Origin of the sequence: uncultured Aquimarina sp. (assembly GCF_947496855.1) — a bacterium.
Lineage (GTDB): Bacteria > Bacteroidota > Bacteroidia > Flavobacteriales > Flavobacteriaceae > Aquimarina.
The window spans coordinates 461,371-815,369 of sequence record NZ_CANMED010000002.1 but is presented as its reverse complement, the minus strand read 5'-3'; the positions used below and the strand labels follow the sequence as shown (position 1 = coordinate 815,369).

The window sequence follows — 353,999 nt, the reverse complement described above, 5'->3', positions numbered from 1 at the left end:
TGTAGCGTCTGAGTCTCCATCATCAATAGCAGTTGCCCATCCATTTACGGTTTGTGCACCAGCATCTTCATTTATACCTTCATTAGCACCTGCTGTAAAACTTGGTTCATCGTTAACAGCAGTAATATTAAAAGTTACACTCGCAGGACTAGACGTATCGTTGCCATCGTTAGTAGTAAATGAGATTGTCCCTGCATTAGTACCATTTAAATCAGCCGAGGGTGTAAATGTTGCCGCATCAAGAGCTGTATTAATAGCTGCTAATGTTCCAGATGCTGTAAAACTAGCAGACCCATTACCACCACCTCCAAAAGTGACACCAGTTGTTCCCAACGCAACCGTTCCTCCAGTAGTAGTAAATGTGAGTGTTTGATCATCTCCATCCGTATCTGTTACCTGGATGTTATTTGCTAATGCAATATTGGTAGCGTCTTCCAATACCGTTGGTGCGGATGGTGCTGTTGCTATTGGGGCGGTGTTTGTAACTAAAGAAGCTTCGCCATAAATGGCTTTTCCTACATTACCATTAGATTCATCCTGATAGATATAGATGTGTTTTCCATCATCAATTTCAAGAACTTCCATAGCTCCATTGTCGCTATTACCATTATGAATGGTAGCTTGAGCACTTAAGGTAATATCGGTTCCTATAACCTCACCTTCTTTAGCATATGTTGGATCTGTTCCGCTTGAAGGTGTATACATTATAATAAATTTATCAGCAGTAGAGGGAGCTACCCGTATGCCATTAATATTAGTGGTGATTTGTTGACGTGTCCCATACCCAGTAATGGTTGTACCACTAATTGATCCAACTTGTACATAGCCATTACCATCGTCATTATCATCATATGCCACTACAAATTTATCAGCTGAAATTGCAACAATATCAACTTGTACACAATTGGTTTCAAAAATGTTCGCACTACCAAATGTAATCGTTGTTCCGGATACAGATCCTACAATAGCACCGCCTTCTACTCCAGTAGTAATTGTTTGATATCCTACAACAAAGGTATTAGAAGACAATGCGTCTAAACCCGTCCATACTGTGGCATCACTCAGAAACTCTAATTCTGCACCAAAAGAGAGCGTTGCCCCACTAACGGTTACTACTTTTGCTTTTCCTTTATTGCTATCTTCTACATCCCGATAGACTACAATATGGCTTGTACCAGATAATGCGATCATTTCCAAAGCATCAGTATCACCCGTAGCAAAATCAAAGGAAGAACCAAAAGAGATGGCAGATCCAGACACGGTACCAATACGCATTTCTCCGATATCACTTGCTCCACGCTCATCTTCAAAAGCAATAATAAACTGTGTAGCACTTATTTTAGAAATAGCTGTATGTGTAGCATTTACGGTAGTAGCAAATGATGTGCTAGAGCCAAAGCTAATCGAATTACCGGAGAGAGTTCCTACAATAGCTTCACCAGGGGTGCCGGATGTACTTGATCGGTATGCAATAACAAATTGAGTAGCACTTAGTGCCACTGCAGAAGGTTCTAAAAGAAAATTTGTTCCTGTAAATATGGTGGCTGTACCAGGAGTAATGGGTGTTGTCGGAGCATAGTAGCTTAGTTCATTTATTTTTTTAGCAATACCGTATGCATCTATCGGTGATGCCTCTAGATCTAATGAAGAAAATAGACTAACTACAGAAGAATTACCCTCTAGAGATATCGTTGTTTTTTTATGATCAATGGATGCACCAATGGTCACACTAAAGGAACAAAAGAACAGTACGGATAAGAGTAATTTTTTTTTCATGAACATTAATTTTTGTCAGGTTAATTACTATAAAATAAAATGTTTTTTAGTTTAAAAATCAAGTAAACATATATTTAACTTTTGATATGTAGGTATAATCTTTCTTTTTCATATACATAAATACGGATTGACCCAGCCTGAATCTATTTCACTCTTAATATGGTTGGTCATAGGGTTGTTTAGATTCATTTCTTTTCCGATATCTATGATTGTATGATAAATTCCAGAGGTATCAGTTTTTATTTTGACAATATCAATTTCTGGAGTTGAGAAGCCTTTTTTTGCACAGAAACTTTTGATACCTCTTGGACTTTCAATCGATTTTTTTTGGAGTCCTTCTTTAACCACATCCCATTGTCGTTTTTTAAGAGGGCGTAATAATTCTTTAAAGACAAGCCCAGCTTCATAGCCCTGTAATGCATAAAGATTAGGAGGCTGACCCGTGCTTTGTTTGAATTTTTTCACAAATTGTCTGTTGGCCTTATTTTCAGAATTAGAATTCCATAACATAGCCCCATATAGATTTAATCCTAGATGTTTTACATCATCTAACATGTCAGAGTAGAGCATATTTTCTGCAACAAGTAAAGGGATGTCTTTTGTCCAGGATTTTGATTTCCATTGTGTAAGAAATTCATTTCCTTGTGGTCCAACAAATAAAGCATGGACATAAGCAGGAGCTTCTTTTTTTATTTTTTCAAAAATTGATTCTATATTAAGGTGATGTGGGTTATTAGAGTCATAGGGGATCACAGATTGTAAAACAGTTTTGCCTCCTGCTGCACTAATACCAGCCTGAAAGGACGAATGCAGATGATACCCTGCGTTATAAACAGGAGTAACAATGAGTCCAGGTTGTTTATATTCTTTTTCAGCCCAGTAGCCTAAAGCATATTGACTTTGATACAATTGATGGCTGTTAAAGAAGATGTTAGGGCTGTGATAGTCAAAACTAGGAAGGATTTCTCCCATATCAAAAAAGAATCCCAAAGCATCTTTTCTGCTATCAATAAGGGGTGAAATATCGGGAAGGGATCTATAACTAATCATTCCAGAAAGGATATCGACATTCGTGAAATTAAGCAATTTTTTAGTGGCTTCTGTAGTAGAAGAAGTACCTCCTGATCCTGCAAATTCAGGAATTAATTCAATATCTGCTCTTTTTCCTGGCTTTTGGCCAAGACCAAGGTAGAAGCCTGTGGCTAGGTGTGGAAAAAAATTAGGATAGATACTGGAGTATGGAGTAAGAAATCCAATTTTTATAGGGGTCATATTTTTTTTAGAGTAAAGTATGTTGTTCGAAATAATGCATTCCAAAACAACATATTAGTATATATAAAATTCGATATTTACTATGTTTTATATAGTAACAATATTAACTTCTAGAAGGGAAAAGGCCTTGCATACAAATACATGGATTTAGTGTTAGAAACGGTGATCTGTTCTCGTGAAATTGACTTCCGCCGGTGTTTGTGACAGTTCCAGAACCTGTAATAGCACCCGTTCCACCTAGTAAAGTTACATCTGGAGCTGTACTATTAAACCCTAATACTTCTGCTAAATTATTTGGGTCATAAGGTGCTGCTAATGATGCCCCATTACTGGGAGCATGTGTATCGGCTTGACCGCTATTAGCTTGTATGCCTATATTTACATTTAATTGAGAAGTGTCAAGAATATGATTATGTGAGGGGATTTGTAACATATTTAAAGTAACTACTTCAGTACCACCTCCTTGTCCCATGTTGTAGTTTGATAATCCAGGTCCGTGACCCATTCCGACAGGAGTTCGTCCTCGTAAATCAGGTAAGCCAAATGTTGTTCTGCCATCTCCACCAAAAGCAGTTCCAATTAGCGAAAATAATGCAGTATTGCTTGATATTGGTAGTAAAGCACCGGCACAAAAAGCCCAACTTCTAGGGGCGAAATTACAAGCCCAATATATAATTTGAGATAAATAAAATTCCATAAACTAATCGTTTTAATTAATGATTCATTTTAATTCTTCGCGTTAACAAATTTGAAGAACTCAAACATATTATAATTATAGGGAATTTTTATGCGTATAAATACGTGGTTTTAAGTAAAATTACTTCAGGAATAAGCATTTTCGTTCATAATCAATAACGGCTTTTCCTCTTTTTAAAACATCAGCACCAATTATACCATCTACTGGTTCGGCTTGATGTGCGATAAGCGCAGTATTCACGTGAGTAAGATCAAATAGAATAAGCGAAATACTTTTTTTTGACCACTTGCCTAGCTTTAGTGTATTCTTCTTAGAAAGCTGTGTGAGCATATCTGTAGCGCCGGCACCTGCAGCTTTTACATCGCTATCTTGTGCAAAAAGATGAAACTTATCTACAGCATCAAAACCAACACACGAATTAGATGCTCCAGTATCTACAATAAAATTACCTTCTACACCATTAAGCATTGCTTTCACCTCAAAATGATTGGTTTTGGTATATACAAGTTTAACACGATGATATTCTTTTTCAATTAGAAATTGGCGGAGTGTTGTCATTTTATTTTTTGTAGAATCACAAACAAAAATAGTATAATTAATAAGAACCCTCCGATTATAAATATCCAATTTGATTTTCCTTCAGTTGGAGGTTGATAACTTCCATAATATACAAAAGAAGCCCAGTAATATGGTGATTTCTGAGTGTTAGAAATTTCTTTTGCGTCAAGGAAATCCAATTTTGCTCGGTGCAATCCTTGGGCATAGGAGTTAGAAAAGTGTAGATTTTGATAAAAATATTGCATTAGCTGAGAAGTAGTTTTGTCATTTACCTTCCATAACGAAAACAATACATTTTTTACTCCTGCATATTGAAACCCTCTACCAATGCTAAGAGGACCTTCTCCTTTGACTAAAGTACCTATACCAGTTTCACAAGCACTCAAAACAACTAAGTCTGCTTCTAACTGTAATCCATATAACTGATTTACTAGAACATTCTGATCTCTGAATTGTATAGAAGCTGGTCTTGAAAAACTTCCTGCTTCTGCGTGTGTAGATAGGTGTAAAACAGAATGTTTTTTTGCCTCATCCAGAAAATGTGCATAGGTCGCATCCTCTTTTTCTAAGAACACACCATCAAATTTTTGTTGTATGCGGTTTTTTTCTTCAATAGAGAAAGGAAGTTCCAGATTGGTGTTTTCAAAAACCGGAAACACTCCTAGAATGTTTAATTTTTTGTTACTACTATTTGATCTTAAGTACTTAGCTGCGGAAATTTCATAGTTTAAGATATTTGACTTTAATAAGAATGGCATCTTCTCAAAGTTTATAGCAGTACTTTTTTTAGTCAATAATGTTTCAAAAGGAACAAAATTAAGCAGTCCATCAGGAATAACTAATAGTTTCTTAGTCTTAGGTATTTTTAGAATATTATATAGTTCAAAACTACTTTCCGAAAAACCCGTTACGTTATTAGTGATAATAGAAGCTTTGTTGAAATAGCTTATGTAGTTTTGGACCATCTTTCTAAAATGATCAATATCTTTAGTTTTTGTAATTTCAATTGAATCTGCATCAATTTTGAATTGATACACAGTTTTTTTACCAAAAAAATATTCAATTAAGGTAAGTTCATCTTGTTTTAGTTTTTCTTGGAGTTCAAAAATTGGAATTTTTTCTTGCTTAAAAAGAAGATTAGGATATTTTTCCTGAAGCTTTTGAGTTACATCCGTAAGTTCGATAGATTTCATTTCATATACCGATGTCCATTTTTGAATTTGTGAGATGTCAGCCTCGTATTCTTTTTGCTTTTCTTGTAAGATGTAAGTGTCATATGTTGCTATTTCGTTCGTAAGTTCTTTGTTTCTCTTTACTAACAAATCGTTTTTGTACTGTAATAGTAGTTGTTTAGATAGTAATGCTTCATTGACAAAAGGTGCTTTAGAGTTTTCTGCGGCTTCAAATGCTTTTACTACATATTTTGCGTCTTTAGTTGTAACGTACATAAAGTATAAAAGATCAATGTAGGATTCGGTACGATTTCGGTTTTGACTGTGTTGAATAATTTTAGTATCCTGTAATGGATAGGCTGTATTTAGTTTTGAATTTACCTCAAAAGCTGTTTCAAAGGCCTGAATTGCCAAAAGTGGATTGTTTAGTTGTTGGTAAATATAAGCCTGTACATCTAATGCTTTTAGTAAAACTCTGTCTGCTATAACAATTTCTTTTTTCGGAAAATTTATGTCTGATGAATATTCAGGAAGTAGATATTCATAGATTTCTTTAAGATTATTTAATGCCTCAGTATATGCTGATTTAGAAAGAAGAATATCTATATAAGCCAGTTGCCATTTTGCAATGTCTCGTGCTGACGTATTTGGGTTTTTTAATAATTGAAGTTTTGCCGTGCGAATATAGTTTTGTGCGTTTTGTAGTTCCTTGTTTTCTAATTCGATTGCGGCTAGGATTTGGTAAGCATTTACCTGCGTAGCATCCATCGAGATTGCTTTTAACGCGTGTTTTTTGGCCTCTTCTATCGCTCCAGAATTCAGATAATTTGTGGCTAAATTTGTTAGAATATTTACATTTTTGGGAGCTATTTCTTCACCTTTTCGAAGCACTTTTATGGCTTTCTGATAATTACTTTTATTATTATAGGCAATTGATAGGTTCGTAATTGCAGAAATTATTTTGGAAGTATTTTGAGATTGCTCCGCGAGGTATAAATAATTAGTAATCGTGTTTTCTGCTTTTTGTAAATCCCCAATTTTGAGGTATAGGTTTCCTAAAGGTTGCAAGCAGTTTTCAATGATATCATAATCTTTGAGGTTATTATTATTGAAAGTTTTCCAGGCTTTTTCGTAATAGGAAATAGCTGTGGGGATGTTTCCAAATTGATCGTAGTAATAACCCATATTGGCCTGAACGATAACCAAGGCAAGTTTGTCTTCTTTAGTTAAAAGTTGCTCTTCTTTAGACGCTATGATTTTACTTAATCTATGTAATTTTGAACTTGATGGATCTTTTAGAAAATAGTCTAATTGATTGTATAGAAAATCTACGGTCTTGTTCTTTTGCTGTGCAGGAATTAAATTATTTCCCAAACACAGAAAAACGAAAATTAAGAAGCGTATTTTAAAATTTCCAAATCCCATAAAACTGAATTTGAGAATTTGGGCTGTCAAAATTATAAACATACCTAATACCAAGGCTTGGTCCAATCCTTGCGGCTCCCAGGTTCATTCCGATAAAAACTCCTGTTTGAAAATTGGTAAAAGTGTCATCTAATTTTTGAATGGTAAAGGAATCTAAATCCCGATCGGGAGTGATTATTTGCCCTTGCCCTTGTCCTTCAATAATGAAACCTGTACCTGTTGTTTCTTGATCATTTGTACTTGTAAGGTCTAGTTTTAACTGAACTCCTGCTCCCATAGCCAAAAAATTAGTAAAATTATATCGATAGGAGGCCGGTATTGCATATAGTGAGATACTGTTGTATTTGTTTGCTTCTGAGAATTCTATAAGATTTTCTATTCCATTGGCTTGTGTTGACCTAGTTTCGAAATTTCTTATTTCATCAAATGAAGATGCAGAAACCAGTAACTCTGCTTGATAATATCCTCTATAAGATTTGAATGGAGAAAGCGTAGCTCCAACAAAATATTCTCTTTGATTATCTAATTCCGGAATTGTAATGTATCCTGCTTTAGCACCGATCGAAATCCCAGGTAAGAATCGGGTAGTGGCATAATTAGTAATAATAGGATCGTTTTTATCAAAGTAAATAGCAGTTCTGCTTCTCGTCTTTTCCTTATGAAAATTTTTTCCAAATTTCATGGTGTATTTTACAAAACCTTTAGTAGAATCGATCTCTTCTACATTTTTTTGTTCACTTCCAGGAAGATAAATTCTATTGAATTGAAATATGATTTTGTCCTTTTTCAAAATAGTATCTAAGCAACTGTAATTTACTTCTCGCTCTTTTGGACAAATTGGACATTCTGGATACATGCTATCAATTTTCAAGGTGGATTTATCAAACATTTTTGGAGTATCCACCTCTAGTTTTATTGTATTGGCGGGCCCTTCTCCGTTATTCTGAAATCGTACTTTGAATTTTAATCTTTTAAATCTAGCAAATCTGTAATTCATTAAAAAAGCATTAGAAGACATTTTGTTGGGATCATGAGAAGTTACAATCTCCATTTCAGTATCTTTTACGGTATGATCATCAAAATTGTTATCAGGAACATAAACACTTCGTAATGTAACAATCGCGCTTGTGTCCTTGATCATTTCTGGAGTAGTCTTTAGTGTTCTGAATATATTGCGTTCTTCTCCAGGTTTCATATCGTCAAATTCTATGATCTGATAACTTCGGTATAAGGCTTTTGATTCTTCCAGAGTAAGCGGAAAGTTTTTTCTTTTGGTGGTGTCTTGTACAAAAAGTGTTTTGTTGTACAAAAAAGAAATATTATTAGATGCTACTAAAGTGTGATCATCATTCTCAGGAAGTTTAGAAGTAATAGCATCGATAGGAGCAATCTGTTCGCCATAATGTAATCGGGTATCTTTTATGATGAAATTATCATTCTTAAATTGTCGGTCATTATAGAATAAATATAATTTTCCATTAGAGATATAATTATTGTTGTTCTTATAACTTGTAATAAATACTATTTCTTGATCAGGAATGGGTTCACGATTTCTTTTTAAAATTAAATCTTCATCTTCTGTAAAAGGAGAGTTAGCATTAATAGATGCTTCATCTTTTGCATTATCGACGGATATAGATTTAGGTCTGCTTGCTGGAGGTTTTCCGTTGTCATAGTTGTTTGTTGCCCATAGCTTAGCGTTATATTTCCCATTTTTTTTATAGATATGTACCGGTTTTTCTTTAAAACTATAATCACCATCTCCGAATTCCCAATAATAAGTGTAGAAAGCTTTAGGTGCGCCGGCAATTTGATTAAGAGGAGGCATTTCTGCGTTGTAATTTACTTGGTTACCCTGAATTTCATAAGATATCGGTGCTATTCTGGGAATGGTGTCATTGGTTACTATTTGTCCAATGCAGAAAAAAGGAAGGCATATCGCTATAAATAAAGCCGAAAATCTATTCATGATTTGTTGTTAGTGTTACTAAAGATAATCAAAAAGTTAAACGAGATTAAATTATATCTGTTAGTGAATTAAAATTCTGGAAGGTAAACCATTCCAGAATTTATTGTTTTAGATCAGCAAATACTTTAATCTGCTTTAAAACCTAATCCGATATATGGCATTGCAATGTTATTTACCGGTCCACCTGCTCCATAGAAATTAGAAGACAAGAATTCTACGGTACCTTGAGTAATAGGAAATGGAACAGGAGAAAAATTGGATGGTCTTAATACACGTCCTAAAGTGGCGTTGAGGTTTTGATATCCTTGCGTAATTGTCCTTTTAACCGTAATTATATCACCAGAGGAAACAATAAGAGGAGTAATAGGTTGGTAATCTAATTGTCCTTGAGAAAAAGTATGAGTTCCTAAATAGCTAATAAGACTTGTTGTATTTATAACTTCTATAGTATAAGCTCCGTTATAAGTACTTGGGTTTTGATACCCAACAGAGCAAATTTCGCCACCTGCATTTATTTTTATTACATATTCATGGGTTTCTAAATCCATAAATTCAGGGAGATCATCGTAATTATTAGCAGTAGAAAAGGCAGTAGTTATAAAGTTATTTACATAATAATCCTCGCATATATTATTGGTTGGGTCATTATCTGTGTCGCAAGAAACGGTTAGAAGTAAAAAAGAAAATAGTGTAAAAAGTTTTATTAAAATTCCTTTAAATGCGCTGTTTATAATACTGTATCTTGAAGTGTCTTTTGTTTTCATAATATCTGTTTTTAAGGGTTTATACTATTATATCAATAGCGTTGTTCTTTTGTTACCTCATGTTTTTTTATTGTTTTAAGTGTAATAGTTAATGTCTTTATGAATGAAAATTCCGAAAGGAAAACCTTCCGGAATTTTTGCTGAAATTTGCTGTAACCCCCATTACCTAATATGCATATTCCAGTGTGAGATTTGTTTACGGAAGATTGTTTATTAAAGCTACTAATCCTGCTTCCGTTCCAGTGGTTGTAGTTCCAATTACCTCTAGATGATTTTCGGCTATAGTAACTTGTTGTATAGCGTATATGTATTGATCATTTTGCACAGATAAGAAAATTATATGCACTTCTAATCCTATCGGAATTAGTCCATAATGTTCTGAGAAAAGACCAGTTTCAGGATTGTAGATATCTAATGACGCTAATGCGGTAGGTTCTCCATCATAAGATACATATACATTACTGTTTGTGTTATTAAAACCTTCTGGAACATCTACTTGTAATAATGTTTTAGGTCTAGGATCATTAAACCAACGGTCAATATTTGTCCATCCAAAGTTTCCAAGAAAACCTCCGTATCCGCTCACACCTTCACCATTAGGACCTTCTCTTTGCATAGGTTCTAATCCTCCTTGCTCATCTTCTTCCCATACAATATCACATGCTAATATTTCGTCATTACAATCATTATCCTGACCATTAAATAATCTCATATCTTCATCAAATTCATCCGACGGAGCAAAAAGCATAAAGTCATTTACAAGTTGTAATTGCTCTCCATTTTGTTTGGCATTTATATAAAATTCACCACCAGAGACAAGTGTTTCTACATCACCATTGGGACGTTTTCCGTTTGTTGGCATTTTAGTCAATAACATTTTTGCCTTGTCATAAATTTCAATTAGCTCAATAGTAACAGCACCTGTGACAGGGTTGCCATTTTGATCTTCAAAACTGTTGGCAGGAAAGTATAATATAGTGCCTTCTGCTCCATATACTTCTCCAGAACCACCAGCGTTTAGAATGGTTGTTTGTAAAGCTTGTTCACGATTTTCGATAATCTCAGTTTCTAATTCTAATCCGTCTAGGAATTGTTCGATAACAATGTCATTGTCATCATTCTTACTACAGCTTCCTAAAAGCAGAAGAGTGAAACTTAAAAGTAAAAAGTTAATCATGGTTTGTTTTACATTCTTACTGTTATTCAGTAATGTAATTGTTGTACTATTTGTTTTCATGTTTTCAATTTTAATTGCCTATTAAAAGCTTTTTAAATTTTGTTGTTTACATCTTCATATCAACAACACTAATTTTTTGTTACCCTATTTCTTAAAAACTTTTTTAATTTAGATGTCCAGACCAAATCATTTATGGGAAATATTAAAATGCATGCTGATCAGAAATATATAGAAGCTCTCTTAAATAATGACAGCATTGTTATTAAGGAGATCTATAAAAAATTCGCTCCTAAAGTTGTAGGATACATAAAGAAGAATAGTGGAGATGAATCCAAGGCTCAGGATATAATCCAGGAAACTTTAATTACAGTATATAGGCAGGCAAAAGAAAAAGAACTAATACTTACTTGTCCGTTTGATGCCTATTTTTTTTTACTCTGTAAACGGAAGTGGTTAAATGAGTTAAAAAAGAATACCACAAAAGAGGTAACAATTAATGAAGAGGTAGTATCTATTAATGACGAGAGTGTTCAATATGTTGATGAAACCTTGGTTTTCGAAGCTAAAAATGAACTTTTTAAAGAAGTATTTGACCAATTAGGGAAGGCTTGTAAAGAGTTGTTAAAAGCTACTTTTACCATAAAATCTATGGAAGAAGTAGCATCAAAATTAGGACAATCTTACGGGTATGTCCGCAAGAAGAAATCGCTATGTATTGGCCAATTGACAAAAATGGTTCAAAGTGCTCCTAAGTATAATAAAATAAAGAACTTGTTATGACCCCAGAAGAAAAATATGAGCTTTTTGAGCGAAAAATTAATGATGAGCTTTCGAGTAATGAAGAAAAAACGTTATCCCAAATAATCAAGGAAGATGAGGCGATTTCCGAAGAATTCAGAATATATAAAGAATGGACTTTCTATCTAGATGCTAATCTAAATTTAGAGGAACAGTCGGATTTAGAAAATAATTTGAAAAAAGTAGGCGATTCGTTTTTTGAAAAACAACCAGCTAAAAAAGAAACCAAAGTAGTAAAAATACCTTCGTGGGCATATGCTATTGCTGCTAGTGTTGTGATTATTTTAGGAGTATATACATTTACTAAAAATGGTCCAACGTATAATGATTTTGCTTCGATACCAGAATTATCCATTACAGAAAGAGGAAACGAAGATGAAATAGGTAAGAAAGCTCAAGTGTCTTTTAATTCGAAAAATTATAAAGAGGCAGAGAAATATCTTTCCGAGTTATTAAAAAATGATAATTCTAATTCAGAATATCTTTTTTACTTAGGAATCACGTTGGTGGAACAAGATAAATACGAAAAAGCGTCAGAAATCCTCGAAAAACTTAGGCAAGGAACATCTGTATATAAATATAAGGCTATCTGGTTTGAAGCTTTGAATCAGTTGAAGCAGAAAAATATAGGACGATGTACTGAATTATTAAAATCATTACCAGAAGAAGCTGAGGATTATCAGCATGCACAAAAATTACTTAAAAAACTTTAAACACTCATAAACAAATGATTTATAAGATTTAATAAGTGATTTTTTCTTTAATAAAGCCATTTTGTTTTATGACTTCTAATGAGTTGTAACAATGTTTTTATAATAATTTAGAAGGGCGTATGTAGTAGGTGTAAACGATTATATACGGTCATAGAGAAATAGTAAATAAAAAATCTGCATTTTCCGTGTAAAGAAATTTTAAGCGATAAAAGGTCTAAACGTAATCGATACTGTAAATTGGTAAGAAGATTGATTTTGTTTAATTTGGAACACCTAATGGTGAAGATAATTTTACAGATGGTGATAGAGTTAGAAAATAGATAAAACTACATAGAGAATAACAGATAAGTTGCTTATTTTTAATCAATCTATAATTATCCTTTTGGAACGAATTGTTCGTGTTAACTAAATGATTTTATCAATCAAGTTTTTGGAATAATTTATTCGTGAAAAGTTCAAATTGTGTGTCCAAAATTTAGTTATTTTTGCCGCATGATACTTACCGATACACACACGCATATTTATAGCGAATCTTTTGAAGAGGATCAGGATAAAATGATGGAGAGAGCTATTTCTGTTGGAGTAGAACGTTTTTTTGTTCCTGCCATAGATTCTAGTTATACAGAATCTATGTATGATATTGAAAGCAGATACCCAAACAATGTATTTTTAATGATGGGATTGCATCCTACACATGTTAAAGAAAATTATAAAGAAGAACTGCAACATGTGGAAGAGGAGCTGGCAAAACGATTAAGTGAAAATAGTAATAAAAAATTTTATGCAGTAGGAGAGATAGGGATAGATCTATACTGGGATAAAACGTTTCTTAAAGAACAACAAGAATCATTTAGATATCAGATTAAGCTAGCTAAAAAATATAAACTACCTATAGTGATTCATTGTCGTGATGCTTTTGAAGAAGTGTTTGAAGTATTGGAGTCCGAAAAGGGAGAAGATCTATTTGGGATATTTCATTGTTTTACGGGTACAATTGATGATGCTTGTCGAGCTATTGGATATAACATGAAATTAGGTATTGGAGGAGTCGTAACCTTTAAAAATGGTAAGATAGACAAGTTTCTAAATGAGTTTTCTTTAGAAAATATTGTTCTAGAGACTGACGCTCCTTATTTAGCACCTGTTCCATATAGAGGTAAGAGAAATGAAAGTTCTTATTTGATTCAGGTGGTAGAAAAACTGTCTGATATTTATAAAAAATCAATAGAAGAAATCGCCCGAATTACAACAGAAAATTCCAAAGATATATTCGGAATATAGGTTGCAGATTGTAATATAAATTTTGTTCATTTGTGAGACCACTAAATATATGGTTTCAATGAAGACTTCACCAGATATATTATTGATCTATACAGGAGGAACGATTGGTATGGTCAAAAATTTCGAAACAGGAGCTTTAATAGCTTTTGATTTTGATGAATTATTGCTCAATATTCCAGAGCTAAAACAACTAGACTGTAATATTGAAACTATAAGTTTTAAAGAACCTATAGATTCTTCTGATATGGATGTCGAACGTTGGAAAGAGCTAGGCAGCATTATCAATACTAATTATGAAAAATATGACGGTTTTGTAGTATTGCATGGAAGTGATACTATGTCTTATACTGCATCTGCTATTAGTTTTATGTTCGAGAATTTAGGAAAGCCTATCATTTTTACAGGATCTCAGTTGCCTATCGGTGATCTAAGAACTGATGCAAAGGAAAACTTGATAACCGCAGTTCAGATTGCGGCGCTGCAAAATAAAGGAAAACCGGTGATTACAGAAGTTGGGTTATATTTTGAGTATAAATTGCTTAGAGCTAATAGAACCACAAAGATAAATGCAGAGCATTTTAAGGCGTTTCAATCACTCAACTACCCTGCGTTAGTTGAATCAGGAGTTCATCTTAAGGTAAATACTTCTTTTTTGCAAGTTGCAAATCGTAGAAAAAAAATGGTGTATCACACACATTTTGATAATGATATTGTCATTATTAAAATGTTTCCTGGAATAAATGAGATGATTTTAAGAAGTATTTTTTCCTCAGAAGTTATAAAAGGTGTAATTATTGAGACCTATGGATCAGGAAATACCACGACTAAATCATGGTTTTTAGATATTATTTCTGATACAATTAAAAAAAATATACCGATAATAAATGTAACACAATGTTCAGGAGGTAGTGTAGAAATGGGGAAGTATGATACGAGTGTTGCATTAAAAAAAGCAGGTGTTATATCAGGAAAAGATATAACAACAGAGGCGGCTGTGGCTAAATTGATGTATTTGTTAGGAGAAAATTTACCTCTTAAAGTGCTCAAAACCATTTATGAAACTTCATTGCGAGGTGAAATGTCAGAAAATTAACGTCCCAAATTTTAGTAGTCAACATTTTTTTTGTTATTTGCTCAACCATTTTTTTGGCAAATATTTTAATAGAGAGGTGGCCGAGTGGTCGAAGGCGCACGCCTGGAAAGTGTGTATACGTCAAAAGCGTATCGAGGGTTCGAATCCCTTCCTCTCTGCATTATTATCAAATTTTTAATGGATTTTGTAATATTTTTTTATCTTTAACCCTTTAACTAATTAAAATTAAGAATCAGCGCAATGAAAAGACTATTTTCTATTCTGGCAATCGCAACAGTAATGGCTTTTGGAAATATGCAAGCAGCCACTGCTCCGGCCCAGTTAACGGCAAACGTGCAATTATTAATTGCTCCAATAACAACAACAATTCAGGATGGGGATGAACCTGCAGCAGCAGAGGAATCCTTTCACCAAAATCTTAAAAAACGTTTTATAGAAGGAGGCCCTAGCTTTATGGGAATCGTTCTTTTATGTTTGATTCTTGGTCTTGCGATAGCAATTGAAAGAATTATCTTTTTGAATTTATCTACTACTAACAGTAAGAAACTACAACAAAATGTAGAGGATGCTCTTAATAGTGGTGGAGTAGAAGCAGCAAAAGAAGTTTGTAGAAATACAAAAGGTCCAGTTGCTTCCATATATTATCAAGGTCTTGATAGAGCTGACGAAAGCATCGATGCTGCAGAAAAAGCAGTAGTTGCTTATGGTGGTGTTCAAATGGGACAATTAGAGAAAAACGTATCTTGGGTATCTTTATTTATCGCTCTTGCTCCAATGCTTGGGTTTATGGGTACAGTAATCGGGATGATTGATGCATTTGATAAGATTGAAGCAGCAGGAGATATGCAACCATCACTTGTAGCAGGAGGTATTAAAGTAGCACTTCTTACTACGGTATTTGGACTTATTGTTGCAATTATACTACAAGTATTTTATAACTACATTATCGCTAAGATTGATAGTATAGTAAATGATATGGAAGATGCATCGATTACTTTAATCGATATGTTAGTAGCTTACAAAAACAAAAAATAATAAATGACTGTTAAGATTTTATTTAAGATAATAAAATCTTAATAGCATATTAGAACATTTATTATTTAAAAATAGGGTTGTTGAATTATAACAACCCAATAAAAATTAGTCACATGAAAATTTCAAAAATTTTATCATACGTTGTACTAGCTGTAGGTGCTATAGGTGCGATATTATTGTTCTTGATGAACGGTAATTTTACCACACTTATGGATAACTATGGTATTACAGAAGCGAAAGATTTGGTGAAAGATACATCTTCATCGGCTTTTGCAGAAGCTACTTCATTGGTGAGTCCTATGTATAATCTTACATTGGTGATTTTTGTTGTTATTATAATAGCGACATTAATTGCTGTTTTTTCAGCTTTAGCTAAAAATCCTGCTGGTTTAAAAAATGCTGGTATCGGAATTGTTGCTTTCTTAATCGTTCTCGGTATAGGATATGCAATGGCAGAAGGTGTAGAGACACCAATGAAAGATGGCGAAGTGCTCTCTGAAAGTGGATCTAAGTTAGTAGGAGCTGGTATTTATGCTTTCTACTTTTTAGCAGCTATTGCTGTTGGCCTGATGGGATTATCAGGAGTTAAAAAATTAATAGGTAAATAATTATGGCAAGAAGATCAGCACCTGAGGTGAACGCAGGATCTATGGCGGACATTGCATTTTTACTTCTTATATTCTTTCTGGTTACTACGACCATTGATACGGATAGAGGTATTAGTCGTAAGTTACCACCGCCTTTAGATGAAACAGTGGAGCCTCCAGTTCTAAAACAAAAAAATATTTTTGTAGTAGAATTGAACAAAAATAATGACCTTTTAGTGGAAGAAGCTCCTATGGAGTTGAAGGATTTACGTGCAGCAGCAGTTGCTTTCTTGGATAATGGAGGAGGAAGAGGTGATGAAGCTTGTAGCTATTGTAAAGGAGAAAAAAATCCAAGCTCTTCGGATAATCCAGAAAAAGCAGTAATATCTCTACGTAATAATAGAGAAACTAGTTATGGTACGTATATAGCAGTACAAAATGAATTAGTTGCAGCTTACACTGAATTAAGAAATAGAGAATCAGAACGACTTTACGGAAAGACATTTACTCAAATGGAAACTGAACTTAAGGATGTGAACTACTCTGGTAGTAAGGATAGACTTAAGGATCAGATAAAACAAATACAGTTAATGTATCCGGAAAAACTTTCTGAAGCAGAACCAAAGAAATAAGTATAACATAAAAACGTAATTATGTCTAAGTTTAAAAAGAAAAAGGGTGGTGAATTACCCGCTATTTCAACAGCGTCTTTACCTGATATCGTATTTATGTTACTGTTTTTCTTTATGGTTGCAACAGTTATGAGGGAGAATAACTTGAAAATAGAGAATAGACTTCCTCAAGCGGATCAGACAGAAAAACTAGATAAGAAAAACTTGGTAATGTATATTTATGCAGGGAAACCTAGTTCTAGATATGCAGCAAGTGCAGGTACGCAAGCAAGAATTCAGTTAAACGATAAGTTTGCTGAGGTAAGTGATATTAAACCTTTTATATTAGCAGAAAGAGCTGCTAAGAGAGAGGAAGAAGTACCTTTTCTTATTACTGCCCTAAAGGTTGATACTGATACTAATATGGGTCTTGTCGGCGATATTAAAAAGGAATTGAGAGAAGTTCAAGCGCTAAAAATTAACTATACCACAAGACAAGGTGAAGCTACTGGTAATATTCAGTAAAAGTTAAAGATTTTAATATATTAAAAATCCCGCTTATTTAGCGGGATTTTTTTGTGCCTTAAATTTTGAGATTAATCCATATAGACGATATTTTTAGTAATAGTTTGAGATCAAATAATAATGCTTGCAAGGGCTGTAATACACTTATAAACTATTAGGGGATGGTTGTTTTTTGAATATTTAATCCTAATTTTTATATAAGTTGTTATACTGGCATAACAATTGTTATACTATTTATAACTGTGATCTGTTAATCTGATCAATATCTAACCTTCCAAGCCAGTGGTATTGAAATAATAGAAATAATACAGTTGTAATTCTATAACCATCCTAATTTTGATAATATTTACTATAGGTTGTATTAATCAATAATTTTATAAAATACGGATTATTAGAATTGTTTTATTCTTCCAAATAATAATACCACTTCAGATTTACAGTGCTTGATTTAGTAAGTAATTATTAACTAAATATGTATTATTATGGCTAGAAGATTAGCACCAGAAGTGAATGCGGGATCCATGGCGGATATCGCTTTTTTATTACTCATCTTTTTTTTAGTAAGCACTACGATTGAGACGGACTATGGGATAAGTAGAAGATTACCTCCACCTCCGGAAGAAATTAAACCCGAAGTCCATGTTAGAGAAAAGAATCTATTTAGGGTAGAGTTAAATCAGGTTAATGAATTGTTTGTTGAGAAGAAGCCTTTACGGTTGAAACAGTTAAAAGCTGCTGCTATTGATTTTTTAGATAATGGAGGAGGCGTAGATACAGAATACTGTAGTTATTGCAAAGGTATGAGAGATCCAAAATCTTCGGATAATCCAAATAAAGCGATCATATCACTTATTAATAGTCGAGAAACCAATTATGAAGCATATATCGCCGTTCAGAATGAGCTTATAAGTGCCTATAATGAATTACGAAATAGAGAGGCTCTTAGGGTATATGGAGTGTCTTTTACAGAAATGAAAGTACAGCTTAAGGATGTTAATCACTCCGGCGATAAATCGAAGCTTAAGGAGCGGATAAAAGAAATTCAAGCTATGTATCCAGAGAAACTTTCGGAAGCAGAACCTTTAACTGCAGAATTATAATAACTTAAAAACTATTCGTGATGTCAATATTTAAAAAAAAACCAAAAACTGAGTTACCTGCAATTTCCACTGCATCTTTACCTGATATCGTATTTATGTTACTGTTTTTCTTTATGGTTGCTACCGTAATGCGAAATGATACGCTTATTGTTAAAAATGAGCTTCCATATGCCGATCAGATTGAAAAGTTAGACAGAAAGAATATGGTTATACATATTTATGCTGGTAAACCTAGCTCTAGATATAAAAACGTGGGAACAGAAGCGAAAATTCAGCTTAATGATAAGTTTGCACCTGTTCAGGAGATTAAGTCCTTTGTTTTGGAAGAGATAAAATCTAAACCTGAAGAACTACGACCTTTTTTAACAACAGCATTAAAGGTGGATAAGGATACTAAAATGGGACTTGTTGGAGATATAAAAAAGGAATTGAGGGCTGTGCATATGCTTAAGATTAATTATACAACAAAAACCGGGCAAGCGTCAAATAACATACAATAACTTTGTTTTAAGATGTTTTGGTATAATCCCGCGATCTTTCGCGGGATTCTTTAATTCTTGTTGTTTTTTAGAAAGTACTTCTGTTTTCTGAATAAATAGATTTATTTTAGTAACCTCTATGAAATCGATGTCAAGAAATGTTAGCCGGATGAAGCAATTGCTTTTATTTTTAAGCTTTTTTCTCTTAGCTTGTCACAGTTTTGGGCAAGAAATAGCTTTAGATGATCTAGGTCCTCAAAAGAAAGAAGTATTAGATTCTCTTTACAGAGAAGATCAATTCTACGTTGGTTTTACATTTAATTTGCTTTGGAATACACCAAGAGATGTTAGTCAATCAGGGTTTTCAGGTGGATTTCATATGGGTTATACCAGAGATATGCCTATAAATAAAAGACGTAATGTAGCCATTGGATTAGGTTTGGGGTATTCGATCAATACTTATGGTCAAAACTTGTTTATAGGAGAGAATGAGGAAACGGGACAGAGTATTTTTAGCAGTCTTGAAGGGATAGATTATGACAGAAATAGGTTTACAACACATTTGGTTGAAGCTCCACTAGAATTTAGATGGAGAACTTCTGTGCCAAATACACATAAGTTTTGGAGAATCTATACTGGATTAAGAGTTGGATATCTGTATTATTTTAATTCTAATTTTGAACAGCCTGAAAATCAAGTTGGACAAACAAAAATCGATGAATTAAACCGTTGGAGAGTTGGAGCTACTTTTACTTTCGGATGGAACACTTTTAATTTTCACTTTTATTATAGTTTGAATCCTCTATTTAACAATAATGCGCTAATTGGTACTGAAGAAGTTGGTCTTAGTGTTGCTAAAATTGGATTGATGTTTTATATCCTATAGCCAGAAATTAATTAGAGTGAGTTGAGGGATAAGCCCTATCAAAAAGCCTAGCGTAAGTTCTAAGTTCGTATGAGCTTTAAAATGTAGTCTTGATGTCGCTACTAGTCCATTGGCCATAATCATTGCAGCAATAAGTAAAATAAGGTTTATTTCGAAATGTATACTTAATGCAATCGTAAACATAGTAACAGCTCCTGTTCCAATCATATGTAGACTTGCCTTGATGCCAAAAAAAATCATAAAGATGGCGCTTAAGGATGATAATAAAGCTCCCAGAAAGAAAAAATATAGTTCAGGGTAATTATAGGCATCAATAATCATTTTGATTACTAGAAGCAATAAAAATGACTGTAACAGTAAAGGAATCTTACGTTGTTTTACGTCTTCTAAATGAATGGAGGTGATAATGCCCATTGTTCTAAGAAAAAAATAGAGCACTATTGGAATAAGTATCGTGACAACCACTAAACCAAGAACTTTTGCTTGAATGATATTTTCTGGAATAAATCTAGGTGCAGTAACAAAATAAATTACTGAACCAGCTAAGGGCATCAACAAAGGGTGAAAAATATATGAAATGCTTTTTAGTAAAAAGTTCATTAAATCTTTTTTCGTAGCCTGGCAACCGAAATATCTAATTGCTCTCTGTACTTAGCTACAGTTCTTCTGGCTATAGGGTATCCTTTTTCTTTCAGGATTTTTGCTAACTTCTCGTCTGTAAGAGGTTTTTTCTTATCTTCTTCTCCTATTGTAATTTCCAGTATTTTTTTTATCTCTCTTGTAGAAACTTCTTCTCCTTGATCATTAGTCATAGATTCAGAGAAAAATTCTTTGATAAGCTTCGTTCCGTATGGAGTATCTACATATTTACTGTTTGCTACTCTAGAAACGGTACTTACATCCATATCAATTTCATCTGCAATATCTTTAAGGATCATCGGTTTTAGATTACGCTCGTCTCCACTTAAGAAATAACTTTCTTGATAGTGCATTATTGCACTCATTGTTAAAAAAAGTGTTTGCTGTCTTTGTTTAACGGCTTCAATAAACCACTTAGCAGCATCTAATTTTTGTTTGATGAACATTACTGCATCCTTTTGTGATCTAGATTTTTCCTTACTGGCTTTATAACCCTGCAACATATTGTTGTATTCTCTAGAAACGTGTAATTCTGGAGCATTACGGCCATTTAATGTAAGCTCTAATTCCCCATCCACAATTCTGATGGTAAAATCTGGGACTACATGTTCTATAAGTTTATTGTTCCCGGCATAAGCACCACCTGGTTTCGGGTTAAGATGCTCAATTTCTTCAATAGCTTCTTTTAGTAAATCCTCTGTAATGTCAAATTTAGTTAAAAGCTTATCATAATGCTTTTTGCTAAAATGATCAAAAGACTTGTCTAAGATCAGCGATGCTAATTTAATAGGAATAGTGATTTCCTTTCTATCTAACTGAATCAACAAACATTCCTGAAGATTTCTCGCACCAACACCTGCGGGGTCTAGCTGGTGTACTATTTTTAGAATATTTTCTATTTTCTCCTCAGTGGTATATACATTTTGTGTAAAAGCAAGATCATCAAGAATATCCGCTAAAGATCTTCTGATATAACCACTTTCGTCAATGCTTCCAACAAGAAATTCTGCAATTTCTCGCTCTTCTTCATCAAATCGATAGGTGTTCAATTGATTTACTAAATGTTGGTGAAATGATGTTCCAGATGCATACGGAACATTTTTTTCTTCATCATCAGCACTATAATTATTAGAACTTAAACGGTAACTAGGTATTTCATCATCACTAAGATATTCATCAACATTGATATCTGTCTCTATTTTTTCTGTTCCATAGTCATCTTCGCCAGAATTTTCATCACCAAAAGCATCGTCAAACTCATCAGCTTTTTCCTTACCGCTATCCAATGCAGGGTTTTCCTCCATTTCTTGCTTTAAACGTTGTTCAAATGCCTGTGTAGGAAGCTGAATTAGCTTCATCAACTGAATTTGCTGAGGAGAAAGTTTTTGAGAAAGTTTAAAATTTAATTGTTGCTTTAGCATAAAAATGTCAATGTTCTTATACTCACAAAAATAAACAAAATACGGCGTACTTCTGTAGGTAATCGATGGTTAGTTTAGTGAAACTTTTTTATAAAATTCACTAAAAGCGAAGATTAAAAAAAGATAGTTGAACTAATCCTGCATTTAGTGCGGGATCTCATTCATATTAGTTCGAAAGTTTATTTGAAAAATAAATTTTAAAACTGTTTTATGCAATTTATCAATAAACGCGCCAAAATATATTTGTAGTATGTGAGTTGTAGCAGATTTGTAAGATTTATTAGAGTAATGTGTTCAGAATTTATATACTTAATTCAAAACGTTTTGAATTAAGTATATAAAAAAGACCTGTCAGGTCTAGTATGATTCCTGATTGAATTTTAAATAGAAAATTCGTTTACGGAATAAATATTTTATTTTTAATTGCATAAATTACCAGTCCAGTTCTGTTTTTTAGATGTAACTTTTCGAAAATAGAATCTCTGTAGCCTTCTATGGTTTTAGGGCTAAGACACATATCACTGGCGATTTCTTTATATGTTTTTTCTGTACAAGCGTGTTTGATGAATTCCATTTCTCGCTCCTTTAATAATACTTTGTTTTCTTTTTTAGGATTTAAGGATCCTAATAATAAATTAGTAACATCTTTGGTGTGGTAGAAACCTGTTTCCTGTACTTCTACCAGTGCATTTTCCAGAATACTCTTTTCCGTGTCTTTCAATAAATACCCTTTGGCTCCGGCACGAAGCATTTTAAGAATGGTTTTTTCATCTTCTTCTACAGAAAGTGCCAAGACATTTACCTCTGGATATTCTTCTTTAAGAGCGATTGTGGTCTCGATGCCGTTCATTATAGGCATATTGATATCCATAAGAACAACATCCGGAATGTTTTTAGGATCTTTTAATCGAGTAAGTAGTTCTCGTCCATTTTTGCACAGGTACAATATTTTGAATTTAGAAAATCCATTTACTAATCCTGCTAATGCCTGCGATAATAGAATATGATCTTCTACAATGACTACTGAGTATTTCATGGGTATATGTTTTGTGTGCAAGCCGTTTAATCAGGCTTTATTATAAGTTGTCTTCCTCTTCTGTTACTAATTTTTTATAATAATAGGTTAGGGTTATAGCGGTACCTTTTCCTTTAGCAGAATCTAAACTAACCTCTGCGTTTATTAATTTTCCTCTATTCTGCATATTACATAATCCAATACCAATATTTTGACTGGATTTAAGATCTTTCTTGTCAAAACCTACTCCATCATCTTTAGCATGAATGACTAATTTTTCTTGGTCATAACGCACATTTACGTTAAGTTTAGAAGCTTTAGAATGTTTAATAGTGTTGCTAAAAAACTCTTGTAATATCCTGAAAATAATAATTTCTGCTTTGTCATCTAGAGTTCTTACTTCCGTATTACTACTTAGCGTAGCTTCAATAAATTGTAATCTATTAAATCGTTCTACTTCTAATGCAATAGCTTCTGTTAGGCTAAGGCTTTTGATCGCATCTGGATTAATCAATTTAGATAGGGCTCTTAGTTCTGTGAGACTCTTTGTTATCGTTTCTGTAACTTCCGGAAGTCTTTCTGGGTCGCCCTTAGCAACGTCTATTTGTATTTTTGCTAATGTAAGGAGTTGTCCAATATTATCGTGTAATTCCCAACTGATATTGCGTAAGGTTTCTTCTCGTATTTCTATCTGCGTTTCTGCAATCGCACGCTCAAACTTTTTTTCTGCTTCTTTTTGATGCAGAAGCAAGCTGTTCTTTCTCTTCTGGAAAATTAAGAAAAGAAAAACCAAAAGTACAATTATGACTACAAGTACAATACTTGCTATTAAAACTCCTGTCTCTTGTCGCTCCATATAAAACCAATAATATAGCAAGTGTACATAACCACACCTACTGTTAAATTAACCAGAATCGCTAATGTGGCGTCAGTAACTTCTGCATAATAATTTCTAAGAATTCTAAAAGGTATGTTGCCTACATAATAAATTAAAAGACCAACACTGATCCAGAATAAGAGGTTTTTTTTTGCTGATAAAACTTCTTCAGAATTTAAGATTTCGATAAAATAAAGAATAATAGTAATCAATAAGAAAATAGCACCTATTATATACGGTAAGCTTTGAGATTGGTCGAAATAATTTTCGTAAAAACCATTTATAATAAAAGCCACTAAATAGATTAACCAAAAAATAAGTACAAGTTTCTTTTTCGTTTTATTTTTTAGGTAAAATCTATACAATAATAAGAAAAAACTAAATGTAATTACGTTATAGATATTGTATTGAAGAGAATTATTCCCTGTATGATATCTAAAGTAAAGACCTACAAAATCGTTTAGAACGACATACCAAATAAATAACAAAATATATTTTAACGCTTTTGTTTTTTTATATTTAGTATAACAGATTGTCGCTATTAAAGCCGTTATGACCTCAATACTTACACAAATTTCTATTAATAAATTTAATAAGTCTTTACTTAGTTGCATTCAATATTAGTGTGTTTCATTTTTGGGAGGAGTGCTTGGAAATTCATTCGCAATTAAACTATTTTCTTCTCCCGATAAGTTGCTAAGGTTTATAGTAAAGAAACCAGCTTTTTGATAGGATCCATCTTTCTGTAAACGGCTATCCAACCCGATTTTTTCCTGTAGTAGCTCTACTCTAAAATTATTATCTAAGGTGTAGCCTAGATCCATTACTTTATCGCCTACTTTTTTTCTTACGGTAGGTGCTATGAAAAAGGTTTGGCGACCTGCATATTTTTTGTCTTTTTTACCTTCCTTATCTCTAATGTAGCTATCAGGATATAATGCAAAATAAAATCTAAATCCTGATGGCTTTACTCTTGCTCTCAGTGATTGTCTTTTTACGTACCAAATGTATTGTTGTAAATCATCAATATCATAAAATAATGATCGTGTTGCTTTAAATGGATTGTCCTCTCCATCTTGTCCTACTACTTCATTAATCAGTTCTTCTCTCTTATCATATGAATGATAAATCTCTTTAGCAAAATCAGATTGAATGATGTTGTTAGGTTTTCTGCGCTTATCATCAGCTACTTGTCCTAATTGTTCTTTTAGGTTTTTGATAATACTATCTTTTTCCTTAATGGTTCTCTCTAAATTTGCTAATGCTGGTGAATCTGTTGTTTGTCCTTTCTGGCAAGAAACAAAGAGAATGATTGCAAAGGCAATAATTACATACTGTTTAATACGGTTAGTTTGTTGTTTCATTTTTGATATAGGTTTGTTAAGTATTTGTGTGATTTTGGCAAAAGCCAAAATGATCAGTCAATTAAAACTTCGTTTTACAAAGTTTTAAGAATTAAAAATACCATTTTATATAGTTTAAAAAAATTTAACATCCTTGTTATTGTAGATTACATAGAAGAATATATTGATTTACAATGCTTTCTATAGAAATTTATGGATGTGGTGGATTTAATAAAAAGGGGCAAACACCCCTTTGATAAAAAGGGAAATGACGGTTGTATTTGTATTGTAGAGAACATCCTCACCCAGCCTCTCCTTCAAAGGAGAGGAGTTTAAAAAGCCCCTCTTGGTTGCTGAGCTTGCCGAAGTAGAAGAGAGATTTAGAGGGATGTTTTTTAACTGTGTGTAACATCCTCACCCAGCCTCTCATTCAAAGGAGAGGAGTTAAAGCGTTTGTATATGAATTTTAATCATAGGAATAAGTAAAGTCCCTCTTCGAAGAGGGATTTAGAGAGATGTTCTTATGAGTAATTTGAAAAACAGTATGGATTTATTACTGTTTAAAACTTTTAATGACTTCTTTAAGTTCTACAAGAACTGTTTCTAGATCACTTAAAATTTGTTCATTTGTAAATCGAATAAATTTCACTCCCAGTTCTTCGATTCGACCTTGTCTATGACCGTCTTCAAGAAATTGATTATCGTGTGAACTTCCATCAATTTCTATGGCTAGACCAATTTCTTTAGCATAAAAATCCACGACATACTCTAATATGGGAAATTGACGAAAAAATTGAATGCCAAGGTGGTTCTTTCTAACCTGTTTCCAAAATATTTTTTCGCTTTCAGTCATATTTTTCCTAAGAACTTTTGCTAATTCTCTTGCTTCAGGAGTATATGGAAGTATGTTTTGTAATGCCACGTTAATAACCAATGTTAATGAACGGTAAAGTAAGTAATTCTTGGTTAATATGTATTCTTTTTAAGAATTGCGATTTGTAATAAGCCCCTCTTGGTTGCTGAGCTTGCCGAAGTAGAAGAGAGATTTAGGGAGATGTTTTTTAACTGTGTGTAACATCCTCACCCAGCCTCTCCTTCAAAGGAGAGGAGTTAAAAACTGCTAAAAAGGATTTTTTGTACTTTGATAAAAAGTCGCTACAGTTTGTTGAGCCTATTGAATTAGAAGAGGGATTTAGGGAGATGTTATTAGAGCATCTGAGTCTTTCAATTGCTTCAAAGGATAGGAGTTTTGAAGTCTCCCTTTGAAGGGAGATTTAGAGGGATGTTCATTAGAATCCTTTTTGCTGAATAAGAATCTAAATAGTAAACCTCACAAGTTTTTAAAACCTGTGAGGTTTGAATAAATAAGGTTTTATTCAAAAACATTTTGGATAAAACTTTTAAAATAACAAATTAATTTTATTCAATTCCCATTGGTGGAGCACCAGCTATTTCATTAGCTAAAGAAGAAGATTCAACATTATCCAATTTAGATATTATTTTTTCTAAGATATTCTGACTAAAATCGATATTAATAATAGATTCTCCATTAAAATTATAGGATTTATTATCGTTACTTTTTGTGTCAGTTTTTGTTGGAGCGAAGAATAATGTCTGATGATTGGCAAACTCTCTTCCTAAAGTAGGATTGTCTCCATACACACCAAATACTATATTAAAACCAGAAAGTGAGATGTTATTATCAACTGCTTGTCTTTTAATATAAGTAATGTAATTCTTGAATGTCTCTTTTGTATAGAAACAAATACGTGAGTCATTAGCTACTACATTGTATAATGGCGCTACTTTAGTGTCATAATAATTATTATACATCTCTATTGTTTGGGCAGATGATATATAACCATTAGTGCTTAATAGTAAGCTTTGACTTTTGTCTGTTAAGGAATTTAAGTCAGTTATATTGCTATACTTATCAAAAGCATTATTGTCTAAAAAAGTGATCTGATTATTATTAATAGAAAAAGGCATGTTTTCTCCTGTATCGGGATGTGACGCCATAGGTGCTATAGTAATGGTTCTGACATTATTGGTGTTAGCACCAAGGACAAACCCAAGATGGGATACTTGAATTCCTTTTTCTTGTGCTACAGTTTCAATTTTCTCTAAATGATTTTCTAAAGACTCTAAATCGAACCAAACGGCACGAGTTTCGTCTAGATTTGATTTTCCTTTAAAAGGAGCAATGCGAGTATTGTAAAAGTTGTTATACTCATCAACGGCCTTGTTAAAAGAGATGATTTTTTCAGGGACTTGTAATTCTACAGAAGTTTCTTCTGTTGTTTGATTTTCTTTTTCGCAGCTAGCTAGACCTATCGTAAGCCCCACGATTGCTAATGAACATTTTAAAAATTTGTTTTTCATGTGAAAATATTTAAAGGTTATTATTGAAATATGAGAAGTAATTTATTTTACTTCCTATAAGTAAGTGTTTTTAAAAGACGATATGTTATCTCTCGTTTTTGTTAAAAAAAACATAAAGGGATAATTCCCTCGATAATTACTTAGAATTAGTAGGTGTATTGTGGTTTAATATAGGTTTGTAGTTTTCTTCACATATTTTCACGAACATCCTCACTACCGGGCTTCGAGAGCCTCAGCCCTCGGGGAGCGAACCCTGAGGCTCTCGAAGGGTGAGTTGTCACACTGAGCGTCTTCCAGAGAGGGAAAGGTGTCGAAGTAGAAGATAGATTTAGCGAGATATTCTTATTGGTGTTTTAATGAATTGTATTTTATAATATTCATTTTCAGATAACTAAAAATAATTTGTTTTTTTCGTAAACCAAGGTTTTTGTGGTTTTTTGGAGCTAAAATTTTCGAAAAATTCAAACGAAATTTTTTCGATGGAAATATCATTTTTTTAATATTTACCTCGGAAAAATAGGAGTTTATAAAAGCAACTTTAGTATTGTTAATTAAATGTTAAACGATAATTTTTCCGAAAACGTTTTTCGTTAAAATAATTGTTAAATACACCTCGCAGAATTGCTGATAGAATTTTTCTTCTCTTACTTCATAGTAGCTATAAAGCAATGAGCTAAACTTTTCGAAAAGTAATTTTTACAGCTAACATCTTAAACAAAAACCACAATCATGAGAAAAATTTATTTAGTACTTAGTGTAATCCTGGGTCTATTTTCTTGTACATCGGATGTAGACAATTTAGATTCTGAAATTAAATCAATTGAACTATCAGAAAAAATTAGTTCTGAAAACGTAAAATTATTAAGTGCTTGGACGGCGAATAGAAGCAGTCCTGTGCATATCAATTACCAGAGAAAATTTAAGGTAAAAGTAAAAAACCTAGGTTATCAAAAAGAAGTTGTAATCCATCACGCGACTTTTGATGGAAATTGGGTAGATATACCATTGACATTTGAACAAACTATTGATAATGATGAAGAGATATGGATAGGAGAGCTTACTCCTGATTATGAGGTTTATAGTGACGAGTTCGTGGTAAAGTATATGGTGAATGGAAAAACGTATTGGGATAATAATAACGGGAAGAACTATAGTATGCTGGTAAATGTGGGAGGATATTTATCACCAGAAATGAACGTAGAGCTTAATAAAAGTTTTACAAGATCTACAGGTTCATCGTTTGCGATAAATGTTAATTCAAGGCGTAATTATGGTACTACGACAACTGTGGAGGTAGTTTATACAACGGATAGTTGGGCGACAAAAACTACAATTCCTCTAACATATCAAAGATATTTTCGGGTAGGATATGCACATTACATCATGAGTCCAAATCAATTTGATGTAGATATTTATGACACATCTATTCGAGTGTCTGAAGATGTTCAATCCATAGACTTTGCTATCGTTTACAAAGTAGATGGACAAGAATATTGGGATAATAATTATGGAAGGAATTATACATTGAGTAAGGTTATATATTAACAATCGCAAATCATATACAATAATGAAAAAGTATTTCTATTTATTTATGAGCCTATTAGTGCTATCCTGTAGCATAGAAGATGATTTTTCTGAAAATCGAGAAGCTAAAATCATTACTAATGAAATAGCTGCTAAAAGCTCAAATCCGGTAAGTCTTCTGAAAGCTTGGACCACATATAGTTCATACAGAGGATATCAAGCATATGCTAGAAAGTTTACAGTTAAAGTAGCGAATCTAGCATATGATAAAAATGTAAGTATTTATCATCAGAGGTTGGATGGAAATTGGGATGAAATTCCCTTAACGTATAACCAAACTATAGATGATGGGCAAAATGAAATTTGGACGGTAGCATATAATCAAGGAGGTTATAGTATTGATCGTATTTATGCAGATGAGTTCGTAGTGCAGTACGAGGTCGATGGGATCACTTATTGGGATAATAATAATGGTTCTAATTATGCAATGTCCCAATCAGAAGGATCTTTTTTTGCTGATCAAAGCCTTCAAGTTAGTGTAGATACTGATTTCGTGAGTTTATCTTATTTTCCTTATGATAACAAAAACACGTTTAATATTACCGTAGACGTAAGAAATTTATCACTTAATAAGGAAGTTGGAGTAGTGTATTCTTCTGATGGATGGCAAACACAATCATATGTGCCATTAACCTTTAGGCAAACTTGGACAAACGGGCCTTTGTATTCTATCCAGAGTCCTAATAATTTTGACATAGAAAGATGGCAAGGTTATGCTAGACTGGCCGCTTCAGAAGATAATTTAGAATATGTAATTGTGTATAGAGTAAATGGAAACGAATACTGGGATAATAATTATGGTAATAATTATAAAGTAACTATAAATTCTTACAATTAAATAAAGACGTTTATTTAATGGAGAAGTCCGCCTTACATGTGTGTTTGTATGGCGGATTTTAATTTTCAGAGAGTTAACTCCATTTTGATATTACTTCGTAGATAGGGAGAATTTTTTTCTAACTCAATTTCTACAAAGCCATATTTTCTGTAAATATGTATGGCATTTTTTAAGATTCTGTTAGAGTATAAAATTAACTTGACCCAGTGCTGATCTTTAGCAAAATTAAGACAGAAAGACACCAATTGTTGCCCTATTCTCTGTCCTTGAAATTTTGGGGACACCGCCATTTTTCCCAATTCATAGATTCCTTCTTCTATTTTAATTAAGGAAAATGTTCCGGCAATTTCATCTCCTGATTTGGCAAAGAAAATATAACCACCCGTATTGATAATGGTTTCTTCACACCTTTCCAGTAAGCCTACATCGTGTTCCTCTACTACAAAGTATTTTTCTAGCCATTCTACATTAAGGTCGGCAAAATCTTTTGCATATTTGGGGTCAAAGGGTATGATTTCTATTTGTTTGATGGAGTTCATAATTGTTCTTTTAGATTTTCTAGTATACGGGTGCTAAGTGCTTTTTCTTTAAATTGATTTTCCATGTGAGTTAAATGACGTGTTAAACTTGTTGAAGAACCTTCTGTAAGCCATTTTACTTGCTTGTCTATTGCATCCCAAACAGGAACCAATTGTTTATGTGTTTTTTTTCCTTTATTAGATAGTTGAAAAAGCTTTTTTCTTTTATCAGTTTTATCGACTCGAAACTTGATTAATTCTTTAGTTAGAAGCTTTTTTATAGCTTGTGTAATAGCAGGTTGGGTATATTGCAATTGTTCTTTTATCTCTGAAGTGGTCGTGTCTTTTTGGTCTATTATAATTTTAAAAATAGGAAATAGATAAGGGTCAAAATCTATTTTCAATGTAGTGTACAAGAGTTGAGTTTCTTTCATTAGATATTCACTTAGTCTATTTAATCTGGAGCCTAAACCGAGTTCTCCAAATTCTTGTAACGCATCTTTCATAAGTAGTTATATAAGCACTTATGTAAATTTACATAATTTTTTTCTTTTAAAAAGTATATTCTATTTTTTTTAGATAACGTGGGAAGGAATTTTAACTGTGATTTTTATAAAAACAGAGATGTTATAGGCTTTGATCGAATACTAAACAGATGTTTGCGAATATTGTTTTTTTGATTACGAATACTATTTAGATATGTTTTAAGATACTATGCGAATTTGATTTCCGTTGTTAGTTAATTACACTTTTTTTGAATATAACTGAACTCATTACTAAAAACGATAGTTTTTTACCTATTACTTTTTAGAATCAACGAAACTAAACTCAATATTAAATTAACCACGCATGATTTTTTTAACTCGATTAAAACTTTTAACAGCATTACTAATGCTAGCTTCTTTTGCAGTAGCGCAAACCCCAGAAGGAGAATTAAAACGATGGCATAAAATTACTTTATCTTTTGAAGGGCCTAGTACTTCAGAAGCGGCAAATCCAAATCCTTTTTCGGATTATAGATTAGAAGTTACTTTTACTAATGGAAATCTTTCGTATGTAGTTCCAGGATTTTACGCAGGGTGCAATGATGCTGCAGATTCCAGTTGTGATTCAGGTAATATTTGGCAAGTACATTTTAGCCCTGAACAAACAGGAACTTGGGACTGGTCTACAGAATTTATTACTGGATCTGATGTAGCTATTAACGGAGGTGGATCTAGCGCTGGATTTATGGATGGAGATACCGGATCTTTTACTGTAGGAGAATCTGATAAATCCGGAAGAGATTTTAGAAGTAAAGAACTTGGCAGATTAAAATATGTGGGAGAACATTACTTAAGACATATAGGAACCAATCCAGAAAACCCTAACGGTCCTTGGTTTGTAAAAGCAGGAGCTGATTCACCAGAAAATGCATTAAATTATGTAGATTTTGATGCTACACCTAGCTATAATAATAATTTGAATAAAATTGGAAGTAAAACTTGGCAACCGCATCAGCAAGATTACGTTGCTGCTGATGCAAGTTCTTACACTTGGAGTAATGGAAAAGGAACTGAGATGTTAGGGATGTTAAATTATCTTTCTAGTGAAGGAGCTAATGTAATGTCTTTTTTAACTTGGAATTCTAGTGGAGATGGTGGAGCAGTTTTTCCACATACCTTACAAGTATCTCTAGAAGAGTATGGAAATACGGCTCGCGCTCAACAATGGAGTAAAGTGAATAAGGATCGTTTTGATGTTTCTAAAATGGCACAATGGGAGAAAGTAATGGAATATGCTGATAAAAAAGGTATTTATCTACATTTTAAAACGATGGAGACAGAAAACGATAATCTGATGGATGGAAATGGTTTTGGACGTGAAAGAAAATTATATTACCGTGAGCTTATTGCTCGTTTCGGACACCATTTAGCCCTTAATTGGAATCTTACAGAAGAAACAACGTTAGCTGATAATGTAGTAAAATCAACCGCATCTTATATTAAAGACTTAGACCCTTACGATCACAATATAGTAATACATACATACCCAAATCAACAAGATCAACGATATGATCCATTATTGGGGTCTAGTTCCGAGCTTACAGGAGCATCTATACAAACTGATAAGAGTAATGTACATAATGATGTAAGAAGGTGGCTTGAGAAATCAAGTAATGCTGGTAAAAAATGGATAGTTGCTAATGATGAACAAGGTAGCGCGGGAGAGGGTGTCAGAGTTTCTGATAAAGAAGTTAGAGAAGATGTTTTATGGGCTACGCTAATGGCTGGGGGAACAGGAGTAGAGTATTATAGTGGATATACCGATGATGACGGAGATATTAACGGGAATGATCACAGGAAACGTGGTAATAAGTATAAAGAGGGAGGGTATGCTCTTGACTTCTTTAATAATTATTTACAACCATATATGACAGAAATGGTAAGCGCTGATGAAGTTACTTCTAGTGGTAATGATTATGTTTTTGCAAAATCAGGTGAGGTATATGCAGTATATCTTCCAAACGGAGGATCTACAAATATCGATTTACCTTCCGGAACATGGCAAGTACAATGGTATAATCCAAGATCAGGAGGAAGCTTAAGTGGTGAAACTGCAGTATCTAATGCTATATCAGCACCAGATACCAACGATTGGGTGGCTTTAATTAAAGGAGAATCTGATGGAACAGATTGTAATAATGCGCAGAATGTGACAGTTTCTCAGGATGCCTATTTACAAGGAACTACTTCATTCAATACTTCAGAATTAAGAGTTGAAAGTGGAAACAGGGTGTCTTATTTGCAGTTTGTGGTACCAACTCCATCAGAAGCTGTAACTGGAGTGAAATTACAAATGTCTGTTAGCACTGATGGTGGTAGTGGACTTATCGAAATATATAAAGGCACTTCAAACAACTGGACAGAAAGTAATCTTTCTGATAGTAATAAACCTGGAGAAGGCACGCTCATAGGTTCTTTAAATACTACATATAGTGAAGGTCAGTCATATGAATGGAACTTATCCGGAATTAACCCTGGAGAAACAGTTTCGCTAGTGATAAAGCAAACAGGAGGGAATGACGTTTCTTTTTCATCTAAAGAAGGGACCAATGCTCCAAAGCTTGTTTTAGAATTAGATTGTAATGATGACGGAGGTGGAGGAGATGGAAGTAGCAGTTGTGTTGCTTTAGAAGAAAATGGAATCGTAGCAGTAGAAGCAGAACATTTCGAAGGTCAATCAAAAACCGATAAGAGAAAATGGTATTTCCAGGATGGAACGGTTTCTACTCCGACACCAGATCCAGATCCTAGTCATCACGCTTCTGCTAGTGGTGATGGTTACTTAGAGATTTTGCCAGATACAAGAGTTACACATGATGATCCGTTAGTAAATGGAGAAAGTTTTTCTAATACACCTGGTGTTGTTGGTATTTTGGATTATAAAGTGAAATTCAGCACTCCAGGAAGATACTTTGTATGGGTACGACTATATTCTACAGGATCAGAGGATAATGGGATTCATGTAGGAATTGATGGTACTTGGCCTTCATCAGGACAAAGAATGCAGTGGTGTGCTGGTAAGAATCAGTGGACTTGGGAAAGTAAACAAAGAACTGACGCTAATCACTGTGGAGAAGCAGAATTAATATATATTGATGTTCCTTCAGCAGGAGTGCATACGATCTCTTTTTCTATGAGAGAGGATGGCGTAGAGATGGATAAGTTTGTACTGTCTCAATCCTACACTAAACCCAGCGGAGTAGGACCGGATGAAGTACTTGTTGATTGTGCACTTTCTGTGGATGATTTTGATGTTAAGGAATTTAGTTTATATCCAAACCCTGCTCGAGATTTGATTAATGTAAAAGGGTTAACTAAAGGAATGGCTTCAATTTATGATGTAACAGGAAGAAAAGTAATGTCTTCTATAGCTATTTCGGAATCAGAAAATAATACGATCGATATATCCAGAATTCCTTCTGGGGTTTATTTTATGGTAATTCGTGATAAAGGAATTCAAAACACATTAAAATTCATAAAGAAATAGTAGTAACTAACTAGCTAACTATTTTTCTGAAAGGGCTGAAATTACTAGTAATTTCAGCCCTTTTTTATATTGTATAATAAGTGTTTGGTAATTATTTTGCTTATAATGACTTAAATACAGTCAGGTAGTATAGGATTTCTCATTTCGGCATAGGCCGGAATCCACGATTAATGATAATCGTTCCAGTCTAATGCTAAATCGTTCCAATCGGGATTGTCTTCTTCTATCAAGTTTATTTTCCATTGCCGATTCCAGTTTTTTAGTCTTTTTTCTCTTAGAATAGCATCATTTACATACTGATACACTTCAAAATAAACCAAAATATTTAAATCATATTTTTTCGAAAACCCTTCTATCAATTTATTTTATGTTTGAAAATCCTTCTTTCTAGGTTGTTTGTCATTCCAATATGAAGAGTTCCATTTTTCTTGTTAGAAAGAACGTAAACTAAGTATTGATGTTCAGGTTTTAGCATTTGTGTTTATTTTGGATTCCGGCCTACGCCGGAATGACAATACTTGTTCCGGATTTATTCTATTTTGTCATCCCAGCGTAGGCTGGGATCCAAAATGGAGGAACATTCATGAAAATGGATTCCAGATTTATTCTGGAATGACAAAAAATATAAAATTATTAATTATACTAGATAAGGAACCTTTTAATTCTTACCGTTAAACTCTTTGTATAAATCCATCGCTTTCACATAATTTTGAGCACCTGTTTTGGTCTGATCGTAGATAAAACCATCTAACTGAGGATGATTTTTTTTGATCCAAGTAACCATCTCATTTTTTGTAGTATTCCAAAGTTTAAAGTCAGAATCCATTTCTATATTTTTTATTTTGGAAATTTTCTGGTTCTTTATTTCTATTACTTCTTTGGAGATAATAGGTTTTTCATTTAGAAATTTTATCCTTGTACATATTTTAGAAACTCTAATTTCCATTTTATTATCAATTTCTTTAATCTCTAATATTTCATATTTTGGAGAGAATACAGAATCCCACTGAAAAAATTTGTAGTAATCGTTTTTAGAATAATTTGTGTTATAATCTGCCTCACTAATAGTTATACTATCCCCAACAAATTTTGATAATTCTGTATAGTTACTATGGTTTAGTTGATCGTAATAATTTTGAACTAATTCCGTGTTATGATTTTTTTTTGTGCAACTACTAAAAGAAAAAATACACATAAACAGAATAGTAAAGCTGGCTAATGTTTTTAGTTTTATCATATTATTATTATTATTTCTCTAATACCTTTTACCAGCCATCAATTACACATTGTAATGAATATGATTCGATTTCTGATAAAGGAATTTCTTCTAAAGTGTCTTCTAAATAATTTCCTTCGGCCACTCCTGTAACATTTTCAAAACGATATGACCAACAAAATCTAAGGTTAGGATGTGCTTCAGAATACGTTACTAAATTGTCGATTAATATTGCGTTTTCAAAATCACTAAAGGCTAAAAAATATCCTAAAAATTTATTACGGCGAACATCTGCTTGAGAACTTTTGTACATATACATACCACAATTATTACATACATTATCATGTACAAAAGTTGCTCTGTTGTGTCCTTTATCGCCTCCACCAGAATATTGAATATATCCTAACCTGCCATTAGCGGAACCTGAAAGCATTGTAATAGTGTTTCTGGCAATAATATTATGGGTTTTATGCCAACTAACGATAGGACCGTCTAAGTATGTACTGCCTTCACCTTGTTCCATGATATTGTCAAGAATATATACATTTTCACCGCTAGTGTTAACTATATCACCACCTGAATTATGATGAAAATAATTATTCTGAATTAATATATCTTCATCTACACGACCAGGCCCCTCTATATCAATACCAAACTGTGGAGCAGTCCCGTTAATATGATGTATTTCATTATTCCTTATTTCAATACGTTTACCGCCCACTATAGAAATACCCTGACGTCTATTGTTATGGATATTATTATTCACAAAAGTTACATCATTAGAATCCAATACTAAAGAACCATCACCAGTTAGGTCTTGGATTTCCATGTTTTCGATAACCACTTGATTATTTGTATTCCAAACACAGATTCCATGACCTTCATCATGAGCTGTCTTTCCATCAGAATCACGAGGTGTGAAAATGTGTGTATTTCGGTCACCTTTAATTATACCATCACGAATTATTATGTTATCTCCATTTAGACTAATTACACAATAATTCCATTTATTATTAGTAGCCATTTCTAGAATTGCTCCTGGACTAAATATAAATTCAGTATCTCCGTGTATTTCGATACCTCCTTGATAGATTTCATTTATACTTTCACCTATTAGATAGATTCCCTCTGGCAGTATCACTCTTCCATATCCTTCTTGATGAGCCCAATCAATTGCAGTCTGTAAATTGGTAGTCGTTTTAATAGCATCGGTACGATTATTAGGAATGTCCCATTGATCTAAATCAATAATGTATTCTGAATTATCAAGTATTGTAGGTAATTCAATATCAAAAATAATTACGGGTAATCCATTATTATCCAAATCTTCTGGGTCCGCGTCATATGCTGAAGGCTGATCACTAGAGTTCAAGCTTTCATTATTACAAGATGTAATAAAAATAAGCATAAAAATAAGTACGCAATTCGAGAAGTGTTTTGTTTTTATATTCATTATAATGAATTAGTTACGAGTAATTTGTTGTTTGTAAATAGTATAAACGATTTATCTAATAACTCTTTTTTTAAACCATTGTTTTGTTCAAATTAAAAAAATAACACTCTATTTAGAAGCTTATAAAAGGTGTTTTGTTTTGGAAACCTAATTTTTTAATCTTTCTCCAATCCTTTCTTCAATACATCCTGAATTCCTGATAAATGTTCACTAAACTGCATCATCTGCGCCAATACTTGTGCCATTTCGTTTTTATCACCAAAGCCTTTTAACTTATTGTTTTTGATAAAAGTTTCTTTGATAGTTTCCCAACGTGTAGCTTCTTCGCCTTCAATGGTATTTGTTAATTCTTTATATTTAAGAAGGTTTGCTTCTGCAGCACTGGTTAATGTTTGTGACTCATTCTCATAATGCGATAGGAGTAGCGTTTGTAATTCTTTTTCGTTCATAATCGGAACTACTTTAGCTACTAGTTTACTCATATCGCGATAGGATCCTTGTAATTTAAATGAAGGTTCTGTACGATATGAGTCCTCCATCGCTGCGGATTGTATATATGTGGCATTTACTTGCATCACTGTATTACGAATGGTCACTACTTTTTCTAACACTGCTAGATAATCTTGTGTTTCTTGCTTAGTGTGATTTCCTTTTAATTCTATACCTTCTTGATTACCAGATTCTACCATTTCAATTAATCCATAAATATCTTCAAAATATTTACTACTTAACTGGTGTAATACAGGGTTAGATGTCAAAGCATTTTCTATCAAACTGAGTTTGAATAAATCTGCGGTATCGCCAATAATATCTCCCAGATTGTATATATCCGCTCTATTTGCTAACATATCCGGAATCTGAAATTTATCTCCACTTTCGGTATATGGATTTCCGGCCATTATTACACAGAATTTCTTGCTCCGTAGGTCATATGTTTTAGGTTTTCCATTGTAGATTCCTTCAATCTTACGGGTACCATCGGCTAATGAAATAAATTTTTGCAAAAACTCTGGATTACAATGCTGGATGTCGTCTAGGTATAACATGACATTATTACCCATCTCGAATGCTAGATTTAGTTTTTTTAATTCTTCGCGAGCAGCAGAGTTAGTAGCAGCCATTGGATCTACAGAAGTAACTTCGTGACCAATAGCTGGGCCATTTATTTTCATAAATACCAATCCTAAACGGTTTGCCATATATTCCATCAAGGTTGTTTTACCATATCCAGGTGGAGAAATCAATAATAACATACCCATTCTATCTGTACGTTTATTGTCACCAACGCTTCCCAGTTGTTTAGAAAGATTATCACCAAATAAAGGTAAATATACCTGATCAATCAACTTGTTACGGACAAAAGAGGATAAAACTCTTGGTTTAAATTCTTCTAGTTTAAGGTCATCCTTTAAGGAATCAGTTACTGCATGTTTTGCTTCTCGATATGCTGAGAATGCTGGTGCTTCTATGCGAGAAAAGTCGGATAATTGAGTAATAAATTGATGATAATTAAATTCAAAACTACCTTCATTTATAGTTGAGTGACTTCCTTTTAACCCTTCGATAGTTTGCGAAGGATTTACATGAATTATTTCTGAAACAGATTCCTTTTTATATAATAAAACACATACAATTTCCTGTGCATATTCTATTTGTTCTGGGTGATGCGCTTTTAGAAAAGCAGTAACCCATTGCAATGTTAAACGTATTACATCTTTCTGACTCTTTTCATTAGTAGGTTCTATAGATTTTTTAAACTTGGTTGCTACTTTTTTCTTTTCTAATTCGGCAAGAAACGTATCGTGTAATTCATTTGCAGTTTGACTGATACAAAATATATCATCTGTTTGCAGTTCAGTAAAAAGATAGCTAGCAATTCGCTTTGACAAGCTCAGTGTGAAATCAGAATTATCATTTTCAGACTGAGCTTGTCGAAGTCTTTCATGTTTTAATAATGTTATTATAATTTCAGTATTTGAAACCTCTTTTTCTAAATCAGAAAGTATGGTTTGATACTCCGTACTATCTGAGAAAATTTCTAAAACTTCTCCTGATGCTTTTATAGTATCGTTCCAATATGTTTTCTTTTCTGTATTTAAACTATTCCAAAAATACTGTGCATAGGATCTAGAGAGTGAGTCATAACGTAATAACCCAAGATCATGATCTTTACTCACTAAAACCTTTAGAATTGTGGCAGCATCCACGTCATGAACTCCTTTTACATATCCTTCAGCATAGTTTTTACTGCTTTCCGATTTTATGAGTTCTAGTAGTTCTTCTTCTCCCAAATTGACTAACTCGTCTTTTTTAGTAGTAAATAATTTATATGCTAAATATGCAGAACGATAAATCTCTTGGTTTTCAGAAATTAGTTCTTGATCCCAGTATTTTTCCGACTTTAGTAATATTTCGTTTTCAATTTCTTGATAGAAATCGGTTCCCGTGAGATGATATTGTAGCGTATTATCTTTATAAACGATAGTAAGATCTAATGGTTGTTTGTTTACACCAAACTTATGTTTTCCTAGTTTGATGATATTCTCACCATCTTCATAGAGATCTTGTTTGTCTTTTAGCTTACGAGTAGCATCTTCTTTGGCAACTTTTAATGCAGTTTCAATAGTCTCAGCTTTACCAGCATCATCCAATTCCATTAAATTCGCTATGATATCCCTAAGTTTATTAATCATTAAATCAGAGGCAAAATACCCATTGATATCAGCAGTAGAATCAAAACTTAATGCTTTTTTAGTAACTCCTTTTAATATTCGGCTTGCTGCATTTTCAAGAGCAACGGCTTTTTTATTCCTTGCCTCAATTAAGCTATTTTTTCTAGCTTCAAAAGCATTATATACTTCCTCGCGTTTTTCGATAATCAGTGTAATAAACACTTCGAAATCCGCAAACCTACCTTCTAGATCTTCTAGTTGAACAGAGACTTTGTTTAGTAATTCATCTGTCTTTTCTGGGGTATTGGCAATATCAAGATAATTGATAATGCTCTGATCCACTAGTTTTAACTGAGCCGCAAACTCTGCGTTAGCTTCTTTACTACCTAGTGATTTTATTTTATTTTTAATTCCAGCTTTTAACTGATTAATCGTTGCAAAAATCAAAGATATATTATCAATGATCTTGGTAGAGTGCGAAGTGTCTTCGATTTGAAGATTAGAAACGATATCAATAAGCATTTCCAAATCTTTTGCGATCTGGTTGACTTCTTCTTCTAGTTTCTTAGCTTCTATTACCTTCTTAATAGCTTCGAGTTCTTGCTGTTTTTCTTCTACACGAGCGTGATAGGGTAGTAGTGCTTTATCATCTAATAAGAATTGCACACAACGTTGTGAAATTTTATCAGTTTGTTCTGCAATTTCAGTTTCTAGATCAGTAATAAACTGTTTATCAATATATCTAATATCATTTAAACCAATCACTTCACCACGTAACGTTCTTAGTTGTGATAATACGTGCACAAAGTCATCAATAGAACGAAATGAACTACTTTTTATCTTGTTAAATATACCTTCTGCAGTTTCTTTAGTTTCTTTGGTGACATTGGTGGCAGTTCTGCGCAGTTGTACTACTTTCTCAAACTCATCAATAGCAGCATTAGCAGCATTACTTATTTCTCCTAGGGGAACATCTAAGCGAAGAGTATCTTCTTCTCTAATCCAATAATAACTATCAATAATTTCACCAGAAGATTTAGCCAAATCATCATATAATCCATCATAATTATCTTCCTTATTAAGTAGTGTGATTAAGGCATGGCACTCAGCCATTGCCTTTACGATATCTTTATTGCCAATTTTATATAATAATGTGTCTGTATGCTCTGAAGGGATCTCGTTTCCTTTTAAGAAAGGAGTTTGCCATATTTGAATGACGTGATGTTTAGTTTGTTCGTCTTCAGTTTTGAAATAACATAATTCTCCATCTGATAAAATGGTAAAACCATTACAAACAATTGGAGTTTTTACTTCTTGTTCGATGACATTATAGGACATTAAGGTATAGAGCCCTTTTTCACTTTCATAAAACACGTATAAGAAGTCTTCTCCATTAGGTGAACTAATTTTCTCCTGAAATTTAACTTCAGAAACCTCGTTCGTAAATAGTTTAACTTCTCCGGATTGTAGATAGTATCCGTTAGGATATATAATTCCTTGGTCATCAGGTAAGAGGACACAAGCATCTTTGATAGATTCAATTTTTTTAACTTCTTGTACCTTATGATTATACACGAAATATCGTGGTGTTTCTTGAAAAGGTTTTATTTCTAAAGCGATAAGGTTCCCCAAATTCGCATATCGATATTGACCATCATCTAGGGTCTGGTCTACTTGTTCTACAGCTTCATTATAAATTCCTTTTCCGTCATCAGTATTATCTTCGATTTTGATGGTAAGATCGCCACCTACAGTTTCTACAAAAACTTTATCTAATATAGAAATATGTGGATGTATTCCATAACGATGCATGTCACGCGTAACCTCCACCCATTCGAATTCATATTGTTTTGGAAATTTAAATTCGTGCTCACTTCGGTTATCTACATAGGTAAGAGTTCCTTGGTTTACTAACCATTTAAAAGTTTTGATATCAGAAACACTTTCGCTGAGCTGAAATACCATATGAAGATAATTACCAACAATAGCAAACTTAGAAAAGATGGTGTTACGATAGTATTTATATAGATTCGTGAAGTCATCAATGAAAACAGCATCATTAATAAGGTCTAATTTTTTATTTACAAAATGATCATCAACATACGTATATACACTGAATACATCATCTAGTTTTATTTCCGTTCGTAATCCGAAATGAACATTATATCCAAAAAGACAAAAATCGCCGATAGTTACAATATCTCGGGCTATACAATTATTCTCTGTGTTGATACGATTATTGGCAATTAGTTTTGTTTCTACACTACCAAAAACTTCTTTTCTCTCATCATTGAGTTGTGTAAGACGGTTTTGGAGTTCACCCTTTTGTTTTTGCAAACGTTTTTGGATGATCTCATAGGTTCCTCCGTCTAGTTGTATGTTGTTCGTGTTGGTTTCTTCCATAGTTGTTACTCTAGTTTTTAGTTAGAGTTAAAATTGATTTCCCTCTTTTTTCGAGGAAATTAATAACTGACTATAATTAGACTTTAATATTTAACCGTCTTAACTTTAAATCCTCCTGAATTATTTATTAACATAATGGTTCGTTCTCTTCTCTTTAAGTATTTTAATTCTTCGTACATTTTTGCTTTAGAATTTTGAAGTTCTTCTATTCTTTCTTTACAATAGGAATAGGCTTGGTTATCAGAGTCGTATAATTCTTTATATACATTTATAGCATTAGGTTTACTTTTTATTACCTCATAATAATTTCCAATCAACCATTTAAAATCTTTATTTATGTTTGATGCCTCCGTAAGTAATTCTAAAGCTTTTTTGTAGTCTCCTTTTTTTATATAGCATCCTGCAATATTGGCGTCATTTTTAAGATGCTTAGGTTCTTTCTTTTTAACCAAAAGAAATCTTTCTAAAGCCAAATCTATTTGATTATTATCATAAAGAATTTCCCCAATGATAACTTGTATGTTTGCTATTTTATTCTGTTTAGATAAGAATTCATCATTATGAATTAGTGAATCAGCATATTCAATACCCTTGGAAAGATCAGTATCAGCTTTTTTATAGATTTTTTTAATCCTTGAATGCAACTGTAAAGTCTCTTTGTTCAAAGGGTTGTTTATTTTTTTTTCTCGTTGAATTTTTAAATAATTAGTATTATTAGGGTGTTTTTCTAACTTTTGTGGAATTGTATTCCACAAAATACTTGTCAACAATCCTTTATATTTAATATAAGTTATAGAATCACCTAATGAAGCATTGTGATACATTTCGTTATTAGGAATTACGTGAACTGTTTGATTAGATTCCCCTCTTATTGAGAAAGAAAATCCTTTAGGGTCGGTTTTTTGTTCCGGTATTGGAGCAAAAGGAGTTTCTCCAGTTGTACTTCCACCAGAAAGCCCCGTATTGTTAGCATACTTTTTGTCAATAATAATTCCCTTATAATATTCTTTCTTTGCAGCAAAACCATCAATAACTAAAAAGATTATCGACGCAAAAATCAAATAAATAAAAGCTTTAAATATTGACACTTTTTGAATGTTTTTTTTGGTTATATGTTGGATTTATTCTTTTTGATATTCCGCCACGTTTTTTTAGGATTCTTTCATTTTTTGTTAATCTTCTCCATCCTAGAATTAGTTGGTTTTTCTGAATCATAGGTGATGTTTACAGAATCACCTACTTTTCCTGTTTTGGTAAAATATAAGTCATGCTCGTGCCTCGAGATTTCTTCTGTTTTTGTATACCCTTTTAAATCAATAATATAAGTGTATTTTACATGTATATTCTCTACAGTAGGTGAGAATTCATTATCAATCTTATTTGTCGAAATTTTGTCTATAACTGCAGTTGTGATAACACCATTTTTTATCAACCCTTCTTTTTTGGAATAGTTGTTAAATGCTAAAACCCCAATTGCGACTATTAAAACTGCTATTAATCCTAAAAACTTTTTATTCATAATCCTTTTCTTTTTTTTGTTATCTAAAAGGTCCAAAACTAACTCCTGGATCATTTTGAAAATGTGATACCACTGCCCAAAAAACAAAAGCCACTAGAAATAAACCAAAAATGGTGATAAAGACATTCTTTATTCTTGTTATCTTTTGTTGTTGTTTCATCTTTTGTCTAATTTCCATTAGAACTTCTTCAGAAACTGGCTCTACTTTAATTCCCTGACTTTTTTCATCAGATTCGCCACTGATATGACTAAACGCTTCTCTTGTAACTCTCCGATTATTATTCTTCATCGAAATGTTCATTCCTGAAATTGCACTCATACGTTTCAAGTTTTAAATTATATTTCAATGATCTTTTAGAATAACAACCAAATTGTTGCTATGATAGCAATCGAAAAAACTGCTATTATTTTGATAGTAGTTAATCGATTTTGTTTCTGAATCTTAGTTCTGATTTCTTGTAATGTTTCTTCAGAAACAGGCTCTACTTTGATTCCTTGACTTTTGGCATCTGTAGTTCCGTTTATGTGGCTAAAAGCATCTCTTTTATTTCTTCGATCATTAAATTTAATCGAAGCAACCATTGCTGCTATACTCATAATTAAACCGTATTTTAAAAGTTAAACAAATCCCATCTAGTCAATCACTCGCTACCCCAAAGAGAGCTCAAGACTTTCTGGGATTGACTTTTATGGGTCTAAAAATGTATTTGTAATAGTATTCATAAAGTTTTGTGGAGTTTTAATCTCCTCTTTCTTCCGCTTCGCGAAACTCATTCTCCTCCTTTTGAAGGAGGAGTGTTTTCCTGAATGTTATTTCAATTTTTTGTCAGATAACCCTAATCCTTTTGCTAGGTTAAAAAGATTATTAAACAGATCATTTTCGTCTTGATTTGTTGATTTCTGTTTAAGATCCATTAGAATATTAGCAATTGTAAGGTTTTTTATGTCTTCTGAAGAGACACCGTACTTAGTAGCAAATTCTTTTACTTTTTCTAAAAGATTCCCTTTTACATCGTCGCTTCCTAAGATGGCATCTTTTACATCTTTTACAGTATCAGAATGTTTTACCAATCTGTCAAATCCTTTTGCTTTGGTTACTTGTCCAATAATTTGATCAAAGAACATGGTTTCTCCACCAACAATATCAATATTAGCAGCTTTTAGGGCTTCTCCTATTACATCCGCCTGTGCGTATGCAATTTCTTTTTGGATATTGATTTCGGCTAAGTCTACTTGTAATTCTTTATCTAATCTTAATTTGAACTCTTCATGTTCTTTTCCAACACCATCAAGCTTCTTCATTGCTTCCGCTTTTTCTTCGATTCCGACTGCTTCTGCTAAAGCAATTTCTTTATCACCAATTGCTTTGGCAAGTGCTTTTTCTTTGATTACTTCGGCTTCTGCAACACCTTCTTCTTTTAAGGCTCCTGCTTTTGCAGAGATTCCTGCAGCTTCTGCTTTTGCTTTTTTCTCGATAATAGAAGCTTCTACAATTCCTTGACGTTCGTGAGCCTCTGCTTTTGCGTGCATTACCTGCGCTTCAGACATACCTATAGTAGCTTCTTCTTTTGCTTGTGCTTCTGCTAATGTTTTTCTTGCAGCAGCTTCTTTTTCACTTGCTTCTTTATGCGCTAATGCTTCGATATTGATTTCTTCCGCTTTTTGCTTAGCAGCTTCTTTTTGCGCTTCGGCAGCTTTGATAGTAGAAATTAATGCTTCTTCTGCATTTGCTTCAGCAATAGTGATTTTTACTTGTTTGTCACGATCAGCTGTTTTAAAAGCTTGAATATCCTTCATATTCTCTTGCTCTTCCACCACGCCTTTTTCTAAAGTAACACGATCGCGAATCACATCTTGGATGTTTTTCTTTTCAACTTCTACTACTTTTTCTTTTTCAATTTGAGCTAGGGTTACGATACGTTCACGCTCTGTAGCTTCTAGCATCCTGTCTTTTTCTACTCTTTCTGTTTCTACAGCATTGGTACGTTGCTTATTTTTCTCGGCTACTATGATCTGACGTTGCATATTTTCTTCAGCAACTTTTACTTTTTCTTCCGTAGAGATACGAGCTGTTTCAGATTTTAGTCTTTCTTCTTCAGATACTTTTAGTATTTCTGCTTCTTCACGTGCTTTGATATTCGAAATCTCACGTCTCTGTTGTTCTTCTTTTTCTGCTAATTGCTTATCTAATTCCAAAATTGCTTCACGTGCTTCTACATCTTGTTTACGAATAACTTTTTCCTCATCACGTTTGATAAGATTAGCTTTCATATTTTGAGCCGCGGTTAATTCAGTAATTTTTTTGATACCTTCTGCATCTAATATATTGTCCATTTTTAAAAATGAAACAGGTGTTTGCTCTAAGTAGTCAATTGCACAATCCTCAAGGGTGTATCCATTAAGATCTGTACCTATTATATTCACGATTTCATCTCTGAATTCACGTCTTGCCTCATATAACTCGGTGAATTGAAATTTCTTACCTACTGTTTTTAAGGCTTCTGAGAATTTAGCTTCAAATAATTCTTCTAAAGTTGATACTTCTGAAGCTCTTTCACAACCAATAGTCTGAGCTACTTTTTTAATAGAATCTATATCACTATTTACTCTAACGAAAAAAGCTACTTTAATATCGGCTCTCATATTGTCTTTACAGACTAATCCATCACCTCCTAAACGTTCGATTTGAATTTTCTTAACAGATATGTCCATGATTTCTACTCTGTGAAATACAGGAACGACATATAATCCTTTATCTGTTGCTACTTGTGTTCCTTTAAACCCAGTTCTTACAAGTGCTTGTCCTTGGGGGATTTTTTTGTAGAACATGGCGATGATCGCAAAGTATACAATGATTAAGAATAGAATCAAGCCTATCCCGATGCCAATAAATGGTAAAATGCTTGTCATAATAGTTTAGTGTTTATTAGTTGTTATTTATTTTCGATTTCTGTTAATTCTTTTATTTTTTTAATTCCTTTTGCATCTAATATGTTATTAGGGTTTAGAAATGCGATTGGTGTTTGTTTTATATATTCAATAACAAAATCATCAATTACATATCCATTAAGGTCTGTTCCTATTAGAAGCAAAATTTCATCTCTAAATTCTATTTGTTTATGATGTAGTTCTTCATATTCAAATTTAAAAGCAATGGTTTTTATCGCCTCAGAGAACTTAGTTTGAAATATGTCTTTTAGTTGATTTTCGTCAAATGTTCTTTCACAACCAATCATAGTTGAAACTTGTAAGATGCTATCTGATGTATTTTGTATTTTTAGATAAAAATTCATATTTATATCGGCCCTTAGAAAGTCTTTACAAATAATTCCCTCATTTTCTTTATGTTCAATGTTGATCTTCTTAATGGTAAGGTCTACATATTCTAACGTGTGAAAAACTGGTATTACAAATATTCCTTTATGTATTCCAATTTGCACACCTTTAAGCCCTGATCTAACTATTGCCTGCCCTTGTTTTGGTTTTTTATAAGATTTTAAAAAAATTATAAAATAAAATATAATCAGTATTATTATAAAACTGATTGCAATGCCCATAAATGAAATTAAGTGTTCCGGCATTACTAGTTTGTTTTAGTCGTTATATGATTGTACATAATAGAAATTTTTGTCGTTTGATTGTTTTATAATCAAAATTTCCTCACGATAATTTATTTCCTCTCCATTTAAAGACCTCACATAGATTGACATTGGATTGCCTTCTACAACCACTTCTGCCGAACCAAGTTTATCTTTAGATATGGTTGATTGTATGATTCCTCTTCTACCTAGTAAGTCAGTTGGCGCATCTCCGTCTTTATTAAGATTTTTGAAAAAACTTTTAAAAGGAGTAGTAAAAACCTTGGTAATGAACAAAGAAGGTATAATGGCTGCTAGAAAAAAGATGAACCCAATATCGTTATTATAACTATTTGTTAATGTTGTAGTTATTGTTGTACAGAGCCACCAGATAAATATCCAACATGTAAATGTGAACATAAATGGTAATCCAACAAAATTGAAATAAATCAGTAGGATTTGCCACCATTTTAGAGGTTTTCTTCTTTTACCAACAACATCTTCTTTATTGACTTCTGTATTAGAGATATCTTCAAAATCTAGGTTTCCTCCTTCAATATTGCTATCAGCATCCATATCCATATCAACATCTGCATCAATATCCACATCAACGTCTAGATCAAAATCAATTCCCGATATCATTGTGAATAACCAATACAAAATTAATAAGAGCATTAGTATGGTTAAAACCATATTCACCTGTGAAAATGCTATCTCTACTAGTTCGTTCAATGTTTTAGTCGTTTAGTTTGTTATTTTAAAATCATCTTGCAGAGGAAAAGAAAACGCATTATGTCTCTGAATCAATTTTTTATATTGAGTCACCCTGTGCAAGTTAGTGCCGTTAGTATTAAAAATGTTACCTGTTTTCAGGTTTTTTTTTTAAAATATTATGAATCTTTTATACCCAGTTTCTTTTTTAGCTTTGCTAAATCATCTTCTGCATTCGTTTCTGTAGCATTTGCAGCTTTATCGAGTTCATCATCAATAGACTTTGATGCATTTGCGATATCTCCATAGGCTTCTGCTAATGCTTCTTCCTGATTTACTTTATCTTTCATACGCTCTAACATAGAAACAGTACTAGAGCTATCTATTTCTGCCATTTGTTTATTTACATTTTTAGTGGCCGCAGAAACTTTTACTCTTGCTTTCAGTGTTTTAAGTTCATTTTCCCATTTGCTGATATTCTGTTTGATCTCTCCTACATTTTTTTCTAATTGAGATACAGAACCATCAAATTTTTCCGTTTCACCTTTTCCACGAGTTACGTGTTGTAGTGATTCTTCTTTTTTGATCAATGCTTCTTTTGCTAACCTGTCTGCTTCTGCAGCATCAAGATCACCACTTTGTGCTTTTTTTAGAATAAGCATTGCTTTCTGTTGATAATCTTCTGCTTTTACAGCAAATTCTTCAGTATCATTTTTGGATCTTATTGCTAGTGCTTTTACTTGCGCTAGGGCTTCCAGGCTTTTTTCGAGATCAATTTTCATATCACGGATCCCCTGTTCTGTCATTTTAATAGGGTCTTCCATTTTGTCGATAGCAGAATTTGCCTCAGCTTCACCTATTTTAAATAGTCTTTTGAAAAAGTTCATAGTATTAATATTTTGAAAAATTTATAATTTGTTGCGAGTATTCACTCAATAATAGCCCCAAAGAGTTTAGAGTTCCTTCTAACTCATTGAGATCTAAGTTTTCTAATTGTAGCGTATCTCTGAAGATTACTTTTTCCCCGGTTTCATCAAGAACAAATGCACCGTGAACGATATCTCTGTTTTTCTGAAGTAAACTACGATACACTAATTCATTTTTATTTTTGATATTAAAAATATGTTGTTCTATAATTAAAATTGGTAATGCTACACCAAGAATGAGATTTTTTATCCCTTCGTTCTCTTTACTGATCATTATAATTCCATCTTTTTTGTTTTCGTGAATTATGTTAAAATTAAGTTTCAGTAAATAATCTTTCACCAATTGGAAGTGGTCTTGCATGTGATGGTTGTTTTTTGATTGATTATTAGTAATTTATTTCTGTTTTCTGACACTATATCAATATTACAAAAAGTGAGATAACTTTTCTACTATATCGACAGCTAAATTGGCAATATACTCTGCTACTGCTATCATGGGTATGTTGTTTTTTAAGTTAATGAATTAGTTGTTTGCTAAAATTTTTAGTAAGACCGATGATTTTGCCCAAAATCAATGTACTTTATAAAAGTAATTCTACTAAAATTAGCATGTATTAAATATATTAGCTAATATTGTTAGTGTAAATGTACAATAAATTTTCATAATTGCAAATAAAATTAGCAAAAATGTCATTTTTCGGAAAAAATATAAAGAAAATCAGAAGTGTTAAAAGTTTAAGTCAGCAGGCGTTTGCTGAGCTTTTTGACCTGAAACGCGGTACTTTAGGGGCTTATGAAGAAGGTAGAAGTGAACCTAAAATAGATACCATTATTAAAATAGCTAATTATTTTAGCATTGAAATAGATAAATTACTAACTAGTGAGCTAACCGTAAATGAGCTTCTGAAGTTTAAAGGAGATCTTACTACTTATGCCCAAGATTTAAAGCGCGAGCAATTTGCATTAATTCCCTGTATTACAGAGAGTACGTTTAGCGAGTATATATCTTTATATGATAAGAGTAATTTTATAAAAGAATTGCCTACTATCCAATTACCGGTAAATCCATCTAAAGAATTTAGAGGGTATACTGTGCTAAATTTAGAAATGACCAATCATGATCAAGGATTTTATCCTAAGGATATTGTTGTTGGTGAGAAAGTACCTTCTGATGTCATCAAAAAATTAAATAATGGAACCTTGGTAGTTGCATTAACCGATACAAAATTAACTTTTAGAAGATTATATATTACTAAGAATGATGTTGTGCTGCGAGCAGACCATAAGAATATTGATGATGATGAGTATCCTATTTCTGAAATTAAAGAAATGTGGAGAGTTCGCTATGTGTTTTGTAAACGTATTCCTGAATTTGCAGATGGAATGGATGGTAAATTGCAAATGATCGAACAAGAATTACTTAGAATGAAAAAGAAGCTAGGCTAAGCATATTCATATATTCAATAAGTAATAAAGGAGCTATTCGCTCCTTTTTTTTGTTTCGTGTTTTAAAAGTGAATTAGACCCAATTAGTCTTTTTTTTAACCTTTTTGGACAGAATGGGTTATATGTGGAGGTCCAATGAATCTACATTTGTTCGATCATCAATCAAGAAACGAAAAGTTATGGGATTCAAAAAAGCACTATTTTTTATTTTACTCATAGTAGTGAAAACTATGAGCGGTCAGCACGAGATTACAGGAAATGTTACAGATCAAAACAAAGAACCTTTAGTTTTTGCTAATGTAATTTTATACACGGACAAAACTGATACAGCAATTTCTGCAATGGCTACTAGCGAAAAAGGGGTGTATTTTTTCGAAAGTGTTAAAGCAGGGACTTACCGAATCGAGGTATCAATGCTGGGTTATGAAACAAAGGTGTCTGAAATTTTTAGTTTTAACAACGATGTACAAGAGCTATCTATGAATTTTGTGTTACAATCAGAGCAGTTGGATGAAGTGTTAATTACGTATAAGAAACCAATTATTAAGCAAACTGCTGAGAAATTGATTGTAGATATCGAAAAATCCGAAATGATTAACACTAATTTACAAGATGTAATGAAAAAAGTTCCTGGAGTAATTGTGACTAATGGTAACTTGAATTACGGTGGGCAAGCAAACATACGGATACTAATTAATGGTAAAACAACAGATTATATGGATGTTTCCTCTTTATTGAGAGAAATGCCAGCGGATAATATTGCTAGAGTAGAGCTTATTCAGCAACCAGGAGCTGAATATGATGCGGAAGGTTCAGGTCCTATTATAAATATTATTTTAAAGAAAAATGTAAAATTAGGAACTCATGGAAGTGTAAAAACTACAATCGGTTATGTTGATGATGTTACTTACGGGACTAGCGCATCTGTTGCTAGTTATAAAAACAAACTCAACTGGCAAGCTAGTGGTGGTTACAATAGATCATCTTGGCGAGAAGATTTAATAATTTCTAGACAAGTATTGGATGAGACGTATAACCAAACATCAATTTCTCCATATGATCCAGAGACTTTTAGAATAAGTGGTGGCTTTGATTATTATATAAGTGATAAAAATACAGTTGGTTTAAACGCAAATAGAATTCAGTCGTTATCAGATCGAATCACAGAAAATAATACTACAATTATCGATGGCGCATCATCAACTGAGTTATTAACTGATAATAGTTATGACCGAGATAGAATTACATATACATTAAATCCTTATTACGAATATGACGATCAGAAAAATAAGGTAACATTAGATTTTAACTATATTGATTATACATTTGAAAATGAGAACAATCTATTTAAGGTCGAAGAAAGTGCTGTAGCTTATGATAATCAAAGGTATTTTCAGGATGCTGATTATGAAATTTTCACTTATCAAGGAGATTATAAGAGAACCCAAAACGATAATTTTAGTTGGGGAACAGGAGCAAAGTACTCACAGGTAAATTCTGATAGTGATTTGCAAGCTTTAGAAGAGAACGATCAGGGTGAGTTTATAAATAATGTAAATCAAAGTAATCGGTTCTTAATAGACGAACGTATTCTAGCGATTTACTCAAAATTTAATGCTAAATATAATAATTGGTCATTCTCGGGAGGGGTGCGTTGGGAAGAAAGTGATACTGAAGGTACTTCAGTTACACAAAACGAAACAAGATCAAGAAAAATTTCTAAATTATTTCCTAGCCTAAGTTTAGGGAGGGAAATAACAGAAGAGTTGGGTGTTAATATAGCTTATAGTTATCGAATCCAAAGACCCTCATATAGTTCTTTGAATTCCTTTGTATACTATTACGATCCATTTACTTTTGAAGAAGGAAACCCAAACTTAAAACCTGCTTTTACCAATAGTTTTCGTTTTAATTTAACCTATGATGATCAACCTTTTTTTAGTGTTAGTTATGGACAAACGAACGATGCATTATTCGAAATCATAACCCAGAATGATACTTCTGCAGAAACCTCTCGTTCGGTAATAAATCTTGCAGAAAACAACAATTTTAATGCTAGTTTATTTGGCCCATTAGATTTTATTAAAGGTTTAGATGGATATACAGGAATAATCGTGAATTATAATGAATATAAATCAGAGCGATTAACGGCAGTGTTGGATTTATCACAATGGAGTTTGACCTGGTATACAAGTGCGGAATATAAATTACCTTGGGGTATAAACTCTGAAATCTCTGGATATTATTCTACAGGTGGATTAGAAGGACAAATAGAATATAAATGGATAGCGGGAATTGATATTGCTGTAAGTAAGAAATTTATGAATGATCGCCTAAAGGTGAGCCTCGAATTTGAAGAAATTCTGAATAGAAAATTCTTAGGAACTATAAATTATGATAATGTAAATGCAACGATTGTAAATGATTGGCCAAGGCAAAATATTTTTCTTCAGTTGAATTATAATTTTGGATCTAAGTTTAGTAAAAACAAAAAGAGAAATAATGTTTCTGAAGAAGAACAGGATAGAATAGATGATAAAAACTAAAATAATAATATGAAAAATTTTGCAAAACAGTTTAGTGTCATTTTATTAATTGGTCAGCTAATTACCAGTTGTACTTCCATAAATAGTGATTCGATAGATAGTTATTTAGGGTTTGATATTCCAAAGGACTCTTTAGATACTTTTATTAAATCCAAAATGGATGAATATAAAATTCCTGGAATTTCTATTGCCATTATTAATGAAGGAGAAGTTGTTTATCATAAAACAGAAGGGTACGCTAACTTAGAAGAAAAATTACCAGTAACAAAACAAACTGTTTTCGAAGGCGCTTCTATATCAAAGCCCGTATTTGGTTTTTTTGTAATGACATTTGTAGAACAAGGAATTCTTGATCTAGATAAGCCATTATATGAATATATGGAGTATCCGGATATTGCTCATGATGAACGTTATAAAAAAATAACGGCACGAATGGCATTAAGTCATCAAACGGGTTTTCAGAATTGGAGAGAGGATGATGAGGATAATACATTGAAAATTCAATTCGAACCAGGAACTGATTATTTTTATTCTGGAGAAGGGTATCAATATGTAACACAGGTATTGAAACATATTTTAAATATAGATGATGCAGGTTTGGAAGCAGAATTTCAGAAAAGAGTAGGAAAACCAATTGGTTTGAATCATACAGTTTACATTCAGAATGATTATACCAGAAAATACAAGGCAGAACCTTATGATGAAGATAATAACTGGGTTGATTGGGAAAATAACTATTGGGTTAAGAAAGAGGATGGTGTCTTTTCTGCTCCTGCTTCTCTTCATTCAGAACCTATAGATTTTTCTAAATGGATGATAGCTGTGATGAATAATGATATATTATTAGCAGAAAGCTATGAAGAATTATTAAAACCTCATTCTAAAGTGCCTTATGATGATTTTGATGTTAGATATACGTTGGGTTTTACGAATATAAAAGTACCTTTTACGAATATTTATTGTCATGGAGGTAATAACATTGGGTTTACTAGCTGGTTTCTTTTAGATCCAGAAAAGGATTGGGGATACGTATTATTTACTAATTCTGAGTACGGAGAAGAATTAGGACAAGATATGCTTTTCTACTTATTGGCTGATCCTGGTAATGCAAAACTATATGTCGTCATAAGTATTTTCTCGATTTTACTTATTCTTGTGATAGTGTTTTTTGTAAAGTGGATCATCCGACGTATTAAAAAACGTAAAAATCAGAAGATTTAGAGTATGAATACTAAGCTAAACAAATCAGATTATATTATTATAAGTATCGTCTATGCCGTTACAGTTATCTTTAATTGTATTGATTATTATCGCTCGGATAATTTTCTTATCGAATATCTTATTGATATTCCGTTAGCGGTAATACTTTCTTTTCTTATAATATTAATTTTCATGTATTGGCTTATTCCAAGCTATATAGTAAAAGAAAAAAAGTATGGTCAGTTTGTGTTTTATGGACTTGTAGTAATGTGCTTTTTCGGAGCCATTGATTTTTTAGCTGGATATTGGACTGGTAATGGTGATTGGAGCAAATTCCCAAAATGGTATGATTTTTTACTCCAAAGTTTTTTTGGATTATCTGACGATGCTGGTTTTGTGTTTGGTATTTTACTTGCTAAAAAATTCTATGAAGGCCAAGCTCAGTTTTTTAATGTGCAAAAACAACAAAAGGAGAATGAGTTAAAGTTATTACGTTCACAGATAGATCCTCACTTTCTATTTAATAATCTAAATACATTAGATGCTTTAATTGATAGAGATACTACGAAAGCTAAAGAATATATTAACCGTTTGTCTCTTATTTACCGTTATTTAATAAGAACCAAAGATGCTGAGGTAATGGAGCTTTCTGAAGAAATCGCTTTTGCAGAAAACTATATTTTTTTAATGGAAACTAGATTTGGTGAAGATTATAATTTTCAGGTTAAAAAAGAAACATTACTTAAGAATAAATTTATCCCTACGGGATCAATACAAGCATTACTCGAAAATGTTGTAAAACACAATAAAGCTGAACAGGCGAAAAATATTAGTGTAGTAGTTGCTATAGAGGAAAATTGGTTGACTGTAATAAATACTAAAACTAAAATTCAATCGAGAGAAGAGTCTTTTGGAACTGGGTTAAAAAATTTAAAAGCGCGTTATAAATTATTATCTGATCAAGAAGTACACGTTATTAATACAGATTTAAAATTTAAAGTTTCTATTCCTATTGTTAAATTAAGTAATGAATCTTAAGGCTATGAATATTCTAATTCTGGAGGATGAAATTCCAGCATATCAAAAATTGTTATCACATTTAGATAATTTTTTTGGAGAACCTATTTTTCATGATTGGTCACGTTCTGTTGCCGATGGGCGCGCATTTCTGAATAATAATAAATATGATTTTATATTATCGGATATTCAGTTATTAGATGGTACATCGTTTGATTTATTCAACACTGTAAAGGTAGAGTGTCCTATAATCTTTTGTTCAGCACATGATGAATACTTATTTCAGGCCTTTAATACCAACGGTGTAGCTTATATTTTAAAACCTTATTCACAAGATGATTTTAAAAAAGCTTTAGAAAAGTACCAGTCCTTATTTAAACAAGGTATTTATAACCCATTAGACAGCACTACAATTATTGCGTTAAAATCAGCAATACAAGAGGAGCAGACTCAGTACAAAAAACGGTTTGTAATTAAACGAGCAAAGGGGATACAATTATTAAATGTTACTGACATAAGTCTGATTGCGGCATCTGGAGACTTTTGTATTGCTACAGATCTAAGTGGAAAAACACATCCTGTTTTAGAAAAAATTGGAGTGATACCGGAGCAGCTAAATCCCAAAAAATTCTTTAGAATTAATAGAAGTCAGATTCTTCATATTGAGTATATCGAAACGATCGAAAATCATTTTAAAAATAGATTATTGATAAAATTAAAAGGAGTAAAAGAGAAGGTTATGACAAGTTCCGCTGCTACATCGGAGTTTCGAAAATGGATAGAAGAGTAGTTTTTTGTTTGAAATTATAAATTTCTGCTAATTACAGTGTTGCTGTTTTTTTTTTTGATATCTTCAAAAAGAATATGAGCGGTATCGCTTAGGTATTATGAATATTACAATTTTATTTCAATGGATACAATTTTTAATGCAATCAGATCTGAAAACTTAGAAGCGGTAAAAAGCTTTCTTGATAAAGATAAAGGCTTGATAGATATAAAGGATCAAAGAGGATCTACACCGCTTTTACTTTCTACATATTATGGTTTTATGGAAATTACGAAACTAATTCTTAGTTATCATCCAGATGTAAATGCTAAAGATGCATCAGGAAATACTGCATTAATGGGTGTTTGTTTTAAAGGGCATTATGAAATAGCAGAATTGTTGATTGCATCTGGTGCTGATGTCAATAACAAAAGTTATAATGAAGCTACAGCCTTAATTTTTGCGGCTACTTTTGGTCAGAAAGAGATTATGCGGTTACTGATAGAGAATGGCGCAGATGTTACTGCGCAAGATAATAATGGACACACCGCAGAAATGCACGCAACAAATCAAGGAATTGATTTTTCTGAATTATTGAATGTTACCAAGTGAGTATAAATGAAATAATAGAAAATATAAAATCTGTCAATATACGTTCTACCGATATAAAAAGGCGTCTATTAATGTCATCATTTACAGCAGATACTTTTCAATCATTTCTTAAGGATAGTATCGGAGATGAAGTACTAATTATAAATACTAATATTGGTATGGAGGTTTATTATTATTCAACTACCGATTACAGTAATTTTATAAAAGAAAACGCTCTTCTCTATATACTAAAACACATTGATGCTAAAAAACTGAAATTTCGAAATTCAATTGATAAAGAAGAAGTGCAGAAAAGTTTTACCGAGGCTATTATAACTTTTGCTCAGTATCCACAGCTGTTTTTAGCTTATACTAAGAAATTTATTCGTCTTAGAGATAAAAATGCTCAAAGTCAATATGTAATGCCCATTTTGAATACCTTTTTCGAAAATACAATGAAGTTATTGGCCGAAACAGGAAAAGTTCCGCATTCGGAAAAAATTCAAAAAGCAAAAAACAAATCTCAGAAATCAGATTATAATCAAAGTATAATTGATGATCTAATTTCTGAGATTTTATTAAAGAAACATAGCAATTGAACTATGTTTTAAAATTCAGCATTTAATGGAGTTCTTGGATAAGGAATTACATCACGAATATTACCCATTCCCGTAACGAATAATACCAATCTTTCGAAACCTAATCCAAAGCCACTATGTTTACAAGTCCCAAAACGACGTGTATCCAGATACCACCACAATTCTTCTTCCGGGATGTTTAAAGCAGCCATTTTTTGTTTAAGGACATCTAAGCGTTCTTCACGCTGAGAACCTCCTACGATCTCTCCAATACCTGGAAAAAGAATGTCCATTGCTCTCACAGTCTTTCCATCTTCGTTAAGTCTCATATAAAACGACTTAATGTCTGCAGGGTAATCAAATAAGATTACAGGACATTTAAAATGTTTCTCAACCAAAAAGCGTTCATGCTCACTTTGTAAATCTGCTCCCCATTCGTTAATTGGAAATTTGAATTTCTTTTTCTTATTAGGTTTAGAGTTTTTAAGTATTTCTATCGCTTCTGTATAACTTACTCGTTTAAAATTGTTCTCTAAAACAAATTTTAGCTTATCTCTAAGCAACATTTCTGCTCTTTCTGCCTGAGGTTTTTGTTTGTCTTCTTGAACTAGTCTGTTTTCTAAAAACTCCAAGTCGTCCTCGCAGTTATCTAAAACAAATTGAATTACATATTTTATAAAATCCTCAGCGAGATCCATATTGCCATCCAGATCACAGAAAGCAACTTCTGGCTCTACCATCCAAAATTCAGCAAGGTGTCGTGAAGTATTCGAGTTTTCTGCTCTAAATGTTGGTCCAAAAGTATACACTTGCCCTAATCCCATCGCATAGGTTTCTGCTTCCAATTGTCCAGAAACTGTTAGGTTGGTTTCGCCACCAAAGAAATCTTGCTTATAATCTACCCCGCCATTTTCATCTTTAGGAACGTTATTAAGATCTAAATTGGTTACCTTAAAAGCTTCTCCAGCTCCTTCTGCATCACTTTTAGTAATTACAGGAGTATGTACATAATAAAAATCATTTTTCTGAAAGTATTCGTGTATAGCAAAAGATAATTTTGATCTCATACGCATAATAGCTCCAAAAGTATTTGTGCGAACTCTTAAATGCGCTTGCTCTCTTAGTTTTTCTAAGCTATGACGCTTAGGAGAAAGGATTGTTAATTTTAATTCTTCTGGATCTGCTTCACCTTCAATTTCAACGCTAGTAACTTTAATTTCTACACGTTGTCCTTTTCCTTCACTTTCTGCAAGTGTACCTATTACAGAAATGGCCGCTCCAACGTTTATTTTATCAGTAATAGCCGTGTCAATAGTATTATCTTCAATAACACATTGAATATTTTTTATGGTAGATCCGTCATTTATAGCTATAAATCGATCATTACGAAAAGAACGAACCCATCCTTTTATGTTGACAGGCTGTAAAAGTTTATCACTCTTAAGTACATCTATTACTTTGGTATGTTTCATCAGTTTAATTTTATTTGTTTTACATCGGTTCGATGATGTGAGCAAATCAGTATTATTTTCCTTACAATACTACCACTATTTTTAATTTAATCAATTCATTAGGTTATATACCTAACTTTCATTTTTTATCAAGTATAGGATATAAAATTTCAAGGTAGCAAAGATAATTTTTTAATCGAATTGATACATAATCTTACTATTCAAAAAAATAAATTCTAGTAATAAATGTTTTTGTAGGTTTTTGTTTTAATGAAAACAGCTGTTTTTAGAATAGGTTAGAATCTGACGGTTTTTTCTAGAGTAATTCTATGTTAAAACCATAAAAAACCACTTTTTTGGGGAAAAAACCACTTTTTTTTAAAATTATTTTCAATTTACATGAAAAAATTCTCACTTATTTTTATATGTTAATATGCTTCATGCCAGTATATTATGTTTTATTTGATAATTTTTGGATTACAAAAAAAATGTTAAAACAATGTTTATTTTAGTAATAGGGGGAAATCCCCCCCATGAAGGTGTTTCAAAATACAAAAAGGGAATGTATCTTGCATATGCAATTATGACGATTGTGTTTACGTTAAGTTTAGTTCGATAGGTTTTGGGGTAATCTATCTTACACGGAGTCTCGCTAGTTTACTAGTGAGACTTCTTTTTTTTAAGTAATTAAATGGATAGATTTTATGATTTTTCTTCTTCAGGAAGTTCTTCGTCATCGTCACTTGCAATAATTTTTAATGCAGGTTCTTTTAGTGTTTTTTTGTTTGCAATGCTTCTTTCTAAAGAAAGCAATAATGACGGCAATAATAATAAATTGGCTAACATTGCAAATAATAATGTAGCTGAAACTAATCCTCCTAATGCTTTAGTTCCTCCAAAACTCGAAATCATAAATACTGAGAAACCAAAGAATAAAACAGTAGATGTGTAAAACATACTAACTCCAGTTTCTTTTAATGCAGCAAAAACAGATTTACGAATTCTCCAGTGATTCGACTTTAATTCTTGTCGGTATTTTGCTAAGAAATGTATAGTGTCGTCTACCGAGATACCAAAAGCGATGCTAAAAACTAATATCGTAGATGGTTTTATAGGAACTCCTAAGAATCCCATTAAACCAGCAGTCATTAAAAGAGGGAGTAGATTAGGTATTAATGATATAACGATCATTTTAACGGATCTAAACATCCAGGCCATAAATAATGCTATTAGAACAATAGCTAGCCCTAAGGAGAATATAAGATTCCATACCAAATACGTCGTTCCCTTCTGAAAAATTAAGGCTTTACCCGTAAAAGTAACTTCATAACGATCTTTAGGAAATAGTTTCTCTAGTTTTGGAGCGAGATTGGCTTCTATTCGTTCCATTTCTTCAGTACCTACATCTTTCATAAATGTAGTTATTCTAGCGTACTGACCGGTAGAATCCACATAACTATTCATAGCTCCTGCTTCTGATTCGAAACTTTTAGCATATGGCAGAATGAAATTTCGTTCCTGACTTGTGGGTAGTTGATAATATTTTGGGTTTCCATTATAGTATGTCTGCTTAGCATATTTTACTAAGTTAACAATGGAAATAGGCTTAGATAGCTCTGGTGTTTCTTCAAGTAGCTCTTCTAATTGTTCCATTCTTCGCAAAGTAGGCAGTTTCAGGACTCCTTGTTTACGCTTTGTGTCTATTAATATTTCTAGTGGCATGATACCATCGAATTCATCTTCAAAAAACTGAATATCTTTAAAGAAACCTGCTGATTTAGGCATGTCTTCTAATAAACTTCCAGAAACTTTTATAGTATAAATTCCAATAATACTTGCGATTAGTATAATAATAGAGGAGATGTATATGGTTATTCTTTGGTTTTTAACGACGTGTTCCATCCAGTTTACCAATGTTTCAACCCATCTCTTCCCTAAATGTTTTAGATGCCTTTCCTTGGGTTGAGGCATATAACTGTAGATAATCGTAATAACGAGTAAACATAGAATAAATAGCGCTACGATATTTAATGCTGCTACAATACCGAACTCTTTTAATAATTTACTTTCCGTCAATGCGAATGTAGCAAAACCTGCGGCAGTGGTAACATTGGTCATTAATGTCGCATTTCCAACCTTAGTAATAACACGTTGAAGAGATTTTGCTTTATTACCGTGTTTTTTTATTTCCTGCTGATATTTATTGATTAAAAAGATACAGTTTGGAATTCCGATAACGATTACTAGTGGTGGTATTATAGCGGTCAGAACAGTGATTTCGTATTCTAGAAGTCCTAGTAATCCAAAAGCCCACATAACACCTATGATTACCGCAGTCATCGATATAAAAGTAGCTCTGAAAGACCTAAAAAAGAAAAAGAAGATTAATGATGTAACTAGTAATGCAGCTAAAATGAATATCTGAATCTCATCCATGATATTCTGAGAATTCATTGTTCTGATATACGGCATACCGGAGACTTTTATATCCATGCCGAACTTCTCTTCGAATTCTAAAACTTTTGGGTTTAGAACATCTTCAATAAACTTTTTTCTTACAATTGTATTTACAATATCTTTATTAAGATAAATAGCACTTTGTATGGTATTGGATTTATTGCTATAAATAAGTCCCTCGTAAAAGGGTAATTTATTGAACAATTCATTTTCGTATTCTGAAACGTTCTTCTCAGTATATATACTATCTTTTATGAAGGATACAAGTTCGAATCTAGCAGGATTATCTTCTTTTTTAAGTGTTTTTAAGTCACTAACAGAAATTACCAGATCTATCTCGCTAAATTGTTTGAATGAATCGTTAAAGTCATTCCAGGCTTTTAATTTTGTTGGAGTAAAAAGAGAGCTGTCATTTACTGCCATTACAATGAGATTGCCCTCATCTCCAAATTTATCTAGAAACTCTTGGTATTTTATGTTTACCTCGTGGTCATCGGGAAGAAGGTTTGCTTCAGAAAAAGAAAAACGCATATTTTTCCACTGAAAACCAAGAAAAACGGTAATCCCTATAATTATTATAAATATTGCTGCTCTATTACGGAGTATAATTCCAGCTAATGTATTCCAAAACCCGAAAGTTAATAACTTTGCCATTCTCTATTTTCCTGGTGCAAATGTAAGAATTTGAGTTTTTAATACTTAAAAAAAAATCAAAAGAAAATTAATAAATAAGAATGTATTAAAGCTTTAGGTAAAAAGTGAATTTAAAGGCAATGTTATCTTCAATCTTCGGTAGATGATATGCTCCGTAACGATAGGCAAAACTTAGTCCGAAACCAGCAAAAAGTTTATTTATTTCGAATCCAGATTCTTGATAGCCTTGTTGAAGCGAATTGAAATTAACTCCTAGATGCTTAACTCGATTACTTACATCTCCGATCGCATATCTAGTGATTAACACCATTTCTGGATTAAGCCAACTGGCTATTTTAAAAGGTCTCAACCTATGTCTTATTTGCAAAGTAGCGAGTCGGTCGCTAAAGAATTCACTAAAATACATGGTTTCAAAACTTCTTCTGCCTGCAACAGAAAATCTTTGAAAAATAGTTTCTTTTGTTGGCGCATTTGGATATGCGTGATATAAGTGGGTTAAAGGTACATCGCCACTTGCGATATCTCCTTCTAATAGTAAACTTGTGCTAGACTGATTAAGACGATTAATTATATATTCTGCTTTGATTCCTATTTTACTATAATTAAAATTACTATCAAATATTCCTTTATATCCTTGTGTATATTGTGCTGTTATTTTTGGATATCCATCTTGTATTTCTCTATAACCATTTGGTGTTTTTAGAAACTTGCTAAATGGGCTCCATCTAAGTGCTATTGTAGACTCTGCAGTTTTGTATTGTGAAAATAAATTGCCGTCATCAAAATATGTGTAGCCCCCAGTTTGATCAATGTTACTGACAGAAAGCTGAGTTTCTGATAATAATTTAGGCAAAATCCTATGTTGTAAGCTTGCGCTCCAGGTTCTGTGTTTGTAGTAGAAATCTATATTTACCAAGCGTGGTTCAAATAAAGAATATACACGTCTATCAGTTAAATAAAAGAAACTACCAACTTCTTTAAGATCATCTGTGTAATTGATATTTAACCAAGATCCTGAATCTTTATTTAGTAAAACCCCACCACCTAGTCCGAATTTAAATTTACCATCTTTGAAACCATAAACTAAATATCCTTCTGTACGAAATCGTTTTGAAAATTTTTCATTTGTTAACCCGCCAATTCCTAAGCGTAATCCTTCAAAATTATTATATTTTATAGGATATGTTAGATCAAAATCGAAAAACCCAACAGGGTAGTATCCAATATTAAAACTCTGAATAACATCTATTCTTCGCTCTATATTTTGCGCTTGGACAATACTGTCCACGATAGGAAAGGATTTTAAATCTTTTTCTGTAATCGCAGTTGTTCTATATGTGTTCCAGTATTCTTCGCTTCGGGTAGTTGCTTCAGGGGCTATTTCAATCGCAGATTGTTGAAGCTTAATTTTAGCATCTGGTTTTAGTGTATAATCAAAGAAATCTGTTTTAGAAATTAAGAAGTCATTGTTGCCTGTAAAACTTTTCTGATCATTCCCTAATCTACCAACCGATATTTGGCCTCCAAATAAAGTAACTTTTTGTTTTCCAATACCAGGTCTAATAGTTACTTCCTGATTTAATGGGAGCCATAATTTTTCTTCAATATTGTATTCAAAATCGTGGGTTACCATTACATTAAGCTCCCCTCTTAATTCGGCAACAGCTTTCTGAATAGCTAATGTTTTCATGTCCAGGTATAAAACTCCCTCAAGACTTGCTATTTTTTTGGATCGTCTTGGTTGAAATAGTATTACATACGCAGGTCTTTTGCCTTGTGTAGTATCTAGTACCTTATAATAATAATTTTTGAGAGCTCTATTGGACAGAGGGCTAGCATATCGGTTGTTAAAGATTACATAATTTTCCTGATACAGTGAGTTAGATTGAATCTTAATCCCTAGTACATTATATACTGGTTTATTAAATCCGGTCATTCTGGAAGCAAGAACAGTTTCTTTTTCATCCCGTCCTTTGTTAAACTGATGTTGACTTACTTTTTCAGAAAGAAAAGAATGGGCATCGTTAAAGATGCGCTCCATATCTGCTCTGGTTGTATCTGGAGTTTCGAACCTTGCCTGATTATCTTCAGTAATTTTAAATTTGTTATAACTTTTATAGCTATAACTTTGCAAAGTTTTATTTGGATTATTATCGTTTTTATTAATAATAGCTTGCTTAATAATATTAGAAGCAATACTTCCAGGGACATCCAATTTTACTGTTTCTAAGTTTTCTTGTGTAGGAGAAAGTTGAATCTCTACTTTTACGATATCTTCGGATTTAATAGAAAAACTTTTCTTATTATACCCAATATAACTTATCGTTAGATTAACGGGGTAACCTTCACATCTTATGACGAACTCACCTTTGGAAGAAGTTAGTGCATAAGAGTTGTTGTCTGTTTTTACCGTGGCAAAAGGCAGAGGTTGGTTGGTGCTTTGATCAATTACTTTTCCGGTAATGCTAATTTGAGATAGTAAAACAAAATGAGTAAAAAATAATAAACAGAAGAGTTTGTTTTGCATTATCCGAATTGATTCATAAAAATTGAAGGTAAACAGAAGTGTTTTTGTATAATTAAACACTTCTGCTTTAGCTTAGTGTTTAATTATATTAAACTGTCATAATCTCTTTTTCTTTAACAGCTAGCATGTCGTCAATTTTCTTGATATATGTATCCGTTAATTGCTGGATGTCTGCTTCGGTATTCTTAGCCATATCTTCAGATAATCCATCCTTTTCTAATTTTTTTATTTCGTTATTGGCATTTTTACGATCATTACGTACGCCAACCTTTGAATCTTCAGCTTCAGCTTTTGCTTGTTTTACAAGATCTCTACGACGTTCTTCGGTCAAAGGCGGTACACTTATGATTACGCTTTCGCCATTATTCATCGGGTTAAAACCAAGGTTAGAAACCAGAATAGCTTTTTCGATTTCCTGAATAAGAGATTTCTCAAAAGGTTGAATGGTAATTGTTCTAGCATCAGGAGTGTTTACGTTTCCTACCTGATTTAGAGGTGTTGCATTGCCATAGTATTCCACCATTACACCACTTAACATAGCAGGTGATGCCTTACCAGCTCTAATAACAATTAATTGTTTTTCTAAATGAGCTATTGCGCTCTGCATAGATTCTTTAGTTGAATCCAGAATGAAATTTACTTCTTCGTTCATCTTAATATAGTTCTTTTGTTTATTAGTTGATCAAAAAACGAGCCACTATTCTTATAAATTTACTTTTGTTCCGATAGGTTCTCCCGAAATAACTTTTAATAAGTTTCCGGTTTTGTTCATATCAAATACAATAATTGGTAATTCATTTTCTTGACTTAATGTAAATGCTGTTGTATCCATTACTTTAAGCCCTTTTCTTAAAACATCATCAAATGTAATGAAATCAAATTTAGTAGCTTGCGAATCTTTTTCTGGGTCTGCTGTATAGATTCCATCGACTCTTGTTCCTTTAAGGATTACATCCGCATTGATTTCTATTGCTCTTAATACCGCTGCAGAGTCTGTTGTAAAATAAGGATTACCTGTTCCTCCTCCAAAAATTACCACTCTTCCTTTTTCCAAGTGTCTAATCGCTCTTCTTTTAATAAATGGTTCCGCTACCTCGTTAACTTTTATGGCAGACTGAAGCCTTGTTGGTATATCTGCATCTTCTAATGCGCTTTGCAGTGCTAAGCCATTGATGACAGTTGCGAGCATTCCCATATGATCTGCTTGAACTCTGTCCATACCTTTGCTAGCACCAGCAACACCTCTAAAAATATTACCACCACCTATAACTATGGCTACTTCTACGCCTTCATTAGTTATTTGTTTGATTTCATTAGCGTATTCAGCTAATCTTTTGGGGTCAATACCATATTGACGATCTCCCATCAGGGCTTCTCCTGATAATTTTAGTAATATTCTATTATATTTCATCATTTGCTTGAACTGTGGTGCAAATATAATGATATTCTTAATTTAGAAAATACTTTAATAACTAAAGGTAAATCTTTCTGAAATTGGATATAAATGTTAAAATTGAAGTGGGATATTAAAAAAGGGTTCTTTTCCCCTGACACCGCTATTGATTGACTCTGGATAATGTTATACGTTTGTAAAAGGAAAACAAAAATAGGGGAGATGAGGAATATTTTTGGATTAGTGTTGAAATGTTTTTGAAGAATTTATATGTTCACGAAAGTGTAATATGTATTCTAGACTGATTGGGGAGTTAGTCTTTTTGGGGTAACATTTTGGAGGGGTCCAGAATGTTTAGAAAAACGTTTTAAATATTAAGAAAAAATATTTTGAAAAATGATGAAAAAAGCCGCTTCAATTGAAGCGGCTTTTGATTTTTTGCTAAATAAATATTTATTATCTAAAGATATTAACCTAGAGATACTCTTTCAAAAGAAGTTACTTTAACATCTCCGTATGATTCAACATATTTAGCAACACTGATTTTTTCATCTTTGATGAAGTTTTGGTCAAGAAGACATTGCTCTTGATCGAGTGTAGTATTATCTGAAATGAATCTTTCCATTTTTCCTGGAAGAATTCTATCCCATATTTGTTCTGGCTTACCTTCTGCTTTTAATTCTGCCTTAGCATCTTCTTCTGCTTTTGCTAAAACTTCAGGAGTTAGTTGAGACATTGATATGTATTGAGGTACATTTTTAAGTGTCTTACCTAAACGAACTAATTCTTCGTTGTCTTTTTCGATTACTGCTATTCTAGCTTCAGTTTCTGAAGCTACAAAAGCAGGGTCAAAATCTTTATAAGAAAGTGTTGTAGCTCCCATAGAGGCAATCTGCATAGCTAAATCTTTAGCTAAGATATCAACTTTGTCAACTTTAGAAGAAAGTCCAACTAAAGCAGCAATTTTGTTTATGTGCACATAAGAACCAACATAAGGAGCTTCTAATTTAGAGAATGCATTTATTTCTAATTTTTCTCCAATAACACCAGTTTGTTCAACTAGTTTTTCGGCAACCGTCATTCCTCCAAAATCTGCAGCTAAAAATTCTTCTTTAGAAGAACAATTTAATGCTAGATCTGCTAATTCATTAGCTAGAGCAACAAAACTATCATTTTTACCAACGAAATCTGTTTCACAACCTAAGACTATAGAAACACCAGCAGTATTGTCTGCGTTTATTTTGGCAATAGCAGCTCCTTCAGACGAATCACGGTCTGCTCTTTTAGCTGCAACTTTCTGTCCTTTTTTACGTAATACATCTATAGCTTTGTCGAAATCTCCCTCAGCTTCAACTAATGCTTTTTTGCAGTCCATCATTCCTGCACCTGTAGCTTTTCTTAATTTATTAACTTCTGCGGCTGTTATCTTAACCATATCTTTTAAATATTTAATGTGTTTGTGTAAAAAAATAAGTCGTTTAGTTATGATTACTACGAGAGTAAAGAACTAAACGACTCATTAATTTTAGATTAAAGTTAAGTTTTTAAGGCTTAGACTTTAATTTTATAATTTTTAATGATTGAAAGCAATCAATGAATGTTTATTCTTCTTCTTGCTTAGCAGCTTCAGTCACTGCTGGTGCTTCTTCAGCTTTTGCAGGAGCCTCTACAGCTGGTGCTTTAGCTTTAGCCGGCGCCTCGGTTTTGGCTTTTGCAGGAGCTTCAGTTTTAGCTGGAGTTTCTGCTTTTGGTGCCTCTTTAGAAGCTTTTCTTTCAGTTAATCCTTCGATAATAGCATCACTAACGTATGTCATTACTTTGTCGATAGATTTAGAAGCATCATCATTTGCAGGGATAACATACTGTACCTGACGTGGATCAGAATTAGTATCTACCATTGCGAAAATAGGAATGTTTAATTTTTGAGCTTCTTTTACTGCGATGTGCTCACGAGTAATATCTACAACAAATAACGCACCAGGTAGACGAGTCATATCAGAAATAGAACCTAAATTCTTTTCTAATTTAGCTCTTAAACGATCTACTTGTAAACGCTCTTTCTTAGATAAAGTGTTGAAAGTACCATCTTTCTTCATTCTATCGATTGCAGCCATTTTCTTTACTGCTTTACGAATAGTAACAAAGTTAGTAAGCATTCCACCAGGCCATCTTTCTGTGATGTATGGTTGATTAGCTTTTGCTGCTTTTTCAGCAACGATTTCTTTAGCTTGTTTTTTGGTAGCAACAAAAAGGATTTTTCTACCAGAGGCTGCGATTTTTTTTAAAGCTTCACCAGCTTCATCAATCTTTGCAGCAGTTTTGTATAGGTTGATGATGTGAATTCCATTACGCTCCATATAAATATACGGTGCCATATTAGGATCCCATCTTCTTGTCAGGTGACCAAAATGTACGCCTGCATCAAGTAAGTCTTTTACTTCGATATTGTTTGCCATTTTTGTAATAGTTTACGTTCTGTTGAATTAGCAATACCCAAGTGGCTATCATTTTGATATGGCCTTGAGTATTTAGATGCTAAACTAACTCCCTAAAATAGGGGATAACAACAAATACTGTTTTAATAAATTAACGTTTAGAGAACTGAAATTTCTTACGAGCTTTCTTCTGTCCGAATTTCTTACGCTCTACCATTCTAGGATCTCTGGTCAATAAACCTTCTGGTTTAAGGACTAATCTGTTTTCTTGATCAAGCTCGCACATTGCTCTAGATATTGCTAGGCGAATTGCTTCAGCTTGTCCTGTAATACCACCACCGTATACATTTACAGTTACATCAAACTTTTCCTCATTGTCCGTTAGGGCAAAAGGTTGGTTCACTTTGTACTGTAAAGTAGCAGTAGGAAAGTAATCGTTAAGATCTTTTTTGTTGATCGTAACTTTTCCAGAACCTTCTTTAAGGTAAACTCGAGCTACAGCCGTTTTTCTACGACCAATTTTGTGAATAACTTCCATTACTTAAATTCTTTTAAGTTAATAGTTTTCGGTTGCTGAGCTTCTTGGTTGTGATTTGCTCCAGCATGTACCTTTAAATTACGGAATAAAACTGCTCCTAATTTGTTTTTAGGTAACATTCCTTTTACCGCTTTTTCGATTAAACGCTCTGGGTTTTTGTCAAATAACTCCTGAGCAGTAAGACTCCTTTGCCCTCCAGGATAACCAGTATGACGGATATACGATTTATCTGTCCACTTTTTTCCTGTTAAGTTGATTTTTTCGGCGTTTGTAATAATTACATTGTCACCGCAATCAACATGTGGGGTAAAGTTAGGCTTATGCTTTCCTCTTAATAGTATTGCTACTACAGAAGATAGACGTCCCAAAGTCTGTCCTTCAGCATCTATATGTAACCATTCTTTAGAAACGGTTGCCTTATTGGCAGATACTGTTTTGTAACTTAATGTGTCCACACTAACTAATTTTACTAATTAAACATTCCTTTTCCTATATAAAATAGGGGTGCAAATGTACAATTATATATTTATATAGCAAATAGGTAGTTGATATTATTTAAAGAAGATTATCCATTGGTTTTCAGGGAGATCAATTATCAGATGATTTTTTTATTGTTTTGACTATTAAAACTTCTTTTTCATGTTAATCTTTTACTAAATAAGTAAGGTAACTGTGACAAAGATTCATAATTTATGTCCTGTATTAAACATCAATCAACAAACTAATCATCATGAAGTACACCCTCCAAGTGTTTGGAATCTTCCTTTTTACACTATTTATGAATGCACAAGATTCTACAGTGGTAAAAAAAAGGATCTACACTACGAAACCTCTTAATGGATCAGAGGCACCAACGATTAATGGTTTAATAGAAGAATCTAGTTGGGATTTGGTAGCGTGGTCAGGAGATTTTATTGAAAATGAACCGGACGAGAATACACCTCCAAGTCAACAGACTAAATTTAAAATGCTGTATGATCAAAAGTATCTTTATATCGCATATAGATGTTATGATACAGAACCAGATAAAATAGAAAAAAGATTATCTAGGCGTGACGGTTTTGCGGGAGATTGGGTAGAGATTAATTTAGATAGTTATCATGATAAACGAACTGGGTTTTCTTTTACGATTACTGCTGCAGGCGTAAAAGGTGACGAATTTATATCGAATAATGGTGATAACTGGGATGGTAGCTGGAATCCTATTTGGTATACCGCTACTAATATTGATGATGAAGGATGGACTGCAGAGGTAAAAATTCCTTTAAGTCAACTAAAATTTGGTAAGAGTAAAGAACAAATTTGGGGTCTTCAAGTGAATAGGAGGTTTTTTAGAAAAGAAGAACGGTCGGTGTGGCAGCGGATTCCGCAAGATGCGCCAGGATGGGTTAGTGAATTTGGAGAATTACATGGGTTGATTGATATTGAACCACAAAAGCAACTGGAGATTCAACCTTTTGCGGTAACGCAATACGATACTTTTCCGGAAGAGGATGGAAATCCTTTTAGGGATGGAGATGATTTTAAATTAAACGGAGGATTGGATGCTAAAATCGGTATAACCAATGACCTTACTATGGATCTAACTGTAAATCCTGATTTTGGACAGGTAGAAGCTGATCCGGCTGCTATTGCATTGGATGGCTTTCAGATTTTTTTCAGAGAACAACGACCTTTTTTTGTGGAAAATAAAAATATTTTTGATTATCAGTTTGCGAATGGGCAAGATAATGTGTTTTACTCTAGGAGAATTGGTAGAAGTCCGCAAGGCTCTATAGGTTCAAGTCCGATTGATACTGAGTATGTGGATAGGCCAAATAATACAACTATTTTAGGAGCTGCCAAGTTTAGTGGAAAAACAAAAAATGGTTGGTCTATCGGTATTTTAGAAAGCGTTACGGAGAGAGAGATAGCTAAAATTGAAGATGCTGATGGAAATAGAAGAGAAACCATTGTAGAGCCATTAACAAATTATTTCGTTGGTAGGGTGCAAAAAGATTTTAATGATCGGAATACATATATAGGGGGGATTTTTACGGCCACCAATCGTAACCTTGGAGATGTGCTTAATATAGATTATGATAATTCGGATACAGACGAAACATCGGAATTAGTCGGGTTAAGGGAGAATAATCTGAACTTTTTGAGAAAATCAGCGTATACTGCAGGGTTAGATTTTAGGCATAATTGGAAGGATAGAAAGTACTTTGTTGAAGGAAACTTAGTAACAAGCCATGTAGAAGGGTCTAAAGAAGCTATTGAGGCTACTCAAAATGAGTTAACACATCTTTTTCAAAGAGTAGATGCAGACCATGTAGAAGTTGATCCTAATCGCACGTCTCTATCTGGGACTGGAGGTAAGCTAATTGGAGGTAAGTCTGGAGGTGGAAATTGGAGATATAGTGGTGGGGTATTCTGGCGTTCTCCGGAGCTAGAACTCAATGACGTTGGTTTTTTACGACAAGCAGATGAGATAAGGCAATTTGCTAATGTTCGTTATTTGTTCCTGAAACCAACAAAGTTTTACAGGAGAGCTAATGTGAGTCTAGAGCAATCGTCTACTTTTGATTTTGAAGGTAATTATAATCGTATGCAATATGAGTTTAATGGGTTTATCAATTATAAAAATAATTGGTGGACAGAGGTAGGAGCTGCACATAAACCTAGAATTTTTACAAATACCGTTTTACGTGGAGGTCCACGATGGAGATTTTCTGAAGAGAATTTTGCTTTTCTTTTTTTTGGTTCAGATAGTCGAAAGAAATTTAATTTTACCGTTGGTTATGTAAATTCTGGAGCACGTCAGAATAATTTCACTTTCCATAGGTATGTATTAAGGTTAAATTATCAACCATTTAATGCGTTTAGTGTTTCTCTAAATCCAGAATTTGAAAGAAATCCTAATAAAACTCAATATGTTACTGAAACTGATTTTGCAGGAACACCAAGGTATATTACTGCCAGAATTGATCAACAGACATTAAGCGCCAGTATTCGACTTAATTATAATATTAATCCTAATCTTACCATACAATATTATGGACAGCCTTTTATTTCTAGAGGGACTTATAAAGATTTTAATTATGTTAATAATCCTGTTGCTTCAGATTTAAATGAGAGAGTTACATTGTATGATGATAGTCAAATTTCTTTTGCTGATGATATATATTCTGTGGATGAAGATGGAGGTGGAGTTGATTATACCTTTGATAACCCGGATTTTTCATTTGTGCAGTTTCGATCTAACTTGGTGTTACGTTGGGAATACATTCCTGGATCAGAAATTTTTCTGGTATGGTCACAAGGAGTAACTGGATTAGGTGATCCAGGAGATCATCTGTTTAGAAGTTTAGATAATCAAATTTTTGGGCAACAACCAGATAATACTTTTTTAATTAAAGCAACATATAGGTTTGTATTGTAAAAATGTAAAAATGTAAAAAAAGGTTCTAAGAAAGTTTTTACAGAAGGTTTTTTTAAATGTATTTTGCAGCAGTTAAGATTATTGCTGTATGAAAAAAATTATAGGTTTTTTTATTTCTTTATTCATTTTTGGATGTATAACCCCTAAGAAGGAGGAAAAAGAGGTGGTTGTGGATTCAAAACCGGAAACAGAAAAGATAGATTCTTTGTCGTTTTTTCTGGATCATTATGAGAAGTTTTTTGCGACTAATTTTAATATCTCAGAATGTCCTGGTGCGGCAATAGTGATTGTTAAAGATTCTACGGTAATTTATAAAAGAGGTTTCGGTGTAAAGGAAATTCACACAACAGATTCTGTGGGTGTTAATACGGTTTTTAGGATTGCGAGCCTCTCCAAAGGAGTTACTTCAGTCCTTGCTGGAAATCTGGTAGATAAAAATGAATTGCAATGGGAGCAAAGTGTAAAGGAATCTGTGAATTCTTTTGATTTAAAAGATAAGGCACAGGCTAAAAGATTGAAAGTAAACCACCTTTTGTCTCATACAGCTGGATTGTATAAGTATACAAACTCTAAACTTATACATAAAGGTCTGCCATTAAAAAGTATTATCTCTAATTTTAAGAGAAATGGAGTTGTTGCCAAAGAAGGAACAGATTATGAATATCAGAATGCTGTTTTTTCTGTAATAGAGAAGGTAATGGAAAATGCAACGGAAAAACGCTTTGATACTTTACTTAAAGAGCGATTGTTTATGCCGGCAGGAATGAGAAATGCCTCCAGTACTTTTGAAGATATTAAGCAAAATCCTAATGTAGCATTACCTCATAAATGGAATCATTATTCTAAAAAATATTATTTAACCAATCTTCATAAAAACTACTACAATGTGGCTGCCGCTGGTGGAATCAACGCTTCCATTTCTGATATGGGAGAATATTTAAAGGTGTTGTTGGGGAATCGTCCCGATATAATTTCTAAAGAAAGTCTGACAGAAATTTTTAACCCAATGATCTGTACGAGTCAAAAAGAAACCTATGTTAATTTGTGGGATGGTGTTACAGATTCTTACTATGCGAAAGGTTGGAGAGTGTTAGATTATAGAGATAGAACTATAATTTATCATGGCGGAAATGTCAATCAATATAAAACACAATTAATGATAGATCCAGAAAATGGAATTGCGGTTTGTGTTTTGTTTAATGGTCCTAATAATTTTAATGGTCCAGTGATTCCAACATTTTTAAATTACTATGACTTTTTTACCGCAACTGCGCAGAGGTAAGTGGGAGTGGAGATGTTTTTAGATTTATATATTATCTTTTTGTGATACTAAAGATTTAAAATAAACCGTTATTAATCTAAACTCGAAAAATTATGAAAACCAATTTTTTTCTTTTTGTAATGTCTTTTGCACTTCTCTTTGCGTCATGTAGTTCTGATGATGACAATGGTGGTAATCCAGCAACTATTTCTCTTGTAGGAACTTGGGAGCTGACATCTGCTTCTGGAGCTTTGCCTGTGGACTTGAATATGGATGGAACAGCTTCTGTTAATTTATTAGAAGAGTTGCCTTGTTTTGAAGATACTATTGTAGTGAATGAGGATAGTACTTATAGTCAGAATGTGGTTGAGATTATATTTGATTTTGATGTGACAGTGCAGCCCCCAGTAGTAACTGCTGATTGTACAGATGCAATACTTACCCAAACCGGTGAGTGGAATCTTAATGGAGAACAATTAATCTTTACTCCGGCAGGAGAGGATTCAAAAACTGTCACTATTACCTTGACAGAAAATATGTTATCTTTTACAGATACAGTAGGGGATTTAGGACAAGTAGCTTTGGTGTTTACTAGGCAATAATTTAAGATGTATATAAACCAAAAAGCGCTTCTTTTGTAAAAGAAGCGCTTTTTGGTTTATAAGTTTTAGAACAAAGAAAGTTTTTGAAATTTATTTATCTTCTGTTTTTTGTGCTATAGATTCTTGTTGACTCTTTTTAAGTAAAAGATTTTTTTGGTAACGTCCCTGTACAATATCTACAATCACTAATACGATGATCACAAAATAAAATGTAGTTTTACTCATTGGGGTAATCGCATTATTAAAAAGGTGTAGATGCGCTAGATGACCACCTTCGGATAATAACATGATACCTACTATAAATAAAATAAAGAGCCCTAATACTTCGTACATTCTGTTTTTCTGAAGAAAATTAGAGACTTTATCTGCTAGAACAATCATCAATACACCACCAAGGATAATAGCGATAGACATCAAAATCAACTGCGGTACATACTCCATATCACTAGTAAGTGCCATAGCGCTAAGGATAGAATCAAAAGAAAAGACTAAGTTCATTATGACAATCCATATAATAACCTTTTTTATCGAACCTTTTTTATTGTCTTTTTCGGCTTGTTCATGTTCGTGCAGTAACATCATATGCCAAATCTCTTTTACAGCAGTATAAATGATAAATACACCTCCGACAAGAACGATGATACTATGTACGTTAAATTCGAATTCTATTATACCATTATCATGGAGACTTATAAAAGGATCCTGAAAAAACTGTATTAGCGACATTAAGACAAAGAGTAATACAATACGCAAGATGATAGCGAGTCCAACTCCCATTTTACGAACAAAGCTTTGTTTTTCTGCAGGTGCTTTTTTAGATTCTAGAGAAATATATAAAAGATTGTCAAAACCTAACACGGCTTGCAGTAAAACTAGCATAAGCAAAGTGAATAGGCTATCAAGTGTAAAGAGTTGTTCCATAAAATAAATATTGATTAGTTAGTTATGTTTATATGTATAAAATTGCTAGAAGTAGTTACACTTTTTTAATGAGCCTCCAGCCAATTCTCTCCTAGTCCCATATCTACATCCAAAGGAACTGCTAAGATGTAAGCGTTTTCCATTTCGGATTTTATAAGGGATTGTATTGTTTCTAATTCAGTTTTGTACACATCAAAAACCAATTCATCATGAACCTGTAATAGCATTTTGGTTTTATAGTTTCCTTCTTTTAGTTTTTTATGGATATTGATCATAGCAATCTTGATAATATCCGCAGCACTTCCTTGAATTGGCGCATTAACAGCATTTCGCTCTGCTGCACCTCGAACTATTGCATTAGCAGAGTTGATATTTTTAAGGTAGCGACGTCTTCCTAGAACTGTTTGCACATATCCATTTTCTCTTGCAAAATCTACCTGTTCACTCATATAATTTCTAAGCTTTGGATAGGTTTTGTAATAAGTATCAATTAATTCTTTGGCTTCGCTACGAGAAAGGTCTGTTTGGTTGCTTAATCCAAAGGCCGAAACACCATAGATGATTCCAAAGTTTACCGTTTTTGCATTACTACGCTGTTCTCTGGTTACTTCTTCAAGGGGAACGTTAAATACTTTTGCAGCGGTAGATGCATGGATATCTTCTCCACTTTTAAAAGCATTGATCATGGTTTCTTCTTCACTTAGTGCGGCAATAATTCTTAATTCTATCTGAGAATAATCGGCAGCTAGTAAGGTATATTCCTCGTTTCTAGGTACAAATGCTTTCCTAACCTGTCTTCCGCGTTCTGTTCTGATCGGAATATTTTGTAAATTAGGATTATTAGAGCTTAATCGACCTGTGGCGGCCACTGTTTGCATATAGTCCGTATGCACGCGACCTGTAGATTTGTTCACCTGATTTGGTAATGCATCGACATAGGTACTCTTTAGTTTTGATAACCCACGAAAATCCAGTATATCTTGAATAATATCATGATCTTTAGCAAGATATGATAATACATCTTCTGCCGTAGAATACTGTCCAGTTTTGGTTTTCTTTGGTTTGTCTACCAATTTCATTTTTTCAAAAAGGATTATTCCTAATTGTTTGGGTGAAGAAATATTAAACTCTTCTCCAGCTTCTGTATATATTTTGGACTCTAAAGCTTTAATATCATTATCTAATGTTGAAGAAAGCGATTGCAAAAATTCTTCATCTAGATTAATTCCCTCCACCTCCATATCAGCAAGAACTCGTAATAGAGGAACTTCTATGTTTTCAAACAATGATAGTATATTAGCATCATTAAGTTCCGGGGCAAAATGTTCTTTAAGCTGATATGTGATATCGGCATCCTCTACAGCATATTCTGTTTGTTTTTCAGTAGGAACTTGTCTGAAGGATAATTGGTTTTTGCCTTTTTTGCCAATTAATTCAGTAATAGAAACGGGAGTATAGTTGAGATAAGTTTCAGAAAGCACATCCATATTATGTCTCATATCAGGATTGATAAGATAATGAGCTAACATGGTATCAAAAAGTTTTCCCTTTACTTCTAAGTTATATTTAGCTAATACTTTAATATCATATTTTAAGTTTTGACCAATTTTGGTAGTATTCTCAGCTTCAAAAAAAGGTCGTATTTGTTCGATTAGTTCTTGTGCTTCTCTTTGATCTTCAGGAAATGGAATATAAAATCCTTTTCCAGCTTCCCAAGAAAATGCAATACCTACTAATTCTGCTGTTAATGGATCAAGACCGGTGGTTTCTGTATCGAAACAGACGTTTTCTTGCTTTAGTAAATTCTGGAGAAATAACTTCATTCCCATCCCAGGAGCGATACTTTGGTAAAAATGTTCTGTATTTGAGATTGTTTTCCTACTAGAAAAGGAAGTTGGTGATAAACTAGTTTCTTTATTATCTCCAAACAATGAAAACTGACCTGCTCCAGCTTGTTCTGCCTGTTTCTTTGATGATGAAGTGGTAGCCGTGGAAGTTGAGGTAGCTTCTGAAGGGAAGAAGATTTTGGTGAATTGATCAGTTAATCTTCTGAATTCTAATTCATCAAAAATTCCTTGAACTTTTTTTGCATCAGGTTTTGAAATTTCATAATCTTTTGCATCAAAAGTTACATCACAATCAAGAATAATTGTAGCTAATTTTTTAGATAGAAGCCCTAATTCTTGGTTAGCTTCTATTTTTTCTTTCATTTTACCTTTTAGCTGATCGATATTTTCAAATAGACCTTCCATGGATCCATATGCGGCAATAAATTTTTTGGCAGTTTTATCTCCCACACCAGGAAGACCAGGAATATTATCGACTGCATCTCCCATCATTCCTAAGTAGTCAATAACCTGTTCTGGACGCTCTACTTCAAATCTTTTTTGTACTTCAGGAATTCCCCATATCTCAATACCATTTCCCATCCGGGCAGGTCGATACATGAAAATATTTTCAGATACTAATTGAGCATAATCTTTATCAGGAGTTACCATATAAGTTTTGTATCCCTCTTTTTCGGCTTGTTTAGCAATAGTCCCAATTAAATCATCTGCCTCTACGCCAGCTCTTTCGATAATAGGGATATGCATAGCTTTTAGGATTTCTTGTATGATAGGAACTGCGATTTTTATCGCTTCAGGAGTCTCATCTCTATTGGCTTTGTAATCTGGAAACATCTCCAAACGATCTCTACTACCTTGTTTGTCAAAAGCAACTGCCAAATGATCTGGATTTTCTCTTTTGATAACATCAAAAAGCGAGTTTACAAACCCTAAGACAGCCGAAGTGTCTTGTCCTTTAGAATTGATTCTAGGGTTTTTTATCAAAGCATAATATCCGCGAAAAATAAGCGCGAAAGCATCCAGAAGGAAAAGACGTTTTTGTGACATAGTGTGTATTCAGTTTTTAGAAATGCAATATAAAAAGAAGATTGATGAATATGGTTTCAAAATTATACTAAATAAGAAATGCCGTCAATGAATGACGGCATTTCGCCCCAAAATAAAATTGATAACAATGTTATCAATTGCTATAAATACGATAGTAATATTTTTTTTATAAAGTAGATTTTTCTTGTAAATCCCCATAGTTAAATGGTGAAACGAAGGTACGAATAAAAAATTTACATACGAAAGAAAATTCTAAGATTTATAATGTTAAGCGTCTCTAGACATAGCTAATAGCTATATTTTCTTACGGATTATTTGTAAACCGTTAATTTTTACTTAAATATGACTATGATTGTAAAAAGGTGAGATAGTTTTGTTTCATAAAAAAATTGTTAGTTGTATGCGCTGGATCATCCCATTAATTCTTTACGTTTTAATAGAAATATATGCTTATCAGGTGCTTAGAACCATTTCTAAAAATCATTGGTTTCAAATAATATATTTAATTTTCTCTCTGCTTGTTATAGGTTATGTAATATATGTTTTTGCCAATTATGATAGGAGTGTGGGGCCTACCAAATATTCTCTCAGGGCTAGTGGTTTATTGTTAGTTACTTTGGTTCCGAAGTTGATTTTAGTTTTGTTTATGTTCGGGGAAGATATTATAAGACTTTGCGTAGCAGGCTACACTTATCTGACAAATACGTTTTTTGATGGAAATGCTACTCAATATTTACCGGATCGAAGAAAATTTATTAGTCAATTGGCTTTGGGTGTGGCGGCAATTCCTTTTGTTGGACTAGTTCACGGTATATTTAGAGGGAAGTATAATTTTAAGGTGATTAACCATGTACTTTATTTTGAAGATCTTCCTAGTGCATTTGATGGATTTCGTTTAACACAGATTTCGGATATCCATTCCGGAAGTTTTGATGAAGTTGCTAAAATTGAATATGCTGTAGATTTAATTAATGAGCAGAAAAGTGATTTACTGGTGTTTACTGGTGATATAGTGAATACAATGGCAAGTGAGATGGATGATTGGATTGATGTCTTTAAAGGACTAGATACACCTTTTTACGGTAAATACTCTATTTTAGGAAATCATGATTACGGTGAATATGTGACTTGGAATACAGAGGAAGAAAAGGATGCTAATTTTGAAGCGATTAAAGAAGTACATTCTAAAATTGATTTTAGGTTACTACTTAACGAAAATACTTTTGTAGAAAAAGAAGGAGAGCGCATTGCTATTGTTGGTGTAGAGAATTGGGGGCATAATTTCAAAAAGGCAGGAGATTTAACGAAAGCATCAACAGGAATTTCTAAAGAAGATTTTAAAATTTTACTGAGCCATGATCCATCTCATTGGGAGTATGAAGTAAAAAAACATGAAGATCATTATCACCTTACACTTAGTGGTCATACGCATGGATTTCAGTTCGGTATTGAAATTCCAGGGTTTTTGAAATGGAGTCCAGTTCAATATGTGTATAAACAATGGGCTGGGATGTATAATGAAATGGGACGTTATTTGAATGTAAATAGAGGTTTTGGTTTTCATGCATTTCCGGGAAGAGTTGGAATTTGGCCAGAAATTACTGTGATTGAATTGAGAAAAGGTTCTAAGCCAGCTTAATTCATAGAAAATGTTATATTTACAATTATATATAGGCTTTGTTCGTTACTATAACAGAGTAAGAGATAAAATTTTTAAAACATGTCAAAGTTTGGAGAGTTAATAGGTATTGAAGTTCCAGTGCTCCTTGATTTTTATACTGAATGGAATGAGCCATCGGTATCCATGCATCCAGTATTACGTGATGTAGCTGCTGCTCTTGGCGATAAAGCTAAGGTGATAAAGATAGATGTGGATAAAAATGAAGAACTAGCTACGGCGCTTCGAATTAAAGGTCTTCCTACCTTAATGATTTACAAAGAAGGTGAGATGGTATGGAGGCAAAGTGGAGAGCAGGATGCTAATACTCTGATTGGTCTTATGAAGGAATATGTTTAAGAATATGGTAATCAAAAATCTGATTATATCTTATCAAAAATGTATCCTTTTTCTGTAAAGTATTTTAATACGTTGGGCAATGCATATTCTAGATTTTTTGAGGCCTTGATGCTATCATGAAAAACTATAATACTTCCACTTTTTGAATTATTTATTACATTATTGAAACATTGTTTTGGAGATACGTTTTTATCCCAATCTTTTGATAAAACATCCCATAATACAATTTGATACCCGTACTTTCTTAATTCTGTAAGCTTAGATTTGCTTAGTTGTCCATACGGGGGTCTAAAAATTTTATCTTTTATTTTTATGTGCTCGTTTATTTTTTTTTCGCATTCTAGAACATTATTGACATATTTAGAAAAAGTACTTTTTCTAGCTTTTAGATGATTCATAGTATGATTCCCGATACGATGTCCTTCTACAATGATTCTGTTAAAAACTTCAGGATGTTTTTTAATGTTTTCTCCAATAGAGAAGAAAGTAGCTTTTGCGTTAAATAGGTTTAATTGATCTAGAACAAATTCCGTAACTTCAGGAATAGGCCCATCATCAAAGGTGAGATAAATCGTTTTCTGTTTTCTATCATAAAAATCCCAAATATAATTTGGGAATAGTAGTTTAATACTCTCTGGTGTTTTGGCTGGGATTATTTTCAAGCTAGTTATAAAAATTGAGCCTCTTTTTTAAAGAGGCTCAATGAATTTTATGAATTTGGTATGCTATCTAAAGAATCGATAGTTTGAGTTCCTTCTAGAAGTTCTTTTCCTATTGAGCTATTCTCATCTAATTCCTCTATTGTCATTGGTTGATCTCGGTCATATTCTTCATCTTCAGAATAGAGTCTGGTAAATAGTCTAAGATATCTATTAAATTCTTCTGCTTTTTCTTCTATCATATCTCTATCCTGATTGATAAGTAATAGATCGACAACACTTCTGTAGCGTTCTACATTACTAACAATTTCGCTAGCATATTGATACTGATTTTCTAATGTAAGACTTCCAAAATAAGTAAGCTGTTCTTGATATTTTTTCGCAATTTTGTTCCATAGTTCGCGTGCCTTTTCCTTTTCTCCTATTTCATAGTAACCGCTAACATATGGTTCTAATAATGTGTAATATTCATAATATTCTATGGGCATCTTTTCCATTCCGAGGTCTAGAATTTCCTTAGCCTTTTTCTTTTTCCCCTCAGTAATAAGAGCTTCTACCAATCTTGCGAGATTACTTCTGTAGGTTATAGCGTTTTTACGAGTTTCTGGGTCGTGATAGATATTAGGGTTTTCACTATTTCCCCAATTCCAACTGGTTACATTCTTATACATAACATCTGTGTCAATACGACCCATATCATATGGATTTCTTTTGTCTATTGGAGTTCTGATAGGGACTAATTTATAGGTTACTCCATCTAATTGAAGATAATCTTTCATCCACAAATAGTCATCATCTCCAAAACTACCTCCAGTAAAATATATAGGTCTTTCCCAGTTATTGTTTGCAATCATATCTAACATTAATAAGCGATTCTTGAAAAGTAAGTCTCCTTTTAAATGTATATCTATATAAGGTACAATTAGATCGGCATCTTTTTGTTGTACAATCCCGTTTCTAAGAACAGCTTCTTTATCCACAGGGATTCTAATATGTTTAGTTGGGAATGTGTTAACTTGTTTCCCATTTTGTAGATCACCTTTAGTCCTTGGATCATCTGTTTCGATCCATCGCATCCAGTTTTTAATAAGCATAGTGTCATTGGTAACCGGCTTGTAATAGATAGCGTCATTACTCCCAAATCGATAGAAATCGTGAGTTAATTGAGATGGGATCGGTTTGCCATCATATGCTGCGCGTTTCATCTGGTCAATATACCAGTCGGTTGCAAAAAGGCTAGTGTTTACCGTTCTCACATCTGTTCTGTATTCTTCTATGTCCTGAGCATACCACAAGGCAAATGTGTCATTGTCACCAATAGTAAAAAGAATTGCATCTTTCTGACATGATTGTAGATACATTTTTGCCATTGCTTGAGCAGTATATCTATTAGAACGATTATGGTCATCCCAATTCTGTGCAGCTAATAAAACCGGAACAGCGAGTAAGCATATTACAGTTATTATGGGTGCGAGTAGTTTGGGTTTTAACGAGTTTTTTAGGATATCAAATAAAGCGTATACTCCAAAACCGATCCAGATGGCAAAAACATAAAAAGATCCAACTAATGCATAATCTCGTTCTCTGGGCTCGAAAGGTCTTTCGTTAAGATATATTTTTAATGCTAATCCCGTGAATAAGAAAAAGACTAACAAGATCCAGAAATTCTTTTTATCTCGTTGCATTTGAAATACAAAACCAATAAGCCCTAATAATAATGGTAAAAAGTAGTATGTATTACGGGCTTTATTCTTTGTTACATCTGTTGGTAAATTATCCTGAGATCCCAAATGCATTTCGTCTATAAATTTTATACCACTTAACCAATTTCCTTCTAGATCTGTATATTTTCCCTGATTATCATCTTGCCTTCCAACAAAATTCCACATAAAATACCTCCAATACATATATCCCATTTGATATTCTAACAAATATTGAATATTTGACTTGAATGAAGGTTTCTCGACATTTAGATAATCTCCAAAGGAACGCAAGAATTTGTTGTAATCATCATTGTCTAGTTTTCCTACAGCATATTCCCTTCTGAATTGTGTTACAGCTTCCAGTAATTCTGATTCATCCTGATATTCTGGTTTAATAGTAAACTTAATAGGGCCTGTAAAGTCCATATAATTTGATATATGTTCGGTACTCCACATTCTTGGTAAAAATGCTTTTTGGGCGTCATCAATATTTTGTCTGGCATTTTCCCAGTCATTTACGATATCATATTTTCCCGTTTTAAGGTTCTTTTCATATTTAGGTTTGTCATCTTCATATGGGTTTTCCTCGTCCAGTCCAGCATATATTTCGGTAAATTGTGGGCCATAAAATAAATGTGTTTCTGGATATTGTTCTAGATTATAATATGCTAATAATTCACGAGCATTATTAGGGTTATTTTCATTAATAACTGTTCCTGCGTTTGCTCTAATTGGTAGCATTATCCAACAAGAAAATCCAATAAAAATAAACAGTACACAAAGTATGGCAGAATTAATTAAAGGGTATCCTTTTTTTCGGGTCTGTTTTAAAATGAAATAGAATGCTGCGGCTATTACTAGTCCCAGAAATATAGTCCCTGAATTGAAAGGCATCCCTAAACTATTAACGAATTTTACCTCAAACCACCCAAATAGTTTTAAGGTAGATGGTAAAAGTAATTTAAAAATGAATAATAGTATGGCCACAACTACGATGTTAGCAGTAATGAAGTTTTTTAGGGTAACTTTGTAATTTTTAAAATAGTAAAGTAATCCAATAGCAGGAATTGAAAGTAATCCCATGAAGTGAATTCCAAAAGAAAGTCCGGCGATAAAAGCGATTAAGATTAACCAACGATTTCCTCGAGGATTATGCATATCTCTTTCCCAAAGTAATCCAAGATAGAAAAGTATTGATAATATGCACGTAGCCATAGCGTACACTTCTGCTTCTACTGCATTAAACCAGAAACTGTCGGTAAAAGCAAATGCAAGAGAACCTACTATTCCACTTCCCAAGGTTGCTAATGCTTTGGCTTGTGTAAATTCTTCATCTTTTATAATAACCTTTTGTACTAGAATTGTAATGGACCAAAACATAAAAAGAATGGCAAATGCACTAGCAAACGCTGAAGTCATATTTACGACAAATGCTATATTAGTTGGGTCTGATGCGAATATCGAAGCAAAAGCACCAATCATTTGAAATAAAGGTGCTCCAGGAGGATGTCCAACTTGTAATTTAGATGAGGTTGCGATATACTCACCCGCATCCCAAAAACTAGCAGTTGGTTCAACGGTTAGGTAGTAAACTAGTAAGGCTATTGTGAAAACTACCCATCCTAATATTTGATTCCACTTTTTAAAGTTGAATGTACTCATAAGATATAACTGTTATATAACGTGTGGCGAATTTAGTAATAAAAATTCTTCTCTATTGGTTTTTTTAGCAAACGCTTAACAGAAGTTTATATTTTGATAGATATATATTTAAAATTAGCGTAATATTTTTTTTAAAGTGATGATAAGACATTTTTTTTTAAAAAATGTTTGGATACTTAAAAGAAAGGTTTAAATTTGCATCCGCATTACGGAATTGGCCCATGGTGTAACTGGCAACACGTCTGTTTTTGGTACAGAAGAGTCTAGGTTCGAGCCCTAGTGGGCCAACAAAAAAGGAGTAACTTAAATGTTGCTCCTTTTTTTATTTGTAAAGTTTAAGTTTGTTGAGACAAGAAGTTTGTCTTCAGCTTAGTAGAAGGGAGTTTTGGTAGATCAATATGAAATGTGAATCTATTATAAGTTTAGGCTTTGTGTAATTCAGAAACCTTTTATCTCCTTCTTCCTTGCGATCTTCGTTATTCGATTATGCATTTGATTGATGTCTATTTTGAAATTACCAATTAGTTTTTTGTTTTATGACTGTGGATTGTTTAGTAATTATTCAGTCTCCTATATTTTACATAAGTAATGATTTTTTGAATGTGAAATTTTATTAATTAAGGGAAAAATCCCTAAATATAGGTATTTATACTTGGGTTTTTAAACTGGTTAATAGAGTACATTTGTTATGTGATCCACAAGGATCATTTGATTTGGTAGCTACCATTTATTTTGATTAATAGGCGGAATCTGAAAAGCCTTTAATAGAGTAGGAGTAATTATTTATGTTTATTAAATAATCAATTTCATACAAATGGAAAAATCTAAATCAAATCTGGATAATTATATCCAACACCTTATGTTAGATGATCAGGCTTTAGAACAATTTATTAAAAATCCATTGGCTTCTGAATCTAATTATGGTCTTACCAAAGCAGAAAGAGCAGTAATGAGAAGGGTAGTACAGCATTTACCCGCCACATCCAAAAGCGGGTTTGGGTTACGTACTAAGATTTCTTATCGACGTTCATTAAGATTATTGCAGAATGTATTGCATAATTCTGCTTCCAAAATGCATACTAATGTATTAAGAGCAAATTCTGATGTGGAATCTAGTGAAGTAAAAAACGGAGTAAGTTCAAATGGAGGAGTTTTTCATATGTACGTATACTATCCTAATGGGGGTTCTAAAGATTACACCTGTAAACAAAACAGTGATATAAATGCTGATGGAGGTCCGTATTCGAATTACAGATATTTCCAAATTGTGTTTGGGTCTGGGTATACTACTGTTTCAAGACTTTTGTTGGGCGCTTCACAGGCTTTTCCTAGTAATATAAGTTATCAAACAGTATTAGGAGGTAATCAAAAGCCTTATGTGTCAGAAATTACAATAGACGGAAATGCAATTACGGCTGATCTTAGTAATTCTTGTTACGATCTTCAGTCTAACCCTAATGCCGATTTTGCGTTTTGGTTTTATTCTATCAATGGACTGCCTAATTACGGAGGGACTAATGGAAATGAAGGTATGAGTTTTGCTGACTATTATCTTAATGATGGAGATACCGTTTATTGGCAATTGATCGCTCCTGATCAGCAATACGGTTTTCAGCCTTGTTAAAATTAATATAATAAGCCACATTCAGATAGTTGTCTTGAATGTGGCATTTTTTTGATTTTTTTGAAAGTGAATCTTTAACCCGTTGTCTAAATTTTGAAAGTTAAGACAGGTCTTTTGGCATGATTCACTACATCTTCACCAAGGCTCCCATTTATAAAGTGAGATAATCCTTTTCTCCCATGGGTGCTAATTCCGATTAAGCCAGCATCCATTGAATTGGCAAAATTTAGAATTCCTTTCTCGATATTAATGTCATTATAAATGTTTAAGGTATAGTTATCAATAGGCAAGTCGGAGATCATTAAATTCATTTTTTCTTCGGTTTCGCTTGTTGTTTTAAAGCTATTAGCGGTGTTTATCCATAATAAATGAAGTTTTGCGTTTAATTGCTTTGCGAATTCGTGAGCTGCAATTAAAGAAGGTTTGTCTTCATTGTCAAAATTTGTAGCATAAACAATATCATTGACATTAAAGATGTCGCAATCTTCTTTAATAACCAGTACTGGTTTTTCAGATGTTCGAACTACTTTCTCAGCGTTTGATCCAATAAACAATTCTTCAAACCCTGACGAGCCATGGGATCCCATTATGATAATATCAATATCATTTTTTTTGCAAGAATCCATAATACCATGAAGCACATCTTCAAAGCTTACTGTTTCAATTATTTCTATACCTTGTAAATAATCATTAGCCAAGACTTCCTCGAACTTTTTATGAGTTTGCTTCATGAAAAAAATAGCTTCTGGTGCTGGAGCCGAAGCTCCAGAAGACATTAAGTCAACTAAGTGAACTGGCATTTCTAAAATATGTAAAAGATAAATTTGGCAGTTGTTTTTTTTAGCCATCTGAGCAGCTACTTTAAGTGCGCTTTCAGCTTGAGAAGAAAAATCTGTAGGTACTAGAATTTTTTTGATCATGATTAATTGTGTTTAGGAGAATTTGTCAATAAAAAGACAGTTTTATTTCGTTTTTTGGTTAAATCAAGGACCGTGCTACAATATGTCTTTCAAGTGTTATTTTGGATAAATCATAGAGGTAATCCCTTAATAGTCATTTAAAATTACGAATAAATTCATTCTTAACTAGGTTTTGAATCTAAGATATTATTACTATCTTTGCACCGTTGAAATTAAAAAACCAAATTGAGGGGACGAAAAGTCCCCTCTTTTTATCTAATTATGTCATTAAAAGATAAAGTTCAGAGTTTATTGGAAGAAGCCCTTAATGAAAGGTCCACGCTTTTTTTGATTGATCAAAAAATACAAGGAGGTAATAGTATTGAGATCATCATTGATGGTGATGAAGGGGTGACGGTAGAAGATTGCATAGCTGTAAGCAGAGCAATTGAGCATAATCTGGATCGTGAAGAAGAAGATTTTTCATTGCAGGTAATGTCTGCGGGAGTTTCTGAAGGACTAACACATCAACGCCAGTATAAGAAAAATATAGGAAGAAAGTTGAAAATTAAAACAGAGGACAATACCACTATTGAAGGGGAATTGACTTCTGTGACAGATGACAATATAACGTTGGTTTGGAAAACCAGAGAGCCGAAACCAGTGGGTAAAGGAAAAATAACTGTAACAAAAGAAGCTTGTGTTTCGTATAAAGAAATACAAGACGCAAAAGTTATGATAACATTTTAATTATAAATTGATATGGAAAACATCGCATTAATAGATTCATTTTCAGAATTTAAGGATGATAAGTTAATCGATCGTGTTACGCTAATGGCGATCTTAGAAGATGTGTTTAGAAATGCATTAAAAAAGAAATTTGGTAGTGATGATAATTTCGATATCATTATAAATCCTGATAAGGGAGATTTAGAAATTTGGAGAAACCGTATTGTAGTTGCTGATGGAGAAGTAGAAGATGGAAATCAGGAAATATCTCTTTCTGAGGCTCAAAAAATAGAGCCTGATTTTGAAATAGGAGAAGATGTTTCTCAGGAAGTTAAATTAATAGATTTAGGAAGGCGTTCGATTTTGGCATTACGTCAAAATTTAATTTCTAAAATACATGAACACGATAATACTAATATTTATAAGCAATTTAAAGAATTAGAAGGAGAGATATATACTGCAGAAGTTCATCATATTCGTCATAGAGCAATTATTTTGTTAGACGATGAGGGTAATGAGATTATTTTACCTAAAGATAGACAGATACCATCGGATTTTTTCAGAAAAGGAGAAAATGTAAGAGGAGTAATTGAGTCTGTGGAGTTAAAAGGTAATAAACCTGCAATTGTGATGTCTAGAACTTCTCCTTTGTTTTTAGAGAAATTATTTGAATCAGAGATACCTGAGGTGTTTGATGGTTTAATTACTGTTAAGAAAGTGGTTAGGATTCCTGGTGAAAAAGCGAAGGTGGCTGTAGATTCGTATGATGATAGAATTGATCCTGTGGGAGCTTGTGTTGGTATGAAAGGGTCTCGTATTCATGGAATTGTAAGAGAACTTGGAAATGAAAATATAGATGTGATTAATTACACAAATAATTTACAACTATATATTACCAGAGCTTTAAGTCCTGCTAGAGTAACCTCTATAAAGTTAAATGAAGAAGGTGGTCGTGCAGAAGTAATGTTAAAGCCTGAAGAGGTTTCTAAAGCAATTGGGCGTGGCGGTCATAATATAAGGTTAGCAGGTCAGTTAACAGGGTATGAGATAGATGTGTTTAGAGAAGGTGTAGAGGAAGATGTAGAGTTGTCAGAATTCTCTGATGAAATTGATTCTTGGATCATAGAAGAATTTGCTAAAATAGGATTAGATACAGCTAAGAGTATTTTAGAACAAGATATTAAAGATTTAGTAAAAAGAACAGATCTCGAGGAAGAGACTGTGGGTGAAGTTATTAGAATATTAAAATCAGAATTTGAAGATTAATAACTTCAATTAATTTATATTTGAGCATAAAATAAAAGGCATTTATGGCTGAAGCAAAAACAATGAGATTAAATAAGGTATTACGTGAATTCAATATCTCGCTAGATCGGGCTGTTGACTTTTTGAATTCAAAAGGTCATGAGATAGACTCACGTCCTACCACAAAAATTTCTACAGAGATCTATCAGCTGTTGTTTGATGAATTCCAGACAGACAAGAGTAAGAAAGTGGCTTCCAAAGAGGTTGGTGAGGAAAAAAGAAAAGAAAAGGAAGCGCTTCGAGTGCAGATAGAGACAGAACAGGAAGAAAGGCGCAAGCGTGCTGAAGCCCGTGAAGTTGTAAAAGCTAAAGCCCAATTAACAGGACCTAAGCAGGTAGGTAAGATCGAATTGGATAAGAAGGAGAAAGAAGAAGTTGCGGAACAGCCCGAAGAAAAAGAAGCAACAAAAACAGCAGAAGCTCCTAAGAAGGAAGAGGTAAAAGAAAAAGAAAAGGAGCAAACTAAGGAACCTGAAGTGGTTTCTAATAGACCTGCAAAAAAAGGTATAAAAATAGCAAAAGTGGCTCCTATCGATTTAGAGCAAAAAAAGGCTGTAAAACAAGCCGAGCAATCAGCTCCTAAAAAAGAGTCTCCTGTTTCACAAGAACCGGAAGCTCCAGCTGAACCTGTAAAAGTTGCTACTCAATATAAGAAATTGGATGGGCCTAATTTTACAGGTCAAAAAATTGATTTAACTAAATTTCAGAAACCACCTAAAAAGAAGGAAGAGAAATCTGATAAGTCTTCTGATGGAGATGCAAAAAAGCGTCGTAGAAGAATAAGTAAAGATGGTGCTTCTAAGCCTGGAGGACCTGGAAATAGAGGTGGAAATCGTGGCCCTGGAAATCGTGGTCCTGGAAATCGTGGACCCGGAAATCGTGGCCCTGGAAAAGGGAAAAGGCCAACTGTTGTTAAAGAAGAGCCAAGCGAAGAAGAAGTACAAAAGCAGGTTAGAGAGACTCTTGAAAAACTTCAAGGGAAATCAAATAAATCTAAAGCCGCAAAATATCGTAGAGATAAGCGTGATCAACACCGTCAAAAAGCGGAAGATGATGTAGCTCAACAAGAACAAGAAAGTAAAGTGTTGAAAGTAACAGAATTTGTTACTGTTTCAGAGGTAGCGACTATGATGGACGTTCCTACAACGCAAGTAATTTCAGCTTGTATGTCTCTTGGTATTATGGTTACGATGAATCAACGTTTGGATGCAGAGACATTGTCTATTGTTGCTGATGAATTTGGTTATGAGGTAGATTTCGTTACTTCTGATATAGAGGAATCAATTGAAGAAATTGTTGATGCTCCAGAAGATCTTGTTCTAAGAGCGCCTATTGTTACTGTAATGGGACACGTAGATCACGGTAAAACTTCTTTGCTGGATTATATTCGTGAAGAGAATGTGATTGCAGGAGAAAGTGGTGGGATTACTCAACATATTGGTGCATACGGTGTACAGTTGGAAAATGGGCAAAAAATAGCATTCTTAGATACACCTGGTCACGAAGCGTTTACAGCGATGCGTGCTCGTGGTGCTCAGGTTACGGATTTAGCTATTATTGTAATTGCAGCAGATGATGATGTAATGCCGCAGACAAAAGAAGCAATTAGTCATGCTCAAGCCGCAGGAGTTCCTATAATTTTTGCAATAAATAAAGTAGATAGACAGGAAGCTAATCCGGAAAAGATAAAAGAGAAGCTGGCTTCTATGAATTTATTGGTAGAAGATTGGGGTGGAAAAATTCAATCTCACGATATCTCTGCTAAAACTGGATTAGGAGTTAAGGAGCTTTTAGAGAAAGTATTATTGGAGGCTGAAATTCTTGAATTGAAGGCTAATCCAGATCGATTTGCTTCGGGAACAGTAGTGGAGGCTTTCCTTGATAAAGGTAGAGGATATGTATCTACAATTTTGGTGCAAACAGGAACCTTAAGTGTGGGAGATTATGTATTAGCTGGTAAGAATAGTGGAAAGGTGAAGGCGATGCAGGATGAACGAGGAAATAATGTTAAGAAGGCAGGGCCATCTACTCCGGTTTCAATTTTAGGTCTCGATGGTGCGCCGCAAGCAGGTGATAAATTTAGTGTTTTAGAGGATGAAAGAGAGGCTAAAGATATAGCGTCTAAAAGAGCTCAATTGCATAGAGAGCAATCTGTAAGAACACAACGACATATTACGCTTGATGAGATTGGACGTCGAATTGCTCTTGGAGACTTTAAAGAATTAAATATTATCCTTAAAGGTGATGTGGATGGTTCCGTAGAAGCTTTAACAGATTCTTTCCAGAAATTATCTACAGAAGAAATTCATGTAAATATTATTCATAAAGCTGTTGGTGCTATTACAGAGAGTGATGTGTTGTTAGCTTCGGCTTCTGATGCAATAATCATTGGATTTAATGTAAGGCCTGCGGGGAATGCTCGCCAGGTTGCAGATAAAGAAGAAATCGATATCAGAACATATTCTATTATCTATGACGCAATCAATGATCTGAAAGATGCAATGGAAGGTATGCTTTCTCCGGTTATGAAAGAGGAGATTACTGGTACGGCGGAAATCAGAGAAACATTTAAGATTTCTAAAGTTGGTACTATTGCAGGTTGTATGGTACAAACTGGTAAGATAATCCGTAATGCTGGAATACGACTAATCCGTGAAGGTGTGGTTGTGTTTACTGGAGAATTGTCTTCTCTGAAGAGATTTAAAGATGATGCAAAAGAAGTGTCGAAAGGATACGATTGTGGATTACAAGTCAAGAATTATAATGATATTAAAATAGGAGATGTAATTGAATCTTTCCAGGAAGTAGCTGTGAAGAAAAAATTATAAAACCTTAAGTTTTATATAATATAGAAAAAGCCCGATCATATGATCGGGCTTTTTGTTTTTTAATGTGCAATGGTGTTTATTTTTTTTCTGGCTTAAAAGGGAATGCACCTGCAAATTCTTTTTTAATGTCCTTTAGGGCTCGGTCTGTTTCTAGTTTACTTCTGTAGTTACCGATCCAAACTTTAAAATCTGGAGTTTCCCATTTTATGTCGGTTCTCCATTGCGGAAAAGTAGCCTCTGCTTTCTTTAGGACCTTTTGAGCTTCATTCATATTTCCATTATATAATTGAACTCTGTAATTCTCACTAAGCACACCTTCTTTGTCCATTTTCGTCTTGATGTCCAATAGTTGCTTAATTCTAGGGTCTTGATTAATAGTGATGACTGGTTTGGCATGAGGAGCTATCTCTATTGTGGTAAAAACCGATGGATTATCGGAATTAGTAGAGTCCTGTGCACTTAGATAAGTGATTCCTGTAAAACAAAAACCTAGTAGTAAAAGGTTGTTTTTTTTATTTAAAATTCTCATTACAAATAGATTTGGTACAAAGGTAAAGTTTAATAACTCAATTTCCTTTAAAAATATTATTTAGAATAGTTATAAATTAGCACTTAACAGTTCGCTAACATTTCTAAAATCGACTTATTATAGTACTTTTGCTGTCGAATTAAATGGGCGTGGTTTTTACCCGTTTTTTGCTAATAGTGAAAAAACCATACCAAAATTTAGACGATAATTCTACTTAATAATATGAAACAGGTGAAATACCGAAATTCAGCCTCAAAACTCCTACTTTTAGGAACTGTTTTTTTATTCTCTTTATTGAATCCAGTTTTTGCTCAGGAAGAACCGGCATCAACTGAAGTTGTTGCTGAGGAATCTGCCGCAGGTGGAGATGTAGCTAAAGGGGAAGCGTTATTTAAATCGCTATGTGCTGCTTGTCATAAGCGTTACAAAAAGATGACAGGTCCGGCACTGTTCGGAGTTAAAGAAAGGCGTGATACAGAATGGTTGTATTCTTGGATAAAGAATAGTGCAGCTATGATTGCTTCTGGTGATGCAGATGCAGTGGCAATTTGGGAGGAGTATAATAAAACTCCTATGAATGCATTTCCGCAATTAACTAACACAGATATTGATAATATCTTAGCGTATGTTTCTGTGCCGAAAGCTACACCGGAAGTTCCTAAGGGAGGTCCTGATGTAGACGGTAAAAGTTCGGATTCCGGGGTTTCTTCTAATCTTGTTTTGGCGGCTTTAGCATTAGTGTTTCTGATGTTAGTAGTTGTGTTGTTTTTAGTAAACAAAACACTTAGGAGTTTTGCAGTAGCTAACGGAGTTGAATTACCAGAGACGGAAGCTAGGACTCCAATATGGGAAGCATTTGTAAAGAATCAATTTTTAGTATTAGTAACAGCAATATTTTTGTTGTTAGCTAGTGGTTACTTTGTGTATGGGTATTTTATGCAAGTAGGAGTTGATCAAGGGTATATGCCAATTCAGCCAATTCATTATTCTCATAAGATTCACGCTGGTGATAATAAGATAGAGTGTAAGTATTGTCACTCTTCTGCTAGGGTTTCTAAGCATTCTGGAATTCCTTCACTAAATGTATGTATGAACTGTCATAAATCAATTAGTGAGGTAGCAGATGCCACGGCAACAGCTGATTACTCTAAAGAATTTTATGATGGAGAGATTAAGAAATTATATAAGGCCGTAGGTTGGGATGAAAATACACAATCTTACACTGGGGATACTGAGCCTGTTAAATGGGTTCGTATTCATAATCTTCCTGATTTTGCATATTTCAATCACTCTCAGCACGTAAGTGTGGCGGGAATAGAGTGTCAGAAATGTCATGGGCCCGTGGAAGAGATGGAGATTATGTATCAACATGCTCCGCTAACTATGGGATGGTGTATCAATTGTCATAGAGAAACCAATGTAAAAACGGAAGGCAACGAATATTATGAAAAAATTCATACAGAATTGTCTAAGAAGTACGGGGTGGACAAACTCACTGCTGCTCAAATGGGTGGTCTAGAATGTGGTAAGTGCCATTATTAATAAATGATTTATTCGTTTAAGCGAGAAAATAAGTAAGAAGCTAATATCAATTATATATGTCATCAAACAAGAAATACTGGAAAAGTGTTGAAGAGCTAAAAGAAAATAGCTCTATTGTTGAGACGCTACAACAAAATGAGTTCGTTCAGGAAGTTCCTACGGATGAGTTTTTAGGGGATAAATCATCTCTGGAGAATTCTTCAACTTCACGTCGTGATTTTCTTAAATATGTAGGTTTTAGTACAGCAGCTGCGTCTTTGGCAGCTTGTGAAGGACCAGTTATTAAGTCAATACCATATGTAGTGCAGCCAGAAAGAATTGTTCCTGGTGTTGCTAACTATTATGCAACTACAATTGCTGATGGTTTTGATTTTGCAAGTGTTTTAATTAAGACAAGAGAAGGTCGTCCAATAAAGGTAGAGAATAATAATCTTGCTACTTCTAATGGAGAAGCAAACGCTAGGGTCCATGCGTCAGTTCTGTCATTGTATGATAGTTCTCGTTTACAGGGGCCTAAAAAAGCAAAAGAAGATATTAGTTGGGAAGACCTTGATAAAGAAGTTGGTGTTAAACTAAATAGCCTTGGTGGTAAGCAAATTGTATTGTTGACTCAGACATTTGCAAGCCCTTCAACCTCTAAATTGATATCAGAATTTAAGGCTAAATATGGTAACGTTTCTCACGTAGTATATGACGCTGTTTCTTCTAGTGAGGCTTTAGATGCCTATGAGATGATGTATGGTGAAAGAGCACTTGCGGATTATGATTTTTCTAAGGTAAATACTGTTGTTAGTATTGCTGCGGATTTCTTAGGAGATTGGCAAGGAGGGGGATATGATTCTGGTTATGCTAAAGGACGTATTCCAAAAAATGGAAAAATGTCAAAGCATATTCAGTTCGAGGCAAATATGTCACTTTCTGGAGCAAATGCAGATAAAAGAATTAAGGCTACACCTACACAACAAAAACAGGTGTTAGCTGCATTATATAAGTATGTAACAGGTGCTGGATCCAAAGGATCATTAGATGCGGAATTGGATGCAGCGGTTGTAAAGGCTGCTAAACAAATCCAGAAAGCTGGAAGTAACGCTGTTGTTGTTTCAGGAATTCAGGATGTAGATGCACAATTATTGGTTTTAGATATTAATAAACATATCAATAGTAAAGCTTTTAATGAGAGTACACCAAGAAAAATACGTCAGGGTAATGCGAAAGCTGTTGCTCAGTTAGTAAAAGATATGAACGCAGGACGTGTTGGAGGTCTTTTAATTGCAGGCGTTAATCCGGTATACTCTCTTTCTAATGCAGCGGAGTTTAAAGCTGGTTTAGAAAAAGTGGATATATCAGTAGCATTTAGTATGCATGAGGATGAAACTGCTTCAAGTTGTAATTATATTGCTACAACCCCTCATTATTTAGAGTCTTGGGGAGATGTTGAGTTAAAGAAAGGAAGCTACAGTTTAGTACAGCCTACTATTCGACCTTTATTTGATGCAAGGCAGTTTCAGGAAACACTATTAAAGTGGACTAGAAATAATGTTACATATAATGATTACATTAAAAGTGCTTGGACAGGTGTTCTAGGTGGAACTTCTTGGAATCAAGCATTACACGATGGAGTGTTAGTTAAGCCAGTATTGGCAAAGGAGTCGTTAGAAACTGCTATTGCTACTCCAGAAGGAGATACTATAGAAACTGAAGTTCAAACAGCTCCGACTGGTCCTAATGTAGGTGCTGCAGCAAGAAGGTTATCTACTGCAAAATCAAATGGACTAGAACTTACATTATATACAAAAACTGCTTTAGGAGATGGACAACAGGCTAATAACCCTTGGTTACAAGAAATGCCTGATCCAATAACTCGAGCTTCTTGGGATAACTATTTAACAGTTTCCAGGGCAGATGCGGAATCTGAATCTCTTGGTTTAATTAATGAGAATGTGGCTAACGGAGCGTTAAACGGTAGTTATGCCACTGTTACTGTTAATGGTGTTAGTGTAACAGCACCAGTTATTATACAGCCAGGACAAGCTCAAGGATCTATTGGGTTAGCTTTAGGATACGGTAAGAAAGCTGGTCTAAAAGAGGAAATGCAAGTAGGTGTAAATGCGTATGCATTATACCAAAATCAAAATGCAGTTCAATCTGTAACATTGGCAAAAGCTGAAGGTACACACGAATTTGCTTGTGTGCAGTTGCATAATACATTAATGGGTCGTGGTGATATCATCAAAGAAACGACTCTTGAAATTTTCAATACAAAAGATAAACACGAATGGAATGCAATTCCAGAAGTGAGTAAGAATCATATAGAATACGAAGTAACTTCACCAGAAGTAGATCTTTGGGATGAATTTGATCGTTCAATAGGACATCATTTTAATCTTTCTATTGATTTAAATGCGTGTACTGGATGTGGAGCTTGTGTGATAGCATGTCACGCAGAAAATAATGTTCCTGTTGTAGGTAAGTCAGAGATCAGAAGATCTCGTGATATGCACTGGTTACGTATTGACCGTTATTATTCTTCAGAGGATAGCTTTGATGGGGATAATAAAAAGAAAGATAACATGAAAGGGTTAGGAAGCTCCTTGTCTGAGTTTGGAGAGATGGAAGTCCCTTCTGATAATCCAGAAGTTGCATTTCAGCCGGTAATGTGTCAACACTGTAATCACGCACCTTGTGAAACTGTTTGTCCTGTTGCTGCAACGTCTCACGGAAGACAAGGTCAGAATCATATGGCATATAACCGTTGTGTAGGTACTAGATATTGTGCGAACAACTGTCCTTACAAAGTACGTAGATTTAACTGGTTCTTGTATAACGAAAATGACGAGTTTGATTATCATATGAATAATGACTTAGGTCGTATGGTATTGAATCCTGATGTTACTGTTCGTTCTAGAGGAGTTATGGAAAAATGCTCTATGTGTATTCAAATGACTCAAAAGACAATTTTGGATGCTAAGAGAGATGGAAGAGCGATTAAGGATGGAGAATTCCAAACAGCTTGTTCGGCGGCTTGTTCTTCTGGAGCTATGACATTTGGTGATATAAATGATAAGGATAGTGAAGTAGCTAAATTAACAGAGGATAAACGTATGTATCACTTACTGGAGCATGTAGGTACTAAACCTAATGTGATGTATCACACGAAAGTAAGGAATACTACAGAAGCCTAATTAACTAAATAAAGAATCAATTCAATTATAAAGGATTATGTCTCATTACGAAGCACCTATAAGAAAACCTTTAGTAACTGGCGATAAAACGTACCACGATGTCACTGTGGATGTTGCTGCACCAGTTGAAGGTAAAGCAAATAAATCTTGGTGGATTGTGTTTTCTATCGCTCTTTTTGCTTTCCTATGGGGAATAGGTTGTATAATTTACACAGTGTCTACAGGTATTGGAACCTGGGGATTAAATAAAACAGTAGGATGGGCCTGGGATATTACCAACTTTGTTTGGTGGGTAGGAATAGGTCACGCTGGAACTTTAATTTCAGCAGTATTATTGTTATTCCGTCAAAAGTGGAGAATGGCGATTAATAGATCTGCAGAAGCAATGACGATATTTTCGGTTATTCAAGCAGGTTTATTCCCAATTATACATATGGGACGTCCTTGGTTAGCATATTGGGTATTGCCTATTCCGAATCAGTTTGGTTCTTTATGGGTAAACTTTAATTCACCATTACTTTGGGATGTATTTGCAATTTCCACCTATCTTTCGGTATCATTAGTATTTTGGTGGACTGGTTTATTACCTGATTTTGCAATGATCAGAGACCGCGCAATTACACCTTTTAATAAGAAAATATATGGTATCCTTTCATTTGGATGGAGTGGTAGAGCTAAAGATTGGCAACGTTTTGAAGAAGTATCTTTAGTACTTGCAGGTTTAGCAACACCATTGGTACTTTCTGTGCATACGATTGTATCCTTTGATTTTGCTACCTCGGTTATTCCTGGATGGCATACAACGATCTTTCCTCCTTATTTTGTTGCAGGGGCGATTTTCTCAGGATTTGCTATGGTAAATACACTTCTTATTATAATGAGAAAGGTGTCTAAATTAGAAAACTATATCACAATACAACATATCGAATTGATGAATATTGTAATTATGATTACAGGTTCTATAGTAGGTGTGGCATATATAACTGAGCTGTTTGTTGCTTGGTACTCTGGTGTTGAGTACGAACAGTATGCATTCTTAAACAGAGCAACTGGGCCTTATTGGTGGGCATACTGGGCAATGATGTCTTGTAATGTATTCTCACCACAGTTTATGTGGTTCCCTAAACTAAGAAGAAGTATAATGTTCTCTTTTATAATTTCTATAGTTGTTAATATAGGTATGTGGTTTGAGCGGTTTGTAATTATTGTGACTTCACTTCACAGAGATTATTTACCATCATCTTGGACAATGTTTTCGCCTACATTTGTTGATATAGGAATATTTATAGGAACAATAGGATTCTTCTTTGTGTTATTTTTACTGTATGCACGTACATTCCCTGTTATAGCTCAAGCAGAGGTAAAAACAATTTTGAAATCATCAGGAGAAAAATATAAAAAACTTAGAGAAGCAGGTATAGATCATAGAGATGAGTTGCCTAAAGTAAAAGCTAAGGTGATCTATGAGGGTACTTCTGCAATTGTTGAGACTGAACCGTCTAAAGAAAATGAAGCAAGTCAGAAGGATATAAGTAGCCTATTGGATAACTTAGGAGCTTTTGATGCAACTACTCAGACAGCTGATGATCTTAAAAAGGTTAACGGTATTGGTCCAGTAATGGAGAAAAAGCTTAATGAGATAGGTATTTATACTTTTGATCAAGTAAGTAAGATGACCGAAACGGAATATAATTTATTAGATAGTATCACAGGATCTTTTCCAGGAAGAGCACAACGCGATGATTGGGCAGGACAAGCTGAAAAATTAAAAAACAACTAGAAGTATGGCATCTAAAGTTATACATGCATTATATACAGATGATGATGTCCTAATGGACGCTGTAAAGCAGGTACGAGCGGAGCATTATCATATAGAAGAGGTTTATACACCTTTTCCTGTTCACGGTCTTGATAAAGCAATGGGATTAGCTCCAACAAGGTTAGCTATCACAGCATTTATGTACGGATGTGTTGGACTTACCGTAGCAATTACTATGATGAATTACATCATGATTGAAGATTGGCCTCAGAATATTGGTGGGAAACCAAGTTTTAGCTATATCGAAAATATGCCGGCTTTTGTTCCAATTATGTTTGAACTTACAGTGTTTTTTGCAGCCCATTTAATGGTAATTACTTTTTATATGAGAAGTAAACTATGGCCTTTTAAAGAAGCAGAAAACCCTGACGTTAGAACTACCGATGATCATTTCTTGATGGAATTAGACGCAGCGCATCACGATGTAGATACCATGACAAGTTTCTTAAGTAATACAGGTGCGGTAGAGATTAAAGTAATAGATAAGCAAGAAGATAACCATTAGTAATAATGAAGAATAGTATAAATATAATAGTAGTTGCAATAATGATGATAAGTATTGTTTCTTGTAAAAAAGATACAAAACCTAATTATCAATATATGCCTAATATGTATGCACCGGTAGGTTATGAAACTTATGGTGAATACGGAATTTTTCCAGGAGGTCAGGAAGCAATGCTGCCTGTAGAAGGTTCTATTCCTAGAGGATGGATGCCTTACGATTATAAAAATTCTACTGAAGGTTATCAATTAGCAAAAGATTCTTTAAAGAATACAATACGCTACACTAAGGAAAATGAAGAAGCAGGAAAGGCTTTGTATGATATTTATTGCGCTATTTGTCACGGTGGCAAAGGGGATGGTAAGGGTACATTAGTACAGAGAGAAAAGATTTTAGGTGTTCCAAGTTATGATGATGCCGGTAGAGCAATTACAGAAGGTAGTATTTATCACGTAATGTACTACGGTATTAATTCAATGGGGTCTTATGCTTCTCAAACAAGCGAACAAGAACGTTGGCAGATTGTGCAGTATGTACAAAAATTGAAGGCAGATTTAGAAGGAAAAACTGCCCGTATTGATTCTGATAAAGTAGTAGCAAAAGTAGAGGATATTCCTCACCAAGCAACAGAAGAAAATCATGATAACGCACATTAGTGCATTAGTAAAAGTTAAGAATAACGATATTATATAAATATGTATACGCTATCAAGTAAATTAAGATTATTTTCTATCATCCTCGTGATTATAGGTGCTTTAGGGCTTACTTATGGTTTTCTATCTGCTCCTAAGACTATCGAAGATGTAAAAGAGATGGCAGCACACGATGCTCACGGAGGAGGACATGGAGATGCAAAAGCAACAAGTGGAGATCATGGAAGTGAAAGTCACGGTAAAGAAGATGCACATGGTGGGGACTCCCATTATGAGCACACTTTACATCAATTACAAAATAAGCCTTGGGCAGCATTATACGTAGCAGCATTTTTCTTTTTTATGATTGCATTAGGTGTATTGGCGTTTTATGCAATTCAGTTTGCTTCGCAAGCAGGATGGTCTCCGGTTTTATTTAGGGTGATGGAGGCTATTACAGCGTATTTAGTTCCTGGAGGAATCATACTTTTTGTAATACTTGCCTTATCAGGCTTTCATGTAAATCACCTTTTTGTATGGGCTGATGAAACAAAAGTTGTCGGTGATAAGTTATTAGAAGGAAAAGCTAGCTGGTTAAATGGTGGTTGGTTCATTTTTAGAGCAGCGTTTTTCTTAGGAGGATGGATGTTATATAGACACTTCGCTGTAAAGTATTCCAGAAAACAAGATGAAGATTCAACTGGTAATAAGTGGTATAAAAAGAGTTTCAAAATAGCAGCAGGATTCTTAGTATTTTTTATATACACAGAATCTATGGCTTCTTGGGACTGGATTATGAGTTTTGATCCACACTGGTTCAGTACCTTATTTGGATGGTATGTTTTTGCAAGTTTATTTGTTTCAGGTATTACAACTATTGCACTAATAACAATATATTTAAAATCAAAAGGATATATGGATTTCGTAAATAATAGTCATATTCATGATTTAGCGAAGTTTATGTTTGGTGTGAGTATATTTTGGACGTACCTATGGTTCTCTCAGTTTATGTTAATCTGGTATTCTAATATTCCTGAAGAAGTAACTTATTTTATTACACGTATAGAGGATTATAAGCTACCTTTCTTTGGGATGGTAGTAATGAATTTTATCTTCCCACTATTGGTATTAATGAATAGTGATTACAAACGTATCAACTGGTTCGTTGTGATGGCTGGTGTTATTATCTTATGTGGACATTATGTGGATATATTTAATATGGTAATGCCTGCAACGGTAGGAGAGTCCTGGTTTATAGGTGTTACTGAAATTAGTGCTGTATTACTATTCTTAGGTTTATTCTTATTTGTAGTGTTTAAAGCACTTACTAAAGCACCATTATTAGCAAAGGGTAATCCTTACATAGAAGAAAGTAAACACTTTCATTATTAAAAATTAGATCGTAAAAAAGAAGATAGATAAAAAATGACTGTATTCTTAACCATAGTAGTTATAGCGCTTATTGGAATCTCCTTATGGCAGATGTCAAAAATATTGAAGTTGTCTCAAGTTAAAGATTTTGATAATTCTCAGGTAGCTAACGACAAGGACAATAACTTACAAGGTAAGTTAATGCTTGCTTTTGTAATATTCATGTACCTTTTAACTATATATTGCTTCGTGCAATATCATACATTTTTCCTTCCTGAATCGGCTTCAGAACACGGTATTGAGTACGATAGATTGATGATTATATCAATGATCTTAATATTCATTGTACAATTCATTACGCAAGGATTATTACATTTCTTTTCATATAAGTATAGAGGGAATAAAAACAATAAAGCATTGTTTTTTGCAGATAATGATAAATTAGAGTTTATCTGGACTATTATTCCAGTTATTGTTTTAGCTGGATTAATTATATACGGATTATTTACCTGGACAGATATCATGAATATCGATGAAGAAGAAGGAGATCCTCTAATAATTGAATTATACGCATACCAATTTGATTGGAGAGCGAGATATTCTGGAGCGGACAATGTATTAGGAAAAGCAAATGTTCGTTTTATAGAAGGTGTAAATACGCTAGGATTGGATGGATCTGATTCTTATGGAATGGACGATAAAATTGTAAATGAATTGCATTTACCAGTAAATAGAAAGGTAATCTTTAAAATGCGATCACAAGATGTATTACATTCTGCATACATGCCGTTTTTTAGAGCTCAAATGAATGTAGTGCCAGGAATGATTACTGAGTTTTCTTATACGCCAATAATGACTTCTGAAGAAATGAAGAGTAGTGAGTTTATGGTAGAAAAAGTAGCTACAATCAACAAGATCCGAAAAGAAAAAAGTAAGCAATTAGTTGCAGCTGGCGATGAGGCCTTAGAAACTTATGAATTTGAGTACTATTTGTTATGTAACAAGATTTGTGGTGCTTCGCATTATAATATGCAAATGAAAATTGTAGTAGAGTCTGAGGAGGATTATAATGAATGGTTGAAAACGCAGCAGACGTTTAAGGAGCAACTATCAGCACAAGCAAGTAACTAGGAAGAAAAAGAAAAATTAATATATTTTATTAAAAGAATAACTGTATGTCAGCAATAGCACACGTAGATGGTCACGAAGAAGATCACGATCACGGACATCATCATAAAGAGACATTTATAACTAAATATATTTTTAGTCAGGATCACAAAATGATCTCCAAGCAGTATTTGATTACTGGTTTGATTATGGGAATTATTGGTATTGCAATGTCTTTATTGTTTAGAATGCAATTAGCATGGCCTGATCATAAATTTACGATTTTTGAAGTATTATTAGGCAAGTTTGGAGAAGATGGTGTAATGGATCCTAGCATGTATCTAGCATTGGTTACAATACACGGTACTATTATGGTATTCTTCGTATTAACAGCTGGTTTAAGTGGTACATTCAGTAACCTTCTAATTCCATTGCAGATTGGAGCTAGAGATATGGCTTCTGGTTTCTTGAATATGATTTCATATTGGTTGTTCTTCTTAAGTAGTGTAATTATGATAATGTCTCTATTTGCAGAGGCAGGACCTGCATCGGCTGGTTGGACAATCTATCCTCCATTAAGTGCGTTACCACAGGCTATTGGTGGGTCTGGTACAGGAATGACATTGTGGTTAGTGTCTATGGCAATATTTATTGCTTCTTCGTTATTAGGATCACTAAACTATGTCGTAACGGTTATTAATTTACGTACTAAAGGAATGTCGATGACTCGTATGCCATTAACTATTTGGGCATTTTTTGTAACTGCTATTATTGGTATTGTATCGTTCCCGGTATTATTATCAGCAGCACTATTACTTATTATGGATAGAGGTTTCGGAACTTCATTCTATTTAAGTGATATTTATATTGCGGGAGAGGTATTACATAACCAAGGAGGGTCACCAGTACTTTTTGAACATTTATTCTGGTTCTTAGGACATCCGGAAGTATATATTGTATTGTTACCTGCACTAGGTATTACCTCAGAAATTATAGCAACAAATGCACGTAAACCAATATTTGGATATAGAGCTATGGTTGCTTCCATTTTAGCAATTGCGTTTTTATCTACGATTGTTTGGGGTCACCATATGTTTATCTCTGGAATGAATCCATTCTTAGGATCAGTATTTACATTTACAACGTTATTAATTGCGATACCATCTGCGGTAAAAGCATTTAATTATATTACCACGCTATGGAAAGGTAATCTCCAGCTAAATCCTGCGATGTTATTTTCTATAGGTTTAGTATCTACATTTATTACCGGAGGTCTTACAGGAATTATTCTTGGAGATAGTACGTTGGATATCAATGTTCACGATACGTACTTCGTAGTAGCACATTTTCACTTAGTAATGGGTATCTCTGCCTTATATGGGTTATTCGCAGGAGTCTATCACTGGTTTCCTAAGATGTATGGAAAAATGATGAATAAGAATCTTGGATATGTTCATTTTTGGGTAACAGCAATAGGTGCTTATGGAGTATTCTTCCCTATGCATTTTATTGGTATGGCCGGTTTACCGCGACGTTATTATACAAACAGTAATTTCCCTTATTTTGATGATTTAGCAGATACGAATATATTGATAACTGTTTTTGCTTTGATTACAGCAGCAGCTCAGTTGGTATTCTTATATAACTTTATAAGCTCTATTTTCTATGGAAAAAAGGCTGTACAGAACCCTTGGAAATCAAATACTATGGAATGGACTACTCCTGTAGAGCATTTGCATGGTAACTGGCCTGGGGCAATTCCACACGTATATAGATGGCCTTATGACTATAGTAAAACAAATGAAGACGGAGAATATGTTATTGCCGGACAGGATTACGTTTCTCAGATCACTCCATTACAAGATGGAGAAGAAGAAATGCATCATTAAGAGAGCATTCATATAAAAAATTTCTAAAGCCTTTTCATTTTTTGTGAAAAGGCTTTTTTGTGAATAAAAATTAATAAAATAGATAGAGAACACTAAAGTGAATTTTTTTATTACTTAAGTTTTTTTTAAATCAATTAAACCTTTGCTGATATGTATAGAATAACGGTCTTATTGTTATTTGCTTCTTTTTTTAGTTATGCTCAAATAGATTATAAAAGTCTTGTGAAAAATCTCGAAGAAATAACAATAGAAACTAATTTAAATGAATATTTTGATGGGTTACCAAGTGAAAATAGATATGATGATCTTGTGCTTAATGATGAACGTTTTTTACGATTTTATACTATTATTATTGATAAGGTAAGTTTTTCAAGTGGATGGAGAGGAAGAACCATGACAATGAAGTTTTTTGATGAACCAAAGGATTATGAAAGTATTAAAGGGATACTTTCTGAAAAGTATGGAGAACCAGAAATAGATCAAAGAGATAATTCAATTAACTATGAATGGAAGGTGGATGAAAAAGAACTGTCTTTAAGTGTCAATACAGAAGATGGAGTATTTAAAAGTTTTGATTCTCTAGATGTAATATTTAACGCTAAATAATACTTATTCAAAATATGAAAACTATATACTCATTAATTATAGTATTAATAGTTCTTTTGTTTAGTTCTTGTACTAATAACAAAGAGTTGTTACTTAAATATGACTTTTCTAAAGCTAATTCACAATCAGAAATGGATTCGCTATTGGTTAAAATAGGAAAAGAAAATAAAGATTTCGATCTAGACACGGTTTCCTTCTTTAGGCTTAATGAAATTGAGATCGATGGAATGCATTATGATGGTGTTCCTGTTAAAAAAGCCTTGTTATCGGATAGTTATACTTTTCTAACAACGGATACTATTAATTATTATGGTAAAAAACTATTAGAAGTAATTGAGGCTAAAAAAGGATTGATAAATTCTGAAAACACGTATAATGATGATATTCAATTCATTTGGAAAGCAGAAAGAGAAGATTTAGATTTTAAATTAAATCTAGTTAATGGAAAGCATCTTGCTGCTATCGGTGATAAGGATTTTGGAGAATTAAAGATAACATTTAAACCAATTTACGATGTCCCTTTAGCTAATATTCATAAAAAGATTAAAGTGTATGATGTTAAGCCTACGTATGTGCTAAACATAAGGAGCTATAGTAATAAGTATACAGTCATCTTAGATGATATTGTTATAGCTGAAAATTCTAAATATACAGAACATAATCTTAATAGATATATTACGGATGGAGAGTCATCCAAGTTAAAAATTATTGTGGTACCTATTGATAATTCCAAATTTGATAAAAATGGAACTTTCGCCGCTACAATTTATGATGAAACAACGAAGCAAACGATAGCAGATGTCCAAAGAATATCGATTGCTGGAAAATCTTCTGTTGAATTCACGTTAGATTTCACACCTAAGTTGCCTTGGTATCCAAAAGCTTGGAATAATGGAGTAGATCTCCGTAAGGATGAAAATTTAAAACAAAAAGTTAATACTTTATATAAGAGGGTAGGAGATGCGATCCTTTCAAAGGATGAAAAAGCTATCAATGATTTATTCTACCAAAAACAATTCGAAAAACAACAATTGGATCAAGATGTTGATTTTGAAGTTGCAAGAACATATTGGGAATCGCTAAAACAAATTCAGAATAATAGTTACAAATATACTATAGAGGACACTTATTCTATAGAATTTAATGCCAATGGACGATTGATTTGGACATACCCGACTAACAAAACCGACATGATTATTTTCACAGGTAAGGAGTTTAGTAAGCAAATGAATTTTTATTTATACCAGCCCGAAGGTTCTAATGAACTTAAAATAATAAGATAATGAAAAAACTATTATTTATATACATAACAGTAGTCATTTGTGGATGCTCTAATTTATCTACAAAAAAAAGTCCAGAGTTAAATGAGTTTATTACCGAATTTGATGATAAGCCAATAGAAGAGATTAAAGAAGAAGTAAATAAAAATATTAAACAATTTGAATCATTTACTAAGTTTTTTGATGGTTCTTTTGCAAATGAAATTAAGAAGATTGGTAAAGAGGATGAGCGTTATGAGTCAGAGTTCAAAATTGATACAACTGGTGTAAGTAAATCATTACTTCAGTTTGATAATGTTATATTCAGTCAGGAGTTTGAAGATTATCAGAGCTCATTAAGTTTTGGATTTAAAAATCCTGAAAAAAGAAAACCTCTAGAATTAGGACAAGGAGTATCTCAAACTTTTGTACCGAAAAAAATCTACTATCATAATAAAGAAGTGAAAACAGATAGTATCGCTAATTATGAAGTCGATTTTATTTTTAGTGATAACTGGGGAAAGGCAAAAATAATAGATAGTGTAGATGTATTGTTTAAGGTAGATTACTTAAAAGATTATGATGTTGTAGAAGTGTCTCTAGAGAATCCTGTAGTGAATTATCAAGGAGGAGAAATTAGATTAGTAAAAGCACAAGATAATTATGCCTACGTTACTCTTAGCGATACAATTGTTTCAGTAACAGAAATGCAAGCTTATAATATGGATGGTAAAATCTTAGACAATAGTGGATCTTCAAATAATGGCGTTGCTCCCGATGACTCTGAAGACATTTTTACAGAAATGCTTGATTATTTAAAACAGATCCAGAAAAAATTAAATAACGATGATTTTAAGAACACAGAAGAGTTTCAGGAGTATTTAAGAAAAAACATGAAGTCATTAGATTTTTTCCATGATAATGATGGAGTCTTTCATAAAGAATATTATTATTACGGGACAGTGAATTCTGTAAAATTATATTTTGCTAAGGAAACTGATACTCGTGAGACATTGTTTAGAGCATATAATGTAAAACCTTTTAGTAACGATGATGAATTATTTGAAATGAATACAGAAGATGGGCTTGTGTTTTTGAATAATAAAGGAGAAACTGAAATATCAATCACAGGTTTAGATCAAGGTGTTGCTAAGATTGGAGGAGATTTTTATGAAGACAACAACTATTTTTATCATTTAAATAGATCTAAAAAAAGTTTAGATACACTTTTGGTGTATGATATCATGGCTTTTGATAATGGCTTAATAGGAATACAGCCAGAACAAAAAGATGATGATATAACATTATTTAATTCGGATAATGAACTAATTAACGATAAAAAATACTGGAATGTAAGAGAAGTAGGTGCGATTCTCTTTGGTTATAGAAACGAGAAGTGGTATATCATTTCCGCTCAGGGGGAGGAGCGTTTGGTAAGTGGAGTAAGTAGAGTAGGAGATAAATTATCTGATGATAGAATATTGGTTAGTAATGATAGTAAGTATGGATTTATAAATACCAGAGGGGCTATAGTAATACCAGTCATTTATGACGATGCAAAAGATTTTGAACGAGGAATTACAGCAGTTAAACTTGGTGAAACCTATAAGCTTATCGATATACGCGGAAAAATATTGTTAGATACAGAAGAAGATGATATTAACTTTTTTGGAGAAGATGGTGATGGTAATAGAATTTATAAATTCGGATATGGAGCTAAGAGTTATAATTATAAGGGAGACCTTATAGAAAAGTAAATTTTAACTGTGATTTAGTTATTAAGAAATGATTTAACTAAAATAAGCAAGACTTATTTGTAACAGAGTCTTTTCTTTTTCTGTTATCTTTGTTAGGTATACAAAGGAAGCCTGTTATCTTCAAAAAAAGCTAATTGTAAAAATGAACGAAAACCTTAATCCGTCAAGTGATAATTTTTCTAATGAAGATCTAGATATAGAAAGAGCATTAAGGCCTTTAGCTTTTGAAGATTTTGCAGGACAGGATCAGGTGCTTGAAAACCTAAAAATTTTCGTTCAAGCAGCAAATTTGAGAGATGAGGCGCTTGATCATACGTTGTTTCATGGACCTCCAGGTTTAGGTAAAACTACACTGGCACATATTCTGGCTAATGAATTAGGGGTAGGGATTAAAGTTACTTCTGGTCCAGTATTAGATAAGCCAGGTGATTTAGCAGGGTTATTAACCAACCTTGATGATAGAGATGTATTGTTTATAGATGAAATTCATCGATTGAGTCCAATCGTAGAAGAGTATCTTTATTCGGCAATGGAGGACTACAAAATCGATATAATGATCGAAAGTGGGCCAAATGCGCGTACAGTTCAGATTAACTTGAATCCTTTTACTTTAGTTGGAGCAACAACCAGATCAGGTTTGTTAACAGCACCGATGCGAGCTCGTTTTGGTATTCAATCCAGATTACAATACTACACTACAGAGTTGTTAGCTACTATCGTAGAAAGAAGTGCACATATATTAAATGTTCCAGTTTCTATGGAAGCTGCGATTGAAATTGCAGGAAGAAGCAGAGGAACTCCAAGAATAGCGAATGCTTTACTGCGTAGGGTGCGTGATTTTGCACAGATTAAAGGGAACGGTAAAATTGATATAGAGATTTCTAAATTTGCTCTTAAAGCCCTTAATGTGGATGCACACGGTCTTGATGAAATGGATAATAAAATCTTAGCCACAATGATTGATAAGTTCAAAGGTGGTCCAGTAGGGTTAACAACCATTGCAACAGCCGTAAGTGAAAGTGCTGAAACTATTGAGGAAGTATATGAACCTTTTTTGATTCAACAAGGGTTTATAATGCGTACACCCAGAGGTAGAGAAGTAACGGAAGCAGCTTATAAACATCTAGGACGAGTAAAAGGTGGAATCCAAGGAGGATTGTTCTAACTCAGTTTAGTAAAAAAATAAAAGTATGGCAATCCCTAAAGTCTCGTTTTTTGAAGTTCTCAAAAATGCTAAAAATATTTTAAATAACCCTTTGCCTTTTCATCATAAGAATTTCGAAAAGCATGGAGATGTATTTAAAGTGAATTTAGGATTTGGAAATTCAGTTATCTTCACCAGAGATGCCGGTTTTGCCAAACATATGTTGCAAAATCAGCATAAAAAATATCATAAGTCTCCACTTCAGACAAAGGACTTAGGTAAGTACATCGGAAATGGTTTGTTAACCTCTAATGGAGATCATTGGTTAAGACAACGCAGACTTATACAACCAGCATTTTATAAAAAGAAGATAGATGTAATTGCAAAAACAATTAGAGAAACAATATGCGAAGAACTATCTAGAATAGAACCTGATGTTTCCTTTGATATTTATCCATTGATGAATGATTTGGCTTTTAAGGTAGTTGCAAAATCATTGTTCAGTTATACTGATACAGGTAATACTATGGCTAGATTGCAGCATATAACAGAAGCTGCGCAAACATCATTGATCAGAGAAATTAGGCAGCCATATAAAAGGTGGTGGTTTCATCTTAGTGGTCAAATTAAAAGCACACTTACTTTAACCCAAGAAGCTCGCGATATACTGGACAATATTATTGAAGAAAGACGCAAATCAAAAGATAATTATGATGATTTATTAGATATGTTGCTGGAATCAAGATATGAAGATGGCAGTTCTATGGATAATGAAAGATTGATAGATGAAATATTGATTTTGTTTGTTGCAGGACATGAAACCACTTCTAATGCATTGTCTTTTTGTTTAAGTTTGTTGGCATTACACCCCGAAATTCAGAATAAAGTATTTACAGAAGTTAACGAATTTGGTTCCCGAGAATTGTCATTAATGGAGCAGTTTCAGAAGAATAAATATACTGCACAGTGTATTGAAGAAGCAATGCGTCTATATCCGCCTGCGTATTTTTCTGATCGTGTGAACATAGAAAGCGACGAATACGAGGATATCAAATTACCAAAAGGAACAACTGTTCTTATCTCGTTTTTTGAAATACACAGATATAAGAATTTCTGGAAAAATCCTACCATGTTTGACCCTGATCGATTTCATTCTGATAATAAAAAAGAATATTCTGATTGGTATTTTCCTTTTGGAGCTGGTCCGAGAATGTGTGTAGGTAGTAATTTTGCGATGTATGAAATGATTTATACACTTAGCGAACTAGTTAGAAAATATAAAATTTCGACATCTATATCCGAAATAGAGATCAAACCTCTAATTACATTAAAGCCTGTAAATGCGATATTAAAATTCGAAAAAAGATAAGACACGTGGGTAATATAGCTACACATACCCAGCTAATAAAGACCGAGGCAAAACGTTTAGGTTTTCTATCCTGTGGCGTTAGTAAGGCGGAATTTTTGGAACAGGAAGCTCCTCGTCTAGAAAATTGGTTAAACCAGAATATGCACGGACAAATGTCTTACATGGAAAACCATTTTGACAAACGTCTTGACCCAACCAAGCTGGTTGAAGGTTCTAAAAGTGTGATATCATTATTACTCAATTATTTCCCTTCAGAAACTCAAAAGGATCCAGATGCTCCTAAAATTTCTAAATATGCATACGGTCAGGATTATCATCACGTAATTAAATCAAAACTTAGACAACTTCAGGAATTTATTTCAGAACAGATAGGAGAAGTACATGGGAGAGCTTTTGTAGATTCGGCTCCAGTGTTGGACAAAGCTTGGGCAGCAAAAAGTGGATTAGGATGGATTGGTAAAAATAGCAATCTGCTAACTCAAAAAGTTGGGTCTTATTATTTTATCGCAGAGTTGATTGTGGATTTGGATTTGGAATATGACACTCCTGTGACGGACCATTGTGGAACCTGTACGGCTTGTATTGATGCCTGTCCTACGCAAGCAATTGTAGATCCATATGTAGTAGATGGCAGCAAATGTATTTCTTATTTCACCATTGAATTAAAAGAGGAAATTCCTTCTGATTATAGAGGGAAGTTTGATGACTGGATGTTTGGTTGTGATGTGTGTCAGGATGTATGTCCATGGAATCGTTTTTCTAAATCGCACAATGAACCTCTTTTTAATCCTAAGCCAGAATTATTAGAAATGACTAAAAAAGATTGGGAAGAAATTACCCAAGAAGTGTTTTCTAAAGTATTTCAAAAATCAGCAGTGAAAAGAACTAAATTTTCTGGATTAAGTCGGAATATTGACTTTTTGAAATAAAAACTTTTATTATTTGACGATTCGATAATACAAACGGTTGTATATATCGTTTTAACTGTTTTTGATGCGATAATGTTAATAATTTTAAGAGAAACTTGTATCTTCATCAGGTTTTTAGCTAAAAAATTAAGCAATTTTAACTCATGTTGCTTTTGGATCTAGGATTTCTTAGAAGCTAAAATTATAAAAAGCATTAAATATTTCACACATGAATGAATTATCTTATATCGACATTACTGTAATTGTAGTGTATTTAGTTGGTATTATTATCTATGGAATTTCTAAATCAAAACGAAGCAGTTCAGAAGATTATTTTTTGGGTGGAAGAACAATGACCTGGCCGATTGTTGGGATTGCACTGTTTTCTGCGAATATATCTAGTTCTACTTTAGTGGGTTTGGCTTCAGATGCGTATCAAACGAATATTAATGTATATAACTATGAGTGGTATGCTGTGGTAGTATTGATCTTTTTTGCAATTTTCTTCCTTCCGTTTTATTTAAGATCAGGAGTATATACAATGCCAGAGTTTTTGGAGAGAAGATATGATAAGCGGACGCGGTATTATTTTTCTTTTATTACGGTTGTAGGTAACGTAATGGTAGATACTGCTGCAGGATTGTATGTTGGTAGTATTGTGCTAAAATTGTTATTTCCTGATACGTCATCAACTATTATTATTATTGGATTAGCAATCGCTGCTGCCGCATATACAATTCCCGGAGGGTTAAACTCTGTAATCCAAACAGAAGTGATACAAGCAGTTTTACTAATAATAGGATCTTGTTTATTAACTTATTTTGCGTTTGATAAGCTCGGAGGAGGATGGTCGGCTATGATGAATAAGTTAGATATAATGTTAGCCGCAGGAGAAGTGAATTTTGGAGATCGTATGGCTGAAGGGAAATATATGCCTACAAATGCCGATGAAGTATTTAGTCTCGTTAGACCAGATAATGATGAATTTATGCCTTGGTGGGGATTACTCACGGGAGTACCACTTCTTGGGTTTTACTTTTGGGCTAATAATCAATTTATGGTACAACGAGTACTGGGAGCAAAAGATTTAAATCATGGACGTTGGGGAGCTTTGTTTGCTGGGTTTTTAAAGTTACCAGTTATTTTTATTATGATTGTTCCTGGGGTACTGGCACTTTTACTATTCAGTACATTGGATATTTCGGGATTAAATTACCCGTTACCGGATGGGACGATGTGTCAGAATCTTTCAGATTGTCCTAATTTAACTTATCCAGTTTTATTGTTTCAATTGTTACCAGTTGGGGTGTTAGGATTGGTAGTAGCAGGGTTGATGGCGGCAATGATGTCGTCCGTTTCTGCAACATTTAACTCCGCTTCTACACTAATTACAATGGATTTTGTGAAACAGTTAAGGCCTGATATGACAAGTAAACAATTGGTTCGTGTTGGCCAAATTGCAACATTGATTTTGGTAGTTCTAGCATCCTTATGGGTGCCGGTGATAGAAAAAGTAAGTGATTCTCTTTGGGGATACTTGCAATTGGTAATTGCGTTCACCTGCCCCCCGGTTGTTGCAGCATTTTTATTAGGTATGTTTTGGAAAAGAGCAAATGGTAACGGTGCTTTTATAAGTTTATTGATAGGAGGCGCCTGTGCTTTGTTTATGATTTTATCTCTTAAATATGAAATTATTGCAGAGCTCAATGAGCTTCATTTTTTAGCTAAAGCTAATGTGCTTTTCGTGATAAGTTTGATCGTGCATGTTGTTGTAAGTTTATCTACAAAACCTCAATCAGAACAACAAATTTTGGAATATACCTATAAAAAGGAAATGTTTACAGAAGAGTCTAACGAGCTTGCAGGATTGCCTTGGTATAAAAATTATAGAATTTTATCTGTAATATTGTTAATAGTTACTGCGCTACTGGTTGGCTTTTTCTGGTAATTAAATAATTAAATATGCGAAATTTTAAGTTTGAATATTTCACGATCCTTTTATCCGCCTTATTGGTTATCAATTGTAAAAATGAGAAGAAGATAACATATTTAGGTCACCAAGAAACGTTGGATAGGTTGATCCAACAGGAAGATACGGATGGAGATAAAAAAATTACAGTAGATGATAAAGGACCAAAGCAATTTGAGTTTATTGAGGCTAATGGAAAAGCGAATCAAATAAAAGGAACATATCAGTTGTCTAATTTGCTTCAGGAATTGGCAATTGCCGAAAAAGAGGATACGATTTCTTTAGATAGAATTGCTGAATCTCCAAGTAATCGTATTTCAAGATTAATAAAAACTAGATACTGGGATAATCTCACAAGATCGGTTGATAAAGCAGGGTTAGCAAAAGTGTTAGAAGACACTAAATCCGAGACAGATACTTTTAGATTGTATGTGCCTTATAAAGATCGAGAAGCTATTGTGTATTTCGAATCTATAAAATCAGAAATTCCTAAGCTTAAAGTGATAACACTGCCGGAAGATATTACACCAGAATATGTGAAGACACTTAATGAAATTCCAGGTATTTTAAATTTAGCCCACACTACGGATAATAAAGGACAGTATCAAGCCAAACCATTTGTAGTTCCTGGAGGAAGGTTTAACGAGATGTATGGTTGGGATAGTTATTTCGAATCTGTAGGATTGTTAATTGATGGACGAGCTGACCTTGCTATGTCTATGGCAGATAATTTTGGGTATCAAATCGAACATTATGGGAAGATTTTGAACGCTAATAGAAGTTATTATCTCACCAGAACACAACCACCTTTTTTTAGTTCTTTGCTGAAAGAAATATATCAACAGAATTCTCAAGTTTCTAAAGATTGGATAGCAGCTAATCTAAGAATGGTGATTAAAGAATATGAAACAGTATGGATGGAACAAGGAGTGCGTCTAACAAATACTGGATTAAGTCGTTTTTATGGAGAAGGGATTGGTATTCCGCCTGAAACCGAACAGGGTCATTTTGATTTTATTTTGAATAAATATGCAAAAAACCATAGCAGTAGTCTAAAGGAGTTCTCAGAAAAGTATAATACTGGCGAAATAAAGGATCCGGAACTTGATTTGTATTTTACCCATGATCGATCTATGAGAGAAAGTGGTCACGATACATCCAATAGATTGGATGATGTTTGTGTAAATCTAAATACTGTCGGGATAAATAGTCTATTATATAAATATGAACAGGATATCGCCTATTTGATTAGAGAGGTTTTTGAGGATAAATTCGAAGTAGGTACTAAAGAATATACTTCTTCTTTTTGGCTAGCTAAAGCAGAAGAGAGGAAAAAACGGATGAATGATTTGATGTGGGATACAGAAAAAGAAGTTTTCTATGATTATAATTTTGTAACCAAGAAAAAACAAAAAATAGAATCTGCAACCAATTACTATCCACTTTGGGCAGGATTAAGTACTAAAGAACAGGCTGCATCTTTGGTAAAAAGTTTGTTCGATAATTTAGTTCAGAAAGGCGGTATTGCTGCGACTACTGATATTGTTAATCAAGAAGATCCTAATGCGCCACAACGCCAATGGGATTATCCAAACGGTTGGGCGCCACACCAAATGATGATTTGGAGAGGTCTTATTGATTATGGATATGAAGAAGAAGCAAAAGAACTTGTATATCGCTGGTTATGGATGATAACAAAAAATGCAGTTAATTATAATGGAACTATTCCTGAGAAATATGATGTTGTAAAATGCACACATAAGGTTTATGCTGAGTATGGGAATGTAGGTACAGAGTTTGATTATATCACGCCAAGTGGATTTGGATGGATGAATGCATCGTATCAGTTGGGATTAAGTTTTTTAGATGAAAAGTTGAAATCTCAATTAGATAAACTTGTAGACCCTGATAATATCTTCAGTAAAAAGACTGATTAGGTGTTGAATTCATAATATAATTCACAAAAAGACAGATAGTTTTCTGAAGTTTTAATTTTTTTGAAGATTACTGTGTTTTGCCTTTTGCATCTCGCACAGACTTGTACCTTTGTATAGCACACAATTTTTATTGATTTAGTATGAGTATCGAAAGTAAACGAAGAGAAGCATTAATTTATCACGCAAAACCTACTCCTGGTAAAATCAAAGTAGTACCCACAAAGAAATATGCAACACAAAGAGATTTGTCATTGGCATATTCTCCTGGAGTAGCTGAACCCTGTTTAGAAATAGAAAAAGATACAGCAAATGTTTATAAGTATACCGCAAAAGGGAACTTGGTAGCTGTAATATCAAACGGTACGGCAGTTTTGGGGTTAGGAGATATTGGTCCTGAGGCATCAAAACCTGTGATGGAAGGGAAAGGATTATTGTTTAAAATTTTTGCAGATATTGATGTATTTGATATTGAGGTGGACACAAAAGATGTGGATGCATTTATAGAAACAGTAAAGAATATTGCACCAACTTTTGGAGGAATTAATCTAGAAGATATAAAAGCTCCTGAAGCATTCGAAATAGAAAGGCGCCTTAAAGAAGAGTTAGATATTCCTGTTATGCACGATGATCAACATGGAACAGCTATTATCTCCGCAGCTGCACTGTTAAATGCTCTAGAAATTGCAGAAAAAGATATCGCCAAAGTAAAGATAGTTGTTAGTGGAGCTGGAGCAGCAGCGGTTTCTTGCACGCGCCTCTATAAAGCCTTTGGGGCAAAAGCAGAAAATATAGTAATGACCGATAGTAAAGGTGTGATCCGTAAGGACAGAGATAACCTTACTCCGGAAAAAGCTGAATTTGCAAGTGATAGGGATCTTGATACTCTTGAAGATGCAATGAAAAATGCAGATGTTTTTATTGGGTTATCCATGGCTAATCTAGTAGAGCCCGAAATGTTATTGACAATGGCAGATAATCCTATTGTATTCGCTATGGCAAATCCTGATCCTGAAATCAGATATGATCTAGCGGTGCAAACGCGAAAGGATATTATTATGGCTACGGGTCGAAGTGATCATCCTAATCAGGTTAATAATGTACTTGGTTTTCCATTTATTTTTAGAGGTGCGCTTGATGTTAGAGCAACAGCTATTAATGAAGAGATGAAAATGGCCGCTGTTAAAGCCTTGGCGGATTTAGCTAAAGAACCAGTTCCTGAGCAAGTAAATATTGCATACGGAGAAACGCGACTTAATTTTGGGAAAGACTATATTATACCAAAACCTTTTGATCCAAGATTAATTGCAAAAGTACCTCCAGCAGTTGCTAAAGCGGCTATAGAAAGTGGAGTTGCCACAGAGCCAATAGAAGATTGGGATAAATATGAGAGTGAGCTATTAGAGCGGATGGGTAATGATAATAAGTTAGTAAGATTGTTAATTGATCGAGCTAAGTTAAGTCCTAAACGAGTAGTTTTTGCAGAAGGAGATCATCTGGATGTTTTAAAAGCGGCACAAACAGTAAAAGAAGAAGGAATTGCTTTTCCTATATTATTAGGGCGAAAAGATATTATTACAGAGTTGATGAAGGAGATCGATTTTGATCCTGCTGGGATTACTATTATTGACCCTAAGACAGATGAGGAAATTGATAGGAAAAATAGATATGCTCAGAAGTATTGGCAAGATAATAGTAGAAAAGGAATAACACTTTATGGGGCACAACGATTGATGCGTGAGCGTAATTATTTTGCCGCTATGATGGTTAACGAGGGGGATGCAGATGCATTGTTGTCCGGGTATTCTCGAAGCTACCCTACGGTGTTAAAACCAATGTTAGAGCTTATAGGATTGGCAAAAGGAGCTACCAGAATTGCTACAATGAATGTAATGATGACCAATAAAGGCCCTCTTTTTATTAGCGATACTTCTATTAATATTGATCCTACATCTAAAGAGTTAGCTAAGATAGCTCAAATGACAGCAAGAACAGTAGAGATGTTTGGAGTTGATCCTGTAATAGCAATGATATCTTATGCTAATTTTGGATCATCAAAGCATCCAAATGCTTCTAAAGTAAAAGATGCAGTTTCATATTTACATCGTTATTATCCTGATCTGGTTGTAGATGGAGAATTGCAGATGGACTTTGCTTTAAATAGAGATATGCGGAAAGATAAATTCCCGTTTTCAAAACTTAATGGGCGTAAGGTGAATACGTTAGTTTTTCCTAATTTGGATTCTGCTAATAGTACATATAAAATGCTAAAAGAGTTAAATAATTCAGAATCTATAGGTCCCATAATGATGGGGATGAAAAAGCCTGTTCATATTCTCCAATTAGGTGCTAGCGTTGAAGAAATGGTGAATGTTGCTGCAGTGGCGGTGATAGATGCTCAGGAAAAAGAAAAAAGAGAGAAAGAGATGTTTTCTTTAATTTCTGGTGACGTGCAGTAATTAAATTCAGACAACATTTTAATAGTTTAATAAGCTTCGAAAATAATAAGTTTTTGAAGCTTATTTTTTTAAACTGTATTGTAGTATAATTTTATTACTTTTGGATGCTTAACACTCATTTAACTAATGATTACACAAATCAAGGGGCGACTTGTAGAAAAAAATCCTACCGATGTAATAATTGATTGCAATGGAGTGGGGTATATTCTTCATATTTCATTACATACTTTCTCTTTATTATCAGATCAGGAGGTAATACAACTATATACACATCTGCAAGTAAAAGAAGATTCACATACACTATTTGGTTTTGCAGAGAAATCAGAAAGAGAAATCTTTAGACTTTTGATTTCGGTTTCAGGAATTGGTGCTAGTACCGCTAGAACAATGCTGTCTTCATTACATCCTGATCAGATTAAAGATGCAATTGCGTCAAATGATGTCGCTACGATACAATCGATCAAAGGTATTGGTGCAAAAACTGCACAACGTTTGATTATTGATTTAAAAGATAAAATTCTTAAAGTTTATAATATTGATGAACTTTCTGTATCTCAAAACAATACTAACAAAGATGAAGCGTTATCAGCTTTAGAAACCCTTGGATTTAATAGAAAACAAGTAGAAAAAGTTGTCGACAGAATTCTAAAGGTTAGCCCAGCCGAAACAGTAGAAAATATTATTAAACAAGCACTAAAAAATTTATAAAAACATTGAGTTCATTACATTCCTTATATTTTAAATTTTTAAAAAGACTAGTTTGTTTAATCGTACTCTGCGGAGGAGGGGTTTTTGGTCAGGAAAATGAAACCGTACGTGATTCTACAAGTACTACATATTCTCTCGGTGAGATTTCACTTCCGGACCCTAATAGTATAGTAGCGAAATACGAATACGATCCAATCACTAATCGTTATATTTATCGTGAAATGTTGGGGTCGTTTAATGTTAAATATCCTCTTTTTCTAACTCCAGAAGAGTTCGAGGCGCTAGTAGAAGAGGAACAGAGAAGAGATTATTTTAAGGAAAAAATAAGCGCTTTTAGTGGTAAAGCAGATGGGAGCGAGGAAAAACGTAAAAATCTTCTTCCTATTTTCTATGTAAATTCTAGCTTTTTCGAAACTGTTTTTGGTGGAAACGAAATCGAGATAATCCCGCAAGGATCTGTAGAAATGGATCTAGGAATCTTATATACTAAACAAGATAACCCCGCTTTTTCGCCTAGGAATCGAAGTAATTTTACGTTTGATTTTGATCAAAGAATTAGTTTAAGTTTATTAGGAAAAGTTGGTAAAAGACTTCAGATAACAGCCAATTATGATACTGAGTCTACATTTGATTTTCAAAATCAGATAAAGCTAGAGTACACGCCTACAGAAGATGATATCATAAGAAGCATAGAAATTGGTAACGTAACAATGCCAATAAATAATTCTTTAATTCAAGGGTCACAAAGTCTTTTTGGCGCAAAATTAGGATTACAGTTTGGTAGAACGAGTGTTACCGCAGTGTATTCTGAACAGCGATCAGAAACAAGATCAGTTAATGTAGAAGGAGGGGGAACAGTCGAGGATTTTGAAATTGATGCTTGGGAGTACGATGATAATAGGCACTACTTTTTATCTCACTTTTTTAGAGATACATATGATGACGCTCTTAAAAATTACCCTTTTATAAACAACAATATACAGATTACACGGATTGAGGTTTGGGTAACAAATAGAGCTACAAGTGCACAAACATTAACAGATGCTAGAAATATTGTAGCGTTGCAAGATCTTGGTGAATCCCCAATAGAAGGAAATTTCACAATACCAACTTCATTGTTTAATCGACCTGCAGGGTCTTTTCCTGCCAATGGAAATAATGATTTGGATCCTTCTGCTATTGGTGGTACAGGTTCGATTTCTAATGCTGTACGTCAGATTTCTACTGTTCAACAAAGTTTTACTGGAGCTATTGCAGGTTTTAGAGAAGGAGAAGATTATGCAGTTTTAGAAAATGCCAGACAATTAAATCAAAATGAATATTCATTAAATACACAATTAGGATATATATCTTTAAATCAAAAGCTAAATAACGATGAGGTTTTGGCTGTTGCTTTTCAATACACTGAAGGCGGAAGCGTTTATCAGGTTGGAGAATTTGCAAATGATGGTGTAGATGCAACAATAGGCGATGATACTAGTGGAGGTGTTCAATCTGGATCTAGTAATAGTTTGGTTGTAAAAATGCTTAAAAGTCCAATATTTAGAGTTGATCTTCCAATATGGGATTTAATGATGAAAAACATCTATAATACAGGGGCTTTTAGATTAGATTCCCAAGATTTTAGACTGAATATAGTATATGCAAACCCTTCTCCTGTTAATTATATTACTCAGGCAGAGGGTTCTGCTACGCCATTGCCAGATGATGTTGAGCAGACAAGGTTGCTAACAGTTTTTAATATGGATCGATTAAACCCCAATAATGATCCGGTGCAGGGAGCAGATGGTGCTGGAGATGGTTTCTTTGATTATGTTCCGGGATTGACAATCGATCCAGAAAATGGAAGAGTTATTTTTACAACGGTAGAGCCTTTTGGACAGCATCTTTTTAATAAGTTAGACAATGATGGTGCGCCAAATCCTAATGACTATGATACTCCTGGTAGTTATAACGAAAATCAAAGCAGGTATGTTTTCAGGGAACTATATACAGAAACTAAAATAATTGCAGAACAGCAAGGAGCGGATAATAAATATTTTCAATTAAAGGGACGATATAAGTCTTCAGGGCAAGATGGGATTCCGTTAGGAGCTTTTAATGTCCCACAAGGATCGGTAACAGTTACTGCAGGTGGAAGAACTTTACAAGAAGGTGTAGATTATACAGTAAATTACCAATTAGGGCGAGTTAATATTTTAGATGAAGCTTTATTGTCTTCAAATACCCCTATTCAGGTTTCGACAGAGAATAATGCAGTATTTGGTCAACAAACCAAACGTTTTACAGGGATTAATGTTGAGCATAAATTTAGTGATGATTTTATTATAGGTGGTACGTATTTGAATCTTAATGAAAGACCAATTACTCAAAAATCCAGTTATAATTTTGAACCTATTAATAATACGTTATTAGGTTTTAATGTTAACTATTCTACAGAGGTGCCATTTCTTACCAGAATGGTAAATAAACTACCTAATATTGATACAGATGTTCCTTCCAACGTTTCAGTTAGAGCAGAGGGTGCATATCTTATTGCCGGAGCGCCTAAAGGAGCCGATTTTGGAGGAGAGGTAACGACCTATATTGATGATTTTGAAGGTGCGCAAACACAAATTGATGTCAGTTCTGCCTTATCCTGGGAACTCTCTAGTGTGCCTATTGGTTTTGGTTCAAATAATTCAAATGAAACTGTAGTAAGTCCAGGAATTGAATCTGGATTCAGAAGAGCAGACCTGTCTTGGTATACGGTTGACCCAATTTTTTATAGTAACTCTAGACCTAGTGGCGTAACTGACGAGGATGTGGAATTCAATGCGTCAAGGAGAGTTTTTATAGACGAGATTTTTCCTGAAACAGATAGGCCACCAGGTCAGACATTATCATTGTTTCCATTAGATTTGCATTACAGACCTTCTGAACGTGGTCCTTATAACTTTAATGATAACGCTACGGGTAATACATTACCAGATCCTGAAGGTAATTTTGGTGGAATTATGAGGCAATTAACCTCGACTAATTTCGAACAATCAAATGTAGAGTTTATAGAGTTTTGGTTAATGGATCCATTTTTTGATCCAGGAGGAGGAGAAAGCTCACTTACAGAGTCTACAGATGGAACCATAATTTTTCATTTAGGAAACATCAGTGAAGATGTGTTAAAAGATGGTAGAAAGCAATATGAAAATGGACTTCCTGCTGACGGCTCTGATGAGGATACATTTTCAACGGATTATGGTAAAGTTCCTGTGAATCAATCCTTGATTTATGCATTTGATACAGAAGGAGAAGCAAGATTAAACCAGGATGCTGGTTATGATGGTTTGACGGATGCTCAGGAAAAATTAAAGCCTGAATTTTCTAATTTTCAAAGCGAAGATGATCCTTCTAATGATAATTATACATATTATCTTCAAGCCGAAGGGAATATTGTAGAACGTTATAATGACTATAATGGAGCTCAAGGAAACTCTCCTACCAGCGTGGCTAATGATGATCGAGGTAATACTACTTTTCCGACTGCAGAAGATGTAAATCGTGATAATACGATGAATACGATTGATAGCTATTATGAATATGAAATCCCTATTTTTCCCGGTATGGATGTTGGTGATGATCGTGGAACGGGATATATTACTGATGTGCAGGAAGATGTTAGAACTGTACTTAATGGGCAAACTCACGGATATAGATGGGTTCGTTTTAAGGTTCCTATATATGAACCAACAGATAGAGAGAATATAGGAGAAAATGATTTTCGGTCTATTCGTTTTATGAGAATGGTAGTAACTGATTTTGATCAGCCAACTATTTTAAGGTTTGCTACATTAGATTTGGTAAGAGGAGATTATAGAAGATATGTGCAGGCGGGTAATACAACAAATGACCCGACAAGTGGATTGAATATTAATGGTAACGAAGTGATCGTAACTTCTGTAAGTAGTGAAGAGACGCTTAACTATGTAACTCCTCCAGGAGTACAAAGGGAGGAGTTGATTAACAATAATACAACAATTAGAGAAGATGAAAGGTCGCTAGCATTAACCGTTAATGATCTTGAGACAAATGATTCGCGAGGTGTATATAAAAGTTTTAATGTTGATATGCGCCAATATGAAAACCTTGAAATGTTTTTACACGCAGAAAATCTCCCAGGACAGACAACGTTGGGGGATGGAGAGTTGGTTGCTTTTATTAGAATGGGGAACGATTTTACAAATAACTTTTATCAGATAGAGTTGCCTTTAGAAGTAACGGATGATGTAACTAGCAGGAACCCTGATGTTGTTTGGCCAGAAGCTAATAGGTTAAATCTGCCATTAGAATTTCTTCAAGAAGTGAAAGCTACTGTGATAGGAGATGCTTCTTTGAATAATGCAGATCTAAACTTTTTTGATGGGCCGAATAATTTGCGAGTGGGTATGAAGGGGAATCCTAATTTTGGCGATGTGCAGATTATGATGGTAGGGATCAAGAATGTAAGTGCTTCTAACGAATCCGGTACGGTGTGGTTTAATGAGATGCGTTTGAGTGATCTTAAAAATCAAGGCGGTTGGGCTGCTGTTGGTAGTTTAGATGCAAATGTTGCTGATTTTGCTACAGTAAGTGCTTCCGGTAGAATAAGTACCATTGGTTTCGGTGGGATAGAACAAGGACCAAATGAACGTAGCATTGAGGATGTTAAACAATATGATCTTACTACAAACGTAAATTTAGGACAACTACTGCCTAAAAAATGGGGATTGCAAGTTCCATTTAATTATACTAGAGGAGAGGAATTAATAACACCCCAGTATGATCCTGAGTTTTTGGATATTGAATTACAAGATAGATTAGATAGCGAAACTGACGCTGATGAAAAAGATAGGATTTTAAAACAGTCAACTGATTATACGAAACGACAAAGTTTTAATGTTATAGGACTTCGAAAAGATAGAACAGGAGATGGCAAGCCAATGCCTTATGATGTAGAAAATTTTGCTTTTTCTGGAACCTATAATCAAACAGATCATAGAGATTTTGAGATAGAGAAATCTTTAGATCAGAGTGTGCGTTTAGGAGGGACTTATGATTTTAGTTTTCAGCCTAAAGAAGTTGAGCCTTTTAAAAAGATTAAACTATTAGGAAAAAGTAAATACTTCAATCTTATAAAAGACTTTAATTTTAATCTGTTGCCAACAAGTATTTCAGTTAATTCTAATATTACAAGACAATTTAATGAACAAATTTTTCGAGACATTACGTTGGGTCCAGAAGATATTGGGCTGCCTGCACTTACACAGCGTAATTTCTTGTTTGATTGGCAATATGGTATTAATTATAATTTAACAAAGTCTCTTAATTTTAGTTTTAATTCTGCTAATAATCGAATCGTTAAGAATTTTATTGATGATGATGGTACTGTAAATGAAGCAATTGGTGTTTGGAGTGGTTTGTTTGATGTGGGAGACCCTAACTTTCATAGTCAACAATTACAGGTGAACTATGAAATTCCTTTCAATAAGATTCCTTTGTTTAAGTTTATGAGAGCAACATATTCATATTCTGCCGATTTTCAGTGGACCAAGGGAAGTGAAGCTTTAAAAAATCTAGAGGGAATACCTGATTTAGGAAATACCATTCAGAATGCAAATGTGCATACCGTTAACGGTTCATTAGATATGAGTACGCTATATAAATATGTTGGTCTGACTAAGAAAAAACCAGGGAGAAATAGGGCTAAGAAAAAGAAAACTGATAAGAAAGGGGAAGCAAAAGATGCATCCAAACCAGCTTTGGCTGATACTAAAAAGAAGAGGGTTAAAAAGAAATCCAGTAAGCTAACAGTAGTTGATAAAACATTAAATACGGTAATAGGTTTAGTTACTGCAATAAAGAAAGTAAATATTAATTACCAACAGGATAATGGTATTTTCTTACCAGGGTATTTACGAGAGCCTGGATTTGTGGGGACATTAAAACCTACAGTTGGTTTTACTTTTGGGAGTCAATCAGAAATAAGAGATTTAGCGGCAAGAAATGGGTGGCTAACATTGTATCAAGAGTTTAATCAACAATATAGAGAAGTAGAAGGCAGGCAGCTTAATATACAAGCTTCTGTAGATTTACTAAGAGACCTTAAAATTGATATTAGTGCAAATAGAAATTATTCAGAAACCTTTACAGAGAATTATAAGGTAGATGTAAATAATGATTTAGAATATCAATCGTTAACACCGAATACTTTTGGTAATTATACAATATCTACCTTATTGATCGGAACTGCATTTACGAAAAGTGATGAATTTAACTCTGAAACTTTTGATGAGTTTAGAGAAAATAGGTTGGTGATTGCAAGACGTCTGGCATTAGAGAGGGGTGTTACAGAGGATTCAGATGGTGATGGTTTTCCTAATGGATATGGAAGGACAAATCAAGCGGTACTTTTACCAGCTTTTCTTGCTGCATACACAGGTGCAAATGCAGAAAGTGTTCAGAAAGGAGCTTTTAGAGATGTTCCGCTACCTAATTGGGATATTAAATATACAGGTTTAATGAACTTTAAATGGTTTAAGAAGCGATTTAAAAGGTTTTCTATGGCTCACGGATATCGCGCAAATTATACCATTAATCAATTTAGAGCAAATCTTGAGTATAACCCAAATAATCCAGATGAATTAGATCAGGGAGATAATTTCAAAAACCCTGAATTGTATGCCAATATAAATCTTACAGAGCAATTTAGTCCATTGATACGATTGGATATGGAGATGAAGAATTCAATTAAAATTTTGGCAGAGTGGAAAAAAGATAGAGCGTTATCGTTAAGTTTTGATAATAATTTGCTCACAGAGATTCAAGGAAATGAATATATCATAGGTCTTGGTTATAGAGTTCAGGATTTAACATTTGTGACTAGAATTGCTGGTAAAAAGACCACTTTAAAGAGTGATCTTAATTTTAGAGCAGATTTGTCACTTCGTCAAAATGAAACTATTATAAGGTATTTGGATATTGAAAATACTCAAGTTACTGCTGGACAAGATATTTATGGGATTAAGTTTACTACGGATTATGCGTTAAGTAAAAATTTAACGGCATTACTGTTTTATGATCATACCTTTTCTAAGTACTCGATTTCCACGGCTTTCCCGCAGACTACAATTCGTGGCGGTTTCACACTAAGATATAATTTTGGAAATTAATAATCTCTAGGGGTTCGATACTAGTAGTAATTTTGATGAAGTTTTATAAGTGAAACTAGTTAATAATTAATTTTTAATAATTTTTGATATAGTTTTTCTAAAATCTGATAAAATAGATTTATTTTCGTCTTCTAAATAATAACAATTTATAAATACTTTTTCGGATGAATATTCCTTCAGATTTAAAATACACAAAAGACCACGAGTGGATCAAAATTGACGGAGACGTAGCAACAGTAGGGATCACTGATTTTGCGCAAAGTGAATTAGGTGATATCGTTTATGTAGAAGTTGAAACCGTTGGTGAAGAACTAGAACAAGAAGAAGTTTTTGGTACTGTAGAGGCTGTAAAAACAGTTTCAGATTTATTTCTTCCTTTAACCGGAGAGATTGCTGAATTTAATGAAACTTTGGAGAGTGACCCAGAACTAGTTAACAGTGATCCATACGGAGATGGATGGATGGTTAAAATTAAGATAGCTGATGTCTCTCAAGTTGATGATCTATTATCCTCAGATGGCTATAAGGAACTTATTGGTGCATAAATATTTGCTCTTGCTGGTATTTGTATATACTAGCTTGATTGGATGGTTGTCGTTGGCTAAAGTTTTTATTCCTTTAAATGTTAATGTAAAAGGAAGTGATAAGATAGGACATTTGTTGGCATATTTTGTTTTTACAATGGTTCTGTTTTTGTTTTTCTTTTATTCTGAAAAATTACACAAGAAATTTTCTCAAAGTTTAATTTGGGCATCCGTTTTAAGTTTCTTATTTGGGATTTTGATGGAATTCCTTCAGGCGGTACTAACAAGTTATCGAAGTCCAGAATGGTATGATGTATTAGCAAATACTAGTGGCATTATTTTTGCTTTAATTATTTTGAAAACACTTAAAAATAAGCTGGTTAACTTAAGAATAAAGTAAAGTTAATTAGTGAGAATATTAGATTAGCTGTTGATAATCACAACATAATTTACAGTCGCTAAAAGTTAAAAATTGTATTTTTTGTTTTACATTTTTACTATTAGTTGGAAAATACCAAAGAAATTAGCTATTTTAGCAATCATATAATAACATTGTAATATGGAACCAAAGAAAAATCCGAAAGCAGATTTGACCAAAAAAAGTGCCTTGTTTTTACAACTTGGACTAATTGTAGTTTTATTTGTTACATGGCAAAGTATAGAGTGGAAAACCTATGATAGAAGTAATATCGACATAGGTCAGGTGAATCTTGATGAATTAGAGGAAGAAGAAGTTCCTATTACTCAAAACTTAAATACTCCACCACCTCCACCACCTCCACCACCAGCGCCGGAAATTATCGATGTTGTAGAAGATGAAGAAGAAGTAGAGGAAACAATTATAGAATCTACTGAAACTAATCAGGAAGAAGAAATTGTTGAAGTTGAAGAAGTAGAAGACGTAGAAGAAGACGAAGAAATTGCCGATGTACCTTTCGCTGTAATTGAAAATGTTCCTGTTTTTCCTGGTTGTGAAAAAGAAGCTGGAAATACTGCAAAAAAGAAATGTATGAGTGATAAGGTTAAGAAGTTCGTTAACCGTAAGTTTAATACAGAATTAGGAAGTGAGTTAGGTCTTTCTGGAGTGAACAGAATATACGTTCGTTTTAAGATTGATAGAAGCGGGAATATTGTGGGAGTTCAGGCTAGAGGTCCACACCCAAGATTAGAGAAAGAAGCACAAAGAGTAATAAAAATGCTTCCTAAAATGACTCCCGGTAAACAAAGAGGAAAAGCAGTAGGTGTACTGTATTCTTTGCCTATTGTTTTTCAAGTTCAGGATTAAGCAAAACTTTTTTATATATTATAATCCCCTTTGTTGTAAAGCAAAGGGGATTCTTTTTTTTGGTATGCTTGTTGTGTTTAGAATTAACTGTAACGTTAAAACTAAATGATATGAGTAACAAGCATGAAACTAATGTGCGAAAAGGCACATTGGTAAACTTTCAAATTGGACTTATAGCAAGTCTATTATTTACCTATGTAATGTTTGAAGTGTATACTTCAGAACCCATTGATAAGACTTTGGATAAACAAATAGTCTTAGAAGATGAATCTCTTATTTGGAATGAACAATTTGCAGTCTATCAGGAACCTGAGCAAAAAGTGGTTGCGCAAAAAAGACCTGAGCCAATCCCAGATCCTACAGAATTTGAAGTAGTTGAAGATGATAAGGCTATTGATGATTTGACGAATGAGTTTAAGAGCGAAAAACCACCAGTTGAGTCTAAGCCATTTAACCCAGATGCTCTTGTGGATGATGAGGAAGAGGAAATCCTTACAAATGTTCCGTTTTCTATAGTGGAAGATGTGCCAATCTTTCCTGGTTGTGAAGGTTTAAAAACCAATAAAGAAAGAGCAGCTTGCTTTTCTGAGAAAATCAGTAAAATCATTTCTAAGAAGTTTGATACTGATCTAGGAAGAGATTACGGTTTAGAAGGTGTGCAAAGGATTTATACTTTATTCGACGTTGCTGCAGATGGGACTATTAAGAATATACAAGTCAGAGCTCCGCATCCTAAGCTTAAAAAGGAAGCAGAAAGAGTAATTGGCTTATTTCCTAAGATGACCCCAGGAAAACAACGTAAGAGACCTGTAACGGTAAAATATCAGTTACCAATTGTGTTTAAAGTTCAGAATTAAAAATAAATTATTTAAAATATTAGAATCCCGTTACGATAAACGTATACGGGATTCTTTTTTGGTATGCTTGTTGATCCAGATTTTAATTGTAACGTTAAAACTAAATAGTATGAGTAACAAGCATGACGCTAATGTACGAAAAAGTACATTGGTAAACTTTCAGATTGGGCTTATAGCAAGCCTTTTATTCGCTTTTGTAATGTTCGAGATGTATACTTCTGTTTCAGTAGTTCGACTAAGTAAAGAACCTTTTGAGTATCCAATAGAAACCGTTGCTTGGAACGGAGATTTTAAGGAGTATGTTGAGCCGAAAGAGAAAGTGGTCGTAGAAAAAGTAGAGAAGCAAAATCAAGCCCCTGAAGAATTCAAGATTATTGAAAAAGGTGAAGAGTTAAGTGCACTAGATAAGGAGTTTTTGAATAAACCTTCGGCAGGTATTGTTCCATTTAACATTGATTCATTAGATCATATTGAGGATCCTGCTCAAGTAGAAAAGGTGAGGTTTATAGCAGTCGAGGGTGTTCCTGTTTTTCCTGGGTGCGAGAATTTGGAAACCAATGATGAAAAGGCAGCCTGTTTTTCTGAGAAAATAAATAGATGGGTTACAGATAAGTTTAATGCGAGCTTAGGCGAAAAGTATGGGTTAACCGGAAGGCAAAGAATTAGTGTTGAGTTCGAGGTTAATAAAGATGGAACAGTTCAAAATATTAAGGCAAGAGCGGCTCATAAAGCTTTAGAAAAAGAAGCTATTAGAGTAACTAAAACATTTCCAAAAATGACTCCTGGAAAACAAAGGGGTAAAGCTGTTGATGTGGTATATCAACTGCCGATTGTTTTTAAGATTCAGGATTAAGTGATAAGACCCAGCTATTTTTAGCTGGGTTTTTACTTTGATAACTATTGTGTTTTTAACAGTTGAAATTGTGGCGAAACTATGCTTAAACTTATTTTTTAGCTATAACAGTTGTTAAAAGGGCAATTATAAATAGTTATAAGTTGTCTAAAATGCTTTTAACGCATATCTTTGCACCACTTTTTAAAAAAGCTATTTAGTTAACGTGCAAAATTTGAGTATAACCCAAGTCGATACAGCCAAAGTTTCTGTGATTCAGGATTTTAAAGAGATCACTAAAATGCGATTAGCGTTAAGTGTAGTTTTTTCATCCGTGGCTGGTTATTTATTAGGAGTTGATACTATTTCTTGGAGTACACTAGTTCTTTTATCAATTGGAGGGTATTTTATGGTTGGAGCATCTAATGCTTTTAATCAGATTATAGAACGTGATCTTGATGTTTTGATGGATCGTACTAAAGATAGACCAATTCCGTCAGGTAGGATGTCTGTGAATACCGCTTTTGCAATTGCAGCTGTTTTTACTGTTTTTGGGATTTCTGTACTATATTTTATAAATCCTAAAACAGCTATGTTTGGGGCAATTTCAATTTTCATATATGTTAGTCTATATACTCCATTAAAGACTAAAACTCCTTTATCAGTTTTCGTTGGAGCTATTCCTGGAGCAATACCATTTATGTTAGGATGGGTAGCAGCAACAAATGATTTTGGTATAGAACCGGGCACTTTGTTTATGATTCAATTTTTCTGGCAGTTTCCACATTTTTGGGCAATAGGCTGGTTTTTGTTTGATGATTATAAAAAAGGAGGTTTCTTTATGTTACCTACCGGCAAAAGAGATAAAGGAACAGCTACCCAAGTGATCATTTATACTTTATGGACAGTGATTACCTCATTGATACCAGTGTTTGGTGTTACTGGTAAATTATATATTACTCCGGTTTCCGGAATTTTAATTTTAATACTTGGTGGGTTTTTATTTAGATATGCAATCCGCTTGTATAAAGTGAGAGATGCTAAGACAGCAAAACAATTGATGCTGGCAAGTGTTTCTTACATTACATTGCTGCAAATTATTTATGTTGCAGATAAATTTATTCGTGCATGGATTTAACGCAAGGAACAACAATCGAAAAACAGAAAAGAGCAAAAAAAACCATGATGTGGTTTGCTATGGTCAGTATGACCATGACATTTGCTGGTCTTACCAGTGCTTATGTGGTAAGTAAAACCAGGGAAGACTGGTTGACTGATCTTGTTTTTCCAGATGCTTTCATAGCAAGTGTTTTAGTTATTATTACTAGTAGTATTGCTTTTTACTTTGTAAAAAAAGCAATTGAAAAAGAAAATCGAAGCTTAGCAACTATTTTATTATTAACAACATTGAGTCTTGGAATCTTGTTTGTATTTATGCAATTTCAGGGATTTGAAGATATCATGGCACAGGGATATTATTTTACAGGACCGTCCGCTAATATTGTGCCTACTTTTTTGTATATCATAGTAGTATTGCATATAGTTCACGTAATTGTCGGGCTAATAGTGCTTTTAGTCGTAATTTATAATCATTTTAAACAAAAGTATAAAAGAGGGCAAACCCTTGGTTTAGAACTGGGTGCTATGTATTGGCATTTCGTAGATGTTTTATGGGTTTATCTCTTTTTATTTTTATATTTCGTGAGATAATAAAATTGATTACTTTTGTGGAAAATTTAACAATACCAAATTCTATATATGGAAACAACTGTTACTAACACAGGTACAGAAGGTAAAACTTGGGGTGGAGGTAATCAACCGCTCAAGGTGAGTTATGGTAAGATGATGATGTGGTTTTTTATCCTGTCTGATGCGCTTACATTCTCTGGGTTTCTTGCTGCTTACGGTTTTTCAAGATTTAAGTTTATCGATTCATGGCCAATAGCCGATGAAGTATTTAATCACTTTCCGTTCCTTCACGGAGTGGACGCACCAATGTATTATGTAGCATTGATGACGTTTATATTGATATTTTCTTCTGTAACTATGGTGCTAGCAGTAGACGCAGGTCATCATATGAAACAAAAGAAAGTAATTCTTTATATGTTTCTTACCATTATTGGAGGAGCAATATTCGTAGGTTCACAGGCTTGGGAGTGGAAAAACTTTATCAAAGGAGAATATGGTGCTGTAGAGACTAAAGGTGGTCAGATATTACAGTTCGTAGATGCCGAAGGACATAGAGTTGCATTGCACGATATTGCTATTATGGATGATCATAAAGAAAGAGTGCAGCACGAAAGCAAAAAAGGAATTTGGTATGACTCAGAAGGTACGTTACCGACGTATACCGTAGAAGAAGTAAGAGCAGGCTTTTCAAAAAGAAGTGATCTTTTGATAAGAACACAAATACTTACGGATAAAGGAGAAAAAACAATATTGTCCAGAGAAGAATCCTTAAGAAAGTTGAATACAGATGCTGTTGGTATTGTGGAAGGAGCTAACTTAGTACATAATGAATACGGAACACCGTTATTCGCAAATTTCTTCTTTTTTATTACAGGATTTCACGGATTTCACGTACTATCTGGAGTTGTAATTAATATTATCATATTTTTTAATGTGATAATAGGAACGTACGAGAGAAGAAAGAGCTATGAAATGGTAGAAAAGGTCGGTCTTTACTGGCACTTTGTAGATTTAGTTTGGGTATTTGTATTTACATTTTTCTACCTGGTTTAATAATAAAAGAATTTTAGTATAATATGGCACACGATACAGTACATCACGAATCTAATATATCACGAATCTGGAAAGTTTTTTTCATTTTATCACTTGTTACTATTGTTGAAGTGATATTTGGAATATGGAAGCCTGATTTTATGATGGCTACTTTTATTAGTATGAAATTACTGAACTGGTTCTTCATCATACTAACATTATATAAAGCATATCTTATTACTTGGGCATTTATGCACATGGAAGGTGAAACTAAAGGATTGAGAAGAGCAGTGGTATGGACAGCAATATTTCTAATTTGCTACTTAATGTTTATATTATTAACAGAAGGAGATTATATATATGAAGTGTTTAAATCTGGACACAAAAGCTGGGACTTCTAAATGTAACCTTTTTGGATAAGTTAAAAGCATAATAAAAGATAGTAAAAGACGGTTGTTTTCAGCCGTCTTTTTTATTTTTGTACATGAAGTAAAGTATATGATTTAATGAAAAAGTTTTTAGTTCTTGGAATACTGTTTATACTGCCTATAGTAATGTATTTGTTTTTTGCTTCAGCGGTAGATAACTTTTCTAAACTTCCTGTTTTAAAAGAATCTATAGGTAATCTCGACAGCTTCGAAAGTCTAACAGGAGAGCGTGTTACTTTAAAAGATAAGATTACAATATTAGGTTTTTTTGGAGAAGGTATTTATAATAAAAAAGGGAATGCTTTTAATCTAAATCAAAAAATTTATAAAAAAAACTACGAGTTCAGAGATTTCCAATTTGTAATGATTTTACCATATGGAAGTGAGAATGCTGCTAAAGAACTCTTAGAAGAATTGGATACTATAGAGGATGTATCAGGATGGAAATTTATTTTTGGAACTCCAGAGAGCATTCAGCGTTTTTTTAAAGGACTAAGAACTCCTTACACATTAGATCAAAGAATAGCCACTAACTATGTGTTTATAATTGATAAAGAAGGCGATTTAAGGGGGAGAGAAGAGAATTTGGAGAAAAACGAAGAAAAGATATATGGTTATGATACTAGTTCGGTAGGGGATCTTAATAATGTTATGGTAGATGATGTAAAAGTTGTTCTGGCAGAATACCGTCTAGCACTCAAAAAATATAAAGCAGACCGTAAAGAAAAATAGAAAATGAAGAAGTATTCATACGTAGGTATATCATTTGTTATATTGATTTTTGGGATTATTTTTATTCCTAAAATTGTTAATAGAGTTAAGGATACTTCTATTGTTAAAAATGATAGGATGAGTGCAGATAATCCTGTGGCTAATGAAAAGCTATCTTATATAAAGATTAATGGGAAACCTAGAAAAGTTCCCGAATTTGCATTTCTGAATCAAGATAGTTTGCTAATTACCAATCACGACTATAAGGGAAAGGTATATGTAGTTGATTTTTTCTTTACAAGTTGCCCTACTATTTGTCCTAAAATGACCAGTAATATGGTGTATTTGCAAAATAAACTTAAGAATTATGAGAATTTTGGAGTAGCTTCTTTCTCCATTAACCCAAAACGTGACTCACCACGTATACTTAAGAAATATGCGGAAAATTATGAGATTACTCATCCTGATTGGAATCTACTAACTGGAGATAGAGAAGATTTATATGAATTAGCCAATGCTGGCTTTAATATTTATGCAGCAGAAAACCCTGAAGTTCCTGGTGGTTTTGAACATAATGGATACTTCGCCTTAATTGATCAGCAAGGGTATATTAGATCTCGCTATGATGCCTCTGGAAATCCAATTATATATTATAGAGGTACGATAGGGGTTGAAGAAGGAAAAGATGAAAACGGAGAAGAAGAGCAAATCACAATCTTATTAGAGGATATCAAAAAATTATTAAAAGAAAATGAGTAAGGATACTACCGATATAGAAAGTAAATATAGCAAGTGGATCGTTATATTGTCTATAGGAATACCTTTGGCAGTAGCTGTTTTATTTGGTGTAAACCTCCGTAAATTAGGTTTTGATGTAGAACCACTTACTTTTCTGCCACCAATTTATGCTAGTATTAATGGATTAACAGCGGTTATACTTCTTGCAGCGTTTTGGGCAATTAAGAACAAGAAGATTAAGTTACATGAAAATTTAATGAAGTCTGCGATTACATGTTCAGTGTTATTTTTAGTGATGTATGTAGCATATCATATGACAAGCGATTCTACTAAATTTGGAGGAGAAGGAACTGTCCGTTATATATACTACTTTATATTGATAACGCATATAATATTATCTATAGTTGTTATACCTTTTGTCTTGGTAACTTATGTTAGAGCATTATCAAAAAGATTTGATAAGCATCGTAAAATAGCTAAAATTACGTTTCCTATATGGTTATATGTGGCGATATCAGGTGTTGTTGTATATGTAATGATATCTCCATACTATAGTTAACGTTAGAGGTTTAATTTGTCATGCCAACTCTTATATTTAGCTTAGGGTAAACTAGAGGCTGAAATTTAAAATGGAGAAAAAAATATACTACATATCATTTTTATTATTGCTCTTTGCTATCCCAGCTAGTGCACAATGTGCTATGTGTCGAGCTGTCTTAGAAAGTGAAGAAGGTCAACAAACTGCCAGAGGTATTAATAATGGAATTGTATATTTAATGATCGTTCCATATGTTCTTATTGGTGTTGTAGGATACGTTATGTATAAAAAGAAAAAGGAAACTTCAGAAAGCAAGTAACACATAGCTTTCCTTCGAGAGTAAATTTTTAACATTTTCATAACATTATAAAGTGTAACGAAATTGGCGTAGTACAAGTCTTATGATATAAGACGAAACTAACCAATCCATATTACTTCTAGATGGGAAACTAGAAAATCAATCTACTAGAATTTATTATTATTTAAAGTCAGTGAGTCTTAGTTAAAAGAAAACAGATGTAATTTTATATCTGATAAATCTTAATCTTGTATTATGATTGAAATTAAAGACTTACATAAATCTTACCAAATGGGAAGTAATTCCCTTCATGTTCTTAAAGGAATTAATTTTAGTGTTAAAGAGGGAGAACTAGTTGCGATTATGGGATCTTCAGGTTCTGGGAAATCTACATTACTTAATATTTTGGGGATGTTGGATGAGGCAGATACTGGAAGTTATTTTCTTGATGATGTTCCTATTAAAGGGTTAAATGAAACAAAGGCTGCACAGTATCGTAATAAGTTCTTAGGGTTCGTTTTTCAATCCTTTAATCTAATTAATTATAAATCCGCCTTAGAAAACGTAGCATTGCCCTTATACTATCAAAGGAAGAAAAGAAAAGAAAGAACTGAAAAAGCTATGGAATATCTCGGTAAGGTTAGCTTAGCAGAATGGGCTACACATTTACCTAGTGAACTTTCGGGAGGACAAAAGCAAAGAGTAGCAATTGCACGTGCATTAGCAGCAGATCCAAAAGTATTATTAGCAGATGAGCCAACAGGAGCTTTGGACAGCAAAACTTCTTATGAAGTAATGGATATAATACAAGGCATTAATGATGAGGGAAAAACAATATTAGTTGTAACCCACGAAGAAGATATTGCTAATATGTGTAAACGTATTGTGCATCTCAAAGACGGAGTCATTGTGGAAGATAAGCCTGTAGAACAAGTAAGAGCTTCACAATATGTTTGATAGAGATAGGTGGCAAGAAATTTTTGAGGCAATAGGTAAAAATAAATTAAGAACTTTTTTGTCAGGATTCACTGTTGCGTTAGGGATATTAATTTTTACCATTCTATTGGGATTAGGTAATGGTTTGCTCAATAGTTTCCTAAGCAGTTTTGTAGATGATGCTCAGAATGTAATTTTTATTAGAGGAGGAAGAACCTCTAAAGCGTTTAAAGGTTTTCAGGAAAATAGAAGAATTCAGTTTGAAAATGAAGATTTCGAGTTTATAAATTCTAATTACACTGGTAAAGTGGAATATGCTACACCAAGAATTTATCGCGACGGATTAGCTAAGTATAAAAAGGAATCCGGCAGCTATAGCATTAGAGCGGTGCATCCAGATCATCAGTATCTCGAAAAAACGATCATGATGAAAGGGCGATATCTTAATGAAGGTGACCTCGTAGAAAGAACTAAAAATGTAGTTATTGGAAGGCTTATAGAAAAAGATCTTTTTAAAAATGAAAATGCTCTTGGAAAAACTCTTGATGTAGATGGAATAGCCTATAAAATTGTTGGAGTATTTCAGGATAGTGGTGGCGATAATGAAGAACGAATACTCTATATGCCATATAAAACGGTTCAGTTACTTTTCGGAAATAATGAACATTTAGATCAAATCAATTTATCCTATAATATGGCGATGGATACAGAACAAGCTATTGCTTTTTCGAAGAAAATTGAAGAAGACTTTAAGAAAAAATTCAACGTATCGCCTGATGATCAAAGTGCAATAAGAGTTCGAAGTTTTGTAGAAGATATTAAAGAAACTATGGTGATTTTAGGAGGTATCTATGCGCTTATATTTGTTGTAGGAATAGGAACATTAATTTCTGGAGTGATTGGTATTGGAAATATTATGACTTTTAGTATAAAGGAAAGAACAAAAGAATTGGGTATTAGAAAAGCTCTAGGTGCATCTCCTAAATCTATAATAGCAATGGTACTTCAGGAGTCAGTTTTGATTACAGCTGTAGCTGGATATTTAGGTCTGATATTAGGGATGTTAATTTTGAAACTAATAGGTAATAACTTAGAAGAATATTTTATTCTTAACCCAAAGGTAGATACAGGTGTCATCGTAGTAGCAACAATTACGTTAGTACTTTCAGGATTGTTAGCTGGATATATTCCAGCAAGAAGAGCTGCAAAAATCAAACCGATCATTGCGCTTAGAGACGAATAAATAATAATAGTTTGACATGAAATTTATATTCGAAAGAGATACCTGGCAAGAAATATACGGAGCAATTCGTAAAAATAAAATCAGAACGATCATCACTGTTATAGGTGTAACATGGGGAGTATTTTTGTTTGTAGTTCTTTTAGGAATGGCAAAAGGTTTGGATAACAGTTTTAGAAGTCAGTTTAATGATTTTGCGACGAACACAATGTTTCTTTGGGGACAACAAACTAGTATGCCTAATAATGGCTTTAAAAGAGGCAGAGGGATGCAACTTACTTTGGATGATGTTGAAGCTCTAGAGTCACAAATAAATGACATAGAATATATTGCACCGCGTAATGTTACAGGGCAATGGGGAACACCTCCTGGTCAGTTTGTTAGAGGGTCCAAATCTGGAGCATTTAAAGTATTCGGAGATTATCCAACGATAGATAAGGTTTCAAAGAAAAAAATCTTTGATGGCGGCAGGTTTATCAATGAAGAAGATATTAAATATGAACGAAAAGTTTGTGTGATTGGGGAAGATATTTATAAACAGTTTTATGATAAAGAGGAAGAAGCTATAGGTGATTTTGTAAAAATTAATGGGATATATTTTAAGGTAATTGGTGTTTATAAACCTACACAGCAAGGATTTGAAGGAGATGATTCTATTTTCCTTCCTTTTACTACGTTCCAAACTATTTTTAATCAAGGAAGAAATATTTCCTGGATGGTTATAACGGCTAAAGCAGATAAGAATATAGTTAATACAGAGGCAAAAATAAAAACCGCACTTAAACGAATGCATGATGTGCATCCTGATGATGATCAGGCTTTCGGAAGTTTTAATTTAGGAGAAGAAGTGGCAAAAGTAAATGGATTTTTGTCTGGAATGCGATTGATAACCTATATAGTTGGTATAGCTACACTTATAGCAGGTGTGATCGCTATAGGAAATGTTTTATTAATAACTGTTAAAGAGCGCACACGAGAGATTGGAGTCAGAAGAGCATTAGGAGCAACTCCAGCAGAAGTACGAGGGCAAATAATGTTAGAGTCTATTATGCTAACTTTTATAGCAGGTCTTATAGGTTTTGTTTTTGGAACCATTGTTCTTTGGGGAATAAATAGTGCAATCGGCAATAGCGATGATGTCCCTATATTAAATCCTACAGTAGATTTCTTTGCTGTGGTAGGAGCATTACTTTCTATAGTCCTTTTAGGAACAATAATCGGTCTTATTCCTGCTCAAAAAGCAGTAAGTATAAAACCAATTGAAGCATTAAGAGAAGAATAAAATAACAATCAAAATAACCTAATCGATCAAAATGAAGAAGTTTTTTAAAATTTTATTAGTTGTAGTTTTTATAGCCTTACTTGGTTTTTCTGGTAAGTATCTTATAGATTCCAATAGTAAATCACCTATAGTATTTACTACAGAAAAAGCTTTTAAAACCTCAATAGAAGAGAAAACAGTAGCTACAGGAAAAGTGATTCCGGAAGATGAGGTAGAAATTAAACCTCAAATATCAGGAATCATCGAAAAAATATTTGTAGAAGAAGGAGAACCTATAAAGACGGGTGATTTAATTGCTAAAGTAAAGGTTGTGCCTAATGAACAGTCATTAAATAGTGCTAGAGGGCGAGTTAAAAATGCACAGATTGTATTAAATAATTCTAAAACTGAGTATGACAGAAATAAAGCCCTTTTTGAAAAAGGAGTAATATCAAGCCAGGATTTTAATGCAATTGAACTGAATTACAATAGTGCTAAGCAAGATATTTCTAATGCACAAAGTGATCTTCAAATAATACGACTTGGGTCCGCTGGAGGGTCTTCTTCAGCAAATACAAACATTAGAGCTACGGTGTCTGGAACAATTCTAGAAATACCTGTAAAAGAAGGGGATCAGGTAATAGAAAGTAATAATTTTAATGCAGGAACTTCTATCGCTACGATTGCGGACCTGAACAAAATGATTTTTGAAGGTAAAGTAGATGAAGCAGAAGTAAGTAAGTTAAAAATTGATATGCCCCTTAAAGTTAGTCTTGGTGCTATAAGAGATAAAGAATTTGATGCGAAACTTAAATTTATTGCGCCTAAAGGAAACGAAGAACAAGGAGCAGTTCAATTTAAGATTGAAGGGGAAGTGTTTTTGGATGAAGAGTATTTTGTAAGAGCAGGTTATAGTGCTAACGCTTCTATTGTGTTAGATGTTAAAGAAGATATTTTAGCAATTAAAGAAGCATTATTACAATTTGATAGAGAAACAGAGGAACCTTATGTAGAGATTAAAACAGGAGATCAGGAGTTTGAGAAAAGAGAAATAGAGATAGGTTTATCTGATGGAATTAATGTAGAAATAGTATCTGGCTTAACAGAAGATGATGAGATAAAAGTTTGGAATAAAACTGAACCAGTTAAAATAGAACCTGAAGGAAGTCAAAACTAAATAAGTGCTAAAAATTATAATACCTATTTTTGATTTAATTATAGGTGTTTTATAAAGAAATATTTTTTTTATAAATAAGTGTAACAACAACGATCAATAGTATACAAATAGGTATTGTGAAATAAACTTCTAACATTTTTTGAAAGTAATTAATGTTCTTGGCAAGTTTCCATCTGACCTTTTAAAAAATAAAGAAAAACAGATGAATTTTAAAATTTCGATAATATGTTGTGTCCTATTTGGGATGCTCACTACTCAAGCTCAAGATAAAAAGTGGACACTAACGGAGTGTGTAGAATACGCTTTGGAGAATAATATAACTATTAAGCAATCAGCTCTTAATTTAGAGGCTTCAGAGATCGATAAAAGTGATGCGATCGGAGCGTTTTTACCAAGTGTAAATGCAAATGCAGGTAATTCTTGGAGGTCAGGTTTGGCAACGGATCCTATAACCAATGTGAATAGTACACAGACATTTAGAAGTTCGAATTATGGGATTGGAGTTGGAGTTACTTTGTTTGATGGTTTAAGAAATGTAAGACGTTTACAGAGAGCAAAAATTAATAGATTATTAAATCAGTTTAATTTAGGTAAGTCTAAAGATGATATTGCACTTTTTATTGCTAATAGTTATTTGCAAGTACTGCTAAATAAAGAATCTTTAATAGTAATAGAGAAACAGCACGAAATTACTTTGGAACAACTAAAAAGAACAAAAGATTTAGTTGAAGCAGGTGTCTTACCAGAAGGAGATGTTTTTGAGATTGAAGCTACTTCTGCTGATGAATTAACGCGTATTGTACAAGCAGAAAACGCAGTATTGATTACCCGTGTTTCGCTAGCGCAAGCACTGTTGATTAAAGATTATGAAGGTTTCGATATAGCAGAACAAGAATATTTAGTTCCTACGTCTTCTATTATGAATAAATCTATCGAAGAAATAAGGTCTACAGCGCGAGAATCTAGGTATGAAGTACAAATAGCGGAACAAAATAAATTAATTGCAGAAAAGGATTTGCAAATAGCAAAAGGAGCGTATTACCCAAGTTTAAATGGTTCCTTTAACTATGGAACAAGTGAAGTAGGGAGTAATACATTTACTGGTGGCATAGATCCTGATAACCCTATATTAACAGAAGAAATTGGATTTGTAGGAAATTCTGGAGATGCTGTTTTTTCTAGTAGACCTAATATACTTTTACAAGAAGCGGGTCCTACTCCTTTTATAAAACAACTATATCAAAATGACGGTTTATCTTATGGTTTGTCACTTTCTGTTCCAATTTTTAATGGTTTCTCTACAAAGAATGCAGTAAAAAGAAGCAAAATAAATGTAAAACGTACAGCGTTTCAGCTAGAGCAAGCAGAGTTAGACTTAGATAGTAACGTATACCAGGCATATCTTGATGCAAAGGGATCTGCAGAAGCTTATGAAGCTTCCTTGGTAGCTGTAAAAGCACAAGAAAGAGCTTATGAGTATGCTAAAGATCGATATGATGTAGGAAGAACGAATGCTTTTGATTTTAGTCAATCAAAATTTAGATTAGAAAATGCGCAAAGTAATGAAGTACAAGCTAAATTTGATTATATTTTTAAAATTAAAGTGTTAGAACTTTTTTTCGGAATAAAACTAGCAGATATAAAATTATAAATAAATATCAGTGTGTTTGGGCTGTTTACCAAAAGGTTGTAATTTCAACCAATAGAATTAATTTTTTAATGTAAGTCATGAGTAGAAAAACTTTACTAATCATTTTAATCATTGTTGTCGTTTTAGTTATTGGGCTGGTCTTTGGTAAAAAGGCAGGATGGTTTGGTAAAGACGGAAACCTAAAAGAAGTAGAGATATCTAAAATAGAAAAACTAGATATTATCGAAACTGTTTCAGCTACAGGAAAGATTCAGCCCGAGGTTGAAGTTAAACTTTCTTCTGAAGTTTCTGGTGAGATAATCGATTTACCTATTAAAGAAGGGCAGCAAGTAAAGAAAGGCGATCTTTTAGTTAGAATAAACCCAGATATTATACAATCTGGATTAAACAGATCGCAGGCTTCATTAGAAAATGTAAGAGCAGGATTAAGGCAGGCAGAAGCTAGTCTAAAGGAAGCAAAACTAAACTATGATCGTAATAAAGGGTTATTTGATAAAGGCGTAATTTCTAAAGCAGAATGGGATGGATCTGTTTCAGCTTATGAGGTGGCAGAGGCATCTAAACAATCAGCTTACTATGGTGTAAAAAGTGCACAGGCTACCGTAAATGAGGCAAAAGATAATCTTAATAGAACAACAATCTATGCTCCAATGAGTGGAACAATTTCTAAGTTGTCAGTAGAATTAGGGGAGCGAGTAGTGGGGACACAGCAGATGGCTGGTACCGAAATCGTAAGGGTGGCAAACTTAAAAAACATGGAAGTTGAGGTGGATGTAAATGAGAATGATATTGTGAAGATTTCTTTGGGAGATTCTACTATTGTCGAGGTCGATGCTTATCTAAAAAAACAATTTAAAGGCTTAGTTACAGAGATTGCCAACTCTGCAGAAAGTACATTAAGTGCGGATCAAGTAACAAATTTTAAAGTAAAAGTGCGGATTCTAGAAGAGTCATATCAAGATTTGGTAAAAGATAAACCTGAGAGTTATTCGCCATTTAGGCCAGGTATGACAGCTACAGTTGATGTTATTACTAATAAAAGGGAAAACATCATTGGAGTTCCAATTAGTGCTATTGTGATTAAAAGCGATACTTCTAGTAACGTTAAAAGATCCTACACAAAGGAAAAACTTAAAGAGTCTGATGAAAAGTTTGAGTGTGTTTTTGTGAAAGATGGTGGAGCTGCTAAATTAAGAGTGATTAAAACAGGAATTCAGGATGATAGTAATATAGAAATTACTGAAGGTTTAAAAGAAGGAGAAGAAGTTATTACAGGGCCTTATAACGTAGTTACCAAAACATTAAAAACTGGTGATAAGGTGACTTTAAAAAAGGAAAAAAATACTGAAGAATAATTAAGATAATTAAGGGTATCTTTGCATAAATTTTTTAAGATGGCCTATATTCTTTGTATAGAAACTTCTACAACTAATTGCTCTGTTTCCTTAATTAAAGATAGTGAAGTAGTTGTATCTAAAGAGGATTATGATACTAAATATTCTCATGCCGAACGCTTACATCAATTTATTAATATTATCATTAATGAAGCCGGAATAACCTTTGCGGATCTAGATGCTGTTTCCGTAAGTAAAGGACCGGGTTCTTATACAGGTCTTAGAATTGGTGTTTCTGCAGCCAAGGGATTGTGTTACGGATTAAACATTCCATTAATTTCTATAGATACGTTACATTCGTTAGCCTTGCAAGTAAAGACTAAAGATGGTTTTGTGGTTCCTATGATTGATGCCAGAAGAATGGAAGTGTATTCTGCAATTTTCTCTAAGAATTATGAACAAATAAGATCTACTGAAGCAGAAATATTAACAGAGGATTCTTATGAAAACTATTTACAAAAAAGTAAAGTATATTTTATTGGAAATGGAGTTGCTAAATTTGCTGAAATTAATACACATAAAAATGCAGAATTTATTTCAGACAAATTGCCATCTGCAATTGAGATGGCTACTGTAAGTTATACTAAATTTTTGGAAAATGATTTCGAAAATGTTAGTTACTTCGAGCCCTATTACTTAAAAGACTTCGTGACGGGTTAGCATCAATATTTTTTAAAGCATTATATTTTGCAACTAATTTTATTAAATCTTCCTTTTTCTTAAGTTTTATTTTTTCTTTCTTAATGTATTCTTTTAATTCATCTTTCTTATCAGAAAATACAGCTAATAAATCATTTTTTTTAGTAGGTAAATCGATTATAATTCCATTTTCTTCTAGACAATAAACTTCTGTAGTTTTTATTTTTCCTATTTGGGCAGAACCAGTATTTGCATCGATGGGTTTAGGCTCTGTAATTTTGAGATGGTATTTTTTGTATATTCTATATTGCTCATTAAGCTCAACGAGAACATAGTATCCTTGTTTGTTGAAACCTCGTTCATTTTTGAAATTACAGTAATAGTAATAGTCATTACCGATTCTTACATGGGTTGTAGGAGTTTTGATAATCTCGTATAGCTTAGATTCTTCAGTATATTCTAATACATCATTAAAAATATTATATCGGATAGATGCTTCATATGTTCCAGTCTTTTCAGCAATTATATTAGCATTTTGATATTCTTTATTGATATACACAGAACCTGTATAGGATTCAAAGACTTTTGTTTCTTGAATTGTTTTTAATAATTCTTGTGGTAACTGAGCTAATAAAGTGGAACTTGTTAAAAACAATAGTATTTGTAGTGTACTTCTCATATCAATATCCATTTATGTTATCAATATATTAAAAATATTTCACTAAAAGTTAAAAACGTACCCAAAATACGGCGTAAGCGTAAATATATAAAATTGATTAGTAGGAGATTATGATAAATTTTCAGGAATGAACGGAAAATGGTCGAAAGTATTTAGTTCATTTTCATAAAAAAAGCCACCTGTAAGTGAGATGGCTATTATTATATTAAATAGAGCATTATGTTTAAAAGGTTTAATCTCTCCTAGATCTAGTACTTAATAAACTTCTAGATGGTCCTCCATCTGTACTTTTTAACGCATTATATCGAGATACAAGTCGTATAAGATCTTCTTCTTTACGTACTTTTATTTTTTCCTTTTTTATATAATTTTTTAATTCTTCTTCTTTGTCACTAAGAGCGGCTAAGATTTTCTTTTTGTTCATGGGTAATTCCATGATAACACCACGTTCTTCAAGAAAATAGGCTTTCTGAATTTGCACCTTGCCAGGAGTTGCAGTTCCGCTTGCAGATCCTTTTTTATCTGGCTCGGTTATTTTTACGGAATATTTTTTATATATCCTATATCGTTCTGTTAGTTCCACCAGAACATAGTAACCAGGTTTCTTTAAACCTCGTTGTGTTTTAAATTCACAATAGTAATAGTAATCACCATCTATTCTAGCATGTGATGTAGGACTTTTTATAAGTTCAAATAACTCAGAACCCTTTTTATATTGTAATGCATCCGTATAGGCATTATACCTTAATTTGGTATCAAAGGTTCCCGATTTTTCATCTATTACACTTGCATCTTTATATCGAAGATGTTTAAAAATGGAACCATCAAACTCATCAAATGTAATTATTCTATCAGTCGGTTTTAATAAAGATTGCGGAAGTTGTGCAAATAAAACAGGTGATATTGCTAAAAATAAAAATTGTAGTATTTTTCTCACGGCTTATTGATTTAGGTGAATTAAATATAATAAAACACGAGATTAAATGCAAAAATATAAGTTTTAATACGATATTTTTGCGAATTTATTACTGGATTAACTTTTTTGACTAGGTATTAACGAAAAATATTATGATTCTTTGAAAATATAACACCAATTTTTTATGGTAAAACAGTAGTTTAGGAAACGAAAACGTTATAGTTTTGTAAGAAAAATCCTTAATTGTTTATTTAACTAGTTGATTTTCTTTACTTCAAGAGTATTTGAGTAGACTGTTTGTGTCGATAATATATTCAATGTTTTATTCTGAAAAATCTTCCTGGGAGTGATCCCTTCTAAGGCTGAAATACTGCTTGCTATAATTTTATTATGTATTTAGTATTACAGAAAGATCCGTGATGAAAACTTTTTATTCTATAGGTTATTTTTTAATCTGTATAAATAGTAAACAATAAAATTAATGTAATAAGATAGAAATATATCACTTTGATAATTTCTAGTATTGTTTAAAAACATAAAAAGCATCTCAATATTATTAAGATGCTTTTTATAATGAGTAATATGTTTTTAATTTATCTCAAAAGATATTTTAAGAATAACTCTGTAAGCTGAAATTTCATTATCCTTTATCATCATTTTTTGATCAGAGACCCATGCAGATTTAATGTTTTTCACTGTTTTACTAGCTTCTTTTATTCCATTTTTTGCAGCGTCTTCCCAACTTTTTTCTGAGGTTGCTATTACTTCTATTACTTTAACAATTGCCATTTTAATAATTTTTTGGTTAATATTTTATAAAAGGTTCTCTAATATACGAGATCCTTTGGTTTTTATTAAATAATAAACACTATTATTTATATGGTTTTTTCGATATCATTAAAGATAATTCGATGAACTACCCATTTATAGCTTCCACAGAGGCTACTTTATCTTTTAACATCTCTTTTAACATGTTTTCTATACCATTCTTTAAAGTAAATGTAGAAGAAGGACACCCACTACAAGCTCCTTGCAAAATTACTTTTACTACTTTACTCTCTGGATCATAAGAGTCAAACATAATATTACCTCCATCACTGGCAACAGCAGGTTTGATATATTCCTCAATAATATTTACAATATCCTTTGATGTATCATCTAGTTTCTCGAAAGTTGCCTCAGCTTGCTTTTCTACTTGACTTTTAGATACGGTAGCGTTTTCCGAAAGTACTTCCTTGCTTTGTTCGAGGTATTCTCTCAAAAACTCTCTTATTTCTGTTGTAATATCATTCCAGTCTGCCATATCGTACTTACTGATAGAAATATAATTCTCATCAATATATACTTCTTTTACAAATGGAAAATGAAATAATTTTTCTGCAAGAGGAGCTTCTTTAGTATCATCAATACTTTTAAATTCGTGTCCAACAGTGACTAATTTTTTATTTGCCACAAATTTAAGTACCGCAGGATTTGGAGTACTTTCCGCGTAGATGGTTATAGGTGTTTTTTTAACAGATGTTGTTTCACTAATCACCTGTTGTCCACTATTTAGATATTCTTTTATTTGCTCAGCAACCTCGTCTTGAACATCAGCCCAATCTACAATATCATATTTATCAATGGCTACAAAATTTTGAGCAATAAATACTCTTTTTACAAATGGTAAATAAAATAATTGTTGAGCTAGTGGTGAATTATTAGCGTGATCTATATTTTCAAACTCATAACTAGTATGCTCAGTTAGGAAATAATTAGCCTCAAATTTTATTATACTCGGATTAGAAGTAGGTTCTATTTTTATTTCAAATTTCTTTTCCATGATATATTTTTGGCAAATTTACTAAAAAGTAATTCCAATTTAGAGTAGGGTTTATAAGATTAAGAATGTTTTAATACTAAAGCAAAAAGATATGTTCTGTTAAAAATTAATATATTTGCTTCCGGCAATAAATAATATTTTAATTTGGGAGAAGAAATATTAAAGCCCCACAATATAAGCAGGATTAAATAGTTTATATTGAAATAATTAACCTAGTTTTCCTTTTAAACATAATGCCTCTAATGAATTTGAAGAAATACTATTTGTTGTTTGCTATACTAACCTCACAATTTATTTTTTCTCAGGAAGGAATTCCAGTTTATGCAGATTATCTTTCTGATAACTTATATCTGGTTCATCCATCCATGGCCGGAGCTTCTAATGCTAATAAAATTAGACTTACGGCTAGGAAACAATGGTTTGACGTAGATAATGCACCTAATACACAATCTGCTAATGTTAATTTTAGAACAGGTGATAAAGTAGGTCTTGGTGCAATAGTTTATAAGGATGAGAATGGTCCTTTTTCTCAAACTGGAGTATTCGCTACTTTTGCATATCATTTACTGTTTTCTCGTGATAGAACCGATCTAAATATGTTGTCTTTTGGTATTAGCGGTGCGTTTATTCAATCTAATTTAGATACTACAGAGTTTGATGATCCTTTGGATCCAGATCCTGCAATACAGGGACGATTACAAAAAGATGGGTATTTTAATTTAGATGTGGGAATGTCTTATCATTACCTCGATTGGTTTGCTCATTTGACTGTAAAAAATATATTACCTACAACAAGAGGTCTTTTTGATAATTCTAATAATACAATCGTAGAACCTAATAATCAGAGAAGATATATTTTTTCATTAGGATATGTTTTTGGATTAGGAAACGGAGGACCTTGGAGTTTAGAACCATCTATGCTTTATCAGGCAACGGATCAAACTATGGAAAGTTCTATTGATGCAAACTTAAAAGCATATAGGAGTTTTGGTGAGAATGTGGTTTTATGGGGAGGATTGTCTTATCGAAGAAGTTTTGATGGAGCAGAGTTTTCTCAAACCGGTGCCGAAATTGAAAGTCAAAAATTACAATATATTACGCCGTTTCTTGGTATAAACTATAAAAAATGGATGGTAGGATATACGTATAGCTATCAATCTAATTCTGTGGTGTTAAGTAATGGAGGTTTTCATCAATTAACAGTAGGGTATGATTTCGGAAAACGTAAAGAACGTTGGGATTGTCATTGCCCAGCAGTAAATAATTAAACAATACTATTATATAATTAATATATAGAAAAAAACTAGCTGTTTAGGCTAGTCTTTTCATTAATACTCCACTTCTGTTCCCGTAAACTTCAACCGTTTATCTAATATAGGAACTAAGGAAGACAGTTCATATACATTTTTATATCCATACCCATATAAATTGATAAAGGTGGGAATATTTAATGCCAGAGTTATCTTCTTGGTTGGAAAATTTAGAGTATCTCCATCGATATTATTGTTGCAATAAATTAAGATTCTGGTTTTTTTATCCGGAATTAATTTTGCTAATTTTTCTTCAGTAAAATCAGAAAAATTTAAATGAACCGAACCTTTCAGGTGTTTTCGGTTGTAAGCAGCTTCTGATCTTGTGTCTAATAAAATGGTACCATTGTCTTGTGTATAATCAAGAAACTGATCCAAAGGTATCAACCTATTTTGCCGATACTCCATAACTTCTTCTGTGATATTAAAAAAAGAATTATAATCAACCTTAGATTTTTTTAATTCTTGTTTTTTTTGAGACAACATGGTTATAGGTGTTAAAACGATTAATAGAACGATTAGATTTGTTTTCATAGTTTTCGTGCTTATTACTCTTTCCAGCTGAAAGATTTTTTTTCTCCTTGAGTTTTTATGGCTTTAATAAGTGCAGTTTCCAGATTAGAAACATCTTTTTTACTATTGTTTTTTATATACGTTATTCGTTTCTTATTTAGCTCTTGTATCTTTTTTTGAATTTCTTTTCGTTCATTACTTTTTTCAGAAACATACTGCTTCAGTTCTGCCTTGGATTTGTTTTTAAGCTCTTCAGGGAGTTCTTCTTTTTCAACTTCCTCTAACTCGAAATCTTTATCTTCTGCTGCATCCACCAAATCCCAGCTTTTGTTTTTATAAAACCCAGAACTTTTACTTACAGTTCTGCTAACTGCATTGGCCGGACTATATGATCTAGCATTACTATCTTGTTCAGCTTGTAGACTTATTTTTTTAGAACCTTCATTTCCATAATAGATATAGGTATTGTTTAATTTTCGATTTAATTGTAGAATGATATCATCATAAGGTGTTGCTATATGAATGGTTTCCTTATTATGATCAATTGCACTATATTCTCCTTTAGTTAAATCAGCACCATCTTTCCAATTAGTTTCAATACCTTGTTTGTAGTTACCGCAAAAAATAGTATTTATGGTAATATCTTTTTCCATAGCATCAGTAGCAGCATCTTTGTAGTTTACGGGCCCTTGTGTAAAGGGCTCATTACCGGCTATAAAGATTAATTTTAGATGATCATTATTTTTTTTCCAATCTAATTGATTTATAGAAGTGTTTATTACTTTTCCACAATATTCGTTTCCGCCATTAGTAGTTAAGGCAAAAAGCTCTTTTGAAATCTCGTCGAGATCATCAGAAAAAGGTAGTACTTGTCTTATGTAACCTTCCTTTGATGGTAAATGATCATTCCCATATTCATATAAAGCAATCTGTAGTTTTATTTTATAATGGCCACATTTTGCGTAAGACAATTCATTTACAATTTCCCATAATTGTGCTTTTGCCTGGTCAATTAAACCATCCATACTATTACTAGTATCTAATAATAGTGCTACTTGAATATTTTTGGTGTCCGGATCTGTTTTTGAGGTATAAATTTGATGTGAATTTTCCGATTGAAATACTAATTTCGAACGGGAATTATTTTCTGCTTTACATGAAATAGGAATTATTAGCAAGCATAATAAACTCCATATACAAACTGTCTTCATAATTGTTACTTTTTTTAATTTAAGTTAAAACTAACAGGAACTTTTTTGAATGAAAACTAAGAATTAGGAATGCTTTGTTATGAATGAGTGAAAAGCCCTTATCAGTTAGGGAAGTAATATTTTATTATAGTAATATTCTTAAGAAAGCAGTGTATGAGTAATTTCTGATTTTATTATCCCATATAAATGGATTAAGTTTACCTTCCTTATTTAGTGTATGATGAATAAATTTTGTTTCATTTTGTTGGTTATGTGGGTGTTACCCAGTACTTTTTTTGCTCAGGATAATATGAGAAGAGCAACAGAGGCTGATGTAACGATACGAGGTACCGTAAAAGAAGATAAAACGCTTAAACCGATACGAGACGTAGAAATTCAGGTAGTAGGAGTAGGAGATAAGGTGTATCGCACTAACAATCTAGGTGATTTTAAAATACAAGCTAAGATTGGTAATAATATTATTATTAAGCATGACAGTTTTAATACAATTTATTATACGATCACAAGCAGAGAAAGAATAGATGTTAAAGTTCAGGAGAACCCATCAGTAACAAATGTTCAGAAAGATGAAAAACAAAAAAGATCCTCTGCTGCATACGGAGCTAATCTTACTGCAGCAAGAAATTCTTTGAAAATAGATGCTGCCACAAGTATTGATTATGTTACAAAAGCGCTGGAAACAATAGAGGAAAACGACACCTTTGGTGATGAGAAAAAAGCTGAACTTTTTGAAACGTTAGGAGATATCTATGCTCATTGGAAACAACCAGACCTGGCAGAAAGTAATTATGCAACCAGTCTTACTAATAAGTATAGTGATGATGTTAAAATAAAATTAGGGAATGCTCAATTACTAAGTAGGAATTATGAGGCTTCATTAATAACTTTTAATGAATTAGCGAAATCAAGACTTAATTCTTTACAGAAAGTGAAGGTGTATCAAGGACTAGGGGATAGTTATAAAGGGCAAAATGATAATGAAAATGCAGTTAATAATTACAATATAGCGTTGTCATTTGCCCAAAAGAATAAATCTGAAGATATTATTATTGAATTAAATTCTAAACTTGCTGAAATGCTTCAGATTCAAGGAAATCTGGATGACGCAGAAGAGTATTTGGGTAATTCAGTCCAGTTAGCTAGTAAAAGGAGTAAAAAATCTTCAGCACGACAAAGAGCAAAAGCAGCTGATTTTTATAATAAGAATAGTAGTTTTGATAAAGAGATACAATTACGTAAGGAAGCACTAGAAGATATTCAGGATATAGAAAAGAGAGAGGCATTTAGTCCGATAAAAAAGGATAGTATTGAATCAGAATTAAATAATAATGAAGATCGAGCAATTACTTCTCAAGTTCAGAATTATAAAATAGCGAATGCATTTGCTGCCCAATCTGAATATGATGAAGCGATTCCTTATTTAGAAGAAAGTATCAAAAAGGCCGAGTCAGAGAACGATTTGGTTGTCCAGAAGGATGCCACCAGAAAATTGGGAGAAGTATATAGAGAAAAAGGGGATCTGGAAAAAGCGTCAGAAGCTTTTAAAGAGTATGAAGTTATTATTGATAAATTGTATATTCAGAAAGAGCAAGAGATATCTCAAGCTACCAGATTTAATAGGGAATTAGCTCAAAAGGCAAATCGTATAACTACACTAGAAAAAGATAGAGAGCTTAATGAGAGTAAATATAAACTTGCTTTTGCATCTCAGGAATTAGCTGGGCAACAAAGAATAATTATTTACTCGTTGATCGGGTTGTCCGTATTTTTGTTTCTGGCTGCTTATTTAATGTATCGAAATATTAACCAGCAGCGATATGCTAATAATTTATTAGCATTAAAGTCATTGCGTTCTCAGATGAATCCACATTTTATTTTTAATGCTTTAAACTCGGTAAATACATTCATTGCGACCAGTGATGAAAGAGCAGCAAATAAATATTTGACTGACTTTTCATTGTTGATGCGATCTGTTTTAGAAAATAGCGAAGAAGATTTTATTCCATTAGAAAAAGAAATAGAATTATTAGAATTGTACGTGCAATTAGAACATTTCAGATTTCAGGATAAATTTGATTATAATATAGAAGTAGATCCCGAAATTGATATTAAACAATATATGATTCCGCCAATGTTGCTTCAGCCATATGTGGAGAATGCTGTTTGGCATGGATTACGTTACAGACCAGATAAAGGGCAATTGACGATACATTTCTCTAAAACATATGCGGATATAATTGAGATAACAATTTCCGATAATGGAATCGGAAGAGAAAAGTCTAAAGCATTAAAGACTCTAAATCAAAAGAAGCAAAAGTCGCAAGGAATGAGTAATATCAAAAAGAGGATTACTATTTTAAATACCATGTATAAGGATAAAGTAGATGTTTTTATCTCGGATCTAACGGGTGAAGAAGAAGGTACTCAGGTAAAGTTAGTACTTAAAAAGGATAAATAACATTTTGTTTTTTTGCCCTATTATATAATGTGACTTGGAAATAATTTATAAATCTGAAAAACTGTGAATTTAACAGCAATTGTAGTAGATGATGAGGCTAATAGCCGAGCAATCTTAAAAAATTATCTCAATAAATATTGTCCAACAGTTAAAGTGTTAGGAGAAGCAGCAAGTGTTCAAGAAACATTAACGCTGTTGACGTCTCATAATCCTGACATTTTGTTTCTTGATGTAGAGATGCCATATGGCAATGCTTTTGATTTACTGGAACAAGTGCCCGACCGAACGTTTGAAACCGTTTTTGTAACGGCTTACGACCATTATGCGGTAGATGCGTTAAACGCTCAAGCGACGTATTATCTATTGAAGCCTATAGCAATCGATAATCTTATAAAAGCGGTTGATCATGTGAGTCATATAAAAGAGCGTGAAAAAGAACTTCAGGATAAAGTATTGACACCAAAAGTATCTGCTGCTGCTGATGGAAAAATTACCATACCGCAACAAGACGGTTTTGAAGTATTAAGAATTTCTGAAATTTTGTATTGCCAGGCCGATGATAATTATACCAAAATATTCCTCAATCAAGGACAAAAACTGGTTAGTAAAACCTTGAAGTATTTTGAAGATTCTTTATCAGATCAAGGATTTGTTAGAATTCATAAAAGTTTTTTAGTTAATGTAAGTACTATTGTACGATATAAGAAAGGTAAAGGAGGTAGCGTTCAGTTATCATCAGGAAAAGAACTTATGGTTTCCTCGTCTAAAAAAGGAGCTTTATTAGATTATTTCAAATAAGGAAGAATAAACCAAGCTAACATTAGTTTCTAAGTGTAAGAAAATTTACATCAATCATAGTGATTATCAATATAAAGTCATATTGAAGAAAAGTAAATTTTTCAATCAAAAGCCTAATTTCGAAATAATTTTTCATGGTTTTCACTATGAGAAATTACTCTGTTTGACTGTTTATTTAAAACCAAATCCTTAGTCCCGTTAATTAGCTAAATGATTCTGTCTGTTATATGAATTCGTATAAGCAACTGTTTTTCTTCCTTTATATAAAGGAGAATCTAGAAACAATGTCTTTACTTGATTATTCCAGTCTTTGGCAATATCGAAATAACTACTGTTAACGACGGCCATTATTTTTCCGCAATCATCACATATGTGTTTTTCATATTCTAGAAAATAATGTGCAAATTCGTGAAATGCAACTACTTTTAATATTTCTTGATCTAACAGCGCTACCCAATTAATTACTATGTTCTCTACTTTATTATTTTTATCTCTTGTAAGCATTCCCAAAGTAGATCCTCGCGGAGAGACGGAGAGCGTGTCCACAATATCAATGTTTTTTAGTTTAAATAGTTTGTCATAATATTCGATATTATATTCTTTACAATACTCAAAGAATTTGTCTAAATGCGGTTTTAATCTTCCGTCTATTTGAACATTGTTTTGAGCCACAGAAAAAGTCACACAGAACAATCCAAAAAGCGTTACAATGCTTTTTTTCATAACTACAGAATTAGGGGTAAAAGGTTTATTAGTATCTTATTTATTGTAAAATACTAATAATCAAAAGATTGTAAAATAAAAGAAAAAAAGAACATAGACAATGATAAAAAATGTTAAAACTGGCTAAAGAGCTATTTTTTAACGTGTAATTATCAAAAAATAAAGTTAATTCATTACGTGGATTAAAAGGCTGATATTTTTGAAATAGAAGAGATATTACTTTTTTTTAGAATTTCTTGTAGAATGTGTAATGACCCATTAGTAAAAAAAGTATGTATTCCTTCTTGTGTGTTAGCACATAGGAGATTATTTTTGGAAAGAATCACTTTAGTTTGTTTGGCTACTGCTTCACCAGAATCTATGATGTCTACATGATTGGGAAGTATTTTTCTTAGGATAGGGATGAGATATGGGTAATGACTGCAGCCTAAAACAAGATAGTCAATATTTTTTTCAATTAATGGTTGGATGTATGACTTCAATAGGATATGCATTTCTGGAGTTTGGATTTTTCCTTCTTCTATAAGTTCTACCAATCCAGTACCAATAACTTCAATAACCTCTATTTTGTTCGCATATAGATCAGATGTTTTAGCAAACAATTCGCTGGATAATGTACCTTTTGTTGCTAAAATGCCAACCTTTTCAGTTTTTGTATTTAAAGCAGCTGGTTTTATAGCAGGCTCAATACCAATGAATGGAATATCAAATTGTTCTCTAAGTACTTTTATGGCATTTGTAGTAGCAGTGTTGCAAGCAACAACAATGATTTTAGAGTTTAGTTCAATAAGCTTTTTGGTGTTCTTAATGCTTAATGATATAATTTCATCGGTACTACGTTTACCATAAGGGGCGTATTTACTATCTGCTAGGTATATTGTGTTTTCACTTGGCATGGCCAAGGCGATTTCTTTCCATATAGAAGTGCCGCCAATACCTGAGTCAAAAATACCTATTGCTTGTTTGTTCATTTCGTGAGATAGTACTGCTCCAAAAATAAAAAAAACAGTGAGTTTAAACCCACTGTTTTTTTATTCTATAAAGGTAATTTTTTTAGATACCTAAATCCTTTTTTACATCTGCCATTAGATTTTTTCCATCAGCTAAGATAACTCCTGTTCCTGTTGTAGAATCCAACACATATTGAAATCCTTGTGCTCTTGCAACTTTTTGGATAGAAACACGTGCACTTTCATAGATAGGCTTTAACAGTTCAATTTCTTTCTTCTGAAGATCTTGTAATGCATTTTGTCTGTAATCACCAATGCTTTTCTCCGTAGCCTGAACTTCTTGTGCTCTTTTAGCATTTTCTTCTTCAGTTTTCGTAGGAGCTTCGGCCTGGTACTTTTTCATTGTATTTTGCAATTCCAAAACCATATTTCTGATTTCTGCTTCGTACGTTTTGTTTAGCTTTTCAATTTCGCTTTTGGCAGCTTTAAAAGCAGGCATTGCTTCCACAAGTTCCTGTGAAGCGATATGTGCCACTTTAGATTGTGCATTTACAAAGCTTGATGCTCCTAGGATGAATGCGCAAGCTACTAATAGGGTTCTAAACTTTTTCATTTCAAGTAATATTAAGTGTGTTATAAATTTAAAAATTAATTTCTTTAATTATCATCATTTTCATTAGTCTCACCATCTTCATTGTCAGAAGGCGTGTCGTCTTTCAGTTGTTCTCTAACTGCTTTTATTGAATCTTTCTTTCTTTTTTGAGCTTCTATAAGTTTGGCTCTTCTTTCTTCAAATTGTTTTTTCTTAGCAGCTCTGATCGAGTCTCTTGCAGCTTTTCTTTCCGCAAGTAATTGTTCTCTTTCAGATTGTTTAAGAGACGTTGTTCTCTCTCTGTCTGTTACTTCTTTTTCCTGATCAACATTTCTTTTTTCTGCACGTTCTAATGCCTTTTTCTCTTTTTTACTATTAACTTGCTTTCTTTTGGAAGCTCTATTAATTCGTAATAATATTTGATCACTTATATCGTATCTATCTGCAGAATATAACATTACTAGATCTGCAGACTTATCAAATATAAAATCATATTTTTTATTTTTTGCTACTTCCTGTACTGCAACAAAAACCTGATCCTGTACAGGTTGTACTAACCTCTTTTTTTGAAGAAATAAGTCACCATTAGGTCCAAATCTCTTTTGTTGATACTCTAAGATTTCTTTTTCTTTGAAGAAAATATCTTCCTCTCTTTCTTCAATAAGTTCTTTAGTAAGAAGAACACGTTCGTTATTGAGGTCTTTCCTCATTTGTTCTACTTCTTTTAATTCAGCTTCGATTTCCACTTTCCATTTTTGTACTTTGGTTTCCAGGTCAGCTGAAGCTTCATTATATTCAGGTACATTTTCTAAGATATAATCCATATCTATATATCCGACTCTTATACCTTTTTGAGCTTCTGCTGTGTTGGAGAAAGATAACCAAAGGATAGCGGCTAATACTAAAAGAACTTTTGTTTTCATGATCCTGTTTTGTTTATAGAAATAATCGTGCCAAAATTAAAATTGTTGTCCAATGATAAAGTGAGTCTCCCATCCATTATTTCCTGTCGTACCTGGAATTGGGTCAAAACCATACCCAAAATCAATACCCAGCAATCCAAAGGCTGGCATAAATATACGTAAACCAGCTCCAGCAGAACGATTTAATTGAAACGGATTGAATCCTCTAAAGCTATCATAAGATGCTCCACCTTCTAAAAACGTCAGCATGTAAATAGAAGCTGATGGTTTTAGAGTAATAGGATAACGAAGCTCTAACGAATATTTATTATAAATTGTTGCCCCATCTTCTACAAAATCTGGATCATTTGCTCTACTTAATGGTATTAGCGATTGGTTTGGATATCCTCTAAGTGCTACAACTTCTCTTCCGTCCAAGGCTGTTGCTCCTAATCCATCTCCTCCTAAGAAGAACCTTTCAAAAGGAATATTTCCTCGATCATTATTATAAGCTCCAAGAAAACCATACTCAGCTCTGGTTCTCAATACCAATGGTTGTTTTCCTATTTTGGCAAGAGTTGTATACCAAGTAGCATCAAATTTTATCTTGTAATATTCTAACCAATCAAATCGTTCTTGATCTATTTCACCTCTTTCAGTTGACAGATCAAGAAGTTCATCAGTACTTAATCCCGAGTTTGGATCATCTAATTGTCCTTGAATTTCTGATCTTCTTTCTGCTAATTCACTATAGTCGGTACCATCCCATATTGAATAGGGCAGAGAAAGTTTAGCAATAAGATTAAATTCTGATCCGGATGTTGGGAAAATAGGATTTACAGCTGTATTGTTTCTATTGATCCCTATAGTGTATGCAAGATTGTTAGATGCACCATCACCAAAGGTAAATAGTCTTGTGTTGTAGTTTTTAAGATTATAATGCTGTATACTTATTGCCTGAGATAAAGTAAAGTAGTTGTCAGGCCAATTTAATCTTTTTGCAATACCAATAGATCCACCAGTAATCAAAAACTTACTATCTCTATCTACATTACGAGTTTGACTATTAAATAAAAATTGGATTGTATGAGAAAAAGAGGTAGAAAGCTGAAATGGTCTTTTTCCACCAAGCCAAGGTTCGATGAATGATAAGCTATATGTTTGGAAGAATTGACTGGCTTGAGCTCTAACACGAAGCGTCTGACCATCTCCCATTGGTAAAGGACTATATGCTTCTTTATTGAAAATATTCCTGATCGAAAAGTTACTAAAGGCTAAACCTAAGGTTCCAACAAAACCTCCACCACCAAAACCACCTTGAAGCTCAATCTGACTCGCTCCTTTTTCAACAACAGGATAGTTGATGTCTATAGTTCCGGCTTGAGGATCAGCATTTTTAAATTGAGGTTCCAATTGCTCTGGATCAAAAAAGCCTAATTGACCTATTTCTCTAACCGTTCTTACAACTAAATCTTTACTATATACTTGACCTGGTTTAGTTCTTAAAATTCGATAAACAACATGATCATTAGTTTTATCATTACCAGTAACCGTAATATGATCAAAATGGACTAGTTTTCCTTCTCGGATTCTTATTTCAAAATCTATAGTGTCGTTTTTTACATTAGTTTCTACGGCATCAATGTTAGAAAATAAATATCCATTATTTTGATACAAGTTAGTAAGATCATTTGCATCCGGTTTAGTGTTGTCAGCAATCTGTTTTTCTAGAAGGACACCATTATATACATCTCCTTTTTTAATTACTAACTGTCTTGCTAGTTGGTTGTCTGTATAAACACTGTTTCCTAAGAAATTAATATCTCCAAAATAGTATTTATTACCTTCTTCTATTTGAAGATTTAGAGATACACTATTGTCATCTTCTACAATTAAAGAATCTGTAGTGATTCGAGCATCTCGATACCCTTTTTCTTTATATTTACTTACAATATTTTCTTTGTCTTCCTGATAATCATTCTTTATATATTTTGAACGTTTCCAAAATCTCCAGAATTTTTTTCGTTTAGTGTTTTTCATTGCTGATCTCACCTTACTGTCAGAAAATTGCTCGTTTCCGTTAATTCTAATATTATCCACTTTTACACGATCACCTTTGTCAATACGAACTAACATGTTAACCTTATTAGTTGGAACGGTATCCTTAATAGGGGTGGTGTTAATAATAACTTTAGTGTTAAGAAAACCGTCTTTACGATATTTATTGGTAATAAAGTTACGTGTTGTAGTAATAAGATTTTCAGTCACTTTTGTTCCTGGGTTAAGACTATTGTCTTTAATCAAATCTTCTGCTTTACGCTTTCTAACACCTTCTATACGAGCTTGGTTTAATTCTGGGACTTCTTGGATATTAATCTCAAGGTAGGCAGTATCTCCTTCAACTTTAGTAATATAAAAGTTTATATCACTAAATAATTCAAGGTCCCAAAGTTTCTTTATAACCTGACTTATACGATCGCCTGGTAATGAAATCCGTTCACCATTTTTAAGACCTGTAAAGGTTATAATAGTATTCTTACTATAAGTAGATATTCCAGTTACCTCTATATCTCCAATAATATACTCTTTTCCTCTAGTATCCGGTAAGTTTTGTGCCGAAAGTAATATTGTATTTAGTAAAAATGCAATAAATGTAAAATACGTAATTGGTAATTTTTTTGTCATCTTTTTAACTAAGCTGCTCACTAGTTTTTCCAAATCTTCTTTCTCTTTGTTGATAATTTAAAATGGCTTCAAATAAGTCTGTTCTTTTAAAATCAGGCCATAATATTTCAGTAAAATATAATTCTGCATACGCAATCTGCCATAATAAGAAATTACTAATACGTTGTTCTCCACTAGTTCGTATTAATAAATCTACATCTGGTAGCGTTTTGGTATACAAATGCTCATTAATGACTGCTTCATTTATAAGATGTGGCGAAAGTACATTATTTTTAACTTTATTGCTTATTTCTTGAATAGTTTTTATTAGCTCTTCTCGACTACCATAACTAAGAGCTAAGGAAAGTGTCATATGCTTGTTATCCTTAGTCTTTTCAATAACTTCTAGTAATTCCTTTCTCGCCTTTTCGGGTAGAGCTTGTAAGTTTCCGATGGCGTTTAGACGGATATTATTTTTTTGTAGTGTTTTTATTTCTTTTTTTAATGAGCTTACTAAAAGTCTCATTAAAGTTTCTATTTCTAACTTAGGTCTGTTCCAGTTTTCTGTAGAAAATGCATACAACGTAAGATACTTTATTCCTATATCTGCTGCTCCTTCTACAACTTCTCTAACGGCTTTTGTCCCATTTTCGTGACCAACAGCTCTAAAGAATCCTTTCTTTTTTGCCCATCTGCCATTACCATCCATAATGATGGCTACATGTTTTGGAATGTTAGAATTGAGTTGTTCTTTATTAATCATTTTTAGAATGCACAATAACATGGGATTCTACCCCATGTGTAGGATAATGTTATGCCGGTAAATACATACCAATCATTATTATCCAAGTTACCAAATCCTGTTCCAAACGCACTGTCTGGATCACTTCCGTCTAAATTATCAGTGAATGTATATCTTGCTCCAATTTCTGCACCTAATACCCAGTGGCGTGCAATAGTTTTCTTAACACCAACTACGATTGGTATAGCAACACTCCATTTTTCACTATAGGAACTAATTTGATTGCCATTGTTAGGGTCAATCGCTTTAGCACTATAATTGAAACCAGTCAGGCCTGTGTATAGATATGGGGTAAATTGTGGTTCACCATCATATAAATACCATTCCCAGAAGTTAAATTCTAACCCTGCAGATAACTCTTTTACAGAATTATTAAAGCTGTAACCTCTTTGTACCCTCCTGTCATCTCCTCTAGAATCATTTGATTTAAGGTTGGCATATAAGAAAGATGCTCTAAAAGCGTGTCTTTTACTTCGATTCCATTTTCCGATTGCTCCAATAGCAAAGGAATTAGGTGAAATATAGTACGTAGAACCTATATCTCCAATATAATTAGAACCACCAGCCATCAGTCCAACCTCATAGGTTTGTGAAGTGATAGATTGTCCAAAAAACAAAATTAATACAAAGGTTGCTAAGTATCTCATAGATTTTCAAAAGTTTGCAAATATAACAATTAACTTTAGTACACAAGAATTTGAGTAAAATAGTATGAATTAAAAAACACTTTTTAGTAGATTTTATTGTCTAATTACGTTTATCTTCACCCCAAAGCATTTTTTTTCGCAATGTTTTTAAGAAACTATCACCTTCTAAAACTACCATATTTATTTTAAAAGGAGCTTTTTTAATAACAACTGTAGCTTCATTAGGTAAAGTGTGTATTCTTGAATCTAGAGAAACTAAATAAGTGTCTTCTCTTCCTGAAACTTGTAACTTAATTTCTTTGTCATCGGGAATAACTAATGGTCTTGCATTAAGGTTATGAGGTGCAATAGGTGTAAGTACCATGCTTTCTGCATCAGGCATCATAACAGGACCGCCGCAACTTAAGGAATATCCTGTAGAACCAGTTGGAGAAGAGACAATGAGTCCATCCGCCCAATAAGAAGTCAGAAATTCATCATTAAGACTGGTGTGGACTGTTATCATCGAAGTGGTATTTCTTCTACTGACAGCAATTTCATTCATTGCAAAGTTTAGAACTCCGAATTCTTCTGTTGGAGGAACAGTATCTATTGTTACAATTGTTCTTGGAGAAATATGAAATTTCTTATCCAATATAAGGTTAATTGTATCTTTTATTTCTTCTTTTTGAATGGTTGCTAAAAAACCTAATCTTCCGGTATTTATTCCAGCAATTGGAATACCTAAGTCTCTTACGTAAGTAATCGTTTTTAGAATAGTTCCATCTCCACCAATGCTGAAAAAAAGATCGTATGAGTGGTCTAACTCCTCAAAAGTGCTAAAATGAGAATAACTTTTGTCAATATCATCGTGAAGGTTGATGAGCTCGAGAAAGTTTTTCTCAATGACTACCTCGATGTTATTTTTGTCCAGCGCTTCTAATAATTGTTGGATATATATTCCAGACTTTTCGTGATAGAACTGGCCGTAAATACCTATCTTCATTATGATTGGATTTGTTAGGTGTTAGTTGATGTTGTTTATTAAATATTAAGGTATTTTTCTAAATACTGAGATCTTTCTTTAAGATTGTTTAAAAATGAATCCTCTTGATGCTTAGAGACAATATTGTAACTGTACCTTCTAAAGGTCTGAACGATATTGTTTACATCACTGTCATTTATTTTTAACGTAATTTGAGTTACATCATTTTCCATGTTAGAGATAAAAAGACCAAGTAATTTAGCATTATTCGATTCTACGATTTGTGAAACTTCGCTAAAAGAATAATCTAAAACACCTTTTTCTACAATTAAAATATTACCTGGTTCACTTAGGAAAGGAGTTTCGTTAAAAAGATTCATAATATCTCTTAATTCAAAATACCCTTGATAGTTGTTGTCGTCGTCAAGAACAGGTAATATGTTAGAATGATTTTGAGCAAAGGATTCTAAAATATCTAACCAGTTGGTGTTAGTTCTAACAAAAAAACCTTCTAAAGCGTATAGATAGGATTCTAATACCTTTTCAGTTTCGAAACATCTAACATCTGCTTCTGATATACATCCTACATAAATACCATCCTTCAAAACCGGAAAGTGGGTGTAAGTGAGTTCATTAAATAATAATTGTGCGTCCGCAACCTTAGCGGCTGTGGACAGTGGATCTATTTCGTTTATTATATATAAGCTTGTCTTCATATTCCCGGGGCTTTTTATGCAAATTAATCAAAAATATGTAACCGACGCACTCTCAAGTTCGTATTTTTGCTTTTTATTAAAAGTTATATCAAAAACTATGACAAAATTAAGTGTTAATGTCAATAAAATAGCAACGCTACGCAATTCAAGAGGAGGTGATACACCAAATTTGCTTAAAGTGGCGGCTGATATTCAGAATTTTGGAGGAGAAGGAATCACTATTCATCCTCGACCTGATGAAAGACATATTAGGTATCAAGATGCTTATGATTTAAAACCAGTAGTTCATACGGAATATAATATAGAAGGAAATCCAATACCGGAATTTATTAACTTAGTGAACGAGATTAACCCAACTCAAGTAACTTTAGTTCCAGATGCGGTTGATGCTATTACTAGTGATGCAGGTTGGAATACTGTAAAACATAAGAGTTTTTTAAGCGAGGTGATTTCAGAGTTTAAAAAAAATAATATAAGGACTTCGGTTTTTGTGGATCCCATAAAAGAGATGGTTGAAGGGGCTAAAGAAATTGGTGCTGATCGAATAGAATTGTATACAGAATCTTTCGCATCAGAATACGCTAAAGGTAATTTAGATTCGGTTCTACCATATACGCAATGTGCTAAGTTAGCTTTGGATTTAGGGATAGGTATAAACGCAGGTCACGATCTTTCTCTCGATAATATTAAATTTTTTAAAGAAAATATTCCTGGATTGCTAGAGGTTTCTATTGGGCATGCGTTGATAAGTGAATCCCTGTATCTTGGATTGGAAAACGTCGTAAATATGTATTTGCACAAACTTAAATAATGAAAGCATGAGATTACACGCTAACGTCTTTGGGGAAGGAAGACCATTTTTGATTTTACATGGGTTTCTTGGTATGGGAGATAATTGGAAAACTCTTGCTAAGAAGATATCTGAATATGGGTATCAAATACATTTGATAGATCAAAGAAATCACGGTCGTAGCCCTCATAATGATCAATTTAGCTATAAACTTTTGGCTTCTGACTTGTTAGAATATTGTAATAGTAATAACCTGAAAGATATAATACTTTTAGGTCATTCCATGGGAGGTAAGACTGCTATGTTCTTTGCGGTTAATCATCCTGAGTTACTTGAGAAATTGATAATTGCTGATATTGGACCAAAATATTATCCATTACATCATCAAGATATTCTTGATGGACTTAGTTCTTTAGATTTTGATGTATTAAAAACTAGAGGAGAAGTCGATAAAGCTTTAAGTGTATATGTGCAGGATACAGGAGTGCGGATGTTTTTGATGAAAAACCTGTTTTGGAAGGAGAAGAGTGAACTTGGGTTGCGCATGAATTTGGATGGTTTGATACAAAATTCCTCAGAAATCGGAGTAGAATTTCCAGAAGATTCCGTTTATAAAGGAGAAACACTTTTTCTTAAAGGAGCGAAATCTAATTATATTTTGAACGAAGACGAGGTTCGGATTAAAAAGCAATTTTCCCAATCACGGATTAATGAAATTTCTAATGCAGGACATTGGTTGCACGCGGAAAATCCCGCCGAATTTTTAGCATCAGTATTAGAATTTATTAAAAATTAAACAAAAAATGCTATGTATGCATAATATTTTAATGATTTAGTTGGATAATTGGTATTTTCTGCTAAATTTGGAGCATTATTTTTTCAATATTCTTAAAAAAACAAAAACAATTCTAATTTATTATGAAAAAACTACTATTATTAGTTCTATTCGCCTTAGTGACTTTGGTCACCTATGCTGGTGGATATAGAGTTAGTGTGCAAGGGCAGAGAGCTATGGCTATGGGGCATACAGGTGTTGCTGTGGTAAATAGTGCGGAACTGGTATTCTTCAATCCTGCGGGTCTTGTATATTTAGAAAACAAATTAAATGTAAGTGCTGGTGTCAGTGGTATTTTTACTGATGTAATTTATCAGAACTCTGATCTCGGAATTTCTTCTGAGACAGATAGTTCTGTGGGGACACCGCTTAATTTGTACGGATCTTATAAAGTTAATGATTGGTTAGCTTTAGGGCTTGGGGTTTATACTCCTTATGGTAGTGAGGTGACTTGGCCAACTGACTGGGCAGGTTCTCACTTAGTAAATAATATTGAATTAGCTGCTATCTATATCCAACCAGTAGTTTCTATAAAACTTTCTGATCAGTTTAGTATTGGTGGTGGACCGATTTATGTTACAGGTTCTGTTAATTTTAATAGGAATGCGAACAGGACATTATCTGATATAGATGGTAATCGTTCTAATATTACAATTGATGATTCTGGCGTAAGTAACTGGGGATGGAGCATAAGTGCTATGTTTAATCCAACAGAAAACTTCAGATTAGGATTCAATTACCGTAGTGAGATTATTCTTGAAGCAGAGGGAGGAGAAGCAACTTTTAGTAATTTTCCTAATTCTCCTGCGACACCAGCAAACGGAACAACTACATTTGATGCAGAGCTACCTTTGCCGGCTGAATTATCTGTAGGACTTTCATATCAATTTCATAAGAAATGGTTGTTTGCGTTTGATTACAACAGACAATTTTGGGATGTATATGAATCTTTAGATATTCAATTTGGAACTGGGGCGACTTCATTAAACACACGTAACTACAAAAATTCTTCTGTATACCGTTTTGGATTACAGTATGATGCTACTTCTAAAATTTCTTTAAGAGCTGGGTATTATATTGACGAGTCTCCAGTACAATCTGGATTTTTTGCGCCAGAGACGCCGCGTAATGATTCTCAGGGATATACCGGTGGTATAAGTTTTGCAATTACTCCTAAGTTAGCAATTGATGCTTCCTTCTTCTATTTGAGATTCGAAGAAGTTAATGAATCATATGATTTTTATCAAGAAAATGGACAAAATGTACCTTTTCGTGGAACATATAAATCAAGCGCATTTGCGCCAGGACTTGGTTTAACTTATAAATTATAATTTGAAGATGAAAAAAAATATAAAATATTTAGCAATTCTGGCATTAGGTTTAGTAGCTTGTGAATCAGAATTTGATAATCCGATCGATGAAGCTGGAGTGTACTCTAGCGGTGAGGCTGACTTTTCTAATTTTGTTGCTTTAGGAAATTCTCTAACTGCAGGTTTTGCGGATGGAGCATTATATATAACAGGGCAGGAAAATTCATACCCTAATATATTATCTCAGCAATTCGCATTAGCTGGTGGAGGAGAATTTACGCAGCCTTTAATGGCTGATAATGTTGGTGGGTTTGCAGGTCAAACTGCTGCTTTTCCTCCTAGATTTGTTTTAGCTTTTGATGCAGAAGGTAATCCTGGTCCTGCAGTATATACCGGAGCAGCACCTTCTACAGATATTACAGCTAATTTAGGAGCTTCTTTCAACAATATGGGAGTTCCTGGAGCAAGAGTTTACCATTTAGGATTTCCCGGATATGGTGCTTTAAATCCATATTTTGGACGTTTTGCTAGTGAGCCTAATGCCACTGTGATTGGAGATGCAGTAGCGCAGAGTCCTACATTTTTTAGTTTATGGATAGGAAATAATGATATTTTAGGATACGCTACATCAGGTGGTGTAGGTGTAGATCATAATGTAACAGGTAATACAGATCCTAGTACATATTCTCCTATAGGTTTAGATATCACAAATAATGGTGTATTTGATAATACGTATAGAGCCTTGATTGGAGCTCTTGTGTCTACAGGTGCAAAAGGAGTAGTACTTAATTTACCTAATGTAACTACATTACCTTTCTTTACCACAGTGCCATTCGCTCCTCTAAGTCCATTAGACCCTAATTTTGGGCCGCAAATACCTACATTAAATGCTACTTATGGTCAATTAAATGGAGCATTTGCATTTTTGGGTGTTCCTGAAAGATCAATTCAATTTTCTACAACGGGAGCTAGTCCGGTTGTTGTAAGAGACGAATCATTGACGGATATATCAGCTCAACTAGTACAGGTTTTAACACCAGCTTTAGGTCCTGCACAAGCTGCAATTTTTGCAGCTCAATATGGACAAGCAAGACAGGCAACAGCTAATGATTTATTAGTTTTAACTAGTTCTGGTGTTATCGGTCAAGTAAATCAGGAGAGATTGGCAGAATTAATGAGTTTTGGTTTAACGCAAGCACAAGCGGGCCAATTATCAGTTAATGGTGTGACCTATCCGTTACAGGATCAATATGTATTAACTCCAGGTGAACAATCTTTAGTGGAGAACGCTCGTTTGTCATTTAACACTTCAATCGCTACTATTGCTTCAGAGAATGGTCTAGCTTTTTATAACGTTGCAAATGATTTAGCACAAGCTGCTAACGGTGGGATTCCATTTGATGGAGGGGTAATAACCTCTGATTTTGTTACTGGTGGTGGATTTTCTCTAGATGGAGTACATCCTACACCTAGAGCACATGCTTTAGTGACTAATGGTATTATTAATGCTATAGAGATTGCGTATGGAGCAACATTGCCTTCAGTAAATCCTGGGGATTATGGAACGGTTACATTAAGTAATGATGTAGGTGTGAACTAATATCAAGATTTTATAATATATTTTTAAAACCTGTTAAGAGATTAACAGGTTTTTTTATTGCTTTGTTTTTAGTTACTTTGATAATCAATCTAAACCTTTACTTATGAAATTCTTATTAAAAATGATTCTTAGCGCTGTTGCCGTTTTGGTATTAGCAGAAATTTTACCTGGAGCTAGTGTCGATAATTATGTAAGTGCTCTTATTGTGGCAGTTCTTTTGGCGATTCTTAATGCTATCGTTAAGCCTTTATTGGTTATATTAACCTTACCAGTAACTATCGTTACTTTAGGATTGTTTTTGTTAGTAATTAATGCAGCAATCATACTAATGGCCGATCATTTTGTTTCAGGTTTTAATGTTAATGGCTGGTTATGGGCGTTGATATTTAGTATTTTGCTATCTGTGTTTCAATCTATATTATACTCTATTTTAAAGAAAGATAAAAGCTAACTGTTTTTCAGGAAGTTAAAACTTTGTTGAGTTGTAAAAAAGTATTACTTTTGCAACCCGATTTTTAGTACAAAAAAGTAGAGATAATGAATATTTCAAAAGAGCAATTAGACGATTTAAATGCTGTAGTAACAGTAGATATTGCAAAAGCAGATTATAACGATAAGGTAGAGAACATTCTTAAAGATTATCGTAAGAACGCCAATATTCCTGGTTTTAGAAAAGGTCACGTTCCTATGGGATTGGTTAAAAAGCAATATGGAAAGGCAGTTTTAGTAGATGAAGTTAATAAACTACTACAAGATGCTCTTAATAAGTATCTGACAGAAGAAAAGCTTGATGTTTTAGGTAATCCATTGCCTAAAGAACAAGATAGCTTTGATTGGGATACTGATGATTATTCTTTTGAATTTGAGTTAGGTTTAGCACCAAAATTTGAAATTAAACTTAATGGTAAAAAAGCTATAACTAATTATAAGATTGTTGCTACTGATGAAATGATTGATAATCAAATCACAACTATCCAAAAGCAATATGGTAAGTTAGTGCCAAAAGAAACTGCTGAGAAAGACGATTTAATTAATGGTACTTTCTTAAATGAAGAAAAAGAAATAGAGAATCAAACAACTATTTCTTTAGATAAAATAAAAGGAAAAAGAAACTCAGATAAATTTATCGGTTCTAAAGTTGGAGATGTACTAACATTAAAAACTAAAGGATTATTTTCTGATGATAATGATTTGATGAATGCTTTAAAAGTTAGTCAGGAAGATGTTAAAGGTCTTGATGTCGAAGTAACTTTTACTATTTCTGAAATCAATAATCAGGAACTAGCTGATTTGGATCAAGACTTATTTGATAAATTATATGGTAAAGACGGTGTAAAATCCGTTACTGAACTTAAAGAAAAAATCAAAGAGGATGCTGCGCGTCAGTTTGTTCAACAATCCGATCAGCAGTTGCTTAATGACGTAACTGAAAGTGTTCTTGAGAACACTAAGTTTGATTTACCAGCAGAATTTTTGCAAAAATGGATTCAGACTACAGGTGAGCAGCCTTTGACAGAAGATCAAGCAAAGGATGAGTATGAGAAGAGTGAAAAAGGATTACGTTTCCAATTAATAGAAGGAAAAATAATCACTGATAACAATCTTCAGGTTACTTTTGAAGAATTAAAGGAATTTGCTAAAGATTTGATAAAAGGACAAATGGCTCAATTTGGTCAGATGTCACCAGAAGATAAAGAGCTAGAAGATATTGCAGCTAGAATTTTATCTAATCAAGATGAAGTGAAAAGAATTTCTGAACAATTAATGAGCCAGAAATTACTTGCCTACTATAAGGATAACGTTAAATTGAAAGAAAAAGAAGTGACTTTTGACGATTTTGTAAAAGAAGTTTACAAATAATCAACATACACTAATAAGGAATTTATACTTATATTTAGGGCGTTAAACCAAGATTGGATTAACGCCTTTTTTATAAAAATAAAATTTCAGAAAAAGAACATATGAATTACGGAAAAGAATTCGAAAAATACGCTACACAGCATCATGGTATTAATAGTAATTACTATGATAAAATTATCAGTAGTATGTATCCAACTGGGATGACTCCTAATATTATAGAAGAACGTCAAATGAACGTAGCCATTTTTGATGTATTTTCTCGTTTGATGATGGATCGTATTATCTTTTTGGGTACAGGTATCAATGATCAGGTAGCTAACATTATACAAGCACAGCTTTTGTTTTTGGAGAGTGTAGATTCTACAAAAGACATACAGATTTATATAAACTCTCCAGGAGGTAGTGTATACGCAGGTTTAGGTATTTATGATACTATGCAATTTATTAAACCTGATGTAGCAACAATATGTACTGGGATGGCGGCATCAATGGGAGCAGTATTATTATGTGCAGGTGAGAAAGGAAAACGTTCTGGTTTACCACATAGTAGAGTAATGATTCATCAACCACTTGGTGGTGCTCAAGGGCAAGCTAGTGATATAGAAATTACTGCTCGCGAAATATTGATACTAAAAGAAGAATTATATAATATCATAGCAAAACATTCGGGTCAGAGTTATGATAAAGTTTATGAAGATAGTGATAGAGATTATTGGATGAAAGCTGATAAGGCTCTTGAATATGGAATGATAGATGAAATACTTACAAGAGAATAATTTATAGTTAAATAATAATAGCAGATAAAGATCGTCTGCACCCCTAGAAATAAGTCTATCAATAAGTGAAATATAAGGTAGACGATTTTTGTTGAAATAGATAATTATGCCGAAAGAAGATTTAGAATGCTCGTTTTGTGGAAGAAAGAAGCCTGAGACTAATTTGCTAATTGCTGGGTTAGATGCGCATATATGTGACCGTTGTATCGTACAGGCTCATGGAATTGTTGTAGAAGAGGCTAGAGATGAGGAAACAGGAGAACTTAGCTCAGAATTAATGCTTCGTAAGCCTATGGCTATAAAGAAATTTCTGGATGAATATGTAATCGGACAGGAGTTTACTAAAAAAGTAATGTCTGTTGCTGTATATAATCATTACAAACGTTTATTACAGCCTACTACTGATGATGATATCGAAATACAAAAGAGTAATATCATTATGGTAGGGCAAACAGGAACTGGTAAAACTTTGATTGCAAAGACAATTGCAAAGATGCTTAATGTTCCCTTAGCTATAGTTGATGCTACGGTACTTACGGAAGCTGGGTACGTAGGAGAAGATGTAGAAAGTATTCTTACTCGCTTATTACAAGCGGCTGATTATAATCTCGAAAAAGCTCAAAGAGGTATTGTGTTTATTGATGAGATTGATAAAATTGCCCGTAAAAGTGATAATCCAAGTATTACAAGAGATGTCTCGGGAGAAGGAGTACAACAGGCCTTATTAAAGCTATTAGAAGGAACCGTAGTGAACGTTCCGCCAAAAGGTGGACGTAAGCATCCAGATCAAAAGTTTATTGAAGTAAATACCGAAAATATACTTTTCATAGCTGGAGGAGCTTTTGATGGTATCGAAAATGCGATACAAAAGCGTCTAAATATGCAAGCAATGGGCTTTAGTGCTTCTAAATCAGAGGATATCATTGAAAAAGACAATCTATTGCAATACATTATTCCTAAAGATTTGAAAGATTTTGGATTAATCCCGGAGATAATAGGTCGTCTTCCTGTGTTAACCCATATGAATCCATTGGATAACAATACACTGAGAGCTATTTTAACTGAGCCTAAAAATGCAATTATAAAGCAGTACAAAAAGCTTTTCGAAATGGATAATGTAGAGTTCACTATTACACCAGGAGCTTTAGATTATATAGTAGAAAGGGCTGTGGAGTATAAGTTGGGAGCAAGAGGATTGCGTTCTTTGTGTGAGGCAATTTTAACTGATGCAATGTATGAATTACCAGAGAGTGACGAAACTGAGTTTAGGGTAACAAAGGATTATGCTGAAAAGAAATTGAATAAAACTATAATAAATAAGCTCAAAGCAGTTTCATAACATAGATTCGTTATTATGAAAAATAAAAACTCCTTAAGTTGAAACTTAAGGAGTTTTCTATTTAAAAATACTTTCTTGTAATTATACAAAATTGCTGTTATTCTAAAATTTAGAACGAATCTGAGTTAATCTTTTTCGGAATATAATATTTCTTCTCTTTTCTTAGAGATGATTTCTTCCGTATTTCTTATTACTAAATCTTTACTGTTTTTAAGGTTTATTTTAAATCCATTTTTAGCGATCAATACTTCATAAAAAGCAACTTTAGAAGTTTCTCCGTAACAAACTTTGTTTACATCTGTTATCGTATTTTCAGGAGTAGATATAAACGAAGAAGATCCATTAGAAGCAGTCTTGCTTGTAGAAACATTTTCTTCTTTAATGTTATCATTAGCAATGGTAGTTGTTTTCTGTGCATTAATAGCTGTAGAACAGGAAATAAAAATAAGGCTGAGTAAAATATTTTTCATATTTGGGACGTTTGTTAAATCATAACTAACTGGTAACAAATTTAATACGAAAATAATGTGTGCGAAAGATATTTTTTGTTTTTTAGTTCAATCGTTTTTTTTAACCGATGAAATACTCAATTTTAACTAAAAAGTAAAACTTCTTACGTAATTTTTTTACGCGAAAACCATCGTTTTGAATATTGTAATGGGGAATTTTGCTATTTTTTAATATTGATTTATGCTTTTAGTCATTTAAAGTGAATATGAACCAATCTTGTTTAAGATAAGTAATTCATTCAGATATTTTCTGGAATTAGAGAGCCTAGGTATTTTATGTTGGCCTCCGAGTTTATCATTTTTTTTCAACCAATCATAAAATAAGTAAGGTCTAGCATTATTAATCTGTAGAATATTTAATGTGGTGCTGTTATGCCTTTTTGCTTCATAGTCGCTATTAATGTCCTGAAGGTTACGATCTAGAATATTGGCAAAATGATCAAGATTTTTCGGATGTTTTTTAAACTCAATCATCCACTCGTGAGCACCTTTTTCTTTTCCTTCCATAAAAATTGGAGCCACGGTATAATCGATGATTTCACTATCGGTTTCTTTTGTAGCTTTCCTAAGCGCTTCTTCAGCATTTTCAATAATAAGTTCTTCACCAAATACATTGATATGATGTTTTGTTCTTCCAGATACTTTTATTCTATAAGGATTAATAGAGGTAAAACGAACAGTATCACCAATTTTATATCTCCATAAACCAGCATTCGTAGTAATAATAACAGCATAATTTTTACCAATCTCTACATCACTTAGTGGGATAACTTTCTGATTTGCTTTTCCATAAGTATCCATAAGAATAAATTCATAAAAAATACCATAATCTAGCATTAGCAAAAGCTCCGATGATTCGTTTCGATCTTGGATTGCAAAAAAGCCTTCGGATGCATTGTAAATTTCGTAATATTGAAAAGAATTTCCCGGAAATATTTTTTTGTATTGATCAATATACGGCTCAAAACTTACTCCTCCGTGAAAGTATACTTCGATATTTTTCCATATTTCAAAAAGATTTTCTTGTCCTGTTGTTTCTAATACCTGATTTAATAGAACTAGCATCCAGGATGGGACTCCGGCAAGACTTGTAACATTTTCCAAGACAGTTTCGTTTACAATAGCCATCATTTTTGTTTCCCAATCACTCATTAAAGAAACCTCGTTACTTGGAGTAGAACTAAATTCTGCCCAAAACGGCATATTGTCAATGATAATTGCAGATAAATCACCAAATGAGGTGCCATTTTCTTTATATAATTCTTTACTTCCTCCTAGGCGTAAACTTTTTCCGGTGAAAAGTTTAGAATTTTCATTGTTATTGAGATACATGCATAAAAGATCTTTTCCAGCTGCATAATGGCAATCTTCTAGTGATTCTTGACTTACCGGAATAAATTTACTTTTAGCATTCGTAGTTCCACTAGATTTTGCAAACCACTTAATAGGTGTAGGCCAATATATATTATGTTCTCCCAATCTGCTACGTTCGATCATTTCTTCATAATCTTCATAAGAACGAATGGGAACGCGCTCTTTAAAGGTTTCATAACTATATATTGATGAGAAATCATAGGTCTTGCCAAACTCTGTGTTTTTGGCGGTCTCTAATAAAACATGTAACAACTCTAGCTGTACTTCATTAGGGTATTTTAGAAAAAGCTCCATTTGATGAAAACGCTTTTTTAGAAACCAGCTAGCGATAGAATTTACTAAAGGAATTGGCATTTTTTGATGTATCTTTGGGCCGTAATTAGCATTAATATGATTGTGTGGTTGACTTTTTTCGGAAACTAAAATAACAAAAATAATATCATTCTTTTTACAGATTAACTTATAACTGAACTTTTTATGCAATATCAAGGAGTATTAACCAAAATGCGAACTGAATTAGGGAGCCCAATTCAATACTATTTAGTGTTTGATTCTGATTTTATTCATATAAATCAATTACTGAATAAAACCCTTAGTATAAAATTTGTTGGTTATCAGTGTTTAGCTTGTGGCGAAAACAAAAAAATATATAGACAAGGATATTGTTATGATGATTTTTATAATCAGCCTCAGGTTGGGGATTGGGTAATGCGTCCTGAGCTAAGTAAAGCTCATTTGGATATCGAAGATCGGAATTTGGATTTTGAAAAACAAGCACAGCTTCAGCCGCATATCGTTTATTTAGCTAATTCAAGTAATATCAAGGTTGGTGTAACCCGAAAATCCCAAGTTCCTACTAGATGGATTGACCAAGGAGCTCACGAGGCTATTGAAATTGTAGAAACACCTAATCGATACCTTGCGGGTATCACTGAAGTAGCTTTAAAAGATCATGTAGCTGATAAAACGAATTGGCGAAAAATGCTCAAAAATGAAATTGAGGATAAAAATCTAACAACCTATAGAGATAAACTTAAAGAGTTTATTCCTGATGAAGTAAAAGAGTATTTCTTAGAAAACAATAAGGAAACCGAACTTGATTTTCCTGTATTAAAGTATCCAAGCAAATTAAAGAGCTTAAACCTAGAAAAAACACCCGAATATTCGGGTGTACTAAAAGGAATCAAAGGTCAATACTTAATTTTTGAGGATGATACTGTTTTTAATGTTAGGAATAATGAAGGATATGTAGTTCAGTTAACTATGATTTAATTAGTGTTTTCTTTTGATAGCACTTCAGTTCCATATAATTCACATTGCTCTATAGTTTCTTTAATATGATCCATAGTTGTTCTAGGATTGATTAAGCACATTCTTAATACTACTTGGCCTACAAGTACGGTGGTTACTAGTAGTGCTTCTCTAGAATTAATCATTTTTTCAGATATTTTCTGGTTTATGACATCAATCTCCTTTTCTGTAAAATTTTTATCGATAGGGTTATACCTGAAATTTATTACCGCTAAGGTTGCAGGCGATATGACTTCCCATTTAGAACTTTTTCTTAATAAACCTTCAGTTTGGTCAGCTAATTCGATATTATATTGAATTGCCTTTTTAAAAGAATCCAAACCAAATGTCTTCAGTGACATATAAAATTTTAATGCTCGGAACCGACGAGTTAATTGGATACCGTGGTCATAGAAGTTGATTTCGGATTCATTACCTTCCACGTCTCTTAGATATTCTGGTTTTTCGCTAAAGGTTCCACTAAGCCAATTATGATTTTTAACTAATAAACAACCCATTTCATAAGGCTGGAAAAACCATTTGTGAGGATCTACTGTTAGAGAATCTGCTTTTTCAATACCTTTTAATAATTCCTGTCCATTATTGGCTAGTATTGCTGCACCACCATAAGCTCCATCAATATGGAACCATAATTTTTCTTCGCTACAAATTTTTGCCATTTCATCTAATGGATCTACTGTTCCGGTATTTGTTGTACCGGCAGAGGCAATCAGGCAAAAAGGTTCTAATCCTTGAAGGCGATCCTTAGCAATTGCATTTTTTAATTTATTAAGAGATATTTTGAATTCGAGATCTGTAGGAATAACTCTTATTTGACTTTTTTTAAAGCCTATTACTTTAATCGCTTTTATATTAGAAGAGTGTGCTTGGTCTGATAAGTAAATTACTGCTTTAGAAAAATCATCTCCACATTTTATTCTTCTTGCCGTTACTAATGCAGTAAGGTTAGCCATGGATCCTCCGCTTGTAAAAATACCTCCTCCTTTTTTAGTGCCAAATCCAAAAATTTCTAATAACCAGTTCATCGTAAGTATTTCTAATTCTGCAGCTCCCGGTGATGCAGCCCAGCCTCCAGAGAAAATATTAAACCCAGTAGCAATGGTGTCCGCCATTGCACTAATATAATTACTTGGACCTGGTACGAAAGAAAATGATTTTGGGTGTGATACAATAGTGCTTTGTGGAATAATATTTTCCATTACAAAATTAAGAACTTCATTAGCTTCTGTTGGCTGATGTGGTATATCTTCTGTTAGCAAGTTATCCATTTCTGCCCTAGTAGCTATTGCTACTGGTTTTTTGGAGTCCTGAGTATCAAAATGTTCTACAATATGATCTATAATTGTATAGCCATATTGTTTCATTTCATCTTTAGATAACTCTAGTTTAGCGCTGAGGTCATTTTCTTTCATTGAGATCCTTTTACTTACTTTATTTGCAAAAATATGCGATTTCAAGCAGTATTTACTAGTATATATTTATTAAAAAGATGTATTCTCCTTTGGAACGAAACGATAAAAAAAATACCTAATGACGATACTTAATCAGAATATTGGTAAATACATAGCTATTAAGATTACTCGATATGTATAATAAGTTACTATTCTTCTATGGATACGATAGTTTGGAAATGTCTTCTAATTCCGACCATTCGTTTTTGCTATTCAGTATAGCTTTTACTTAGATAAGTATCAAATACGTAGAGAGAGATGTATTGAATGTTTTAAGAAAAATATATAACTAGGCTATTAGAAACTTTACTCCTTGAACAAAAGAAATGAGGATGAGTGCAACACCAATAATTTTAAATAATTTAGTTTTAGAATCATTAGATTTTTGAGCCATTTTCTTTCCCCATTGACTATATAAGTACAATGTGCCGATTTTACCAAGGTATATTCCCGAAAAGAAAAGAAATAGAGCAATCAGCGGAATATATAGTGTGAGTTCGAAAAGATGTTTGTTTGTCAAGGATATCGCTACTATCCAGTATATAATTACTGGAGGATTTAAAAATGCAAGAGAGAAACCAGTTATAAATTTAGATTTTCCCAATTTGATTTTAGGAGCTTTTACATTTGTGTCTTGTTTGTTTTTTCGTACTAAAAAATAAATACCGATTACTAAAAATATAGAAATAATTACTAATTGAATCCATCGGTTATTTTCGAAAAAACCTGTGAGCTCCATACTACAATGTAGAGCAAAAAAGGCCAATAATACTTCTCCTATACCAGCTGCTAGTGCAATACGTAATGCTTTTCTAGTATTTTCTTTAATTGTTGTGTTAATTACAGCAATGTTAACTGCTCCCAGAGGCAAGGCACCAGCTACCGAAGTTAAAATCCCCAAGATAAGATAGAATGCGATCATAGAGCTTTAGTAGTAATTCTATAGCTTCCCTTACATTTATTAAGAGGATTGCTTCGAATTAAAAAGAAGCCATAATATAAAAATTATCGCTTCTTTTCGGGATGTATAATAGTTGTAGTTTGTGTATTAAAAACTTCTAGTAATTCCGATTCTCATTTTTTTAATAATTTCTTCATAGTAAAGAATCGTTAATATAATTTTTTCTGTGTCTGCATAGGGAATAAGTTCTTCAATAGAAGTTTGCGCAGTGCCTATAGCCTCCTTAGTGGCTTCAGTACTTTTTTTAAGAGATTTTATATTACCAGAATCTTCTTTAATTCCTAAATCGCCTAATCTAACTCCAGGTTCATTGGTTAGAGATAAAAATGGGAGAACGGTTACAATTTCGCGTACTCGATCTTGATATAATTTGATGAGTTCACCTTTTTTTAAATTTTCCAGATCACCAATTGTATGGAATTTGGTAATTTGATCTTTTTTGACAAAAAAAATGGCCTCATCTTTTTCCTGAGCGTTTGCATATTGGAAAATCAGAAAAAAGATGACACCTATTAATAATTTTGATTTAAGCATAATTTAAACTAACGTATTAAAATTCATTTGATGGATTTAGGGCATCCGGGACAAAAAAAAGTATTGTTGTTTTATTATTAAAAGAAGGCAGTGCTTATTGCATTACCATATAATTGTTCATTGCTTTCTTAAGCTGAAATTTTGGGGCTATTTTACTTGTAGGGTCTTCAAAAAGCTTATCTACGCTTACAAAATCTTTAGTGAACCTATTATACTTTAAAACGTTCATTACACCATTATTTGGTTTATAGCTAACTTCTACACCTTCTCCGTGAATATTAAAAAAACTATTATCCATTTTAAAAGCTCTTTCAAGAACTGCTAGAGATGTATAAGAATCATCGAATTTTACCACATTTAAAAAACCAGATATTTTGGAGTTGTGTAAATACACGAGAGCCGAGTTGGTTGCCGAAATAGCTGAAGATGTATGTATGTAATTGGAATTGTTAGAAAGATTTACAAAAGTAGAATTAGTAATCGTTACGTCTGTAATAGCGTTTGGTTTCAAATATCCTGAGCTTTTATTATAACCGTCAATTTCTATTGCATACGATCCTTTTGGGCTATTAATATATGGATGACGTATAGCCATTAAATAATCCAGATCTCCTTTAAAACCTTCACAAATTTGAAAATCATCATCTTCCGCTTTGTATGAAAGCATATTTCTCATATTATTATTTCCTCCTGTCCAATTAAATGAATCCTGACCTGAGTAACTAACCATAATATGATCTATTATTGAGGCTGTACCTATTCCAAATAGAGATAATCCATTAGAGTTTTCTATTCTTTTTGATTTATTACCTGGAAATTCTATTCGGACATATCTTAAAACTGCAGTTTGTTCATCTTGATTACTTCCTCCGTATACAGAATACTGAGGGTTGAAATTTCCTTTGATAACACCATTACCAGATACTGAGTTTACTTTCCCAGAACCAGCTATTATTATTCCACCCCAATCTCCACTTGCTCTTGATTTAGGAGCTTTATTAGATGTGAAAACAATAGGGTAGGCTTCTGATCCAACAGCAATCAATTTAGACCCTCGCGCAATAATAAGATTTGCTGGATTTTCATGATCACCTCTAATTATAGTTCCTTCCTGAATTGTTAGTATGGCATTACTGGTAACATATACATCTCCAGAAAGTAAATACACTGTATCATTACTTAAATAAGTGTCTTCTACTATTATATTAGGTAGTTTTTCATCCGCTTCGGGATAATTTGTAACATTAGGAGTAAAGTTGGTCCAGCCTTTTATCCATTTACTACCGTTTCCATTAAAATCTTGTGCATATGAATTTAGAACAGTAAAAATAAGTAGGATACAAGTAGTCAAGGCGCATCTTAGTTTCATAAAAGTTTTGTTTTGGGGTTATAAATTTAGAAGAAAATTCTTTCTTCTTATTTTAGGATCACTAAGTTAAGGTACTTTTGGAAGAGTAGGTTACGTGTTTTCCGTAAAATATGTACGTTTGTCGTTTTTTTTAAATAAATTAATAAAACTTTAAGAGTATAATTCCTACTTGACGTGAATTTATGTTACTGATTATCAGTAATTTATTAATTGTTTATCTATTTCACTAAAAGTATAAACAAAAATATATTTAGCCTTTAATTTTTTTTATATTAAAAAAACACATTTTTTTAATAATCTGTATATCAGTTATTTGTGTTTTTTATTTTTTTTGGTTTTATTAGAAGTTTCAATGTTTTTTGTAAAAATTTCGTCTTTAAAAAATCAGAAAACGCGAAGAAAGAGAGTTGTACAACAGTTTTTTGTGTATTTAGTCGATTTTATTTTTTTAATTATTAGTTGTTAAAATGAAGATTTAAATGTTTCCTTCTTTACCTAATCGCATCTTTTTAATCATTTCTTCAAAATACAATACTGCCCAGACGATTTTATCTGTATCAGAGTAAGGAATCAGTTCCTTTATAGTGTTTGTTGTATAAACAAATGCCCTATCCGCTATTTCATTATTTTTTTCTACTATTTTAATTTTATCAGAATCTTCCTTAATACCTACATCACTAAGACTGATACCTGGTTTATTGGTTAAGGATAAATAAGGTAGAACTACAAAAATTTCTCTAGCACGTTCTAGATATAGTTCTATTAATGCTCCTTTATTAAGATCTTGTAATTCATCTATAGTATGAAATCTGTTAATCAGTTTGTTGTTATCAAAAAAAACTCCCTTTCTCTTTGTTTGTCCGCTTGTGCTATTAATTGCAAGTATTAATAGAAATAAAGTAATGAATTTTTTCATTATATTAGTTTTTAATGGAAGTATAATTTATTGAACTACCATATAGTTGTTTAATGAATTTTTTAGTGTAAAATCTGGATTGCCTTTGTCCAAAGGGTTGCTGAAAATCTCTTGAGGTTGTTGAAAAGCTTTAGTAAATCGGTTGTATTTAAGTAGGTTAAATGTATCACCGGTTATATTATGATGAGTAATAACACCTTCACTATGTACATTAAAAAAACTGTTATCAAGTTTAAAAGCCGTTTCTATCATTTTAAGAGTTGAGAAAGATTTATCTAATTTAACTACATCAGAAAATCCGGATATATTCGAGTCATTTAAATATAATTCACCAAGGTTGTTTATGGATATTGCTGCTCTGGAATGATGATAATTATTTTCATTCACTAAAGTGATCAGTGTTGCGCCTGTGATATCAATACTAGAAAGTGTTTTAGAATTCTTAAATCCTAAGTTTTTGTTATACCCGTCTACTTCTATTGCATAGGATCCATTGTTGCTTGTGATATAAGGATGTTTAATGGCAAGAATGTTTATAAGCTCACCTCTATATCCTTGTGTGAAGTCAAAATCATCATCATTAGATTTAAAAGAAATAAGATTTTTAGCTTTAGATGCTCCTCCATGCCATTCAAAGGAATCATCTGCAGAATAGCTTACCATAATGTTTTCTACTATAGACTGATTCCCTAGCGAGTATAAAGAAAGCCCATTTGTAGATTTTCCTGCATATTCAATTCTAACATATCTTAAAATTGTAGTTTCCTCCTCAATATTATTACCGCCAAATATACTGTATAATGGATTGAATTTTCCTTTTATAGTACCTTCTCCTTCTATAGTGTTTGCTTTACCTGATCCTATAATAGTAATTCCACCCCAATCACCACTTTTTCTAGAGTTTCGGGATTTGTTAGATGTAAATACAATTGGCAGTGCCTTGCTGCCATCAGCAATTAACTTAGCTCCCTTAGTAATAATTAGATTTGTAGACTTTTCTGTATCTGCTTTTATAAGAGTTCCCTCTTGTATTGTCAATGTAGCATTGTTAGTTACATACACGTCTCCAGATAAAAGATAAACAATATCACTTCTTAGATAAGTGTCCTTGTCTATAATTTCGGGTAATTCTTTATCGTGGATAAGATAATTAGTTTTGTTTGGTTCGAAATTGGTCCAATCTCTGGTCCACTTCATATTATTAGGATTAAAATCATTTTGGGATAATCCCGAAATTGAAATTGTAACAAATAAAAATATGCTTAACAGTTCTCTTTTTTTCATAACTTCATTTTTTAGTCTCCCACTTTGTTAAACCACATTGGGCTATTCATTCAAAAAATCAAAATTTGTTTGTTAGTGTTCTATTTAGTTCGGTGAAATAGGATGAAGATTACATGAAAAATGACTTATTAACATTTTTTTTGTAAAAGTTGAAATATTAGTAGAGTACAAGAAGTTACTCTTTATTTGTGTTTGAGTTGGTTTTTTTTAAGGAGATAAGCTTATGTAATAGCAAAAAAAAACAGCCACATGTGGCTGTTTTTATGAATTCATTAATGCGAGTTTTAGAAATTCCCATTCACCCCTATTCGGATTTTTTTAATCATTTCTTCGTAGTAGAGAATAGACCATACTATTTTTTCTGTATCTGCATAAGGTATAAACTCGGTTATTAAATTATCAGTACTCTCAAATGCATCTGTAGTTGTTTCGTGATGTTTATTTAAGAGTTTTAGGTTGTCAGAGTTTTCCTTAATTCCAATATCAGAAAGACTTACACCTGCTTCATTAGTAAGCGCGATATAGGGTAGTACAGTAATAATTTCGTTTGCTCGTTCTATGTATAATTTAACAAGTTCTCCTTTTTTTAAATCTTCTAATTCATCAATAGTATGAAATTTAGTAATTAAAGTACTTTGATCAAAAAAGATATTCTTTTTAGATTGAGCAAAGCCTGTAGCGGTTAAAAAAAGAGCTAAAAATAGGGTAATTGATTTCATTATAAAGGTATTAATTAAGGTAAAAGTTAATTTTATTGCATCACCGTGTATGTATCACGTGCTTGTTTTAACGTAAATTTTGGGTTTTTAGCGTCTAATGGGTTTTCAAAGAAATCAGATACGTTTCTAAACTGTGTTGTGAACATATTGTATTTAAGAAGTCTTTGTGCTTCATTTATTGGTTCTAAGGGCACTAATATATTAGTATCATGTACATTGAAAATACTATTTTCTAAAGAAAAAGATGTTTCTAAATTAGTATAAGAAGTATAGGATCTATCGAATTTTGCTACATTGGCAAAACCAGATATTCTGGAGTCCGTGACATGTAGCTTAGCTAAATTTTTAGAAGAAATTGCAGCTCCTGTATGTTGATAATTACTACTGTCTGATAAATTGATTAAGGTAGCATCTTTTATGTCCACATTAGATAGTTCTAGAGATGTCATACCTAATTTTTTATCATAACCATCTATTTCTATTGCATAAGAACCGCTAATGTCGGAAATATAGGGATGTCTAATCGCTATGATATTATATAGCTCACCTTGATAGCCTAAAGTAAAATCATAGTCATCATCTTTAGCTTTATATGAAATCAGATTGTTCATGTTTACAGTACCACCAAAAAATTCAAAAGAATCATCAGCAGAATGACTAATCATGATATTGTTAAGAATTGATTTTTTTCCTAAAGCGTATAGGGACAGTCCATTTAATTCTTTTGATTGATTGATTTTCTTTCCTGCATACTCAATTCGCACATAGGTCATAATTGCAGTCATCTCATCTGCATCATCACCACCATAGAGAGAGTACTGTGGGAGAAAATCACCTTCAATAACACCAGCTTTGGATGGAGAATTAATGATTCCTGACCCTGCTATTATAATCCCACCCCAATCACCGCTTTTTCTTGCTTTTGGCGACTTATTAGAGGTGAATATAATAGGCTGTTCTTTTAAACCTCTGGCTATTAGTTTAGCTCCTTTACTGATTACAAGGCTTGTTTGGGTTTTGGTATTACAGCGAATAATCGTTCCCTCTTGTATAGACAGTGTGGCGCCATTAGTTACATATACACTTCCAGATAGAAAATATACCGAATCATTTGTTAAGTGTGTATCTTGATCAATTATAGTAGGAATGTCTTCATCTGATTGCGGATATGCCTCATGATTCGGGTCGAAATTAGCCCATCCATTGATCCATTTCATGGAATCATCGATAATTGTATTTTGGGATAATAGTATCGATGGAAAAAACATCAGTATTGTTAGGGATAAAATAGTTGATTTCATAACTGTTTTAAGGGGGTTTTATTTTTTGGGAATAAAATTATAACTATAAGTGTCCTGCCTATTGCGTCTAACTTTATTAAATAGTTAATCCAATTTTAATAAATTTATTGTGTTGAGGTTGCTATTTCTTTGATGAAATAATTGCAAAAAACATTGAATGTTGTTTGTGAAGTTTTAATGTTTTGATTTTAAATGGTTAATATTCGTTTTCGAATCCAATTAAAATCCAATACTTTTTTCGAGTTTTCCCAGCACTAATGTAATAAGAAATCAGGTTAAAAAAAACTTATTACTAGCAGAACTTTGCTGTGATCATAATTTTTAGATAGATTTTAGAAATCTATCTAAAAATTATAAAATAACAAAAAATCACTAATCCATAATATGTAACTAGGTTTAGTTCTTGGTTTTGGTAGTGTCTTTTTTCTTTTTCTTACCAAGAAAGCCTCCAAAAATATCTTTAGCAGCGTCTTTTAATTTGTCTTCAGGCTTATCAGTAGTTGTTTTAGTTGAGTCTTTATCTTTTTTAGAACCTCCTAATAAATCTGTAAGTACTTTGGTTCCCTCATTCACTATCTTTCCGGTTGCTTTTTCTTTTTGTTTGCTTATGATTTGTTGCGTTAGTTGTTTAACAGCTTGCCCGGTATTAAGATTTATTTTTGGGTTAGAAAAGTTGCCTGATATACCGATGGGCAGTGCAACTTTCATTTCATTCGCCTCTTGATTATTAAGTTGTGAAATTAGTCCACCTACTTCGTCGCCCAAATATTTTGCTGGTACATCTAATGAAACATTGTAATCCATATTCATATCAAAACTATGACTACCTCCAGCAGTTATTTTGATTCCTTCTATATCAAATTCAAAAGGTTTTACATTAATTTTGCCATCATCAAAACTTAGTGATGTTTTAATATCTTTTAAATTCAGTTTATCAAGGTTTAAAAACTCTAGTTTTCCATCTAGTTTAGATAACAACGGTGTCTGAGATGTACTTACTTTAGCGTTTAGTATTTCTGCAAGAGCATTACCTTTTAGAGAATTTAGAACAGGTGTTAAATCATTAGTAAGATTACCATTTAACTTAATTTGTGTTGTTAACGCACCTGTTAAGGCTTTGGCAATAGGAGCTAGTCCTTGTAGTAACTCTAGACTAGAAAATGATTTAGCAATATCAATCTTGCTCAAATCTAAATTCATTCCAAAATTTGGAGTTCCTGATTTTGTAGACACCTTACCATTAAATGCCAGCCCTCCATCAAATAGATTAGATGTCACATTTTGTAAATAGGCAGTCTCATCATTTATTTTTACACTTCCTTTTGTGTTCTTTAGTTCTAAATTGTCATAAATCACTTTTTTTGCATCAAAATTCAATGTTGCATCAATAAAAGATGGAATTTGAAGGGCATCCTCTTTGCCTTTATCATTCGTCTGTTCTTCGGTTGTTTCGTCTCCACTCGCCATAAAATCATTTACAGCAAAAACTTGAGAACTAACATCAAAATTTCCTTTTAAATCTTGTTTAGAAAATAAAAACCCCATTAAGTTATTTATTGTTCCTTGAGCAGTAAGATCTGATTTTCCAGTGGTAACTTCCATTTTATCTAATGTGATAGTTTCTGGTTTAAAACTCACATTGGCTTTTTCAATTTTTATTTCACTAGGTAATTCTGGAGATGCATAGGTGAATTTATCCAAGCTAATCATACCAGCACTTTTTACATTTTGATATTGTTCTTTTTCTAAAGATTGCATATCAAATTTTGTATTGACATTTGCTTTAAGTATTCCATTAAGTTGTTGTTCTAATTCTAAAGGATATGCTTTGTCTAAATTAGCAAGGTTCAATGTTCCATTAACCGCCATATCTACAACCATGTTTGTTGTAATATTGCGCAAACTACCTTTAGCCGCAAAAGTATCTTGATCAATTTTAAAGGTAAGGTTTCCAATATCTATATACATGTCATCAGCTAAACCAGTATCGTTTTTGATTTGCGTGTCTATGTTAATATTCTGAACACTTTTTGGTAAATCAGGATATTTAAAAGAAGCATTGTGTGATGCAATTTTAATATCCATTTTTGGGATATATACGTCATCGACTTTTCCCTTAATAATTCCATTTACGGAGAAATCTCCAGTGGTTTGAACACCGTCTAGATTTTTTGCATATACTTCAGGAATAACGGCTAAGAAATTTTTAAAATCAGATGAGGGAGTTTTAAAACTAAGATTTATATCTGTGTATTTTTCAAAAAGCTGCACAAATCCTTCAAATTCCAGAGGGAGTTGATTTACAAAAGCCTTATTTTCTTTGAATTCGTATCGCTGGTTTTCGAGATCTAGTTCCAATTCAGCTTCAAGTTTCAGTGCATTTTTGTTAAGGTATTTGGTGTTGTCCAAGCTAAAAGAAACTTCAGAACTCGATTGTGTGTCTAGTATGATGTTTTCTCCAGATAAAGACCCATCACCGCTATGATTTACATTGGTCATAAGTAAAGCGATCTTACTTATGTCATTCTGGTATAAAAGTTTACTATTATTTATTTCATAATGATCTAGCTCAAAGGTGAAAGAACCACCTTTCTCTTCAGTAACTACTTCTGTTTCTTTGGGTTTTTTCGCAATGTCAAAATTAGAATTTTCTAATGAGTCTGTCTTGATCCCAATATTGGCTTCGTCAATTATAAATTTCTGAATACTAATAGGTTCCTCAGCACCTTTGAATAATTCGCCTATAGACATGTCTAGAGATATTTTTTTGGCATAAGCCAATGTATCACCTTCAAAAGGAGCGAAATTAATTATTGAAAGCTCGTCAATAATAACAGAAGCCTTTGGAAAGCTCCTAATCAAACTAATATCTACATCAGCAAAATCAACTTTAGCATTTACATGCTCATTTGCCAAATACCGTATTTTGTCTTTTATCGTTCCTCCAAATAAGAGAGGTACTGAAATGATTACTATAATTAACAGAACAACAAGAATTCCGAAGATTTTAAGGGCTTTTTTGATCATTTTGATGCTTTTATGTGAAGTAACGGTTTACAAAGGTACGATGTTGCGATTCTAGAGTTAACTATTTGTTAGATTTTTTTAATATTCAAGATTTAATTCACCTCCTTGTTTTAGTTTAAATCTTTTTCTTAATACATACACAGCTAAATAAAGAAAGGGGGTATCAAAAGCAGCAACCAATACTTTGAATAAAAACCCATTAAGTAATAGGATACCAAAACGATCCCAATCAATAACTTCAGTAACACATAATAACAGTAATACAGTAAATGTGTCTATAAACTGAGAAGCAAAAGTAGAAAAGTTATTTCTGATCCATAGGTGCTTTCCTTTGGTTACTCTTTTCCAAAAATGGAAAATTTGGATATCAATATATTGTGCAAAAAGATACGCCATCATGGAGGCAAAAACAGCAACCGCGGTTGCACCAAAAACTTTGGTAAATGTTTCATCATTGATAGGTGACCAGACAGTGGCAGGAACTTCTTTAGAAACATAAACTATTAATAAAGAGAAAAATGATGCAAAAATACCAGCAGTAACAATTTGATTGGCTTTTCTTTTTCCATAAATTTCACTGATAATATCTGTGATTAAAAAAGTAATAGGATATGGTAAAATTCCTACTGAAATTTCGAAAGTATATACTCCGAAAAAATCCCAGTAAAAAAATTTCTGAAAAATAAGATTAGATGCTACTAATGAGGAAATAAATAGAGCTCCAAGTATCAGATAAATCCTGTATGCTGTTATTTTGTCTTTAAGATTCAGTGGAGTTTTATTCAAAATATATTTAGTTGATAATACTTCACAGAAAAATAAGGTGAAGTGGTTTTGTTTTCCTTAATTTGTCTTTAAAAATACGGAGTTCTGATCAGAAAATAAATTTCCATCTTTGAAAACATCAAATTGCATACATATTTCGTTAGGAAGTAATATAGGAAATCGTCTCAATTATCTTCAGGAAGCTTTACAAGCAATTTATGAAACTATTGGTGATGTAGTTGTGATTTCTAGTGTTTATCAAACACCGGCTTGGGGGTTTAGTAGTGATGATTTTTATAACGCTTGTATTCTAGTGAAGACTTTTTATTCTACTTCAGAAGTGTTGGATATGCTTTTGGAAATCGAAAATTCTTTAGGAAGAGATAGAAAAGATGGTGAAGGATATGAAGCAAGAACTATCGATCTAGATGTTGTTTTTTCTTCTGAAGGAATCATTCAAACCGAAAAGCTAACCGTACCCCATCCGTCTATGCAAGATCGGAAGTTTGTTTTAGAACCGCTTGCGGAAATAGCTAGAGAAGAGGAGCATCCGATATTACATCAAACTGTAGATCAGTTATTGGAAAAAACTACGGACATATCAGTGGTAACCAAACTAAATAAAGTTATTCTAAACCCTAAACAGAAATATTCCTTATCTACTTTTCAATATCTTACTATTGAAGGTAATATTGGAGCGGGTAAAACAAGTTTAGCGCATTTGATAGCAGAAGAGTTTAATGCTAAGTTGGTGTTAGAACGTTTTGCGGACAATCCTTTTTTGCCTAAGTTTTATGAAGATATGGAACGATATGCTTTTCCGTTAGAAATGTCGTTTTTAGCGGATCGTTATCAGCGATTACAGGATGATATCGGTCAATTAGATCTGTTCAAGGATTTTGTAGTTAGTGACTACGATGTGTTTAAATCATTGATTTTTGCCCAAGTAACATTACAGGAAGATGAATATAAGCTTTACAAAAAGGTTTTTGATATTATGTACAGAGATTTACCGAAACCAGGATTGTATGTTTATTTATATCAAAATACAGAGCGCTTACTAGAAAATATAAGAAAACGAGGACGTGATTATGAACAAAAAATTCCTGCAGAATACCTAAATAAAATTAATAAAGGATATCTACAGTTTATAAAAGCACAATCAGATTTTAATGTAAAAGTCATTGATATATCCGACAAAGACTTTATTGTAAATCGAAATGATTATACTTGGATTTTAAACCAATTGATAAAGTAAACTACTCTTTTTGTAATTCACTGGCTACTTTTTGAACTTCATCTAAAACCCGAAGTAAATTACCACTCCAAAGTTTTTCTATCTGAGTTTCTGTGTATCCGCGTTTTACCAATTCTAAGGTTACGTTAAAAGTTTCTGAAGCATCACTCCAACCTTCGATTCCACCGCCGCCATCAAAATCAGAGCTAATACCCACATGTTCAATACCAATTTTATCAACCATATAATCGATATGATTTACAAAATCTACCACATCAACAGCAGGAGGTAAGTCGTTCATTTTTTTAACCTTTGCTCGTCTTACTGCAGCCATTTTTCCTAAAAAGTCGTAGTAGGTTTCTTTTTCTTCAGAACTAAGATCCATTACTTCCTCTCGCTCTAGCCAAGTAACTCCCATAGAATCTGCAATTTGTTTTCCAATTTCTACTTCTCTAACAACTCTCTTTTCGAATTTTTCTGTGTTTAGATATGAAGTAAAAGCAACTGTTTGTACAACACCTCCATTTTCTTTTAACCATTGTAATTGTTCGTCATCTAGATTTCTACTATGATCACATAATGCTCTTGCAGAAGAGTGAGAAGCAATAATAGGTGCTTTAGAAAGCGCAATCATCTGGCGCATTGATTCCTTAGATGGGTGCGATACATCAATCATAATACCCCATTTATTCATTTCAGAAACAACTTCTTTTCCAAGATCACTTAATCCATTGTGTAACCATACATCATCAGCTTCGCCAGTGTTAGAATCACAGAGTTGACTATGTCCATTGTGCGATAATGACATATATCTTCCTCCTAGATCATAAAACTTTTTTACATTATTGATGTCAGTTCCCACTGGATAGCCGTTTTCAATACCAATCATAGCTACCTTTTTGCCAGATTTATGAATTCTACGAACGTCTTCAGAAGTTAATGCTAATTCTATTTGATTTGGTGCAATAGTATCTACTAGTCTGTGAATTGCATCAAATTTGGACAAAGCAATCTTATGCGCTTTATCAAACCCTTCTGTGTTCAGTGAATCTTGTCCTGTATATACGATAAACCAGGCAACATTTAATCCGCCTTTGTTCATTTTAGGTAAGGTAATCTGAGAGTTTAAATCTTGTGTGTAATTTATGGAATCTGTAAAGTTTTTGATATTAATGTCACAATGAGTATCTAGCGTAATAACGTTTTTATGTATTTCTTTCGCCTTTGCAATCAATTGATCCTCTGTCATAGCTTTTTCTTTTATAGGAGTTTCTTTTTTTTGATTACAACCTATTAAAGTTAAACAAATGACTAGTGTTATAGAGATGTATTTCATTTTGAAAACAGTGATTGAGTTAGTTAGCCTTAAACTTACAAAACAAAATCTGAATACCCTATTCCTGATACTCTGTTTATAGTTCTATGGTTGTTGAGATTTGTTTTTCAAACTGTAAACCGTCTGTAGTTTCAATGGATAAAGTAAATGTATATTCTTGATTTTCAAATTGCGATTTATCTAAAAATTCATTTAAAAAATTAACTGATACAATATCGTATAAGAAATTAATATTATGTGCTATTTCTGTTATTTCAGCTAAATTAGAATTGGCGGTGATCGTGTTACCGTTGTATATAAAGTCTTTGTCTAGACTTACAATTAGGGTTTCTTCATTTAACCGGTTTAAAAAGGTGTCATTATCACAGGATGTAGCATAGGCAGAAGTGATAAGATTAAAATTAATATTAGCCGCCGTAGAGTTGCTTGGGCTAAATATTGCATCTAGAACAAACTCATCAGTTATTATAGTTGCAGAACCTTGAGGGGATTGGCTGTTTAGTTCAAAGAGAGTTAAGCTTTCAAAACTTCGTATTTGAAAAATTTGCTCTGGGCAACAACTATAGCTTATTACTGATAGTAAAATAAAAGACATATATAGCTTGATAAACGTTTTAAAATTCTTTTTCATAATATTCCCTTTTTATTAAAAGAGTAAAGATCAGGAGAAAGGTTGCGTTGATTATGTTTATCAAGTTTAAATAAGTGTATGAAAAATGTTTCACGATTTGATTTTAGAAAACAAATCCCAGATTACAACACCTGCACTGACAGAAATATTTAAAGAGTGTTTGCTTCCGTATTGGGGTATTTCGATTACAGTGTTACTAGCAGAAACTACTTCTTGCTGAACACCTTTTACTTCATTTCCAAAAATTACAGCATAAGTTTGGTCAGATTTAGGATTGAAATTATTTAGCATAATAGCATTTTCAGCTTGTTCAATAGATAAAATTTTTATGTTTTTTGATTGAAGTATATTAACCAGATCTAATGTGTTTTGGCAATATTCCCAATCTACCGTGTCCGTTGCTCCAAGTGCCGTTTTCTGAATGTCCTTATGCGGCGGAGTCGCAGTAATACCGCAGAGATATATTTTTTTGACTAAAAAAGCGTCTGCAGTTCTAAATACGGATCCGATATTATTAAGACTTCTGATATTATCTAGAATAATGATCAAAGGAGTCTTTTTTGCTTCTTTAAATTCAGTAACCGTTTTACGATCAAGCTCACTGTTTTTTAGTTTTCTGTTCATTTCCATTACCGCAAAAATATCATTTATTGTCATTCTGACGAAGGTCAGAATCCAAAATTAGTTGATAAAATGGATCCCAGCATACGCTGGGATGACATTTTACTTAGTACTAACCATTAACTTCTGTCAACTAACAACTCTAATAAAAAATTGTGAATAAAAATGAATAACTCCTATTAGCTACGTTTCAAAAAAAAATGGAGAATACTTACTTTAGCCACATCACAAAAATCATATCCTTTTGGCAGCAAAAAAAGAAAAAAAAGTAACTCCATTAATGAAACAATATAATGCGATTAAGGCTAAGTACCCTGATGCATTATTATTGTTTAGAGTAGGGGATTTTTATGAGACTTTTGGCGAAGACGCCATTAAAGCAGCGGCGATTCTTAATATTGTTCAGACCAAAAGAGGAAATGGAAGTGAAAATGAAACTGCTTTGGCAGGATTTCCGCATCATTCTTTAAATACCTATTTGCCTAAACTGGTGAAGGCAGGAGAACGAGTTGCGATTTGTGATCAGTTAGAAGATCCGAAACAGACTAAAACTATCGTAAAAAGAGGAGTCACAGAATTAGTAACTCCTGGAGTTGCTCTTAATGATGAGGTGCTACAGAGCAAGACTAATAATTTTTTATGTGCCTTGCATTATGGTAAAAAAGAATTAGGTGTTGCATTTTTGGATGTTTCTACAGGAGAATTCTTAACAGCACAAGGAAATGTGGCACAGGTAGATAAATTATTGCGTAATTTCAGTCCTAGTGAAGTTTTAATTCCTAAACCAAAGAAGCAAGCTTTTCAGAATGATTTTGGCAATGATTTTCATACTTTTTTCTTGGAAGATTGGGTGTTTAAAACAGATTATGCGGATGAGACATTAAATGAGCATTTTGGAACTACTTCTCTAAAAGGATTCGGGGTTGATCATTTACAAGAAGGTGTTATTGCTGCAGGAGTAATTCTTCATTATTTAGGAGAGACACAGCATCATAAATTAAAGCATATAACAACAGTACAGCGGATTGCAGAAGATGAATATATATGGATGGATCGTTTTACCATTCGTAACCTTGAATTATATAACCCAAATGCGGCGAATGCAGTAACACTTATAGATGTAATTGATAAGACGACTTCTCCTATGGGAGGTCGTACTCTAAAACGTTGGTTGGCACTGCCATTAAAAAATATAGCAAGCATCCAAAAACGTCATGAAGTAGTACAATATTTTTTAGATAATAATGTGTTGCTTCAGAAGATCCAACATCAAATCAAGCAAATCGGAGACATAGAACGTTTGATTTCTAAAGTAGCTACGGGAAAAGTAAATCCGAGAGAAATTATACAACTAAAAAATTCTCTAGAAGCTATAGTTCCTATAAAGGCGCAAGCAGCAAATAGTGATAATGAAGCTTTAAAAGTAATTGGAGATACGCTTCACGATTGTGAATTATTACGTAATAAAATTAAAGAAACGATTAAAGAAGAGGCTCCAGTAAACATCCTAAAAGGAAATACCATTGCGGATGGATATCTTGATGAGTTAGATGAGTTACGTTCCATAGCTTTTTCAGGAAAAGATTATTTGGATAAAATGCTGCAACGGGAAACAGAAGCTACTGGCATTACTTCATTAAAAATAGCTTCTAATAATGTTTTTGGATATTATATTGAGGTAAGAAATACGCACAAGGACAAAGTTCCAGAAACTTGGACACGCAAGCAAACGTTGGTTAACGCAGAAAGATATATAACAGAAGAATTAAAAGAGTACGAAGCCAAAATCTTAGGTGCAGAAGAAAAAATTCTGTTATTAGAACAACAATTATTTAGTGATTTAATTGTTTGGACGCATGAATATATAAAGCCAGTACAGTTAAACGCTAGTCTAATAGGACAATTAGATTGCTTATGTTCTTACGCTCAGTTGGCAAATGAAAATAAATATACACGTCCTATTATTGATGATTCTCATCATCTAGAAATTAAAAATGGACGCCACCCAGTTATAGAGAGACAATTGCCTCCTGGAGAATCATATATAGCTAATGATGTTTCTTTAAATAGAGAAGATCAACAAATGATCATGATTACAGGTCCTAATATGAGTGGTAAATCTGCAATACTAAGACAAACAGCTTTGATTGTTTTATTAGCACAAATGGGAAGCTTTGTTCCTGCGGATGAAGCTAAGATCGGAGCAGTGGATAAGATATTTACCAGAGTAGGAGCGAGTGATAATATTTCTATGGGAGAATCTACTTTTATGGTAGAGATGAATGAAACGGCAAATATCTTGAACAATATATCAGACAGGAGTTTGGTGTTACTTGATGAGATTGGTAGAGGTACAAGTACTTATGACGGTATTTCTATTGCTTGGGCAATTAGTGAATTTCTACATGAGCATCCGGCAAGGCCCAAAACATTGTTTGCGACTCATTATCATGAGCTTAATGAAATGTGTGAAACATTTGATCGAATTAAAAACTATAACGTAGCGGTAAAAGAGTTAAAAGACAATGTACTTTTTTTACGTAAACTAGTTCCTGGAGGGAGTGAGCATAGTTTTGGTATTCATGTGGCAAAGATGGCCGGAATGCCTCAACAAGTGTTGTATAGAGCCAATAAGATGCTTAAGAAATTAGAGAAGTCTCATAGCAGTGAGGAGTTGACAGATAAAATAAAGGGATTTCAGGAAGAAGATGAATTGCAATTAAGCTTCTTTAATTTAGACGATCCATTATTGGAAGAAATAAAGGAAGAAATTGTGAATATTGACATAGATACGCTTACACCGGTGGAAGCTTTGATGAAATTAAATGAGATTAAACGTATGTTAACCAGGAAGAAAGCTTCTACAGTATAAAGTTTTTTATACTTTTTCGAGAAAAGACTTTGGTATTATAAGAAATGTTTTAAATTTGCATCCGCAATAACACATTGCCAAGTTCTTAAAATAACTGCGAAAGTAGCTCAGGGGTAGAGCATCACCTTGCCAAGGTGGGGGTCGCGAGTTCAAATCTCGTCTTTCGCTCTGAGAAAATATACCACGCTCGGGTGGTGGAATTGGTAGACACGTTGGACTTAAAATCCAATGTCCATTAGGACGTACGGGTTCAAGTCCCGTCCCGAGTACTTAAAGCCTTCTTAATCTTTTGATTTTGAAGGCTTTTTTGTTTTTAGATCTTTCTTATCTTTAAATGATAAAAACTTCATTACCAGTTCCTTGTTGCTATTAGTTCTTCAATATGAGCATCAAAACCATAAGCTTTTGAAATGAATTCAAAATTTGTACCTAGACACTCTCTGGCTCCAGTTTCAATTTCACTATTGTTTTCAAAGAATTCATCCTCCATGTCATTTATCTTATTGGTAGCACTATGAGTAAGTTTATAAAGCTCAGGAAGATTCTTGGGCTTTTTGTTTTCGATTGTTAAACATAGCTCTAATAAAATACCCTTGCACTTATCTACTAAAAACTTAGGAAAATAAGAATCTCTATACATACAATCCAAAAACTGAAAATCCTTTATTTTCTGATTAGATAATTCGGTTTGATTATTCATTTTATTAGCTGTGTTTTTCGATTTCCCAGAGTTACAGGAGGTAAAGGTTAAAATAAAAAATAAGTAGCAAACTGTTCTCATCATTCAAGGGATTAATCTGTTAGCTTTCATTTGATTCTTTTCCAAAGTGATCCTTGTTCTTTTTCTTTAGTATTAATGGTTTCTGAGATCTGTAGAACTTTCCCAGTGTCGTGACTACAGAAAAATAATTTTTCAGACAAAATACCATTTCCACTATAAATTTACTCATAAGAAAAATTGGATAAGAACTGGAATAATATATTCATCAAACTTTCCAATTATATACTTAATTATCAATAATAAAGGGGTGTTTCTCTTTTTTTTTTAGGGGTTTTTGTCGATTTAGAAAAGGTGTTTTCACTACTAAAAATAACTCGTTTAAGTTCTAACTTTGATAATTCAATTGATAGGTTTTCTAAGAATAATATAATGAAAATTTAACTTTTCGAAATAGCTTATTAATCTCTTTTCACATTAAACTATAAATTACTTATCATGACTACTCAAAAGACATATAAAAAAAATCATACTACAAAGTATGCGAAATTTTCATTACAAACAATTTTTGTATGCATCTTAAGTTTCTTGACTATAACAGCTTTTTCTCAAATTGCAGGAGGCACAGTAGTTCCAGAAGGAGAGTTAGAGGCCGTAGGGAGATTAGGTGGATGCACAGCAACATTAATAGGCCCAAAAACAGTATTAACGGCTGCGCATTGTGTTTGTAGTGGTGAGACCGCACCTACTGGTTGTAAATCGAGAGAGACATTTACTTTAGTTAATGTTCGCCCGGTTGATGATCCTTCTACTACTATCGATGAATCCTTAACTAGACGTGATATCTCTATACCTGGCACAGTGCGTGTTCATCCTAAATATACATTAGCGAAGATAAATGGAGTGTTTGTTAATAATCATTGGCTTAGTAATGATTATGCAATCTTAGATCTTGACCAAACCGTCTCTAGTTTGGTACTTGATGTACGCCCTTTTGCTGTAGAGACACCTTCAAAACGTCCAAAATTGAAAGATCAGATTACTCTAGTGGGTTTTGGTGGTATTGGAAACCCCTGCAATTCTCCTTTTACAGATAAGCGAAAAATCAATCTGCCACTGCACGAAATTTCTAAAGAAAATATAACCTTACGAATTGGAAAGCCTGGTGCGGGATCTTGTCCTGGAGATTCAGGAGGACCAGCACTAAATATCTCCAGAAATATTGTTGGTGTATCCTCGAGCTCTCCAGGAAACTATGACCCAACCGACCTTGCTTACAACTTTATACATGGATTCCAAAACCTTGATGGAGACCTTTCCTCGGCCCCTGCAGTCGCTCATACTGGTTTAGGTAGATTGGAAGTATTCGTTAGAGGAAAGAATCATAAACTAGTGCAAAGATCTTGGAATGGTACCAGCTGGAGTGGATGGAAAAATCTGGGTGGTGATCTTACCTCTGCACCCACAGTTGTTCATACAGGTTTAGGTAGATTGGAAGTGTTTGTTAGAGGAAAGAATCATAAACTAGTACAAAGATCTTGGAATGGTGTAAGTTGGAGTGGGTGGAAAAATTTGGGGGGTGATCTGGCCTCTGCACCCACAGTGGTTCATACAGGTTTAGGTAGACTAGAAGTGTTCATTCAAGGTAAACATAATGATGATCTAGTACAAAGATCTTGGAATGGTACAAGTTGGAGCGGTTGGAAAAATCTTGGAGGTGATTTATCTGCTGCTCCTACTGCTGTTCATGTCGGTTCGGGAGAATTGGAGGTTTTCGTTAGAGGAAAGAATCATAAACTAGTACAAAGATCTTGGAATGGTGCAAGTTGGAGTGGGTGGAAAAATCTTGGTGGAGATTTAGCTGCTGCCCCATCTGTTGTTCATACAGGTGAGAAACATTTGGAAATATTTATCCGAGGTAAACATAATGATGAATTAGTACAAAAATCATGGAATGGTTCTAATTGGAGTGGTTGGAAAAACCTGCGTGGTAATATCGGCTCGTCTACTGGTTCTGTTTGTATTAGTAATTCTAATTTAGTTACAGGTCGTATAGAAGTCTTCGTTCGTGATAAAAACAATGATTTATTACAACGTTCAATTCCTTATTGATAAAGTGATCATTTTTTCGAACTAGTAAGTATTTTGCTGGTATTTTTAATAGGTGGTTTGGTTTATTCTATAATTTCGTAATCAATACTTAGCTTTCGTAAAGCTCTTAAAGCAGAACCAGAGTTTTTATCCCCTATCTCAATATCTACAGCGTCTCCTTCTAATAGTATGTCTGTAATTTCATTCGCCAAGGATTCATTCATGTTTGATGAAATCTCTAAAATACATTTGACTATAGCTCTTTTATCTGGTCTCTGAGCATCACAAGACAATAAGTTTAATTTCATAATAATAGTTTATTCGTGCAATATACTAGAGTTGAGATAAGTCTGTGTTATATTTAGAACATTATTCTTTTGACAGCAAAAATGAATTATCGGTTTATTGAACCTTAGTTTTAAGGTAGTTTACAATATCAATAAATCTCTTTTCATAAGAATTTTTTCATAAAATTACTCTTATAAGCTCGGCCTAATGGAATTGGTTTTTGATTCATTAAATAAATTTGATTACCAGAGACTCTCTCAATTTTCGAAGTGTTAATAATGTACGATTTGTGCACTCTCATAAATTTTTTAGAAGGCAAAAGTTCCTCCCAGTAACGAAGCCTTTCAGATGATACGTGTTTTTTATTTTGTAAATGAAGTTCTGTATAATCAGCATCGGATACGATGTGGGTAATATCATCAATAAGAATACGTACTAAGTCGTATCCTACTTTTGTGTACACTTCATTCTTTTCTGTTGTCGCTACACTCGGAATTAAATTTTGCTGTTTTGTCTCGACCTTCGAAATAGCTTTAATAAATCGCTGAAATGAAAATGGTTTCAATAAATAATCCACCACATCAAATTCATAACTTTCTAAAGCATAATTAGAGAAAGCAGTTGTAAGAATAACCTGAGGTGGATTAGATAACGTTTTTAAAAAGTCAATGCCGGATATCTTAGGTAAATGAATATCTAAAAAAATAACATCTACTTTGGTCAATTTCATCATTTTCATAGCTTCCAGAGCATCGGTAAAAGTTCCTATGAGTGCTAGCGAACCGGTATCTTCAATGTATTTTTTTAAAATACGCTGTGCTGGTAGTTGATCCTCTATGATGATACATTTCATTGTTCCTGAGACTTTTTTAGATCGATGGTTAATTGAACCTCATATGTTTCTTCATTAGCCTTAATCTCTAATGTATGTGCCTTTGGATATATAATAGCAAGCCGTTTTTTTACATTTTCTAAACCAATTCCGCTATCTAAATTATTTGTGTTGGTCTGCGTTTTATAAGTATTCGAACATTTAAAATAGAGCAACCCGCCCTCAGTAACCTTGATATCTACAAAAATAATTATTCCTCCCGTTTGGCTAGAGCTCCCATGTTTTAAAGCGTTCTCAAGAAAAGCAATCAAAATAAGTGGAGCTATCCGAAAATTTAATTGCTCAATACTTTTCGAGAAAGTAATTGTACCGCGTCCTTCTATTTGCAAACGCCCCAGGTTGATAAAGTTTTCTAATTGTTCCACTTCTTTTGAAAGTGAAACATATTTAGCCTTACACTCATAAAGCATATATCGTAGCACACCCGATAACTCTAGGATGATTTCTGGTGTTCGTGGGGATTTTTCGATAGCATATGAGTACAAATTGTTCATATTATTGAACAAGAAATGAGGATTAATTTGCGACTTCAGAAATTGAAGTTCGCTTTCTCTTACAGAGTCTTTTAATTCTTTGACCTCTTTTTGTTTGATAAGGGCATCCCAGCCAAATTTGAATCCTGCCAGGACGGATAAAGTTGGCAAAGTGCTCATAAGATTATATGCAACACCTAAAAACCTGGTACCGCGAGTATCCGGAAAATAGATTTTTTCTAATATAACTTCTTCCACAAAAATTACCCATACCACCACTAATGCGACATATAAGGTGAATTTTAAGTAAGCTCCGGGATATAGAAATTTAGGCAGGAGTATATAATTCACTATAAGTCCCGCAATTACAAAATTCAAGAAGAACACATATTGATAAGGTTTTATCTCGGGATTACGACGGTCAAATGAATAGAAAGTAAATACCACGATATGCAATATCACTTGAAACCAAACTTCTTTATTTAAGAATATTTTTTTCACAATATCGAAAATTGTACAACAAATATAGTTTTTGCTTCTCCAACTATAAGATTTAAAACGTAATCCTCTTAATAATTGCTATAAACGGCAGATCTATCGAGGTCAATGACAATAATGTCGTTTGTCGGATTACAACGGTTGTTTACCCAAATGGATTTTTATTAATCTTTTCTTCTTCTTTTCTTTGAACAATCAAATTATAATTAGCACATAATGAACATACGGTTTCTTTTAATACTATTATTATTTACAGTTGATACCTGGGCTCAAAATGAAGAAATATTGGTTTCGGGATCGCTGGTTGAAGCCGAAACTGGTCAATCTATTCCGTATGCTACGGTTGTCTTAAATGACACAAATTCTAAAGCTACAATTTCTGGAGCTATAACCAATGACAATGGTTTATTTGAGATAAAAACGACAAAAAATGATTTTTATGTTGAAATAAGTTTCATAGGATTTAAAACGATTCAGCTTCGAGATTTAAAAATAAAAGAGAATAAAGTTGACTTAGGAATAATTAAACTTTATCAAGACAGCCAAACATTAGACGAAGTTGTGGTTAGAGGAGAAGTGTCTAAAACAGAGTTTAAATTGGATAAACGTGTTTTTAATGTTGGAAAAGATCTAAGTACAGCAGGAGCTAGTGCATTAGAGGTGCTCAACAATGTACCATCAGTTAATGTTAATATAGAAGGAGAGATAAGTTTAAGAGGAGCCGGAGGAGTGCAAATCCTGATTAATGGAAAACCTTCTGTATTAGCGGATGAATCTAGCAATGCATTGGGAACTATTACAGCAGATATGATTCAAAGTATCGAGATAATCACCAACCCTTCTGCTAAATATGAGGCCTCAGGTACTTCTGGGATTTTAAATATCATTTTAAAAAAAGAAGAGAAAAAAGGTTGGAATGGTTCTATCTCACTTAATACGGGTATACCCGACAATCATAGTATAGGACTTAGCCTTAATCGTAGAACTGAAAAATTCAATCTTTTTACTCAAATGGGTGCAGGTTACCGTTCACTACCTAGAGATAATGAGGCGATTAATCGAAACCTAACAAATAATGAAGTAATTTTTAGCGAAGGAGAGAACTTTAGGAATGAGACTTTTTTTAACATTACGTTAGGTACGGACTACCATTTGAATAAATACAACGTTTTTACTCTATCAGGAAATGTTGCCTACGAAATTGAAGATCAGCCTTCTGAAACTAATTTTAGCTTTTTTGATGCTAGTAATACTTTGGTATCTAGATGGGTGCGGGATGAAGTTACTGAAGCCACCAATCCTAAATGGCAGTATGAGTTTAATTGGAAAAAACAGTTTAAGAATAATGAAGATCATACATTTCAATTAAGTGCTTTGGGTAGTTTCTTTGGAAAAGATCAGTCTTCTTTATTTACAGATACTTCACTTGAAGGAGAAAATGTAGATAGTAACCAACGCACTGCTACTAATTTTCAACAAGCCGATTTTACCTTTAAAGCGGATTATACCAATCCATTGACTAAAGGGTATACTATTGAGACTGGAGTGCAGTATGTCATAAATGATGTGGGGAATGATTTTAAGGTTGAAGATTTAATTGGTGAAGAATATGTAGTAAACGAAAATCTAACGAATGACTTTGAATGGGATCAAAAGGTATTAGGCGTTTACGGTACTGTAGCTTATGAAAATGACACCTGGGGAATTAAAGGAGGTTTACGAGTAGAAAACACGGATTTAGAAACTCTATTAGCAAATACCAATGAAGGTAACTCACGAAATTTTACTAATTTTTTTCCTAGTTTTCACACCTCTTATACGTTTAGTGAGAAGTTTTCGCTTCAAGCTGGTTATTCAAAACGAATTTTTAGACCTCGTCTATGGGATTTGAATCCTTTTTTCAATATTCGAAACAATTTCAATATCCGAACAGGGAACCCAGAATTACAACCTGAGTTCACCAATTCTTATGAGTTAACTAGCATTTATAAAATTGGAAAAGCTAGTATGAGCTCTAGCTTTTATAATCGCTATACCACAGATGTGGTAGAACGTGTATCGACTTTTGTAGATAATGTGAATTTTACTACTCCAGAAAATATTGGTACAAATTCGTCTATAGGTTTTGAAACCAATGGAAAATATAGTCCAGCAAAATGGTTAACTTTTACGGGGGATTTTAATTTTAATTATTTTGACCGAAAGGGAACTTTCGAAGGCCAGATTTTTGACTTTACGGGGAATCAATGGTCCACTCGATTAGGTTCAAAAATTGGTTTGCCTGCCGGGATAGATTTAGAAATTAACGGAAATTATCGTTCTGGATTTGAAACGGTCCAAGGGGAGCAAAGTGGTTTTGCATTTCTCGATATTGGTATGCGTAAAAAAATATTAAAGGGAAAAATAGTGGCAAATCTTGGTATCCGTGATGTTTTTGCTTCTAGAATTCAAGAACGTTTTGTGAATCAACCCACTTTTGAAACCTACAACTTTGGGCAACGTGGACGCTTTTTTACCTTTGGACTAAGTTATGCTTTTGGCAAAGGGGAAGCAATGACTTATTCGGGGAGAAGACGTTAGGAAACTACAAGGAAAATTTCAATATACGCAATTGTCTGTATATATTTTAATTTGATTTTTTGTTAAAAATGGTATGCTTACCAATGTTCGGTTCCCATTTCTCCCTTAAAAGGTCCTACTAAGTCTGGAGTGATCCATCCTGCATAAAATTTACTGGCTTGCGCTTTAACCCGTTCTTGATCTATATAACATTCAAGATGCTGAGGATAGAATGCTATATGATCTTTTAATGATGAAAATTCTGAAAAAGGTTTCGGATACGACCACGCTATCGGTTGGTTGATCAAGGTCTTCAAAGTCCAATAGCTTGCATTACCTTTCCATTCACACATGGAGGTTTTGTCGAGTATTCTTACGAGTGTGTCCATGTCAATATCATACTGAGGTATATAATATGTTGGCGGACTGGCAGTTTCTAAAACAGCTAAAGAATTGCGAGAATCTGCTATCTTTTTACCTTGATAATTCACTACTATGTGTTTGTTGATTTTTTCGATAATTGGAGGACGTGGAAAATCCCAAACAGATCGCTGACCCTTTTTTGGTACTATTGCAAATGGCGGTCTTTCGTTACCCTTATGGCTCCAGTGTTCACGAGCCTTCTCTAACCAATTTGTGGTCGTTCTTTTTTTGTCCTTTCGTTTCATGGATTTAGCCTATATATTTATTGGTTTTTAGAGTAAATTAAATATCCTACAAATAAAAGTAGAATCAGAATTACAACTAGTATTGATAATCTTTTATTGCTATTAACTATCCCTGCAATTATAATAAAGTTAGTTTTCACGTAGTTCTTCCTACCTGTAGACGGTTTAACATATAAATACTCATATACTTCATAAGACAAATTCTATTTTTTGATCAACAAATTATATGCATTAAATAACGAATACTAGCTTTTAACGAATAATGCGCAAAGTAGATGGTACATTCGGACATAACTAAACTCGATTTAAAAGCAAACTTAATTATGAAAAGAGATCTATAATTGTCAAAAAAAAACTCTTCAATCTCTTGCTAATCAATATCATAAATATATACTAATTTGTTTAGGATAGTTACACTACAACAATTATTTTTTCACTAACAAATCAAACTCAATTATCAATCTTTTAACTCATTATAATGAAAAAAACATTAATTACCATCATGTTATTAACCTGTTATTGTGCTATTGCGCAATATAACGCTTCCGCTCCTTGGATGGTAGCACTAGAAAATGAGAAAAAAATATCTGGAACGGATGAGAAAGTAACTTTTGATGAGATCACTACTGCATTTGACAACTATTGGAAAAATCGTGATCACACTAAAAAAGGAAGTGGATACAAACCATTTATGAGATGGAGAGAATATTGGAAAAATGCCGTATTACCAGACGGAACATTACCTTCGCCTGCGTATTTATTCGCTACTACTGACACAAAAAACAAAATGGCGCTTGCTAAAAATGGTAAAGCAGCACCAAGTTGGACACCTATGGGCCCTTTTGATCATAATCAAGCATCTTCATGGTCTCCTGGTCAAGGAAGAATAAATGTTGGGATCATAGACCCAAACAATGAAAATATTATGTACGCTGGAGCTCCAGCCGGAGGAATTTGGAAATCCACTAATAAAGGAGTTGATTGGTCTCCTTTATCAGATAACTTACCTCAAATAGGAGTTTCCGGTATTGCGATAGATCCTAAAAATTCTAATATAATTTACATAGCAACGGGAGATGATGATGCAAGCGATAGTTACAGTATTGGAGTCCTTAAATCAACTAATGGAGGAGCCTCATGGTCTCAAACTGGTCTAAGTTTTTCGAATACACAAACCACGGCAAACGATATCTATATAGATCCTAATGATTCAAATGTGTTATGGGTTGCTACTAGTGCAGGTGTGTATAAAACTACTAATGCAGGTGCTAATTGGACTCGAACGCTGCAAGGAAACATTAAAGATATAAAACTGAAGCCAGGCAATACAAATGTAATATACGCGGCAACGGCATCATCTTTTTATAAATCTACAAATGCAGGTAACAGTTTCTTAAAAATTCAAAGTGGATTACCTTCAAGTTCAGGGAGATTAGTAATCGATGTTACACCAGCAAATCCAAACTATGTATATGTACTAAGTGCACGTCCAAGAGCATCTAGCTATTCTTTTCAAGGATTATATCGTTCAACGAATAGTGGTGACAGCTTTAATAAAACAGCGGAAACTACAAATATTTTTGAAAGTTCTCAAGCTTGGTACGATCTTGCACTTGCCGTTTCTGATAAAAATGCTAATACTGTCTTTGTCGGTTGTCTGAATGTATGGAAATCTACAGATGGCGGAGGTAATTTTTCTAAAATTAATAATTGGTCTTCCCCAAGACAAGCGACATACACTCATGCTGATATACATTTCTTAAGATATTATGATGGAAAGCTTATTTGCGGAAGTGATGGAGGAATCTATATTTCAGAAAATAACGGTCAGAGCTTTAAAGATCTTACCAAAGGACTACAAATTGGGCAATTCTATAGAATTTCTGTAGCAGAAAATAGCAGTGCTGATCACATTGTCGGCGGTTTACAAGATAACGGTGGTTATGCCCTTAATGGAAATGAGTGGAATAACTATTATGGTGCTGATGGTATGGATTGTGCTGTAAGTGGAAATAATGACAATACATATTACGGTTTTATTCAAAATGGTAGTGGCTTGTATGTGACACGAAATAGAGGTGCTAGTCAAAGTCAGATAGCCAATGGTCCAGAGACCGGAAATTGGATTACACCATTGGTATCCGATAAAAATGGTGTTTTATACGCCGGATATTCTAGTTTTTATAAACTCAACGGAAATTCTTTTGAAAAGTTAACTAACTTTAATTTTGGAGGAAAAATTGATCATATAGAGTTAGATCCGATAAATGAGAATATTATGTACGTTGGGCTTAAAAAAAATCTATTCAAAAGTACTAACAAGGGCGTTAACTGGACAAGAATAGAAACTTTTCAAACTAATATCTCTTCTATAGAAGTTCATAATGATGATAACCAAATAGTGTACATTTCAACAAGTGGTTCTAGTAATGGAGGAGTGTTTAGATCCACAAATCAAGGAAGTAATTTTACAAATATTAGTGGTAATCTTCCTAACGAAGGTAAATTTATCGTACGACACCAAAAAGGTACGGCGTCTATATATTTAGGTACTTACCTTGGGGTATATCATAAAAATGGTAATAATGATTGGGAGGATTATTCGCAAAATTTACCAAATGTTGCTGTTCGCGATTTAGAAGTTAACCTTAAAGACCAAGTACTTCTTGCAGCAACTTATGGTCGTGGTGTTTGGAAAGTTCCTCTTGTTAATGCAACAAACTCGGGAGACACAGAAGCTCCTTCTATTCCAACAAATGTAGTAGCTTCTTCTATTACAGACACAAAACTAGTTTTATCCTGGAATGCTTCTACAGATAATGTGGCAGTTACTGGATATGATATTTATTCAGGAAATACAAATCTTAGATCGGTTACAGGAACAACAGCAGCAATTAATAATCTAACAGCAAACACAACCTATGAATTTAGAATAAAAGCTAAAGACGAAGCAGGAAATGAATCTGCATTTAGTGCTACTACAAGTGCCACTACCAATGGAGGTGTATGTACATCAAGCATTGTTTCATTTCCTTATAACGAAGGGTTTGAAAATACACTTGGTGCGTGGTCACAATCTACGGTAGATGATATCAATTGGTCTTTAGATGCTAACGGAACACCATCTAACGGAACCGGACCTGCAAGCGCGACACAAGGGTCTTATTATATGTATGTTGAAGCCTCTGGTAATGGAACTGGATATCCTAATAAAAGAGCGATTCTGACCTCTCCTTGTTTCGATTTAACAGCAACAACTCAAGCTAGCTTTACATTTAGCTACCATATGAATGGTGCTGCAAATATGGGAAGTATCGCTGTAGAGGTAAGCACAGATCAAGGCGTTAACTGGACTAGTATCTGGAGTCAAACCGGTAACCAAGGTAATTCTTGGAAAAATGTGATCATCGACCTTAGTTCATATACTGGTGGCGGAATACAATTGCGATTTAACAGAGTAACAGGAGCTACTTGGCAAGCAGATATTGCAATAGATAAAGTAGCGGTCCTAAATACAATTGTTTCTGCAGATCGATGTGATGGTGTTTCGCAATACAGTACATCAATTTCATATCAAGCAGGTGATGGAGTAGTATATCAGGGTAATCTATGGGAAAAAACAGCAACAAGTTGGACATACCTTGGGGCTTGTGGAACTTCTCTAGTGTCAACTAATTCTGACGTAACAGGAAAAAAACCTCCTACATTAGCAGCTAACAAATTAAGAATATATCCTAATCCTATAAAAGATGCTATTCTTAATATTGTTACAAAAAATCTTGGTACAAAACCATATACAATTTATACAATGTTAGGTCAAATTGTAGATCGAGGAACTTTTGCTACTACTATTAATGTTCAAGCTCTAGAAGCCGGAGTTTACTTCGTTAAAGTAGGAGATCAAAACGTTAAATTTGTAAAAGAATAAAATAAAAGCAAATAACATATCCCTAAACCCTCTTGAAATTGACTTTTCTGGAGGGTTTAGTTTTTTCTTATAATAAAAAATAAAGCAATTAAAATGCTGTTTGATTTGTTTTTAAAAAAAAACGTACGAATAAGAGGTCCCCATAGCCGGGGTGACAGGATTAAACACGTTGATTTTGAAAAAAGGTTATTACGCAAAAAAGAAGTCTAAAAAGTATATTTCTCTGTCAAACTGAGCTTCCTCCAAAGGCGAACCGGTGTCGAAGTTTTTAACATCTTAATATTCAAAATGTCTTCGACAGACTCAGGCTGACAATCAAGTTTAATCAGAATTTAGTTTCTATAACTCCAGTATGAATTTCTTTCCTAAAAATAATTGTGAATAATGCATTCCAAGAATAACTATATAATAGAAAAACAAAAACATTAGTTAACCCCCTTCATATTATAGAAAAAATCAATTCAAAAGTAACATCTAAGACTGTGTCAAATAATTGCTTAATCATCATTATTGTAATGATCAAAAATGATATCAAAAGGAATAAAAGGAAGATTTTTTTAGATCATCTGTTCATTTAGTTTTGACTTGTTCATTACAAGAATTATAAAATACTAGTATTAGTAAACAATATATAGTTTGTCTTTTAAAGAGATATTTAATCATCATTTATTTGAACTTTTTGTATTTACTAAATATTTAGAGTAAAATGTGTTTTAATTCTTTTTTTCACCTTGCTGTACATAATTTATTAATTCTCTCCACTGTTATGAAACCTTCTCAGTACTTAGAAACTCATTTTGATATGAAACTTTGGATTTTGTTTTGTTCCAAAATCGTACAGGTATAGTGGCTGTTGTGCCAAGGTCTATTGACTTCTTATTTTCCAGTTCAATCTCCATCCTAGTTTTAAAGACCTTCGAACCTTTTTTGTAATCAGTGATTTTCTAACCTTAAGACACGAGTGGATTACAATAAGAATCATCGTTTTCCTGGACATCTGGGACACTTTCGCAAGACTGAGCTACACAGCAATTAAAACTAGATTGTATAAAACCAAAATCCATCCTGAAAGGCAATGTTGATTCACTACCCGGATCGTTACACTCGGCAAAAAAAGTCTGATAAGTACGATCTACACAATCCTCATCTGCAAATAATAATCTGTGCTCTCTTAAAATCTCACCAAGCGATCTGACATAATCTCCATAACAATCCCAACTTTCTATCTGTTCAAGATCCTCCAAAAAACACTCAGCAGGAGGACGTTGTTGAAGCAATAATTTACCATTAAAATTACCAGAGTTGTTCGTTATATTAAGACCATTTAAATAATAAAGCTCTAGGCTACCCCAAGGATAACTACTAAGCTTATATTTTTCTTCTAATTGAAAACGATGTTCATTAGCATTATTTGCATAGTCTACCATGTTATCAAAATTTTCAAAACCTAGGGTATTTGCTAACTCTTGTTTTAGAATATCTCCCTCTAATTCGCTAAAATTATTATATTGCCTCATAATTTCTTCTGAACGCTGAGGGTTTATCCTAGATAAGTCTATAGGAGTTTGTAAGATTGAAAGATATTCTATAAAAAGAGGGTCTTCGGAAAGATTTTCAAGAGGTTCTATCATTATTTCTTCTTCATCTTGAACAGAATCATCACTACCGCAATTGGTGATTAAAAAAGAAATTAAAAATAGTATTGTGATTTGTGTGATGGAATTTTTCATATAATACGTTTTAAATATTTTTCAAAAATAAAGATTAGGGGTTTAAAATACTAGATGGTTTTCAGGGGTTTATTAAAGTGATTTCTTCTTTTAAAACTCATACACCGCTCTTCTAATGTCTCTAATTTCTCTGCGATAATAGTGATCAAGTATATGCGGTTGAAAATAATTTATCTCACAACTAACTCACATATAGATCTTTTGCTAATATCCTCGATGTTAAGTAATCTTTTGCAAACGAAATAATGTCTAAGAACTTTAAGAGCTTCATTCCTAAACTTCTAACACAGGTTAACTTCCATAATTTCATAGGTGCTGTTGTAGCCAGTTGTAATTTCAGTATGCTTTTTAGTTTCAAGTTTAACAAACAAATTTTCGTAAATAGGAATTGGATATTTTAACCCTTTATTTTCCCTTTTAATCTCATGTTTTCCTTTTCGTACATTTTATTTTGGTTTAATAATTTTTCCAACCTTTATTTGTAATATTAATTCATATAGAAAACAAAAAAATGAAAGCACTATCTATTTACATTTGTCTGTTCTTACTATGCATATCATGCTCTAATGATGATGACGGTCAGGTATTAAGCGATCTTAATGAGATTACTTCATTTAGTATTAATGAGCAACAGGGCACTATAGATAGTAACACTATTACACTTGAGTTTGATACAGGAACAGATATTACAGCTTTGACTCCTTTTATTGAGCATACAGGGTTAACTATAGTTCCGGCTATTGGTTCGGTACAAGATTTTACAAACCCTGTAGTGTATACTGTCGTTGCTGAAAATGGAGATACTCAAGAGTTTACGGTAACTATTAATGTTAGTTTGGGAACAGCGTCAGGAATAGAATTTATAACGACCTGGTCTGCTAGCGAAATTACCATTCCCACAAATCCAGAATTCACCTATAACTATAATGTAGATTGGAATAATGATGGGGTGGTAGATGAATCTGGAATAACTGGGGATATCACTCATACTTTTGACATCAATGAGGAGCATACCATACGTATAACTGGTATTTTTCCTGCAATACAATTTGACAACATTCCGCTGGATGAGTCTGATAAGATTATCTCTGTGGATCAATGGGGAACGGGAATATGGTTGTCTATGGACGCCGCATTTGCAGATTGTTCTAATCTTGAAGTTCTTGCCACCGATATTCCTGATTTGTCAAACGTGAGCAGTCTATTTGGTATGTTTGTTGCTGCAAGGTTAGCGAATCCTGATGTTAGTAATTGGGATACTGGTAATGTAACGAATCTAGCTGGTATGTTTTTTTCTGCTTCATTAGCAAATCCCGATATTAGTAACTGGAATATTTCTAAAGTTACTGATGCCGGTCTTATGTTTAATGGTTCGGCGTTGTCAACAGAAAACTACGACAAACTACTCATTAGTTTTGCTAATCAAACACGACAAAATGATGTTAGCTTTGGAGCTAATGACACCGCTTTTTGTTCTGATGAAGCAGCTGCCGCAAGAGCTACTTTGATTGGTGAAAGTAATTGGACTATTAGAGATGACGGTCGTGATGTTCAATGTGAATAACCCTGCCAATTTTTGTATAAGAAGTGGAAAAACACACAGATGATAGAAGTGTAGTATACTGCGATTTCTGCCATCTGTATGTTTATAAACCGATATAAAAAATTCGGAACGTGCTATCAAATACGATATGACTTTTCAATAATTTTTATAAATTCAGCTTTTAATTTCTGAATCATTTTTGAAATTAGCTACATTGGAATAAAGGATATATGTCCTTTATATTCCATCGTTTTATTGAACTTTTATCGTTTAGTGTAAAATGCGTTTTGTGCATTTTTACATAGTGTTAGTAAATGGTTCTTTATTGTTGAATTATGAATAATTCATAAAATTCATTATTACCAAACTCCTTTTCCGTTTTGAATAAATCAAATCTAATTTCATTCATTTCGAAATCATAAGGTTCCTTTATTAGTAAGTCTTCTTTTCTTAGCTTAAAAAGCATATCTTTCTTTAATTCCCATTTACTCGAGAAGTAGTGAAACTCACTATCAGTCCCTTGGTAATAGTATCCCTTAAAAGTAGGAGAAGAATTTAGAATAAATACACCTTGAATTTTATTTTTTTCAATTAATTTATAAGACTTAGAACAAGAAAAAAGTATCGCTGAAAGGAAGAGTAATAATATTATTTTTAAATTTTTCATATCTAAGTTTACTAATAATGGTATATTTCTTATTTATCTATCGGTTTATTGAACTTTAATATTTAGTGTAAAAGGTGTTTTAATCCATTTTTATATTTTGTTGTGGCACGTATCTTTTATTCAATCTCCATTCAACATTATTGATATCCCATCCCAATAACCCATTCTTTTCACTCCAATAAAATTGACTTACCTGATTCCCAGTTTTGTTTTCATCATTCTCACCTAAAATTACTTTTACGTCTGAATATATAATTTGATTAATTTTCATTTCTGTATTTGGTATACTATCAAATTCAAACACAGTAAAGCTCGTTTTATTTACATAGTTATGGTTGACAGATTTAGTTCTTATATTTATTCTTAATCCTTTCCAATCAAATGCGAATATTTCGATTAAAAAATCTGGAATAGAATCTGCGATTTTTGAACTATGATGTACTAAATCAATCCCATATTTTTCATATTTATTATGAAAAATTCTATAAGGAACTCTTTCTGTTTTATACCAACCTTTGTATGTTTTTAAACTAATTGTATCTTTTTCACTTCTATTCGATTCGAATACTAACACTTCATTTCCTTTGTACGGAATAAATTGATATTCCGTTTCTTGAATTTTGTATTTAGTCACACAAGAAATCAAAATCATCGTGATAAAAATGTTAATCAATACTAGAAAAGTCTTTTTCATATGTGCCGCAACAAAAATATAAGGGATGTATGTCCTTTGTATTTCATGTAATTTTATCTATTATAATCGTTTTATTGAACTTTATAGTTTTTCTGTCCAAAGATATCTAAACCTTAATTTTTTTACTTTAATTAAATCCCCAGGATAAAATCCTGTATACCAACCTTCGGAATATTGATCATAAATCTTATTTCTTAATTTAAAACCAACACTCATCCATATATCTTCATTAAAAACTACATCTTCATACCCTTCATATGAAACAACGTCATAAAATGCATCTTTACTGTAATTAGACAATTCTCCAACTACTTTGTCCTCAAATTCGATAAACCAACCATAGTTTCTCCCTAAATCTGATTTTTTAAGTTCTATTCTATCTTTATACCATTTAGTGATTTGTGAAAAAATATTCATCGTTTTATTGAACTTTGATTGTTGGTCTAATGACCGCAATTAATGTAACAAAGAAATCTCTACATACGATATAAAGTATATCTGAATCGTTAAATAAATTCATTTCTTGTACACTTGTTATTTTATCGTTGAGATTTCCATAGTTATTTTCTATAATTTCTTGAATAGATACAAATTCTTGTCCTATCAGTTCTGTATTGTTTATTTTGAATGAACTTTCTCTATTATACCAAACTTTACATACCACGTCTTCAAAAAAGTCTATCCTCCATGGATTCCCATTAATTCCACTATATTCATTTTCTTTTTTGTCAACAGAGTTATCTTTGATTAAACCAGAAGACAAAAGCTCTTTTTTGGAATCACCTAACTGAACAATGGATTCTAATTTAGAAGAATCCCATTTGTAAAAGTACTTATCTATTTTACTCAATTGTTATCGTTTTATTGAACTTTTAAATTTGTACACCTTACACCATGTACAAGTATGCCATTAAGTTTTATATCGAATTTGTATGCATTAAGGTTTTCACCTTGAAACATTCTTTTTTCTGATTTATTACAAATGATGACTTCGACATTTTCAGCTATAACCTCCCCAGGTAAATTTCTTTGCTCTGCTATCAAAATAGCTTTTACACCAGACCAATTGCTTGAGTTTATTTCCTCATATTTATCTTCAGTTATCATCGGTTTATTGAACTTTTAACTATCAATAGAAACACCTCGCTGTTTATTGTTCTCAAAAAACACATTAAAGTAATAATAAGGATTTTCTTTTTGTTCAAATGATAACTCAAATCCATTTTCATTAGAGGTGATCGCCTTTACCTGAAATTGCTCATCCAAGGATTGAAATTCCATATCAGCATTATTATATTCTTCATTAATTGCAACAGAAGATTCAGATTTTAGTATTTCTTCGTTCGATAGAGCATTAAGAATAATCTTTTTCTGGTTTGGAGAAAGTCTCTCAGAGTTTCCATCAATAATCAACTCAATAGTTTCTTCAAATAAAATTATAGTCCCTATCCAATTTACTTCCGACCCTTTAATATAATTACTGTTAAACTTTCCTAGATTCACATCAACTAATTCCAGACTAGTTTTACTTGAAAATAATTTCTTAAATAGCCCCATAATTTATCGTTTATTTAGACTTTTGATTTAGTGATTTTGAGCAACAAGATTATAAATTGAATTACCTGCGATAATTGTTCGTGCTATCCAAAAAAGATATTGTAATATTGGTTTTTTGCTATTGTTTGAATCCAATTTTTGATTAAACAAATCATTAAATTTTCCATTTGAAACTTGAACTCTATAATTATCTCCACCAATAAAATTTTTCAATATTAATACCAGATTTACTATCACTTGTACTAATTGGTAACATTCTAAAAAGAGTGCCTCAAACAATTTCTATACGCTCACTTTTAATGAATTCACTACGTAATGTTAAAAATAATTCGTTAAACTGTTTCTTTTCATTAAAATCTAATCATATTTTATCTATTAAAAGAGATAATTGAAACTCTTCGTAGTTGTCAACATTTTCAAAAACCATCTGAACAAACTTTTTTATCACTGGTTCTTTCTCATTAGGAAAATCAGCAGAAGTGTATGAATTTATTTTAATAGGCATCGTTTTATTTAACTGTTATTTTAAAAATTTTACTAAATCTTTTCCTCCATACAAAACTCTTATAATTCGAATATGTGTTTTGAATATTCTATAAAATATAATGTGTGATCCAATAGGAAAACTAACTAGCTTCATTTTAATTTCATCTCTCTTTTTTCCAACTTCTGAATTTTTAGAAAGGAATACAAACATTAAGTTAAGTTCTTCTAAGTATTTTATAGCTTGAGATTCCCCAAACTTCTTTAAACCATCATCATATAAACCCTCAATATCATCATCTGCTTTTGTAGATAATATAAATTTTCGCATTATCCTTTTTTCTTAGAATCAATAATATCTTGCATGGTTCTTTTGCTATCTGGAGCATTCCAACCCTCCTCAATTTCTTTTCTTAAATCTTTTATTACTTTATCTCTATAGATACCATGAAGCCTTAAAGCGTCACGTATTACTTCACTATTATTCTGATACTCTCCAGAAGCAACTTGCTTCGAAATATATTCTTCTTGTTGTTTTGTAAAACTTATATTCATATTCAAATATAATAATTGTGTCTATATTTAGCAAATATAAACATGTTAGCCCCTCTTATTCTTTTAAATGTTTTTCACAATATGCATTATCCGGCTCTTGATTTTTGTCCCAAAAATAAGCGTTATATTCAACGCAATTTCTAAGACCTTGATTCATTAAATATCTATATAAAGTGGCTTTAGAGCTGATATCACAAAGTTTACATATTTCTTTCACAGATAATTCTTTTGTTTTATCTCTGTAATATGTTTCAGCTAAGATTGCTTTCTTTTTAATTTCTTTAGTCAAACCTCGTTTTCTTCCGAACTTAACACCTCTTTGTCTTGTGCTTTCTTGCCCAGCTAATGTCCGTTCTATAATAATGTCACGTTCTAGTTCCGCAATGCCAGAAAACATCGTTTTATTGAACTTTAGATTTCCATTGTTTTATAACTGTTCTTGTCATAAAGAAAAATAATATTCCAAAAACTAACAAGAGTGGAGTGCCGATAAAATATAAAATATGGATCAGGCATCCATCTCCCGAACAAGGCATGTTACCCATTATAATTAAAGTAATAGAAATTACTAAGCCTATTATAGTTAATGTGTAAAGTGTCCAGAAAATTATTTTCATCGTTTTTTGAACTTTTATTTTTAGATATTACTATTTTTAGATATTACTATTTTTATAGTGACTCATCCCCAATTCATTTTTTCTGCTATTTTTTTTGGACATAAAACAATAACGGACTTTTTGCTTTTTAGAAACTTCGGTTCTTTATCAATTAGCAATTTAAGCGCAAGAGAACTTAACTCTTGATTATTTTCTGGATGATCAATATGAAGAGACCACTCATCATTTAGGTCATAAACTATTCTACCAACATTTACTTCTCCGTTTTGAATCTGTAAAATGGGTGTTCCAGATTTGATGAAAGGATCTGTTTTTCCAGTAGCATATACTTTTATTTCAGTAAGCTCTTTCATTTTTCAATCGTTTTATTGAACTTTGTAATTAACTTTTTCTTTTATTACCAGTGAAATCGTATGCAAAGAATATCACTCCAGAAATTATAATCTTTAATTAAAAAGACTGTAGTTTACATCATGGTTGGTACTAAACATCCCTCTAAATAAGAATAAAATTTTAATATTCTTATAATCACTATGCTAACTAAAAAACAGAATAGAGCAAGTTTAAATTATAAACGCTATTATAAACTAGAGCTATAAAGAACTATCCGAAAAATACATTATCGAAACTTTTATTATCAAAAAATTCAAATAGAGACGATAATACGGCAGTGCTTAATCCTCAAATATCTCCAATTTTTAATCTTAATTTCCAAGAGTTACTAATCGTTCTTTTTAAATTTCTATTTTTTCTAGTTCGGTTTCAAAGTTAATACTTTTGCCTTCTTTTTTTTACTCCCATATTATTTTGAATAATGCAATAGAATAATATTTCATCCAAATCAATCAACCTTTTGTTCATAAATTGGATGCAAGTATTAGAAAAGAGTCATACGGTTTCTAGGTTAGCTTAGTTTAACATAGACAATAATTTAAAAAGCATATTATCAATTATTTAACACTGAAATGCATATAAAAATCTAACATGAAATTTATAAATTTCAAGAATATTTTCTTGTTATTAACTCTACACTAGTATATCTTCATTTTGAAATTCAATAATAACCAAAGCGATAACACACATCAATTCAGTTGGTATAACAGTATTTTCTGTGAACAGAGAAAATATAGATGTATCGATTATACTTTCACTCAACGATTAGAATGTAAAATAATTACAAATATTTTTAACTTATAAACATTTATTATCATGAAAAAAAAGAGTATTAAAACATTAAAACTAGAAAAGAATACTATTGCAATTTTAGAAAACAAAGCTAGCATTAAAGGAGGAAGTATATCTCTTGCAAGTCGACGAGCAATTTGTGGAGCAAGATCTTCTTTGTGTTAGAAATTAAATAGTTAATAATTATTATTTAAATTGTAAAACATACATATAGATAGTTGGACTACTATTTTTATGTATGTTTTTGATTGACTCATCATTTTTTAGACTTTAGTTATTGTGTATATTGGGAAATGACCTTTCATTTCATCGTACCTTTTATTTCTCTAGGAGCAAAATACATAATTATTCGTATCAACTTCCATTACTCTCATTTTTGGGCCACCAGAAATTAGCTTTACAGTATCATCTTTAGTAATTTGATCCACCTTTAAATTTAATTTTAACCTTTTACAGCTTCTGCCGTTTTAAAAAGAACATTTACTTTAGGACAAGATTTCATGTCAAATATTTTTGACACTGTAGAAGGGTTAACATTTGCATGCTCTGCTATTGTAGATTGAAGTATATTCTACTTATCTGCGGATTCTTTAACTGAAAGAACAAGCTCTTTCCACAGTTCTTTATTTCCTTAGTAATTTCCCATCGTTTTATTGAACTTTAATGTTTGGTATAAGATTAATTGCTTGTTTTAAACCCTAAATTTAGTAAATGAATACAGATAAAAAGTCCTTATGGACTTTCATAAATAGTCTTTTACCAGCAATTAATTTATAAAGTACTAGCTACAGTTAATTTTATTCGTTCAATATTTTCATAAGGCTCGTTTTCCTCAATATATTCTAATAAATCGAATGCAATCCCAGTTTTTCCTTTTTCAATTTCAACGTTAACTATTTGTTCTAATTTTTTAATTCCAATTGCACTTACCCCGTAATAATCTATAAGAATTGAATCGTTTTTTTCAAAAAGAGCTTTTATTATTAAGGCTTTTCGATTAACAAAACCTATTCTTTCAAATTTGTCGTCTAACTTAACTCCAATTTCATCCGCAATTCTTGATGCGTTTTGTTCATCAATTTTCTTTTTATAGACTAAATATTTTTTTACTGTTAGAGGAAATAAACGTTCCAATAATGAATTTTGAGAGTAGTTTTTAGCCCAATGTAAATTCGTGTTCTTTTTTTGGAAATATTTTATTAATTCAATTGTTAGGTCAAATTTAATAATCCGAACATTTGGGACATAAATTCGGATTAGATTTCCATTTTTTAATTCAAATTCAGGAACAGAAATCCCATTTATTTTAAACTCTTTGCTATGGAAAATACTGTTCGTCATAATTGTGTTAAAAAAATATAAAGGATTAATAATCTCATCTTGAACTTTTATGAAATTATCTTCCATCGTTTTATTGAACTTTTAATTTCTTCCTTTTATAATTGACAAAATAATATTCATAATGAAAACAAGTTGTCCAATGAATATGATAAATGTGCACAACCATATAGACGAATCGGGAACATAAGTATTTGTATAATATCTTTCACCTAAAAAATGATAACTTACAAGACTTCTAATTCCATTTGTAATAAATATACCAATCGTTAAAATAAGGTGTAAACTATTCAGTAAAACTGAGGTTTTAAACCTATATCTTTCTAGGGTCCAATATATAAGCCCAGTAAGTCCAAAAAGCATGCTTATAAGTATCAAGATTTGTTGTTGAGAAAACACAAAATAAGTATCGTGAATATTGATATCTAATGTTTTATCATTCTGACAAAATGATAAAAGCAATAACACAAGAACAAAACTCCAGAATATTACGTATGTTTTTTTTATCAACCTTATTATCATCGTTTTATTGAACTTTTATTCCAACGCCAAATATATGAATCGGAGCAAGGCAAGTATACCTGAACCAATCGATTTATCTGCGCATTTTTATTTATTGTTTAATTTATAAAAATTTAGCGCCATTGCAAAAGTAAATGGCCTTTTGATCTAGCCTTAAATTGTTCTGATTTCATATATGATATTACCATTAGTATTTCTCTATTAGTTTTTCAAATCCGTTTATTAAATCAACTAATTTTTGCCTTTCTTCATAACCTGGGAATTTACTGTCTATATAAGCTTTTGGAGATGTACTTCCATAAGCAATATAATTTTCACCTTGAACAATCCAAAAATGATAATTTACTGTATGAGAAATGTACATAGTTGTTAATGTTGCTTTCCCTTTTTCTTCCCCCTTTTTTTTAGTAATATTTAATTTGTTTTTTTCTATTTTATATTTCTTTTCTTTAATGCAATTATTCAAATATTTCCAATAATATTTATGTTCTTTTTTCTTAATTCTTTTGCGTTTAATTTTAGTTTTAAATTCTGTAGAATGGAGGTTATAAGCAACAAATCGTTTTACACTACCATCATTTTGATAAACGATGAATTCTGAACTCTGTCCTTCTGCAAAAGAAGTAGAATAACCAATCTTAACAATTAATGAGTTCCTGTCCTTTAATTTTAGCAAGTTCGCATAAATATTTTCCGTTTCCGTTTTTCCTTCCCAGTCAATTTTTGGTATTTTGAAATTTTGTGAAAATAGATTTACAGAAAAGATCAGAAGTAATATTATCAATAAAGTTTTTTTCATTATGATAATTTTGATTCAAACATAGTTAGAGATTTGATTCAAATCAATTTAAATTGAGTGAAATAATCTTTTCGATTAGGGAAATGTTTGACTTTAGCAGTTAAGCAATATTAATGGTAACAAAGATATAATAGCAATTGCTATTATATCCCATCGTTTTTTTGAACTTTTATCGATTTTCTTGGAAATACTCATATGCATGATCTTCAATGTTTCCACTCAACTGATTCCCCTTTTCATCTTTCAATTCGTAAATCTCTTGTGTTCCACCAATTGAAGCACTTCCGTCTAAACCCAGGAGGATAATGTAAAAAACATCAGTTAATGAATTGTCCATTATTTTTTCCATTATTTCATTTTGTCGGTCGGTTAGATTAAGTGATTTAATTAGTTGACCAACCTCACTTTCAGGATTTTTCGATAAATACTCTTTCAGGAAATTCTGTTTTTCTATATAAAATGCCTTCACAAATTCTTCTGTGTTCATCGTTTTATTGAACTTTAGTGTAAATTAAATATCCCACAAATAAAAGTAGAATCAGAATCGCAAGTATTACTGATAACCTTTTATTGCTACCAATTATCCCTGCAATTAAGTCAAGTATCGTTTCTAGCATCGTTTATTTGAACTTTTAGTTTATTATCCTGCACAGAAAACATTTCCGCACTATCGGGATTGTCAATTCGCTGCTATGACATCATACTTGGTTTTATCACCAGCTTACTTTTTATCCAATTTTTTAGGATCGTCACCCTTCTCTATATTCGCTCTTTGCTCGCGAGGAACTTCAGGTATTGTAGATTCCGAATTGTTTTGGTTTTCATTACTTGAAGTTGAGTCGTTTTCTGATTTTTTGTCGGCCATTTCTATATTATTTATTTGTTCAATTTTAATATTTTCAGTTTGTTCAGTATCCAATTTTTGATCATTCATAAATAAGCTTGCTGTCACGATTAAAAATACAAAGATAGTGGCAGAAAAAATGAATTTTAATCCGATTTTGAAATCTTTATTTTGTTTAAGTACAATTGAAGAATTGTCTTGAAAGGAGCTTTTGTTTGCTCCAATTTCATACAATAACAATTGTTTGTAATTTTCATTAATCTTATTGTTAAACTGATTAAAGTCAAATCCGTGATCAAGGCCTTTAGGCATTAATACTTTTAACAGATAGATCAATCCTATTATCATAATAATTACGGGAATAAGAGTAATAATTTTAAGAATGATGACAGTATCGGAACTAGAAATAAATGCAATTGCAATAGGTAAAAACAATCCAGAAATTGAAATTAAAATACCAGCTTTATTAGTAGCGGTTTCATAAGATTTTAGTTGTTCTTGAAGTAATTCTCTCGATTTTGTTACTAAAAACTCTATATTTTTTATGTTATCATTTTCCGTGTCTTTCATTTATTTTTAATTGGTGGTAACAGTTGTGTATGTTTTGTTTGGTGTAAATCGTTTACGGACTGATAGCGAAGATAAACTATTTGCCAAATGGAATATACATCATTAGAGCCAGTTATTCTTTTCTCCATCTAGTTATTACTTCGCTAAATGTAACCTCTTTCCACTCGTTCTCCCATTGACTATGAAATTTAATACTTTCAGATTTGGGTTCAGGGTCAGGCATTTCCATTTGCACGATTGCAGGCATTGGAGTTGCATCTCCAACAATTAAACATTCTCCTGCTGATAATGTTGGCAATATATCGGTAATTGAATTTGCGTTGTTTGGAAGTAATCCTTTTATATAGTTTTGGTCGCTAATGTTAGTGAGTCTTAACGCAACAAAATTATTACATTGAGAAAAAATAGTATCTGAAACTTCAGAAGGTCTTTGGCTGACAACCATTAAACTCAAACCATATTTTCTCCCCTCTTTTGCAATTCGCTCTATTGATTTTTTTGAAGCTTTGTATTCAGCACCACCAGATTTAGGAATATAATTATGAGCTTCTTCACAAACTATTAAAAATGGAATATCATTTAGTTCTTTTATGCTGTGTTTTAACTTAGAATAATGAAATGCAAAATCAAATACTAATCTTGATATTAAACTTACAGTTATACTTAAAACTTCAAAAGGAACACCACTTAAATCAATTATAGTAATATTTGACTTGTCTAAATAGCCAAGGAATTGTTTTATTATTTCTTCGAAATCGTCTGTTTTGTATAATGTGCCGTCAGCTTTATTTGGTTGTAGTAAAAAATCTAATCTTTTATCATTTATTTTAGTTTCTAGCCTTGATAGAAATCTATTAAATTCACCATTGAAAGCACCATTACTTGCTTTTGTTGCTTTAGCCGTATTTGCTGTTACAAATTCTAGTTTTTTATCGAAATAAGAATTAATGTCAAAGATTAAAGTGCCATCAAGTAATTTTGGTTTTTGGTCTTCTCCCTCGATTTTATTTATAACCTCTTCATTCATATTTGAAATATAGTTATATACTTCTTCAATGCTAAAATAGACAGGAGTGTCATAGTTTACCTTTGTGAGCGTAGGATTATGTTTTTCTTTATTTAAGGTAACTGCTTTTTTAAACTGTGAAACTTGATTGTGCGAATTTTGCTCATTACTCTCTATAAATAATGATTCCAATTCCTCAGAGTTCATTAACCAGTATGGTAGCTTTAATTTATCTACATCAAGAGCGTTAAGGTTGAAATTCTCTTTGCTTTCGATTTCAAAGGCAGATTTGTATTCGGAATGAATATCAAAAATAATTATGTGTGCATTTTTTTGACTTCCATTATTTAAGTTCGTCTTTTTATTTATTCCAACAACATCTTGTAATATTTTAGCAACAGTACAAGATTTACCAGAACCTGTAGAACCAACAACTGCAATATGTTTGCTGAAAAAGCTATTGCCGTTTATGTGTAGGTTTATATCTCTATTTTGAATTAATTCTCCAAATTTAAATGAGTAATTACTGTCTTTACTAAAGATTTTACTCATAATAGCTTCGGAAACAATAAATACTTCTTCTGTCGGAGAAGGCAAAATAGAACTACCTTGTTTGAAGTCTTCGGAAAAGACACCTATTGGTTGAGAATTGATTATATATTTTCTATTATCGTCATTAATTTTTATACTCTGAATGACGCAAATTACGTAGTTATGATTTCCTTCTTTAATTTGTAGATACTTGCCAATCTGAATTTCGTGTTTGTTTTTTTCAAATGTCTCATCATCTTCAATCCTTATCATAATTAAATTTGAAGCACTTTCAATAACAGTTCCTATTTTTAGTAGTTCTTTACTTTCCATTTATTCAAAATTGTCAGTTAGCATCAATAAATATTGTAACTCATTTAGGTTAGAAACTTCTAAAAATTCAATATTTATGTCTTGAGTATCTATTTCTTTAAAATCTTCTTTTCCAATTATAAAGAGGTCATCACTTTTTTTACTATTTATGGCTTTGGCTGAATCAATATTATAATTACAAATTCGTAGTTGGAATTCTCTCCAATTTTTTGTGCTAATTATAGCAGGCTCTCTTAAAAACTCTCCTTGAAAAAAGTCATTTCCTTTTAACCCATTTTGAAATTTCAGTCCTTTTTGGTGTAGCCTACTTTCTATTTGTGGGATTAAATTTTCGCTATCTGTTTTTATGCAGAAAACTGGTGTTTTACTATGGAGTTTGATTTTATAATGATATTTACCTATATAATCTGAAATAAATTTTACGATTTTATTTTCAAAATCTTTAATATTTGATTCATTGAATAGAAAGTATCTTAGTCTATGATTAGCTTGTAAGTTCAATTTCAACTGACTCCTTCTTTTCGTTAAAAGTGCTGAATAAGTCAAAAATTCCCTTGTCCACCTTGTTATCGCTGTTTTTTTATTTTTTTCTAATTCTGATATGAAATTAGTGTTGTTTATTTTTCTGTCGTCTGAATTATGTAGGATACTTTTGTTAGCTATTTTTTGGATGGCATTTGGATAAAATAGTTCCTCAATATCAACCTTTGTAAAACCGCTTTTAGTTTCTAGTAATTGTTTTATATCGACTATTAGTGCATCAAAAGATTTTCCAATAACAAACTTAAATTTTTCAGGTTTTAAAAAGTTATCTATATCAATTTGTAGCTCCAAATCAGTGGCAGTTCCATAATATGTTGTTATTGTTTTTATGTCTTCTGCACTTTTTTTAGGTTTTAGTAGAAGTTCTTTTATTACTTTCGTTTTTGGCGGTTTTAGCGTGGAAATATTATTAAGATAAGATTTGTCTTTTGATTTTAGAATTGTTTCAATATCACTTTTAGAAATTATTTTTTCTCCTTCGGTTTCATCTGAGAAATGAGCGTAGAGTATGTATTGAATATCCTTGTCTTTATTGTTAGCATAATGAACTAACATTTGCAATATTGGTTTTGAAATGTCGGATAATTTATATTTTCCTTTTGTTTCGTGATATTTACATTGGATAGCTTTTGTTAAACTTGCTGATACTACATCAATATCTTCTATAATTCCTTCTACAGTTATTTCAGTTCCATTAGGTTCAGACAATACTTGTTCAAGAGTTTTATTGAATTGATAAATAAATCCTTTGATTGTATAATCTGCTTCTCTAGTCATAGTTTTTTTAATTGGCTCTAACAATAATATAAAGGATATATGTCTTTTATATTTTCAAATAGTTTTTAATAAACGATACCCCATACCCGAAGAAATCTTCAGGCATGGGGTGGTTTATAATTGTTTGTTCCTTCTAAATTAGCAAAATAAAATTAAAATACTATTTTTTCCCTCAATTTTTATAATACGCCTTTTGTAAATCAAATTTCTGAGATGGGTTACTTATACGTGCATATCCAAATAACATATCAGTTCATTTAAGTGTCAAATCGTAAACTTATAAAATGAACCGATTTAATGAACTTAAGAGATTTCGAGGTAGAATTTATGAGATCAAGCCGTGGAGGTGGGATTAGTTCAACTATCTATTTTGATGAAGTGCTACGTGACTTTTCAAAATAGAGTTTCACTAAAACTACCATTTTAAAAGAACAGATTTAGTAAGCTAAATAAAATCTTATTCAAGATAATTACTCAGATTGATTGCAACTACTCAAATTCTTAGTCTCAGATTCATGCTCATTTCTGCTCTTTTTTCTCCTTATTGATTCACTTATTCTTCGACTTATATCGCCTATGATTTATTAGGGAAAACGCAACTACTTCAAAAAAAATAAAAATCAAGGGTAACATGTAGCACTAAACATACTCCCCTTACTAAATAAGCAATTGTTTCTGGGTCTGATCAACCATAATCATTTTTTGTGAAGCAAAACGCGGTAGCCGAAAAGCGTATGAGTAGGCATTTCTTTTAAAACTAATACAATGAATTTTAAAAATATTTTAGTACTATTTTTTACAATAGTATCGGTTAATCTGGGGGTAGGTCAGAACCTGGTCACCAATGGAGATTTTTCTTCTTACAATACCAATTGTAATAATTATAGTTTCGCATTTACTACCACTAGCAATAATTGTGTTCCTAATTGGAATTCATTTACCGGTAGTCCTTCATTGCACGGAACGCCTTCTAATCCAAATGCCTGGATGTGGTCAGGAGGTTCAAACAATCATTACGAGAGTATACAAACTGCTATCGCATTTGAGACGGGCAAATGTTATGCAGTTTCTTTTAGAGTACGAACGAATGATAGAGGTAATCAGGATATAAGTGATCACGGTACGATAAACTTAAGAGCGGTTAATTTTCAGAACGGTACCATCCTTAATGAACAAACTATTTTTTCGAATACAATAGGCACATATTTAGGAAATAACTGGCATTTGGTTACGACCACTTTTACACCTAATGCAAACTATGCCAGCCTTTTGATCAATCCTTTGTATACAGGAGGAGCAAAACAAGCAGAAATGACTATTGATGATATCGTTATCGAAGAAAGTCAAGCATTATCTGTTGATTTTCATTTTGAAGATTCTGATTCCAATAGTAAAGATGCCTTTTGTGAAGGGGAAACGATTCTTTTAAACGGAAGCGCTTCTCAGGGAGAAGTTCGTTATTTTATTGATGCGTGGAGGAGACCTACAGGAAGTATTGGTAGTTTTCAGTACGTATCTGGATTAGGTTGGACTACAGGGCAATTGCAAACCGTTAATTTAACCACGCTATTTGCAGGAAATAATGTGAATTTTGAAGCTGGCTACGAATATGAAATCAAAGTAGCATTAGGGAATGCATGTATCGGTTGGTTACCATTAACCAAACGATTTACCGTGTTATCGAATGTAGCCTTGGATTCTAATTTCACCATGAATGCTAGCTGTGCTGGTAATGGAACGATTACAGTACAGGTAACAGCAACAAACCCTAATGTGTATCAATGGTGGGGATTATTTGAAACGTCGACTTCTACAACAATTGGAGGTACACAAGTTGGACCTATTCAAGGAGGTACAACGTTAACGTTTAGTGGATTAAGTAGAACTAAAAATTATTATATCAAACATGGGGTTTGGAAAGATGCTGATAAAAACTGTTATCCGTGGCAAGAAACCAGAAAAATTGTTCCTAGTTCTGTAAGTTGGGCTGGATATACTACGGATTTTGCACTAAGTGTAAGCTCTAACTTTAATGGTCAAGTAAGTGTAAATGTACAGGCAAATGCCAATCCTCTTTCTGTGTATCACGGATGGGAAGTGTATGATGTTAATCATAATGTCATCAGTGGATTCTGCTGTAATTCTGATGTGGCTTCTTTTCAAGGGCTTCTGATCAATACTTGGTATTACATAAAACACGGAATCTGGAATGATTGCAAAGAATGGCAAGAAACCAGAAAGTATTTTAGAGTGCAGATACAAGAAAGTGAGAATAATATCGGAGGATTTATTTTAGAGACGAAAGAGTATCCTTATGAGCCAGATAGTGGGTACAGTAGAGAAATTAATGAGTTAGTGAATTCAGGTGCTATTTATGAACTGTATGAAGAATATGAAAGGGAACATTCTACAGATGATAAAAATACCAATGTGTCTAAGTTAGAGATGTATCCTAATCCGGTACAATCAGGAAATACACTGACCATTTCGGGATTTAATAACGACCCTATTAAAAGTATAGCACTGGTTGAGCTTTCTGGAAAAAGCACCTCATTATCTTTTTCGGTTCAAAAAGGAAACATCGTTTTAGACATTGATTCTAGAATTGATAAAGGGATGTATTTTATTAGAATCATCAGAAAATCAGGAGCGATAATCACACAGCAATTAGCAATACAATAAAAATTTGAATCAACTTAAAATATAGAATAAATGAAAAATTTAAAATCATTTTTTTTGATCACTTTGTTAGCAATTATAACCTTTTTTTATGCTTGTAATGATGAGTTTACTGCATCAGAAAAGCAGGTTGTATTGGAAACCACTTTGAAAAAAGAAGGAGTATTAGATCGACTGAGTGGAACGCTTCAGACTACAAATAATAAACCAATAGATAACGCAACGATAAAACTTAAAGGAAAAATAATTGGAATAAGTGATGCAGAAGGGAGCTTCATCTTAAAAGAAAATAGTTTTAGTCTTGGTGATGTATTAACTATAGAACATCAGGGTTTTGTGACCGTATCTAAAGTAATTGAGGAAAACACAAAGTTGTTTATTTTGATGAAAGAAAGGGCTAAAGCTCATGTAATTGATTCTAAAAAAGGAGCAGAAATCTCTGTAGCTTCTGATGGACAGATAACAATACCGCCAAATGCATTCAGTTATAAAGGAAAACCTTACAATGGTTTAGTAGAAATTAGAGCAACTTATATAGATATAACAAATCAGTTAGAGTTAAGGAGTGCTCCAGGAAGTTACATTGCAGAAAACGAAGAAGATGGTACTCTATATCCGTTAACTTCTTTCGGTATGATCGAAATAACAGCAACAATTCCTGAAGAAAATATTCCTTTAGACTTGAACGAAGGTGTTGCTATTGACACTTCATTTCCCATACGGACAGAAAATACTCCTGAACAAGTCAATTTATATGAGCTAAATAGAGATACAGGATACTGGGATATCTCTGGAGTTTTGATTAACCAAGGAAATATCTTACGAGGAGAGATTACATCGGTTAATAGTGCCTGGAATGCAGATGATCCTTGTGCAAATGCGTTGGTATGCGTAAGAGTACAAGTTGTATATACGAATGGTGACCCAGGATGTTATGTGTGGGCTACCGGACTTACTTATAATGGGTTTTCTGGACATTTTACACCAGATGCAAATGGATTTGTAGAATTTTGGGTATGTCCTGATAGCGTATTTCAGTTAAATGCTTGTTTGTGTTTATGTATCCCTGGAGGACCAATTCATACATCTATTATAGACTTGTCTACAGTGACAATGAACCCTTCTGGATGTACAGATCTTGGGGTTTGGACCATAAATAATTAATAAAACAATCCACCTCTATAGATAAAAGATATGGAGGTGGATACAATATACTGAAGCAATGAAATCATTCATAAAAAACCTCTTGTTTATAAGTTTTGGGATTACCATACTTTATGGACAAGAACAGATAAAAGAAGGAAGTGATTTTGATCACATCGATACGTATGTGCCCAAGACACTTCAATTAACAACTTCTAACGAAACAGTAGCTGGTTTAGAAGAGTATTTAGAGAGATATGAGCTTTTTGATTTTAATTTTGAAGAGGTTTATAAACATGTTAATAAAGATAATTATGTTTCTGAATTAGTGATAGCTGCAGAAAAATGGAAATATATAATAAGTTTACAATCTAATGATATCAGAAGTCCAGAGTATGTAGAAGCGATTAATGGAGAAATTATTAATGAGCGAGGAGAAACTACCAACATTATTGATCAGGTTGATACATATAAAGGATTTGCAGATAAAAACAGAAATAATGTGGTTAGAGTAACTATCACAAAAGATAATTTTTGGGGATATATCTATGATAAGGAAAAAGAGGATTGGTTGTTTTTTGAGTCCACTCGTAGTTTTTTGAAAAATAATGAAGTGAAAAATTTATTGTTGGTATACCGAATGAATGACCTAAAAGAAGCGTCATTGGGAACATGTCAACAGGTAATTGTAGCGATAGAAGACGAGGAAGAAATCAGTATTGGAGATAAAACTTTTACTGCAAAAAGTGGTACAACAAATTGCACACCAAAATATTTGGAAATCGCAACCGATGCGGATTATGAACACTATCAAAAATATAGAAATAGAGGAGGTTCTAATGCCAAAATCTTATCCTTGTTAAACCAAACAGAAGGAATTTTTTCTATTTATTTTAATATTCTTTTTAGTGTTACTGGTCAGAATATACAGACATCAAGTACAGATCCATATACATCTATTATTGCAGAAGATCGATTGGGAGAATTGAGAGCAAATAGTCCTTCGATTTTTGCGGGGGTGAACAGAGATCTAAATATGCTATTTACTGGATTAAGACGTATGAAAAATGATAACGGAAGCTTAACTGTAGGGGGAATTGCTTACCGAGGAACAGTTTGTCGCATTCCTACTTATGCCTGTGCGGTAATTGGTGATGTTTCTAACGCGTTTATGACGATTGCACACGAAATAGGGCATGCATTAGATATGTTGCATCCATTTGAAGTTTCTGGTAATACAGAATGTAATATAAATCCAGGTATTATGTGCTATGGTTCGACAGGGTATTTTTTTAACGCGTCCAGCGTAATTAGAACTCAGAATCATCTCACTTTGTATGGTAGTTGTCTAAATAATATAAATTCATCGACAGTAGGAAATGACTGGGAGATGACTTGGACCAATGAAAGAAATAAAAGAAGACTAGGTGGTTGGTATTTTAATAATGGAGATCATAAGCTGGTAGGAGATTTTGACGGAGATACCGATGAAGAACTCCTTTTTATGAGTAGTACGACCTGGTCTGGAATGGAGGATTATTCCTGTGATACAGGAACAGACTGGTATGATACCTGGAATAATCACGGAAGTAGATGGATTGGATCGTGGTATATGAATGATGGAGATAGACATTACACAGGAGATTTTGATGGTGATGGAATTACGGATCTATTGTCTATGTCTGTTAGTAATGCTTGGGCAATATTGCAAGGGTTCGATGCAACTACAAACTCTTGGTATTATAAATGGGGTAATTCTGGTAGTTTTAATATTTCTACGTGGCATATAAGATCTTCTGATCAATTTCAGGTTGGAGATTTTGACGGTGATGGAAAAGATGAGCTACTTGGATTTTCATATGATTGGGCGAGTTTATTTGATTTTGATGGAGGGATTTTTAACCAACGTTGGACTAATAGTGGTAGTGGAAGAATTGGTGGAGTAGATGCAAGTTATAACAATCGATATACACCTGGTAAATTTACTGTCACTAATACAGATGAATTGTTGACTTGGGTAAATACTTGGGTTACAGTCTTGAGATTTAATACGAATACTTCTCAGTGGAATTGGGTTTGGAGTCAATATGGAGACTCAAAATTTGCACATATGCAGATATTACCTCTAAATAATGAACAAAAAATATTGATAGGTAATTTTGATCAAGATCCAACAGATGAGGTTTTGAATATTAACAATGTTTGGTCTGCAACTGCCGATTATAATGGAACAGATTTTCAGCAAAACTGGAATAATTCGGGAACAGGAAGACTCGATAATTGGTATTTAAATGGGGTTCAAAATGACTATTTAACTGTAAAAGCAACTCCTCATAATGAAAAGCACGTGCTAGCATTAAAGTATTATGAGCTACATGATTTGTTTTATTATGAAAAGTGGCCTGAGCTATCTACCATGTATCGTAGTAATGAATTACATAATAAGCAAAATACTAATAATGTGTCGGCTTCTCTTGAAATGGATTTAATAAATCCCTACACTATTACGTTGTATCCTAATCCAGTATCGGATCAAATATATATAAAAATTGAATCCAATATTTTTGATGTAAATGGAGTTGTAATTGATGTTTTCGATTTTAAAGGAACTAAATTAATCTCTCAAAAAATGAAACAAAATGACTGTCAAATTGATATGAGTTCTTATGCAGAAGGTATCTATATTATGAAGTTTTCTGATAAAGGTGGTTTTGTAAAAACACATAAAATAATTGTTGCAAATCAGAAATAGAGATTGCAGTGATGTAATCTAAGTATAGAAAACGTTTTAATGTAAAAACAATAAACCCATTCTAGATTTGGAAATATTCTTCTTTTATGAGGTGTATTTTAAATCTATAATGGGTTTATGGATTGATTTATTTAGAGAGTGCATTGTCAATTATGATTTTTTGCTTTTTTTAAATAATAAATAAAAATAACTAGTGCGATTATAAAAAATGTAAATAACCAATACCAATTGTTAATACTTTGAGATAGATCTATAGGAGCATTATCACCTATCAATATTAAAGAACCCCAATAAAAAGGAGATAGTTCTGTGCCTTGATGTGTGTTTATATAATTTAGTTTAGCATTTCGTAAGGCGTTAGATTTAGTAAGCCCTTGGTTGATGCCTTTGTAGAAATCAATCATCAACTCTTGGTTCGATTTATCATTGGTAGACCATAAAGATGAGATTACACTTCTCGTTCCAGAGTGAAAAAAGCCACGAGCCAGACTCATTACGCCTTCTCCTTTTTCTAGCTCTCCTAAGGATGTCTTGCAAGCACTTAGTACTACCATGTCAGATTGATTCTTAGTGGCATAAATCTCCTGTAGCGTTAGCTTTTTATCTCTAAATGCTATCCAAGGATCTATAGCATCACCAATATCTGCATGTGTAGAAAGGTGTATAATTTTATATTCAGCGATTGTATTTAGAAAATTAGCTTTGGTTGCCTTTTCTTCTATTAGAGTTTTTCCATTAAATAAATCTGAAATCAATAGTACTTCTTTTTTACTTAGGGTAAGATCTCCCAGTTCTTTTGTAGCAAAGGTTACAGGGGCAAAGCCTATAAAAGAATGTTTAGGCGTAGTTTTTATCTGGTCTTTACGATCCAGATATGACATCGAATACGCATACCGTATCTCAGTATCCTGTATCAAATATTTATCAGATTGTTGTGAGGTAATTAACACATCAAAAGAGACTTGTTGCAATGTATAATCAGGTATGATGGTAACTTTCTTTTCTTTAAGTTGGGTATATACCTGTTGAGGTATTAATTTTTTAAATATGAGATTCGCGTTTTTTTGATAGGCAGTTAGTTGTTCTTGAGTACGAAACCAATCAGAAGACTGCTTGCGCAATTGCCTAATATTTTGCTGAAGCTTAGGGACATCTTTTATTTCAAAAAAAATAGATTTGTTGGATGTGGTAAGCAAACCATAGCCTTGATTTTTATCCAAAATATATTGTAACACCACTTCTTTATCTGAAATATGTTTTTTACTAAATGCCTTATACGGTAAGACGATTATTTTCTTTTTATTAGCAGCATATTCTGGGTATATTTTAGTTATAGAATCTACAAATTTTTCATACAGGTTTTTATTATGATAGACTCTATCTTTTATCGAGATGATGCTGTCTTTAGCTATTTTTTTTGAATTATTTAATTCATTTTCAGAAAGATAGATTGCTTGTTTTAATGCAAACTCTCGTTTTGCTATTTCCAAAGGAAGCTTGGTGTTTTCTTTGGCTTGTTCATTGGTAATATCTTCTAATAGTAACAAGGCCTTATTTTTTTCCATAAAATAATAGGCCTCTTTGTTTTTTTTAAGCAGATAGCATGTTTCTACAGCTTTGATATATAATTTGGATCCTTGTTCTCGCCAAAATAGTTTGGATTTATACTCCGTACTCTCAAAACGAATGATGTCTACTAACAGATCTGCAATTTTAAATGTTTTTAAAGCTTGTGTAAGATGATCTTGATTTTTATCATAATGGTAATAGGTAATCCAAGCATTTGCTTTTTGGATAAGGTGATGCAATAGGTAATATTTGTTGACCGCTACTTCTAATTTTTCTGTGTCTATTAAATCATTGTATGCGAATTCTTCATAATTGTTTATAGCATAATTAATTGCTTTTTGGTATTGATATAATCCCTCTTTGAATTCTTTTTTCTCAATGTACAGATCACCTAAATTCTCATATGCAGCAGTATATTTTGGGTTATGACTGATAGCGTTTTTTAAGTTAATCTCAGCAGTGTCTAATTGTTTCAGGCGCAAAAATGAAAGACCTAGACTGTTGTAGGAAATAGCTTTAAGAGTTGAATCCCGAGGGTTTCGAGATTCTAGAACTTTAGAAAAAACAAGAATAGCTTCGTGGAATTTACCTGTTTCGAGTAATCTATTTCCTTTAATTTGATTTAATCTATTATTGAACCCTATCGTATTAAAAGAAACCAGGTCTAAAATAGAGTCAGCTATTTGTAAATTCACTTTAATCTCATTAGAATATTCTTTGTAACCCATTATAGAATAAATGTCCGCTCTTAATAAAAACAGACTGATTAAACTTTTCTGATTATCATCAAGAAGTTGACATAATTTAAAAGCTTTTTCTGTAGAATTTAGAGCTTTATGAAAATCTCCTATTTTAATATATGAACTTCCTAATTCATTGTATGCCTTTGTTTTCTTACTTATTTTTCCAACCTCGATGAGTTTAGAAAAATAATCAATAGCATTAAAGTATTCATAATTCTGAAAATTAAAAACACCTAAATTGTATAATGTTTTATCAAGAGATTCCTGAGGTGTGCCTTCAACTTTATTTTTGATGTTCAATGAGTTTTTCGCGTAGTGAATCGCATTTTTTAATAGTTTTTTGTCGTTGGTTATTCTCCATTTTTTATAGCGATCTACACTATAATCATGATAACAATTTGCTAGGTCCAATGTAGGTAGCAATCGAGATTTTTGTTTGAAGAAAGAATCTAATTTTTGTTCCTTTTTATTGTCGTCTATTGATGTCGATATGATGCTTGTGTATTGAATATGTTCTTGACCTTCTTCTTGTGTATAAGACGGGAAAATACAAAGGGCAAGTAATAAAACAAAAAGCGTAATTTTCATTATATAAAAATATGGAAATTACGCTTTTGAGAAGAATATTTTTAATATATATCTAGTAGATAAAAATAATTGCTAGAGATGACAGCTTTGATTAAATATAGGAGATCCTTTCTATAAGTGATATATTGTTTAAAAAAAGAATTACCTATTTTGTTTCAGGATAACATTTCCTTCTTCTATTTTTCTTTGTAAACCAGGTACCTTATGACAGCTATCCATTATGTTTGAATAAAGCTGTAAAGAAGGTGCTTCTTTATCGTATAATTTCCCTGCAATAGATGTCACATAGGCAGAAGAAAATGATGTTCCCACTGGATATACAGTAATGCTGGTGTTAGGGTTTGACTGCATAATCAGAGTATAGTTATCCATAGGAGCAGCGAGGTCAATAGTTTCTGGCCCATAGTTGGATCTTTCCATAGTAATACGCTCTAGAAGATCAGGTATATCTAGTTCTTCTTCTAGGGATAAATCATACCCGCCAACTCCTAAGAGATTCTCTATAGCATATCCAGACGGAAAATGAGGAGTGTCTTCATCTACATTAACACCATAGTTACCTGCTGAGGTTATGAATAAGGTACCCTCTGAGATTTCTTCCATTATAGCTTTCAGAATTGATTGATTTCTTAATCCATACCAGCCAAAGCTCATATTCACAATATGTATGTTAGGAATTTTAGACACGTAGTTCATACCGCAAACTATATCAAAATAGCTTCCACTTCCATCTTGTCCAAACGTTTTTATAGGTAATATTTGATGTGGTACACCATCAGCATTGAGTTCTGTCGTAATGATTTTGGTAACTTTAGATCCATGACCATTATCATCTCTAATATCCTTATCGTGATTTATATAATCCCAACCCGAGACACCAAATGTTCCATTTCGTGCATTTCTAGTATTGTATAAAAAAGGTTGAGAAAAAAAATCATAATCTACTCCTGTATCCAAAATAGCAATATTTACATAATCAGGATTATTGGATGCTATTATTCTGTTATCGATTGGTGTTGTATAATTCCCTGACAAGGTATTGTTTGCTATCGTTATATAAAATTGATAATCATATACTGCGTCTTCATCTCCTTCTACATTTTCATCACCTTGAGAGCTAGGATCATTAGTGACTAAATTTTCAACAAGATGTCTTACTCCCAGAAAATTATTGTGCGTAGTATCAATGGTCCATAACTCAGGACCGTTAATATCACAATCACAGGTTTCCCGATTTAAAATATTAAAGCTATAAAATTGTTCAATTTGTTGGCGTTTATTTTTTTTATCAATAGTACTTAATGTAGTATCTCTAAAACGAACTACTACTTTATTTCTGATGATGTCTGGAATAGGAATATTACTTGAATTTTTTTCAATATTTTCCAATGTATCTATGTTTTCTTCTAAATTATCTTCATCTATAGAACATCCCCATATTCCTATTAATGAAATGCATACACATGCTACTGTTACAATACTTTTTTTCATGATTTAGTTTTTTAGTTTATATAAAGCATTTTTTCTTCCCCGATGTATAAATACTTATGCTTAATTTATAGACAGGAGTTCAAAATAGTTGAATTGTTACCCCAAAACCTAAAAATTATTTTGTAAATCTTTATCGTAGGGTTGAGAATTGTGTTTTTTTTCAACAATTAGTGTTTTGGTTAATAGTGTTCTGAGTTGAATATGAGAGCTTGAAATGAGAAAAAATGTTTTTACGTTTTTTGAAAAATAAACATAGAATCAAGAGTAGTTAACCCATAAAAAAACAGGCTTATTCCCCTCATAAAGTTTCATGAATTATAGTTAAGTTTGTGTTCTTCATATAAAAGTATTTAAGACGATATTCTATAATTACTTAGAAACTCCATGGCAAATCAGAAGCACGATGATTATTTATTGCAGAGCCTTATTGTGGGTGATGATAAAGGTATCAAAGAAATCTACAGAAAGTTATACCCTAAAATTAAAGCGTATATATGTAGTCATGACGGATCTGAAGATGATGCTAAGGATATTATGCAAAAAGCATTATTGCAATTATCAGCAAGAGCAGAGGATAAGGGTTTTAGGATTACCTCTAGTTTTGATGGTTATTTTATGACCATTTGTAAAAATTTATGGCGACGAGCAGCAAAATTGTCAAAATCTAGGGTAACAAATGAAGGTGTAATTGATCTTGTCCATGAAGAACGAGAAATAGCTTTGGCCGCACATGAACAAGAAAAATGGGAGTTGTTTCAAGAGAAACTATCAGAAATATCAAAGAATTGTAGAGAAGTATTGACATTTTTCTTTAACAAAATTCCTTACATTCAGATTGCAGAGAAGTTAGGATATGCGACAGAAAACACAGTTAGACAACGTATTTTTAAGTGTAAATCAAAGTTAAAAGAAGCGATACATGAAGATGCTCGTTATAACGAATTAAAAGAGTTATGAATACACTAGAACAGGATACGGAAAAATACCTTAATGGCGAAATGACCAAAGAGGAAACTGCTGTTTTTTTGAAAAAAATAGATACGGATCCAAATGCAAAAAAAACGTTGGAGCTTTATCAAGAAATGAATACTGTTTATGATGAAAATAATTGGGAGTTGACTGACAGAAATTCAACTTCTAAAAAAGTTGAACGGTACGAGGATTTTCTTAAAAGTAATAAAGGGAAAACAATTTCTGAAGCTATTTCTAGGGCAGAACATTCATATTTTGAAGAACCACATTCATTAAAAATAAAGCAAATCTTTTTATATGTCGGTGCTATAGCTGCAGTTTTTGTAGCTGGATTATTTTTTATCACACAGTTTGGTAATCCAATGGAAAGGGATCAATTATATGCGGAATATAAAAATTGGGATGTACTCCCTAGTTTAACTCTAAGAGATGGAGGCACTGATTTAGCAAGAGTAGAAAAACTTTTTAAAGAAGAAGCGTATGAGGAATCGTTAACCTTACTTCAGAAGTACATATCAAAGAATGATCAAGCTATCAACCCTCAGGTTTTATTATATATGGGTGCGACTCAACTGGAATTGGATCAAAATGAAGCTGCTATCGGTTCTTTTACAAAATTACTTCATAGTAAGACGCTGGATGCAACCAAGGCGCATTGGTATTTGGCATTATGTTACTTAAAATTAAAGGATCTGGAGAAAGCAAAAAGTGAATTGAAATTACTTATTGATAATACTACAAATTTCCAGAAAAATGAGGCAAAAGAATTATTGAAACAGTTAGATTGACCGATCTTAGAATGATTCTAATGAACGAATAATTAAAATATTCATTAAAACTGCTTTTGTAATAAGACATTATTTTGTTGCTAGATAAATAGATTGTTTTCTTAAATCGATGAAAGTTGCCTTTTATCGGAAATACTGATTTTTATAAAGTTTTATATTCATTTTTAGGAAGTTAGAGTATTAATTTCATTCTGAATTTAGAAACTAATCAGCGATTAGAAAATGAAAGAGGAGTTAAGCATTTCGGATTTAAGGCAAGTTATACGTAACCTAATTACTTTCATCGCGGTAGATGGGAAGGAATATGTAAATGATGATAAAAAGCGTGAATACGTAGCGAGTTATGTACTTCTTTTAGCGAAAATTATTAATCAGGTAGATCAAGAAGAGAAAACTTCATTAATTCAAAACATTTCAGATGATATAGCTAACTATATAGGGTAAGGGAATAGTTTTTGGACTATATTTTATTATGTTAGATTTAGAAAGCCTTTTTTTTCAATAAGAAAGGCTTTCTTTTTTATTTGGTATTAATCATATAACTTTAATATATTGAACATTGAAAATCCCGAAATCTAACTAAAAGTGACTGAACAAGAACGAATTGAACAGCTGGAGCAAGAAAAACAGCAACTCCAAGATCAATTAGATCAAATAAAAAAAAGAAAAGAGAAGAAAAAGAGTATTGGGTTTTGGATACTTAAAAAATCTAGCGTACCTCTTCTTGGGGTGAGACTAAAAGGTAGTATTAATAATGCTATTACAGAATATAAGGAAACCAAATCAGTTTCTGTGGATACCGTTTCTGATGTGTCCTCTAATATTATTTGGCGCATTACTAGAATTGGTCTTTTTGGGTTACTTGTAACTCTCATTCCTTCTATTATTCTGTTATACCAGACAAAACTTGTTATCAATCAGAATAGATTAGTAGATAACCAAAATGAATTAATAGAAGCAGAAAGGAGATCTTCTTTGGTTTTCATTATGGATAACCTACTTTCTGATCTTAGCGAAGAATTGAAATACAAAGGATCTAGCGAACGCAATGTTAGCCCAGTTTTAGAAGCTAGAATAGCGAGTTTATCTAGAGCAATGAAACCTTATAAGTATAAAGAAGACGGAGAGTTGATTGATAAAAAAATAAGCCCAGAGAAGGGACAACTCCTGTTTAGTCTAATAAGGAGTGAACTGGCGGATCAATCGTATAGAGAAATTTTGGATGCTTCTGATTTTAGTTATACTTATTTTAAAGATATATTTTTGGGTAGAGGAGTTAATCTTAGATATGTTAATTTAAGTTACTCAAATTTATCCGATGTAAATTTGCCTGCTGCTAATTTGGAAAGAAGTGAATTGATAGAAGCGAATATGGAAAAAATAAATCTTTCTGATGCCATTCTAAAAAGAGCTAATCTTACCAATGCTAATCTTAGTAATTCAGAGTTATTAAGTTCTGATCTAACCAATGCCAAGTTATATGGGGCAGATCTAACGGAAGCAGATTTAACTGAAGCTACCTTATGGGGTACAAAGCTGGAAGATGCTAACCTTACGGATGTGGTGTTAGATAATGCTATTGTACATCGACAAGACTGGATAACATATGTAGCAGATTCATTGGATTTAAAAGGGGCTAAAGAGATTCAAGATAAGTATAGAGTAAAAAAACAAGGAAAACAACAGTTTATTCTCGTTGCAAGGTAGAAGATGAATCTACATCCTGATTTTTAAAGATGATACTGTGAATTTTATCAACTAACCAATTTCCAGCAGGAAAGTATAAAGCAAAAAATAATGCCATTCCTAAACTAAAATTTTGAGGACTGAATAGTTGATCAAGTATATTATTTGGATAGACATAAGATGTTTGTAACCAGTATCCTAAAAATTCTAGTACTCCCATAGCTACTAACCCATATGCGTATTGATTAAAGAAGTTGTATTTCTTTAATAAAATCGAAATAGGGACCATATATAAAATATAACAAGTGACCACTTGCCACCAATAACTGAATCTAGCAATTTCCATTTCTGCACCAAACTGATTCATTCCTAATCCCCATAAAAAATATACCGTAATATATGTAAGAAGCATTGTTTTAGGAGTTTTCTTTATTTGTTTAAGATTTTGAATAAGAATTTCTTTCATAATTATAGGTCTATTTTTGTTAAGGTTCTAAACCAGATTTTTTTACTTACAGTATATTTTTTCACGTCGCTTCTATCCAGAATATTTTCTAATTCATTAACTGTAAAAGCCCTTTGTATGGCTATTAATCCATCTTGTTTTGCTAATTTGGAAATAGGTAAAAAGTAACTTGAATATTTAAATAAAAAATACGCTGTCTTACTCCTTTTTAATTCACTAAATATAAGATGCTTAATTCCTTTTTCTTTTATTCTTTTAATAAATTTGATAAGCTCTTCATCCTCAAAATGATATATAAAATGACTACTTATGATGATATCACAATCAGGAATTGAGAAAGAATGATCTAGGATATTGTCAACCTTAAATTGTATATGATTATATCTAGCATATTGAGAATTAGCATAGATAATACTTTGTGGATTTCCGTCGATTCCTAAAAAACCTCCTCGAATTCCTTTTTTACTTAGTTTTTTAGAAACATTGTAAATACTATCACCGCCTCCGCAACCTATATCCAGAATGTGGAACGATTTTTTATTTGGGTTTTTGATACAATAATCAAGGGTGCCTTTAGCAAGTTGTTTGTGATTTCCGAACAGCTTGTTGATTAATTTTAAACTGGATAAAGCTTTTGACAACTTCTTTCCAGACAGAGATAAATTATCAAGTTGTTCAGAGGTATGAAGACGAATTCTTAAATTCAAAATCTAAATTTGGATTTTATTTTTATTGGTCTCAATATTAATAATAACTTTACAGTAAAAACATAAAATTCATGAATAATGAATATTTAAATCAAATTATTAGAGAACGTAGATCAATTTTTCCTTCTCAGTATAATAACAAGCCCGTTTCCGCAGAATTTATTAAAAATTTATTAGAGAATGCTAATTGGGCACCTACTCATAGGTTAACTGAACCTTGGCGTTTTAAGGTGGTTAGAGGAGAAACAAAAGATCGTCTTGGGAGTTTTTTATCAGATACGTATACAGATATTACACCTAATGATAAGTTTTCACCATTTAAAGTCAAGAAGATTAAGGATAAGTGTGATGCTTCTAATGTTATCATAGCTATATGTATGCAGAGAGACCCTAAAGAAAGAGTTCCAGAATGGGAAGAAATAGCAGCTACGGCTATGGCGGTTCAGAATATGTGGCTTACTTGCACAGCTAATGAAGTAGGTTGCTATTGGAGTAGTCCCGTTTTAATAAAATATGCAGGAGAATTTTTTGAGTTTGAAGAGGGTGAAAGGTGTTTGGGGTTTTTATATATAGGTAATTATAATAAAGACGAGGTAATAAGTTCTAAACGAAACTCTATTGAGGAAAAGGTAAAATGGCATGACTAAAAACAAAAAAACATCCGCCACGGCGGATGTTTTTTTTACATATATACTTTCTCTGTATATTATTGCTTTTTTAATGCGTCAGCAGCTTTGTTAGCTCCGTCTTTTACAGCATCAGTACCTTCTTTTACCGCGTCTGTTGCAGCGTCAACTGCATTACCAGCAGCGTCTTTTGCAGCATCAACAGCTCCATCTACTGCATCACCAGCAGCAGCTTTTACAGAATCAACAGCCTCTTTTGCATCTTCTACAGCTTCATTAGCAGCTTCCTTAGCATCTTCTACAGCTTCTCCAGCAGCATCTTTTGCTTCTTCAGCAGCGTCTTTTACTTCTTCTACAGCATCACTAGCAGCATCTTCTGCTTTTTTTGTATCTCTACAAGAGGTTACTGAAACTGCTAACGTTAGAGCAATTGCTCCTAAAAATAATCTTTTCATAATTGATAGATTTAGTTAATTGGGTTATTGAACGCCAAATTTAACATTTTATTTTATATTTCGTTTTTTTCTATCAAGTATTTCCAATAACGTTTAGGAAGGTGTTGTACGTGTAATCTTGAGTTTTTTCTGGATTTAATAGTAACACTGTTAAAATAAGTTTGCCATAGCTTCTGGAAATCTAACTCATTATCAACGTAATTTTCTTTTTGAATACTTGTATTTAGTTTGGAAAAAAAGTCTAAGGTTATGATGTCTACTTTATGAAGGTCATAATATAGTCCATATGATCGCTTTATATCATAGATTAACCATTTTTGATCTGCATATCGATCTTGGAAGTGACATATCAGTAATGGTAAAACATTAAAATCAGGCTCTACGGTTGAAATAAAAATATCATCTTTTGTTCGTTGAAACCTAACGAAAGCCTCCATTCTATGTTTTTCTCTTCCTACCATTTTGGCTACTTGACTTATTTTAAGAATATCTTTATTGCTGTAATCAATAAGAGTAGAATTAGGTGTATTTAATATATTCCTAATATAACATAGAAGTGTGTTTTCCACTCCTTTAATTTCACTTAAGAAAGCTTTGAAAAGAATTTTCTGTTGCGATGATGGAATTTTAGTTTTTATACCTTTCCATACCCGACTAGATTTTGTTTCATCAGTAATAATTATTTCAGAAATTGTAAATAGTTGATTATTAGATTCGGATTCTTTTCTAATAATTGGAGCAACTATTTTTTGTTCATATACAGTAAATACACAGGTTAAAAATCCATCAAAACTTCCGTCATATGATAAAATTGTCCGTGGATTCATGTTTAGATTTGTTAGAAAAGACTCAATTGATTAGTAAAATACTTAGCGTGTTTGCTTTTGGAAGTTTTTAGAATAATATTCTTTAATTTTAATGGAGTTACATCTTTGTGATAAAAATCTTTAGAGTTACAGGTAATAAAGTATTGTGCTCTGTTTAATGCGATACCAATAGCTTTAAGATGTATCCAATCTAGTTTTCTGAATTTTCTTGCTTGAAGTATTTTCGAAACCGATTGCATCCCAATTCCAGGTATTCTAGCTAAAATGTTTTTGTCCGCTTTATTAATATCGACTGGAAAAAAATCCAAATTACGTAGTGCCCAACTTAACTTAGGATCAATATCGAGGGCTAAGTTTTTATATTGGTCATTTAATAATTCGTTAACAGAGAACCCATAAAATCTAAGCAACCAATCGGTTTGATACAATCGATTTTCTCTAAGAATAGGTACTTTGGTTTGTAAAGAAGGTAAACGATTATCAGATGTAACTGGAATATAACCTGAGTAATATACCCTTCGCATATTAAACTTTTTATAATAGTAAGTAGCAGATAGCATAATATCCTTATCACTTTCTCCCGTAGCGCCAATGATCATTTGAGTACTTTGTCCTGCTGGAGCATATCTCGGTGTACTTTTTATGATTTTTCGTTCTGCCTTATATTGAAGGATTTCGTTTTTTACCTTTAACATTGGTTTCATAAAGTCCTCGTGTTTTTTATCGGGTGCTAAAAGTTTAAGCCCTGATATAGTAGGTATTTCTATGTTAACACTAAGACGATCAGCGTAGAGTCCAGCTTCTCTCATGAGTTCGTCACTCGCGCCTGGAATCGATTTTAAATGAATATATCCGTTAAAATTCTCTTCTAACCGAAGTTTTTTGGCAACTGCAACCAATCGTTCCATAGTGTAATCAGAATTTTTAAAAATTCCTGAACTAAGAAATAATCCTTCTATATAATTTCTACGATAAAAATTAATGGTTAGGTCTACAACTTCCTGTATTTTAAAAGCAGCTCTTTTTATATCATTACTTTTTCGGGTAACACAATATGCGCAGTCAAAAATACAATGATTGGTAAGTAAAATTTTTAATAGGGATACACAACGACCATCTTCAGTATAACTATGGCATATACCCATGCCTGTGTTATTACCTAAACCTTTATTCGTGTTTTTTCTTTTTCCTCCACTACTGGCGCAGGATACATCATACTTTGCGGCATCCGCAAGAATCGAAAGTTTTTCACGCGTTCTCTCAAACGACATATGAACTTCTATTGGATAGTTTAATTTGATGTTTTAAAGCTCGGAAGATTTCTTCTATATCTACTAGAATTTGATAATCAGTAAAGCGCAATACCGTAATCCCTAAGGAATGAATATGAAGTTTTTTTGGAGTATCTTGACTAAAAACTTCTGAGAATTCATGTGCGTACCCATCGATCTCTAGAGCAATTTTTAAAGAAGGACAGTAAAAATCGAAAGTATAGTTGTTAATTTTATGGTTTCTTTTAAAAAGAAATCCTTTTTCGATTAACCGTTTGTAAAGCTCCTCTGTAGCGGGAATCGAATTGTTTAATGAATATCGAATAGTTTTTTCTGATTCTGGTCGGTGTAAAACAATTTGTGATGTCATATGGATTTAGTTAACTAGTAATTTTTCCAAATTTATGGAAATATTCCAACAAAATAAAAATGAAACAGTGTTAAAATTGGAAATATTCCAAAAAATAGTATATTTGCCTCATAATTATCCCAAATCAAAGTAACAGAAATGGATACTAATTTATAAATCAAAGTTGTATGGATAATTTAACTAACCAAACCATTCAACGCTTTAAATCGATCCGTGAGGAGAATCATTTTACACAATCTGATTTTGCTAGGGTTCTTAACATTAAGAACTCTACTGCGGATATAGAAAGGGGAAAAACTAAAATTTCGGGAAAAGTTGTTTCTAAATTACTTCAAGAATTTGGAGTTAACCCTCTTTGGTTGTTTGGCGAAAGTGAACAAAAGAGAATTCAGTTACATAATGGTGATGTTGCACCAAAAATAGTTACTGTAGATTCGGAAAATAACGAGAACATAGTTCTTGTTAATGTAAAAGCAGCAGCTGGTTATCCGCATAACGTTCAAGATGTGGATTGGTATCAGCAATTGCCTGCTTTTGATATTCCTCTTCCAGAATATAGAAATGCTACTTATAGAGGTTTTCAAGTAGAAGGAGATAGCATGTTACCTGTTTTAGAACCAAAAGAATGGGTCATAGGTAAAGCTGTTAATAATCTTTCTGAGTTACGAAGTAATGCTCTCTATGTGGTGGTATTGCATGATAGCGTAGTGGTTAAAAAAGTTAGGAAAAATGAGGATTCTTCGGTGTTGACATTGATTTCTCTAAACGCTGACTATTTACCATTTACGATTCAAACACATCAGGTTGTAGAGGTTTGGGAGGTGAATAGTAAACTTAGTTTCAATATTGACGCCAATTCTGATGCAGCAAGTATTAAGCAGTTACAAGATGCTATGTTAACTCTTACTTCAGAAGTTAGAAGTTTAAAAAATTAAGTAATAAATCCGTGTTGCCTTGCATGTTCTTCAGCTTCCTTAGAGGAATGAACAAGAAGTATAGGGGTAGTTGTAAAAGAATCGATGATTTTAATTATTCTTTTTTCTTTTCTTTTATGATTCACGCTTCTCAGATAAATAGCTAAAATTCTATTGGGATATTTTATTGCTATTTCTGTATAAATATCGGCATCTTTTTCTCCACTATCTCCAATAAGGATAAATTTTATATTGGGATATATTTTGATAAGATTTAAAATTTCAGATTGTTTATGAGGTATTGTAGGTTTGGGGGTTTTATCAAAAGGTGTTCTAAAATCTCTTAACAGAATAGGGCCTTCAGGGAAATAGTGTTTTTTTAGAAAAGCTGTTAAGTAATCATATAAATTCCAAGGACTATTACTAACGTAAAATATGGGATTAACTGGTGCAGTGTTCTTACCTAATTTTAATTTCTGATAGAATTGAACGGTTCCTTCCAAGGGTAACCTTCTGTCGAAATTTTTGAAAAAAGTATTTGTAATTACTCTCCATTTGAACAATGAAGCAACTCCAGTATGCAAAATTGTATCATCAATATCACTTATGATACCATATGATGCATTTTCTGAAGGTGTTAACATTTTTCCTTCAAATACGTTATTCTGTATAATTCTTTTATCATTACCGCTCTGGTAGGAAACAATAAATGGTATCCACCCTTCTTTATCCGTTAATTCGAAAGAATCGGATAAAAGTTCATCGAAATTATAGTACCCTTCGGAGTCTGTAGCTGTAGAAAATTTTTGACCATTGGATAGTTTTAGCTCGATATGTGCTTTTTTTATTTCATCACTTTCAAACTGTTTATAGATATTGCGCAATGTTTTCAGAATCCCTGTATTACCATCGAAATTAATGTTTTCATCTTCTAAAGCCCTGCCAGTAGCTCTTAATCTAGTTGTTGTACCATACCCTAGATAAGAATTTATTCGTAATGGTTTTTTTTTGAACATAGAATTTTCTTGAAGTATAAAGATAAAAAACCCCGCTAATTAGCGAGGTTCTTTAAGGGGTAGCTTTTAAAAATTATTTTATGGAAGCTCTAATTTCTTCAATTTTAGTTTTTATTTCTTCTTCTGTACCTTTTAGTTTTTTCGTTTCTATGAAAGTTTTGCCGTTTTCAGTTTTTGTGATAATGACTTTAGCATTGGCAATATCTCCATTCATTTCCATATTAACTTCGATTTGTTTTTCAACTTGATTAGAAGATGATTTAGTCTCAATAACTTCAGTTTTATCATTAGCTACTGCAGTTTCAGGAGTGTGATCTCCAAGTATAGGGGCAATTACAAGTCCTATAAGACAAGTTAATTTAATCAATATGTTCATAGACGGTCCTGAAGTATCTTTAAAAGGATCTCCAACTGTATCACCAGTCACTGCGGCTTTATGAGCATCAGAGCCTTTATAAGTCATCTCTCCATTAATTTCTACTCCAGCTTCAAATGATTTTTTTGCGTTATCCCAAGCACCACCAGCATTGTTTTGAAATATCGCCCATAGAACACCTGATACGGTAACTCCTGCCATATATCCTCCTAACATTTCAGCAATAGCTAATGTGTCCATTCCGAATAATAATGGAACAAATGCTATTACTAAAGGAAACCCAATAGTAAGTAATCCCGGTAGCATCATTTCCCTTAAGGAAGCTTTTGTTGAAATTGCAACACACTTATCATATTCAGGTTTACCTGTACCTTCCATAATTCCAGGGATGTCTTTAAACTGACGGCGTACTTCCTGCACCATTTCCATTGCTGCTTTTCCAACAGCATTCATTGCTAAGGCAGAAAATACTACGGGCACCATTCCCCCTACAAATAACATTGCTAATACCGGAGCTTTAAAAATATTAATCCCATCTATTCCTGTAAAGGTTACATAGGCAGCAAATAGAGCTAAAGATGTTAATGCAGCAGAAGCGATAGCAAAACCTTTTCCTGTTGCGGCTGTTGTATTTCCAACTGAATCTAAGATATCAGTACGTTCTCTTACGATTGGTTCTTGTTCACTCATTTCGGCAATTCCACCAGCATTATCTGATATTGGTCCGAATGCATCAATTGCTAATTGCATAGCTGTTGTTGCCATCATTGCAGAAGCCGCTAAAGCCACACCATAAAATCCTGCAAAAGCATAAGATGACCAGATAGCTCCAGCAAATAATAATACAGAAGGGAAAGTTGAAATCATACCAGTTGCTAAACCAGCAATAATATTTGTTCCTGCGCCTGTACTTGACTGTTGTACAATTTTAAGGATAGGAGATTTGCCTAGTCCTGTATAGTATTCAGTTACTGATGAAATTACGGCTCCTACTACTAACCCAACCAGAGTAGCATAAAATACGCGCATTGAAGAAATTTCTTGTAAGCCTTCTCCGAAAAACTCCATTTTCATAGTTTCAGGAAGCATCCACTTACATAAAGCAAAACAAGCAGCAGCTACTAGGACTATTGATGTCCAGTTACCAATATTAAGTGCTCCCATTACTTGAGATTCTTTAGCATCATTGTTTTTAATTTTCACCAACATGGTACCAATTATAGAGATGATAATACCAACACCAGCAATCGCCATAGGTAATAAGATTGGTCCAATACCTCCAAAAAGATCAGAGATAGCACCTCCCATATCCTTGATAACGTAGTTTCCTAGTACCATGGCAGCTAATACCGTAGCTACATAAGAACCAAATAAATCAGCACCCATACCTGCAACATCTCCAACATTATCTCCAACATTATCTGCAATTGTAGCAGGATTACGTGGGTCATCTTCTGGAATACCAGCTTCGACTTTACCTACTAAATCTGCTCCTACATCAGCTGCTTTTGTGTAGATACCTCCACCTACACGAGCGAATAAAGCAATAGATTCGGCTCCTAAAGAGAATCCAGCTAAAGTCTCTAGAACTATGGTCATATCCATTGTGTTGGTCCATTCTCCGCCCATAAAAAAGTGAAAAAAGAATATAAAGAAAGCGGTTAAACCTAATACAGCTAAACCTGCAACACCAAGTCCCATTACTGTACCACCTCCAAAAGAAATTTTAAGGGCATTTGGTAAACTAGTTCGGGCTGCTTGCGTAGTTCTGACATTTGTTTTGGTAGCAATTTTCATTCCTATATTCCCCGCATAAGCAGAAAAAACAGCTCCGAATATAAAAGCAATGACAATTAGCCAATGAGTAGTAGGTACAACAAAAGAAACAATTGTTAATAAAACACTAACTATCACCACAAATATTGCAAGTAATTTGTACTCTGCATTTAAAAAAGCTAAGGCTCCTTCGTAGATATGATCCGAAATTTCTTTCATTTTACCATCGCCAGCATCTTGCTTCATTACCCAAGATTTTTTAACCAGCATGTAAATAAGCCCTAATATTGCCAAAACAATTGGCATATAAATCATATTTGATTCCATTAAATGTGTTTTTAGTTAATTTGTCGCTAAATGTAGTAAAATAAAGCTAAAAAGAAAAAGCGCAATATTTATAAGAAAATATTGCGCTTTTATTTATTTTTTGTATAGAACTTTAATGAATACTGAATAGTCCTTCAGGTTTATCTGCTAGATCCTCAAAACGTTTAACACAGGCTTTGATAATTTTTCTTGCTTCATCAATATTACCCCATCCACCAACATCAACTTTTTTCTTTTCTAAGTCTTTATAAACTTGGAAAAAATGTTCTATTTCTTTTATAAGGTGTGGGTTCATTTCCTTTAGATCTGCTAATCGACTTGCAATTGGATCGGAAATGGGGACACATATAATCTTTTCATCAGGACCTTTTTCGTCTGTCATATGGAAAACGCCTATCGGTTTTACTTCCATTACACAACCAGGAAATGTTGGTTCTGTTACTAAAACTAATACATCTAATGGGTCTCCGTCTAGTGCCAAAGTTTCTGGAATGAATCCATAATCTGCAGGATACATCATAGAAGAAAAAATCATGCGATCATATCGGATCTTTTTTATATCAAAATCGTATTCATACTTATTACGACTTCCTTTAGGTATTTCAATTAGTACATCGAAACTTTCACGGGTTGCTGCGCTCATATTCTTATTCTCATTTTTATGGGCGGCAAAGATAAGTATTACAAGGGGTTGGTTAAAATTTATAGCCAAAAATAATAGGTTTATGTATCAAATTTTAATGTTATGGTAACCTATAAGCTTTTCGTAAGAATCTATTTGATGATTTTTATAATGAAATTGCTGATAATTAATATAAACAAATTAGGTTTGACTAATTTATTTCAGGGTTTTTAGAAATAGAATCCAAAGGACCCTGTAACCCCAAAATCACGAGCATCAGGATTATCAAAGTAATTTCCTCTAAAGTGGAAGTCAATTCTAAAGATTTTAAAGATATTTCCGACTCCAACACTATATTCCCAATATATTTCATCATCAGGAGCGCCTACAGTTTGTAAAAACCCTGAAGCATCCAGAGCAATGTTCTCATCAGATAGTTCTCCCCATACTCCACGAATACCGACAAGTTCACGTAAGTTTAATTTTCTCAGTAAAGGTATTCTAGAAAAAATTCTACCGTTAAAGTTATGTTCCATATGAACTGCAGCATACGTGTCAGTCACGAATTCATAAAAGTTTAGTAATGGAAATGTGTTCTGAATTGATAAATAGGTTTGGTTACCAGGTATTACACTTAATAACCCAAGCGGAACTTCTCCAAAAGTCTTTCCTACTTCTAAAGAGCTATTTAGAACTCCAAATCCACCAATATTCCAAGGTTGTCTATAAAAAAATTGAAGCTTTTGATATTCAAAATCACTTTCCAATATATGGTCTAAACCTACAGAATAATTAAGGAATAATTGAGCAAAGTCACCATCATTAACAATAACTCTATCTACACCATATCCAGTAGTTTTTCTTCCAGGGTAATATGCTAAAGAGGTTCCTATTTCAGCCTGCTTTATTTCAGACTTTATCTCACCAGTATCGGGATCAATAAAATCTAAACTAAATAAATCATCATCTGCGGGTTTTAACGTTCTGAAAGACCCAGTAACTCCAAGAGTAAAGTTCTTTCTGGGTTCTATTTGCATAGAAAAGGCTGATAAATTTATAGAAGTCAATCTACTGTTATCTCCTGTTGCTATAATAGAGGAAGATGCCAAACTTCTTCCTTCGACATCGTTTGTGTTTGTGAGGCTTGCTCCGAGCTGTTCTACATCTCTTCGATTCCCAGCAGAAATGATTAATCTAGATTTTCGGTCCACAAGATATTTTCCGGATAATCCATATTTAAATTTGTTATCTCTAAAACCATAAGCACCATATCCTTCTATTCTCCATTGATCATTTGCTGTGAAATAAGTTCTACCTCCAGCTCTTAATCTAAAACCCTCTATAGTGTTATAACCAACGGTAGAAAATAATGGACCAAAATCCCAACCATTAAATTCTACATAACCTGTAGCTAATATGGTTCCAATATTATATAATCTTTTAAATGCTTTAACCGTTTTTAGTGTGTCTAAAAGTTTGTATACTTTTTGTTCATCTTTGTTTAGGTCTTCCATTCTGGAATTTGTCCAAAATGAATCATCACGATTATAAATTTCTTGATTGTAAGGATCTACTTGGCTCTGATAGAATTTTCTGCCTTTCTTCTGGTCAAATTTATAGTTATCATAAAGAGTTGTTCTTTTGCCATATACTCCTCTAGATTTTTCTTTCTTATTGAAGGCAAAATCTGATTGAAAATAATCTTTTGTAATTAAAAATATAGAATCATTAAGAACATCAAACTCTTGTTCGATATATAAATCTTTTACCCAATTTATATTTGCACTTTTGGTTACTTCTAAATTAATTTCTTTAATTGCCCAGGTTGTGTCATTTACCCAAAAATCTCCTTTAAAGGTAAGTTCATTTTTTCTTCTTGGATAATAGATAATGTTATAGCACCATTTATCACCAATGTAGGCACTATCAGAAAGGACATAGTTATACACGTTAACTCCAGTTCTGGATAATGGACTTGTAAAACTTTTATCAAAGAACTTTAGATAATTATCGTAGATATCGTAATCAGAGTATAGATCTTTTACAAAAGCAATTAGGGTTTGGTTGTCGCTAAAACCTGCGTTTTTATTTCCTTGAAGAACCTCTTTAAGTTCATTAAGTTCGTTATCACCATATACTTTGGATATGGCTTCATTTAGAAAAATAGGAAGATATGTTTTTCCAGTTATTCTTGAAGTGTCAATATCTTCAAAAATAAATTCCATGCCATTAAAGATCCTACTATTTACCAGTGCACTATCAATAGTATTAAGGTCAAATTCTAACTTTTCATACTTATCATAGTTGTATTGCTTGAATTTCTTAACGCCATTTTCTCTTCTGTTATCCCAAATTTTACGGAGAATATCTATGGCAGGATTATTTTTTTTAGAGGTTTTACCTTTGTATATAACAACTTCGTCCAGAGAAGCGGCTTCTTCTTCAAGAACAACCTCCATGTTATATGTAGTTCGTTTAGATAGTTTTATTGTTTTTGTTTCAAAACCAATAAAAGAAACTTTAACGCTATTGTGATTTTGATCAGATTCCATATAGAATTTACCATTTTCATCTGTTATGGTTCCTATTGTAGAATTTACAAAAACAATGTTTGCGAAAGGGACAGCTTGTTTGTTACTGTCATATACATGACCACTTACTTTGGTCTGTCCGAAAATGAAAGAGTTACTAAAAACAAAAAATAAAAACCCTAAAACCCAATATCTCATCTAATATTTTTAAATAATTATGATTAAACATCATTGGACTGGTTTTTTGATTGAAATGATTCAATCCATTTTAAATCAAAAAAGGAACAACTAAGCCCTGTTTTTTTTGATATTAATTACCAGTATTAAAAAATTTAACTCTGTTTAATCAATTTAAATGTTGTCGTTTTTTATCTAAAACATATAAATACATAAATACCCTACCTTCAAATTATATATTTAAAAATGTTTTGCTTTAAACATTAATAATAAGGTTAAAGCAAAACATTTTTAAATATATAATTTTAGTATTTCAAAGTACCTAAGTGTTGATGTTTGTAAATTAGATTAGTTTTATCAAATTCCGAGCCAATATTGGCGAAAAATGAATTAAAATTTAAAAACTATCAAACACAAAGAAAAGGGTTCATTTTATTTATACATTACTTTTTTGACAGCTTTAACAACATCTTGGCTATTTGGTAACCATTGCTCAAATAAAACAGGGGAATATGGAGTAGGGGTGTCTGCTGTGTTTATTTTTATAATGGGAGCATCCAAATAATCAAAAATATTAGATTGAACTTGATATGTAATTTCTGAAGCAATATTAGCAAGAGGCCACGCTTCTTCAAGTATAACTAATCGATTAGTTTTTTTTACTGAAGCAAAAATTGCATCAAGATCAAGAGGGCGTACTGTTCTTAGGTCAATAATCTCACAAGAAATATTTTCTTTCGCAAGCTCATCCGCTGCTTTATAAGCTTCTTTAATTATTTTTCCAAAGGAAACAATAGTTACATCATTTCCTTCTCTTTTGGTTTCTGCCACACCAATAGGAATCGTATATTCCCCTTCTGGTACTTCACCTTTATCTCCATACATTTGCTCGCTTTCCATAAAAATAACGGGATCGTTATCACGAATAGCAGATTTTAGTAAGCCTTTAGCATCTTTTGGATTAGATGGGATGACAACTTTTAACCCTGGAGTATTAGCAAACCAATTCTCAAACGCTTGGGAATGTGTAGCTCCTAATTGACCAGCTGAAGCTGTTGGGCCTCTAAAAACTATTGGAATATTAAACTGACCTCCACTCATTTGACGCATTTTTGCAGCGTTATTGATAATTTGATCAATACCAACTAATGAAAAGTTAAAGGTCATGTATTCTACAATAGGGCGATTGCCATTCATAGCACTACCTATTGCGATTCCAGAAAAACCTAATTCAGAAATAGGAGTATCGATAACTCTTTCTGATCCGAACTCATCGAGCATTCCTTTACTAGCTTTATAAGCTCCATTATACTCAGCCACTTCTTCACCCATTAAGTAAATAGACTCATCTCTGCGCATTTCTTCGCTCATTGCTTCGCAAATTGCTTCTCTGAATTGTATCGTTTTCATTTATAAAATAATTATTTTTGTCCTACTCGAAAGGCAAAAGTAGCAATTAATACCTTTTAGTGATCATCGAAAATTGAAAAATTTACTATGCATGCATAGTAAATTCGACATTTTATTTGTACTTTCGCTTTTATTATTAAATTCTCAAAAAATACCTATATAAAATGAAGATATTAGTTTGTATTAGCCATGTGCCAGACACTACTTCTAAAATTAATTTTACAGAAGGTGACACTAAGTTTGACACAAATGGAGTACAGTTTGTAATTAATCCTAATGATGAGTTCGGATTGACCCGTGCTATGTGGTTTAAGGAAAAGCAAGGTGCATCTGTTGATGTAGTAAATGTTGGTGGAGCAGAAACAGAACCTACCCTAAGAAAAGCGCTAGCAATCGGAGCAGATAACGCAATTCGAGTAAATGCAGAGGCCACTGATGGTTTTTATGTAGCTAAGCAATTAGCAAAAGTAGTGCAGGATGGAGGTTATGATCTTGTAATTGCAGGAAGAGAGTCAATTGATTATAATGGAGGTATGGTACCTGGAATGTTAGCTGCCCTAACAGGAGCTAATTTTGTGAACACTTGTATAGGATTGGAAGTGGAAGGAGACGTAGCTACAGCTATTCGTGAGATTGATGGAGGAAAAGAAACATCTACGACAAGATTACCGCTTGTTGTTGGTGGTCAAAAAGGTTTGGTAGAGGAAAGTGATCTTCGTATTCCTAATATGAGAGGAATTATGATGGCTCGTAAAAAACCGCTTACAGTTGTCGAAGCTATTGAAACTGCTCAGGAAACTAAAGCTGTTAAATTCGAAAAACCTGCTCCTAAAGGTGAGGTAACTTTAGTTTCTCCGGATAATGTAGGTCAGTTAGTAGAGTTATTACATAACGAAGCTAAAGCAATATAATAATATAAATGGATACCTATTTGTTATAGGGTCAATATAAAAAAATAGTATATATGTCAGTTTTAGTATACACAGAAAGTGAAGGAGGAAAGTTCAAAAAAGCAGCTTTCGAAGTAGCGTCTTATGCAAAAGAGGTTGCTAATATGCTTGGTACTACCGTTACCGCTGTTAGTGTTAATGCGAATGATAGTAGTGAGCTTGGGAACTATGGTGTTGATAAAGTATTAGAGATTAAAAATGAGAAGTTAACTACTTTTAATGCAAAAGCATATGCTGATTCATTAAAACAAGCAGCTGATAAAGAAGGCGCAAAAGTAGTAGTGGTTAGTTCTAGTGCAGATAGTAAGTTTTTAGCATCTATGTTAGCTGTAAATCTTAATGCAGGATATGCTTCTAATGTTGTTGCTTTGCCAGAAAGTGCTTCTCCTTTTACTGTGAAGCGAACAGCTTTTACGAATAAAGCATTTAATCTTACTGAAATCTCAACAGATGTTAAGGTTATAGGATTATCAAATAATGCTTTTGGACTTAAAGAAGTTTCAGGTGCTGCTGCCGCTGAAGGGTTTGATCCCTCCTTATCTGATGAAGATTTTACAGTTAATGTAACTTCAGTAGATAGAGCTACTGATAAAGTTTCTATAGCAGATGCAGAAGTTGTGGTTTCTGGAGGAAGAGGTCTTAAAGGACCAGAAAATTGGGGGATGATAGAGGAACTTGCAGATGTTCTTGGCGCTGCTACGGCTTGCTCTAAACCAGTTAGTGATATGGGGTGGAGACCCCACGGAGAACACGTTGGTCAAACAGGAAAACCTGTGGCAACTAACTTATATATCGCAGTAGGAATTTCAGGAGCTATTCAGCATCTTGCAGGTATTAATTCTAGTAAGGTGAAAGTGGTAATCAATAATGATCCAGAAGCGCCGTTCTTTAAGGCTGCAGATTATGGGATTGTTGGTGATGCCTTTGAGGTAGTACCTCAGTTAATTGAAAAATTAAAGGAATTTAAGGCGAATAACGCATAATTTTCATAAATTGTGCCCAATCAAGGGCTGTTTGAACTTAGGTAAAGTCCATTTGTTCAAACAGCCTTTTTTTTATTGAAAATAACTATGAGTTTAGTTCGTCTGAACATAAAAGGAATATCGTACAGTCAAACCCAAAATGGTGCTTATGCACTAATTTTAAGCGAGGTAGATGGAGAAAGGAAATTACCAATTGTTATTGGTGCATTTGAAGCACAATCAATAGCGATAGCCTTAGAGAAGGAGATTAAACCTCCCCGTCCATTAACTCATGATTTATTTAAAAACTTCGCAGATCGATTTGATATAGTTGTTAAGCAAGTAATTATACATAAACTAGTGGATGGTGTTTTTTATTCTAGTATTATTTGTGAACGTGATAAAATCGAAGAGATTATTGATGCCAGAACCAGTGATGCCATCGCTTTAGCATTACGTTTTCAAGCACCTATATTTACGTACAAGAATATTTTGGATCAAGCAGGAATTTATTTAAAAGTAAATCCTAAAAATGATGATGAAGACGATCCAGAAAGCCTGTTGGTAGACGAATTGGTTTCTGATGATCTGGAAATGATCGGGAAGGAAACCAGTTATCAGGATTTATCTCTTGAAGAATTGAATCGTATGCTTGAACAAGCAGTTGCCAATGAAGACTATGAATTAGCGGCAAGAATAAGAGATGAGATTTCAAAACGCGGTTAAATTTTGATCACTTTTACCACATATTCCGAAACATTATAATATTACTTCTATTTTTATGAAAAAAGGACTATTATCTTTCCTGTTATCATTATTTGCTTTTACTGTAATCTCGGCTCAATCTATTGAGAAAAAGTGGGTTTTGAAAAGTGTGAAAGGAGCATCTGAAAATACTTTTCAAGTCGGTAAGAAAGATTATTTACAGTTGGATAAGGGTTCGTTTTCTTATTCGTTTAATAACGAATTAGAAAGACTTAATGGTGATTATGTAACACAAAATAGAATATTGCTTTTTTTTCCAGAAAATGTAGAAGATTCTATTATAAAGTATAAAATTCGAAGTATTTCCGACTCTACGTTGGTGTTGACTAAAAAAAATATTTCATACTCACTTACTGCCGAAGAAAAAATAGTTGAAGTAGTTCCTGCAGCCATAGGTGGTGAGCTTATCCCAAATCAAGGTTTTTCTTTTACAAGTTTTTGGAGAGGTGTTTTAGGAATGTTAACCTTATTATTAATTGCATTTTTATTTAGCAGCAATAAAAAAGCAATTAATTGGAAAACAGTTGGATTAGGTATCGGGTTTCAATTAATAATTGCAATTGGAGTTTTAAGAGTACCGTTTGTTCAAACTATATTTGAATGGGTTGGAGGTTTATTCGTTAGTGTTTTAGACTTTACCAGAGCAGGAAGTAAATTTCTGTTTGAAGGTTTGGTTGTAGACATGGATACTTTTGGATTTATATTCGCTTTTCAAGTATTACCGACTATTATATTCTTTTCAGCTTTAACTTCCTTATTATTTTATTTAGGTATTATTCAAAAAGTTGTAAAAGGCTTGGCTTGGTTGTTAACTAAAGCACTAAAGATATCTGGAGCAGAAAGTTTAAGTGTCGCTGGTAATATCTTTTTGGGACAAACAGAAGCACCTCTATTAATTAAGGCGTATTTAGAAAAGATGAATAAGTCAGAAATGCTATTGGTTATGATCGGTGGCATGGCAACTGTTGCAGGAGCTGTACTAGCAGCTTATATAGGATTTTTAGGAGGAGACGACCCAATTTTAAGATTGCAATTTGCAAAACATCTATTAGCGGCATCAGTAATGGCAGCTCCAGGCGCAATTGTTATTTCTAAAATACTATTTCCACAAACAGAAAAAATTAATACGGACGTATATGTTTCTTCAGAAAAAATAGGATCTAATATTTTAGACGCTATAGCAAATGGAACAACAGAAGGCTTAAAACTAGCAGTAAATGTTGGTGCTATGCTACTAGTGTTTGTAGCCTTTATTGCCATGCTTAATGGTATGTTAGGTTGGGTTGGAGACATTACTTCTATCAACACTTGGATAGCATCAAATACAGTATATCAAAGTTTATCTCTTGAACTTATTTTAGGTTATCTTTTTGCACCATTAATGTGGTTGATTGGAGTAGCCAAAGAAGATATAGCTTTAATGGGTCAACTTCTTGGGATAAAACTAGCAGCGAGTGAGTTTGTTGGTTATATACAATTGGCAGATTTAAAAGATGTAACGAATGCAACACATCTTACCTATAACAAATCCGTTATCATGGCAACATATATGTTGTGTGGTTTTGCAAATTTTGCATCTATAGGAATTCAAATTGGAGGGATTGGTTCGCTTGCTCCGGGACAACGAAAAACATTATCGGAGTTTGGAATGAAAGCACTAATCGGAGGAACTATTGCTTCATTATTGTCGGCTACGATAGCTGGAATGATTATTGGATAAAAATTATAGGTATTTTTTGTAGGAAATGCATTTATCAAATAGGTTTTACAACTATTTCATAATCTACATATTAATAGATATCTAGAAACCTATTTTTTGTATATTTGGCAGGAGTCAGTATTTATTTAACAAACCCAAAAGAAAGTTATTAAGGGAATATGAAGCAATATCTTGATCTGGTGCAGCACGTACTAGAAAATGGCAATGAAAAAGGAGATCGAACTGGAACGGGTACCAAAAGTGTTTTTGGTTATCAAATGCGTTTTGATTTGAGTGAGGGCTTTCCGATGGTTACTACAAAGAAACTACATCTTAAATCAATTATTCATGAATTATTATGGTTTCTGAATGGAGATACCAATGTTAAATATTTGCAAGAGAATGGGGTTCGTATCTGGAATGAATGGGCAGATGAAAATGGAGATCTGGGACCGGTTTATGGACACCAATGGCGTAATTGGAATGGTGATGAAATTGATCAGATTGAAGAAATTATAGATGCATTAAAAAATAATCCTAACAGTAGAAGAATGATGGTGTCAGCATGGAATCCTAGCGTTTTGCCAGATACCTCAAAATCTTTTTCCGAAAATGTGGCAAATGGTAAAGCAGCTTTACCTCCTTGTCATGCTTTTTTTCAGTTTTATGTTGCGGATGGGAAACTATCCTGTCAACTATATCAAAGAAGTGCTGATATATTTTTGGGCGTACCGTTCAATATAGCATCTTATGCCTTATTTACTATGATGATGGCGCAAGTGTGCGGATATGAAGCGGGAGAGTTTATACATACGTTTGGAGATGCTCATATATATAACAATCATATGGAGCAATTAGAATTACAGTTATCCAGAACTCCAAGAAAATTACCCACTATAAGGATCAATCCTGAGGTAAAAAATATTTTTGGCTTTGTTTTTGATGACTTCATATTGGAAGACTATAATCCGCACCCTCATATAAAAGGTGCAGTTGCAGTTTAGCTCCCCCCTAAATCCCTAAATTTAAACTGAATTTATGATGAAAAAACTACTATTTATTATTACAATTTTATGCTCAACTTTTTTGTTTGCTCAGGATAATATTATTCTGTCTAAGGAGAATGCAAATGAAAAAGGAATTACACCTATGTGGCCTAAATGTGAGGATTCTAGACAAGGTCCACTAAAGTGCTTTGATAATAATTTGAGAAATCATATTATTAGAAATTTCAGATACCCTGAGATTGCCGAAAAAGATGGATTAGAAGGTACAGTTACTGTAGAATTTATAATAAACAATAAAGGTAAGCCTGAGGTAATAGATGTAAAAGGTGCTCATAGATATCTTCAGAGAGAAGCTGTTAGAATTATACGAGCAATTCCTAAGATGAAACCCGGTAAGTGGGGTAAAAAGCCTATTGCAGTTGCTTATGAAGTGCCAATTACTTTTATCAAACCAAAATAAATACTAAGGCATTTTTAACAATGGATTAACTCTACTATAAAGTAGTGTCAAGATAAAAATCATTAAATTTGAGTGTATTCGTAAATCGAGTACACTCTTTTTTTATGGTAATAACTGATAATTTACTTTCTTCTTTGTTAGATACTAGGGCTCATTCAGAAGAAATTTGTGCTTCACTTCAGACAGAAGATTACGTAGTTCAACCTATAGTAGATGTTTCTCCTCCAAAATGGCACTTAGGTCATACTACTTGGTTTTTTGAAGAATTTATTCTATCTAAATATAAAGCAGGTTACTCTCGGTTTCACGATAATTTCGCATATGTTTTTAATAGTTATTATGAAAGTATCGGTAAACGTGTGATAAGAACTAATAGGGGAAATCTTTCTAGGCCTACTGTTAGTGAAGTATACGAGTATAGAGATTATGTGACTAATAATTTACATTCTTTATTGGAGGATGTGGATAGTAAAGAAATTAGATCTCTTGTAGAGATAGGTATCCATCATGAGAAGCAACATCAAGAATTATTACTCACAGATATTAAATATATATTAGGGAATAATCCATTATTGCCTAAGTATAATGATACTTTTAACGAAAACCCTAATACCCAATCTTCTTTAGAGTATCATACTATGAGCGAGGGTATATATGAAATTGGGTATAAAGGAAATGACTTTTGTTATGATAATGAATTAGGAGTTCATAAAGTGTTTCTAGAAGAATATAGCATAGCTAAAAGTCTTGTGACAAATAAAGAATATTTAGAATTTATTGATGATAATGGCTATGAAAATAGTCTTTTATGGCACGCAGAAGCTTGGGATTGGATAAAGAATAATCATATAAAAATACCATTATACTGGCATCAAATTGATGCGGAGTATCATCAATATACCTTAAGAGGATTGAAAACTCTAAATCTTAATGCTCCAGTAACACACATATCTTATTATGAGGCATTTGCTTTTTCTCAATGGAAGGGAGAGCGTATTCCTACGGAATTTGAATGGGAAGCAGCACAGCAATTTTTTGATTGGGGATCAAGATGGGAGTGGACCGAAAGTGCTTATCTACCTTATCCTAATTATACCAAAGCTCCTGGCGCACTTGGCGAGTACAACGGCAAGTTCATGGTTAATCAAAAAGTCCTTAGAGGAGGGTCTATAGCTACTCCTAAAAATCATACAAGGCCAACGTATCGTAATTTTTTTCACCCGCAGCTAAGATGGCAATTTAATGGATTGCGATTAGTAAAAAATAAATAATCCCCATACATGAGTTCAAAAGATCAAAACGTATTAACTTGTACTTTCGGTAAAGAAGTACACGAAGGACTAACGACTTTTCCAAAATATTTATCTTCTAAATTCTTTTATGATGAAGTAGGAGATAAGCTTTTTCAAAAGATAATGGATTTACCAGAATATTATCTTACTAATGCTGAATATGATATTTTTCAATTACATAAAACTAATATTCTACAGAGTTTTGATACTCATAAAGAGGGTTTTGATCTTGTAGAATTAGGTGCTGGAGATGGTAAAAAAACAAAGGTATTACTTAGGGAACTACTTGATCGAAAATATACGGTTACCTATCATCCAATAGATATTAGTGAAAATGCAATCGACGGATTGGTTAAAAATCTTTTTAAAGAATTACCGAATCTTAGTGTGCAGGGTCAGATAGGAGAATATTTTGAAGTTTTAGATAGGCTAAAAGATATTAGTGACCGTAAAAAAGTAATTATGGTTCTTGGATCCAATATAGGTAACTTATTACATCCAAGAGCTATTCAGTTTTTGAAAAAGTTGAATGCTGTAATGCATCCAGATGATCTTGTATTTATAGGTTTTGACCAAAAGAAACATCCGCAGAAAGTTTTAGACGCCTATAACGACAAATCTGGTGTGACTGCAGCATTTAATAAAAATGTTTTAGCAAGAATCAATAAAGAGCTTGAAGGTAATTTTGATCTGGATTCTTTTATTCATTGGGAGGTATATGATCCAGAAACGGGAACGGCAAAAAGTTACCTTGTAAGTACAAAAAAGCAAACTGTAGATATTGATTATCTGTCGTTGCAAGTGCATTTTGAAGCTTGGGAAAGTATCCACACAGAGATTTCTCAGAAGTACGATGATGATACAGTTAAGTGGTTAGCAGAGGAGTCAGGATTTAAGATTACAGGTGCTTTTACTGATGAAAATGAGTATTATAAAAATTACGTTTTTAAAAAATCGGAATAGGTTTTTTTGATCAAAAAAATAAAAATATGAAAGCAATTTGGAATAATGAAATCATTGCAGAAAGTAATGATACAAAGGTCATTGAAAATAATCATTATTTTCCACCAGAAGCAATTAAAAAAGAATTTTTTAAATCAAGTGGGACTCATACTAACTGCCCTTGGAAAGGAGTTGCATCCTATTACACTGTTACAGTAAACGGTAAAGAAAATATGGACGCAGCTTGGTATTATCCGGAAACTAGTGATCTGGCTAAACAAATAAAAGGGTACGTGGCATTCTGGAAGGGTATTGAGGTTGTAGAATAGTAGCTACAACCCCAAATCTTTTTTTATTAAAGTACAAGTAAACTGTTCTCTGCAGCTGCAAAATCATTCCACTGATATCCATCAGCCTCTGATTCATTAGTCCATTGTCCGTCTACAACATACTTAAATTGAAATTTCTGATCTTTCGGTAGGTTCAAAGTTCCTTTAAACGTACCATTTTTTAACTTTTTTAATACTGTAGTTTCAGTGTTCCATTCATTAAATTCTCCTGCTACACAAACATTAGTCGCTTCTTTTGCCGGAACAGAAAAAGTAACTTTACAGATAGGTTTTGACTTTAAGTATTGTTTGGTTATTGCCATAATTTTAGTTTAAAATTAATTCTTGGTTCATAAAATTCAAGGGAAATTACCACAAAACATTAAAAAATAAAAGTGTAAACTCACGGATTTTCAATAATTTAATCAACATTTAACAATTAAATATTAACGATAACGATATAGTATCTGTAACCTAAACAGGTATTTTGATACTATAATGGTTTTTTAGAATTATAGCATTGCACAAAATTATAAATACTATTAATGGCTGACTATAAACCTTAAATTTTGAGTTTCTTTTTTATGATAGTCTACAGATAATATATATATACCGTTAGTTAAATGTGATACCTCAATGTTGTTTCTATCTGTTATGAGCTTTTGAGAGTCAATTGTTATTTGTTTTCTTCCTTGTAAATCATAAATATTGATTGCTACAATTTTGTTTGTATTACTTGTCGATTTCTGTATGGACATTTGATTACTAACTGGATTTGGGAATAGTTTTATATCCTCGGTATTAGTACTTATAAAATCTCTGTTAACTTGATTACTTGCATCAATTAGTTTCCATTTAGTGCAATTGCCTGTGTACTCTTGTGATACTTGTGTGATAGGAATGGATTCATCTGTATTGGCAGAACAGCCTTGAGATCTTATCCAATTATTTGTTTGTCTATTTTGGATCCTAAAATACCCTTCTTCATCAGTCTCTATTAATTTCCATTGCTCGCACCATCCAAAAGAACCAGACCCAACCTGAACTATTTCGATAGAATCATTAGCGGTATTACTGCAATTTTTTGGTCTATACCTTCCATTGGTTCCTTTATTTTGTAAATAGTAATATCCATCATCTGTAGGTATAAAATCAAACATTGTACAGTTTCCTGTATTATTAGTAGAAGTAACAACTAATGGTGTAATTTCGTTATAGTCGCTTGCACATCCTTTTGTTCGTATCCAATGTTTAGTGGCTTTGTTTTCTAATCTCCAAAGCTTACCGGTAATATCAATTTCATTATCCTCTCCTTGCCACCATAAATTACCAAAATTTTCTATTTGTGTGAAGTTACGTGGTTTGACCCAAGTAGCATAAATAGATCCAATAATGTTTTCTACTCCTTGTGAAGCTGTTTGCCATTGATTAAAATTTAAATTAACATCAGCATCGTAAAATGCTCCTACAACCTGTTCAAAACCTAAATCAGAGAAAAACTTAAGTGATTTTGTACCTCTATCAATAATTTTTTGACCTTCCCACCAGGTAGCAAGTATAACTTTATTTGGATTTACTGTCACCCATGATTGGTCTAAAGTATTATTTATTTGATAATAATCTGCGATCGCATTATGTTCGGGATCTATCATATCACTCCAGAAATAATATGAAGCATCAGGCGCAACCGCAAAAAGATCATCAAAAGCACGTTTAATACTGTTAGCTAAAGCTGCTCCAGAAGTTCCAATTTGTATATCTGAAGGTTCCCATCCACCTGTTCTGATTTCTGAGTAATTTAATAGAAAACCGTCTGGACGAAAATCAGTTTGTAATCTCTGATGTATTTGACGCATTCTCATATAAATTTCTGGATTATTCCATGATGCAGATATCTGACCTCCAGCAGTAGGTAACGCGTGATATCCATAAATCTCTACAATATCACCTTCTTTGATATTGGCAGTATTCTCGATGTTTATTTTTGGTGCTTGATGATGAGTATCAAATGCTCCAGAAAATCCTGATTGCCCTAGTTGTTCATCAATTGGTAAGTTCACATCCGAACCAAAAGAAAGTGCTTGTCCATTACTATGTTTTATAGATTTTGGAAGGTCATTTCTGTTAATCCAATTTAGAACTGGCGTATCTATAATAGAAACATCATCCCACCAAATAGTCCCTTCTATCCCTCCAAAAACCGCCAATGCTAAATCTACTTTGTTAGCATTTAGGCTATTAAATGCTATACGAACCTCTTCCCAACCATCTGTGGTAAGTTTGTTCGTTCCATTATAATATTGACGTCCTCCATTATCTTTTGGTAAGGATATATGTAAATTAGTAAGTGTACGATTGGTGTTGTTTGCATCTCTTATAAGTGCTGCCAAATTTCTAGTGGATAAGTTTTCGGTTTTGATCCAGAATCGCAATGTATATTGATGAAAAGGTTGTACATCAAATTCCGTAAAAATTCTAGAATCTTTGTTACCAGTCGCTTCTGCTCTAAATGAAGCATTCCCACTTCTTTTGATATTAGTATCTATAAAAGTGCGCTCTCCTATTGCATCTTGAAATCTCCATCCTATAGCTCGATTACCTTCAGAATCTTCGAACCCTCCATTAGAAATATTAGATGAGTTAACAGGAATAAGTTCTCCATTCGCAGCTCTTAGTTTTTGTTTTTTAATAGGATATCCAGTTGTTAAGTTAGGGTCGGACGCTATTAGTGAGCTTGCAAATCCCATAGAAATAGTAATAAAATGTAATTTCATTCCTCTTTCTTTAATCCCATCAACTAATACTTGGATTCTTTCATCCCATCTGGATCCAGCGGTTCCATTGAGTCCATAAGAGTTTAGTTTAGTGTCAGAGTATAAAACGGTATCAGCTCCTGCTTCTTTTGCTTTATCTATATGAATGAATAACTCTTCTGGAGTATCTACTACCAGATTAGCAGACATATGTAATATTTTATCTTCTTTCCCAATGACTTTAGCAATTATATTGCTTGGGTCAATATTTGATATAGGTACTTCTTGAGAAGTGGTTAAAAAAGAAATACATAAAAATAATAGAGTGAGTAATAAGTTGAGTTTTCTCATGATATTTTGTGTTTACGATTTAAGGAAAAATGGGTAATCCGTTTGGTTTTATTGTTATAATAAGAAAGGTACTTCTTTGTTAATGTATTTAGATATACTAAAGCAATATTTGGTTAGTACTAATTTGTAGTTATCTATTATAACTTTGTGGTTGGTAATCAGTTTAATAATAACTGTTTATTTACCTCAAAAAATCGTGTCATTTTTAAAATCAGAGAGAGAATCACTTATTGCATATTTTAATGTAATAACTGTTCGTATTATTTCTACAATTTATGTGGAAATAGAGTACTTATGAAGAAAAAGTTTTTATATGTGTTTTAATAGGATGTCAATATCATCGGTGGTATTATAAAAATGTAAGCTTATCCTTATTCCGTTTCCTCTTAGAGAAGTAATAATATTTTTTTCTTTAAGAGAATTATGTAATTCTTTAGTTCCTGTTATATTGAAAATAGAGCTATGATCGTCTCTTTCTATTACATCTGTCTCTAGTAAGTTCAAAGCAACTAATTTCGCTTTTGTATAATTAATTAGTTCTTGCATGTTTTCTTCAATTTTAGGAAGACCAATTTTGGATAGAAATTCCAAAGAAAACTGTAAACTTCTAAAGTTAAAAGTATCTAAGTGCCCACATTCATATCTGGCTCTTAGATTCGTATAAGAAGAATCATAACTACTAGTAGCGGCAGCTTTACTGTAAGTATCTGGTGTGATTTGATCAAGAATACCTTCTTTAAACAATAAGAATCCGTTACCATAACCTCCTAACAACCATTTGTAACCACTACAACCAAGAATGTCAATTCCTGAAGAATCAAAATCAAAAACTCTAGTTCCACAAAATTGCGTACCATCAGCAATTATTATAAGGTCTGGATTTTTTAGTTTTAACTGTTTAAGAAATTCAAGATTAATAGCTATCCCATTGGTGTATTGTACTAAACTAAAAGCGAAAATATCAGGATTATACGTGGAGATAGCATTTTCAATATTTTCCTCTAATAATGTATTGACTTTAGCATAGCATACATCAAATCCTTTAGTAATTGTCGAAAAGTTTATAGAAGGGTAATCTCCATCCAAAAGAAGTACTTTTTGATTTTTTTCTAATCCGTTTAATATGGTATTAAAGCCTAATGAAAAGTTTGGTGTTAATACTATATTTTCTAATTTACAGCCTAAAAAGGAACTAATTGCTTTTCTTACGGCATTCAAAAGTTTTTCTTGATGGTCTCTAAACATGCTTCCTCCAATTAGAAAATCAAGGTCGTGTTCTTGTCTATAATCTAATAAAGAATCATATAATAAACCAGAGGATGCTGTGTTGAGATATGTGTTTTGTGATAATACGGGAAATTCTTTTTTAAAATTCTTCATAAGTTATTTTACGGCTTTTTAGTAAAACCTTTATATTTACTTGGATAATTAATCAAGCATTACTAAGGTACTATTAAAATGTTTTCAAAAAGAAAAGAAACTCCACAAATTGATCCTGTACAGCGTGAATTATATGAACATGCTCGTAAACGGATTGTTCAAAAGAAAAGACTATTTCAGCATTTTATAGTGTTTTTAGTTGGATCTGTGTTTTTGGTTGTTCTCAATCTATTAGTTGGTATTGGTAAAGAGATTACATTATTTGGTATAGACTGGTGTACGATCGTTGTTGCTTCTTGGGCATTTTTGTTTGTTTTACATTTTTGTAATGTATGGTTGTTTCACAAGTTCATGGGAGCTGAATGGACAAGTAATCAAATGGAGCGATTGATAGCTAAACAAAAAGATGAAATTGCATTAATTCAAAAGGATGTAGACCAGATGTATCCAAAAGATGAATTAGTTAAAAAGAAAGAAGAATTCATAAAGCAACAACAACCAAAAGTTATGGATGAACCTTTAGTACCTGAGTATGATCAAATAATTACAATGATAGCGGCGGCTGGAGAAAATAATGCATTAGGTAAAGACAATGATCTGGTTTGGCATCTACCTGATGATTTTAAACGTTTTAAACAACTGACTACGGGACATCATATTATTATGGGGCGTAAAACTTTTGAATCCTTTCCGAAGCCTTTGCCAAATCGTGTACACGTAGTAATTACTAGAAATCAGGATTATAAACCAGATGGTGCTATCGTAGTCCATTCTATGGAAGAAGCTCTAAAAATTGCAAAAGATGATCCACAACCATTTATTATAGGTGGTGGAGAGATTTATAAAATAGGAATGAAATATTCTGACTGTATCGAACTTACTAGAGTTCATGGAACATTCGAAGCGGATACCTTTTTTCCGGAAATAGATGCGGAACAATGGGCTGTTGATAAGAAAGAACTTCACGGAGCGGATGAACGACACAAATATGCATTTACATATTTAACGTATATGAAGAAGTAATTTTTTATTTGCTATCAAAAGAATTCATAAAACATTTAGAGAATCTTCTTTCTGAGAAAATTATTTCTACAAACCCTTTGTCAGGAGGGGATATTAACGAAGTATTTCTTTTAACCACTAATGATAGGGAAGTAGTAGTTAAAATTAACAACGACTCTAAGTTCCGAGAGATGTTTAAAGCTGAAGCAAGGTGTTTAAAAGAATTGACGGATGTAGGTGTTTTTATAATACCAGGAGTGTTAGAATTTGGAGAGCATAACGATATTACTTTTTTGGTGCTAGATTATATAGAAGAAGGAAAAAAAGTAAAGAATTTTTGGTCTGTCTTTGGCGAAAAATTGGCAACATTACATAAGAATAGCAAATCTTGTTTTGGTTTTGAAAGCGATAATTACATAGGTAGTTTGCCACAATATAATTCTAAATATTCTTCTGCTTCTGAGTTTTATATAGCTCAGAGATTACAACCACAATTTGCATTAGCTATGCAAAAAGGCTTTTCTTTTAAAAACTTAGATTCTTTTTATGAAAATACGAAAGCAGAAATTCCAAGTGAAGCTTCAAGTTTAATACATGGGGATCTTTGGAGTGGAAATTTTATTAGTGCTGTTAATGGCTATCCTTGTTTGATAGATCCTGCAGTAGCATATGCACCTAGAGAGATGGATATTGCTATGATGCATCTGTTTGGAGGTTTTGATCAAGAACTTTTTGGAGTTTATAATGAGATTTTTCCACTAATAGAAGGTTGGAAAACGAGACTTGAAATTTGGCAATTGTACTATTTATTGGTGCATCTTAATTTGTTTGGAGACTCTTATTTATCAAAAATCCAATTAATCATTCGAAAATACTCTTAATTCTTGGTTTAGTATTTTTTCTGTTCTTTTATTAAAACGCATTGCAAATTAAAAGAGGTCAATTATTGATTGAGAATGGTAGTTCATCAAATTGGGCATTTCCATTGATTGTTTTAGAGGCTATTTTAGGTGTCTAACACAAATCAATCTTTATTATGAGAAAAATAGACCTATTAATGATCGTGATGATACTATTCATGATGTTTCAGTTATCCGCACAAACAATTGTGGAAAGACATGGGCAATTAAGAGTAGAAGGGACCAAAATAAAGGACAAATGTAATAGAACTACTCAATTAAAAGGGATGAGTTATTTCTGGCATCAATGGGAAGGAGACGAGTATTGGAATAGTAATGCGTTAAAATGGTTGAGAGATGATTGGAAAGTAGAAATAGTGAGAGCAGCAATGGGTGTTCGCGGAAGTGGCGGAGATTATATTGATGATCCTGTAGGTTCTGTAAATCAGGTTAGAGCAGTAGTGGATGCTGCAATAGAACATGGGGTTTATGTTATTATAGATTTTCACGCTCATCCTAATTATAAAGAAGAAGCTAAAACTTTTTTTAAACAAATGTCTAAAGAGTATGGAGCATATCCGAATATTATTTATGAGATATGGAATGAACCTATTGGTGAGTATAATAATCATGTAGGGACTTGGAATGAGATAAAAAGTTACTCCAGAGAAGTGATTGCAGAAATTAGAGCAAATGATTCCAATAATATTATTGTAGTAGGTACTCCATTTTATTCGCAAAGGGTAGATACTGCGGCAGATAATCCTCTAACTACAGATAGTAATAACAATCCTGTAAGTAATATTGCGTATACAATTCATGCATACGCTGGAGCACATAAACAATCATTAAGAGATAAAGCTAATTATGCAATTAATAAGGGATTAGCATTGTTTATGACGGAGTGCGGAAGAGTTGGTACTAATTATGGACCTAACAACAATCTAGATGCTGCAGAATGGAATCTTTGGGAACAGTGGATGGATACTAATGATATTAGTTATTGTAAGTGGTCATTAAGTAATAAAGATGAAATTAGTTCATCTCTTAACAGGTCAGCGAGTCCAAATGGAAATTGGAATTATAATAATGATCTTACTGCCGAAGGAAAATGGAATAGAGATCATTTTAGAGCAGTGAATACACCGCCATCATCCTGTGATGATACAGGAGGAACGGATGAAGATGTAATTAAGTCATTAATAGCTCCTGATCAGGTGATTAAAGGAGGGAGGGCTTTTGTTGAAATAGAATATTCTTCTAGTGTTAGTAGAGATATTGTAGCTGTTTTTCAATTAAATAAAAGTCCTTATACTGTTTATGGGTCAAAAAGAGTAAATGTTTCAGAAGGTACAGATGCTATCAGTTTAGAAATTCCTATTGATACAAATACTCCGGTGGCTGATAATGACTATAAATTTCAGGTTTTTATTACAACTCAAGGTGGAGATTGGAACGAAAGATTGCATACTATTTCTAAAATAAATATTGATTGTATCGAAAATACAGGAAATGTAATAGTCAGAGCAAAAGGAGCTAATAATTCAAAAATTGAAGTACGTTATAATGATGCGTCAATTGATAATGCTATAACACTTACTAATAGCTTTGTTAATTATAATTTTTCGGTCTCTGAGACGACAGGAAACTTTAAAGTAGCTTTTATTAACGACGATATAGGAAGAGATGTAGAAATCGATTGGTTAGAAATTGATGGAGAAAGAATTCAAGCAGAATCAAGGGAAGAAAATACGGGTGCCTGGGATGAAACTTGCGGCGGAGGAAGTTTTACACAAGTTATTCATTGTAATGGTTATATTAATTTTGGAAGCGATACCAATTCAAATCAAAATGGAACTATTGAAATAGGTGCAAAAGGAAACTGTGGAGGCGAAAAAATTCAGTTATTAATTGACGGTAAAAAGGTGTCTGAATGGTCTTTGGAAAGTGACATTGCGGTCTATACATATACTGGGTATGAAAATAATCAGAACATAAAAGTGTCTTTTGTAAATGATGCCAGTATAAATAATTGTGATAAAAATGCATATATAGATTGGATTAAAGTATGTGATACAACATATCAAACAGAGGAGGTTGCTTCCAGAACGGGTTGTGGAAATCCAGAGTGGTTATTTTGTAACGGTAATTTTGATTTTGGTAGTTCAGGTTGTGGCAATAAAATTCCAAATGAAGGCACCAAAAAAATATTCAATGTATTTCCAAATCCTGTTACTGATAATAAGATTACTGTAAAAGGTTCTGAATTGTATTCAGTAGCAATTTATAATATAGAAGGAAAAAAGGTATACGAAGAAACGGAAGTGTCCAATACCAAAATTATTTTAACAGAAAGTCTAAATGATGGGTTTTATATACTAAAGATATATGATCGAATCACTAAAACATCAGAGACGAAAAAAATAATCATAAACAATCATTAGTTAGGTAGAAAATAAACACCAAGTTATTATGCTTGGTGTTTATTTTTATAGCTAGTATATAAATTGGTTACAATATATAAGATTATGAAAAAAATAAAATTAATGATAGTTTTTAGTATGCTGTTTGGATTTTATGCAAGTGCACAAATAACGTATTACGTAAGTTCTCAGAGTGGGAATGATACTAACTCAGGATTAGATCAAAATGTAGCTTTTAGATCAATTCAGAAAGCAGTAAACTCTGTAAGCGAAGGCGATACTGTGAAAATTTTATCAGGTACATACACAGGTGAAAACGATAGTCCGTGGAGTGAAATTTTTATGTCTATCTCTGGATCAGAAGAAAAGTATATTACCTTTTCTGGAGTACCAGATGAACAAGGAAAGTTTCCTGTAATAGTTTCAGCTTCGGTAAAAGGAATCGATCTGTTAGGATCTTCATTTGTAATTATAGAAAATTTAGAATTTGTTCCAGCTAATCAAGATGTAAAAGGAATGATTGACAATCCTTCTTTTGGAATAGAATTGTGGAGGGCAAGAAGAGCTATTGGAATAGATAATGGTTCTCATCATATTATCATTCGTAATAATTATGTACACGATTTTCCCGGAAATGGAATTGCCATTGGTGGATCAGAAGTGGTTTTAATAGAAGGGAATTTGGTAGAACATTGTGCGTTCCAAAGTCGAAATGGAAATAGTGGAATTTCATCATATCAACCTGCAAATTTGAATGTTAGTAGCTTTTCAGAATATCCAAACCATAGAATTATTTATAAAGATAATGTTTCTAGATATAATGTGAATCTTAGAGGGTTTTTAGGAGGAGGTAATAGAATTACGGATGGTAATGGAATTATCGTCGATGATCATATCCAGGATCAAAAAGAAAATGGCGTTCCTTATAGCAGTAAAACACTTTTGATCGGAAATGTTTGTTATGGCAATGGCGGACAAGGAATAAATGTATTTTCTAGTGATAATGTAGATGTCTATAACAATACCTTATTTGATAATGCGCAAAGTACCCGTATTTCTAATCCTGCATATCCAATTGCTGTTGGGGATTCTCAATTGTCAATAGGAAGAGTAAAAAATGCTCGTGTAAAGAATAATATTTTATATAATTCTAATGTTTCAAAAACAACAATATCAAGATATCAGGATGAAAATATAAGCTACGATCAAAACATACATTGGAACGCAACTGGAAATCCAGAACCGTTAAGTTCTAATGATTTTATTGCAGATCCAAAGTTGAAAAGTATTCAAGCATTAAATGAATCGCAAACCAATTTATTAGCCACTACATCAAATCCATTTAATACAGATGGAGCTTCTGCAAAATTATTTACTCCTACAAGGAATAATAGTTTCCCTATTCAGGATATGGACCTACAGTCTAACAGTCCAGCTATAGATACTGGCATTAATGTGGGATTTGGAGCTGTTATTGGATTATCAATTGATATAGGTGCTAAGGAATTTGACGGAATGATAACTACATTAGAGGATAAGGTTATCTCTACATTAGTACCAAATCAAGTTGTTCTCGGGCAAGAAACTAATATTACAGTATCATATGAGGCAAAAGAGAATAGAGATATATCAATTGTTTTTCAACTAGATTCTAGCCCTTACACCGTTTATAAAACTAATAGAATTAGAGTTTCTAGGGGTTCGGAAACCGTTGAAGTACCAGTTTCCATACCAGAAGATACACCTATTGGAGTTGATAAATATCAGTTTCAAGTATATATAACTGCTGTTGGAGGAAATTGGAACAACCGATTTAGTAATCTAAATAAACCCAATATTGATTGTGTTTCAGAAGATATTGGGGTTACACAAGTTTTAGAAGTAGGAGCAAAAGGAAATTGCTCTGGTGAAAAAATAGAAATTCTTTTGGACAATGAATCAGTAACCCAATTTACTTTAACCAATGATATTGACGTGTATCGGTATACTAATTATAAAGAAGGCCAAAACATTAAGATAGCTTTTGTGAATGATGATAATAGTGCCTGCGATTTAAATGCCTATATCGATTGGATTAAAATTTGTAACACCTTATATCAAACGGAAGATTACTCCAGTAGAACAGGATGTGGTTCTTCAGAATGGTTATTTTGTAACGGTAATTTTGATTTTGGAAATGTTTCTTGTGATCAAAATCGAAGTAGAGAAACAACTATGGAATCGATAGTAGTATATCCTAACCCTGTATCTAATTCATTTTTTGTTGAAAATATCAAGAATGAATCACTTTCAATTAAAGTTATAAATCTTGAAGGGAAAGTGCTTAAGTCATTTCAATCCGAAACAAATGATATCACAGCAGGGATTGCCATAGATGATCTTCCTAAAGGAATGTACTTGCTAAGTATCTTTTCTAAAAGGAATAAAGAACAAAAAACTATTAAAATTTATAAAGAATAAAACCATTCGCAATACATTTAAAGAAAATACAGTTAATAAAGCAGATGATTATTGAAATCATCTGCTTTGTCTATTTTAATGTAGTTTTCGAGAAATTGTAGTCACATATGAAATACTTAAAATATTAGGGTGAAATTGTATAAGAAATATACTTGTTGGTTTTTTTTGATTTTTACTACAGTAGTAGCATCACAGATACAGATTAAGGAAAATATTAGTATAAAAGATAGTTTGTTAGCTATTTACGCAATTTGTGATGATGTTGAACAGGCCAAGGCGTCTTATCATCTTAGTTTGTATTATAAGGATGTAGATATGGATACTTCTTTACAATATGCAGAAGTTTCTAAGAAATTATCATTGTTATATAAGGATTATGGCTTGTATGCGCGTAGCTTAAAACGATTAGGAGTTATTTATATGTATTCCGAAGATGTAGATTTAGCCTATAATTATTTTAATAGGGCTAAACGTATTGCAAATGATGAGAAAGATTATCTTCTAATTGCAGATATTCAATCAGACATGGGATTATTGTTTCAAAGAAAAAGTGATTATAAAGAATCACTAAATAATCTAATGGAAGCCTATTATTTTTTTAAAGATGAAGAGCCATCAGTAGAAAAGCATAAGTCATTAAATAGATTAGGAATTTTATATTCTAAGCTAAATAAAAATGATAGATCAGTTGATATATTCTCCGAAGCTTTAGAGGTAGCAATACTCCTTGGTGAAAAAGATAGAGAAATCACTAGTTATATAAACTTAGCTGTGATAGAAACCCAATTAGAAAATTTTACAAATGCGATCTTATTATATAAAAAGATATTAGACAAAAGTCTAGATGATAATCTTACATATATTAATCAAAGGAGGACCTGTTATAACAACCTAGCATTTAATTATTATAAGGAAAAAAAGTATGATTCAAGTCTTGTTTATGCAAAAAAATCTTTAGCTATTAAACAAGGTAAATTGTTTGACAGTAGAGTAGGACAAACGTACCGCACTTTAGGCAATGTGTATCTTGATACAGGATCCTATGAAAAAGCAGAATATAATCTCAATAAAGCGCTATCAATTGCAGAAGAGTATGAAATTAAAACCGCAATTATTGATGCTTACAAAGATTTGTGTAGATATCATAAGAAAACAGAAAACTATAAGAAAGCGCTCATGTATTATGAGAAATTTGCGTCATTAGAATCTAAATTATTGGATAAAAACTTCTCTGAGCAGATATCGAAAATTGAATCTTCAAAAGTAATTGAAGAAAAAGATGTTGCTTATGCTTCTTTATCAAAAGAGAAAGCAGAAGATAAAAAAGAATTCGAATCAGATATAGAAAGAATCATTTGGATCGGAAGTATTGTTTTAATCGGGATTATAGGAATGATTGTACTATACGTTTATCGCAATAGAGTATATCTTGCCGAAAAACAGAAGCAAATTTCTATTATGAAATTATTTGCATTAAGGTCACAAATGAACCCTCATTTTATTTTTAATACAATAAATGGAGTGCAAAATTCTATATTGAAATCGGATAAGTTTAGTGCGTATAATTACTTGAGTAAATTTTCTCAATCTATCAGGTTGATTCTGGATAATTCTAATGATTCTTTTATCAGATTACAAAAAGAATTAGACCTTATTAAAGTATATGTAGATTTAGAAAAAATACGATTTAGAAATAAACTAGATTTTACACTAATGGTGGATCCTAATATCGAAGAACAAAATCCTTATATTCCTGCAATGATTTTACAACCTATCATAGAAAATTCAATAATCCATGGTATTAGTAATAAACCAGATGGCGGTCATGTTTCCTTAACTATAGAACCTTACAGTAGTAACTTAAAAATTATAGTAGAAGATAATGGCATAGGAAGAAAAGAGGCACAAAAAATAAAAATGTCTAAGCCAAAAGGTTTTGTAGGAATTACCTCAATAAATACAAAACAGCGAATTGATATATTGGTAAAATCTGGATATAAAGATGCTAGATATTATTTTGAAGATCTTTTTGATGAAAATAATGAGGTAAAAGGAACTAGGAGTATATTAATTCTACCATTAAAGAATATGTATGACAAAAATAATTAATGCAATTATAGTAGATGACGAATTAAACGGTATAGAAAATTTACAATCACTAATTGTAACATTCTATCCAAAAATTGAAATTGTAGGTACTGCGCAGACGTTTGAAGAAGCGCAAACTCTTTTAGAATCATATACAATTGATGTTGCTTTTTTAGACATACAGATTGGTACTAGAAGTATTTTCGAGTTTTTAGAAAAATTTGCAAGAATCGATTTTGAAATAATTTTTATGTCAGCACATAATCATGCACTAGAAGCTTTTAGATATATGGCATTGGATTATCTTCTAAAACCTATCGATATTGATGATTTTAAAAAGGCTATAAATAGACTTTTAGAAGGTTTGGAGAGAAGATACTTTGCCAATAATGCAAAAGAATTGATAGAACAGCTTAAGCTAGAAAAGGATAAGTTTAATAAAATATCTATTCCCACTTTTGATGGATACGAGATTGTTTCTATCAGTTCGATTTTATATTGCCTAGCCGATGGAAGTTATACCCAATTGACACTCAGTAATAATAAACATATTATAGCTTCACAGAATTTAAAATACTATGAGTACTTGCTAGAAAATTTTGGTTTTTTAAGGATTCATAATTCTAGTTTAATTAATAAGGATCATATCACGCGTATTAGCAAGTCTGATGGAGGGTTTGTTGTAATGGACAACGGAAAAAAATTATCAATTTCTAAAACTAGAAAAGTAGATTTTTTCAAGAGTTTTAAAATAAAGTAGCCTGTCTAAAAACATTTTTTAAGTGAATTACTCTTGTGATTTATACTTACTTTTGTTAAAATTTTAAAATACACAGTACATGAACGCATATGTTTTTCCAGGTCAAGGAGCTCAATTTTCTGGAATGGGGCTGGGCTTATATGAAAATTCAGAAATTGCAAAAGAACTTTTTCATAAAGCCAATGATATTTTAGGTTTTGAAATAACCAAAATCATGTTTGAAGGCACAGCTGATGAGTTAAAGGAAACAAAAGTAACTCAACCAGCCATATTTTTACATTCTGTAATCTTAAGTAAAGTGTTAGGTGATAGTTTTAATCCAGATATGGTAGCTGGTCATTCTCTAGGTGAGTTTTCTGCTTTAGTGGCTAATGGAACATTAAATTTTGAAGACGCTCTTAGATTAGTTTCTAAAAGGGCGTTGGCAATGCAAAGCGCTTGTGAATTAAAACCTTCTACAATGGCTGCTGTTTTAGGGTTAGATGATGAAGTAGTAGAAAAAGGATGCGAAGAAATTGAAGGAGTAGTAGTAGCTGCTAATTATAATTGTCCTGGTCAATTAGTTATTTCTGGAGAAGTAGAAGCAATAGAGAAAGCTTGTGAACTTATGAAAGAAAAAGGAGCTCGTAGAGCTTTAGTACTGCCTGTAGGAGGAGCTTTTCATTCTCCGTTAATGGAACCCGCTAGAGAAGAATTAGCGGCGGCAATAGAAGAAACAACTTTTAATACACCGAACTGTCCGATATATCAAAATGTAACCACAACCGCAATTACGGATCCTGAGGAAATTAAAAAGAATTTAATGGCTCAGTTAACTGCTCCTGTAAAATGGACGCAAAGTGTGAAAAATATGATGAAAGATGGAGCAACATCATTTACAGAGGTTGGTCCTGGAAAAGTACTATCAGGATTGGTGAAAAAAGTAGATAGATCTATGGAAACTATTTCTGCATCGATCTAATATAAAAGAAACAATGAAAAAAACCTCGAAAGCTTATGAATTTTCCGAGGTTTTTTTATGTATAGTACTTATCTGAAAAGTATTAGTGATTACTTTTCAACTACATAATCTCCAATCTTAAAATTATAAGTGTAATTCATTTTACATATTTTCACAGATCTATCGTCGATGATTCTCTATATTGATATAAATGGATAAGACTTTTTTATTCTGCTGTAAGGATACTTTCTATCGCAACATCAAAAACATCAAATTCGCAAAATTTAAGAGTATTGGTTACTGAGTCAAATCTTCTGATATCGTGATTGTGCTAATTGTATTTTGACTGTTTTTTTGTCATTAAATCCTTTGAATTTTATAATGGCTTATATGTTATTTAAGTCAAACATAAAAATGGTTGTACTGCTATTACCCAATTTATTTTAAACTTTTCACTCTTTTATCGATTAAATTTTTGAATACGGATAGAGCTGATTCTTACACAAAAAATAACTGAGATAAGTAAATAACTAAAAAAACTAGTTTCATAATATAGTGTTTCATATATCAGGAATATAAAGTTACATAACCATCCGCATAATATCTATTTATCGGTTAATCCAAACCATTCATTGATCATAATTCTGTTGAATGACTAAAAAGCAGTTTGACTGAGGTTTTTTTTCATTTGTCGACAGAAAACAACCTCCTGTCTATCATCTTCAAATTTACGGGCTTACCTCAATTACATTTACGGTGATAAAATACTTAAAACCCAAAGAAAATGTCAACTATAAGAACTTTAATAATTGTTTTGACCATCTTAAGATTTAGTTTTTCTGGATTTTCACAAGAGGCTTTTCATAATTTTGGGAGTATTCAAATCCATTCAGCTGGTCAAATTGGATTTCATATAGATGTTATTAATAATGGAGAGTTTGATAATAATATCGGAAGAGTAGGTTTTTATAATGAAAATAGTTTAATGGTTTCTGGAGATAATAAACCTGTGTTTTACGATTTAGAAATTGATGTGAAAGAAGATTTGATTTTAGAGGTAGGAGTTGGAGTTGGTCATTTTCAAGAGTTTATTAATGGCAGAGTTATAACTCCTAGGGATGAGAAAAATGTTTCATTGGATTATATACATGACGCTCCATATTTAGGAGAGGGTGATGATAGATATGTGGATGGTTATGCGTCTTTAGTAGGAGATTTGAATTTCTCTTTTCCCGTGGGAGATGATTTTAGGTTGAGACCTTTAAAAATAGATAGTGAAGCAGCGACAGAAACCTCTAGAGCAGCATATTTTTTTGAAAATCCTAACACACCAAATTACTTCTTAGAGAGTTTTGATTCTGAAGAATATGATGATTCATTATTTGGAGTGAGTATTTTTGAGTTTTGGGATTTAGATGGTAACAAGCGAACTCAAGTTACTTTAACGTGGGATAATAATAGTAATATACCAACACTTGTAGAGAACATTGAAGATTTAAGAGTTGTAGGGTGGAATAAAGCACTTAAAAAGTGGGTTAATTTAGGAAACACTAATGTTATTGGAGATTTAAATAATGGAGAAATTTCTTCTGATGTGATTACTCCAGATGATTATGAAGTATTAACTTTTGGATCATCAAATAGATTGTTCGATGGAGATTTAGAAATTTTTACGGCAGTGTCACCTAATGGAGATGGAATGAATGATACGTTCAAGATTCAGGGATTATCAAAATTTCCTGATAACGAATTATTTATATATAACAGGTGGGGAATATTGGTTTTTCAAAAAGAAGCATATCATGAAAATCAAAATTTTGAAGGGATCTCTGAAGGCAGAGCAACCATTTCTAAGGAATCAGAACTACCTGAAGGAACATATTATTATGTATTGAATATAACAGGAGTTAAAGATAGAGCAGGATATTTATATATCAACAGATAAGTTTGATGTTAATGATTTATCTATTGGAAACAGTGTTCGATAGCAGGTTGTCAATCTCTTCGAAAGAATAATTTCCCATCAATTTCCCATCAGGTGAAATTAGAAATTTAGCTGGAATTTCTGAAACACCATATTTTCTCGCGATCTCAGATAGCATAACAAATCGATTTTGATCTACTATTTGATTTTTCCAGGTATATCCATATTTAGAAACTACTTTTTTCCAAGATTTTGAATCTTTCTCAAGCGCGATGCTAACCACAGTTAAATTACCAGAATGTTTTTTATAAAGAGCTACTAATTCAGGACTTTCTTTCAGGCAAGGTGCACACCAGGAACCCCAAAAATCAAGTAATACATACTTGCCCTTCAGCTTAGATAATTTAAAAGATGTCCCATCTACGAGAGTAGCTTCAAGATCAGGTGCAACGTCTCCTTCACCTGCAGCTGACAATTTTGTGTAGCCATAAAATACTCCAAATAATATGATTACTCCGAGAATACTATAATTCAATATTTTTTTCACAATTACGAATCTTTTTGAAGCTAATCTGGCACCTGTTTAAAATACTATTGTTTATAGATTTTACCTTCTTTCATAACGAACACTACATTTTCCATTGTCTTTATTTCTTCTGTTGGATCATCATTAACTGCTACAATATCTGCTAAAAAACCAGGTGCAATTTGCCCAAGTTCATTTTTCATGTTCAACACTTTTGCATTTACAATAGTAGCACATTGTATAGCTGTTATTGGTCGCATACCAGCTTCTACCATATATCCAAATTCTTTAGCGTTCTGTCCGTGTTTAAAAACTCCTGCATCTGTGCCAAAAGCAATACGAACACCACGTTTATGTGCTTTTCTAAATGTATCTTGTATCTGTGGTCCTATTTCTAATGCTTTTGGAACTATAACATCTGGATAATATCCTTCTATTTCGGCTTTTTCTGTAACTTCTTTTCCAGCCGTAATGGTAGGCACCAAATAAGCTTTGTTCTTTTTCATTAAGTCCATAGTTTTGGTACTCATTAAAGTTCCATGCTCGATTGTTTTTACACCTCCAATTATGGCACGTTGCATTCCTTTATCTCCATGTGCATGAGCAGCTACATGAAACCCATAATCCTTAGCAGTTTTACAGATAGCTTTTATTTCTTCTACAGTAAATTGTGGATTAGAACTACTTTTAGCTACACTTAATACGCCTCCGGTTGCTGTAATTTTGATTAGATCAGCTCCGTTTTTATAACGTTGTCTAACGGCTTTTTTAGCATCTTCTATGCCGTTTACAACACCATCTTTAGGTCCTGGATCTCCTATAATAGATTTTTTACTTCCATTAGTGGGATCTCCATGCCCTCCAGTACTAGAAATGATTTTTCCAGCCGTAAAAATTCGTGGGCCTATTATTTTTTCTTGAGCAATTGCTTTTTTTAAAGAAATGTTTACACCGCTTCCTCCAAGATCTCTTACTGTAGTAAACCCCGCCAACAAAGTAGCTTCGGCAAATCCTACAGAGTTGTAGGCTACATCTGCATCATTATGGGTGTAACGCTCTAAATATGCTTTTGGATTGGATTCACTTTCCATATGTACATGCATATCGATAAGCCCTGGCATAACGGTCTTATCTTTAAGATCAATAATAACATCATTGTTCTGTCCTTCGATATAACCGATTTCTACCTCGCTTATTTTGTTTCCAGAAACGACAATGGTTCTTTCGGTTAAAATTTTTCCTGTTTTGGTATCAATTAATTTTCCGCAATGAAGATATGTGTCTTGAGCAACAAGCGTGGTGCTTGTTACAGCAAAAAGTAAGATGTAAAGGAATTTCATAAGCTAATAGATTATGTGAAGTTGTATATGAATGAATTTGTGCTAAATTATAAGATTATCAATTTAAAATAAAATACTGTAATTGATGAACAGATTATGATTTCTTTTACAAATACGAGCTGAAAGCATTATTTTATCTTCCGTGAAATCTCATGTTTGGTAATTTATCTAAGACTTTGTTTAGATTTAAAAACATCATTCACATCTTTTCTTCCAAATTCTTCCATCCCTTACTGTTAACTGAACCTCGATAGTTGCAACCGATAACGATGTAACCTTGAGCAGCTAATTTGGAAAATATATACGTGCAGGAAGTTTTATATTGCCTCTAAGTAATTGAAGGGAACCAAATCTCGATTTCTACCTCGATTGCATATGATAACTGTGTGTTTACCTTTTTTTTTGAATTATAGCAAATGATTGGATTTTTAATCCATCACTTAGATATGTTATTTCGTACATATCAATATTTTCTGGAAAATTAAATCTATCAATAAAAGTGGATTTTGTTTTGTCTGAAAATAATTCAGGATAATCTTGCCAGTTAATTTCTTTTTTTTAAAAATGACGGATTCTTGAGAGGTGCAAGAAAAATAGGTTTATAGCGATAAGAGTTAGTACTAAAATATGTTTCATTCTTTCTTTAATAAATTGATGTGTTATGAAAACTTGATAGTTTTAAACACGTGTTTTGCTTTAGAGGTAGTAGTGGCACTCTTTTTTGTTTTTTCTAAAAAAAGTAAAAAAAGATATAGTTAATAGCTCGCTCGAACACCTGAATTTCTATTTTAAAAGCTCTTCTAAATCACTTTCAATATAATCAGGAATCGCATCAATAGGAATAATCTCGTCAGAAAGGTTTTTCTTTTGTTCTTGTAATCGAATAATTTTTTCTTCTATTGTATTTTTAGTTATAAAACGAGTAACCATAACATTGTTTTTTTGACCAATACGATGCGCACGGGCGATAGCTTGTTTCTCAATAAAAGGATTCCACCAAGGGTCTAACAAAATAACATAGGATGCCTTGGTGAGATTAAGACCAACTCCCCCTGCTTTTAATGAAATAAAGAATAAAGAGATTGCATCGTTTTCCTGAAATTCATTAACAATCTTTTCTCTGTCTGAACTTTTAGTTTGTCCTGTAAGACTTACAAAAGAAATACTTTGAGTAGTAGACCATTCCTGGTATAAATTTAAGTGAGAAACAAAGGAACTAAATATCAACACTTTTTTGTTGGATTTCATTAAGGTTTCTAAATAGGAGGTAACGTCTTTAAATTTCCCAGAAGTGCCTTCTGTGTTATTTTTTAGTAATTTAGGGTGATTTGCTAATTGCCTAAGTTTAGTTAAGGTATTTATAATATGAATTTTGTTAGTAGAAACAGTATCAATACCTAATAATAAATTTCTAGCGGCTGATTTTTGAGATTCATATTCTTTTTCTTGCTCTGTAAGCATCTCAGTGTAGATAGTCTGTTCTGATAATTCAGGTAAATCCTTAGCTACTTGTTCTTTTGTCCTTCTTAGAATAAAAGGATCTACTAGTCCTTTTAGCTCCTTGATGCGTTCTTCGTTTTGATGTTTTTCTATCGGAGTTTTAAAATGATCTTTAAAAAAAGGATAACTTCCTAGCATTCCGGTATTGATAAATTCCATCTGAGACCAGAGATCTGATAATGAATTTTCGATAGGTGTACCGCTCAAAGAAATTTTATGTTTTGCATTGATATTATTAATCGCTTTGAATATTTTAGATTCTTTATTCTTTATTTGCTGGCTCTCATCAGTGATTAAATATGTGAATTCTATTTTTTGTAGTGTATCAATATCCTTCGATAATGTAGTGTAGGTGGTTAGAATGATGTCGTATGTTTCTAAATAAGGGGTTATTTTTTTACGATCACTTCCTATATACTTTGTAATAGTTAGGTGTGGTGCAAATTTCAATATTTCCTGAGCCCAGTTAAATACTAAGGAAGACGGTAGTACGATTAAAGTTTTGAGATAGGTTTTGACCTCTAAAGGGTCACTAAACAGATCCAGTCGAATAGTTTTTGTGTCTTCTGGAGCTGGTGTCAGCTGCTCCTTTATAAATACTAATGTTGCGATGGTTTGTAATGTTTTCCCAAGTCCCATATCATCAGCAAGACAAGCACCTAGCTGATTTTGATAATGTTTCACTAACCATTTAACACCTTCTTCCTGATAGGGTCTCAAGGTGGCTTTTAATTTAGATGATAGCTGGTAGTCTAAATCAATATTTTCTGAAAGATCTAGTTCTTCTGGAGGAACAATATCTTTTAAGAGCGTATAGTTTCCTTTATTTACTAGAATACTATCTTCTTTTACGTTACCAAAATTTGCTAATTTTTTGTAACGTGTCATCCATTCCAATGGAATAATGAAAACAGATTCATCGTTCATTGGAAAAAAGCGATTATTCTCCTTTATGTATTTAATAAATTTGGAAAACGGAATTTCTAGTGCACCAATAAGAACTATTCCTTTGACATCGAACCAGTCATTTTTTTTTTGTTTTGAATTTCAATCTTATGCGGATCAAGATTTACTGATTTGTTCTCAAGATCGGGAAGTGTTATTTTAAACCCTTCTTTTTCTAGTTCTTTATGATATGTTTGAACCCAATTAAAAATTGCTAATGGATCATCAGAAGTTTCGGGCGCTAAAAAAAGATTAGCATTGATCGTTAATCCTTTAGATTTCAATGATGTTATGATTTCTTTTTCAGCATTAGGGTCTCTTTGGGTTTGTGTGATCTGGATATCTTCATTTTCCTCAAAATACACATCGGATGAAGTTTTTTTGGGACTATTATAATCAAAAGTAGCTTTGTCATAGTTAAAGACTACTTTAGCAACATAGTTTTCTTTTATAAAATCCTGAATAATTTCTATTCCATAGGATGCTATATTTTTGTCAATTAATATTTCAAAACCATTAGCTATCACATCTACATTTTTTATAACAGGAACAATTACCTTATTGAGGTAGGTTTTGATATGTTTCTTAGCAATTGTAATCTTTTCTTTATTAAAGAATGGTTTTAATTTATTTGCATTTAGATTATCAATGTGGTGAATAGATTTGTCTAATACAATCCAAGAAGGTTCATTTAATAATATCTGAATACTATGATTTTGAGGAATTATGGCTTTCTCATCATCTTTTAAAGAAAAAGAATAATCTATGCCTTCATCCGTTTTTGTGAATTCTAAAATTGGATTGAGAATGCTATCACCAATTGATAATCTATGTACTTCAAAAGGATCTTTTCTTTGGGCATTATGTACAACAGCATATTGGTTCTTAATTAAAAGGGAATAAAAAACAGAAAGTTTATTATTAATATGACTGATCACTACATTTTTGATTTTAGGATCTTTTAGGATATCTGCGAAACCAAATGTTTTTCTTTTTTTAGCTGGTCTGAACTGTTGTTCTAACACAGGAATTTTTAGACTAGAGCATATTTCTAATAATTGCTCGTGAGGTGTCTCTGCGTATGGTATTTCGAAACTAGCTAATGTCTGGGGAGTAGCTTGTTTTTCTACATAGCCAAGACGATTATTATTTACAGGTACAATATAGACTTCTGGTAACGGGGGAATACCTGGGAAATTATTATGATCTACAAGATTATAACAAATACAAAATGAATCCATTATAGGCGTTTATGAGTTTTGTAATAATTAATTAAACAAATATGAGTAATTAACTTTTTTAGTTTATTTAGTAATAAAATCGATGATAGTTTTTGTGATAAAATCGATTTGTTCATCATCTAATTCTGTATGCATTGGTAACGAAATCACTTCTTTCACTAGTTGATTAGTAACAGGGAAATCGGATTCGTTATAACGCTCATCTCTATATGCTTTTTGATTATGCAAAGGTATAGGATAGTATACACCACAAGGGATTCCAGTATCATTAAGATGTTTTGCTAATGCATCACGATCCACATTGATGATTCGAAGTGTATACTGGTGAAATACATGACAGTTACACGAATCACAAATTACATCCTCACTGGTTCCACAACTATTTCCTTTTACTTTTGGTGTAATTATGTTCTCTACGCTTTCAAAAGCTTTATTATATTTTCTTGCTGCCATTCTTCTGGCATTATTATAAGAATCAAGATTAGGCAATTTGGCTCTAAGTACTGTAGCTTGTATAGAATCCAATCTAGAATTTACGCCAACTACATCGTGATGATATCTTTTATACATTCCGTGATTTACAACTCCACGGATAGTATGTGCTAAATCATCATCGTTAGTAAAAATAGCTCCACCATCACCGTAGCATCCTAAATTTTTAGATGGGAAAAAAGAGGTAGAAGATATATGGCCAATAGTTCCTGTTTTAGAAACTTTTCCATCTGCAAATTTGTAACTAGAACCAATGCCTTGTGCATTATCTTCTATTACATATAATTTATGTTCCTCAGCAATTTTCATAATTTCATCCATATTGGCGGTTTGACCAAATAAATGAACAGGAACAATTGCTTTTGTATTTGGCGTGATAGCTTTACGGATAGCAATTGGATCAATATTAAATGAATCCGGATCTACGTCTACTAAAACAGGAGTTAGCTGCAACAATGCAATTACTTCTACGGTAGCAGCAAAAGTAAAATCTGCAGTGATGACTTCATCCCCCGGTTTTAGACCTAATCCCATCATCGCTATTTGCAGAGCATCTGTGCCATTTGCACAAGGAATTACATGTTTTACATCCAGATATTCTTCTAATTCTTTTTGGAAACTATGTACTTCTGGTCCATTTATAAATGCAGCAGTGGAGATAACATCGAGAACAGATGCATCCACACGTTCCTTTATTTGTTCATATTGACCCTTTAAGTCAACCATTTGAATCTTCTTCATAGGATGAATTTTGTAACCCGACGAAAGTACGAAATAATGACACGATTGCCAATGTGATAATTAAGTTTTGATATGTTTTTTATTAACGAATAGGATCAAAATAGTATAAGATTAGCAAATGCTTTTCTTTCAGATGTTTATAATCTTATTCTTTTACGAATTTTATAGTCTTATTATTATTGACTTGTAAAAGATATATACCACCTGATAATGATTGTAATTTTTCCGAAATGTTATATTGCGAATTTTGGTTTACAGGAATAACAAAATCTGTAATCTTTTTACCTGTAATGTCGTAAATATTTATAGATAGTTCGTCAGATATATTAGATCCCTTAATTGATAATAGGGCATAGTTTCCGACCGAATTAGGGGTGATAGTCATTGATTTTTCCTTTTTGTTAAAAATATCAGCTACTTCTTCATCAGTATCCAAAGCCTTATTAATATCTCCAACTACAAAACCAGAAATAATACTCCTTTTAAAATTACCTTTACTTTCTGAGTTTAGAAATAGGCTATAAACACCAGCATCTAAATTTTTCGTATCAAAATAGAAACTACCATTCTTTTTATCAAAAGAGATTACTTCTGGATCATTTTTTAATGGAGTTCCATCGATTTTAGAAGTTTTGATGATAATACCACGTATTTTGGTGTTTACAAGTAATTCTTCATTTTTTTTATTTGAAAAAACATCAACTTTTAGGGTAGGATAACTATTTCTTATCAGATGTTCTAAAGACATAGTAATTCCATTATTTTGTTTGATAAAAGCTGCAAAACGAGAATCACTTTTTAGTTGAATATTATTTTTGGAAAACGGGATCATGGTTTTGTAATCCTGCTCATTCTGTCTTTTTAGTGTGTTTATTTGTTTTTGATCTTGATCAAAACCCAGAAATTCTGCTGTTGGATTTTCATGAAGAATTTCTGCAACTGCAAATGTAGAATTTTTGTCCAATACCATACGATCATACTCATTTTCTGAATATATGATATAGTAGTTGCTTTCTGCGATAAAGTTAGCTGGAGTTTCAGTTTCAAGAGTGTGATTGCTTTTCTGAGAACGGTTTTGTAGATATGATTTTATATAGGACCAGCTAAACTGTCCCAAACTTACATCGATATGATCAAAAAATGCACGATAATCATTTTTTCTGAACACATATTCTGCACCAGGTCTAAGCGTACTTCTGTATGACGCTACACCGTCATTAGCTCCCTGAACAGGTAACAGGATTCCACCGGTAGTTGTAAAAGCTGCTCTAGCAAGTAAATTGGATCCGTTAAAATATCCAGATGCTCCTAATACTACAAACTTATCTGGTTCATTATTAGAATTTTTGTCCAGATAAGGGCGAACTACATCTCTACAGTAATAAGTAGTTGAGGTTCTGGCGCCTTCGTTTAACCCAGTTAAACGCCAGGCCCAGTTTAACCAGGGCATTTGAGAGATATCTGCTAGATAAGTGCCCCAATAAGGAGTGCCCAAAGCAAAAACTTGTTGTATTTTATCTTTTTTTCCGTATTGGATCATGGCGGCTTCAGCTGCTTTTCCTCCATTACTATGTGCTATAATGGATACATCTGCTACATTATACTTTTCTGTAATAATGTCTATTGATTTTGCTAGTAATTCTCCATTAACCCATATACCACCGCCTCTGGTGGTAGCAACAAAAACTGCCTGATATCCTTCGTCATATGTTTTCTGATAAAAACTGTTGTTAAATAAAAACTGTGTTTGATTCAAATCAATGTATCCATGATTAAATAAAATCACTTCCCCATTGTAATTAGGAGGAGTAACACCATAATGAATGGTTGATTTAAGAAGTGGTCCAACAAAGAATGGACTTAATTTGTCGGGTTTAGGAAGTTGTACTTCTAAGAAATCTTGAGAGCATAATATTGCACAGGAAAATAATGCAATCAAAGTAAATTTTAATTTCATAAGATTTGAGTTTGCGTGATATTAAGTGTTAATTTAATAATTTTATTAAATTAATTTTGTTAAAAAAGTAAAATTTAAACTTTATTTTTATTAAAATGTAAATTATAGTGATTTTTTATGAATTTGATAAATTCATTTTTTGAAACTAATGTTTGACGGTTTTTTAAGAGAAAGAGCCGTATTTTAGCGATACATAAAATCAGAACTATTGAGTTTTTTCTATAATATTCTAATCTCAGCATTTAATGCGTTGCTTCCTGTTATTGGATTCATAAGTCCAAAACTTAGATTGTTTGTAAAAGGAAGGAAAACAGTATTCGAGATATTAACAAAGAATATAAAGAAAGAGGATCATGTGATTTGGTTTCATTGTGCATCACTAGGAGAATATGAGCAAGGAGTTCCAGTAATGGAAGAGGTAAAAAAAAAGTATCCTACTCATATCTTATTAGTTACTTTTTTTTCCCCATCAGGGTACGAGGTAAAAAAAAACAGCACCCTTGCTGATGTTATTGTCTACTTACCAATAGATACTAAAACAAATGTTAGTAAATTTTTGAAATTGGTAAATCCACGACTTGCGATTTTTGTAAAATATGAATTTTGGCCTAATTATTTGAAGAAGTTAAAATCTAGCGATGTTCCTATTATTATAATTTCTGCGACATTTAGAAAAGATCAGGCATTTTTTAAATGGTATGGTGGTTTTATGCGATCAGCTTTAAAAACGGTGGATCATTTTTTTGTGCAGGATACTGCTTCGCAACTATTATTAAATGAAGTTGAATTTGATAACGTTACTGTTAGTGGTGATACACGTTTTGATAGGGTATCACACCAAATCGAAATGGATAATCAGGTAGATTTTATTTCAGAGTTTATTGGAGACAGGCTTTGTATAGTGATAGGAAGTTCTTGGTCAGAAGATGAAGAAGTGTTTATAGATTTTGTAAATCAAGCTTCGGAAGATTTGTGTTTTATTGTTGCGCCGCACGAAATAAAAGATAACGGTTTGCAAACACTAAAACAAAAGCTAATAGGTAAAACGGTTCTTTTTTCTGAAAAAGAAGGAAAGAATATGAATGAATATCAAGTGTTTATTCTGAACACAATTGGGTACTTATCTCGTGTATATAGTTACGGAGATATTGCCTATGTAGGTGGAGCGATGGGGACATCTGGATTACATAATATTCTGGAACCTGCAACTTTCGGAATCCCAATTATTATTGGAAAGAATTTTGAAAAATTCGGAGAGGCGAAACAACTTCAGAAATTAGCAGGGTTGTTTTCGGTATCTAACGCAGTTGAATTTTCTAATATTCTGAACAAGTTGATTGAAAATAAAAAATTCAGACAACAGACGGGTATGATTTCTGGTCATTTTATAAATAGCAATACAGGAGCAACTAATGTGATCTTTAAATATTTAGTAAAGAAAATTAATAAAATCTAAACCGTTACTGCTTCATTTAGGTATCTTCTAAAAGGAAGCATTTCTTTATATACTTCAATTATTCTTTCGTTAAAATTACTTTGTAAAATTTCTTTTTTAGTTAAAGGGTGAATAACAGCGATAGTCTTACGGCGCAATAGATCTATATGTTCGTGATCTATTGTATATCCTTTGGGAGCTTTTTTCAAAGAATCTCCACCATTATATAATTCACCAAATGTCTTCTGAAAAGTTTTTTTGTTTATGATCTTTAGTAATTCTTCACCATCATAATCAATCGCTTCACGAATACTATTTAGAATTTTATTCTCCGGTTTCCAATAACCTCCAGCCAGTTCGCAATCATTGATGCCAATTTGTATATAAAAATCTCCTTGCTTTGATCGTTGATCTAATCCTGCAGCAAAATGATCTTTGTAAACCGGTTTATTGGGATGAAAAAGAAGATTGTTGTTAATTCTATTGATTCCCTTTTTGCCTGGAGTTGGATAATAATCCGGATCGATTTTGGCAAACTCCGTATCTAGACCATCTAACCAATTAATAAAAGAATTACGGATTTGTTGGTACCATTTTCGATTAGCATCCATCCATTCTTTGTTATTATTTTGCTGTAATTCTGAAAGAAATTGAAATAAATCGCTGAAATTCATTCTGTTAAAAAAATTAAGATTTTTTGTGAAAACATTACCAAGGTAATAGAAATAGTGAGATTAGAATGGCGTTATAGCCATATAATAACAACTAAAATTTTTATATTATGAAAAAAGTAATTTTAGCCTTAGTGTTTTTATTTACTTTAAGTGTAGCATTTGTTTCTTGTAGAGATACAAATAAAGAAGCAGAAGATGCTACTGAAGAAACCAGTGAAATACAAAAAGAAGTTGAAAATACTACTGAAGAAGTTGTAAAAGAATCTGCAGAGATTAAAAAAGATGCAGAAAAGGCTGGAGAAGAAATTGATAAATCTTTAGAAAAAGCAGTAAAACAAGACAATAAGGAGAGTGAAACTGAAGGTGAGCAACAATCTTAAGCAATCTGATTAGAAAAGAAACTTGCTAACGGTGAGTTTTTAGAAAAGAGAAGGCCTTTCAATTAAGAAAGGCCTTTTATTATTTCTAGAATAATCCGTTTAATTCTGCATCAATACGGTTTATAATACTACCGAGGTCTTCTGGGTTATCTACAAAGTTAAGATGATCCACATCAACAATAAGCAGATTGCCTTTGTCATAACCATGAGCCCAAGCCTCGTATCTTTCGTTTAATCGACTAAGGTAATCTATACTAATTGTGTTTTCATATTCGCGACCACGTTTATGAATTTGAGCTACAAGGTTAGGAATACTGCTTCGTAAATAAATAAGCAAATCTGGACCTTCTACTACACTTTCCATCAAATCAAATAAAGATTTGTAGTTTTCAAAATCACGATTAGTCATTAATCCCATTGCGTGAAGATTAGGAGCAAAAATATATGCATCTTCATAGATCGTTCTGTCCTGAATAATATCTTTACCACTCTCACGTATTTCTAGAATTTGTCTAAAACGACTATTAAGAAAATAGATTTGTAGATTAAAAGACCATCGCTCCATTTTATTATAAAAATCCTCTAGATAAGGATTCTCCAATACATCTTCGAATTGAGGTTCCCATCGATAATGTTTGGCCAATAATTTGGTTAATGTTGTTTTTCCGGCACCAATATTTCCAGCAATGGCTACATGCATAGTTGATTAATTTTTTTGGGGTGTTAGATCAAAACTGTAAATCTTACTTTTGTGGTAAATATAAAGGATTTGATTAGTAACATAAAACTGTTTTATAGGAATTTCCGGAAGATTTATCTTTTCTATTTTTTTTGTCTTTGTAGAATGATAATATAGCCCGTCTTCCTTTAGTAATAACAAATCATCATTAATGATTTTCATATCTGTATATCCCTCATTACTACTTCTGGTCAACAAACTTCCATAAATATTAAATTGAGAAAGTGTTTCTGAAGTAAGTATCCAGCAATAATTAAAGTTACTATGTAGTTTAGTCGGGAGTTCGGTGATAGGTTGTGTAGTGACCAGAGTTTTGTTAGAATTCGTGTTAAATAGTTCTAATTGCTGAGTGTTGTTATCAAAAACCCATACACTGTTATCATTTGCGGGAGAAACCAAAGAGACACTTTTAAACTCTGTAATGGTGTTAAAATTTATGCGATTAATTTCGGATAAATATTTGTCAACTAACACAATTGTGTTAGAGGATTCGTAGAACAATACAATTTTTAAAGGATTCAAAATAGATACTTGTGTAAGTTGACCAAGAATAAAATCACCAAATTGCCATTCTTGATCATTCCATTTTTTATAAAAAATATTTCCTTTCACGTAATAAACAGCACCAAAAGAGTCAAATCCTAAAAACTTATCAGCTTCTATTGAGATAGAATCTCTAGCAATTGCTTCTCTCTGAGCATAACTGTTATAGATAAACCCTAATAAGATTAAAAAGAATAATACCTTCTTCATGAATCAGCAAAGTACAAAAATAAGGCCGTTTTTAACAAACTAATTTATACCCAAACCCTCTAACATTGATAATCTGAACAGAATCGTCTTGTTTTAATTTTTTTCTGAGTTTGGAAATAAACACATCCATACTCCTGCCATTAAAGAAGTCATCATCACCCCAAAGTTTTTTGAGGATCATAGAGCGATCTAATAGTTGGTTTTTGTTTTTTACTAAATGAAATAACAAATGTGCTTCTCTATGCGTAAGTTGATAAGATTCATCTTTGTAATTTAGGATCTGTTTTGGGAAATCAAAAATATATTTACCGATTGCAAGTGTTTCAGAATTTTGATGCGTTTTGGTTCTATGCAATAGATTGTTAATTCTAACAATAAGCTCTTCCATACTAAAAGGCTTTTTTAAATAGTCGTTGCCTCCAATGGTAAAACCTTCTACTATATCCTGCGTCTGTGATTTAGCAGTGAGAAATATAATAGGAATGGTGTTATCTTCTAATCGAATTTCTTTGGCTAACGTAAACCCATCTTTTTTGGGGATTACCAGGATTAATTATGGCGATTAATGATGGACGACAGAGTATATTATGTAATAAAATAGTATTGAATCCCAAGAAAAAAGTAGAGATTATAGAACCTAATAAGGGTAAAATTGTAAACGAAACTAAGTTTGAAGAAATTAAGCGTAAAAAAATGCAAGAAATCCAGAATAGAAGAACAAATCGCAATGATGGAAATAGTATGCAGATAAGAATTGGAGGATAGTTATCAAAAATCAATAAATAAATGTTATAAGAAACATTTATTAGACAGTCTTATATTGAGATAGAGTATATAATCAGAAGCTATTTTTTAGGATATAATTAACTTACTTCTATTAAACCGTATGCCAATGCTAGAGTCTAAATATTTTAAAACTATAAAGTATGAAGACTATATTTACCTTGGTTATTATTCTCATAACTTCATTAACAATCGCACAAGAGTTTCAGGGGAAAGCTTATTATTTCAGTAAAACGGGAATGGATATGGATTTTGGTGGACGGCAAATGTCTGAAGACCAGAAAAAAGCCATCGTTGACCGTATGAAATCTGCTCTAGAAAAAACATTTGTGCTCACTTTTGATAAAAATGCTGCAATCTACAAAGAAGAATCGCAGTTAGAAGCCACTGGCACTGTTGGAGGAAGAGGTGTAAGAAGAGGAGCATTGTTGTCAGGGCTTACATCCAATAATTATTATAAAAATATCCAGGAAGGAGTATATAGCGACCAACGTGAATTTTATGGAAAAAACTTTTTGATCAAAGATTCATTGTCTACATACAACTGGAATTTGGTGAATGAATCAAAGAAAATTGGAAATTATACGTGTTTCAAGGCAACAACAACTAAAAAAGTAAATGCAACAATGGATTGGCGCGAGATGAGAAGAAAAGCAAGAAAGCAGAGAGATCAAAGAGAAAAAAGTAATGTTGATCAAGCAAGCGCCACAAACGTTACAGATGAGCCAGAAATACTAAAAGAAATAGAAGTTACAGCTTGGTATACCCCAGAGATTCCGGTTAATCAAGGTCCAGGGGTTTATTGGGGATTACCAGGTTTAATTTTAGAAGTACAGGAAGGTAAAACTACATTACTGTGCAATAAAATAGTTCTGAATGCTAAAGAAATAGAAGAGATTAAATCACCTACAAAAGGAAAAGAAGTCTCACAAGCTGAATTTGATAAAATTACCAAAAAGAAAGTAGAAGAAATGATAGAGCAATTCAGTACACAACGAAGAGGAAGAGGAGGCATAGGTGGAGGACGCAGGAATTAAAAATTCTTTTAACAAGTTAATTAAGAAAATGAATAAAAAAATACTGTATACCATATTGTTGGTAGGGATAACTATGTCCGCGCAAAAGGTTCAGGTTACTGGATTTGTAAAAGACTCATTAGGAAATCCATTAGAAATGGCGAATGTTATCGCCTATAAGAAAGCAGATAATATGATGATAGCCTACGGTATTACTAACGATAAGGGGAAATATAAAATGTCAGCACCTATAAATGAGACATATCTGCTTAAGGTTAGTTTTATAGGACTTTCTACAAAAGATAAAACCATTATCGTAAATACGGTAGATGTAAAAGTGGATTTTAAGATGAAGTCCGAAGAAAATAGTCTCGATGAGGTGGAAATCGTTTATGAGATGCCAGTAGTTGTAAAAGGGGATACATTGGTATATAACACGGATTCATTTACCAACGGTAATGAGAAAAAATTAGGAGATGTATTAGATAAACTACCGGGAATAGAAGTAAATGATGACGGAGAAATAGAAGTAGAAGGGAAGACAGTTTCTAAAGTGATGGTAGAAGGGAAAGATTTTTTTGATGGAGACTCTAAGTTAGCTACTAAAAATATTCCGGCAGATGCATTAGATAAAATAGAGGTATTAAGAAATTATGAAGATGTTGGTCAAATGCGCGGTCTTAGAAATAATCAGGATCACGTAGCGATAAATATAAAACTCAAAGAAGGTAAAAAGAATTTTTGGTTCGGCGATATTACAGCAGGAGTTGGAGTAGGAGGAACAGAGCGATATTTAGTGAAACCTAAATTGTTTTATTATAACCCAAAGTATAGTATTAATATTTTAACCGATTTCAATGATATCGGAGAAGTTCCGTTTACAAGAAGAGACTACTTTAATTTTACAGGAGGTTTTAGAAACTTGGGTGGAGGAGGGACTTCCTTTAACATAACTAGTGATGATCTAGCATTTGCTGTATTGCAGAATGATCGTGCTAATGAAATTAACACCAAGTTTGGAGCAGCTAATTTTAGTTTGTCTGCTGGTAAAACGCTCGATATAAGTGGGTATGGAATTATTAGTGATACCAAAACAGATCTGATTACTACGACTAAGAGAACCTATATCGATGATACTTCAGACCCAACGGATAATACCATAGAAGAGACGTTTGATAATACAGAACAACGCAGCACTTTAGGGTTGCTTAAGCTTAGTACAAGTTATAGACCTAACAGTGATTTTCGATTAGATTATGATGCGTTCGGTAAACTTTCTAAGCAAGAAGAAGATGATATTTTTCTTTCTGTAAGAGATGATATTTCTGAAGATATTAATGAAAGACTGGAAAATAATCCCTTTTCAGTGCAACAGAATCTAAATACCTATTATACGCTTAACTCCAAAAATATTTTCTCTTTTGAGGCACAACACTTATTTCAGGAAGAGGATCCATTTTATAATGCTATTAGGTCCGAAATTCCTTTTAGAGGAGTTTTTACTCAAATTACTGATCCAGATGATTCCAGTTTAGATACGTATGATCCATTAGAGGAGTCAGATAGATATAATGTCAACCAACAAAAAAATGTAAAAACTAGTAAATTAGATGCTACACTTGATTATTACCATATTTTAAATAAAAAAAACAATTTGAACTTCACAGTTGGATCTATTTTAAGTACTCAGAAATTTGATTCCAGTATTTTTCAGACTTTAGATAATGGAAGTGAAAATATTTTTGAATCAGATGAATTTACTAATGATGTAACTTATAGTTTTAATGATATTTACGCAGGATTACATTATAAATTTATTGCCGGAATTTTCACCTTTAACCCTGGAGTTAGTGTTCATAATTATAGTCTTAAAGATGAACAGCTAGAAGCTACAGTTGATCAGAATGAGTGGCAAGTATTGCCAGATTTTTTTGCTTTGGTTCAGTTTAAAAAAAGTGAGAGTTTACGACTTAATTATTCAATCACAGCCAATTATACAGATATAAATAACCTGGCCGAAGGGTATGTTTTTAATAATTATAATTCACTATCCCAGGGAAATAGAAGTTTAGAGAACGCTTTGTATGATAATTATTCATTAAACTATTTTAGTTTTAATATGTTTAATTACACTAACATCTTTGCTAGATTGAATTACACAAATAGGCGAAACCCTATTAAGAATACAAGTGTTGTATCCGGGATTAATAGAGTAAATACACCGATTAATTCTAACCTGGCAGATCAGGTGATTTCAGGTAGTGGAAATTTTACCAGAACCTTTGGTAAGATTAAAGGAACACTGAACGCCAATCTAAGTTGGTCCAGCTTCAATAATATTGTGAACACGTTACCAAGTGAGAGTATTAGTTTTACACAAACGTACCGAACGGAATGGTCTACAAATTTTAAAGAAGGACCAAATTTTGATCTGGGATATCGCATTACTGTTAATGATTATGACAATAATGGTACAGAAAGTACTTTTTACACCAGTCGCCCTTTTGCAAGATTAGATTGGGTATTTGCTAAAGGGTTTTTATTAAAATCATCCTATAGTTATTATAATTACAGCGATACCGAAACAACATTAAACGAATACAGTTTTTTGGATGCAGAAGTATTTTATCAAAAACCGGACAGTAAATGGGAATATAAGTTTTCGGTAACGAATCTTTTGGATACCGAAAGTATAAATAGGGATAGTTTTAATGAATTATTCAATAGCACTTCAAGTTATGTGATACAGCCTAGGTATTGGATATTGAGTATGAAATATAATTTATGATAGTAAAGCCGAAAATTGATTTTAATCTTTTGAAATTTTTAAGAAATACCAACTAAGTATGTTTTAAGAAGGTTTGACAAGATGTTAATCTTATATGAAATTAAAATTTGTTTTTGGTTTTCGACTATCTTTATTATAAAAAATAACTGGATGGTTAGAAATTTAACAATATTTCTATTAGTGGTTTTATGGAGTTCTTGTAGTAAAGAAAAACAAAATAAAAAAGTCACAAATGATTCAAAAGGGTGGCAGATTATTTATAGTAATGACGATGAAGGAAATGCACTATCGGGTGATATTGATAATCTTAAAAAAGCAGTTCGTCGGGGATGTGAAATACGAGTTGGATGGGGACAATATAGTGAGTACAAGAAAGACGGTTTAACAGGTGTTTTTGCTGTTGAGCACACCGCTGATGCTCAATTCTTAACAATTAATAAAGGACATGTATATGCTCAATTATCTAGAATTATGGGGCAAGCTCCATCTAGAGAGCGAAATCATATAAACCTTGTCAAAACACATTATTGGCACTCGGTTTTAGGAACAACGGGAGAAATGACCCAAGTTTACCTAGATCATTCTGATGTAAATAAAAGCGATGAGTTTAGCGATAATATAAAAGTTATCTGGTATATCAACAAGAATGATTGTAGCTATGAAAAAAATAAGAATCAAGTTTTATATTAAAATTTATTTCAAATGAAAAGATTATTTTTTAGTTTTCTATTTACTTTAAATTTAATTTCCTGTAATCAAGTTGCTAATGACACGTCTAAACCAGAACAAAATGTATTAGAACGTATGGAAATTTCAGCAAAACAAGGAATCATAATTAAAGAAAGTACTAAGAGCTTTGACGAAACATATAATACTCTTGTGGAAGTGATTAAAAGCAATCCTAATTTGAAAATAATTGCTCAATTAGACCATCAGGCTAATGCTGCTTCTGTTGGGTTAAAGTTAAACCCAACAAAGATCGTTATGTTTGGTAATCCTAACTTAGGAACTCCTTTAATGCAAAGTACTCAGACTACAGGATTAGATCTTCCTCAGAAAATATTAGTATGGAAAGATGATCAGAATACGGTTAGAATTTCATATAATGATCCACAATATTTGCAACAGCGCCATGGAATAAAAGGTGTGCAAGAAGTATTGATTAAGATAAGTGCTGCTCTAGATAAAATTACTTCGGTTGCATCAGGCTTATAATTGATGAGATTTTTTTGTTTAATTAATAATCAGAATATTATAGTGATCTAGTCAATACTTTTTTACATTATACCAACTATTGAATCATTAAATAAATGGGCTAATGCTCATACATATTGTCCATTAGACCTTCTTAGAATTGCCTTAGATGTTTTTTATTTTTAAAAGGAATAAATTCCATTAGCAATAGTCAAATATTAGTAGATTTACTAAAGTCTGTTCAGAATCTTGCAGGCGAAATGATTGTAATTCATTATGTTGCTCCCACCCATTTAATTGGAGGGATTGTAATTGCTTTTGGTTTGTTAACTTGATGGTCTGTTGCTGTGCAATTACCTCTTTTGATCGGAGCAATCATTGTAAGTTTTGTAGTTGATTTGCAAATAGTTAACTTAGTTTTTGCCGGTGTTGTACTTTTTCTATGCGTGTTCTTTATGGTTTACGTTCTGGAAAACATTCTGTAGACTATTATCTGAAAATGAAACAATAGCCTAGAGTTTAATTCTGTATTTTAACTTTGATAGGGCCTCCGCTTGATACGTAAGTGCCACCTATTTCGTCAATGTTTATATTCAGTTCATCACTTGTGCTTACTTTATTGATATCTACTTTGAGCATATCATAGGTGTTGATGCCTTTTATATTCACATCAATTTCATCAGAGGTGTCAAGTTTAACGGTGATTGTTCCATCATCGTTAATAGGCACTATTCCGTAATTGGAGGTGCTGGTGTTGTTTGCATATGCTTTTGGTATAATGTTTATTTCTTTTAAAACAATAATACCTAAACAAACGGCAATAATGGTTAGGATAGCTTTAGTGTAACTGTCAGTTTTCATAATGAAGTTTTTTATATTTTTAATTGATATCAAAAATTACACCGATATAATGTGGAAGTAAGAATCTTTTCCGATTTCTTTCAAAATCTTAGATAGGATATCATTGTAATATAAAAAAAACTTAGACAAGCCTTTCTTAGCCTTTTACCAATCAGTAATTTGTGAATTGGTTTTAGGAATTTTTATCTCTAAATAAACAGTGTCTAAGATCTTTGAGTTATGAATTCCATCTCTATTACTTGTAATTCTTTTTTTATTTCTTCGAATTTGTCTTTTAACTTTTTTCCACTCCTTTTCGCTATAAAATGTCTCATTCTTACTGTTATAAGATATGTCTTGTTCGGAAACGGATTTAATAAGAGTATCCTTAGTATCTTTTTCCTTTAGGTCTTCAGAGTTAGTGTTTTCTATTGTGTCATTTTTAGTTTCACTAACTTGTCCGAATGTGCTTTGACCAATCCATATCAAAGCTATCATTATTATTATCTTTAATTTCATAGTTCTTTTTTTTATAACTGTTTGATTTTCAGAAGCTAATTTAGTGTGTTTATAATGATATTGCTATAGGGAAAACAACCCTTTTTTTTTAGGAATTGTCCCCTTAACTAAGAAGTAGATTTATTAACTATAAAAAAAGACTGTCGAAAAAGACAGTCTTTATAGTATTTGTATTAGATAATAAGTCTTTGTTTTACCAACCAGATAATTGCGATTTTTTATCGAAATTTTGAGTAGTAACAAAAACAGTGTCTATGATTTTAGAAGTAAAAACTTCGTTATTTTTTGAAACTCTTTTTTTATTATTTAGAATTTGTTTTTTAATGTCCGCCCATTCTTCGTCCGTACAAGAAGAAGTATAATCTTGACTTAAATCAGTATTTTCAGAACTTGCAATTATTAATCTGTCTGCGGATACAGAATTATCTGCACTGTATTGCCCTTCCTCTATCTTGATATCAACTTCTTTGAGGGATTTAGTATTGTTTTTGTAATCTTGTCCAAAAGATACACTACAGATACAAAACAATATGAAAGCGATTCCAATTTTTAATCTCATTTCAATACTTTTTTTGATAATTTAATCATTTGTGCTAAAGATATTAGTTTAGAATAATAGTTACTTTAACAATTTAGTATTCGTAGGTCTTCTTATAGAATTTGATTTAGTACTAAAACTAGTTTTAGTACTAAATCAAAACCATAAATGATTGGAGGTTATAAATTTACATTAAATTAATGATAAAAATTAGATTTTGAAAACCTTTTTTACCTGATCTACATAATCAAGTTTTTCCCAGGTAAATAATTCTACTTCTTTTTCTACTCTACCAGAGTATGGACTTTCAAAAACTTTTGTTACGATTTTTGATTCTTTTCCCATATGTCCATATGCTGCAGTTTCTTTATAAATAGGATTACGTAACTTAAGACGTTCTTCAATGGCTGCTGGTCGCATATCAAAGATTTTTGCTACCGTTTCTGCAATTTCTCCATCAGTAATGTCTAGATTACTTGTGCCATAGGTGTCAACAAAAATTGAAGTTGGTTCTACTACTCCAATGGCATAAGATACTTGTACCAATGCCTCACTTGAAACACCTGCAGCAACTAGATTTTTGGCGATATGTCTTGATGCATAAGCCGCAGAACGGTCTACTTTACTAGGATCTTTTCCTGAGAATGCTCCACCACCGTGAGCTCCTTTACCGCCGTATGTGTCAACAATAATTTTACGTCCAGTAAGACCGGTATCTCCATGTGGTCCGCCAATTACGAATTTACCGGTAGGGTTAATATGATATGTTATTTGATCATTAAATAAATCTTGTACATATTTAGGTAACTGAGAAACTACTCTAGGTATTAGTATAGAAACAATGTCATTTTTGATTTTTGCTAACATAACATCGTCATCAATATCAAAATCATCATGCTGTGTAGATACAACAATAGCTACAATACGTTGAGGAACATTATCATCACTATATTCTATAGTTACTTGACTTTTAGAATCCGGACGTAAATAAGGAATTTCGGTTCCTTCTCTTCTTAATTTAGCTAATTCAATAAGAATCTTATGAGAAATATCTAATGCTAGAGGCATATAATTTTCAGTCTCTTTAGTAGCATAGCCAAACATCATTCCTTGATCACCAGCACCTTGCTCTTCTTTAGTCTCTCTGTCTACACCCTGGTTGATGTCTTGAGATTGCTCGTGAATAAGAGAAATTACACCACAAGAGTCTCCACTAAATTGATAAGCTCCTTTCGTGTAGCCGATTTCGTTGATTACTTCTCTTGCAATTTGCTGTACATCAAGGTACGTTTTAGATTTAACCTCTCCGGCAAGTACAACTTGACCAGTAGTTACCAAAGTTTCACAAGCAACTTTTGAGTCTTTATCAAACGCTAAAAAGTTATCTAATAAAGCATCACTAATTTGATCTGCTACTTTATCCGGATGTCCTTCAGATACACTTTCCGAAGTAAATAAATATGCCATTCTTTTTTTGTTTTTATAGAATAAACTATAATAAATATGACGAGATTGCAATAAAGAAGCTTTCGATTAGAATACTATTGTATCGAACTGCTTTAGCATTTAATTACTGAATTGATTCAATGTTCTCTTATGAATACTGATGTTTTCAGCTCTTTAGGGTTGCAATCAGTCAAATCTATCCCTTTTTATTAATTCGGCAAAGGTAAAAAAAATGATAATATTCGAAAGGATTTAACGTATCATTAATTTTCTTCTAATAGAAATTTCTTTTTGTGGGTGTTTTTTCGATACATATAATTTTTAAAACAAATTGTTTCAAGTTTGAAAATAATTACTAGATTTGTTCCGAAGTTTCTTATACATATTAGTAAGTTATTAAGAAAGGTGGAGGGAATAGACCCTATGAAACCTTAGCAACCCTTTATATGTTCTGATGTATATCAGGATTTTAAAGAAGGTGCTAAATTCTATTCGTCATAGACGAAGAAGATAACTCGATACAATTACAACTCTTGTAACTGTCGTTTCCTTTCTTTTTAATTTTCTATAACCATACACTAAGTAGTGTTTGATGTATTTGAGTTTTATTAATTATTTAAAATTTAAAATAGAAAATTATGAGTGCACAAAAATTTGCAACAGAAGCTTTACACGCGGGACATAACGTGAAAACTAATGGAGGAACAAGAGCAGTTCCTATTTATCAAACTACATCCTATGTTTTTAATGATGCTGATCATGCTGCTAATTTGTTTAATTTATCAGAAGCTGGGTTTATCTATACTAGATTAAACAATCCTACAAACGATATTTTGGAACAACGCTTGGCAGCCTTAGAAGGTGGAATTGCAGCGGTAGTAACCGCATCGGGTACTGCAGCAATTAATACCACATTATTAACATTGTTAAAAGCTGGGGATCATATTGTTGCTTCTAGTAGTTTATATGGTGGGACATATAACCTTTTAAATGTAACACTTCCCAGATTTGGAATCACAACAACTTTTGTAGATCCCTCGGATGCCGAGAATTTTAAAAGTGCAGTACAAGAGAACACCAGAGTATTTTTTGTAGAATCACTTGGTAATCCAAAGTTAGATGTATTGGACCTTAAAGCAATTTCTGCAGAGGCTAAAGCTTATAAAGTTCCTCTTATAGTGGATAATACAGTGGCTACACCTGCTTTATTGAATCCGATAGAATATGGAGCTAATATCGTAATTCATTCACTAACAAAATATATTAGTGGGAATGGAACTTCTCTTGGTGGTGTGATCATTGATGCAGGAACTTTTGACTGGTCTAGCGGTAAATTCCCTGAATTTACAGAGCCATCGCCAGGTTATCATGGGTTGGTATATCATGATGCTTTAGGTGCAGCAGCATTTATTGCTAAGGCACGAATAGAAGGATTGCGAGATCACGGTGCAGCTTTAAGCCCTTTTAATGCATTTCAGATTATACAAGGACTAGAAACCTTGGAAATTAGAATTAAGAAACATAGTGAGAACGCACTTTCATTGTCCAAATGGTTACAGGAACAAGATGAAGTTACTTGGGTGAAATATCCGGGATTAGAAAATGATCCTTATAATAAGCTGGCAAAAGAATATCTTCCTAAAGGTCAGAGTGGTATTATAACTTTTGGAATAAAGGGAGGTTTCGATTCTGCTAAAACAGTAGCAAATGAAACCAAAATATTTTCATTATTAGCAAATATTGGAGATTCTAAATCTTTGATTATTCATCCTGCTAGTACTACGCATCAGCAGTTAAATCCTGAACAACAAGAATCAACCGGGGTAACTCAGGATTTGATAAGGCTTTCAGTTGGGTTGGAAGATATACAGGATTTAAAAACAGATCTAAAAAGTGCATTTGCCAAAGTAACCGAAAAAGTAAAATAAATATAATTTATTAGAATTGAGTTTCTAACCCTTTAACAAGGGTCGATTGTACTCTTTCTGAAGTTAACGTAAAATATGCTCCAACAAGTTCAAATATCTGATTTCATTACTTCTAAAGGTGAAAAAGTTGATAAAATCTCTTTGTTTTATGAAGTGTTTGGGAAATCTTTACATAAGGCTCCAATAGTTTTCGTGAATCACGCATTGACAGGTAATTCCAAGGTTTGTGGAGATCAAGGATGGTGGAATGGTTTGATAGGAAGCGGAAAATGCATAGATACAGATAAGTACACTGTTTTATCATTTAATATTCCGGGTAATGGTTATGATGGTGAAGAAGATAATTTAGTTTTAGATTATAAACTTTTTAACGCTAGAGATATTGCTATGATTTTTGCAAAAGGATTGGAGCAATTAAATATTAGTAATCTTCACGCTGCTATTGGGGGATCTGTTGGAGGTGGAATTGCCTGGGAACTTGCTGCTATAAAACCTAGTTTGATAGATCATTTAATTCCTGTAGCTACTGATTGGAAATCTACCGATTGGTTAAAGGCAAATTGCTTAGTACAAGAACAGATTTTATTAAATTCTGATAAGCCTGTCCACGATGCCAGATTACATGCAATGCTTATCTACAGATCTCCGGAGTCATTTAAACAAAAATTTGATAGAAGTTATAATGACGATAAGAGTATGTTCAATGTAGAAAGCTGGTTATTTCATCACGGAAGCAAACTGGATGAGCGATTCACGCTTTCAGCATATAAAGAATTGAATTACATACTGGCAAATATTGATATAACAGAAGGAAGACAAAGTTTTAAAGAAGTGGCGGTTACAATTAAATCTAATATTCATATTATCAGTGTGAATTCTGATGGATTTTTTACTGCGGCAGAGGATGAAAACACTTTTAAAGAGTTAAGAGAGGTAAAACAAAATGTGACACATCAGATTATAGATTCCGTTCACGGACATGACGCATTTTTAATAGAATTTGATCAACTCAGTAAGTTGTTAGCAGATGTGTTTTAAAAATAATATAAAGATGAAGATTTTAAAATTTGGAGGGAAATCACTATCAAACGGTGAAGGAATTCATAAAGTGGTTGATATAATAGAAGATAAAGTTAGTAATGGCGAATCGATTACAGTGGTGCTATCTGCCAGAGGTAAATCAACGGATGAACTAGAAGCTATTTTAAATAAAGCTGTAAAAAACGAAAGTTATAAAAAACAATTAGAAGTATTTAAACAATATCAAGTAGCGGGATATCCAAATTTTAATGCAGATGATGAGTTTGAAACGTTAAGTAAGCTTTTTGAGGGAGTATCATTATTAGGAGATTATAGCAAAAGAATAAAAGACCAAGTATTGTCGCAAGGAGAGGTGATTTCTGCAAAACTACTTACTCATATTCTTAAAGGAAAAGGAGTGAATGCTAACTTTACGGATAGTAGAGAATTAATCAAAACTGATGGCAAGTTTGGTGAGGCTGAACCTTTGGATAAATTGTCTAAAAAAAATGTAGTTGATCATTTCGAAAAATATAATGGAACAACAGTTAATGTAGTTACTGGCTTTATTGCATCGAACACGAATAATGAAACGACAACTCTTGGTAGAAATGGTAGTAATTATACAGCTGCCTTATTGGCAAATTACTTGGACGCAGAAGAATTACAAAATTTCACTCATGTAAGTGGTATTTATACTGCAAATCCTGATTTGGTATCTGATGCAAAAAAAATAGAAAAACTATCCTTTACGGAAGCTAATGAATTAGCTTATTTTGGAGCTAATATTCTTCACGCTAAAACCATTATTCCGCTGATAGAAAAAAATATTCCTTTACGTATTTTAAATACTTTTGATTATAAAAATAAAGGTACTTTAATTACTGCAGAAAATAATGAGAAAGGAATTAAATCTCTTTCGGTTTTAGAAAACGTTTCTTTAATTAATTTAGAAGGAAGAGGTTTGTTAGGGAAAGTAGGTGTAGACGCAAGGATTTTTAAAGCACTAGCTTATAAAAATATCAGTGTAAGTATAATTTCTCAAGGCTCTTCAGAAAGAGGTATAGGATTAGTTGTAGAAGCGAATAAAGCAATAGAAGCTAAAAAGGTTTTGGAACAAGAATTCGAGACGGACTTTTATAAACGAGATGTAAATACAATCACCGTAGAAAACGAAGTATCTGTAATTTCTATTATCGGACAAGATTTAAGTACTTTTCATCGCCCATATAATGCGTTGATTAAGAATCAGGTAATTCCTTTACTTTTTAATAATACTGTTTCTGGAAAAAATGTAAGCCTAGTCGTTTACAAAAACCAGCTTCATAAAGCACTGAATGTTATTCATGGAGAAATTTTTGGAGTAGCAAAAAAAATAAATATTGCAGTATTTGGACACGGATTGGTAGGGGGAACGCTTATTGACCAGGTTTTGAAATCGGCAAAAAATATTGAAAAAAGAAAAAAGATTGACTTAAATATTTTTGCAGTTGCAAATTCCAAAAAAATACTTTTAAATAAACAGGGAATTGATGCTAATTGGCAATCGGATATAAAAGAAGGAATCTCTTATCAAATAGAAGACCTCATTAAATTTGCAGATGAACATCATTTAGAAAATTTGATAGCGATTGATAATACAGCTAGTGAAGTATTTATAGATAATTATATTCCTTTGGTAGAAAATGGATTTGATTTGGTTTCATCGAATAAAGTGGCAAATACATTAAGTTTTGATTTCTATAAAGAACTTCGAGTAAAGTTAGAAGAACATCAAAAACAATATTTTTATGAAACAAATGTAGGTGCTGGATTACCGCTAATAGATACAATCAAGCTTTTGCATCTATCAGGTGAAAATATAACAAGAATTAAAGGTGTTTTTTCTGGATCATTAAGCTATTTGTTTAATACCTTTTCAGCAGAAGAAAGGCAATTTAGTGAAGTCTTACAAGAAGCTATTGGTAAAGGATTTACCGAGCCTGATCCTAGAGAAGATTTATGCGGAAATGATGTTGCGAGGAAGTTGCTAATTTTAGCACGAGAACTAGATCTTAGTAATGAATTTACTGATATTAATATCCATAATCTGATTCCTATGAATTTAAGAGAAGGAGATGCAAATGAGTTTTTGAAAAAATTAAAAGAATTAGATGCTGTATATCAAAAAATAAAAGATGAACAAAAACCTAATCATGTGCTTAGATATATTGGAGATTTACATGGAGATTTATTCAAAGAAAAAGGTATTCTGGATGTTAAATTGGTGTCTGTTTTTGAAAGTAGCGCGTTAGGACAGGTAAAAGGATCCGACTCTATATTCGAAATATATACAGAATCATACGGAGATCAACCGATAGTAATTCAGGGAGCAGGAGCAGGAGCAGCGGTAACAGCTAGAGGAGTCTTTGGCGATATATTAAGATTAACTGAAAAAGGATAAAAATTAATTGCGTTAAGGATTGAAGCGACATCCTTTTTATAATCTGTTTCCCTGAGTGGAGTCGAAGGGTATTGACAGAGTAAAAAAAAGATATAGCAGAAAGCTCAACACTGAGTATATTTGAAAGGCAATGTCCAAATAAAATAGATAAAACATATAAAATGAAAATAGAATTAAAGAGAATAGATAACGATTATCATTTCGAACTAAAAAATGAAAGAGGACATATAACTCATATAGATAGTAAACCTGAAGTTGGAGGACATGATTTAGCACCTAGTCCAATGGAATATGTGTTAATGGGAGTTGCTGGATGTAGCGCGATTGACGTGATTTCTATATTAAAAAAACAACGACAAGAAATTACAGATTACCGTGCTGAAGTAGATGGATCAAGAGTAGAAATTGATGGAGCGAAACCTTTTAAAGAGATTTCGGTTACTGTGTATTTAGAAGGAAAGATAGCTCCAGAAAAGGCAAAAAGAGCTGCGCAATTATCATTCGAAAAATATTGCTCTGTATCAAAAACATTAGAGCCAACTGCAACGATCAAATATAAAGTAGTCGTTAATAACGAAGAAGTATGAGCTTAGAGAGCCACAATTTTGAAACGCAAGCTGTAAGAACTCAGACAGAAAAAACTCAGTTTTTAGAACATTCTACACCAATGTATCTAACATCAGGATTTGTTTTTGAAGATTCTGAGGAAATGAGAGCAGCCTTTGCAGAAGAGAAAGATCGTAATTTATATAGTCGTTTTAGTAACCCGAATACCACAGAGTTTGTGGATAAAATCTGCAAATTAGAAGGAGCAGAAGACGGTTACGCCTTTGCAACGGGAATGGCGGCAGTGTTTTCTACATTTGCTGCATTGCTAGATGCGGGAGATCATATCGTTTCTGCGCGATCTGTATTCGGTTCTACACATTCGTTGTTTACTAAATACTTCCCTAAGTGGAATATAGAGACAAGTTATTTTCCAGTTAATGAGGTTGATAAGGTAGAAAGCTTAATACAACCTAATACAAAAATTATCTATGCAGAATCTCCTACCAATCCTGGAGTAGATGTGCTAGATTTAGAGTTACTAGGTGAGATTGCAAAAAAACATGAGTTGTTATTGATTATTGATAATTGTTTTGCGACGCCATATTTACAAAACCCAATAAAGTTTGGAGCTGATCTTGTAATCCATTCAGCTACAAAATTAATTGACGGACAAGGGCGCGTATTAGGTGGAGTTACTGTTGGAAAAAAGGAATTAATCAGAGAAATTTATTTGTTTTCGCGAAATACAGGGCCTGCTTTATCACCGTTTAATGCTTGGGTATTGTCAAAAAGTTTAGAGACACTAGCCGTAAGAGTCGATCGACATTGTGAGAATGCGTTAAAATTGGCTGAATTTTTAGAATCACACCCTAAGGTGAATTGGGTAAAATATCCGTTTCTAAAATCTCATCCACAATATGAAGTAGCCAAGAAACAAATGAAATTGGGAGGTAATATCGTAGCTTTTGAAGTAAAAAATGGAGTTGATGGGGGGAAAACATTTTTTGATAGTATCAAAATGTGTTCACTTTCGGCAAATCTAGGAGATACCAGAACGATTGTTACGCATCCTGCATCGACCACGCATAGTAAATTAGCTATAGAAGATAAGTTAACTGTTGGGATTACAGATGGAATGGTTAGATGTTCTGTTGGGCTGGAGCATATAGATGATATTATTGCGGATCTGGAGCAGGCATTGGAAAAAATATAATGTTTTTTTAGTAAGAGTAATATCATTGTAGTTAAGAATTAGAATAAAAAGAATTTCAAATTATTAATGATATCATTTCTTTATAAACAAGAATGGTACAATTCATGAAATATAAAATGTATATTTATTTTTAGCATTTTATTTTTATGAAAAGAAGTATCCTATTATGTTGTATTCCTTTGTTGAGTACTTTTTTTTATGGAAATCAATCACAGCTTATTTCTGAAAAAAGAAAAGATACAACCGAACAGATTGTAAAAAAAATTCCTTTATCTCGCTCTGTATTAGCAAGAGGTGACTGGTACAAGTTTTACATAGAGAAAACAGGAATATATAAACTTACTCCAGAGTTTTTATCTAGTTTAGGTATCGATGTTACTACAATAGATCCTACAACAATTAAAATTTATGGAAATGGAGGACATATGCTTCCTCTTAAGAATAGTAAAAACACTGAGTTTGATCTAAAGGAAAATGCTGTAAAAGTAGTGGGAGGAGAGGACGGTATGCTATCCGAAGACGATTATATCCTATTTTATGGTCAAGGCACGAAAGCATACAACAGGGATAGTAAAACACATATTAATGTATACGATGATGAATCGTATTATTTTATTACCACATCTGGAAAAAAGGGACGTAGGGTAGTCAATTCAGAATCCTTTAACAAAAAAGCAGATACAACTATCACCACATTCGAAGAAGATCAGTTTTACGAAATGGATCAGTATAATATCGGGATGATGGGGAGAAGATGGTTAGGGGATAAAATAGAAAACAATGAAGAAAAACAATTTTCGTTTTATTTCCCTAATAAGTCAGATGGAACTGCAATTACATATACAATTGTTGCAGTAGCTAAATCCCATAAACCATCAAAACTTAAGGTTAGATTAAACCAAAAAGAAGTGGGAGAAATTAAATTTAGGTCTATATCAGACAGATTAATAGGTATAGAAGGTAGTTTAGAAAAAACGATTAAAAACCATGCGGATTCTATTAAGATTAGCGTACGATATGAAGTGGAAGACAAAAAAGCACTAGGAAAAAGTTATCTGGATTACATCCGAGTTTCTGCAGAAAGATTATTGGTCGGATCAGATAAACAATTAAAATTCACGATTCCCAATGATAATTCTAAACACGAAATTGGACGAATAGAATTGAAAAAAACTAAGAATATATCCGAAGTTTGGGATGTAACGAATCCAGAGATGATTAGGTTTTTCGAAAACACTACTTTTTCCAATAAATTTTCTTTTAAAATTCAATTAGATACTAAAAGAAAGTTTGTTGCGGTGACTAATACTGATTTCTATGAGCCTTTAAAACCAATACAGAGTATTGTAGAGAATCAAGATCTGAAAGGAACTATTTTTCTAGATAAAGAAAATAATTTCAAAAATGTTGATTATGTTATTATAACCCAAAAAGATATGGTAACGGCTGCAGAACGATTGGCTGATTTTCATAGAACACAAAACAAGATGAATGTTAAAGTAGTTCTTGTACAGAAAATCTATAATGAGTTTAGTAGTGGAAAACAGGATATAGGTGCAATCCGTAATTTTATTAGGTATGTGTATGAAAACGCATCAGACGATAGTAAGAAACTTTCTTATGTATGTTTTATGGGAAATGCCACTGTAGATTATAAGCAGATCCTCAATAATACTTCTTTGTTAAGCACGTACAAGAAAAATGTAATTCCAAGTTTTATGAGTTATGAAAGTTTTTCAAAGACGAGATCATATGTGTCTGATGATTTTTTTGCAATGATGGATCCAGAAGAAGGAGAAATGAAATCAACGGATGAACTTGATATTGTGCTTGGGAGAATATTAGTTGATACGGATATAATGGCTAATGATGTGGTTAATAAATTTATAAGATACTATCAGGAAAGTTCTTTTGGGGATTGGAGGAATAATATCCTTCTGCTATCAGATGATGTAGATGAAGTTTGGGAACAGGGTATTCAAAGAAATTTGGATAACTTAGGAAACTCTTTGATTAAAAAGTATCCTTTTTTAAATATTTCCAAAGTATATAGTGATGCATATATTCAAAAATCAACGTCCGGTGGTGAGCAATATCCAGATGTGACTAAAGCACTAATAAAAAAAATAGAAAAAGGTGTTGCAGTATTAGATTATTTTGGACACGCTGAAGAAGAAGGTTTCGGGACTGAGTTTTTCTTTACAAAAAAAGATGCTATCAACCTTAAAAATAAAGATAAGCTACCATTATTTATTACGGTGACCTGTTTGGCAACTCGATTTGATAACCCTTTTGATATTTCTGTTGGAGAACATGTTTTTAGAAATCCAAATGGAGGTGCTATAGCAATGATTGCGACTACTAGAGAAATATTTATGAACGCAGGAGTTCGTATCAATAATAAAATAATGAAAACTCTTTTTTTAGAAAATGGTCCTTATCTAAAACCTGCCGAAACGGTGTTGAAGCTTAAAAATGAATTAAGATATCAAGACAAAAGAAGTGTTTTTTTTATAGGAGATCCAGCAATGTCGCTTCAAATGCCTCGACCTGGTATTCGTATTACTAAAATTAACGATATTCCACTCCAAAAGTTTAGAGACACGATGAAAGCTCTAAATAAGATTAGAATAGCCGGACAACTAGTAGATACATTACAGAATGTTAAAAAGAATTACGATGGAGAAGTTTTTATCAAAATATTTGATAAAAAAACAAATAAAAAGACATTGGGGAATAATAATATTAGAAATAGAAAAGGCAATCTTATACAGCTAGAATATAAAGATCAAGATCTAATAATATACAGCGGAAATTTTGATATTAAAAAAGGAGTGTTTGATTTCGAGTTCGTAGTCCCAAAAGATATAGATATGTCTATAGGTAATTGTAAAATAAGTTTATATGCTAAAATGAATAATGTTTCAGAAGATGCTGTTGGCGTATGCGAAAATATATTATTGGGAGGAATGTCAAATATAAGATTGCCAGATACCAAAGGACCAGAGATTGAAGTATTTATAAATGATGAAAAATCGAAAGCAATTAACATTGTTACAGCTAACCCGGAACTAAAAATTGAGCTTGCCGACCAAAATGGGATCAATTTATCTAGAATGGGAATTGGCCATCAAATGAAAATGATTATTGACGGAAAAGAAAAGGAAGAGGTGATGCTAAATGATTTTTTTACTAATAAAGAAAATAGTTATAGAAAGGGATCAATTTCTTATATTTTAAAAACATTATCTCTAGGATATCACACTTTAGAAATTAAAATATGGGACACCTTTAATAATAGCAGTACCAAAAAAATAGAAGTTGTTGTGCTAGATTCTTTATGAGATTGCTTACTTCGATAATAATCTACTAAATCACTAGGCTTTTTATTAATAATATCATAATTCTTTCATTTCTAGTAATTTTTTCAAAGTTTTAGGACTAATGAATAGATTTTTATATATACATTTGTTCAATAGCCTACTATTCCGATAGGGTAATTGGTTTTATTAAAAAAAAATGATTGTTGATCAAATGATATTAGATAAGGTAGCTACGAAGAAAACATCGTACGAGACTGATAGAACTTCAGAGAAACCGTTGCGTAGTATAGCGAAGGCTGTTAGTTGGAGAGTGATTGGCACATTAGATACATTGATAGTCTCTTATGTCTTAACAGGTGAAATAGCATTAGCGACATCGATAGCATCAATTGATTTTATTACAAAAATGATTCTGTATTTCTTTCACGAAAGAATCTGGAATCGTATTAAGTGGGGAAGATAATTGCGCTTTTGCTTCTCGACTAAGCTTGAAGTGACAGAAAAAGAATTAGAAAAATGAAATTTACAAAAAAGGAAATAGAGCACTTAAATAATACACTACAGGATAAAACTCCATTAGAGATTACTCAATGGGCAGTTTTAAATGCAAAAACTCCGGTGGTAACTACTAATTTTAGGCCTTATGAAGCCGCAATTCTTAGTGTAAGTTCTAAAGCCTTGTCTGATATTCCTGTGATATGGTGTGACTCAGGGTATAATACACCTAATACGTATAAGCATGCCGAAGAAGTGATTGATTTACTAGATCTGAATGTTCAATTGTACGTTCCAAAACAAACATCAGCACATAGAGATATAGTAATGGGGATTCCTGATATTGATGATCCAAAACATAAAATATTTACACAACAAGTAAAGTTAGAGCCTTTTAAACGGGCTATGGAAGATTTTAAACCAGATGTGTGGTTTACGAATCTTAGAAAAGGGCAAACGGCATTACGAGATTCATTAGATATTTTAAGTTTAGGTAATGACGGAGTATTAAAAGTAAGTCCTTTTTATTACTACAGTGATGCAGAATTGGATGTGTATTTAGAGCAACATAGTTTACCAAATGAGTTTAAGTATTTCGATCCGACAAAAGTTCTAGATAATAGAGAATGTGGGATTCATACTAATTAGATAAAGATATAAAAAAAAAGATTAAATTACATGGAAGTAATTGAACATATAAAAGAACAAGTTGTGGGTGCAAAAGTACTAAAAGTGAATCCTTTAGAAAGTGAGGCGATTTATATTTTTAGAGAAGTAGTAGCTCAATTTGAAAAGCCTGTACTACTTTTTTCAGGCGGGAAAGATTCTATTACCCTAGTAAGATTAGCACAAAAAGCATTCTACCCTGGTAGGATTCCTTTTCCTCTGTTACATATAGATACAGGACACAATTTTCCTGAGACTATTGAGTTTAGAGATCGTTTGGTAAAAGAACTTGGAGTAGAGTTAATTGTTCGTAATGTTCAGGATTCTATAGATCAAGGTAAAGTAACAGAAGAAAAAGGAAAGTATGCAAGTCGTAATAGTCTGCAAACTACAACACTTCTTGATGCATTGGAAGAGTTTAAATTTGACGCGGCTATTGGTGGAGCAAGACGAGATGAAGAAAAAGCAAGAGCAAAAGAACGCATATTTTCGGTAAGAGATGATTTTGGTCAGTGGGATGAAAAAAATCAACGCCCAGAGTTATTCGATCACCTTAATGGTAAAATTGATTTAGGTCAGAATGTTCGTGTGTTCCCAATTAGTAATTGGACAGAATTAGATGTTTGGAGCTATATCCAAAAAGAAGAAATTGAAATCCCTTCTATATATTTTGCACATACGCGTAAAACGTTTATTAGAGATGGTATGATCTGGTCAGCAGAAGATGAGGTAGTACACAGAGAAGATGACGAATTGGTAGAAGAAAGATTGGTTAGATTCCGTACGGTAGGAGATATGTCATGTACTGCTGCAGTGCTTTCTGATGCAATTACCATTGACAAAGTAGTGGCAGAAATTAGAGAATCCACAATTTCAGAAAGAGGAGCTCGTATCGATGATAAAAGATCAGAAGCAGCCATGGAAAAACGCAAACAACAAGGATATTTTTAAAATAAATTGATAGTTATCAGTTGTTGGTTAATAGATTTTACCATCAACTATCAACAATTAACAACCAACCAAAATAAGATGGACGTATTAAAAATAGCAACAGCAGGAAGTGTAGATGACGGTAAAAGCACTTTGATTGGTCGTATTTTATATGATACAAAATCATTGACAACTGATAAATTAGAAGCAATTGAAACCAGAAGTAAAGCTAACGGTTTTGATTATTTAGATTTTTCATTGGCAACGGATGGTTTGGTAGCTGAGCGAGAACAAGGCATTACAATTGATGTAGCACATATTTACTTTTCAACGAAGACAAAGAGTTATATTATAGCAGATACTCCTGGTCATATTGAATACACTAGAAATATGGTTACAGGAGCGTCAACCTCACAAGCTTCTATTATTTTGGTAGATGCTAGAAAAGGAGTGATAGAACAAACATATCGTCACTTTTTCATCAATAATTTACTGAGAGTAAAGGACGTGATCGTTGCTGTTAATAAAATGGATTTGGTCGATTTTTCTCAAGAGAAATATGAAGCAATTAAAGCTGATTTTCAAAAGTTAGTTGATAAAAGTGATTATAAAGATCAGCATATAACTTTTATTCCTGTTAGTGCGTTGCAAGGAGATAATGTAGTGTTCGAATCTAAAAATACGCCTTGGTATAATGGTCAAACACTGTTAGAACATTTAGAAGAATTAGATGCAGAAGATGTATATGAAAAAGCAGAAGTGCGTTTCCCTGTGCAAACTGTAATTAGACCTAAAAAAGATGAGTTTCATGATTTTAGAGGGTATGCCGGTAAGCTGTATGGAGGAGACCTTTCTGTAGACGATGAGGTAACAATTTTGCCATCATTAACTACCTCCAAGGTAAAAGAGATTTTCTTTTTTGATCAAAAGTTTGATACAGCAGGTAGGGGTAGTTCCTGTACAATTACGTTAGAAGATGATGTAAATGTAAGTCGTGGAGATATGATAGTGAAATCATCAGAAAAACCTAGAGTAGAAAAACAACTAATTGCTACCATATGCTGGATGGATAGTAGAGACCTTAATCCAGGAACAAATTATTTTATTCAGAGCGGTAGTAGTAGGGTTTTGGCAAAAATAAAAAGTATCAGTGGAACTGTTGCTACTGATTTTTCTGGAGAAGACACTGCTAAGAATTCATTAAGCCTTAATGAAATAGGTAAAGTTCAGATACAATTAAGTAAACCATTGGCTATTGATTCTTATAGTAAGAATAAAGCTTCTGGCTCATTTATATTAATAGATTCTCAAACTAATACTACTTCAGGAGTAGGTTTTATAGAGTAGCTAAAAGCTGTTAACTGAGAAAAACAAAAACAAGAATTTTTAGAATTAGAAAACCTGTATACAAAAGTCATAAGTATGTTCTTTTTTAGAGGTCCAAATACGAAAAGAAATGCAAAGTTTTAGAACTGAAATAGAAAACCCAATTGTCCAAAATGACATTATAGAATTAGCTAATAAAATTGAGCAATTCCATAAGGGTAAAATTGATGAAGAGAAGTTTCGTAGTCTTCGTTTAGCACGAGGAGTATATGGGCAACGCCAAGAAGGAGTGCAGATGATTCGTATTAAATTACCATACGGTAAGGTGTTGAGCAATCAGTTACGAAGAATTTGTGACGTCTCAGACGAATATTCTAGAGGGAGATTACATATAACAACAAGACAAGATATTCAGATTCATTATGTAGATTTGAATAGAACACCCGAGCTTTGGGCTGAGTTAGAAAGAGATGATGTAACTCTTAGAGAAGCTTGTGGGAATACAGTTCGTAATGTGACAGCATCAGAAACTGCAGGGATTGATCCAAAAGAGCCTTTTGATGTATCTCCATATGCGGATGCATTGTTTCGTTTCTTTTTAAGAAATCCAATATGCCAGGAAATGGGACGTAAGTTTAAAGTGTCTTTCTCTGGAACAGAAGAAGATACTGGATTATCTTATATGCATGATCTTGGTTTTATTGCCAAAATAGAACAAGGAATAAGAGGATTTAAAGTCATGCTCGCTGGTGGATTAGGTTCGCAACCAAGGCATGCAGATGAGTTATATAGCTTTTTGCCAACTGATAAGATTATTCCTTTAATGGAAGGGGTTTTGAGGATTTTTGATCGTCATGGAGAGCGTAAAAGCAGAGCAAAAGCGAGAATGAAATTCTTAGTAAAAGATATTGGTGTAGAAGCTTTTAAAGAATTAGTAGAAGCAGAGCAAAATGCAATTACGCAGAAAATAGTCGCTATAGATGCAGAAGCTTATGAAGCATCAATCCCAATTTCAATTGAAGTTCCTGAGGCAGAGGTTGATAATCAAGAAGCTTTTTATTTATGGAAATCTACCAACGTAATTCAGCAAAAACAAGAAGGATATGTTGCTATTGGAATTAAAGTTTTATTAGGTGATTTTTATACAGATAAAGCCAGATTACTAGCAGATTTAGTTGAAAAATATGCTGCTGGAGAAATAAGATTATCACTTCGTCAAAATATTTTAATTCCCTTTGTAAAAGAAGCCTTGCTTCCATTTTTCTATCAAGAATTAGAAAAATTAGGATTTGTGGAAGCAGGATACAATAAAGCGGTTGATATTACTGCTTGTCCTGGAACTGATACCTGTAATTTGGGGATTGCTAGTAGTACGGGTATTGCCGAGGAATTAGAAAGAGTAATTAAAACTGAATATCCTCAATATTTGGAGAAAGAAGATCTGGTAATTAAGATCAGCGGATGTATGAACGCTTGTGGTCAACACAATATGGCAAATATTGGTTTTCAGGGAATGTCGGTAAGAACAAAAGATAAATTAGTAGCTCCAGCATTGCAAGTATTGCTTGGAGGAGGAAATCTAGGCGATGGAAAAGGACGTTTTGCAGATAAAGTAGTAAAAATTCCTAGTAGAAAAGGTCCTGAAGCTTTACGTAGAATTTTGGATGATTTTGAGCAGAATGCAAATGGTAAGACTTTTGTAGCATATTATGAAGATAAGGGTGAAAAATATTTTTATAATTTCCTTACAGACTTGTCTAATGTGGATAATCTAACTCAAGAAGATTTTATAGATTGGGGAACAGATTCAGTGTATGTAAAAGCGATTGGAGTAGGAGAGTGTGCAGGTGTAGTCATTGATTTAATTGCGACCTTGTTTTTAGAAAGTGAAGAAAAGATAGAGAATGCAAAAAGATCTTTTGATAATGCGGTATATTCTGATGCAGTTTACCATGCTTATAGTTCATTAGTGAACTCTGCTAAGGCATTGTTATTAGCAGAAAATAAAAAGACCAATACTCACGCAGGTATTATTAGTCAATTTGATGAAGAATTTGTTGCTAGCGGAAAGATTAATCTTGATGGATCATTTGCAGATTTGATATATCAGATTCAAAAAAATGCACCAAGTAAGGATTTTGCAGTGGATTATATTAAAAAATCGGGGCAATTTTTACAAAAAGTGCAAACGTTTAGAGCGCTAGAAGTAGAAAATGTATAATACCTTTACAAGGGTGTAAAATCTTTAAAATAAAGATAATAAGTAATTAAAAATGAGTACTAAAACACCAAAATTGACAGTAGTTGGAGCTGGACCGGGAGATCCAGATTTGATTACACTAAAAGCTATTAAAGCGTTGGAGTCTGCTGATGTGGTGTTATATGATGCACTTATCAATGAATCCTTATTGGCATATGCACCAAAAGCCGAAAAGATATTTGTAGGAAAAAGAAAAGGATGTTATGCTTATCAGCAAGAACAAATTAACGAGCTAATTGTTAGCAGAGCTAAAAGTCATGGACATGTAATACGATTAAAAGGAGGAGATCCATTTATTTTCGGTCGTGGAGCAGAAGAAATTGATTATGTTCAAGAATTTGGAGTGGAAACGAATATGGTTCCGGGAATATCTTCATCATTGGCAGTGCCGGCTTATCAAGGAATTCCGTTAACCAAAAGAGGTTCATCAGAAAGTTTCTGGGTGATTACAGGAACAACGAAATCCCATAAATTATCACAGGATGTTCGCCTGGCAGCAAAATCTAATGCAACTGTGGTAATTTTAATGGGGATGAGTAAGTTAAACGAAATAGTTAGTATCTTTGCAGCCGAAAATAAACAGGACGTTCCGGTAGCTGTAATACAGAACGGAACAACTGATAATGAGAAGTTTGGGTTTGGTTCAGTACAGACTATAGAACAGGTTGTTTTAGAAAAAGAATTGTCTTCACCAGCCATTATTGTCATCGGAGAAGTAGTGGAACAAAGGGCGAAACTAGCTTCGATTTTTAAAGAAGTAAAAGAAGAAATCGTATCTTGATAGTTCAGGATAGCTATAAAGATGAAAGAAAGAAATAATTTATATCCAGTTTTTCTGAAAGTTAAAAACCTTGAAATCCTCATCGTAGGAGGAGGAAATGTAGCCGAAGAAAAGCTAACGTTCTTATTAAAATCTAGTCCCGATGCCAATGTAACAATGGTTTCTCCTATGTACAGAGAAGATACAATTACTTTAGCTAATAAGTTTGGGATAAAAATGATTAAAAAGAAATATCACAGACGTTTTCTAAAACAGAAACATATTGTGATTGCTACTACAGATGTTCCTAAGGTTAATGTACAAGTGTATAAAGACTGCAGAAAAAGAAGTAAATTGGTAAATGTAGCAGATAATCCACCGTATTGTGATTTTTATATGGGTGGTATTGTAACCAAAGGTAATGTAAAAGTGGCAATTTCAACTAACGGAAAGTCACCTACAACAGCCAAGCGATTACGTCAATTTTTCGAAGAAGTAATTCCAGAAAATATTGATGATTTAGTCAAAAATTTGAATGAATACAGAAAAACAATAAAAGGTGATTTCGAGGAAAAAGTGGAGACACTTAATGAATTTACCAAAGGATTAATAGGAAAAAAAGAAGTTGAACATGATCAAGACTGACATTCTAATCATAGGAGCTGGACCAACAGGTTTATTTACTGTTTTCGAAGCTGGATTACTAAAATTAAAAACACATCTTATTGATGCATTACCGCAACCGGGTGGTCAATGCTCTGAGATATATCCTAAAAAGCCAATATATGATATCCCTGGATTTCCTGAGATTCTTGCAGGAGATTTAGTAAATAATTTAATGGAGCAAATAAAACCTTTTGAACCAGGTTTTACATTAGGAGATCGAGCAGAAACTATTGAAAAACTGGAAGACGGAACTTTTGTTGTTACTACATTACGAGGTGTTAAACATAATGCACCTGTGGTTGCTATAGCTGGTGGATTGGGTTCTTTTGAACCTCGTAAACCTCCTATTCCTAATATTACAGATTTTGAAGATAAAGGAGTAGCTTATATTATTAGAGATCCCGAAGTGTATCGAGATAAGAGAGTTGTGATAGCTGGAGGAGGAGATTCTGCCTTAGATTGGACCATTTTCTTAGCAGAGGTTGCGAGTGAAGTTACCTTGGTACATAGAAGAAATGAATTTCGTGGAGCGTTGGATTCTGTAGAAAGAGTTGCTGAGCTGACTAAATTAGGAAAGGTAAACTTGATTACTGAAGCAGAAGTAAAAGAACTTAAAGGCGATGATTACGTTACTGGTGTTGGTATCAAGCATAAAACAGAAGGTGATATTCACTTAGATACGGATTACTTTATTCCGTTATTTGGGTTGTCACCAAAGCTAGGGCCTATCGGGAATTGGGGATTAGAGATAGAAAAGAATGCTATAAAAGTAGATAACTCCTATGATTATCAAACGAATATACCTGGGATTTATGCAATAGGTGATGTGAATACTTATAAAGGCAAATTAAAATTGATTCTTTCTGGTTTCCACGAAGCAGCTATTATGTGCCAGAGTGCTTATCAAAGAATATTTCCAGATAAGAAGTATGTAATGAAATATACTACTGTTGGAGGTGTAGAAGGATTTGATGGTACTAAAAAAGAAGCCAAAAAAGAAGTTGTAAAAGCAATAATTTAAATAAAAAACATTTTGATTTTAGACCTCACAAGTTTTAGAAACCTGTGAGGTCTTTGATTATATTTGCTGATAGAAACTAATATATTATGTCAGATGTTACCATAAAGATAAAAGATAGAGAAGGAGAAATTCACGAAGTACAAGCTCCTACAGATATGGCCATGAACTTGATGGAAGTATGTAAAGCATATGAGCTTCCAGTAGAGGGAACTTGCGGAGGTATGGCGATGTGTGCATCTTGTCAGTGTTATGTTTTGTCGGACCATAAGCTTCCTGAAATGGGACAAGATGAAGATCTCATGCTAGCCGAAGCTTTTTATGTGGAGGACAATAGTCGATTGGGTTGTCAAATTCCAATAACAACAGAGTTAGATGGCTTAGAGGTTGAATTGGCTCCTGAATCTTAAAAAAACAGAATAAACTTGCAAAACAAAAGACTATACCTTTAATTTGTAAGCAGAATAGCAGTGAAAACTGTTTAGTTCATAAATTTATTTAAAACGTTATCAAGAAAGGTGGAGGGATTAGACCCTATGATACCTTAGCAACCCTTTATCTGTTAAAGAAGGTGCTACATTCTATTCACATTAAGTGAAATAGATAACAATGACTCATAGCTTAAGGCTATTTTCCATTAATTTCTTGATATTTTTTTTAAATTCCTTTTATAGAGGAAACTTAATGTTGTTTGATAATGTTACACTAGACTTGTCTTGTTAGTAGAAAGACTTGTTTTAAGTGTTTTTATTATTGACTAAAATAGGCCTAAATAAACTCAGCCTAAAAATGGGTAAATGAAAGATATAAAAAAAATACTTGAAGAAAGAATTCTTGTCCTTGATGGGGCAATGGGGACAATGCTGCAACGGCACAAATTTACAGAAGAAGATTTTAGGGGAGAACGATTTAAAGACTGGCCTGTTTCTGTCCAAGGTAATAATGACTTATTGAGTATTACTCAGCCTGAAGCGATCAAAGAAGTACATCGATTATACTATGAAGCTGGAGCAGATATTGTAGAAACCAATACATTTTCGGGAACTACAATTGCCATGGCAGACTATGAAATGGAAGAGTTGGTCTATGAGTTAAATTTTCAATCAGCAAAAATAGCAAAAGAAATTGCCGATGAATTAACAGCCAAAGAGCCTCATAAACCACGTTTTGTAGCTGGATCAATCGGTCCAACAAATAGAACAGCTAGTATGTCTCCTGATGTAAACGATCCTGGATTTAGAGCGGTCACTTTTGATGAACTAAGGATTGCCTATAAACTACAGGTGGAAGCGTTATTAGATGGAGGATCAGATATCCTCTTAGTTGAAACTATTTTTGATACATTAAATGCAAAAGCTGCACTTTTCGCTATAGAAGAGGTGAAAGATGAAAGGAATATAGAGGTGCCAATTATGATTAGTGGAACTATCACAGATGCAAGTGGTCGTACATTATCTGGGCAAACTGCGGAAGCTTTTTTGATTTCTGTATCACATATTCCGATGTTGTCAGTAGGCTTTAATTGTGCTTTGGGAGCTAGTCAATTAACTCCACATCTCGAAGTTTTAGCTCAAAAAGCAAATTTCGGAATTTCTGCACATCCTAATGCAGGATTACCAAATGCATTTGGTGAGTATGATGAAACTCCAGAGCAAATGGCAAGTCAGATTAAAGAATATATGGATAAAAATCTGATCAATATTATTGGAGGATGTTGTGGAACGACACCAGAACATATAAAGGCAATTGCAGATTTAGCCAAGAATTATAAACCAAGATCAGTAGAAGTTGTAGTATAGATTATGAGTACAGAGCAAAAGAGAAAGTATTTAAAACTATCTGGACTGGAACCTATGATTGTTTCAGCGGAAACTAACTTTATTAATGTTGGAGAACGTACTAATGTAGCAGGGTCCCGAAAGTTTCTTCGTTTGATAAAAGAAGAAAAATTTGATGAAGCCTTAGATATTGCAAGACATCAGGTAGAAGGTGGAGCACAGGTGATTGATATCAATATGGATGATGGTCTGATTGATGGTAAAGAAGCTATGGTAAGATTTCTTAATCTTATTATGTCAGAACCCGATATTGCCAGAGTACCAATAATGATTGATAGCTCTAAATGGGAGATTATCGAAGCTGGATTACAAGTAGTTCAGGGTAAATGTGTAGTGAATTCTATTAGTCTAAAAGAAGGAGAGAAAGAGTTTATTGCTCACGCTAAGAAGATTAAAAGGTATGGAGCAGCTGTAATTATTATGGCTTTCGATGAGGTTGGTCAGGCTGATAATTATGATCGTCGTATAGAAATTTCTAAGAGGTCTTATGATATTCTTGTAAATCAGGTAAATTTTCCTCCAGAGGATATCATATTTGATTTAAATATATTTCCTGTTGCAACAGGAATGGATGAGCATAGAAAAAATGCTATTGATTTTATAGAAGCCACAAGATGGGTTCGAGAGAATCTTCCACACTGTAGTGTTAGTGGAGGGGTGAGTAATGTGTCTTTCTCATTTAGAGGAAATGACCGTGTTCGAGAAGCCATGCATTCGGTGTTCTTGTATCATGCTATCAAAGCAGGTATGAATATGGGAATTGTAAATCCAGCTATGTTGGAAATTTATGATGATATTCCTAAAGAACTGCTTGATCACGTAGAAGATGTCATCTTAGATAGAAGAGAAGATGCTACAGAAAGATTATTGGATCTAGCGGAGTCTGTAAAAGGAACTAGTAAAGAACGGGTTATTGATCTGTCTTGGAGAGAAGAATCTTTGCAGAATCGTATCACTAGAGCTTTAGTTAAAGGAATTGATCAATATATTGTAGAAGATGTAGAAGAAGCCAGGCAACAAGCCGATAAGCCTATAGAAGTTATCGAAGGAAATTTGATGACTGGAATGAATGTAGTTGGAGATTTATTTGGATCTGGAAAAATGTTTTTACCGCAAGTAGTAAAATCAGCCAGAGTGATGAAAAAAGCGGTAGCATACTTACTTCCATATATTGAAGAAGAGAAAAAGAAAAATGCCCTTGCTGGAGTAAAGCAAGAAGGAAACGGCTCCAATGGTCGTATTCTGATGGCTACTGTAAAAGGTGATGTTCATGACATAGGTAAAAATATTGTTTCTGTAGTGTTAGGATGTAATAATTATGAAATTGTGGATTTAGGAGTAATGGTTCCGCCAGAAAAGATTATACAAACTGCTATTGATGAACAAGTAGATATCATTGGATTGAGTGGTTTAATTACACCGTCACTTGATGAAATGGTATTTTTAGCTAAAGAAATGGAGCGTAGAAATTTTAAAGTTCCTTTATTGATTGGAGGTGCTACTACATCAAAAGCACATACGGCAGTTAAAATTGATCCGCAATATAAGAATGCGGTGGTTCACGTGAATGATGCTTCCAGAGCGGTTACAGTGGTTGGAGATTTACTTAATAAAAGAAGCAATCAAAAATACGTTGGAGACCTCAAAGAGGATTATGAAAAATTTAGAGAAAGTTTCCTTAAAAGAACGAAACAAAAAGAATATTTAACGATTGAAGAGGCTCGTAAAAATAAATATTTAATTGATTGGGGTTCTTCAGAAATAGTAAAACCAAATAAATTAGGAATTCAGGTTATTGAAGATCTTGATTTAAAAAAATTAGAACCTTTTATTGATTGGACACCATTTTTTAGATCTTGGGATTTACATGGTAAATATCCTTCGATATTGACTGATGAGGTAGTTGGTGAACAGGCTACTTCATTATTTAATGATGCACAAGAATTATTACAAAAAGTATTTAATGAAAAATTATTAGGCGCTAAAGCAGTTTATGGTTTGTTTGAAGCTAATACTGTGGATCATGATGATATTGAAGTGAGTTATAGTCACGCTGAGCCCTTTGATGATGATAATGACAGGATAAGTCGAAGTGCAGATAATGGAAACTTCAAGTTTAGAACGCTTAGGCAACAGCTAAAGAAATATGCGAGTAAGCCAAATTTTGCATTATCAGATTTTATCGCACCAAAAGAATCCGGTATACAAGATTATATAGGATGTTTTTGTGTTTCCACTGGTTTTGGAACTAAAGAATTAGCAGAAGCTTTTGAAGTAGATCTTGATGATTATAATTCAATTATGATTAAAGCATTGGCGGATCGCTTAGCAGAAGCATTTGCAGAGTATCTACATAAGAAAATTCGTAAAGAAGATTGGGGCTATGCGACGAAAGAACAGCTCTCAAATGATGAATTGATTAAAGAATCCTATAAAGGAATAAGACCAGCGCCAGGATACCCAGCCTGTCCGGATCATTTGGAAAAATTGACTATTTGGGAATTGCTAAAGGTTAAAGATAAAATAGGAGTAGAACTTACTGAAGGATTAGCGATGTGGCCTGCAGCTTCCGTATCAGGTTATTATTTCGCAAATCCTGAAGCAAGATATTTTGGATTAGGAAAAATAAAAGAAGATCAAGTAAAAGATTTTTCGGAGCGAAAGAATATAGATTTGGAATATGCAAAGAAGTGGTTGAATCCGAACATACAGGATTAAATTAAATAGAGATGATGATATTGAAGGTTTGAATACCCCGTAATGAATTGTATGAGGGATAGAACTGCGATCACTATAAAATAATAAGAATACCAACTAAGAATTATAAACTAAATGAAGGTTACAGATCATATAAAAAAAGCAAAAGGAAAAACATTATTTTCTTTTGAATTAATACCGCCACAGAAAGGGAGAAGCATACAGGAACTTTATGATAATATTGATCCATTAATGGAATTTAATCCTCCTTTTATTGATGTGACTACTTCAAGAGAAGAATTTATTTATATCGATCGAGAAGGCTTATTAGATAAAAAGTTAACTCGTATGCGTCCAGGGACTGTTGGAATCTGTGCATCAATAACTCATAAATATAATGTAGATACTATTCCGCATGTGCTTTGTGGTGGTTTTACAAAAGAAGAAACTGAGTATTTGCTGGTGGATTGTCATTATTTGGGGATTGATAATGTGATGGCTTTACGTGGGGATGCTATGAAGGAAGAAAAGTATTTTAACCCAACAAAAGGAGGACATTGTTATGCCAATGAATTGGTGGAACAAATCGTAAATATGAATGACGGACGATTTCTGCATGAAGTAATTGAAAGTGATAATCAATCTGATTTTTGCATAGGAGTAGCAGGATATCCAGAGAAACATATGGAAGCTCCATCCGTGGATTCTGATATTAGAAGATTAAAAGATAAAGTGGATGCAGGTGCGGATTATGTAGTAACACAAATGTTTTTTGATAATAAAAGATATTTTGCTTTTGTAGAAAAAGCCAGAGAAGCAGGAATTAATGTTCCTATAATCCCAGGGATCAAACCAGTCGCAGTAGCAAGACATTTACAACTACTACCACAAGTTTTTAAATTGGATATGCCAGATGAATTAGTAAGAGCAGTAGAAAATTGTAAAACAAATAAAGAAATTAGAGAAGTAGGAATTGAATTCGCTATACAACAATCCAAGGAGTTGATGGAATATGGAGTGCCAGTGTTACATTACTATTCTATGGGGAAATCCGATAATATCAGAAAAATAGCTGCAGAAGTATTCTAAAGTTAAGCTTAGGTTTTTTTGAAAAGGTATTGCTACATTTGCCAGAATGAAAAAAAGCATTTGTTTATTATTTATACTTCTAGGGTATTCTATACATTCCCAAGAGGATAAGAAGTATTATAGTTTTGATGTTAGTAACTTCTACGGAACTATTCTAAAGCATAATCCTGATATATCACATTTGATTACAGGACATCCATCAGGAGTTATTCTTTCTGTAAATCGAAAAACTTTTGGAAATAAGGAATGGCAACGATTGTATAATTCTCCAGATTATGGTGTATCGTTTATCTATCAAAATATGGATAATGAGTTTTTAGGTGAAAATTATGGGCTTTATGCGCATTATAATTTTTATTTCTTCAAACGTGTTTTGATGCTACGACTAGGTCAAGGGTTAGGGTATACAACAAATCCTTACGATGAGGATAATAACTTTAGAAATGTAGCCTATGGTTCTCATTTTATGAGTTCTACTTTTGCTATGTTAAATCTAAAAAGAGAAAATATAATAGGTGGACTTGGCCTACAAACAGGATTAGGAGTTATTCATTATTCTAATGCGAATTTTAAAGCACCCAATAAAAGCACGAATACCTTTGTTTTTAATATTGGTCTTAATTATTTATTGGATGATGAACATCCAGAATATGTTGAAAAGGAAAAAGGAGAAGTTAGAGGATCACAATCTATAGGTTATGGATTTATTTTTCGTGGAGGAGTTAACGAGAGTGATGTTGTGGGGGCTGGCCAATATCCGTTTTATACGATAGCAGCTTTTGCAGATAAACGATTAAATAAAAAAAGCAGCATTCAGTTAGGAGCAGAATTATTTTTTTCTGAAGCTCTGGAAAGGTTTATAGATTTTAGATCTACAGGTGATTTTAGAGATGGAACTACAGGTGATGAAGATTCAAAGAGAGTTGGAGTGTTTTTAGGACACGAATTAAGGATTAATAAATTATCAATACTTACTCAGTTAGGTTATTATGTCTATTATCCCTATGATTTTGAGGGACAGGTATATAATCGTTTCGGAGCACGATATTATTTCAATAAAAATATATTCGGATCAATTACAGTTAGGTCTCATGCGGCTAAGGCTGAAGCCGTAGAGTTTTCACTTGGATACAGATTATGAAAAGAATGACCCTTATAGTATTAATGTTTTTGGTAATCGCTTGCGATACGGAAAATGCTTTAGACTGTTTTCAAAGAACAGGTGATATTGTTCGTAAAGAGGTTGAAGTTTCTGATTTTAGTAGGATTCTAGTACTTCCTAATATTGAATTAATAATAAAAGAAGGAGAGACTACTTCTGTTATTATAGAAACAGGTGACAACTTGTTAGATGAAGTGTCGGCAGTTGTAGAAGGAGATCGTTTGATATTAGAAAACACAAATGATTGTAATTTTGTAAGAGATTTTAATCAGACAAAGATATATATAACCGCCCCCAATATAACGCAAATACGAAGTGCTACGCAATATGACATTTCATCAGATGGAGTATTGTCATACCCATTATTGAGTTTAGTTTCTGAAGATTTTATTGAAGATAATGGAGGGAATACCACAGGAACCTTTACTATGCAAGTCGGCAATGAAAAATTAACTGTTGTTGGTAATAATATAGCTTCATTTTTTCTTAGCGGTACTACCAATAGTTTAACCATTACAATAGCTTCTGGTACTGGAAGATTTGAAGGAGCTGATTTAATCGCCGAAAATGTAAAGATAAAACACCGAGGTACCAACAAAGTTATTGTAAATCCACTGCAATCTATTAAAGGAGAAATATTAAGTACTGGAGACGTTATTTCTGCAAATAGACCTTCAATAATAGAGGTTGAAGAGTTTTTTACCGGTAGATTGATATTTCAATAAATTATATTTCTGTTTAAAAAGGGAATATTCTCTTTTTTTTTGTGAAACTTTTTTTGTTCTATCTCCGTGAATAGGGTTCTCTTAACTTTATGTTTAAAAGGAGTTCTGTGTTATTTTTTGTTTCAATTAGTATGTTTTTTTTTAGATTTTTTATGGGAAATTTTTACATTAATACCGTAAAAATATTGTGTCTTTTTTATTGAGTAATGTGGTTAATAATTCATAAATTTAAGTAACCCTTCTAATAGAAATACCCCTTCTCTTATAATAAAATGAATACGACAATGAAACTAAAAAAATATATAGATCCAGTTTTGGATAGTAGGGAACATTATTTAAAGAAAGAATTATACGGTCTAGTCAAAAAGGATAGTTCAATATTCGATTTTTTACAATTAGGGGCGTTAGATGGATTGTGGTTTTGGGACCTATTAGATCCAGAAAATGTATGGATGAACTCAAGTTATTGGACAACATTTGGATATGATCCTAAAAAGATGCCGCATAAAGTAGATTCTTGGCAGGATATTGTATTTAAAGAAGACTTAAAAAATGTATATGCTAATTTTGCAAGTCACGCAGAAGATCCTACTTATCCCTATGATCAAATAGTTAGATTTAGACACAAATTAGGTCATACCGTGTGGGTTCGATGCAGAGGGATGATGTTAAGAGATAAAGATGGGAAGCCTATTAAAATGTTAGGAGCGCATACTGATATTACTGATATTAAAATAAGAGAAGAAGAACTTAGGCTTAAGTCAGCTTTTTTTGAACATATAATCGACGGTACAGATTTGGGCACTTGGCAGTGGAATGCACAAACAGGAGAAACAATTTTTGGTGAAAGATGGGCAGGGATTATTGGATATTCTCTTTCCGAATTAGAACCAATTTCTATAGATACTTGGTTTAAATATGCACATCCTGATGATGTTAAGAAGTCTAATCTGTGTTTACAAGAACATTTTGAAGGAAAGACATCCATTTATGAATGTGAAGTCAGGATGAAACATAAAAATGGAGATTATGTCTGGGTATTGACTAAGGGTAAAGTGGTGAGTTGGTATGAAAAAGGAAATCCAGAATGGGTATTAGGATCGCATCAAGAAATAACCAAAAATAAAAAAGATTTTGAACGGAATAGACTGTTTATAGAGCAAACGCCAAGTGCAATTGCTATGTTTGATACAAACATGAACTACCTGGCAGCTTCAAAAAAATGGTTTGAGGTGTATAATATTAAAAATAAAAATATTATCGGAAAATCACATTTTGAAGTGCTACCTGAAATAGCAAAAAAATGGGAATCTAATTTCCAAAAATGTTTTGAAGGAGAAACTTTTAAGAATGAAGAAGAATGTATCGAAAGAAAGGATGGAACCGTACAATGGTTATCTTGGGAACTATGTCCTTGGTATTCTAATGAAAATAAAGTTGGAGGACTAGTAATTCATACTTCGGATATAACAGAGGTTAAAAGAAAAAAAGAGCTAAAATCACTATTAAAAATAGCTGAAGATCAGAATAGAAGATTAAAAAACTTTGCGCATATCGTTTCTCATAACCTTAAATCCCATTCAGGAAATTTCGAAATGTTATTAGACTTGTTCTTACAGGAGAATCCAGAAATAGAGGATAATGAAATTATTAAACTTTTTAAAACAGCTTCGAGTAATCTTTCTGATACTATATCTCATCTAAATGAAGTAGTCTTAATTAATACTTCTTTAGATAAAAGTTTGGTGCCAATAGGTCTAAAAGATGTTATTGACGAAGTAGTAAGAGGTGTTTCTGCTATAGCGCTAGAGTCTAAAGTAGAAATTAATAATTTAGTTAGTAATGATTTAGATGTATTGGCTGTTCCAGCTTATTTAGATAGTATACTGCTTAACTTTATAACAAACGGTATCAAGTATAGATCAAAGGAAAGAAAAAACCATATTACCCTTAGTGCTATTAAAAATAATAATTATGTAGTGTTGTCTATAGAGGATAATGGACTGGGCATCGATTTGAATAAGCACAGATCTAAATTATTTGGTATGTATAAAACATTTCACCCTAATATCGAGAATGCCAGAGGAATTGGATTGTTTATTACTAAAAATCAAGTAGAAGCAATTGGAGGTAAAATAGAAGTGACTAGTATAGTTAATAAAGGAACAACTTTTAAAATTTATATGAAGTATGAGAAGAATTGATATTGCTTGTGTTATAGATGATGATCCTATTTTTGTTTTTGGGATCAAAAAAGTTATGCAGTTAATTGACTTTTGTGAAGGAATCATGGTTTTTAAAAATGGACAAGAAGCATTAAATAATTTGAGAGCAATTATTTCTGCAAAAGAAAAGTTGCCAGATGTTATTTTATTGGATTTAAATATGCCAATATTAGATGGGTGGCAATTTCTAGACGAGTTTGTTAAAATACCTTGTGAGAAGGAAATACTTATTTATGTTGTTTCCTCATCTGTTGATCCTGAAGATGTTTTAAGGGCTAAGTCATTTGAAGGAGTTAGTGACTACATCGTAAAACCTATATCCGTAGCAAAATTAAAGGAAGTTTTATACGACTTTGAAAATGCTTTTTAATGTTAATTAAAATATGTTATTTAGTTAATTCTCTAAATAAGCTTTCTAAGTTTATATTTTTTCTCGAAAGTTGAAGAATCTTCAACTGATTATCATGTGCAAAGTCAAAAACAGCTGATCTCATATCAGTTGTAGTATCAAACGTTAGTTGATAGATAAATCCATTTATGTTTTTTACGTCTTTTATGTGATCAAATTTTGATAAAAATGCTTCTTCTACTCTGTAATCAAACTCAACTTCTATTAGTTGATCCATTTGATCAGTCATTTCATTTAAATTTTTATCAGCAACGATTTCACCTTTATCAATTATAATAACCCGATCACACATGGCTTCTACTTCTTGCATGATATGTGTGGAAAGAAAAACGGTTTTTTCCTTCCCAACGGATTTTATGAGTTCTCTAATCTCTACTAGTTGATTTGGATCAAGACCTGTAGTAGGTTCATCAAGGATCAAAACTTTTGGATCGTGAAGTAATGCACACGCTAATCCTACACGTTGGCGATACCCTTTAGATAGTTGGCTTATTTTTTTATTGGATTCTGGCGTAAGGCCAGTTAACTTAATGATTTCTTCTATTCTTGATTTCGAAGTTTTGTAAACCTGAGCGTTAAAAGATAAATATTCTCTTACATACATTTCTAAATATAAAGGGTTGTGTTCTGGAAGATAACCAACACTCCTTTGTACATCAATTGGTTGCGTGTTTATATCAAAGCCGTTTACTAACGCTTTACCCCCAGAAGGATCCAAATACGTGGTTAAGATTTTCATCATTGTTGATTTTCCGGCTCCATTAGGACCTAAAAAACCAACAATTTCTCCTTCTTTTATCTCAAAAGAAACTTCTTTCAAGGCATTTTGATCATCATATATTTTCGTAATATTTGAAACTGAAATTGACATAAATATATATTATAACTACTCGTTATGTTCAAAAGTACATAAAACGATATTTATTGTATCTATAACCAATAAAAAAATAAAAAACGGATCATAACATTATGATAATATTTAGGTAAACATATTTGGAATGTGTTTTTTTAAATTTAAAAATCAAAACCATTATTATGTTAGTTGATAAATTAAATAATAACGTAGTCCATTTTTTTACCAAGTTGATGTATAATATCCAACAGGTAATTTTCTTCATTATATTTCCAATTATCAAGAAGAGCTTGTTTAAGCATTAATATATATTCTTTCGTTGAATTCTATTTATTAATGAATAATATTGATCATCTTATTTGGGGAGTAACAACTGCAGCTGCCCAGACTGAAGGAGCTTTTGATAAAGATGGTAGAGGTCTTTCTATATGGGATTCATTTACTAAGAAATCAAAAAACATTAAGGATAGAACTAATAATCAAGTTGCAACAAATTTTTACGAACGGTATAAAGAAGATATTGATTTATCAGTTGAAATTGGGTTAAAAATTTTTCGTTTTTCTATTTCTTGGTCAAGAATTTTACCTAATGGATCAGGAGTAATCAACAAAAAAGGAATAGCATTTTATGATAAAATAATTGATTATTGTTTAGAAGTTGGCATAGAACCTTGGGTTACAACATATCACTGGGATTTGCCTCAGAGGCTGCAGGATAAAGGAGGTTGGAGAAACAGAGAAGTAATTACTGATTATGAGAATTATATTAATGTACTTAAATTTTATTTTGTCGACCGAGTAAAAAACTGGATATTGATTAATGAAGCTATCGTTTGTATAGGTGCAGGATATTTTTTGGGAATACATGCGCCTGGTAAACGAGGGGTTAAAAATTTTAGCGCTAGTATTCATCATATTCTATTGGCTCAAGCAAAAGGTTACAGGGTTTTAAAGGGTAAGAAAGAAATAAAAGTTGGAACTGCCGTTAGTTGTACTAAAATTGAATCACACTCAAATAAAAAAAAAGACCTGAATGCTGCTAAAAGAATCGACGCATTAATGAATCGTTTGTGTATAGAACCTTATATAGGTTTGGGATACCCAGAAAAAGAACTTCCTTTAGTAAAAAGAATTAAGAAATACGTGCAGCAAGGGGATATGGAAGAAATGAAAGTTGATTTTGATTTTTGGGGAATTCAAACGTACACGAGAGAGGTAGTTAAAAGTGCTTGGTATATCCCTTATTTAGGGAGTGTACTTATTAAGCCAAGTAAAAGAAAAGTTCCTGTTTCTGTTATGGGGTGGGAAACATATCCAGATGGGATACAGTATTTTTTAGAAAGATTCTCAACGTACGATTCAGAAAAACCTCTATGGCTATCAGAATGTGGAATGGCGTTATCAGAAAAAGAAGATGATACTAAACGAATAGAATATTACAAAAAGGTAATTGAGTGTATGAAAAAGATTTCCGATAAAGGAATTAATCTACAAGGAATATTACTTTGGACTCTTGTGGATAATTTTGAATGGGCGGAAGGGTTTATCCCCAAATTCGGAATAATTAGTTTGGATAAAATTACACTGAATAGAAAAATGAAAAAAACTGCGTGCTGGCTAAAAGATTACCTATCAAACCATTCAGTTTAAATGTAGAATTCTGATGAATGCTTGATTTCTTTTAAAACAAACGTACTGTTCAGGACTCCAATATTCTCAATTTTGGAAAGTTTGGTCTTTACAAAATCGTGATATTCTTCTAAGCTTCTGGTGTGAATTTTTAATATAAAATCAACTTGTCCAGCCATATGATAACATTCCTGAACTTCATCTAAATTTTGGATCTGTTCTTCGAATTTCTCGATAAAAGCCTCATTATGATATCGCATAGAAACCTGACAAATAGTAGTTATTGATCTGTCTATTAGTTTTTTATCCAGAATTGCGACATACTTTTTGATAAAACCTTGTTTTTCTAATCGCCGAACTCTTTCATAAACAGGTGATGGTGTTAAGTTAAGAATAGTGGCAATTTCTTTTGCGGTTTTTTTAGAATCCCTCTGAAGAATTCTAAGAATTGTAGTGTCAGTTTGATCTAATTGTTCCATTTGTTAGTGGTAAAAAAATTACTTCAAAATAGGTGATTGAACTTGTTTGAAAAGTAAATATAACTTGTAATATTTAGATATAAAGGAATAATTACTTAGTTTTTTCTGAAATTCGGATATAAAAGTTGCTATTAATACTTTAGTAAGTGAATAACGCTTAATGTGTGTTAAAATTTTAAGAATGAAGATGGATACAAAAGTTTTAGTAATTGGTGCAAATGGTCAATTAGGTTCCGTGTTGACTAAGGAGCTTAGGAAAAAATATACAATAGAAAATGTAGTAGCTTCAGATCTTAAAGAAAATGATAATCAAAAAGGTATATTTGAAATTATAGACGCCACGGATAGGAATAGAATTCAGGAGATTGTAGAAAGATATAACATAACTCAAATATATCATTTAGCTGCAATTTTATCAGCGAAAGGCGAAGAAACACCATTAGCTACTTGGGACATTAATATGAAAACCTTGTTTAATGTATTGGAGGTGTCTAGAAATAATAATATAGACAAAGTGTTTTTTCCAAGTTCAATTGCAGTTTTTGGTGAGGGCGCGCCTTTGGAAAACACACCAGATGATGCGTACCTTAACCCAGCGACAGTATATGGTATAAGTAAAGCTGCCGGAGAAAATTGGGCGCAATACTATTTCATGAGATATGGTTTGGATGTTAGATCTATTCGATATCCCGGAGTTGTAGGGTATCAGTCAATGCCTGGAGGAGGGACGACAGATTATGCAGTAGACATTTACCATAAAGCAGTATTGAAAGAAGAATTCAATTGTTTTTTGAAAGAAGATGCAACACTACCAATGATTTTTATGGATGATGCAATAAGAGCAACAATAGAACTGATGGAAGCCCCAAAAGAAAGTATTACAGTAAGGACTTCTTATAATATCGCTGGAATTAGTTTTTCTCCAGAAGAAGTTGTTACCGAAATTCGTAAATTATATCCTGATTTTAAAGTGAATTATAAACCAGATTTTAGACAGGAAATTGCTTCGAGATGGCCAAGTTCTATTGATGACGCTTCCGCTATAAAAGATTGGGGATGGCAACCGGAGTTTAATCTGAAAGCTATAACAGAGATAATGGTCCAAAAATTACAAGAGAAATATAAAAAAGGTATGCCAAACAAGGAGATCTTAACGTTTTAATTTTATTTTCTTGACAACTTATAAATAACAAAAAATAAAGAACACCAGTATGTTTTCAAATATAAAAGAGGATTTACAGAAAGAGCTAGATGATATTAAATCAGCAGGTTTATATAAATCCGAAAGAATAATTACAACTCCTCAAGGAGCTGAAATAGATACTACAAATACGAAACACGTATTGAATTTTTGCGCGAATAACTATCTAGGTCTTTCATCTCATCCTGATGTTATCAAAGCAGGTAAGGATGCAATTGATTCTCATGGCTATGGATTGTCTTCTGTACGTTTTATTTGTGGTACGCAAGATATTCATAAAGAATTAGAGCGTAAGACATCAGAGTTTTTAGGAATGGAAGACTGTATTCTGTATGCGGCAGCTTTTGATGCAAATGGGGGACTTTTTGAACCAATTCTTACTGCAGAAGATGCTATTATTTCAGATTCTCTAAATCACGCATCTATTATCGATGGGATTCGTTTATGTAAGGCAAAACGCTTTAGATATGAGCATAATAATATGGTAGATCTTGAAAAACAACTTCAATCTGCTAAAGGATCAAGAAGAATATTGATCGTAACGGACGGTTCCTTTTCAATGGATGGTACTATTGCTCAGTTAGACAAAATTTGTGATTTAGCCGACACATATAAAGCAATGGTAATGATAGATGAATGTCATTCTACAGGTTTTTTGGGTAAAACCGGTCGTGGAACTCATGAGTATCGCAATGTAATGGGTAGAGTAGATATTATCACAGGAACATATGGTAAAGCGCTTGGTGGGGCTTCAGGTGGATTTACAGCTGCTAAAAAAGAAATTGTCGAGATGCTAAGACAACGCTCCAGACCTTATTTGTTTTCTAATACAGTAGCTCCATCTATAGTAGGAGCATCTATTAAGGTGCTAGATTTGCTTAGTTCATCTACCGCATTTAGAGATAAATTAGAAGAAAACACTAAGTATTTCAGATCAGAGATGACCGCTGCGGGATTTGATATTGTACCGGGAGATCATCCAATCGTTCCAGTTATGCTATATGAAGCAACGCTAGCACAAGAATTTGCCGCTAAGTTATTAGACGAAGGTATTTATGTAATTGGATTCTTTTATCCAGTAGTGCCACAAGGAAAAGCAAGAATTAGAGTCCAATTATCGGCTGGACATGATCGTGAGCATCTAGAAAAAGCAGTAAAAGCATTTACTAAAGTAGGTAAGGAGCTGGGCGTAATATAATTACTAACGTTTGTTAGTGCTGTAAAACATAGAAGATTCTTATTATATCCGATTGTTTATTTAAAATATTTCATTGATTCTAATTAAAAATTTAATATTTAATGATAATAGGTCAGAATCGATGAAAAAAACGAAAATTTATTTTGTATAGTTATAGTTTTAGCTACTTTAGCAACATAATTTTGAAACAACAATGAGCAATTTGTTTACTTGGAACCGATTTTATTTTTTCTTCTTTTATTTTAAAAGTAAGACTGGGATCGCTATGTAAATGAATAAGCAAAATTTATAAAACTAGAATCCCGATGAAAAGTCGGGATTTTTTTTTGAAATAAAAATTTATAACGTTTGAGAAAGAAGGTTGCCATACAAGGAATAAAAGGATCGTATCATCACGGAGTTGCGCAAGCATATTTTGGTAATGAAGTTGATGTAGATGAATGTATGTCGTTTCAAGAACTTGTTCATAGTTTAGAGAATGAGAAAAGTACGGACGCAGTAATGGCGATAGAAAATTCTATAGCGGGGTCAATTATCCCTAATTATGCGTATATCGACGAACACGATTTAACTATTTGCGGAGAATATTTTCAACCTATTCATCATTGTTTGATGGCATTAGGTGGACAAGAAATTGGGCATATAAAAGAAGTGTACTCTCATCCTATGGCATTGCTTCAGTGTAAAGATTTTTTTAGAAGATTACCGCATATCAAACTAGTAGAGGATGCAGATACTGCAGATGTAGCAAAAAGAATTCAAGAAAAACAATTGAAGGGTGTAGCGGCAGTTGCAGGAGAAACGGCAGCTAATATTTATAAGCTGAATGTTCTGGCAAAAGAGATTCAAACAATTAAGTCTAATAGTACTAGATTCTTTATCCTTAATACAAAAGAGGATTCAGGTGTTGATAGAAAGGAAGTTAATAAAGCATCCTTAAAATTTCTAACAGATCATAAAAGAGGAAGTTTGGCTACGGTTTTAAATGTAATGAGTGATTGTCGATTAAATCTAACTAAAATTCAATCATTACCAGTTATCGATATGCCTTGGAAATACTCCTTTTTTATAGATGTTACTTTTAATAGTTATAAAGATTATCAGAAAGCTATTTCAATATTAAAAATCATGGCTTTAGAACTTAAAATTTTAGGAGAATATAAAAATCAAAACGGATGAGCATTCAGACTGCAAAACGGTTAGAAACAGTAGAGGAATATTATTTCTCTAAAAAATTACGTGAAGTAAGAGCTTTGGCGGCTTCTGGAAAACCTATTTTGAATATGGCTATAGGAAGTCCTGATTTGGATCCGCCTAAAGAAGTAGTACAAGCCATACAAAGTGCGGTAGTTTTAGATGGAGCTCATAAGTATCAAAGTTATCAGGGATTACCAGAATTAAGAAAGGCAATTTCGGATTTTTATAATAATAAATATAAAGTAAAGCTAAATCCCGAAAATGAGATTCTTCCTTTAATGGGGTCTAAAGAAGGGATTATGCATATATCGTTAGCATATCTTAATGAAGGAGATGAGGTCTTAATTCCTAATCCTGGATATCCTACATATACATCAGTGACTAATTTGGTAGGAGCTAAACCAGTGTTTTATGATTTAATTGCTTCTAATGGATGGGAACCTGATTTTGAAGCTTTATCCAAAAATGATCTAAGTAAGGTGAAAATCATGTGGATTAATTATCCGCATATGCCAACAGGGGCTTCTGGTAGCATAGAGACATTGAAGAAGTTAATCAGTTTTGCAAAAAATCATAATATTTTATTGATTAATGATAATCCATATAGCTTTATCTTAAATGATACTCCAACAAGTATATTATCAATTGACGGAGCTAAGGAAGTTGCTTTAGAGTTAAACTCATTAAGTAAAACTTTTAATATGGCTGGATGGCGAGTAGGAATGGTGAGCGGAAGCAAAGATAAAATAGAAGCTATCCTTAAAGTTAAAAGTAATATGGATAGTGGAATGTTTCAGGGTATTCAAAAAGGAGCTATTGCAGCATTGAACATTTCGGATAGTTGGTATTCAGAAATGAACACTATTTATAGAGAAAGAAGAGAATTTATTTGGGAACTAGCTTCGGTGCTAGGTTGCACTTATGATAAAACAGCAACAGGAATGTTTGTTTGGGCAAAATTACCTAACGGAATAAATGCAATGGAGTTTATTGATACCATATTATATCAAAATAGTGTATTCATTACTCCAGGTGATATTTTTGGAAGTAATGGAGAAGGATATATTCGTTTTTCATTATGTGTAACTAAAGAAAATATAAAGGAAGCGATAAAAAGATTACAAGTAGAAGCATGAAAGTATTCGTAATAGGTATAGGGTTAATCGGAGGATCGTTTGCAATTGATATCAAAGCAGCATTTAATGAAGCAGAAATTTATGGTATTGATAAAAATGAAGAACATCTTGATAAAGCTATTTCATTAGGTCTTATAGATAAAAAATCAAATTTTGAAACGTTAGATAAAGCAGATATAGTAATTACATCAATTCCTGTAGATGTTACAGTGAAAATTTTACCTGAGATTTTGGATAGAATCAATGATGAATGCTTGGTGTTTGATGTGGGTTCGACTAAGGAAAATTTATGTAATTCAGTGAGTGATCATCCTAAACGTAGAAATTATTTAGCTGCACATCCTATTGCTGGTACTGAATTTTCTGGGCCGCAAGCAGCTATTGCTAATTTATATCGCGGTAAAACCAATATTATATGCGAAGTAGAAAAAACAGCGTTTAAATTACAGGAACGAGGAATGGAAATTTTTACTAGATTAGGAATGCGAATTCGATACATGGATCCTGCTTCACACGATAAACATATCGCATACGTTTCGCATTTGTCGCACATCAGTTCCTTTATGTTAGGAAAAACGGTAATCGAAAAAGAAAAGAATGAAAGAGATATTTTTGATATGGCAGGAAGTGGATTTGCATCTACCGTTCGATTAGCTAAGAGTTCGCCAGAAATGTGGGCACCAATTTTTAAGCATAATAAGGAAAATGTAATTGAAACTTTAAATGAATATATAGCAAACCTTACTCAGTTTAAGGAACTCATGGAAGAAGATAATTTTGTTGAAATTTATAAGGAAATGGAAGATACAAATCATATAAAAACAATTCTGAAAGGAATATCATAAAATAACCACTTAAAATAAAATACTAATTGAGAATAAAAAATAGAGATGGAGAATAAGAAAGAACTTAGAAACTGGTTAGACGAATATAATTTAGATCACCCTTTAGTAATAGGAGGTCCTTGCAGTGCGGAGACAGAAGATCAAGTAGTGAAAATTGCGCATCAGCTTAAGGAATCAGATGCTACCGTTTTGCGTGCAGGAATTTGGAAACCAAGAACAAGACCTGGTAATTTTGAAGGCGTTGGAGCTTTAGGATTAAAATGGTTGCAACGAGCCAAAGAAGAAACCGGGATGAAAATTGCAACAGAAGTTGCGAATCCACATCACGTAGAGTTAGCTTTGGAACATGGGGTAGATGTATTATGGATAGGAGCAAGAAGTACAGTTTCTCCTTTTATTGTGCAAGATATTGCAGAAGCTTGTAGAGGAATCGATAATCCAGTTTTGATCAAGAATCCAATAAATCCAGATTTATCACTTTGGTTAGGCGCAGTAGAGCGTTTTTATACCTGTGATGTGAAAAATCTTGGAGTAATACACAGAGGGTTTTCAACCTATGAAAAAACGAAATATCGTAACATTCCAGAATGGCAGATACCTATCGATTTGCAAAATCGTTTTCCAGATCTACCTTTGATTTTGGATCCATCCCACATCGCAGGAAGAAGAGATCTGATCTTTGATCTATCGCAAACAGCATTGGATCTTAATTTTGATGGATTAATTGTGGAAACACATTATGATCCTGATAATGCTTGGAGTGATGCTGCACAGCAAATTACACCAGATACTTTAATTCAACATATGAAAGACTTAAAAATCCGTAAAGAAGTTGGTGTAGATGAAGCATACCAAAAAACCTTAAATGAATTACGTGCAAAAATTGATGTAGCCGACAATCAATTATTAGATATTTTATCTAAAAGAATGAAAATTTCAGACGAGATTGGTAAAGCTAAAGCAAAACAAAATGTAGCGATATTACAGTCCAAACGTTGGAATGAAATTTTAGGTAAGATGATTCTGGAAGGAGAAGAAAAAGGATTAAGTGAAGAGTTTATGCTAAGAATATATAAGGCGATTCATCAGGAGTCAATCAATCATCAGGAGAAAGTTGCCAAATCTTAAATATGTATAATACCTATTTGATATAGAGATTTATTCGCATCTTTGCGCCTATGACAGGTACTGTATATAAATCTACCGGAAGTTGGTATACCATTAAGGCAGATAATGGTAAGGTATATGAATGCCGTATTAAAGGTAAATTTAGAATTAAAGGTATTAAAAGTACCAATCCTGTATCTGTTGGTGATAGAGTGGATTTTAAACTGGAAACTGATAATGATACAGAAACCGGTGTTATCGAAAATATTAGAGAGCGTCAGAATTATATCATCCGAAAATCGGTTAACCTCTCAAAGCAAACCCACATCATTGCAGCAAACATTGATGTGGTTTTTTTATTGATTACACTTAATAACCCTCCCACGTTTACTGCGTTTATAGATCGTTTTTTAGTAACGGCGGAAGCTTATGATATTAAAGCAGTATTACTATTTAATAAAATAGATACGTATGATGAGGATGAACTCCTTGAAATAAAATATTTAGCAGCTTTATACAGAGAAATAGGGTATGAATGTATAGGTGTCTCAGCAAAAACAGGTAAGAATATAGATAAGGTAAAAACACTGATGGAAGGAAAAGTTAGTATGTTTTCTGGGCATAGTGGTGTAGGTAAATCTACGTTGGTTAATTTGATCGAACCTGATTTATCTTTAAAAACAGCTGAGATTAGTGATCAGCACCAGCAAGGACAACATACAACTACTTTTGCCGAAATGTATGATCTTAGTTTTGATGCTAAAATTATTGATACTCCTGGGATCAAGGGTTTTGGAATTGTGGATATGGAGAAAGAAGAGGTTGGGGATTATTTCCCTGAATTTTTCGAACGTAAACAGCAATGTAAGTTTAATAATTGTTTACATATAAACGAACCAAAATGTGCTGTAAAAGAGGCCTTAGATAACGAAGAAATTGCCTGGTCACGTTATAAAAGTTACTTACAGATTTTAGAAGGAGAAGAAGAGCATTATAGGAAAAATCATTACGATAATGAAGATTAATTATTTTTTTTTGCATTTAGATGGTAACATTTCCTGTTCATAAGACACTTACATATGAGAGCTGTTGTTCAAAGAGTTTCTGAAGCATCCGTTGAGGTTGAAGGAAAGAAGATTTCACAAATAGGTAGTGGCCTTTTAATCTTGATCGGTGTCGAAGAAAAAGATACTAAAGAAGATATTGTATGGTTGTCTGGAAAAATAAGTCGACTAAGAATATTTACAGATGATAGTGGTGTAATGAATAAAAGTGTTCTTGATATAAATGGTGAAGTCATAGTAGTAAGTCAATTTACATTACATGCCAGTACGCGTAAAGGAAACCGACCAAGTTATATCAAGGCAGCAAGACCAGAAACTGCGATTCCTTTGTATGAAGAATTTGTAAAACAGCTAGAGTTAGAATTAGGTAAAAACATTGGAACTGGCGTGTTTGGGGCAGATATGAAAGTATCGCTACTTAATGATGGGCCTGTTACTATAATAATAGATACGAAAAATAAAGAATAATAACCACCCCAAAATAATTTTTATAATATGATTAAAAAATTACAACTAATCCTAGTTGCTGTTTTGCTATGTGTTTCTGCGAAAATCAATGCTCAAGATGATCTTAGTCTACAAGCTATATTAATTGATTCGGTACTTACCGAAAATGCCAATGCTATTGTAAGGTCTGAAGATATAGTAATAGAGATCAATTCTATTAATTCCGTAACCGTAAAAACGAAAAGAATCGTTACCGTATTGAATAAATATGGAAATCGTCACGCAGATCTGAGTGAGTATTATGATCCTGAGATCAAAATTAAAAAGGTTCAGGCAATTGTTTACAATGCTTTAGGACAGGAGGTTAAAAAAATTAGAAGAAAAGATTTTAAAGATAGGAGTGTTTATGATGGTGGATCTTTAATAGATGATAATCGTATACTTTATTTTGAACATACGCCAACAGAATACCCTTATACTTTAGTTTATGAATGTATAACTGAGAATAAAAGTACAGCTTGGATTAGACCTTGGTTTCCTATAGGAGGAGTATATTTAAGTGTTGAAGAATCAAAGTATACTGTAATTAATTCAAAAAAAATACCATTAAGGACAAACGAAAAACAATTTAATGGGTATCCTGTAGATGTGAAAATGGGAGATCAGGAACTGACTTATAAGTTGTCTAAAATCGCGGCAATCGAACCGGAACAAAAAGGACCTCCTATTCGTGAATTAGTACCCAATGCAAAAGTAGCTTTAAAAGATTTTTCATTAGTTAATGTAGAAGGATCTGCAATGGATTGGAAATCTTTTGGTAAATGGCAGTATGATAATTTGGTGTCAGGGAGAGGTGAACTTTCTACGGAAACCATTCGTAAAGTGGATGCTTTAGTATCTGATGCTGATACTAATAGAGAAAAAGCAAAGAGGATATATGAATATGTTCAAAAAAAGTCTAGATATGTTGGTATTCAATTAGGTATTGGTGGATGGATGCCAATGCTAGCAAGTGACGTGGATAGATTAGGGTATGGAGACTGTAAGGCATTAACTAATTATACGAAAGCACTCTTGGATAGTCAAGGTATAGAATCGTACTACTGCGTAGTTTGGAGAGATGATTATAAGAGGAATATTGATCCTGAATTTGCTTCTTTAGAAGGAAACCATGTGATTCTTAATGTTCCTGATGGAGAGAAAGATATTTGGTTAGAATGTACTAGTCAGACATTACCGTTTGATTTTAATGATTCTACAACGGATGATAGAAATGTGCTGGTTGTTAAACCAGATGGAGGAGAAATCAAAAGGACCAAGAAGTATATGCCAGAGGAAAATACGTTGCATACGATAGCAACTATTTCTCTAAGACCAGATGCATCGATAGATGCAGAAGTAACTTCCGTATCTAAAGGTTTACAATACGATTCGAGATATTTAACCAAGCTAGAATCTGTTAAAGATCAAAAACTATACTTTAAGGAGTACTGGGATCATATCAATAATCTAAATATTCTATCGCTGGACTTAGAGGACGATAAAAACAATATTAGTTATCAGGAAAATGCAAAAATAAATGCTAGAAACTATGCTACAAAGGCAGGTAGTAGATTGTTAGTGATACCCAATGTTTTTAATCGGGTAAGTAGTAAAATGACAAAGTATAAAAACAGAAAAACTCCATTAGTAATTTCTAGAGGGTATATAGATACTGACGAATATATAATTAATATACCTGCGGGATATTTGATTAACAAACTTCCGGAAGAAAAAGTTTTTGCAACCGTTTTTGGAATGTATAAAAGTAGTCTTGAAAAAGTAGATGAATCTACCTTGAAGTATACCAGAAAACTAAGAATTAATGATGGTGAATATCCAAAGGAAAAATATGAAGAATATAGACAGTTTATGTCTAAAATTCGTAACGCAGATAAATCAAAAATAGTACTTAAACAACAATAAAAAACGATTAATAGTGATGAAAAAAATACATAAAACAATTGGGATCGTGTTTATGGTTTTGACTATTCATATGTCAGCCCAAGAATATAAATTTGGTAAGGTTTCTAAAGAAGAGCTATTAGAAAAAGCATATCCGTTAGATAGCTCTGCGAATGCTGCAGTATTATACGAAAACAAGAAAGTAAGTGTAGCGTATAGTACAGACAAAGGTTTCCAGTTGATAACAGAGGTCTTTAAAAGGGTGAAATTGTATAATAAAGATGGATTTGAATATGCTTCAGAAGAATTGTTTTTATACAAAAATGGTGGTAATAAAGAAAGTGTAACAGGTTTAAAAGGAGCTACATTTACATTGGTTGATGGCAAAATAAGGGAGACTAAACTTAAGAAGGATGGTGTTTTTAAAAGTGAATTTTCCGAGTATTATAATCAGCAAAAATTCACGATGCCGTCCATAGAAGAAGGGTCTGTGATTGAATATAAATACAGAGTTATTTCACCCTTTTTGTCTATTATTGATAGAATTTACTTGCAGTACAAGATTCCTATTAAAAAAATGGAAGTAAAAGTAGAATCACCTGAATATTATAGTTATAAGAAGTTTTCTACAGGGTATTTGCCGATAAATTTAAAAGAAACTACTTCTAATGATAAGATCACTTTTACTAATAAAGTTAGATCCAGACCTTCTCATGGTCGTGGCGGCAGTGATTCAAATTTCTATCAAAATACTGTTGATTTTAGAGTAAACCAAGATAATATAGAATCTATTAATGTTCCAGCGTTCAAGGAAGAGCCTTATTCTGGCAATACGGAGAATTATATTTCATCGTTAAGTTATGAATTATCATTTGTCAAATTTCCAAACGAAGCTATAGACTATAGATCCACTACTTGGGAAGATGTGACTAAAAAGATATATAAGAGTCCTAATTTTGGAGATGAATTAAAGAAAACATCTTATTATAAAGATGATGTAGAAAATCTTCTTACAGGTGTAACAAATGAAATAGAAAAGACGAGTTTGATTTACACGTTTGTGAAAAATAAAATGAATTGGAATAAGAAACGAGGCGTATATGCTAGAAAAGGAGTAAAGAAAGCATATAAAGAAACTACTGGTAATACTGCAGAAATTAATTTAATGCTAACTTCGATGCTTAATTACGCGAAGATAGATGCGAATCCGGTAATAGCAAGTACTGGTGATCGATTAATCTCACTTTTTCCAACGTTAAATGGATTTAATTATGTGTTAACCAGAGTTAAACTTGCTGATGGTAGTGTTTTCTATTTGGATGCTACTGATAAGTATGGAGTGCCGAATGTTTTGCCTAATAGAATAATAAGAGGAATGGGTAGGGTAATTGCTAAAAATGGAACGTCTCAAATGGTGACTTTTAGACCTGTGAAACCTTCTGCTAATATATATCAGATGCAATGCCAAATTGATGATCAGGGAGTGGTAAAAGGAAAAGTTAGTATTAATCACAGGGATTATCTAGCTCATAACTTTAGAGTTGCAAATGCAGCAAAAGATGATGATAGTAGAGCAAAACGTTTTGAAAAAAAATATGGAATAACTGAACTCGATGAATATACTATAAAAGGGGTTAAAGAATATGGCAAAGGTGTCAATGAAAGATTCAGTTTTACAATTGAAGATCAAATTGAAGCAATAGATGATGAGATATTCTTTTCACCTTTATTATTTTTGAGGGATAAAGAAAACGTTTTTAAATCAGACGAAAGACAATATCCAATAGATTTCGGGTATGGTTTTTCAAATAAATATATGATTAATCTTAAAATACCTGAAGGATATGAAGTTGTTGAGTATCCAAAGACATCAGCATTTAAACTACCAGAAGATATGGGGCAATTTTCATTTAGATCAAATGTGTCTAATGGAGTAATTCAGGTTGTAGTGGATGAAACCATTAAATCACCTGTTATTCCAGCTGATTATTATCCTGCCATAAAGGAGTTTTATAATCAGGTGATACTGAAAGAAAATGAACAAGTAGTTCTTAAAAAAATATAAGTATGAATATCCAAAATGCACAAAAAACCGTAGATGAATGGATTAAAAACCATGGTGTTAGATATTTTAACGAGCTAACGAATATGGCTCAGCTAACAGAAGAAGTTGGAGAAGTGGCTAGAATAATCGCACGTAGATACGGTGAACAAAGTGAGAAGGAAAGTGATAAGAACAAAGATTTAGGTGAAGAATTAGCTGATGTGGTATTTGTGGTTTTGTGTCTCGCTAATCAAACAGGAGTGGATCTACAGGAAGCATTTGATAAAAAATTAGATGTTAAAACAAAAAGAGATCACGATCGCCATCATAATAATGATAAATTAAAATAATGATTAAATCAATTATTTCTTCGAAAAGATACTGGGTTTCAGTACTATTGCTAGGGCTTGTTTTTGTAGTGCTGTTTAGTGTTATAGAACATTTCATGCAATATGGAGGTTTAGCATTAGACACTTTTGTAGATAAAAAAATAAATAATGGCCTATGGATACGATATCTATTGTCCCGAATCATAGGAGGATTATTGTATGGGATGATTTTAGGATATTATTTTGAATTAAGAAAACGCAAATCGAACCAATAAAATGAATTTGAGATTAAATCACATTTCGAATATTAAAAGTAGTACATTACAAATAACTGGATCCAAGAGTGAAACAAACAGATTGTTGATTTTACAGTCATTGTATCCAGAGATAGAAATTGAGAATGTATCAAATAGTGATGATTCGCAGTTAATGCAGGCAGCATTGGCAAGTGAAGATGAACTTGTGGATATTCACCATGCCGGAACAGCAATGCGCTTTCTTACTGCTTATTTTGCCGTGCAAAAAGGACGACAAACAATTCTAACAGGTAGTAAACGAATGCAGGAGCGCCCGATTAAAATTCTTGTAGAAGGACTTAGGCAATTGGGATGTGATATCAGCTATGAGAAGGAAGAAGGATTTCCGCCAATAAAAATTATTGGAAAAGATCCAGTCTCAAATAGTGTTTCATTGGCAGCTAATGTGAGTAGTCAATATATATCAGCATTAATGTTAATTGCCTCTTCATTGTCGAACGGTTTAGAGATCATATTAGAAGGAAAGGTTACTTCTGTACCGTATATAGAAATGACATTAAGTTTGCTCAAAGATGTTGGGGTTTCTGGAAGTTTTGAAAACAATATTATAACTATTAAGCCAGTAAAAGTAGTTTCACCAAAATTAACGGTGGTAGAATCAGACTGGAGTTCTGCTTCTTACTTTTACAGCATCGTAGCATTGTCAATGAGTAGTACTGTAACGTTAGGGAGCTACAAACAAAACAGTTATCAAGGTGATTCAGCTTTAGCTGATATTTATAAAAATCTTGGGGTAGAAACTACTTTTGAGAACAACAAGATTACTTTGAAAAAAGTTTCTTTGTCTAAGGAATCAAAAGTGTTAGAATTAGATTTGGCCAACTCACCTGATACTGCTCAAACGATTGCTGTAACTTGTTTTGGGTTAGGAAAAGCTTGTTATCTTAAAGGATTACATACACTAAAGATAAAAGAAACAGATAGGTTAGAAGCTCTAAAGACAGAAATTGAGAAATTAGGAGGTGAAGTTATTATAACAGAAGATTCATTAAGGTTAGCTCCTGCTACATCAATTAGATCAGAAGTTTCTATAAATACCTATCACGATCATCGTATGGCTATGGCTTTCGCCCCATTAGCGTTAAGAACAACACTTTTTATAAATGATGCTGATGTAGTGTCAAAATCGTATCCAGATTTTTGGGATGATTTAAAGAAATTAGATTTCAAAGTTCTGTAAATAAAAAATATATATGGTCATTTACTTGACAACCCCTATGTCCAGATTGTATATTTGCACCTCCAAAAAAACAAACACTAATGAAGTTATCACATTTTAGTTTTGATCTTCCACAAGATTTATTAGCAGAATATCCTTCAGAAAATAGGGATGAAGCTCGTTTAATGGTTCTTAATAGAAAAGATCAAACAATAGAGCACAAGCAATTTAAAGATCTTATTGATTATTTTGAGCCTAACGATGTTATGGTTCTTAATAATACCAAAGTTTTTCCAGCTAGATTATATGGTAATAAAGAGAAAACAGGTGCTAGAATTGAAGTGTTTTTATTGCGTGAATTAAATTCGGAAACTCGTCTTTGGGATGTCCTTGTGGATCCCGCTCGTAAAATTCGAATTGGTAATAAGTTATATTTTGGTGATGACGAAAGTTTAGTGGCAGAAGTGATAGATAATACAACTTCTAGAGGACGTACACTTCGCTTTTTATATGATGGGTCTTACGATGAATTCAGACAAAAGCTTACGGATTTAGGGGAAACTCCTTTGCCAAAATACATCAAGAGAGATGCAGAGCCGGAAGATGAGGAAAGATACCAGACTATTTATGCGAAAAATGAAGGAGCAGTAGCCGCGCCTACTGCTGGTTTACACTTTTCTAAACACCTAATGAAACGTTTAGAGATTAAAGGAGTAGATTTTGCCGAGATTACACTGCATGTTGGTTTAGGTACTTTTAATCCGGTAGAGGTAGAAGATTTGTCTAAGCATAAGATGGATAGTGAAGAGGCTTACATAACAGCACGAGCTACTGAAACTATTAATAATGGTATTTCGGATAAGCAAAGAATCTGTGCAGTTGGTACTACTGTAATGAGAGCACTAGAAAGTGCTGTTTCTTCGGATAACACATTAAATGAGTTTAGAGGATGGACAAATAAGTTTATATTTCCACCGTATGATTTTAGTATTGCTAATAGTATGATAACAAATTTTCATACACCAAAATCTACTTTGTTAATGATGGTTTCTGCTTTTGCTGGACACGATTTTATTAAAGAAGCGTATGAGCAAGCTGTAAAAGAAAAATACCAATTTTATTCTTACGGAGATGCTATGTTAATTATATAAGCAAAAGAACTTTTTGATAAATATCCTATGAAACTCTACTTTAATATATAAAGTAGAGTTTTTACATAAATAAACTTTCGTGAAATTAGTAGCTTTTAAGCTATAATTATAAGTTAAAGTATAAAAGTATTAGTTGTATAAATCTTAAAATTAGTAACTTATAATGTTTATTTCATGAAAAATAAGTACTTTGCGGAGCTTTTAAAAAAAAATTACGGTTTTACCGTAATTTTTAATAAACTGCATATCGATTAATTCGGTTTTTTGTCGAAAAAGATGAATTGAGATAATTATTGATTCTTCTTTTCTAATAAATAGTCGTTTATTGCGTGCACCCTAAATAAATAAGTGAACTAAATAGTAACCTATGAGCAGAATATTACACATCGTTTTGTTTTTTGTAACCTTCATTTCATTTTCACAAACTAAGGTTGGTAATCTTCATTTTAATGATATTGATGTTTTTGAAGATACAGAGCTAATGCTTAATGGAGCAGGAGAAAGAGAAAAACTATATACAATCGGTTTATATCTAGATTTCGAAGTAGATGGAGTTCAAGATGGGCTTATGGTAGCAGATAAAAATTCTACTATGGCGCTGACCATTAAAACAATTTCTGATATTTCTAATGAGGAACTAAAAGGAATTATAAGAAATGGATTAGAACGTGCAACTGATGGCAATAGTTATCTAATGGAAGATAGTATTAGAGATTTTCTTAAGCTTCTTCCGAAAATGATCAATAAGTATGAGATTTTTAAAATAGTTTATACTAAAGATGAAAAGCTTACTCTCTATAAAAATAGAGAAAGACTTGGAGCTGTAAAAAACAGTCTAGAGTTTAAACAGGCGCTTTTTAAAATTTGGTTAGGAGATAATCCTGTTGATCCTGAGCTAAAAGAGGATTTATTAGGAACATTTGATGCTAATCCGATATTAGGTCAATGGAAAGCTTATGATAAGAAGACAGGAGTGGCAATTAATATTGTTCAGTTGTATATGATAAAAAATAAGGTTTTTGGATCTATACAGCAAATGCTACGTCAATCAGAAAGAGACGCTGTATGTTATCAATGCGAAGGAGATGATAAAAATCAACCGGTAGAAGGATTGATTATTCTAAAAAACTTAAGTAACAAGAGTGGATTTAAGTATGTAGATGGTAGATTTACGGATGTTAGAAGTGGAAAAGTATCAATCTGTCAAATATGGATAGATGAAGATAATATGAATGTACTTAATGTCAAGTATAAAGGCGGAGGTGGAGTGCACCAATGGAAACGAGTTGAAAACTCGCGTAAGGATAATCGAGAGGACTTTCGTACAGTAAAATTCTAAAATAAATCTCCCTTAATTATATAATTCTTAAATAGTTTACACTTTCAGTTAGAGAGCCATTTATCTTTTGCATACTTTTGCAAAGAAATGAAGTCAAAAAAGAAAGACATACGGGCTCTGACAAAAGAGCAACTTCGAGAATTCTTCGTGTCAAGCGGGGATAAAGCTTTTCGCGGCAATCAGGTGTATGAATGGTTATGGAGTAAAGGTGCTCACAGTTTTGAGAGTATGACCAATATTTCTAAAGATACGAGAGAAATACTTGAAGACAATTTTGTGATTAATCATATCAAGGTTGACCAAATGCAACGCAGTACAGATGGCACTATTAAAAATGCTGTTCGACTTCATGATGGTTTAGTGGTAGAGTCTGTCTTAATTCCTACACCAAGTAGAACAACTGCCTGTGTTTCGTCTCAGGTAGGATGTAGTTTAGATTGCAGGTTTTGTGCTACTTCTCGTTTAAAAAGAATGAGGAATCTTAATCCAGATGAGATTTATGATCAGGTAATTGCAATTGATAACGAAAGTAGATTGTACCATAATCGTCCATTGTCTAATATTGTTTTTATGGGAATGGGTGAACCACTAATGAACTATAATAATGTTCTGAAGGCAATTGATAAAATTACTTCGCCCGAGGGCTTAGGGATGTCTCCCAAAAGAATTACCGTATCTACCTCTGGAGTTCCAAAAATGATTAAGAAGATGGCTGATGATGAAGTACGGTTTAAATTAGCTGTATCTCTACATTCTGCAATTGATGAGGTGAGAACAAATATAATGCCGTTTAATGAAAACTTTCCGCTTGCAGATCTAAAGGAAGCATTAGAATATTGGTATGAGAAAACTAAAAGTAGAATAACCTATGAATATGTGGTTTGGGAAGGAATTAATGATAGAAAAGAAGATATTGATGCATTATTAAGGTTTTGTTCGTATGTCCCCTGTAAAGTAAATTTAATAGAGTATAATCCAATTGATGATGGAGAGTTTCAACAAGCATCAAATGCAACAATAGAAAATTACATAAATGCATTAGAATCAAGAGGTTTTGTAGTAAATGTGCGTAGGAGTAGAGGGAAAGATATTGATGCAGCTTGCGGGCAATTAGCGAATAAGACGTAATTGGGCTTCCAGTGTTAATTATTTATTATCTGTTTTGACCCTCAATTAGGATTGTACTATCTTCGCAACTAGTTATAAAACAAAATCATCTACCTGGGATTGAAAGTCGTTGAGCAAATAAAACTACCTATAATTGATGAGATGGAACTTTTTGAACAAAAGTTTTCTCAATCAATGTATTCTAAAGTAGCTTTACTCAATAGGATCACGCATTATATTGTAAATAGAAAAGGAAAACAGATGCGTCCGATGTTTGTTTTTCTTGTTGCTAAAATGGTGTCAGGAGGTGGAATAGAAGAACGTACCTATCGCGGAGCTTCAGTTATAGAACTGATACATACAGCGAGTCTTGTTCACGATGATGTAGTGGATGATTCTAACCGCCGTAGAGGCTTTTTTTCTGTCAATGCACTTTGGAAAAATAAGATTGCTGTACTAATTGGCGACTACCTGCTTTCCAAAGGCATGTTGGTGTGTATTGATAATGATGATTTTGATCTATTAAAAATAATCTCTGTGGCAGTTAGAGAGATTGTTGAAGGAGAGTTGTTACAAATTGAAAAAGCAAGAAATCTCGATATTACTGAAGAAATTTACTACGAGATCATCCGCCAGAAAACAGCGACCTTAATAGCTGCGTGTTGTAGTGTCGGAGCTTGTTCTGTAGAGCCCAATTCTGATTCAGTAGAAAAGATGAGAAAATTCGGAGAACTTATTGGAATGGCATTTCAGATCAAAGATGACTTATTTGATTATGGTGATACTGCAATTGGTAAACCTACTGGTATCGATATTAAGGAACAAAAGATGACATTGCCATTAATTTATACATTAAATCACTGTACAAAAGAAAAAAAGAAATGGCTAATTAACTCAGTTAAAAATCATAATAAGAATAAAAAACGAGTTAAAGAAGTTATCGATTTTGTAAAAATGAGTGGTGGATTAGAGTATGCTACCAGTATAATGCATCAATTTAAAGAAGATGCATTGACTTTACTATCAGAATATCCAGAATCAGAGTACAAATCTTCATTAGAATTAATGGTTAATTACGTTATTGATCGAAAGAAATAATTCTTATTCACTTCATTTAACAAAAGAACAATATATCTTTTTCATTCAAAAGACAGATATTGGTATTAGTTTTGATGCTTATTACTTGATCAAAACTTTATTTTTTTCATAACTAGACAACCTTTTTATATTGTTTAATGTCTATTCATAAGAAAAAAGGATCATTTTATTTTAAAGAAAATAGTATTTATGACTAGAAAGTTATTCTTATACGTTACAATTATATTAATATCTAGTTGCGCATCTGTAGAAAAGTATAATCAACAAATAAGTAAAGCTCATAGCCCCGAAGAATTACGCCGAGATGTTGATTATGCTTATAAAAAACTTAAAAAATTACACCCAGATGTAAATTGGTATATCTCTAAAGACGAATTAGATAAAAAGATAACAGACCTAAAGAATCAATTAACGGAACCATTAACTGCTAAAGAATTTTATAAGTTATTTGCACCTGTTATTACTAGTATAAAACAAGGTCATTTGTCAATTCATACACCTTCTAAAAGACAAACCAAAAAAGAATTAAAAGGAAAAGGAAAAAGAGACTCACCTTTTAATTCTTTGTCATTTTATACTTCAGGAAATAAATTATTTATAAAAAAAGTTTTTAAAGGCGATACTGCGTTAGTAGCAGGATCTGAAGTAATATCGGTTGATGGTAAAAAAGTTAGTGACCTATTAGATTCTTTCAAAATACTACACGCTAGTGATGGTTATAATAAGACTTTTTTACCAAAATTTGTAGGAAGTCGGTTCGGCTTCTTTTATTCAAATATTCATAAACAGAATGACAGTATTTTATTACATCTAAAATTAGATGATAGTTTATATGATAAGTATTTATACGCGAACTACGATAAAATAAAAGCTTCTTCGGAAAAACAGACTGTATCTTTAGAAAAAAGAAAGCTTAGTAGATCTGATAAGAAAATAGCAAAAGAAACTCGGAAGAAAATACGTAAGAAGAACTATAAATATGGGTATAGCAAAAAAACAAACGAGTATAATAGAAATTTTAGTTTTTTTAAATCTGATACAGGCACACCTATTGGTTATTTGAAGATTAGAAGTTTTAGCAGTGGAGGATATAAAGAATTTTATAAAGAAAGTTTTGCTAAGATTGATTCTGCCCGGTGTAAAAATTTAGTGCTAGATCTAAGAGATAATTTAGGTGGTAGATTAGTAGAAATTGATGATTTATATTCTTATTTAACTGATAAAGAGTATGTATTTATAGAAAAGTCCAAAATGACTGGAAGATTGAGTTTTTTATATCCATTTTTTCATTCAAAATCTTTGCCTACGAAAACAGCAGCTATAATTTTGTCACCAGTATTAGGGTTGTATCAAATTTTTAAAGTTAAAAAAGAAAATAAAGAAGCTTATTTTAAATTTAAGCATAGCAAATTACGAAAGCCTAAATCTAATACTTTTACTGGTAAAGTCTATGTGTTGATTAATGGCGAAAGTTTCTCTGCAAGTAGCATTCTTTCGACACATTTAAAAGCAACAAAGCGGGCCACTTTTGTCGGAGAAGAAACTGGTGGTGCTTATAATGGAACAGTGGCAGGGATCTATGCAAAAGTCGAGTTGCCTAATTCTAAGATTAATATGCGTGTAGGTCTTATGAGAATAAATGCACCTTATGCTATAAAACCTGATGGCTATGGTATTAAACCAGACATTCCAATAAAAGAAATAATGAACAATGAAGATGAGGGATTACAATGGATCATAAAAGATATTGAGATGATTAACAAAAAGGAATAATTATTTTAGCGTCAGGCAACCTTTTTGATTTTTATCACGTCTATGTAAATAGAGAGTCTTAAATAATTGATTTTTACTTTGAAAGTTATTCAGTTTTATAAAAACGAAACACAGCTTATTAAGAAAGCTACCAAAGAGCATCGCGATGCTCAGCGTCAGCTCTATGATAAATATGCTCCAAAAATGCTGAGCGTTTGCAGGCGTTATGTTAGAGATGTTCATTTTGCAGAAGAAGTAATGTTAAGTGGTTTTTTGAAGGTGTTTACAAATTTGAAACAATTTAATTTTGAAGGAAGTTTTGAAGGATGGGTGCGAAGGATAATGGTTAACGAATCTATATCATTCTTAAGAAAACAAAAACAAGTATTATTTACAGAGGATATCTCGGTGTATCATGAGGAATCTTGGAATAACATCAATATAGAATTAGAAGTTGAGCAGATACAGGAGTTAATTGATAGTTTACCAGAAGGTTATAAGATGGTGTTTGTATTATATGCTGTAGAAGGATATAAACATAATGAGATTGCTAAAATGCTAGAAGTAAGCGAGAGCACTTCAAAATCTCAGCTTTTTAAAGCAAGAAAAATGCTGCAGCAAAAGTTAAATAAACAAAATAAAATTAGTAATGGCGCCATTAAAATTTGAAGATAGTATAAAGGAGAAGTTGGAGCAGCGCACAATACAGCCATCTAATGGATCTTGGGATAGATTAGAGGATCAATTAGGTCAAAAAAAAGTTAAACAGTATCAATGGTTAGGTATAGCAGCCAGTATTGTAGGATTTTTAGTTATAACAACAGTTTTTATTACGTATAATAAAGATAATAAAGCTTCTGATGTGGAACTTGTTGATATTGATAAAGAGATTACTAAAGAAGATCAGTTAACAGATTTTGTGAAAGTAACGATTCAGGAATCTACATCCGAAATAAATAAAAATCAAGATACAGAAGAAGGTCTAACTTTACCTGTTGTTATTGTAAAAAATGATAAAAAAGAAAATAATATATTAAGAAGTAGTATAGCTAAGGAAGATATACAAGCTGATTATAGTAAAACAAGTATTCAAGAAGATGTTTTTAAAGAAAATGTTTCAGAAGTTGTTGTCACAGAGACCGAAACTATTAAAAATGAAATTATAGAAGGAGATAAGTCTTTACAGGTTACAACAGAGGTTATAGATAGTAAAGTTGCCAGTGTTGTAGAAAAAGTAAAGGAGCTCGAAAAGAGTAATGGAATAGTTACGGATGCAGAAGTGGAGGCATTATTGCGTAACGCTCAACTTGAAATCACTACACAACAAATTTTAAAATCTAATGCGGTAAGTGCATCAGCTTTGCTTCTAGACGTAGAATCCGAGCTTGACGAATCATTTAAAGATCGTGTTTTTGATGCGCTTAAAACAGGTTTTGAAAAATTAAAAACTACTGTAGCAGAAAGAGATAATTAAACATTCATCAATCAAATCTTACTGATTCCCTCTCTTAACTGAGAGGGGAGGGTAAGTGAAATCTAATATTTATGAGAACAATAATAATGTATGTCGTATTAACGACAATGACGCTTAGCGCCTATTTTTTAAATGCCCAAGAGAATGATAATTTGGATAAAATAGAAATATTAAAACAAGAAAAAGAAGAAATAGTAATTTCAGAAAAAAAGGAGCTCAAAGAAGAAGTAGAAGCTATTAATGAACGATTAGTAAAAGGAGAAATAACAACAGAAAAAGCGCAAGGACTGAAGGAAGTTGCTGCAGAAAAACATGCATTAAATATAGAAAATAGATTGGCGATTATTAACAATCAGATTGCTTTAATAGAAAGGAATGATAGTGATTATTTTAATTCTAATAAAGGTAAAATTTCAATAGGCCTTGGTACTAAAGATAAGGATGATGGAGATATCTTATTTGGGTTTAATATTAATACAGGAAAGAAATCAAAGATAAGATATGACAGACGTACCTATTCTGATTTGGTAATAGCTTTTGGGCTGAACAATGTAATAGTAGATGGGCAATCATTAGATGATTCTGATTATAAGATTGCAGGAAGTCGATTTTTTGAGATAGGCTTGGCTTGGAAAACAAGAGTGTTTAAGAATTCTAATTTTATGAGAATTAAGTATGGTATCTCATATCAATCGAATGGATTGAAACCAACAGATAATAGATATTTTGTAGAAAACGGAGATCAAACAGAATTACAAGAGTTTGGAGTAGAGTTAGATAAATCTAAATTTAGAATGGATAATATCGTGGTTCCAGTACATCTGGAATTTGGAGCTTCAAAAAAAGTAGAAACAGAAGAAAAAATTCGATTCTCAACAACAGGAAAGTTTAGGATTGGATTGGGTGGTTATGTTGGTACAAATATTAGTACACGCCAGAAATTAAAGTACAAAGAAGATGGTGATCGAGTTAAGGATAAAATTAAAAGAGACTATAATACCAGTGATCTAATCTATGGGTTAAGTACTTATGTAGGTTTTGGAGACATGTCATTATATGCAAAGTATGATTTATCTCCAATTTTCCAAAATGCATTGGTAGATCAGAACAATGTGTCGTTGGGGTTGCGTTTTGACCTTTAAGAATTACTATAATCGGTAAGGTTCTCTATAGAATTTGAATTTGAAATATCGTACAAGTGCAAAATTGGGTATAATTTAATTTTTTAGTGTTAGCCGATTTTTACGGGGAAAGAGTTGTAAGCAATTACAACTCTTTTTTTGTTTTATAAAAAAGGGTATTTTATTTTAACTGTATTCTGTAAGGGATTGAAGATACTCTACTAATATACTATGAATAGTAGAGTTGTTTTATTTTTGTTAAATATTATACAAAAAATCACCAATTGTTAAATAAATAAATAAACATGAATACCTTAATTTGATTACGGTTTTAAAGTAATATACTGATTGTAAGTATTTTATGACATTTATTTTTTTTTATTCTCTATATAAATGACATATATTTAGATCCCTTGAAATTTTAATTTTTTTAAGGTTTTATTAAAACTCTTACTTATGTTTCTTCCCCTTAATATAAGTTTATAGAGACACTACTTATGTTGAAATTGGTATATAACTATGTAACTGTTAACCAAATTTTATATATATGAAAACAAAATTCTATTACGTAGCATTTTTCATGCTTTGCAGTTTTGGTATGCTTGCCCAAGTAGGACCAAAAGGCCCCACAACTATTGATGTTTCGGCCTATATGAGAGAAATACAGGCGTTTTCCAAAATGGACAACATTATTTCCGCCAAAAACCAAGGACATGTTGCTCCTCCCAAAAGAAGAGGTTCTAATACCGTAGTTCCTGGTAAAGGATTTCCAAAAGGAGAAGATCCTTTTTATACTGGTATAGCCAAAAGCACACCAGGTGTTCAGATGAGAGCACCAGTAGCTTCTTTTGATGCACATATTGGTACAGTCTTAAATGACGCTACAGGAGCAATTGGCCCTAACCATTATGTGTATGCTTTTAACTCCGGTTTTGGTATTTTAGATAGAGCAGGTAATGTTCTGCTGCCAGAAGCGTCACTAGCTACTTTATTTCCAGGAGAGTCTCTGGGAGATCCAGTAGTGGTTTATGATAATTTTGCAGATAGATTTATTATCATGCAATTTAGTAATTCTCCTAATGGATTTTTAATAGCAGTAAGTCAAGGATCAGATCCTGTAAATTCAGGATGGTTTACATATCGTTTTAATACAGGAACATTTCCTGATTATGAGAAATTATCTATCTGGAGTGATGGATATTATATTACTGCTAATAAGGATCAAAGTGCTCCAGATAGTAATGATGTAGTATTTGTGGTAAATAGAGATCAAATGCTTGCAGGTGATGCATCTGCTCAGCTGATTGGTTTCCCTCTTCCTGGAGCAGAAACTAACGGATTTTATAGCCCTGGAGGATCTAATGCTACTGGAACAACATTGCCTCCAGTTGGAGTCGGACACTCTATAATTTATTTACAAGATGATAGTTGGGCAGGTGTTTCTAATGATCACTTGAAAGTTTGGACAACAGATGTTGACTGGGCTACTCCTAGTAATTCTTCAATTTCACAACCGCAAGAGATTACGACTTCTCCGTTTGATAGTGTATTTGATGGAGGTTCATTTCAGAATTTAGATGAACCAGGTAATGGTCCTGATATTGATGCTTTACAAGCTACAATGATGTATATGACTCAGTATAGACGATTTGGAACTCATAATTCAGTAGTATTAAATTTTGTTGTTGATTTAGATGGTACTGATAGCTTAGCGGGTATTCGTTGGTATGAATTAAGGCAAACTGCTGATAGTCAGCCTTGGACAATTTTTCAAGAAGGTACCTATACACAACCAGATGGTTTAAGTGCATTCTGCGGTAGTATAGCACAAGATTCTCAAGGTAATATTGGATTAGCATATACAGTAGTTAGTAGTTCTGTGTTTACTTCACTTAGATATACAGGTCGTCAGGCTAATGATCCTCTTGGTACTATGACAATGGCAGAAGAAGTTTCTGCAGATGGAGATGCTCAAAATAATAGATCAGATGGTCGTTATGGAGATTATGGACAAATGACTATTGATCCATTAGATGACATGACCTTCTGGCATATTGCAGAATATATGAAAGGTCCTGCTCCTAATGTTAGAAGAAGTCATGTAGTCGCTTTTAAGATAGAACCTGCTATAATTGATGAAGAAGCGCCTTCTACACCTACAAACTTAGCTGCATCAAATACAACTGCTAGAGAAACAACTTTAAACTGGGATGCATCTACAGATAATATAGGAGTAACAGGATATGATGTTTATCAAGATGGAGTTGTGGTAACTACAGCTGCTGGTACAACTACTACTATAACAGGTCTAACACCAGAAACAACATATTCTTTCTTTGTAATTGCTAAAGATGCTTCAGGAAATGAATCAGGATCTAGTAATACTGTGAGTATAACTACATTAGAAAGTACTACAGGCCCAGGATGCCTTAATGGAATAGTGGCGCCTTATGCAGAGAGTTTTGAAGCCGGTCTTAGTGCTTGGACTCAAGCAGCAGGAGATGATCTCGATTGGTCTGTAGACGCTGGCGGTACTCCATCTAATAATACAGGGCCTTCTAGTGCTGTAGATGGGGCAAATTATATATATGTAGAGGCTTCTGGTAATGGAACTGGATTTCCTAATAAGCAGGCGATTTTGAATTCACCTTGTTTTGATCTTAATGATGCTACATCTGCTACTTTTTCATTCCAATATCATATGTTTGGAGCTGATAATTTTGGATCTTTAGATGTAGAGGCAAGTAATGACGATGGTGCTACTTGGACTAGTATTTGGAGTCTAAGCGGTAATCAGGGTAATTCTTGGCAAGCTGCTAGTATTGATTTATCAGCTTATTTAGGTTCCGGATTACAGTTAAGATATAATAGAGTAACAGGTAACACATGGAGAGCTGATGCAGCTATTGACGATGTAAGATTAACTACTGCTGGAGGACCAGGAGGTGGAGATTGTGTTTCTGGAGATGTGACATTAAGCATTACTTTTGATAATTATCCTCAGGAAACGTCATGGACATTAACAAATTCTGGAGGAACTGTAGTGGCTTCTGATAGTTATTCTACAGCAAATCCTGATGGATCGACTGTAACTGAAACTTTTGCTAGTTTAGCTAATGATACGTATACATTTACTATTTCTGATTCATTTGGAGATGGTATCTGCTGTGGATTTGGTAATGGTTCTTATACAGTATCAAGCGCTGGAGGGACAATCGTAACTGGAGGAGATTTTGGTAGTTCTGAGGCTACAGATTTCTGTATAGAAGGCGGTGCTAGGTTAGATACATATCCTCTTAGCGGACTTCGCTCTTTAGATAATGAGGCATTTAAGATATATCCTGTTCCAGCTAAAGGAACGTTAAACGTTACTGTTGGGGATAGATCTATTGATAATCTAAAGATTTTCTCTATGTATGGACAACTGGTAAAAGAAATTACTAACCAGGGAACTCAACAACAAATAGATATAAGCAATTTAGCTTCAGGTACATATTTTATTCGTTTTATCTCTGATAAAGAAGAACTTTTGGTAACAAGAAAGTTCATTATTGCAGAATAAAAATTATCCAAGTTATAATTTAGCCACAAGGAGGCTGTCTTTTTTAAGGCAGCCTCTTTGTTTGTATATATAATTGGGAAATGGAGTCTCGATGAATTGTCTTATTTTTGCTA

The 353,999-nt window shown here is 32.8% G+C and carries 298 protein-coding genes, 4 tRNA genes, 1 pseudogene and 2 riboswitches; of the genes and pseudogenes, 170 read left to right on the top strand and 133 right to left on the bottom strand.

Annotated features, from left to right (window positions below; translation table 11 throughout):
* The 8 genes from Q0921_RS09485 to Q0921_RS09450 all read right to left on the bottom strand — a co-directional run.
* Nucleotides 1-1,776, bottom strand: a 1,776-nt coding sequence (locus tag Q0921_RS09485) for a hypothetical protein (protein WP_299256111.1), incomplete at its 3' end; no start/stop codon positions are given.
* 108 nt (nt 1,777-1,884) lie between these two features.
* Nucleotides 1,885-3,048 (bottom strand): ABC transporter substrate-binding protein, encoded by a 1,164-nt coding sequence (locus tag Q0921_RS09480; RefSeq protein ID WP_299256110.1) that lies wholly within the window; start codon nt 3,046-3,048, stop codon nt 1,885-1,887.
* A 103-nt stretch (nt 3,049-3,151) separates the two neighbouring features.
* Nucleotides 3,152-3,745 carry a phage tail protein gene (locus Q0921_RS09475; protein ID WP_299256107.1) on the bottom strand — a complete coding sequence of 198 codons (594 nt, stop codon included), beginning with the start codon at nt 3,743-3,745 and terminating at the stop codon, nt 3,152-3,154.
* Between the two features lie 120 nt (nt 3,746-3,865).
* The gene (locus Q0921_RS09470) at nt 3,866-4,303 is read right to left on the bottom strand and encodes a retropepsin-like aspartic protease (protein ID WP_299256105.1); all 438 of its coding nucleotides are present in this window, start codon (nt 4,301-4,303) and stop codon (nt 3,866-3,868) included.
* Nucleotides 4,300-6,900: a CHAT domain-containing protein gene (locus Q0921_RS09465; RefSeq protein WP_299256104.1), complete on the bottom strand. Its 2,601-nt coding sequence runs from the start codon at nt 6,898-6,900 to the stop codon at nt 4,300-4,302. Before Q0921_RS09465 ends, Q0921_RS09470 begins: the two co-directional genes overlap by 4 nt.
* Nucleotides 6,881-8,869, bottom strand: a complete 1,989-nt coding sequence (locus Q0921_RS09460; protein WP_299256102.1) for a PKD domain-containing protein — start codon at nt 8,867-8,869, stop codon at nt 6,881-6,883. The genes Q0921_RS09465 and Q0921_RS09460 overlap by 20 nt, the downstream gene beginning before the upstream one ends.
* Before the next feature lie 125 nt (nt 8,870-8,994).
* Entirely contained in the window at nt 8,995-9,633 is a 639-nt protein-coding gene (locus Q0921_RS09455; protein WP_299256100.1) for a hypothetical protein, read from the bottom strand.
* Between the two features lie 196 nt (nt 9,634-9,829).
* Nucleotides 9,830-10,870, bottom strand: coding sequence for a hypothetical protein (locus tag Q0921_RS09450; RefSeq protein ID WP_299256098.1), 1,041 nt, complete (start codon nt 10,868-10,870; stop codon nt 9,830-9,832).
* A gap of 132 nt (nt 10,871-11,002) precedes the next feature.
* Here Q0921_RS09450 and Q0921_RS09445 point away from each other — a divergent pair, with 132 nt between their 5' ends.
* The 12 genes from Q0921_RS09445 to Q0921_RS09390 all read left to right on the top strand — a co-directional run bounded on the left by Q0921_RS09445 (nt 11,003) and on the right by Q0921_RS09390 (nt 19,918).
* Entirely contained in the window at nt 11,003-11,590 is a 588-nt protein-coding gene (locus tag Q0921_RS09445) for a sigma-70 family RNA polymerase sigma factor (protein WP_299256096.1), read from the top strand.
* The gene (locus tag Q0921_RS09440; protein WP_299256094.1) at nt 11,587-12,321 is read left to right on the top strand and encodes a tetratricopeptide repeat protein; all 735 of its coding nucleotides are present in this window, start codon (nt 11,587-11,589) and stop codon (nt 12,319-12,321) included. The genes Q0921_RS09445 and Q0921_RS09440 overlap by 4 nt, the downstream gene beginning before the upstream one ends.
* 492 nt (nt 12,322-12,813) lie before the next feature.
* Entirely contained in the window at nt 12,814-13,602 is a 789-nt protein-coding gene (locus tag Q0921_RS09435; protein WP_299256092.1) for a TatD family hydrolase, read from the top strand.
* A gap of 58 nt (nt 13,603-13,660) precedes the next feature.
* Nucleotides 13,661-14,695, top strand: a complete 1,035-nt coding sequence (locus tag Q0921_RS09430) for an asparaginase (RefSeq protein WP_299256090.1) — start codon at nt 13,661-13,663, stop codon at nt 14,693-14,695.
* 70 nt (nt 14,696-14,765) lie between these two features.
* Nucleotides 14,766-14,853, top strand: a tRNA-Ser gene (locus Q0921_RS09425).
* Between the two features lie 82 nt (nt 14,854-14,935).
* Nucleotides 14,936-15,730, top strand: a complete 795-nt coding sequence (locus tag Q0921_RS09420) for a MotA/TolQ/ExbB proton channel family protein (RefSeq protein ID WP_299256088.1) — start codon at nt 14,936-14,938, stop codon at nt 15,728-15,730.
* Between the two features lie 113 nt (nt 15,731-15,843).
* On the top strand, nt 15,844-16,338 hold the full coding sequence (locus tag Q0921_RS09415) for a hypothetical protein (RefSeq protein ID WP_299256087.1): 495 nt from the start codon (nt 15,844-15,846) through the stop codon (nt 16,336-16,338).
* 2 nt (nt 16,339-16,340) lie between these two features.
* Nucleotides 16,341-16,949, top strand: coding sequence for a biopolymer transporter ExbD (locus Q0921_RS09410; protein ID WP_299256085.1), 609 nt, complete (start codon nt 16,341-16,343; stop codon nt 16,947-16,949).
* A gap of 21 nt (nt 16,950-16,970) precedes the next feature.
* On the top strand, nt 16,971-17,453 hold the full coding sequence (locus Q0921_RS09405; protein ID WP_299256084.1) for a biopolymer transporter ExbD: 483 nt from the start codon (nt 16,971-16,973) through the stop codon (nt 17,451-17,453).
* 482 nt (nt 17,454-17,935) lie between these two features.
* On the top strand, nt 17,936-18,553 hold the full coding sequence (locus Q0921_RS09400) for a biopolymer transporter ExbD (protein ID WP_299256083.1): 618 nt from the start codon (nt 17,936-17,938) through the stop codon (nt 18,551-18,553).
* A gap of 20 nt (nt 18,554-18,573) precedes the next feature.
* A complete protein-coding gene (locus tag Q0921_RS09395) occupies nt 18,574-19,053 on the top strand; it encodes a biopolymer transporter ExbD (RefSeq protein ID WP_299256082.1) in 480 nt (159 codons plus the stop codon).
* Nucleotides 19,054-19,201: 148 nt separating this feature from the next.
* Nucleotides 19,202-19,918: a porin family protein gene (locus Q0921_RS09390; RefSeq protein WP_299256081.1), complete on the top strand. Its 717-nt coding sequence runs from the start codon at nt 19,202-19,204 to the stop codon at nt 19,916-19,918.
* Here the strand turns inward: Q0921_RS09390 and Q0921_RS09385 are convergent.
* The 8 genes from Q0921_RS09385 to Q0921_RS09350 form a co-directional block, all read right to left on the bottom strand.
* On the bottom strand, nt 19,913-20,518 hold the full coding sequence (locus tag Q0921_RS09385; protein WP_299256080.1) for a hypothetical protein: 606 nt from the start codon (nt 20,516-20,518) through the stop codon (nt 19,913-19,915). The two genes, Q0921_RS09390 and Q0921_RS09385, sit on opposite strands and share 6 nt — an antisense overlap.
* Nucleotides 20,518-21,978, bottom strand: coding sequence for an RNA polymerase factor sigma-54 (gene rpoN / locus Q0921_RS09380; protein WP_299256079.1), 1,461 nt, complete (start codon nt 21,976-21,978; stop codon nt 20,518-20,520). Before rpoN ends, Q0921_RS09385 begins: the two co-directional genes overlap by 1 nt.
* Before the next feature lie 397 nt (nt 21,979-22,375).
* Nucleotides 22,376-23,014, bottom strand: a complete 639-nt coding sequence (locus Q0921_RS09375) for a response regulator transcription factor (RefSeq protein ID WP_299256077.1) — start codon at nt 23,012-23,014, stop codon at nt 22,376-22,378.
* Between the two features lie 40 nt (nt 23,015-23,054).
* Nucleotides 23,055-23,849: an ATP-binding protein gene (locus Q0921_RS09370; protein ID WP_299256076.1), complete on the bottom strand. Its 795-nt coding sequence runs from the start codon at nt 23,847-23,849 to the stop codon at nt 23,055-23,057.
* A complete protein-coding gene (locus Q0921_RS09365) occupies nt 23,822-24,166 on the bottom strand; it encodes a hypothetical protein (protein ID WP_299256074.1) in 345 nt (114 codons plus the stop codon). The genes Q0921_RS09370 and Q0921_RS09365 overlap by 28 nt, the downstream gene beginning before the upstream one ends.
* Nucleotides 24,167-24,490: 324 nt before the next feature.
* A complete protein-coding gene (locus Q0921_RS09360) occupies nt 24,491-25,234 on the bottom strand; it encodes a hypothetical protein (protein WP_299256072.1) in 744 nt (247 codons plus the stop codon).
* A gap of 532 nt (nt 25,235-25,766) precedes the next feature.
* Nucleotides 25,767-26,135 (bottom strand): endonuclease domain-containing protein, encoded by a 369-nt coding sequence (locus Q0921_RS09355; protein WP_299256070.1) that lies wholly within the window; start codon nt 26,133-26,135, stop codon nt 25,767-25,769.
* A gap of 497 nt (nt 26,136-26,632) precedes the next feature.
* Nucleotides 26,633-27,595: a hypothetical protein gene (locus Q0921_RS09350; protein ID WP_299256068.1), complete on the bottom strand. Its 963-nt coding sequence runs from the start codon at nt 27,593-27,595 to the stop codon at nt 26,633-26,635.
* A gap of 729 nt (nt 27,596-28,324) precedes the next feature.
* Here Q0921_RS09350 and Q0921_RS09345 point away from each other — a divergent pair.
* Together Q0921_RS09345 and Q0921_RS09340 are read left to right on the top strand one after the other, a co-directional pair.
* Nucleotides 28,325-29,140, top strand: a complete 816-nt coding sequence (locus Q0921_RS09345) for a carbohydrate-binding protein (RefSeq protein ID WP_299256066.1) — start codon at nt 28,325-28,327, stop codon at nt 29,138-29,140.
* A 22-nt stretch (nt 29,141-29,162) separates the two neighbouring features.
* Complete coding sequence (locus Q0921_RS09340; protein ID WP_299256065.1) at nt 29,163-30,017, top strand: carbohydrate-binding protein; 855 nt, start codon at nt 29,163-29,165, stop codon at nt 30,015-30,017.
* 65 nt (nt 30,018-30,082) lie between these two features.
* Here Q0921_RS09340 and Q0921_RS09335 read toward each other — a convergent pair whose 3' ends face one another.
* Both Q0921_RS09335 and Q0921_RS09330 read right to left on the bottom strand, forming a co-directional pair.
* A complete protein-coding gene (locus Q0921_RS09335; protein WP_299256064.1) occupies nt 30,083-30,556 on the bottom strand; it encodes a GNAT family N-acetyltransferase in 474 nt (157 codons plus the stop codon).
* The gene (locus Q0921_RS09330; protein WP_299256063.1) at nt 30,553-31,041 is read right to left on the bottom strand and encodes a MarR family transcriptional regulator; all 489 of its coding nucleotides are present in this window, start codon (nt 31,039-31,041) and stop codon (nt 30,553-30,555) included. The genes Q0921_RS09335 and Q0921_RS09330 overlap by 4 nt, the downstream gene beginning before the upstream one ends.
* 343 nt (nt 31,042-31,384) lie before the next feature.
* Here Q0921_RS09330 and Q0921_RS09325 point away from each other — a divergent pair, with 343 nt between their 5' ends.
* Nucleotides 31,385-34,567 (top strand): DUF5060 domain-containing protein, encoded by a 3,183-nt coding sequence (locus Q0921_RS09325; protein WP_299256062.1) that lies wholly within the window; start codon nt 31,385-31,387, stop codon nt 34,565-34,567.
* Between the two features lie 167 nt (nt 34,568-34,734).
* Here the strand turns inward: Q0921_RS09325 and Q0921_RS25070 are convergent, their stop codons facing one another.
* The 14 genes from Q0921_RS25070 to Q0921_RS09260 form a co-directional block, all read right to left on the bottom strand.
* A complete protein-coding gene (locus Q0921_RS25070) occupies nt 34,735-34,926 on the bottom strand; it encodes a hypothetical protein (RefSeq protein ID WP_367183335.1) in 192 nt (63 codons plus the stop codon).
* Nucleotides 34,923-35,042, bottom strand: a complete 120-nt coding sequence (locus Q0921_RS25065) for a GIY-YIG nuclease family protein (RefSeq protein WP_367183334.1) — start codon at nt 35,040-35,042, stop codon at nt 34,923-34,925. Before Q0921_RS25065 ends, Q0921_RS25070 begins: the two co-directional genes overlap by 4 nt.
* A 183-nt stretch (nt 35,043-35,225) precedes the next feature.
* Complete coding sequence (locus tag Q0921_RS09315; protein ID WP_299256061.1) at nt 35,226-35,804, bottom strand: hypothetical protein; 579 nt, start codon at nt 35,802-35,804, stop codon at nt 35,226-35,228.
* Nucleotides 35,805-35,832: 28 nt separating this feature from the next.
* Nucleotides 35,833-37,191, bottom strand: a complete 1,359-nt coding sequence (locus tag Q0921_RS09310) for a right-handed parallel beta-helix repeat-containing protein (RefSeq protein ID WP_299256060.1) — start codon at nt 37,189-37,191, stop codon at nt 35,833-35,835.
* A 200-nt stretch (nt 37,192-37,391) separates the two neighbouring features.
* Nucleotides 37,392-42,311: a DNA repair ATPase gene (locus tag Q0921_RS09305; protein WP_299256059.1), complete on the bottom strand. Its 4,920-nt coding sequence runs from the start codon at nt 42,309-42,311 to the stop codon at nt 37,392-37,394.
* Nucleotides 42,312-42,394: 83 nt separating this feature from the next.
* Nucleotides 42,395-43,399, bottom strand: coding sequence for a lipopolysaccharide assembly protein LapB (locus tag Q0921_RS09300; RefSeq protein ID WP_299256058.1), 1,005 nt, complete (start codon nt 43,397-43,399; stop codon nt 42,395-42,397).
* A 74-nt stretch (nt 43,400-43,473) separates the two neighbouring features.
* Nucleotides 43,474-43,830 (bottom strand): hypothetical protein, encoded by a 357-nt coding sequence (locus tag Q0921_RS09295; RefSeq protein ID WP_299256057.1) that lies wholly within the window; start codon nt 43,828-43,830, stop codon nt 43,474-43,476.
* A 19-nt stretch (nt 43,831-43,849) separates the two neighbouring features.
* Entirely contained in the window at nt 43,850-44,149 is a 300-nt protein-coding gene (locus Q0921_RS09290; protein ID WP_299256056.1) for a hypothetical protein, read from the bottom strand.
* Between the two features lie 35 nt (nt 44,150-44,184).
* Nucleotides 44,185-44,427, bottom strand: a complete 243-nt coding sequence (locus Q0921_RS09285) for a hypothetical protein (protein WP_299256055.1) — start codon at nt 44,425-44,427, stop codon at nt 44,185-44,187.
* 213 nt (nt 44,428-44,640) lie between these two features.
* Nucleotides 44,641-46,740, bottom strand: a complete 2,100-nt coding sequence (locus tag Q0921_RS09280) for a flotillin family protein (protein ID WP_299256054.1) — start codon at nt 46,738-46,740, stop codon at nt 44,641-44,643.
* A 23-nt stretch (nt 46,741-46,763) separates the two neighbouring features.
* Nucleotides 46,764-47,411 carry an SPFH domain-containing protein gene (locus Q0921_RS09275; protein WP_299256052.1) on the bottom strand — a complete coding sequence of 216 codons (648 nt, stop codon included), beginning with the start codon at nt 47,409-47,411 and terminating at the stop codon, nt 46,764-46,766.
* Nucleotides 47,412-47,423: 12 nt separating this feature from the next.
* Entirely contained in the window at nt 47,424-48,083 is a 660-nt protein-coding gene (locus tag Q0921_RS09270) for a hypothetical protein (protein ID WP_299256148.1), read from the bottom strand.
* 215 nt (nt 48,084-48,298) lie between these two features.
* Complete coding sequence (locus tag Q0921_RS09265) at nt 48,299-49,006, bottom strand: PspA/IM30 family protein (RefSeq protein ID WP_299256050.1); 708 nt, start codon at nt 49,004-49,006, stop codon at nt 48,299-48,301.
* Nucleotides 49,007-49,010: 4 nt separating this feature from the next.
* Nucleotides 49,011-49,406, bottom strand: coding sequence for a molecular chaperone Tir (locus tag Q0921_RS09260; RefSeq protein ID WP_299256049.1), 396 nt, complete (start codon nt 49,404-49,406; stop codon nt 49,011-49,013).
* Nucleotides 49,407-49,732: 326 nt separating this feature from the next.
* Here Q0921_RS09260 and Q0921_RS09255 point away from each other — a divergent pair, with 326 nt between their 5' ends.
* The 7 genes from Q0921_RS09255 (at nt 49,733) to Q0921_RS09225 (ending at nt 57,210) form a co-directional block, all read left to right on the top strand.
* Entirely contained in the window at nt 49,733-50,491 is a 759-nt protein-coding gene (locus tag Q0921_RS09255; protein WP_299256048.1) for a helix-turn-helix domain-containing protein, read from the top strand.
* Between the two features lie 179 nt (nt 50,492-50,670).
* Nucleotides 50,671-53,037: an outer membrane beta-barrel protein gene (locus Q0921_RS09250; protein ID WP_299256046.1), complete on the top strand. Its 2,367-nt coding sequence runs from the start codon at nt 50,671-50,673 to the stop codon at nt 53,035-53,037.
* A 9-nt stretch (nt 53,038-53,046) separates the two neighbouring features.
* On the top strand, nt 53,047-54,258 hold the full coding sequence (locus Q0921_RS09245; RefSeq protein ID WP_299256044.1) for a serine hydrolase: 1,212 nt from the start codon (nt 53,047-53,049) through the stop codon (nt 54,256-54,258).
* 3 nt (nt 54,259-54,261) lie between these two features.
* Nucleotides 54,262-55,275 (top strand): sensor histidine kinase, encoded by a 1,014-nt coding sequence (locus tag Q0921_RS09240; RefSeq protein ID WP_299256042.1) that lies wholly within the window; start codon nt 54,262-54,264, stop codon nt 55,273-55,275.
* A gap of 4 nt (nt 55,276-55,279) precedes the next feature.
* Nucleotides 55,280-56,044 carry a LytTR family DNA-binding domain-containing protein gene (locus Q0921_RS09235; protein ID WP_299256041.1) on the top strand — a complete coding sequence of 255 codons (765 nt, stop codon included), beginning with the start codon at nt 55,280-55,282 and terminating at the stop codon, nt 56,042-56,044.
* A 120-nt stretch (nt 56,045-56,164) separates the two neighbouring features.
* On the top strand, nt 56,165-56,632 hold the full coding sequence (locus tag Q0921_RS09230; protein WP_299256040.1) for an ankyrin repeat domain-containing protein: 468 nt from the start codon (nt 56,165-56,167) through the stop codon (nt 56,630-56,632).
* Between the two features lie 71 nt (nt 56,633-56,703).
* Nucleotides 56,704-57,210: a hypothetical protein gene (locus Q0921_RS09225; RefSeq protein WP_299256039.1), complete on the top strand. Its 507-nt coding sequence runs from the start codon at nt 56,704-56,706 to the stop codon at nt 57,208-57,210.
* 8 nt (nt 57,211-57,218) lie between these two features.
* On the opposite strand, the gene asnS is transcribed toward Q0921_RS09225, so the two are convergent.
* The 9 genes from asnS to rplM form a co-directional block, all read right to left on the bottom strand.
* Complete coding sequence (asnS, locus tag Q0921_RS09220) at nt 57,219-58,661, bottom strand: asparagine--tRNA ligase (RefSeq protein ID WP_299256038.1); 1,443 nt, start codon at nt 58,659-58,661, stop codon at nt 57,219-57,221.
* A 681-nt stretch (nt 58,662-59,342) separates the two neighbouring features.
* Nucleotides 59,343-61,751 carry an efflux RND transporter permease subunit gene (locus tag Q0921_RS09215; RefSeq protein WP_299256036.1) on the bottom strand — a complete coding sequence of 803 codons (2,409 nt, stop codon included), beginning with the start codon at nt 61,749-61,751 and terminating at the stop codon, nt 59,343-59,345.
* Between the two features lie 85 nt (nt 61,752-61,836).
* On the bottom strand, nt 61,837-64,278 hold the full coding sequence (locus Q0921_RS09210; protein WP_299256034.1) for a DUF5686 family protein: 2,442 nt from the start codon (nt 64,276-64,278) through the stop codon (nt 61,837-61,839).
* Between the two features lie 88 nt (nt 64,279-64,366).
* The gene (gene frr, locus Q0921_RS09205; protein ID WP_299256032.1) at nt 64,367-64,930 is read right to left on the bottom strand and encodes a ribosome recycling factor; all 564 of its coding nucleotides are present in this window, start codon (nt 64,928-64,930) and stop codon (nt 64,367-64,369) included.
* A gap of 51 nt (nt 64,931-64,981) precedes the next feature.
* Nucleotides 64,982-65,689, bottom strand: coding sequence for a UMP kinase (gene pyrH / locus Q0921_RS09200; RefSeq protein WP_299256146.1), 708 nt, complete (start codon nt 65,687-65,689; stop codon nt 64,982-64,984).
* A gap of 451 nt (nt 65,690-66,140) precedes the next feature.
* Nucleotides 66,141-67,106: a translation elongation factor Ts gene (tsf, locus tag Q0921_RS09195; RefSeq protein WP_299256031.1), complete on the bottom strand. Its 966-nt coding sequence runs from the start codon at nt 67,104-67,106 to the stop codon at nt 66,141-66,143.
* A gap of 166 nt (nt 67,107-67,272) precedes the next feature.
* The gene (rpsB, locus tag Q0921_RS09190; protein WP_299256030.1) at nt 67,273-68,127 is read right to left on the bottom strand and encodes a 30S ribosomal protein S2; all 855 of its coding nucleotides are present in this window, start codon (nt 68,125-68,127) and stop codon (nt 67,273-67,275) included.
* 130 nt (nt 68,128-68,257) lie between these two features.
* Entirely contained in the window at nt 68,258-68,644 is a 387-nt protein-coding gene (gene rpsI / locus Q0921_RS09185) for a 30S ribosomal protein S9 (RefSeq protein WP_299256029.1), read from the bottom strand.
* Nucleotides 68,644-69,099, bottom strand: a complete 456-nt coding sequence (rplM, locus tag Q0921_RS09180; protein WP_299256028.1) for a 50S ribosomal protein L13 — start codon at nt 69,097-69,099, stop codon at nt 68,644-68,646. The genes rpsI and rplM overlap by 1 nt, the downstream gene beginning before the upstream one ends.
* Before the next feature lie 275 nt (nt 69,100-69,374).
* On the opposite strand from rplM, the gene Q0921_RS09175 reads away from it, so the two are divergent.
* The 3 genes from Q0921_RS09175 (at nt 69,375) to Q0921_RS09165 (ending at nt 73,931) form a co-directional block, all read left to right on the top strand.
* The gene (locus tag Q0921_RS09175) at nt 69,375-72,068 is read left to right on the top strand and encodes a DUF5916 domain-containing protein (RefSeq protein ID WP_299256026.1); all 2,694 of its coding nucleotides are present in this window, start codon (nt 69,375-69,377) and stop codon (nt 72,066-72,068) included.
* A gap of 88 nt (nt 72,069-72,156) precedes the next feature.
* Entirely contained in the window at nt 72,157-73,350 is a 1,194-nt protein-coding gene (locus tag Q0921_RS09170) for a serine hydrolase (protein ID WP_299256024.1), read from the top strand.
* Between the two features lie 92 nt (nt 73,351-73,442).
* The gene (locus Q0921_RS09165) at nt 73,443-73,931 is read left to right on the top strand and encodes a lipocalin family protein (protein WP_299256022.1); all 489 of its coding nucleotides are present in this window, start codon (nt 73,443-73,445) and stop codon (nt 73,929-73,931) included.
* A gap of 90 nt (nt 73,932-74,021) precedes the next feature.
* On the opposite strand, the gene Q0921_RS09160 is transcribed toward Q0921_RS09165, so the two are convergent.
* Both Q0921_RS09160 and polA read right to left on the bottom strand, forming a co-directional pair.
* Nucleotides 74,022-74,852, bottom strand: a complete 831-nt coding sequence (locus Q0921_RS09160) for a tellurium resistance protein TerC (RefSeq protein WP_299256021.1) — start codon at nt 74,850-74,852, stop codon at nt 74,022-74,024.
* Between the two features lie 65 nt (nt 74,853-74,917).
* Entirely contained in the window at nt 74,918-77,746 is a 2,829-nt protein-coding gene (polA, locus tag Q0921_RS09155) for a DNA polymerase I (protein ID WP_299256020.1), read from the bottom strand.
* A 400-nt stretch (nt 77,747-78,146) separates the two neighbouring features.
* On the opposite strand from polA, the gene Q0921_RS09150 reads away from it, so the two are divergent.
* Nucleotides 78,147-79,385, top strand: coding sequence for a metallophosphoesterase (locus Q0921_RS09150; protein WP_299256019.1), 1,239 nt, complete (start codon nt 78,147-78,149; stop codon nt 79,383-79,385).
* Between the two features lie 81 nt (nt 79,386-79,466).
* Complete coding sequence (locus tag Q0921_RS09145) at nt 79,467-79,763, top strand: co-chaperone YbbN (protein ID WP_091407947.1); 297 nt, start codon at nt 79,467-79,469, stop codon at nt 79,761-79,763.
* Nucleotides 79,764-79,786: 23 nt separating this feature from the next.
* Here Q0921_RS09145 and Q0921_RS09140 read toward each other — a convergent pair whose 3' ends face one another.
* Nucleotides 79,787-80,425 carry a polysaccharide deacetylase family protein gene (locus Q0921_RS09140; protein ID WP_299256017.1) on the bottom strand — a complete coding sequence of 213 codons (639 nt, stop codon included), beginning with the start codon at nt 80,423-80,425 and terminating at the stop codon, nt 79,787-79,789.
* 47 nt (nt 80,426-80,472) lie between these two features.
* Nucleotides 80,473-83,787: a DUF2723 domain-containing protein gene (locus Q0921_RS09135; protein WP_299256014.1), complete on the bottom strand. Its 3,315-nt coding sequence runs from the start codon at nt 83,785-83,787 to the stop codon at nt 80,473-80,475.
* Between the two features lie 215 nt (nt 83,788-84,002).
* On the opposite strand from Q0921_RS09135, the gene Q0921_RS09130 reads away from it, so the two are divergent.
* Together Q0921_RS09130 and Q0921_RS09125 are read left to right on the top strand one after the other, a co-directional pair.
* A tRNA-Gln gene (locus tag Q0921_RS09130) sits at nt 84,003-84,075 on the top strand.
* A 526-nt stretch (nt 84,076-84,601) separates the two neighbouring features.
* On the top strand, nt 84,602-85,411 hold the full coding sequence (locus Q0921_RS09125) for a hypothetical protein (RefSeq protein ID WP_299256012.1): 810 nt from the start codon (nt 84,602-84,604) through the stop codon (nt 85,409-85,411).
* An 86-nt stretch (nt 85,412-85,497) separates the two neighbouring features.
* Here Q0921_RS09125 and Q0921_RS09120 read toward each other — a convergent pair whose 3' ends face one another.
* Nucleotides 85,498-86,331 (bottom strand): universal stress protein, encoded by an 834-nt coding sequence (locus Q0921_RS09120; RefSeq protein WP_366519999.1) that lies wholly within the window; start codon nt 86,329-86,331, stop codon nt 85,498-85,500.
* Nucleotides 86,332-86,592: 261 nt separating this feature from the next.
* On the opposite strand from Q0921_RS09120, the gene rimP reads away from it, so the two are divergent.
* From rimP to infB, 3 genes are read left to right on the top strand one after another with little or no spacing between them, the layout of a single operon-like run.
* Entirely contained in the window at nt 86,593-87,060 is a 468-nt protein-coding gene (rimP, locus tag Q0921_RS09115) for a ribosome assembly cofactor RimP (RefSeq protein WP_299256010.1), read from the top strand.
* Between the two features lie 12 nt (nt 87,061-87,072).
* Nucleotides 87,073-88,305, top strand: a complete 1,233-nt coding sequence (gene nusA, locus Q0921_RS09110) for a transcription termination factor NusA (RefSeq protein ID WP_118459133.1) — start codon at nt 87,073-87,075, stop codon at nt 88,303-88,305.
* Nucleotides 88,306-88,349: 44 nt separating this feature from the next.
* Entirely contained in the window at nt 88,350-91,172 is a 2,823-nt protein-coding gene (infB, locus tag Q0921_RS09105; RefSeq protein ID WP_299256007.1) for a translation initiation factor IF-2, read from the top strand.
* A gap of 76 nt (nt 91,173-91,248) precedes the next feature.
* Here infB and Q0921_RS09100 read toward each other — a convergent pair whose 3' ends face one another.
* Nucleotides 91,249-91,701, bottom strand: coding sequence for an SPOR domain-containing protein (locus tag Q0921_RS09100; RefSeq protein ID WP_299256005.1), 453 nt, complete (start codon nt 91,699-91,701; stop codon nt 91,249-91,251).
* A 222-nt stretch (nt 91,702-91,923) separates the two neighbouring features.
* Here Q0921_RS09100 and Q0921_RS09095 point away from each other — a divergent pair, with 222 nt between their 5' ends.
* The 39 genes from Q0921_RS09095 (at nt 91,924) to tsaB (ending at nt 142,293) form a co-directional block, all read left to right on the top strand.
* Nucleotides 91,924-93,243: a c-type cytochrome gene (locus tag Q0921_RS09095; RefSeq protein WP_299256003.1), complete on the top strand. Its 1,320-nt coding sequence runs from the start codon at nt 91,924-91,926 to the stop codon at nt 93,241-93,243.
* A 56-nt stretch (nt 93,244-93,299) separates the two neighbouring features.
* On the top strand, nt 93,300-96,425 hold the full coding sequence (locus Q0921_RS09090; RefSeq protein ID WP_299256001.1) for a TAT-variant-translocated molybdopterin oxidoreductase: 3,126 nt from the start codon (nt 93,300-93,302) through the stop codon (nt 96,423-96,425).
* A gap of 34 nt (nt 96,426-96,459) precedes the next feature.
* Entirely contained in the window at nt 96,460-98,205 is a 1,746-nt protein-coding gene (nrfD, locus tag Q0921_RS09085) for an NrfD/PsrC family molybdoenzyme membrane anchor subunit (RefSeq protein WP_299256141.1), read from the top strand.
* A 4-nt stretch (nt 98,206-98,209) separates the two neighbouring features.
* The gene (locus tag Q0921_RS09080; protein WP_299256000.1) at nt 98,210-98,749 is read left to right on the top strand and encodes a DUF3341 domain-containing protein; all 540 of its coding nucleotides are present in this window, start codon (nt 98,210-98,212) and stop codon (nt 98,747-98,749) included.
* A 5-nt stretch (nt 98,750-98,754) separates the two neighbouring features.
* Complete coding sequence (locus tag Q0921_RS09075) at nt 98,755-99,402, top strand: cytochrome c (protein ID WP_299255999.1); 648 nt, start codon at nt 98,755-98,757, stop codon at nt 99,400-99,402.
* Nucleotides 99,403-99,441: 39 nt separating this feature from the next.
* Nucleotides 99,442-100,770, top strand: coding sequence for a quinol:cytochrome C oxidoreductase (locus tag Q0921_RS09070; protein ID WP_299255998.1), 1,329 nt, complete (start codon nt 99,442-99,444; stop codon nt 100,768-100,770).
* Between the two features lie 33 nt (nt 100,771-100,803).
* Nucleotides 100,804-101,880 carry a cytochrome c oxidase subunit II gene (locus tag Q0921_RS09065; protein WP_299255997.1) on the top strand — a complete coding sequence of 359 codons (1,077 nt, stop codon included), beginning with the start codon at nt 100,804-100,806 and terminating at the stop codon, nt 101,878-101,880.
* 44 nt (nt 101,881-101,924) lie between these two features.
* Nucleotides 101,925-103,745, top strand: a complete 1,821-nt coding sequence (locus tag Q0921_RS09060) for a cbb3-type cytochrome c oxidase subunit I (RefSeq protein WP_299255996.1) — start codon at nt 101,925-101,927, stop codon at nt 103,743-103,745.
* Between the two features lie 150 nt (nt 103,746-103,895).
* Nucleotides 103,896-104,351: a hypothetical protein gene (locus tag Q0921_RS09055; protein WP_299255995.1), complete on the top strand. Its 456-nt coding sequence runs from the start codon at nt 103,896-103,898 to the stop codon at nt 104,349-104,351.
* Between the two features lie 14 nt (nt 104,352-104,365).
* A complete protein-coding gene (locus tag Q0921_RS09050) occupies nt 104,366-105,634 on the top strand; it encodes a hypothetical protein (protein ID WP_299255994.1) in 1,269 nt (422 codons plus the stop codon).
* Nucleotides 105,634-107,367, top strand: coding sequence for a WG repeat-containing protein (locus Q0921_RS09045; RefSeq protein ID WP_299255993.1), 1,734 nt, complete (start codon nt 105,634-105,636; stop codon nt 107,365-107,367). Before Q0921_RS09050 ends, Q0921_RS09045 begins: the two co-directional genes overlap by 1 nt.
* A 142-nt stretch (nt 107,368-107,509) precedes the next feature.
* Entirely contained in the window at nt 107,510-108,532 is a 1,023-nt protein-coding gene (gene ruvB, locus Q0921_RS09040; protein ID WP_299255992.1) for a Holliday junction branch migration DNA helicase RuvB, read from the top strand.
* Nucleotides 108,533-108,557: 25 nt separating this feature from the next.
* Entirely contained in the window at nt 108,558-109,880 is a 1,323-nt protein-coding gene (locus tag Q0921_RS09035) for a cytochrome P450 (protein ID WP_299255991.1), read from the top strand.
* 5 nt (nt 109,881-109,885) lie between these two features.
* Entirely contained in the window at nt 109,886-110,809 is a 924-nt protein-coding gene (gene queG, locus Q0921_RS09030; RefSeq protein ID WP_299255990.1) for a tRNA epoxyqueuosine(34) reductase QueG, read from the top strand.
* A 208-nt stretch (nt 110,810-111,017) separates the two neighbouring features.
* Nucleotides 111,018-112,736 carry a sodium:solute symporter gene (locus Q0921_RS09025; RefSeq protein WP_299255989.1) on the top strand — a complete coding sequence of 573 codons (1,719 nt, stop codon included), beginning with the start codon at nt 111,018-111,020 and terminating at the stop codon, nt 112,734-112,736.
* Nucleotides 112,737-112,750: 14 nt separating this feature from the next.
* Entirely contained in the window at nt 112,751-114,694 is a 1,944-nt protein-coding gene (locus Q0921_RS09020) for a trehalase family glycosidase (RefSeq protein WP_299255988.1), read from the top strand.
* A 140-nt stretch (nt 114,695-114,834) separates the two neighbouring features.
* Nucleotides 114,835-117,150, top strand: coding sequence for an NADP-dependent malic enzyme (locus tag Q0921_RS09015; protein ID WP_299255987.1), 2,316 nt, complete (start codon nt 114,835-114,837; stop codon nt 117,148-117,150).
* Nucleotides 117,151-117,276: 126 nt separating this feature from the next.
* On the top strand, nt 117,277-117,858 hold the full coding sequence (gene ruvA / locus Q0921_RS09010) for a Holliday junction branch migration protein RuvA (RefSeq protein WP_299255986.1): 582 nt from the start codon (nt 117,277-117,279) through the stop codon (nt 117,856-117,858).
* 5 nt (nt 117,859-117,863) lie between these two features.
* Complete coding sequence (gene sprA / locus Q0921_RS09005; protein WP_299255985.1) at nt 117,864-125,042, top strand: cell surface protein SprA; 7,179 nt, start codon at nt 117,864-117,866, stop codon at nt 125,040-125,042.
* Between the two features lie 164 nt (nt 125,043-125,206).
* A complete protein-coding gene (gcvH, locus tag Q0921_RS09000) occupies nt 125,207-125,587 on the top strand; it encodes a glycine cleavage system protein GcvH (RefSeq protein ID WP_299255984.1) in 381 nt (126 codons plus the stop codon).
* A 10-nt stretch (nt 125,588-125,597) separates the two neighbouring features.
* The gene (locus Q0921_RS08995) at nt 125,598-125,966 is read left to right on the top strand and encodes a VanZ family protein (RefSeq protein WP_299255983.1); all 369 of its coding nucleotides are present in this window, start codon (nt 125,598-125,600) and stop codon (nt 125,964-125,966) included.
* A gap of 159 nt (nt 125,967-126,125) precedes the next feature.
* The gene (locus Q0921_RS08990) at nt 126,126-126,851 is read left to right on the top strand and encodes an energy transducer TonB (RefSeq protein WP_299255982.1); all 726 of its coding nucleotides are present in this window, start codon (nt 126,126-126,128) and stop codon (nt 126,849-126,851) included.
* A 110-nt stretch (nt 126,852-126,961) separates the two neighbouring features.
* Nucleotides 126,962-127,708 (top strand): energy transducer TonB, encoded by a 747-nt coding sequence (locus tag Q0921_RS08985; RefSeq protein ID WP_299255981.1) that lies wholly within the window; start codon nt 126,962-126,964, stop codon nt 127,706-127,708.
* A gap of 109 nt (nt 127,709-127,817) precedes the next feature.
* Nucleotides 127,818-128,561, top strand: a complete 744-nt coding sequence (locus Q0921_RS08980) for an energy transducer TonB (protein WP_299255980.1) — start codon at nt 127,818-127,820, stop codon at nt 128,559-128,561.
* A gap of 214 nt (nt 128,562-128,775) precedes the next feature.
* Nucleotides 128,776-129,678, top strand: a complete 903-nt coding sequence (gene cyoE, locus Q0921_RS08975; protein WP_299255979.1) for a heme o synthase — start codon at nt 128,776-128,778, stop codon at nt 129,676-129,678.
* On the top strand, nt 129,669-130,250 hold the full coding sequence (locus Q0921_RS08970; protein WP_299255978.1) for a cytochrome c oxidase subunit 3: 582 nt from the start codon (nt 129,669-129,671) through the stop codon (nt 130,248-130,250). The genes cyoE and Q0921_RS08970 overlap by 10 nt, the downstream gene beginning before the upstream one ends.
* A 48-nt stretch (nt 130,251-130,298) precedes the next feature.
* Complete coding sequence (locus Q0921_RS08965) at nt 130,299-131,282, top strand: cytochrome c oxidase subunit 3 (protein ID WP_299255977.1); 984 nt, start codon at nt 130,299-130,301, stop codon at nt 131,280-131,282.
* 23 nt (nt 131,283-131,305) lie between these two features.
* Nucleotides 131,306-131,662 (top strand): cytochrome C oxidase subunit IV family protein, encoded by a 357-nt coding sequence (locus Q0921_RS08960; protein WP_299255976.1) that lies wholly within the window; start codon nt 131,306-131,308, stop codon nt 131,660-131,662.
* A gap of 105 nt (nt 131,663-131,767) precedes the next feature.
* A complete protein-coding gene (locus tag Q0921_RS08955; RefSeq protein WP_299255975.1) occupies nt 131,768-132,421 on the top strand; it encodes a hypothetical protein in 654 nt (217 codons plus the stop codon).
* A 3-nt stretch (nt 132,422-132,424) separates the two neighbouring features.
* A complete protein-coding gene (locus Q0921_RS08950; RefSeq protein WP_299255974.1) occupies nt 132,425-133,159 on the top strand; it encodes an SCO family protein in 735 nt (244 codons plus the stop codon).
* Nucleotides 133,152-133,697, top strand: coding sequence for a DUF420 domain-containing protein (locus Q0921_RS08945; RefSeq protein ID WP_299255973.1), 546 nt, complete (start codon nt 133,152-133,154; stop codon nt 133,695-133,697). Before Q0921_RS08950 ends, Q0921_RS08945 begins: the two co-directional genes overlap by 8 nt.
* Nucleotides 133,698-133,767: 70 nt before the next feature.
* Entirely contained in the window at nt 133,768-133,995 is a 228-nt protein-coding gene (locus Q0921_RS08940) for a hypothetical protein (protein ID WP_299255972.1), read from the top strand.
* Nucleotides 133,996-134,229: 234 nt separating this feature from the next.
* Nucleotides 134,230-134,931 carry an ABC transporter ATP-binding protein gene (locus Q0921_RS08935; RefSeq protein ID WP_299255971.1) on the top strand — a complete coding sequence of 234 codons (702 nt, stop codon included), beginning with the start codon at nt 134,230-134,232 and terminating at the stop codon, nt 134,929-134,931.
* A complete protein-coding gene (locus Q0921_RS08930) occupies nt 134,924-136,153 on the top strand; it encodes an ABC transporter permease (protein ID WP_299255970.1) in 1,230 nt (409 codons plus the stop codon). The genes Q0921_RS08935 and Q0921_RS08930 overlap by 8 nt, the downstream gene beginning before the upstream one ends.
* A gap of 16 nt (nt 136,154-136,169) precedes the next feature.
* On the top strand, nt 136,170-137,432 hold the full coding sequence (locus Q0921_RS08925) for an ABC transporter permease (protein WP_299255969.1): 1,263 nt from the start codon (nt 136,170-136,172) through the stop codon (nt 137,430-137,432).
* Nucleotides 137,433-137,463: 31 nt separating this feature from the next.
* Nucleotides 137,464-138,588 (top strand): efflux RND transporter periplasmic adaptor subunit, encoded by a 1,125-nt coding sequence (locus Q0921_RS08920; RefSeq protein WP_299255968.1) that lies wholly within the window; start codon nt 137,464-137,466, stop codon nt 138,586-138,588.
* A 202-nt stretch (nt 138,589-138,790) separates the two neighbouring features.
* A complete protein-coding gene (locus Q0921_RS08915; protein WP_299255967.1) occupies nt 138,791-140,239 on the top strand; it encodes a TolC family protein in 1,449 nt (482 codons plus the stop codon).
* 77 nt (nt 140,240-140,316) lie between these two features.
* Nucleotides 140,317-141,594 (top strand): efflux RND transporter periplasmic adaptor subunit, encoded by a 1,278-nt coding sequence (locus Q0921_RS08910; protein WP_299255966.1) that lies wholly within the window; start codon nt 140,317-140,319, stop codon nt 141,592-141,594.
* A 39-nt stretch (nt 141,595-141,633) separates the two neighbouring features.
* Nucleotides 141,634-142,293: a tRNA (adenosine(37)-N6)-threonylcarbamoyltransferase complex dimerization subunit type 1 TsaB gene (tsaB, locus tag Q0921_RS08905; protein ID WP_299255965.1), complete on the top strand. Its 660-nt coding sequence runs from the start codon at nt 141,634-141,636 to the stop codon at nt 142,291-142,293.
* On the opposite strand, the gene Q0921_RS08900 is transcribed toward tsaB, so the two are convergent.
* The 4 genes from Q0921_RS08900 to Q0921_RS08885 all read right to left on the bottom strand — a co-directional run bounded on the left by Q0921_RS08900 (nt 142,247) and on the right by Q0921_RS08885 (nt 145,689).
* Nucleotides 142,247-142,951: a hypothetical protein gene (locus tag Q0921_RS08900; protein WP_299255964.1), complete on the bottom strand. Its 705-nt coding sequence runs from the start codon at nt 142,949-142,951 to the stop codon at nt 142,247-142,249. The two genes, tsaB and Q0921_RS08900, sit on opposite strands and share 47 nt — an antisense overlap.
* Nucleotides 142,952-143,183: 232 nt before the next feature.
* On the bottom strand, nt 143,184-143,888 hold the full coding sequence (locus Q0921_RS08895; protein ID WP_299255963.1) for a hypothetical protein: 705 nt from the start codon (nt 143,886-143,888) through the stop codon (nt 143,184-143,186).
* Between the two features lie 567 nt (nt 143,889-144,455).
* Nucleotides 144,456-144,656 carry a dodecin family protein gene (locus Q0921_RS08890; protein WP_299255962.1) on the bottom strand — a complete coding sequence of 67 codons (201 nt, stop codon included), beginning with the start codon at nt 144,654-144,656 and terminating at the stop codon, nt 144,456-144,458.
* Nucleotides 144,657-144,783: 127 nt separating this feature from the next.
* Complete coding sequence (locus Q0921_RS08885) at nt 144,784-145,689, bottom strand: NifU family protein (protein ID WP_299255961.1); 906 nt, start codon at nt 145,687-145,689, stop codon at nt 144,784-144,786.
* Between the two features lie 242 nt (nt 145,690-145,931).
* Between Q0921_RS08885 and Q0921_RS08880 the strand changes: the two genes are divergently transcribed.
* Nucleotides 145,932-146,957 (top strand): type IX secretion system membrane protein PorP/SprF, encoded by a 1,026-nt coding sequence (locus tag Q0921_RS08880; protein WP_299255960.1) that lies wholly within the window; start codon nt 145,932-145,934, stop codon nt 146,955-146,957.
* Between the two features lie 60 nt (nt 146,958-147,017).
* On the opposite strand, the gene Q0921_RS08875 is transcribed toward Q0921_RS08880, so the two are convergent.
* Complete coding sequence (locus Q0921_RS08875; RefSeq protein WP_299255959.1) at nt 147,018-147,533, bottom strand: rhodanese-like domain-containing protein; 516 nt, start codon at nt 147,531-147,533, stop codon at nt 147,018-147,020.
* 14 nt (nt 147,534-147,547) lie between these two features.
* Nucleotides 147,548-148,723, bottom strand: coding sequence for a vWA domain-containing protein (locus Q0921_RS08870; RefSeq protein ID WP_299255958.1), 1,176 nt, complete (start codon nt 148,721-148,723; stop codon nt 147,548-147,550).
* A 220-nt stretch (nt 148,724-148,943) separates the two neighbouring features.
* Between Q0921_RS08870 and Q0921_RS08865 the strand changes: the two genes are divergently transcribed.
* Both Q0921_RS08865 and Q0921_RS08860 read left to right on the top strand, forming a co-directional pair.
* A complete protein-coding gene (locus Q0921_RS08865) occupies nt 148,944-151,181 on the top strand; it encodes a histidine kinase (RefSeq protein WP_299255957.1) in 2,238 nt (745 codons plus the stop codon).
* Nucleotides 151,182-151,244: 63 nt separating this feature from the next.
* Entirely contained in the window at nt 151,245-151,979 is a 735-nt protein-coding gene (locus Q0921_RS08860; RefSeq protein ID WP_299255956.1) for a LytTR family DNA-binding domain-containing protein, read from the top strand.
* Between the two features lie 198 nt (nt 151,980-152,177).
* Here the strand turns inward: Q0921_RS08860 and Q0921_RS08855 are convergent, their stop codons facing one another.
* The 9 genes from Q0921_RS08855 to Q0921_RS08815 form a co-directional block, all read right to left on the bottom strand.
* Nucleotides 152,178-152,702: a hypothetical protein gene (locus tag Q0921_RS08855; RefSeq protein WP_299255955.1), complete on the bottom strand. Its 525-nt coding sequence runs from the start codon at nt 152,700-152,702 to the stop codon at nt 152,178-152,180.
* A 182-nt stretch (nt 152,703-152,884) separates the two neighbouring features.
* On the bottom strand, nt 152,885-153,673 hold the full coding sequence (gene murI, locus Q0921_RS08850; protein WP_299255954.1) for a glutamate racemase: 789 nt from the start codon (nt 153,671-153,673) through the stop codon (nt 152,885-152,887).
* Between the two features lie 82 nt (nt 153,674-153,755).
* Nucleotides 153,756-154,265 carry an OmpH family outer membrane protein gene (locus Q0921_RS08845; RefSeq protein WP_299255953.1) on the bottom strand — a complete coding sequence of 170 codons (510 nt, stop codon included), beginning with the start codon at nt 154,263-154,265 and terminating at the stop codon, nt 153,756-153,758.
* A 44-nt stretch (nt 154,266-154,309) separates the two neighbouring features.
* Nucleotides 154,310-155,167, bottom strand: a complete 858-nt coding sequence (locus tag Q0921_RS08840; protein ID WP_299255952.1) for an OmpH family outer membrane protein — start codon at nt 155,165-155,167, stop codon at nt 154,310-154,312.
* A 36-nt stretch (nt 155,168-155,203) separates the two neighbouring features.
* Complete coding sequence (locus tag Q0921_RS08835) at nt 155,204-157,831, bottom strand: POTRA domain-containing protein (protein ID WP_299255951.1); 2,628 nt, start codon at nt 157,829-157,831, stop codon at nt 155,204-155,206.
* 4 nt (nt 157,832-157,835) lie between these two features.
* Entirely contained in the window at nt 157,836-158,573 is a 738-nt protein-coding gene (locus tag Q0921_RS08830) for an isoprenyl transferase (protein ID WP_299255950.1), read from the bottom strand.
* Nucleotides 158,574-158,575: 2 nt separating this feature from the next.
* Nucleotides 158,576-159,259: a DUF6089 family protein gene (locus tag Q0921_RS08825; RefSeq protein WP_299255949.1), complete on the bottom strand. Its 684-nt coding sequence runs from the start codon at nt 159,257-159,259 to the stop codon at nt 158,576-158,578.
* Nucleotides 159,260-159,359: 100 nt separating this feature from the next.
* Nucleotides 159,360-160,244, bottom strand: a complete 885-nt coding sequence (locus Q0921_RS08820; protein WP_299219680.1) for an NAD kinase — start codon at nt 160,242-160,244, stop codon at nt 159,360-159,362.
* Between the two features lie 38 nt (nt 160,245-160,282).
* Nucleotides 160,283-160,939, bottom strand: a complete 657-nt coding sequence (locus Q0921_RS08815; RefSeq protein WP_299255948.1) for a CBS domain-containing protein — start codon at nt 160,937-160,939, stop codon at nt 160,283-160,285.
* 97 nt (nt 160,940-161,036) lie between these two features.
* Between Q0921_RS08815 and Q0921_RS08810 the strand changes: the two genes are divergently transcribed.
* From Q0921_RS08810 to clpX, 8 genes are all read left to right on the top strand, one after another.
* Nucleotides 161,037-161,750 carry a pyridoxine 5'-phosphate synthase gene (locus Q0921_RS08810; RefSeq protein ID WP_299255947.1) on the top strand — a complete coding sequence of 238 codons (714 nt, stop codon included), beginning with the start codon at nt 161,037-161,039 and terminating at the stop codon, nt 161,748-161,750.
* Nucleotides 161,751-161,757: 7 nt separating this feature from the next.
* Nucleotides 161,758-162,525, top strand: coding sequence for an alpha/beta fold hydrolase (locus Q0921_RS08805; RefSeq protein ID WP_299255946.1), 768 nt, complete (start codon nt 161,758-161,760; stop codon nt 162,523-162,525).
* Nucleotides 162,526-162,647: 122 nt separating this feature from the next.
* Complete coding sequence (locus tag Q0921_RS08800) at nt 162,648-163,895, top strand: OmpP1/FadL family transporter (protein WP_299255945.1); 1,248 nt, start codon at nt 162,648-162,650, stop codon at nt 163,893-163,895.
* A gap of 7 nt (nt 163,896-163,902) precedes the next feature.
* Entirely contained in the window at nt 163,903-165,474 is a 1,572-nt protein-coding gene (locus Q0921_RS08795) for a G-D-S-L family lipolytic protein (protein ID WP_299255944.1), read from the top strand.
* A gap of 103 nt (nt 165,475-165,577) precedes the next feature.
* On the top strand, nt 165,578-165,925 hold the full coding sequence (locus tag Q0921_RS08790) for a phage holin family protein (protein WP_299255943.1): 348 nt from the start codon (nt 165,578-165,580) through the stop codon (nt 165,923-165,925).
* Nucleotides 165,926-166,011: 86 nt separating this feature from the next.
* A complete protein-coding gene (gene tig, locus Q0921_RS08785; protein ID WP_299255942.1) occupies nt 166,012-167,334 on the top strand; it encodes a trigger factor in 1,323 nt (440 codons plus the stop codon).
* Between the two features lie 101 nt (nt 167,335-167,435).
* Nucleotides 167,436-168,110, top strand: a complete 675-nt coding sequence (clpP, locus tag Q0921_RS08780) for an ATP-dependent Clp endopeptidase proteolytic subunit ClpP (RefSeq protein WP_299255941.1) — start codon at nt 167,436-167,438, stop codon at nt 168,108-168,110.
* Between the two features lie 106 nt (nt 168,111-168,216).
* Nucleotides 168,217-169,449 carry an ATP-dependent Clp protease ATP-binding subunit ClpX gene (gene clpX, locus Q0921_RS08775; RefSeq protein ID WP_299255940.1) on the top strand — a complete coding sequence of 411 codons (1,233 nt, stop codon included), beginning with the start codon at nt 168,217-168,219 and terminating at the stop codon, nt 169,447-169,449.
* A gap of 125 nt (nt 169,450-169,574) precedes the next feature.
* On the opposite strand, the gene Q0921_RS08770 is transcribed toward clpX, so the two are convergent.
* Both Q0921_RS08770 and Q0921_RS08765 read right to left on the bottom strand, forming a co-directional pair.
* Nucleotides 169,575-169,919: a hypothetical protein gene (locus tag Q0921_RS08770; protein WP_299255939.1), complete on the bottom strand. Its 345-nt coding sequence runs from the start codon at nt 169,917-169,919 to the stop codon at nt 169,575-169,577.
* Between the two features lie 234 nt (nt 169,920-170,153).
* Nucleotides 170,154-171,686 carry a GH3 auxin-responsive promoter family protein gene (locus Q0921_RS08765; RefSeq protein ID WP_299256139.1) on the bottom strand — a complete coding sequence of 511 codons (1,533 nt, stop codon included), beginning with the start codon at nt 171,684-171,686 and terminating at the stop codon, nt 170,154-170,156.
* Nucleotides 171,687-171,809: 123 nt separating this feature from the next.
* On the opposite strand from Q0921_RS08765, the gene Q0921_RS08760 reads away from it, so the two are divergent.
* Entirely contained in the window at nt 171,810-172,604 is a 795-nt protein-coding gene (locus Q0921_RS08760) for a DUF2797 domain-containing protein (protein WP_299255938.1), read from the top strand.
* Here Q0921_RS08760 and Q0921_RS08755 read toward each other — a convergent pair.
* The 10 genes from Q0921_RS08755 to Q0921_RS08710 all read right to left on the bottom strand — a co-directional run bounded on the left by Q0921_RS08755 (nt 172,601) and on the right by Q0921_RS08710 (nt 184,976).
* The gene (locus Q0921_RS08755; protein WP_299255937.1) at nt 172,601-174,055 is read right to left on the bottom strand and encodes an aminotransferase class V-fold PLP-dependent enzyme; all 1,455 of its coding nucleotides are present in this window, start codon (nt 174,053-174,055) and stop codon (nt 172,601-172,603) included. The two genes, Q0921_RS08760 and Q0921_RS08755, sit on opposite strands and share 4 nt — an antisense overlap.
* A 328-nt stretch (nt 174,056-174,383) precedes the next feature.
* The gene (locus tag Q0921_RS08750; RefSeq protein ID WP_299255936.1) at nt 174,384-175,016 is read right to left on the bottom strand and encodes a LysE family transporter; all 633 of its coding nucleotides are present in this window, start codon (nt 175,014-175,016) and stop codon (nt 174,384-174,386) included.
* Between the two features lie 126 nt (nt 175,017-175,142).
* The gene (locus Q0921_RS08745) at nt 175,143-175,589 is read right to left on the bottom strand and encodes a hypothetical protein (protein WP_299255935.1); all 447 of its coding nucleotides are present in this window, start codon (nt 175,587-175,589) and stop codon (nt 175,143-175,145) included.
* A 94-nt stretch (nt 175,590-175,683) separates the two neighbouring features.
* Complete coding sequence (locus Q0921_RS08740; protein WP_299255934.1) at nt 175,684-176,958, bottom strand: hypothetical protein; 1,275 nt, start codon at nt 176,956-176,958, stop codon at nt 175,684-175,686.
* A gap of 475 nt (nt 176,959-177,433) precedes the next feature.
* Nucleotides 177,434-177,874, bottom strand: a complete 441-nt coding sequence (locus tag Q0921_RS08735; protein WP_299255933.1) for a hypothetical protein — start codon at nt 177,872-177,874, stop codon at nt 177,434-177,436.
* 27 nt (nt 177,875-177,901) lie between these two features.
* The gene (locus tag Q0921_RS08730) at nt 177,902-179,158 is read right to left on the bottom strand and encodes a hypothetical protein (protein ID WP_299255932.1); all 1,257 of its coding nucleotides are present in this window, start codon (nt 179,156-179,158) and stop codon (nt 177,902-177,904) included.
* A gap of 284 nt (nt 179,159-179,442) precedes the next feature.
* Nucleotides 179,443-179,877: a hypothetical protein gene (locus tag Q0921_RS08725; RefSeq protein WP_299255931.1), complete on the bottom strand. Its 435-nt coding sequence runs from the start codon at nt 179,875-179,877 to the stop codon at nt 179,443-179,445.
* 32 nt (nt 179,878-179,909) lie between these two features.
* Entirely contained in the window at nt 179,910-181,178 is a 1,269-nt protein-coding gene (locus tag Q0921_RS08720) for a hypothetical protein (RefSeq protein WP_299255930.1), read from the bottom strand.
* A 396-nt stretch (nt 181,179-181,574) separates the two neighbouring features.
* A complete protein-coding gene (locus Q0921_RS08715) occupies nt 181,575-184,205 on the bottom strand; it encodes an AsmA family protein (RefSeq protein ID WP_299255929.1) in 2,631 nt (876 codons plus the stop codon).
* A gap of 78 nt (nt 184,206-184,283) precedes the next feature.
* Nucleotides 184,284-184,976 (bottom strand): queuosine precursor transporter, encoded by a 693-nt coding sequence (locus tag Q0921_RS08710; protein ID WP_299256138.1) that lies wholly within the window; start codon nt 184,974-184,976, stop codon nt 184,284-184,286.
* Between the two features lie 124 nt (nt 184,977-185,100).
* Between Q0921_RS08710 and folK the strand changes: the two genes are divergently transcribed.
* Nucleotides 185,101-186,228: a 2-amino-4-hydroxy-6-hydroxymethyldihydropteridine diphosphokinase gene (gene folK, locus Q0921_RS08705; RefSeq protein WP_299255928.1), complete on the top strand. Its 1,128-nt coding sequence runs from the start codon at nt 185,101-185,103 to the stop codon at nt 186,226-186,228.
* Nucleotide 186,229: 1 nt separating this feature from the next.
* Here folK and Q0921_RS08700 read toward each other — a convergent pair whose 3' ends face one another.
* From Q0921_RS08700 to Q0921_RS08690, 3 genes are all read right to left on the bottom strand, one after another.
* On the bottom strand, nt 186,230-187,543 hold the full coding sequence (locus Q0921_RS08700) for a dipeptidase (protein ID WP_299255927.1): 1,314 nt from the start codon (nt 187,541-187,543) through the stop codon (nt 186,230-186,232).
* A 76-nt stretch (nt 187,544-187,619) separates the two neighbouring features.
* The gene (locus Q0921_RS08695; protein WP_299255926.1) at nt 187,620-188,174 is read right to left on the bottom strand and encodes a hypothetical protein; all 555 of its coding nucleotides are present in this window, start codon (nt 188,172-188,174) and stop codon (nt 187,620-187,622) included.
* 90 nt (nt 188,175-188,264) lie between these two features.
* The gene (locus tag Q0921_RS08690) at nt 188,265-188,804 is read right to left on the bottom strand and encodes an RNA methyltransferase (RefSeq protein WP_299256137.1); all 540 of its coding nucleotides are present in this window, start codon (nt 188,802-188,804) and stop codon (nt 188,265-188,267) included.
* Between the two features lie 271 nt (nt 188,805-189,075).
* Between Q0921_RS08690 and mutS the strand changes: the two genes are divergently transcribed.
* The 3 genes from mutS to Q0921_RS08675 all read left to right on the top strand — a co-directional run bounded on the left by mutS (nt 189,076) and on the right by Q0921_RS08675 (nt 191,936).
* Nucleotides 189,076-191,667, top strand: coding sequence for a DNA mismatch repair protein MutS (mutS, locus tag Q0921_RS08685; RefSeq protein WP_299256135.1), 2,592 nt, complete (start codon nt 189,076-189,078; stop codon nt 191,665-191,667).
* A 96-nt stretch (nt 191,668-191,763) separates the two neighbouring features.
* Nucleotides 191,764-191,835: transfer RNA gene (locus Q0921_RS08680), tRNA-Gly, on the top strand.
* Between the two features lie 17 nt (nt 191,836-191,852).
* Nucleotides 191,853-191,936: transfer RNA gene (locus Q0921_RS08675), tRNA-Leu, on the top strand.
* An 80-nt stretch (nt 191,937-192,016) separates the two neighbouring features.
* On the opposite strand, the gene Q0921_RS08670 is transcribed toward Q0921_RS08675, so the two are convergent.
* On the bottom strand, nt 192,017-192,367 hold the full coding sequence (locus Q0921_RS08670) for a DUF5713 family protein (protein WP_299255925.1): 351 nt from the start codon (nt 192,365-192,367) through the stop codon (nt 192,017-192,019).
* A gap of 516 nt (nt 192,368-192,883) precedes the next feature.
* Here Q0921_RS08670 and Q0921_RS08665 point away from each other — a divergent pair.
* On the top strand, nt 192,884-194,497 hold the full coding sequence (locus Q0921_RS08665) for a trypsin-like serine protease (RefSeq protein ID WP_299255924.1): 1,614 nt from the start codon (nt 192,884-192,886) through the stop codon (nt 194,495-194,497).
* Nucleotides 194,498-194,559: 62 nt separating this feature from the next.
* Here Q0921_RS08665 and Q0921_RS08660 read toward each other — a convergent pair whose 3' ends face one another.
* From Q0921_RS08660 to Q0921_RS08650, 3 genes are all read right to left on the bottom strand, one after another.
* Nucleotides 194,560-194,784: a hypothetical protein gene (locus Q0921_RS08660; protein WP_299255923.1), complete on the bottom strand. Its 225-nt coding sequence runs from the start codon at nt 194,782-194,784 to the stop codon at nt 194,560-194,562.
* A gap of 143 nt (nt 194,785-194,927) precedes the next feature.
* On the bottom strand, nt 194,928-195,617 hold the full coding sequence (locus Q0921_RS08655) for a LytTR family DNA-binding domain-containing protein (protein WP_299255922.1): 690 nt from the start codon (nt 195,615-195,617) through the stop codon (nt 194,928-194,930).
* Nucleotides 195,614-196,630 (bottom strand): sensor histidine kinase, encoded by a 1,017-nt coding sequence (locus Q0921_RS08650; RefSeq protein WP_299255921.1) that lies wholly within the window; start codon nt 196,628-196,630, stop codon nt 195,614-195,616. Before Q0921_RS08650 ends, Q0921_RS08655 begins: the two co-directional genes overlap by 4 nt.
* 213 nt (nt 196,631-196,843) lie before the next feature.
* Between Q0921_RS08650 and Q0921_RS08645 the strand changes: the two genes are divergently transcribed.
* Nucleotides 196,844-199,207 carry a TonB-dependent receptor gene (locus Q0921_RS08645; protein WP_299255920.1) on the top strand — a complete coding sequence of 788 codons (2,364 nt, stop codon included), beginning with the start codon at nt 196,844-196,846 and terminating at the stop codon, nt 199,205-199,207.
* Between the two features lie 77 nt (nt 199,208-199,284).
* On the opposite strand, the gene Q0921_RS08640 is transcribed toward Q0921_RS08645, so the two are convergent.
* The gene (locus Q0921_RS08640; RefSeq protein WP_299255919.1) at nt 199,285-199,854 is read right to left on the bottom strand and encodes a DUF427 domain-containing protein; all 570 of its coding nucleotides are present in this window, start codon (nt 199,852-199,854) and stop codon (nt 199,285-199,287) included.
* Nucleotides 199,855-200,332: 478 nt separating this feature from the next.
* Between Q0921_RS08640 and Q0921_RS08635 the strand changes: the two genes are divergently transcribed.
* Entirely contained in the window at nt 200,333-203,782 is a 3,450-nt protein-coding gene (locus tag Q0921_RS08635; RefSeq protein ID WP_299255918.1) for a T9SS type A sorting domain-containing protein, read from the top strand.
* A 950-nt stretch (nt 203,783-204,732) separates the two neighbouring features.
* Here Q0921_RS08635 and Q0921_RS08630 read toward each other — a convergent pair.
* A complete protein-coding gene (locus Q0921_RS08630; RefSeq protein ID WP_299255917.1) occupies nt 204,733-205,512 on the bottom strand; it encodes a hypothetical protein in 780 nt (259 codons plus the stop codon).
* Nucleotides 205,513-206,023: 511 nt separating this feature from the next.
* On the opposite strand from Q0921_RS08630, the gene Q0921_RS08625 reads away from it, so the two are divergent.
* Nucleotides 206,024-207,076 carry a BspA family leucine-rich repeat surface protein gene (locus Q0921_RS08625; protein ID WP_299255916.1) on the top strand — a complete coding sequence of 351 codons (1,053 nt, stop codon included), beginning with the start codon at nt 206,024-206,026 and terminating at the stop codon, nt 207,074-207,076.
* Nucleotides 207,077-207,377: 301 nt separating this feature from the next.
* On the opposite strand, the gene Q0921_RS08620 is transcribed toward Q0921_RS08625, so the two are convergent.
* The 12 genes from Q0921_RS08620 to Q0921_RS08565 all read right to left on the bottom strand — a co-directional run bounded on the left by Q0921_RS08620 (nt 207,378) and on the right by Q0921_RS08565 (nt 211,981).
* Nucleotides 207,378-207,722 carry a hypothetical protein gene (locus Q0921_RS08620; protein WP_299255915.1) on the bottom strand — a complete coding sequence of 115 codons (345 nt, stop codon included), beginning with the start codon at nt 207,720-207,722 and terminating at the stop codon, nt 207,378-207,380.
* A 79-nt stretch (nt 207,723-207,801) separates the two neighbouring features.
* Complete coding sequence (locus Q0921_RS08615) at nt 207,802-208,416, bottom strand: hypothetical protein (protein ID WP_299255914.1); 615 nt, start codon at nt 208,414-208,416, stop codon at nt 207,802-207,804.
* Between the two features lie 81 nt (nt 208,417-208,497).
* Nucleotides 208,498-208,833 carry a hypothetical protein gene (locus tag Q0921_RS08610; RefSeq protein WP_299255913.1) on the bottom strand — a complete coding sequence of 112 codons (336 nt, stop codon included), beginning with the start codon at nt 208,831-208,833 and terminating at the stop codon, nt 208,498-208,500.
* A gap of 4 nt (nt 208,834-208,837) precedes the next feature.
* Entirely contained in the window at nt 208,838-209,266 is a 429-nt protein-coding gene (locus Q0921_RS08605) for a hypothetical protein (protein WP_299255912.1), read from the bottom strand.
* 11 nt (nt 209,267-209,277) lie between these two features.
* The gene (locus tag Q0921_RS08600; RefSeq protein ID WP_299255911.1) at nt 209,278-209,523 is read right to left on the bottom strand and encodes a hypothetical protein; all 246 of its coding nucleotides are present in this window, start codon (nt 209,521-209,523) and stop codon (nt 209,278-209,280) included.
* A gap of 15 nt (nt 209,524-209,538) precedes the next feature.
* Nucleotides 209,539-209,973: a hypothetical protein gene (locus tag Q0921_RS08595; protein ID WP_299255910.1), complete on the bottom strand. Its 435-nt coding sequence runs from the start codon at nt 209,971-209,973 to the stop codon at nt 209,539-209,541.
* A 361-nt stretch (nt 209,974-210,334) separates the two neighbouring features.
* Entirely contained in the window at nt 210,335-210,478 is a 144-nt protein-coding gene (locus Q0921_RS08590) for a hypothetical protein (protein ID WP_299255909.1), read from the bottom strand.
* A gap of 15 nt (nt 210,479-210,493) precedes the next feature.
* Nucleotides 210,494-210,787 (bottom strand): type II toxin-antitoxin system RelE/ParE family toxin, encoded by a 294-nt coding sequence (locus Q0921_RS08585; RefSeq protein WP_299255908.1) that lies wholly within the window; start codon nt 210,785-210,787, stop codon nt 210,494-210,496.
* Nucleotides 210,787-211,011 carry a type II toxin-antitoxin system ParD family antitoxin gene (locus tag Q0921_RS08580; protein WP_299255907.1) on the bottom strand — a complete coding sequence of 75 codons (225 nt, stop codon included), beginning with the start codon at nt 211,009-211,011 and terminating at the stop codon, nt 210,787-210,789. The genes Q0921_RS08585 and Q0921_RS08580 overlap by 1 nt, the downstream gene beginning before the upstream one ends.
* A gap of 55 nt (nt 211,012-211,066) precedes the next feature.
* Nucleotides 211,067-211,408, bottom strand: coding sequence for a hypothetical protein (locus tag Q0921_RS08575; RefSeq protein WP_299255906.1), 342 nt, complete (start codon nt 211,406-211,408; stop codon nt 211,067-211,069).
* Nucleotides 211,409-211,412: 4 nt separating this feature from the next.
* Nucleotides 211,413-211,628, bottom strand: coding sequence for a hypothetical protein (locus Q0921_RS08570; protein WP_299255905.1), 216 nt, complete (start codon nt 211,626-211,628; stop codon nt 211,413-211,415).
* Between the two features lie 62 nt (nt 211,629-211,690).
* Nucleotides 211,691-211,981 carry a hypothetical protein gene (locus Q0921_RS08565; protein WP_299255904.1) on the bottom strand — a complete coding sequence of 97 codons (291 nt, stop codon included), beginning with the start codon at nt 211,979-211,981 and terminating at the stop codon, nt 211,691-211,693.
* Nucleotides 211,982-212,837: 856 nt separating this feature from the next.
* Here Q0921_RS08565 and Q0921_RS08560 point away from each other — a divergent pair.
* Nucleotides 212,838-212,978 carry a hypothetical protein gene (locus Q0921_RS08560; RefSeq protein ID WP_299255903.1) on the top strand — a complete coding sequence of 47 codons (141 nt, stop codon included), beginning with the start codon at nt 212,838-212,840 and terminating at the stop codon, nt 212,976-212,978.
* Between the two features lie 606 nt (nt 212,979-213,584).
* On the opposite strand, the gene Q0921_RS08555 is transcribed toward Q0921_RS08560, so the two are convergent.
* The 6 genes from Q0921_RS08555 to Q0921_RS08530 form a co-directional block, all read right to left on the bottom strand.
* On the bottom strand, nt 213,585-214,220 hold the full coding sequence (locus tag Q0921_RS08555; protein WP_299255902.1) for a hypothetical protein: 636 nt from the start codon (nt 214,218-214,220) through the stop codon (nt 213,585-213,587).
* 640 nt (nt 214,221-214,860) lie between these two features.
* Nucleotides 214,861-215,472, bottom strand: coding sequence for a hypothetical protein (locus tag Q0921_RS08550; protein ID WP_299255901.1), 612 nt, complete (start codon nt 215,470-215,472; stop codon nt 214,861-214,863).
* 169 nt (nt 215,473-215,641) lie between these two features.
* A complete protein-coding gene (locus tag Q0921_RS08545; RefSeq protein WP_299255900.1) occupies nt 215,642-215,959 on the bottom strand; it encodes a hypothetical protein in 318 nt (105 codons plus the stop codon).
* Between the two features lie 234 nt (nt 215,960-216,193).
* Nucleotides 216,194-216,886 (bottom strand): hypothetical protein, encoded by a 693-nt coding sequence (locus tag Q0921_RS08540; RefSeq protein WP_299255899.1) that lies wholly within the window; start codon nt 216,884-216,886, stop codon nt 216,194-216,196.
* A 112-nt stretch (nt 216,887-216,998) separates the two neighbouring features.
* The gene (locus Q0921_RS08535) at nt 216,999-218,756 is read right to left on the bottom strand and encodes an ATP-binding protein (protein ID WP_299255898.1); all 1,758 of its coding nucleotides are present in this window, start codon (nt 218,754-218,756) and stop codon (nt 216,999-217,001) included.
* The gene (locus Q0921_RS08530; protein ID WP_299255897.1) at nt 218,757-220,076 is read right to left on the bottom strand and encodes a hypothetical protein; all 1,320 of its coding nucleotides are present in this window, start codon (nt 220,074-220,076) and stop codon (nt 218,757-218,759) included.
* 765 nt (nt 220,077-220,841) lie between these two features.
* Here Q0921_RS08530 and Q0921_RS08525 point away from each other — a divergent pair.
* Genes Q0921_RS08525 through Q0921_RS08515 form a run of 3 tightly spaced genes read left to right on the top strand, consistent with a single transcriptional unit; the run spans nt 220,842 to nt 226,650 of the window.
* Entirely contained in the window at nt 220,842-222,758 is a 1,917-nt protein-coding gene (locus Q0921_RS08525; protein ID WP_299255896.1) for a T9SS type A sorting domain-containing protein, read from the top strand.
* 30 nt (nt 222,759-222,788) lie between these two features.
* Nucleotides 222,789-223,919 carry a hypothetical protein gene (locus tag Q0921_RS08520; protein WP_299255895.1) on the top strand — a complete coding sequence of 377 codons (1,131 nt, stop codon included), beginning with the start codon at nt 222,789-222,791 and terminating at the stop codon, nt 223,917-223,919.
* A gap of 58 nt (nt 223,920-223,977) precedes the next feature.
* Nucleotides 223,978-226,650, top strand: coding sequence for a T9SS type A sorting domain-containing protein (locus tag Q0921_RS08515; RefSeq protein WP_299255894.1), 2,673 nt, complete (start codon nt 223,978-223,980; stop codon nt 226,648-226,650).
* 146 nt (nt 226,651-226,796) lie between these two features.
* Here Q0921_RS08515 and Q0921_RS08510 read toward each other — a convergent pair whose 3' ends face one another.
* Together Q0921_RS08510 and Q0921_RS08505 are read right to left on the bottom strand one after the other, a co-directional pair.
* Nucleotides 226,797-229,550: a CHAT domain-containing protein gene (locus tag Q0921_RS08510; protein WP_299255893.1), complete on the bottom strand. Its 2,754-nt coding sequence runs from the start codon at nt 229,548-229,550 to the stop codon at nt 226,797-226,799.
* A 141-nt stretch (nt 229,551-229,691) separates the two neighbouring features.
* Nucleotides 229,692-231,041 carry a S8 family serine peptidase gene (locus Q0921_RS08505; protein ID WP_299255892.1) on the bottom strand — a complete coding sequence of 450 codons (1,350 nt, stop codon included), beginning with the start codon at nt 231,039-231,041 and terminating at the stop codon, nt 229,692-229,694.
* Between the two features lie 384 nt (nt 231,042-231,425).
* Between Q0921_RS08505 and Q0921_RS08500 the strand changes: the two genes are divergently transcribed.
* The 4 genes from Q0921_RS08500 (at nt 231,426) to Q0921_RS08485 (ending at nt 234,508) form a co-directional block, all read left to right on the top strand.
* Nucleotides 231,426-231,998 (top strand): RNA polymerase sigma factor, encoded by a 573-nt coding sequence (locus Q0921_RS08500; RefSeq protein WP_299255891.1) that lies wholly within the window; start codon nt 231,426-231,428, stop codon nt 231,996-231,998.
* The gene (locus Q0921_RS08495; RefSeq protein WP_299255890.1) at nt 231,995-232,801 is read left to right on the top strand and encodes a tetratricopeptide repeat protein; all 807 of its coding nucleotides are present in this window, start codon (nt 231,995-231,997) and stop codon (nt 232,799-232,801) included. Before Q0921_RS08500 ends, Q0921_RS08495 begins: the two co-directional genes overlap by 4 nt.
* 222 nt (nt 232,802-233,023) lie before the next feature.
* Nucleotides 233,024-233,245, top strand: a complete 222-nt coding sequence (locus tag Q0921_RS08490; protein ID WP_299255889.1) for a hypothetical protein — start codon at nt 233,024-233,026, stop codon at nt 233,243-233,245.
* A gap of 141 nt (nt 233,246-233,386) precedes the next feature.
* Nucleotides 233,387-234,508: a pentapeptide repeat-containing protein gene (locus tag Q0921_RS08485; RefSeq protein WP_299255888.1), complete on the top strand. Its 1,122-nt coding sequence runs from the start codon at nt 233,387-233,389 to the stop codon at nt 234,506-234,508.
* Here the strand turns inward: Q0921_RS08485 and Q0921_RS08480 are convergent.
* Nucleotides 234,489-234,953 carry a hypothetical protein gene (locus Q0921_RS08480; RefSeq protein WP_299255887.1) on the bottom strand — a complete coding sequence of 155 codons (465 nt, stop codon included), beginning with the start codon at nt 234,951-234,953 and terminating at the stop codon, nt 234,489-234,491. The genes Q0921_RS08485 and Q0921_RS08480 overlap by 20 nt on opposite strands.
* 2 nt (nt 234,954-234,955) lie before the next feature.
* On the bottom strand, nt 234,956-235,660 hold the full coding sequence (locus Q0921_RS08475) for a methyltransferase domain-containing protein (RefSeq protein WP_299255886.1): 705 nt from the start codon (nt 235,658-235,660) through the stop codon (nt 234,956-234,958).
* A gap of 71 nt (nt 235,661-235,731) precedes the next feature.
* Between Q0921_RS08475 and Q0921_RS08470 the strand changes: the two genes are divergently transcribed.
* The gene (locus tag Q0921_RS08470) at nt 235,732-236,307 is read left to right on the top strand and encodes a nitroreductase (protein ID WP_299255885.1); all 576 of its coding nucleotides are present in this window, start codon (nt 235,732-235,734) and stop codon (nt 236,305-236,307) included.
* A gap of 59 nt (nt 236,308-236,366) precedes the next feature.
* Here Q0921_RS08470 and Q0921_RS08465 read toward each other — a convergent pair whose 3' ends face one another.
* Genes Q0921_RS08465 through Q0921_RS08450 form a run of 4 tightly spaced genes read right to left on the bottom strand, consistent with a single transcriptional unit; the run spans nt 236,367 to nt 239,209 of the window.
* Nucleotides 236,367-236,741: a hypothetical protein gene (locus tag Q0921_RS08465; protein WP_299255884.1), complete on the bottom strand. Its 375-nt coding sequence runs from the start codon at nt 236,739-236,741 to the stop codon at nt 236,367-236,369.
* 53 nt (nt 236,742-236,794) lie between these two features.
* Entirely contained in the window at nt 236,795-237,568 is a 774-nt protein-coding gene (locus Q0921_RS08460; protein ID WP_299255883.1) for a TIGR03915 family putative DNA repair protein, read from the bottom strand.
* Between the two features lie 11 nt (nt 237,569-237,579).
* Entirely contained in the window at nt 237,580-238,839 is a 1,260-nt protein-coding gene (locus Q0921_RS08455; RefSeq protein WP_299255882.1) for a putative DNA modification/repair radical SAM protein, read from the bottom strand.
* Nucleotides 238,829-239,209 (bottom strand): endonuclease domain-containing protein, encoded by a 381-nt coding sequence (locus Q0921_RS08450; RefSeq protein ID WP_299255881.1) that lies wholly within the window; start codon nt 239,207-239,209, stop codon nt 238,829-238,831. The genes Q0921_RS08455 and Q0921_RS08450 overlap by 11 nt, the downstream gene beginning before the upstream one ends.
* Nucleotides 239,210-239,376: 167 nt before the next feature.
* On the opposite strand from Q0921_RS08450, the gene Q0921_RS08445 reads away from it, so the two are divergent.
* The gene (locus Q0921_RS08445) at nt 239,377-240,144 is read left to right on the top strand and encodes an XRE family transcriptional regulator (RefSeq protein WP_299255880.1); all 768 of its coding nucleotides are present in this window, start codon (nt 239,377-239,379) and stop codon (nt 240,142-240,144) included.
* Here Q0921_RS08445 and Q0921_RS08440 read toward each other — a convergent pair.
* The 5 genes from Q0921_RS08440 to Q0921_RS08420 form a co-directional block, all read right to left on the bottom strand.
* A complete protein-coding gene (locus Q0921_RS08440) occupies nt 240,141-241,139 on the bottom strand; it encodes an App1 family protein (protein ID WP_299255879.1) in 999 nt (332 codons plus the stop codon). The two genes, Q0921_RS08445 and Q0921_RS08440, sit on opposite strands and share 4 nt — an antisense overlap.
* A 73-nt stretch (nt 241,140-241,212) precedes the next feature.
* Nucleotides 241,213-243,618 (bottom strand): sodium-translocating pyrophosphatase, encoded by a 2,406-nt coding sequence (locus Q0921_RS08435; protein WP_299255878.1) that lies wholly within the window; start codon nt 243,616-243,618, stop codon nt 241,213-241,215.
* Between the two features lie 112 nt (nt 243,619-243,730).
* Nucleotides 243,731-244,261: an inorganic diphosphatase gene (locus Q0921_RS08430; RefSeq protein ID WP_299255877.1), complete on the bottom strand. Its 531-nt coding sequence runs from the start codon at nt 244,259-244,261 to the stop codon at nt 243,731-243,733.
* Nucleotides 244,262-244,470: 209 nt separating this feature from the next.
* The gene (locus Q0921_RS08425) at nt 244,471-246,969 is read right to left on the bottom strand and encodes a DUF5686 and carboxypeptidase-like regulatory domain-containing protein (RefSeq protein ID WP_299255876.1); all 2,499 of its coding nucleotides are present in this window, start codon (nt 246,967-246,969) and stop codon (nt 244,471-244,473) included.
* A gap of 411 nt (nt 246,970-247,380) precedes the next feature.
* On the bottom strand, nt 247,381-248,358 hold the full coding sequence (locus tag Q0921_RS08420) for a pyruvate dehydrogenase complex E1 component subunit beta (RefSeq protein ID WP_299255875.1): 978 nt from the start codon (nt 248,356-248,358) through the stop codon (nt 247,381-247,383).
* 164 nt (nt 248,359-248,522) lie between these two features.
* On the opposite strand from Q0921_RS08420, the gene Q0921_RS08415 reads away from it, so the two are divergent.
* From Q0921_RS08415 to Q0921_RS08375, 9 genes are all read left to right on the top strand, one after another.
* Nucleotides 248,523-249,269: an electron transfer flavoprotein subunit beta/FixA family protein gene (locus Q0921_RS08415; RefSeq protein WP_299255874.1), complete on the top strand. Its 747-nt coding sequence runs from the start codon at nt 248,523-248,525 to the stop codon at nt 249,267-249,269.
* Between the two features lie 53 nt (nt 249,270-249,322).
* The gene (locus tag Q0921_RS08410; protein WP_299255873.1) at nt 249,323-250,291 is read left to right on the top strand and encodes an electron transfer flavoprotein subunit alpha/FixB family protein; all 969 of its coding nucleotides are present in this window, start codon (nt 249,323-249,325) and stop codon (nt 250,289-250,291) included.
* Nucleotides 250,292-250,378: 87 nt separating this feature from the next.
* Entirely contained in the window at nt 250,379-250,996 is a 618-nt protein-coding gene (locus Q0921_RS08405; protein WP_299255872.1) for a bifunctional nuclease family protein, read from the top strand.
* A gap of 55 nt (nt 250,997-251,051) precedes the next feature.
* Complete coding sequence (locus tag Q0921_RS08400; protein ID WP_299255871.1) at nt 251,052-252,755, top strand: nucleoside transporter C-terminal domain-containing protein; 1,704 nt, start codon at nt 251,052-251,054, stop codon at nt 252,753-252,755.
* Nucleotides 252,756-252,913: 158 nt separating this feature from the next.
* Nucleotides 252,914-253,738, top strand: a complete 825-nt coding sequence (locus Q0921_RS08395) for a thymidylate synthase (RefSeq protein ID WP_299255870.1) — start codon at nt 252,914-252,916, stop codon at nt 253,736-253,738.
* Between the two features lie 37 nt (nt 253,739-253,775).
* Nucleotides 253,776-254,201 (top strand): energy transducer TonB, encoded by a 426-nt coding sequence (locus Q0921_RS08390; protein WP_299255869.1) that lies wholly within the window; start codon nt 253,776-253,778, stop codon nt 254,199-254,201.
* 104 nt (nt 254,202-254,305) lie between these two features.
* Nucleotides 254,306-255,472 carry an ergothioneine biosynthesis protein EgtB gene (gene egtB / locus Q0921_RS08385; protein WP_299256133.1) on the top strand — a complete coding sequence of 389 codons (1,167 nt, stop codon included), beginning with the start codon at nt 254,306-254,308 and terminating at the stop codon, nt 255,470-255,472.
* Nucleotides 255,473-255,481: 9 nt separating this feature from the next.
* Nucleotides 255,482-256,456 carry an L-histidine N(alpha)-methyltransferase gene (locus Q0921_RS08380; protein ID WP_299255868.1) on the top strand — a complete coding sequence of 325 codons (975 nt, stop codon included), beginning with the start codon at nt 255,482-255,484 and terminating at the stop codon, nt 256,454-256,456.
* A 26-nt stretch (nt 256,457-256,482) separates the two neighbouring features.
* The gene (locus tag Q0921_RS08375) at nt 256,483-256,764 is read left to right on the top strand and encodes a DUF427 domain-containing protein (RefSeq protein ID WP_299255867.1); all 282 of its coding nucleotides are present in this window, start codon (nt 256,483-256,485) and stop codon (nt 256,762-256,764) included.
* Nucleotides 256,765-256,790: 26 nt separating this feature from the next.
* Here Q0921_RS08375 and Q0921_RS08370 read toward each other — a convergent pair whose 3' ends face one another.
* From Q0921_RS08370 to Q0921_RS08360, 3 genes are all read right to left on the bottom strand, one after another.
* Nucleotides 256,791-257,087: an isoamylase early set domain-containing protein gene (locus Q0921_RS08370; protein ID WP_299255866.1), complete on the bottom strand. Its 297-nt coding sequence runs from the start codon at nt 257,085-257,087 to the stop codon at nt 256,791-256,793.
* Between the two features lie 219 nt (nt 257,088-257,306).
* Nucleotides 257,307-259,868 carry a T9SS type A sorting domain-containing protein gene (locus tag Q0921_RS08365; RefSeq protein WP_299255865.1) on the bottom strand — a complete coding sequence of 854 codons (2,562 nt, stop codon included), beginning with the start codon at nt 259,866-259,868 and terminating at the stop codon, nt 257,307-257,309.
* A 309-nt stretch (nt 259,869-260,177) separates the two neighbouring features.
* Entirely contained in the window at nt 260,178-261,248 is a 1,071-nt protein-coding gene (locus Q0921_RS08360; RefSeq protein ID WP_299255864.1) for an aminotransferase class V-fold PLP-dependent enzyme, read from the bottom strand.
* Between the two features lie 78 nt (nt 261,249-261,326).
* Between Q0921_RS08360 and Q0921_RS08355 the strand changes: the two genes are divergently transcribed.
* The 8 genes from Q0921_RS08355 (at nt 261,327) to Q0921_RS08320 (ending at nt 273,765) form a co-directional block, all read left to right on the top strand.
* Nucleotides 261,327-262,271 (top strand): dihydrofolate reductase, encoded by a 945-nt coding sequence (locus Q0921_RS08355; RefSeq protein WP_299255863.1) that lies wholly within the window; start codon nt 261,327-261,329, stop codon nt 262,269-262,271.
* Between the two features lie 8 nt (nt 262,272-262,279).
* Entirely contained in the window at nt 262,280-263,131 is an 852-nt protein-coding gene (locus Q0921_RS08350) for a fructosamine kinase family protein (RefSeq protein ID WP_299255862.1), read from the top strand.
* Nucleotides 263,132-263,286: 155 nt separating this feature from the next.
* Nucleotides 263,287-265,593, top strand: coding sequence for a cellulase family glycosylhydrolase (locus tag Q0921_RS08345; RefSeq protein ID WP_299255861.1), 2,307 nt, complete (start codon nt 263,287-263,289; stop codon nt 265,591-265,593).
* An 84-nt stretch (nt 265,594-265,677) separates the two neighbouring features.
* Nucleotides 265,678-268,032, top strand: coding sequence for a T9SS type A sorting domain-containing protein (locus Q0921_RS08340; RefSeq protein WP_299255860.1), 2,355 nt, complete (start codon nt 265,678-265,680; stop codon nt 268,030-268,032).
* 129 nt (nt 268,033-268,161) lie between these two features.
* Nucleotides 268,162-270,141 (top strand): tetratricopeptide repeat protein, encoded by a 1,980-nt coding sequence (locus Q0921_RS08335; protein ID WP_299255859.1) that lies wholly within the window; start codon nt 268,162-268,164, stop codon nt 270,139-270,141.
* The gene (locus Q0921_RS08330) at nt 270,125-270,880 is read left to right on the top strand and encodes a LytTR family DNA-binding domain-containing protein (protein WP_299255858.1); all 756 of its coding nucleotides are present in this window, start codon (nt 270,125-270,127) and stop codon (nt 270,878-270,880) included. Before Q0921_RS08335 ends, Q0921_RS08330 begins: the two co-directional genes overlap by 17 nt.
* Nucleotides 270,881-270,959: 79 nt before the next feature.
* Nucleotides 270,960-271,841, top strand: coding sequence for an ACP S-malonyltransferase (fabD, locus tag Q0921_RS08325; protein ID WP_299255857.1), 882 nt, complete (start codon nt 270,960-270,962; stop codon nt 271,839-271,841).
* Between the two features lie 763 nt (nt 271,842-272,604).
* Complete coding sequence (locus Q0921_RS08320) at nt 272,605-273,765, top strand: gliding motility-associated C-terminal domain-containing protein (protein ID WP_299255856.1); 1,161 nt, start codon at nt 272,605-272,607, stop codon at nt 273,763-273,765.
* Between the two features lie 16 nt (nt 273,766-273,781).
* On the opposite strand, the gene Q0921_RS08315 is transcribed toward Q0921_RS08320, so the two are convergent.
* From Q0921_RS08315 to Q0921_RS08290, 6 genes are all read right to left on the bottom strand, one after another.
* Nucleotides 273,782-274,291: a TlpA disulfide reductase family protein gene (locus tag Q0921_RS08315; protein WP_299255855.1), complete on the bottom strand. Its 510-nt coding sequence runs from the start codon at nt 274,289-274,291 to the stop codon at nt 273,782-273,784.
* 44 nt (nt 274,292-274,335) lie between these two features.
* Nucleotides 274,336-275,610 (bottom strand): amidohydrolase family protein, encoded by a 1,275-nt coding sequence (locus tag Q0921_RS08310; protein WP_299255854.1) that lies wholly within the window; start codon nt 275,608-275,610, stop codon nt 274,336-274,338.
* Between the two features lie 783 nt (nt 275,611-276,393).
* Complete coding sequence (locus tag Q0921_RS08305; protein ID WP_299255853.1) at nt 276,394-278,037, bottom strand: DEAD/DEAH box helicase; 1,644 nt, start codon at nt 278,035-278,037, stop codon at nt 276,394-276,396.
* Nucleotides 278,038-278,111: 74 nt separating this feature from the next.
* Nucleotides 278,112-279,296: an SNF2 helicase associated domain-containing protein gene (locus Q0921_RS08300; protein ID WP_299255852.1), complete on the bottom strand. Its 1,185-nt coding sequence runs from the start codon at nt 279,294-279,296 to the stop codon at nt 278,112-278,114.
* Between the two features lie 63 nt (nt 279,297-279,359).
* Nucleotides 279,360-280,529 (bottom strand): DegT/DnrJ/EryC1/StrS aminotransferase family protein, encoded by a 1,170-nt coding sequence (locus Q0921_RS08295; protein WP_299255850.1) that lies wholly within the window; start codon nt 280,527-280,529, stop codon nt 279,360-279,362.
* A gap of 145 nt (nt 280,530-280,674) precedes the next feature.
* Nucleotides 280,675-282,486, bottom strand: coding sequence for a T9SS type A sorting domain-containing protein (locus tag Q0921_RS08290; protein WP_299255848.1), 1,812 nt, complete (start codon nt 282,484-282,486; stop codon nt 280,675-280,677).
* A 208-nt stretch (nt 282,487-282,694) separates the two neighbouring features.
* Between Q0921_RS08290 and Q0921_RS08285 the strand changes: the two genes are divergently transcribed.
* On the top strand, nt 282,695-283,942 hold the full coding sequence (locus tag Q0921_RS08285; protein ID WP_299255846.1) for a glycosyltransferase N-terminal domain-containing protein: 1,248 nt from the start codon (nt 282,695-282,697) through the stop codon (nt 283,940-283,942).
* On the opposite strand, the gene Q0921_RS08280 is transcribed toward Q0921_RS08285, so the two are convergent.
* Nucleotides 283,939-284,595 carry a DUF2461 domain-containing protein gene (locus Q0921_RS08280; protein ID WP_299255844.1) on the bottom strand — a complete coding sequence of 219 codons (657 nt, stop codon included), beginning with the start codon at nt 284,593-284,595 and terminating at the stop codon, nt 283,939-283,941. The two genes, Q0921_RS08285 and Q0921_RS08280, sit on opposite strands and share 4 nt — an antisense overlap.
* A gap of 107 nt (nt 284,596-284,702) precedes the next feature.
* Here Q0921_RS08280 and Q0921_RS08275 point away from each other — a divergent pair, with 107 nt between their 5' ends.
* On the top strand, nt 284,703-284,975 hold the full coding sequence (locus tag Q0921_RS08275) for a hypothetical protein (RefSeq protein ID WP_299255842.1): 273 nt from the start codon (nt 284,703-284,705) through the stop codon (nt 284,973-284,975).
* An 85-nt stretch (nt 284,976-285,060) separates the two neighbouring features.
* On the opposite strand, the gene Q0921_RS08270 is transcribed toward Q0921_RS08275, so the two are convergent.
* The 3 genes and pseudogenes from Q0921_RS08270 to Q0921_RS08260 form a co-directional block, all read right to left on the bottom strand.
* The gene (locus Q0921_RS08270; protein ID WP_027393042.1) at nt 285,061-285,675 is read right to left on the bottom strand and encodes a deoxynucleoside kinase; all 615 of its coding nucleotides are present in this window, start codon (nt 285,673-285,675) and stop codon (nt 285,061-285,063) included.
* Nucleotides 285,676-285,681: 6 nt separating this feature from the next.
* A complete protein-coding gene (locus Q0921_RS08265) occupies nt 285,682-286,467 on the bottom strand; it encodes a hypothetical protein (protein ID WP_299255840.1) in 786 nt (261 codons plus the stop codon).
* A gap of 31 nt (nt 286,468-286,498) precedes the next feature.
* Nucleotides 286,499-287,014: pseudogene (locus Q0921_RS08260) on the bottom strand (response regulator transcription factor); the annotation flags it as partial.
* A gap of 8 nt (nt 287,015-287,022) precedes the next feature.
* Here Q0921_RS08260 and Q0921_RS08255 point away from each other — a divergent pair.
* The 5 genes from Q0921_RS08255 to Q0921_RS08235 all read left to right on the top strand — a co-directional run bounded on the left by Q0921_RS08255 (nt 287,023) and on the right by Q0921_RS08235 (nt 292,269).
* Nucleotides 287,023-287,232 carry a hypothetical protein gene (locus tag Q0921_RS08255; protein ID WP_299255838.1) on the top strand — a complete coding sequence of 70 codons (210 nt, stop codon included), beginning with the start codon at nt 287,023-287,025 and terminating at the stop codon, nt 287,230-287,232.
* Between the two features lie 161 nt (nt 287,233-287,393).
* Entirely contained in the window at nt 287,394-288,287 is an 894-nt protein-coding gene (locus tag Q0921_RS08250; protein ID WP_299255836.1) for a GLPGLI family protein, read from the top strand.
* 28 nt (nt 288,288-288,315) lie between these two features.
* Nucleotides 288,316-291,054, top strand: a complete 2,739-nt coding sequence (locus Q0921_RS08245; RefSeq protein WP_299255834.1) for a TonB-dependent receptor — start codon at nt 288,316-288,318, stop codon at nt 291,052-291,054.
* Between the two features lie 150 nt (nt 291,055-291,204).
* A complete protein-coding gene (locus Q0921_RS08240) occupies nt 291,205-291,744 on the top strand; it encodes a hypothetical protein (RefSeq protein WP_299255832.1) in 540 nt (179 codons plus the stop codon).
* A 12-nt stretch (nt 291,745-291,756) separates the two neighbouring features.
* Nucleotides 291,757-292,269 (top strand): DUF302 domain-containing protein, encoded by a 513-nt coding sequence (locus Q0921_RS08235; RefSeq protein WP_299255830.1) that lies wholly within the window; start codon nt 291,757-291,759, stop codon nt 292,267-292,269.
* 498 nt (nt 292,270-292,767) lie between these two features.
* Here Q0921_RS08235 and Q0921_RS08225 read toward each other — a convergent pair whose 3' ends face one another.
* From Q0921_RS08225 to metK, 4 genes are all read right to left on the bottom strand, one after another.
* The gene (locus tag Q0921_RS08225; protein ID WP_299255828.1) at nt 292,768-293,109 is read right to left on the bottom strand and encodes a hypothetical protein; all 342 of its coding nucleotides are present in this window, start codon (nt 293,107-293,109) and stop codon (nt 292,768-292,770) included.
* A 144-nt stretch (nt 293,110-293,253) separates the two neighbouring features.
* Nucleotides 293,254-293,607: a hypothetical protein gene (locus Q0921_RS08220; protein WP_299255826.1), complete on the bottom strand. Its 354-nt coding sequence runs from the start codon at nt 293,605-293,607 to the stop codon at nt 293,254-293,256.
* 193 nt (nt 293,608-293,800) lie between these two features.
* Nucleotides 293,801-294,166, bottom strand: a complete 366-nt coding sequence (locus Q0921_RS08215) for a hypothetical protein (protein WP_299255824.1) — start codon at nt 294,164-294,166, stop codon at nt 293,801-293,803.
* A 189-nt stretch (nt 294,167-294,355) separates the two neighbouring features.
* Nucleotides 294,356-295,612, bottom strand: a complete 1,257-nt coding sequence (gene metK / locus Q0921_RS08210) for a methionine adenosyltransferase (RefSeq protein ID WP_299255822.1) — start codon at nt 295,610-295,612, stop codon at nt 294,356-294,358.
* Between the two features lie 369 nt (nt 295,613-295,981).
* Nucleotides 295,982-296,108, top strand: a riboswitch (SAM riboswitch).
* Nucleotides 296,109-296,229: 121 nt separating this feature from the next.
* Here metK and Q0921_RS08205 point away from each other — a divergent pair.
* The 22 genes from Q0921_RS08205 to Q0921_RS08105 all read left to right on the top strand — a co-directional run bounded on the left by Q0921_RS08205 (nt 296,230) and on the right by Q0921_RS08105 (nt 324,294).
* On the top strand, nt 296,230-297,519 hold the full coding sequence (locus Q0921_RS08205; RefSeq protein ID WP_299255820.1) for an O-acetylhomoserine aminocarboxypropyltransferase/cysteine synthase family protein: 1,290 nt from the start codon (nt 296,230-296,232) through the stop codon (nt 297,517-297,519).
* Between the two features lie 75 nt (nt 297,520-297,594).
* Nucleotides 297,595-298,557: an alpha/beta fold hydrolase gene (locus Q0921_RS25060; protein ID WP_367183332.1), complete on the top strand. Its 963-nt coding sequence runs from the start codon at nt 297,595-297,597 to the stop codon at nt 298,555-298,557.
* A gap of 13 nt (nt 298,558-298,570) precedes the next feature.
* Nucleotides 298,571-300,982 (top strand): bifunctional aspartate kinase/homoserine dehydrogenase I, encoded by a 2,412-nt coding sequence (gene thrA, locus Q0921_RS08200; RefSeq protein ID WP_367183331.1) that lies wholly within the window; start codon nt 298,571-298,573, stop codon nt 300,980-300,982.
* A gap of 161 nt (nt 300,983-301,143) precedes the next feature.
* A complete protein-coding gene (locus tag Q0921_RS08195) occupies nt 301,144-301,569 on the top strand; it encodes an OsmC family protein (protein WP_299255818.1) in 426 nt (141 codons plus the stop codon).
* On the top strand, nt 301,566-302,744 hold the full coding sequence (locus Q0921_RS08190; protein WP_299255816.1) for an aminotransferase class I/II-fold pyridoxal phosphate-dependent enzyme: 1,179 nt from the start codon (nt 301,566-301,568) through the stop codon (nt 302,742-302,744). Before Q0921_RS08195 ends, Q0921_RS08190 begins: the two co-directional genes overlap by 4 nt.
* 146 nt (nt 302,745-302,890) lie before the next feature.
* A complete protein-coding gene (gene porU / locus Q0921_RS08185; protein ID WP_299255814.1) occupies nt 302,891-306,088 on the top strand; it encodes a type IX secretion system sortase PorU in 3,198 nt (1,065 codons plus the stop codon).
* 175 nt (nt 306,089-306,263) lie between these two features.
* Complete coding sequence (locus Q0921_RS08180; protein WP_299255813.1) at nt 306,264-306,530, top strand: DUF2061 domain-containing protein; 267 nt, start codon at nt 306,264-306,266, stop codon at nt 306,528-306,530.
* A 53-nt stretch (nt 306,531-306,583) separates the two neighbouring features.
* Nucleotides 306,584-307,210, top strand: coding sequence for a phosphoadenosine phosphosulfate reductase family protein (locus tag Q0921_RS08175; protein WP_299255811.1), 627 nt, complete (start codon nt 306,584-306,586; stop codon nt 307,208-307,210).
* A 30-nt stretch (nt 307,211-307,240) separates the two neighbouring features.
* The gene (cysD, locus tag Q0921_RS08170) at nt 307,241-308,179 is read left to right on the top strand and encodes a sulfate adenylyltransferase subunit CysD (RefSeq protein ID WP_299255809.1); all 939 of its coding nucleotides are present in this window, start codon (nt 307,241-307,243) and stop codon (nt 308,177-308,179) included.
* A 78-nt stretch (nt 308,180-308,257) separates the two neighbouring features.
* Nucleotides 308,258-309,505, top strand: a complete 1,248-nt coding sequence (locus Q0921_RS08165; RefSeq protein ID WP_299255807.1) for a GTP-binding protein — start codon at nt 308,258-308,260, stop codon at nt 309,503-309,505.
* 109 nt (nt 309,506-309,614) lie between these two features.
* Complete coding sequence (locus Q0921_RS08160) at nt 309,615-311,705, top strand: HEPN domain-containing protein (RefSeq protein ID WP_299255805.1); 2,091 nt, start codon at nt 309,615-309,617, stop codon at nt 311,703-311,705.
* A gap of 52 nt (nt 311,706-311,757) precedes the next feature.
* The gene (gene cobA / locus Q0921_RS08155; protein ID WP_299255803.1) at nt 311,758-312,525 is read left to right on the top strand and encodes a uroporphyrinogen-III C-methyltransferase; all 768 of its coding nucleotides are present in this window, start codon (nt 311,758-311,760) and stop codon (nt 312,523-312,525) included.
* Nucleotides 312,526-312,546: 21 nt separating this feature from the next.
* Entirely contained in the window at nt 312,547-313,149 is a 603-nt protein-coding gene (locus Q0921_RS08150; protein WP_299255801.1) for a bifunctional precorrin-2 dehydrogenase/sirohydrochlorin ferrochelatase, read from the top strand.
* Complete coding sequence (locus Q0921_RS08145) at nt 313,136-314,191, top strand: NAD(P)/FAD-dependent oxidoreductase (RefSeq protein ID WP_299255799.1); 1,056 nt, start codon at nt 313,136-313,138, stop codon at nt 314,189-314,191. Before Q0921_RS08150 ends, Q0921_RS08145 begins: the two co-directional genes overlap by 14 nt.
* Before the next feature lie 86 nt (nt 314,192-314,277).
* Entirely contained in the window at nt 314,278-314,598 is a 321-nt protein-coding gene (locus tag Q0921_RS08140) for a 2Fe-2S iron-sulfur cluster-binding protein (RefSeq protein WP_299255797.1), read from the top strand.
* A 93-nt stretch (nt 314,599-314,691) separates the two neighbouring features.
* Nucleotides 314,692-314,798: riboswitch (SAM riboswitch) on the top strand.
* Nucleotides 314,799-314,985: 187 nt separating this feature from the next.
* Nucleotides 314,986-315,987 carry a homocysteine S-methyltransferase family protein gene (locus Q0921_RS08135; protein WP_299255795.1) on the top strand — a complete coding sequence of 334 codons (1,002 nt, stop codon included), beginning with the start codon at nt 314,986-314,988 and terminating at the stop codon, nt 315,985-315,987.
* A gap of 3 nt (nt 315,988-315,990) precedes the next feature.
* Nucleotides 315,991-318,744, top strand: a complete 2,754-nt coding sequence (gene metH, locus Q0921_RS08130) for a methionine synthase (RefSeq protein ID WP_299255793.1) — start codon at nt 315,991-315,993, stop codon at nt 318,742-318,744.
* Nucleotides 318,745-318,858: 114 nt separating this feature from the next.
* Nucleotides 318,859-319,812: a methylenetetrahydrofolate reductase [NAD(P)H] gene (gene metF, locus Q0921_RS08125; protein WP_299255791.1), complete on the top strand. Its 954-nt coding sequence runs from the start codon at nt 318,859-318,861 to the stop codon at nt 319,810-319,812.
* A gap of 46 nt (nt 319,813-319,858) precedes the next feature.
* The gene (locus tag Q0921_RS08120) at nt 319,859-320,953 is read left to right on the top strand and encodes an acyloxyacyl hydrolase (protein ID WP_299255789.1); all 1,095 of its coding nucleotides are present in this window, start codon (nt 319,859-319,861) and stop codon (nt 320,951-320,953) included.
* A 5-nt stretch (nt 320,954-320,958) separates the two neighbouring features.
* Nucleotides 320,959-321,699, top strand: coding sequence for a head GIN domain-containing protein (locus Q0921_RS08115; protein WP_299255787.1), 741 nt, complete (start codon nt 320,959-320,961; stop codon nt 321,697-321,699).
* Between the two features lie 284 nt (nt 321,700-321,983).
* Nucleotides 321,984-323,903, top strand: a complete 1,920-nt coding sequence (locus Q0921_RS08110; protein WP_299255785.1) for a PAS domain-containing protein — start codon at nt 321,984-321,986, stop codon at nt 323,901-323,903.
* Nucleotides 323,890-324,294, top strand: coding sequence for a response regulator (locus Q0921_RS08105; RefSeq protein ID WP_299255782.1), 405 nt, complete (start codon nt 323,890-323,892; stop codon nt 324,292-324,294). Before Q0921_RS08110 ends, Q0921_RS08105 begins: the two co-directional genes overlap by 14 nt.
* Nucleotides 324,295-324,310: 16 nt before the next feature.
* Here the strand turns inward: Q0921_RS08105 and gldA are convergent, their stop codons facing one another.
* Nucleotides 324,311-325,204, bottom strand: a complete 894-nt coding sequence (gene gldA / locus Q0921_RS08100) for a gliding motility-associated ABC transporter ATP-binding subunit GldA (protein WP_299255780.1) — start codon at nt 325,202-325,204, stop codon at nt 324,311-324,313.
* 318 nt (nt 325,205-325,522) lie between these two features.
* On the opposite strand from gldA, the gene Q0921_RS08095 reads away from it, so the two are divergent.
* Complete coding sequence (locus Q0921_RS08095) at nt 325,523-326,836, top strand: glycoside hydrolase family 1 protein (protein ID WP_299255778.1); 1,314 nt, start codon at nt 325,523-325,525, stop codon at nt 326,834-326,836.
* Here the strand turns inward: Q0921_RS08095 and Q0921_RS08090 are convergent.
* On the bottom strand, nt 326,833-327,294 hold the full coding sequence (locus Q0921_RS08090) for an Lrp/AsnC family transcriptional regulator (protein WP_299255776.1): 462 nt from the start codon (nt 327,292-327,294) through the stop codon (nt 326,833-326,835). The two genes, Q0921_RS08095 and Q0921_RS08090, sit on opposite strands and share 4 nt — an antisense overlap.
* A 181-nt stretch (nt 327,295-327,475) precedes the next feature.
* Between Q0921_RS08090 and Q0921_RS08085 the strand changes: the two genes are divergently transcribed.
* From Q0921_RS08085 to Q0921_RS07980, 22 genes are all read left to right on the top strand, one after another.
* Nucleotides 327,476-328,456 carry an NAD-dependent epimerase/dehydratase family protein gene (locus Q0921_RS08085; RefSeq protein WP_367183330.1) on the top strand — a complete coding sequence of 327 codons (981 nt, stop codon included), beginning with the start codon at nt 327,476-327,478 and terminating at the stop codon, nt 328,454-328,456.
* Nucleotides 328,457-328,505: 49 nt separating this feature from the next.
* Entirely contained in the window at nt 328,506-329,693 is a 1,188-nt protein-coding gene (gene kbl / locus Q0921_RS08080; RefSeq protein ID WP_299255774.1) for a glycine C-acetyltransferase, read from the top strand.
* A 348-nt stretch (nt 329,694-330,041) separates the two neighbouring features.
* Nucleotides 330,042-330,872 carry a prephenate dehydratase gene (locus tag Q0921_RS08075; protein WP_299255772.1) on the top strand — a complete coding sequence of 277 codons (831 nt, stop codon included), beginning with the start codon at nt 330,042-330,044 and terminating at the stop codon, nt 330,870-330,872.
* A complete protein-coding gene (locus Q0921_RS08070; RefSeq protein ID WP_299255770.1) occupies nt 330,869-332,026 on the top strand; it encodes an aminotransferase class I/II-fold pyridoxal phosphate-dependent enzyme in 1,158 nt (385 codons plus the stop codon). Before Q0921_RS08075 ends, Q0921_RS08070 begins: the two co-directional genes overlap by 4 nt.
* Nucleotides 332,023-332,871 (top strand): prephenate dehydrogenase, encoded by an 849-nt coding sequence (locus tag Q0921_RS08065; protein ID WP_299255768.1) that lies wholly within the window; start codon nt 332,023-332,025, stop codon nt 332,869-332,871. The genes Q0921_RS08070 and Q0921_RS08065 overlap by 4 nt, the downstream gene beginning before the upstream one ends.
* 45 nt (nt 332,872-332,916) lie before the next feature.
* The gene (locus Q0921_RS08060) at nt 332,917-333,999 is read left to right on the top strand and encodes a bifunctional 3-deoxy-7-phosphoheptulonate synthase/chorismate mutase type II (RefSeq protein WP_299255766.1); all 1,083 of its coding nucleotides are present in this window, start codon (nt 332,917-332,919) and stop codon (nt 333,997-333,999) included.
* 50 nt (nt 334,000-334,049) lie between these two features.
* On the top strand, nt 334,050-335,003 hold the full coding sequence (rsgA, locus tag Q0921_RS08055; RefSeq protein WP_299255764.1) for a ribosome small subunit-dependent GTPase A: 954 nt from the start codon (nt 334,050-334,052) through the stop codon (nt 335,001-335,003).
* 54 nt (nt 335,004-335,057) lie between these two features.
* On the top strand, nt 335,058-335,510 hold the full coding sequence (dtd, locus tag Q0921_RS08050; protein ID WP_299255762.1) for a D-aminoacyl-tRNA deacylase: 453 nt from the start codon (nt 335,058-335,060) through the stop codon (nt 335,508-335,510).
* A 27-nt stretch (nt 335,511-335,537) separates the two neighbouring features.
* Nucleotides 335,538-337,454, top strand: coding sequence for a DUF3857 domain-containing transglutaminase family protein (locus Q0921_RS08045; protein ID WP_299255759.1), 1,917 nt, complete (start codon nt 335,538-335,540; stop codon nt 337,452-337,454).
* A 16-nt stretch (nt 337,455-337,470) separates the two neighbouring features.
* Complete coding sequence (locus Q0921_RS08040) at nt 337,471-339,498, top strand: transglutaminase (RefSeq protein WP_299255757.1); 2,028 nt, start codon at nt 337,471-337,473, stop codon at nt 339,496-339,498.
* Between the two features lie 2 nt (nt 339,499-339,500).
* Nucleotides 339,501-339,827 (top strand): nucleotide pyrophosphohydrolase, encoded by a 327-nt coding sequence (locus Q0921_RS08035; RefSeq protein ID WP_299255755.1) that lies wholly within the window; start codon nt 339,501-339,503, stop codon nt 339,825-339,827.
* Nucleotides 339,827-340,081 (top strand): hypothetical protein, encoded by a 255-nt coding sequence (locus Q0921_RS08030; protein ID WP_299255753.1) that lies wholly within the window; start codon nt 339,827-339,829, stop codon nt 340,079-340,081. The genes Q0921_RS08035 and Q0921_RS08030 overlap by 1 nt, the downstream gene beginning before the upstream one ends.
* Before the next feature lies 1 nt (nt 340,082).
* The gene (locus Q0921_RS08025) at nt 340,083-341,303 is read left to right on the top strand and encodes a 3-phosphoshikimate 1-carboxyvinyltransferase (RefSeq protein WP_299255751.1); all 1,221 of its coding nucleotides are present in this window, start codon (nt 340,083-340,085) and stop codon (nt 341,301-341,303) included.
* A gap of 80 nt (nt 341,304-341,383) precedes the next feature.
* A complete protein-coding gene (queA, locus tag Q0921_RS08020; RefSeq protein ID WP_299255749.1) occupies nt 341,384-342,433 on the top strand; it encodes a tRNA preQ1(34) S-adenosylmethionine ribosyltransferase-isomerase QueA in 1,050 nt (349 codons plus the stop codon).
* Nucleotides 342,434-342,800: 367 nt separating this feature from the next.
* Nucleotides 342,801-343,772 (top strand): chalcone isomerase family protein, encoded by a 972-nt coding sequence (locus Q0921_RS08015; protein WP_299255747.1) that lies wholly within the window; start codon nt 342,801-342,803, stop codon nt 343,770-343,772.
* Nucleotides 343,773-343,859: 87 nt separating this feature from the next.
* Nucleotides 343,860-344,900 (top strand): 23S rRNA (adenine(2503)-C(2))-methyltransferase RlmN, encoded by a 1,041-nt coding sequence (gene rlmN / locus Q0921_RS08010; RefSeq protein WP_299255745.1) that lies wholly within the window; start codon nt 343,860-343,862, stop codon nt 344,898-344,900.
* Between the two features lie 99 nt (nt 344,901-344,999).
* Entirely contained in the window at nt 345,000-345,977 is a 978-nt protein-coding gene (locus Q0921_RS08005; RefSeq protein WP_299255743.1) for a polyprenyl synthetase family protein, read from the top strand.
* Nucleotides 345,978-346,166: 189 nt separating this feature from the next.
* Nucleotides 346,167-347,750 (top strand): S41 family peptidase, encoded by a 1,584-nt coding sequence (locus tag Q0921_RS08000; protein ID WP_299255741.1) that lies wholly within the window; start codon nt 346,167-346,169, stop codon nt 347,748-347,750.
* A gap of 78 nt (nt 347,751-347,828) precedes the next feature.
* Nucleotides 347,829-348,398 (top strand): RNA polymerase sigma factor, encoded by a 570-nt coding sequence (locus Q0921_RS07995; protein ID WP_299255739.1) that lies wholly within the window; start codon nt 347,829-347,831, stop codon nt 348,396-348,398.
* Entirely contained in the window at nt 348,379-349,203 is an 825-nt protein-coding gene (locus Q0921_RS07990) for a hypothetical protein (protein ID WP_299255737.1), read from the top strand. The genes Q0921_RS07995 and Q0921_RS07990 overlap by 20 nt, the downstream gene beginning before the upstream one ends.
* A gap of 71 nt (nt 349,204-349,274) precedes the next feature.
* The gene (locus Q0921_RS07985; RefSeq protein ID WP_299255736.1) at nt 349,275-350,345 is read left to right on the top strand and encodes a hypothetical protein; all 1,071 of its coding nucleotides are present in this window, start codon (nt 349,275-349,277) and stop codon (nt 350,343-350,345) included.
* Between the two features lie 526 nt (nt 350,346-350,871).
* Entirely contained in the window at nt 350,872-353,886 is a 3,015-nt protein-coding gene (locus Q0921_RS07980; protein ID WP_299255735.1) for a T9SS type A sorting domain-containing protein, read from the top strand.
* The last annotated feature ends 113 nt before the right edge of the window (nt 353,887-353,999 follow it).

Bases quoted from the DNA above. Each gene is read 5' to 3' on its own strand.
- Q0921_RS09480 (WP_299256110.1), bottom strand. From the start codon at position 3,048: ATGACCCCTATAAAAATTGGATTTCTTACTCCATACTCCAGTATCTAT.
- Q0921_RS09475 (WP_299256107.1), bottom strand. From the start codon at position 3,745: ATGGAATTTTATTTATCTCAAATTATATATTGGGCTTGTAATTTCGCC.
- Q0921_RS09470 (WP_299256105.1), bottom strand. From the start codon at position 4,303: ATGACAACACTCCGCCAATTTCTAATTGAAAAAGAATATCATCGTGTT.
- Q0921_RS09465 (WP_299256104.1), bottom strand. From the start codon at position 6,900: ATGGGATTTGGAAATTTTAAAATACGCTTCTTAATTTTCGTTTTTCTG.
- Q0921_RS09460 (WP_299256102.1), bottom strand. From the start codon at position 8,869: ATGAATAGATTTTCGGCTTTATTTATAGCGATATGCCTTCCTTTTTTC.
- Q0921_RS09455 (WP_299256100.1), bottom strand. From the start codon at position 9,633: ATGAAAACAAAAGACACTTCAAGATACAGTATTATAAACAGCGCATTT.
- Q0921_RS09450 (WP_299256098.1), bottom strand. From the start codon at position 10,870: ATGAAAACAAATAGTACAACAATTACATTACTGAATAACAGTAAGAAT.
- Q0921_RS09445 (WP_299256096.1), top strand. From the start codon at position 11,003: ATGGGAAATATTAAAATGCATGCTGATCAGAAATATATAGAAGCTCTC.
- Q0921_RS09440 (WP_299256094.1), top strand. From the start codon at position 11,587: ATGACCCCAGAAGAAAAATATGAGCTTTTTGAGCGAAAAATTAATGAT.
- Q0921_RS09435 (WP_299256092.1), top strand. From the start codon at position 12,814: ATGATACTTACCGATACACACACGCATATTTATAGCGAATCTTTTGAA.
- Q0921_RS09430 (WP_299256090.1), top strand. From the start codon at position 13,661: ATGAAGACTTCACCAGATATATTATTGATCTATACAGGAGGAACGATT.
- Q0921_RS09420 (WP_299256088.1), top strand. From the start codon at position 14,936: ATGAAAAGACTATTTTCTATTCTGGCAATCGCAACAGTAATGGCTTTT.
- Q0921_RS09415 (WP_299256087.1), top strand. From the start codon at position 15,844: ATGAAAATTTCAAAAATTTTATCATACGTTGTACTAGCTGTAGGTGCT.
- Q0921_RS09410 (WP_299256085.1), top strand. From the start codon at position 16,341: ATGGCAAGAAGATCAGCACCTGAGGTGAACGCAGGATCTATGGCGGAC.
- Q0921_RS09405 (WP_299256084.1), top strand. From the start codon at position 16,971: ATGTCTAAGTTTAAAAAGAAAAAGGGTGGTGAATTACCCGCTATTTCA.
- Q0921_RS09400 (WP_299256083.1), top strand. From the start codon at position 17,936: ATGGCTAGAAGATTAGCACCAGAAGTGAATGCGGGATCCATGGCGGAT.
- Q0921_RS09395 (WP_299256082.1), top strand. From the start codon at position 18,574: ATGTCAATATTTAAAAAAAAACCAAAAACTGAGTTACCTGCAATTTCC.
- Q0921_RS09390 (WP_299256081.1), top strand. From the start codon at position 19,202: ATGAAGCAATTGCTTTTATTTTTAAGCTTTTTTCTCTTAGCTTGTCAC.
- Q0921_RS09385 (WP_299256080.1), bottom strand. From the start codon at position 20,518: ATGAACTTTTTACTAAAAAGCATTTCATATATTTTTCACCCTTTGTTG.
- rpoN (WP_299256079.1), bottom strand. From the start codon at position 21,978: ATGCTAAAGCAACAATTAAATTTTAAACTTTCTCAAAAACTTTCTCCT.
- Q0921_RS09375 (WP_299256077.1), bottom strand. From the start codon at position 23,014: ATGAAATACTCAGTAGTCATTGTAGAAGATCATATTCTATTATCGCAG.
- Q0921_RS09370 (WP_299256076.1), bottom strand. From the start codon at position 23,849: ATGGAGCGACAAGAGACAGGAGTTTTAATAGCAAGTATTGTACTTGTA.
- Q0921_RS09360 (WP_299256072.1), bottom strand. From the start codon at position 25,234: ATGAAACAACAAACTAACCGTATTAAACAGTATGTAATTATTGCCTTT.
- Q0921_RS09350 (WP_299256068.1), bottom strand. From the start codon at position 27,595: ATGAAAAACAAATTTTTAAAATGTTCATTAGCAATCGTGGGGCTTACG.
- Q0921_RS09345 (WP_299256066.1), top strand. From the start codon at position 28,325: ATGAGAAAAATTTATTTAGTACTTAGTGTAATCCTGGGTCTATTTTCT.
- Q0921_RS09340 (WP_299256065.1), top strand. From the start codon at position 29,163: ATGAAAAAGTATTTCTATTTATTTATGAGCCTATTAGTGCTATCCTGT.
- Q0921_RS09335 (WP_299256064.1), bottom strand. From the start codon at position 30,556: ATGAACTCCATCAAACAAATAGAAATCATACCCTTTGACCCCAAATAT.
- Q0921_RS09330 (WP_299256063.1), bottom strand. From the start codon at position 31,041: ATGAAAGATGCGTTACAAGAATTTGGAGAACTCGGTTTAGGCTCCAGA.
- Q0921_RS09325 (WP_299256062.1), top strand. From the start codon at position 31,385: ATGATTTTTTTAACTCGATTAAAACTTTTAACAGCATTACTAATGCTA.
- Q0921_RS25065 (WP_367183334.1), bottom strand. From the start codon at position 35,042: ATGCTAAAACCTGAACATCAATACTTAGTTTACGTTCTTTCTAACAAG.
- Q0921_RS09315 (WP_299256061.1), bottom strand. From the start codon at position 35,804: ATGATAAAACTAAAAACATTAGCCAGCTTTACTATTCTGTTTATGTGT.
- Q0921_RS09310 (WP_299256060.1), bottom strand. From the start codon at position 37,191: ATGCTTATTTTTATTACATCTTGTAATAATGAAAGCTTGAACTCTAGT.
- Q0921_RS09305 (WP_299256059.1), bottom strand. From the start codon at position 42,311: ATGGAAGAAACCAACACGAACAACATACAACTAGACGGAGGAACCTAT.
- Q0921_RS09295 (WP_299256057.1), bottom strand. From the start codon at position 43,830: ATGAATAAAAAGTTTTTAGGATTAATAGCAGTTTTAATAGTCGCAATT.
- Q0921_RS09290 (WP_299256056.1), bottom strand. From the start codon at position 44,149: ATGAGTGCAATTTCAGGAATGAACATTTCGATGAAGAATAATAATCGG.
- Q0921_RS09285 (WP_299256055.1), bottom strand. From the start codon at position 44,427: ATGAGTATAGCAGCAATGGTTGCTTCGATTAAATTTAATGATCGAAGA.
- Q0921_RS09280 (WP_299256054.1), bottom strand. From the start codon at position 46,740: ATGACAAGCATTTTACCATTTATTGGCATCGGGATAGGCTTGATTCTA.
- Q0921_RS09275 (WP_299256052.1), bottom strand. From the start codon at position 47,411: ATGCCGGAACACTTAATTTCATTTATGGGCATTGCAATCAGTTTTATA.
- Q0921_RS09270 (WP_299256148.1), bottom strand. From the start codon at position 48,083: ATGCTCTTATTAATTTTGTATTGGTTATTCACAATGATATCGGGAATT.
- Q0921_RS09265 (WP_299256050.1), bottom strand. From the start codon at position 49,006: ATGAACTTTTTCAAAAGACTATTTAAAATAGGTGAAGCTGAGGCAAAT.
- Q0921_RS09260 (WP_299256049.1), bottom strand. From the start codon at position 49,406: ATGCAAGACCACTTCCAATTGGTGAAAGATTATTTACTGAAACTTAAT.
- Q0921_RS09255 (WP_299256048.1), top strand. From the start codon at position 49,733: ATGTCATTTTTCGGAAAAAATATAAAGAAAATCAGAAGTGTTAAAAGT.
- Q0921_RS09250 (WP_299256046.1), top strand. From the start codon at position 50,671: ATGGGATTCAAAAAAGCACTATTTTTTATTTTACTCATAGTAGTGAAA.
- Q0921_RS09245 (WP_299256044.1), top strand. From the start codon at position 53,047: ATGAAAAATTTTGCAAAACAGTTTAGTGTCATTTTATTAATTGGTCAG.
- Q0921_RS09240 (WP_299256042.1), top strand. From the start codon at position 54,262: ATGAATACTAAGCTAAACAAATCAGATTATATTATTATAAGTATCGTC.
- Q0921_RS09235 (WP_299256041.1), top strand. From the start codon at position 55,280: ATGAATATTCTAATTCTGGAGGATGAAATTCCAGCATATCAAAAATTG.
- Q0921_RS09230 (WP_299256040.1), top strand. From the start codon at position 56,165: ATGGATACAATTTTTAATGCAATCAGATCTGAAAACTTAGAAGCGGTA.
- Q0921_RS09225 (WP_299256039.1), top strand. From the start codon at position 56,704: ATGTCATCATTTACAGCAGATACTTTTCAATCATTTCTTAAGGATAGT.
- asnS (WP_299256038.1), bottom strand. From the start codon at position 58,661: ATGAAACATACCAAAGTAATAGATGTACTTAAGAGTGATAAACTTTTA.
- Q0921_RS09215 (WP_299256036.1), bottom strand. From the start codon at position 61,751: ATGGCAAAGTTATTAACTTTCGGGTTTTGGAATACATTAGCTGGAATT.
- Q0921_RS09210 (WP_299256034.1), bottom strand. From the start codon at position 64,278: ATGCAAAACAAACTCTTCTGTTTATTATTTTTTACTCATTTTGTTTTA.
- frr (WP_299256032.1), bottom strand. From the start codon at position 64,930: ATGAACGAAGAAGTAAATTTCATTCTGGATTCAACTAAAGAATCTATG.
- pyrH (WP_299256146.1), bottom strand. From the start codon at position 65,689: ATGAAATATAATAGAATATTACTAAAATTATCAGGAGAAGCCCTGATG.
- tsf (WP_299256031.1), bottom strand. From the start codon at position 67,106: ATGGTTAAGATAACAGCCGCAGAAGTTAATAAATTAAGAAAAGCTACA.
- rpsB (WP_299256030.1), bottom strand. From the start codon at position 68,127: ATGGCAAACAATATCGAAGTAAAAGACTTACTTGATGCAGGCGTACAT.
- rpsI (WP_299256029.1), bottom strand. From the start codon at position 68,644: ATGGAAGTTATTCACAAAATTGGTCGTAGAAAAACGGCTGTAGCTCGA.
- Q0921_RS09175 (WP_299256026.1), top strand. From the start codon at position 69,375: ATGAAGTACACCCTCCAAGTGTTTGGAATCTTCCTTTTTACACTATTT.
- Q0921_RS09170 (WP_299256024.1), top strand. From the start codon at position 72,157: ATGAAAAAAATTATAGGTTTTTTTATTTCTTTATTCATTTTTGGATGT.
- Q0921_RS09165 (WP_299256022.1), top strand. From the start codon at position 73,443: ATGAAAACCAATTTTTTTCTTTTTGTAATGTCTTTTGCACTTCTCTTT.
- Q0921_RS09160 (WP_299256021.1), bottom strand. From the start codon at position 74,852: ATGGAACAACTCTTTACACTTGATAGCCTATTCACTTTGCTTATGCTA.
- polA (WP_299256020.1), bottom strand. From the start codon at position 77,746: ATGTCACAAAAACGTCTTTTCCTTCTGGATGCTTTCGCGCTTATTTTT.
- Q0921_RS09150 (WP_299256019.1), top strand. From the start codon at position 78,147: ATGCGCTGGATCATCCCATTAATTCTTTACGTTTTAATAGAAATATAT.
- Q0921_RS09145 (WP_091407947.1), top strand. From the start codon at position 79,467: ATGTCAAAGTTTGGAGAGTTAATAGGTATTGAAGTTCCAGTGCTCCTT.
- Q0921_RS09135 (WP_299256014.1), bottom strand. From the start codon at position 83,787: ATGAGTACATTCAACTTTAAAAAGTGGAATCAAATATTAGGATGGGTA.
- Q0921_RS09125 (WP_299256012.1), top strand. From the start codon at position 84,602: ATGGAAAAATCTAAATCAAATCTGGATAATTATATCCAACACCTTATG.
- Q0921_RS09120 (WP_366519999.1), bottom strand. From the start codon at position 86,331: ATGATCAAAAAAATTCTAGTACCTACAGATTTTTCTTCTCAAGCTGAA.
- rimP (WP_299256010.1), top strand. From the start codon at position 86,593: ATGTCATTAAAAGATAAAGTTCAGAGTTTATTGGAAGAAGCCCTTAAT.
- nusA (WP_118459133.1), top strand. From the start codon at position 87,073: ATGGAAAACATCGCATTAATAGATTCATTTTCAGAATTTAAGGATGAT.
- infB (WP_299256007.1), top strand. From the start codon at position 88,350: ATGGCTGAAGCAAAAACAATGAGATTAAATAAGGTATTACGTGAATTC.
- Q0921_RS09100 (WP_299256005.1), bottom strand. From the start codon at position 91,701: ATGAGAATTTTAAATAAAAAAAACAACCTTTTACTACTAGGTTTTTGT.
- Q0921_RS09095 (WP_299256003.1), top strand. From the start codon at position 91,924: ATGAAACAGGTGAAATACCGAAATTCAGCCTCAAAACTCCTACTTTTA.
- Q0921_RS09090 (WP_299256001.1), top strand. From the start codon at position 93,300: ATGTCATCAAACAAGAAATACTGGAAAAGTGTTGAAGAGCTAAAAGAA.
- Q0921_RS09080 (WP_299256000.1), top strand. From the start codon at position 98,210: ATGGCATCTAAAGTTATACATGCATTATATACAGATGATGATGTCCTA.
- Q0921_RS09075 (WP_299255999.1), top strand. From the start codon at position 98,755: ATGAAGAATAGTATAAATATAATAGTAGTTGCAATAATGATGATAAGT.
- Q0921_RS09070 (WP_299255998.1), top strand. From the start codon at position 99,442: ATGTATACGCTATCAAGTAAATTAAGATTATTTTCTATCATCCTCGTG.
- Q0921_RS09065 (WP_299255997.1), top strand. From the start codon at position 100,804: ATGACTGTATTCTTAACCATAGTAGTTATAGCGCTTATTGGAATCTCC.
- Q0921_RS09060 (WP_299255996.1), top strand. From the start codon at position 101,925: ATGTCAGCAATAGCACACGTAGATGGTCACGAAGAAGATCACGATCAC.
- Q0921_RS09055 (WP_299255995.1), top strand. From the start codon at position 103,896: ATGTATAGAATAACGGTCTTATTGTTATTTGCTTCTTTTTTTAGTTAT.
- Q0921_RS09050 (WP_299255994.1), top strand. From the start codon at position 104,366: ATGAAAACTATATACTCATTAATTATAGTATTAATAGTTCTTTTGTTT.
- Q0921_RS09045 (WP_299255993.1), top strand. From the start codon at position 105,634: ATGAAAAAACTATTATTTATATACATAACAGTAGTCATTTGTGGATGC.
- ruvB (WP_299255992.1), top strand. From the start codon at position 107,510: ATGAACGAAAACCTTAATCCGTCAAGTGATAATTTTTCTAATGAAGAT.
- Q0921_RS09035 (WP_299255991.1), top strand. From the start codon at position 108,558: ATGGCAATCCCTAAAGTCTCGTTTTTTGAAGTTCTCAAAAATGCTAAA.
- Q0921_RS09025 (WP_299255989.1), top strand. From the start codon at position 111,018: ATGAATGAATTATCTTATATCGACATTACTGTAATTGTAGTGTATTTA.
- Q0921_RS09020 (WP_299255988.1), top strand. From the start codon at position 112,751: ATGCGAAATTTTAAGTTTGAATATTTCACGATCCTTTTATCCGCCTTA.
- Q0921_RS09015 (WP_299255987.1), top strand. From the start codon at position 114,835: ATGAGTATCGAAAGTAAACGAAGAGAAGCATTAATTTATCACGCAAAA.
- ruvA (WP_299255986.1), top strand. From the start codon at position 117,277: ATGATTACACAAATCAAGGGGCGACTTGTAGAAAAAAATCCTACCGAT.
- gcvH (WP_299255984.1), top strand. From the start codon at position 125,207: ATGAATATTCCTTCAGATTTAAAATACACAAAAGACCACGAGTGGATC.
- Q0921_RS08990 (WP_299255982.1), top strand. From the start codon at position 126,126: ATGGAACCAAAGAAAAATCCGAAAGCAGATTTGACCAAAAAAAGTGCC.
- Q0921_RS08985 (WP_299255981.1), top strand. From the start codon at position 126,962: ATGAGTAACAAGCATGAAACTAATGTGCGAAAAGGCACATTGGTAAAC.
- Q0921_RS08980 (WP_299255980.1), top strand. From the start codon at position 127,818: ATGAGTAACAAGCATGACGCTAATGTACGAAAAAGTACATTGGTAAAC.
- Q0921_RS08970 (WP_299255978.1), top strand. From the start codon at position 129,669: ATGGATTTAACGCAAGGAACAACAATCGAAAAACAGAAAAGAGCAAAA.
- Q0921_RS08965 (WP_299255977.1), top strand. From the start codon at position 130,299: ATGGAAACAACTGTTACTAACACAGGTACAGAAGGTAAAACTTGGGGT.
- Q0921_RS08960 (WP_299255976.1), top strand. From the start codon at position 131,306: ATGGCACACGATACAGTACATCACGAATCTAATATATCACGAATCTGG.
- Q0921_RS08955 (WP_299255975.1), top strand. From the start codon at position 131,768: ATGAAAAAGTTTTTAGTTCTTGGAATACTGTTTATACTGCCTATAGTA.
- Q0921_RS08950 (WP_299255974.1), top strand. From the start codon at position 132,425: ATGAAGAAGTATTCATACGTAGGTATATCATTTGTTATATTGATTTTT.
- Q0921_RS08945 (WP_299255973.1), top strand. From the start codon at position 133,152: ATGAGTAAGGATACTACCGATATAGAAAGTAAATATAGCAAGTGGATC.
- Q0921_RS08940 (WP_299255972.1), top strand. From the start codon at position 133,768: ATGGAGAAAAAAATATACTACATATCATTTTTATTATTGCTCTTTGCT.
- Q0921_RS08935 (WP_299255971.1), top strand. From the start codon at position 134,230: ATGATTGAAATTAAAGACTTACATAAATCTTACCAAATGGGAAGTAAT.
- Q0921_RS08930 (WP_299255970.1), top strand. From the start codon at position 134,924: ATGTTTGATAGAGATAGGTGGCAAGAAATTTTTGAGGCAATAGGTAAA.
- Q0921_RS08925 (WP_299255969.1), top strand. From the start codon at position 136,170: ATGAAATTTATATTCGAAAGAGATACCTGGCAAGAAATATACGGAGCA.
- Q0921_RS08920 (WP_299255968.1), top strand. From the start codon at position 137,464: ATGAAGAAGTTTTTTAAAATTTTATTAGTTGTAGTTTTTATAGCCTTA.
- Q0921_RS08915 (WP_299255967.1), top strand. From the start codon at position 138,791: ATGAATTTTAAAATTTCGATAATATGTTGTGTCCTATTTGGGATGCTC.
- Q0921_RS08910 (WP_299255966.1), top strand. From the start codon at position 140,317: ATGAGTAGAAAAACTTTACTAATCATTTTAATCATTGTTGTCGTTTTA.
- tsaB (WP_299255965.1), top strand. From the start codon at position 141,634: ATGGCCTATATTCTTTGTATAGAAACTTCTACAACTAATTGCTCTGTT.
- Q0921_RS08900 (WP_299255964.1), bottom strand. From the start codon at position 142,951: ATGAGAAGTACACTACAAATACTATTGTTTTTAACAAGTTCCACTTTA.
- Q0921_RS08890 (WP_299255962.1), bottom strand. From the start codon at position 144,656: ATGGCAATTGTTAAAGTAATAGAAGTAATAGCAACCTCAGAAAAAAGT.
- Q0921_RS08885 (WP_299255961.1), bottom strand. From the start codon at position 145,689: ATGGAAAAGAAATTTGAAATAAAAATAGAACCTACTTCTAATCCGAGT.
- Q0921_RS08880 (WP_299255960.1), top strand. From the start codon at position 145,932: ATGAATTTGAAGAAATACTATTTGTTGTTTGCTATACTAACCTCACAA.
- Q0921_RS08875 (WP_299255959.1), bottom strand. From the start codon at position 147,533: ATGAAAACAAATCTAATCGTTCTATTAATCGTTTTAACACCTATAACC.
- Q0921_RS08870 (WP_299255958.1), bottom strand. From the start codon at position 148,723: ATGAAGACAGTTTGTATATGGAGTTTATTATGCTTGCTAATAATTCCT.
- Q0921_RS08865 (WP_299255957.1), top strand. From the start codon at position 148,944: ATGAATAAATTTTGTTTCATTTTGTTGGTTATGTGGGTGTTACCCAGT.
- Q0921_RS08855 (WP_299255955.1), bottom strand. From the start codon at position 152,702: ATGAAAAAAAGCATTGTAACGCTTTTTGGATTGTTCTGTGTGACTTTT.
- murI (WP_299255954.1), bottom strand. From the start codon at position 153,673: ATGAACAAACAAGCAATAGGTATTTTTGACTCAGGTATTGGCGGCACT.
- Q0921_RS08845 (WP_299255953.1), bottom strand. From the start codon at position 154,265: ATGAAAAAGTTTAGAACCCTATTAGTAGCTTGCGCATTCATCCTAGGA.
- Q0921_RS08840 (WP_299255952.1), bottom strand. From the start codon at position 155,167: ATGAAAACAAAAGTTCTTTTAGTATTAGCCGCTATCCTTTGGTTATCT.
- Q0921_RS08835 (WP_299255951.1), bottom strand. From the start codon at position 157,831: ATGACAAAAAAATTACCAATTACGTATTTTACATTTATTGCATTTTTA.
- Q0921_RS08830 (WP_299255950.1), bottom strand. From the start codon at position 158,573: ATGATTAATAAAGAACAACTCAATTCTAACATTCCAAAACATGTAGCC.
- Q0921_RS08825 (WP_299255949.1), bottom strand. From the start codon at position 159,259: ATGAGATACTTAGCAACCTTTGTATTAATTTTGTTTTTTGGACAATCT.
- Q0921_RS08820 (WP_299219680.1), bottom strand. From the start codon at position 160,244: ATGAAGATAGGTATTTACGGCCAGTTCTATCACGAAAAGTCTGGAATA.
- Q0921_RS08815 (WP_299255948.1), bottom strand. From the start codon at position 160,939: ATGAAGACAAGCTTATATATAATAAACGAAATAGATCCACTGTCCACA.
- Q0921_RS08810 (WP_299255947.1), top strand. From the start codon at position 161,037: ATGACAAAATTAAGTGTTAATGTCAATAAAATAGCAACGCTACGCAAT.
- Q0921_RS08805 (WP_299255946.1), top strand. From the start codon at position 161,758: ATGAGATTACACGCTAACGTCTTTGGGGAAGGAAGACCATTTTTGATT.
- Q0921_RS08800 (WP_299255945.1), top strand. From the start codon at position 162,648: ATGAAAAAACTACTATTATTAGTTCTATTCGCCTTAGTGACTTTGGTC.
- Q0921_RS08795 (WP_299255944.1), top strand. From the start codon at position 163,903: ATGAAAAAAAATATAAAATATTTAGCAATTCTGGCATTAGGTTTAGTA.
- Q0921_RS08790 (WP_299255943.1), top strand. From the start codon at position 165,578: ATGAAATTCTTATTAAAAATGATTCTTAGCGCTGTTGCCGTTTTGGTA.
- tig (WP_299255942.1), top strand. From the start codon at position 166,012: ATGAATATTTCAAAAGAGCAATTAGACGATTTAAATGCTGTAGTAACA.
- clpP (WP_299255941.1), top strand. From the start codon at position 167,436: ATGAATTACGGAAAAGAATTCGAAAAATACGCTACACAGCATCATGGT.
- clpX (WP_299255940.1), top strand. From the start codon at position 168,217: ATGCCGAAAGAAGATTTAGAATGCTCGTTTTGTGGAAGAAAGAAGCCT.
- Q0921_RS08770 (WP_299255939.1), bottom strand. From the start codon at position 169,919: ATGAAAAATATTTTACTCAGCCTTATTTTTATTTCCTGTTCTACAGCT.
- Q0921_RS08765 (WP_299256139.1), bottom strand. From the start codon at position 171,686: ATGCCAATTCCTTTAGTAAATTCTATCGCTAGCTGGTTTCTAAAAAAG.
- Q0921_RS08760 (WP_299255938.1), top strand. From the start codon at position 171,810: ATGCAATATCAAGGAGTATTAACCAAAATGCGAACTGAATTAGGGAGC.
- Q0921_RS08755 (WP_299255937.1), bottom strand. From the start codon at position 174,055: ATGAAAGAAAATGACCTCAGCGCTAAACTAGAGTTATCTAAAGATGAA.
- Q0921_RS08750 (WP_299255936.1), bottom strand. From the start codon at position 175,016: ATGATCGCATTCTATCTTATCTTGGGGATTTTAACTTCGGTAGCTGGT.
- Q0921_RS08745 (WP_299255935.1), bottom strand. From the start codon at position 175,589: ATGCTTAAATCAAAATTATTAATAGGTGTCATCTTTTTTCTGATTTTC.
- Q0921_RS08740 (WP_299255934.1), bottom strand. From the start codon at position 176,958: ATGAAACTAAGATGCGCCTTGACTACTTGTATCCTACTTATTTTTACT.
- Q0921_RS08735 (WP_299255933.1), bottom strand. From the start codon at position 177,874: ATGAAAAAATTCATTACTTTATTTCTATTAATACTTGCAATTAATAGC.
- Q0921_RS08730 (WP_299255932.1), bottom strand. From the start codon at position 179,158: ATGAAAAAAAGAGAACTGTTAAGCATATTTTTATTTGTTACAATTTCA.
- Q0921_RS08725 (WP_299255931.1), bottom strand. From the start codon at position 179,877: ATGAAATCAATTACCCTATTTTTAGCTCTTTTTTTAACCGCTACAGGC.
- Q0921_RS08720 (WP_299255930.1), bottom strand. From the start codon at position 181,178: ATGAAATCAACTATTTTATCCCTAACAATACTGATGTTTTTTCCATCG.
- Q0921_RS08715 (WP_299255929.1), bottom strand. From the start codon at position 184,205: ATGATCAAAAAAGCCCTTAAAATCTTCGGAATTCTTGTTGTTCTGTTA.
- Q0921_RS08700 (WP_299255927.1), bottom strand. From the start codon at position 187,543: ATGAAATACATCTCTATAACACTAGTCATTTGTTTAACTTTAATAGGT.
- Q0921_RS08695 (WP_299255926.1), bottom strand. From the start codon at position 188,174: ATGAAAAAGAATTTTAAAACGTTTATCAAGCTATATATGTCTTTTATT.
- Q0921_RS08690 (WP_299256137.1), bottom strand. From the start codon at position 188,804: ATGGAAATGAACAGAAAACTAAAAAACAGTGAGCTTGATCGTAAAACG.
- mutS (WP_299256135.1), top strand. From the start codon at position 189,076: ATGAAACAATATAATGCGATTAAGGCTAAGTACCCTGATGCATTATTA.
- Q0921_RS08670 (WP_299255925.1), bottom strand. From the start codon at position 192,367: ATGAATAATCAAACCGAATTATCTAATCAGAAAATAAAGGATTTTCAG.
- Q0921_RS08665 (WP_299255924.1), top strand. From the start codon at position 192,884: ATGACTACTCAAAAGACATATAAAAAAAATCATACTACAAAGTATGCG.
- Q0921_RS08660 (WP_299255923.1), bottom strand. From the start codon at position 194,784: ATGAAATTAAACTTATTGTCTTGTGATGCTCAGAGACCAGATAAAAGA.
- Q0921_RS08655 (WP_299255922.1), bottom strand. From the start codon at position 195,617: ATGAAATGTATCATCATAGAGGATCAACTACCAGCACAGCGTATTTTA.
- Q0921_RS08645 (WP_299255920.1), top strand. From the start codon at position 196,844: ATGAACATACGGTTTCTTTTAATACTATTATTATTTACAGTTGATACC.
- Q0921_RS08640 (WP_299255919.1), bottom strand. From the start codon at position 199,854: ATGAAACGAAAGGACAAAAAAAGAACGACCACAAATTGGTTAGAGAAG.
- Q0921_RS08635 (WP_299255918.1), top strand. From the start codon at position 200,333: ATGAAAAAAACATTAATTACCATCATGTTATTAACCTGTTATTGTGCT.
- Q0921_RS08630 (WP_299255917.1), bottom strand. From the start codon at position 205,512: ATGAAAAATTCCATCACACAAATCACAATACTATTTTTAATTTCTTTT.
- Q0921_RS08625 (WP_299255916.1), top strand. From the start codon at position 206,024: ATGAAAGCACTATCTATTTACATTTGTCTGTTCTTACTATGCATATCA.
- Q0921_RS08620 (WP_299255915.1), bottom strand. From the start codon at position 207,722: ATGAAAAATTTAAAAATAATATTATTACTCTTCCTTTCAGCGATACTT.
- Q0921_RS08615 (WP_299255914.1), bottom strand. From the start codon at position 208,416: ATGAAAAAGACTTTTCTAGTATTGATTAACATTTTTATCACGATGATT.
- Q0921_RS08610 (WP_299255913.1), bottom strand. From the start codon at position 208,833: ATGAATATTTTTTCACAAATCACTAAATGGTATAAAGATAGAATAGAA.
- Q0921_RS08600 (WP_299255911.1), bottom strand. From the start codon at position 209,523: ATGATAACTGAAGATAAATATGAGGAAATAAACTCAAGCAATTGGTCT.
- Q0921_RS08595 (WP_299255910.1), bottom strand. From the start codon at position 209,973: ATGGGGCTATTTAAGAAATTATTTTCAAGTAAAACTAGTCTGGAATTA.
- Q0921_RS08590 (WP_299255909.1), bottom strand. From the start codon at position 210,478: ATGCCTATTAAAATAAATTCATACACTTCTGCTGATTTTCCTAATGAG.
- Q0921_RS08585 (WP_299255908.1), bottom strand. From the start codon at position 210,787: ATGCGAAAATTTATATTATCTACAAAAGCAGATGATGATATTGAGGGT.
- Q0921_RS08580 (WP_299255907.1), bottom strand. From the start codon at position 211,011: ATGAATATAAGTTTTACAAAACAACAAGAAGAATATATTTCGAAGCAA.
- Q0921_RS08575 (WP_299255906.1), bottom strand. From the start codon at position 211,408: ATGTTTTCTGGCATTGCGGAACTAGAACGTGACATTATTATAGAACGG.
- Q0921_RS08570 (WP_299255905.1), bottom strand. From the start codon at position 211,628: ATGAAAATAATTTTCTGGACACTTTACACATTAACTATAATAGGCTTA.
- Q0921_RS08565 (WP_299255904.1), bottom strand. From the start codon at position 211,981: ATGAAAGAGCTTACTGAAATAAAAGTATATGCTACTGGAAAAACAGAT.
- Q0921_RS08560 (WP_299255903.1), top strand. From the start codon at position 212,838: ATGAAAAAAAAGAGTATTAAAACATTAAAACTAGAAAAGAATACTATT.
- Q0921_RS08555 (WP_299255902.1), bottom strand. From the start codon at position 214,220: ATGGAAGATAATTTCATAAAAGTTCAAGATGAGATTATTAATCCTTTA.
- Q0921_RS08550 (WP_299255901.1), bottom strand. From the start codon at position 215,472: ATGAAAAAAACTTTATTGATAATATTACTTCTGATCTTTTCTGTAAAT.
- Q0921_RS08545 (WP_299255900.1), bottom strand. From the start codon at position 215,959: ATGAACACAGAAGAATTTGTGAAGGCATTTTATATAGAAAAACAGAAT.
- Q0921_RS08540 (WP_299255899.1), bottom strand. From the start codon at position 216,886: ATGAAAGACACGGAAAATGATAACATAAAAAATATAGAGTTTTTAGTA.
- Q0921_RS08535 (WP_299255898.1), bottom strand. From the start codon at position 218,756: ATGGAAAGTAAAGAACTACTAAAAATAGGAACTGTTATTGAAAGTGCT.
- Q0921_RS08530 (WP_299255897.1), bottom strand. From the start codon at position 220,076: ATGACTAGAGAAGCAGATTATACAATCAAAGGATTTATTTATCAATTC.
- Q0921_RS08525 (WP_299255896.1), top strand. From the start codon at position 220,842: ATGAATTTTAAAAATATTTTAGTACTATTTTTTACAATAGTATCGGTT.
- Q0921_RS08520 (WP_299255895.1), top strand. From the start codon at position 222,789: ATGAAAAATTTAAAATCATTTTTTTTGATCACTTTGTTAGCAATTATA.
- Q0921_RS08515 (WP_299255894.1), top strand. From the start codon at position 223,978: ATGAAATCATTCATAAAAAACCTCTTGTTTATAAGTTTTGGGATTACC.
- Q0921_RS08510 (WP_299255893.1), bottom strand. From the start codon at position 229,550: ATGAAAATTACGCTTTTTGTTTTATTACTTGCCCTTTGTATTTTCCCG.
- Q0921_RS08505 (WP_299255892.1), bottom strand. From the start codon at position 231,041: ATGAAAAAAAGTATTGTAACAGTAGCATGTGTATGCATTTCATTAATA.
- Q0921_RS08500 (WP_299255891.1), top strand. From the start codon at position 231,426: ATGGCAAATCAGAAGCACGATGATTATTTATTGCAGAGCCTTATTGTG.
- Q0921_RS08495 (WP_299255890.1), top strand. From the start codon at position 231,995: ATGAATACACTAGAACAGGATACGGAAAAATACCTTAATGGCGAAATG.
- Q0921_RS08490 (WP_299255889.1), top strand. From the start codon at position 233,024: ATGAAAGAGGAGTTAAGCATTTCGGATTTAAGGCAAGTTATACGTAAC.
- Q0921_RS08480 (WP_299255887.1), bottom strand. From the start codon at position 234,953: ATGAAAGAAATTCTTATTCAAAATCTTAAACAAATAAAGAAAACTCCT.
- Q0921_RS08470 (WP_299255885.1), top strand. From the start codon at position 235,732: ATGAATAATGAATATTTAAATCAAATTATTAGAGAACGTAGATCAATT.
- Q0921_RS08465 (WP_299255884.1), bottom strand. From the start codon at position 236,741: ATGAAAAGATTATTTTTAGGAGCAATTGCTCTAACGTTAGCAGTTTCA.
- Q0921_RS08460 (WP_299255883.1), bottom strand. From the start codon at position 237,568: ATGAATCCACGGACAATTTTATCATATGACGGAAGTTTTGATGGATTT.
- Q0921_RS08455 (WP_299255882.1), bottom strand. From the start codon at position 238,839: ATGTCGTTTGAGAGAACGCGTGAAAAACTTTCGATTCTTGCGGATGCC.
- Q0921_RS08450 (WP_299255881.1), bottom strand. From the start codon at position 239,209: ATGACATCACAAATTGTTTTACACCGACCAGAATCAGAAAAAACTATT.
- Q0921_RS08445 (WP_299255880.1), top strand. From the start codon at position 239,377: ATGGATAATTTAACTAACCAAACCATTCAACGCTTTAAATCGATCCGT.
- Q0921_RS08440 (WP_299255879.1), bottom strand. From the start codon at position 241,139: ATGTTCAAAAAAAAACCATTACGAATAAATTCTTATCTAGGGTATGGT.
- Q0921_RS08435 (WP_299255878.1), bottom strand. From the start codon at position 243,618: ATGGAATCAAATATGATTTATATGCCAATTGTTTTGGCAATATTAGGG.
- Q0921_RS08430 (WP_299255877.1), bottom strand. From the start codon at position 244,261: ATGAGCGCAGCAACCCGTGAAAGTTTCGATGTACTAATTGAAATACCT.
- Q0921_RS08425 (WP_299255876.1), bottom strand. From the start codon at position 246,969: ATGAGATATTGGGTTTTAGGGTTTTTATTTTTTGTTTTTAGTAACTCT.
- Q0921_RS08420 (WP_299255875.1), bottom strand. From the start codon at position 248,358: ATGAAAACGATACAATTCAGAGAAGCAATTTGCGAAGCAATGAGCGAA.
- Q0921_RS08415 (WP_299255874.1), top strand. From the start codon at position 248,523: ATGAAGATATTAGTTTGTATTAGCCATGTGCCAGACACTACTTCTAAA.
- Q0921_RS08410 (WP_299255873.1), top strand. From the start codon at position 249,323: ATGTCAGTTTTAGTATACACAGAAAGTGAAGGAGGAAAGTTCAAAAAA.
- Q0921_RS08405 (WP_299255872.1), top strand. From the start codon at position 250,379: ATGAGTTTAGTTCGTCTGAACATAAAAGGAATATCGTACAGTCAAACC.
- Q0921_RS08400 (WP_299255871.1), top strand. From the start codon at position 251,052: ATGAAAAAAGGACTATTATCTTTCCTGTTATCATTATTTGCTTTTACT.
- Q0921_RS08395 (WP_299255870.1), top strand. From the start codon at position 252,914: ATGAAGCAATATCTTGATCTGGTGCAGCACGTACTAGAAAATGGCAAT.
- Q0921_RS08390 (WP_299255869.1), top strand. From the start codon at position 253,776: ATGAAAAAACTACTATTTATTATTACAATTTTATGCTCAACTTTTTTG.
- egtB (WP_299256133.1), top strand. From the start codon at position 254,306: ATGGTAATAACTGATAATTTACTTTCTTCTTTGTTAGATACTAGGGCT.
- Q0921_RS08380 (WP_299255868.1), top strand. From the start codon at position 255,482: ATGAGTTCAAAAGATCAAAACGTATTAACTTGTACTTTCGGTAAAGAA.
- Q0921_RS08375 (WP_299255867.1), top strand. From the start codon at position 256,483: ATGAAAGCAATTTGGAATAATGAAATCATTGCAGAAAGTAATGATACA.
- Q0921_RS08370 (WP_299255866.1), bottom strand. From the start codon at position 257,087: ATGGCAATAACCAAACAATACTTAAAGTCAAAACCTATCTGTAAAGTT.
- Q0921_RS08365 (WP_299255865.1), bottom strand. From the start codon at position 259,868: ATGAGAAAACTCAACTTATTACTCACTCTATTATTTTTATGTATTTCT.
- Q0921_RS08360 (WP_299255864.1), bottom strand. From the start codon at position 261,248: ATGAAGAATTTTAAAAAAGAATTTCCCGTATTATCACAAAACACATAT.
- Q0921_RS08355 (WP_299255863.1), top strand. From the start codon at position 261,327: ATGTTTTCAAAAAGAAAAGAAACTCCACAAATTGATCCTGTACAGCGT.
- Q0921_RS08345 (WP_299255861.1), top strand. From the start codon at position 263,287: ATGAGAAAAATAGACCTATTAATGATCGTGATGATACTATTCATGATG.
- Q0921_RS08340 (WP_299255860.1), top strand. From the start codon at position 265,678: ATGAAAAAAATAAAATTAATGATAGTTTTTAGTATGCTGTTTGGATTT.
- Q0921_RS08330 (WP_299255858.1), top strand. From the start codon at position 270,125: ATGACAAAAATAATTAATGCAATTATAGTAGATGACGAATTAAACGGT.
- fabD (WP_299255857.1), top strand. From the start codon at position 270,960: ATGAACGCATATGTTTTTCCAGGTCAAGGAGCTCAATTTTCTGGAATG.
- Q0921_RS08320 (WP_299255856.1), top strand. From the start codon at position 272,605: ATGTCAACTATAAGAACTTTAATAATTGTTTTGACCATCTTAAGATTT.
- Q0921_RS08310 (WP_299255854.1), bottom strand. From the start codon at position 275,610: ATGAAATTCCTTTACATCTTACTTTTTGCTGTAACAAGCACCACGCTT.
- Q0921_RS08305 (WP_299255853.1), bottom strand. From the start codon at position 278,037: ATGAACGATGAATCTGTTTTCATTATTCCATTGGAATGGATGACACGT.
- Q0921_RS08300 (WP_299255852.1), bottom strand. From the start codon at position 279,296: ATGGATTCATTTTGTATTTGTTATAATCTTGTAGATCATAATAATTTC.
- Q0921_RS08295 (WP_299255850.1), bottom strand. From the start codon at position 280,529: ATGAAGAAGATTCAAATGGTTGACTTAAAGGGTCAATATGAACAAATA.
- Q0921_RS08290 (WP_299255848.1), bottom strand. From the start codon at position 282,486: ATGAAATTAAAATTTACTTTGATTGCATTATTTTCCTGTGCAATATTA.
- Q0921_RS08280 (WP_299255844.1), bottom strand. From the start codon at position 284,595: ATGAATTTCAGCGATTTATTTCAATTTCTTTCAGAATTACAGCAAAAT.
- Q0921_RS08275 (WP_299255842.1), top strand. From the start codon at position 284,703: ATGAAAAAAGTAATTTTAGCCTTAGTGTTTTTATTTACTTTAAGTGTA.
- Q0921_RS08270 (WP_027393042.1), bottom strand. From the start codon at position 285,675: ATGCATGTAGCCATTGCTGGAAATATTGGTGCCGGAAAAACAACATTA.
- Q0921_RS08265 (WP_299255840.1), bottom strand. From the start codon at position 286,467: ATGAAGAAGGTATTATTCTTTTTAATCTTATTAGGGTTTATCTATAAC.
- Q0921_RS08255 (WP_299255838.1), top strand. From the start codon at position 287,023: ATGGCGATTAATGATGGACGACAGAGTATATTATGTAATAAAATAGTA.
- Q0921_RS08250 (WP_299255836.1), top strand. From the start codon at position 287,394: ATGAAGACTATATTTACCTTGGTTATTATTCTCATAACTTCATTAACA.
- Q0921_RS08245 (WP_299255834.1), top strand. From the start codon at position 288,316: ATGAATAAAAAAATACTGTATACCATATTGTTGGTAGGGATAACTATG.
- Q0921_RS08240 (WP_299255832.1), top strand. From the start codon at position 291,205: ATGGTTAGAAATTTAACAATATTTCTATTAGTGGTTTTATGGAGTTCT.
- Q0921_RS08235 (WP_299255830.1), top strand. From the start codon at position 291,757: ATGAAAAGATTATTTTTTAGTTTTCTATTTACTTTAAATTTAATTTCC.
- Q0921_RS08225 (WP_299255828.1), bottom strand. From the start codon at position 293,109: ATGAAAACTGACAGTTACACTAAAGCTATCCTAACCATTATTGCCGTT.
- Q0921_RS08220 (WP_299255826.1), bottom strand. From the start codon at position 293,607: ATGAAATTAAAGATAATAATAATGATAGCTTTGATATGGATTGGTCAA.
- Q0921_RS08215 (WP_299255824.1), bottom strand. From the start codon at position 294,166: ATGAGATTAAAAATTGGAATCGCTTTCATATTGTTTTGTATCTGTAGT.
- metK (WP_299255822.1), bottom strand. From the start codon at position 295,612: ATGGCATATTTATTTACTTCGGAAAGTGTATCTGAAGGACATCCGGAT.
- Q0921_RS08205 (WP_299255820.1), top strand. From the start codon at position 296,230: ATGAGTGCACAAAAATTTGCAACAGAAGCTTTACACGCGGGACATAAC.
- Q0921_RS25060 (WP_367183332.1), top strand. From the start codon at position 297,595: ATGCTCCAACAAGTTCAAATATCTGATTTCATTACTTCTAAAGGTGAA.
- thrA (WP_367183331.1), top strand. From the start codon at position 298,571: ATGAAGATTTTAAAATTTGGAGGGAAATCACTATCAAACGGTGAAGGA.
- Q0921_RS08195 (WP_299255818.1), top strand. From the start codon at position 301,144: ATGAAAATAGAATTAAAGAGAATAGATAACGATTATCATTTCGAACTA.
- Q0921_RS08190 (WP_299255816.1), top strand. From the start codon at position 301,566: ATGAGCTTAGAGAGCCACAATTTTGAAACGCAAGCTGTAAGAACTCAG.
- porU (WP_299255814.1), top strand. From the start codon at position 302,891: ATGAAAAGAAGTATCCTATTATGTTGTATTCCTTTGTTGAGTACTTTT.
- Q0921_RS08180 (WP_299255813.1), top strand. From the start codon at position 306,264: ATGATTGTTGATCAAATGATATTAGATAAGGTAGCTACGAAGAAAACA.
- Q0921_RS08175 (WP_299255811.1), top strand. From the start codon at position 306,584: ATGAAATTTACAAAAAAGGAAATAGAGCACTTAAATAATACACTACAG.
- cysD (WP_299255809.1), top strand. From the start codon at position 307,241: ATGGAAGTAATTGAACATATAAAAGAACAAGTTGTGGGTGCAAAAGTA.
- Q0921_RS08165 (WP_299255807.1), top strand. From the start codon at position 308,258: ATGGACGTATTAAAAATAGCAACAGCAGGAAGTGTAGATGACGGTAAA.
- Q0921_RS08160 (WP_299255805.1), top strand. From the start codon at position 309,615: ATGCAAAGTTTTAGAACTGAAATAGAAAACCCAATTGTCCAAAATGAC.
- cobA (WP_299255803.1), top strand. From the start codon at position 311,758: ATGAGTACTAAAACACCAAAATTGACAGTAGTTGGAGCTGGACCGGGA.
- Q0921_RS08150 (WP_299255801.1), top strand. From the start codon at position 312,547: ATGAAAGAAAGAAATAATTTATATCCAGTTTTTCTGAAAGTTAAAAAC.
- Q0921_RS08145 (WP_299255799.1), top strand. From the start codon at position 313,136: ATGATCAAGACTGACATTCTAATCATAGGAGCTGGACCAACAGGTTTA.
- Q0921_RS08140 (WP_299255797.1), top strand. From the start codon at position 314,278: ATGTCAGATGTTACCATAAAGATAAAAGATAGAGAAGGAGAAATTCAC.
- Q0921_RS08135 (WP_299255795.1), top strand. From the start codon at position 314,986: ATGAAAGATATAAAAAAAATACTTGAAGAAAGAATTCTTGTCCTTGAT.
- metH (WP_299255793.1), top strand. From the start codon at position 315,991: ATGAGTACAGAGCAAAAGAGAAAGTATTTAAAACTATCTGGACTGGAA.
- metF (WP_299255791.1), top strand. From the start codon at position 318,859: ATGAAGGTTACAGATCATATAAAAAAAGCAAAAGGAAAAACATTATTT.
- Q0921_RS08120 (WP_299255789.1), top strand. From the start codon at position 319,859: ATGAAAAAAAGCATTTGTTTATTATTTATACTTCTAGGGTATTCTATA.
- Q0921_RS08115 (WP_299255787.1), top strand. From the start codon at position 320,959: ATGACCCTTATAGTATTAATGTTTTTGGTAATCGCTTGCGATACGGAA.
- Q0921_RS08110 (WP_299255785.1), top strand. From the start codon at position 321,984: ATGAAACTAAAAAAATATATAGATCCAGTTTTGGATAGTAGGGAACAT.
- Q0921_RS08105 (WP_299255782.1), top strand. From the start codon at position 323,890: ATGAGAAGAATTGATATTGCTTGTGTTATAGATGATGATCCTATTTTT.
- gldA (WP_299255780.1), bottom strand. From the start codon at position 325,204: ATGTCAATTTCAGTTTCAAATATTACGAAAATATATGATGATCAAAAT.
- Q0921_RS08095 (WP_299255778.1), top strand. From the start codon at position 325,523: ATGAATAATATTGATCATCTTATTTGGGGAGTAACAACTGCAGCTGCC.
- Q0921_RS08090 (WP_299255776.1), bottom strand. From the start codon at position 327,294: ATGGAACAATTAGATCAAACTGACACTACAATTCTTAGAATTCTTCAG.
- Q0921_RS08085 (WP_367183330.1), top strand. From the start codon at position 327,476: ATGAAGATGGATACAAAAGTTTTAGTAATTGGTGCAAATGGTCAATTA.
- kbl (WP_299255774.1), top strand. From the start codon at position 328,506: ATGTTTTCAAATATAAAAGAGGATTTACAGAAAGAGCTAGATGATATT.
- Q0921_RS08070 (WP_299255770.1), top strand. From the start codon at position 330,869: ATGAGCATTCAGACTGCAAAACGGTTAGAAACAGTAGAGGAATATTAT.
- Q0921_RS08065 (WP_299255768.1), top strand. From the start codon at position 332,023: ATGAAAGTATTCGTAATAGGTATAGGGTTAATCGGAGGATCGTTTGCA.
- Q0921_RS08060 (WP_299255766.1), top strand. From the start codon at position 332,917: ATGGAGAATAAGAAAGAACTTAGAAACTGGTTAGACGAATATAATTTA.
- rsgA (WP_299255764.1), top strand. From the start codon at position 334,050: ATGACAGGTACTGTATATAAATCTACCGGAAGTTGGTATACCATTAAG.
- dtd (WP_299255762.1), top strand. From the start codon at position 335,058: ATGAGAGCTGTTGTTCAAAGAGTTTCTGAAGCATCCGTTGAGGTTGAA.
- Q0921_RS08045 (WP_299255759.1), top strand. From the start codon at position 335,538: ATGATTAAAAAATTACAACTAATCCTAGTTGCTGTTTTGCTATGTGTT.
- Q0921_RS08040 (WP_299255757.1), top strand. From the start codon at position 337,471: ATGAAAAAAATACATAAAACAATTGGGATCGTGTTTATGGTTTTGACT.
- Q0921_RS08035 (WP_299255755.1), top strand. From the start codon at position 339,501: ATGAATATCCAAAATGCACAAAAAACCGTAGATGAATGGATTAAAAAC.
- Q0921_RS08030 (WP_299255753.1), top strand. From the start codon at position 339,827: ATGATTAAATCAATTATTTCTTCGAAAAGATACTGGGTTTCAGTACTA.
- Q0921_RS08025 (WP_299255751.1), top strand. From the start codon at position 340,083: ATGAATTTGAGATTAAATCACATTTCGAATATTAAAAGTAGTACATTA.
- queA (WP_299255749.1), top strand. From the start codon at position 341,384: ATGAAGTTATCACATTTTAGTTTTGATCTTCCACAAGATTTATTAGCA.
- Q0921_RS08015 (WP_299255747.1), top strand. From the start codon at position 342,801: ATGAGCAGAATATTACACATCGTTTTGTTTTTTGTAACCTTCATTTCA.
- rlmN (WP_299255745.1), top strand. From the start codon at position 343,860: ATGAAGTCAAAAAAGAAAGACATACGGGCTCTGACAAAAGAGCAACTT.
- Q0921_RS08000 (WP_299255741.1), top strand. From the start codon at position 346,167: ATGACTAGAAAGTTATTCTTATACGTTACAATTATATTAATATCTAGT.
- Q0921_RS07990 (WP_299255737.1), top strand. From the start codon at position 348,379: ATGGCGCCATTAAAATTTGAAGATAGTATAAAGGAGAAGTTGGAGCAG.
- Q0921_RS07985 (WP_299255736.1), top strand. From the start codon at position 349,275: ATGAGAACAATAATAATGTATGTCGTATTAACGACAATGACGCTTAGC.
- Q0921_RS07980 (WP_299255735.1), top strand. From the start codon at position 350,872: ATGAAAACAAAATTCTATTACGTAGCATTTTTCATGCTTTGCAGTTTT.